The organism is Henriciella marina DSM 19595 (genome assembly GCF_000376805.1).
GTDB classification, from domain to species: domain Bacteria; phylum Pseudomonadota; class Alphaproteobacteria; order Caulobacterales; family Hyphomonadaceae; genus Henriciella; species Henriciella marina.
The window spans coordinates 1657658-2105715 of the sequence record NZ_AQXT01000002.1 but is presented as its reverse complement, the minus strand read 5'-3'; the positions used below and the strand labels follow the sequence as shown (position 1 = coordinate 2105715).

454 protein-coding genes, 4 tRNA genes, 2 other RNA genes and 2 pseudogenes (2 of these 462 running past the window's edge) are annotated in these 448058 nt (G+C 59.9%); 228 read left to right on the top strand and 234 right to left on the bottom strand.

Annotated features, from left to right (window positions below; all coding sequences use genetic code 11):
• Positions 1 to 236, top strand: the 3' end of a protein-coding gene (locus F550_RS0110330) for an antirestriction protein ArdA (RefSeq protein ID WP_018148480.1). Its footprint begins 292 nt before the window's first position; the window shows 236 of its 528 coding nt (coding positions 293-528); its start codon lies beyond the left edge, outside the window; its stop codon occupies positions 234 to 236.
• 104 nt (positions 237 to 340) lie between these two features.
• On the top strand, positions 341 to 2092 hold the full coding sequence (locus F550_RS17550; protein WP_083910964.1) for a type IV secretory system conjugative DNA transfer family protein: 1752 nt from the start codon (positions 341 to 343) through the stop codon (positions 2090 to 2092).
• An 18-nt stretch (positions 2093 to 2110) separates the two neighbouring features.
• Here F550_RS17550 and F550_RS0110320 read toward each other — a convergent pair whose 3' ends face one another.
• From F550_RS0110320 to F550_RS0110305, 4 genes are all read right to left on the bottom strand, one after another.
• Positions 2111 to 2614 carry a DNA N-6-adenine-methyltransferase gene (locus tag F550_RS0110320; protein ID WP_018148478.1) on the bottom strand — a complete coding sequence of 168 codons (504 nt, stop codon included), beginning with the start codon at positions 2612 to 2614 and terminating at the stop codon, positions 2111 to 2113.
• A 24-nt stretch (positions 2615 to 2638) separates the two neighbouring features.
• Entirely contained in the window at positions 2639 to 3049 is a 411-nt protein-coding gene (locus F550_RS19180; RefSeq protein WP_156807910.1) for a hypothetical protein, read from the bottom strand.
• A 65-nt stretch (positions 3050 to 3114) separates the two neighbouring features.
• A complete protein-coding gene (locus F550_RS0110310) occupies positions 3115 to 3882 on the bottom strand; it encodes an ATP synthase subunit B family protein (protein WP_018148476.1) in 768 nt (255 codons plus the stop codon).
• Between the two features lie 102 nt (positions 3883 to 3984).
• On the bottom strand, positions 3985 to 4908 hold the full coding sequence (locus tag F550_RS0110305) for a hypothetical protein (protein WP_156807909.1): 924 nt from the start codon (positions 4906 to 4908) through the stop codon (positions 3985 to 3987).
• A gap of 79 nt (positions 4909 to 4987) precedes the next feature.
• Between F550_RS0110305 and F550_RS19175 the strand changes: the two genes are divergently transcribed.
• The 5 genes from F550_RS19175 (at position 4988) to F550_RS0110275 (ending at position 9327) form a co-directional block, all read left to right on the top strand.
• Positions 4988 to 5131 (top strand): hypothetical protein, encoded by a 144-nt coding sequence (locus F550_RS19175; RefSeq protein WP_156807908.1) that lies wholly within the window; start codon positions 4988 to 4990, stop codon positions 5129 to 5131.
• A gap of 17 nt (positions 5132 to 5148) precedes the next feature.
• Positions 5149 to 5487 carry a hypothetical protein gene (locus F550_RS0110295; protein ID WP_018148473.1) on the top strand — a complete coding sequence of 113 codons (339 nt, stop codon included), beginning with the start codon at positions 5149 to 5151 and terminating at the stop codon, positions 5485 to 5487.
• 299 nt (positions 5488 to 5786) lie between these two features.
• Positions 5787 to 6008 carry a hypothetical protein gene (locus F550_RS0110290; RefSeq protein ID WP_018148472.1) on the top strand — a complete coding sequence of 74 codons (222 nt, stop codon included), beginning with the start codon at positions 5787 to 5789 and terminating at the stop codon, positions 6006 to 6008.
• Positions 6005 to 6199: a hypothetical protein gene (locus F550_RS0110285; RefSeq protein ID WP_018148471.1), complete on the top strand. Its 195-nt coding sequence runs from the start codon at positions 6005 to 6007 to the stop codon at positions 6197 to 6199. Before F550_RS0110290 ends, F550_RS0110285 begins: the two co-directional genes overlap by 4 nt.
• 977 nt (positions 6200 to 7176) lie before the next feature.
• On the top strand, positions 7177 to 9327 hold the full coding sequence (locus tag F550_RS0110275) for a helicase HerA domain-containing protein (protein WP_018148469.1): 2151 nt from the start codon (positions 7177 to 7179) through the stop codon (positions 9325 to 9327).
• Between the two features lie 21 nt (positions 9328 to 9348).
• Here the strand turns inward: F550_RS0110275 and F550_RS0110270 are convergent, their stop codons facing one another.
• Together F550_RS0110270 and F550_RS0110265 are read right to left on the bottom strand one after the other, a co-directional pair.
• On the bottom strand, positions 9349 to 10593 hold the full coding sequence (locus tag F550_RS0110270) for a relaxase/mobilization nuclease domain-containing protein (RefSeq protein WP_018148468.1): 1245 nt from the start codon (positions 10591 to 10593) through the stop codon (positions 9349 to 9351).
• On the bottom strand, positions 10590 to 11012 hold the full coding sequence (locus tag F550_RS0110265; RefSeq protein WP_018148467.1) for a plasmid mobilization protein: 423 nt from the start codon (positions 11010 to 11012) through the stop codon (positions 10590 to 10592). The genes F550_RS0110270 and F550_RS0110265 overlap by 4 nt, the downstream gene beginning before the upstream one ends.
• Before the next feature lie 185 nt (positions 11013 to 11197).
• Here F550_RS0110265 and F550_RS0110260 point away from each other — a divergent pair, with 185 nt between their 5' ends.
• On the top strand, positions 11198 to 12046 hold the full coding sequence (locus tag F550_RS0110260; RefSeq protein ID WP_018148466.1) for a CPBP family intramembrane glutamic endopeptidase: 849 nt from the start codon (positions 11198 to 11200) through the stop codon (positions 12044 to 12046).
• Positions 12047 to 12139: 93 nt separating this feature from the next.
• Here the strand turns inward: F550_RS0110260 and F550_RS0110255 are convergent.
• Together F550_RS0110255 and F550_RS0110250 are read right to left on the bottom strand one after the other, a co-directional pair.
• Positions 12140 to 12213, bottom strand: a tRNA-Gly gene (locus F550_RS0110255).
• A 260-nt stretch (positions 12214 to 12473) separates the two neighbouring features.
• A tRNA-Tyr gene (locus F550_RS0110250) sits at positions 12474 to 12558 on the bottom strand.
• A gap of 103 nt (positions 12559 to 12661) precedes the next feature.
• Here F550_RS0110250 and F550_RS0110245 point away from each other — a divergent pair.
• Both F550_RS0110245 and F550_RS0110240 read left to right on the top strand, forming a co-directional pair.
• Positions 12662 to 13429 (top strand): TrmH family RNA methyltransferase, encoded by a 768-nt coding sequence (locus tag F550_RS0110245; RefSeq protein ID WP_018148465.1) that lies wholly within the window; start codon positions 12662 to 12664, stop codon positions 13427 to 13429.
• A gap of 2 nt (positions 13430 to 13431) precedes the next feature.
• Complete coding sequence (locus F550_RS0110240) at positions 13432 to 14301, top strand: alpha/beta fold hydrolase (RefSeq protein WP_018148464.1); 870 nt, start codon at positions 13432 to 13434, stop codon at positions 14299 to 14301.
• On the opposite strand, the gene F550_RS0110235 is transcribed toward F550_RS0110240, so the two are convergent.
• Entirely contained in the window at positions 14298 to 15335 is a 1038-nt protein-coding gene (locus F550_RS0110235) for an alpha/beta hydrolase fold domain-containing protein (protein WP_018148463.1), read from the bottom strand. The two genes, F550_RS0110240 and F550_RS0110235, sit on opposite strands and share 4 nt — an antisense overlap.
• A gap of 72 nt (positions 15336 to 15407) precedes the next feature.
• Entirely contained in the window at positions 15408 to 16019 is a 612-nt protein-coding gene (locus tag F550_RS0110230) for a trimeric intracellular cation channel family protein (RefSeq protein ID WP_018148462.1), read from the bottom strand.
• A gap of 251 nt (positions 16020 to 16270) precedes the next feature.
• Between F550_RS0110230 and thpD the strand changes: the two genes are divergently transcribed.
• A complete protein-coding gene (gene thpD / locus F550_RS0110225) occupies positions 16271 to 17209 on the top strand; it encodes an ectoine hydroxylase (RefSeq protein WP_018148461.1) in 939 nt (312 codons plus the stop codon).
• Positions 17210 to 17233: 24 nt separating this feature from the next.
• Here thpD and F550_RS0110220 read toward each other — a convergent pair whose 3' ends face one another.
• Positions 17234 to 18310 carry a GNAT family N-acetyltransferase gene (locus tag F550_RS0110220; RefSeq protein WP_018148460.1) on the bottom strand — a complete coding sequence of 359 codons (1077 nt, stop codon included), beginning with the start codon at positions 18308 to 18310 and terminating at the stop codon, positions 17234 to 17236.
• A gap of 124 nt (positions 18311 to 18434) precedes the next feature.
• A tRNA-Gly gene (locus F550_RS0110215) sits at positions 18435 to 18508 on the bottom strand.
• A gap of 117 nt (positions 18509 to 18625) precedes the next feature.
• Here F550_RS0110215 and F550_RS0110210 point away from each other — a divergent pair.
• Both F550_RS0110210 and F550_RS0110205 read left to right on the top strand, forming a co-directional pair.
• Entirely contained in the window at positions 18626 to 19141 is a 516-nt protein-coding gene (locus F550_RS0110210) for a CBS domain-containing protein (RefSeq protein WP_018148459.1), read from the top strand.
• Between the two features lie 93 nt (positions 19142 to 19234).
• On the top strand, positions 19235 to 20182 hold the full coding sequence (locus tag F550_RS0110205) for a radical SAM protein (protein WP_018148458.1): 948 nt from the start codon (positions 19235 to 19237) through the stop codon (positions 20180 to 20182).
• Positions 20183 to 20327: 145 nt separating this feature from the next.
• Here F550_RS0110205 and F550_RS0110195 read toward each other — a convergent pair whose 3' ends face one another.
• From F550_RS0110195 to F550_RS17540, 5 genes are all read right to left on the bottom strand, one after another.
• Positions 20328 to 21455 (bottom strand): hypothetical protein, encoded by a 1128-nt coding sequence (locus F550_RS0110195; RefSeq protein WP_018148456.1) that lies wholly within the window; start codon positions 21453 to 21455, stop codon positions 20328 to 20330.
• Positions 21456 to 21463: 8 nt separating this feature from the next.
• Positions 21464 to 21769, bottom strand: coding sequence for a hypothetical protein (locus F550_RS18575; protein ID WP_018148455.1), 306 nt, complete (start codon positions 21767 to 21769; stop codon positions 21464 to 21466).
• 113 nt (positions 21770 to 21882) lie between these two features.
• Positions 21883 to 22923, bottom strand: a complete 1041-nt coding sequence (locus F550_RS17545) for an MBOAT family O-acyltransferase (protein WP_018148454.1) — start codon at positions 22921 to 22923, stop codon at positions 21883 to 21885.
• Between the two features lie 162 nt (positions 22924 to 23085).
• The gene (locus F550_RS0110185) at positions 23086 to 23304 is read right to left on the bottom strand and encodes a helix-turn-helix transcriptional regulator (protein WP_018148453.1); all 219 of its coding nucleotides are present in this window, start codon (positions 23302 to 23304) and stop codon (positions 23086 to 23088) included.
• A 12-nt stretch (positions 23305 to 23316) separates the two neighbouring features.
• The gene (locus F550_RS17540) at positions 23317 to 23727 is read right to left on the bottom strand and encodes a hypothetical protein (protein ID WP_018148452.1); all 411 of its coding nucleotides are present in this window, start codon (positions 23725 to 23727) and stop codon (positions 23317 to 23319) included.
• 123 nt (positions 23728 to 23850) lie between these two features.
• On the opposite strand from F550_RS17540, the gene F550_RS0110175 reads away from it, so the two are divergent.
• Complete coding sequence (locus tag F550_RS0110175) at positions 23851 to 25158, top strand: MFS transporter (protein WP_018148451.1); 1308 nt, start codon at positions 23851 to 23853, stop codon at positions 25156 to 25158.
• A gap of 3 nt (positions 25159 to 25161) precedes the next feature.
• Here F550_RS0110175 and F550_RS0110170 read toward each other — a convergent pair whose 3' ends face one another.
• The 3 genes from F550_RS0110170 to F550_RS0110160 all read right to left on the bottom strand — a co-directional run bounded on the left by F550_RS0110170 (position 25162) and on the right by F550_RS0110160 (position 28620).
• A complete protein-coding gene (locus F550_RS0110170) occupies positions 25162 to 26907 on the bottom strand; it encodes an N-acyl-D-amino-acid deacylase family protein (protein ID WP_018148450.1) in 1746 nt (581 codons plus the stop codon).
• Between the two features lie 95 nt (positions 26908 to 27002).
• Positions 27003 to 27527, bottom strand: coding sequence for a hypothetical protein (locus tag F550_RS17535; protein WP_018148449.1), 525 nt, complete (start codon positions 27525 to 27527; stop codon positions 27003 to 27005).
• Between the two features lie 76 nt (positions 27528 to 27603).
• Positions 27604 to 28620 carry a 2'-deoxycytidine 5'-triphosphate deaminase domain-containing protein gene (locus tag F550_RS0110160; protein ID WP_018148448.1) on the bottom strand — a complete coding sequence of 339 codons (1017 nt, stop codon included), beginning with the start codon at positions 28618 to 28620 and terminating at the stop codon, positions 27604 to 27606.
• Between the two features lie 63 nt (positions 28621 to 28683).
• On the opposite strand from F550_RS0110160, the gene metZ reads away from it, so the two are divergent.
• From metZ to F550_RS0110140, 4 genes are read left to right on the top strand one after another with little or no spacing between them, the layout of a single operon-like run.
• The gene (metZ, locus tag F550_RS0110155) at positions 28684 to 29880 is read left to right on the top strand and encodes an O-succinylhomoserine sulfhydrylase (protein ID WP_018148447.1); all 1197 of its coding nucleotides are present in this window, start codon (positions 28684 to 28686) and stop codon (positions 29878 to 29880) included.
• Positions 29881 to 29892: 12 nt separating this feature from the next.
• Entirely contained in the window at positions 29893 to 30309 is a 417-nt protein-coding gene (gene apaG, locus F550_RS0110150) for a Co2+/Mg2+ efflux protein ApaG (RefSeq protein WP_018148446.1), read from the top strand.
• Positions 30310 to 30366: 57 nt separating this feature from the next.
• Positions 30367 to 31266 (top strand): DMT family transporter, encoded by a 900-nt coding sequence (locus F550_RS0110145; RefSeq protein ID WP_018148445.1) that lies wholly within the window; start codon positions 30367 to 30369, stop codon positions 31264 to 31266.
• Positions 31263 to 31946, top strand: a complete 684-nt coding sequence (locus tag F550_RS0110140) for an N-acetylmuramoyl-L-alanine amidase (protein WP_018148444.1) — start codon at positions 31263 to 31265, stop codon at positions 31944 to 31946. The genes F550_RS0110145 and F550_RS0110140 overlap by 4 nt, the downstream gene beginning before the upstream one ends.
• Here the strand turns inward: F550_RS0110140 and F550_RS0110135 are convergent.
• Positions 31931 to 32872 carry a YhjD/YihY/BrkB family envelope integrity protein gene (locus F550_RS0110135; protein ID WP_018148443.1) on the bottom strand — a complete coding sequence of 314 codons (942 nt, stop codon included), beginning with the start codon at positions 32870 to 32872 and terminating at the stop codon, positions 31931 to 31933. The two genes, F550_RS0110140 and F550_RS0110135, sit on opposite strands and share 16 nt — an antisense overlap.
• 112 nt (positions 32873 to 32984) lie before the next feature.
• Positions 32985 to 33578, bottom strand: coding sequence for a hypothetical protein (locus F550_RS0110130; RefSeq protein WP_018148442.1), 594 nt, complete (start codon positions 33576 to 33578; stop codon positions 32985 to 32987).
• A 99-nt stretch (positions 33579 to 33677) separates the two neighbouring features.
• Between F550_RS0110130 and rnpB the strand changes: the two genes are divergently transcribed.
• Positions 33678 to 34051: RNase P RNA component class A (gene rnpB / locus F550_RS18785), an RNA gene on the top strand.
• Position 34052: 1 nt separating this feature from the next.
• Here the strand turns inward: rnpB and F550_RS17530 are convergent.
• From F550_RS17530 to F550_RS0110115, 3 genes are read right to left on the bottom strand one after another with little or no spacing between them, the layout of a single operon-like run.
• Positions 34053 to 34550: a DUF2721 domain-containing protein gene (locus F550_RS17530; RefSeq protein WP_018148441.1), complete on the bottom strand. Its 498-nt coding sequence runs from the start codon at positions 34548 to 34550 to the stop codon at positions 34053 to 34055.
• Positions 34551 to 34587: 37 nt separating this feature from the next.
• A complete protein-coding gene (locus F550_RS0110120; protein WP_018148440.1) occupies positions 34588 to 35556 on the bottom strand; it encodes a KpsF/GutQ family sugar-phosphate isomerase in 969 nt (322 codons plus the stop codon).
• A gap of 53 nt (positions 35557 to 35609) precedes the next feature.
• Entirely contained in the window at positions 35610 to 35954 is a 345-nt protein-coding gene (locus F550_RS0110115; RefSeq protein WP_018148439.1) for a hypothetical protein, read from the bottom strand.
• Positions 35955 to 36102: 148 nt separating this feature from the next.
• Between F550_RS0110115 and F550_RS0110110 the strand changes: the two genes are divergently transcribed.
• Positions 36103 to 37569 (top strand): phospholipase D-like domain-containing protein, encoded by a 1467-nt coding sequence (locus F550_RS0110110; RefSeq protein ID WP_018148438.1) that lies wholly within the window; start codon positions 36103 to 36105, stop codon positions 37567 to 37569.
• A gap of 1136 nt (positions 37570 to 38705) precedes the next feature.
• Here F550_RS0110110 and F550_RS0110105 read toward each other — a convergent pair.
• Together F550_RS0110105 and F550_RS17525 are read right to left on the bottom strand one after the other, a co-directional pair.
• Entirely contained in the window at positions 38706 to 40391 is a 1686-nt protein-coding gene (locus F550_RS0110105) for an acyl-CoA dehydrogenase family protein (protein ID WP_018148437.1), read from the bottom strand.
• A gap of 105 nt (positions 40392 to 40496) precedes the next feature.
• Complete coding sequence (locus tag F550_RS17525) at positions 40497 to 41930, bottom strand: protein adenylyltransferase SelO family protein (RefSeq protein WP_018148436.1); 1434 nt, start codon at positions 41928 to 41930, stop codon at positions 40497 to 40499.
• 261 nt (positions 41931 to 42191) lie between these two features.
• On the opposite strand from F550_RS17525, the gene F550_RS0110095 reads away from it, so the two are divergent.
• Both F550_RS0110095 and galE read left to right on the top strand, forming a co-directional pair.
• Complete coding sequence (locus F550_RS0110095) at positions 42192 to 45086, top strand: TonB-dependent receptor domain-containing protein (RefSeq protein ID WP_018148435.1); 2895 nt, start codon at positions 42192 to 42194, stop codon at positions 45084 to 45086.
• 144 nt (positions 45087 to 45230) lie between these two features.
• The gene (gene galE / locus F550_RS0110090) at positions 45231 to 46226 is read left to right on the top strand and encodes a UDP-glucose 4-epimerase GalE (protein ID WP_018148434.1); all 996 of its coding nucleotides are present in this window, start codon (positions 45231 to 45233) and stop codon (positions 46224 to 46226) included.
• 2 nt (positions 46227 to 46228) lie between these two features.
• On the opposite strand, the gene cysQ is transcribed toward galE, so the two are convergent.
• The 4 genes from cysQ to F550_RS0110070 form a co-directional block, all read right to left on the bottom strand.
• A complete protein-coding gene (cysQ, locus tag F550_RS0110085) occupies positions 46229 to 47026 on the bottom strand; it encodes a 3'(2'),5'-bisphosphate nucleotidase CysQ (RefSeq protein ID WP_018148433.1) in 798 nt (265 codons plus the stop codon).
• A gap of 39 nt (positions 47027 to 47065) precedes the next feature.
• A complete protein-coding gene (locus tag F550_RS0110080; protein WP_018148432.1) occupies positions 47066 to 48031 on the bottom strand; it encodes a Gfo/Idh/MocA family oxidoreductase in 966 nt (321 codons plus the stop codon).
• Between the two features lie 79 nt (positions 48032 to 48110).
• Positions 48111 to 48728 carry a histidine phosphatase family protein gene (locus F550_RS0110075; protein ID WP_018148431.1) on the bottom strand — a complete coding sequence of 206 codons (618 nt, stop codon included), beginning with the start codon at positions 48726 to 48728 and terminating at the stop codon, positions 48111 to 48113.
• The gene (locus tag F550_RS0110070) at positions 48728 to 49543 is read right to left on the bottom strand and encodes a 3-deoxy-manno-octulosonate cytidylyltransferase (protein ID WP_018148430.1); all 816 of its coding nucleotides are present in this window, start codon (positions 49541 to 49543) and stop codon (positions 48728 to 48730) included. Before F550_RS0110070 ends, F550_RS0110075 begins: the two co-directional genes overlap by 1 nt.
• Before the next feature lie 192 nt (positions 49544 to 49735).
• Between F550_RS0110070 and cysD the strand changes: the two genes are divergently transcribed.
• Both cysD and cysN read left to right on the top strand, forming a co-directional pair.
• Entirely contained in the window at positions 49736 to 50641 is a 906-nt protein-coding gene (gene cysD, locus F550_RS0110065; RefSeq protein ID WP_156808031.1) for a sulfate adenylyltransferase subunit CysD, read from the top strand.
• The gene (gene cysN, locus F550_RS0110060) at positions 50641 to 52545 is read left to right on the top strand and encodes a sulfate adenylyltransferase subunit CysN (RefSeq protein ID WP_018148428.1); all 1905 of its coding nucleotides are present in this window, start codon (positions 50641 to 50643) and stop codon (positions 52543 to 52545) included. The genes cysD and cysN overlap by 1 nt, the downstream gene beginning before the upstream one ends.
• A gap of 22 nt (positions 52546 to 52567) precedes the next feature.
• Here the strand turns inward: cysN and F550_RS17520 are convergent, their stop codons facing one another.
• From F550_RS17520 to F550_RS17515, 8 genes are all read right to left on the bottom strand, one after another.
• On the bottom strand, positions 52568 to 53617 hold the full coding sequence (locus F550_RS17520) for a glycosyltransferase family 2 protein (protein ID WP_083910962.1): 1050 nt from the start codon (positions 53615 to 53617) through the stop codon (positions 52568 to 52570).
• 101 nt (positions 53618 to 53718) lie between these two features.
• Positions 53719 to 55632: a transketolase C-terminal domain-containing protein gene (locus F550_RS0110050; protein ID WP_018148426.1), complete on the bottom strand. Its 1914-nt coding sequence runs from the start codon at positions 55630 to 55632 to the stop codon at positions 53719 to 53721.
• A gap of 25 nt (positions 55633 to 55657) precedes the next feature.
• Positions 55658 to 56425, bottom strand: a complete 768-nt coding sequence (locus tag F550_RS0110045; protein ID WP_018148425.1) for an acylneuraminate cytidylyltransferase family protein — start codon at positions 56423 to 56425, stop codon at positions 55658 to 55660.
• Between the two features lie 4 nt (positions 56426 to 56429).
• Positions 56430 to 57893, bottom strand: a complete 1464-nt coding sequence (locus F550_RS0110040) for an aldehyde dehydrogenase family protein (protein WP_018148424.1) — start codon at positions 57891 to 57893, stop codon at positions 56430 to 56432.
• Between the two features lie 97 nt (positions 57894 to 57990).
• Positions 57991 to 59523 (bottom strand): hypothetical protein, encoded by a 1533-nt coding sequence (locus F550_RS0110035; RefSeq protein ID WP_018148423.1) that lies wholly within the window; start codon positions 59521 to 59523, stop codon positions 57991 to 57993.
• 1 nt (position 59524) lies between these two features.
• Positions 59525 to 61222, bottom strand: coding sequence for a capsular polysaccharide export protein, LipB/KpsS family (locus F550_RS0110030; RefSeq protein WP_018148422.1), 1698 nt, complete (start codon positions 61220 to 61222; stop codon positions 59525 to 59527).
• A gap of 40 nt (positions 61223 to 61262) precedes the next feature.
• Entirely contained in the window at positions 61263 to 62102 is an 840-nt protein-coding gene (locus F550_RS0110025) for a class I SAM-dependent methyltransferase (protein ID WP_018148421.1), read from the bottom strand.
• A gap of 13 nt (positions 62103 to 62115) precedes the next feature.
• Entirely contained in the window at positions 62116 to 62829 is a 714-nt protein-coding gene (locus F550_RS17515) for an acyltransferase (protein ID WP_156807905.1), read from the bottom strand.
• Positions 62830 to 63006: 177 nt separating this feature from the next.
• On the opposite strand from F550_RS17515, the gene F550_RS0110015 reads away from it, so the two are divergent.
• The 13 genes from F550_RS0110015 (at position 63007) to F550_RS0109955 (ending at position 76917) form a co-directional block, all read left to right on the top strand.
• A complete protein-coding gene (locus tag F550_RS0110015; protein ID WP_018148419.1) occupies positions 63007 to 64518 on the top strand; it encodes a glycosyltransferase in 1512 nt (503 codons plus the stop codon).
• 10 nt (positions 64519 to 64528) lie between these two features.
• Positions 64529 to 65365: an ABC transporter permease gene (locus F550_RS0110010; RefSeq protein WP_018148418.1), complete on the top strand. Its 837-nt coding sequence runs from the start codon at positions 64529 to 64531 to the stop codon at positions 65363 to 65365.
• The gene (locus F550_RS17510; RefSeq protein ID WP_018148417.1) at positions 65365 to 66717 is read left to right on the top strand and encodes an ABC transporter ATP-binding protein; all 1353 of its coding nucleotides are present in this window, start codon (positions 65365 to 65367) and stop codon (positions 66715 to 66717) included. Before F550_RS0110010 ends, F550_RS17510 begins: the two co-directional genes overlap by 1 nt.
• Positions 66714 to 67430 carry a class I SAM-dependent methyltransferase gene (locus F550_RS0110000; RefSeq protein ID WP_018148416.1) on the top strand — a complete coding sequence of 239 codons (717 nt, stop codon included), beginning with the start codon at positions 66714 to 66716 and terminating at the stop codon, positions 67428 to 67430. The genes F550_RS17510 and F550_RS0110000 overlap by 4 nt, the downstream gene beginning before the upstream one ends.
• On the top strand, positions 67408 to 68373 hold the full coding sequence (locus F550_RS17505; protein WP_156807904.1) for an NAD-dependent epimerase/dehydratase family protein: 966 nt from the start codon (positions 67408 to 67410) through the stop codon (positions 68371 to 68373). Before F550_RS0110000 ends, F550_RS17505 begins: the two co-directional genes overlap by 23 nt.
• A gap of 19 nt (positions 68374 to 68392) precedes the next feature.
• Complete coding sequence (locus tag F550_RS0109990) at positions 68393 to 69343, top strand: glycosyltransferase family 2 protein (RefSeq protein WP_018148414.1); 951 nt, start codon at positions 68393 to 68395, stop codon at positions 69341 to 69343.
• Between the two features lie 221 nt (positions 69344 to 69564).
• Positions 69565 to 70188 (top strand): SGNH/GDSL hydrolase family protein, encoded by a 624-nt coding sequence (locus tag F550_RS0109985; RefSeq protein ID WP_156807903.1) that lies wholly within the window; start codon positions 69565 to 69567, stop codon positions 70186 to 70188.
• 61 nt (positions 70189 to 70249) lie between these two features.
• Positions 70250 to 71491, top strand: a complete 1242-nt coding sequence (locus F550_RS18570; RefSeq protein WP_018148412.1) for a DUF2793 domain-containing protein — start codon at positions 70250 to 70252, stop codon at positions 71489 to 71491.
• Between the two features lie 119 nt (positions 71492 to 71610).
• Entirely contained in the window at positions 71611 to 72714 is a 1104-nt protein-coding gene (locus tag F550_RS0109975; protein WP_018148411.1) for an N-acetylneuraminate synthase family protein, read from the top strand.
• A 13-nt stretch (positions 72715 to 72727) separates the two neighbouring features.
• Positions 72728 to 74449: a hypothetical protein gene (locus tag F550_RS0109970; protein WP_018148410.1), complete on the top strand. Its 1722-nt coding sequence runs from the start codon at positions 72728 to 72730 to the stop codon at positions 74447 to 74449.
• Complete coding sequence (locus F550_RS17495; protein ID WP_018148409.1) at positions 74446 to 74964, top strand: KdsC family phosphatase; 519 nt, start codon at positions 74446 to 74448, stop codon at positions 74962 to 74964. Before F550_RS0109970 ends, F550_RS17495 begins: the two co-directional genes overlap by 4 nt.
• A gap of 5 nt (positions 74965 to 74969) precedes the next feature.
• Entirely contained in the window at positions 74970 to 75815 is an 846-nt protein-coding gene (locus tag F550_RS0109960; RefSeq protein ID WP_018148408.1) for an SDR family oxidoreductase, read from the top strand.
• 10 nt (positions 75816 to 75825) lie between these two features.
• Positions 75826 to 76917: an acyltransferase family protein gene (locus tag F550_RS0109955; RefSeq protein WP_267878943.1), complete on the top strand. Its 1092-nt coding sequence runs from the start codon at positions 75826 to 75828 to the stop codon at positions 76915 to 76917.
• Here the strand turns inward: F550_RS0109955 and F550_RS18565 are convergent.
• The 5 genes from F550_RS18565 to F550_RS0109930 form a co-directional block, all read right to left on the bottom strand.
• Complete coding sequence (locus F550_RS18565; protein WP_018148406.1) at positions 76914 to 78815, bottom strand: FkbM family methyltransferase; 1902 nt, start codon at positions 78813 to 78815, stop codon at positions 76914 to 76916. The genes F550_RS0109955 and F550_RS18565 overlap by 4 nt on opposite strands.
• Positions 78816 to 78854: 39 nt before the next feature.
• Positions 78855 to 79052 (bottom strand): hypothetical protein, encoded by a 198-nt coding sequence (locus tag F550_RS0109945; RefSeq protein WP_018148405.1) that lies wholly within the window; start codon positions 79050 to 79052, stop codon positions 78855 to 78857.
• A 21-nt stretch (positions 79053 to 79073) separates the two neighbouring features.
• On the bottom strand, positions 79074 to 80189 hold the full coding sequence (locus tag F550_RS18560) for a glycosyltransferase family 2 protein (protein ID WP_018148404.1): 1116 nt from the start codon (positions 80187 to 80189) through the stop codon (positions 79074 to 79076).
• 155 nt (positions 80190 to 80344) lie between these two features.
• Positions 80345 to 81007: an FkbM family methyltransferase gene (locus F550_RS0109935; protein WP_018148403.1), complete on the bottom strand. Its 663-nt coding sequence runs from the start codon at positions 81005 to 81007 to the stop codon at positions 80345 to 80347.
• A 162-nt stretch (positions 81008 to 81169) separates the two neighbouring features.
• Positions 81170 to 81865, bottom strand: coding sequence for an FkbM family methyltransferase (locus tag F550_RS0109930; protein WP_018148402.1), 696 nt, complete (start codon positions 81863 to 81865; stop codon positions 81170 to 81172).
• Between the two features lie 139 nt (positions 81866 to 82004).
• Between F550_RS0109930 and F550_RS0109925 the strand changes: the two genes are divergently transcribed.
• Positions 82005 to 83009: a phytanoyl-CoA dioxygenase family protein gene (locus tag F550_RS0109925; protein ID WP_018148401.1), complete on the top strand. Its 1005-nt coding sequence runs from the start codon at positions 82005 to 82007 to the stop codon at positions 83007 to 83009.
• Positions 83010 to 83070: 61 nt separating this feature from the next.
• Here F550_RS0109925 and fcl read toward each other — a convergent pair whose 3' ends face one another.
• The 4 genes from fcl to rfbB form a co-directional block, all read right to left on the bottom strand.
• Positions 83071 to 84003: a GDP-L-fucose synthase gene (gene fcl / locus F550_RS0109920; RefSeq protein ID WP_018148400.1), complete on the bottom strand. Its 933-nt coding sequence runs from the start codon at positions 84001 to 84003 to the stop codon at positions 83071 to 83073.
• Between the two features lie 2 nt (positions 84004 to 84005).
• A complete protein-coding gene (gene gmd, locus F550_RS0109915; RefSeq protein ID WP_018148399.1) occupies positions 84006 to 85076 on the bottom strand; it encodes a GDP-mannose 4,6-dehydratase in 1071 nt (356 codons plus the stop codon).
• Positions 85077 to 85186: 110 nt separating this feature from the next.
• Positions 85187 to 86362: a sulfotransferase family 2 domain-containing protein gene (locus tag F550_RS0109910; RefSeq protein ID WP_018148398.1), complete on the bottom strand. Its 1176-nt coding sequence runs from the start codon at positions 86360 to 86362 to the stop codon at positions 85187 to 85189.
• A 47-nt stretch (positions 86363 to 86409) separates the two neighbouring features.
• Positions 86410 to 87426, bottom strand: a complete 1017-nt coding sequence (rfbB, locus tag F550_RS0109905; protein ID WP_018148397.1) for a dTDP-glucose 4,6-dehydratase — start codon at positions 87424 to 87426, stop codon at positions 86410 to 86412.
• Between the two features lie 149 nt (positions 87427 to 87575).
• Between rfbB and rfbA the strand changes: the two genes are divergently transcribed.
• Positions 87576 to 88448 (top strand): glucose-1-phosphate thymidylyltransferase RfbA, encoded by an 873-nt coding sequence (rfbA, locus tag F550_RS0109900; RefSeq protein ID WP_018148396.1) that lies wholly within the window; start codon positions 87576 to 87578, stop codon positions 88446 to 88448.
• Positions 88449 to 88463: 15 nt separating this feature from the next.
• Here rfbA and rfbD read toward each other — a convergent pair whose 3' ends face one another.
• Positions 88464 to 89336 carry a dTDP-4-dehydrorhamnose reductase gene (rfbD, locus tag F550_RS17480; protein WP_018148395.1) on the bottom strand — a complete coding sequence of 291 codons (873 nt, stop codon included), beginning with the start codon at positions 89334 to 89336 and terminating at the stop codon, positions 88464 to 88466.
• Complete coding sequence (gene rfbC / locus F550_RS0109890; protein ID WP_018148394.1) at positions 89333 to 89905, bottom strand: dTDP-4-dehydrorhamnose 3,5-epimerase; 573 nt, start codon at positions 89903 to 89905, stop codon at positions 89333 to 89335. Before rfbC ends, rfbD begins: the two co-directional genes overlap by 4 nt.
• Positions 89906 to 90006: 101 nt before the next feature.
• On the opposite strand from rfbC, the gene F550_RS17475 reads away from it, so the two are divergent.
• Positions 90007 to 91035, top strand: coding sequence for a mannose-1-phosphate guanylyltransferase (locus tag F550_RS17475; RefSeq protein ID WP_018148393.1), 1029 nt, complete (start codon positions 90007 to 90009; stop codon positions 91033 to 91035).
• A 72-nt stretch (positions 91036 to 91107) separates the two neighbouring features.
• Here F550_RS17475 and F550_RS18555 read toward each other — a convergent pair whose 3' ends face one another.
• The 3 genes from F550_RS18555 to F550_RS0109870 all read right to left on the bottom strand — a co-directional run bounded on the left by F550_RS18555 (position 91108) and on the right by F550_RS0109870 (position 94372).
• Positions 91108 to 92154 carry an FKBP-type peptidyl-prolyl cis-trans isomerase gene (locus F550_RS18555; RefSeq protein ID WP_018148392.1) on the bottom strand — a complete coding sequence of 349 codons (1047 nt, stop codon included), beginning with the start codon at positions 92152 to 92154 and terminating at the stop codon, positions 91108 to 91110.
• Positions 92155 to 92197: 43 nt separating this feature from the next.
• On the bottom strand, positions 92198 to 93061 hold the full coding sequence (locus F550_RS0109875; RefSeq protein ID WP_018148391.1) for an FKBP-type peptidyl-prolyl cis-trans isomerase: 864 nt from the start codon (positions 93059 to 93061) through the stop codon (positions 92198 to 92200).
• Between the two features lie 96 nt (positions 93062 to 93157).
• On the bottom strand, positions 93158 to 94372 hold the full coding sequence (locus F550_RS0109870; protein WP_018148390.1) for a threonine ammonia-lyase: 1215 nt from the start codon (positions 94370 to 94372) through the stop codon (positions 93158 to 93160).
• 138 nt (positions 94373 to 94510) lie between these two features.
• Here F550_RS0109870 and kdsA point away from each other — a divergent pair, with 138 nt between their 5' ends.
• Complete coding sequence (gene kdsA, locus F550_RS0109865; protein WP_018148389.1) at positions 94511 to 95368, top strand: 3-deoxy-8-phosphooctulonate synthase; 858 nt, start codon at positions 94511 to 94513, stop codon at positions 95366 to 95368.
• 120 nt (positions 95369 to 95488) lie between these two features.
• On the top strand, positions 95489 to 97858 hold the full coding sequence (locus F550_RS0109860; protein WP_018148388.1) for an EAL domain-containing protein: 2370 nt from the start codon (positions 95489 to 95491) through the stop codon (positions 97856 to 97858).
• Positions 97859 to 97884: 26 nt separating this feature from the next.
• Here F550_RS0109860 and F550_RS17465 read toward each other — a convergent pair whose 3' ends face one another.
• Positions 97885 to 99744, bottom strand: coding sequence for an ABC transporter ATP-binding protein (locus F550_RS17465; protein WP_018148387.1), 1860 nt, complete (start codon positions 99742 to 99744; stop codon positions 97885 to 97887).
• Between the two features lie 220 nt (positions 99745 to 99964).
• Between F550_RS17465 and F550_RS0109850 the strand changes: the two genes are divergently transcribed.
• Positions 99965 to 101098: an iron-containing alcohol dehydrogenase gene (locus F550_RS0109850; protein WP_026180702.1), complete on the top strand. Its 1134-nt coding sequence runs from the start codon at positions 99965 to 99967 to the stop codon at positions 101096 to 101098.
• Between the two features lie 55 nt (positions 101099 to 101153).
• Here the strand turns inward: F550_RS0109850 and F550_RS0109845 are convergent, their stop codons facing one another.
• On the bottom strand, positions 101154 to 101339 hold the full coding sequence (locus F550_RS0109845; protein ID WP_026180701.1) for a DUF3008 family protein: 186 nt from the start codon (positions 101337 to 101339) through the stop codon (positions 101154 to 101156).
• 97 nt (positions 101340 to 101436) lie between these two features.
• On the opposite strand from F550_RS0109845, the gene F550_RS17460 reads away from it, so the two are divergent.
• Complete coding sequence (locus F550_RS17460; RefSeq protein WP_051076829.1) at positions 101437 to 102054, top strand: phosphatase PAP2 family protein; 618 nt, start codon at positions 101437 to 101439, stop codon at positions 102052 to 102054.
• Between the two features lie 26 nt (positions 102055 to 102080).
• Here F550_RS17460 and mutM read toward each other — a convergent pair whose 3' ends face one another.
• Entirely contained in the window at positions 102081 to 102929 is an 849-nt protein-coding gene (mutM, locus tag F550_RS0109835) for a bifunctional DNA-formamidopyrimidine glycosylase/DNA-(apurinic or apyrimidinic site) lyase (RefSeq protein ID WP_026180700.1), read from the bottom strand.
• 49 nt (positions 102930 to 102978) lie between these two features.
• Here mutM and ubiE point away from each other — a divergent pair, with 49 nt between their 5' ends.
• Positions 102979 to 103767 carry a bifunctional demethylmenaquinone methyltransferase/2-methoxy-6-polyprenyl-1,4-benzoquinol methylase UbiE gene (gene ubiE / locus F550_RS0109830; RefSeq protein ID WP_026180699.1) on the top strand — a complete coding sequence of 263 codons (789 nt, stop codon included), beginning with the start codon at positions 102979 to 102981 and terminating at the stop codon, positions 103765 to 103767.
• Positions 103768 to 103772: 5 nt separating this feature from the next.
• On the opposite strand, the gene F550_RS0109825 is transcribed toward ubiE, so the two are convergent.
• Entirely contained in the window at positions 103773 to 103958 is a 186-nt protein-coding gene (locus F550_RS0109825) for a hypothetical protein (RefSeq protein ID WP_018148381.1), read from the bottom strand.
• 71 nt (positions 103959 to 104029) lie between these two features.
• On the opposite strand from F550_RS0109825, the gene ubiB reads away from it, so the two are divergent.
• The 6 genes from ubiB to F550_RS0109795 all read left to right on the top strand — a co-directional run bounded on the left by ubiB (position 104030) and on the right by F550_RS0109795 (position 109206).
• Entirely contained in the window at positions 104030 to 105562 is a 1533-nt protein-coding gene (ubiB, locus tag F550_RS0109820) for a 2-polyprenylphenol 6-hydroxylase (protein ID WP_018148380.1), read from the top strand.
• 92 nt (positions 105563 to 105654) lie between these two features.
• A complete protein-coding gene (locus F550_RS0109815) occupies positions 105655 to 106659 on the top strand; it encodes a UrcA family protein (RefSeq protein ID WP_018148379.1) in 1005 nt (334 codons plus the stop codon).
• A 97-nt stretch (positions 106660 to 106756) separates the two neighbouring features.
• Positions 106757 to 107989: a bifunctional phosphopantothenoylcysteine decarboxylase/phosphopantothenate--cysteine ligase CoaBC gene (gene coaBC, locus F550_RS0109810; RefSeq protein ID WP_018148378.1), complete on the top strand. Its 1233-nt coding sequence runs from the start codon at positions 106757 to 106759 to the stop codon at positions 107987 to 107989.
• 189 nt (positions 107990 to 108178) lie between these two features.
• Positions 108179 to 108370: a hypothetical protein gene (locus F550_RS0109805; protein ID WP_018148377.1), complete on the top strand. Its 192-nt coding sequence runs from the start codon at positions 108179 to 108181 to the stop codon at positions 108368 to 108370.
• Between the two features lie 47 nt (positions 108371 to 108417).
• Positions 108418 to 108873, top strand: a complete 456-nt coding sequence (gene dut, locus F550_RS0109800; RefSeq protein ID WP_018148376.1) for a dUTP diphosphatase — start codon at positions 108418 to 108420, stop codon at positions 108871 to 108873.
• Between the two features lie 93 nt (positions 108874 to 108966).
• A complete protein-coding gene (locus F550_RS0109795) occupies positions 108967 to 109206 on the top strand; it encodes a hypothetical protein (protein ID WP_156807898.1) in 240 nt (79 codons plus the stop codon).
• A gap of 9 nt (positions 109207 to 109215) precedes the next feature.
• Here F550_RS0109795 and F550_RS0109790 read toward each other — a convergent pair whose 3' ends face one another.
• Positions 109216 to 110565, bottom strand: a complete 1350-nt coding sequence (locus F550_RS0109790; RefSeq protein ID WP_018148374.1) for an ATP-dependent DNA helicase — start codon at positions 110563 to 110565, stop codon at positions 109216 to 109218.
• 41 nt (positions 110566 to 110606) lie between these two features.
• Between F550_RS0109790 and F550_RS0109785 the strand changes: the two genes are divergently transcribed.
• Positions 110607 to 111353: a HesA/MoeB/ThiF family protein gene (locus F550_RS0109785; RefSeq protein ID WP_018148373.1), complete on the top strand. Its 747-nt coding sequence runs from the start codon at positions 110607 to 110609 to the stop codon at positions 111351 to 111353.
• 21 nt (positions 111354 to 111374) lie between these two features.
• Here the strand turns inward: F550_RS0109785 and F550_RS0109780 are convergent, their stop codons facing one another.
• From F550_RS0109780 to F550_RS0109730, 11 genes are all read right to left on the bottom strand, one after another.
• Entirely contained in the window at positions 111375 to 112316 is a 942-nt protein-coding gene (locus F550_RS0109780) for an MBL fold metallo-hydrolase (RefSeq protein ID WP_018148372.1), read from the bottom strand.
• 85 nt (positions 112317 to 112401) lie between these two features.
• Entirely contained in the window at positions 112402 to 112875 is a 474-nt protein-coding gene (locus F550_RS0109775; protein WP_018148371.1) for a PTS sugar transporter subunit IIA, read from the bottom strand.
• A gap of 19 nt (positions 112876 to 112894) precedes the next feature.
• Positions 112895 to 113491 (bottom strand): ribosome hibernation-promoting factor, HPF/YfiA family, encoded by a 597-nt coding sequence (gene hpf, locus F550_RS0109770; RefSeq protein ID WP_026180697.1) that lies wholly within the window; start codon positions 113489 to 113491, stop codon positions 112895 to 112897.
• Between the two features lie 113 nt (positions 113492 to 113604).
• Positions 113605 to 115116 carry an RNA polymerase factor sigma-54 gene (rpoN, locus tag F550_RS0109765; protein WP_026180696.1) on the bottom strand — a complete coding sequence of 504 codons (1512 nt, stop codon included), beginning with the start codon at positions 115114 to 115116 and terminating at the stop codon, positions 113605 to 113607.
• 5 nt (positions 115117 to 115121) lie between these two features.
• Positions 115122 to 115856, bottom strand: a complete 735-nt coding sequence (gene lptB / locus F550_RS0109760) for an LPS export ABC transporter ATP-binding protein (protein ID WP_018148368.1) — start codon at positions 115854 to 115856, stop codon at positions 115122 to 115124.
• An 87-nt stretch (positions 115857 to 115943) separates the two neighbouring features.
• Positions 115944 to 116519 (bottom strand): LptA/OstA family protein, encoded by a 576-nt coding sequence (locus tag F550_RS0109755; RefSeq protein ID WP_018148367.1) that lies wholly within the window; start codon positions 116517 to 116519, stop codon positions 115944 to 115946.
• 7 nt (positions 116520 to 116526) lie between these two features.
• Complete coding sequence (lptC, locus tag F550_RS17455) at positions 116527 to 117165, bottom strand: LPS export ABC transporter periplasmic protein LptC (RefSeq protein ID WP_156807897.1); 639 nt, start codon at positions 117163 to 117165, stop codon at positions 116527 to 116529.
• A gap of 141 nt (positions 117166 to 117306) precedes the next feature.
• On the bottom strand, positions 117307 to 117921 hold the full coding sequence (locus F550_RS0109745) for a ribonuclease D (protein WP_018148365.1): 615 nt from the start codon (positions 117919 to 117921) through the stop codon (positions 117307 to 117309).
• 57 nt (positions 117922 to 117978) lie between these two features.
• Positions 117979 to 118644, bottom strand: coding sequence for a MotE family protein (locus tag F550_RS18550; protein WP_018148364.1), 666 nt, complete (start codon positions 118642 to 118644; stop codon positions 117979 to 117981).
• Positions 118645 to 118654: 10 nt separating this feature from the next.
• The gene (locus F550_RS0109735) at positions 118655 to 119125 is read right to left on the bottom strand and encodes a DUF6468 domain-containing protein (RefSeq protein WP_018148363.1); all 471 of its coding nucleotides are present in this window, start codon (positions 119123 to 119125) and stop codon (positions 118655 to 118657) included.
• Positions 119126 to 119129: 4 nt separating this feature from the next.
• The gene (locus tag F550_RS0109730; RefSeq protein ID WP_018148362.1) at positions 119130 to 119666 is read right to left on the bottom strand and encodes a flagellar basal body-associated FliL family protein; all 537 of its coding nucleotides are present in this window, start codon (positions 119664 to 119666) and stop codon (positions 119130 to 119132) included.
• Between the two features lie 112 nt (positions 119667 to 119778).
• On the opposite strand from F550_RS0109730, the gene fliF reads away from it, so the two are divergent.
• Genes fliF through F550_RS0109705 form a run of 5 tightly spaced genes read left to right on the top strand, consistent with a single transcriptional unit; the run spans position 119779 to position 124047 of the window.
• Positions 119779 to 121302, top strand: coding sequence for a flagellar basal-body MS-ring/collar protein FliF (gene fliF / locus F550_RS0109725; RefSeq protein WP_018148361.1), 1524 nt, complete (start codon positions 119779 to 119781; stop codon positions 121300 to 121302).
• Positions 121295 to 121864: a hypothetical protein gene (locus tag F550_RS0109720; protein WP_018148360.1), complete on the top strand. Its 570-nt coding sequence runs from the start codon at positions 121295 to 121297 to the stop codon at positions 121862 to 121864. Before fliF ends, F550_RS0109720 begins: the two co-directional genes overlap by 8 nt.
• Positions 121864 to 122187, top strand: a complete 324-nt coding sequence (locus F550_RS0109715; RefSeq protein ID WP_018148359.1) for a FliM/FliN family flagellar motor switch protein — start codon at positions 121864 to 121866, stop codon at positions 122185 to 122187. The genes F550_RS0109720 and F550_RS0109715 overlap by 1 nt, the downstream gene beginning before the upstream one ends.
• The gene (gene fliP / locus F550_RS0109710; RefSeq protein WP_018148358.1) at positions 122171 to 122953 is read left to right on the top strand and encodes a flagellar type III secretion system pore protein FliP; all 783 of its coding nucleotides are present in this window, start codon (positions 122171 to 122173) and stop codon (positions 122951 to 122953) included. The genes F550_RS0109715 and fliP overlap by 17 nt, the downstream gene beginning before the upstream one ends.
• On the top strand, positions 122950 to 124047 hold the full coding sequence (locus tag F550_RS0109705; protein WP_018148357.1) for a FliG C-terminal domain-containing protein: 1098 nt from the start codon (positions 122950 to 122952) through the stop codon (positions 124045 to 124047). Before fliP ends, F550_RS0109705 begins: the two co-directional genes overlap by 4 nt.
• Positions 124048 to 124105: 58 nt before the next feature.
• Here F550_RS0109705 and F550_RS0109700 read toward each other — a convergent pair whose 3' ends face one another.
• Genes F550_RS0109700 through F550_RS0109680 form a run of 5 tightly spaced genes read right to left on the bottom strand, consistent with a single transcriptional unit; the run spans position 124106 to position 129871 of the window.
• Positions 124106 to 125218 carry a flagellar basal body P-ring protein FlgI gene (locus F550_RS0109700; RefSeq protein WP_018148356.1) on the bottom strand — a complete coding sequence of 371 codons (1113 nt, stop codon included), beginning with the start codon at positions 125216 to 125218 and terminating at the stop codon, positions 124106 to 124108.
• A gap of 4 nt (positions 125219 to 125222) precedes the next feature.
• Positions 125223 to 126209: a flagellin gene (locus F550_RS0109695; RefSeq protein WP_018148355.1), complete on the bottom strand. Its 987-nt coding sequence runs from the start codon at positions 126207 to 126209 to the stop codon at positions 125223 to 125225.
• Between the two features lies 1 nt (position 126210).
• On the bottom strand, positions 126211 to 127653 hold the full coding sequence (gene flgK / locus F550_RS0109690) for a flagellar hook-associated protein FlgK (RefSeq protein ID WP_018148354.1): 1443 nt from the start codon (positions 127651 to 127653) through the stop codon (positions 126211 to 126213).
• Between the two features lie 28 nt (positions 127654 to 127681).
• Positions 127682 to 128986, bottom strand: a complete 1305-nt coding sequence (locus F550_RS0109685; protein ID WP_026180694.1) for a flagellar hook protein FlgE — start codon at positions 128984 to 128986, stop codon at positions 127682 to 127684.
• Positions 128987 to 129046: 60 nt separating this feature from the next.
• On the bottom strand, positions 129047 to 129871 hold the full coding sequence (locus F550_RS0109680) for a flagellar motor protein MotB (protein ID WP_018148352.1): 825 nt from the start codon (positions 129869 to 129871) through the stop codon (positions 129047 to 129049).
• Positions 129872 to 130166: 295 nt separating this feature from the next.
• Here F550_RS0109680 and F550_RS0109675 point away from each other — a divergent pair, with 295 nt between their 5' ends.
• Genes F550_RS0109675 through F550_RS0109640 form a run of 8 tightly spaced genes read left to right on the top strand, consistent with a single transcriptional unit; the run spans position 130167 to position 136800 of the window.
• Positions 130167 to 130943 (top strand): FliM/FliN family flagellar motor switch protein, encoded by a 777-nt coding sequence (locus tag F550_RS0109675; protein WP_018148351.1) that lies wholly within the window; start codon positions 130167 to 130169, stop codon positions 130941 to 130943.
• Positions 130944 to 130986: 43 nt separating this feature from the next.
• Positions 130987 to 131853: a flagellar motor stator protein MotA gene (motA, locus tag F550_RS0109670; protein ID WP_156807896.1), complete on the top strand. Its 867-nt coding sequence runs from the start codon at positions 130987 to 130989 to the stop codon at positions 131851 to 131853.
• On the top strand, positions 131850 to 133631 hold the full coding sequence (locus F550_RS0109665; RefSeq protein WP_156807895.1) for a hypothetical protein: 1782 nt from the start codon (positions 131850 to 131852) through the stop codon (positions 133629 to 133631). Before motA ends, F550_RS0109665 begins: the two co-directional genes overlap by 4 nt.
• A complete protein-coding gene (locus tag F550_RS0109660; protein WP_018148348.1) occupies positions 133631 to 134344 on the top strand; it encodes a flagellar hook-basal body complex protein in 714 nt (237 codons plus the stop codon). Before F550_RS0109665 ends, F550_RS0109660 begins: the two co-directional genes overlap by 1 nt.
• Before the next feature lie 29 nt (positions 134345 to 134373).
• Positions 134374 to 135159: a flagellar basal-body rod protein FlgG gene (gene flgG / locus F550_RS0109655; protein ID WP_026180691.1), complete on the top strand. Its 786-nt coding sequence runs from the start codon at positions 134374 to 134376 to the stop codon at positions 135157 to 135159.
• A 4-nt stretch (positions 135160 to 135163) separates the two neighbouring features.
• A complete protein-coding gene (gene flgA / locus F550_RS0109650) occupies positions 135164 to 135568 on the top strand; it encodes a flagellar basal body P-ring formation chaperone FlgA (protein ID WP_018148346.1) in 405 nt (134 codons plus the stop codon).
• On the top strand, positions 135565 to 136275 hold the full coding sequence (locus F550_RS0109645; protein WP_156807894.1) for a flagellar basal body L-ring protein FlgH: 711 nt from the start codon (positions 135565 to 135567) through the stop codon (positions 136273 to 136275). The genes flgA and F550_RS0109645 overlap by 4 nt, the downstream gene beginning before the upstream one ends.
• 12 nt (positions 136276 to 136287) lie before the next feature.
• On the top strand, positions 136288 to 136800 hold the full coding sequence (locus tag F550_RS0109640; protein ID WP_018148344.1) for a flagellar basal body-associated FliL family protein: 513 nt from the start codon (positions 136288 to 136290) through the stop codon (positions 136798 to 136800).
• Positions 136801 to 136871: 71 nt separating this feature from the next.
• Here the strand turns inward: F550_RS0109640 and F550_RS0109635 are convergent, their stop codons facing one another.
• Positions 136872 to 137567 carry a flagellar hook assembly protein FlgD gene (locus F550_RS0109635; protein WP_018148343.1) on the bottom strand — a complete coding sequence of 232 codons (696 nt, stop codon included), beginning with the start codon at positions 137565 to 137567 and terminating at the stop codon, positions 136872 to 136874.
• Between the two features lie 14 nt (positions 137568 to 137581).
• The gene (locus F550_RS0109630) at positions 137582 to 139180 is read right to left on the bottom strand and encodes a flagellar hook-length control protein FliK (RefSeq protein WP_018148342.1); all 1599 of its coding nucleotides are present in this window, start codon (positions 139178 to 139180) and stop codon (positions 137582 to 137584) included.
• Positions 139181 to 139311: 131 nt separating this feature from the next.
• Here F550_RS0109630 and F550_RS0109625 point away from each other — a divergent pair, with 131 nt between their 5' ends.
• The 6 genes from F550_RS0109625 to F550_RS0109600 all read left to right on the top strand — a co-directional run bounded on the left by F550_RS0109625 (position 139312) and on the right by F550_RS0109600 (position 143611).
• Entirely contained in the window at positions 139312 to 139755 is a 444-nt protein-coding gene (locus F550_RS0109625; protein ID WP_018148341.1) for a hypothetical protein, read from the top strand.
• Complete coding sequence (locus tag F550_RS0109620) at positions 139752 to 140135, top strand: hypothetical protein (protein ID WP_018148340.1); 384 nt, start codon at positions 139752 to 139754, stop codon at positions 140133 to 140135. The genes F550_RS0109625 and F550_RS0109620 overlap by 4 nt, the downstream gene beginning before the upstream one ends.
• Before the next feature lie 149 nt (positions 140136 to 140284).
• The gene (locus F550_RS0109615; RefSeq protein ID WP_018148339.1) at positions 140285 to 141874 is read left to right on the top strand and encodes a flagellin; all 1590 of its coding nucleotides are present in this window, start codon (positions 140285 to 140287) and stop codon (positions 141872 to 141874) included.
• Between the two features lie 69 nt (positions 141875 to 141943).
• Entirely contained in the window at positions 141944 to 142333 is a 390-nt protein-coding gene (gene flaF / locus F550_RS0109610) for a flagellar biosynthesis regulator FlaF (RefSeq protein WP_018148338.1), read from the top strand.
• On the top strand, positions 142334 to 142771 hold the full coding sequence (locus F550_RS0109605) for a flagellar biosynthesis repressor FlbT (RefSeq protein WP_018148337.1): 438 nt from the start codon (positions 142334 to 142336) through the stop codon (positions 142769 to 142771).
• Between the two features lie 27 nt (positions 142772 to 142798).
• Positions 142799 to 143611 carry a DUF1217 domain-containing protein gene (locus F550_RS0109600; RefSeq protein ID WP_233349018.1) on the top strand — a complete coding sequence of 271 codons (813 nt, stop codon included), beginning with the start codon at positions 142799 to 142801 and terminating at the stop codon, positions 143609 to 143611.
• Here the strand turns inward: F550_RS0109600 and F550_RS17445 are convergent.
• Positions 143608 to 144963: a FliI/YscN family ATPase gene (locus tag F550_RS17445; RefSeq protein WP_018148335.1), complete on the bottom strand. Its 1356-nt coding sequence runs from the start codon at positions 144961 to 144963 to the stop codon at positions 143608 to 143610. The two genes, F550_RS0109600 and F550_RS17445, sit on opposite strands and share 4 nt — an antisense overlap.
• 89 nt (positions 144964 to 145052) lie before the next feature.
• Between F550_RS17445 and F550_RS0109590 the strand changes: the two genes are divergently transcribed.
• The 9 genes from F550_RS0109590 (at position 145053) to F550_RS0109550 (ending at position 151769) form a co-directional block, all read left to right on the top strand.
• A complete protein-coding gene (locus F550_RS0109590; protein WP_233349017.1) occupies positions 145053 to 145400 on the top strand; it encodes a flagellar biosynthesis protein FlgB in 348 nt (115 codons plus the stop codon).
• Positions 145401 to 145412: 12 nt separating this feature from the next.
• The gene (locus tag F550_RS0109585) at positions 145413 to 145787 is read left to right on the top strand and encodes a flagellar basal body rod C-terminal domain-containing protein (RefSeq protein ID WP_018148333.1); all 375 of its coding nucleotides are present in this window, start codon (positions 145413 to 145415) and stop codon (positions 145785 to 145787) included.
• Between the two features lie 12 nt (positions 145788 to 145799).
• Positions 145800 to 146096, top strand: a complete 297-nt coding sequence (locus F550_RS0109580; RefSeq protein WP_018148332.1) for a flagellar hook-basal body complex protein FliE — start codon at positions 145800 to 145802, stop codon at positions 146094 to 146096.
• 13 nt (positions 146097 to 146109) lie between these two features.
• On the top strand, positions 146110 to 146373 hold the full coding sequence (locus F550_RS0109575; protein ID WP_018148331.1) for a flagellar biosynthetic protein FliQ: 264 nt from the start codon (positions 146110 to 146112) through the stop codon (positions 146371 to 146373).
• A 7-nt stretch (positions 146374 to 146380) separates the two neighbouring features.
• Positions 146381 to 148459: a flagellar biosynthesis protein FlhA gene (locus F550_RS0109570; RefSeq protein ID WP_026180689.1), complete on the top strand. Its 2079-nt coding sequence runs from the start codon at positions 146381 to 146383 to the stop codon at positions 148457 to 148459.
• The gene (locus F550_RS0109565; RefSeq protein ID WP_018148329.1) at positions 148459 to 149214 is read left to right on the top strand and encodes a flagellar biosynthetic protein FliR; all 756 of its coding nucleotides are present in this window, start codon (positions 148459 to 148461) and stop codon (positions 149212 to 149214) included. Before F550_RS0109570 ends, F550_RS0109565 begins: the two co-directional genes overlap by 1 nt.
• 9 nt (positions 149215 to 149223) lie before the next feature.
• Entirely contained in the window at positions 149224 to 150300 is a 1077-nt protein-coding gene (locus F550_RS0109560) for an EscU/YscU/HrcU family type III secretion system export apparatus switch protein (protein WP_018148328.1), read from the top strand.
• An 11-nt stretch (positions 150301 to 150311) separates the two neighbouring features.
• Positions 150312 to 150659: a hypothetical protein gene (locus F550_RS0109555; protein WP_156807893.1), complete on the top strand. Its 348-nt coding sequence runs from the start codon at positions 150312 to 150314 to the stop codon at positions 150657 to 150659.
• Positions 150660 to 150767: 108 nt separating this feature from the next.
• Positions 150768 to 151769 (top strand): complex I NDUFA9 subunit family protein, encoded by a 1002-nt coding sequence (locus F550_RS0109550; protein WP_018148326.1) that lies wholly within the window; start codon positions 150768 to 150770, stop codon positions 151767 to 151769.
• A 19-nt stretch (positions 151770 to 151788) separates the two neighbouring features.
• Here F550_RS0109550 and F550_RS0109545 read toward each other — a convergent pair whose 3' ends face one another.
• Both F550_RS0109545 and F550_RS0109535 read right to left on the bottom strand, forming a co-directional pair.
• Positions 151789 to 152052 carry an energy transducer TonB gene (locus tag F550_RS0109545; protein ID WP_018148325.1) on the bottom strand — a complete coding sequence of 88 codons (264 nt, stop codon included), beginning with the start codon at positions 152050 to 152052 and terminating at the stop codon, positions 151789 to 151791.
• Between the two features lie 479 nt (positions 152053 to 152531).
• Positions 152532 to 153371 (bottom strand): undecaprenyl-diphosphate phosphatase, encoded by an 840-nt coding sequence (locus F550_RS0109535; RefSeq protein WP_018148323.1) that lies wholly within the window; start codon positions 153369 to 153371, stop codon positions 152532 to 152534.
• Positions 153372 to 153617: 246 nt separating this feature from the next.
• Here F550_RS0109535 and F550_RS0109530 point away from each other — a divergent pair, with 246 nt between their 5' ends.
• The 4 genes from F550_RS0109530 to F550_RS17440 all read left to right on the top strand — a co-directional run bounded on the left by F550_RS0109530 (position 153618) and on the right by F550_RS17440 (position 162735).
• The gene (locus F550_RS0109530; protein ID WP_026180688.1) at positions 153618 to 155072 is read left to right on the top strand and encodes an NAD(P)-dependent oxidoreductase; all 1455 of its coding nucleotides are present in this window, start codon (positions 153618 to 153620) and stop codon (positions 155070 to 155072) included.
• Between the two features lie 49 nt (positions 155073 to 155121).
• On the top strand, positions 155122 to 159651 hold the full coding sequence (gltB, locus tag F550_RS0109525) for a glutamate synthase large subunit (protein WP_018148321.1): 4530 nt from the start codon (positions 155122 to 155124) through the stop codon (positions 159649 to 159651).
• Between the two features lie 105 nt (positions 159652 to 159756).
• A complete protein-coding gene (dnaJ, locus tag F550_RS0109520; RefSeq protein ID WP_018148320.1) occupies positions 159757 to 160920 on the top strand; it encodes a molecular chaperone DnaJ in 1164 nt (387 codons plus the stop codon).
• A gap of 150 nt (positions 160921 to 161070) precedes the next feature.
• On the top strand, positions 161071 to 162735 hold the full coding sequence (locus tag F550_RS17440; protein ID WP_083910957.1) for a DUF5818 domain-containing protein: 1665 nt from the start codon (positions 161071 to 161073) through the stop codon (positions 162733 to 162735).
• Here the strand turns inward: F550_RS17440 and F550_RS0109505 are convergent.
• Positions 162732 to 163490 carry an alpha/beta fold hydrolase gene (locus tag F550_RS0109505; RefSeq protein ID WP_040500503.1) on the bottom strand — a complete coding sequence of 253 codons (759 nt, stop codon included), beginning with the start codon at positions 163488 to 163490 and terminating at the stop codon, positions 162732 to 162734. The two genes, F550_RS17440 and F550_RS0109505, sit on opposite strands and share 4 nt — an antisense overlap.
• A 133-nt stretch (positions 163491 to 163623) precedes the next feature.
• Between F550_RS0109505 and F550_RS0109500 the strand changes: the two genes are divergently transcribed.
• The 10 genes and pseudogenes from F550_RS0109500 (at position 163624) to F550_RS0109455 (ending at position 173650) form a co-directional block, all read left to right on the top strand.
• Positions 163624 to 164811 (top strand): glycosyltransferase family 4 protein, encoded by a 1188-nt coding sequence (locus F550_RS0109500; RefSeq protein ID WP_018148317.1) that lies wholly within the window; start codon positions 163624 to 163626, stop codon positions 164809 to 164811.
• Positions 164808 to 165842, top strand: a complete 1035-nt coding sequence (locus F550_RS0109495; protein ID WP_018148316.1) for a glycosyltransferase family 9 protein — start codon at positions 164808 to 164810, stop codon at positions 165840 to 165842. The genes F550_RS0109500 and F550_RS0109495 overlap by 4 nt, the downstream gene beginning before the upstream one ends.
• Before the next feature lie 60 nt (positions 165843 to 165902).
• Positions 165903 to 166445, top strand: coding sequence for a translation initiation factor IF-3 (infC, locus tag F550_RS0109490; RefSeq protein ID WP_026180687.1), 543 nt, complete (start codon positions 165903 to 165905; stop codon positions 166443 to 166445).
• A gap of 219 nt (positions 166446 to 166664) precedes the next feature.
• Positions 166665 to 167755, top strand: a pseudogene (locus tag F550_RS19590) (AI-2E family transporter).
• Between the two features lie 157 nt (positions 167756 to 167912).
• Positions 167913 to 168113, top strand: coding sequence for a 50S ribosomal protein L35 (gene rpmI, locus F550_RS0109480; RefSeq protein ID WP_018148312.1), 201 nt, complete (start codon positions 167913 to 167915; stop codon positions 168111 to 168113).
• Positions 168114 to 168162: 49 nt separating this feature from the next.
• On the top strand, positions 168163 to 168528 hold the full coding sequence (gene rplT / locus F550_RS0109475) for a 50S ribosomal protein L20 (RefSeq protein WP_026180686.1): 366 nt from the start codon (positions 168163 to 168165) through the stop codon (positions 168526 to 168528).
• 90 nt (positions 168529 to 168618) lie between these two features.
• Entirely contained in the window at positions 168619 to 169692 is a 1074-nt protein-coding gene (gene pheS, locus F550_RS0109470) for a phenylalanine--tRNA ligase subunit alpha (protein WP_018148310.1), read from the top strand.
• Between the two features lie 16 nt (positions 169693 to 169708).
• Complete coding sequence (locus F550_RS0109465; RefSeq protein WP_018148309.1) at positions 169709 to 170329, top strand: hypothetical protein; 621 nt, start codon at positions 169709 to 169711, stop codon at positions 170327 to 170329.
• A 3-nt stretch (positions 170330 to 170332) separates the two neighbouring features.
• On the top strand, positions 170333 to 172729 hold the full coding sequence (gene pheT / locus F550_RS0109460) for a phenylalanine--tRNA ligase subunit beta (RefSeq protein ID WP_018148308.1): 2397 nt from the start codon (positions 170333 to 170335) through the stop codon (positions 172727 to 172729).
• 45 nt (positions 172730 to 172774) lie between these two features.
• A complete protein-coding gene (locus tag F550_RS0109455; protein WP_233349016.1) occupies positions 172775 to 173650 on the top strand; it encodes an ion transporter in 876 nt (291 codons plus the stop codon).
• A 72-nt stretch (positions 173651 to 173722) separates the two neighbouring features.
• On the opposite strand, the gene F550_RS0109450 is transcribed toward F550_RS0109455, so the two are convergent.
• Together F550_RS0109450 and ccrA are read right to left on the bottom strand one after the other, a co-directional pair.
• Positions 173723 to 175225, bottom strand: coding sequence for a M20 family peptidase (locus F550_RS0109450; RefSeq protein WP_018148306.1), 1503 nt, complete (start codon positions 175223 to 175225; stop codon positions 173723 to 173725).
• 158 nt (positions 175226 to 175383) lie between these two features.
• On the bottom strand, positions 175384 to 176655 hold the full coding sequence (gene ccrA / locus F550_RS0109445; protein WP_018148305.1) for a crotonyl-CoA carboxylase/reductase: 1272 nt from the start codon (positions 176653 to 176655) through the stop codon (positions 175384 to 175386).
• A 157-nt stretch (positions 176656 to 176812) separates the two neighbouring features.
• Between ccrA and F550_RS0109440 the strand changes: the two genes are divergently transcribed.
• Positions 176813 to 177700, top strand: coding sequence for an aminotransferase class IV (locus F550_RS0109440; protein ID WP_018148304.1), 888 nt, complete (start codon positions 176813 to 176815; stop codon positions 177698 to 177700).
• Here F550_RS0109440 and F550_RS17430 read toward each other — a convergent pair.
• Both F550_RS17430 and F550_RS0109430 read right to left on the bottom strand, forming a co-directional pair.
• Positions 177687 to 177968 carry a SemiSWEET transporter gene (locus F550_RS17430; protein ID WP_018148303.1) on the bottom strand — a complete coding sequence of 94 codons (282 nt, stop codon included), beginning with the start codon at positions 177966 to 177968 and terminating at the stop codon, positions 177687 to 177689. The two genes, F550_RS0109440 and F550_RS17430, sit on opposite strands and share 14 nt — an antisense overlap.
• A 64-nt stretch (positions 177969 to 178032) precedes the next feature.
• Positions 178033 to 178560 (bottom strand): hypothetical protein, encoded by a 528-nt coding sequence (locus F550_RS0109430; protein WP_018148302.1) that lies wholly within the window; start codon positions 178558 to 178560, stop codon positions 178033 to 178035.
• A 182-nt stretch (positions 178561 to 178742) separates the two neighbouring features.
• Between F550_RS0109430 and F550_RS0109425 the strand changes: the two genes are divergently transcribed.
• Positions 178743 to 180731: a protein meaA gene (locus F550_RS0109425; RefSeq protein WP_018148301.1), complete on the top strand. Its 1989-nt coding sequence runs from the start codon at positions 178743 to 178745 to the stop codon at positions 180729 to 180731.
• A gap of 98 nt (positions 180732 to 180829) precedes the next feature.
• Positions 180830 to 181903, top strand: coding sequence for a hemolysin family protein (locus F550_RS0109420; protein WP_018148300.1), 1074 nt, complete (start codon positions 180830 to 180832; stop codon positions 181901 to 181903).
• A gap of 32 nt (positions 181904 to 181935) precedes the next feature.
• On the opposite strand, the gene F550_RS0109415 is transcribed toward F550_RS0109420, so the two are convergent.
• The 6 genes from F550_RS0109415 to ubiG form a co-directional block, all read right to left on the bottom strand.
• The gene (locus F550_RS0109415; protein ID WP_156807892.1) at positions 181936 to 182259 is read right to left on the bottom strand and encodes an ArsR/SmtB family transcription factor; all 324 of its coding nucleotides are present in this window, start codon (positions 182257 to 182259) and stop codon (positions 181936 to 181938) included.
• Between the two features lies 1 nt (position 182260).
• Positions 182261 to 182704 (bottom strand): SRPBCC family protein, encoded by a 444-nt coding sequence (locus F550_RS0109410; RefSeq protein ID WP_018148298.1) that lies wholly within the window; start codon positions 182702 to 182704, stop codon positions 182261 to 182263.
• Positions 182705 to 182938: 234 nt separating this feature from the next.
• Positions 182939 to 184321: a membrane-bound lytic murein transglycosylase MltF gene (mltF, locus tag F550_RS0109405; protein WP_018148297.1), complete on the bottom strand. Its 1383-nt coding sequence runs from the start codon at positions 184319 to 184321 to the stop codon at positions 182939 to 182941.
• A 148-nt stretch (positions 184322 to 184469) separates the two neighbouring features.
• Positions 184470 to 185732 (bottom strand): multidrug effflux MFS transporter, encoded by a 1263-nt coding sequence (locus F550_RS0109400; protein WP_018148296.1) that lies wholly within the window; start codon positions 185730 to 185732, stop codon positions 184470 to 184472.
• A gap of 118 nt (positions 185733 to 185850) precedes the next feature.
• On the bottom strand, positions 185851 to 186453 hold the full coding sequence (locus F550_RS0109395) for a DUF924 family protein (RefSeq protein WP_018148295.1): 603 nt from the start codon (positions 186451 to 186453) through the stop codon (positions 185851 to 185853).
• Positions 186453 to 187241 (bottom strand): bifunctional 2-polyprenyl-6-hydroxyphenol methylase/3-demethylubiquinol 3-O-methyltransferase UbiG, encoded by a 789-nt coding sequence (gene ubiG / locus F550_RS0109390; RefSeq protein ID WP_018148294.1) that lies wholly within the window; start codon positions 187239 to 187241, stop codon positions 186453 to 186455. Before ubiG ends, F550_RS0109395 begins: the two co-directional genes overlap by 1 nt.
• Positions 187242 to 187371: 130 nt before the next feature.
• On the opposite strand from ubiG, the gene F550_RS0109385 reads away from it, so the two are divergent.
• The 3 genes from F550_RS0109385 (at position 187372) to F550_RS0109375 (ending at position 191985) form a co-directional block, all read left to right on the top strand.
• A complete protein-coding gene (locus tag F550_RS0109385; protein ID WP_026180684.1) occupies positions 187372 to 188619 on the top strand; it encodes an aspartate kinase in 1248 nt (415 codons plus the stop codon).
• Positions 188620 to 188645: 26 nt separating this feature from the next.
• Positions 188646 to 190925 (top strand): phosphoenolpyruvate--protein phosphotransferase, encoded by a 2280-nt coding sequence (ptsP, locus tag F550_RS0109380; protein WP_018148292.1) that lies wholly within the window; start codon positions 188646 to 188648, stop codon positions 190923 to 190925.
• An 85-nt stretch (positions 190926 to 191010) separates the two neighbouring features.
• Positions 191011 to 191985 (top strand): helix-turn-helix domain-containing protein, encoded by a 975-nt coding sequence (locus tag F550_RS0109375; RefSeq protein ID WP_018148291.1) that lies wholly within the window; start codon positions 191011 to 191013, stop codon positions 191983 to 191985.
• Between the two features lie 72 nt (positions 191986 to 192057).
• On the opposite strand, the gene F550_RS0109370 is transcribed toward F550_RS0109375, so the two are convergent.
• Complete coding sequence (locus F550_RS0109370; protein WP_018148290.1) at positions 192058 to 192498, bottom strand: pilus assembly protein N-terminal domain-containing protein; 441 nt, start codon at positions 192496 to 192498, stop codon at positions 192058 to 192060.
• A gap of 255 nt (positions 192499 to 192753) precedes the next feature.
• Here F550_RS0109370 and F550_RS0109365 point away from each other — a divergent pair, with 255 nt between their 5' ends.
• From F550_RS0109365 to F550_RS0109320, 9 genes are all read left to right on the top strand, one after another.
• Complete coding sequence (locus F550_RS0109365; protein ID WP_018148289.1) at positions 192754 to 192912, top strand: Flp family type IVb pilin; 159 nt, start codon at positions 192754 to 192756, stop codon at positions 192910 to 192912.
• A gap of 152 nt (positions 192913 to 193064) precedes the next feature.
• Complete coding sequence (locus F550_RS0109360) at positions 193065 to 193562, top strand: A24 family peptidase (protein ID WP_018148288.1); 498 nt, start codon at positions 193065 to 193067, stop codon at positions 193560 to 193562.
• Between the two features lie 109 nt (positions 193563 to 193671).
• Positions 193672 to 194496 (top strand): Flp pilus assembly protein CpaB, encoded by an 825-nt coding sequence (gene cpaB / locus F550_RS17425; protein ID WP_018148287.1) that lies wholly within the window; start codon positions 193672 to 193674, stop codon positions 194494 to 194496.
• A complete protein-coding gene (locus tag F550_RS0109350; protein WP_018148286.1) occupies positions 194496 to 195965 on the top strand; it encodes a type II and III secretion system protein family protein in 1470 nt (489 codons plus the stop codon). Before cpaB ends, F550_RS0109350 begins: the two co-directional genes overlap by 1 nt.
• Before the next feature lie 11 nt (positions 195966 to 195976).
• Positions 195977 to 196681 (top strand): CpaD family pilus assembly protein, encoded by a 705-nt coding sequence (locus F550_RS0109345; protein WP_018148285.1) that lies wholly within the window; start codon positions 195977 to 195979, stop codon positions 196679 to 196681.
• A 30-nt stretch (positions 196682 to 196711) separates the two neighbouring features.
• Positions 196712 to 198055: an AAA family ATPase gene (locus F550_RS0109340; RefSeq protein WP_018148284.1), complete on the top strand. Its 1344-nt coding sequence runs from the start codon at positions 196712 to 196714 to the stop codon at positions 198053 to 198055.
• Between the two features lie 19 nt (positions 198056 to 198074).
• Positions 198075 to 199568, top strand: coding sequence for a CpaF family protein (locus F550_RS0109330; protein WP_051076828.1), 1494 nt, complete (start codon positions 198075 to 198077; stop codon positions 199566 to 199568).
• Entirely contained in the window at positions 199568 to 200599 is a 1032-nt protein-coding gene (locus tag F550_RS0109325; RefSeq protein WP_018148281.1) for a type II secretion system F family protein, read from the top strand. Before F550_RS0109330 ends, F550_RS0109325 begins: the two co-directional genes overlap by 1 nt.
• Positions 200600 to 200608: 9 nt before the next feature.
• On the top strand, positions 200609 to 201604 hold the full coding sequence (locus F550_RS0109320; RefSeq protein ID WP_018148280.1) for a type II secretion system F family protein: 996 nt from the start codon (positions 200609 to 200611) through the stop codon (positions 201602 to 201604).
• Positions 201605 to 201672: 68 nt separating this feature from the next.
• Here the strand turns inward: F550_RS0109320 and F550_RS0109315 are convergent, their stop codons facing one another.
• A complete protein-coding gene (locus F550_RS0109315) occupies positions 201673 to 202581 on the bottom strand; it encodes a tetratricopeptide repeat protein (RefSeq protein WP_018148279.1) in 909 nt (302 codons plus the stop codon).
• A gap of 117 nt (positions 202582 to 202698) precedes the next feature.
• Here F550_RS0109315 and F550_RS0109310 point away from each other — a divergent pair, with 117 nt between their 5' ends.
• Together F550_RS0109310 and F550_RS0109305 are read left to right on the top strand one after the other, a co-directional pair.
• Complete coding sequence (locus F550_RS0109310; protein ID WP_018148278.1) at positions 202699 to 204060, top strand: leucyl aminopeptidase family protein; 1362 nt, start codon at positions 202699 to 202701, stop codon at positions 204058 to 204060.
• Positions 204061 to 204157: 97 nt separating this feature from the next.
• Complete coding sequence (locus F550_RS0109305; RefSeq protein WP_018148277.1) at positions 204158 to 206119, top strand: DUF885 domain-containing protein; 1962 nt, start codon at positions 204158 to 204160, stop codon at positions 206117 to 206119.
• Between the two features lie 107 nt (positions 206120 to 206226).
• On the opposite strand, the gene F550_RS0109300 is transcribed toward F550_RS0109305, so the two are convergent.
• Positions 206227 to 207141, bottom strand: a complete 915-nt coding sequence (locus tag F550_RS0109300) for a LysR family transcriptional regulator (RefSeq protein ID WP_018148276.1) — start codon at positions 207139 to 207141, stop codon at positions 206227 to 206229.
• Positions 207142 to 207350: 209 nt separating this feature from the next.
• Here F550_RS0109300 and F550_RS17420 point away from each other — a divergent pair, with 209 nt between their 5' ends.
• The gene (locus F550_RS17420) at positions 207351 to 207803 is read left to right on the top strand and encodes a YHS domain-containing (seleno)protein (protein WP_407637657.1); all 453 of its coding nucleotides are present in this window, start codon (positions 207351 to 207353) and stop codon (positions 207801 to 207803) included.
• Positions 207804 to 207982: 179 nt separating this feature from the next.
• On the opposite strand, the gene F550_RS18935 is transcribed toward F550_RS17420, so the two are convergent.
• Both F550_RS18935 and nudC read right to left on the bottom strand, forming a co-directional pair.
• The gene (locus F550_RS18935) at positions 207983 to 208141 is read right to left on the bottom strand and encodes a YqaE/Pmp3 family membrane protein (RefSeq protein WP_018148274.1); all 159 of its coding nucleotides are present in this window, start codon (positions 208139 to 208141) and stop codon (positions 207983 to 207985) included.
• A 168-nt stretch (positions 208142 to 208309) separates the two neighbouring features.
• On the bottom strand, positions 208310 to 209239 hold the full coding sequence (gene nudC, locus F550_RS0109285; RefSeq protein ID WP_018148273.1) for an NAD(+) diphosphatase: 930 nt from the start codon (positions 209237 to 209239) through the stop codon (positions 208310 to 208312).
• A gap of 64 nt (positions 209240 to 209303) precedes the next feature.
• On the opposite strand from nudC, the gene ffs reads away from it, so the two are divergent.
• An RNA gene (ffs, locus tag F550_RS18930) (signal recognition particle sRNA small type) lies at positions 209304 to 209400 on the top strand.
• A 33-nt stretch (positions 209401 to 209433) separates the two neighbouring features.
• Complete coding sequence (locus tag F550_RS0109280; RefSeq protein WP_018148272.1) at positions 209434 to 209862, top strand: hypothetical protein; 429 nt, start codon at positions 209434 to 209436, stop codon at positions 209860 to 209862.
• Positions 209863 to 209969: 107 nt separating this feature from the next.
• Here the strand turns inward: F550_RS0109280 and F550_RS0109275 are convergent, their stop codons facing one another.
• Complete coding sequence (locus tag F550_RS0109275; RefSeq protein ID WP_018148271.1) at positions 209970 to 211115, bottom strand: hypothetical protein; 1146 nt, start codon at positions 211113 to 211115, stop codon at positions 209970 to 209972.
• A 615-nt stretch (positions 211116 to 211730) separates the two neighbouring features.
• Here F550_RS0109275 and F550_RS0109270 point away from each other — a divergent pair.
• Positions 211731 to 212123, top strand: a complete 393-nt coding sequence (locus F550_RS0109270; protein WP_018148270.1) for a hypothetical protein — start codon at positions 211731 to 211733, stop codon at positions 212121 to 212123.
• A 186-nt stretch (positions 212124 to 212309) separates the two neighbouring features.
• On the opposite strand, the gene F550_RS0109265 is transcribed toward F550_RS0109270, so the two are convergent.
• Positions 212310 to 213803, bottom strand: coding sequence for a cryptochrome/photolyase family protein (locus F550_RS0109265; protein WP_018148269.1), 1494 nt, complete (start codon positions 213801 to 213803; stop codon positions 212310 to 212312).
• Between the two features lie 100 nt (positions 213804 to 213903).
• Between F550_RS0109265 and F550_RS0109260 the strand changes: the two genes are divergently transcribed.
• The 3 genes from F550_RS0109260 to recR are packed head-to-tail and all read left to right on the top strand — an operon-like array spanning position 213904 to position 216603.
• Positions 213904 to 215664 (top strand): DNA polymerase III subunit gamma/tau, encoded by a 1761-nt coding sequence (locus F550_RS0109260; RefSeq protein WP_018148268.1) that lies wholly within the window; start codon positions 213904 to 213906, stop codon positions 215662 to 215664.
• Positions 215665 to 215673: 9 nt separating this feature from the next.
• Positions 215674 to 215997 carry a YbaB/EbfC family nucleoid-associated protein gene (locus tag F550_RS0109255; RefSeq protein WP_018148267.1) on the top strand — a complete coding sequence of 108 codons (324 nt, stop codon included), beginning with the start codon at positions 215674 to 215676 and terminating at the stop codon, positions 215995 to 215997.
• Between the two features lie 6 nt (positions 215998 to 216003).
• Positions 216004 to 216603 (top strand): recombination mediator RecR, encoded by a 600-nt coding sequence (gene recR, locus F550_RS0109250; RefSeq protein ID WP_018148266.1) that lies wholly within the window; start codon positions 216004 to 216006, stop codon positions 216601 to 216603.
• 149 nt (positions 216604 to 216752) lie between these two features.
• Here recR and F550_RS0109245 read toward each other — a convergent pair whose 3' ends face one another.
• The 3 genes from F550_RS0109245 to F550_RS0109235 form a co-directional block, all read right to left on the bottom strand.
• Positions 216753 to 217373, bottom strand: a complete 621-nt coding sequence (locus F550_RS0109245; protein WP_018148265.1) for a glutathione S-transferase family protein — start codon at positions 217371 to 217373, stop codon at positions 216753 to 216755.
• Positions 217374 to 217390: 17 nt separating this feature from the next.
• On the bottom strand, positions 217391 to 218611 hold the full coding sequence (locus tag F550_RS0109240) for a PQQ-dependent sugar dehydrogenase (RefSeq protein WP_018148264.1): 1221 nt from the start codon (positions 218609 to 218611) through the stop codon (positions 217391 to 217393).
• Positions 218612 to 218740: 129 nt separating this feature from the next.
• Positions 218741 to 221647, bottom strand: a complete 2907-nt coding sequence (locus F550_RS0109235) for a TonB-dependent receptor (protein ID WP_026180680.1) — start codon at positions 221645 to 221647, stop codon at positions 218741 to 218743.
• 243 nt (positions 221648 to 221890) lie between these two features.
• Here F550_RS0109235 and queC point away from each other — a divergent pair, with 243 nt between their 5' ends.
• Genes queC through F550_RS0109220 form a run of 3 tightly spaced genes read left to right on the top strand, consistent with a single transcriptional unit; the run spans position 221891 to position 223628 of the window.
• Positions 221891 to 222598, top strand: a complete 708-nt coding sequence (queC, locus tag F550_RS0109230; protein WP_018148262.1) for a 7-cyano-7-deazaguanine synthase QueC — start codon at positions 221891 to 221893, stop codon at positions 222596 to 222598.
• Positions 222577 to 223248 carry a 7-carboxy-7-deazaguanine synthase gene (gene queE, locus F550_RS0109225; protein WP_040500500.1) on the top strand — a complete coding sequence of 224 codons (672 nt, stop codon included), beginning with the start codon at positions 222577 to 222579 and terminating at the stop codon, positions 223246 to 223248. Before queC ends, queE begins: the two co-directional genes overlap by 22 nt.
• Positions 223203 to 223628, top strand: coding sequence for a 6-carboxytetrahydropterin synthase (locus F550_RS0109220; RefSeq protein WP_051076827.1), 426 nt, complete (start codon positions 223203 to 223205; stop codon positions 223626 to 223628). Before queE ends, F550_RS0109220 begins: the two co-directional genes overlap by 46 nt.
• A 57-nt stretch (positions 223629 to 223685) precedes the next feature.
• On the opposite strand, the gene F550_RS0109215 is transcribed toward F550_RS0109220, so the two are convergent.
• The 5 genes from F550_RS0109215 to F550_RS0109195 form a co-directional block, all read right to left on the bottom strand.
• Complete coding sequence (locus F550_RS0109215; protein ID WP_018148259.1) at positions 223686 to 224159, bottom strand: hypothetical protein; 474 nt, start codon at positions 224157 to 224159, stop codon at positions 223686 to 223688.
• A gap of 113 nt (positions 224160 to 224272) precedes the next feature.
• The gene (locus F550_RS0109210) at positions 224273 to 224971 is read right to left on the bottom strand and encodes a pirin family protein (protein WP_018148258.1); all 699 of its coding nucleotides are present in this window, start codon (positions 224969 to 224971) and stop codon (positions 224273 to 224275) included.
• 129 nt (positions 224972 to 225100) lie between these two features.
• The gene (locus F550_RS0109205; protein ID WP_018148257.1) at positions 225101 to 226018 is read right to left on the bottom strand and encodes an SDR family NAD(P)-dependent oxidoreductase; all 918 of its coding nucleotides are present in this window, start codon (positions 226016 to 226018) and stop codon (positions 225101 to 225103) included.
• A 115-nt stretch (positions 226019 to 226133) separates the two neighbouring features.
• The gene (locus tag F550_RS0109200; RefSeq protein ID WP_018148256.1) at positions 226134 to 226334 is read right to left on the bottom strand and encodes a hypothetical protein; all 201 of its coding nucleotides are present in this window, start codon (positions 226332 to 226334) and stop codon (positions 226134 to 226136) included.
• 72 nt (positions 226335 to 226406) lie between these two features.
• Positions 226407 to 227390: an NAD(P)H-dependent flavin oxidoreductase gene (locus F550_RS0109195; RefSeq protein WP_018148255.1), complete on the bottom strand. Its 984-nt coding sequence runs from the start codon at positions 227388 to 227390 to the stop codon at positions 226407 to 226409.
• A gap of 178 nt (positions 227391 to 227568) precedes the next feature.
• Between F550_RS0109195 and F550_RS0109190 the strand changes: the two genes are divergently transcribed.
• A complete protein-coding gene (locus F550_RS0109190; RefSeq protein ID WP_018148254.1) occupies positions 227569 to 227910 on the top strand; it encodes a hypothetical protein in 342 nt (113 codons plus the stop codon).
• Positions 227911 to 227912: 2 nt separating this feature from the next.
• Here the strand turns inward: F550_RS0109190 and F550_RS0109185 are convergent, their stop codons facing one another.
• From F550_RS0109185 to F550_RS17410, 3 genes are all read right to left on the bottom strand, one after another.
• Positions 227913 to 228698, bottom strand: a complete 786-nt coding sequence (locus F550_RS0109185) for an SDR family NAD(P)-dependent oxidoreductase (protein ID WP_018148253.1) — start codon at positions 228696 to 228698, stop codon at positions 227913 to 227915.
• 96 nt (positions 228699 to 228794) lie between these two features.
• Entirely contained in the window at positions 228795 to 229724 is a 930-nt protein-coding gene (locus F550_RS0109180) for an aspartyl protease family protein (protein ID WP_156807890.1), read from the bottom strand.
• 58 nt (positions 229725 to 229782) lie between these two features.
• Positions 229783 to 230256 (bottom strand): NUDIX hydrolase, encoded by a 474-nt coding sequence (locus F550_RS17410; RefSeq protein WP_018148251.1) that lies wholly within the window; start codon positions 230254 to 230256, stop codon positions 229783 to 229785.
• Positions 230257 to 230303: 47 nt separating this feature from the next.
• On the opposite strand from F550_RS17410, the gene F550_RS0109170 reads away from it, so the two are divergent.
• Positions 230304 to 231350, top strand: coding sequence for a patatin-like phospholipase family protein (locus F550_RS0109170; protein ID WP_018148250.1), 1047 nt, complete (start codon positions 230304 to 230306; stop codon positions 231348 to 231350).
• On the opposite strand, the gene rsmD is transcribed toward F550_RS0109170, so the two are convergent.
• Positions 231347 to 231913: a 16S rRNA (guanine(966)-N(2))-methyltransferase RsmD gene (gene rsmD / locus F550_RS0109165; RefSeq protein WP_026180679.1), complete on the bottom strand. Its 567-nt coding sequence runs from the start codon at positions 231911 to 231913 to the stop codon at positions 231347 to 231349. The genes F550_RS0109170 and rsmD overlap by 4 nt on opposite strands.
• A gap of 62 nt (positions 231914 to 231975) precedes the next feature.
• Between rsmD and F550_RS0109160 the strand changes: the two genes are divergently transcribed.
• The 5 genes from F550_RS0109160 (at position 231976) to F550_RS0109140 (ending at position 234445) form a co-directional block, all read left to right on the top strand.
• Entirely contained in the window at positions 231976 to 232437 is a 462-nt protein-coding gene (locus F550_RS0109160) for a nucleoside deaminase (RefSeq protein WP_018148248.1), read from the top strand.
• A gap of 58 nt (positions 232438 to 232495) precedes the next feature.
• On the top strand, positions 232496 to 232816 hold the full coding sequence (locus F550_RS17405) for a hypothetical protein (RefSeq protein ID WP_018148247.1): 321 nt from the start codon (positions 232496 to 232498) through the stop codon (positions 232814 to 232816).
• Between the two features lie 75 nt (positions 232817 to 232891).
• Complete coding sequence (locus F550_RS0109150; RefSeq protein WP_018148246.1) at positions 232892 to 233410, top strand: DUF2975 domain-containing protein; 519 nt, start codon at positions 232892 to 232894, stop codon at positions 233408 to 233410.
• Entirely contained in the window at positions 233394 to 233651 is a 258-nt protein-coding gene (locus tag F550_RS0109145; RefSeq protein ID WP_018148245.1) for a helix-turn-helix domain-containing protein, read from the top strand. The genes F550_RS0109150 and F550_RS0109145 overlap by 17 nt, the downstream gene beginning before the upstream one ends.
• 161 nt (positions 233652 to 233812) lie before the next feature.
• On the top strand, positions 233813 to 234445 hold the full coding sequence (locus tag F550_RS0109140; protein ID WP_018148244.1) for a porin family protein: 633 nt from the start codon (positions 233813 to 233815) through the stop codon (positions 234443 to 234445).
• A gap of 67 nt (positions 234446 to 234512) precedes the next feature.
• On the opposite strand, the gene F550_RS0109135 is transcribed toward F550_RS0109140, so the two are convergent.
• A complete protein-coding gene (locus F550_RS0109135) occupies positions 234513 to 235259 on the bottom strand; it encodes a sulfite exporter TauE/SafE family protein (protein WP_018148243.1) in 747 nt (248 codons plus the stop codon).
• A gap of 96 nt (positions 235260 to 235355) precedes the next feature.
• Here F550_RS0109135 and F550_RS0109130 point away from each other — a divergent pair, with 96 nt between their 5' ends.
• The gene (locus F550_RS0109130; protein ID WP_018148242.1) at positions 235356 to 235958 is read left to right on the top strand and encodes an NUDIX domain-containing protein; all 603 of its coding nucleotides are present in this window, start codon (positions 235356 to 235358) and stop codon (positions 235956 to 235958) included.
• 73 nt (positions 235959 to 236031) lie between these two features.
• Here the strand turns inward: F550_RS0109130 and F550_RS0109125 are convergent, their stop codons facing one another.
• Together F550_RS0109125 and F550_RS0109120 are read right to left on the bottom strand one after the other, a co-directional pair.
• Positions 236032 to 238035, bottom strand: a complete 2004-nt coding sequence (locus F550_RS0109125; RefSeq protein ID WP_018148241.1) for a M56 family metallopeptidase — start codon at positions 238033 to 238035, stop codon at positions 236032 to 236034.
• Positions 238032 to 238394, bottom strand: a complete 363-nt coding sequence (locus F550_RS0109120; protein ID WP_018148240.1) for a BlaI/MecI/CopY family transcriptional regulator — start codon at positions 238392 to 238394, stop codon at positions 238032 to 238034. Before F550_RS0109120 ends, F550_RS0109125 begins: the two co-directional genes overlap by 4 nt.
• Before the next feature lie 232 nt (positions 238395 to 238626).
• Between F550_RS0109120 and F550_RS0109115 the strand changes: the two genes are divergently transcribed.
• From F550_RS0109115 to F550_RS0109095, 5 genes are all read left to right on the top strand, one after another.
• A complete protein-coding gene (locus F550_RS0109115) occupies positions 238627 to 240072 on the top strand; it encodes a hypothetical protein (RefSeq protein ID WP_018148239.1) in 1446 nt (481 codons plus the stop codon).
• Positions 240073 to 240154: 82 nt separating this feature from the next.
• Positions 240155 to 240850, top strand: coding sequence for a DUF2270 domain-containing protein (locus F550_RS0109110; RefSeq protein ID WP_018148238.1), 696 nt, complete (start codon positions 240155 to 240157; stop codon positions 240848 to 240850).
• Positions 240851 to 241117: 267 nt separating this feature from the next.
• Positions 241118 to 242410: a DEAD/DEAH box helicase gene (locus F550_RS17400; RefSeq protein WP_018148237.1), complete on the top strand. Its 1293-nt coding sequence runs from the start codon at positions 241118 to 241120 to the stop codon at positions 242408 to 242410.
• A 121-nt stretch (positions 242411 to 242531) separates the two neighbouring features.
• Entirely contained in the window at positions 242532 to 243149 is a 618-nt protein-coding gene (rpsD, locus tag F550_RS0109100) for a 30S ribosomal protein S4 (protein ID WP_018148236.1), read from the top strand.
• A gap of 89 nt (positions 243150 to 243238) precedes the next feature.
• Entirely contained in the window at positions 243239 to 244066 is an 828-nt protein-coding gene (locus F550_RS0109095; RefSeq protein WP_018148235.1) for a PPK2 family polyphosphate kinase, read from the top strand.
• A gap of 65 nt (positions 244067 to 244131) precedes the next feature.
• On the opposite strand, the gene F550_RS18535 is transcribed toward F550_RS0109095, so the two are convergent.
• Positions 244132 to 244827: a head GIN domain-containing protein gene (locus F550_RS18535; protein ID WP_018148234.1), complete on the bottom strand. Its 696-nt coding sequence runs from the start codon at positions 244825 to 244827 to the stop codon at positions 244132 to 244134.
• Positions 244828 to 244931: 104 nt separating this feature from the next.
• Here F550_RS18535 and F550_RS0109085 point away from each other — a divergent pair, with 104 nt between their 5' ends.
• The gene (locus F550_RS0109085; protein WP_018148233.1) at positions 244932 to 245315 is read left to right on the top strand and encodes a hypothetical protein; all 384 of its coding nucleotides are present in this window, start codon (positions 244932 to 244934) and stop codon (positions 245313 to 245315) included.
• 75 nt (positions 245316 to 245390) lie between these two features.
• Here the strand turns inward: F550_RS0109085 and rimO are convergent, their stop codons facing one another.
• The 5 genes from rimO to F550_RS0109060 all read right to left on the bottom strand — a co-directional run bounded on the left by rimO (position 245391) and on the right by F550_RS0109060 (position 249773).
• Positions 245391 to 246746 carry a 30S ribosomal protein S12 methylthiotransferase RimO gene (gene rimO / locus F550_RS0109080; protein ID WP_018148232.1) on the bottom strand — a complete coding sequence of 452 codons (1356 nt, stop codon included), beginning with the start codon at positions 246744 to 246746 and terminating at the stop codon, positions 245391 to 245393.
• 103 nt (positions 246747 to 246849) lie between these two features.
• Positions 246850 to 247935, bottom strand: coding sequence for an alpha/beta fold hydrolase (locus tag F550_RS0109075; RefSeq protein WP_233349015.1), 1086 nt, complete (start codon positions 247933 to 247935; stop codon positions 246850 to 246852).
• A 78-nt stretch (positions 247936 to 248013) separates the two neighbouring features.
• Positions 248014 to 248847, bottom strand: coding sequence for an SDR family NAD(P)-dependent oxidoreductase (locus F550_RS0109070; protein ID WP_026180675.1), 834 nt, complete (start codon positions 248845 to 248847; stop codon positions 248014 to 248016).
• Positions 248848 to 248975: 128 nt separating this feature from the next.
• Positions 248976 to 249311 carry a Grx4 family monothiol glutaredoxin gene (gene grxD, locus F550_RS0109065; RefSeq protein ID WP_018148229.1) on the bottom strand — a complete coding sequence of 112 codons (336 nt, stop codon included), beginning with the start codon at positions 249309 to 249311 and terminating at the stop codon, positions 248976 to 248978.
• A gap of 132 nt (positions 249312 to 249443) precedes the next feature.
• Positions 249444 to 249773: a DUF1476 domain-containing protein gene (locus F550_RS0109060; RefSeq protein ID WP_018148228.1), complete on the bottom strand. Its 330-nt coding sequence runs from the start codon at positions 249771 to 249773 to the stop codon at positions 249444 to 249446.
• Positions 249774 to 249995: 222 nt separating this feature from the next.
• Here F550_RS0109060 and purC point away from each other — a divergent pair, with 222 nt between their 5' ends.
• Genes purC through F550_RS0109035 form a run of 5 tightly spaced genes read left to right on the top strand, consistent with a single transcriptional unit; the run spans position 249996 to position 252620 of the window.
• On the top strand, positions 249996 to 250766 hold the full coding sequence (gene purC, locus F550_RS0109055; protein WP_018148227.1) for a phosphoribosylaminoimidazolesuccinocarboxamide synthase: 771 nt from the start codon (positions 249996 to 249998) through the stop codon (positions 250764 to 250766).
• 32 nt (positions 250767 to 250798) lie between these two features.
• Positions 250799 to 251509: a sulfotransferase family protein gene (locus F550_RS0109050; protein WP_018148226.1), complete on the top strand. Its 711-nt coding sequence runs from the start codon at positions 250799 to 250801 to the stop codon at positions 251507 to 251509.
• Between the two features lie 53 nt (positions 251510 to 251562).
• The gene (gene purS, locus F550_RS0109045) at positions 251563 to 251805 is read left to right on the top strand and encodes a phosphoribosylformylglycinamidine synthase subunit PurS (RefSeq protein ID WP_018148225.1); all 243 of its coding nucleotides are present in this window, start codon (positions 251563 to 251565) and stop codon (positions 251803 to 251805) included.
• Positions 251806 to 251848: 43 nt separating this feature from the next.
• Positions 251849 to 252217, top strand: coding sequence for an EthD domain-containing protein (locus F550_RS0109040; RefSeq protein ID WP_018148224.1), 369 nt, complete (start codon positions 251849 to 251851; stop codon positions 252215 to 252217).
• A 40-nt stretch (positions 252218 to 252257) separates the two neighbouring features.
• Positions 252258 to 252620, top strand: coding sequence for a hypothetical protein (locus tag F550_RS0109035; protein ID WP_018148223.1), 363 nt, complete (start codon positions 252258 to 252260; stop codon positions 252618 to 252620).
• 132 nt (positions 252621 to 252752) lie between these two features.
• Here F550_RS0109035 and F550_RS0109030 read toward each other — a convergent pair whose 3' ends face one another.
• Complete coding sequence (locus tag F550_RS0109030; RefSeq protein ID WP_018148222.1) at positions 252753 to 253967, bottom strand: NADP-dependent isocitrate dehydrogenase; 1215 nt, start codon at positions 253965 to 253967, stop codon at positions 252753 to 252755.
• Positions 253968 to 254074: 107 nt separating this feature from the next.
• Here F550_RS0109030 and F550_RS0109025 point away from each other — a divergent pair, with 107 nt between their 5' ends.
• Positions 254075 to 255514: a hypothetical protein gene (locus F550_RS0109025; RefSeq protein WP_018148221.1), complete on the top strand. Its 1440-nt coding sequence runs from the start codon at positions 254075 to 254077 to the stop codon at positions 255512 to 255514.
• Complete coding sequence (locus tag F550_RS0109020; protein ID WP_018148220.1) at positions 255511 to 256257, top strand: RNA methyltransferase; 747 nt, start codon at positions 255511 to 255513, stop codon at positions 256255 to 256257. The genes F550_RS0109025 and F550_RS0109020 overlap by 4 nt, the downstream gene beginning before the upstream one ends.
• Here F550_RS0109020 and F550_RS18530 read toward each other — a convergent pair.
• Positions 256254 to 256709 carry a TIGR02301 family protein gene (locus F550_RS18530; RefSeq protein ID WP_156807889.1) on the bottom strand — a complete coding sequence of 152 codons (456 nt, stop codon included), beginning with the start codon at positions 256707 to 256709 and terminating at the stop codon, positions 256254 to 256256. The genes F550_RS0109020 and F550_RS18530 overlap by 4 nt on opposite strands.
• Here F550_RS18530 and F550_RS17385 point away from each other — a divergent pair.
• Entirely contained in the window at positions 256689 to 257693 is a 1005-nt protein-coding gene (locus tag F550_RS17385) for a D-2-hydroxyacid dehydrogenase (RefSeq protein WP_018148218.1), read from the top strand. The two genes, F550_RS18530 and F550_RS17385, sit on opposite strands and share 21 nt — an antisense overlap.
• 19 nt (positions 257694 to 257712) lie before the next feature.
• Here F550_RS17385 and F550_RS0109005 read toward each other — a convergent pair whose 3' ends face one another.
• From F550_RS0109005 to F550_RS0108990, 4 genes are all read right to left on the bottom strand, one after another.
• Complete coding sequence (locus tag F550_RS0109005) at positions 257713 to 258021, bottom strand: hypothetical protein (protein ID WP_018148217.1); 309 nt, start codon at positions 258019 to 258021, stop codon at positions 257713 to 257715.
• A 69-nt stretch (positions 258022 to 258090) separates the two neighbouring features.
• Entirely contained in the window at positions 258091 to 258792 is a 702-nt protein-coding gene (locus tag F550_RS0109000; protein WP_026180674.1) for a molecular chaperone DjiA, read from the bottom strand.
• Positions 258793 to 258889: 97 nt separating this feature from the next.
• Positions 258890 to 259774 carry an ion transporter gene (locus F550_RS0108995; RefSeq protein WP_018148215.1) on the bottom strand — a complete coding sequence of 295 codons (885 nt, stop codon included), beginning with the start codon at positions 259772 to 259774 and terminating at the stop codon, positions 258890 to 258892.
• A 60-nt stretch (positions 259775 to 259834) separates the two neighbouring features.
• Positions 259835 to 260305, bottom strand: a complete 471-nt coding sequence (locus tag F550_RS0108990) for a YybH family protein (protein WP_018148214.1) — start codon at positions 260303 to 260305, stop codon at positions 259835 to 259837.
• 116 nt (positions 260306 to 260421) lie between these two features.
• Between F550_RS0108990 and F550_RS0108985 the strand changes: the two genes are divergently transcribed.
• Both F550_RS0108985 and queF read left to right on the top strand, forming a co-directional pair.
• Entirely contained in the window at positions 260422 to 261462 is a 1041-nt protein-coding gene (locus tag F550_RS0108985) for a calcium/sodium antiporter (RefSeq protein WP_018148213.1), read from the top strand.
• 3 nt (positions 261463 to 261465) lie between these two features.
• Entirely contained in the window at positions 261466 to 261930 is a 465-nt protein-coding gene (gene queF / locus F550_RS0108980) for a preQ(1) synthase (protein WP_018148212.1), read from the top strand.
• Here the strand turns inward: queF and F550_RS0108975 are convergent.
• On the bottom strand, positions 261927 to 263633 hold the full coding sequence (locus F550_RS0108975) for an alkaline phosphatase D family protein (RefSeq protein WP_018148211.1): 1707 nt from the start codon (positions 263631 to 263633) through the stop codon (positions 261927 to 261929). The genes queF and F550_RS0108975 overlap by 4 nt on opposite strands.
• Positions 263634 to 263715: 82 nt before the next feature.
• Between F550_RS0108975 and F550_RS17380 the strand changes: the two genes are divergently transcribed.
• On the top strand, positions 263716 to 264723 hold the full coding sequence (locus F550_RS17380; protein WP_018148210.1) for an RluA family pseudouridine synthase: 1008 nt from the start codon (positions 263716 to 263718) through the stop codon (positions 264721 to 264723).
• 4 nt (positions 264724 to 264727) lie between these two features.
• Here the strand turns inward: F550_RS17380 and ald are convergent, their stop codons facing one another.
• The 8 genes from ald to F550_RS17375 all read right to left on the bottom strand — a co-directional run bounded on the left by ald (position 264728) and on the right by F550_RS17375 (position 273346).
• Positions 264728 to 265849, bottom strand: a complete 1122-nt coding sequence (gene ald / locus F550_RS0108965; protein ID WP_018148209.1) for an alanine dehydrogenase — start codon at positions 265847 to 265849, stop codon at positions 264728 to 264730.
• Between the two features lie 127 nt (positions 265850 to 265976).
• Entirely contained in the window at positions 265977 to 266663 is a 687-nt protein-coding gene (gene phoB, locus F550_RS0108960; protein WP_018148208.1) for a phosphate regulon transcriptional regulator PhoB, read from the bottom strand.
• Positions 266660 to 267361: a phosphate signaling complex protein PhoU gene (gene phoU, locus F550_RS0108955; protein ID WP_018148207.1), complete on the bottom strand. Its 702-nt coding sequence runs from the start codon at positions 267359 to 267361 to the stop codon at positions 266660 to 266662. Before phoU ends, phoB begins: the two co-directional genes overlap by 4 nt.
• A 21-nt stretch (positions 267362 to 267382) precedes the next feature.
• Entirely contained in the window at positions 267383 to 268192 is an 810-nt protein-coding gene (gene pstB, locus F550_RS0108950) for a phosphate ABC transporter ATP-binding protein PstB (protein ID WP_051076864.1), read from the bottom strand.
• 14 nt (positions 268193 to 268206) lie between these two features.
• Positions 268207 to 269808, bottom strand: a complete 1602-nt coding sequence (pstA, locus tag F550_RS0108945; protein ID WP_018148205.1) for a phosphate ABC transporter permease PstA — start codon at positions 269806 to 269808, stop codon at positions 268207 to 268209.
• Entirely contained in the window at positions 269801 to 271207 is a 1407-nt protein-coding gene (pstC, locus tag F550_RS0108940; RefSeq protein ID WP_018148204.1) for a phosphate ABC transporter permease subunit PstC, read from the bottom strand. Before pstC ends, pstA begins: the two co-directional genes overlap by 8 nt.
• A 106-nt stretch (positions 271208 to 271313) precedes the next feature.
• Entirely contained in the window at positions 271314 to 271973 is a 660-nt protein-coding gene (locus F550_RS0108935; RefSeq protein WP_018148203.1) for an RluA family pseudouridine synthase, read from the bottom strand.
• Entirely contained in the window at positions 271973 to 273346 is a 1374-nt protein-coding gene (locus tag F550_RS17375) for a sensor histidine kinase (RefSeq protein ID WP_018148202.1), read from the bottom strand. The genes F550_RS0108935 and F550_RS17375 overlap by 1 nt, the downstream gene beginning before the upstream one ends.
• A 187-nt stretch (positions 273347 to 273533) precedes the next feature.
• Here F550_RS17375 and F550_RS0108925 point away from each other — a divergent pair, with 187 nt between their 5' ends.
• The 6 genes from F550_RS0108925 (at position 273534) to F550_RS0108900 (ending at position 282754) form a co-directional block, all read left to right on the top strand.
• Positions 273534 to 274958, top strand: a complete 1425-nt coding sequence (locus F550_RS0108925; protein WP_018148201.1) for an efflux transporter outer membrane subunit — start codon at positions 273534 to 273536, stop codon at positions 274956 to 274958.
• 22 nt (positions 274959 to 274980) lie between these two features.
• Positions 274981 to 276255 carry an efflux RND transporter periplasmic adaptor subunit gene (locus tag F550_RS0108920; RefSeq protein ID WP_018148200.1) on the top strand — a complete coding sequence of 425 codons (1275 nt, stop codon included), beginning with the start codon at positions 274981 to 274983 and terminating at the stop codon, positions 276253 to 276255.
• Positions 276252 to 279470 (top strand): efflux RND transporter permease subunit, encoded by a 3219-nt coding sequence (locus F550_RS0108915; protein ID WP_018148199.1) that lies wholly within the window; start codon positions 276252 to 276254, stop codon positions 279468 to 279470. Before F550_RS0108920 ends, F550_RS0108915 begins: the two co-directional genes overlap by 4 nt.
• An 83-nt stretch (positions 279471 to 279553) precedes the next feature.
• On the top strand, positions 279554 to 281752 hold the full coding sequence (locus F550_RS0108910; protein WP_040500498.1) for a M13 family metallopeptidase: 2199 nt from the start codon (positions 279554 to 279556) through the stop codon (positions 281750 to 281752).
• A 179-nt stretch (positions 281753 to 281931) separates the two neighbouring features.
• Entirely contained in the window at positions 281932 to 282300 is a 369-nt protein-coding gene (locus tag F550_RS0108905) for a DUF1801 domain-containing protein (protein ID WP_018148197.1), read from the top strand.
• A 70-nt stretch (positions 282301 to 282370) separates the two neighbouring features.
• Entirely contained in the window at positions 282371 to 282754 is a 384-nt protein-coding gene (locus tag F550_RS0108900) for a hypothetical protein (RefSeq protein ID WP_156807888.1), read from the top strand.
• Between the two features lie 5 nt (positions 282755 to 282759).
• Here F550_RS0108900 and F550_RS0108895 read toward each other — a convergent pair whose 3' ends face one another.
• Positions 282760 to 283896 carry a zinc-binding dehydrogenase gene (locus F550_RS0108895; RefSeq protein WP_018148195.1) on the bottom strand — a complete coding sequence of 379 codons (1137 nt, stop codon included), beginning with the start codon at positions 283894 to 283896 and terminating at the stop codon, positions 282760 to 282762.
• Positions 283897 to 284094: 198 nt separating this feature from the next.
• Between F550_RS0108895 and F550_RS0108885 the strand changes: the two genes are divergently transcribed.
• Together F550_RS0108885 and F550_RS0108880 are read left to right on the top strand one after the other, a co-directional pair.
• Positions 284095 to 285273, top strand: a complete 1179-nt coding sequence (locus F550_RS0108885) for a thiolase family protein (RefSeq protein WP_018148193.1) — start codon at positions 284095 to 284097, stop codon at positions 285271 to 285273.
• Positions 285257 to 286357, top strand: coding sequence for a DUF2332 domain-containing protein (locus F550_RS0108880; protein WP_233349012.1), 1101 nt, complete (start codon positions 285257 to 285259; stop codon positions 286355 to 286357). The genes F550_RS0108885 and F550_RS0108880 overlap by 17 nt, the downstream gene beginning before the upstream one ends.
• 4 nt (positions 286358 to 286361) lie before the next feature.
• On the opposite strand, the gene F550_RS17370 is transcribed toward F550_RS0108880, so the two are convergent.
• Positions 286362 to 287486 carry a serine hydrolase domain-containing protein gene (locus F550_RS17370; RefSeq protein WP_018148191.1) on the bottom strand — a complete coding sequence of 375 codons (1125 nt, stop codon included), beginning with the start codon at positions 287484 to 287486 and terminating at the stop codon, positions 286362 to 286364.
• A gap of 1 nt (position 287487) precedes the next feature.
• Positions 287488 to 287982, bottom strand: a complete 495-nt coding sequence (locus tag F550_RS0108870) for an Lrp/AsnC family transcriptional regulator (RefSeq protein ID WP_018148190.1) — start codon at positions 287980 to 287982, stop codon at positions 287488 to 287490.
• Between the two features lie 130 nt (positions 287983 to 288112).
• Here F550_RS0108870 and F550_RS0108865 point away from each other — a divergent pair, with 130 nt between their 5' ends.
• Positions 288113 to 291571, top strand: a complete 3459-nt coding sequence (locus F550_RS0108865; protein WP_018148189.1) for an indolepyruvate ferredoxin oxidoreductase family protein — start codon at positions 288113 to 288115, stop codon at positions 291569 to 291571.
• Between the two features lie 54 nt (positions 291572 to 291625).
• Here the strand turns inward: F550_RS0108865 and F550_RS0108860 are convergent, their stop codons facing one another.
• From F550_RS0108860 to F550_RS17365, 4 genes are all read right to left on the bottom strand, one after another.
• Positions 291626 to 292018: a hypothetical protein gene (locus F550_RS0108860; protein ID WP_018148188.1), complete on the bottom strand. Its 393-nt coding sequence runs from the start codon at positions 292016 to 292018 to the stop codon at positions 291626 to 291628.
• 97 nt (positions 292019 to 292115) lie between these two features.
• Positions 292116 to 292475 carry a hypothetical protein gene (locus tag F550_RS0108855; RefSeq protein WP_018148187.1) on the bottom strand — a complete coding sequence of 120 codons (360 nt, stop codon included), beginning with the start codon at positions 292473 to 292475 and terminating at the stop codon, positions 292116 to 292118.
• Between the two features lie 7 nt (positions 292476 to 292482).
• The gene (locus F550_RS0108850; RefSeq protein ID WP_018148186.1) at positions 292483 to 294087 is read right to left on the bottom strand and encodes a lysine--tRNA ligase; all 1605 of its coding nucleotides are present in this window, start codon (positions 294085 to 294087) and stop codon (positions 292483 to 292485) included.
• A gap of 89 nt (positions 294088 to 294176) precedes the next feature.
• The gene (locus tag F550_RS17365) at positions 294177 to 294956 is read right to left on the bottom strand and encodes a GGDEF domain-containing protein (RefSeq protein ID WP_018148185.1); all 780 of its coding nucleotides are present in this window, start codon (positions 294954 to 294956) and stop codon (positions 294177 to 294179) included.
• A 154-nt stretch (positions 294957 to 295110) separates the two neighbouring features.
• On the opposite strand from F550_RS17365, the gene F550_RS0108840 reads away from it, so the two are divergent.
• Together F550_RS0108840 and bfr are read left to right on the top strand one after the other, a co-directional pair.
• On the top strand, positions 295111 to 295311 hold the full coding sequence (locus F550_RS0108840; protein ID WP_018148184.1) for a (2Fe-2S)-binding protein: 201 nt from the start codon (positions 295111 to 295113) through the stop codon (positions 295309 to 295311).
• A 184-nt stretch (positions 295312 to 295495) separates the two neighbouring features.
• Positions 295496 to 295981, top strand: coding sequence for a bacterioferritin (gene bfr / locus F550_RS0108835; protein ID WP_018148183.1), 486 nt, complete (start codon positions 295496 to 295498; stop codon positions 295979 to 295981).
• 12 nt (positions 295982 to 295993) lie between these two features.
• Here the strand turns inward: bfr and F550_RS0108830 are convergent, their stop codons facing one another.
• From F550_RS0108830 to F550_RS0108815, 4 genes are all read right to left on the bottom strand, one after another.
• Positions 295994 to 296656 carry a glutathione S-transferase gene (locus F550_RS0108830; RefSeq protein ID WP_018148182.1) on the bottom strand — a complete coding sequence of 221 codons (663 nt, stop codon included), beginning with the start codon at positions 296654 to 296656 and terminating at the stop codon, positions 295994 to 295996.
• Positions 296657 to 296736: 80 nt separating this feature from the next.
• Positions 296737 to 297684, bottom strand: coding sequence for an alpha/beta fold hydrolase (locus F550_RS0108825; protein WP_018148181.1), 948 nt, complete (start codon positions 297682 to 297684; stop codon positions 296737 to 296739).
• A gap of 99 nt (positions 297685 to 297783) precedes the next feature.
• Entirely contained in the window at positions 297784 to 298086 is a 303-nt protein-coding gene (locus tag F550_RS0108820; protein WP_018148180.1) for an SCP2 sterol-binding domain-containing protein, read from the bottom strand.
• 174 nt (positions 298087 to 298260) lie between these two features.
• Positions 298261 to 299127, bottom strand: coding sequence for a hypothetical protein (locus tag F550_RS0108815; protein WP_018148179.1), 867 nt, complete (start codon positions 299125 to 299127; stop codon positions 298261 to 298263).
• Between the two features lie 92 nt (positions 299128 to 299219).
• On the opposite strand from F550_RS0108815, the gene F550_RS0108810 reads away from it, so the two are divergent.
• Entirely contained in the window at positions 299220 to 300767 is a 1548-nt protein-coding gene (locus tag F550_RS0108810; protein WP_026180671.1) for an acyl-CoA carboxylase subunit beta, read from the top strand.
• A pseudogene (locus tag F550_RS19395) lies at positions 300715 to 301650 on the top strand (DUF4349 domain-containing protein); the annotation flags it as partial. The gene F550_RS0108810 and the pseudogene F550_RS19395, both read left to right, overlap by 53 nt.
• Here the strand turns inward: F550_RS19395 and F550_RS0108800 are convergent.
• On the bottom strand, positions 301649 to 302521 hold the full coding sequence (locus tag F550_RS0108800) for a pseudouridine synthase (protein ID WP_018148176.1): 873 nt from the start codon (positions 302519 to 302521) through the stop codon (positions 301649 to 301651). The pseudogene F550_RS19395 and the gene F550_RS0108800 overlap by 2 nt on opposite strands.
• Positions 302522 to 302806: 285 nt before the next feature.
• On the opposite strand from F550_RS0108800, the gene F550_RS0108795 reads away from it, so the two are divergent.
• Both F550_RS0108795 and F550_RS0108790 read left to right on the top strand, forming a co-directional pair.
• A complete protein-coding gene (locus F550_RS0108795; RefSeq protein ID WP_156807886.1) occupies positions 302807 to 303430 on the top strand; it encodes a hypothetical protein in 624 nt (207 codons plus the stop codon).
• A 155-nt stretch (positions 303431 to 303585) separates the two neighbouring features.
• Positions 303586 to 304194 carry a GNAT family N-acetyltransferase gene (locus F550_RS0108790; protein ID WP_018148174.1) on the top strand — a complete coding sequence of 203 codons (609 nt, stop codon included), beginning with the start codon at positions 303586 to 303588 and terminating at the stop codon, positions 304192 to 304194.
• On the opposite strand, the gene F550_RS17360 is transcribed toward F550_RS0108790, so the two are convergent.
• The 5 genes from F550_RS17360 to F550_RS0108765 all read right to left on the bottom strand — a co-directional run bounded on the left by F550_RS17360 (position 304191) and on the right by F550_RS0108765 (position 308369).
• A complete protein-coding gene (locus tag F550_RS17360; protein WP_018148173.1) occupies positions 304191 to 304709 on the bottom strand; it encodes a GNAT family N-acetyltransferase in 519 nt (172 codons plus the stop codon). The two genes, F550_RS0108790 and F550_RS17360, sit on opposite strands and share 4 nt — an antisense overlap.
• A 196-nt stretch (positions 304710 to 304905) precedes the next feature.
• A complete protein-coding gene (locus F550_RS0108780) occupies positions 304906 to 305343 on the bottom strand; it encodes a DUF2147 domain-containing protein (protein ID WP_018148172.1) in 438 nt (145 codons plus the stop codon).
• Between the two features lie 873 nt (positions 305344 to 306216).
• The gene (locus tag F550_RS0108775) at positions 306217 to 306729 is read right to left on the bottom strand and encodes a hypothetical protein (RefSeq protein ID WP_156807884.1); all 513 of its coding nucleotides are present in this window, start codon (positions 306727 to 306729) and stop codon (positions 306217 to 306219) included.
• Positions 306730 to 306731: 2 nt separating this feature from the next.
• Positions 306732 to 307970 carry an argininosuccinate synthase gene (locus F550_RS0108770; RefSeq protein ID WP_018148170.1) on the bottom strand — a complete coding sequence of 413 codons (1239 nt, stop codon included), beginning with the start codon at positions 307968 to 307970 and terminating at the stop codon, positions 306732 to 306734.
• Positions 307971 to 308117: 147 nt separating this feature from the next.
• Complete coding sequence (locus F550_RS0108765) at positions 308118 to 308369, bottom strand: GlsB/YeaQ/YmgE family stress response membrane protein (protein ID WP_018148169.1); 252 nt, start codon at positions 308367 to 308369, stop codon at positions 308118 to 308120.
• Positions 308370 to 308575: 206 nt separating this feature from the next.
• Between F550_RS0108765 and F550_RS0108760 the strand changes: the two genes are divergently transcribed.
• Positions 308576 to 309340, top strand: coding sequence for a vWA domain-containing protein (locus F550_RS0108760; RefSeq protein WP_018148168.1), 765 nt, complete (start codon positions 308576 to 308578; stop codon positions 309338 to 309340).
• Between the two features lie 98 nt (positions 309341 to 309438).
• Here the strand turns inward: F550_RS0108760 and F550_RS0108755 are convergent, their stop codons facing one another.
• The 3 genes from F550_RS0108755 to F550_RS0108745 all read right to left on the bottom strand — a co-directional run bounded on the left by F550_RS0108755 (position 309439) and on the right by F550_RS0108745 (position 311245).
• Positions 309439 to 309972: a hypothetical protein gene (locus tag F550_RS0108755; protein WP_018148167.1), complete on the bottom strand. Its 534-nt coding sequence runs from the start codon at positions 309970 to 309972 to the stop codon at positions 309439 to 309441.
• 275 nt (positions 309973 to 310247) lie between these two features.
• The gene (locus F550_RS17355; protein WP_018148166.1) at positions 310248 to 310952 is read right to left on the bottom strand and encodes an SdpI family protein; all 705 of its coding nucleotides are present in this window, start codon (positions 310950 to 310952) and stop codon (positions 310248 to 310250) included.
• Complete coding sequence (locus F550_RS0108745) at positions 310949 to 311245, bottom strand: metalloregulator ArsR/SmtB family transcription factor (RefSeq protein ID WP_018148165.1); 297 nt, start codon at positions 311243 to 311245, stop codon at positions 310949 to 310951. Before F550_RS0108745 ends, F550_RS17355 begins: the two co-directional genes overlap by 4 nt.
• A 117-nt stretch (positions 311246 to 311362) precedes the next feature.
• On the opposite strand from F550_RS0108745, the gene F550_RS0108740 reads away from it, so the two are divergent.
• Entirely contained in the window at positions 311363 to 311806 is a 444-nt protein-coding gene (locus F550_RS0108740) for an ion channel (RefSeq protein WP_018148164.1), read from the top strand.
• 66 nt (positions 311807 to 311872) lie between these two features.
• On the opposite strand, the gene F550_RS0108735 is transcribed toward F550_RS0108740, so the two are convergent.
• Together F550_RS0108735 and F550_RS18525 are read right to left on the bottom strand one after the other, a co-directional pair.
• Positions 311873 to 312448, bottom strand: a complete 576-nt coding sequence (locus tag F550_RS0108735) for a type 1 glutamine amidotransferase domain-containing protein (protein ID WP_026180669.1) — start codon at positions 312446 to 312448, stop codon at positions 311873 to 311875.
• 114 nt (positions 312449 to 312562) lie between these two features.
• Positions 312563 to 313024: a PH domain-containing protein gene (locus tag F550_RS18525; protein ID WP_018148162.1), complete on the bottom strand. Its 462-nt coding sequence runs from the start codon at positions 313022 to 313024 to the stop codon at positions 312563 to 312565.
• A gap of 166 nt (positions 313025 to 313190) precedes the next feature.
• On the opposite strand from F550_RS18525, the gene typA reads away from it, so the two are divergent.
• From typA to F550_RS0108715, 3 genes are all read left to right on the top strand, one after another.
• Positions 313191 to 315023, top strand: a complete 1833-nt coding sequence (gene typA, locus F550_RS0108725) for a translational GTPase TypA (RefSeq protein WP_018148161.1) — start codon at positions 313191 to 313193, stop codon at positions 315021 to 315023.
• Between the two features lie 87 nt (positions 315024 to 315110).
• Positions 315111 to 315632: a methanogen output domain 1-containing protein gene (locus F550_RS0108720; protein ID WP_018148160.1), complete on the top strand. Its 522-nt coding sequence runs from the start codon at positions 315111 to 315113 to the stop codon at positions 315630 to 315632.
• Entirely contained in the window at positions 315622 to 316662 is a 1041-nt protein-coding gene (locus F550_RS0108715; RefSeq protein ID WP_018148159.1) for a histidine kinase dimerization/phosphoacceptor domain -containing protein, read from the top strand. Before F550_RS0108720 ends, F550_RS0108715 begins: the two co-directional genes overlap by 11 nt.
• A gap of 3 nt (positions 316663 to 316665) precedes the next feature.
• On the opposite strand, the gene F550_RS0108710 is transcribed toward F550_RS0108715, so the two are convergent.
• On the bottom strand, positions 316666 to 317184 hold the full coding sequence (locus F550_RS0108710) for an SRPBCC family protein (RefSeq protein ID WP_018148158.1): 519 nt from the start codon (positions 317182 to 317184) through the stop codon (positions 316666 to 316668).
• 160 nt (positions 317185 to 317344) lie between these two features.
• On the opposite strand from F550_RS0108710, the gene F550_RS0108705 reads away from it, so the two are divergent.
• Entirely contained in the window at positions 317345 to 317794 is a 450-nt protein-coding gene (locus tag F550_RS0108705; protein ID WP_018148157.1) for a GNAT family N-acetyltransferase, read from the top strand.
• A gap of 31 nt (positions 317795 to 317825) precedes the next feature.
• Here the strand turns inward: F550_RS0108705 and F550_RS0108700 are convergent, their stop codons facing one another.
• A complete protein-coding gene (locus F550_RS0108700; protein WP_018148156.1) occupies positions 317826 to 318653 on the bottom strand; it encodes a DUF2306 domain-containing protein in 828 nt (275 codons plus the stop codon).
• 127 nt (positions 318654 to 318780) lie between these two features.
• Between F550_RS0108700 and F550_RS0108695 the strand changes: the two genes are divergently transcribed.
• Entirely contained in the window at positions 318781 to 319818 is a 1038-nt protein-coding gene (locus F550_RS0108695; protein WP_018148155.1) for an AraC family transcriptional regulator, read from the top strand.
• On the opposite strand, the gene F550_RS17345 is transcribed toward F550_RS0108695, so the two are convergent.
• From F550_RS17345 to F550_RS0108680, 3 genes are read right to left on the bottom strand one after another with little or no spacing between them, the layout of a single operon-like run.
• Positions 319751 to 320155 (bottom strand): DUF1622 domain-containing protein, encoded by a 405-nt coding sequence (locus F550_RS17345; protein ID WP_018148154.1) that lies wholly within the window; start codon positions 320153 to 320155, stop codon positions 319751 to 319753. The genes F550_RS0108695 and F550_RS17345 overlap by 68 nt on opposite strands.
• Before the next feature lie 12 nt (positions 320156 to 320167).
• Positions 320168 to 321181, bottom strand: a complete 1014-nt coding sequence (locus tag F550_RS0108685; protein ID WP_018148153.1) for an adenosine deaminase — start codon at positions 321179 to 321181, stop codon at positions 320168 to 320170.
• A gap of 10 nt (positions 321182 to 321191) precedes the next feature.
• Positions 321192 to 323276: an alpha/beta hydrolase family protein gene (locus F550_RS0108680; RefSeq protein WP_018148152.1), complete on the bottom strand. Its 2085-nt coding sequence runs from the start codon at positions 323274 to 323276 to the stop codon at positions 321192 to 321194.
• 157 nt (positions 323277 to 323433) lie between these two features.
• Between F550_RS0108680 and F550_RS0108675 the strand changes: the two genes are divergently transcribed.
• From F550_RS0108675 to F550_RS0108660, 4 genes are all read left to right on the top strand, one after another.
• Positions 323434 to 324135, top strand: a complete 702-nt coding sequence (locus tag F550_RS0108675) for a hypothetical protein (protein ID WP_018148151.1) — start codon at positions 323434 to 323436, stop codon at positions 324133 to 324135.
• Between the two features lie 3 nt (positions 324136 to 324138).
• Positions 324139 to 324765, top strand: a complete 627-nt coding sequence (locus F550_RS0108670) for a class I SAM-dependent methyltransferase (protein WP_018148150.1) — start codon at positions 324139 to 324141, stop codon at positions 324763 to 324765.
• Positions 324755 to 325567: a heme-dependent oxidative N-demethylase subunit alpha family protein gene (locus tag F550_RS18520; protein ID WP_156807883.1), complete on the top strand. Its 813-nt coding sequence runs from the start codon at positions 324755 to 324757 to the stop codon at positions 325565 to 325567. The genes F550_RS0108670 and F550_RS18520 overlap by 11 nt, the downstream gene beginning before the upstream one ends.
• A gap of 67 nt (positions 325568 to 325634) precedes the next feature.
• Positions 325635 to 326072: an EVE domain-containing protein gene (locus tag F550_RS0108660; RefSeq protein ID WP_026180668.1), complete on the top strand. Its 438-nt coding sequence runs from the start codon at positions 325635 to 325637 to the stop codon at positions 326070 to 326072.
• Here F550_RS0108660 and F550_RS0108655 read toward each other — a convergent pair.
• The 5 genes from F550_RS0108655 to F550_RS0108635 form a co-directional block, all read right to left on the bottom strand.
• Entirely contained in the window at positions 326069 to 326761 is a 693-nt protein-coding gene (locus F550_RS0108655) for an aspartate/glutamate racemase family protein (RefSeq protein WP_018148147.1), read from the bottom strand. The two genes, F550_RS0108660 and F550_RS0108655, sit on opposite strands and share 4 nt — an antisense overlap.
• 2 nt (positions 326762 to 326763) lie before the next feature.
• Positions 326764 to 327294, bottom strand: a complete 531-nt coding sequence (locus tag F550_RS17335; protein ID WP_018148146.1) for a D-glycero-alpha-D-manno-heptose-1,7-bisphosphate 7-phosphatase — start codon at positions 327292 to 327294, stop codon at positions 326764 to 326766.
• A 64-nt stretch (positions 327295 to 327358) separates the two neighbouring features.
• The gene (locus F550_RS0108645; RefSeq protein WP_018148145.1) at positions 327359 to 328618 is read right to left on the bottom strand and encodes a TCR/Tet family MFS transporter; all 1260 of its coding nucleotides are present in this window, start codon (positions 328616 to 328618) and stop codon (positions 327359 to 327361) included.
• A gap of 41 nt (positions 328619 to 328659) precedes the next feature.
• Positions 328660 to 329517 (bottom strand): DMT family transporter, encoded by an 858-nt coding sequence (locus F550_RS0108640; protein WP_018148144.1) that lies wholly within the window; start codon positions 329515 to 329517, stop codon positions 328660 to 328662.
• A gap of 54 nt (positions 329518 to 329571) precedes the next feature.
• Entirely contained in the window at positions 329572 to 331581 is a 2010-nt protein-coding gene (locus F550_RS0108635; RefSeq protein ID WP_156807882.1) for a S9 family peptidase, read from the bottom strand.
• Between the two features lie 210 nt (positions 331582 to 331791).
• On the opposite strand from F550_RS0108635, the gene F550_RS0108630 reads away from it, so the two are divergent.
• Together F550_RS0108630 and F550_RS0108625 are read left to right on the top strand one after the other, a co-directional pair.
• The gene (locus F550_RS0108630; protein WP_018148142.1) at positions 331792 to 332358 is read left to right on the top strand and encodes a LemA family protein; all 567 of its coding nucleotides are present in this window, start codon (positions 331792 to 331794) and stop codon (positions 332356 to 332358) included.
• Positions 332358 to 334058, top strand: a complete 1701-nt coding sequence (locus tag F550_RS0108625; protein WP_083910948.1) for a DUF2207 domain-containing protein — start codon at positions 332358 to 332360, stop codon at positions 334056 to 334058. The genes F550_RS0108630 and F550_RS0108625 overlap by 1 nt, the downstream gene beginning before the upstream one ends.
• Before the next feature lie 10 nt (positions 334059 to 334068).
• On the opposite strand, the gene F550_RS0108620 is transcribed toward F550_RS0108625, so the two are convergent.
• The 5 genes from F550_RS0108620 to F550_RS19635 all read right to left on the bottom strand — a co-directional run bounded on the left by F550_RS0108620 (position 334069) and on the right by F550_RS19635 (position 339002).
• Complete coding sequence (locus F550_RS0108620) at positions 334069 to 334845, bottom strand: crotonase/enoyl-CoA hydratase family protein (RefSeq protein WP_018148140.1); 777 nt, start codon at positions 334843 to 334845, stop codon at positions 334069 to 334071.
• Positions 334846 to 334850: 5 nt separating this feature from the next.
• Entirely contained in the window at positions 334851 to 335753 is a 903-nt protein-coding gene (locus tag F550_RS0108615) for an alpha/beta fold hydrolase (protein ID WP_018148139.1), read from the bottom strand.
• A 191-nt stretch (positions 335754 to 335944) separates the two neighbouring features.
• Positions 335945 to 337126 (bottom strand): vWA domain-containing protein, encoded by a 1182-nt coding sequence (locus F550_RS0108610; RefSeq protein WP_018148138.1) that lies wholly within the window; start codon positions 337124 to 337126, stop codon positions 335945 to 335947.
• 96 nt (positions 337127 to 337222) lie between these two features.
• Positions 337223 to 338308 carry a hypothetical protein gene (locus F550_RS0108605; protein ID WP_018148137.1) on the bottom strand — a complete coding sequence of 362 codons (1086 nt, stop codon included), beginning with the start codon at positions 338306 to 338308 and terminating at the stop codon, positions 337223 to 337225.
• Positions 338309 to 338369: 61 nt separating this feature from the next.
• Positions 338370 to 339002, bottom strand: coding sequence for a hypothetical protein (locus F550_RS19635; protein ID WP_233349011.1), 633 nt, complete (start codon positions 339000 to 339002; stop codon positions 338370 to 338372).
• 174 nt (positions 339003 to 339176) lie between these two features.
• On the opposite strand from F550_RS19635, the gene F550_RS0108595 reads away from it, so the two are divergent.
• Complete coding sequence (locus F550_RS0108595) at positions 339177 to 339665, top strand: hypothetical protein (protein WP_018148135.1); 489 nt, start codon at positions 339177 to 339179, stop codon at positions 339663 to 339665.
• 75 nt (positions 339666 to 339740) lie between these two features.
• Here the strand turns inward: F550_RS0108595 and F550_RS0108590 are convergent.
• Positions 339741 to 339817: transfer RNA gene (locus F550_RS0108590), tRNA-Arg, on the bottom strand.
• Between the two features lie 50 nt (positions 339818 to 339867).
• The gene (locus F550_RS0108585) at positions 339868 to 340860 is read right to left on the bottom strand and encodes a P1 family peptidase (RefSeq protein WP_018148134.1); all 993 of its coding nucleotides are present in this window, start codon (positions 340858 to 340860) and stop codon (positions 339868 to 339870) included.
• 247 nt (positions 340861 to 341107) lie between these two features.
• On the opposite strand from F550_RS0108585, the gene F550_RS0108580 reads away from it, so the two are divergent.
• Positions 341108 to 341407, top strand: coding sequence for a hypothetical protein (locus F550_RS0108580; RefSeq protein ID WP_018148133.1), 300 nt, complete (start codon positions 341108 to 341110; stop codon positions 341405 to 341407).
• Positions 341407 to 343188, top strand: a complete 1782-nt coding sequence (locus F550_RS0108575) for a gamma-glutamyltransferase family protein (protein ID WP_018148132.1) — start codon at positions 341407 to 341409, stop codon at positions 343186 to 343188. Before F550_RS0108580 ends, F550_RS0108575 begins: the two co-directional genes overlap by 1 nt.
• Positions 343189 to 343193: 5 nt before the next feature.
• On the opposite strand, the gene F550_RS17330 is transcribed toward F550_RS0108575, so the two are convergent.
• From F550_RS17330 to F550_RS0108555, 4 genes are all read right to left on the bottom strand, one after another.
• Positions 343194 to 344543 (bottom strand): sensor histidine kinase, encoded by a 1350-nt coding sequence (locus F550_RS17330; protein ID WP_018148131.1) that lies wholly within the window; start codon positions 344541 to 344543, stop codon positions 343194 to 343196.
• 78 nt (positions 344544 to 344621) lie between these two features.
• On the bottom strand, positions 344622 to 346157 hold the full coding sequence (locus F550_RS0108565; RefSeq protein WP_018148130.1) for a dihydrolipoyl dehydrogenase family protein: 1536 nt from the start codon (positions 346155 to 346157) through the stop codon (positions 344622 to 344624).
• Positions 346154 to 346897 carry a TVP38/TMEM64 family protein gene (locus tag F550_RS0108560; RefSeq protein ID WP_018148129.1) on the bottom strand — a complete coding sequence of 248 codons (744 nt, stop codon included), beginning with the start codon at positions 346895 to 346897 and terminating at the stop codon, positions 346154 to 346156. Before F550_RS0108560 ends, F550_RS0108565 begins: the two co-directional genes overlap by 4 nt.
• 41 nt (positions 346898 to 346938) lie before the next feature.
• Positions 346939 to 347664, bottom strand: coding sequence for a DUF547 domain-containing protein (locus F550_RS0108555; protein ID WP_169332262.1), 726 nt, complete (start codon positions 347662 to 347664; stop codon positions 346939 to 346941).
• A gap of 283 nt (positions 347665 to 347947) precedes the next feature.
• On the opposite strand from F550_RS0108555, the gene rpmH reads away from it, so the two are divergent.
• The 4 genes from rpmH to yihA are packed head-to-tail and all read left to right on the top strand — an operon-like array spanning position 347948 to position 351034.
• Positions 347948 to 348082 carry a 50S ribosomal protein L34 gene (rpmH, locus tag F550_RS0108550; RefSeq protein WP_018148127.1) on the top strand — a complete coding sequence of 45 codons (135 nt, stop codon included), beginning with the start codon at positions 347948 to 347950 and terminating at the stop codon, positions 348080 to 348082.
• A gap of 36 nt (positions 348083 to 348118) precedes the next feature.
• Complete coding sequence (rnpA, locus tag F550_RS0108545) at positions 348119 to 348511, top strand: ribonuclease P protein component (RefSeq protein WP_018148126.1); 393 nt, start codon at positions 348119 to 348121, stop codon at positions 348509 to 348511.
• A gap of 40 nt (positions 348512 to 348551) precedes the next feature.
• Complete coding sequence (yidC, locus tag F550_RS0108540) at positions 348552 to 350390, top strand: membrane protein insertase YidC (protein WP_233349010.1); 1839 nt, start codon at positions 348552 to 348554, stop codon at positions 350388 to 350390.
• Entirely contained in the window at positions 350387 to 351034 is a 648-nt protein-coding gene (gene yihA, locus F550_RS0108535; protein WP_018148124.1) for a ribosome biogenesis GTP-binding protein YihA/YsxC, read from the top strand. Before yidC ends, yihA begins: the two co-directional genes overlap by 4 nt.
• On the opposite strand, the gene F550_RS0108530 is transcribed toward yihA, so the two are convergent.
• Together F550_RS0108530 and F550_RS0108525 are read right to left on the bottom strand one after the other, a co-directional pair.
• Positions 351024 to 351881, bottom strand: a complete 858-nt coding sequence (locus tag F550_RS0108530; RefSeq protein WP_026180663.1) for a hypothetical protein — start codon at positions 351879 to 351881, stop codon at positions 351024 to 351026. The genes yihA and F550_RS0108530 overlap by 11 nt on opposite strands.
• Before the next feature lie 110 nt (positions 351882 to 351991).
• The gene (locus tag F550_RS0108525; protein WP_018148123.1) at positions 351992 to 352240 is read right to left on the bottom strand and encodes a hypothetical protein; all 249 of its coding nucleotides are present in this window, start codon (positions 352238 to 352240) and stop codon (positions 351992 to 351994) included.
• A gap of 135 nt (positions 352241 to 352375) precedes the next feature.
• Between F550_RS0108525 and F550_RS0108515 the strand changes: the two genes are divergently transcribed.
• On the top strand, positions 352376 to 352843 hold the full coding sequence (locus F550_RS0108515) for a GNAT family N-acetyltransferase (protein WP_018148121.1): 468 nt from the start codon (positions 352376 to 352378) through the stop codon (positions 352841 to 352843).
• Positions 352844 to 352939: 96 nt separating this feature from the next.
• Here F550_RS0108515 and F550_RS0108510 read toward each other — a convergent pair whose 3' ends face one another.
• On the bottom strand, positions 352940 to 353392 hold the full coding sequence (locus tag F550_RS0108510; protein WP_018148120.1) for a hypothetical protein: 453 nt from the start codon (positions 353390 to 353392) through the stop codon (positions 352940 to 352942).
• 696 nt (positions 353393 to 354088) lie between these two features.
• Positions 354089 to 354640 (bottom strand): lipocalin family protein, encoded by a 552-nt coding sequence (locus F550_RS0108505; protein ID WP_018148119.1) that lies wholly within the window; start codon positions 354638 to 354640, stop codon positions 354089 to 354091.
• Positions 354641 to 354832: 192 nt separating this feature from the next.
• Between F550_RS0108505 and F550_RS19580 the strand changes: the two genes are divergently transcribed.
• Both F550_RS19580 and F550_RS0108500 read left to right on the top strand, forming a co-directional pair.
• Positions 354833 to 355435: an HNH endonuclease gene (locus F550_RS19580; protein ID WP_083910947.1), complete on the top strand. Its 603-nt coding sequence runs from the start codon at positions 354833 to 354835 to the stop codon at positions 355433 to 355435.
• Between the two features lie 100 nt (positions 355436 to 355535).
• A complete protein-coding gene (locus F550_RS0108500) occupies positions 355536 to 356558 on the top strand; it encodes a DUF4238 domain-containing protein (RefSeq protein WP_169332261.1) in 1023 nt (340 codons plus the stop codon).
• Positions 356559 to 356862: 304 nt separating this feature from the next.
• On the opposite strand, the gene F550_RS18515 is transcribed toward F550_RS0108500, so the two are convergent.
• Positions 356863 to 357603, bottom strand: a complete 741-nt coding sequence (locus F550_RS18515; protein ID WP_156807880.1) for a DUF6090 family protein — start codon at positions 357601 to 357603, stop codon at positions 356863 to 356865.
• Positions 357604 to 357708: 105 nt separating this feature from the next.
• Here F550_RS18515 and argB point away from each other — a divergent pair, with 105 nt between their 5' ends.
• From argB to F550_RS0108480, 3 genes are read left to right on the top strand one after another with little or no spacing between them, the layout of a single operon-like run.
• A complete protein-coding gene (gene argB / locus F550_RS0108490) occupies positions 357709 to 358608 on the top strand; it encodes an acetylglutamate kinase (RefSeq protein WP_018148116.1) in 900 nt (299 codons plus the stop codon).
• Positions 358598 to 359677: a DUF1036 domain-containing protein gene (locus F550_RS0108485; protein ID WP_018148115.1), complete on the top strand. Its 1080-nt coding sequence runs from the start codon at positions 358598 to 358600 to the stop codon at positions 359675 to 359677. The genes argB and F550_RS0108485 overlap by 11 nt, the downstream gene beginning before the upstream one ends.
• Positions 359677 to 360399, top strand: coding sequence for a pyrimidine 5'-nucleotidase (locus tag F550_RS0108480; protein ID WP_018148114.1), 723 nt, complete (start codon positions 359677 to 359679; stop codon positions 360397 to 360399). Before F550_RS0108485 ends, F550_RS0108480 begins: the two co-directional genes overlap by 1 nt.
• Here F550_RS0108480 and F550_RS18915 read toward each other — a convergent pair.
• A complete protein-coding gene (locus F550_RS18915) occupies positions 360396 to 360569 on the bottom strand; it encodes a DUF1328 domain-containing protein (RefSeq protein WP_018148113.1) in 174 nt (57 codons plus the stop codon). The two genes, F550_RS0108480 and F550_RS18915, sit on opposite strands and share 4 nt — an antisense overlap.
• Positions 360570 to 360871: 302 nt before the next feature.
• Here F550_RS18915 and F550_RS0108470 point away from each other — a divergent pair, with 302 nt between their 5' ends.
• From F550_RS0108470 to F550_RS18910, 3 genes are all read left to right on the top strand, one after another.
• A complete protein-coding gene (locus tag F550_RS0108470; protein ID WP_018148112.1) occupies positions 360872 to 362098 on the top strand; it encodes an ATP-grasp domain-containing protein in 1227 nt (408 codons plus the stop codon).
• Between the two features lie 76 nt (positions 362099 to 362174).
• Positions 362175 to 364160: a hypothetical protein gene (locus tag F550_RS0108465; RefSeq protein WP_018148111.1), complete on the top strand. Its 1986-nt coding sequence runs from the start codon at positions 362175 to 362177 to the stop codon at positions 364158 to 364160.
• 268 nt (positions 364161 to 364428) lie between these two features.
• Positions 364429 to 366984, top strand: a complete 2556-nt coding sequence (locus tag F550_RS18910) for an alpha/beta hydrolase fold domain-containing protein (protein WP_018148110.1) — start codon at positions 364429 to 364431, stop codon at positions 366982 to 366984.
• 33 nt (positions 366985 to 367017) lie between these two features.
• Here F550_RS18910 and F550_RS0108455 read toward each other — a convergent pair whose 3' ends face one another.
• On the bottom strand, positions 367018 to 367470 hold the full coding sequence (locus F550_RS0108455; RefSeq protein ID WP_018148109.1) for a globin: 453 nt from the start codon (positions 367468 to 367470) through the stop codon (positions 367018 to 367020).
• Between the two features lie 74 nt (positions 367471 to 367544).
• Between F550_RS0108455 and F550_RS0108450 the strand changes: the two genes are divergently transcribed.
• The gene (locus F550_RS0108450) at positions 367545 to 368318 is read left to right on the top strand and encodes an SDR family NAD(P)-dependent oxidoreductase (protein ID WP_018148108.1); all 774 of its coding nucleotides are present in this window, start codon (positions 367545 to 367547) and stop codon (positions 368316 to 368318) included.
• A 10-nt stretch (positions 368319 to 368328) separates the two neighbouring features.
• Here F550_RS0108450 and F550_RS0108445 read toward each other — a convergent pair whose 3' ends face one another.
• Entirely contained in the window at positions 368329 to 368961 is a 633-nt protein-coding gene (locus F550_RS0108445; protein ID WP_018148107.1) for a glutathione S-transferase family protein, read from the bottom strand.
• 124 nt (positions 368962 to 369085) lie between these two features.
• Here F550_RS0108445 and F550_RS0108440 point away from each other — a divergent pair, with 124 nt between their 5' ends.
• Entirely contained in the window at positions 369086 to 370168 is a 1083-nt protein-coding gene (locus F550_RS0108440) for an NADH:flavin oxidoreductase (protein ID WP_018148106.1), read from the top strand.
• Between the two features lie 98 nt (positions 370169 to 370266).
• Positions 370267 to 371097: a 2,3,4,5-tetrahydropyridine-2,6-dicarboxylate N-succinyltransferase gene (dapD, locus tag F550_RS0108435; RefSeq protein ID WP_018148105.1), complete on the top strand. Its 831-nt coding sequence runs from the start codon at positions 370267 to 370269 to the stop codon at positions 371095 to 371097.
• A 43-nt stretch (positions 371098 to 371140) separates the two neighbouring features.
• On the opposite strand, the gene F550_RS19170 is transcribed toward dapD, so the two are convergent.
• The 4 genes from F550_RS19170 to F550_RS17315 form a co-directional block, all read right to left on the bottom strand.
• The gene (locus tag F550_RS19170; RefSeq protein WP_018148104.1) at positions 371141 to 371284 is read right to left on the bottom strand and encodes a hypothetical protein; all 144 of its coding nucleotides are present in this window, start codon (positions 371282 to 371284) and stop codon (positions 371141 to 371143) included.
• Positions 371285 to 371331: 47 nt separating this feature from the next.
• On the bottom strand, positions 371332 to 372321 hold the full coding sequence (locus tag F550_RS0108425; protein ID WP_267878950.1) for a sodium:calcium antiporter: 990 nt from the start codon (positions 372319 to 372321) through the stop codon (positions 371332 to 371334).
• Positions 372322 to 372418: 97 nt separating this feature from the next.
• The gene (locus tag F550_RS0108420) at positions 372419 to 373261 is read right to left on the bottom strand and encodes a class I SAM-dependent methyltransferase (RefSeq protein WP_018148102.1); all 843 of its coding nucleotides are present in this window, start codon (positions 373259 to 373261) and stop codon (positions 372419 to 372421) included.
• Positions 373258 to 373755 (bottom strand): MaoC family dehydratase, encoded by a 498-nt coding sequence (locus tag F550_RS17315; protein ID WP_040500924.1) that lies wholly within the window; start codon positions 373753 to 373755, stop codon positions 373258 to 373260. Before F550_RS17315 ends, F550_RS0108420 begins: the two co-directional genes overlap by 4 nt.
• A gap of 109 nt (positions 373756 to 373864) precedes the next feature.
• Between F550_RS17315 and F550_RS0108410 the strand changes: the two genes are divergently transcribed.
• From F550_RS0108410 to F550_RS17305, 4 genes are read left to right on the top strand one after another with little or no spacing between them, the layout of a single operon-like run.
• Positions 373865 to 374347 carry a CinA family protein gene (locus F550_RS0108410; RefSeq protein WP_018148100.1) on the top strand — a complete coding sequence of 161 codons (483 nt, stop codon included), beginning with the start codon at positions 373865 to 373867 and terminating at the stop codon, positions 374345 to 374347.
• Between the two features lie 25 nt (positions 374348 to 374372).
• Entirely contained in the window at positions 374373 to 375200 is an 828-nt protein-coding gene (locus F550_RS17310) for an alpha/beta hydrolase (protein ID WP_018148099.1), read from the top strand.
• Complete coding sequence (locus tag F550_RS0108400) at positions 375197 to 375664, top strand: GNAT family N-acetyltransferase (protein ID WP_018148098.1); 468 nt, start codon at positions 375197 to 375199, stop codon at positions 375662 to 375664. The genes F550_RS17310 and F550_RS0108400 overlap by 4 nt, the downstream gene beginning before the upstream one ends.
• Positions 375661 to 376602: an NAD(P)-dependent oxidoreductase gene (locus F550_RS17305; protein WP_018148097.1), complete on the top strand. Its 942-nt coding sequence runs from the start codon at positions 375661 to 375663 to the stop codon at positions 376600 to 376602. Before F550_RS0108400 ends, F550_RS17305 begins: the two co-directional genes overlap by 4 nt.
• 130 nt (positions 376603 to 376732) lie before the next feature.
• Here the strand turns inward: F550_RS17305 and F550_RS0108390 are convergent, their stop codons facing one another.
• From F550_RS0108390 to rmuC, 6 genes are all read right to left on the bottom strand, one after another.
• A complete protein-coding gene (locus tag F550_RS0108390) occupies positions 376733 to 377305 on the bottom strand; it encodes an AAA family ATPase (RefSeq protein WP_018148096.1) in 573 nt (190 codons plus the stop codon).
• Positions 377289 to 378041, bottom strand: a complete 753-nt coding sequence (gene truA, locus F550_RS0108385) for a tRNA pseudouridine(38-40) synthase TruA (protein WP_018148095.1) — start codon at positions 378039 to 378041, stop codon at positions 377289 to 377291. Before truA ends, F550_RS0108390 begins: the two co-directional genes overlap by 17 nt.
• Positions 378038 to 378535 carry a GNAT family N-acetyltransferase gene (locus F550_RS0108380; RefSeq protein ID WP_018148094.1) on the bottom strand — a complete coding sequence of 166 codons (498 nt, stop codon included), beginning with the start codon at positions 378533 to 378535 and terminating at the stop codon, positions 378038 to 378040. The genes truA and F550_RS0108380 overlap by 4 nt, the downstream gene beginning before the upstream one ends.
• Positions 378532 to 379485 carry a methionyl-tRNA formyltransferase gene (gene fmt / locus F550_RS0108375; RefSeq protein WP_018148093.1) on the bottom strand — a complete coding sequence of 318 codons (954 nt, stop codon included), beginning with the start codon at positions 379483 to 379485 and terminating at the stop codon, positions 378532 to 378534. The genes F550_RS0108380 and fmt overlap by 4 nt, the downstream gene beginning before the upstream one ends.
• Positions 379486 to 379791: 306 nt before the next feature.
• The gene (def, locus tag F550_RS0108370) at positions 379792 to 380340 is read right to left on the bottom strand and encodes a peptide deformylase (protein ID WP_018148092.1); all 549 of its coding nucleotides are present in this window, start codon (positions 380338 to 380340) and stop codon (positions 379792 to 379794) included.
• A gap of 66 nt (positions 380341 to 380406) precedes the next feature.
• On the bottom strand, positions 380407 to 381756 hold the full coding sequence (gene rmuC, locus F550_RS0108365) for a DNA recombination protein RmuC (protein WP_018148091.1): 1350 nt from the start codon (positions 381754 to 381756) through the stop codon (positions 380407 to 380409).
• A gap of 118 nt (positions 381757 to 381874) precedes the next feature.
• Here rmuC and F550_RS0108360 point away from each other — a divergent pair, with 118 nt between their 5' ends.
• Together F550_RS0108360 and F550_RS0108355 are read left to right on the top strand one after the other, a co-directional pair.
• Positions 381875 to 382483: an RNA polymerase sigma factor gene (locus F550_RS0108360; protein WP_018148090.1), complete on the top strand. Its 609-nt coding sequence runs from the start codon at positions 381875 to 381877 to the stop codon at positions 382481 to 382483.
• Between the two features lie 11 nt (positions 382484 to 382494).
• Positions 382495 to 382887, top strand: a complete 393-nt coding sequence (locus F550_RS0108355; RefSeq protein WP_018148089.1) for a VOC family protein — start codon at positions 382495 to 382497, stop codon at positions 382885 to 382887.
• 106 nt (positions 382888 to 382993) lie between these two features.
• On the opposite strand, the gene F550_RS0108350 is transcribed toward F550_RS0108355, so the two are convergent.
• Positions 382994 to 383485: a flavodoxin family protein gene (locus F550_RS0108350; RefSeq protein ID WP_018148088.1), complete on the bottom strand. Its 492-nt coding sequence runs from the start codon at positions 383483 to 383485 to the stop codon at positions 382994 to 382996.
• 189 nt (positions 383486 to 383674) lie between these two features.
• Complete coding sequence (gene ychF, locus F550_RS0108345) at positions 383675 to 384772, bottom strand: redox-regulated ATPase YchF (protein WP_018148087.1); 1098 nt, start codon at positions 384770 to 384772, stop codon at positions 383675 to 383677.
• A gap of 164 nt (positions 384773 to 384936) precedes the next feature.
• Between ychF and F550_RS0108340 the strand changes: the two genes are divergently transcribed.
• Positions 384937 to 385884, top strand: coding sequence for a hypothetical protein (locus F550_RS0108340; protein WP_018148086.1), 948 nt, complete (start codon positions 384937 to 384939; stop codon positions 385882 to 385884).
• Here F550_RS0108340 and pth read toward each other — a convergent pair.
• The 8 genes from pth to F550_RS0108295 form a co-directional block, all read right to left on the bottom strand.
• Positions 385881 to 386489, bottom strand: a complete 609-nt coding sequence (pth, locus tag F550_RS0108335) for an aminoacyl-tRNA hydrolase (RefSeq protein WP_018148085.1) — start codon at positions 386487 to 386489, stop codon at positions 385881 to 385883. The genes F550_RS0108340 and pth overlap by 4 nt on opposite strands.
• A gap of 68 nt (positions 386490 to 386557) precedes the next feature.
• On the bottom strand, positions 386558 to 387250 hold the full coding sequence (locus F550_RS0108330) for a 50S ribosomal protein L25/general stress protein Ctc (protein WP_018148084.1): 693 nt from the start codon (positions 387248 to 387250) through the stop codon (positions 386558 to 386560).
• A 212-nt stretch (positions 387251 to 387462) separates the two neighbouring features.
• Complete coding sequence (locus F550_RS0108320; RefSeq protein ID WP_018148082.1) at positions 387463 to 388860, bottom strand: NAD-dependent succinate-semialdehyde dehydrogenase; 1398 nt, start codon at positions 388858 to 388860, stop codon at positions 387463 to 387465.
• Positions 388861 to 388954: 94 nt separating this feature from the next.
• Positions 388955 to 389887 (bottom strand): ribose-phosphate pyrophosphokinase, encoded by a 933-nt coding sequence (locus tag F550_RS0108315; RefSeq protein WP_018148081.1) that lies wholly within the window; start codon positions 389885 to 389887, stop codon positions 388955 to 388957.
• A gap of 199 nt (positions 389888 to 390086) precedes the next feature.
• Positions 390087 to 390869 carry a peptidoglycan editing factor PgeF gene (pgeF, locus tag F550_RS0108310; protein WP_233349008.1) on the bottom strand — a complete coding sequence of 261 codons (783 nt, stop codon included), beginning with the start codon at positions 390867 to 390869 and terminating at the stop codon, positions 390087 to 390089.
• A gap of 9 nt (positions 390870 to 390878) precedes the next feature.
• Positions 390879 to 391538, bottom strand: coding sequence for a hypothetical protein (locus tag F550_RS0108305; RefSeq protein WP_018148079.1), 660 nt, complete (start codon positions 391536 to 391538; stop codon positions 390879 to 390881).
• A gap of 3 nt (positions 391539 to 391541) precedes the next feature.
• The gene (gene proC, locus F550_RS0108300; protein WP_026180657.1) at positions 391542 to 392348 is read right to left on the bottom strand and encodes a pyrroline-5-carboxylate reductase; all 807 of its coding nucleotides are present in this window, start codon (positions 392346 to 392348) and stop codon (positions 391542 to 391544) included.
• A complete protein-coding gene (locus tag F550_RS0108295) occupies positions 392335 to 392838 on the bottom strand; it encodes a type III secretion system chaperone family protein (RefSeq protein ID WP_018148077.1) in 504 nt (167 codons plus the stop codon). The genes proC and F550_RS0108295 overlap by 14 nt, the downstream gene beginning before the upstream one ends.
• A 224-nt stretch (positions 392839 to 393062) precedes the next feature.
• Between F550_RS0108295 and modA the strand changes: the two genes are divergently transcribed.
• The 3 genes from modA to modC are packed head-to-tail and all read left to right on the top strand — an operon-like array spanning position 393063 to position 395610.
• Entirely contained in the window at positions 393063 to 393842 is a 780-nt protein-coding gene (modA, locus tag F550_RS17300) for a molybdate ABC transporter substrate-binding protein (RefSeq protein ID WP_051076825.1), read from the top strand.
• A gap of 6 nt (positions 393843 to 393848) precedes the next feature.
• Positions 393849 to 394520 (top strand): molybdate ABC transporter permease subunit, encoded by a 672-nt coding sequence (gene modB, locus F550_RS0108285; RefSeq protein WP_018148075.1) that lies wholly within the window; start codon positions 393849 to 393851, stop codon positions 394518 to 394520.
• Positions 394510 to 395610, top strand: a complete 1101-nt coding sequence (gene modC, locus F550_RS0108280; protein ID WP_018148074.1) for a molybdenum ABC transporter ATP-binding protein — start codon at positions 394510 to 394512, stop codon at positions 395608 to 395610. Before modB ends, modC begins: the two co-directional genes overlap by 11 nt.
• On the opposite strand, the gene F550_RS0108275 is transcribed toward modC, so the two are convergent.
• Entirely contained in the window at positions 395611 to 395856 is a 246-nt protein-coding gene (locus tag F550_RS0108275; protein ID WP_018148073.1) for an accessory factor UbiK family protein, read from the bottom strand. It abuts the gene before it with no gap.
• An 88-nt stretch (positions 395857 to 395944) separates the two neighbouring features.
• Here F550_RS0108275 and lgt point away from each other — a divergent pair, with 88 nt between their 5' ends.
• Positions 395945 to 396892 carry a prolipoprotein diacylglyceryl transferase gene (lgt, locus tag F550_RS0108270; RefSeq protein WP_018148072.1) on the top strand — a complete coding sequence of 316 codons (948 nt, stop codon included), beginning with the start codon at positions 395945 to 395947 and terminating at the stop codon, positions 396890 to 396892.
• Positions 396889 to 397938 (top strand): class I SAM-dependent methyltransferase, encoded by a 1050-nt coding sequence (locus tag F550_RS0108265; protein WP_018148071.1) that lies wholly within the window; start codon positions 396889 to 396891, stop codon positions 397936 to 397938. The genes lgt and F550_RS0108265 overlap by 4 nt, the downstream gene beginning before the upstream one ends.
• On the opposite strand, the gene F550_RS0108260 is transcribed toward F550_RS0108265, so the two are convergent.
• The 3 genes from F550_RS0108260 to F550_RS17295 all read right to left on the bottom strand — a co-directional run bounded on the left by F550_RS0108260 (position 397935) and on the right by F550_RS17295 (position 400461).
• Positions 397935 to 399248: a sensor histidine kinase gene (locus F550_RS0108260; protein WP_018148070.1), complete on the bottom strand. Its 1314-nt coding sequence runs from the start codon at positions 399246 to 399248 to the stop codon at positions 397935 to 397937. The two genes, F550_RS0108265 and F550_RS0108260, sit on opposite strands and share 4 nt — an antisense overlap.
• A gap of 62 nt (positions 399249 to 399310) precedes the next feature.
• Positions 399311 to 399988 (bottom strand): response regulator, encoded by a 678-nt coding sequence (locus F550_RS0108255; RefSeq protein WP_018148069.1) that lies wholly within the window; start codon positions 399986 to 399988, stop codon positions 399311 to 399313.
• Positions 399985 to 400461 (bottom strand): MarR family winged helix-turn-helix transcriptional regulator, encoded by a 477-nt coding sequence (locus tag F550_RS17295; protein WP_018148068.1) that lies wholly within the window; start codon positions 400459 to 400461, stop codon positions 399985 to 399987. The genes F550_RS0108255 and F550_RS17295 overlap by 4 nt, the downstream gene beginning before the upstream one ends.
• Positions 400462 to 400514: 53 nt before the next feature.
• On the opposite strand from F550_RS17295, the gene F550_RS0108245 reads away from it, so the two are divergent.
• Positions 400515 to 401405: a branched-chain amino acid aminotransferase gene (locus F550_RS0108245; RefSeq protein ID WP_018148067.1), complete on the top strand. Its 891-nt coding sequence runs from the start codon at positions 400515 to 400517 to the stop codon at positions 401403 to 401405.
• On the opposite strand, the gene F550_RS0108240 is transcribed toward F550_RS0108245, so the two are convergent.
• Positions 401402 to 402298: a protein phosphatase 2C domain-containing protein gene (locus F550_RS0108240; protein WP_018148066.1), complete on the bottom strand. Its 897-nt coding sequence runs from the start codon at positions 402296 to 402298 to the stop codon at positions 401402 to 401404. The genes F550_RS0108245 and F550_RS0108240 overlap by 4 nt on opposite strands.
• Before the next feature lie 131 nt (positions 402299 to 402429).
• Here F550_RS0108240 and F550_RS19165 point away from each other — a divergent pair, with 131 nt between their 5' ends.
• Positions 402430 to 402591 carry a hypothetical protein gene (locus F550_RS19165; protein WP_156807876.1) on the top strand — a complete coding sequence of 54 codons (162 nt, stop codon included), beginning with the start codon at positions 402430 to 402432 and terminating at the stop codon, positions 402589 to 402591.
• Between the two features lie 81 nt (positions 402592 to 402672).
• On the opposite strand, the gene F550_RS0108235 is transcribed toward F550_RS19165, so the two are convergent.
• A complete protein-coding gene (locus F550_RS0108235; RefSeq protein WP_018148065.1) occupies positions 402673 to 403308 on the bottom strand; it encodes a peroxiredoxin in 636 nt (211 codons plus the stop codon).
• Positions 403309 to 403431: 123 nt separating this feature from the next.
• Here F550_RS0108235 and F550_RS0108225 point away from each other — a divergent pair, with 123 nt between their 5' ends.
• Positions 403432 to 403956, top strand: coding sequence for a SixA phosphatase family protein (locus F550_RS0108225; RefSeq protein WP_018148063.1), 525 nt, complete (start codon positions 403432 to 403434; stop codon positions 403954 to 403956).
• 123 nt (positions 403957 to 404079) lie between these two features.
• On the opposite strand, the gene F550_RS0108220 is transcribed toward F550_RS0108225, so the two are convergent.
• On the bottom strand, positions 404080 to 404274 hold the full coding sequence (locus F550_RS0108220; RefSeq protein ID WP_018148062.1) for a hypothetical protein: 195 nt from the start codon (positions 404272 to 404274) through the stop codon (positions 404080 to 404082).
• A gap of 214 nt (positions 404275 to 404488) precedes the next feature.
• A complete protein-coding gene (locus F550_RS18905) occupies positions 404489 to 404656 on the bottom strand; it encodes a DUF2256 domain-containing protein (protein WP_083910945.1) in 168 nt (55 codons plus the stop codon).
• A gap of 110 nt (positions 404657 to 404766) precedes the next feature.
• On the opposite strand from F550_RS18905, the gene F550_RS0108215 reads away from it, so the two are divergent.
• The 7 genes from F550_RS0108215 (at position 404767) to F550_RS0108185 (ending at position 412561) form a co-directional block, all read left to right on the top strand.
• On the top strand, positions 404767 to 405762 hold the full coding sequence (locus tag F550_RS0108215) for an NAD(P)/FAD-dependent oxidoreductase (protein ID WP_018148061.1): 996 nt from the start codon (positions 404767 to 404769) through the stop codon (positions 405760 to 405762).
• 46 nt (positions 405763 to 405808) lie between these two features.
• A complete protein-coding gene (locus tag F550_RS17285) occupies positions 405809 to 407245 on the top strand; it encodes a glycosyltransferase family 2 protein (protein WP_018148060.1) in 1437 nt (478 codons plus the stop codon).
• Positions 407246 to 407259: 14 nt separating this feature from the next.
• Positions 407260 to 407487, top strand: a complete 228-nt coding sequence (locus tag F550_RS0108205; RefSeq protein WP_018148059.1) for a hypothetical protein — start codon at positions 407260 to 407262, stop codon at positions 407485 to 407487.
• 270 nt (positions 407488 to 407757) lie between these two features.
• Positions 407758 to 408129, top strand: a complete 372-nt coding sequence (locus F550_RS0108200; protein WP_018148058.1) for a nuclear transport factor 2 family protein — start codon at positions 407758 to 407760, stop codon at positions 408127 to 408129.
• Positions 408130 to 408250: 121 nt separating this feature from the next.
• Complete coding sequence (locus F550_RS0108195) at positions 408251 to 409465, top strand: acyl-CoA dehydrogenase family protein (protein ID WP_018148057.1); 1215 nt, start codon at positions 408251 to 408253, stop codon at positions 409463 to 409465.
• Positions 409466 to 409541: 76 nt separating this feature from the next.
• Complete coding sequence (locus F550_RS0108190; protein WP_018148056.1) at positions 409542 to 410678, top strand: acyl-CoA dehydrogenase family protein; 1137 nt, start codon at positions 409542 to 409544, stop codon at positions 410676 to 410678.
• Positions 410679 to 410965: 287 nt separating this feature from the next.
• A complete protein-coding gene (locus tag F550_RS0108185; protein ID WP_018148055.1) occupies positions 410966 to 412561 on the top strand; it encodes an FMN-binding glutamate synthase family protein in 1596 nt (531 codons plus the stop codon).
• On the opposite strand, the gene F550_RS0108180 is transcribed toward F550_RS0108185, so the two are convergent.
• Together F550_RS0108180 and F550_RS0108175 are read right to left on the bottom strand one after the other, a co-directional pair.
• Positions 412558 to 414540: a transglycosylase domain-containing protein gene (locus F550_RS0108180; protein ID WP_018148054.1), complete on the bottom strand. Its 1983-nt coding sequence runs from the start codon at positions 414538 to 414540 to the stop codon at positions 412558 to 412560. The genes F550_RS0108185 and F550_RS0108180 overlap by 4 nt on opposite strands.
• A gap of 117 nt (positions 414541 to 414657) precedes the next feature.
• On the bottom strand, positions 414658 to 415116 hold the full coding sequence (locus F550_RS0108175; RefSeq protein WP_018148053.1) for a thioredoxin domain-containing protein: 459 nt from the start codon (positions 415114 to 415116) through the stop codon (positions 414658 to 414660).
• A gap of 76 nt (positions 415117 to 415192) precedes the next feature.
• Here F550_RS0108175 and F550_RS0108170 point away from each other — a divergent pair, with 76 nt between their 5' ends.
• A complete protein-coding gene (locus tag F550_RS0108170; RefSeq protein ID WP_018148052.1) occupies positions 415193 to 416635 on the top strand; it encodes an alanine/glycine:cation symporter family protein in 1443 nt (480 codons plus the stop codon).
• Between the two features lie 89 nt (positions 416636 to 416724).
• Here the strand turns inward: F550_RS0108170 and purB are convergent, their stop codons facing one another.
• Positions 416725 to 418017 carry an adenylosuccinate lyase gene (gene purB / locus F550_RS0108165; protein ID WP_018148051.1) on the bottom strand — a complete coding sequence of 431 codons (1293 nt, stop codon included), beginning with the start codon at positions 418015 to 418017 and terminating at the stop codon, positions 416725 to 416727.
• 59 nt (positions 418018 to 418076) lie between these two features.
• Positions 418077 to 419027, bottom strand: a complete 951-nt coding sequence (ispH, locus tag F550_RS0108160) for a 4-hydroxy-3-methylbut-2-enyl diphosphate reductase (RefSeq protein WP_018148050.1) — start codon at positions 419025 to 419027, stop codon at positions 418077 to 418079.
• Positions 419028 to 419261: 234 nt separating this feature from the next.
• Between ispH and F550_RS17280 the strand changes: the two genes are divergently transcribed.
• The 5 genes from F550_RS17280 (at position 419262) to F550_RS0108135 (ending at position 423638) form a co-directional block, all read left to right on the top strand.
• Positions 419262 to 419702 (top strand): hypothetical protein, encoded by a 441-nt coding sequence (locus F550_RS17280; protein ID WP_018148049.1) that lies wholly within the window; start codon positions 419262 to 419264, stop codon positions 419700 to 419702.
• 24 nt (positions 419703 to 419726) lie between these two features.
• Positions 419727 to 421490 (top strand): arginine--tRNA ligase, encoded by a 1764-nt coding sequence (gene argS / locus F550_RS0108150; RefSeq protein WP_018148048.1) that lies wholly within the window; start codon positions 419727 to 419729, stop codon positions 421488 to 421490.
• A gap of 172 nt (positions 421491 to 421662) precedes the next feature.
• Positions 421663 to 422091, top strand: a complete 429-nt coding sequence (locus F550_RS17275; protein WP_018148047.1) for a hypothetical protein — start codon at positions 421663 to 421665, stop codon at positions 422089 to 422091.
• Between the two features lie 103 nt (positions 422092 to 422194).
• Positions 422195 to 422533: a hypothetical protein gene (locus F550_RS0108140; protein ID WP_018148046.1), complete on the top strand. Its 339-nt coding sequence runs from the start codon at positions 422195 to 422197 to the stop codon at positions 422531 to 422533.
• Positions 422534 to 422669: 136 nt separating this feature from the next.
• Positions 422670 to 423638 (top strand): alpha/beta fold hydrolase, encoded by a 969-nt coding sequence (locus tag F550_RS0108135; RefSeq protein ID WP_018148045.1) that lies wholly within the window; start codon positions 422670 to 422672, stop codon positions 423636 to 423638.
• On the opposite strand, the gene F550_RS0108130 is transcribed toward F550_RS0108135, so the two are convergent.
• The 4 genes from F550_RS0108130 to F550_RS0108115 all read right to left on the bottom strand — a co-directional run bounded on the left by F550_RS0108130 (position 423635) and on the right by F550_RS0108115 (position 427351).
• A complete protein-coding gene (locus F550_RS0108130; RefSeq protein ID WP_026180655.1) occupies positions 423635 to 424558 on the bottom strand; it encodes a thioesterase family protein in 924 nt (307 codons plus the stop codon). The two genes, F550_RS0108135 and F550_RS0108130, sit on opposite strands and share 4 nt — an antisense overlap.
• A gap of 74 nt (positions 424559 to 424632) precedes the next feature.
• Positions 424633 to 425118 carry a transcriptional repressor gene (locus F550_RS0108125; protein ID WP_018148043.1) on the bottom strand — a complete coding sequence of 162 codons (486 nt, stop codon included), beginning with the start codon at positions 425116 to 425118 and terminating at the stop codon, positions 424633 to 424635.
• Positions 425119 to 425434: 316 nt separating this feature from the next.
• Complete coding sequence (locus tag F550_RS0108120; protein ID WP_018148042.1) at positions 425435 to 425875, bottom strand: hypothetical protein; 441 nt, start codon at positions 425873 to 425875, stop codon at positions 425435 to 425437.
• 294 nt (positions 425876 to 426169) lie between these two features.
• Entirely contained in the window at positions 426170 to 427351 is a 1182-nt protein-coding gene (locus tag F550_RS0108115; protein WP_040500490.1) for an acyl-CoA dehydrogenase family protein, read from the bottom strand.
• A 128-nt stretch (positions 427352 to 427479) separates the two neighbouring features.
• Here F550_RS0108115 and F550_RS0108110 point away from each other — a divergent pair, with 128 nt between their 5' ends.
• A complete protein-coding gene (locus F550_RS0108110; protein WP_156807875.1) occupies positions 427480 to 428193 on the top strand; it encodes a rhomboid family intramembrane serine protease in 714 nt (237 codons plus the stop codon).
• On the opposite strand, the gene F550_RS0108105 is transcribed toward F550_RS0108110, so the two are convergent.
• Together F550_RS0108105 and F550_RS17270 are read right to left on the bottom strand one after the other, a co-directional pair.
• A complete protein-coding gene (locus F550_RS0108105; RefSeq protein ID WP_018148039.1) occupies positions 428190 to 429143 on the bottom strand; it encodes an NUDIX hydrolase in 954 nt (317 codons plus the stop codon). The two genes, F550_RS0108110 and F550_RS0108105, sit on opposite strands and share 4 nt — an antisense overlap.
• Entirely contained in the window at positions 429143 to 429769 is a 627-nt protein-coding gene (locus tag F550_RS17270) for an HD domain-containing protein (protein ID WP_156807874.1), read from the bottom strand. The genes F550_RS0108105 and F550_RS17270 overlap by 1 nt, the downstream gene beginning before the upstream one ends.
• Positions 429770 to 429923: 154 nt before the next feature.
• Here F550_RS17270 and F550_RS19160 point away from each other — a divergent pair, with 154 nt between their 5' ends.
• Complete coding sequence (locus F550_RS19160; RefSeq protein ID WP_018148037.1) at positions 429924 to 430067, top strand: hypothetical protein; 144 nt, start codon at positions 429924 to 429926, stop codon at positions 430065 to 430067.
• On the opposite strand, the gene F550_RS0108090 is transcribed toward F550_RS19160, so the two are convergent.
• The 6 genes from F550_RS0108090 to F550_RS0108065 all read right to left on the bottom strand — a co-directional run bounded on the left by F550_RS0108090 (position 430064) and on the right by F550_RS0108065 (position 434453).
• A complete protein-coding gene (locus tag F550_RS0108090; RefSeq protein ID WP_018148036.1) occupies positions 430064 to 430927 on the bottom strand; it encodes a pirin family protein in 864 nt (287 codons plus the stop codon). The two genes, F550_RS19160 and F550_RS0108090, sit on opposite strands and share 4 nt — an antisense overlap.
• An 18-nt stretch (positions 430928 to 430945) precedes the next feature.
• Complete coding sequence (locus tag F550_RS0108085) at positions 430946 to 432064, bottom strand: beta-ketoacyl-ACP synthase III (RefSeq protein ID WP_018148035.1); 1119 nt, start codon at positions 432062 to 432064, stop codon at positions 430946 to 430948.
• 86 nt (positions 432065 to 432150) lie between these two features.
• A complete protein-coding gene (locus F550_RS0108080) occupies positions 432151 to 432375 on the bottom strand; it encodes a hypothetical protein (RefSeq protein WP_018148034.1) in 225 nt (74 codons plus the stop codon).
• Positions 432372 to 432974 (bottom strand): DNA-3-methyladenine glycosylase I, encoded by a 603-nt coding sequence (locus F550_RS0108075; protein WP_018148033.1) that lies wholly within the window; start codon positions 432972 to 432974, stop codon positions 432372 to 432374. The genes F550_RS0108080 and F550_RS0108075 overlap by 4 nt, the downstream gene beginning before the upstream one ends.
• Positions 432975 to 432986: 12 nt before the next feature.
• Positions 432987 to 433796 carry a CAF17-like 4Fe-4S cluster assembly/insertion protein YgfZ gene (gene ygfZ / locus F550_RS0108070; RefSeq protein ID WP_018148032.1) on the bottom strand — a complete coding sequence of 270 codons (810 nt, stop codon included), beginning with the start codon at positions 433794 to 433796 and terminating at the stop codon, positions 432987 to 432989.
• A gap of 96 nt (positions 433797 to 433892) precedes the next feature.
• Complete coding sequence (locus F550_RS0108065) at positions 433893 to 434453, bottom strand: biotin transporter BioY (protein WP_026180651.1); 561 nt, start codon at positions 434451 to 434453, stop codon at positions 433893 to 433895.
• A 164-nt stretch (positions 434454 to 434617) separates the two neighbouring features.
• Between F550_RS0108065 and F550_RS0108060 the strand changes: the two genes are divergently transcribed.
• Entirely contained in the window at positions 434618 to 435064 is a 447-nt protein-coding gene (locus F550_RS0108060; protein WP_018148030.1) for a hypothetical protein, read from the top strand.
• A 279-nt stretch (positions 435065 to 435343) separates the two neighbouring features.
• Positions 435344 to 436507 (top strand): cupin domain-containing protein, encoded by a 1164-nt coding sequence (locus F550_RS19155; protein ID WP_156807873.1) that lies wholly within the window; start codon positions 435344 to 435346, stop codon positions 436505 to 436507.
• Positions 436508 to 436569: 62 nt separating this feature from the next.
• On the opposite strand, the gene lanKC is transcribed toward F550_RS19155, so the two are convergent.
• The 5 genes from lanKC to F550_RS19150 form a co-directional block, all read right to left on the bottom strand.
• Positions 436570 to 439131, bottom strand: coding sequence for a class III lanthionine synthetase LanKC (gene lanKC, locus F550_RS0108050; protein ID WP_083910944.1), 2562 nt, complete (start codon positions 439129 to 439131; stop codon positions 436570 to 436572).
• Positions 439132 to 439288: 157 nt separating this feature from the next.
• Positions 439289 to 439522 (bottom strand): hypothetical protein, encoded by a 234-nt coding sequence (locus tag F550_RS0108045; RefSeq protein WP_018148027.1) that lies wholly within the window; start codon positions 439520 to 439522, stop codon positions 439289 to 439291.
• Between the two features lie 215 nt (positions 439523 to 439737).
• On the bottom strand, positions 439738 to 442746 hold the full coding sequence (locus F550_RS0108040) for a hypothetical protein (protein WP_018148026.1): 3009 nt from the start codon (positions 442744 to 442746) through the stop codon (positions 439738 to 439740).
• Between the two features lie 3 nt (positions 442747 to 442749).
• Complete coding sequence (locus F550_RS0108035; protein ID WP_018148025.1) at positions 442750 to 443148, bottom strand: hypothetical protein; 399 nt, start codon at positions 443146 to 443148, stop codon at positions 442750 to 442752.
• Entirely contained in the window at positions 443148 to 443369 is a 222-nt protein-coding gene (locus tag F550_RS19150) for a hypothetical protein (protein WP_156807872.1), read from the bottom strand. Before F550_RS19150 ends, F550_RS0108035 begins: the two co-directional genes overlap by 1 nt.
• Positions 443370 to 443730: 361 nt before the next feature.
• Between F550_RS19150 and F550_RS0108025 the strand changes: the two genes are divergently transcribed.
• Genes F550_RS0108025 through F550_RS19575 form a run of 3 tightly spaced genes read left to right on the top strand, consistent with a single transcriptional unit; the run spans position 443731 to position 447241 of the window.
• Entirely contained in the window at positions 443731 to 444831 is a 1101-nt protein-coding gene (locus tag F550_RS0108025; protein WP_018148023.1) for a hypothetical protein, read from the top strand.
• Positions 444832 to 444863: 32 nt separating this feature from the next.
• Complete coding sequence (cas1, locus tag F550_RS0108020) at positions 444864 to 445973, top strand: CRISPR-associated endonuclease Cas1 (protein WP_156807871.1); 1110 nt, start codon at positions 444864 to 444866, stop codon at positions 445971 to 445973.
• A 38-nt stretch (positions 445974 to 446011) separates the two neighbouring features.
• On the top strand, positions 446012 to 447241 hold the full coding sequence (locus F550_RS19575) for a DNA cytosine methyltransferase (protein ID WP_083910943.1): 1230 nt from the start codon (positions 446012 to 446014) through the stop codon (positions 447239 to 447241).
• Here the strand turns inward: F550_RS19575 and F550_RS0108005 are convergent.
• On the bottom strand, positions 447219 to 448058 hold the final stretch of the coding sequence (locus tag F550_RS0108005; protein ID WP_018148019.1) for an AAA domain-containing protein. Its footprint extends 3219 nt past the window's final position; the window shows 840 of its 4059 coding nt (coding positions 3220-4059); its start codon lies beyond the right edge, outside the window — the gene reads right to left on this strand; the stop codon is at positions 447219 to 447221. The two genes, F550_RS19575 and F550_RS0108005, sit on opposite strands and share 23 nt — an antisense overlap.

Genomic DNA, 448058 nt, shown 5'->3' with positions numbered 1-448058 from the left:
TTGCCCACTTTGACAGCTTGGAAGACGCAGAGAAGGCAATGACCGAAGGTTATGCAGGGGCATATGAAAGCCTTGCCGATTTTGCGCGAAGCATCACCGAGGAAACAAGCGTATCAATTCCCGAAAACTTGTCTTTCTATATCGACTATCAGGCGATGGCGCGTGACATGGAAATCAGCGATGTTTTCACCATCCAAACCTCATTCGATGCAGTGCACGTTTTCTGGCAACACTAAGGCTTGGTGGCTAGCGCGTTGCATAGCTCTTGCGCGCGCTGGTCATAGCTCGCGCAAACGCAATTCGGCCAATTTTCCTTTCCCACAATCGGAAAGGAAAATTGATGTCTCAGAAATTTGGTCAGAGCCCATTCCCAAGGGGAACAGCCTCTGACGATAAATCCACTAAGCTCGCTACCGCTCGCTGGCATTTTGACCTCCCAAGCTTCGAACAAAGCATGATCTGGCTTGGTCGGAGGGAGAGCGGTGAGCCAGTCGGAGTTGCTGATGACCGCCATCTATTTACGACTGCCGCTAACCGCAGTGGCAAAGGGACAGGGCTTATCATTCCCAACCTTGCTCTTTGGTCGGGAAGTACAGTGGTGATTGACCCAAAGGGTGAGAATGCCGCGATAACCGCCCATCATCGCAATGCCATCGAAGGGCATGAGGTCATCGCGCTTGATCCCTTTGCTGAATCCGGTCTCGACCCAACCTTCTTCGGGACACTGAATCCCCTCGACATGATCGACATCGAAAGCGACGAGGCCATCGATATCGCTGGCCTGATTGCCGATGCAATCATGGTCAAAGCCAACGCCAAGGACATGCATTGGGACGAGTCAGGCCGCGATTATCTGACGGGCCTCATTTTGCATGTGTGCGACACTGAGGAAGGCGAAAGCCGCACCCTGGGCCGTGTGCGGCAACTTCTCATCAAAGGTGATCGTGACTTTGCCGCCGCGCTCGATGTCGTGGCGGATGATGAGGAAGAACCGCAACGATCGACGAATGGCTTCGATGGCCTTTGGGCGCACATGAAGGCGTCTGAGGCCACAAACGAATTTGTGCGCGACATGATAGTCGGTTCGGCAGAAACCATCACTGCAATGGGGCAGAATGAGCGCGGCAGTGTGCTCAGCACCGCACGCCGCAACATGCGATTTCTGGCGACACCAAAAATCGCTCATAATCTCTCGAAAACAAGCTTCGACATCGACCGCCTCAAGACGTCCAAGGGCGGGCAGACAATCTATCTCTGTTTGCCTGCGCGTATGTTTCCAACCCATGCGCGCTACTTGAGGCTAATCATCTCAATTCTGCTCTATCGTATGGAGGCTATCGGCCTAGAGAAGCCTGCCAGTGGCCATCCTGTGCTTTTCATCCTCGATGAGTTCGCATCACTCGGTCACATGGAGATGCTCGAAAAGGCGGCTGGCCTTATGGCAGGCTATGGCGTGAAGCTCTGGCCGATTGTCCAAGACCTCACACAGATCAAAAAGCACTATCGGGAGAGCTGGGAGACGTTCTTGGCGAACGCAGGCGCAGTAACGTTCTTCGCCAACAGCGATCTCAGCACGCTCGAATGGCTCTCAAAACGTATGGGCGAAACCGAGGTCATCCGTGAAAACAAAGGTAGTTCGACATCGGATACCAAAGGTACGAGCGAGACGAACGGTACAAGTCAACAGGAAGGTGAGAGCTGGACCGATAGCCAATCTCAGACCGAGTCTGATATGGCTCCGCTCAGTCAACTGGCGACCGTCCAGGGCGGGCAATCGATCTTCGATGTCTTCACACGGCGCTTCGAGAAATCGACTGCCGAGAGCCACCAGACTGGTCGAAGTGAAGGCGCATCAAGCCAGAAATCTGAATCTCATTCGTTTGCTGAAAGTGCCTCTACGACGAACGGCCGATCACGCTCAGAGCAGATCATCAAGACGAGCTTGATGACCGTTGATGAGATCGCTGCGCATTTTGCGCGTGAGACGGGACGTATGGTGGCCTTCGTCAGTGGCAAAGGCCCATACGCGGTCAATCGCACACCATACTTTGCCGACAAGGCGTTTAGAGCCTTGGAAAAAAGGGGAGAGTAAATCCATGCGGCCCTAGCATTACCGTGCTCTCCATAGTTTGCCTGGGAGGCCCGAAGAAGCCAGCGCTTCAGTGTTGAAGTCACCATAGGCTACGAAAATGCTGTCAGCGTTATTGCCTTTGACTGGCCTCCCAGTCACGGGATCGAGAAAGGCAATCCTGCCCTTGTGGAACAGGATGCTATCGAACGTGTCGAGAACCTGTTCGTGAAACCATTTTGCGCCGACACGCGGCGGAATTAGAGCGATCCCGTTGCCGTGTGCGGCCAGACGAGAAATCCAGTGTCGAGCTTCTGCACCGTAGGGCGGATTGAGCCATACACGGCCTTTCCACGGTTGCTGAAGGCCATCATCAGCCAATGTGAAGCCGCGAGCTGCGAGCCGTGTGGGCGACTGGCAATTTGCGCTAGGGTCTAGGTCGAATGCGCCTAGTGCTTGCACCAATGGCAAGGGCGTTTGCCAATCATCACGAGTGGCTTCGGTCCGTGTGATGAAACTTACGCGCTTAGATTCTTTTGAAGCCATTTCTGAAAATTCCCTAGAAGGCCGCTAGCGCGAAGCTGACTTGTCGAAGGAAGGCGAGGCGGCGCGGGTTTCGCGCGTCGCTCTTTTGGCTTTGTCGAGCAGTTGCGCTGGCGGCTTCTTCGCACCACGCTTCATTCCGTTCTCTTGCTCGCGAAGGGATTCGGCTCGCTTGATATGCGCTTGCCAATTGACTCCTAGCTCTCCCATGCCGCGCGGCTGTGGCGCGCGATCTGGTGACGGACCAAAGCTCTGACTGGCTCGCTTAGAGACTTTTTGCGCCTTAGCCTGAAGCTGTTGCGACTTGCTGTAATCAAACGCGGATTTCGACGAGGTTGGTGACGGAGCTTGGTTGGAATTGGCAGGTCGCTGACGTTCCGCCTGTTTTGAGGCAGTGCGGTCGAGCTGATGCGCGTAAGACGTGTTTCGACTGGACATATCGGATCACCCAAAGAAAAGCCGCTCTGCGCTGGAGCGCAAAGCGGCTGAGTATGAGATTACGCCTAGCGCTCTTGCGGCGCTGGCGGGGGAAGCATCAATTGCCCCTGCAATTGAGCAGGATCAGGCAGGCCTCGAAGGTAATCTTGGCTAAGACTTCCTGCGCCACGACGACCTGCATCGTTGAGTTGATCGGCCATATCAGTGCGAATGTTGTCACTGACCCCGCAGAATTCAGGCATGAACACGCAACCGATATCGGCTGCGTTGGCAAGGAAGCTATTTGCGCCTTGAGTGTCGCGAATGGCTTGCTGACGATAGTTCAGCATGACGCCTTCCATCTGGTAGACTGCTTGCTGGATCATGTTGGCCCGATCATAGAGCGACTTGTAGGCATCCATCCCGCTCTGAAGGTTGGCCTGGATCGTTTGAAGTTCTGCATTGTAGGCGAGCTCGATCTCTTTCAGGTCTTCCTGAAACCTGATTTCAGCAGCCCGTTCGCCTTCCGCTCTTGCTTGCGCGATCCGCTGCTCTGCCTCTTCACGAATGGCGAGCGTTTGCTCGGTCAGCTCGTTCTCGTAGTCTGACATTGCATTGGCAATGAGAACGCTAGGCTTCCATTCGTGAGGCGCAGTAAGTTCCGCAACGCCTATGCAGGCCACAATCACGAACCCTGGTGCGGTCAGTGACAGAAGCGTCCTGAGCAGACCTCGCGGCATGCTTGTCTTTGGGAGCGGTTGCGATTTTGAGGTGGGCTTTACGCCGCCCGTGTCGGCAGGTCGCCCTGCCGGAAAGGAGCGCGTTCTGCGCTCCTTCGTGTCGTTTGCTGTCATTTTCAGTCTCCTTATCCAAGGAGGCTGATCTCAGGTATGTTCGTGAATCGTCTTGTCGTTAGCCAGCCCGCAGGTATGAAACAGATACATTTTCGAGCGGCCCTACTGAATTTTGAAGTGGTTCTCGCGAATGAATTTGCCTTCTTTCTTGTCCAATCTGTCTTTGACATGCTCTGGCAGCATTTCGAATGGAACGGGGTTGGTTGGAAAGGTTCGCTCCTTCTTGACCCGCTCAAGGACGCAGACAAACGCATTGCCAGACGTATGATGGTTCATTCCAATCATCGAGAAGCCCGACATTATGTAGAGCTTCCGTAAGCCATTGCTGCTCTTTTCATCCGAAAAAGACAGGTCATCGAAAACCGCGAATTTTAGATTATTCACACGTTCAGCGTCCGTGTCGGGAGTTCGATAGATTGTGTAAACGTAGCTACCTTGAGGCAGCGCTACTCCATCCCACCTTTCTTCGGCTCCGTCGAATTCTGCACCCTTCAGGCGCATCTTCACTGTGTCAGTTGTGGTAATCACGTGATGGTTTGCGTCGAAGAAAAAGCTAACTGGCGATACGATATAGTCCGTCCGAGGCTCACCCCAGCGCCGATACATCATCCATGTTCCAGCCAAGGCGGGACCAATTTGAGCGATGCGCTTTGGTTGCCCGCCAAAAAATTTCAGCAAGTCGGAAATCCGCTGAAACTCTGTGATTGGTATCTTCGTGAAGTCGGCGTCAGCGTGTCGTAAGAAGGCATCAATTAGATGAGCATTGCGACGATTTATCGCTTTGGTCGTGCCATCAAGCCAGTTCTGGACCGTGCCGGGTGGCGGTGCCTTCGACTTCTCATCTGGAGGCCGATAATAGGTCTCGAAGAAATCTTCTATCTCAGCTGCGAGTTCTGGAAACTTCATTTCTGAACCAGGTTTATCCGCGAGCTCCTGCAAACGGGTCAGAAGGTCCCTTCGCAAATCTTCACTATCAAAATCAGAAATGGGCATAATTCCCCCAAATTTGCCCATCAGGGCGGGCATTGTCTGTGGGATAACTTCTACATCTTGCAAAACGCAAGTTCGCAGCAAAGGCGGCCTTTGCGATCTGAAGGAAGAGAAGATGTCCTATTACGACAAATCCAATCAGGAGAAGAAGTACCAAGGCTACTACGATCAAGGCGCAGAAGCGCGCGCTCGTGAGCAGAAAATGTTCGATTACTGGAACAGCGAGCTGTTCAAAATCGGCACCAAGCGAAAGCACTGACGAGAAAGGAGAGATAGATGACCACGCCTAGCCACGAACCGAGCCCGATTGTCGTCCGTGCCATGTACACACCCGCCGAACGCGCCCGTTTGAGAGATATTCTGTCCGAGCGCCGTATCGAGCTCGATATCGGAATGCCCCGCTTTCACTCTTACGTTACAAGGCTTGTCCATGCGAACCGCAAGCGCATTTGGAAAGAGACTGGCGAGGCGGGCATTTATGTCGATCAGCTATCGGTCAGAAACCTCTATCACTTCTTTGATGGACGTCGCACCGATGATGAACGTGTCGCCATCCTGGATGCCTATGCACAGCTAAGCGGACCCGCATCTGGGCCAATGATCACGCGACACTAGTTCAAACCCATCCAGCCTTCGGCCCCGCCACTCAGTGGTGGGGCCGTTCTGTTTGAGGACAGCCATTCCTCCAATCCTATCCGCTTTCCTGTCCGTCCGTCACTTCCGCCATTCGCTTCCAGGTCTCTAGCTGAGGACGCGTCGATTCCCTTTTCGGTTTGCAACAGGCTGCCCGCACCACTGACCGCATACGCGGTCACCGTGTGACCTGTTGGCAAATCAGACGCGGCCACAGGCTCGTCGACTTCTCATCGGCTGGAAGGTCCGGCCCGACAAAACGAAACTGAAGGAGACGACACATGTCCAACACAAACGAAACTACACAATCCACCAACCGTCCGAGCCACGTGGTCAAAACCAGACTGGGGTGGGGTGAGAATGCCCGCTTCATCAGGCTTGGAGTTGCCTATGACCGCCAAGATGGCAAAGGCCTCTACGTTCGCCTGACAGGCAAACAAGTCATCGAGAACGGGTTTTACCTTTTCCCGATCAAAGATGCGCAAGCTGGAGACGCTCGATGAGCGGCTCCACACCGCTGAGTCCGCAAGAGCGCGATCATGCGTTCAAGCGAGCAACATTAGGCTTTGCCAGACGCTACGCTGATGAGATTGCTGAGGGCATGACCGAGAAAGCCTTGGAAGCTGCTCTGCATGAGGCACTCGGCATCTTTGGTGGCACTTGCGGGCCAGGAGAGCTCAGCATTACCTTTTAAGGCTCTGGCCTCAAGATTTGGGCGAGCCGCGAAATCCATAATCACGTGACAAGCAAGCCTATGTGGCAAGGCCCATCGACAGTGAGAATGGCGCGGGAAGTCTATCAAATCCCCGATCCTACGAACGCACAGATGGCGCTCCTTTGAGCGCCATCTTCTGCACGAACCAAGTACGCTCAACCTTACTCCGGGGGTTGGTTTTCGCGCTGTCTTCATCACAGTGCCTGTATGGTTCAGCCTGCGAACTCGGAGAACAGTGAAGGCACGGATTGCCGACGTACCTGTTTGGCAGGCATGAGGCGGGCCTTGTCCTACAAAGGAAATTTCGTCCTACAGTCTTATCAAAAGAGAGAACGCAAGGTGTGCTTTGTATTACAAAGCCGACCTTGGCAAAGGAGACGCTAGGCGCTCTCCCGTTGCATCCCTCTCGCAGTTGGCGCGGAAAGTAGGCATCCTGAGGATCTGGCAAGAGGCCAGATGTCAGAGCCATATTCTGCACCAAAGACCGTATCGTCGGTCAATCACTCGCAAGGGAGACTTCGCTCTCCCTTTGCAAACCCATCGCTTCTTTCAGAAAGATCAAAGGGAGCGTTTCGCAGCTCCCTTGTGAAATCCCATCGACTAAGAGAGCCTTCGAGCTCCCCTAGACCCCATGACCGAAAGGGGCGTTGCGCAGCCCCTTTGGAAACCCTCGACAAAAGTTGTGCGGATTAGGTGAACTCCATCCTCGGCATTTTGCCACAATTTCGCTGGTTAAATGTGTATCCAATGGTTACACTCCGCATCATGAAAGATGTTGGGCTTCGGATTAGAATGCAAAGACATTTGCGGGACAATTTCCTGCAAATCTGCCATGCACAAGACAAGCCTGCCGCCCAAGTATTGCGCGAATTCATGCGAGAATACGTGAGGACGCACGGGCCAGCAAATGACAGGGCCAAACATCAAAAAGAAGCCGAGAACCGTGGGGCCCGCAAGTGAACGATAAAAAGGGACGCGCGGTTGCCACAATTCTATATTTGGCCATATTGGTTTTCATCCAGTGGTCGATCATAGGCCAAGGCTTTCCATTAAACGAAAAGCTACTTTGGTTCGCCAACGGCGTTGCAAGCCTAATTCTCGGTAGCCGACTTCTGAATCCTCACTTTGTTCCACCAGCGGACGTGGCGACCAATTCGTTCGTCGCAGGTGGAACGCTGATTGCGGCACTGGCCGCAAACCCCTCGCTGCCGAATGATCAACTGATTTTATTGATCGCCTTTGGAGCTTGTGCAGCCTGCTTCTTACTTTCGATGGCCGTTTTGCTTCTCAAGCGCACGCACGGGCTTGAAACCCGCCCCTGGGTGTTGAGCGTCGAGCGTAGTGTAAAGGGGTTTGGTGCTCCACGAACAATCTTCACTTTGGTTATCCTCGTGCTCGCTTGGGTCTTCCACCGATCTTCGACTGCTGAACTTTACACAATCCTCACTCTGTGGGCTTTGATAGTCGCTTTCGAACCCATCGAATCTGTGCTCCAGTTCCTTGGCTGGGTACGTGATAAGTTTGGTAAAGAAGAGTTGGCAGTGCTTGGTGTCGTTGCCGCCCATCAGGCTCCAGGGCTCGTACTGATCCGACAGGATGATGACGTGCGTCACAAGTCGGGTACCCTTATGGCAATTTCCGACGATCATGGTCCTACGACGCTAGGTGTCGCGCTAAACTATGTTGGTAGAGATGACGGGATTTTGCTGCGAGCTTTGAATCTGCCCGTGCCGCCAGCTCTGAAGAGCCACGCTCAGGAAGCGGCTGTTGGAAGTGGTGCGGCGACGCTTCTATCAGTTGGAGCAGAGGAAGCTCAGGCGGTTAGAGTACTGGAAAGGATCGGCTCGCTTTGCGGAATAGTGGACAGCGATTCCGACCTTGAGTTCATCGAAATAGAAGTCACCAATGACGACGAACTTTCCGAAGGGCGATTGGTTGATGTCAAAGTCCGTGGAGAGGACGTAATCTATCAAGTCATTGATGGTTTGACACGTGAAGAAGCCGTGCAACAGAAAAATAAGTATGGCTACGTCCGCGCCAAGGCTCGAAAGATTGGCAAGTGGGATACTGAGGGGAAGAAATTCAAGCCAACAGAATGGTTGCCGCGAATTAACGCCCCGGTATTCATGAAATCTACCGATGAGTTCACTCACAATGCAGAGGCGGTAGGTCATTTCCCCGGCACTGATTATCAGGTGTCAATCGATGTATCTGACGCAGTTACACACAATACCGCTATATTGGGCATTCTCGGCATCGGGAAAAGCTATCTTTCCATCGAGTTGGTTGAGCGCATGATTGCGCAAGGGATAAAGGTCATATGTCTAGATTTGACAGATCAGTATGCGACACTGCTCGAGGACTTCATCGACCAAGACTATCAAAACGCCGTCAACCAAGCATTATCCGACTCCGCGCAGGGACGGCCTGTTGCACAGGGTAAGGAGGAAGGTGGCTCTCTGCATACGTTTAATGCCGCAGTTATTGAGGCCGTATCTGCATTTCTTGCACCCGAAACTGAACAACGACTTCTAGTCTTCAATCCCGCTGGCTTCAGAGTTAGCAAACAGACGACTAATGCATATCAGAACCAAGCGGCATTTACTGACCTGACGCCTTGCGAAATTACAGCTATGTTCTCCAACGCTGCGCTAAAGGCCTGTCAGGAGCTTGGCATGGTCGATACTGCGCGGGCTTGTCTTGTATATGAAGAAGCTCATAGTTTGGTGCCTGAATGGAACTCTGTTGCAAGCGATGGCGACAAGAATGCCACTGCGGCAAGCGCACGAGCAATTCTACAAGGTCGTAAGTTCGGGCTAGGGTGCCTTCTCATTACTCAGAGAACTGCTAACGTCACAAAGACGATACTAAACCAGTGCAATTCAATTTTCGCGATGAGGACTTTCGATGATACCGGAAAGGACTTTCTGGGTAATTATATCGGTTCCGAGTACGCTCGAGTTTTACCAAGTTTAAAAGAACGCCATGCGGTATTTTTTGGTAAGGCATCCTCATGTGATGATCCAGTCCTGATACGTCTGAATGACAGAGATAAATTTTTGGAGGCATTCAGAACGGAAAATGCTCCAGAAGGCGGCGACGCATGAGGAATGATTTAGTCTAGGCTCTTATCGTTGTGGACCATCGCGCCCTGACCGATCACTCTCCCGCTTTTCGCGCAGGTTTTTCAGGTCACTCTTGAGATCGCGTCCGAGCTGTTGAGCCTTTTGCAGAATGTCTCGCTGGCGCTTCAGATGGTCACGCTTTTCTCCAAGCTGTCTGTAGACCAGCTTGTCGCGTTCGGTCTGATCGCGCCTAAGTGCGTCGTAGGCCTCAAGCTCATTCTGTCTCTTCGTCTTGCCGTAGGCTCCCGTGATCCTGTCAAAGAGGCCACGCAGGCCTTTGTTGAAGCGCTCTTGCCTGATCTCAAGTTCGGCTTGTGAGCGTTTGGCCTGGCGATCTGATAGCTGTCTGCGCTCTCCCTGATGCTTCTCAGTAAGTTGCCAAAGGAGCTTCTCCTGACGCTCTTTGATCTGACCTTCCTTGCGCGCAGCCCGTCTCTTGAGCTTCTCAACGGCAGGCAAAACAGCCTTCGCCAGGTTCTCCTTGGCCAATGCAACCGAAGGCAGATTGTCTGGTTTTCCAAGACGCGCTCTCACATCCTTGGTCTTGACGCCGCACCACCTCGCGATGGCGTAAATCTCGCCATTGAGATCGGTTGCGACAAAGCCGCGACGGTCGCCTTTTGCCAAGGCGAGACCGTGCTCTTGCAGCGCGTTGGCGAATGAGCGTTGGCTATCTGATCGCTTCCAGCATGACTGGAAAACCGCCTTCAGTTCCTTTGCATCTTGCCCAATACGTTTGGCCTGTTGCCACTCGGCCAACGTAAGGTTTTTAGGATCGCGAAGGGCAGGCTGGATAAATCCGTCTGGTATCTCCCAGCCATGTTCGAGATAAATCTCTTTCGAGAGCTCCATCAGTTTGCGTTTTGTGAAGGCTAGGGGAATGGCTTTCATCTCCTCGCTGTCGATGCGGCTCCAAACCACATGGCAATGGCGACGATCACCTTTCTCGTGAAAGACAATAGCGCGCGGCTGGCCTGAGAGGCTAAGTCGATTTTCGACTTCCGTGATGGTTTCCAGAAATGCCTCAGTTTCGACCCTCTCCGATGACGGTGGGTTGAGACTGAGGGAGAATAGATATTTCTTGCAGCGTGTACCTCGTGCTGTTGCTTCTGCCTCTTTGAATGCTGACGCTAGATCATCGCCAGAAAAGCCCGATATTTCTTGGACGGTCACATGCTCATTATCAGGACTCATCAAATGGCGAGCGAGATTCTGCCCGTTCGCACGTGAGTTCCCGACGAAGATCATGGCTGCGCGTCCCGTAGGCCAAGAGCCTGGATCAGTTCGTTGCGGATGAAAGCTATATCTTGAGCGGCATCTTCAATTGCCGCCTGAGTTTCATGCGACAGGCCGAGCGTTCCGCTATTGGCCGCCCTCGCAAGCTGGTTCAGATTGTTTGAAAGCTGCGAGCGACCAAGCGCGCCTAGGACGCGCCCTAATGCCTCAAAGTCTTTGATAGGCCGCTTGCCACGTGTGCGGTGAGGTTCAGCCTCATCCCCGATGCATCGTGAGCGAATATATGCGCTGAGAGTGAGATCACCCGCCAAGCGCTCAAGCTCTGCGCGTTCTTCTTCTGTGAAGCGAACTGAGACTGGCTTGCCGTAGTCAGGCGTATTTTGCGTGCCATCGGCAGCGCCGTTGAAGGGATCGCGTGACGACCCCTTCATGGCTTGGGCTCATCGTGTCCCTTCAGGTCAGAGGTCTTGAGATGGTCGTTCCACTCGGATAAAGTGTTGAAAAGCGCGTTCGAAGTTTCTCCTTCTAGGCGCGCCATCCCCCAGGCATTCGTGTCAAGAACCCGGCCATTTAGATGGCGCTGGACTATTTATCGAAATTCGATATGTGATTGCGGATGACCTATTCTTCGATTGATCGTCGCGACGCCTGGATAACGATTTCCATCTTCATGGGACTCCTGATCGTCCTGAGCGCGATTGCACATTTTGCGATCCTCGAACTCAATCCCACCAGCCTCTATGTGGGCGCATTGATGATCTGTCCGGCCATTGCCGCCCTCATCACGCTGAAGATCAGGGGCCGCCCGATCTCCAGTCTGCCTTGGGCATGGGGAGACTGGCGCAGCAATGTTCAGGCATACTTCATACCGGCGGGCTATGTCGCCTTGGCGTATTGTCTGATCTGGATGTTCGGTCTTGGTGCCCCGTTCAATCCCGAAACCATTTCCGAATGGTCGTCTGAGATCGGCTTTCCGTCGAACGTCCCTGTCGTGTCGACGATCGTGATGATCTGCCTTCTGGCCAGCGTGCAATTCATCAAATCCCTTGGATCGATTGCTGGGGAAGAGATCGGCTGGCGGGGCTTTCTGGTCTGGGAACTTCGCAAGGTCATGCCCTTTGGCGCGGTCTCCATTACGAGCGGCCTGATATGGGCAGCCTGGCACTTTCCGATCATCATCAGATATGGCGGCGGTGACCCCGTCTTTCAGGTCGCCTGCTTTACACTCATGATAACTAGCATCTCTGTGATCATGACGTATTTCACGTTCAAGACCGGCAGCTTCTGGCCTGCCATTATCTTTCACGCCGCCCACAATATTTTCATTCAGAAGATCTTTACGCCGCTCACCGTCGCGGGCGAGGGCACACAGATGTGGATCGACGAATACGGCCTCATGGTCCCGCTTGTCGTGACTTGTCTTGCGCTTTTCTACTGGCGGAAGGCGAAAGCCGAAGGCATGTAGAAGAGCTGGCGTTTGCCGCGTGGGCGGAAGTCGCGCACATCGTCTGCCACACTCTCAGATGCATCAGTTTCTTCGATTGAAGCGGGGGGCATCTGGAGCGGATAGCGGGAATCGAACCCGCATCCTCAGCTTGGAAGGCTGCTGCACTACCATTGTGCTATATCCGCGCGCCAGAGCGGCTGGAGATACTTCGCCAGCGCCCGCGATGCAAGGGAAGAGCCGGAGTTGTTGGCAGTGCGGCGAGCTAATGGGTAATTACTGGTGGGCTAATCGCTACCGTGGTCGCGGCGCGCAGCCTTGAGCGCGCTTCATGTGACGAGCGCAGCGAGGAGACGGAAGCAATTCAATAAAGCCCCTGCCGGGGCACTCATTTGGTAAAATCAGTCCACCGGACTGATTTTTGGCCTTTTAGGCCACCTGAAATGAGTGGTGGAGGGGACAGGATTCGAACCTGTGTACGCTATGCGGGCAGATTTACAGTCTGCTGCCTTTAACCACTCGGCCACCCCTCCAGGGACTGCCTTGCAGCGTGCGAGATTGACGCTGCCAGATCAGGACGCCAAAAGGCTGAAATAAAACAACCTCCGGCGCTCCGAAGCGCGCTTTATAGGGACGATGCCCATTCCACGCAACCATGAGAAACGGCGATTTGCAGCGCGGGCTGCACCCGACCCGACAGCGCCCCTCTGGCTGTGGGGCCAGCACGCCGTGGAAGCCGCAATTGCGAACAAGGACAGGGTCATCCTGCGCTGGGTTGCGACAGAGAATGCGGCCAAGCGCACAGGGCTTTCCGGTTTTGAAGTCCTCGACCAGAAAGCGCTGGCCAAGCTGCTTCCAGACAATGCCGTGCACCAGGGGATCGCGATCAAGGTCCAGCCGCTGGAGCCTGTCGTGCTTGAGGATGTGCTGGCACGCCCTGACGCGCCTGACCGCCTCTGCGTGCTCGACCAGATTTCCGATCCGCATAATCTTGGGGCGATCTTCCGCTCAGCGGCCGCGTTCGGCATTGGCGGACTGGTGCTGCAGACCCGGCATACACCGCCGCTGACAGGCGTTGTGGCCAAAGCGGCGGCAGGCGCGATTGAAGCGGTCGAAGAAATTCGTGTCGTGAACATCGCCCGCGCGCTGGATGCGCTCGGCGATGCTGGATACCATACGGTTGGCCTTGCAGGTGAAGGCACCGAAATGCTGGACGCCGCTGTTTCTGGCGCACCCAAGGTGGCATTTGTCATGGGCGCCGAAGGCTCAGGCCTGCGTCCCGCCGTGGCCAAGGCCTGCGCGACGCTGGCGCGCATCCCGATGGTGCCCGGCATGGAAAGCCTCAATGTTTCCAACGCCGCCGCGATTGCATTCTATGAAGCCATGCGTTCAGGAAAGGCCTGAAAATGACACTTCTCGGACCGACCTCTCACACTTATTTTTCCCAGCGCCTGAAGCTGCACTACGCAGACTGGGGCAATGAGGACGCGCCGCCGCTCCTTCTGGTGCACGGCGGGCGCGACCATTGCCGCAGCTGGGACTGGACGGCAGAGCTCCTGCGCAAGGACTGGCACGTCATTGCGCCGGATCTGCGCGGCCATGGCGACAGCGCCTGGTCGCCCGAAGGCAATTACAACATGCAGGCGTATATCTATGATCTGGCCCAGCTGATCCATCAGCTGAAGCTTGCGCCGGTGACCATCGTCTCGCACTCGCTGGGCGGGAATATCTGCCTGCGCTATACCGGCCTCTATCCGGAAAATGTCCGCAAGATCGTCGCGATTGAGGGGCTCGGTCCAAGCCCTAGCCGCCTCGCAGAACGCCGGAAAACGCCGTGGCAGGAGCATTTCCGCAAGATGATCGACGACAAGCGCGGCCTCGCCGGGCGCCAGCCCAAGCGCTATGACACGCTCGAACAGGCCTATGCGCGCATGAAGGATGAGAACAGCTTCCTGTCAGCGGAACAGGCGCGCCACCTCACGATCAATGGTATCGCCCGCAATGAGGACGGGACCTATTCCTGGAAGTTCGATAATTATCTGCGCGTCTGGGAATCGGTGGACATCACCCATGAACAGGTCGCCCAACTGTGGAAGTCGATCTCCTGCCCGACCCTTCTGCTCTATGGTGAGAAAAGCTGGGCCTCGAACCCGGCAGAAGATGGTCGGATCGAGCATTTCGAGCATGCTGAGGTGAAGATGTTCCCCGAAGCTGGCCACTGGCTGCACCATGACCGCTTCGAGCTTTTCATCGAGACGCTCCAGGACTTTCTCTAGGCTGAGACATCCCGCAGGAACTGCGCCAGACTGGCCGCGGTCTGGCGGCTGATATCGGGACAGAGATGAGTCGCGATTTCGAGGCCGTGGCTGGTGCCGATGACATTGCGGCACTGAGCAGGCTGGCCCGCTTTCAGCAGCAGGCGATAGAAGGCGATACCCTCATCGCGCAGCGGATCGCATTCATTCACGCTGATCATCACGGGCGGCAGGCCTTTTACATCCGCCTCGCTGGCAAAGAGGGGCCAGGCGAGCGGGTCCCTGGCTTCGAAGGCTTCGATGCCATAGGCAATGGCCCCGCCAAATTCGTGCAGGTCCAGAAGGATACCATTGTTCTCCGACGATGAAGGCAGGTCAGCGCGCGGCCAGCTGCCCGCGATATAGGGGCAGAGCGGATAGAGCCCGCGTACGAGGCCGATATCACCGTCCTGTTTCAGCTTCAGACCCGTGGCCAGCGTCAAATTCCCGCCGCCGCTTTCGCCTGCGATGATGATGGCATTCTTGTCGATGCCAAGCGTGCTCGCGTTTTCGGAGACCCATTTCACACCAGAGACGCAATCATTCAGGCCTGCGGGGAAAGGCGCAATTTCCGGTGCTGAAGAGGCGCGCAGCGCATTACGAAAGTCGACCATCGCCACCGCGACGCCCTGATGGGCGATCATCCGGCCCCACGCTTGGTACATCGGATCGAAGCAGGAAAACTCCAGCATCCCGCCGCCATGGATGTAGTAGATGCAGGGAAGGTCACCTGCGCCCTCCGGCTTGATCAGCTGCAGCTTGATCGTGTTGCCGTCCGGTGCGCTTTCAAATTCATGGGTCGAGATATCGATGCCCTTTGATGGCGCGATGCTTTCTGTATCGACTTGCGAGAGGAGCTGCTGGAGCAAGGCCGCGCGCTGATTGGCCTCTGCGGTATTCGCATTCGCGACCATCTCATCGCGTGTTTTTGCCGTTCGCGCCTGTGGCGGCGGCATCGTTGCCAGCATTGCGCGGATGCGCGGGTCGAGCCTTGGATCGTCAGCACCTTTGGCCATGTCTATTCCTCCCATTCTTGTTGGTTGGGAAGCTGTAGCACGGCGAGGAAAGCCCGCCACGATGGCGCAGGGTCAACCTTTTGCGCGCGGCAGTTTGATTCCGAATAGAATGCCACTGGCGCGAGAAATGAAGGCCGTCAGCATGCCTGCGACGAAGGCGACCTGCTCTGGTGCGCCGAGGGTGACCGCGCCAAAGTAAACCGCAGATCCTGCCAGTGCACAGGTCGCGTAAAGCTCGCCTTCTTTGAGAACCAGGGGCTCTTCATTGGCAATCACATCCCTCAGTAGGCCGCCTGCGCTGGCGGTTATGGCGCCCATGATGACCACGACCATAAAGCCGTGCCCGAGCGACATCGCCTTGGCGGCCCCTGTCACGGCAAACAGCGACATGCCAACTGCGTCCGGCCAGCGAAGCGCGCGGAACTGGCTGACAAAGCGGTAGAACAGAAAGGCCGTCAGGCCCCCTGCAATCGCCAGGACGAGGGTGAGGGTGTCTGACAGCCAGAAGACCGGCTGGTCCAGCAGCAGATCGCGCAGGGTGCCGCCGCCGATGGCGGGCAGGAAGGCCAGAACGACCACGCCGAGCAAATCCATTTCCTTGCGAACCGCAAGGACGCCGCCGGATATGGCAAAGACGAAAACACCGAACCGGTCGGCAAACGCTGCAAGAAGATCAGGGCTCATGGGCGGTCTTCTGAAGGAGAAACCGCGCGCGGTCTACCTCCAGTGAAGACCCGTAAAACGTGCACCCGGTTCGCCCGGTCTGCGGCCATATTCATAACCTCGGTTATAAATCAGGGGCAAATGAGCAAGTCATTTGCAACCTAATAGTGTGGGCGGGCGTAGGTGCGACCAGATGCGCGGCAATACCGCCATTCAGACGAACCGAAACGGCGAAGAAATCGCCGCAAACGAGAGGATCAGAACGATTAGCCATGCAACAGCTGCAAAAGGACAGATACACCACCCGGCTCAACAAAAAGCCTGAACAGATTGACCGCCGGGAAAGAGTCATTCACGCAAAAAGAGGATCGAGCCCGCCGATTAGCCCATCTCTGATACAAGATTTCGAGCGCGACGGCTTTGTCGTCCTCGAAGACGTCTTTTCACCAAAGGAAGTCGCCCGGATGCGGGGCACTGCGAATGAGATGCGCGACTATCCAGCCAGCCTGTCTGACGAGACAGTGATCTCAGAGCGGGACAGCGGCGCAGTGCGTTCGGTTTTCGCCATTCACCGCCAGACCAGTGACTTCGACGTGGTTGCGCGTGACCCCCGGCTCGCGGACGTTGCGCGCTACATCCTCGGTGATGAAGTCTACATTCACCAGTCGCGCCTCAACTATAAGCCAGCCTTCAAGGGCAAAGAGTTCTACTGGCATTCCGATTTCGAGACCTGGCACGCTGAAGACGGCATGCCGAACATGCGTGCGCTTTCCATGTCCGTCATGCTGACGGATAACCACCCGCAGGCTGGACCCGTCATGTTTGTGCCCGGCAGCCATGAGACCTTCATCTCCTGCGTGGGTGAGACGCCTGATGACAACTACAAGTCTTCGCTGAAACGTCAGGAGACCGGTATCCCCGATGCTGACTCCATCGCGCAGCTGGTAGATGAAGGCGGCATTGTTGCCCCGGCGCCAAAGGCAGGGTCAGTCGTGATTTTTGACTGCAACACGCTGCACGCCTCCAACGGCAACATTACCCCGTTCGAGCGGATGAATGCCTTCTTCGTGTTCAATGCGTGGTCCAACCGCCTTGAAAAGCCGTTCGCGGCCAAGTCTCCGCGGCCGGAGCATATTGCCCACCGCCGGGTTGAAAGCCCGCTTGCGCCGCTCTCCCGGGTTACTGGCAAGGTTGGCAGGAGCTCAAGCTAAATTCCGACCCCGCTGAGCGATGGTTTACGCCCGCAAGGTCCCGGCCAGCATGACCCGGTGATACTTGCGGGCGAACTTTGCTGGCACATCCAGAAAGCGGTGATTGCCCTCCAGTCTGGCCGAGAGCGCCGACGCAGACGTCGCAATTTTCTGAGGCGCACCGAGTGCCAGGGCACCGCCGCGAACCGGCATCATCCAGCTCGCCATCTGGCGCTTGTAGCGGGTATCGCCGAGCCCGAGATGAAGCTCGCCAAGGCCTTCACTTGCGGCCCATTCGGCCAGGCTGAACAGAAGGGCAAGTCCCGGTTTCTGCTTGGAAAATTTGTCCTCATAGGCCGGAAACCAGTAGTGCAGGACCGTCTCTGACCGCATGTTGAAAGCCATGGCCGCCAGCTCCCCATCAATGTGCAGCGTGGACATGACGCCGCGTGCGTCGGCGGCGTTCGCCTCCATCAGGCTTTCGAGCAACTGGCGGGGCCATTCCAGCGAAAACAGTTTGAAGTGACCGGATTGTTCATATGCCGTCTGCTTCAGCTCCAGAAGCCGCTCGAATGCGGCGATGTCGCGTACATCATGGCGGACCTCCGTCCCTGGCGCAGCCAGCAGCGCGTCGACCTTTCTGTATTCCCTACGGAAGTTGGACGAATCCGCCTGCCGGTCTTCAAGCCAGGCGTCATATCCGGCCGAGAGGTCCATGACCTGATTGCCGTCGCCCCTGAGCCCGCCAAGGCCATGGCGGTACTGGTTGGCGGGCGTGGCCTCAAAGGCGTATCCGCCAATGTGCCGGCTGACATCGCGCTGCCCAAGATCAAGGACGGTATCGGGCGCTGCAATGATGCCATGCAGGTCATCCATCGGTCCCCCAACAGGACGTGCCGTGCCAAACGGACCAGGCCGAAAGGGCCAGTAGGCGACAGGTCGAACGCCCTCGCGAAATCTCAGGACTTTAACGCCAGGCCGGGCCGCGTCGGCGGCGCTGGCGTAAGAGGGGGAGAAATAGGGGCTCGCCAGACAGGGATCAGCCGCCTGCAATGCCAGCCATGTGCGCCGATCATCATCGGTCAGCTCGGAGAAATTTAGATAGTCTGCTTTTGTCGGCATGCCGTGTGAGATCTGCCCTGGATCAGCTGAAGGTCGTTCGCATCCAGTGAGCATGGCAGATTGAGGTTAGGGCCGCGCCAAGCCGGTGTTTTCAATTTGCCGCATCATGACAAGGTGTTGGGATTGGAGCGGGTGAAGGGAATCGAACCCTCGTCTTAAGCTTGGGAAGCTTCTGCTCTACCATTGAGCTACACCCGCGCACCGTCACAAGTCCTATAAAGTATCCGAGCGCCACGACCGAATAAAGCGAATTTCTTGAAATGCGAGATGTTTGTCACAGCTTGGGTCAGGCGATGTAGACAGCAGGACAAGTCAATGAAAATCCGTGAACGTGTAGAATATGCAACCAAGCCCGATCCGCTGGTCTGCGGCCCTGATGAAACAGCACTGTCAGCCGTTCAGATGATGTCCGACCGCAATTATGGCGCGATCGTTGTGACCGATGCAGAGCACAATGTGCTGGGGCTCGTAACTGAGCGCGATGTTATGCGAAAGCTTGTCGCAGGCGGGAAAAACCCTGCCGAGACCAAGGTTTCGGAAATCATGACCACTGAAGTGCGCGTCGCCAAGGAAGACGATAATCTCATCGACTGGCTCCGCATCATGTCGAATGAGCGGTTCCGCCGCCTTCCGATTGTCGATGAGCAGGGCAAGCTGACCTCAATCATGACGCAGGGCGATTTCGTCTCATACACCTGGCCTGATTTGATGAGCCAAGCGGTTACGCTGACGAAATCGACTGTTGGCGGTGCCTATCAGATCTTCCTGATCCTCGGCGCCGTCTTGCTTTATACGCTGGTGGTCGCAGGTCTGTTCAGCGTGGTTATGTAAAGGTACCCGACCGCGCCGGTTCTTAATCACGATTGCGCGAGTGCATGAAGGCTGCCGCTTGTCATGCCTTACGGCAAGGCTAGACTTCCCCTCATGGCGCATACGACTTTGTTAGAACAGAAATTTCGCGATCCATTCGTGACAGCGAAGGGCGAAACCCGCGGGTCGGTGGACTGGCGGGGCTTGAAGACGCTCTGGCTGAACACCGGCACGCTCTGCAATATCGAATGCCGTAACTGCTATATCAAAAGCTCGCCGAAGAATGACGATCTCGTCTATCTGACGCTTGAGGATGTGACGCCCTTTCTCGATGAGATCGATGCGCTGGGTGAGGGCGCCAAGGAAATAGGGATTACGGGCGGTGAACCCTTTATGTGCCCTGATATCCTGAAAATCATGGAGGCTGTGCTGGCGCGCGGGCATTCGCTGCTGGTGCTGACCAATGCGATGCGCCCGATGATGCGGGCGCGCATTCGCGAAGGGCTGCTAGCCTTGAATGCGCAGTATGGTGACCGGATCGTGATGCGCGTCTCGATGGACCACCATTCCCGGCCCCTGCATGATGCCGAACGCGGGCAGGGAAGTTTCGACATCGCCTGCGAGGGAATGACCTGGCTCGCAGAGAGCGGGTTTTCGGCGGCCATTGCTGGACGCCAGGATCTTGCGGAAAGCGAAGCCGCAGCCCGGCACGGCTATGGAGAGCTCATCGCCCGGCTTGGCCTCAACATCGACCCGGCAGACCCCAAGACGCTGGTCCTCTTTCCTGAAATGCTCGAAGGCGACAGCCCACCTGAGATCACGACCGCTTGCTGGGGCATTCTGGACGTCGACCCGGCAGACATGATGTGCGCCAGCCAGCGTATGCTTGTGCGCCGCAAGGGTGCGGGCCGGGCCACAGTGACGGCGTGCACCTTGCTGGCCTATGCTCCCGAGTTTGAGCTGGGCGATACGCTGGCAGCAGCGACCGAAGACCCGGTTCAACTCAACCACCCCTGGTGCGCGACATTCTGCGTCTTAGGTGGGGCGAGCTGCTCGGCCTAGCGCTACTCCGCCGCCTTGATCTCCGGGGCGGCAGTATCGAGAAACGTGTCCTCGATCAATTTGCCCATCGCGTAGCTTTCCGCCTGATCCATAGCCGGATTCTGGTGAGCTCATAAATACGCGCCGTCATAGCAATGCGTTTGCCTTAGCGCGAGTAGGCATCCAACCGAAGGGTTGATCCGATCGTGTTCGGAACTGCTTCTTCCTTCAGGTCTTCGACATAGGCGAAAATCACTCGGTCGGCCGGGAACAGTATTTCGCGAACCTTTTCGGGCTGGGCCATGAACTCTCCCCAGTGAATGAAATAAATTTCTTCAAAATACGGGGCGAGTATATCGCGCGGAGCGTCCATGAAGGAATCGTGGAACACCATGGTTCGTCCGGTCACGAGGTGATCATCCGCGCCAGTGGTTGTGAACCGAAAACTGTTTCGTGTAGATTCTGGAGTGAGCTTGATCTCCTCATATCGTGTTGTCAGAGCGGGTCCGCGATCGACGTGGTATATGGTCCTGGTCTCCGGCAAATTAAGACCCATGAACCGGAGAGGCAGTTCGCTGCTCACTGTATGCTCGGCGACCGCCTGCAGTGCGTCGGGATCCCACTTTCCAGGCGCGATTTCGTTTAACAGTTCGCGGGCAAAGAAAACGCCGGCGAACGTCGTTGAGTGCCGGCCCAGCTTCGGGAACAGTCTCTCTCCCTCATCTTGGACATGCTGTTCCGTTGGCGTCCACAGATCGACAAATCTTGCCGGACTTTCTCGCATCGCCGCCCTCAGTTCTGCGCGGCGGCTTGCCGCACAAGCTTCCATCCCCGCAAGCGCCGAGGTCATTCGTTCGGGATAACTGAAAGCCTTGTTCGGCATGAACACGAAATAAAACGTCTGGTGGTTTCTCTCGGCCCGAGTCTGGAATTTTTCGACCATTTCAATGAGATCGGCCGGGAACACCGGGCGTGAACATGGGGATTTGATCTCGATATCCAGAAACAACTCGCCCCCCCGGCCCTGATAGACACGCGGGCTGACGCTGCCCGCCGAAGAATGCAGCAGCAACCAGTTGTGAAGGCGAACCGCTTCGATTCTGAGGGGAAGGTTATCCTTTAGGTAAGCGCCCGCTTCCAAGAAGTATTCCGCGTTCATAATTGAATGGACGGACGGGGCCGGGGGTTTTTCTAAATCCCTGTTCTCAATCGATTTCGGTTGAATTCCGAAAAAACCAGAAATCGTGGGGGCCAGCAAGAAGGCGAGAAAAATAATAACGAAAACTCGAGACATCGAAGTCCTCAGAACTGGAAGTAAAGGAACGGGCTATAGTTCTGTGCCGAGACGATCAGTCCAATAAAAAACAGGCCGATCACCATGTAGGCAAGCGCCCCTGACTTGAGGGCCATCTGCCGAATTCCCTGCGCATGCCAGATTTTTTCGTCCAGGAACTGCGCGAATGTGAATGACCGCGGCAGTGCAACCACGAGCAGGCCCAAAGCCAGGACGTAGCCAGCCTTGGTGCCGAAGAGTACTGCCACCTCCGGATCCATACCGAGCTGGGTCACATCAGTCATGGCAAGCGCGAAGCCGGCGGCCTGATCCATGTTCTCTGCCCGGAAGACGACCCACCCGACAACGATCAGGCCAAAAGTGACCAGACGCCTGACCGGAAAGAACCTGGCATCCTTGGCATTACGCAGACCGGTAATCCGCTCGATTACGAGAAGGGCCCCATGGTAGGTCCCCAGAAAAGGAACGTCCAGGCCGCACCATGCCAGATGCCAGTTATCAGGAACACGATGATCAGGTTTCGATAGGTGCTGAAAGTCGAGCCCCTTGATCCACCCAACGGAATGTAAAGATAATCCCGAAACCAGCTGGACAGCGAGATGTGCCACCTGCGCCAGAAATCCGTTACAGAGACCGCGGAATATGGGCGGAAGAAGTTTACGGGAAAGTGGAAGCCAAACATTCGGCCCAGACCAATCGCCATATCAGAATAACCCGAAAAATCGAAATAGATCTGTACTGTGTATGCCAGAATGCCGATCCATGCGGTCGGTAGGGTCAGGTCCTGTGGCGACATTGCAAATGTGGCATCCGCAAGCGGCGCGACACTGTCCGCAATGACGACTTTCTTGAACAGTCCATGTGAAAACAGCGCAGCGCCATAGCCGAAATCGTCGGCGGAAACCCGGCGGCTCCGGATTTCCTTTTCGACAGTTCGGGCACGCACAATCGGTCCGGCAATCAACTGCGGGAACATGGAGATATACAAGGCGACTTTTAGCGGGTCGCGAAAGACCCTCACCTCTCCGCGGTACAGGTCGATCAGGTAGCTTATGGCTTGAAAGATGTAGAACGATATGCCGATCGGAAGGATGACATTACTTTCAAAACTCGCCGGTACACCCATCCATCCAAGGATGGAGTTGAAGTTATCGACGGCAAAATTGAAGTACTTGAAGTATCCTAGTGCGGAAATATTTATGATTATGCCAATAGTTAATGGGAGTGCGCCTTTCTTTCCATTTTTCTGTATTTTATTTATAAGCAGCCCAATAATATAGTTTGCGCAGATTACGAACAGTAGAAGAAATACAAGTGATCCGCCGCCCCAAGTGTAGAAAACGAGGCTCGAAATCAGAAGGCTGATAGTGGAGAGCGGATGAAGCTTCTTGGAAAGCCGGAGTAAAAAATATGCAAGAAGCGAAATGGGTAGGAAGTAGAATAGGAATTCAATAGATGAAAAGACCAACCTGCTCCCCCATTCCCCTGGACCAGTGAGCAGTGTCGCGCTGCGTGGTACCCTTTGGCCTTTAGTTTGCCAGACGCTGGCTTAGATGGCTGCGGGATGCAAGCGCAGCGTTGCAACTCCCGGGATCATTGAAACGCTTTTGTGCTCTGTGCGGGAAGAGCGCTACTTCGCAACTTTCGAAGCCGGCGCGGCGGGGTCCTGAAAGACCTCCTCGATCGACCTGCCGAACAGGCGCGCGATCGCAAAGGCGAGCGGCAGGGACGGATCATATTTGCCGGTTTCGATCGCGTTTACCGACTGGCGGGAAACATCCAGATGCTCGGCAAGGGCGGCCTGACTCCATCCCTGCTCGACGCGTAGTGTGCGAATGATATTGTCCATGAAACGCCTCAGCTAAACAGTCTTGCCGAAGATCATCGGGACGCAGGTCGACAGGCCATAGGCCAGGAAAAACGCCGGCCCAAACCAGAAAACCTCGAAATTCCCGACCACTTCGAAAAGCTGCATGAAGCCGACGATGAAGATGCCGGACACGGTGATCGCCGCGGCGCGGGCGAAGGCCTTGAGGTGTTTGATGCGGGTATACTCGTCGGTCTCGCTCATCCAGCGCACGATGGCCCAGAGCGCGAGACAGACGGGCAGGGCGGTTGCAATCGCCACCAGACCCGCCAGCCATTGCGGCGTTGTCCCCTCATCGATCAGCCAGGCGCCGCCCAGCACGATCACGACATAGGCGAGCATCGCTGGCCAGAAGACCCGGTGATAACGTTTGCGGGCGGCGTTGAATCCCAATTGCTGAGCCATATTTATGTCCTCGAAGAGTTGTCGTGTTTCCTTGACACTATGACAAGGACACTTGTCAGTCAAGCGACCTTGACAAAAATTGCGCTTTCCCATCGCTGGCGCAGGGTTTAGGACAGCCCACCCATGGCGCTCGCACCCTCCCTCCAGGTCTTCCGGCACCGCGCATATCTGCATTTCTGGCTGATGCGCGTCTCCATCGCGGCTGCGCGCCAGATGGAAGCCATCACGATCGGCTATCAGGTCTATGACCTTGCCCGCAGACCTGTCGAGACAGGCGGTCTCGGCTGGAGCATAGAGAACTCGGCCTTCCTTCTCGGGCTGGTCGGTCTTGCCCAGTTTGTGCCCGTTCTGCTCCTGTCCCTCGTCGGCGGACAGGCGGCAGACCGACTCAACAGGAAGATGATCCTCATCGTATCAAACACGGTGCGGGTCCTTTTATCCTTCGGGCTGCTGGCCTCGGTCTTTCTGCCCGCGTCGAACGCGCTGCCGATCATCTTTGGCGTTGCGATGCTGCTTGGCTGTGTGAATGCCTTCACGCCTGCGGCGGCCAGCTCGCTCTTCCCGCGCCTGGTGCCGCGCAAGGAATTGCCAAACGCCATTGCGTGGAATTCGCTTGGCTTCCAGACCGCCGTCATCATCGGCCCGGCCATTGGCGGCCTCATCTATGGCTTCTTTGGTGCGGCTACCGTCTACACTGTGGCGATCGTTCTGGTGAGTTTTGCCATTCTCGCCATCGCGACGGCGAAGACGCCCCCGCATGAGAAGGTTCTCAATGTGCGTGGCTGGTCGATGGTGTTCGAAGGGCTTGGTTATATCAAGCGCAACAAGATCGTCCTGGGCGCGATCTCGCTTGACCTTGTTGTGGTCTTTTTCGGGGGAGCAAAGGCGCTCCTGCCTGTTTTCGCCCGCGATATCCTGCATGTCGGGCAGGAAGGCCTTGGCATCCTCGCAGCCTCCCCGGCCATCGGCGCAGCCACCGTGGCTTTCATCCTCGCCACACGCCCGCTGGCAAGGAATGTCGGCCCATGGATGATGTGGGCCGTCGGCATCTATGGCGCAGCGACACTGGTTTTTGGGCTCTCGCCCTTCTTTTTCCTGTCGATGGCAGCCCTGATCGTCACCGGCGCAGCTGATGAGATTTCGGTCTATGTGCGGGCCTCGCTAATACAGCTTGCGACGCCGGATGAGATGAAGGGCCGGGTCTCCTCGGTGTCCTTCATCTTCATCTCGGCCTCCAACGAACTTGGCGAATTTGAAAGTGGGGTCGCCGCCCGCCTGCTCGGGCCGGTCGGCGCTGTTGTCTTTGGCGGCGGCATGGCGATCGCCACAGCCCTTCTCTGGACACGGCTGTTCCCGGACCTCGCGCGCGCAGACCGTTTCGCGGGCATTGAAGAGCAAGCCGTCAAAGAGACCGCCGCCAGCAAAAGCTGAATGCTACTCGGCGGCGACCTTCGCCTGCGCCGGGACGCTTTGCGCGCCGCGCACGAGACGTCCAGGTTTCGCGCCCGTCGGGTCGCCGTCGCGGTAGATCGTCTGACCAGCAACGATGGTTGCGGTATAGCCGCTCGCCCTTTGCATCAGTCGGCGCCCGCCCGCTGGCAGGTCGCGCAGGATGACAGGCCGGTGCAGGGTCAGATTGTCATAATCGATGATGTTGAGGTCGGCGCGGTAACCCGGCGCGATCACGCCGCGATCGTGCAGGCCGATCCAGTGAGCCGTGTCAGCGGTCTGGCGTTTGACGATCCATTCCAGCGGAAATTTCGGGCCCCGCGAGCGGTCACGGGTCCAGTGGGTCAGCATGCTGGTCGGGAAGGAGCCGTCGCAGATCATGCCGACATGTGCCCCGCCATCGGAAAGACCCGGAATGGTCGCCGGGCTGCTCAGCATCTCATAGGACGGGTCGAGTGAGCCGTTCGCATAGTTGAGGAAGGGCAGATACAGCATGCCCCGGCCGTCATCCTCCAGCAGTGTATCGAGCGCGGCTTCTTCCGGTGTGACGCCGCGCGCTCTGGCGATGGCTTCAACGGTCCGGGTCGCGTCTGGCTCATAGTCTGGCACAGCGTCCAGCGTGAAGAGCTTGCCGAAATTGCGCAGCAGGCTTTTCACGAACGGGTTTCCCGTATCTGGTTTTGAGGCCAGAAGACGAGCCCGGAACTCAGGGTCGCGCAGGGCGGCGACCTTCTCATTCAGCGGCTTGTCCCTGATCTCCTGATAGACCGGATGGGCGATAAACGGGTTCATGGTGAGGTCGAGGCCGAGCAGGACGCCGACCGGACGCCCGCAGACCTGGGCCCGCATTGGCAGGCCATCTTCAGCCGCCTGTTCGATCGCCCCCAGCAGGACGCGCCAGCCATCGGGGGCTACATCGGACTGTGCCAGTGAAACTGACAGAGGCCGCCCGGTCGTCTCGACGATCCGGCGCAGCATGGCCGCTTCTTTCTTCGGGTCGTCAAAGTCAGACACGAATTGAAGGACGCCCTTGCCGACTTCTTTCAGCGCCATGCCGATGCCGGTCAGTTCTTCCTCGCTGGCGGTAAGCGTCGGGGTCGGCTGGCCGTCGGAGGTGCGATGGTTGAGCGTCCGGGAGGTGGAAAAGCCAAGAGCGCCTGCGCGCACGGCCTCACCGGCAAGGCGTGCCATTTCGGCGATCTCGGCCTTGCTTGCGTCTTCGCGGTTCGCCCCGCGCTCGCCCATGACGAACACCCGAAGCGCCGCATGCGGCAGCTGTGCGCCGAAATCGATGTCGAAGGATTTGCCGGAAAGGCTATCAAGATATTCCGGGAAGCTCTCCCAGTTCCAGGGAAGGCCCGTTGAAAGGACCGGAAAGGGAATATCCTCAACGCCTTCCATAAGCCGGATCAGACGGTCATGATCCTCATCGCGGCAGGGCGCAAACCCCACTCCGCAATTGCCCATGATGGCTGTTGTCACGCCGTGAATGGAGGAGGGCGTCAGGCTGTCGCCCCAGGTCACCTGGCCATCATAATGGGTGTGCACATCGACAAAGCCGGGCGTGACCACTTCGCCTTTTGCATCGATTTCTTCGCGGCCACGCGCGGAGACCTGCCCGACATGGCTGATATGACCGCCATCGATAGCGATATCGGCTTCACGGCCGGGCCCGCCGGTCCCGTCAACAACGAAACCATTTCGAATAACTAGATCATGGGTCATGAGCATTCCTCCGGTCGGCCTGTCTCGCCGACAGGTCTGTTCAACCGGACGAAAACGCCCCTGACGCCCGGGAAGTCAATCGCGCTGACGGGTGACTATGCCTAGCTGGCCGGGCAGCTGCCGCCATCTTCCATGGCATTCCCAATGTCGTCGATGATATCGCCGATCATCATCACGCCAGCTGTCGTCGCCTGGGCTGCTTCACTTTCCGAATTGATCATGGCATCGCTCATCAGACGGCTGACGGCTTCTTCAGCGCCTTCGCCCGTGGCCTGCATGTCGTCGGTCACTTCACCCAATGTCATCAGGATCTGCTCGCGCTCATCATCGGGCTTCGCTTCGACGAGCTGCACGAAGCAGGCGCAGAAACCTTCTCCATCGGTGCCCATTTCGGCGAAGTTTTCCTGCGCTTCCGGGTCGGTGGCGAGGATGCCACAGTCTTCCTGCAGATCCGCCGCGTCCATTGTCATTGCTTCTTCGGCGAGGGTCGTGTCGTCGCTTGAGTCTGCAGCTGCTTCTTCTGTAATTTCAGTGTCGGCTGCTGGTGTGTCGGTATCTGTATCTGCACCACCGCAGGCGGCGAGGGCGAGACTTGCGATTGCAACGCTGAATAACGTGTATTTCATGGCCGGGGCCCCCTGAGGTTCAAAGACACAGGAGAGTCAATCGGTCTGCGCGAACCTTGTCCAGCAATTTCGGCTATCAGGCGAAATGCTTCGAGAGTTTGAGCTTCTGGCCCTGATAATTACTCGACTTGCCGCCATAAACGGCCTGCGGGTCGGCCGCCATGTCCTCATAGACAAGCTTAGCCACGGGCTGGCCATGTTCGAGAATGAACGGGACATCGCGGGAGCGGACCTCGAGCACAGCGCGCGAGCCGCCTGCATTGGTGCCAAAACCGGGATCGAAGAAGCCGGCATAATGGGCGCGGAATTCACCGAGTTCCGGGGCGACAGGGGCCATCTCCGCCGCCTGTCCCGGCGCGACGCTGACGCTCTCACGCGAGGCGAGGATGTAGAAATCTTCCGGGTTGAGGACGAGCCTGCCCTTGTGCGGGAAGAGCGGTTCCCAGAAGTCGGCGACCTCATGACCGCCAATCGCGCGCAGATCAATCAGACCTGCATGGTGTTTTGCCCGCCAGCCGACCGGCTTGCCATCGCCGGCTTCCATGTCGATGGAGACGATGAGGTCACTGACATTCTGCGGCTTGCCGCGCCGGAGGCGTAGCTGGGCGAGACGGTCACCGGGCCGAGCAAGGATGGAATAGGTGCGCGGGCTGATCTCCAGCCAGAGCGGGCCCTCATATCCGGCTGATATGTCATCGAAAGCACTTGCGCGGTCTGTGACCAGCCGAGTGAAGACATCGATCCGCCCGGTTGAGCTTTTCGGGTTCGCCCGGCCCGATATCTCATCGGGCAGGCGCACTGACTCAAGTAGCGGAACAAGATAGACGCAGCCCGTTTCAAGCACCGCGCCCGCTTCTGTCAGCGGAATTTCGTGCAACGCCAGGCCGGGTTCTTCGAGAACGTCCGAGACCCGGCGGCGGTCGCCGGGCAGGAAGCTCGCCCGGATACGGTAGGCAACGGACCCTAGCCGGAGATCGAGGCTGGCGGGCTGGATCTGGTCGTCGTCCAGCGCCCGCTCGTAGGCAATTGCCCCTGCATCGAGCAGCGCTTTCAGATCACCATCGGGCAGGACGCCCTGTCTTGCCTGAACCATGCCTTGATCCCTTTCCGCCAAGAGGCTTAAGACGGACCGCTCAGGTTTGGAAGGATGAAGTCCATGGCGGCTGAAGATAGCAAGGACTGGAAGCCTGCGACGAAGCTCGTGCGCGGCGGGACGATGCGCTCTCAGTTCGGAGAGACATCAGAGGCGGTCTTTCTGACATCTGGCTATGCCTATGACAGCGCCGAACAGGCCGCGCGCCGCATGGCCGGTGAGGAAGAAGGCTATGTCTATTCCCGCTATGCCAACCCGACCGTGCGTATGCTCGAAAACAGGCTTGCCTTGCTGGAAGGTGCCGAGACCTGCCGCGTCACAGCGTCCGGCATGGCCGCCATCTCATCTGCGCTCATCGCGCCGGTGGGTCAGGGCGACCGTGTCGTTGCCGCCAGTGCGCTCTTCGGGTCCTGCCGGGTCATCTGCCAGACCATCCTGCCGCGTTACGGCGTCGAGACCGAATTCGTTCAGGGCTATGACCTGGATGCCTGGAAGGCTGCGCTCTCGCGCCCGGCGAACTATGTGCTGGTCGAGTCGCCGTCCAATCCGCTGCTTGAGGCCGTCGATATTGCAGCGGTCGCAGAGCTGGCTCACAAGGCGGGCGCCAAGCTCATCGTAGACAATGTGTTTGCCACACCCATCCTGCAACGCCCGCTGGAGCTTGGCGCAGACATTTCGGTCTATTCAGCGACCAAGCATATGGATGGGCAGGGCCGCGTGCTGGCTGGGGCGATCCTCGGGCGATCGGACTGGATGGAAGAGGTCATCGACCCGTGGCTGCGCCATACGGGCCCGGCCCCATCACCCTTCAATGCCTGGGTCGTGCTGAAAGGCCTTGAGACGCTGGACCTGCGGGTGCGCCAGGCGAGCCGCAATGCGGCCCGTCTTGCGGATGCGATCGCCGGGCATGAGAATGTCAAAGCGGTTCGCTATCCCGGCCGTAACGATCATCCGCATTACGACGTGCACGCAAAGCAGATGGATGAGGGCGGGACGCTGATCGCGTTTTCGGTGAAGGGCGCACGGCCCGAAGCCTTCCGTGTACTCAACGCTCTGAAGCTCGTCGATATCTCGAACAATCTTGGCGACACGAAAACGCTGGCCTGTCATCCGGCCTCGACGACACACCGGGCGCTCAATGAAGAAGAGCGCGCCTCTATGGGGCTCGACGAGAGCTGGATCCGGATTTCGGTCGGCATTGAAGATGTCAGCGATCTGGAGGCCGACATCCTGTCGGCGCTCTCGGCGATGGCCGGTTAGGGAGGGCAGGTCATGGCAGAAAGCAACAAGACCGGCCGGTACGAAGCCAATACAGACGGCATGATAATCGCCGTCACGCCTCAGTTTCTGGAAGACGAGTCTGCGCCGTCCAGAAGCCGGTTTGTCTGGGCCTATACGGTCGAGATGGAGAACGGGTCGGATACAACCTGGACGCTGACGCTTCGCCACTGGGACATCATTGACAGTCTCGGACGCCGCCAGACCGTGGATGGCGAGGGTGTCGTTGGCCAGACCCCGCGTCTGGAGCCGGGGGATACGTTTCGCTACTCGTCCGGCGCGCCGCTTTCTGCGCCGTCGGGCATGATGAGCGGCAGCTATACCTTCGTCTCCGATGCTGGAGAGGAGCTTAGCGCGCGGGTCCCCGCTTTCTCTCTCGACAGCCCCTATGACCGGGTGCGCCCAAGCTAGGCTTTCCGCGCCGAAAGGCGGTGACGGCGGCGACAAAACACTGCTACAGCCCGTCTCATGGGTTTCCGCGATTTCCTTCTTCTTTTCGGCGTCTGCTTTGTCTGGGGGCTGAACCTTGTGGTGACCCGCTGGGTCGTCGCCGATGCGGCCGTACCGCCCGTTTTCTTTGCTGCGGTCCGTTTTGCCGGGATCGCGCTGGTCCTTATTCCATTCCTGTTTCCCGCGCCAAAGCAGATGCTGACCCTGTTTGCGATCTCCATGTGTATGGGCGCGGTCCACTTTGCGCTTCTGTTCATTGGCCTCGCCAATGCCGACGCCAGCGCGGTGTCGGTTACTGGCCAGCTCGGCGTGCCATTCGCGACGCTGATGAGCATGGCCTTCCTTGGAGAGACCGTCGGCTGGCGGCGCGGCCTTGGCATCATGCTGGCCTTTGCAGGCGTGACGCTGATTGCGTTTGATCCCGAAAGCTTTTCGGTCAGCTTCGGCCTTATCTATGTGATCATCTCGGCCTTTGTCGGGGCGGCTGGCGGCATCCTGATGAAGAAGATGGCGCCGATCAGCGCGCTGCAGCTTCAAGCCTGGCTCGGCATGTTCAGCTTTACCCCATTGCTGGCCTTTTCCTTTCTGACCGAAAGCGGCCAGGTCGACGCCTTCGTCGGCGGTGGCTGGATGGTCTGGGCAGCGACGGCCTTCGCCGTTCTCGGCGTCAGCGTCTTTGGGCACGGGGCGTATTATACGCTGATCAAGAAGTACGATATTTCGCTTCTTTCGCCGCTCACCCTGATGACGCCGATCTGGGGTGTCGTGCTCGCCGTCAGCCTGCTTGGTGAGCCATTGACCCTCCGCCTCATCGTCGGCGCGGCGATCTCGCTGAGCGGCGTGTTCGTGATCGCTATCCGCCGCAACAAGTCACTGCCGGAGGCAGCTCTGCCGGAGAAGGCGCGCGTTGCAAGATGAAGATCGCTTTGCATCCCAGCCAGAACTTCAATGAGCGCAAGGGGCCGCTGGACATGCTGGTCCTGCATTATACCGGCATGGAAACCGGCGACGCTGCCATAGAGCGGCTCTGCGACCCGAAAGCTGGCGTGTCTGCGCATTATGTCGTTCGGGAAAATGGCGACATCCTGAAGCTCGTGGATGAGGACAAGCGGGCATGGCATGCGGGGGTCGGATCCTGGCAAGACGATGAGGACCTGAATTCGCGCTCTGTCGGCATCGAGATCGTCAATGGCGGTCATGACTGGCCTGCGCCCAGTGGCGGACTGCCAGCCTATCCAGACGCCCAGATCGAGGCGGTCACCGAATTGGCCCTTGGGATCATCGAACGCTGGTCTATCCCGCAGACGCGGGTGGTCGGCCATAGCGACATTGCCCCTGTCCGAAAGGCGGATCCGGGCGAGCATTTTCCCTGGCAGCGACTCGCCGCATCCGGCATCGGTCTCTGGCCGGATGAGGCGGGCGACGCGTCGCAGCTCCTCGCCACGTCACTGAAGACGATCGGTTACGACACCAGCGACCTGAAAGCCACGATCACAGCGTTTCAGCGCCGCTGGTTTCAGCACCGCATCGACGGACTGGATGATAGCGAGATACGGGCGCGCGCTTCAGCGGTCGCCAAGCTTTATTCGGCGGAGTGATCGGGCTCGGGCGCCGGACTGGTTTTGCGCACTTTGCCCTTTTCCCGATCCAGTTTCGCAAACCGGGCTGACCATTCGACGGTGAGCGCTGCCCCGAGCAGCAGGGAAGACACCGACACAAGCAGCCAGATGAAGCCAAGGATCACCGAAGCGAGGGCGCCGTAGAACGTGTCGAGAACCGAGACCTGCAGGTAGATATGATAGGCCCAGGTCGCGACACTCCAGCAAAGCGCCCCGGCTGCTGCTCCCATCGTCATGGACCGGCCCGAATTGATCCGGCCATATAGCGATAGCGAGATGATGAGGTAGAAGATGACAAAACAGGCAATGAATTTGCCGAGCCAGAGCTGGGAGGCGAGGTTGGAGATATCGCGCGCCAGTTCAAACGCGATGAAGCCTTGCCGTTCTGTCGCAAATGACATGAGAAGCTGAAGCGCCCCAAGTAGCCAGACAATCAGGATAAGCAGCGTCGTCATCAGTAACGACACACCCTGAAACCGGATGATGTTCGAGCGCCGTTCGCTTCCCGCCACCATGCGGATGCCTGTAATCGCTGCCTTCGCCCCTGAACTCGCCGTATAGAGAACGATGAGCACCGCCGCCACGGCGCGGATGGTAAGGCCTTGCGGGGTCGAATCCCTAATTGTCGTCAAATCGGCCTGCCTTAACGGCGCAACTGCGGAAGTCAGAACCTGGTCGACCGTATTTGAAAGCGATTGCGACAGATCATGCGGCAGCAGCGAGAAGAGCAGGGTCAGCGTCAGGTAGATCAGAGGAAAGATCGAGAAGAGGGCGTAGAAACTGATCCCGCCCGTGACGATGCGAACTTCTGGCTTCGAGAGCCGCACGATCGCCTTCCAGAAAGGCAGGACCATCCAGTTCAGGATAAAATCCGGAAGCGGCAATTTGGTAAGCCATGCTTGCATGCTGAGGCCTTCGCAGGAACTGCTCAGGCCTCAAGATGGTCGCGTTCCCCGATTTTGACCAGTCTTCGCCCCGCCGCGTCCCCTATGAGGAACACGCGGCAATCAGACTGGCCTAGGGGCCGCACACCCATTCACCATCAAATGTGCGTGTCGCGCCGTCAGCTCGGTTGACCGTCATCGTGGCAACCTGGCTGGACTGTCCGGTTTCAGATCCCCCGAGCGCCGCGTCGCCAAGCTCCACGACGATGACCATGCCTTCGCCCGCAAATGTGCCGCCATCTTCTTCAAGGCCGCTGAACCCGCCGAGCTGTTCGCCGTAAAGCTGCAGGGCAAAGCCATCACTATTGATCGCGGCCGTGGCGCGGCCATTCTCCGAGACGTCGGCGCGGGCAACGAGCAAGGTATTGTTTTCATCGGACGTCGCAAAGTTGCAGGCAAGGTCGCCTTCGAGCATGCTGACATCTTCTGCGCTGACCGGCTGCAGTGTCGATAGTCCTGCATCATCCCCAGTCACGCCCATATCCGTTTCGTCGGTATCGTCAGGCAACAAGGCGTCAGACTGTGTCTCAACAGCACTGTCCTGCGCATCGACAATCGGTGTCTCATTATCGGTGGAGGTGTCCATGGCGGGCTCGTCTGAGGGCGAGCAGGCTGCCATGAAGAGGCCAGAAGCGAGGGCGAGGGCGGTCATTGACGTTTTTATCATCTGGTTTCCAACGGATGCCTCTCTTGCTGGTTCCCTCTTGCGAGGTTTGTAAATCGGCACTGGCGAGGCCAGTTCATCTGGCCTATAGGGACGCCCTGACCAGACGGCCGGGCAGTCGCTGGTATGGCCGATAAGGCTGTGCTGGAGGAAAGTCCGGGCTCCATGGAAACAGGGCGGCGGATAACGTCCGCCCGGCGCAAGCCGAGGGAAAGTGCCACAGAGAGCAGACCGCTCCGGATTCGTCCGGAGTAAGGGTGAAAGGGTGGGGTAAGAGCCCACCGCGGGGGCGGTAACGTCCCTGGCATGGTAAACCCCGCCTGGAGCAAGACCGAATAGGGGGCGCATATGGGCCGTTTCCAGCCCGTGCCCCGGGTGTGTCGCGTGAGGGTCGGTGCGAGCCGGCTCCCAGAGGAATGACTGCACAGGCGCCGCAAGGCGCTGGACAGAACCCGGCTTACAGGCCGTCTGGTCAGCCTATTTCCAGCGTTTCCAGAAACGCACTTTCGGCCGGCCCACCGGCTGGGCGCGCTGCAAGACATCTGTGCGGACACGGATCATCGCGGCGGCGAGATGAATTTCCCAGAGAAAGCTGCCGGTAGCCGAGATCAGCGCGCCCATCGTCATGATGAAAAGCACCGAAACGAGAATACCGACGTCGAGCCTGAACAACTGGCCAGCAAAAAGCGTCACGATGACCAGACAGATGAGAAGCATGGCCGCTGTCGAGAGAACAATGGCGCGGTTGATCCATGAAATGCGACGGTCCAGCAGGATGATTTCGGACCGCCAGCGCGGATGGCTTTCCATGGCGCCTTCCACCATCAGCTCCTGCTCCAGCGCGCGCGACCGGTCCACGGTGCGGCCAAGCCGGTTGGTCAGAACTGTAAGGAGCGCGCCGATCCCCGCAATCAGGAAGACCGGCGCGACGGCCAGTTCGATACTGTGTACGATATCGACGTCGATGTTTTCCATGCGCGTATCTTGAGCTCAGCCCCCTCGGGGGTGGCTTCTAGATATAGCCTTCCTCTAGCAGGTCCTTGGTATGAATAATGCCGATCGGCTTGCTGTCTTCAAGGACAAAGCCGTTCGAGATTCTGAGTTTGGTCATCACATCGACAACCAGCGCGATGCGGTCCGGCGGAGTAAAGGTCTTGCCTCCGCGGGTCATCATTTCGCGCGCCGTGCCAGCCTCGCGGCCGTCCTGCATATAGCGGCGAAGGTCGCCGTCCGTGACGATACCGATATAGGCGCCGCCTGCATCGACAACCGCCACGCAGCCCTGACGGCCTTCGGCGATGGCCTGAATGACATCGCGAAGGCCAGCCGTTTCAGGCACAATTGGCGGGGTGGCATCTCGCGACATGAGATAGTCGGCCACCGTATGCAGCGCCTTGCCAAGCTTGCCGCCCGGATGACGCGCGCCGAAGTCTTCTCTGCTGAACCCCCGGCGGGCCATCAGCGCGACGGCCAGCGCATCACCCATGACGAGGGTCATGGTTGTGGACGAGGTGGGTGCGAGTCCGTTGGGGCAGGCTTCTTCATGGGCTGGAAGCGGCAGCAATACGTCGGCATTGCGGCCTAGCAGGCTGTCGGCCGAGCGCGTCATCGCGATCAGCTTGACGTCATGCGAGCGGCAATAACGCAGGAGATCGATCAGCTCGCGTGTTTCCCCTGAATAGGAGATGGCAAGCACGACGCTGTCTGGGCGCACCATGCCTAGGTCGCCATGGCTTGCCTCGGTCGGATGCAGGAAGAAAGCCGGCGTCCCCGTTGAAGCCATGGTGGCGGCGATCTTCTGGCCGACATGACCGGACTTGCCGACGCCCGCCACGATCAGATAGCCACCGCAGCCCGCAATCGCATCGACAGCCTGAGAGAAAGACGCGTCGAGACTTTGCGAAAGCGCGTCCAGCGCCTCGCGCTCGATGCGCACCACGCGGCGTGCAGTTTCAAGATCGGATTCTGGTCCAGATGACATCGACGGTCTCTTCACGCTTGCAAGGAATGGCGCCTGGGATGCGCCGACCTTGTCTATTCCGGTTCAGCAAAGCCCCAGCCATCCGGTTTGTAGCCGCGGGCCAGCGCCATCTTGGTCGTGCGTTCCTCATGCAGCCAGATGTCCTGCGGAGTAAAGGGGATCGGACCAATCGAGGCGGCAACCTCTGTCTCTTTTTCGGCCTCACCAAGCTGATAGCCAAACGTTTCCAGCGCTTTTTCGAATGCAGCGCGGCGAGCTTCCTCGCCTTCGATGGGGACGAAGAAGAGGTCGAGTATGATCTCGCTGTGCGGCTTCACGCCCTTGGAGTCGCGCAGCTGTTCGCATGTAAAGACGGTCTCGGCCTGTTGTTCTGTGAAGTTCCAGTCGGCTTCATCCATGGCGGTATACCCTTCAAAAATTTCTCGCGCCTTATGCCAGAAACGGGCCTGCGGGCGAAGCCGGGCAACCCAGCGGCTGCAGTTGCGTTGATCGACTGGAGAGGCGATACGCCATCATACTTCAAAGGGCAGATACGGGGCGGCGCAAATGGCTGTTGAGAATGTACTTGTGCCGGGAAAGACCTGTCAGCGTATAGAGACCGCAGACAAGCTTCGCATCATCCTGGAAGGGCGCGACTATTTCAGGGCCGTCAAAGAGGCGATGCTGAACGCCGAAAAGACGATCATGATGATCGGATGGGATTTCGACACGCGTATCGAATTTGAACCCGATGAGCAGACGCTGGACGGCCCGAACCAGCTTGGCGAATTCCTCTCCTGGCTCTCGACCGAACGCGAGCATCTGCAGCTCTACATGCTGAAATGGGACGTCGGGGCGATGCAGTCCATCATGCGCGGCATGGTGCCGATCGCGCTGCGCCCCATGCGGTTCAGTGACAATTTCCATTTCCATCTCGATTCGACGCACCCGGTTGGCGCGGCGCACCATTCCAAGATTATCGTCATCGACGACCAGATGGCTTTCTGCGGCGGCATCGACATGACGGCAGGGCGCTGGGACACGTGCGATCATCTCGACGATCAGCCCTGCCGCACGCTGCCCGGCGAGAGCGAGATGCCCAAGCCCTGGCACGATGCGACGGTGGCTGTGTCTGGCGACATTGCCTGCGCGCTTGGCGATATCGCGCGCGAGCGTTGGCTGCGTGCCACAAGTGAGAAGCTGTCGCCCCCGCAATGTGACAATGATCCAGTCTGGCCGGGCCTTGATCTGACCTGGAACAACGTGCCGGTGGGCGTCGCGCGGACTTTCCCCGGCTTTCAGGATTTTGATGAGGTTCGCGAGGTCGAGGCGCTGTATCTGAAAGCGATCGCGCGGGCCAGGGACACGCTCTACATCGAGAGCCAGTATCTCGCCTCCGCGACGCTGGTCCATGCAATGACCGAACGGTTGCAGGAAGAGGACGGCCCCGAAATCGTGCTGGTCCTGCCGCGCAATGCCGAAGGCTGGCTGCGACAGAAGGCGATGGACGGGGCTCGGGTGCGCATGCTGGAGCATCTCTGGGCGCATGATCGTTATCACCGGTTTGCCGCCTATTACCCCGTCACCGCCAGCGGGGAACCGATTTATGTGCATGCGAAGGTGCTGATCCTCGATGATGTGCTGGTCCGCGTCGGGTCCTCCAATCTCAACAATCGCTCATTGGGTTTCGACACCGAAACGGACCTCGCTGTCGAAGCGGCGCACTGCGATGACCCAGGGGCGATCCGTGAAAGTATCGGGGGTCTTCGCAATGGGCTCGTGAGCGAACATCTCGGTGTCAGTGAAGACGCGCTGAAACAGGCGATCTTTGCAACCGGCGGCTCGCTGATCGGGGCGATTACCGCGCTGAAAGGCGAGGGCCGGTCCCTGCGGCTCTTCGAACAGTCAGAGATCAACGGCGAAGCCAATATCCTCGCCGAGAATGAGTTCGCCGACCCCGAAGAGGTGGGCGGAGGCCTGGCAGAGCGTCTGGTGAACGGTGTCCGCGACCTTGTGGGCAATGTGGGGGATTAGGGGTTTTCCTTCGATCCCGCTCATCCCGCCCGCGTGGTTCGACTTCGCTCACCATGCGGGCTTTGAGAGGGCGGCAATTAAGGCCCGCATGGTGAGCGAAGTCGAACCACAGGGCCTTCCAGCAAACACAGATAGCGCCATGCGGGGCATCCCGCTGGCGGTACGCTTACAGTCTCGCCCTTGTGACAGGGCCGGGCGCGCCATGGATCGACGCTGATAGGTAATGCCAGCCTTTCGGCGTGGCTGTAGAGCGCCGGTCAGTGGCGCGCCCTGCGATTGCCCGCTCGTTTGACGCAGGCCGCCCAGAGGACTCAGAAAGGCGAGCCGTCGCCTGACTGGACAAGTGGATAGCGCGGACCGCCATTGGCAGGGCCGTTAGTCCCATACCGACAGCACTCGTCTCCTTCGCACTCCGCTCATGTGCCGCGATTGCCGCGCATGAGCCCTCCGCTTTGCTGAAAACCTGCCGGGGTCTTTCCGGCTGGCCTCAGCATCGCGAGAACCATCTCCACCCGGTCGGTCCGGACCGCCCTGTCTGGTGATGGGAGGCGTATAGTATGGCTCAAGGTTGGAGGGGTGGGGATGGATTGGTTTTGTCGCACAGATGACGCCTTTCGGCGTCATCCCGGTTTTCGCGAAGCGAAACACCGGGACCTAGTGAACCACGCGCAACGCCCGCAAGCTGGTTCCCGGATATTTGCTTTGCAAATTCCGGGATGACGCCACGCGGGTGGTGTGCGTGATCTAGGCGGGGTGGTGAGCGCTCCCTTCTCCCACCGGGAGAAGGGCCGGGGATGAGGGGGAGCAGCGTTCCGGCAAGCGCGGCATTTGCTGTGATGCTCCGCTCATCTCGTCACTACGGGTGTTCCGTAAGCAGCAAATGTTGCGCCCCCTCACCCCTGCCCCTCTCCCAAGGGAGAGGGGAAAGCGCTTCTTTCTAAATGATAAGGACACTGAAGCGCCCCGACGGGACAGATACCTGCGCAAAAAGGTATCCGTGGCGCGATGCTGGACACGAGCAAACCCATACAGCCGATCATTCCCGCAAAGGCGGGAATCTCGTGCAGCTAACTCCGAATACAAATTGAATTAGATCCCCACCTTCGCGGTGATGAGCGGTCGTCTTTGGTCAGGCGTTAATTCCCGCCTTCGACCAGCCGCCGTGCGATCACCATCGCCTGCACTTCGCCAGCGCCTTCGAAGATGTTGAGGATGCGGGCATCCTGCAGCACGCGGGACACCGGGTATTCCAGCGCGAAGCCGTTGCCGCCGTGGATCTGGACGGCGTTGTCGGCCGCCGCCCAGGCGACGCGGGCGCCGAGGAGTTTGGCCATGCCGGCTTCGAGATCGCATCGCTTGCCTGAGTCTTTCTGGCGGGCAGAATAATAAGTGAGCTGGCGCACGCCGATCAGTTCCGCGGCCATCATGACGAGCTTGTTGGCGACGCGTGGAAATTCAAAGATGGAGCGGCCGAACTGTTCGCGGTCGAGGGCGTATTTGAGGCCGAGCTCGAACGCGTTCTGGCCAACGCCGATGGCGCGGGCGGCGGTCTGGATACGGGCGCTTTCGAAGGTTGCCATCAGGTGGCGAAAGCCCATGCCTTCGGTTTCGCCCAGCAGGTTTGCCGCAGGGACTTCGAACTCATCGAAGCTGATCTCGTACTCTTTCATGCCGCGATAGCCGAGTACCTCGATCTCGCCGCCGGTCATGCCGTCGGCGGGGAAGGGGTTGGCGTCATCGCCGCGTGGCTTTTCAGCCAGGAACATGGAGAGGCCAGAGAAATTATTGGTCGCCGGGTCGGTGCGTGCGAGCACGGTCATCATGTCGGCGCGGACCGGGTGGGTGATCCAGGTCTTGTTGCCGGTGATGGTGTAGGTGTCGCCATCCTTGACGGCGCGGGTCTTCAGCGAGCCGAGGTCGGAGCCGGTGTTCGGTTCGGTGAAGACGGCTGTTGGCAGGATGTCGCCGGATGCGATGGACGGCAGGAATTTCTGTTTCTGCGCGTCGGTGCCGCCGATCAGGATCAGCTCTGCGGCGATCTCTGACCGGGTACCGAGCGAGCCAGTGCCGATATAGCCGCGGCTCAGCTCCTCGGAGACCACGCACATGGCTGTCTTGTCCATGCCAAGGCCGCCAAACTCTTCAGGGATGGTGAGACCGAAGACGCCGAGCTCTGCCATCTCTTCGACGACGGGCATCGGGATGTACTCATTCTTCAGATGCCATTCATGGGCATACGGCACGATCTTGTCGGTGGCGAACCGGCGGAACTGGTCGCGGACCATGTTGAGCGTTTCGTCGAGGCCGGTCTCTTCCACCGTGGCGCGCGACAGGGCGTCGGGCAGGTGTTTCGCGGCGGCGGCCATGACCTCGGTGGTCTTGCCTTCGGTGAGGAAGCGCTGGACGGCCGGCTCGAAGAGGCGCTGCATGCCCTCCTTGGAGACGCCAATGTCGGCTGGGCGAATGATCTCGCCCTGGTTCATCGGGATGCCGCCAATCAGCTGGGCGCAATATTCCGAGAAGAGGATCTGGGAGAGAAGCTGTTCGATCTCACCGAATTTGCCTTCGGCTTCCATACGGTCGGCCCAGTCGGCCGTCTCGCGCAGCGTTTCGACATAGGTAATGACCCAGGCAAGGCCGTGGGCCGAATGCTGGTGATGGTCGAGAAGTTTACGGTCGACCTTGCCTTCGGGGGCGAGCCGGTCCCGCATGGCAGCGGTTGCGTCCGCACCAAAGGCTTCGAGGCTGACCACCGCTTCCTTCATCGCAGGAAGCAGGCCGTCCATCACAGGTGAAATCTTTTCTGCGGCTGTACCGTCCATTTTCTATCCCTCCGGGCGTCTCTTGCGCCATGTATCTATCGCACCGGGGCGCATTTGACACAAATTTTGCTGCGGCGCAGCGACATTTATTGCCGCAGGGGCAGCTTATGCCTTTTGGGCGGAAGGTTCAAAAGTGATGTCGAGCGCCTCTCTTGCCGCGTCGATATCGGCAAGCGTCTGGTCGTAAAGGCTCCAGTCGTCAGCCTCTGCGATCGGTGCCCAGATCGCCTCGACCTCATCATAAAGAAGAGAAACCGGTTTCTGGCGCTGCCAATAGGGATGGGAGAGGCGAGACGGCCGCTCAGGCTCGCGGGCAAACAGCCCCTCGCGGACCGGGGCGAAGCTGTCGCCACCATACTGCGCTGCGATGGGGCTCGCCTTTGCGCGCGCTTCGCTTTCGCGCCCGCAGAACCAGTCGAAGAAGACCTGCGGCCACGGCACACGCGTTTCCGACATCCAGGTATAGAGCGCCTGCAGCCAGACGAGGTCATCATGCAGGTCGCCTGAGGACTGAAGCCCGAAGAGTTTGAGATTATGTTCGGCAAGCGCGGCCTGATAGGCAGGCTCATAAGCCTGAAGGGCCTCGCCCAGCGGGTCGGTGTCGCAGAGAGGCGATAGGGCGATTGCAAGCTGCTGCAAAGCCCAGAGGCCTTGCGTCGGCTGGCGCCCGAACCGGTAAAGACCCTGCTGGTCGAAATAGGCGGCAGTGAAGTTCGGGTCGGACTCCGGCAGGAAGCGCCAGGGGCCGTAATCGAAGCTCTCGCCGGTAATATTGAAATTGTCGGTGTTCATGACGCCGTGCACAAAACCGGTCGCCATCCATTGCGCCACCATGCGGGCGGTCTGCTCTGCGATGCGGTGAAGAAGCGCGGGCGCCATGATGGCAAGGTCCTCATCCAGCGCATCTGGATAATAGACCTCGCAGCAATGACGGATCAGCCGGGCAAGGTTCTCTGTCTCACCCAGCGAGGCAGCACGCTGGAACGTCCCGAAACGGATATGGCTGTGCGAGAGGCGGGTGAGGACGGCGCTGCGCGTCGGGGACGGCTCATCATTGCGCTGCAGGTCTTCACCGGTTTCGATCAGGCTGAAGGGCTTGGACGTCTTTACGCCATGCGCCTCAAGGTATTGGGCCGCCAGCACCTCGCGCACGCCGCCTTTGAGTGTGAGACGTCCATCACCGCGCCGCGACCAGCGGGTCTGGCCGGACCCCTTTGTGCCAAGATCCAGAACGCGTCCAAGATCGTCTTTTAGCTGCGCGAACAGAAAGCCCCGACCGTCGCCGAGTTCGGGGTTGTAAACGCCAAACTGGTGACCGTGATACCGCATGGCAAGCGGCGGCTCGATATTGTCCGGGAGCGGTCGAAATCTGGCGAAGTGATCTGCCCATGCTTCCGGCGTCAGCTGCCCTAATCCGACGCGCTGATCCCAGCGAGTGTTGCGAAATCGCAACACGGACATGCGAAAATGCGCGGGCTCTGCTGCGTCTGCGAAGGCGTCAGCCAGGGCGAGAAATGCGGGCGCGGCCTGATATTTCATGGTCGCCTGATGACAGTTTTTGTCGGGTGCAGCAAGCAGAAGAGGCAAAAATGACCCTACGGAAGGCCGAAGTGAGAAAGCCGATACCAGTCAGCCTTACCCATGGAGAGCTATCAGTTTTGATAGCTGTCGAAGTTGTCAGGTATTTATGCCGCACTGCAACACCGAATTGCGATTGAATTCGATTTCCAAATCAGCAGAGATCAATGGGAATCCGCCGTCAAAAGAGCGGATCGTCCAGTATTTGGGAGGAAACGACACATGAAAACTACGAACAAGTGGCTGCTCGCGACGTCGGTGTTTGCGCTTAGCGCAGCCGGCGCTGCGAACGCCCAGAATGATGACGGCGAAGAGCTTCGCCAGCAGACAGTGACGGTTACCGGGTCGGCAATTGCCGGCACGCCGGAAGACGCCGCGCTGCCGGTTGATGTGCTCTCCGCAGCTGACCTTCAGCTCGAAGGCAACCCGTCCATCACCGAACTGATCCGCAACCTCGGTGTGTCGACAGGTGTCGACGGCCAGACGAACCAGTTCTCATCGAACGGCCTTGAGGGCACGTCGAACATCAACCTGCGGGGCCTTGGCCCAGGCCGGACGCTCGTCCTGCTGAATGGAAAGCGCCAGACCTTTGCGCCATATGGCGTCGGTGAGCAGGCTCAGCTCTTCGTGGACACCAACGTTATCCCGTCGGCGGCCATCGGCCGTATCGAAGTGCTGAAGGATGGCGCTGCAGCCGTTTACGGGTCCGACGCAATTGCCGGCGTGGTGAACTTCATTACGCGCGATGATCTTGAGGGTTTCGAGATCTCGGCGCAGTACGAGACATTTGAAGGTTCTGACGGCGAGTATGATATATCTGCCGCTTACGGTCTTCAGGGCGACAACTGGAACTGGGTCACGTCTGCCGGTTATCAGTTCCGCAGCGAAACCGGCCTGATCGAAAAAGACTGGGCGATCCGCGACTATAACGTCAACCCTGTCGGCGGGTGGTCGTCGCTCTCCAATCCGGGCCGTTATGTTCCGTTGGGCATCGGGCCAAATGGCATCACCCCGCTGGCCGCCAACGTGAATGATACCGGTTGCGCCGCCGTCGGCGGCTTCCCGAACCCGAACGTTGCTGCCGTCAATCAGTGCTACTTCCAGTTCACCCAGTTCGATAACCTGGTGGAGGAAGAAGAGCGCTATCAGATCTTCTCCGAGTACAATCATACCTTCGGAAACGGCATCAATTTCCACCTGGAAGGCCTCTATGCCCACACGGACGTGCCTGAGTGGAAAACCTCACCGTCCTATCCACCACAGGAACTCGCAACACAGGTCGTTCCGGCCTCGAGCCCTGGTTTCCAGCGCTTCATGGCGGACAATCCCGGTGCATTCCCGCCTGGAACGGTTGCGGCCCTCTTCATCGGCCGGTCCTTCGGCTGGGGCGGCTTCCCATCGACAGGCGGCGCGCAGGAAGGTTTCCGGACCTATGACAGCTACCGCCTCGCGGGCAGCTTCGATGGTGAGTTCGATAATGGTGTAACCTGGAATGCAGGCCTCACCTTCCATGAAACCGAAGGCGAGCGGATCACGAATGACACGTACATCCGTGGCTTCAGTGCGGCCCTGAACGGCTTTGGTGTCTGTACGGATGCGGCAACCGGCGTCGATCCTGCCACCGGAACCACACCGTTCAGCAATCCGGGCTATGCGGGCGGTCTCGTTGCGGGCCAGGGGGATTGTCAGTACTACAACCCGTTCTCGAACGCGATTGCGTCGAATGCCATTACCGGAAATCCGAACCCGAACTATGTGCCTGGGCTCGAAAACTCTACAACGCTTGCCGATTGGCTGACCGATGGTGTCGGTACGGTCGTGACGTCAAACCTTCTCGTGTTTGATGCGGCCATGAGCGGTCAGAGCAATGTGGTTGCACAAGGCGGCCCGGTTAGCTGGGCTATCGGGGCGCAGGTCCGCCGCGAAGGTTTCGAGGTTGAGCCGAACCAGGTCACGGACCTTGCGGTCAGCCCTGGACCGGGCGGAACCGGACCCTTCTCGTTCCTTGCCGGTACGAACGCCTCCGATCGTGACCAGACGATCTATGCGCTCTTCGGCGAGCTTCAGATCCCGCTCTACGACAATCTGAACGTACAGGTCGCGACCCGCTACGAAGATTATGGCGGCGAAATTGGCTCGACGTTCGACCCCAAGGTTGCTCTGAAGTGGCAGGCGACTGAAAGCTTTGCTCTTCGCGGGTCTGCCCAGACTTCCTTCAAGGGCCCGACGCTGAACCAGGTGGATGGTCAGGTCACCACGCTGCAATTCGTGGCACCGGCATCGGCGTTCAAGGCGGTCGACCAGTTCGGCAACCCGCAGCTTAGCCCGGAATCGGCGTTCAGCTTTAACCTCGGCGCGCTGTTCGACAACAATAATGGCTTCACGGCTTCAGTCGATTACTACAACTTCGATTTTGAAGACCCAATCATTGTTGAAGACCAGTCTGCTATTGTCCCTGCAGCGCTCGCCGCGCTTGCCGCCGGCAATACAGACGCCGCCATCCTGTCGCGGATCACTTTTCAGGATCCCGCCAATCCGACAGGGGCAGGTATCGCGCGTATCCGCACGAATGTTGTCAATGGTCCGGATATCAAGACGTCGGGTATCGATTTCCGTGCTGAACAGGTCTGGGATACGGGTCGCGGCGAGTTCTCGCTCGGTGTCGATGCAACCTATATTCTCGAATATGACGTCGGTGACTTTGCCATTGAGGATGTGATTATCGCAGGTGGTGACCGTGTTGGTCAGTTCAACCGGTCCAACTTCTCGCGTTCCCTGCCACAGTGGAAAGCGAACGTCACAGCGAACTTTGCGTTCGGCAATCACAACCTGCGCGGCGTCATCCGTCACATAGATTCCTATGAAGACGAACGTGGTACGCCGAACCTGCAGGGCGCCTTTGTTGGCGGTCCGTCAGAGATCGACTCTATGACGACGCTGGACACCTTCTACACCTGGCGGTCTGACTATGAACTCGACCTTGGTCTGTCGGTTGTGAACGTGTTCGACGAGGATCCGCCGCTCGCCTACTTCGATGTGAGCTACGATCCTTACACGCACAATCCGTTCGGCCGGACCTTCAAGATCAGTGTTACGAAGCGTTTCGGCGGGAACTAGCCCCGGCAGACGCCAACGGCAGAAATTCGGGAAAGGCGGCGCTCCGGTGCCGCCTTTTTCTATAGGCCGCGAGGCATTCCAAAGTCTGGCGTTCTGGCCTAGGCGTGAACGCCACGGGTTTGATCGAGTGCGAGGCTGAGGCAAGTGACGAAAAAAGTGCTGGTGACAGGCGGAGCAGGCTATGTAGGCAGCCACAGCTGCAAGGCATTTGCCGAAGCCGGTTGGGAGGTCGTCGTCTACGATAATCTTTCCCGAGGCTGGAAGGATTTCGTAAAATGGGGCGAGCTGGTTGAAGGCGATCTGCATGACACCGCACATCTGACGAAAACGCTGCAAACCGTGCAGCCAGATGTTGTCGCTCACTTTGCGGCTTATGCCTATGTCGCTGAATCCATGCAGCAACCCGGCCTTTACTATCAGAATAATGTCGCTGGAACGCTGAGCCTGCTGGAGGCAATGCAGGCGGCTGATGTCAGACGTCTGGTCTTCTCATCGTCTTGTGCGACTTACGGCATTCATGCTGACCTGATCACCGAGGACACGCCTCAAAGGCCGATCAACCCATATGGCGCGTCCAAGATGATGGCGGAGCGGGTGATACAGGACTTTGGCATGGCCCACGGCCTGAAGTCGGTTATCCTGCGCTACTTCAATGCAGGCGGCGCCGATCCGAAAGGCATGACCGGAGAACGTCACGACCCTGAACCGCACGTAATCCCTCTGGCGATCATGGGCGCCATGGATGGCACCTTCACCTTCACGATCAATGGGACTGACTTTGATACCCGCGATGGCACGCCGGTGCGTGACTATGTGCATGTCAGCGATCTCGCAGATGCTCACTGGCGCGCGCTCGATTACCTGGCGGGCGGAGGCGACAGCGACATCTTCAATCTCGGGACCGGCAGGGGCGTTTCGGTGAGTGAACTGGCCGACGCGGTATCGCGGGTGGCTGGAAGGCCTGTGCCAAGACAGGCGGGTGCGCGTCGTCCGGGCGATCCGCCATCACTGGTCGCCTCAGCGGCCAAGGCTGAACGCGTGCTCGGCTGGCAGCCAATGCGTTCTGATATCGATACGATTCTCGAGACGGCTTGGGCCTGGCACCAGAAGGACGATCACAAATCCCGCCCTGACAATTAGGCTCAGATAGGCGCCACATCGCCATAGACGATGAAGTGCGGATTATCGTAGCCGCGCTCGCGTTTGCCATAGCGTAGCGGCGTGCCGTCTTCTGTGAGGACGACGGCGCCAGCCGCTTCGGCGACTGCCTGTCCGGCAGCTGTGTCCCATTCCATCGTGCGGCCCATGCGGGGATAGAGGTCGGCCTCTCCCGCACCCAGCAGGCAGAACTTCAGGGATGAGCCTGCCGAGATGATCTCGCCGACCTTGAATTTCTTCAGGAAGGCATCGGTTTCGGGGGACCGGTGGGACTTGGACGCAATGGCCGTGACGCCGACGTCCGGGCATTTGCGGATATGCAGTGGGCGGCGAACATCGCTTGCGGGCACAGGCTCGCCCGGCTTCACGTCAGCCTGCCAGGCCGTGTCCGGGCCTTCGGCGACAAATAGCCGGTTGAGGGCGGGCGCATAGACGACGCCCATCACAGGTTTGCCGTGTTCGATGATGCCGATATTGACCGTGAACTGGCCGTTGCGATTGACGAATTCGCGCGTGCCATCCAGCGGATCGACCAGGGCAAAGCGGTGGCCGTGCTCAGGGATGTGGCCGGCCGATGCCGACTCCTCGGCAACGACTTTGAGGTCTGGCTCAGCCGCTTTCAGTCCCGCCAGGATCAGGACTTCAGCCTTTGCGTCAGCTTCCGTGACAGGCGAGGCATCATCCTTTCGCTCGACGTCGAAGTCGGTCGAATAGACCTCCATCACCAGCTTGCCTGCATCGAGGGCAATACGCGCCAGCTGTTCGCCTGTGATCGTCGTCATGCCGTCTCCTGGTCTCATGGAAGGGTCAGTCCGGAGCGCTTATGCCCACGTTTCTGTGGCCGCGCAAATCCGCTGGGCGATATTCATCGCGTCGAATGCGTGGCGGCTGGTGCCATGGCGCAGCGGGGCCTTGCCCGTTACCGCATCGATGAATTCAGAGAGCTCCTGACTCGCAAAATCGACGCTGGCAAACTCGGTGACCGTTTCCTCCGGATTGGGCAGCGTCGCACCCGTCTCGTCATCCTGCACGAGCTGCGCGTGGATCAGCATTTCAGGGCCATAGTTTTCAAGGCCTGGAAGGTGACCATCGAGCCAGACATAGCCGCGCTCATATCCAAGCTCCAGCCGGAAGGTCTGGCGCCAAGAAGTGGCAGAGGTGTGCAGCTGCGCGATCGCGCCTGTCCCGGCTTTCAGAATGGCGAACAGATTGGCGCTCGCGTCGCGCCCCTCCGGGCACATGGCCTTCACGCTCTCGAACGGGCCGAAGAACACATGCAGCAGGTCCAGCATATGGATGCCATGGCCCAGCAGGACGCCATGTTCCTTGGCGTCCGGTCCGGGAAATCCGGCATGGCCGTATGTCGCGCGGGCTGTCAGCAGCTCCCCATAGGGTTGGGTGCGGACCAGATCCTCTGCCGCCCGCACGCTTTCATGATAGCGCAGGGAACATCCGAACTTGAGAATGGCGCGGCTTTTGGTTTCCGCTTCCCGCAGATTGATGATGTCTTCGACGGTCAGTCCGCCTGGCAGTTCGCTGAGAACGTGTATGCCTGCCAGAAGGGCGCGGCGGGCCGCATCTGCGGCAAGCTTTGCCGGAAGGGCGAGGACGATGGCGTCAACATGCCGGCGATTAAGGAGAGAGGTCCAGTCGGCTTTCGCAAAGCGGCTGACCTGCGCGGCCGAATAGCTGCGAACGATGCGGGTATTTTCATTATCTTCGATAGCCTGAAGCCGCTCCACAGCGAGACGGCTTTTTCCAAGAATTGCAAAACGCAACGCTTTCATCAGGGGCACTCTGGACCTTCGCAAACAAGCTCCCCCGCGTAACCAGTCTACGCAGGGGCGGCAACTCTCCGTCTGCGCCTTACGGCCTTACATTCCAGTCACGGAGGGTAAGCTCGGCATCGTCGGACAGCGTGAAGCGGCCATAGGCGCCGGTTTTCAGCTTCAGCGTGTCCTGCTGGCTGGCATCCGGCTTCAGGCCGCCAGCCGTCAGCGCGAAACGGGCGATGCCATTGCTGGTCACGATGAGGACCGGTCCGGGCGTACCGGACTTTACCAGTTTGGCGAACAGGCTCTGCCACTGGCCCTCGATGGCGACCGGGTCGAACCGCCAGCCGGGCGGCGGTGTGGCGCTCCGTTCCCAGGCGTCGAGCGCGTTCTGTCCGATACGGGCGATCACCGCGTCTTCTGGCTGGTTTTCATCCGGGCCATAGTCGATCTCCCGCAGGAAATTGCCAATCTCCAGCTCAGGGGGGCTCGCCTGCGCGGCGAGAATGGCATCAGCGGTCTGCCGGGTACGTTTCAGAGGGCCGGCAATGGCCTGCGTGAAAGCGATGTCCTTAAAGTGCTCGGCAAGCGCGCCTGCCTGAGCGGTGCCGGAAACCGACAGGGGCAAGTCAGTGCGCGCGCCGACGCGGGTGACGGTATCGCCCTTGTCGAATGTATTGCCGTGGCGAACAATATAGAGGTCGACAGCCATCAGCGCAGGGCCTCCATCGGGTCGCCCTCAGCGGCGATCAGCGTTTCGGCAAAGCGCGCATCCTCTGGCGTATCAATGCCCCACATCGCGTTTGCGCCGGGCTCCACCGCGACGGTCAGAATGCTCATCCCGTTTTCGAGGAAGCGCAGCTGCTCAAGGCCTTCAAGCGCTTCATAGTGGCCAACAGGCAGGCTGGCGAACCGGTCCAGCGCCGCCATCCGAAAGCCGTAAAGCCCGATATGGCGGAAGACCGGCGAAAGCGGGCCTTCCGCGCGCAGTTCCTCTTCCTTGCGGACGGCCGGGATGATCTGTTTGGAGAACCAGAGCGCCATGCCGTCGGTGCGGCGGATACAGCTTGTGCCGCTGAAAGGCTCGCGGATTTTCTGGTCACGTATCGTATCGAGCGCGGCCCAGTCGAGCTGCACGACCGGCGTGACGACATCTGCGTCCGTGGTAGATGCCGCTTCGATGAGCGCGTCCAGATAGGCGGGCGGCGTGAAGGGCGCGTCTCCCTGCAGGTTCAGAATGAAGTCTGGCGCTTCGCCTTGGGTGCGGGCGGCGGCAAGCGCGCGGTCGGTGCCCGATGCAAGGTCCGGGTCCGTCATCACGGCGGGCGCGCCGATCTCGTTTGCATGATCCATGATTGCCTGATCATCGGTAGCGATGACATAGCTCACATCGCTGCGCGCGGCGGCCACGCGGGCGGCGACGTCCGCGACCCGCGAGACGAGCGAATGTCCCGCAATCTTGTGAAGCGGCTTTGCCGGAAAGCGGGTCGACCCGATCCGGGCAGGGATGACGATGAGTGTTTTCATGGGCGGGCAAGCTAGCTGATGACGCCCAGCGGGTCTGCGCGCGGCAGCCGGTTTCGTCAAGCGGGGGCCATGGTCCAAACAGCACGCATATCGTGCAGGTTTAGCAAAACCCCGTGTCTGAGTTGACCGTCCCTACATTGTTGGCGCAAGTCCTGCTTGTTACCTAACCGACTGTTGCGCAATTCCGGATATATCATGACAGACCTGACCCATCTCGACCGGCTTGAGGCTGAGAGCGTCCATATCCTGCGGGAAGTGGCCGCCTCGATGCAGAACCCGGTGATGATGTATTCCATCGGCAAGGACAGTTCCGTCCTGCTGCACCTGGCGCGCAAGGCGTTTTATCCCGGGCCCATCCCGTTCCCGCTGCTGCATGTCGATACGACCTGGAAGTTCAAGGAAATGATCGCCTTTCGCGATGCGCTCAATGATGATCCGCAGACGGAGCTTCTGGTTCATATCAATCAGGAAGGCGTCGAGCAGGGCATCGGACCGTTCACGCATGGCTCTGCGGTCCATACCGATGTGATGAAGACGCAAGGCCTCAAACAGGCGCTCGACAAGTACAAGTTCGATGCGGCCATTGGCGGGGCGCGGCGCGACGAGGAAAAGTCGCGCGCCAAGGAGCGGATCTTCTCTTTCCGTTCGGCCCAGCACCGCTGGGACCCGAAGACCCAGCGCCCGGAGCTCTGGTCGCTCTACAATACCCGCATCAAGCCCGGCGAGAGCGTGCGGGTCTTCCCGATCTCGAACTGGACCGAGCTCGATATCTGGCAGTACATCTATCAGGAGAATATCGACCTGGTGCCGCTCTATTTTGCCGCCGAGCGTCCTGTCGTGGAGCGCGACGGCATTATGGTCATGGTCGATGATGACCGCCTGCCATTGGAGCCTGGCGAAACCCCGCAGATGAAGAAGGTGCGGTTCCGCACGCTTGGCTGCTATCCGCTGACCGGCGCTGTGGAATCCTCTGCCTCGACCGTCACCGAGATCATCGAGGAAATGCTGCGCACCACGACCTCGGAACGCGAAGGCCGCGCCATCGACAAGGATGCGCCCGCCTCCATGGAAATGAAGAAGCAGGAGGGGTATTTCTGATGCCTGCCTATGCTGCCCCGCAATTTGCCGATATCGAGACCTATCTCGACAGCCAGCTGAAGAAATCGCTCCTGCGCTTCATCACCTGCGGCTCTGTCGATGATGGTAAGTCCACGCTGATCGGCCGGCTGCTTTACGAGTCGAAGATGATCTTCGACGACCAGCTTGCCTCGCTGAAGAATGAATCGAAGAAGTTCGGGACGCAGGGCGAGGAGATCGACTTCGCGCTTCTGGTCGACGGGCTTGCCGCCGAGCGCGAGCAGGGCATCACCATCGATGTCGCCTATCGCTTCTTCTCGACCGACCGGCGCAAATTCATCGTCGCCGATACGCCCGGCCATGAACAGTATACCCGCAACATGGCGACCGGCGCCTCGACGGCCGACCTTGCCATTGTGATGATCGATGCGCGCAAGGGCGTGCTGACGCAGACGAGGCGTCACAGCTTCATCGTCTCGCTGCTGGGCATCCGCAATGTCGTGCTCTGCATCAACAAGATGGACCTTGTCGGTTATGACCGGGGCGTCTTCGACGAGATCGAGGCCGACTACCGCGAATTTGCCGCCGATTTCGGGTTCGAGACGATACAGGCCATCCCTGTCTCCGCTCTGGCTGGCGACAATGTCGTCGCGCCCAGCGCCAACACGCCCTGGTATGACGGCCCGCCGCTGATGGAATATCTCGACACGGTCGAGATCGCCTCGGACGTGCAGGACCAGCCCTTCCGCATGCCGGTCCAGTGGGTGAACCGGCCGAACCTCGATTTTCGCGGCTTTGCCGGGCAGATCCTTTCAGGGGCGCTCAGGCCCGGTGATGGCGTCCGCGCCCTGCCATCTGGCAAGTCCAGCAAGGTCGCCCGTATCGTCACCATGGGCGGTGATCTCGATGAAGCGGTCGAAGGCCAATCGGTCACGCTGACGCTGGAAGACGAAATCGACGTTTCGCGCGGCGATGTGCTCTGCGCTGACCAGGCACCTGCCGAAGTCTCAGACCAGTTCCAGGCGACGATGCTCTGGATGTCGGACGCCGCCATGCTGCCGGGGCGCTCCTACATCATGAAGATCGGCGCGCGTGAATGCCAGATGCAGGTCACCGAACAGCGCTACCGTGTGGATGTGAATACGCGCGCCCATGAGGCGGCCAAGACGCTGGATCTCAATGAGATCGGCATCGTCAATATCGCCCTCGACCGGGAGATTGCGTTCGATGCCTACAAGGACAATCGCCGCATGGGCGGGTTCATCGTCATCGACCGGATGACGAATGAGACGGTCGGCCTTGGCCTGATCAATTTCGCGCTGCGCCGCGCCTCCAACATCCATCGCCAGTCCATGGATGTCGGCAAGGAGCTGCGCGCCTCCATGAAAGGCCAGAAGCCGGTCATGCTGTGGTTCACGGGGCTGTCGGGCGCAGGCAAGTCGACCGTGGCAAACCTTGTCGAGAAGCGGCTCGCCGCGATGGGCAAGCACACTTATACCCTCGACGGCGACAATGTCCGCCACGGCCTCAACAATGATCTTGGCTTTACCGATGCCGACCGGGTGGAGAATATCCGCCGCGTCGGCGAGGTCGCCAAGCTCATGCTGGATGCCGGCCTCATCGTGCTCGTCTCGTTTATCTCGCCCTTCCGGGCCGAGCGGCGGATCGTGCGCCAGATGGTCGAGGATGGCGAGTTCTGGGAAGTCTTCGTCGATGTGCCGCTGGATGTTGCTGAAAGCCGCGATGTCAAAGGCCTCTACAAGAAGGCGCGCGCCGGCGAGATCAAGAACTTCACCGGCATCGACAGCCCCTATGAAGCGCCGCAGGATCCTGAAATCCATCTCGACAGCGACAGGCTGAGCCCTGAAGCGGCCGCCGATGTGGTCATTGCAAGGCTGGAGCAGGCAGGGCTGATCGGGAGTTAGAGGCGCGGCAGACGCGGCGGGTTCAGCTGTCGCGGGAGAGGCTGGTGCCGGGTGCCGGATAGCGCCGGGCGCGCCAGACATGCGGGCGCCTGCGGCTGAGCGTGATCGGGCTCCAGTGCATGGCGCGGGAGATCTGCCAGCTGGACAGTTTCTTCTCGCGCTGCACCTTGCGGCGGGCCTTCATCGTGCCGCCAAACCGTCCGAATGCTTCCGACAGGCCGCGCCTTATCGACTTTGCGCGCGGCTTTCCGAAAGCTGAGACATAGAGATACAGCGTCAGCAGAATATGCCCGGGCATGCTGGCGATCAGGAGCAGGAGCGGGGTGTTCTTCAGATAGGTGGTCAGCCGGTTGCGCGTGCCGAGCCGGACGGTGAAGTCGCTCTGTCGGCCGGTGATCGCGCTGCCATGATGGCCAACAATGGCGCCGGGCACGAATATGCAGCGCTCGCCCTGCAGGCGCAGGCGATAGCCAAGATCGACATCCTCGCAATAGCAGAAATAGCTCTCGTCAAAGCCGCCGGCAGCCTCGAATATGTCCTTTCGGATCATCGCCGTCGCGCCGCAGGGCGAAAAGCACTCGCCTTCTTCCGGCAGGTCGCTTGCCTTCGCGCCGAAGCCGCCCCGCCATGGAAAGCCGAAGACCGAGTAGCAGTCGCCTGTGCCGTCGAGCCGGTCAGGGTTTTCGGCGTCGAATTGCGCGCTGGCAAACTGTGTCACGTCCGGATAGCGGCGGGCCGCATCGGCGAGTTTTTCGATCCAGTCTGGCCGCGGCTCGGTGTCGGGATTGAGCAGGATGAGCCAGTCGCCGCGCGCCTCGCGCACGCCGGCATTATTGCCGCCTGCAAAGCCGAGATTGTCGTCCATGCGCATCAGGCGCGCGCCCTCGAGGCCCGAGAGATCCAGCCGGTCGGCAGACCCGTCCGTGGACGCATTGTCGACTATGAGGACTTCAACAGGCTTGAGGGTCTGTGTTTTCAGATGGTCGACCGCCGACTGGATATAGTCGCCGCCATTGTAATTCACGATGATGACGCTGGCGCGGAAGGGCGAGGCGGCAACCAATGTCTGCAACTCCGGTCAAGCAAGCCAGAACATGGTTTGCGAGGGCTGTCGGTGTCCAGGCCGGACCAGAGGAAGCCCCCTGATCCGGCCTGGATGCTCTGTATATGGACCTAGAGCGCGGCCTTCACAGCCATGGCAATGGTTTCCTCATCGAGGCCGACCGCCTTCAGCACCTGGTCATTGGTGCCGGATGGCGGGGTCAGGTCGAGGCCGAGGCGGATGAATTTCCGGTTCGACAGGGCGCCTGCTTCGGCAAGGGCGGACGCGACGGCGTCGCCCTGACCGTAGCGGCGATAGTGATTGTCGATGGTCGCGACCAGTTTTGCCTCGCCGATCGTCTTTGCGAGCCACGCGCCATCCACCATGTTGAGGAAGGGCAGGGAGATGACGGTCGCATCGACGCCATTGCCCGACAGAAGCTCTGCAGCTTTCAGCGCCTGCGCGGTGCCGACAAGGCCCGAGGCGATAAGAACGGCGCTGCCATCGCCCTTGCGCGCGACGCGGCCCTGTCCGGCTACAGGCGTCCAGCTGCCATCGGCGTCGTAAGCCGTCTCATAGGGAATCGAGACAAGGCGCAGGAAGGACGGGCCGTCATGGCTGTTGAGGCACCAGTCGAGAAGCGGCGCGACCTCGTCCGGATGGGCCGGCTCGACCATCGCCATTTTCGGAATGGAGCCGAGGGCCGAAATCTCGCGCACCGACTGGTGCGAGTGGCCCGGGCCGCCCGGCAGCGCACCCGACAGGCCGCCGACATAGACGATCTTCGTATGCTCTGTGGCGTTGTTGTAGATTTGCTCGTTCGGCCGGGTCGAGAGGAAGCAGGAGAAGGAATGCACGACCGGTAGCAGGCCTTTCAGCGCCATGCCGCCAGCCTGGCTGACCATGTCCATCTCTGCGATGCCGCACTCGATGAAGCGGTCCGGATGCGCATCGCGGAACGGCTCCAGCCCCATGTCGAGGACAAGGTCGGCGTCGAGCGCGACCAGCTTGTCATTGCGCTTTGCCTGATCGAGCAGGGCGGCCGTATAGGACGGGAAGAGCTTGACCGGGTTGCCGCCCTGCGGGGCCGCCGGGCGTTCGATGGTCTCGAATTCCGGCTCTGGCAGGCCAGCAGCCTTGTGGCCCTCGAGAATGCGGGAGATGAGCTCCTGCGCGCCGCGCGTATAGTCCTCGGCCTGCGGGGCGCCGGAATGGAACTGGAAGCGCTCGACATCGCTGTCGACGGAGACGCCTTCCATGAAGCTGACGCCCTTGCCCTTGACCGTGTTGGCGATGATCACGCTTGGGCGCTTCTCGTCCTCGCGGGCCGCATTGAGGGCGGTGCGCATCGCGTCGAGGTCATGGCCGTCAATGCTCTGCGTGTGCCAGCCGAAGGAATTGAACTTGGCTTCAAGGTCGCCAAGGCTGGACGTGCGCTCGACCGAATAGTCTGACTGGATCTTGTTGTGATCGACGATCACGGTGACTTCGGCGACGCCGTGATTGGCGGCTGAGATCAGAGATTCCCAGATCTGGCCTTCCTGCAGCTCGCCGTCGCCCGTCATCACATAGATGCGGGCCGGCTTGCCCAGCATGCGGTTGGCGAAGGCCATGCCCTTGGCCTTGGAGATGCCCATGCCAAGCGAGCCGGTATTGGTGACCATGCCAGCCACACCGACATCCGGGTGGCCTGGCAGGCCATCAATCTTGCGCAGCTTGTGGATCTTGTCGAAGGGCAGGACGTCGAGCGCGGTCAGCACGGCATAAAGGCCGGGCGCGTCATGGCCCTTGGAGGAGAAATAGAGGTCTTCGCCCTTCATCTCATTGAGATAGAGCCAGGCGACGACATCCATGCTGGAAAAGCTCGATCCGATATGGCCGGAGCCTGCATTGGCGATCATGTAGAGCGTGTTGAGACGCGCCATGTCGGCGAAGATGCTGGTGCGCTGCTCAGCCGAGGCGTTGCACGCCTGCACGCGGTCAAAGGCAGGCTTGTCGAGATAGTAGAGTGTGCCGGAGACGGCTTCGGTAATCAGGTCACCCATGGTGTCGTTTCCTCAAGTCTTCTGGTCAGGCGCCTTGCCAGGCGGATTGTTCGATTTTCGGCAGCTCGGCTTCGCCATCCTCGACCATCATTTCAAGCAGGCGCCAGTCGCGCGGCGAGTTGACGTCGAGACCTTCGGAGCCGCTCGTCAGGAAGGGGGTCAGCACTTCGCCAGCGATCGTGCCGGCTTCCAGGGCGACGCGCGACCAGGCGATTTCAAGGCTGGCATTCTGGGCATAGACGCGCGGCAGGCCGGGATACTGGGTCGAGTGATAGGGCGTGATCTCTTCAGGCTGCATCGGCATCAGCGGGTGCATCCGCTCACCGCGCACGACCCACATCTTGCCGGGGTGCTGCGCGCAAGGCTCGACCGCGCGCAGGCTGTCGACGCCGGTCTGGCGGGTGAACTGGTCCCAGGCGCGCTGGATCGTGGACGGCAGACGGCACGGGCTGGTCGGGCGCAGCAGGGCGAAGGCGTCATAGGCCTCGCCCTTGTCGGCAAACCAGCGCAGCGCATGCTGGATCCAGTCAATGTCCGGGGACTTGTCGCCTGAATATTCCGGCGGGCGCATGAAAGGCGTCTCGGCGCCATAATGGCGGGCGACCTTGGCATAGTCATGCGAGTCTGTTGAGACGATGACGCGCCCGAAAATACCGGACTGCTTGGCCGCCGCGATCGTATAGGCGATCAGCGGATGGCCCATGAGCGGCGCGATATTCTTGTGCGGCACGCGTTTGGAGCCCGAGCGGGCCGGGATGAGCGCGATACAGCTTGGGGAAGACGCCTCTGCCATGAGCCTAGAGCCGTCCCGGCTCGGTGATGAGGTAGATGTCTTTCAGCTCTGTATAGACGTCCAGCGCTTCAGTGCCGGGCTCACGCGTACCATTGCCCGAGGCGCGAAGGCCGCCGAACGGCATGTGCGGTTCTGAACCGAACGTACCCGCATTGACGACAGCGACGCCGGTGCTGAGTTCTTTGGTGAAGGTCCAGGCGCGGTCCCAGCTTGTCGTGTGGATCGTGCCGGTAAGGCCGTATGGGCTGTCATTGGCAAGCGCGACAGCCTCTTCGAAGCTGCTGACCTTGTAGATCGCGCCGACCGGGCCGAAGAGCTCTGTTGTCGAAAGGTGGGAGTCTGCCGGGGAGCCTTCGATCAGTGTGGCCTGCAGATAGAAGCCGCCCGCGAGGTCGCCGCCGATACGCTCGCCGCCGCAAAGCACCTTGGCGCCTTCGCTCTTGGCGCGCTCGATGGCGCTCAGCATGTTATTCAGCTGGCGCTCATTAATGACAGGGCCAAGCTCACAATCGTCGCCGACACCGGCCTTGAGGGAGTTTGCCTTGGCCACGAACGCGTCGACGAACTTGTCATAGACGGCGTCCATAACGATGAAGCGGCTGCCCGACGCGCAGCGCTGGCCCGCATTGGAGAAGGCAGAGAGAGAAGCCCAGTGAACAGCCTTTTCAATGTCGGCATCGTCGCAGACGATGAAGGCGTTCTTGCCGCCAAGCTCCAGCGAGACCTTTTTGAGGTCTGCGCCTGCCTTGCCAGCGATTTCTCGGCCGACACGGGTCGAGCCGGTGAATGAGATGACGTCGACATCCTTGTGAGCAGTCAGCGGCGGGCCGACTTCCTGGCCGAGACCCTGGACGACGTTCATCACGCCTGCAGGCACGCCTGCCTCAATCAGGGCGCGGGCCATCCAGTCAGCTGAAAGCGGGGTGTCTTCTGCAGGCTTTAGCACGACGGCATTGCCGCAGATAAGCGCCGGGAAAACTTTCCAGGCAAAGTTCGGGGCCGGCGTATTTGCGGCGGCGATCAGGGCCGCGACACCGCAAGGCTGGCGGACCGTCATGCAGGACTTGTTCGGCGCGCCGGACGGCATGGTGCGGCCGAAGAGGCGCTGGCCTTCACCGGCATAGAAGCGCCCACACATGACAGATCCGGTTGTCTCGCCCAAGGCGGCAGACAGCGGCTTACCGGCTTCTTCAGCGACGATCTTCGAAAGCTCTTCGGCGCGCGCTTCGATCAAATTGCAGGCGGCGTGCAGGATCTGTCCGCGCTGGACCGCAGGCGTATCGGCCCAGGCCTTCTGCGCGGCCTTTGCGGCGGCGATGGCCTTCTCGACCTCGTCTGCGCCGCCATGGTGCAGCTTGGCGATGGGCTGTCCGGTGTGGGGGCTGAGGATGTCAGACGTGGTCTGACTGGCAACGGCCTCTCCATTGATCAGGGATTTCACGTTCTGCGGATCGAATGAGTCCAGCAATGACAGCTCCTGTGATCGTCTTTATTTGCGCCGCGGCGGCGCGCGTCCCGGTGCTAGCCGATTAAAGCCAGCCCCGGCAAGGTCAATTGGTGGCTCCTCAGCCGTTGGCCGCTGCCGCGAGCTCGTCTTCCGTTTCCGCAGCAGGCTCTTTCATCACAATCGTCCCGGACACCGGCTTCAGCTTCACGCCGGGAAGGGGGACCGAGAATTGCCCCTCCATCAGCTCTGGCTTCAGCCTTACCGACCGCTTTGTATTGTTAAGAATGACGAAGGCGTTTTCGAACTCGCGGATATGGACATGTTTGGAATAGGGCACGCGCTTGGTCAGCGCTTCCCCCAGATCGGTCGCCCATATGTCAAAGTAAGGCTCGCTTGAGTAGATGTCGTAAGCTGCTGTCGGGTGCGTATGGTAGAGCGTGTCGTAGCGTCGGTCTGCATACAGAAGAAAGAAGCACGTCGCATACGCTGCGAGATGACGCTCTATACCGTAATTGGTTTTCTTGAAGCGCGTCGTCCAGCCTGGAATGACGTCTTCGGTGCCATGAAACCTATAGGTTCCGGACTTGATAATGTGCTGGCGCTTGAAGTTGTGTGAGTTCTCGAAAAACTGACCTAGTCGCTCGTAATAGTCGATCCCGTCTTTCTCATAGTTGCGCCATTCCCAGCGAAAAGGCTGCTCCCACATCATGCCATGGCAACTCTTTGTGAACTGGCGCACAAGCTGCGGCTCGGTCACAAGAATGCTGTCCAGCATGGTGCCGTTCAGGAACAGCATTTTATTGTTTTTCTCGAGCAGCTCGAAGAGCTCCATGAAGAGATTGATCTGGTGTTCCTGAAAGTTTGGAAACCAGTCTTCCGGCATGTCGTGCACCAGGTGCGGTGAGCCGAACGCATAGCGCCGCACAGCATAGTCAATGAGAACGGCGCCGACATCGTTCGTGATCATCATTTCCAGAACGCGCTCACAGAGTCTCGTGCGAACCTCGGGGCGGCGGATATCGAAAACATGTCCGTGGGCAATGAGACCCTGGCCATCGACAAAATTTAGTCGGTCCTTTGGATCCCGGCTGTCTTCCGGTTTATGAACGAAATATTCTTCGGGCAGACCGGACGTCTTGCCGAAGAGATTGTGGTCGTCATAGTTTAGAACCGCATAAGCGATGAATTTCTTCGTGAGGCCAATCGTACTGTAGAGCTCCCGCATTTTATGAAATTCGGGCATACTCATATTAAGTCGGCCAACATTTTCATCGTAATGAAAGCCGCTGGTCGAATAACCGGAATAGTGCGTATAGGCGCGAACCACTTCCTTTGTGCCCATCATGGGAACCGCAACGTCGCCGACCTGCTTCCTCATATAGCCAAGAAGCGAGCCGGTCATTGTCCGGATATACGGGTTGGGCGCCGTTCGGGTGATCCAGGGATCACCGAACGGGTTCAGCAACAGCTCCGTTTTGGACTTCTCACGGGGCCGATAGAATTTTCTCAGGCTACTGAACCGTCTGAGCTTCATATCCTTTGCGGAACATGACTCTTTTTCGACGCCATCCTTCGGTGGGAAATCACTGTCCGGATCTGGCGGTGGAAGTGGGGCCGGCGGTTTGAAGAAGTTCTTGATGTTGTCAAACATATCAGCGCTCCAGAGGGCTGCCTGTAGTCGGCGCGTGTTCCGCCTCGAAGACGAAGGGCACGCCTGTAAGGATTCCGTCAGTGATTGTGTCGAGACCTGGCCAGTTTCCCGGGGCGAGGTCATCAACGCTAGGTAGACCGATATCGAACATTGCGCCAGTGCCGTTGGGCTGCAGGAAAGGCAGCGGGATCATCCGGCGGAAGAAGAAATGGTAGGCATAGCGCAAGGCCCGCTCCCGGTCCGGGGCCCATTGGCCGGGCGCTGCCGGTAGCTGATCGAGCAGCTCGAAATAGTGCGGCTTGTCGCTGGCGTCCTGCGTCACGCCCTTGTTGCGGATCCAGGCTTCACCGGCCACGATCACCGGCTTGCCGAGCGGGGTCAGCTCGGTGCCCATCTTGGTGCCGTAGATAATGACCACATTGGACGCGTGGGCCAGCGCATAGGTGCTCGCATCCTCATCGGGTTCGATGATGTGGATATGGCGCGGCAGGTCCGGAAAGGCCTTCTTCACTTCGTCCACGACACGCTGGCGGGACGGGATGGCACCGCGCACTTCGGCAGGGTGGACGCGGATAACGACTTCAAGGTCAGGCCGGTCGATGAAGTAACGGATCGAATCGATGATCCAGTCCTTCATGCCGGGAAAGGCATTGGCCGGATAATGCAGCTGGGCGTCCCACATCACATTGGTCAGCATCGAGACGATCGGCTTTGAAAGGTCTATACCCTTCTTCTCGGCAAAGGATTTGAAGTCAGAGTCCGGCTCTTCGTGAAAGTAGATCCAGTCCTTGCCGCCGCTGGCCCGGCTTTCGAGATAGGCGCGGACTTCATCGCGCGCGCGTTCGGAAAGTTCCAGCTCCTGCCAGGTTTCGACAGGCTCACTCATCATCGTGTGATGATAGGTGTCGTCATGGCTGAAGATGAAGCAGTTCTTGCGGTAGGCCACGACCCAGGTCACGACGCGCACGCCCGCCTTGCGGCAGACGTCTGCGGCGATGCCCTGCGGGCTGTAAATGCCATGATGAAGCACGACGACATCGGGTTTCCACTCGGCAATGATCCGCTCATAGACCCGCTTGGTCAGGATCGCGCCTTCCAGATAGCGCCGCTGGACCTCGTCGGCCCGCGGCTGTCCTGCAAGGTCGCCTGTCGCATAATAGCGAAGCGCACCGGCCTGCGCATGTTCACCGACCGCGATGCCATCAAGGGTCCATTCAGAAAGCGAGGCAAGATCAACCGAAGCGGCAAGATTCTGTGCGTCGCGGAAGTCTTCCCTTTTCAGATAGTCGGAATAGCGAAACTCAGGCAGCCCCATCGGGCGATGGTTATTGGTGCCGCGATTGAAACAGGCCTTGCAGAGCCGGTTTACCAGACCAAACTCGGCGATCATGTCCGGCGGCATGGCTTCACTATAGGTCGCCATAAGGCAGGCAGGCATGGAGCCATCGCAGAAGACACGGCCCACCTGCGCACCGGCCTTTGTGAGGCCAGCGGCAAGGACGCCGTCCAGATTGGTGACCGCGCCGTGCATGCCGGTATTCGATCCGATCAGGACGCGCGGGCCGCTGGCTGATTTGACGTCAGCTTCCCAGCGGCCTTTCGAGGCCGCGATCAGGTCCGGCCATGACGGAAACCCTTTCTCAGGCCGAAAGGGTTTGGCCGCACCCGGAAAGCGCGGTGGTGGTTTCAGCTCGGCCATTACTTCCCCTCGGGTCGGGCTGGTGAATTTCGGTAGCTGACTAGAACTTGCGGATCGCAAAGCCCACGCCGTAGCCGACATCGGTATAGGTGTAGGCCGAGAAACGTGGATTCTCTTCAAGCATGCGGCGCCAGACAGCGCCGAGACCGGCGACGTTCGGGTTGCAGGTATCGTCGAACAGGACAGCCCCGCCGATCGAAAGGCGCGGCAGGACGTCTGCGATGTCTTCGGCCGCACCCATATTCGAGTGGTCGCCATCGACCGTGATGAGGTCGAAATACGTGTCCGGATTGTCAGCAAAATACTGCTTCAGGGTCTGGTGCGAGTTGCCGTTGACGAATTCGCGTTTGCCCTTGTGACCGATCTTGTCAAGCTCATTGTTCACATGGGTCTGGCCCGGATTGTCCATGCCGGCATAGTTCTCGACCCACATGTCAAACATGGCGACATGCGCATCAGGACGGACGCTGGCGAGCGCGCAGACGCTGCGGCCGCGGCGAACGCCGATTTCGAGGTAGCTCGATGGTTTCAGGTGCTCGGCAAGACCAAGGACGGCGGTGACGATGTCGACATAGCCCCAGTCGTCGCCATAGCGCTCCAGACCAAGCTTGTAGTAATCCTTGAGGAACAGGATGTACTCGTCAGGGTCGAGACGACCGAGAAGCGCGGTGGCCTGTTCGAGGTAGCGGCGGCAGTCGCGTTCGATGACATCACCGATAGAATTCGCGCCAACCATGACCGGCGGATACCATTCGGTCTTGCCTTCTGCGAGCGGCGGGGAACAGGCAAATTCCGAGCGCGGCACCTGGGTCGTGTAAACCGGTGTCGGCAGAACGGCCGTATCCGGCAGCGGGCCAAATCTTTCAGCCTTGGTACTCATGAGCCAATTCCTCTTAACTGCGGGCCGGGCTGGCCGCTTCAATCTCTTCAGGTCTGAGTTCGCGCACAACGCGTGCGGGATTTCCAGCTGCCAGTGTATTGGCTGGCAGGCTTGCTGTCACGACCGAGTTGGCCGCGACAATTGTGTTGTCGCCGATCGTCACGCCTTTCAGGACGAGACTATTGAGGCCAATCCAGCAGCGCTTTCCAATGCGCACAGGGGCCTTGCCGATTTCCAGTGGCACGAAAACGCGCTTGTCGCCAAGCATGCGCCGGAACTGGATTTCGCGCTGATAGGCATTGGTCGGGTGCGAATCATTGTCGAAAATCTGCACTCCGTGGGCCAGCAATGTGGCTTCGCCGACACTGATTTCCTCATGGGCAGATACAATTACGTGATCACCAATATAAACGAACTGACCGATTCGTATCTTGCCGCCGGTTTCGTTTCGCACGCAGCCGCGGATGGCTGACGGGCCCTCGATCACAACGTTTTCCGGCTTGTCGCCATTGATCAGCCGGGCACCCATGCCAAGCAGGACCCCCTCGCCGACGCGGGCGCCATCAGAAAAGCGCGACCAGATATCGAAGAGCTTCTGAGCGTAGTCCTTTGGAGTGTCGCCAGCGAAATTCGCCAGCGCCTGTTTCGCCGCGCGGAGAGAGCCGACCCTGCCGAAAACAGGCCCGTCGGCAAAAGCATGATCCTCGGGGTACAACGCGCCTCGCACCGGCAAAATACTCCATTAACTGACGGTTGCGCGCCTTCATAGAGACGGCGCTTCTGACGGGCAAGCGATTGAAGCTGCTAAATTCAAAGGCGTGTCGAAGTGCCGGGCTGGCTTTACGCGCCTCGCGACAGTCGATAAGTCCGCCTTTCCCGAAAGCTGAGCAAGGTGGGAACTGGCATGCGCATCGGGCTGCGTATCTTTTATAACCCGGCATGGATGGGCGGTGTGAACTATGTTCTCAACATCGCGCGCATGTTGAGGTCGCTGCCTGCCGCTGAGCAGCCGCAAATCGTCTTTCTGACAAGCGCGCCGCAAGCCGAGCAAATTGCCACCGAGCATAGCGCCCTCGCAGATGAAGTCGCGCCTTTCTCCAGGGCCAATGACCTGTCGCTCGATTTCGTCTATCCAGCGACGCAGCTGCCGGAGGCCCCGTTTGGCGCGCCATGGGCGGGCTGGATCCCCGACTGGCAGTGCCAGCATTATCCTGAGCTATTTCCAGCCGAAGAGCAGGCCCGCCGTTTCCTTCAGTATAGAGAGCTTGCGCGTGGCCCGGCTGCCTGCGTCTTTTCCAGCCGGCAGGCGATAGACGACACGGCGAAACTCTTTCCCGATTTCGAAAAGGATCACTGGAAGATATTTCACTTCCCGGCGGTCTTCGATGATGCATTCTGGCAGTCTGACGGGACGGACACAGAAGCCGTGCGCACGCGTTTCAGCGTGCCTGAAAACTATCTCATCGTCTGCAACCAGTTCTGGCGCCACAAGAACCACCTCCAGGTGGTCGAGGCCCTTGCCGCCAAACCAGGCCTTGATGTCCACGTCGTCATGACGGGCGCAATCGAGGACACGCGCTGGCCCGATTATGCCGCCAGCATCCGGGAATTGCTGGCCCGCGAGGATGTCGCCCGCCGCGTCACCATCACAGACCGGATCAGCCGCGATGAGCAGCTGGCTCTCCTGAAAGGTGCGCGCGGCTATGTTCAGCCGAGCCTCTTTGAAGGGTGGAGCACTTTTGTCGAAGAGTCTCGTGCTCTGGGCTTGCCGGGGCTCTTGTCGGACATTCCGGTTCACCGCGAACAGTCACCCGAAGGCTGCGTCTTCTTCGACCCAAATAGCGTCGCCTCGCTGGCGGCCGCGCTCGAGGCGTTCATTGCCGCGGGCCCTGACCGACCGACCCTCGCAGATGCTGCCAAGCGCCACGACGCCTATGTTGCTGACCGGGCCCGCACTTTCATGGAGATCGCGCAGTTCACGTCGAAGCGCTTTGATCCCGAGCAGCATGATGCCGCCGCGATTATCGCAAAGGCCGCGCCCCGAATATATGACGAGATCGGCAATCTGCCCCAGGTCACACAGGAGAGCTTCGAGCGCTGGCTCGGCAATACACGCCTCTCACTGCGAGAAAACCCGGAAGACCTTGCGCGGATCGCTGGACTGATCAGCGAACAAGACACGGCTTTTGCAAAAAAGAGCGAAAAGCTGCTGGTCCAGGCAACGCTCGCAAAATGTTCACCGGAGGTTCGCCAGCGTTTCATCGATTACGCCCCTGCCGGTAATGAGGGCACCCACAAGGAAGAGATCGCCCGCATGCAGTCGGCCATTGATTCCCCCCATGCGCGCGCGCAACTTGCGTCGCGAAACTTCTTGTTCCGGCTGAAGGACTTTGTCCGCCGGAAATTCCGGAGCTAGTCCGCACCACATGTCTACACAATCGACCCGTGAAGTGATCCATATCCGGCCAGAGCGCCCGGTGGGTATTCTCAGCCTTCCGGAGATCTGGAAGTTCCGGGTCCTGCTGGCCCAGATGATCAACCGGAATATCCGCTCGCGTATCCTGAACTCGCCGATCAGCATTGTCTGGGGCTTCATCCGCCCGGCGATCATGGCGGCGGCGCTTGTCTATATTCGCCATATGTCGTCGGCCAATCTCGGCGCGCAGATCCCGTATACGCTCTTCATCTTCAGTGGCCTATGTTTCTGGTTTCTGTGGGCCGAAATGGTGATCCAGTCGGCAAACTCGCTCAAGCTCGATTCCGGCATATCGAAGAAGGTCTACTTCCCGCTGATCCTCAGCCCGATTGCGGTTGTGGCGGCGCGCTGGGTTGATATCTTCATCATTTCCGGCGCGGTCATCGCCTTCCAGCTTTATCTTGGCGTGCCGATGTCGCTGGACCTGTTTGCCATGGTCCCGGTTATGTTCATCATGTTCCTGCTGGCCTTCGGGATCGGGGTGCTGTTTGCCGGGCTCCAGCTGATACACCAGGACAATTCGAAGTTCCTTGAAACCGCCGTCTATCTCGGCCTGTTTCTGTCGCCGGTCCTCTTTTCAAAAGAGATCCTGCCGGAAATCATCCAGACCTATTACAACCTCAATCCGATGGTTGGCGTCCTTACCGGTATCCGCGGCGCGCTCTTTGCACCAGAGAGTGTAGACTGGATTTCGCTGGGGGTTTCGGCGCTGATCGCGCTAGGCTTTACCACAATTGGCTTGTTGATCCTCGACCGGGTCGCAAAGAATTACGCTGAGCGAGTATAATGGCTGATACCTTGCCCCAATCTGCGCCGGAAGCGGTGACGGTGGAAAGCGACCGGGCGCTTGTGATGGATGTCCAGAACATCTCCAAGCGCTACCGGATGACGTCGCCCGTTTCGCGCACCGACAAGGACGGCAACACCTATAAGGATAACTATTTTCACGCGCTGAAGGATGTGAGCTTCAAGGTCTTCGCGGGCGACCGGCTCGGCGTCATGGGGCACAACGGCGCCGGCAAATCGACCCTGCTGAAGATCCTGTCGCGCGTCGTGAACCCAAGCGACGGAGAGGCCTTTATCCATGGTCGCGCGACGTCCCTGCTTGAAGTCGGTACCGGCTTCAATCCGAAGATGACGGGCAAGCAGAACATCTATCTCAATGCGGCGCTCCATGGCCTCAAGCGCAAGGAAATCGATCTCCGCATGGAGGAGATTATCGCTTTCTCGGAGCTTGGACGTTTCATCGATGAGCCGGTAGAAACCTATTCGACGGGCATGCGCGCGCGCCTTGGCTTTTCGGTGGCCGCCCATCTCGACCCTGACATCCTGATGCTGGACGAAGTTCTGTCTGTCGGTGACGCGGCCTTCCAGAAAAAATGCCTGGTGCGCATGGACGAAATTACCGGCCACGACCGCACGCTGCTCTTTGTCTCGCACTCAACCGGCGCGATCCGCCGCTTCTGCGATCGCTGCATCTGGCTCGATCATGGCGAGGTCATCATGGATGATGACGTCATGACCGTAACAGAGGCCTATGAAGCACAGATGATGAATGTCGCGGCGACCTATCAGGCGCCGCAGAAGGCCGAGAAGACCGAAGACAAGGCCGGTCATTCGAAGGCGGACAAGAAGAAGGTCCCAGCTGGCGTGCTTGCAGCAACAGATGACGATGACGGCCCTGGCGCCGAACTCGTCTCGGCAAAGGTGCTTGATGAGGTCGGGCAGGTGGCGCGATCGGTCAAGATCGACCATCCGAGCGCAATCGAGATCGTCTATGATGTGCTGAAACCCGATATGCGGATCGAACCTGCGCTACACGTCAAGAACGAGATCGGCGACCTCATGTTTGTTGTCGCCTTCACCGATGACGATTTTCCGGGCGCCATCAACACGCCTGGCCGCTATCGCAGTGTCGCCAAGATCCCGCCGAACCTTCTGAATGAAGGCCTGCATTATGTAACGGTCGTGATGGTGACAGCTGACCCTCTCACCCGTCATCAGTCAGTCGATAATGCCGTGTCCTTCTCGGTCTATGAAGCGCAGGGCGATGATCTGAAACGGGCGCGCGGCCGGTATTCGCGAAACTTCCCGGGCGGCCTGCGGCCGCGGATGGACTGGTCGACGGAGCGCGAATGATGGTAGGCGAAAGTACAACGGCGCTGTTCGACGCCGACAATTACATTGCCATTAACGAGGCCCGGTGGACGATTGCTGACCGGGCGCTGAAAGCGCTGCGCGCTTCGGGGATGACGCTTGAAACCGCGTATGATTTCGGCGCCGGTCCAGGCTGGTTCGCAAAACGCCTCAAGCAGTCGAACCTTGATGTCCTCGCGCTCGAAGGGCGGGAAGATGTGGCCGAGGCAGGCCGGCAACGTGCGCCGGGATGTGAGTTCGGCGTGCTGGATTTTGATAATTGCGCGACGAGCGAGGCGCTGCCGCCGCGCGATTTTTCTCTTTCTTTTGGCATTCTCTACCACTTGGAAAATCCCCTGCGCGCCCTTCGCATGATGGGCGCGATGACCGGTAAGGTGATGCTTCTGGAAACCATGGTCGTTCCAGACGCCGACTTTATCGCCCGGGTGGCGCGCGAAAATCCGAATGAGACCCAGGGCATTCAGCCGCTGGCCATGATCCTCAGCCGTGCAGCGCTGGCGCGCGGCATGTGGGCGGCCGGTTTCGGTCATGTCTATAGGTGTACGCTGCCGATCGATCATGACGATTTTCGCGACCTCGAGACCCGCCATCCGCGCCGGGGTCTCTGGCTGCTGAGCCGCGAAGCCGTCAGCATTGAAGGCTTCGCCCCCATCGAAATCGAGGAGCCGCGCCGTGCCGACTACTGGCGAAAATAGTGTCTCTCCCGGTCTTGTGATGATCGCGGGTGGTGGCGGGTTCCTTGGAACGGCCACCGCGCGGCTGATGGCGTCGCAAGGCTGGAAGGTGGTCACGCTGGGCCTCGGCGCGCCGCAGGGCGCTTTTGTGCGCGAAGGCCGCGTCCATCATGCCGAAGGCCTGATCCAGCGCCAGCTTTTCCATTCTGCGGTCGCCGAGCATGGCAAGCCCGATGTCATCATCCATGCGGCGGGCGGGGCCTCTGTTGGCCGGTCATGGGATGATCCGCGCGGTGACTTCAACCTGTCGGTCGGCAGCACGGTTGAGATCCTCGACTTCATTCGCGAGGAGGCTCCCAAGGCGCGGCTTGTGCTGGTCTCCTCGGCAGCGGTCTATGGCAATCAGGGCAAGGCGCGCCTCTCTGAAACCGACCCATGCGTGCCGATGTCGCCTTATGGCCTGCACAAACATGTCTGCGAGGAGCTGGTCACCGGCGAGGCGCGGATGAACGGCCTTGATGTGTCGATTGTGCGCCTCTTCTCGATCTATGGAGAGGGCCTGCGCAAGCAGATCCTCTGGGACATCATGCGCCGCATGACAGCCGACCCCGAGACCACGCTGGAGCTATGGGGCAGCGGCGAGGAGACGCGCGATTTTGTGCATGTCGATGACGCCGCCGCTATCCTGGCGACGCTGTCGGCAATGCGCGGAGACGGCAAGGTTCGCCTCTTCAATGGCGGGAGCGGAACCGCTATTCGTGTGCGCAATCTTGCCTCGATGCTTGTCAGCGCGGCCGGGTATGAGACCCCGCTCACCTTCAATGGCAAGGCGCGGTCGGGCGACCCGCAGCATCTCGTCGCCGACGCCGGGCATTTGCGGGATACGCTTGGCTTTTCGCCAAAGGTCAGCCTCGAGGCGGGATTGAAACGATACGCAGACTGGTACAAGACACAACAGTCCTGAAAACTATAGGAATAATCGAATGACGGATGCCGTCCTGTCCATCGTCGCCGGTACGTATAATCGCTGTGACCAGGTCCAGCGGCTGGTCGAATCTGTCCAGCGCGAAACCAAGGTGCCTTACATTCTGTACGTGACGGATGCGGGCTCGACCGATGGCACGATCGAGTACCTGAAATCGGTAGAGAGCGAGCGCGTGCGTCCAGTTTTCGTAGGCAAGCTGCTTGGTCAGGCGCGCGCCTATAATGACATCTTCATGAAGATCGACACGCCCTATGTCTGCTGGGTCAGCGACGACAATGAGATCGTTGATAATGGCTTGGACAAGGGGGTGCGCATTCTTGAGGCCAACAAGAAGATCGGCATGGTCGGCCTCAAGGTGAAGGACAAGGAAGGCCCGTTCGTAAAGGCGCCCTATATTGGCGGGGTCTCAGGTATCGGCATATTGAACGTCAATCAGGGCATGTTGCCGACAAAGGTAATGCGCGCCGTTGGCGGCTTTAGTGAAGAGTTTCGGGACTATGGTATCGACCCGGACCTCACTGCCAAGGTGCTCTTTCTTGGCTTCGATGTCGTCTATACGCGCGACGTTACTATTCACCACTATCGCAACTGGGCTGAAGACAAGGAAAGCGAAGACTACAAGAAGCTTCAGGCCAAGCATGAGCGTTTTCACGATCTCTACAAGAAGAACTACGCTCAATATGACGCGCCAAGCCGGACCTGGCGGGTGAAGAAACGGGCCTGGGAATGGGCGCGGACAAGGCTTTCCAAGCGGTTTGACCTGTCGATGAATTCATCGACGCCGATCTTCAGGAATATTCCCCGAGACTATTATAATACGATGATGGCCAAGCATATCGGCTTGCTTGATCCATTGCTGACGGTGGGCAAGGACTATCACCTTCGCCAGCGCTATCGGGGCCGCAAGCCGAGCATCCAGCTCATTGGCGAGCCTGGCAATAATAGTTGATGGCTAGCGACGCCGGCGACCAGCGGGCTGAATGGCTGGCAGCGGAAACGGCGGCGAAATCCAGTCGGAAACAATACTGGCGATCCGCGATTGCGGCCTGTGGAAACAAAACGCCTGTCCTCCTTTTTGGGGACAGCATTTTCTCCGGCGAAGTGGAATTTCGGCGGTGTCCCAGCGGTGTCCCAGCGGTGTTTCTGCCGGTTCTTTTTCCCGAACTGGGTTTGAACCGACTTTTCGAGACCTCCGGGAAGGGGCTTTTTGCGCTCCATGCCGGGTCAGCAGATGACGGCGATGCGGTCGATGCGCTTTTCGACCTGATCGGGGAGCGCGAGGATATCCGCTTCGCAATGCAGGATAGCGGGCCCCGGCCCTCCACTGCGAGGACACTTTCGGCCTTGGCCTCAGCCCGGCTCGACCGGCTTTCTGACCAGTCGGCAAGGGGGCTTGTTCTGACCTCGGCGACCTCCTCAGTGGTGGTGGAACGCTTCGACTGGTCAAGGCCGGTTCTGGACGAGGGGCGGAGCCCCAATGATGTTGTGAAGTCGGTCGCTCGCGAACGACGCGTTCCGTGTTTCGATTTTGCTCGCCTGATGCGCGAACTTGGCCTTGAGTTCGGCGAGGCGGCTCTCTTCCAGGTGGACGGGGTTCACCTGTCGCTAGCGGGGCGGTTGGTGCTGTTTGGGGCAGTTTTCAAGGGTCTGACGGGCGATATGCCGGCGCTTGAAAGCCTCGCGGCAGACCTTGCCGAAGGCTGGTCGCAGGCGGGGACGGACGAGGCGCTGTCCGCCAGTGACCTTCCCGGTTTTGCCAGGCGCGCCGCGCAGATGATCGGCGCCATGGACTGAAGCGTCCGACCGGATGCCCGTCGGGGCTAGGTTTGCGGTCTCAGTCATTCCGGAGCCATCCATGGACCAGACCCCGCGCATCGGCCTTTCCTATCTTGCTGCCAATCAGGCAATGAAACACGTCACCCTGAACGAAAGCCTGCGGCGGCTTGATGCGGTCGTGCAGCTCAGCGTGGTCAGCCAGACGATCGTCGCTGAGCCCGAAAGTCCGGCCCCCGCAACCTCCTATATCCTGCCGGACAGCAAGACCGGAACGCACTGGGCTGGATTTCAAACTGGCGCGGTCGCGAGCTTTCAGGATGGGGCCTGGTTCGAGATTGCGCCGCGTGAGGGCTGGCTCGCCTGGATAGAGGACGAGGCGTCTCTTTTCGTGCTGACAGAGAGCGGCTGGGAGGCCCTTCAGGAAGCGGGCGGCGGCCCATTCGAGACGCTGGGTATCAATAGCGCAGCCGACACGACGAACCGGCTGACCGTCTGCAGCGATGCCGAACTTCTGACCCATGATGACGTGACACCGGGAACCGGTGATGCCCGCAAGCTGATCAACCGGGCAAGCGCGACCAAGGTCGCATCGGTTGTCTTCCAGACGGGCTTTACAGGCGAGGCCGAGTTCGGACTGGTCGAGAATGGTGGGTTCGAACTTCGCACGAGCAGCGATGGTACCCTGTTCAGCACGGCGCTTTCTGTCGACACAGCCTCAACCAATGTCGGGGTGGGCGGTTCGCCAGCCGGACGGTTCTCTGTTTTGGACCAGAGCGTTGCCACCAATGAACAGCCGACCTTGAGCGTGACGCGTGACGGGTATTTCGCCACCGCCTATCTCGATACATATGCCGACGCGGCGACCTATTCGTCCTTCTCGATTCAGCGCCGGGCGCGCGGAAGTCTTGCCGCCCCGCTCGCGGTGGAAGAGGGCGACTGGTGCGGCGGGTTCTCTTTTCGCGGGCGATCTGCGGCGGGTGACTGGGCTCAGCGGGCGCTGGTCAACGCAATCGTCGATGGCCCTGTTGCGGCGGATGATGTTCCCATGGCGATGGGGTTCTGGACCGGGGCTGGCGGTCTCGCAGAGCGGATGCGGTTAACTTCATCAGGGCGTGTGGGTATAGGGACAACGACCCCGACCGCTGCCCTGGACGTTGCCGGCGCCGTGCGGGTTGGAGCCTTCGCGTTAACCGACATTCCAGCGGCGGCAGAGGCGGGGTCGGGGGCCATGATTTACGTTGCCGACGCACCGGCTGGCGCGACGCTAGCCTATAGTGATGGCAGCGTCTGGAGGGATGTCTCCACCCGATCTACAATCTGAGGTCAGAACTTGCTGTCTTATTCATGATTGGTCGATTGAAAACGCCCATGAAACGGGCTAGCCCTTCCCGCGAACTTAGCAGGCGGAGGCCATGAAGGCTTTCGGGAGAGAATGAGGGTATGGTCATGGCTAACCGTGAACTGGTCGTCGACGGAATTACTATTAATGATGACAGCGAGATGTATGTCATCGCCGAGATCGGTCAGAACCACGAAGGTGACGTCCAGAAGTGCAAGGACCTCTTCGACGCTGCAAAGGCGGCGGGTGCCCACTCGGTAAAGCTTCAGAAGCGTGACAATCGCTCGCTTTACACCAAGGCGTACTATGACGAGCCCTACAATTCCGAGAACGCTTACGCGGCCACCTATGGCGCACACCGCGAGATGCTGGAATTCAGCCGTGATGAGTGGGTTGAGCTTCGCGACCATGCCAAGAAAATCGGCATTACGCTGTTCTCGACCGCCTGGGACTATAAGAGCGCGGACTTCCTCGAAGACCTCGACATGCCAGCTTACAAGATTGCGTCTGGCGACCTGAAAACGCTGCCGCTGATCAAATATGTCGCCAAGTTCGGCAAGCCGATGTTCATCTCGACAGGCGGTGCGTCGCTCGAAGATGTCCAGCGCGTCTATGATGCGATCATGCCGATCAACCCGCAGATCTGTATCATGCAGTGCACATCGGGCTATCCGCCGACCTTCGAAGAGCTGAACATCCGCGTCATTGAAACATATCGCGAGAAATTCCCGAACATTCCAATCGGTTTCTCCAGCCATGACAGCGGCATCGCCATGGCCATGCTTGGCTATATGTGCGGCGCGCGTGCCCTGGAAAAGCACTTCACGTTGAACCGTGCCTGGAAAGGTACCGATCAGGCCTTCTCGCTGGAGCCAAACGGCCTTCGCCGCCTTGTTCGCGACCTTCAACGTGCCAAGACCGCCCTGGGCGACGGCGTGAAGCGGACCTATGCGTCCGAACACGCGCCGCTAATCAAGATGGGCAAGAAGCTTTGCGCGGCGAGCGACCTGCCAGCCGGTCACACGATCACAGAAGCCGACATCGCCCTGAAGTCGCCAGGCGACGGTATCGCGCCTTACTTCCAGGACGTGTTCATCGGCCAGACACTGACCAAAGCGGTTGCCGAAGACCAGGCCTTCACCTTCGAAGATGTTGGCCTCACGGAAGCCTCTGCGAACGAAGCCCTCGAAGCCCTCGAAGCCTGATTGGTGAGAGGGTGTGGGATCGCTGTTCAGCGACATACGCACGGCCGTAAGGCAATCTGAAGCTTATGCGCCGATCCGGCGCTGGCGACTGGAACGGCTGACGCGCCAGGCGGGAGTTTATCCCGACTGGCGCGAACTGCTTTCCGGGCACGAGGATGAGTGGGCGAAGGCGCGCGGCGACGCAAATGGGCCGCGGGTGGCCATCGTCACAAGCCTCGGCCTGCACTTTACTGCGAACACAGTCGATACGCTGATGGCCACCGCGCTGACCCTGCGCGGAGCACAGGCTGAGATCGTCTATTGCGATGGTCTGCCTGCCTGTCAGGTCATCGAGCATACGCTGGCGCCAAGCCTGCCGCGTATTGCCAAACGAGGGCCCAAGCCTGATTTCTGCGGCGCCTGCATCAAGGCGGCGCACCGCGTGAGTTCGCCGCTTGGTCTGCCGGTGCGGTATTATTCAGATGTCTTGAGCGATGACGACCGGGACGCCGCGCGCGCGTTTGGCGCCCGCTGGGAGCAGCATCGCAGCACAGAGCATGACGACCCGCGTATCATGCATGCCTATGCGGGGGCGCTGCGCTTCTTCGGCAAGGGCGATCTCGGCGGCTCAGAGCTGGAAACGCAGATTTTCAGTCGCTACATCGCGGCCGCCTGGCTGGCGGATGCGGCCGCGCGCCGGCTGATCGAGACACATGCCTATGACGTGATCCTCGCCCATCACGGCATCTACGTGCCGCAGGGCCAGTTCGCAGAAGCCGCGCGCGATACCGACACACGTCTTGTCACCTGGCACCCGGCTTACAGGCGCGGGCGGCTGATCTATCAGCATGGGGATACCTATCACCGCGCCATGATCGATGAGCCGGAAAGCGCCTGGAACCAGCGCCCGCTGACAAAGGCAGAGGACGCGGAGCTGGATGCCTATCTCGCCTCCCGGGAAACGGGCGCGCAGGACTGGATCACCTTCCAGCGGCGGGGACCTGAAAGCCTCCAGTCGACCTATGCGGCGCTCGATCTCGACCCGGGCAAGGACACGTATCTCCTGGCGGCCAATGTCGTCTGGGATGCACGGCTGAATTATGCCCAGTCGGCCTATGGCCACATGATCGAATGGGCGATCGATACCGTCTCCTGGTTTGCAGACCATCCTAACCGCCAGTTGGTCGTTCGCTGTCATCCGGGCGAGGTGATGAACAGCCCGCGCGCGTCCGACCGCCTGGACGATGCATTGCGAAAGGCGTTCCCTGAGATGCCTGCGAATGTGCGCCTTGTCTCACCGGAAAATGACATCAACACCTATTCGATTGCGCAGCTTTCCAAGGGCGCGCTGATCTTCAACACAAAGCTTGGCATGGAGCTAGCGGCGCGCGGCATGCCTGTGGTGGTGGCGGGGGACGCGTGGATCCGCGGCAAGGGGTTCGGGCGCGACGCGTATGACCGTGCGTCCTATTTCAGCCTTCTGGAAAGCCCTGGCACATTCGAGCCGCTGACCGCGACCGAGATCGAGAATGCCCGGCTGTATATCTACCACTTCTATTTCCGGCGCTGCGTCCCGCTGAAGGCGCTGGATGGAGAGGCGGGCTGGCCGCTGACGCAGCTGACCAAGGACGCCTTCGCGCTGTCTCGTCCGGGCGCCGACCCGAACATGGACGCGATTTGCGACGGCATCCTTGCGGGCGCGCCATTTGAGACGATACATGAGACTGCGCCGATGCGCGCCGGGGAGGGGTTATGATCAGGTCGCTGGACGATCCGGAATTTGCCGCGCGGGCGCGCGATGTTGAAATCCTCGGGATCGATTTTGATGGCGTGATGACGGACAACAAGGTCTATGTGTTCGAGGATGGGCGTGAAGCCGTCGTCTGCTCGCGCCTTGAAGGATATGGCCTGCGGGCAGCCGCAGCGACGGGCGTTTATTGCTTTATCATGTCGACCGAAGAAAACCCGGTCGTCACGGCGCGCGCAAAGAAACTCAAGATCGACTGCCAGCAGAATATTCCAGACAAGGTGGCCGCGTTCACCAAAGTGCTGGAAGAGCGCGGCCTCAGCTTTGCGCAGGCGGCTTTCATCGGCAATGACACCAATGATCGCGGCGTGCTTGAGCGGGTGAGGCTGCCGATATCGGTGAGCGATTCCCATCCCGTGCTGGACGCAATCGAGACATTCAGGACAAACCGCCTTGGCGGCGATGGCGCGGTGCGGGAAGCCTGCGATGCGATTGCCGAGGCACGATCAGGTAACAAGGAATAGACGAGATGCTGGACAGACTTTTCGGACTTGATGGGCGCGTGATCGTGGTCACCGGCGGCTATGGCCAGATCGGCCGGGCGATGACCAGCGGGCTTGTCGGCTGCGGCGCGAAGGTTGCCATTGTGGAGCCGCATGCAAGCGAAGAGGGCACGGCGAAGGCGTTTCCGGACGGGCCGGGCGAAGACACGATCAAGGCGTTCAAGGCCGACGTGACGGACCGGTCTTCACTGGAGGCAGCGCTGGCTGGAATTGAAAGCCATTTCGGCACGCCGTCGGGCCTCGTCAATAATGCCGCGCTGGACAGCCCGCCAAACTCGACAGCAGCAGAGAATGGCCCTTTCGAAGACTATCCTGCCGCCTCATGGGAGCGGATCATGGACGTCAACGTGAAGGGCGTTTTCCAGTGCTGCCAGGTGTTCGGCAAGGCCATGGCCGATGCGGGCAAGGGCTCTATCGCCAACGTCGCCTCCATCTATGGGACGGTGTCGCCTGACCAGTCGCTCTACCAGTACCGCCGCGACCGGGGCGAGACCTTCTACAAGCCCGTGGCCTATAGCGCGTCGAAGTCAGCGCTTTACAACCTCACACGTTATCTGGCGGTCTATTGGGGGCCGAAAGGCGTGCGCACGAATACGCTGACATTTGCCGGCGTGTTCAACAATCAGGACGCTGAATTCCTCGACAATTACGAGAAGAAAGTGCCGCTGCGCCGGGGCGGGGACTATGACCGGCTGCGCGGTATGGCGCTGGCTGAGGACTATGTCGGCCCAACGGCTTTCCTGATGTCAGACGCCTCGACCTACGCCAATGGCGCCGACTTCCGTATCGATGGTGGTTTTTTAGCGATGTAGGGGCAACTGGGTGGGGCTAATCAGATTTCTACTGGCGATGACGGTCGTAGTTGACCACTATGGCGGTGTGCTTGGCTACCGGATGGGCTCAGGCTCCGCGGCGGTCGAGGCCTTCTTCATCATATCCGGCTTCTATATGGCGCTCGTCCTGCAGGACCGGTATGCCGGGCGCCTCAAGCTGTTCTATACCAACAGGTACCTGCGGCTATTCCCGACCTACTTCTGTATTCTGGTCCTTACATTGATCGTGGGCCTCGCCACCGGCGCGCATAGCCGCTTTACGCTGCCCATGGATGAGCTTGGCGCGGTGTTCATGGCCGGCGATTTCTGGACCAAGGCGTACATGATCGTGTCCAATCTCGGTATTGTGCTGCTGGATGCGGCACTTTTTCTGTCTTTTGACGGGGAAACCCTGAGCCTGACGACGAATTTTCTGGAGTCCGCGGTGCCGGTCTATCAGCTCCTTCTGGTCCCGCAGGGCTGGTCGCTGGGGCTTGAAATATATTTCTACGCGCTGGCGCCTTTCCTGCTCGTTCGAGGCTGGCGTACAGCGGCGGCATTTGCAGCATCGTTTGGCGTGTTCCTCGCGCTGTCCATGACGGCCTTGCCCGCTGATCCCTGGACGCACCGCTTCTTTCCCTCGATCCTGTTCATGTTTCTGGCAGGGTCTCTTTCCTGGAAACTGCTACGCCACAGGCTCGATGCGCCCTGGATGAAGAAGCTTGGACTAGGCTTGCTGGTCCTCACGGTGGTGGTGATCGTCGCTCTGGATGCCAGCCCATTCGGAAGGGAAGTCACGCGCTTCTTGCTGCTGGGACTGGTGACGGTGAGTGTGGGGCCGGTCTTTGCACTGGTGAAGGACAATCGCTTCGACCGGGCACTGGGAGACATTTCCTATCCGATCTATGTCGCCCACCTCTTGGCGTTCGTGATCGCAGGCGAGCTCTTTGCTGAAGGACAGGCGCTGCTCGGGACGGGTCTTACCATCCTGATCAGTCTTGCGCTTGTCTACGCGATCGAGCGCCCGCTGGACCGTTTCAGGCATTCGCGTCTTCGCCGCCGGACTGAGACGAAGTCAGCGCATAGGGCGCGCGCAGACTAGGCACCGCGCCTGCGCGGTAAATGCTTGCCAAGCCCAAGCGCGTGAAGCGAATCCAGCTGTTGCAGTGCGCGGATCATGCTGCGCTGCTCATCAATCTCCGCGCTCATTGCGTTGCGGTCACTGCGAAGCATCTCGATTTCCGCCTGCAGTGCGGCTTTCTCAACGGCTGATGTTTCGAGCTCCTGGCGTAGCTCAGCGCGAAGCTGTCGGCTTGTTTCGAGGTGGGCCTTAGCTTCCGCGTGGGCTGCAAGCTCCGATTTGAGCGAGGCAACCGTTTTGACCCAGGCGTCGGTACGCACATCCAGTTTTTCCTGAAGGGAACTGGCATGGTCGCGGAAAGCTTTCAGGCGCTCTTCAAGAACGGCCGCATTGGCTTTCAGGCTCTCGCGGTCGGCTTCCACCGCTTCCAAGGCATGCTTGGCGTGTTCCGTACGCAGTTGCTGTTTCTCCAGCTCGGCCTGGAACGCCTCTACCTTGGAGTTGAGGGCTTCGGTCCGCTCCTTCAGGGTATTCCCAAGCTCAGCTATCTTGGCTTGGAATGCCTCGGTCTTGGCATCGAATGCCGCGGTACGTTCGTCGAGCTTCTTCTGGACGGATTTGGCATGGTCGCGGTGGGCCGCAATCCTTTCTTCGGCAGCAACGGCTTGGTGGCTCAAACGGTCCCGGGCGGTTTCGGCGCGCTCAAGGTCCGTGCGCATTCTGGCGAAAGTGCGGGATATTCTTTTGGGCAGGGGTGTGCCCATCTCATCGACGGGGAAGTCGACATTGAGCACTTCAATCGCTGCCAGCTGGGAGCGGACCTTTGAAAATTCGGAGAGAATGAGCAGGGCGGAGCGGTCGGCCTCCGACGGGATAGACGCCTTTATCTCGCTGCGCAGGGCCTCGAAAAACCGCTCAGACCAGCGACATTTCGGACCGGTCAGAAAGATGGTTCCGGCAGTATCTTCTGAGATGTCCTCTGCCCTCGAAAGGGGTTTGACCTTGCGGTCATCATCGTAAGCGACGGCCGAAAACCCGGCGTCCATGAGGCTGTTGAGTTCGCCAAGCAAATCGACCCGAGACGCGTCCGTCAGGTTTTTGTGACTGTATTCAAGCATCACAAAGGCTTCCGGTGATCGGCCCAGTGTGTCCTTTGCGCCTGCGAGCACGCCTGCTTCATGACCTTCAGTATCAATTTTCAGGAAATCGATCCGGTCGAGCGCCTGAACAGGCGCGCATTTATCGAGCGCGATCTTGGAGACATTTACCGTATCGAGAAGAGGCGAGCGGCCCGTGTCGCGAAGCCCGCTAAAGGCGCCGTCAGTTGCCACGAAAAATTTCGCCTTGCCACCGCGGTTTGAGACGGCGGCATTGATAGCCTCTACGCGGGCAGAGAGTCCGTTCTGATCGATATTTTTCTCAAGGAGATCAAAGGCGGAGGGCAGAGGCTCGAGCGCGACCACCTTGCCTTCGGGGGCAACATGAGCGGCATGGACGCCGAAGAGGCCGAAATTCGCGCCAACATCAACAGTGCGTGCATCGGCGGGCAGGGTTGCCGTCAGCGCGTTCAACACGTCGGTCTCATTCATGTTCCCGACAAAGAACTCAGCGCCGAACAAATCACCAAGATCGACATCGAAATGCAGGTCGTTCTGAAGATGTGCCGTGCCTAACTTTCCAGAGCCTGCGGGGTAAATGTCACGAAGCCGCGTTCGAATGAGCTGGCTGAGCTCAATGCGCGACTCCCGTTCGTCTATTGAGGACAGAACGTCGAACAGGGCGCTCAGATTCGGTTCGGGCGGTGGTCCGGCCAAAGCATAACCGGCACGCGGGTCTGAAGCGGATCTGACAGCGGCTTGGCCGACGGTCGTTTTGCTGTTTGTGCGCTTGGGCTTTTTGGCCTGATTGGTTTGCGACATTTCGTTTTTCTACTTTAGCAATGATATCTGGCGCCAGTATTACTTAGGCAAAATTGAGCGGTCGCGCACGGCCTGGCTGAGGTTTGCCGCGACGTTTTTGCTGGCGGCATACGGAATAAGAAACTTCAGCGGAGTCTTGCTGGCGGTCGAGTTAACTTTCGCCATTTTGTTATTCCCCCGTTGCCCCAGCTCTTTCCAGCCGGATGCCGAAGCACGGTCATAGCTGGTGAAGACCATGTTGCCAGCTTTATCTCGTCTCTAATCGGTCGACGACTTCTGTATGCTACCCGTTCCCGACATGGTCTTCTGCTTCTTGGGGGCGGATTTTCTCGAAGATTTCAGGGTGCGCTCTTCCTGTCGGTAGAGGCGACCCCACGCCTTGTCGGCTTCGGAACCGGGGGCCTGGTCAAGGTAGACTTTGCCCATTTTTGCGACAGCTTCCCGTTTCACGAGTTCGGGCCAGAACTGCCGCATCTGAGCGCGATCGTATTCCATGAGAGCGGTATTCCCGGCCCGCAATTCTTCCTCGATCCCGACATAGTGCTCACATATGGATTCAGGTGAGTCTATTATTGAAAATCCCGCTCTCCATATCTTCAGCGACAGGTCGGTGTCCGATTTGTAAAACACATAGTCGTCTTCATTCGCGAAGTTTACGGCCTCCAGCGCCTCACGCGTATAGATGCCGTGATTGAGCATCAGATTGCCGCCTATTGTGCGCTGAACGTAGTAGCGATCTTCCTTCGGCCAGTCCCGGAAATAGAATGCGCATGCACCGACTGGTACGCCGGCCGCTTTCGCCGCTTCGATCCGTCGAATGCCATTGCTGATCGCGCCAGGCATGAGCAAGCAATCATCCGAGATCATCAGGATGTAATCGGCCGATGCCGCGCGGAAGCCCATATTCATGAAGCCGCCCCAGCTGCGCCGGCGCATGGAGGTCCGGCCCTTTTTGTACCGATTATGCTGAAGAATGGTGATGAGGTCTTTTTGCTTTACCAGCCATTCGGAGGTGCGGTCTTCGGAGCCGCCATCAATAACGATAATTTCACCTTGGATGCCTTCAAGTTCCTCGCGGACGGAGGCAATGCATTTTTCAAGCAATTTGCGGCGATTTAACGTGCCGAGGACGACGCTGACTTCGGGGCGCGTATCGAGACACTTATTGCGCTCGAGAGGCGATCCCTGGAGCTGCTTGCCTGGGCGGACCGGATTTTTGGGTAGATCGGGGAGAAATGCCTGTGCTTCAGGACTGAGCGTCGGCGCTGCCAGCTCGTCCGGGCACGCTGGCCCCTCATCTGGCGCTTCACCCGTCGCCAGCGCGGGGGTCAGCCAGTCGCGGGCCTTGTCGATAAGTTTGCTGACCAGTCCCATTTCGGGCCTCCCGGCGTGCTTGGAAGCATTCCACATATCTTCTTGGACGTACAAACGGAACCGTTCGTGCTGCCAAACAACACTGATTCCTATCCAGAATAGATCTGGTTATTCTGCGGCTAACTGAGACCCAGTCCGGCGGGACAGCCTTATGTTCACGCGTAACTATTCTTCTGGAAAACCGGATGATCGTCGCGAATGAAGACCAGATGGATTTGCCAGAGTGTCAGGTCGCCGGGCCGGTAAAGCGGTTCGCAAAAGTCCACGCACCTGAATCCATGTTCGCGCATGTAGAGACACATCTCATCAAAGGTCAGATTATTGCGGTCCACAAACTCCAGTTTGAAATTGTATGCCTCGATGATGATGAGCTGCGTGTCTTGCAGCGTTTCGTGGGCACCCTTGAAGATGTCCAGTTCGACGCCGTGAGTGTCGAACTTCATGAAATATGGCCCGGGAAGATTGAAGTGATCGACGAGGGTATCGACCTTGCGCAAAGGCGTGGAATGGGAGTTCTCAGCGTGCGGGGATCTGGAGATGGCCCCTCCGACATCGTTCGACTTGCTGAAATGCCCTTCTCCATTTTCTGCGGCTGCTCCAGCGACAATATACTTGGTGCCGGGATACTGTCTGGCCAGGTCTTTCCAGCCCTCGACAAATCGAGGATCCATATCGATCAGCAAGGTCTGCATCTGGGGCCATAGGCGGCGGAAGAACTCAAGGTCGTCGCCTCGTCCGGAGCCGATATTGATGAACGAGCCAATTTCGAGATTACGCTCTCTCAGTCGGGCGAGTGCATCCGTAATGCGCTCCGACACGGGTGGCGGAGGTCTGGTTGGTGTTTGATCAGGCTGGCTAGTCAGCCGCCGGTATAGCGCCTTGACGGGGCGGAGCCTTTTTCGAAGTCTGGCAATCGCTTTGCTCATTATCGACATATCGGGTCCTGGCCGCCCTCTAGTTCTGTCCACATTCCTGAATGTTCAGATCTTCTTCTTGGTATCCCAAAGGTAGGAGTTGCTGAGGAAGGCTCTGTGGTCATCGCGAATGAAGATCAGATGAACCTGCCACAGGGCAAGATCGCCCGGCCTGTAGAGCGGCTCGCAAAGGTCGACACATCTAAAACCAAGTGTCCGCATATGCTGGCACATCTCGTCGAAGGTGAGGTTCTTGCCGTCAACGAAATCGAGCTTGAAATTATAGGCCTCTGTCATGATGAGACTGGTTTGCGCCAGGGTTTCCTTTGCGCCTTCGAGAATTTCAAGTTCAACGCCATGGGTGTCGAATTTAAGGAAATAGGGGGGCGGAAGGGCAAACTCCTTAACCAGGGAGTCGACACTTCGCAGTTGAACCGTATGAGCGTCAGCGCCTTTCGGCGCCTTTGAAATTGCGCCGCCGACATCATTCGACTTCTCGAACTGGCCTTCCCCATCTTCGGCCGCGGCACCGCAGACGATGTGCTCCGTCCCCGGAAACTCTTTTGCCAAGCGTTTCCAGCCGTCGACAAAACGTGGGTCCATGTCGATGAGGAGGGTGCGCATCTTCGGCCAGAAGTTCTTGAAAAAATTGAGATCATCCCCGCGCCCGGACCCGATATTAATGAAGCTTCCCGCGGGAATGTTTTTGTGGGCGATCCGGGTGAACGCATCTGTGATGCGCGCTGAATTTTCAAGCGACATGGGGGGCCTTTGGAGAAACACGAGTGCGGGTCGTCTAGCCGCAAATATCGTAACAGAGCAACCTATAGCTACTGTTACGTAGTTGACATGTTTATTGCGAGAGGCATTTTTAGGCAAAATTGAGGCAGGGACTTTAATCATGTTGGACGTGAAACCGGAAGTGAATGTCGACAAGCTCCTGGGGGAGCGCGATTTCTGGCGTAAGAAAGCCGAGCAGTTCATGGCTGTCTCGCGCTCTGCTGCAATGTTCGAGCGGTCTTTCGTTATCACGCAAGGCAGCATGAAGCAGCGCAAGCAGTATCAGGAGCTCGCGAGCTATCTGAAGGCAGACGACATCGCGCGGCGCCGGATGCTTGGGCGGCGCTATCTGGAAGAAAAAGAGCTGGCGCCCGAAACGCGCGATTTCGACGTTCCAAAGGATGTCGCCAACATCTCGATCAATCTCAGCGAACATCCGCTGGTTCAGGAAGTGATTGCCGAGGCGATGGGCAAGTACAATGAGGTGATCGCCTCAGGCAAAGAGCTTCCATCCAAGGATAGCCTTCAATATGTGGGCTCTGCAGGAAAGCCGTTCGGGGCCGACAGTTCGCTCTTCAAGCTCGCAACCAGCCCGCTTCTCCTGGCACCTGTCATTCGGTACTTCGGCATGCTGCCAATCATGACCGGGTTCGGCGTGACGCTGGCCCAGAACAAGGAGTTTCATCGCAAGTCCTCTCAGCGGCTTCATTTCGACCCTGAGGATCGCTCGCAGCTGAAGATTTTCCTTTACCTGACCGATGTCGATGAGACATCGGGTCCGTTCATGGCGGCGCCAGCCAAGGAATGCGAATTCCTTTTCGAGCGGCCGGACTTCATTCTGGACCGTCAGGACGATGCCGTTCTCGATGAGGGGCTGATCAACGAGTATCATGGGCCAGCCGGAACAGCTGTTTTTGCCGATACATGTCGCTGCCTGCATGGCGGTGGCCGGCCGGGCGAAAGAAAGCGTCTGTTGCTCTGCATGGAATACAACATGCCCACGCATCTCGGCTCGAAGCTCTGGCCGGGCGACCATGAGCCAGAACGCTGCCGGACCGAGAACATCAAGATCGAGAACCCGGATGAGTTCATGGACGCACTGCTCGCGCACCCAAAGTCTGGATAAGCCGTCTGGCGACGTTATTTGCAGGAATTGAATAGAAAAACGGCGCCGGAGGCGCCGTTTTTTATGCGACGTTGTCGAGATACCATTGATAGGTCGACGCAATCCCGTCGCGGAGGCTGATGGACGGCTCCCAGCCCATATCGCGCAGGCGTGCCGCAGACATCAGCTTGCGGGGTGTCCCGTCAGGCTTGCTTTCGTCCCGCACGATCTCGCCTTTGAAACCGACCACATCGGCCACCATTTCCATAAGCTCAAGGATGGTCACATCGGTGCCAGAGCCGACATTGACGTGCTCATAGCCGGAATAGTTTTTCAGCAGGAAGACGAGCGCGTCGGCGCAGTCATCGCAATGCAGGAATTCGCGCCGCGGCGTGCCTGTGCCCCAGATCTCGATCTGGCTTGCGCCGTCCTTCTTGGCCTCATGCGCCTTGCGGATGAGGGCTGGCAGGACGTGGCTGGATTTGAGGTCAAAATTGTCGCCGGGGCCGTAGAGATTGGTCGGCATGGCCGAGATATAGTCGCGCTCATACTGCCTGCGATAGGCCTGGGCGAGCTTGATGCCGGCAATCTTGGCAATTGCATACCACTCATTCGTCGGCTCGAGCGGACCGGTCAGCAGGCTCTCCTCGACGATCGGCTGGTCGGCGAACTTCGGGTAGATGCAACTGGAGCCAAGAAACAGGATGCGGTTCACATCCTGTTTGTGGGCCGCATTGATGATGTTCGCCTCGATCATGAGGTTGTCGTAGAGAAAATCTGCCGGATAGGTGTCATTGGCGAGAATGCCGCCGACCTTGGCGGCTGCCACGACAATGGCGTCCGGCTTCATCTCGGCCAGCAGCTTTTCGGTCTCCTCCTGACGGATGAAATTTGCCTTGTCGCGGCCAGCGATGATGACCTCGCAATTTTCCTGCTCCAGACGGCGCACGGTTGCCGAGCCCACCATCCCGCGATGGCCGGCAACCCAGACCCGCTTTCCAGAGAGGTCAAACATGCTCAGGCGCCCTTCCAGATGGGGTCTTTCTGCATCACTTGGAGATCCGACTGGACCATCTCGCGGGCAAGGTCGCGCGGCGAGGTTTCATGGCTCCAGCCGAGTACCTTCTTCGCCTTGGCCGGATCGCCGAGCAGGAGCTCGACCTCGGTCGGTCGGAAATAGCGCGGGTCCACCTCGATGAGGCATTTGCCGGTTTCGGCGCAATAGCCCTTTTCGTCGACGCCCTTGCCCTTCCATTCGAGCTTGATGCCGACATCTTCGAAGGCCCACTCGACGAACTGGCGGACATGGGTCGTCTCACCGGTGGCGAGCACGTAATCGTCGGCCTCGTCCTGCTGCATCATCAGCCACATGCCGCGGACATATTCACGCGCATGGCCCCAGTCACGCTGGGCGTCGAGATTGCCGAGGAAGAGTTTTTCCTGGCGGCCAAGCTTGATGGCGGCCGCGGCGCGCGTGATCTTGCGGGTCACGAAGGTTTCGCCGCGCAGGGGGCTCTCATGGTTGAAGAGGATGCCGTTGGAGGCGTGCATGCCATAGGCCTCGCGGTAGTTCACGACGATCCAGTAAGCGTAGAGCTTTGCGGCGGCATACGGGCTGCGCGGATAGAAAGGCGTGGTCTCGCTCTGCGGCACTTCCTGAACGAGGCCGTAAAGCTCTGACGTAGACGCTTGATAGAAACGGGTCTTTTTCTCGAGGCCAAGAATGCGGATCGCTTCGAGCAGGCGAAGCGCGCCAACGGCGTCGGCATTCGCGGTGTATTCCGGGGTCTCGAAAGACACCTGAACGTGGCTTTGGGCGGCGAGGTTATAGATCTCGTCAGGCTGGGATTCCTGCACGATCCGGATGAGGTTCGTGGAATCGGTCATGTCGCCATAGTGCAGGATCAGGCGCGGGTCATCGACATGCGGGTCCTGGTAAAGGTGCTCGATCCGGCCCGTATTGAACGAAGACGACCGACGCTTCACGCCATGAACAGTGTAACCCTTCTCAAGCAGAAGCTCGACGAGGTAGGCGCCGTCCTGTCCGGTCACGCCGGTTACCAGCGCCGTTTTATTCTTCGATGTCATGAATCAGTCCCGTGAATTACTCTTTTTGGGTCCAAGATCGTCCCCTTGGCTAAACTTCCATTAGCGAAGGGCTAAGGGACGCTCAACAGCTTCGCCCACAAAGTCCGCTTTTATTCCGGGTTTGTGTGCTTTTTCCAGGTCAGTAGAGGGCGCACAGGGCCCGGAAAAGGCGATTGCCAGTCGCCGGCGGCGGTCGCCCTGGCGTCAGCAGGCGCGGCGACCTCCACAGATACAAGCTCTGAGGTCAAATCCCAGCGCTGGACCGGATAGGGATCATTCAGCGATGCTTCGAATTCATACCGACCCAGATTGAGAAGATTCGGCGGGATCGTTGCCGATACCAGATGCGTGCCCCTGGCGAACCCAAGGTCGCGTTCATCGTGCGTATAGGCGACCGTGAATGCTGTCTGCTTGTTCCAGAAAACCTTGAAAGCGGGCTGCACGCGTTTCGTTTCATCATGAACAGTGAATTTCAATTCGAGTGTGAGCGCCGTGTCGCAGTCGACCGGCGCTTCAACCCGCCGACCGGCTGCACAAATTTCAAATGTTTCGATCTTGGCCGTACGATCGCCGTCAGCGCCCGCTAACTTCGTGTCTCCAGTGGCAGACCGTGTGTCCACCAGATCGGCGAATTGACGTTCGCCGTTCCAGATGAGCGGCTTTTCGCCTCGCATGGCGTCCTGAACACGCTGGTAAATATGGCGGTCGAGCTCAAACATTTCCTCGATGGCTGCCAGATCGTGCGGTGCCAGCGTTTGGACTTGCCCGTCTCGTTTGCCGACCCGGCTGCGCGGGACATCAATACGCGGCTTGGCTAGTTTGTCGGCGAGGACGTCCATTGAGCCTTGAAGGTCATCGGACAATCCGACGAAGAAGAAACTCGAGAGCCTTGGCTCTATATCGGCGATACTGGAGATTTGGAGAGCTTCTGAAAGACGAAACTCAAATGGTCGTTTTGCAAACTCGATGAGCGATGCAGATGTCTTCCCGTCCGCGCGCTGATGATAATAGTAAGAGATGAGCTGCTCTACGGGATCGCGCACAAAAGTGATGACCTTCGCAGCCGGATTTTTGGGAACGGCCGGGTGCCGCACGATCAGCGAGACATTATTGGCGACAAGCTTGCCGCCGAAATGTCCGGTTATGCAGAGATCATCGGGCGCGACATCTGCTGGTAACTTGCCAGCCTCAAGGGATGCGTCTGTCGCCAGGGTGAACCATTGCTCGAGCACGCGTTTCGCGCTGGTGCCTGCGGTTTTCGGGATGTGGTAGAAAAAGTAGGCCAAGCGCGCGCAACCCAATCTGAGAAAAAGGTTAGAGGTGAAGCAATATACTACCGGCTGAGTAGCGGTTTCCACCACCATTCATTGTCGATGTACCAGTCTATTGTCTGGGCGAGCCCTTCCTCGAATGAGACGGAGGGGGTCCAGGCGAGCTCTTCCCGGATCTTTGTGGCATCGATTGCATAGCGAAGATCATGGCCTGGCCGGTCGGTAACGAACTCGATGAGGTCACGCCGGGATTTATTGTGAGGCCTTCGTTCGTCCAGCAGGTCGCAGATCGCTTCGACGACGCCTAGATTGGTGCGTTCGGAGTTGCTGCCGATATTGTAGGTTTCGCCGGGCGTGCCGCGCATCGCAGCCGTTGCCAGCGCGCGTGCATGATCTTCCACATAGAGCCAGTCACGCACATTCTCGCCCTTTCCGTAGACGGGCAGCGGCTTCATCGCGAGCGCATTAAGGATAACGAGCGGGATCAGCTTTTCCGGGAAGTGATAGGGGCCGAAATTATTCGAGCAGTTGGTAACGATGACCGGCAATCCATAAGTGCGCCCCCAGGCGCGGGCCAGATGGTCTGAAGACGCTTTCGACGCGGCATAGGGGGAACTGGGCTCGTAACGCGAGCTCTCAGTGAAGATGCCTTCGTCGAGCGGAAGGTCGCCATACACCTCATCGGTCGAGACGTGCAGGAACCGGAAGTCTTCTGACTGGCCGAGATCGTTTTCCCAATAACGCCGGCTGGCCTGAAGCATGGCGCAGGTGCCAACGATATTGGTCTGGATGAATGTGTCCGGACCGGTGATCGAGCGGTCGACATGGCTCTCAGCGGCCAAGTGAATGACGGCGTCGATCTCATGGTCCTTCAGGAGGCTGTAGACGAGCTCTTCATCGCAGATATCGCCTTTGACAAAGGTGTAGGTTTCGGCGCTGTCGATCGGCTTCAGCGATCCGAGGTTGGCTGCATAGGTGAGCTTGTCCAAGTTGACGACGTGATGGCCAAGGTCGCCGACCAGATGCCTGCAAACCGCCGATCCAATAAAGCCCGCGCCGCCTGTGACCAGAAATTTCATACTACGCCTGTCATAATGAGGTGATCGCCTGATACCCAAATGGCACCGCTGACGCCAGCTTGACGATGAATTAAGCCCGCTGTCATAGACTGATGAAAGCGTTGAGGGCCATAGAGGCCGGAATCCAGAAGAGTTTCAGGGAGCCCCGAATGAAAGGCATAGTCCTCGCCGGCGGTACCGGGTCCCGGCTTTATCCGATGACAATGGCCGCGTCGAAACAGCTATTGCCTGTTTTCGACAAGCCGATGATTTTCTACCCGATCAGCGTGCTGATGCTGGCGGGTATCCGCGACATCGTCATCATTACCACGCCGCATGACCGCGAGATCTTCGAGCGGCTGCTAGGCGATGGAAGCCGGTTCGGCGTGTCTTTTACCTATCTGGTCCAGCAGGAACCAGAAGGCATCGCGCAAGCGTTCGTGATTGCCGAGGAGGTCATCGGCTCTGACCCGTGCGCCCTCATACTTGGGGACAACATTTTTTACGGCGGCGGGCTTGGGCGTATCCTTCTGGATGCGGCAACACTCACGGACGGCGCATTGGTCTATTCCTATCCGGTCAGCGACCCAGAGCGCTATGGCGTTGTGGAGTTTGGCAGTGATGGACGGGCCGTTTCGATCGAAGAGAAGCCGCAGAAGCCGCGATCCAATCATGCTGTGACCGGGCTCTACTTTTATGATGGGACCGCGTGCGAGCGCGCCAGATCCCTGACCCCATCGCCGCGCGGCGAGCTGGAAATCACGGATCTCAACAGAACCTATATGGATGAAGGCAAGCTATCGGTGCAGCCGCTTGGGCGCGGTTTTGCCTGGCTCGACACCGGCACGCCAGACAGCCTGCTTGAGGCCAGCCAGTATGTCGCCGCCATCGAGAAGCGCCAGGGCATGAAGATCTGCTGTCCCGAAGAGATTGCGCTGCGGCGCGGCTTCATAACGCCGGACCAGCTGGAGCAGAATGTCGGTCATTACGGAAAGTCCGAGTACGGGGCTTATCTGCGCAGGCTTTTGACCCAGACCCAATAGGTTGGGCCTCGGCGTCTACCCTCGTTCCAGCAGCTTATGGACAACAGTCTCGCTGAAGGGGTGCCACGCGGGCATTGGGCCGAGCAAAGCGTCCGCCTGATTCACATCGAGAATGACACCGCGCGCTCGGGCGGCTGGCGTTGGAAAATGACTGCCGGGCACGGGCTTTAGCTCTGGCGACGGTCCGCCTGCTTTCTCCGCTACCGAGAAGATTTCCTTTGCCCACCCATACCGGCTCACAGGGTCTGCCGGGCCAAGATGGAGCAGGCCAGGAACGGCCGTGCCGTCTGCAAGCATCTGCGCGAGCTGAACGAGATGGGCCGCGAGCGGGTCGACATGGGTTGGCCGGCCATATTCGTCATCGACCAGATCCAGCTGGCCCCGCTTTGCGCCCACCGCGAGAATTTTCGAGATAAAACTCTCGCCCTCATCGGAAAAGAGCCAGCTGACGCGGGTAATGCAATGGCGACCGCCTGCAGCGCGGACCTGCATTTCGCCTTCCAGTTTGCTCTCGCCGTAAACCGAATTTGGTGCTGGACGTGCTGTCTCCGAGATCGGCAGTTCGGGGTCGCCTTCACTGAACACCATGTCGGTGGAGACGTGGAGGAGCGGAATGCCCGCAACGGCGCAGAGTCTCGCCAGCGTGCCCGCGCCATAGGCGTTTATCCGGTTGGCAAGATCGGATTCGGTCTCGGCGCCGTCTACATTCGTGTAGGCAGCCGCGTTGATGACAGCGGATGGCGCGGATTGCTCGATTGCGGCGGTGATTTTTGATGCATCCGTGATGTCCAGCTGGTCGCGGCCCGGCGCATTGCCGCCAAGTCTGGCGAGTGCGCTACCGAGGCGGCCTGCGCCGCCCGCAACGAGGATGCGGCCCGCCTCGATCATGATGCGTATGAAAACGGGGACTGAAGCGAAGCGATGTCCGGCCAGACCGAATCACGCCCGGTCATGACCACATCCTCAGAGCTTGGCCAATTGATGGAGAGCGCCGGGTCACTCCAGAGAAGGCCGCCTTCGGCCTCGGGCGCGTAATGGTCGGTCACCTTGTACATCACCAACGTATCGGCCGCGAGCGTCTGGTAGCCATGCGCGAAGCCTGCCGGGACATAGAGGAGCTGGGGGTGATCCGCGCCTAGTTTGACGCTGACGCTTTTGCCGTAAGTGGGCGATCCGTTCCGGATGTCGACCATGGCGTCAAAGATCCTGCCCCTCAGCACCTGTATCAGCTTTGCCTGCGCGCGCGGCGGCGCCTGAAAGTGCAGGCCGCGCGTTGTGCCGGGCGCGGCAGAGAAGGCGTGATTGTCCTGCACCCACCGTTCTTCTGGCAGTCCGGCATCAGCCCAGTCGCGCGCATTCCATGTCTCGCAGAACCAGCCGCGTTCGTCGCCCGAGCGCTTAAGCGTCAGGAGGGCTGGACCGGGAATTGCAAAGGTTTCAACAGACTCGATTGGCATGGCGCTTGATTGCCTTAGCCGTGTGATAGGTCAATGGCTGGTTGCAATCTTCCCGCCGGGGATTCTAAAGGCAGTCAGAGTTTTTTGCGGGGAAGCGTTTCATGGCCACATCAATCAAGCCGGTTGTCCTTTGTGGAGGCAGCGGCACGCGCCTCTGGCCGCTGTCGACGCCGTCCCATCCAAAGCAGTTTCTGAACCTGCTCGGCGACGCGACCATGCTTGAGGTGACGCTGGGCCGCGTGCTCAAGAGCCCGTTCAGCAATCTCACATTCGGCCGTCCGATGGTGATCGGGTCCGAGCGCCATGGCGAGCTGATTACTGGCCTCGCCGGGAAGGCCGATATCCTGCTTGAGCCGACGGGAAAGAATTCTGCCGCGCCGGTGGCTGCGGCGGCGCTCGCTGCCGAGGCTGATGAGCTAGTCCTTATCCTGCCAGCAGATCACGATATTGCCGACGTCGATGCCTTCCACAAGGCGATCGCAGCCGGGGCAGAGGCTGCCGCCGACGGATCGGTCGTGACATTCGGCATCATCGCCGCCTCGCCGGCCACCGGATATGGCTATATCGAAGCGTCCGATAAGTCCGGCCACGTCATTGATGTCGTCCGCTTTGTCGAGAAGCCTGACCTGGAGACAGCGAAGTCCTATGTCGCGTCCGGCAACTTCTTCTGGAATGCAGGCATCTTCCTGTTCCGCGCAGGCGATATGCTGGAAGCGTTCCGGGCGCATGCGCCGGACATTCTTGAAGCGGTCAGCGCGGCGATGCCGTCTGGCGAAAACGGCGCTGCGCCGACCTTTGACGCGGCCGCCTTCGATGCGTGCCGTTCTGAATCCATCGACTATGCCATTATCGAGCACCACAACGCGCTGAAAGTTGTGCCGGTTGATATGGGGTGGAGCGACATCGGCGATTTCCTTGCCCTCTGGGAGCGTTCGCCCAAGGATGAGAATGGCAACGTCCTGATCGGCGACGTCAGGGCCATTGATTGCCGCAACTGCTATATCCGCGCCTCCGACACATCGATTTCGGTCGCTGGCCGCGTGGGCACCGTCATTGTGGCGGCTGGCGGGGAGACGCTGGTCTGCGATATGGAAACGGTGCAGTCGGTGAAGGCGCTGGCCAGGAAATAAGCCTCACCGCCCGATCCGAAAAAGGCCGTCCGTCAGAGACCGCCTTTTCTTGTTTCGTGCCGTCTTTGTGGCCTATTCGTCAGGGTCCGAGATTTCTGGATTGATGGCAATCAGATTGACCACATAGACAAGGTCTGACCCGGGCGCGACGACATCGTCGAGACCGGCGTCGCCATAGGCGAGCGGCGGGGGCAGGTGTCCTATGAAGACATCGCCCTGTTCCATCAGGCTGAGCAGTTGGGCAAATCCTGGAATGAGGTCGCCCGCGCGAACGACGAGCGGTGTCTGGCGACCCCAGGTCGAGGCGACCAGAGCGCCCGTGTCCGCGATGCGGGCTTCGTAGTCGATGGCGACGAGGTCATCGGCACGCGGATTGACGTTCGTGTCGCCGCCATCCTCAATCTCGAAATAGGTGAGGCCTGATATTTCGCGCTGAATGCCTTCGCGGTTGCGGTCCCAGGGCAGGAAATCATTCCAGAGGGCTGGCGAGACACCGGCTGGCGGCGGCAGGCCTGCAACTTCTTCCGCGTTGAGGAAACCATCGAGACGGATCTTGAAGACAAGGTCCGAGTTTGCCGGGATGGCCGCGCTTGGCGAGGCCCCGCCATAGGCGAGCCCAGCTGGGATATAGACCAGCCATTCGTCGCCCGGCGTCATTTCTTTGAGGATTTCGGTCCAGCCAGCGATGACCTGGTCGATCACAAAGACGGCCGCTTCGCCTCGATCATAAGAACTGTCGAACTTGGCGCCGGTTGATTCCAGATAGCCCTCATAGGCAACGATGACCGTCGCGCCATCAAGCGGAGACTCGCGGTCTTCCGGGCCGGCTGCGATCTCTATCCAGCGAAGGCCGCTTTCTGAAGTCTGAAGACTTGCGCAGCTGGTGGGGAAAGGCGGTTCGAAAGACCCCGACCCACGCCCATATTCAGGACATGGCGCGTTTGCCTTTGCCTGACGTTTGGCATCAAGGTCGGCAGGTGATCTGGCCATCTGCTCCAGACCTGTGTCGTTCTGGGACGCAGGCGCTGGCGTCTGGCAGGCCGACAAAAAGACGGCAGATGCTGCCAATCCAGCTAGAAACTTGCCGAGCTGCCCGTGCTCGCGTTTCGGATGAGCCATCGCGACCCCCTCAAAGACTTTTACACGATGTGCCAAGCAAGAATTATTCCGTTGGCAGAACGTCTATCAACTCCACCTCGAAATTGAGGTCTGCATTTGGCGGGATGGCCCCAGGGTATCCACGCTCTCCATAACCAATATCCGAGGGAACATGGATTAGCCAGCGGTCGCCCGGTTTCATGAGCGAAAGAGCTTCCTGCCAGCCGGGAATGACCCCGTTCGCCTGGAACATGACCGGCTCCCCGCGCTGATAGGCGCTGTCGAAAACCTCGCCGTCTTCGGCAAAGCGGCCTTCATAGAGCACGACCACCGTATCATCCGGATTTGGGCTGATCCCGTTTTCGGCGCCGCTTTCCAGAACCACGTATTGAAGCCCGGACTCGGTCGACTGGACCTCGGGATTGGACCCATCCCATGGAGTATAGGTGTTCCACGCCTCATCATCGGCAGGCTTGGGGGTGAAAACCCGTTCCAGCAGAACGCGGAAGATGAGATCATCGCCTGGCTTGATGATGCCGCCCGGGCGGGGTGTCTGGCCATAGGCGAGCTCTGAGGGGATGTAGAAAACGTATTCATCGCCTTCCGACATGAGCTGCAGGCCTTGCGTCCAGCCAGGTATGACCTGTCCGACACCGAAAATTGCCGGGCGGCCTTCGTCGAAATTGCCATCGAACGTTGTACCGTCCGTCAGCCGGCCTTCATAGAAAACCTGCACGGTGGAATCGATTTTGGGCGAGGCGCCGTCTTCGGGACCTTCGTTGACGACGACATATTGAAGCCCGCTCTCTGTCTCCTGGACGTTCTCCGCCTCTGGGTTCCAGGGGAAGAACTCGTCGAAGCTCTGGTCCTGCGCGTTGCAGGCCGTCAGGGCGACGGCGCAAAGGAGGCCGGAGAGATGTTTCAGCATAGTGTCGATCTCCGTGACGGGGTGTTTATCCGTTTGGTCAGAGGAGCTTAAGGCAAGCCTGGTCTGTCTGTCACCTGCGCCTTTGCGCGCGGCGCGTCAATTCTGACGCGGCGGATATCCGGCGCGGTCCAGCGCATCGATGATGTCCTGGGTGTGCTGGGCGTCGCGTGTTTCCATCAGGATATCGAATTCGGCGCCCTTGGCAGGCACATCGAGCGCGATCCTGTTATGCGCGACTTCCATGATATTGGCGCCATTGTCGCCAATGATCTTGGACACCAGCGCCAGCAGGCCGGGACGGTCATCACCGATGATCCGGATCCGAGCGAGGCGTTTCTCGCGCACGAGCGCCCGCGTCAGGACGGATGCCAGAAGCCGCGTATCGATGTTGCCGCCGCAGAGGATCAGCCCGACCTTGCGGCCAGCGAACTTTTCGGGGTGAGCCAGAAGCGCGGCGAGACCGGCAGCGCCCGCGCCCTCCGCAATCGTCTTTTCCACGTCTGCAAAGAGGGTGATCGCCCGCTCGATATGGGCTTCCTCAACCAGCAGGATTTCATCGACGAGGGCTTTTACAACCTGCCGGGTCAGATTTCCCGGCACTTTTACTGAGATGCCCTCTGCGATCGAGGCGCCGCCTGTCTTGGCTTCGCGCCCTTCCATGATGGCGTGCATGCTGGGATACATCGCGGCCTGAACGCCAATGATCTTGATGCCAGGTTTCAGCGCCTTGGCGACAGTTGCCATGCCAGAGATGAGGCCGCCGCCGCCGATCGGGACGACGAGAACGTCGAAGTCTGGACCGTCTTCCAGCATTTCGAGCGCTGCGGTGCCCTGTCCGGCCATGATGAGCGGATCATCAAATGGGTGTATCCAGGTCAGGCCCTCGCGCTGGCGTACCGTTTCGGCATAGGCTTTCGCTTCATCGAAAGTCTGGCCTTCGAGGAGGACGCGGGCCCCGAAGTCGCGCGTGTGCTGGACCTTGTTGAAGGGTGTCGTGATCGGCATCGTGATCGTGACGGGAATGCCAAGGCGGCGGCCATGATAGGCAACGCCCTGCGCATGATTGCCAGCCGACGCTGCGATGACGCCGGCCTGTTTTTCGGCGTCGCTGAGGCGCACCAGCTTGTTGAGCGCGCCGCGCTCCTTGAAGGAGGCGGTAAACTGCTGGTTCTCGAACTTCACCCAGATCTCGGCGCCCGTGATGGCGCTCAGGGTTTTCGACAGGCGCATAGGTGTGCGCTCGATCTGTCCTTCGAGCACGCGTGCGGCGTCTCTGACATCTTCAAGGCTGATCGGCAGTTTATCGCTCATGGCTTTTTGTCCGGTATCAAACGCGGCGAACCTATGGGCGGGACTGTGGCAGGGCAAGCGGGCAAAGCGGCTGTGTTTACTTGCCTGCAAATTCCCCTTTGTTTAAGCGCGACCTCAGCGAGAGCGAGGAGCGCCGCCATGAAAAATCTTACCCTGACCGGCCACGACATCACGATCGGCACTGGCCATCCGCTAGTCGTTATGGCGGGCATGAACGTTCTGGAGGACCGCGACCTTGCCATGCGCATCTGCGAGCGCCTCAAGTCGGTGTGTGAGAGTCTGGCACTTCCCTATGTCTTCAAGGCAAGTTTCGACAAGGCAAACCGGTCCTCGATCAACTCCTATCGCGGCCCTGGCCTCGACGAGGGCCTGCGCATCCTGTCTGACGTAAAGGCCGCCTTCGATGCGCCTGTTATCACCGACTATCATACGCCTGAACAGGCCGCGCCTGTGGCCGAGATTGCCGAGATCATTCAGGTGCCGGCCTTTCTCTGCCGCCAGACCGACCTTGTTGTTGCCGGCGCCGAAGCCGTGCTTGCGCGCGGTGGATGGCTGCATGTGAAGAAAGCGCAATTCCTCGCGCCGTGGGACTGCCGGAACATCGTCTCAAAAGTTGGCGAGGTGACCGGCGACAAGCGCAATCCGACGATCCTCTGTGAGCGGGGGGCGAGCTTTGGTTACAACAACCTTGTCGTCGACATGCTGGGCATCCCGACGATGAAGGCGCTCAATGTGCCGGTGACGATAGACGCGACCCATGCGGTCCAGCTGCCGGGCGCTGATCCGCGCACCTCTGGCGGGTCGACGGGTGGACGGCGCGAGGGCGTGTCGATCATCGCCCAGTCGGCCGTTGCGGCGGGTGCTGACGGGGTGTTCCTCGAGTTTCATGAAGAGCCCGACAAGGCGCTTTGCGATGGGCCAAGCTGCCTGGAGCTCGACGCTGCGGAGCCACTTCTGGCGAGACTTAAATCGATCCATGAGATCGTGGCGGGCTGATAGCCGCCGCAGAGCTGAGACACTGTCTTTATAGGGTATTTTGAATAGTCTATGGAACATGCACGGTAAGTTAGGACTCTTCAATTAGCCCAACCGGCAGCGTAAGTGTTGGGTGACTAAATGTACCGTGTTCTTTCCTGTCTCCAGGACGCCCACGCGCTTCTCTATGTTGCGATAGCGGTTTTCGTTTGCACGCTCGGCTCTGTCTGCGCGCTGATCGTCTTTCATCGCGGGATGGAAAGTGAGAGCGAGACAACCCGGCGCCTTTGGGCTTGCGCCTCTGGTGTGGTAGCCGGACTTGGTGTCTGGGGCACGCATTTTGTCGCCATGCTTGGCTATCAGCCTGGCTTCGAGATTGCCTTTGACGGGCTTGTAACCGTGGTTTCTGCGGGCATCGCAGTCACCGGCTTTGTGGCAACATCGCAGATATTGATCAGTGGATTTGGCCCGTTGCGCCGTGGACTATGCGCCATCATGGCGACCAGTACGCTGGCGATCATGCACTTTTATGGCCAGAGTTCGCTCAAGGCGTCGGCGTTAATGGAATATGATCCATCGTACGTCGCGGCTGCGGTTCTGGTCAGTGCGGCATTCTTTGTGCTCACATATACACTTGGTCTCAGCACAAAGAAGAAATGGCGCAACATTCTCGGTGTCGTGTTCACCCTGCTTGCGGTCGCGTCCGTCCACTTTGTCGGTATGACAGCGATGACAGTATATCCGCTGCGCGGACTTGAGGACGTCTCATGGGTTCTGACGACTGGCGATGTGGCGAAAAGCATCGTCGGCGGTGTTGTCCTGATCCTGTCTGCGGCTTTGCTTGCCGCTGGCTTCGACAAGAAAATTTATAGTCTGCGCGCCCGGGAGAACCGGCGGATTTCGATGCTGGCAGATTCAGCCTCTGAGGGCATTATCATCGCGAACGCGAAGGGCGAGGTTGTCGAGGTCAACCAGGCAGCAGAAAAACTGCTTGGTGCAGAGCGAAGAGTCCTGTTGGGACAGACCGCGCTGCCGCTTATCGGCCTGTCAAGCCAGCCTGCGGAAGGGGCGAGCTTTCTGGGGTCGACGATTACAAATTCCGATGGTGTCTCAATCCCGATTGAGGTCCGTATGAGCCACCTCACAGCGGAAGACGAAGGCGCCATTATCTTCGCCGTCAAGGATTTGAGGGAGCGCATACGCCGGGAAGCTGAAATTCGTACACTGGCCTTCAATGATCAGCTGAGCGGTCTCGCAAACCGTGAAGCCTTCCAGCGGAAGCTGGCTGCCAGCTTTGCGAAGAATGCCGGTGAGCACACGGCCGTAATCCTTTTCGACCTCGATGAGTTCAAGGATGTAAACGATCAGTTTGGCCACGACGCTGGTGATAGCGTTATCGTCGAGACAGCTCGCCGACTGGTAGCGCTTACGCCGGAGGGCGGCATGGCTGCGCGCCTTGGCGGTGATGAGTTCGCTTTGCTGACCGGTCCCAACGTGCCCGTCGACAGGGTGTCGGAATTTGCAGCCGAGTGTGTACGTGCGCTCGGATTGCCAGTGCAGCTTGGCGAGATTGCAATCCGTTGCGGTGCCAGCGCCGGCGCTTTTTTGATCGAGAAGGACGCCACGGACATCAGTGAGTTGATGAAAGCTGCTGACCGCGCGCTTTATGCGGCAAAGTCGGATGGGCGTGGCAATGCCCGCCTTTACGACAAGGAGCTTCACGAGCGCTACGAAGCGCGCCGCGACGTTGAAGTCGCACTTTCACGCGCGGTAGAGAACGAAGAGTTTGTGCTTCACTACCAGCCGAAGGTCTGCGCCATGACGCGCAAGGTGCTGTCCTATGAAGCGCTGATCCGCTGGGAGCGGCCGGGCCATGGGCTTGTCATGCCCAATGACTTTATCGACATCGCAGAACAGAGCATGGTGGTGAACGATATCGGCCGCTGGTGCATCCGTGAAGCCTGCCAGGAGGCTGCGCGCTGGGAAGACCATCTGAGCGTTTCCGTCAACCTGTCGGCTCGCCAGTTCCTCGATCCCAAACTTTACGGAGACGTGCGCGAAGCGCTGCGCCAGTCTGGGCTTGCACCGAACCGGCTTGAGCTCGAGATCACCGAGACAGCTATCATTCACAATGTGCAGGTCGCGGCAAACCTGCTGGAGAAGTTCAAGAAGCTCGGCGTCCAGATTGCGCTCGATGATTTCGGCACGGGCTACTCGTCGATGCGTTTTGTCCAGCAGCTGCCTTTCGACAGGATCAAGATAGACAAGTCATTCGTGCTGGCCATGGAAGACGATGCCAAGTCGTTCGCCATTGTCGACGCGATCCTGCGCCTTGGGCATAGCCTGTCGATCCCGGTTGTCGCTGAAGGTGTCGAGACAGAAGCTCAGGCGCTTCGCTTGCTGGAAGCGAAATGTCACGAGTTTCAGGGCTTCCTGTTCAGCCGGCCTCTTCCGATGCCCGCACCTCTGCCGATCTTGCCGATCAAGGACAAGGAGCGTGGCGCCGCCTGACCACGTCACTCAGGCGACGTCGGCCATCAAGCCGCGGCTGTCTTCTTCGCGTAGAGACCTTCGACGCTTTCGAAGGGATCATGCTCTGCCACGAGATGGCCGGGGGCGACCTCGATCAGCTTTGGGTCATACTGCTCGGCATCGGAATTATCGATCAACACCGACTTCATGAAGCGCAGCGGCGCGCGGCTATCGAGCGGTGAGGGCAGGTCGCCGCGCAGCTTGATGCGTTCCTTGCCGCGCTCGAACTCCGGGTCCGGGGTCGGCACGGCCGAGATCAGCGCTTTTGTGTATGGGTGGCGGGCGTCTTCGTAAATGGCGGTGCGGCCCGCGACTTCGACCACCTTGCCAAGATAGAGCACCATGACGCGGTGACTGATCTCGCGCACGACGGAGAGGTCATGGCTAATGAAGATCATGGCGAGGCCGAACTCCTTCTGGAGATCGATGAGCAGGTCGACGACCTGCGCCTGTACCGACACGTCGAGCGCGGAGACCGCTTCGTCGCAGATGAGGAGCTTGGGCCGCAGGATCATGGCGCGGGCAATGCCGACGCGCTGGTTCTGACCGCCTGAAAGTTCATGCGGGTATCGGTTGATGAGGTGGGGGTCGAGATCGACGCGCGGCAGGAACTCCCGAACCATCTTTTCGCGCTCTGCCTTCGACATATGCGGCTTGTGGACGGTCAGCGGCTCGGCGATGGACTGGCCGATTGTCATGCGCGGGTCGAGCGAGGCGAGCGGGTCCTGGAAGACGATCTGGAGGTCTTCGCGCAGGGCATTCATCTCCTTGCGGCCAGCCTGAGTGATGTCGCGGCCCATCCAGGCGACAGTGCCGGCAGATTGCGGCACCAGTTTCAGGACGGCGCGGGCGAGGGTAGACTTGCCGCAGCCGGACTCGCCAACAACGCCAAGCGTCTCACCGGCGCGGAGGTCGAACGAGACCCCGTCGACGGCTTTCAGCATCTTTGTGCGTCCGAAGAGCCCCCCATCGACATTGACGGGAAACTGGACCTTCAGATCGCGCGCTTTCACGATCGGCTCTGAGGCTGCCTCGGCTGGAGGTGCGCCAAGCTGTGGGCGGCCTTCGCGGTTTGGCTGGTCGATGCGCGGCACGGCGTTGAGCAGCATCTTGGTGTAGTCGTGCTGCGGGCGATAGAAGATGTCGTCGCTGGTGCCACTCTCGACGATCTCGCCGTGGCGCATGACGATGACACGGTCACACATGCGGGCGACGACGCCCATATCGTGGGTGATCAGAACAATGCCCGTGCCGGTGTCCTTCTTGAGGTCGTACATCAGGTCCAGAACCTGTGCCTGCACGGTCACGTCCAGCGCGGTGGTCGGCTCATCGGCCAGTAGAAGCTTCGGATTGCAGAGCATGGCAATGGCGACCATGACGCGCTGGCGCATGCCGCCGGACAGCTCATGAGGGAATTGGTCGAGCCGGCGGCGGGCTTCGGGGATGCGCACCTGTTCCAGCCAGTCGACGCAGCGCTTGGTGGCTTCGGCGCCCTTCATATTCTTGTGCAGCGCCAGCACTTCGCGCATCTGCGCCCCTACGGTGAGGTGAGGCGTCAGGGAGGTCAGCGGGTCCTGGAAGATCATGGACATCTGCGCGCCGCGTATCTTGCGCAGCGTGCTTGTTTTCGCACCGACGAGTTCCGTGCCCTGAAAACGGATCGAGCCCGAGACCATGCCATTCTCCGCGATGAGCCCCATCGCGGCGAGGGCAGACTGGCTCTTGCCAGATCCGGACTCGCCGACAATTCCAAGACATTCGCCAGCCGCGACATCGAACGTCGTGCCTTTCACGGCATGGACGGTGCCGTCCGGCGTATCGAAATCGATCTTGAGGTCTCGGACGGAAAGAATGGGGTCGGTCACGCTTGGCTCATATCCCTTGTCGCGGCTGCAAGGCCTTTGCGATTAACGGGCCCGACAGGCCGGTCCAAGTCAACAGGCTGCACCAGTTCTGCCCCCGATCGGCGGCGCCCGGTACGCCTCATGGTCAGTTTGACGCGAGACTTGAGCTTGCGCCAGGCCGCCTCTCCGTCCTACGAGTTGCCGGGAATTGTTCACAAAAAAGCCTCCGGGAGAGACCGCCATGCCAGTAATGACATTCCTCAACACCTGTATTTTCGATCATGGTGCGATCCAGAAACTCGCGGGCGTCCTGAAGAGTAATGGCGTCGCCAAGCCGTTCATTATTACTGATCCGGGCATCAAGGCGGCGGGCCTGCTCGACACGGTGCTTGGCGCGCTGGGCGGCGAGCCGGGCGGCATCTTCGCTGATACGGTTGCCAACCCGACCGAGAACCAGGCCATCGACGTCACCGAGCTTTACAAGGCTGCAGGCGCCGATGGCATCATCGCGCTTGGTGGCGGCTCTTCCATGGACCTCTCGAAAGCTGTGGGTCTGCTCGCCTCGCATGGCGGCCCCCTTGAGAAATACGCGGCCATGATCGGTGGCTCAAAACATATCGGCAAGCTGCCACCGCTGATCGCCATTCCGACGACGGCAGGCACCGGCTCTGAAGTGTCGGTGGGCATGATCACGACGCTGAACAATGGCCGGAAAGAGACGTTCGCGTCGCCGAACCTCATTCCGCCTGTCGCGATCTGCGACCCTGACCTCACGCTTGGCCTGCCCAAGATGATGACGGCGGCGACCGGCATGGATGCCGTCACCCATTGCATCGAGGCGATCCTCGTCCCGTCCTCCAACCCTCCGGCAGAAGGCATCGGCTATGATGGCCTGACCCGCGCGGTCGGTGATGGATGGCTGCGCCGCGCCGTTGAGGACGGGTCCGACAAGGAAGCGCGCTGGCATATGATGATGGCGTCCTATGAAGGCGCGCTGGCCTTTGTGAAGGGCCTCGGTTCTGTCCACGCGCTTAGCCATGCGGCGGGCCGCCTGCATGACAAGAAGCTCCATCACGGCACGCTGAACGCGATCTTCCTGCCGCACCTTCTGCGTTTCAATATCGGCTCAGCCGACGCGAAATATGAGCGTCTGCGTTTCGCCATGGGCCTGAAGCCCGGCGCCGACCTTGGCGAAGCCATCGAAAAGCTGAACGAGGATATCGGCATTCCGACGACGCTGAAGGAAATCGGTCTCGACGCGTCTGACGGTCCGGGCGTGGTCGAATTTGCCCTGGCCGACCTTGCCCACCGCGGCAATGCCAAGCCAGCGACGCAGGCCGATTACGAGAAGATCTACGAAGCCGCCCTTGGTTGAGTGCGGAGCCGACGCGCGCCACAAGCCTTAGCGGGTGCCGTAGGCACGCGGCAGATCAGCCGTTTTTCTCGTCCGGCAGATTCTTGCGTCTGGTCTCGGCGAAATCCTCAAGTTCCGCTTCGGACATGGATTCTTCCATTTCCTTCGACGCCCCCTTGAGTTTTGACTTCGGCATATCGCCGCGCTTGGCTGCCAAGGCGGCTCCCGCGGCTTTCTGCTGGGCTTTCGATTTGGCTGGCATTGTGACCATCCCTTCTGAAAGTCCGGGTGAAACGAGCCGGCGGGCCGGCCGTTCCCATCGCCGGGGCCGAACTCAATCTTTGTCTGCGCGTTCATGCATGATGGCAGATGGACACAGAAGGTCGCGGCGAACGGCGCGCCGCCGGGCGCAGACAATCAGCCGGCACGGGCCGCTGCACCGGGCGGACCTGAAGCTCTCTCTTGCAATTGGGGCGCTGCGCCGCAACCGGACAGCGCGCCGTCTGGCAGAGGCCGGTGAGCTGGCCGATCAGCCGCCGATGATTGCTGGCTGCCTGTCCGTGATCGCGGCAGGGATGCTTAGCCGTGAGCGCAGGCTCCACCAAACGGGCTGGCGTATGCTGGCCGCCTTTTCAGGGGCCACAGCGGTCAAGACGATCGGGAAGAAATCGATCGCCCGCACACGGCCCTGGAAGCTCGACGAGACGGGATACTATCAGATGCGATCAGGCGGGCCTTCCGGCAAGGACTGGGAGAGCTTCCCTTCCGGTCATACGGCTGCCTCGGTCGCCGTGGCGCGCGCGGTCGGCCGGGACTATCCAGCCCTGGAGGCGCCGGGCCTCGTTGCCGGGGTGTCTGCCGGCATGCTGAAAGTGGTGAAAGGTGATCATTATATCGGCGATGTCGTGGCTGGCTTTCTTCTCGGCCTGGGCGTTGAGGCCTTAACGCACAGGGCCACGCGCCATTGGCTCAAGTAGGCATGACTGTCCCGACGAGGCGGGGATCAACGCTGGCAGCTGCCACAATAAAAGCTTGAGCGCCCCGACTGGACGATACGTCTGATCGGGGCGCTGCAGGTTTTGCAGGGCTCCCCCTCGCGGTCGTAAACGGCGAATGTGTGCTGGAAATAGCCAAGCTCTCCGCTGGCTGCCTTGAAGTCGGAGATGGATGAGCCGCCCGCGGCGATGGCTTCGCGGATGACGTCATTGATCGCCACGGCGAGGCGTCCCGCCCGAACGCCCGCTACGGTTGAGGCCCGGCGCCTTGGGCTGATCCCGGCACGGTAGAGCGCCTCGCACACATAGATGTTGCCGAGCCCTGCGATAACGCGCTGGTCAAGCAGGACAGATTTGATCGGTCCGGACTTGTTCGCCAGCACTTCATTGAGCCAGGCATGGGAGAACCCATTGGACAGCGGCTCCGGGCCGAACCCCGCAAGGCGGGGATAAACGTCGAGCTGGGAGAGCGGCCAGAGCTCCATGAAGCCGAAGCGGCGCGGGTCATTATACGTGACGGTCTCGCCGCCCTCCATCTGGAAGACGACGTGATCGTGCTTGGCGTCGGGCGCGACTTCATGATGGAATTTGCCGGGCCGGTCTCCGCCCGTAATCGTGAAGCGGCCCGACATGCCAAGGTGCATGATGAGTGCATCCCCGGTGTTCAGCTCAGCCACCAGGTATTTCGCCCGTCGGCCCAGCCGCTCGATCCGTTTGCCTACGGTGCGGGCGAGGAAATCGCTCGGGAATGGAAAGCGAAGGTCTGGCCGGCGCAGCTCAGCCGTCAGGATGCGCTTGCCATCCATAACAGGGGCAAGGCCGCGGCGAACTGTCTCGACTTCGGGCAATTCAGGCATGGAAAGGCGATATAGCGTTTCGGGGATGCTGCCACTATGGTCGCCGCGCATGACAGATGAATTGAAGACAGACGAAACGGTCAGCTTTGGCTTCGAAGAGGTCTCACCCGAGGAGAAAGTCTCCCGCGTGAGGGGCGTCTTCGCGTCGGTTGCGAGCCGCTACGACGTGATGAACGACCTCATGTCGGCGGGCGTCCACCGGCTCTGGAAGCATGACACAATCGCCAAACTGAACCCGCAGGCAGGCGAGCGACTGCTGGATGTCGCAGGCGGCACAGGCGACCTGGCCAAGGCCTTTGTAGATAGGGCTGACAAGGCAGGCCGCCGCCGCGCCCGCAATTCAGAGGCAAGCGCCATTGTCTGCGATATCAACGAAGCCATGCTCAATGCCGGGCGTGCGCGCCGCGATATGGCCGCCTATCAGAACCGGCTGGACTGGGTCTGCGGCGACGCGCAGGCGCTTCCCTTCGAAGACCGCAGTTTCGATGCGCTTTCCATCGCTTTCGGTATCCGTAACGTCGCAGACAGGGTCGCTGCGCTGTCAGAGTTCCGGCGCGTCCTGAAGCCGGGCGGCCGTCTGGCTGTGCTGGAGTTCAGCCATATGACGGCGCCGGCGCTTCAGAAGATGTATGACGCTTATAGTTTCAGCGTCATTCCAAAGCTTGGTGAGATCGTCGCCTCTGACAGGGAGTCCTATCAGTATCTGGTAGAATCGATCCGGCGCTTTCCGAAACAGGAAGAGTTCAGAAAAGAATTGGACACAGCCGGTTTCTCGGCTGTGTCCGTTACGAATTTCTCAGGTGGGATTGCTGCCCTTCATTTTGGATGGGCAGCTTGAGACGTCTAGTTGTCGGGCGTGTTCATCGACATGCCGTCCTCGTCGACGGAGATCGATATATCGGCCTCATCGCCTGCGCCGCTGCTTGGCTGGCCGGCGAAATACCAGACGCCGAAGCCGATGACGGCGACGAGAAGTGCACCGACGAGAAAATAGAGGGCTCCGTTACCCGATTGAGTATTGTCAGCCATATGTCATCTCCTTGTTGTGGCGATCAAAACGCCGCTGCAGGGAAGCGGTTCCCCAATCGTGGAGACTTTGATTGCTGAGAGCGCTTGCTGATTATGGGCGGCTGATGCGGGCAGGCACGGCGCTTGTCCGTCATGACGTCATCCTGCCCGGTGAATACCAGACACGGCTGCCGCTGCCCGCGAGGCTCGCGGGGCGCGTGTTCCGCGTGTTCGGTGGACGTGCAACCGGGCGCCCGGGGGAGCGACTTGCGAGCGCGCTCGAAAAGCTCGGCCCGGCCTATATCAAGCTTGGGCAGTTCCTTGCGACCCGGCCCGATGTGTTTGGCGCCGATGTCGCCCAGGACCTGTCGCGCCTGAAAGACAAGCTCGACCCTTTCAGCATGGACGAGGCCCGCCAAATTCTGGCAGAAGAGTTTGGCCGCGAGGAAGCTGAAAGCCTGTTTGCTGGCCTCGGAGAGCCGGTCGCCGCCGCCTCGCTGGCGCAGGTTCACAGGCTGGAAACGTCCGATGGGCCACGCGCCGTCAAGATCCTCCGGCCGGGCGTTGAAGTCCTGATCTACCGCGAACTGAGGGCGATCCGCCGCGCCGCGCGCACAGTTGAGCGGGCTTCAGTGGAGAGCCGCCGTCTTGAGCCGGTGGCCTTCACTGAAACGGTCGCAAGCTCCATGGAGAAGGAGCTCGACTTTCGCCTTGAGGCAGGCGGGGCCGACCAGATGCGCGCGATCTCGCAGGATGATGACTGGTTCCGCGTGCCGGCGATCGACTGGGACAGGACAGCCCAGCGCGTGCTGACGATGGACTGGGTCGAGGGCATCCCCCTGACCCGGCCGGAGGCGCTGGACCAGAAGGGCCTGGAGCGTGTGGCCCTTGCCAACAAGATCACGCGCGGTTTCCTCTCCCATGCAATCGGTCACGGCGTCTTCCATGCCGACATGCATGAGGGCAATATTCTCATCCTGCCGGACAATGAGGTCGGACTGGTGGATTTTGGCCTCATCGGCCGCATTGGCCTCAATGAACGCCGTTTCCTGGCAGAAATCCTGTGGGGGTTCATCCGGCGCGACTATCAACGGGTCGCCGAAGTGCATTTCGAGGCAGGCTATGTGCCGCCAAATCAGTCGGTTGGCGAATTTGCGCAGGCCCTCCGATCCATCGGGGAGCCGATCCACGGCAAGCCGGCCGAGGATGTCTATATGGGACGCATCCTGCTTCAGCTGATGGACTATACGCGGACTTTCGGCATGCGCCTTAGACCAGAGCTGGTCCTCTTGCAGAAGACGATGGTGCAAGTCGAAGGCGTCGCCCGCTCCATCGATCCCAAACACGATATCTGGAAAGCCGCGGAGCCGATCGTGAAGGGCTGGATTACCCAGAATTTCGGCCCGGCACGGGCCGCGAAACTTGCTGCAGGCCAAGTGCGTGAAGTGACCGACCGATTGAAGCGCCTGCCACATGTCATGGACGCCTTTGAGACTTTTCTGGAGCGTGACCGCGCTGCCGAACTCGAGGCAGCGAGACGATCCGGCCCACCCTGGTGGGCGTGGTTCGGGCTGACAATCAGCCTTGCGGCCATTGCGGGACTAACGATTACGCAATTCGCGTAGAACGAGAATTGGCTGTGCGGGCACTGCTTTCGTGATAGGTTAACGACTGATTAACCAACACATCCTGATCGCAAGTTCCGGAGAGCCGACCCATGAAATATCTCGCTGCTTTTGCTGCCATCCTGTTCCTGCCAGCCATTCCAGCAGCCTCGGCCCAGTCCTACGGATGTTCTGAGCTAAGCGGTGGTTCATACGCTGAGATCTGTGGGTCGTCAGGGTCTGCGATGAAGATCATCCGGGTCGAACGACAGGCGCGTGGGCATCCGGTCTCAACCGGCCATCACGCCTCGAGCGCCTATGTGGACACCCATACAAGCTCTCAAGTGAACCGGCATCCGGGCGCGTACGCGCATGAGGCGAACCGGTATCATGGCTATCCGGTACGCCATGCCGACCGGGCAGCGACAAGCTATGGCTTTGAGTGGTGGGCCTCCGACAGATATTATGGCCGCCAGCACTATCCAGTGTCGGCCTACCGCACGCACCAGCCGGTGCGCCATGGACATAATGTCAGCGTCTATCATGGCCAGGCAGCCACGCCGTGCAGCTACCACGCAGCGCGCCCGGCCGTGACGCGGACGTATACGGGCTGTCCATCGGCGGGTTACCAGACCAGCCAGCGGGTCACGACATATTCCGCGCCTGTGACGCATTCTTCGAGGGCAGGCTATGCGTCGACAACTTACGCGTCCTCGCACCCTTCGCATGAGTATGAGTATGAATATGACTACGCGTACGAAGATGACTATGCGCCGGTCGTTGCGCGCAGTTCCGGGTATTGCGCGCAGGACATCACCAGGTTGAGAGACGACCGCGATGGCCGCGAGCGCTACGAGGTCTGCTACCGCGATCTGTCGCCCGTTGTCGATCAGGACCGGGTCGAGATCCTGTATTCGCGCATCGCGCAAGCCGCAGACCAGGCGTGCGACGTTAATCGCGGCTCGCGGCTCTACAACCGCGCCGCGCGGCGCTGTGAAGACGACGCCGTCGAGCGCGCCGTTTACGACACCGGTCTGGAGGCGCTGCAACGCTATCACCTGATCCGCACAGGTCAGGGCACGCCGCGCGTGACGGTCGGCCCGCTGCGCCGATACTGATCGGTACACCGGGTCCGCGCGTGAATTCCTCGCAGGCGCCGTCGATTTGTAAACCAAATCCGTGTTAGGGAGAGACCGGATAACCGGACACCCTTTCATGAGCAGCAATCGCATTCTTCTCATCATCGGCGGCGGCATTGCGGCCTACAAGTCGCTGGAGCTGATCCGCGCGCTCGCAAAGCGCGGCGTCGCCACACGCTGTATCCTGACCAATGGCGGATCGCATTTTGTGACGCCTTTGTCTGTCTCCGCGCTCTCTGGCGACAAATGCTACGGCGATCTCTTCAGCCTCGATGACGAGGCAGAAATGGGCCATATCGAGCTCTCGCGGTCTGCTGACCTCGTTGTTGTCTGTCCGGCGACCGCTGACCTCCTCGCCAAGGCGGCGGGCGGTCACGCGAATGATCTTGCGTCCACCACGCTGATGGCGACCGACAAGCCGGTTCTCATGGTCCCTGCCATGAATGTGCGGATGTGGGAGCATGCAGCGACGCAGCGCAATGTTGCGACGCTTCGCGGCGACGGAGTCGATGTGATGGAGCCGGATACAGGCACGATGGCCTGCGGCGAGTTTGGCCCGGGCCGTCTGCCTGAGGTCGATGTGATTGCAGACCGTATCGAGGCGAGCCTTGAACGCCTGACAGGCCCAAAGCCACTGAAAGGCCGGCATGCCCTTTTGACGGCCGGTCCGACGCGTGAGCCGCTGGACCCGGTGCGCTACCTCTCTAATCATTCTTCCGGCAAACAGGGCTATGCGATTGCGCGTGCCTTGGCCGATCTCGGCGCACGTGTGACGCTGGTCTCTGGTCCGGTGGCGCTTCCTGCGCCGCGCGGGGTGGATGTCGTTCAGGTCGAAACCGGCCGTCAGATGCTGGCGGCGTGCGAAGCGGCACTTCCAGCTGATGTCTTCATCTCAGTCGCTGCGGTGGCTGACTGGCGCCCGTCGAGCCCGGCCGACCGAAAGCTCAAGCTGAAAGACGAAGGCAAAGGGCCGCCAGCGCTTTCGCTGACGGAAAATCCCGACATCTTGCTGACGATTTCGGGCATGGCAGAGAGCCGCCCGGAGCTGGTTATCGGGTTTGCGGCTGAAACCGACATGGTCGAGGAAAATGCCCAGCGTAAACGAGCCCGGAAGGGCTGCGACTGGATTGTCGCCAATGATGTGTCCGGCGATGTGATGGGCGGGTCCGAAAACGAAATCGCGCTCGTGACCGAAGCAGGGGTGGAGAATTGGCCACGCATGGGCAAGGACGCCGTTGCGCGTCAGCTGGCAGAGCGGATCGCCAGGAAATTTTCGGGCCCTGGCAAACAGAAAATCGCTGCGGAATAATTTTGCAGACGTAGCAACATAGCTGGCCTCTACCTCACGGTGAGCCGAAAAACACCACAAAATCAAAACACATCCCCACTGCACACGTGAGGAACGAAAAGCGTTGACACCAGTTTGATAAACCGCGTGATAAGAAATTATTCGTCATTCTCAATCTAGACTCGAACTTGCGGAAATCTGGACGAACCTATGAAGCTCATTATTGGCTATTTCGCTCTGATCGTTGTCCTTCTGGCGAGCCTCTCGGTGTTTGCAAACGCCCAGGCGTCTGCCAGGGCTGAGGCTGACGAAGCGATCACGGATCCGGCGCTGCAACAGGCGCCTACGGAGGCCGACGCGCAACGTCTGCCGGATAATGATGTGATTGCCTACACCATCTAAACTGTTTCGAGTTGACAGCCGGTTGCGACTCCGGCGCTTTGCGTTTCATGCAAGAGATCAAAGTCGCCGTCAGAACGCTGCCCCATTTCGAGGGCCTCCCTTTTCCGAGATATGAAACCGAAGGCGCCGCCGGCATGGATGTCCGCGCGGCCTATGCGGAGGGCGACGGTTTTGAGCTGAAGCCCGGTGAGCGGACCATGGTGCCGACAGGTCTTTCTGTGGCTATCCCTGAAGGCTTCGAAATCCAGATGCGGCCACGGTCGGGCCTTGCCGCCAAACACGGCCTTACCTGTCTCAATAGCCCTGGTACGATCGACAGCGACTATCGCGGTGAACTCAAAGTCATTCTGATCAATCACGGCAGCGAGACCTTTCACATCGCGCGGGGGGAGCGGATCGGTCAGATGGTTCTGGCACCGGTCACGCGGCTTGCCTGGGAAGAAGTTGCAGACCTGCCGGAAACCATGCGCGGCGAAGGTGGCTTCGGGTCCACGGGACGTTGACGCACAGGAATGGTGAGGTCGTTTTTTCCTTGAATAAGTGAAGCCCACGTCTTATTATCGAATTACGATAAATAGTCTAGAAGGGTCGGACTTATGGAAATCAATAGCCCATTCACAATGGTCGTCATCATCGTGCTCGTTTGCGTCGGTGCTGGCGTGATCAACAATTATCTCAAGGTGAAGTCTGACCGCGAAGATGGCGCAACCAACCAGGCCGATCTCGACAAGATGCGTATGGAAGTCGAGCGGCTGAAAGATCGCGTGCGCGTTCTCGAAACTATTGCGACGGACAAGGACCAGCGCCTCAGCGAGGAAATCCGCAAGCTCGCCTAATCCGGCCGGTCAGATCAGCACGCTGTCATCCTTGGCGAATTTTGCCAGCAGATAGGCGTCCGTTTCCTCGATCGCTTCGAGCTTGCCAAAGGCAAAAGCATTGCGATCGATCACCATATCGCGCGGGCGCAGCGGCCGGGAAATCTCCAGACCCTCAAGACTGCGCGCCCGCGAAAAGGCAACATAGGCTTGGCCGTGGGCGAACATGCCCCGATCAAAGTCGATGAACACCCTGTCCAGCGTCAGCCCCTGCGCCTTGTGGATTGTCACCGCATAGGCAAGCCGCAGCGGGACCTGTTTAAAGGTGCCGACCACCTCGCGTGAGACTTTCTTGGTCTCCGGGTCGAGGGAGTATTTGTATTTTTCCCAGGCAGCTGGCTCGATTTCATGGATATGGCCATCCAGCTCGACCCAGACATTGTCTCCCTTGAAGCCCTCCACCGTGGCGAGCGATCCGTTCACCCAGCGCCCTTCAGGGTCATTTTTGATGAGCATGACCCGCGCCCCCTTTTTGAGCTCGAGATCAGCCTCTGTCGGGAAGGATTTCTCATCGAACTGACCCTGCACATTGGCTTCAAACTCATGCGACTTGCCGGGCAGGTCAGCCAGGCGTGCCTGGTTGATGCGGAAGGCATTGGCATTGTTCGGTGTCAGCACGACATGGGTTTCGCTCGCCTGCACGGCGGTGCGCCCTGAGACGGCATCCTGAAGCAGGCGTTCATCTGTCGGAGCAAGCCTGCCCTGACGCATCGCGCCAAGCAGCGCCAGAAAGCGCGGGTCTTCCTGGCGGAACACGTGCTTCAGCGCGAGCAGCGCGAACTCGGCCTGCTTGAACCCTGGCGCATTGAAGAAATAATGCCCGCCATAACGCTCATTCAGGATTTCCGCTTCCTCACCGCGCGCGACGGGCGGCAGCTGGTGGAGGTCGCCCGACAGGATCATTCGCACGCCGCCAAAGGGACGCTTGTTTCCGCGGTTGAGCTGCAGGCTCTTGTCGATCGCATCCAGCATGTCGGCGCGGACCATCGAAATCTCATCGATGATCATCGTCTCGATGGCCTTGATGAGGCGCGCGCCCCGGACCCGCTTGATATCGCTCTCCTCGATCAGGCGCGGCGGAAACTTGAAGAAGGAGTGGATCGTCTGGCCGCCTGCATTCATGGCGGCGACGCCGGTCGGGGCAAGAACGACGGTGTTCTCGCCAGATTCCATAAGGAAGCGCCGCAACATGGTCGTCTTGCCGGTGCCGGCCCGGCCCGTGAGGAACAGATTACCCTGCGCGCCTGCGCCTTTCGCGACCCATTCGGCGGGCGCGGCATAGACAGTATCGGGCAGGTTCTGGGTGTCTGAAATTTGCATTTCACGTAGCCTTAAACGCATCCGGCCTGCTAAGCGAGGGGATGGCTCTCACTCCAGAACAGCTTGACCGGCACAAGCGTCATATCCTGCTGAAAGAAATTGGCGGACCGGGCGTGCAGAAGCTGCTCGCCGCCAAAGTGTCGATCATTGGTGCAGGCGCGCTTGGCGGGCCGTGCGCCATGTATCTATCAGCCGCCGGGGTTGGTGAGATCGAGCTTTGGGACGGTGACACGGTCGAGCGGTCAAACCTGCAGCGCCAGATCCAGTTCACGGAAGCGGATCTCGATAAGTCCAAGGTCGATGTATTGGCTTCAAGGCTGAAGGCGGGGGCGCCTGATAACAGCGTCCGCACCCAGAAGCGCAGATGGGGTGTCGCCCATGCGCTCTCTGGCGAGATCATCATCGATGCGACTGACAATTACGAGACGCGGTTCGAGCTCAATCAGGTGGCCCATGCCAGTGGCCGTGTCCTCGTGTCGGGCGCGGCCACCCGCTGGTCGGGGCAGGTATCTGTCTTTGCATCCGGCGTGGTGGCCGGTGCGCCCTGCTATCAATGTTTCGTGCCGCAGCCACCGCCTGACGCAGAAGCCTGCGAGGATGTCGGCGTGGTGGGCCCGGTGACGGGGATCGTCGGCTCAAACATGGCGCTGGAGGCCATGAAGATCATAACCGGTGCAGGCAAGCCAATGATCGGGAAGATCGGTCTGATCGATGGCTTGGGCGGGATGACGCGCCAGATAGGTCTGCCGCGTGACCCCGCCTGTCCGGTCTGCGGTGAGGCGCCCTGAAGAGGCGCCTCACAACTTTTGCTAGCTGGAGAGGTCGGCATAGATGAGCGCGGTAAACCGCTCAGCGTCGATGAAGGCCCAGCCCCAGTCGTCAGACCATGGCGCAAGTGGGTCGGTGGCCTGCACATCTACCAGCGACTTTCCGCCCTCCATGGCCTCATCCACCGCAACCACCGCAGCGACCATCATATCGCGCAGCGCCTTGATGTCGGCGCGCGTCGCTTCGGGACCATGGCCCGGAATGATGCGCGTCTCATCATCGGCAAGGTCATGAAGCTTCGAGAGTGCCTTGATGTAGCCTGCGAAGGTGCCACCGCTCCAGACGTCGACGAACGGGAACCGGCCGTTGAACATGACGTCGCCGGTATGGAGGATATTGGCTTCCTCGAAATAGACCGCTGAGTCGCCGTCGGTGTGCGCATCCGGCAGGTGGAGGATGTGGATCGTCTGTCCGTTAAGATAGACGCGCATCTCCTCGGAATAGGAGACGACCGGCCAGGCGGCCTCATCGGCTGGCGGGATGATTTGTGTCTCACCGCCCATTGCGCGTGTATTCTCACTGGTCAGTCGGGTGCGAACCTCATCATGGGCAAGGATCGTGGCACCGGTTTCGGCCATCGGGACGTTCCCACCTGTATGGTCGCCGTGCCAGTGCGTGTTCAGGAGAAAGCGGATGTCGGTCTCGCCTGCAACCTCTTCGATGGCCGAGAGAAGACCAGGCGCCATGTCGGCATACTGGCTGTCGACAACCAAGGTGCCTTCACCGCCTGAGAGGACGCCGACATTCCCGCCGCGGCCTGTCAGCATGTAGATGCCGCTGCCAAGGTCGGTCGTTTCGACCGGCGTCGGGCCAGCCGTCTGTGCCGTCTGGCCCTGCGGACCGTGCGCCATTGCTGGGGCCGCGCCAGCAAGTCCGAGCGCGATAAGGCCGAGCCCGCGCAGTCCAGATGTTCTGATTTTCATGATTATACGTCTCCCACGATCTTTACAGGAGACTAGTTGCGTCGCGGCGCGGCCGCGTCAATGCCAGGGTCGGCCGATAAATGGACTAGGCGGCCGATGCTTTCGCAGCTTCCGGGCAGAGTATCTTGGCGATCTCGGTCTTGGTCGCCGCCTGGCGAAGGGCATCGCGGAGATTTGGCTGGCGGAGGGTCCGGCTCACCTGAGCCAGGGCGCGCAGATGGTCGGCGCCAGAGCCAACAGGTGCGATCAGCATGAAGATGAGGTCGCAGGGGCGTTCATCGACAGCATCGAAATCGACGCCGGTTTCCAGGCGCACAAAGCCACCGATCGGGCGGCTGAGCCTTTCGATACGGGCATGCGGAATGGCAACGCCTTCGCCAACACCAGTCGAGCCAAGACGCTCGCGTTCTAGCACCGCGTCAAAAATGTCTCGCTGCTCAAGCTTGGTCTTTGCCGCCAAGGCCTGGCTAAGCAGGGTCAATGCCTGTTTTCGGCTGTCGGCTGAGGCAGGATCAAGAATGACCCCTTCATCGAGAAGGCTTGTAAGATCAGTCGCCATAACGCGTCCGGATGTTCTGTCAGGATTTACTGTCGGTGGCCGGGTCGACCCAGCCGATATTACCATCTGCACGCCTGTAAACCATGTTTAGACCAGAGTGTTTTGCATTCCGGAACATGACTGCTGGGGCATCGGCAAGTTCAAGCTGAAGGACAGCCGCCGAGACTGTCATCGTGCGAATTTGTGCAGCAGCTTCTGCCACAATTACGGGCGCGTCGCCGTCTTCGCCGGTTTCAGCCGGGTCTTCGTCTTCACCTTCGGGCGAGCCCTTGAGGACGAAGCTGGAAGCAGGTTCGCTTGGGAACGGGGTCTGCCCGTTCTTGTGATGATCCTTGAGGCGGCGCTTGTATCGGCGCACGCGTTTCTCGATCTTGTTCAGCGCTTCATCGAGCGCAACGTAAGGATCGACCGCTTTGCCCGTTGATTGGAGGATGATTCCAGACGGCAAATGAATATTGCAATCGATTTCTGTTTCGTGGCCATTCGGGCTGACGGTGACGTGACCGTCAAATTCCCGGTCGAAATATTTAGTGACGGCTGCTTCAAGACCCGTTTCGATCCGCGCCTTGAGCGCTTCACCGAGGTCCATCTTCCGTCCTGCTATTTTTATCTGCACGGAACTCTCCGATAATGAGGTTCTAGTATAACGCCTCAGACAGGGATTGCGAGGCGTCGGCTCCTAAAATTGGGGAAAGCGTGAGTCAATGACCCGGGCACAGGGCTGAAGTATCAGGCGGTGGCCCGAAGCTGCCGGCGGCGTTGGACACTGGAAGGTATGTGCAGGCTCTCGCGGTATTTCGCGACCGTGCGCCGGGCGATCTCAATCCCAAATTCGGTAAGTATTTCAACGATCTTGTCGTCTGAAAGGACGTTCGCGCCCTCATCGTCGATCAGTTGCTTGATACGGTAGCGGACAGCCTCGGCAGAGTGGGCATCGCCGCCAGCGGTCCCCGGGATTGAGGCAGAGAAGAAATATTTGAGCTCAAACAGGCCCCGCGGTGTCCCCATGTATTTGTTGGAGGTCACGCGGCTGACTGTGGACTCGTGCATCTCGATGGCGTCTGCGACCTGCTTGAGGTTAAGCGGCCTCAGATGGGCAACGCCGTGCGCGAAGAAGGCGTCTTGCTGGCGCACGATTTCGCTGGAGACCTTGAGAATTGTCCGGGCCCGTTGGTCCAGAGACTTGATGAGCCAGGAGGCGTTTTGCGCGCATTCGGAAATGAACTCTTTTTCCGTATCGCGCATCGGCAAGGCGCTCACTTCGGCATAATAGGCCTTGTCCATCAGAACGCGTGGCAACGTCTCCGAATTGAGTTCGACAGCGAACATGCCGTTCGGCATCTCGCGAACGAAGACATCAGGGGCGACGGCAATTGTCGTGCCGCTGGCGAAGGCTGACCCAGGGCGCGGGGTGAGCGCGCGCAGCTCTGCGATCATGTCGAGGACATCATCCTTGTCGACGCCGCAGATGTCGCAAAGCGCCTTGATGTCATGCTTGGCGACTAGATCGAGGTTCTCGACAAGGGTCTGCATTGCAGGATCGAGGCGGTTGCGATCACGAAGCTGTAGCGCCAGGCATTCGCTGATGCTGCGGGCCATGACGCCGACAGGCTCGAAGCCCTGACAGACCAAGAGGACCGCTTCGACATTTGCCGTATCGGCGCCCAGCGCGGCGGCAACCTCATCGAGGTCTGTGGTACAATAGCCAGCTTCGTCGGTCTCATCGACTAGACGGGCAGCGATCAACTGGTCTGCCTGCGAGAGGCCTGACATGGAAATCTGTTTGTGGAGATGCTCATGCAGGGTCGCCTCAGAGCTCAGCGAGCCTTCGAAGTCATAGTCATCGCCAGAAAAGCTGCCACCTGCGCCGGCTTGGGACCAGTCGGTGCGGGCTGACGGGCCTGACATCTCATTGGCTGTTGTTGCGCTGTCGGATGTAGTGCCGCCATCGTAGAGGTCTTCCTTGGGCGCATCCATCGCTTCGCGCGCTTCGTGCATGCCCGAATTATCGTCGAGGTTCAGCTCATCGCGCTTGGTCGTGCGCTCGACCTTGTCGCGGTCGCTTTCATCCCGGTCGCTAGTCTCGCCATGCTCCAGCAGGGGATTGCGCTCGATCTCGGCCTCAACGAACTCCGAGAGTTCGATGTTCGACAGCTGCAAAAGCTTGATCGCTTGCTGCAATTGCGGGGTCATCACCAGGGACTGGCCCTGGCGCATGTCGAGACGTTGTGAAATAGCCATTGGCGTTACGCAGCAAAACGCTCGCCGAGATAGACCCTGCGCACATCCTCGTTGGACAGAACATCCTGTGGTGTGCCTTCGAACAGCACGCCACCATCATAGATGATAGATGCCCGGTCCACGATCTGAAGCGTCTCTCGCACCTGGTGGTCAGTAATCAGAACGCCTAGTCCGCGTTGCTTGAGATAACCAACCAGATCGGAAATATCCGACACGGCGAGGGGGTCGATACCGGTAAACGGTTCGTCCAGAAGCATGAAACTGGGTCTGGATGCGAGTGCCCTGGCAATTTCGACACGCCGACGTTCACCCCCGGAAAGGGATGTAGCCGGCTGGTCCCGAAGATGTCCAATGTGCAGCTCGTCCAGCAGGGCTTCGACTTCCTGTTTGCGGGCGACCTTGTCCTTTTCCACGAGTTCGACAACGGAGAGAATATTTTCCTCAACGCTCATCCCGCGAAAAATGGAGGCCTCCTGCGGCAGGTAACCGACGCCCAGGCGTGCGCGCTGATACATGGGGAGGCTTGTTACATCCGCCCCGTCGATCTCGATCGTACCGGCATCAGCGCCGATAAGACCCATGATCATGTAGAAACACGTGGTTTTGCCCGCACCGTTCGGTCCGAGCAGACCCACAATCTCTCCACGCTGCAGCGAGAGGGAAACGTCTTTGACGACCGTGCGCTTGCCAAAAGACTTGGCAAGTCCATGCGCTACGAGTCCTGTAGCTGCTGTGGTCATAAAACTATTCCCTTGCTTGGCGCGATAGATTGCCGCCCGAATAAACCCTTAGGCCAACAGGCTTAATATCGGTTTAGACGGTCCCGCTCAATTTGATGCTTCTGTCTCTTCCTCGCTTGTTGCCTCTTCGGCGGCAGGCGCGGTTTCAGCTGTTGCGGCGGCAGTGTTCTCGCGTGGCGTGATATTGAACTGCACCTGTCCGTCGCCGCCATCAAGGGTCGTGCGGCCTTCTTCCAGGCGCATGACAAGGCGGCGTCCGGTCGCGACATCCTCGCCGCGGACAAGAACAACATCGCCGGTCAGTGTAATCGTATCGGCCTCGGCGTCATAGGTGCCGACATCGCCGGTCGCTTTCAGATCTGGCGTGACGTAGAAAACCTCGCCCTCTGCGACCATGGACTGGATATCGCCAAAACCGCCCATGCCGGTGGACTGTTCGCCCTGGCCCGGACCATAATTAAGGGTCACGCGGTCGGCGCGCAGCCGGGCTGTGCCCTGCATGATATCGACATTGTCGATCAGCACGACCTGACGCTGGCGCTCCATGACCTCGCTGGTGTCCGCATTGACGCGGATCGGGCCGCCCTCTCCAGAAATCTGGGCAGCTGCCATCGGCGCTGCAAGGATCGCGACGGCCATGAACATGGTCAGACGTCTTGTCATTCGGTTTCTACTCCTCATCGCCAGCTGGCGTATCTGTACGCTGGGCCGGCAGGTTTTCTGGTGCGTCGCGCCCACCCGGGAAGATCGTCATGTTGACGTTCCCGCGGCAGCGCAGATTATCGCCGTCATCCACAATCTCATACGTGTCGCAGGTCACATCGCCAAGGGGGCCGGTTCCGACGAGCGGATCAATTCCATCGACCCGGCCTTCTTCAATGAACATCTTGGCAGCTGTGGACCGAAAATCGTAGCCCTTGGCATCTGTCAGGCGCACATCCTCAAACAGGGCGAGGGTCTGCTCGGTCTGATCAAAAAGCCCTGAAGGCGCATTGATTTCCGTGCCGTTCTCGGTGACGAGCCGAGGGTTGAGCAGGTCGATTTTTTCGGGGTCGCCGCGCTGACGCTGGGCCGTATCGGCTGTGATCTCCACCGTGCGCCCGGCGCTGTCGCGCCCGGTGAAGCGGGCATTTACCATGGTCACGACTTCGTCGGCGGTCAGCTGCTCGATTTGCCCGGGGCCGCGCGCGACAGCGTTTGCGGCAAGATGGCCGACCATGATGCCTGCAGCGATGGCGGCGCCCGCTGTAAATCCGAGACGCAGCATTCCGACCAGCGACGAGCGCCGCCGCGCCTGTGCCAGGGTCATCTGGCGGCGCGGCTCCCAGAGACTGAGGGCGCTATGCGAGTCTATAGCCAAGTAATTCGCTGTCCTGTTTTCATTCCTGTCCCCCCGGCAGGTTCCTTCGCGTCATTCTATGCCGAAGAAATACGGCGATAGTCTGTCGTCTCAGCTATGAGCAAAGATGTCGGAGTCGCCCCAGCCTTCAAGGTCTAGTTGTGCCCGCACCGGCAGAAAGTCGAAACAGGCCTGTGCAAGGTCCAGTCGGTTCTCACGTTTGAGCATATCTTCAAGGCCCGACTTGATGGCATGCAGGTGCAGAACGTCGCTCGCACAATATTGCAGCTGCGCATCTGTGAGTTTTGCCGCGCCCCAGTCCGATGACTGCTGGGCTTTCGACATATCCACGCCAGCGATCTCGCGTGCGACGTCTTTCAGTCCGTGCCTGTCGGTATAGGTCCGGCAGAGTTTCGAGGCGATCTTGGTGCACCAGATTGGTGTGCAGTCGATGCCCAGCCAGTGCTTCATCATCGCGACGTCGAAACGGGCAAAGTGGAAGAGCTTGAGCTTCGACGTGTCGGCCATCATCGCTTTGAGGTTCGGGCAATCAAAGCTGCGGTCGAGCTGGACAACGTGTGCTGTGCCATCGCCGCTGGAGAGCTGGACCACGCAGAGCGCGTCGCGGAAAGGGTTGAGGCCCATCGCTTCGGTATCGACGGCGATTTCCCGGCCAAGATCAAGATCGCCGGGCAGGTCGCCTTGGTGCAAGGTGATGTTGTTCATGTGACCACGCCTTAGCCATTCTGGCACAAGACGCAAACCGTTAAGTGAAGTGGCATCTCATGGTTGGCGCGAGGCAGACCGGATATCCCGGTTGCGGTTGGCCATCTGGACGCTCACGACATAGGCCTTGTCCGACTGCATGCCCGCGAGGATCAGGCCTGCCTGATCGCTGTTCATGAGGCGAAGGAAGCCGGCGGCGAAGCCAGGATCCATCTGGTTGAAAATGAGCGCGGCCTGATCGGGCTTCATCGCGCTGTACATGTCGGTCAGATGCTCAAGATCGGCTTCTGCATTGACCGTCATCTTGTCCCAGCGTTCTTCCACAGCGGCCTGAAGTGCTGAAAGTTCATCAGCCTGGCGGCGAAGGTCGGCCTCGCGGGCCCGAAGGTCGATTTCGCGCTGCTGAAGGTCGGCACTGCGGGCCTGTAGTGCGCTCTGATCACTGGCGAGCGCTGCGGCCGCTTCGCCCGTGAGGCAGAATTCTGACGGGAGCGCTTTCAGCTGCTCTGTCGAGACGGCTGGTTGCAGGCTCGCCTGTTGCTGTGGGGCGTCTTCGGTTGAGGGGCTCAAAGCGGCTGGCACTGCCGCCTCCTCCGCCTGGTTCGTTTCCGGCGTGGTATTCTCTGCAGAGGCGAGCATGTCCGGCATGATACGCGTGATGCCGCCCACGGTGAAGAGGACGCCAAGCGTAATCAGGACATGCGTGCGTGCTTTTCCAGCCATCTTTCAGGTCCTAATTTGTGTTGCGTGTAACCCAGGCATCGTCGTCCTCGAAGAGGAAATCGCCGGACCGCGCGGCATTGCGCAGCCTGTCCTGGCGTGCGCGCATCTCTTCGATCAGCTGCTCCAGGCTGCCATCGGCAGTCGCTTCGGAGTGAACAAGTTCAGGCGCGGAGGGTGACCGGCTATCCATGCGTGCGCCCGCCTCAAGGCGCTGGATAAGATCTTCAAGGCGCTCGCAGGTCGCGTCGGCTTCCTTCATCAGCTTGCTGAGCCGGCTTGCCAGTTCGCCAGCCTGATTGCGGGTTTCCTGCGTTGCGGATGAGACGGCTGAGACCGATTTCGTCATCGCCATGATCGTCGCGCCAAGCCCGTCGCGGGTGTCCTGCAGAGACTTGAGGCGCCGCGAGAGCTGTACGCAATAGATGCAGGCCGCCAGTGAGACGAGGAAGAGCGCGATATCGATGGGCTGGATGTCTGGCATTGCGCTACCTCAACATGAATTCGGTAATCAGGACGCCGCGCGCACGGTCAGCCCCAAGCACAAGCTCAGCGCGGCGTGACAGCTGTTCCTTGAGATCTGGATAAAACGCTTCGGCCTCGAAGTCGGAAACATCGATTGCGCGCAGATAAGTGAGAAACGCGTCTGTCAGCATCGGCGCTGCGGTCTCGACGGCTCCGATCTCAGTCGCTGGGGTCATCACGACGGCGCGAAGTTTGACATAACGGCTGTCGGCACCGTTTCCGACCGTGATCAGCATGTCTTCAAGTTCGACATATCCGGTATCGCCGCTCGCCAGCGGTTGAGGGCCATGCGCGGTCTGGTCAGTGCCCGTGCAGACCGCTGATTCGGCAGCCTCCGATGGCGCCAGGAAATAAACCATCGCAAAGGATGCGGCCCCGCAAACGACGGCAAGAATTGCTGAACTAACAAGGAGGTTGCTGCCTTTCTGGGGCGCGCCCGTCTTGTCGGTATCTGTGTTGTCAGCGTGATCTGCGGCCATCAGCCCCTCGTGGTCATGCATCTGTCTACGCCGCTGCTTTAGTAAATTCCCGGTAAAGGAAGCGTTAATGATTTCGCCCGAAATATTAATCATTCCAGTTGGAGTAAAATTCAGAGTCGGGGCTGATATCCGCATGAAGTTTCTTGAGACATTGAAGTCCCTGCCACCGAGCCGCCAGCTCGCGCTTGCTGCTGCGACGCTCGGCGTGATCCTGGCAATGGTCTTTCTTGTGCAGGGCGTCATGAGTGAGCCGAAATCGCTGCTCTACTCAAAGCTCGAGCCTGCGACCGCAGGCGAGATAATCGAGGAGCTGGACCAGCGGGGCGTCGAATACGAGCTGCGCGGCGATTCAATTTTCATTGCCCAGAGCAAGCGCGACCAGGTCCGTTTTGCGCTCGCGCGCCAGGGACTGCCGCAGCAGTCGGTACAGGGTTATGAGCTGCTGGACGATGTGAACGGCTTTTCTGTCACATCTGAAATGTACAATGCCGCCTACTGGCGCGCCAAGGAAGGTGAGCTGACCCGGACGATCCTCGCCATAGACGGGGTCTCCTCGGCCCGCGTGCACATTGGCGCCAATCTTGGCTCCGGATTTACCCGTTCGCAATCGCCGCAGACGGCCTCGGTCACGCTCAGCACGACGCATGATCTCTCGCCCAGTCAGGCAGAAGCCATCCAGTATATGGTGGCGCTCGCCGTTGCAGGTCTCGCACCAGAAGATGTCGCGGTCATCGACCCCGTTAAGGGCCTGATTGCGGGCCCCAATGTCAGCAAGGCGTCGCAGCCATCCATGGCCGCAGCTAGTCAGGCCACCGTTATCGAAGACAAGATCATGCGCCTTATCGAAGCGCGGGTCGGCGCCGGCAATGCCCGGGTTTCGGTGAATGTCGATGTCACCCGCCAGCGCCAGACGATCTCTGAGCGCACCGTCGACCCTGACTCCCGCATTGTCCGCAGCCGCACCACCAATGACACTAGCGAGTCCAGTGCAGGCGGCAGCGGCGCGCTCAGCGCGGCCAGCAATCTGCCGCAGGGCACCGCGGGCGGCGGGGGCAACTCCAACACAATGCGCAACTCGACCGAGAGCATCAATTACGAGTTCAATGAGCGGCGCACCGAGACAGAGCTTCTGCCCGGTGAGATCGAGCGCGTCTCTGTCGCTGTCCTCCTGAATGAGGAGGCGCTTGCGCTGGAGGGCGAGGGCCCCGAAGCCATCGCCGCCGCTGAGCAGATCGTTGCTGATTTCGAACAGCTGATCCTCTCTGGCGCAGGTCTCAATTCAGAGCGCGGTGACACGCTGACCGTCGAACTCATGCCGTTCCAGCAGGCGGCGGTGCCCGAAATGGCGACGGCGCCAAGCATGGTCGAGACGCTTGTGCAGAACTATTTCTGGTCAGGCTTGCAGGCCCTGCTGCTCGGTCTCGTGGTGATCGTGCTGGCGCTTGGTGTGGTGCGCCCGCTCCTGTCGCAGAAGAAAGACGAGCGCCCGGCGCTGGAGGGAGGCGCTTCAGGGGCAAAGACTGGCGATCTCCTTGCTGACGAGTCGCCCGATCCGTTTGCTTTCCTTTCCGATTATACGCGTGAACGGCCCGACGAGACCGTCGCCCTCTTACAGTCCTGGCTGAATGAAGACCGGAAGGCCGCCGTAAATGAGTGAGGCTGTCTTTTCCCGATTTCCGAGCTTCGATACCGTCGGCAGACCGCACAGCCACACCTCCCGACTGGAGGAGCTGGAAGAAGCCCATACGCGTGAGATGGAGCGCAAGCGGCGCGAGCAGGATACACACTTCAATCGCCAGATGGGCGAAGTTGAAGCCATACTGGGTTCCCTTGCCGACAAGGTGGAGAAGGTCGAAGCGGATGCGCGCCGCCAGACCGCTGCGTCGGTCGCAGCAATTGCCGAGCGTCTTTTTCCGAAACTGGCGCGGCGTTTCCTGGCCGAAGAGATCTCGCTTCATCTGGAAAAGATGATCCCACCCGGTGAGGTCTGCATTGACATAAAGGCCGAACCACATCTGGCTGAGCAGCTGTATGAAGCGATCCAGCGCTCCGAGAGTTTGGCGGAGATCTGCAATGTGGTGCCACAGGAGACCTCCAGTGGAAGCCGCGTCGATGTCTCCTGGAAGAGCGGTGGTCTCGACTTCGATTTTGATGGTCTGCTGGAAGCCTGCATTGGGCATCTACGCAGCCAGAGGCCTAGTGAAGGGGAGATAGGGTGATGGCGAATCCAGAAGTCCAGCCGTCCAAGCCCGATGCGGGAGAGCGCCGCGACGACTCGCCGGTTAATCAGTTCCGCCGGGCAATCTATGGTGTGCCGGTCACGCTGACGGTCTCGATCGGACAGCGCCGCCTTAGCGTGCAGGAAGTTCTCGATCTGACGCCAGACTCGGTAATTGCCCTCGATTCGCGCATCGAAGATCCGGTCAGCCTGATGGTCGACGACAAGCTGATCGCGCGCGGTGAGCTGGTCGAGACCGATGATGGCGGCATCGCCGTGAAGATCACGGAAATTGCGGAGGAGGCTGATGCTGCTGAGGGCTAGGGAGGGAGCGCTAGTCCTGCGCTTCGCCAGCCTTCTCGCATTTGCCCTTTTCATCACCTTTGCGGCCAATGCGCAGGATGCCGGCGATGCTGGTGCAGGCGCGATTGATGCTTTGCTTGGCGGCGACGGCGAAGGCGGGCTGAGCGGCACCGTCGTCATTCTTTTCCTTGTGGTGACGGTCCTCAGCCTTGTGCCGGGCCTCGCCATGATGGTGACGTGCCTGCCATTCCTCATCATCGTCTTTTCCTTTATCCGGCAGGCGCTCGGCATTCAGCAGGCGCCGCCGAACATGATGCTGATGGCGCTCGCCATCTTCCTGACCTTCTTCATCATGGAGCCGACCTTCAGCGAGGCCTGGGCCAATGGCGTCTTGCCATATATTGACGGGGCCATTGACGAGACCAGCGCCTGGCAGCAGGCGACCGACCCGTTCCGGACTTTCATGACGGCAAGGGTTGAGCCGGGCACGGTTTCCATCCTCGGCGATGCCCTGCAGCGGCCCGTCGTCGAGGGCGCGGAGCCGGCTTTCCCGCTGCTCGCGACCGCGTTCATGTTGTCTGAGATCAAGCATGCATTTCAGATCGGCTTTGTTATCTTTCTTCCATTTCTTGTTATTGATCTCGTCGTAGCCTCAGTGCTGATGGCTGTCGGCATGATGATGGTTCCGCCCACTGTTGTGTCCCTGCCATTCAAGATCGGGTTCTTCGTGCTGGCCGATGGCTGGCTGAAGATCACCGAAGCGCTTGTCAGAGGGTATGCCGGATGAAAGACGCCGTGAAAAAGCCAGCCTCCAACGTGACGCCCTTGCGGCCGCGCGGTCAGGGCAACGGCAAGCTGCAGGGGGTTCCTCCGGCGCGGCGTGCGGCTGTCGTAATCGCCATGTTGGGCGAACAGGCTGCAAGGCCGATTGTCGAAAAACTGGATGATGACGCATTGGCGCAGGTCGCCGCCGAGCTTGAAGCGGTCTCCTATCTGGGCCGTGAAGAGCTGACGGACATCGTCATGGATTTCCTGCAGGCACTGCGACAGACCAATGGCTCGTTCCGGGGCGGCAAGGCGCGCGCCAAGGAAATCGTTTCAGGGTTTCTCGATGAAAGCCGTATCGATCACGTCTTCGGCAATGGCGGCATCGCCAAGCCAAAGCCTATGTCTCAGTCGAGCGATGTCTGGACACGTCTGGAAGAAAAGAAACCTTCCATCGTGGCAGACTATCTCTCAGGACTGACTGCGAACATCAGCGCGATTATCCTTCGTAAGCTCGATGTCTCCTTCGCCTCGGAAGTCGTCGGCCATCTTCAGGAGCCGATGCTGGATAGCACGATCGGCTATCTTGTAAGCGGCGAGCAGGTCGATGCAGAGATCGAGGCAGTGGTTGCCCAGATGGTCGAGATCGAATTTCTCAATCAGGTTCAGGAAGTCCAGCCGGATGAGAGCGCGAACGCGGAATCTGTCGGCGAACTCCTCAGCCTGCTGCCAAACCATCAACGCGCCCGGATCATGTCTTTCATCCGCACGGAATATGAAGACAAATTCGAGAGCATCGAGAAAGTGATGTTCACGATTGAGGGCCTGCCAGAAATCCTGCCGCGCCAGTCTGTGCCAGTGGTCTTCCGGGAACTGGGCGAAGAGACACTTGTGCCGGTGCTTTCAACGCTGACCGGGTCTGCGCAGCGGGTCCAGGACTACCTGCTCGAGAACATCTCCTCGCGCCTCGCCATTCAGTACCGCGATGGGCTGGATGATCCGAACCGCAAGCCGGTCGAAGATGCAGAGGCAACGCAGCGCTCTTTCCTGACAACGCTCATGTCAATGAAGCGCCAGGGCCTGATCGTCATGGAAAAGAGCAAGACCCCGTCCTGATTGCTCAGAACCGGGGTCAACCCGCCCGAAGACCTTCCACACCCTTGCTGATGATCTCCTAGCGGACGATCAGATCGGCGTGCAGCGCGCCAGCCGCCTTCATTGTGCGGATGATATCGCCCATTTCCTGCGGTGAGACGCCGAGTGCATTGAGGCCCGAGATCAGCTGCGACAGGGTAACATTGGCATCGAGGGTTGCGATATTGCGCGTGCCCGTCTGCCCGATTTCGATCTGGGAGCGCGGCAGGACGATGGATTCGCCGTCCGCAAAGGGGTTCGGCTGCGACACCACCGGGCTTTCGGTGACCTTGATAGAGATATCGCCTTGCGCAATGGCCACCCGGGAGATGGTGACATCCTTGCCAAGGACGATTGTGCCGGACTGTTCGTCGATGACGATCCGGGCCGGAATGGCAACCTCGATCGGCAGGTTCTCGATGCTCGCAAGGACGCGCGAGGGAGAGCCCTGCAGGCTGCGAAGATCGATGTCGACGGTACCGGGGTCGCGCATATAGGCGACGGGGGAGCCAACCGCAGCGTTGATCGTGTCTTCGATGCGGGCTGCTGTGGTGAAGTCAGGGTCGCGCAGCGCCAGGACAAGCGAGTTGCGGTCATTGAACTGGTAAGGGATCTCGCGCTCGACACGCGCACCGCTCGGGATGGCGCCCTGAGTGGGCGTGCCGCGGCGTGCACGCGCGCCATCAGCTTTCACATCGATGCCGGAGACAATGATGCTGCCTTGGGCAACAGCATAGACTTCATTGTCGGCGCCTTTCATCGGGGTGAGCACCAGCGTGCCGCCCTCCAGGCTTTCCGCGTCGCCGATGGAGGATACCGACACATCAACGCTAGAGCCGTTGCGCGCGAAGGAGGGCAGGGTAGCTGTCACCAGAACGGCGGCAACATTATCAGGCTTGATGTCCTCACCCTGCACATTCACGCCGAGGCGTTCGAGCATATAGGTGAGCGAGTCTTCGGTGAATGGCGAGTTGCGAACCGAGTCGCCGGTTCCGTTCAGGCCAACCACGATGCCATAGCCGATCAGATCGTTCTGGCGCACCCCTTCGACGTCCACCACATCGCGAATGCGCGTCTGGGCGTCTGCTGCCGGCAAGAGCTGACCGGGAAGCAGGAGGGTTGCGAGTGCGAGAAGAACGAGGATCGGCTTCATCAGATCACCTTAGGAAGTTCATGAGGCTGAGCTGCGACAGTCGCGCCGTCAGCATGTAGGAGGCTTCAAGGCTGGCCTCGAGCGATTTCAGTTCAGAGGCGGCTTCATACTGGTCGCGCGCGGTCATGCCTTCCAGAAGGCCGGAGAGGACCAGCTTCTCCTTGGCCAGACCATCCATGCCGTCACTGACGCGCTGCTGAAGGATGCCCGTCGCTGCCCGCAATTGGGTCAGGTCGGCATCGGCCTGGATAAGCTTGTTCGCGGACCCGGCAATGATGTCGAGCGCTTCGGTATTTGAGAAATTGCTCAGACTGTCGTTGGACGCGGCCATCGACAGAACAGCCAGATTGCGAATCGTGTCGCGGATCGCCGGATTGAGACCTGTGACCGCATCGGCGTCAGAGGATGTCTTGGAGCCGCGATAGAATGTGTTGGCGAAATCGCCAGTATCATCATCGAAGAAAGCGTCGAGCCTTGCTTCGAAGTCTGCCTTGTCGGTCGAGGCGTCCGCAATGGCGCGAATGTCCGTCATCAAAGCGTCGCTGGTGCCGAAGGGGACCTTGTCGGTCGCATCGCCAGAAAAGAGAAAGCGTTCACCGTGGCGTGCATTCAGCGCCAGCATCGTAGCATCGAGCTGTGCGCGCGCATCCGCGCCGAGCGCATCGCGTTCCACCGGTGAGCCCGCACTGAGAGCGTCCAGCGCCCGAACCGAGATCGATGCAAGGTTCTGCTGCATCCGGTCAAGGCTCTGCTGGGTCAGGTCGAGGCGCGCTTCACGCAGTTGAAGCAGTCCATTATCGCGCTCGATTGCATCAATGGCCTTCTGCGTCAGCATGGCCTTGCCAATCTGGCCCGACAGATGCTTGGTCGCATCCGCGACCTTGCCGGTGACAGCTTCGCTGGACGTCCTGTCCAGACGCGAGCGGATATCCTGGATGTCCCGGCTGAGCTGGGTGGTTATCGAATTTGTGAGATAGGAATTATTGATCATCCTAGAGCTCCATCAGTTTGAGAAGCATCTGGTTGGCCACTTCGATGACCCGGGCATTTGCTGCATAGGCCTGCTCGATCTCAAGAAGCTGCTGCATCTGCTGGTCGACATCGACGCCTGTTTGCTCGCGTTCGGCTTCGACCATGATCGAATGCTGGGCGGACGTGGACGCCTGAACCGCTTCGCTTGAAACCCGCATCTGGCCGGTGCGTGAAGCGAACCCGGCAACAAGATTTGAGGCTGAATAGCTGCCTTCAAAGCCGCCAGCGGTGAGCGTGCGGTTAGTGTTCATGGCGTCGAGCATGGCATTGAACAGTCTGCCATTGCCCGCATCGCCCGTCGTGGTCGCATCAAGGCCATCGCGCAGGCGCGACAGCTGTCCGCCTTGCAGCGGGTCAATAAGGGGGTTGATGGCAAGACGCCCGGCAATGCCTGCGGTAGAGCCGGGGTTGGTATCGATGAGGAGGCTGGTATTGGCCCCGGCGCCGCCTGCATCTGCGCTGTCGAGCCGCGCCAGAAGATCACTCGCGACCGTGTCGAGCTGGTCGTTGAATGCCGGAAGATCAGTATCGCGCAATGTGAAGAGCGCACCGAACAGCCCGCTGGAAATCGCGCCATAAGACGGCTGGCCGGGTGTAATATCGAGACCGCCAACACTGAGCCCTGACAGCGCAGTGCTCGCAATGCTGTCGGCTGGCCCGACCGTGGAAGCCGGTGAAAACTCGATCTCGCGCGCACTGCCCGCGAGCAGGAAGACGCCTTCCTTGGTGACGATATCGATGGAGCCGCCCTGGCGGTCTATCGTTTCGATCGGCAGGAATTCGGAGATTGTGTCGACATAGCGCTGGCGCTCATCCATGAGTGCAGCCGCGCGCGCAGAGGTCCGGTCGGTGGCCCCAAGCTTGGTATTGAGGGCTTGTATCTGTTTGAGCGCATCGTTGACAGTATTGACGCTGCTCGCGATTTCCTGGTCGGCATCGGTGCGTTCTGCGGAAACAAATTGCGACAGGCTGCGGAACTCGGAGGCGAGCGCCTTCGCGGCATCCACAACCCCGTTCAGATTAGCCTGTGATTCCGGCGTGGCCGCCGCCGTTGCGAGAGCGGACTCAAAGTCTGACACCATGGCAAAGAGACCGCTGCCATCTACTGTGTCGCCGAGCCTTGCGGACAGGGAGGCCCAGCTTGAGGCGATGACACTTGCCTGCGCCACATCACTGCCGGACGCCATACGCTGAGCCGTAAGAGCATCATTGCCTGACCGCGCCACGCCATCCACCCGTACGCCGGCCGGATTGTTCGCCGTGATCATCTCGCTGACAACGACCGAACGCCGGACATAGCCCGGCGTCGTCGCGTTGGAGACGTTGGTTGCAACCATGTCCGCGCGCAAGCCGGTGACTTGTAGACCGGTGCGCGCGGCGTTGATGGCGTTGGAGAGACTCAAGGTTCAGGCTCCGCGTTCAGCGTTTCGCCTAACGCTTCAGGTTGGTGGTTTCCTGAAGCATCTCATCGACGGTCTGGACGATCTTCGCGTTGGACGAATAGGCCCGCTGCGTTTCAATGAGATCGGTCAGTTCTGCGGCGATGTCGGTCGTCGACTCCATCAGGGAGTAGCCGGCCACGTCCCCGACAGGGCCTGTGCCTGCATCCCAGAGATAAAGGTTGCCGCTTTCAGCGGACACCGAGAATGCCTGACCGTCACGGGCGCGAAGACCGTTCATGTTGGGTACGTCACCGACAGGGATCTGGTAAAGCGCGCGGCGATAACCAGAGTTATAGACCGCCTGAAGGAAGCCCTTTTCGTCGATCTCAACCGACTGGAGGTCACCGATAGGGGCGCCGTCCTTGGTCACATTGGTTGGCGAGAAGGGTGCTGAAAGTTGCGTGACGCCCGCCGTGCCGCCGGGCATGCCGACTAAGACTTCAACATCGCCATGTGGCAGCGAGAGCGTCATGATGCCGGTAGTTTCGTCGTATACAGTGCCCGTCGCTGGCTGCACGTCGTCTAAGCGACCGCCTTCATCGACTGCATCTGTAAAGTCGAGCTGAAGCTCTGCAATTGGGTCGGTTCCGGTGCTGGCGCTATCGTAGACTTCAACCTTCCACTGGTTGCTGGCTGCGGTGCCCGGAACATTCGGAGTGAAAGACAGCGACAGGGTCTGCGCGCGGCCGATATTGTCGAAATATTCGATTGGCAGGTCATAGGCCTGGCCCGATGCCCCGGCGAGCGTCGCATCAGCTGGAAGGTTGATGCCAAGATCAACCCGCGAGGTGGGCGAAGCCACGTATTGCGAGGCGGAGATATTGACCGGTTCGAGGTTCGCACCGCTGTTGCGGCTAACTGTCCCGATGGCGCCGTCACTGTCGACAGGCCAGCCAAGCAGGAACATGCCACTCTGGGTGCGAAGGTTGCCGGATTCGTCGGCATAGAACGAGCCGGTCGGGAGGAGTTTGAGTTCCCGTTCGGAGGCGAGCGCATTGACGCCGCCGCCATCAGTCACAGGAAGAAGGCCCCGGCCGCCCACCGCGATGTCGGTGGAGTTACCCGTATTGATGAGCGATCCGGTCTGCGAGATATCCTTGAAGGTGTTCACGGTCACACCGCCCGCCGCATAGGCTGCAGCCTGCTTGTTGATGACCATGCTCGAGAAATCCGCAACGCTGCGTTTGTAGCCGTAGGTTGAAGAGTTCGCGATGTTGTCGGAAATCGTGGACAGACGGCTGGCGTTCGAATTCAGCCCCATTACTCCTGCATTCAGGGACGAAGAGATACTCATTGACAACTCCTTTGTCAGATTTCCCCTGAAATTGGAGCTGAATGTTTAATAACCGGATAACTAGGTTTCTGCGGTCTCTGCGGTGTCGGTCATGATGGTGATCGAGATGCGGCGATTGCGAGCTGCCGAAGGCTCGCCAGGGACCAGTGGATCAGTATCGGCCCGGCCCGAAACTTCACGTACGCGGCCGCTCGGCAGGCCATTCGAAATGAGCAACTGGCGAGCAGTGTTCGCCCTGTCTGAAGAGAGGCTCCAATTGTCATAGCCGCCAGCCCCGCGGAATGGCCGGTCATCAGTATGGCCAACGATCTTCACATCATTCTCGAACTTGTTAAGCGAGCCTGAAACCGCAGCGAGAAGGTTTTTCATCAGCGACGTCGGCTCGCTGCGGCCCAATTCGAACAATGGATTGCTTTCGGAATCGACTATTTCCAGCACGATGCCCTCAGGCGTCATCTTCACCAGAAGGTGCTCTGACAGGCTCTCGGTCTCGTCACCAAGCTCATTGCGCATTTCCTCAAGGTCGCGCGCGATGTCGGTATGGCGGGACTGTTCCTTGGATTGACCATCGCCAACCCCCGTGGCGCCTGTGCCCATCTTGGCGGCAGTATCCTCTGCGACAAGCGAGCTGCCATTGAGGCCGTCAGCGCCGCCGCCTGAAACTCTGCTGACCGGAATGGAGGGGTTAAAATAGTCGGCGATCCCCTTGCGCTGGTCCTCGGTCGTCGCGTTGAGGAGCCACATAAGAAGGAAGAACGCCATCATGGCGGTCACGAAGTCGGCATAGGCGACTTTCCAGGCACCGCCATGGTGCCCGTCAGCCTTGATGACCTTCTTGCGTTTGATAATCGTGACGTGTGTCGCGTCTGATGGCGTTTGTGCCATGGCCTGGTCCCGCTTTCTGCAGTTTCAGGATCTTTCCTAGCAGAGAGAGTCTGACGCATCGTCTAGGCAGGCTGGCCGATTGGCGCGGCTTCTCTAACGAAACGTTTACCAAATGTCTCCACACCCCGAACTGGAGAAGGGGCCGTCTGGCCGAGGGGTGAACGTGTCTGAAACAATGCTCAAAATGATGAGGTCTGCCGGGGGATTATCCCCGTCACTCCTGCATTGTGAGCCTCTCTGGGCGGCATTGACGAACGCATGTGAAACCTGGTGCGAGGAGACGCTTGGCTTCGAAATGAGGGCCCAGATCGGGGCCCGTGCGCAGGTAACCAATAGTGAGGTCGAAACGCGTATTCGTGAAAAATTCGGCTACTTTTGTTTACCAGCAGGGACCGGCGGTCTTCACGCGATCTCGATTGCGCCCGTGCTGGCAGAGCGTTTTGTCGCCCGGCGGCTGAAGGAAGACCTTTCACATGTCGAGATCGCCCCGCCGCTCTTCCTCCGCCTGATGTGCGACAAGCCTGTCCGCCGGCTGATGGAAGACCTGGCACGCGCTATCCCCGCGGGCCTGCCTTTGCCCGAAGACTTCATGGTCGCAGATCCGGCGGGGCTGGCTGATGGCATATCTGAAGGCGTAAAGCTGATCACCATCACTGTGAACTTCATGTCCAGAGGCGCGGTTGAGCCAACCGGCCACCTTCATCTCTACTATGATGTCGAGGCGCTGACCGCCCACGCTGAGCGGATCGAAATTGCCAGGACGCAGAGCGCCAAGCCGCGGCCCGCCATCAACAAGACCCGGCTTATCAAGTCCATTCGCAGGTCCAACATCAGCCTCGATGCCGTGCTCGCCAGATTGCCGATTAGCGTCGCTGATTGTTCGCGCTTCGAAGTGGGGCAGCTCGTTCCGCTGACGGATGCTGAAAACGGCAAGCTCACTCTGTGTGCCGAGACGATGACGGGAAGTGTCGAAATCGCCGAGGCTGAATTAGGCAACTGGAAAGGCAGGCGCGCCATAAAGCTGACGTCGCCCCTGCTTGAGAGCTTTGTTCAGGAGCTTACGGGCGCCTGAACACGAGGAATACTTGCACCCAATCGGTGCAATGGAGGACGAGTTGAACGCAATACTTGGCATTTTGTTTACCGTAGGCATGGTGTTCGGCGGCTATATACTTGCCGGCGGACACATGGAAATCATCACCCATGCGCTTCCATTCGAAGGCATGATGATTGGCGGCGCGGCCATTGGCGCACTTCTGGCAGCAAATGATTTCGGCACGATCAAACAGACCGGTGCTGACGTTGTCGCCGCCTTTACCGGGTCGAAGTGGAAGAAATCTGACTATCAGGACCTGCTCTGCCTCATGTCAGAGCTTCTTCACGTTCTTCGCAACAACCCCGTGGACATTGAGCAGCATATCGAGGACCCGCAACAGTCTTCGATCTTCCAGCGCTATCCACGCATTCTGAAGGACGAGGACGCGATCGACATGATCTGCGACACAGTCCGTTCCATGCTAATGAACTTCGACAATGTCCATCAGGTCGAGGAGCTTCTGGAAAAGCATCTTGAAAGCCTGCTCGAAGACAAGCTTGCCGGGGCCCATGCGCTCTCCAACATGGCGGACGCCCTTCCAGCGCTTGGCATCGTCGCGGCCGTGCTCGGCGTCATCAAGACAATGGCGTCCATCGACAAACCCCCGGAAGTTCTGGGCGGCATGATCGGCGGCGCGCTGGTCGGTACTTTTCTCGGCGTCTTCCTGGCCTATGGGCTGGTCGGGCCTTTTGCGTCACGCATCAAAGGTCTTCGGACCGAAGAGCACTTCTTTTACTCGATGATCGGCGAAGTTCTGGTTTCGAACCTTCACAAGAACCCGGTGAATATCTGTGTCGAGGTGGCAAGACGCCATGCCCCGGCCCGGGTGAGACCGTCCTTCAATGAAATCGAACAGGCATTGAGGGGGCTGAAGCAAGCAGCTTGAGGCACAAACTCGCCATACTCATTGGCGCGGCAATGTTCGCGCAGGCGGCTTCTGCACAGGAGCCGTCGCAGCCGTTTGAGAGCTCAAATGATCTTCAGCGGCTGCCGGGTGAGCTCGACAGTTTTGTACAGGAAGCGATCAGCGAAGGCCTGCTGCGCCCGGCGCGCCCGCACACAGATGATGGCGTGGACTCAGCTGACGAAGCGCCCGTGGAGAACCAGCCGGCTGGTGATGTCCAGCCTGCGGCAGACACGCCAATAGCGGCCCCTGCGCCGGAAACGATCCGCGAAGTCGCCAACGTCGATTATCTTTGCCCCGAAACATCACCTTACGACTTCGAAGAATTCATCGATTTTACCACTTATCAGGACCTTTCAGGTTGGCGCGGCGTGCTGGAAACCGAGGAGCAAACGACCGCTCTCGGGCGTCTCATGGCGCGGGCTTATCTGTCTCTTGGGCTCCTGACCGAAGCGCGTGCAGAGCTGGCCGGCGACCATGGCCAAGGCGGCGTGGCCCTTCGCCACCTGGTTGATTTGCTCGACCGCGATGGCCAGCCAAACCAGGCTTTCCTGAGCGCTGTTGCAGCATGCGATGTCGACGATGGACTATGGCTTGGGATTGCAAAGCTGAAAGCCAATGATGCGGCTGGCGCAGACCTTCTTGCTGAACACTTTACGGCCTTCCGCGGTCTGCCGCTTCGTCTGCGCGCCAATGCGGCGCTCATTATCATTCCTGCGCTCGACCGGCTTGACCGTCCGATCCTTTCCGAACGGCTGATGACCAGCTTTACCGCAGACGAGATCGCAACAAGCCATGAGCTACAGTTCGTAAAAGCCATGCAGCGCCTCTCGATGGGCGCGGCGAGTGCTGCCCATGATCTGCGCAATTATCTGAGACGCGCCCAGTATCGCACAGAAGCTGCTGCCGCGCTTCGCCGTCATGGCCAGGCCATATCGAGTGACGTGGAGCGCGATATCGTCGAGCACTATATTCATGAGTTCGGCAATCTGTCGCCGCAAGCGTCGGTTTCCGAAAACCTCGGCATTATCTTGCAGGACCTCAACAGCGCCGTCGGCTATGACATGACGCTTCGACTGGCGGCTTTGCCGGCCGCGAGTGATCCGGATGCGAAAGAACGTCTCGCCTCGCATTTTGAGGGCATGATCGATGCCGATCTCGAAAGCGGAGCGTTTCTGGTAAATCTCAAGGCCATGGACGCCCTGCTCAAAGCGGGCGCCCTGCTGGAAGACCGCGAGGGCACCGATGGCCGCTATGCCCGCGCGTCTGCCATGGCGGCCAATTTCGGCCTGCCTTCCATGTCCGAGAAACTTTCGGCGCGGTTGGGTAATGATGCCGCGCTCTCGCTAGCGCAGGCCGAACTGGCCTTTCAGCTGGAAGACCATGAAGGTCTTCGTCGCCTCACTGAGGCGCATCCAGACAATGTTGCGATCCGCAAGGTTGCCTTGATCGATGCCATTCGCAGCGGCGATGCCGACGCCTTCGCGCGCCTCTCCCGCGGTATTCCGGGGGACGTGGATACCGCTCTCATGCTGATTGAGGCTGATGCGGCGGCGGGCCACTGGATTGTCCCGCAACGCTTCTATTCACTGGCCGCGCAAAGCGGCGACGAAGCCGTTCAGGTCCGCGCCTTGCGCATTGCTGAGACCCGGCCTGCGCCAGCGTCCACCACGGATGGCGAAATCGCCCTCTCCGATGTTTCCTCCCGGCTCGAACGGCTTCGTCAGTCGCTCGGGTCCGAACCGACGGAGGTTCGCTGATGTCGAACGCCATTTACGCAGCCCTTGCCCGCCAGAGCGGCCTTATGACCGAGATGCAGGTGGTCGCGAACAATCTCGCAAACTCCAGCACCACCGGGTACAAGTCTGACCGCGCGATCTTTGCCGAGTTCGTAGCGGGCACAAGCAACAATCTCTCTGACCTTTCGATGGGCACGCTATCGGGTCATTCCTATGACCTTGAGCAGGGCGGTCTTCGTTTCACCGGCGGCTCGTTTGACCTTGCCGTACAGGGCGAGGGCTATTTCCTGATTGAAACCCCGCAGGGCCAACGCCTGACACGCGCCGGCCACTTCCAGCTGAATGCGCAAGCTGAGCTTATCGATGCAGCCGGCAACCGCGTGCTGAACGCGGGCGGCGGGCCGATCCAGATCCCGGAAGAAGCGACCAATGTCAGCATTGCTGGCGATGGAACGATCTCTTTTGAAGGGGTCATCATCGACCAGGTCGGCGTCGTGGCGCCTGAAGGTCAGATGATGCGCGCAGGCAATGCGATGTTCACTGCCGATGACGGCTTTCAGCAGGTTGAGGAGCCGAAAGTCGTCCAGGGCGCGCTTGAACAGTCGAACGTTTCACCCGTGCTCGAAATCGCGCGGATGATCGAAGTACAGCGTGCCTATGAGGCCGGCCAGGCGATGATCGAACGAGAGGACGACCGGATCGCCAAATTTATCAGTACCTTACGACAGCTTTAACCACAGGACGTGGATCGAGGGAGGACCCTATGAAATCACTGCAAATCGCGGCCACGGGTATGGCGGCACAACAATTACGTGTCGACGTCATCTCGAACAACATCGCAAACATGAGCACGGCCGCCTATCGGCCGCGCACGGCGGAGTTTTCCGACCTCATGTATCAGCAATACCTCACGCCGGGCACGATCTCCTCGCAAGTTGGCACCGTTGTGCCGGCGGGGGTACAGCTCGGCACGGGGGTAAAACCGTCATCAGTCTCCATGGAGATCACGCAAGGCTCCCTGCGCCAGACCGGCTCAGAGCTCGATCTCGCCATCGACGGCACCGGTTTCCTTGAGGTCCAGCTGCCGTCCGGCGAGTCCGCCTATACACGGGACGGCAAGTTGAACCGCAGCGCCGAAGGCCAGATCGTCACCAAGGATGGCTTCGAACTCGCAGACGGGATCACCATCCCGGAAGATGCGCGCCGCATTTCCATCAGTACCGACGGTGAGGTTGTCGCCTATTTCGCGTCTGAAGCTCAAGGCCAGCCTATCGGCACTATCTCGCTGGTCCGTTTCGTCAACGAAAAGGGCCTTGAGGCGATGGGGGACAATATGTTCCGCGAGACCGAAGCATCTGGCTCGCCAAACAGGCTGGTCCCGGCGACCGAAGGGGTTGGCATCCTCCGCCAGGGCTATCTTGAAGACTCAGGTGTCGATGTCGTGCAGGAAATCTCCGAGCTGATCGAAGCCCAGCGCGGCTACGAGCTCAATTCAAAAGTGATCACGGCAGCCGATGAAATGCTCGCCGCGACCACGAGAGTGAGGTAGCCCGATGAGCATTCTCTCAACGCTCGCAGGCGGTCTCTTCCTCGCCATGGCCAATTCGGGTTCGGTCGTCGCCAACGACGTTATCCGTTCCGGCAGTGCCATCACCCCCGCCATGATCGCCACTGAAGACGGCGCGCCTGTCTATGACAGCCCCCTGATCGGCCGTGAGGTTCGCCGCACGGTCTATGCAGGCAAGGAAGTGACGATGGACAATACCCAGTCGCCGCGCCTTGTGAGCCGCAACCAGGTGGTAACGGTCAAATTCATCCAGGGCGGCCTGGAAATCTCGACCACGGCCCGCGCCATGGAAGAGGGCGGGCTGAATGACACCGTTTCCGTACTCAACATCAATTCCCGCAAGATGGTGACCGGCGTGGTCCAGTCGGGTGGATGGGTGTTGGCGCAATGAGAACAGCACTTTTCCTCCTTGCCGCAGGCCTGGCCTGCACCGCCTGCGCGTCATCACCCAAGCAGGACATCATGATGAGCGCCGCGCCGGCGCCGCCACCTCCGGTCCAGTCCTTAACCGAATTCCCGCAGGCACCGCTCAGCAACGACACCAATTCGTTGTGGACGACATCTGCAAACTCGCTCCTCAGCATGCGGCGCGCCAAATCCGTTGGAGATCTACTGACTGTCGTCGTCGAAATGGACGATCAGGCCAGCATGCAGAACTCGCTTCAGAGCACGCGCGGCACTAATGAAGACTTCAACCTCGATGCCCTTTTCGGTCTGCCGCAATGGGCGAACGGCGTTCTGCCGGGCGGGGCGAGCCTCTCACCGGGCGTCGACTATGACCGCAACTCTTCGCTCAATGGCAGCGGCGCCATCAACCGTGCCGAACAGGTTACCTTCCGGCTTGCCGCACGGGTCGTCGGTCTCGAACCAAACGGCAATCTCGTCATCCAGGGCTATCAGCGCACCCGTGTCAGCAACGAGGTTCGCGTCCTGACGGTGAGTGGTGTGATCCGTTCGCAGGACATCACCCGCATGAACACTGTGACCTATGAAAAGATCGCCGACGCGCAGCTCTCCTATGTCAGTTCCGGTCAGGCGACCGAACCCGTCAGGGATCGGCTGGTGCCGAAACTTCTTGATACAATCGTACCTTTCTAAAGGCTTGTCCGAATGAAACAGATCCTTCCCGCTATCATTGCTGTCTTGTTCGTCGTCCTCGGCGCGGGCGGCGGCCTCTTCATGAAAGGCGCTTTCTCCGGCGGTGAAGCCTCGGCCAGCAGCAGCCATGAAGAAAGCGCCGAAGCGTCGCCTGGCAAAGGCGGTCATGGGGGCAGCGATAGCGATGGGTCTCTGTCCGGCACCGTGACCTACTACAAGTTCAACCGGGAATTCATCGTGCCAGTGACCCGCGGGGAACGGGTGGAAAGCCTCGTCATCATCAGTCTCAATCTCGAGATCGATGAAGCCGTGTCAGACCGGCTCTACGGCATGGAGCCTAAATTGCGCGACAACATCATGAGTACCCTCATCCGGCTGTCGAATGACGGTGTCGCGCTCGGCGATCTGACCAAGCCCGAAAACTATGAAACGATCCGCTCTATGACGCTCGCCAATCTGCGTGAGATCATCCCGACCGGCCTCGAAAATGTTCTCATCCTCGATATGGCCAAACAGCATATCTGACGAAGGAAAAGACGCGCGCTCGGTTAGCCGAAGCGCGCGTCCACCAAATCCCTAAATCAAGTAGCCCGCGATTACTCGTCGATGCGGCGTACCTGTCCGAGCTCTGCGGTCAGGCGTGATGACGTCCCGATCCGCATCGCCCCATTCTCCGAGCCAACGTCGGTCACCTTTGTCACCACTTGCGGGGCAACGGTGCCAAGGAAGTTGTCGCCAGCAAAAAGATCGATCCCGAACTCGAAGATATCGCCGGATGCGGCTGCACCGCCCTTCTCAAAGCGGCCATCCCAGCTCTGGCGGGCTTCAGAGAGTTTGATCTCATCGCTCCAGACGGTCTCTCCTTGAGAATTGGCGACATTAAGAACGCCGCGCGTGGCTTCCTCAGGCACATCAAGTGAATACTCGATGTCATTGCCTGAATAGGGGACCCAGGACGACTCGACCGTTACCGTCTGGCCGAGCCATTCACTGGCATACATGGAATGCAGATCGCCAATCATGCTGGCCATGCTCTGCAGGCTCTGGTTCGACTGGACCTGCTGTTCCAGCGTCGAGAAGGACGCCAGCTGCTCGACGAACTGTGTCGAATCGAGCGGAGACATCGGGTCCTGGTGGCGAAGCTGCGCGGTCAGCAGTTTGAGAAAGTCGTTGAACTCCTCGCCGACGAATTGCGGCGTTGCGCTTGTTGTCGTGCTTTGCGCTCCCGCTGCCGAACCGGTTTGCGCACTCTGGACGATCTGCGTCGCCTGCGCTGCATTGATAACGCTCATCTGAAAACTCCTTCCTAGAGTTTGATATTGAGACCGCTTGCGCCGATCGTAATCGGTTGGCGCATCTGCGGCATGGCCGTCGCCGCCAATGTCTGGACGCCGTAATCGTCAGAGGCTGCGGTATAATCCATGAATTTGTGTGGCTGTTGATCCGAGCCGTTCGAGAAGCCTTCGCTGAAGGTCATATTGCCTGAGGGCAGGCCATGTTGTTCAAGCGATTGGACGAGATCGAAATGAAGCAGCCTTAGCTGGCGCATCGCTTCGGCTGTTTCCGCCCGCACGGCGACCTGCTGGAGTCCCTGCGCATCAAATTTGAATTCGATGGAAACCCGGCCAAGCTCTGGCGGGTCCAGCTGCACCATGATCCGGTCTGGTTTCTCGCCGCTCGAAAGCCGGTCATTGAAAACATTGACGATTTCTTGCGGAGCGGCGACCACGGTCGCCTGGGCCTGCGCCATCATGGCGCCAATGCCGGGCGCCGAGATCGCCATTGCGGCGCTCTGAGGGGCTGAGGCCGCCGGACCTGCGCCTGCAGCAATCGATGTGGCGGCCTGCGTCGCTGTATCGGCGGCGGACGCTTGAATCATGGTCGCACCTCCCTCGCCGCTGACTGTGGTAAAGCCGCTGGCCGGGGCGGCGTCTGTATCGGCGAGATCGGCCATGGAAACCGTCTCGACCGTCTGCGCACCGCGATGGCGCTGATCGTCTGTCCCGGCCTGTTGCTCGCCGGTATTGCTCGCCGTCTGCACGAGATCCGGGGCGACAGTGGCGGCACGGAGTGGCCCGTCATCAGTTTGCTTTGCCTCATTGCTCGCCTTGTCGCCAGCCAGACCCAGATCGGGTCGCGATGCCATATCGGTCATTTCAGCTGCGCTCGAAGCTGTGGTGGGCGCCTCTGCTGCAGCCGATTGTGATGCATCGACTTTCTGCTCTGGAGCGGCCTGGACTTTGGTTGCGGCCTCTATTTTGTCGCCAGAGTCTGCCGTTTCAGTTGGACGCGCGGTCAGATCGCTGGCTTCCGCGTCGGGCAGAGCGGTATCATTCGCTGCGGCCTGGACCGCCTGTTTGGACATGTCCGTCGGTTCCGGCGTGTCGGCCCCCGCGGCGGGCGCTTCGGCCTGCGCAAGCTCGCTCTGCTGCGCGGTGGCCTCACGGGCAGCTTTATCGCCAGCTTTTATCTCTTCTGCACTGTTAGCCAGTTTGATTTCTGCTGTATCGACAAGGGCAGTCTCCGCCGCGACGTCTGCAGGTATAGGATCGCCTGCAGGTATAGGATCGCCGGTCTGCTTATCGCTTATCTCGGCCGCCGGATTGGGCACCGGAACGACAGCCTGGGGTAGGGCAGCCGTCTCGCCGTCGGCACCTGCCCCGCGCTCGGGGCTCGTCTCGGTCTCAACGGCTTGCGCCTCGGGAGCTGGTTGACCCGCTATGGCGGTGTTGGCGCCTGCATCGCCTGATTGTCCATGATCGTCTTCGGGCTTTTTACGGCCGCTCTGACTGCTCGCTTCCATGCTGCGGGCAAATTCGACCCCGCGCCCGGTGTTCTGCGCGTCAGTCCGTCTGCCGCCGTTTTCCGGCATCAGGGGGGCGATAAGTCCAATGGTTGCGGGCATTCAGTGTCCCCGGTTAAGCCCCGATTAGGGCTCTCTTAACCAAACCTGCCTCACCACTGGTAAAAGCGGGTTTAACGCGCGGCGGGAAATCGACCGGTCTGTCGACAGGAAAGCGAAAGGAAAGCCGAAAAATGATTCCTCTCAATCTTCTGACGCCGAATGCAGATCAGCAGGCTCCTGTTCGTCGCAGACCAACTGCGCCGCTGCCACAATTGCCATCGGCCCGGCCTGCAGAACCTCAGCAGGCGCCTGAGCCTCGCGGCCAATCCTATGCAGAACCGCTGCGCCCTTTACGCGCGCCCCCGCCGCAGGTCTCGCGCGCGGCCGCGACTGAAGATGTCGCAGGCGATACCAATAAGCGTTTCGAACAGATGCTCTGGGCTGAGATGCTTCGCCACACGGGTATAGAAGAAGCCTTCACGAGCGCAGGTGGTCAGGCCGCTGCGGCCTTCACACAGTTTGCCGTTGAAGCCATTGCCCGCGATCTCGCAGAAAAACATCCGCTCGGTTTCAACGCTGTGGACCGGGCCGACGAGGCATATGAATCAAGCAGGACCCTCGGGGAAAGCGCATGAACAATAATGCAGAAGCCGACACTGTCCTGACCGGTCTGCTCGATATCCTCGAAACAGAGCACGAGGCACTGAAAGCCGGGGCGGCAGGAAAAGCCAGCGGGCTTCTCCAGCCCAAGATGGAGGCGATGAATGCCTTCGATGAGTTGATGGCAGACCCCGCCCAGCTTCGCGGCGTCCCTGATGTAAAGTCCCGCATGGAGCGCATTGTCAGGCTGGCGACTGAAAACGCCGAGCTCTTCTCTGCTGTTCGCAATGGCGTCGGCCAGGCCGTCTCAAGGATCGGTGGCGCAACGTCCAACGCCTATGTCGGTGCTTATACATCGGCAGGCGGAAAGACAGCGTTTTCCAAGGCTGCTGGCGGGTACGCAAAGAAAGCCTGATCCAGTTAACCGATTATCCATTTGTGCCGGATAGAACAGGCTCATAACCAAGAGTGGTTCAGGACAAAAAGCCTGCTGTCAGGAAGACATGAGTTGGAACTTCGAGGTCGGGTCACCGGCTCGATCTGGAACTTAAAAGGGGATAACTGATGTCCAGTATTCTTACGAACAATAGCTCGATGGTTGCGCTTGAAACCCTGCGCAACATCAACCGCAATCTCGAATCCGTCCAGAATGAAATCTCGACGGGCAAAAAGGTTGCATCCGCAAAAGACAACGCTTCGATCTGGGCGATCTCGACGGTCATGTCGACTGACGTCTCCAGCTTCGAACAGATCTCGTCTTCGCTGAACAAGGGTTCTGCAACTGTAGGTGTCGCACGCGCCTCCTCAGAGCAGATCACCAGTCTCCTTCAGGATATGAAAAACCTGATCGTTGACGCCCAGCAGGACCTCAACGATAGCGACCGCGCGACGATCCAGAAAGACGTTGCCGCTATCCGCTCGACGATCACGAATATCGTGAACGGCGCCCAGATGAACGGCCAGAACCTTCTCAAGGGTACCGACGACATGAAAGTGCTGGCATCGCTCGACCGCGGCAGTACTGGCGATGTCGCTCCGGCCTTCATCAACGTGTCCCGCGTTGACCTGACCACCACCGCTGCAGTTGATGCGGCTGCCAAGGCGACCACGGATGCCGGTTACGTGTCCACAGCAGACACGATCACAGCGACCGACGTCGCCAAGGCTTCGACCGAAGGTGGTTACCTCTCGACCACCGCCTCAGGCACCATCCCGACCAGCGGCTCTATCACGGTCGATATCAAGGGCGGCGAGATCGCAGCCGGCGACAAGTTCACGCTCAGCGTTGGCGGTTCGGATGTCACTGTTACGGCGACATCTGGTCAGACGATCAATGATATCGCAGCGGCCTTCAAGACGGCCATTGATGCCGAGAGCATCACTGACCTGACGGTCTCGGTTACAGATGCGACGGACGCGAGCGATGGCTCCGACAAGGCTGTTCTGACACTGGCCAACGGCAATGCCAGCTCCACGATCACGTTCGACGAGTCCAAACTGGAAGCCACCAATTCGGTTTCCCAGCTTGCTGACACCGAAGACGCCGATGTGACCATCAAGGGCGGTACGCTCTCGGCCGGTGACACGTTCACAGTGAATGTCGACAACACCGACTACACCTATACGGCTGTCGACGGTGATACAGTCAACGACGTTGCTGCAGGGCTCAAGGGCCTGCTGGATGACGCCTCGATCACCAATCTTGCGGTTACGGTGACGGATGCAACCGATCCGGCTACGGACGATGCGACACTCACCATTGCGGCCGATGGCGGCACAGTTGATGTCAATCTCGGCGGCCTAGCCTCCCAGAATGCGGCAACCGCAGCCGGTGGCCTTGGCGCACTGAGCAGCCTCAGCGTCGCAACCTCGACCGACGCGACTGCGGCCCTGACCTCGATCGAGAGCCTTCTCGACAAGGCGATCACGGCAGCGACCACGTTCGGTTCGGCCCAGAAGCAGATCGAAGGCCAGACAGAGTTCGTCCAGAACCTGGTCGACTCGATGAAGTCAGGTATCGGCTCCATGGTCGATGCAGATATCGAAGCAGCGTCCGCAAAACTGCAGGCCCTGCAGGTCCAGCAACAGCTTGGTGTCCAGGCCCTGTCCATCGCGAACAGCGCGCCGCAGACCCTGCTGTCCCTGTTCCGGTAAGTTAAATGAACTGAGGCCGGGCGCCTTCACGGGCGCCCGGTTTCACTTAGTAATCACGAGTGAGGGTACATGCATAATTTGGCGCACAAGGCATATAGCAACGTCACGAGCCGTACGGCATCTGACAAGCAGATTGAGTATGCCCTGTTCAGCGAAGTTACGAATGCTCTCAAGGATGTGGCGGCGCAGGATGTGCCGCTTCCTGCCGTTTGGGCAGACGCGATTGATCGCAATCTCCAGCTTTGGCTTCTTCTTTCCGTCGATCTTCTCAGCCCCGAGAACGGGCTTGATGAAAGCCTGCGCACCAACCTTCTGACGCTCGCCGAAATGGTCCGGCGCGTCAGCTATTCAGTGCTCTCAGGCGATACCGACATCTCCGACCTCGTCGAGATAAACGAAACGATCATGAAAGGGCTGTCCGGTGAAGTCAGCCCAAGCCAGATGGAGATAAGTGCTTAAATGTCCGGATTGATATTGAAGCTCGCAGCAGGCGAGAAAGTCGTGATCAATGGCGCGCTGCTCGAGAATGGAGACAAGCCGTCCAGCCTCAGGATCGCTGATGCGAATGCACGCGTCCTGCGCTGCCGCGACGCGCTGAAGCCTGACGAAGTCAATACACCCGTCAAGCAGGTCTACTATGCCATCCAGCTGCTTATTACGGGCGATCTGGAAGAAGACCGCGTCCTGCCGGCTCTTTTCCGTGAGATCGACCGCCTGGAAGACGTCTTCCGCGCAATCGACCCGCAGGCCATCCCGCAACTGCGTGAGATGCTGCGCCGCGCCAATCATTATTCCGCGCTCTGTCATATGCGCAATCTCGTCGAACTTGAAACCGAACTGTTCCGTCATGCGCGTCTCAAGAATGCGTATCCGGAAGAACAGGCACAGGTGGCCTGACGCGCCATGGTGCAGCCAGCGATCCCAATGTCGGGCCTTGCAGGCTGGTCTTTCCTCCAGTCGACATATGGTCGTCAGCTGGAGACATTTTCCGATAGCGCCAGCGTCAAGAACGACCGCGCCTATATGAGCGAGAAGCTCTCCAAGCCGATCTCTCTCGACGACTTCATGTCCGACCGCCGGTTGCTTCGCGTCACGATGACAGCGTTCGACCTCGGCGGGGAGGAATGGAAGGGCGGATTTATCCGCAAAGCCCTCGAAGAGGCACCTGATCCTGAAAGCAGCTTCCTCACCCGGCTGAACAATCCGGCCTATACCAAATTCGCAGAGACCTTCGCCTTCAAGGATGAAACCCTGTCGCTCAGCGCCGACAAGATCGAGCAGCTTGGCGACAATTTCGAAAGCGCAGCGTTCAGGCTGGCGGTTGGCGATGTCGATGAGAACATGCGCCTCGGCCTGAATTACCAGCAGCAGATTATCGATATCGCAGGCACAGGGTCGTCGAACGATGCCATTGCCTACCGCATCCTCGGTAATGTACCGGTCAAGACGGTGCTGGAAAAGGCGCTCAATCTGCCATCCGACCTCAGCAAGCAGCCGATCGAGAAACAGGCAGAGATCCTTCGCGACAAGCTGAGCTCCGCCTTTGGCATTTCTGATCTTTCCGACCTTGTCTCGCCCGACAATATCGATGCGGTTATCCGCCGGTTTCACGTCATGGAAACGATTAATAACGGCCCATCCGCGCTGACCCCTGGCTACACCGCCCTGACACTGCTTGGCGGCGGTCAGGGCTTCGGCTCAATCGCCAGCCAGAACCTCTTTCTAAGCTTGCTCTAGGCGGTCTTTCGCGCGCGCTCAGCTGGCGCCTCTGCTGCGTCCAATCCTGCACTCAGAATATCTGCCAGCCGGACATAGGCCGCTTGGCTATCGCCATCATGGCGTTCCGACACAAAGCCATCCAGCGCCCCGAACAGATCAATCGCCCGGTCACCGGCCGCATCCTTGCCGCGCTCATAGAGATTGGCGCGAACCATGGGTGCAAGCTCTTCATAAAGCGCGAGGTTTCGTCGGTATTCGCTGAGCAGCATGTTCTCTTCACCTGAGGCGGCCCGTGGCAGGGCGCGTGAGACGCTTTTCAGGACATCGATCGCCGGATAACGTCCGCGTTCGGCTATTTCTCGCGAAAGCACGATATGCCCGTCAAGGATCCCGCGGATCATGTCTGCCACCGGCTCTTCCATGTCCGAGCCTGCAACCAGCACAGAGAAGATCGCCGTGATATCGCCTTTTCGTTCGGGGCCGGGGCCGGCGCGTTCGGCAAGCTCGGCAATTGTGCGCACGGTTGATGGCGGGAAAGCATGCAGGGCAGGGGCTTCGCCGCCAACTAGCGCCACCTCCCTGTGAGCTTCGGCGAACCGGGTAATGGAATCGAAAAGGAGCAGCGTGTGATGGCCCTGATCGCGGAAGTGTTCTGCTGCGGCCATCGCGCAATAGGCTGCGCGTTTCTTTGCACCGGGTGGTTCACTGGCGGTTGCCGTCACAATGACGGATCGGGCCCGCGCTTCTGCTGGCAGGGTGACCTTGGCGAACTCATTGAGCTCGCGGGAGCGTTCACCGATCAGGGCAATCACGATCCTGTCGGCCTTGACGCCATTTGCCAGTGCGCCGAGCAGGGTCGACTTGCCGACGCCGGAGCCAGCGAAGAGGCCAAGCCGCTGACCCTGGCAAATCGGTATCGCGGTGTCGGTAATCATCAGGCCGGTATCGAGACGCGGCCCAAGGCTCTTTCGCACATGGCTTGGTGGGGCCTTTGAAATCAGTTTGCGCCGCATCAGCGTGCTTGGCAGGTTTTCCGGCGCGCCATTCTCAGTGTCGACGATCTCGCCGCGATAATTGACGATGCGGCCAATCCAGTGATCGCCAGGAGAGACAGAGGCTTCACGGTCGATATAGGCCCGGTCGCCGATCCGGACCTCATCGGACTCGTCGAACAGGAGCGCGGTCACACGGTCGGCCGTAATGTTCAGGATCTCGCCGCGGACAGTGCCATTCTGCGTCTGGATCTCGATCTCATTGCCAAGACCGGCGTGCGCGCTGACGCCCGTTATGCCGACATTGCCGGGGCTGACATCGCTGACGCGGCCCCAGATGCGGCAAAGCTCAGTCGTCTGTGATCGGGCGTGCTGCATAACGTAAACAGAATCTCGCTTTTCATTAACCTTTTATTCAACGTAACCGGGCATCTTTTCCAAAGAGTTAACCAAGTTGGGGCGGTCCAGTGTTCTCTAATATGGATGTCTTGAAGGTCTACAGTGCCATGGCGCGTCATGCGGCAGAGGCTCAAACGCATGCGTCGAAGAATATCGCGCACGCCGATGATCCCGGTTACCGCGCGACGAGTATTGAGTCGTTCGAGGATTATCTCAATCGCACCGCACTCAGTTCTTCGCAGGCGGCAGGTTTCCGGATCCAGGACACCGGCACACCGACCTCGCCAAACGGCAATTCGGTCAGCATTGAGCACGAACTTTACAAATCGGCCGAAGCAATGGACCAGCATCAGATGGCACTCTCGGTTTACACCAAGTCTCTCGACCTTCTCAGAGCGGCACTTGGCAGGCGATAGGGGGCAGGTTGAATGAATCCGATCAAGGCAACAATGATGCAGGCGATGCAGGGCATGCGTGTCCAGTCTGAACGCATCGACCTCACCTCGCAGAACATCTCGAATGCCGACACGCCGGGCTATCAGCGCAAGATGCTGGTTGTCGACCAGAACGGCGACGCCTTCCGCAGGCTGCGCATCGAACTCGATGGCACAGAGGGCGAGCGCAGCTATGAGCCAGCCCACCCGATGGCAGACGATGAGGGCTATGTCATGCTCTCCAACGTGCAGGTCGTGACCGAGATGGCCGACATGCGCGAGGCCAACCGGTCATACGAAGCCAATCTCAATTCCTTTCAGCAGGCACGGACAATGTATCAGTCCCTGCTCGATATTCTCAAACGATAGGGGGTCTGAACGATGTCAGGTGTGAACTTCGCGGCCTATGCGGCCCTCAACACGGTAAAGCCGACCGACGCAGCCGGTGGCGCAGCCAAAACACAGGCGGGTGCCAATCCGGTTTCTGAGGGCTTTTCGAGCTTCAAGCAGACAATGGATGCAGCAGAGCAGACGGCGATGAATACTGCCGTTTCTGGCGCTGACCCTCACGCCATGGTCGAGGCGCTCGCCAATGCTGAGCTGGCGCTCGATGCGGCCGTCACCATTCGTGACAAGGTGGTCGAGGCGTATCAGGAACTCCTGCGGATGCCGGTCTAGGCGGCCATTATTCATGACCGAACTGGCGATCTTCGAAATCCTGCGCGGCGCCTTCTGGACCGCAACCCTTATGGCAATGCCGATCCTCGCGATCACGCTGATCCTCGGCTTTGCGATCGGGCTTCTGCAGGCGCTGACTTCCATTCAGGAAATGACGCTGACCTTCGTGCCAAAGATCATGGCCGTGGTCGTCGTCTTCTTTCTGACGCTTGGCTACATGACCCAGCTCTGCCTCGATTTCTTCAACAATTCCGTCCTGCCCATGATCTCGGGCTAGATCGTCCATGCCAGCGTCGAGCCTTCTCAGTCTAGCGAGACCAACGACGCTCCTTGCGATCGGGCTCATGCTGATCATCCTGGTGATGGTCCTGCCGGTGCCGGCATGGGTCATGGACATCGGGCTGACCCTGTCCTTCGCCTTTGCGATCCTGATCTTCACAACATCGATCTTCATCGAAAAGCCGCTGGATTTCTCATCTTTTCCAAGCGTACTTCTGGCGTCGCTCGTCCTGCGGCTGGCGCTCAATGTCTCCTCCACCAAGCTGATTATCAGTGAGGGGCACACAGGCACAGGCGCTGCTGGCAATGTGATCGAAGGCTTCGCCATGTTCATCATGGGCGGAAACCTGTTCGTCGGCCTCGTTGTCTTTGGCGTACTGATCATCGTGAACTTCATGGTGATCACCAAGGGCGCTGGCCGTATGGCAGAGGTTGGCGCCCGGTTCGCTCTCGATGCGATGCCCGGCAAGCAGCTCGCCATCGATAGTGACCTCGCGGTCGGCGCTATCAGCCATGAAGAAGCCAAGAAACGCCGCCAGATGGAGCAGGAAGAAGCTTCCTTCCTCGGTTCGCTCGACGGTGTCTCGAAATTCGTGAAGGGCGACGCTGTCGCGGGCCTTCTCATTACGGCGCTCAACCTGATTGCGGGTATCGGCTTCGGCATCGCTGTGCACGGGCTCAGCGTCACAGAAGCGCTGAGCAATTATTCCATCCTGACGGTTGGCGACGGTCTCGTCTCGCAGATCCCGGCCGTGATCATTTCAGTGTCTGCCGCGCTGCTCCTGTCCAAGGGCAAGGATGAAGGCGCGATCGATGTCGCCCTTCTCGCGCAGCTTGGTGCAAACGCGTCCGTCCTCTTCATTGTGTCAGGCCTGCTCGGCGTCTTCGCGCTCATGCCGGGCCTGCCATTCCTGCCATTCATCGTCGCGTCAGGCCTCTTCGGGACGGCGGCCTATTTCATCCGCGAACATGAAAAGCGCGCAGCGGAGCTCGAAGAGCAACAGAACAATTTCGAGGCGCCGGAGCCTGCCAGCATCGGCGACTCTATCCACTCTGATGAGATCCACCTCGAAGTCGCCCCCGATCTCGTCGCGCTCGTCCTTCAGGGCAGCGACGGATTTGAGAGCCGGGTCGACAAGATTCGCCGCTATATCGCCGAGGAGTATGGCTTCGTCCTGCCATCCATCCGCATGACGGATAACCCCACCCTGGCGAAGAATTCCTACCGCGTCCGCATACAGGGCGTGAAGGTCGATGGCGGCACGCTGCGGCCCGGCAATGTGCTCGCCCTTATGGAAGACAAGCAGCTGCCGCATCTGCAGGGCGAGCGCGTCAAGGAGCCGGTCTATCAGGCATCTGCCCGCTGGCTCCCATCCGGCAAGGGCGCTGAGCTTGCCGCGGCTGGCGTCCCGGCCATCGAGGCAACCGAAGTGCTGGCGACTCATATGCTGGAAATCATCCAGTCCAACTTCTCGCTCATCTTCACCCGTCTTGTGATGATGGACACGCTGGACGCGTTGACCCGGCTCAGCGATGCCGAGCGCGCCGCGGCCAATAAGCGCTTCCTCGATGAGTATATCCCCGGCAAGGTCACGCCAGAACAGCTGCTCAACGTCCTGCGCCTCCTGCTGGAAGAGCGCGTGTCGATCCGCAACCTCTTCCTGATTATCGAGACTGTCGGCGAGGCGAAGGGGCGCACCACCAACCCGTCGCAACTTGCAGAGCTGGTACGTCAGCGCCTCGGCTTCCAGATCGTAGACAGACTTCAGGACGGCGATGGCCGCCTCCCGCTACTGCAGCTTGGGCCAAACTGGGAAGAGCAGTTCTCCGCCCATGAGGTCACAAAGGAAGACGGTGCCTCGGATATCGCGCTGCCACCGGACATTTTCGGCGACCTTACGACCTCGATCCAGAAGAAGCTCAATGAATACGCCCAGAAGGGCGTCACGCCGTCTATTGCGACGACATCACGCCGTCGCCGCTTTCTGCACACAGTGCTCTCCAGCAAGGGCATCCGCAATTCCGTCCTCGCCTATGAAGAGATCGGCTCGAGGAGCAAGCCCTATATCGTCGGCGTTGTCTAATGCCGGACTCGCTGCTCGCATCTGGACAGGCGGTCTACTGGATCGGCGCTGTCCTTCTGATCATAGCGCGTGTGGGCTTCATTATCTATTTCATGCCCGGCATTGGCGAGCAGGCCGTGCCGATGCGCGTGCGCGCCATGATCATCCTCATCTTCGCAACCTCGCTGGCGGTCACCGGCGTGGTCGAGCTTCCGGTCCTATCGGGGCTCGGCGAGTTCTTCCACTATCTGGCGCTGGAAGCGACGATCGGGCTTTTCTTCGGCCTGCTGCTTCGGCTGGCCGTCTGGATGCTGGCCATTACCGGTACCATCATCGCGCAAGTGATCGGCCTCTCGCAAATGCTGGGCATCGCGCTGGAAACCGAGGCCCAGACGATTACTGCGAACATGATGTCGATGGCCGGCGCCGCGCTGCTGCTCAGCATGGACTACCATCTCAGCGTCTTCGTCCGCGTGGTATCGCTTTATGTCGATATACCGGCCGGCGAGATTGGCCTGATCGACCCGATGTTCCTTGTAATGAACGGCTTCCAGGCCTTCTCGCTCGCGATCATGCTGGCCTGGCCATTCGTCGCCGTAAACCTCCTCTACAACATCTGCCTTGGCTTCATAAACAAGGCGCTTCCATCTCTGATGGTGGCCTTTGTCGGTGCGCCTTTTATGATCGGCGCAGGCATCATGCTGCTGGCCTTTTCAATCATGACGATGCTGGTGGTCTGGGGCGACCGGGTGCCATCCATCATCGGCTGGCTCTAGGGGGACGCGGTGGCTGAGGACCAGAACAGCGGTGGCGGTGAGAAGGAATTCGAGGCCACAGAGCAGAAGAAACGCCAGGCCCGCAAGGAAGGCAATGTCGCCCAGTCAAAGGAGGCGACGACCTTCTCTCTGATGGTCGGCATGGCCATCGCGGCGGCCCTGTTCGGTTCGGTGCTCGCTGGCGGCATCTTCAATGAATTCCAGGCGATGTTCTATCACGCTGACAGCTATGCCCATGACATCTTCTATGGCAGCGGCTCGGAGTCGAGGCGTTGGATCACCAGCGTGCTGATGCAGTGCCTGCCTCTATTCCTGATCCTTGTCGTGCTCGTGCTTGCCACTTTGCTGGTCCAGGGGTCGGTCGCGTTCTCGTTCAAGTCGATCAAGCCGGACATGAAGAAGCTGAACCCGGCGGAGAACCTGAAAAAGAAGTACGGGCCGAAGGGCCTCATCGACTTTGGCAAGGACACCGCGAAGATGCTGTTCGCCGGCTTCCTCGCCTCCATGTTTCTCTATTATTTCGTCGACAATTATTATGCGAGCAGCGCGGTCCAGCTCTCGCAATTCTTCCGCTTTACGTTCGCGCAGGTCACCGGGGTCATCATCCTGTTCGCCGTCTTCCAGTTCGCGCTCGGCGGCGTCGACTTCTTCATCCAGCGCCAGCTCCACGCCAACAAGCTGAAGATGACCCGGCAGGAAGTTAAGGATGAGATGAAACGGTCAGAAGGCGACCCGCACTTAAAGCAGCAACGCCGCGAAAAAGGTCAGAAGATCGCCAGGGGCCAGATGCTGCAGGATGTGAAGGGGGCGACCGTCGTCATGGTCAACCCGGAACACTATGCTGTCGCCCTCAAATGGGAGCCGGACAGCGACCGCGCCCCGGTGGTCGTTGCCAAGGGGGTCGACCATATGGCCGCGCGCATCCGGGAAGTCGCCATTGCGCATGATGTCCCGATCTACAGCGACCCACCCGCCACGCGCTCGATCTACGGGCTGGTTGAGATCGACGAGGAAATTCGCGGTGAACACTTCGCCGCCGTGGCCGCAGCGATCAGCTTCGTCGATCGCCTGCGCGAGCATCTCTAGGAGCAGCCACCATGAAACAGATGGAGAAGAAGACGGCAAACTCCCTTCGCAAGCTCGTCAGCCTCAAGCGCCAGCGGGCAGAACAGGCCATGGCAGAGGCGCAGGCCGCGCTTGATCGGGCGAGGGCAGACCTCATCGCGATGCGGGAGGCTCTTCAGGCACCGGCACAGCCGCTCGACTTCGCCGCTGTCAGCATGGCAGAGCGCAACGGGCATTCATCGCAGCTTATTGGCAAGGTCCGCGCGCAGGAGCGCCTCGTCGCGGAGCGTCAGGCAGAGCTTGCCACGGCCACCGAAATCCTCCGCCAGGCCTTCGGTTCACAGCAGCTTCTCGACAGCACACTGCGCGAAGCAGGTTAAAGGCGTCGCACATGGCTTGCTTTTCGCCGCATGGACAATCAACTCGTGGCATGTTGAAAGGCGCGGACTACGAAATGGCGAAGGCTGCGGAATAGAGGTCCAGCGATCATGTCGACAGGTCTTGTTACTCTCTTTGGTGGATCAGGCTTTATCGGCCGGTATGCGGCGCGTACCCTGGTCGAAGCGGGATACCGCGTACGCATCGCCGTGCGCCGTCCGCACCTGGCTGGCGATGTCCGCCTCGCAGGCCCTCCGGGCTGGATCGACATTGCCCAGGCAAATGTTCGCAACCGCGTCTCGGTCGAGCGCGCCATAGAGGGCGCAGACGCTGTCGTGAACCTCGTCGGCATCCTCTACGAGAAGGGCAAGCAGAGCTTTGAAGCTGCCCAGCTTGGCGGTGCGCAGACGGTGGCCGAGTGCGCAGCCGCCGCTGGCATCAAGCGCTTCGTCCAGATCTCCGCGATCGGCGCGAATGAGGACTCTGAGTCCGATTATGCCCGCACCAAGGCGCTGGCCGAAAAGGCTGTGCGCGATGCCATTCCGGAGGCGGTCATCCTGCGCCCGTCCATCGTGTTCGGGCCGGAAGACGACTTTTTCAACAAATTTGCAGGCATGGCCGCGCACCCCATCTCCAATGTCGCGCCCTTCCTGCCGGCCATTGGCGGCGGAAAGACAAAGCTGCAGCCGGTATATGCAGGAGATGTCGCCGAAGCGATCGCCGCCGCGGTCAGCCGCGATGACGTGCTCGGCAAGACATTCGAGCTCGGCGGGCCCCGCACCTACACCTTCCGCGAAATCTACGAGTACATTGCCAAAACGGTTGACCGGAAGCGTTATCCGCTGACCCTGCCTTACTTCGTGGCAAAGCCGATGGGCCTGACTTTTGGGGCGATCTGGAAACTTCCGGTCATTTCCACTGGCATCTTCGGCCCGCCGCCTATCACGGGCGATCAGGTCGAGATGCTGAAGACCGACAATACGGTCGCAGAGGGTGCGCTGACGCTGAAAGACCTTGGCGTCGACGATGTCGAGAGCATCGAGGCCATCGTGCCGACCTATCTCTGGCGGTATCGCGCCTATGGTGAGTTTCACCAGAAGGGCGAGGCGTAGGTCCTTCAGGGCCTGGCGGCTACTCGGGCTTTTCTATTCCAAGTGCTGAAAGATCCACGTCGCCTGATATGGCGGCGTAATAGAGCGCATAGCTGACATTCGTCATCCGGACAGGCTTGCCGTCCACGATCTTCGGTTCGTAGCGAAGCGTCTCGATTGCCCTGCGCGTTGTTTCGATAAATGGCGGGTGCGTGCAGTCGATCTCGATCCCCGTTTCGACGAAGCCTTCTTTCGAGACGTTGAAAGTCGCCTCACACGTGGCGCCAATAAGCTGCTCGGCCATCCAACCGGATATTCAGGTATGGGCGGCCTGATAGGCTGAACATTGGTGTCAGCGACGCTCGGCAGAGCAAGGCTTAAAAAGGCGCCGATAGCGGTTGCACCTGCGGCGAGGCCGCCTGTGGTCTTCAATGGATTGCGGATGAGGGTCATGGAGATATCCTTTGCGATACGCTTGGCTTTCATGTGCCGCGAACGCCGCAGATAGGCATCGATGAAGGTGCGCACCGCATGGCTTGCGGTAATGCCTTCCTCTTCGCAGGCCGCCTTGAAGGCTTCCTTCTTGGAGTGGGGCAGCCGGACTTCGAGCGTCTCGGATTTCTTTTCGCGGTGCTGTTTCATTGAACTCGGCCTGATTGCGCCTCGCAGCCACTCCATGGTTCAAGGCTATCGTCGCGATTGAAACCGCAAAGACGTCCCGGCACCAGAATTTTCATGTCCGGACACGCGGTTAGCTGTCTCGAAGCCTCATATTTTCGCGGCTCAGCCCGCAGCCATCATCGGGATAAGCGCAATGATCGCGATCCCCAGAAGGACGCGGTAGATCACGAAGGGCAGGAAGCTCATCCGGTTGAGCAGCGCCATCAATGCCCAGATCGACGCAAACGCCGTGAAGAAGCTGAGGCCTGCAACGATAAGGCCGTCTGAGAACGGTACGGTCACTTCGCCGCTATCTGCGGTTGCAAGCTTGAGGCACGCATAGGTCCCGGCGATGAGCAGGACCGGCGCGCCGCACAGCATGCCGAAGCGGGCTGCCTCTGTCCGCGACAGGCCGAGCGCACGCGCAGCCGTCATGGTCACGCCTGACCGGCTGACGCCTGGAATGAAGGCGAGCGCCTGCGCCAGGCCGATCAGGATACCGTCGCGAAGCGTCATGTCAGCTTCCGTGCGATCACGGGCGCCTTTCACATCGGCCCACCAGAGCAACAGGCCGAACACCACGGTGGCCCCGGCGATCACATAGGCGTTGCGAAGAAAGTCGAGACCGGGAACGAGCTCATAGGCAAGTCCGGCCACAAGGGCAGGCGGCGTCGCAACGAGGATCAGGAGCGCCAGCTTGCCGCCATCGCTGAGCCTGCCATTCTCGCGTCCGATGCCAACCAGTTCGAAGCTGCCTTTCACAACGCGGCCGGCGTCGCGCCAGAAATAGGCAAAGAGCGCAAATAGCGTTCCCAGATGCGCCATGGCGTTGACCATCAGCTCATCTTCACCGGAAATGCCGAACAGGTTGGCGGTCAGCAGGACGTGCGCCGAAGAAGAAATCGGCAGCCACTCAGAAATGCCCTGGACGATTGAAATGATGACAAGCTGAAGAAGCGACATAGGTCTATTCCGGACACAGGCTGATAAGGCCCGGCGTTTCTGTCATGGTTCGCGACAAAACGCACCCGCCTCTATTGTGTATCAACTTGATATGCACAAAATTTGCCAACTTTGAATTTTGACGCTATATAGAGAGCTGAAGCAGATAGTGCGTATCATAATAATATGTACTGGCTGAATTTGCCTTGCAAAGCCGCTTTCCAGCGCCGATAGGGCACAAACTTGCATGAGAGAAGGATGGGCGCCATGGCGAGCCGTATGCTGAAATTCACTGAGATCGACCGGACCATGCCGGAAAAACGTGCAGCCGAAACCCGCCGCAGCGATTTCCAGGAAATCTATGGTGACTATGCCCGCGAGGTCGCTGAAGATCAGGCCGCGCGCTGTTCGCAGTGTGGCGTGCCGTTCTGCCAGCAGGGCTGCCCCCTCGCCAATAACATCCCTGACTGGCTGAAACTCGCGGCAGAAGACCGGATGGAAGAAGCCTATCAGGTGTCGCAGGCAACCAATAACATGCCGGAAATCTGCGGGCGGATTTGCCCCCAGGATCGTCTCTGCGAAGGCATCTGCACGGTCGAACAGTCCGGCCACGGCACGGTCACGATCGGCGCCATGGAGCGCTATATTACAGACAATGCCTGGGAGCAGGGCTGGGTCACCCCGATCAAGCCGCCGCGCGAGCGCGAACAGTCGGCAGGCATCATCGGCGCTGGCCCCGGAGGCCTTGCGGCAGCCGAGCAGCTCCGCCGCAAGGGCTATCAGGTCACCGTCTATGATCGTTACGATCGGGGCGGCGGCCTTCTGATGTACGGAATTCCGGGCTTCAAGCTTGAGAAGGATATCGTCGGACGTCGCATCAAGCGCCTCGAAGACAGCGGGATTACGTTCAAATTCAATGCTGGCATCGGTGAAACGCATAGCCTCGCCGACCTCCGCGATGAGCATGACACGCTCCTGATCGCGACAGGCGTCTACAAGGCGCGCGATCTCATGGTGCCGGGCGCAGGTTGCGAGGGTGTCCATAAAGCCCTCGATTTCCTGACCACGTCGAACCGCAAGGGCCTCGGCGATGACGTGCCAGAGTTTGAGAACGGCACGCTCGACGCAAAGGGCCGCAAGGTCGTCGTCGTCGGCGGCGGCGACACAGCCATGGACTGCGTGCGCACGGCCATACGTCAGGGGGCAACCTCGGTCTCCTGTCTCTATCGCCGCGACCGCGCGAATATGCCGGGCTCGCAGCGCGAAGTGACAAACGCAGAAGAAGAGGGCGTCGTCTTCGAATGGCTCGCCTCTCCCGAAGCGCTTGTTGATGACGAGGCGGGCAAGCTGAAGGCCGTCCGCGCATCGCGCATGAAGCTTGGTGCGCCTGACCCGTCTGGCCGCCAGTCGCCGGAAAAAACCGGCGAGAGCTTCGAAATCGAGGCCGACATGGTCATCAAGGCGCTTGGCTTTGATCCGGAAGACCTGCCTCAGCTCTTTAATGAGCCGGCCCTTACCGTGAACCGCTGGGGTGCGATCAAGGTCGATTTCGCCACGCTCGAAACCAGCCTGCCGGGCGTCTATGCGGCTGGCGATATCGTCCGCGGCGCCTCGCTCGTCGTCTGGGCGATCAAGGATGGCCGCGACGCTGCCGAGAGCATGCACAAGCGTATGAAACAGATGGCCTCCACTCGTTCCGCCGCCCCCGTCGCCGCTGAGTAAGCCGACGGGCCGCGCAGCCAGGATTATCCCTCAAGGGAAGTTTGAAGACATGACCGACACAATCGCCAAATACCTCGTTGAACGCCAGAAACTGATTGAGGCTCACGCCTATGATCCCGAGCATGAGAAAGATGCCTGCGGCGTCGGTCTTGTTGCGTCGCTTGATGGCAAGCCAAAGCGCGAAATCGTCGAAATGGGTATCAAGGCCCTCAAGAATGTCTGGCACCGCGGCGCTGTCGACGCTGACGGCAAGACAGGTGACGGCGCAGGTATCCGCATCGAGGTCCCGCAGGACTTTTTCCGCGAGCAGGCAGAGCGCACCGGTCACAACCCGACCGAGGACCCGATCTGCGTCGGCCAGATTTTCCTGCCGCGCACCGATCTCGGAAATCAGGAAGCGGCCCGCGCCATTGTCGAGACCGAAATCCTGCATTTCGGCTTCTACATTTATGGCTGGCGCCAGCCCCCGGTCGACATCTCTGTCATCGGTCAGAAAGCTGCCGATACGCGCCCCGAAATCGAGCAGGTCATGTTCCGCGACAGCCGTGGTCGCTCCTCAGATGAGCTTGAGCGCGCGCTTTACCTTTGCCGCCGCCGGATTGAGCGCAAGGCGCGCGAAGCTGGCATCCCGAGCTTCTATATCTGTTCGCTGAGCCACAAGTCGCTGATCTACAAGGGCATGTTCCTTGCCCAGGACATCGACAATTTCTTCCTCGACCTGAAGGATGAGCGCTTCGTTTCGCCGATCGCCATCTATCACCAGCGCTATTCGACAAATACCTTTCCGCGCTGGGAGCTGGCACAGCCCTTCCGGATGCTCGCCCATAATGGCGAAATCAACACGCTGCGCGGCAACCTCAACTGGATGAAGAGCCATGAGATCAAGATGGTCTCGGGCGCATTCGGCGATGATGTCGAGGACGTAAAGCCTGTCGTGCCCAAGGGCCTGTCGGATTCCGGCGCGCTAGATGCCGTTTTCGAAATTCTCTGCAAAGCGGGCCGTACCGCGCCTATGACGAAGGCGCTCTTGATTCCCGAAGCCTGGTCCAAGCGCGCCTCGATCATCCCTGATGACCACGCCGCCCTTTATGCCTATTGCAACTCCGTCATGGAGCCATGGGACGGCCCCGCAGCCGTTTGTGCCTATGATGGACGCTGGGCTGTGGCAGGCCTCGACCGTAATGGCCTTCGACCGCTCCGCTATGCACTGACCTCAGATGGTATTCTGGCCGTTGGCTCGGAGACGGGCATGTGCCCGCTGTCCGGCCACGACGTCGTTCGCCGCGGCCATGTGCGTGCTGGCGGCATGATTGCGGCAAACCTCGAAGAGGGGCGCTTCTATGAGCATGATGAGATCATCGACAAGCTCGCCGCCGAGCATCCCTATTCGGACTGGCTGAAGAACGTCAAAGAGCTGGAAAGCGACATCATCAAAGGCGATGAGCCGCGTCTGTATGACAAGGAAACGCTTCTTAGGCGCCAGATGGTGGCTGGCTTTACGCTCGAAAGCTCCGAACTGATCCTCGCGCCTATGGCAGAAGACGGAAAGGAAGCGATCGGGTCCATGGGCGACGATACGCCTGTCGCCGTCCTCTCGCAGGAATGCCGCCCGCTCTCGCACTTCTTCCGTCAGAGCTTCAGCCAGGTGACGAACCCGCCGGTCGACCCGCTACGCGAAGACCGGGTGATGTCGCTGAAAACGCGCTTCAAGAACCTCGGTAACATCCTGACGACGGATGAGACCCAGCAGAACGTATTCGTGCTGGAAAGCCCTGTGCTTTCGACGGGCATGTATCACCGGCTGATGGAGATCCTTGGCGAAGGCGTCGAGCATATCGACTGCACCTTCCCGGTAGAGGGGGCCCGCCGCGATGGACGGTCCCTGAAGGAAGCGCTCGCCCGCATCCAGACCGAGGCTGAAGAAGCCGTCCGCGCAGGCCGCGAACACATCGTGCTCAGCGATGAAAACCAGGATCCGGATAATGTCGCGATCCCGATGATCCTCGCCACCGGCGCGGTGCACAGCCATCTCGTTTCGCAGGGGCTTCGGACGTTCTGCTCGCTGACTGTGCGCTCTGCCGAGTGTCTCGACACACATTACTATGCCGTTCTGGTCGGCGTCGGCGCGACCTGCGTCAACGCCTATCTCGCGCAGGAAGCCATTGCAGACCGCCATGAGCGCGGACTTCTGGGTGACGGGTCGCTCAATACCTACGTCCAGAATTACAAGAAGGCGATCGAGGCAGGGCTTCTCAAGATCATGTCCAAGATGGGCATTTCGGTTATCTCCTCCTATCGCGGCGGCTATAATTTCGAAGCGCTTGGCCTCTCGCGGGCACTGGTTGCGGATTATTTCCCGGGCATGACCAGCCGGATTTCCGGCATCGGTCTTGCTGGCCTGGAGGACAATGCTGTCGAGCGCCATGAACTGGCCTTTGACGAAGACGTCATCTCGCTGCCGGTCGGCGGTTTCTACCGCCTGCGCGCCTCCGGTGAACCACATGCCCTTGATGGCAATCTCATCCACATGCTGCAGGCAGCCTGCGACCGCGGAGAATATGCGCTCTATGAGCGCTATGTCGACGCGCTGAGCGGCCGCCCGCCCATCCAGCTGCGCGACCTCATCGACTTCAAGACGCGCGCGCAGACCTCGATCCCGCTGGAACAGGTCCAGTCGGTCAATGAAATCCGCAAGCGGTTCGTCACGCCCGGCATGTCGCTCGGCGCGCTATCGCCAGAGGCGCATGGTACGCTGAACGTCGCGATGAACCGGATCGGGGCGAAGTCTGTCTCGGGCGAGGGCGGCGAAATTCGCGAACGCTACCGCCCGCTTCCGAACGGCGACAATATGAACTCAGCCGTCAAGCAGGTGGCGTCAGGCCGCTTTGGCGTGACGGCGGAATACCTCAATGAGTGCCGCGAAGTAGAGATCAAGATCGCCCAGGGTGCCAAGCCCGGCGAGGGCGGTCAGCTGCCCGGCTTCAAGGTCACCGAACTGATCGCGAAAAACCGCCATGCGACGCCAGGCGTGACACTGATCTCGCCGCCGCCGCACCACGACATCTATTCAATCGAAGACCTCGCCCAGCTCATCTATGACCTGAAGCAGATCAATCCCGATTGCCGTGTCTGCGTGAAGCTGGTCGCCCAGTCGGGTGTTGGCACGGTGGCTGCTGGTGTTGCCAAGGCGAAGGCCGACGTCATTCTGATCGCCGGCGGTGTCGGCGGGACGGGCGCGAGCCCGCAGACCTCTATCAAATATGCAGGCCTTCCATGGGAAATGGGGCTTGCCGAAGCTCATCAGGTTCTGTCGCTCAACAATCTTCGCGACAAGGTCACCCTGCGCACTGATGGCGGCCTCAGAACCGGCCGCGACATCGTCATCGCCGCGATGCTGGGCGCCGAAGAATACGGCATCGGCACGGCGTCTCTGGTGGCGATGGGCTGTATCATGGTGCGCCAGTGCCATTCGAACACCTGCCCGGTCGGCGTCTGCGTACAGGATGAGGCGCTTCGCAAGAAGTTCACAGGCACGGCCGAGAAAGTCGTGAACCTCATGTCCTTCCTGGCTGAAGATGTCCGCCATATCCTGGCTAGCCTCGGCCTTTCCTCGCTCGATGAAGCGGTCGGCCGTACCGACCTCCTCGCGCAGGTCAGCCGCGGTGCCTCCCATCTCGATGACCTCGACCTCAACCCGCTTCTCGTGCGCGTTGAGACCGCCAAGCCAGTTGTATACCGGCCCACCCACCGGACCGAAGTGGTCGACACGCTCGACGCGCAGATCCTGCGCGATGGCGAGCCCTTCTTTGCCCGCGGTGAGAAGATGCAGCTGGAATACGACGTTCAGAACGTCCAGCGCTCCATTGGGGCGCGCAGTTCGTCTGCGATCGTCCGAAAGTTCGGGGAGCGCGCGCTGCCAGAAGGCCGCCTGCGTATCCGCCTGACGGGCAGCGCTGGCCAGTCGCTCGGCGCGTTCTCGGTGCAGGGCCTTCTGCTCGACGTCTATGGCGATGCCAATGACTATGTCGGCAAGGGGCTTTCCGGCGCCACGATCCAGCTTCGTCCACGCCGTGATGCCCAGCTTGTCGCCTCCGAGAATACCATCATTGGCAATACCTGCCTCTATGGTGCGACCAATGGCCGGCTCTTTGCGGCAGGTCAGGCCGGCGTGCGCTTCGCGGTGCGTAACTCAGGCGCTGAAGCGGTCGTCGAAGGCTGCGGCGCCAACGGTTGCGAGTACATGACCGGCGGGCGTGTCGCGATCCTCGGCGCGGTTGGCGATAATTTCGGGGCAGGGATGACCGGCGGCATGGCCTGGGTCTGGGATCCGAAGGCCATTTTCAGCCACGTTGCAAACCCCGATTCCATCGACTGGTATCCGCTGGCGGATATGGCCGAAGAACATGTCGAGCGCTATCGCACGCTTCTGGAAATGCACGCAGAGCGCACAGGCTCAAAGCGGGCAAAAGACCTTCTGGAGGACTGGGGCACAACGCTGGACCAGACGCATTTTATCGTTCCCAAAGAGGTCGCCAGCCGCATCCTCGGCAGCAAGCTGCCAGAGCAGCAGGCCGTCTAGGACATTGAATCAGACGTGCACGCAGGCCAGCACTTGCGCTGCGTGCACGCTGCGCCCAACTGTCATCGCAACGTCTGACACCTACTAGCCAACAGATCGCCTGACATGAGCAAACAGGACTATTACGAAGTATTGGGCGTCTCAAAAGACGCCGACGCCAAGACGCTAAAGAGCGCCTATCGCAAGCTCGCGCTGAAATTCCATCCTGACCAGAACCCCGGCGATGAAGCCGCGGAGGCAAAGTTCAAGGAAGTCGGCGAAGCCTATGCAATCCTTTCCGACCCGGAAAAGCGGGCCGCCTATGATCGTTTCGGCCATGCGGCCTTTGAAGGCGGCGGCGCTGGCCCCGGCGGCGGCAATCCGTTCGGCCAGGGTGATCCCGGCGATATCTTTGAGAATATCTTCAGCCAGGTCTTCGGCGGCGGGTTTGGCGGTGCGCGTCGGCGCAATGGCCCGGCACGCGGCAATGATCTTCGCTATGATCTCGAAATCTCGCTCGAAGATGCCTTTACCGGCAAGGACACCGAAATCACGCTGCCAACGGCTGTCGAGTGCGGCAAATGTGATGGCAGCGGCGCTGAACCGGGCACCAGCCCGGAAACCTGCCCGACCTGTCAGGGCGCAGGCCGTGTGCGCGCCCAGCAGGGCTTCTTCACCATGGAGCGCACCTGCGCGCGTTGTGCGGGCCGCGGCAAGGTCATCTCTGACCCTTGCAAGACATGCGGCGGGGCCGGTCAGGTCCGCGAAGACCGCACCCTTCAGGTCAAGATCCCGGCAGGCGTCGAGAGCGGCATGCGAATCCGGCTGTCCGGTGAAGGCGAGCCGGGGCTCAATGGTGGGCCGAAAGGCGACCTCTATATTTTCATCGATGTGTCCGAACACGACATTTTCGAGCGTGACGGACCGAACCTCTATTGCCCGGCACCCGTGCCGATGGTGACGGCAGCCCTTGGCGGCGAGATCGAAATCCCGACAATCGATGGGGGCCGCGCCAAGGTTACCGTGCCTGAGGGCGCGCAGACCGGGCGCAAGCTACGCCTGCGCGGCAAGGGCATGCCATCGCTGCGTGGCTCCGGTCATGGCGGCGACCTCTTCGTCGAGATGATGGTGGAAACCCCGCGCAATCTTACAAGCCGCCAGAAAGAGCTGCTCCGCGAGTTCTGCGAATGCTCCGAAGCTGGGTGCAACCCGGAAAGCGAAGGCTTTCTCGGCCGCGTCAAGAAATTCTGGGACGGCATGACCGGCGAAGACCAGCAACGCCCGAACTAGGCGCTCAAGGCACCTCTTGAGCTGAACTTTTCAGCGAACCAGTGGAACGCGATGGCGGCGACATTCGCTCATTGTCAAAGACTGGGCCCGTCCTTTCCGCACGGTTTACCATGGAAACAGCCGGGCCCTGCATGACAAGGGAGCCCGCTGATGACTAGAACCCATCCAATCTTTACACGCACCATCTCTCTCGCAGCACTTGCCGCCTGCGGGGCCGCCATAACTGCCATGGCGCAGGACTCGCCATGCGGGGAGACATACCGTGTTGAGTTCGGCGACACGATGAACCGCATTGCGCAAAGCTGCCGCGTATCACTGGATGCGCTTCTGGCGGCTAATCCGGACGTTGATCCAAGGGATCTGGACGTCTCTGCCCGCTTGCAGATTCCGGGGCAGGGTGTCTCGCAGGATCGCCCCGATTACCAAAGTGAATCCGACGAATATCAGCTCATTGCGCAAGGCATTGGCGCGATCATTGAGAGTGCGTTCGGTGAGGAGTTGCCGAGTGCAGGGCAGGATGTGTCGGCAAGCGTCGTCCCGCGCAGCGGGGCACCGGGGGAATGGGTGCAGGTCGCAGCGGATGGCTTCTCATCCAATACACGCGTCGCCATCGGGGCCGGACGGGCCGAAAGCGAGTACCAGACGCTGGACTATATCCGCGCCAGCAACAATGGGAGCGTCGAAGCCGACGTCCGTGTACCGGACTGGGCAGATCCGGGGGATGATCTGATTTTCGTCGTTGCTGATGGAAACCTGAAAGCGCGGTCGGCGCGGTTCGATGTGACCCGCCAGGACGAGGCGCGCGAGGGACGACGGATTACGGCTGAGGGGCGGATCGTTGAAGGCGTCGAGTGCCCGGTCCTGTCATCGCGCGACGGGCGCACTTTCAGCCTGACCGGCAACAGTATCGACTTCACGCCTGGCGAGACAGTGCGCGTGACGGGCTATGCGCAGGGCGCTTCGATCTGTCAGCAAGGGCTTACGCTGGACGTAACCGATCTCACCGAAATCCCGGGCGGTGACGATAATGACGGTGCTATCACGGTGCGCGGGGAGGTTCAGCGCGGTGTAGAATGCAAGATCCTGCGCACGGATGATGGAGATGTCTACAGTCTCACCGGTGAGCCGGAAGCCGTGGATGTCGGCGAGCGTGCAGAAGTTACCGGCGAGACCGGCGGCATGTCCTTCTGTATGCAGGGCACCCCGCTTGATGTGTCCTCCGCCCGGAAGATAGGCGGGGGCGGTACAGCCCCCGAAAGTCCCGGTCAGCGGGCCATTACCGGCAAGCTGATCGACGCTTATCGCGGCTGCATGACACTTCGGACCGATGACAATGACATCTGGAAGCTTGCCGACTTTTCGTCTGACCGCCTGGCAGGGCAGCGCGTTACCTTGGAGGGCAAGACACCGCGCGGGGCGCCCTGCGGTGATGGGCCGACGCTGATCGTGGAGAATGTGGACGTCGCGGGAACTGGAGAGGGTAATCGCGGCCCCGTCATTGCCAAGGCCGATATCGAAGGTGTTTGGGCCCGGCGCGGCGATAGCTGCGCGCGGCCCGATCTCGACGTCACAGGCAATGCGGCGGGCGGACTGGTCGTCGAAACCTCACTGAATCGCGATCCGCGCACCGGCTATGTCCGCTTGGGTGATGAGCCAGCTTTCGTGTTCGATCAGCCATCCAGGGTTTTTGACCTGAAGCTCATCGCAGATGACCGGCTGGTTGTGTATGCGCCCTCTTCTGCTTTGAACCAGCAGGTTGGCGGCCATGATATCTCGCGCAGCGGGACGGCGTTTGACCGGTGTCGCCGGCGCTAGTCCTCATCAACGGCTGAGGCGATCTCCGCGCAGATCGCCTTCAGCCGCGCAATATCCTGCTGGCGTGACAGCCGGTGATCGCCGTCCTTGATGAGGTGGAAGACAAGGTCGTCGCTCGTCATGGCGCTCACCAATCGTTCGGCGTGTTTCCACGGCACATCCGGATCCTGCATGCCCTGAAGGATGCGCACCGGTCCCTTGAACTCGATAGGCGCGTCGAGGATCGACCAGGTTTTCCCGTCTTCGATCAATGCGCGCGTGATGGCGTAAGGCTCGCCATAGTCAGACGGGCGCAGGTATTGGCCGCGCTCCATGATGTCGGACTTTGCTGCCTCTGAAAACTCAGGCCACATCAGTTTCTCGGTAAAATCAGGCGCAGGCGCGATCAATACCATGCCCTTCACCCGTTCAGGCAGCGCCAACATGGAAAGAAGCGCCATCCAGCCGCCCATGCTTGAGCCGACCAGTATGAGATCGCCCTCCGTCAGCGACGTGATGGCCGCGATCGAGTCTTCGCGCCACGCGCTGATCGTGCCGTCTTCGAAAGCGCCGCTTGACTGGCCATGCCCTGAATAGTCGAACGCCAGAAAGCCATGTCCGGCATCCTTGGCCCACGCTTCGAGCTCTGTGACCTTGCCGCCCATCATGTCGGACTTGAAGCCGGACAACCAGACGAAGGTCAGCCCTGAAGCCCCCTCGCTGTGGCGGTAGGCGATGCGGCGGTTCTGTTCTGTGTCGAGAAAGCGTGTCGTCATGTTGGCCACGCCTTGCGCGGGCTGCAATTATTGTCAAGCAAATGGCTTGGCGCGCCGGTCCGGAACGCGCTAGAGCGAGCTTATCGGTGTGGCAGCCATTGCAAGACAGCCCCCGGAAAGAGAGACTGCGCGCATGACAGTAACCGCGCTGCCCGATCTGAGCGGCAGGACCATTCTGCAGGTAATCCCCGAGCTCTCGGCAGGAGGCGCGGAACGCACAACGCTGGAAGTCGCAGAAGCCATCATTGAAGCTGGCGGCCGGGCCATCGTGGCAAGCGAAGGCGGACGGCTTGTGAGCGCGCTGGAAGCCGCTGGCGGTGAGCATGTCGACCTCGGCCTCAGCACCAAAAACCCCGTCGCCGTGATCTCGAATGCGGGTAAACTCGCCAGCCTGATTGAAGATCAGGGCATTGACCTCGTCCACGCGCGTTCACGTGCCCCCGCCTGGAGCGCGCTCTGGGCCGCGCGGCGGACGGGCACGGCTTTTGTAACGACGTATCACGGCGCCTATTCAGGTCGCTCGGCGCTCAAGAAGGTCTACAACTCTGTCATGGCGCGCGGCGATGTCGTGATCGCCAACTCCGAATGGACCGCAGATCATGTGCAGACCGTCCACGGCGTTCAGGGTGCCCGGCTTGTCACCATTCCACGCGGTGTCGATTTCGACGTCTTCGACGCGGGGCTGGTAACATCAGAGCGCGTCGATGCGATCCGGCAGGCCTGGCAGCTGGAAGCAGCAAACCCAACCCTTCTTCTCCTGCCCGGCCGCCTGACGAGCTGGAAAGGCCAGCTTGTTGCCATCAACGCGTTCAGCAAGCTCGATGAGAGCTTGCGCGCCGGCGCGATCTTGATTCTCGCAGGCGATGCGCAGGGCAGGGACAAATACCGAGAAGAGCTGGAAAAAGCGATTGCGGCTCTCGGCCTTGAGCACGCGGTGCGGATTGTCGGACATACCGAAGATATGGCTGCGGCCTATGCCGCGAGTGATATCGTGCTTGCGCCTTCCATCCGGCCAGAGGCCTTCGGGCGTGTCGCCGCTGAGGCGTCGGCCATGGGCAAGCCGGTAATTGCGGCGGACCATGGCGGTCAGCGGGAGATCATTGTCGACCGCAAAACCGGACTTAGGGTTGAGCCCGGCAACCCCTCGTCGCTGGCGACCGCGATCGGCGCGCTCCTTGCATTGGAAGCGCCGGAAAGACAGGCGCTCGGAGAAGCCGGGCGTCTCTATGTGAAAGACCGGTTTTCCAAGCGCGGCCTGCAGGCCGCCACCTTATCCGTTTACGAACGCGTGTTCGACGCACGCGAGGAGCCTCTGAGTTGAGCAAAAGCGTCAATCCTGGAGAGAAAGCCAGGCGCGTCCTCGTTATCAAGCTGAGTGCGCTCGGCGATTTCGTGCTGGCGCTTGGCGCCATGCGCGCTATCCGCGCGGCGCACCCGAAGGCGCAGCTGACGCTGCTGACGACACCGCCCTATGAGCAGCTCGCCAAGGCCACAGGCTTTTTCCAGAAGATCGAGACCGATGGCCGCCCAGCCAGCATGAAGGCGACGCGAGACCTTCTCAAGCGCATCCGCGCGCAGAAATACGATATTGTCTATGACCTTCAGACGTCGGGGCGGACAGCCAATTATTTCAAGGCGCTGAACATGCCGATGCGCAACCCGCCGCTCTGGTCGGGCCATGCCAGCGGCGCTGCGTTCGAGCACAAGGACGCCGCTCGCGGCGATATGCACAGCATCGACCGGCTGGGCGACCAGCTGAAGGTTGCAGGTCTCGGGCCCCAGCATGTTGATGGCACATGGCCGCCCATGCCTGACATGTCGTTCGTTCGCCGCTCGCTCGGGGATACGCCATCGCTGTTGCCTGAATACTTTTCTATCTATGGCCCTTACGCGCTGATCATTCCCGGCGCCTCCAGCCACCGCGCCGCCAAGCGCTGGTCGCCGGACCGGTTTGCCGGTCTCGCTTCCCGCATCGCTGAGGCAGGCGTGACGCCCGTCCTGATCGGCAGCAAGGCAGAGTCCGATATTGCCCAGACGATCAAGCAGGCTGAGCCGCGCACAAAGAACCTCGTGACCCGCACCAGCCTCTTCCAGATTGTGACACTTGCCGAAAAGGCGCTTTTCGCCGTTGGAAACGACACCGGTCCAATGCATATGGCGGCGCTTTCCGGTTGTCCCGGCGTTGCGCTTTTCGCAACAAGCGAAAGCGATCCGGACAAGGCGTCGCCGCGTGGCGCGGCCATGATTATCTGCGAAGCGCCAACGCTCGACGAGCTCAGCGTGCGCGATGTCTGGCAGGCCGTTCAGATGCTTGGTGTCATTCCTGGACGTGAGACGGTCGTTCAATCTTGAAAAGCCTCGCCGTTAGAGGCATATTACGGCACTGTTTTAACTGCTCAAAGGAGAAGAGCCATAGCACGTAGACCGCATGCGGCGCCGCCATCGAAAAGAGATAAAGGTCCGCGCACCAATAGGGACATCAAGGCAGAGAAAGTTCTGCTCATCGACGCTGAAGGCGAAAAGCAGGGTGTGATGCCGCTGATGGCCGCGCTCGATGCCGCCGCCGAAGCTGGCCTCGACCTTGTCGAAGTGTCGCCTAATCAGGAAGTTCCGGTCTGCAAGATCATCGACTATGGCAAGCTTCGTTATGAAGAGCAGAAGAAGAAAGCTGCTGCCAAGAAGAAGCAGAAGTCGGCCGAGCTTAAAGAAATAAAGATGCGTCCGAACATCGATGTTCACGACTATGAGGTGAAAACCCGGTCGATGACGCGCTTCTTTGAGGAAGGCGACAAGGTAAAAGTCACCCTGCGCTTCCGTGGCCGCGAAATGGCCCACCAGTATCTCGGCATGGAGCTTCTTCAGAAGGTCAAGGAAGAGTTCGACGAGATCGCCAAGGTCGAGCTCGAGCCCAAGCTTGAAGGCCGCCAGATGACCATGGTGATGGCACCGCGTTAATGGCGCGCGCATGAAGCTCGAGGGTCTCGTAGCTTCATACGTTCTCCGAAGACGGCCGGCTGGTCAATCGACCTGCTAGTCGCCAGCGCGGAACATTTCCCTGTCAGGAACGTCATGTTGAGAACGCTAGGCCTTCTGCCTGGCGTTCGTCATGGCCTATGGTTGGTATGTCCAAGGCGTAATGGCTTAGGGACACGACGCTGGGCGAAACGGACCTGAATGAGTGACACACCATCTGCCGATCGCCGCGCGCTAGATCGCGTCTTTATCACGCGCACGCTCTTCGTTCTGGCGACGATCATGCTCGCCATGATCATTGCCGAACTGGCGAGCGTGCTGGTCCAGGTCTTTGGCGCTGTGATCGTCGCCGTTCTGCTGCGTGCGATCATGGATCCGCTCCGCAAACATACACCCATGCCGGCACCGCTCTGCCTTGCTGTGTCGGTTGTTATGGTTGCTGGCTCTCTGATCGGCGTGGGTGTGTTTTTCGGCTTCAAATTCACCAGCCAGGCCGAGGAACTTCTCACCATTCTGCCTGAACGGATCGATGCCCTCCAGAGCAGCCTTCAGGCCTCGGAGCTTGGCCGCATGACGGCTGACATGTTTCCGGCCGGGTCGCAGGCGCTGGATATTGCCAGCGGCACGCCCGCCTTCCTGGCGAGCGCCTTTGGCGGCACGGTCAGTCTGATTGTGGTGCTGGCGGGCGGGCTCTATCTGGCGGCCCATCCGGCCCGGTACCGCGACGGTCTGGTGATCCTCGTTCCGGCAGACCAGCAGCCGCGCTTTCGTCATGCTCTGAATGCAAGCGGGCGGGCGCTCAATGGCTGGCTGATAAGCTGGTTTCCATGACTGTTGTTGGCCTGCTGACATGGCTCGGCCTAACATTGATCGGTGTTCCAGCGGCGACCGCGCTCGGAATCTTCGCTTTTGTCGCCCAGTTCGTACCAATCGTCGGTCCGATTATCGCAGCCGTTCCCGGTATCTTGGCAGCCTCTTCCGTCAGCCCTGAAACAGCGCTCTGGGCCGCCGGGGTTTACCTCCTTGTCCAGCAGCTGGAGTCGAACGTCATCACCCCCTACGTACAGCAGCGCGTGGTCTCACTGCCCATGGTGCTTACCATGTTCTCGGTTGTGACCTTCAGTGCGCTTCTGGGCTTTGTCGGAATGCTGTTTGCCACGCCGCTGGCGGTGGTCGTCTTCGTGATGGTGAAGATGCTCTATGTGGAGGACATGCTGGGCCACGACATCCATGTCGATGTCGAGCACGAGACCGATGGCAAGGTTGGCTCAAAGCAGGACGCCGAAAGCTGACCTGATTGATCACAGCGTCAGGCGCGCTGATGGCTTGATTCCGCCGTACCTTTCCGTCATAAGCCCCCTCTTTCGAGTACTGCGGGCTAAAACGGCATGCCTGCAGGCTCTGAACGACCAGACAGAGGGTCCTTTGAGGCCCCTACAGGAGATCGAAATGCCGAAGATGAAGACCAAGAAGGCCGCTGCGAAGCGGTTCAAGTTCACGGCTACAGGCAAGCTCAAGCACGGCGTCGCGGGTAAGCGTCACCGTCTGATGAGCCACAACGCAAAGTACATCCGCCAGAACCGCGGCACCAAGCCGGTGTCCAAGGCTGACGAGTACCGCGTCAAGAAGTACCTGCCATACGGCCTCTAGGCCGGGCACGAACCGAACTCGAACCGAATTGAACTAGCAGGAGGCCAAGATGCCCCGTTCACGTAATAAAGTGCCGGCTCACGCCCGCCACAAGAAGATCACGAAGGCCGCCAAAGGTTACTATGGCCGCCGCAAGAATACCTTCCGCACCGCGCATGCCGCCGTGTGGAAAGCTGGCCAGTATGCCTATATCGGCCGCAAGCAGAAGAAACGCACCTTCCGTTCGCTCTGGATCCAGCGCATCAATGCGGCTGTCCGTATCCACGACGAAGAGCTCACCTATTCGCGCTTCATCGACGGCCTGACCAAGGCGGGCATCGAGGTTGACCGCAAGGTTATGGCCGATCTCGCCGTGCACGAACCAGACGCGTTTGGCGCCCTGGTGGAGAAAGCCAAGGGCGCGCTCGCAGCTTAAGCGTTCCGCTTCTTGCATTTCTCCGCTATTTCCGACCGCCAAGGCGGGGCGGAAAAGCCCCGTATGGCCTAAACCCAACGGGGCTTTTTCATGTCCGACACCGAAACGATCGAAAAAGAAGCGCTCGGCGCGATTGAGGCAGCAAGTGATCTTGCTGCCCTCGACGCCGTTCGTGTGGCCGAACTTGGCAAGAAGGGCCGGATTTCAGGCCTGATGAAGACGCTTGGCGGGATGAGCCCTGAAGAGCGTCAGGAGATGGGCCCGAAGCTCAATGGGCTCCGTAACCGCGTCGCCGACGCCGTCGAGGCGCGCAAGGCAACACTTGAAGAAGCCGAGCTGGAGAAGAAACTTCAGACAGAGCGCATCGACATGACCCTGCCGCCGCTGGCCGCGCCAGAAGGCAAGCTGCACCCCGTCATGCAGGTCTTTGAAGAGATCGCAGCCATCTTCGGCGATATGGGCTTCACCGTCGCTGAAGGGCCCGACATCGAAGATGACTGGCACAATTTCACCGCGCTGAACTTCCCCGAAGGCCATCCGGCGCGCGAGACCCACGACACTTTCTTCTTCGACCCGCAGGAAGGCGCCGCGCCTAAAGTGCTGCGCACGCATACCAGCCCCGTGCAGGTGCGCGTGATGGAAAGCACCAAGCCGCCGATCCGCATTCTCGTGCCCGGCCGTGTCTACCGCAATGACTGGGACGCGACCCATACGCCGATGTTCCATCAGGTCGAAGGGCTCGTGATCGAGAAGAACATCCATATGGGCCACCTCAAGGGCTGCCTCATCGATTTCGTGCGCGACTTCTTCGAGGTCGACAATGTCGAGGCGCGTTTCCGCCCGCACTTCTTCCCGTTCACCGAGCCATCTGCAGAGATGGACGTGAAATATACCAAGGTCGGCGACTCGATCGAGATCGGCGAGGGCGACAGCTGGATGGAGATCCTCGGCTCCGGCATGGTGCATCCGAACGTGCTGCGCAATTGCGGCATCGATCCGGACGAGTATCAGGGCTTCGCCTTCGGCATGGGCGTCGACAGGCTCGCCATGCTGAAATACGGCATGCCGGACCTTCGTCCCTATTTCGAAGCCGACGCAGGCTGGAGCCGTCATTATGGCTTCCGGCCATGGCTATCGCCCAGCGTCTCTGGCGGACTGAGCTAGAAGGCGGGCACCGGCTATGGGAAACGGCAACAAGGCAGAAATGCTGATCGCAGTCTGCGCGGTTCTGACCAGCGCAATCGCGGTCTTCATTGCCTGGGACCAGGGCCGCGTCATGCGCGCCCAGCAGCATGGGGCGGTGTATCCCGTCGTGCAGCTCGAGGGTTTCGTCTCGTCGAGTGCCGAGACGACATCCATGGGGCTTCGTCTCTCCAATAGCGGCGTTGGCCCGGCCTTGATTGAGCGGGTCGATATGCTGAAGGAAGGCGAGGCGATCGACAGTCTTGGCCCCTATGTCGCGCAATTCCCGCCCGGTTATGAACAGTCATGGTCCAGCCTGATCGGCCGCGCCATTGCGCCTGGCGACGAAGTCATTCCGCTCCGCGTCGACTGGCCCCGTGATATGGTCTCGGCGGACGAGCGCAACGCAGCCGCGGCTGCCTGGAGCGAGCTCGACGTTGAGATCTGCTATTGCTCGGTCTTCAACCGCTGCTGGACCACGCAAGGTCTCGGCATGGGCGTCAGCATGACGCGCGCCGAGCGCGCCGACAGCTGCGAGCGCAGTGAAACAGACATTTTTGAAGCCGTCGCCAATCAGGCGCGCGCCCCTCGAACCGAACCGACCCCGGAAGTGGAATAGACGATGAAGTTCACACTCTCATGGCTGCAGGACTATCTCGCCACCAAGGCGCCGATGGACGACATTCTGGCAAAGATGCTTCAGGCAGGGCTTGAGGTCGAGCATGTCGAAGACCCGGCTGAGAAGCTCGCCGACTTCACGGTCGCGCACGTCACAGCAGCGGAGCCGCACCCTGACGCCGACCGCCTGCGCATCTGCACAGTCGAGACGAAGGATGGCACCAGGCAGATCGTCTGCGGCGCCCCGAATGCGCGCGCCGGGATGACGGCGATCTACGCCCCGCTTGGCACCTATATTCCGGGTCTCGATTTCGCCCTCGACAAGAAACCGCGCAAGATCCGCGGGATCGAGAGCCACGGCATGCTCTGCTCCACCAAGGAGATTGAAGCCGGCGAGGACCATGACGGTATCGCAGACCTCAAAGGCGACTGGAAGGTCGGCACCCCCGCCGCCGAGGCGCTCGGTCTCACCGACAAGGTCATAGACTTCGAAGTCACCCCGAACCGGCCAGACTGGCTCGGCGTACAGGGCATCGCCCGAGACCTCGCCGCCGCTGGTGCAGGCCGGTTCATCGAAAACCCGATCAAAAAGGTCGAGGGCAGCTTTGATTGCCCTGTCGACATCCAGCTCGAGGCGCCTGATGTCTGCCCGATTTTTGCTGGCGCGCTGGTGCGCGGTGTAAAGAACGGCCCGTCACCAGAGTGGATGCAGCTGCGCCTGAAGGCGCTCGGCATCACGCCGCGGTCGCTGCTCGTCGATATCACCAATTACATCTCATTCGACCGCGCGCGTCCGCTTCACGCCTATGACGCCGCCAAGCTGACGGGCGCTGTCACGGCACGCCTCGGCAAGTCTGGCGAGAAACTCGACGCCATTGATGGCAAGACCTATGAGATCGGCACCGAGATGTGCGTTATCGCTGATGAGAGCGGTCCGATCGGGCTTGGCGGCGTGATGGGCGGTCAGTCCACCGCCGTCAGCGCAGACACAACCGACGTCTTCATCGAAAGCGCATGGTTCGACCCGCTTCGTACCGCGCGCACTGGCCGGGATACCGGCATCATCTCGGATGCGCGCTACCGGTTTGAGCGCGGCGTCGACCCGCAGAGTTGCGTCGATGGCCTGAATTTCGCGCTCATGCTCATCAAGGAGTATGGTGGCGGTGAGGTCTCATCCACAAAGATCGCCGGCCAGCCCCCCGCGCCCCAGCCGAAAGTGCTTTTCGACCGGCGCGATGTCGCGCGTCTGACAGGTCTTGAGATCAAGCAGGCAGACCTCAAGAAGATGATGAAGGATCTGGGCTTCGGTCTCGAGGATACCGGGGAGGCCTGGTATCTCACTGTGCCGAGCTGGCGGTTCGATATCGAACAGTCCGCCGACATCGTCGAAGAGGTCGCGCGGCTTACCGGCTATGACAAGCTGCCGACCCAGTCGCTGCCCATGCTGGACGGCGGCCGCAAGGCTGTTGTGACACCGACGCAGGCGCGCATCCGCTCTGCCCGCCGCGTCATGGCCTCTCGCGGTTTCCTTGAGACGGTAACCTGGTCCTTCATGCCGAAGGCACAGGCAAAGCTCTTCGGCGGTGGCAGCGATGCGCTGACGCTTTCCAATCCGGTCGCCAGCGAGCTCAACCAGATGCGGCCGAGCATTCTTGCCAACCTCGCCGTCGCTGCCCAGCGCGGAGCTGACCGGGGTGAGCGGGAAATGCGCCTATTCGAGGCGGGCCCTGTCTATGTCGGCGATGGCCCAAAGGACCAGCGCAATGTCGTTGCTGCACTGGTACGCCCGGTCGCCGCACGTCACTGGAGCGGTACGCTCGCACAGTATGACGCGATTGCCGCCAAGGCCGATCTTTTCGCTCTGCTGGCAGAGCTCGACCAGCCGCCAGAGCGGTTCCAGATCGAAGCGCCGCGCCAGACACACTGGCATCCGGGCCAGGCAGCCTGCCTGAAGCTTGGGCCGAAAGTGACGATTGCCCATTTCGGTGCGCTTCATCCGCGCGTTCTGAAAGAACTCGATGTCGATGGACCGGTCTATGGCTTTGAGCTCAATCTCAACGCTCTGCCCATGATGAAGTCGAAGGCAACAAAGACGCGGCCCGTTCTGAAACGCGCTGGGCTGACGCCAGTACGCCGCGACTTTGCGTTCGTGGTGGATGAGGATGTGCCGGCCGCGGAAATCGTCCGGCAGGCCCGCGCAGGCGACAAGAAGCTTATCTCGGCGGTCGATGTGTTCGATGTCTATCAGGGCAAGGGCGTCGATGAGGGCAAGAAGTCCGTCGCAATCGAGGTCACCATTCAGCCGGACCAGGAGACGCTGAAGGACAAGGAGATCGACAAGATCGCCGAAGCCATCGTCGCAAGCGTCAACAAGGCCACCGGCGGCGTATTGCGGGGATAGGCCTGCCACGCTTAAGCTCGCCTTCTCAACGGGGGGCGAGCGGCGATGGCGATGCAACACATCATGACGCAGATTGGTCTGCGCAAGCGTCTCTACGTCCAGCTGGAGCCGGACGCACGCGACAAGCTCGGGCTCTCACCGTTCAACCTCTTCATCGTCATTCTGGTGCTTATGAGTTTCCTCGCGCTTGCGCTGGAGACAGAGCCGACAATGAGCGATGGCTGGATGCGCGTAATCGGCGCCTTCAACATCGCCATCGTCATCATCTTTACGCTGGAATACCTTTTGCGGCTGTGGGCCGCAGGCGAAAATCCGCGCTACCGGGGTGTCCGTGGCAGGATCAGATATGTTTTTTCCTGGTATGCGCTCGCCGACCTGGTCGCCTTCCTGCCAGAGCTGCTCTGGCTTCTCTTCGCACCCGATGATGCCAGCGCACAAATCGTCATGGTGCTGCGCGTGCTGCGGCTTGCAAGGCTTGCCAAGATAGCGCGATTCATCCCTGCCTTTGACGTACTCGGCGCAACGCTGAGGCGTGCGGGCCAGCAGCTTTTCACAACGCTCGCCATGGCCATGGCGCTCGTCTACGTCTCTGCCGTGCTGCTCTATTTCGTCGAAGGCGTTGGTGGTGAGCAGCAGGAGAGCTTTGCCTCTATCCCGCGCGCCATCTGGTGGGCCATCGCAACGCTGACCACAGTCGGCTATGGCGATGTCTATCCAATCACGCCGCTTGGGCGTTTCTTCGCCTCCGTGATCGCGATCGCCGGCATCGGCATGGTTGCGCTTCCGGCCGGGGTGTTCGCCAGCGCATTCTCAGATGAGCTAAGGGACCGCCAGGCCGCAAAGCTCGAACGCCGCGAAAAAGCGCTCGAAGCGCGCGTGGACCGAATTGAATCCGAGCAGAATGAGCCCGGAGAAAGCTAGCGCCAGAATTCGCCCGACCCGCTGCCCATCCTGAGCGAAGTCGAAGGACGAGCGGCGGGAAACAGCGTTCGGTTACTCAGCCGGTTCAGGCTCATCCATCGCCAGAATGATCTGCGCATAGCCGCGAGAAAGATTGCCCATATTCTCTACGCTCAGCCGCTCATTCGTGCCGTGGAAACCGGCAAGATCAGCCGGCCCGACGATGCTTGGCGCAAACCGGTAGACATCCTCGGTAATGGCGCTGGCATAGCGCGCATCGGTGGCGCCAATGACGAGGGCAGGGGCCACAGGCGCGCCGTCCCCTGTCGCGCGGGCGACCGCATTGAGGACACCATAAGCCCGGTTGTCCGTCGCACTTACCGGAGAGGCTTCGGACCCGATGCCACCATCGACCGGCGCGTATTCCAGCCCTTCAATGTCGGATGTGACATTGCCGATATGGGCCAGCACATCCTCGATCGTATTGTTTGGGTGGACCCGGAAATTGACGATCGCCGTCGCGCGCTGGGCAAGGACGTTTTCCTTGGCAGAACCAGACAGCATGGTTGGCGCCGTGGTCGTGCGCACCATCGCATTGCCTTGCGGAGAGCCAGAGAATTGCCCTTCGACCATGCCGCCGAACAGCCACTGATTGGCCATCGCCATGCGCGGCACAAAGCCGAGGTCGGTGGAGATGACTGCCATCATGTCCGATGTTGGCGCTTTCGCGAGGTCGGCTGGCATCTGGTTCTCGTCCAGCGCGATCAGCGCCCTTGAGAGCCGTACCGTTGCACTATCCTTTGGCGGTGCGGACGAATGTCCGCCGGCCGCCGTGACCGTAAGCTGCACGGTGAGGTAACCCTTCTCGGCGACACCGATCAGGCCCAGCGTGCCACCGGTGATCGGATTGTCCTCGATCACCATGAAGCCTTCATCGAGCGCCATCACTGGCGTCACACCGCGTGATTTCAACAGCGCGATCCCGGCTTCTGCGCCAGAGCCAGAGACTTCCTCGTCATGGCCAAGCTGAACCAGGATCGTGCGCTGCGGCTGGAAACCGTCTTCGGCCAGCGCATTTAGCGCTTCCATCAGCGCGACCAGAGAGCCCTTGTCGTCCATCGCGCCGCGGCCATAAATGTAGCCATCGACAATCTCGCCAGCGAAAGGCGCGCCGGTCCAGTCGCCCTCGGTGCCGATATTCACGGGCACCACATCCTGGTGCGCCATCAAGAGCAGCGGATCGAGTGAGGTGTCGCTGCCTTCCCACGTATACAGCACGGTATAGCCACCCGGCACGGTTTCCTTCGGTGCGGCCGCATGGAAGGCCGGGTAGGTATCTTCCAGCCAGGCCTGCAGCTCCAGCCACGGGCCTTCCTGGCCTTCGCGCGGGTCGCCAGAGCGTAGCGTAATTGTCCGAAATTGGATCGCGCGGGAGAGGTTCTGCGCCGCGGCTTCAGCCGAAATGGAGGGGGGCTCAGGAAGCTGGACCTGCTGAACGCCATCGGGCGTGCCGCCATAGCTCATGGTCCGGACAATCAGAACAGCGACCAGCAACACAATTGCGGCGCTCACTCCAATGAGGATTTTCTTGATCATTCTGGCCCTCCCTCAAGCGGTATGTTTGGCGACACTGTGGGCCGGTCGCCGCCTGCGGGCAAGAGGTGACGCCAGCGTCAGCTTTATAAGATGCAAAGAAAACCCCCGGCGTCGTAAAACGCCGGGGGTGGAACTTCAGATGTGAGGGGGTGGCCTGCTTAGCTCTGCCCGCTGACCGCCAGCACGTCTTCAACCGTGCGAAGGCCCGGCTTTGGTGAGGTGACCAGCACCGCCATGTTGCCTGGCAGGTGCTTGTTATCGAGCATCTTCTCATGTGCCGCCGGTATGTCTGCCCATGGGAAAACCTCCGACATGCAGGGGTCGATGCGCCGGTCGATGACCAGCTGGTTGGCCGCCGAGGCCTGCGCGAGGTTGGCAAAGTGCGACCCCTGCACCCGCTTCTGGCGCATCCAGAGGAAGCGCGCATCCATGGTCAGGTTAAAGCCTGTCGTGCCAGCACAGATAACGACCATGCCGCCGCGCTTCACAACGAAAACCGAGACCGGGAAGGTGCTTTCGCCAGGGTGTTCGAAGACGATATCGACATCTTTCTTGCCGGTGACTTCCCAGATGGCTTTCCCGAACTTGCGGCTCTCACGCATATAGTCAGAGAAATCAGGCCCGTTCACGGTGGGCAACTGGCCCCAGCAATTGAAGTCCTTGCGGTTCAGGACACCCTTGGCGCCCATCGAATAGACAAAGTCGAACTTGTCGGGATCGGACACGACGCCAATGGCGTGCGCGCCAGTCACAGCGCAAAGCTGCACCCCGAACGAGCCAAGTCCGCCGGAAGCGCCCCAGACGAGCACATTATTGCCCGGCTTGACGATATGTGGACGGTGGCCGAACAGCATCCGGTAAGCGGTTGCGAGCGTCAGCGTATAGCAGGCGCTTTCTTCCCAGGTGAGGTGCTTCGGACGCGGCATGCACTGGCGGGCCTGCACGCGGCAGAACTGCGCGAATGAGCCGTCTGGCGTCTCATAGCCCCAGATACGCTGGCTTGGCGAGTTCATCGGGTCGCCGCCATTGCATTCTTCGTCGTCGCCATCATCCTGATTGCAGTGAATGACCACTTCGTCGCCCGGCTTCACGCGGGTCACTTTGCGGCCAACCGCCCAGACGACGCCCGCAGCGTCAGAGCCTGCAATGTGGAAATCAGCCTTGTGAATATCGAAAGGCGAGACGGGCTCGCCGAGACCGGCCCAGATACCGTTATAATTGACCCCTGCGGCCATGACGAGCACGAGCACTTCGTCCGAATCAATCTCCGGGACGGGCACCTGCTCCAGCTGCATGGCGGTTGCCGGGCGCCCGTGGCGCTCACGGCGAATGGCCCAGGCATGCATGAGTTTCGGTACATGGAACTCCGGCGGAATCTCGCCAAGTTCGTAAATATCTTTCTTCTCACGCGCGATTGTCGCAACACTCATTCTACAAATCCTCCGATTTTCCTCATGCGAGCAATTTTTTTGTCTTGCTTCACAAACGTCCTCGATGGCGGGACACTGACCAAATCATTGACGCCAAGGCAAGGAAAATTTTGCTGCAGCGCAACATCATACAATCAGGAACAGGGCACGGAAGTTCATGCAGCCAGCCGAAATCGTCTATCTGAACGGAGACTTCGTCAAAAAGGGTGAGGCGTGTCTGTCGCCCTTCGATCGCGGCTTTCTTTTTGCGCAGGCTGCCTATGAGGTGACGGCCGTCTTCGGCGGCGAGCTGATCGATTTTAAGGCCCATCTCGCCCGCCTCGTCAGGACGCTCGATGGCATCGAGATACCGTCAGCGGAGGTCTGCAAAAGCCTCCATGACCTGCATCTTGATCTTCTTGCCCGCAATCAGGTCAGTGAGGGCTTCGTCTATCTGCAGATCACAGGCGGCGCCTATGGCAAGCGCGACTTTGCCGGGCCTGAAACTCTCCTCCCGGGCCTCTTCATGTTCTGCGAGGCGCGCAATCTCATCGGGGAGCGCGCCCGCGACGGCGTTGCGTCCATCACTATCGAAGACCAGCGCTGGAAGCGGCGCGACTACAAGACCACCCAGCTTCTCTCGCAGGCCCTCGCCTATCGCGAGGCTGAACGGGCAGGGGCCTTCGGCGCGATCATGCAGGAGGACGGCTTTGTCACCGAAGCTGCCTCAGCCAATTTATGGGTGGTCCTGGATAAAGGTCGGCTGGTCACCCGTAATCTCGGCCGCGAGATCCTGCCCGGTATCACCCGCCAGTCTGTCCTCGCCCACCTTAAGCGCGAAGGTATGCAGGTCGAGGAACGGGCCATCACGATTGACGAGCTCGGCGCTGCCAATGAGATCTTCACCACGTCGGCTACCGGCCTCGTCCTGCCTGTCGTGGAGCTGGATCATAAGCCTGTCGGGTCCGGCAAGCCCGGCCCCGTTACCCGCCGCGTCCAGGAAGTCTACTATCGCGGCATCGGCGCAGATATCGCGGCGCGCGCGCCCTGGCTCACCGGGACCTGATCGCGGCGCGCCGTGCCGACAGGGTGTTCATCAGCTTCACGGTCAGGATCATCGAGGCGAGCACCACGGTGATGATGTTCGCAATGATGATGGGCAAGCTTCCGATCAGGACGCCGTAGACCAGCCAGAAGCTGACGCCCGTGGTAAACAGGATATACATATAGAGCGACAGGCCATCGGTATTGCGCGTGCGCAGGACCAGGATCGCCTGCGGCACAAAGGATGCAGTCGTCAGGAACGCTGCAACAAGTCCCAGAAGTTCCGCCATGCTCGCCCCCGGCTGCCCCGAATGGCGGCCGCTTTACCATGGCCGCACCTACGTGTCTGCGAGATTATCTGCGCGTGTCGCCCGGCTTGTCCTTGTAGATCACTTCGCCCTCGATGATCTCGCCGCCGCCATCTGCAGGGTCAGACCCGTCAGGCGTAATCCCGAAGGGGCCAAGCCGCATGGAATGGCTCGATGTATCGATCACCCCGTCGAGCAGCTTTACCGGTATCGCAAGGCAGATCGCCGCGAACGCGGCCCAGAACCCGATGATGGCCGCGTCAGTCGAGCCGAGCCGGCTCTCTAGGTCGATCTCGGTAAAGAGGGCGCCAATCCCGGCAAACGCGACGAAGAGAACACCGCCAAGCATGGTGAACCCCAGAAACTTGACCGACAGCTTCTGGAAACTCGGCCAGGCTGGCGGCTTGGATTTCACGGCGCGCAGCACCACTGGGCGCACAGCCGTCATCGCCGCCGCGATCAGGATGACCATGGTCGGACTGCGCTCCAGAATCACGGCTGTCAGAATGGCGAGCGGCAGGGCGAAAATCGCCGCCAGCCGCAGGATCAGGCTCAGTCTGATAAGGCCTGTCATTCGATAACTCCTTGCGCGGCCGCCGCTGGCCGCCATCCTGATTGGCGCAGAACATGCTCGCGCAGCACCACCTTGACGCAAGATTGTTTTGCCCGTGCGCGCATGCAATCCCCCAACTGGTAGAACTTGCCCTGACGCTACGTTCGGTACATGTTGCGGCGCAATAATGGAGGAGCGTACAAATGAGCAGTGGCGATTACCAGCATGATGCCGATCGGCCGTGGATTTTCCGCACCTATGCCGGTCATTCGACCGCAGCCAAGTCCAACGCGCTCTATCGCTCCAATCTCGCGCGCGGCCAGACGGGCCTGTCGATCGCCTTCGATCTGCCCACGCAAACCGCCTATGATGGCGACCATATCCTGTCCCGGGGCGAGGTCGGCAAGGTCGGCGTGCCGGTCGCCCATCTCGGTGACATGCGCACGCTTTTCGAGGGCTTGCCTCTGGAGGAAATGAACACCTCCATGACGATCAACGCGCCGGCCGCCTGGCTGCTCGCGCTCTATGTGGCGCTTGCCGACGAGCGCGGCGACGACCGGGCGAAACTGCGCGGCACTGTCCAGAACGACATCATCAAGGAATACCTCTCTCGCGGCACCTATGTGTTCCCGCCAGAGCCATCGATGCGGCTCATCTCGGACATGGTCGCCTGGTGCTATACCGAAGTGCCCAAATGGAATCCGATGAATGTCTGCTCCTACCATCTGCAGGAGGCAGGCGCGACGCCAGAGCAGGAGCTTGCCTACGCACTCGCAACCGCCTGCGCCGTGCTCGATGCGGTCAAGACAGGCGGCCAGGTGCCGGAGGATGATTTCTCCATGGTCTTTGGCCGCATTTCCTTCTTTGTGAATGCAGGCGTGCGGTTCGTGACAGAGCTCTGCAAGATGCGCGCATTTACCGACCTCTGGGAAGAAATTGGCCGCGAGCGCTATGGCGTCACCGAGGAGAAGGCGCTGCGCTTTCGCTATGGCGTGCAGGTCAATTCGCTTGGCCTTACCGAGCAGCAGCCTGAGAACAATGTCTACCGTATCCTGATCGAGGCGCTGGCCGTCACGCTCTCCAAGCGCGCCCGTTGCCGCGCACTCCAGCTTCCGGCCTGGAACGAAGCCATGGGCCTGCCGCGCGAATGGGACCAGCAATGGTCGCTCCGCCTCCAGCAGATCCTCGCCTACGAAACCGACCTCCTCGAATTCGAGGACCTGTTCGATGGCAGCCATGTCGTCGATGCCAAGACCGAAGAGCTGAAAGACGGCGCGCGCGCAGAGCTTGCCCGCCTCGATGAGATGGGCGGCGCGGTCGACGCGGTCGCCTATATGAAAGGCGAGCTGGTCGGCGCGCATGTGGAACGCATTCTCGCCATCGAAAGCGGCGCCCAGACAGTTGTCGGCGTCAATCGTTATCAGGAAACCGCCGACAGCCCGCTTAGCGCTGGCGAGAAGATGATCGAAACGGTCGACCCGATGGTTGAGGCGGGGCAGGTGAAAGCGCTGCAAAACTGGCGGAAGTCTCGCGATCAAGACGCGGCAAAGGCCGCGCTTGCCGCGCTCCAGGATGCCGCCCGTTCTGGTGAGAACATCATGGAGCCGTCGATCGCCGCCGCCAAAGCTGGCGTCACGACAGGCGAATGGGGCACCGCCCTTCGTGAGGTTTTCGGCGAGTATCGCGGTCCGACCGGCGTTGCGCTCACCGTCGAAACGCGCGGCGATGAAGATATCGAAAAGACCCGCGCCCGCGTCGAGAAAGTCTCCGAGCAGCTTGGCCGGAAACTGACCTATGTGCTCGGCAAGCCGGGCCTCGATGGTCATTCCAATGGCGCCGAACAGATTGCCAGCCGGGCGCGCGCCTGCGGCATGGAAGTCGTCTATGAAGGCATTCGCTTCACGCCTGCCGACATCGCGGCGCAGGCCAAGGAAGCGGACGCCCATGTGGTCGGCCTCTCAATTCTCTCTGGCAGCCACCTTGATCTTGTGCGCGACACCATCGCCGAGATGCGCAAGGCCGGTCTGGAGAATGTGCCGCTGGTCGTCGGCGGTATCATCCCGCCAGAAGATGCCCGCGCGCTGACACAGATGGGCGTTCGCCGCGTCTACACACCGAAAGACTTCATGATCACGGAAATCATGGATGACGTCGTCGACACTGTCGAAGGCGCCTGGCTTGAAAAGGTTTAGGTGCAACACCCCAGGCACATTGTGCGTTACGCGCAGACCTATTTTGCAACCCAGTCTTCCAGAGGAGACCTTACGGGCTTTCACCGCCTGACAGCACCATGACCCTCCTTCTTGTTTATCTCGCAATTGCGATCGGCGTCTCATTTTTCTGTTCTGTCGCCGAGGCCGTGCTCCTCTCAGTCAGGCCCTCCTTCATCGCGACGCTCGAGCAGCAGAAGAAGCCGGGAGCCAAGGTGCTTGCCAAGCTGCGTGACCGGATCGACCGGCCGCTGGCGGCCATCCTCACCGCCAACACGATTGCGCATACGGTCGGTGCCGCGGGCGTCGGGGCACAGTCCGCTGTCGTGTTTGGCAATGCCTATCTCGGTGTGACGTCCGGTGTGCTCACCCTGCTCATACTGGTGTTTTCAGAGATCATTCCGAAATCGATCGGCGCTGCCTACTGGCAGAAGCTGGCACCATTCATGGGCACGCTCATCTGGTGGCTCACCATCATCCTCACGCCATTCGTGATCATCTTCGAACAGCTGACCCGTCTTGTGTCGGCCGGTGCACACGGAGAACCGACGTTCAGCCGCGACGAATTGCAGGCCATGGCCAGCATCGGCGCGGAAGAGGGCGCCATCAATGCGCGCGAGCATCGCATCCTCAACAATGTGATGAAGCTAAACCGCCTGTCGGTGAAAGATATCATGACGCCGCGCCCTGTAATTTTTTCCGTGCCCGCCACGATGACCGTCGATGAGTTCTTCCAGAAACACTCTGAGAAGCCATTCTCGCGTATCCTCGTATCGGCTGGCGATAGCGACGACATGACAGGCTACGTTCTCAAAAACGACCTTCTCGTGGCGCAGGCCCGCGATGATTTCGCGGCGACGCTTGGCTCCTTCAAGCGCAATATCCTCACCATCTCTGACAGCAAGACAGCGTCAGCCACCTTCAGCCTTCTGATGGAGGACAAAAGCCACATCGCCGTGGTTGTGGATGAGTTCGGGACCGTCCTCGGCCTCGTGACGCTTGAAGACATCGTCGAAACCCTGCTTGGTCTCGAAATCATCGATGAACAGGATGTCGTTGAAGATATGCAGAAGCTTGCCCGCCAACGCTGGAAAGAGCGCATGGGCTCCATGGGTATCAACGCTGACCTGCTCGACGACACATCCAGGAATTAGCCCTTTACTGGGGCTTCGGGCCGCCTCAATGGCTAGTCCTCGCCCAGAAATGCTTTCAGCCGACTGATCGCCTCGTCCCAGTGGCGTGACACAGACTGAAGATAGCTCGCCAGGTCGTCGAGCTTGCGTGGATCGAGTGTGTAGCGGCTTTCGCGTCCGATACGGTCATTGGCAACAAGGCCAGCCGTTTCCAGTGCTCTCAAATGCTTGGTCACGGCTTGTCGGCTCATTCCGGCACCCAGCGCCAGCTCTGATATTGACCGGCTTTGGCCATCACTAAGTCTTTCGACAATAGCGAGCCGGGTTGGGTCGCCGAGGGCGCTGAATACGTCAGACCGGCCGGTCCCTATAGACATTTCACCCATCGACAAATTTGCGGATATTGCTGATCTGCTCTTCCCAGCCCCCGGTGTTGCTTTCGAGCGCGACCTTTCCGACTTCGGGGGGGAAATCGTCGAAACCGGATTCGATGATTGTCAGTTGCGTGCCATTTCCGTCCGGCCTCAGCTTGAACTCTACGAGCGTTTCCAGCCGCGGCGTGTCTGGGCCTGTTTCTAGATTGTCGTGGTACCAGACAAAGGAAAAATAGGATTTCGGCACGATGGCAATCGTCCGGCTTTCCCATTTGAAATGCTCATAGCCTGGATAGGTCATCTGGCCGTGGGATGTTTGCCCTTCGACGAAGGGCTGATGCAGGTCCACCCTGAACCATTCCCCAAACTTTCGATGATCGGTGATCGCGTCCCAGACCTGCTCGATGGACGACTTCAAGGACACGGATTTCTCAATGCGGTCGGCCATAAGCAACTCCTTGGTTGCTTATCTTGTAACCGCATCTTTAGAAAGCGCAACCAATAAGTTGCGCATTTCACCTGACGAAAGATGTCCGGATTACGCAAATCATGGACGACGTCACCGGTGCCGCCGAAGGCGCCTGGCTGGAAAAGATCTGGCCCATAAAAATGCCCGTCCCGCCTAACAGGCGAGACGGGCCCCTCATACCCCGCCTTTCGGAAGATCGGTGCGGGCGGCAATTCAGACCGGGACGTTTGCCCGGAGCATATTGTAATAGTCGCGGATGCGTTCGACATAACGGACCGGCTCATAGCCGCGTGCATAGCCGTGTTTCACCGAACCGTAGTATTTTGGCCGCGTCAGCAGTGGCAGCATACGCTCCATCGTTTCCCAGTTGTTGGGATCAAGGCCTTGCCTGCGGGCAAGCGTTCGGGCGTCGTAAACGTGACCCATACCCACATTGTAAGCGGCAAGCGCAAACCAGAGCCTGTCAGATCCATCAATGGCCTCTGGCAGGCGGTTATAAAGCCGCTGCAGATAGCGGGCACCGCCATCAACGCTTTGAGCCGGGTCCAGCCTGTCTTCAATGCCAACCTCGCGGGCCGTTGGCCGCGTCAGCATCATCAGTCCCCGAACGCCAGTCGGGCTGACGGCATTCTCATCCCAGTGAGACTCCTGATAGGCTTGGGCGGCAAGCAGGATCCAGTCGAAAGGCTTCTCTTCCGCCGCAGCCTCAAAATAGGTCCTGTAGCGCGGCAGGCGTTCTTCGATCCGCTCAACAAAGCGCAGAACCTCGACATAGTCGAACTCATCGAGGTGGCCGAACCAGTGCTCGTCCAGCTCTTCAAGGTAGCCGCTTGCGTGAGCTTCCATGAACCAGCCGGCAAGTGCCTGATCCATTCCGGAAATGTTGGAATTATAGACCCAGCCCATCGGACGGGTTTCTGTCAGGCTCATTGGAATGATGAGGTCAGGATAGAGGCGGCGCGCATATTCTGCGAGGTGAGAGTCGGCGACCGTACAGTCGAGCCGTTGCTCGGCAACATCGCGCAACATCGGCAGGGCAGACCCTGCGGTCTCCGTCTCCCATGTCAGCTCGGGATGATTGGTGGCGGCATCTTCCAGGGTTTCGACATAGGAAGAGCCTGCCAGGACTTCGAGGTTCACACCCGTCAGCTGGTCCAGCGTTTTTGGGGCCGGGCCGCCCTGGTGGCAGACGACGCTTTCGGCGACATTCCGGTAGGCGGGACCGAAAGCAAGGTCATCTTGCCTGGTCTCGGTCATGGTCAGATTGGCGGCGGCGAGATGCGCGCGGCCTTCATCCATGGCGTCCAGCATCTCATCGATACTGTCCATTTGGATAAACCTCGGCGTCACGCCAAGGTCATCTGCGAATTTCTGGACCAGGTCGGCTTCATACCCGATGGCCCCCTCCCGCGTTGCACTGAACGTGGTCGGACCTTCAAGCGTTAAAACGATCAAATCTCCATCCTGCTGGATGGTTTCGACGGACCCGTTTTGAACAACGTTGTTCGTCTCTGGCGCAGAATTGCATCTGGTTGTGCTCAGCCCTGCGAGGATCGTCGCGCCAGCTAGGAAGCTAATGCGAACTTTATCATGCATACGACAACAATAGACTACTGAGGCAGGAGTTCAAATTTATCTCAGAATTCCCGCATGACGTCGCCAAACCGCAACCTCTGCGTGTGTCACAGACTCTGGCGGGACGAGAATCCCGAATGCCGTCCCGCTACTGCAGGGCTCGCCAAATTCAGGCCTCGTACTCCGGATCGTCCCGGCTGCCGAAGAGGCGCCCCTTTTCGGTCACAAGAACGATGGCGAGACAGCCGAGGCCAAGGCCGACATAACCCTCGAGGATCGGCACGACCGATCCGTCGAAACGGCTTGCCACCATCCAGCCAAAGAAGCTCGCCACAGTCGTCGTCATGAAGCCATAGGCAGCGCTGCCCGTGCCGGCGATCTTGCCCAGCGGTTCCATGGCGAGGGCCGAGAAGTTCGCCCCTATGAGCCCGAAACAGGCAAAGGTCAGCGCAAAGAGCGGATAGAAGATGACGAGATGCTCGCCGAACTGGATCATGGCGATCGTATTGACCCCGGCCAGCACGATGAAGCCCAGCAGCACTGTGTGGCTGACCCGGCGCATGCCAATCCGCTCGACGATCCGCGAGTTCATGAAGTTCGCGACCGATAGCGCGCCTGCAATCCCCGCGAACCACAGGACGAAGGTGTCCGCCTTGTCAAAAACATCGCGGAACACCTGCTCTGATGAGGCGACATAGGAAAAGAGCGCCCCGAAGATGACGCCGCTCGCGCACATATACCCGAACGTCACGCGGGTCGTCAGCACCTGCTTGTAAGCCCTGAACGATCCGCCAAGGTTCAGCGGTGGCCGGTCTTCGGCTGGCAGCGTTTCGGGCAGGCGCAGCGTAATCCACACCATCATGAGGATGCCGGCAATGCCGAGCACACCGAACGTCCATTGCCATGGCGCAAACAGCATTATGCCCTGGCCAAGCGACGGGGCGAGAATGGGCACCACCATGAAAACGGTCATGACCAGGGACATGAGCCGGGCCATGGCGCGCCCACCCATCAGGTCGCGCACGACCGATACGGCGATCACCCGGATCCCGGAGGCGGCGATGCCCTGCAGGAAGCGGATGATGAGCAGCATCGAAAAGCTCGTCGCCGCCATGCAGGCAAAGCCGGTGATGGTGTAAAAGGCGATACAGCCCAGCACGATCTTCTTGCGCCCGACACTGTCGGAAATCGGCCCGAAGACCAGCTGCGGCGCGCCGAACCCCAGCACATAGGCAAAGATGACAAGCTGCTGATCATTGGCTGCCTCAAGCGTATAGGACTGCGCAATGTCGTGCAGCGCTGGCAGCATCGTATCGATGGCCAGTGCATTCAGCGCCATCATCGCGGCGATCATGCCGACGAACTCCCAGAGCGGCATCGGCAGCTCAGGGCGGATCGCAGGCTTCAGTGTCTGGCCTGTATCGGCTTGCATTACGGGGTCTCGTTTATGGTCCAGCACGGCTAGTTGGCGCACTACGTTGCGATTGCAACCACCGCTATTGCATAGCTGCAAGCGCTGACCGAGGGGGAGGCGGAAATTTAGTCTCCGCTCAGAAGCCTGCGCCCGGCTGGGAAAGATACTCTTCCTCGGCAGGGGTCGAGGTGCGTTGCAGGACCTCGTTGCGATGCGGGAACCGGCCAAAGCGCTGAATGACCTCGCGGTGCTTGTGCGCATAATCCAGCGTTGCCTCGCAAAAGTCCCGGTAGCCTTCACGGGCCTCTGCCGCCAGGTTTTTGAAAAGCTTCAACGACAGGTCCTGATCCGCCATCGTCTCTGCGTGCTCGGCGGGCAGGTAGAAGAACACCCGCTCGGGTTCGCTCAATTCCTTGTCTTCGCCGCGCGAAAGACCGCTCTGCATCAGATAGTGGCTGAGCGGGTCATGCATGAAGCTGTAGCGGTGGCCGCGAAAGATGTTCCGGCTGAACTGGTCCAGCACGATGATCGCCGCCAGCCGGCCACGCGGGCCCTGATCTGCCCAGTCGGCCGCAAGCCCGGCCGCCAGGGCGCCGATCACCGGCAGGAACCGGTCGGCGATCTCCTGATCGGTGTCGAAACTCTTGGTGAACCAGAGCTTGTTTTTCTCTTTCAGGCTTTCTGGAGAGGTCGGCGAATCGCCCAGCCAGTAATCTAGAACCTCTTCTGGTGTGACCATCAACCACCTCCTGGCGACGCTGGGCGCCGCGCCACAAGCATGTAATTGACCTGCGTGTCGCCAGACAGGCGCCAGCTATCGGCGATCGGATTATACGAGACGCCTTGCGGCCGCTCTGTCTCCAGCCCCGCCACCTGTAGCGGCGCTGCGATTTCGGCCGGCGTCAGGAATTTTGCAAACTCATGCGTGCCGCGCGGCAGCCAGCGCAGCACATATTCTGCGCCGACGATTGCCAGCGCAAACGCCTTCGGGGTCCGGTTCAGCGTCGCAGCGATCATCAGCCCGCCTGGCCGCAGCAGGGCCGCGGTGTCCTTCATGAACTGCGCAGGGTCTGCGACATGCTCAACCACTTCCAGGTTCAGTACGATATCGAATGGCTCGACGCCCGCCTCAAGCAGGCCCTCGGCTGTTCCGGCGCGGAAGTCGATTTCGACCCCGCCCTCGCGCGCATGTGTGAGCGCGGTCTTTATGTTGGCTTCGCTGGCATCCACGCCGGTCACACTTGCGCCGAGCCTCGCCATGGGTTCGCTCACCAGTCCGCCGCCGCAGCCGATATCAAGCACGCGCAGCCCGGTCAGCGGCTTTCGGTCGCTGTCATCCAGGTCGAAATGGCTGACGGCTGTGTCGCGGATAAAGCTGAGCCGGACCGGGTTGAACTTGTGCAGTGGGCGGAACTTTCCCTTCGGGTCCCACCATTCAGCGGCCATGGCAGAGAACTTTTCGACCTCGTCTGCATCAATGCTCGGGCGGCGCGGCTGGTCTGTCTGGCTTTCTGCGAATTCATCCATCTCTTTAGCAATCCTGTTTGCGCTTACACCCTGACACGACTACAGAGGCGCCCGGGGCATCCTTGATGTCCTTACGACCCGAACTCTTAATTAGCCTGCTCACTAGATGGTAAGGCTTGGCGGCGAGGCAATGCAGCGCACAGTTCTGAAATTTGGCGGCACTTCGGTTGGCGATCTGGACCGGATCGCGCACGTGGCTGATCTTGTATCCTGGCGGGCCAGCCAGGGCGAGAAACTTGCCGTTATTGTATCGGCCATGGCCGGCGAAACCAACAAACTTGTCAGCTTTGCGCGCGGCGCAGCTGGTGACGGTCTCAGTGGCACCTCCTTTGACGATGAATATGATGTAGTCGTCTCATCCGGCGAGCAGGTGACCAGCGGGCTTCTTGCCCTTGCCCTCCGCAAGCGCGGTCTGAAGGCGCGCAGCTGGCTTGGCTGGCAGCTTGCCATGAAAACCAGTTCCGCCCACGGCAAGGCCCGCATTATGGGCTTTGAGAACTCGGGGCTCACCGATGCGGTCGATAGCGGTGAAATCGCCGTGATCGCTGGCTTCCAGGGCGTCACCGATGAGGGCCGTGTTTCGACACTTGGACGCGGCGGCTCCGACACCAGCGCGGTCGCTGTCGCTGCGGCGCTCGGTGCCGATTGCTGCGATATCTATACAGATGTCGACGGGGTCTACACGACCGATCCGCGGATCGTTCCGCAGGCCCGCCGGCTCGACAAGATTTCCTATGAAGAAATGCTCGAAATGGCCTCGCTCGGTGCCAAGGTCCTTCAGACCCGTTCCGTCGAGCTTGCCATGAACCATCATGTCCGTGTGCGCGTTCTTTCAAGCTTCGCGGCACCCGGAGAAGACAATCCAGGCACCTATGTCTGCAGTGAGGATGAAATCGTGGAAAAACAGGTCGTCAATGGCGTGACGTATTCACGCGACGAAGCCAAGATCACGCTCTACGGCGTTGAAGACAAGCCGGGTGTGTCGGCGCGCCTCTTCTCGATGCTGGCCGAGGCGGGCGTCAATGTCGACATGATCGTCCAGGCCAATGCGCGCGGACCGGAACGTGCCAACATGGTCTTCACCTGCACCAGCGCGGATAGCGAGAAAGCTGAAAAGCTGCTGCTCGACAATAAAGACGAGATTGGCTTCGAAAGCCTTTCGGTCGCCCGCGACGTGGCGAAAGTGTCGGTCATCGGCGTCGGCATGAAGAGCCATACGGGCGTTGCCGGCATCATGTTTGACGCGCTTTACAGGAAAGGCATCAATATCGACGTCATCTCGACGTCAGAGATCAAGATCTCTGTCCTGATCAATGCCGCCTACACCGAACTTGCCGTTCGTGCCCTGCACACGGCATTCGGGCTTGACGCTACGTAGCCCGGCGCGCCAATTGCGCCTCAGCCATGCCCCAGAGTTTCTCGGTCCCTCGTCTTCTTATCAATCGCCTCCGCAATGTCATGGCGGGCGACATGGAAGCGGATACGAGGCTGCAAAAGGTCGTGACGCTTGTCGCTGGTACAATGGTTGCCGACGTCTGTTCGATCTACAAGCGAACTGATTCTGACGAACTTGAACTGGTCGCGACCGAAGGTCTGTCGGTTAGCGCCGTGCACCAGACCCGTCTGGCCTTCAACGAAGGCCTCGTTGGCCAGATCGCGCTCTCGGGGGAGCCGCTATCTATACAGGATGCCCCGCGCCACCGGGCCTTCTCCTATCGCCCTGAAACCGGAGAGGATCCTTATCATGCCTTTCTCGGTGTGCCGATCCTGCGCGGCGGTCGTGTCATTGGTGTCCTGACCGTCCAGAACCGGACCGAACGGCTCTATGAGGAAGACGAGGTCGACAGCCTCCAGACCATCGCGATGGTGCTGGCCGAGGTCGTTGCCGCCGATGCGCAAACCCAGCCAAGCGCCAGTGATCAACGCGAAAGCCGCTCTGTCACCCTGCGCGGACGTGTTCTGGGTGAGGGGCTCGGCCTTGGCACCGCAAGGCTGCATGATCCTGTCGTCTCGCCCGCCCGCTATTTCACCGAAGACCCGGACGCCGAAGCGGTCCGTCTACGCGTCGCCCTTCGCAAACTGCAGACCTCCATAGATCGCATGCTGACCAGCGATGTCAGCGCGATCTTCGGCGAGCCGCGCGAAGTGCTGGAAGCCTTCAAGATGCTGGCTGGGGACCCGATGTGGGCGGCAAGGCTTGAAGAGGCCGTCCGCTCCGGCCTCTCGGCCGAGGCGGCCGTCGACCGCTCCCGGCGCGAACACCGCAACAAGCTCGAAAACGCGCCCGACCCTTATCTTCGCGAGCGCCTCAATGACCTTGAAGACCTAGACAATCGCCTGCTGCGTATCCTTGCCGGTGACGATGGCCCTGGATCCGCCGCCAGCGCCAATGGGACGGAAAATGGCGGAGAAGTCCTGATTGCACGCCGGCTTGGGCCCGCAGAGCTCCTTGAGTATCGCGGCTCCGGGCTTGCGGCGATCATCCTTGAGGAAGTCGCTCCATCCAGCCACGCCGCAATCGTTGCGCGGGCCCTTGGGATTCCGACGCTAGGCGGTGTGTCTGGCCTTACCGATGCCATCTCGCCCGGTGATCAGGTCATTGTGGATGCAGAAGAAGGCACGCTGCACATCCGGCCCGACCAGGACCTTCTCAATGCCTACGAGTCGCGCCGCGTCATGCGCACGGAGCGCCAGGCGGCCTTCACCGCTCTTCGCGATCAGCCCTCCCGTACCCGCGATGGCGTCGAAATCCGACTGCTCCTCAATGCCGGCCTCGCGCTGGACCTTGAGACAATGGACAAGACGGGCGCCGAGGGTATCGGTCTTTTCCGGACAGAGTTTCAGTTTCTCGTCTCGGACACCTTGCCGAAGATGGAGTCCCAGATCGGCCTCTATCGCCAGGTGCTGGATATCGCAGGCAACCGCCCGGTCCATTTCCGCACGCTCGACCTTGGCGGCGACAAGATGCTGCCCAACGCCAATCGGGGCGAAGAGGAAAATCCCGCCCTCGGCTGGCGCTCGATCCGCTTCGCGCTAGACCGTCCGGGTCTCTTCCGGCGACAATTGCGGGCGCTTGTGCGCGCGGCAGATGGCGGCCCGCTCAGCGTCATGTTCCCGATGGTGACGAAGCCTGAAGAGTTCTTCGAGGCCAAGGCGCTTTTGATGGACGAGATCGACTGGAGCGTAAATCGCGGCTTTGCCGCCCCATGCGAGCTCCACACCGGCGCCATGCTGGAAGCCCCGGCGCTTGCCTTTGCGCTGCAGGAAATCGCAGCAGAAGTCGACTTCATCTCGGTTGGCACGAATGACCTGATGCAGTTCTTTCACGCCGCCGACCGGATGGTTCCGTCCGTGTCGGAAAGGTACGATTTTGTCAGCCGTCCGGCGCTGCGTTTTCTCGATATGATCCGCGAGCAGTGCGATTTGCACGACCTGCCAGTATCCGTATGCGGAGAAATCGCCTCCCACCCGCTTGAGGCACTCTGCCTCCTCGGGCTTGGCTATCGGTCGCTTTCCATGCCGGCGGCGGGCATCGGGCCGGTCAAGCGCATGTTGCGGTCGCTCGACCTCTCCACCTTCGTGCCGGAATTCCGTGCGGCGCTGTTTAGCTCAAATGCAGACTTGCGTAACGAAGTATTATCTATTGCGGGCATACAAAAAATTGCCTTGAAAGATAGTCGATAGGCAACGTATACCTCAATATGCTGCGTGGCATGGGGTATGCAGTTCCCACAATTAATCTGCCGGTCATCGATTGGATAATCGCGTCATGAACGACGACGAGCGTAAAGCCGAAAATAGTTTTTCCGAAAATGATACATTTTCCGGACAATCCGGCGAGGCGCAGCAATCGCGAGACGAAAACGGGACAGATGCCGTAAGCGCTGCCGAGACCCATATCACGATCTCTGATGAGAGCGTTGCGGGTGCGGCCAGCGATAGTCTGATCGATAATTTTACCGGCGGCGGCATTCTGCGCGCAGCCCGTGAGCGTCAGGAACTCAGCATTGAGGCTGTGTCCAACGCGCTCCTTCTGAACCACCGCGTCATCGAATGCCTTGAGCGCACGACCCAGCCGCCAGGCTATGACATGGGCCGCACGCGCATCGCCGCGAAAAGCTATGCCAAATATCTCGGCATCCCGCCCGATGCGGTTCTTGCCGATTTCCCAACCGACGAGCAGCCCCGGTTTGCGACAGCTGTGCCGCGCTCATCCGTATCCGACACAGCGCCCAGCCCCGGCCGGCGTTATGCCATCCCAGCCGCCGTCATGGCGTGCGTCGTTGTGCTTGGCGGGGCGATTGCCTTCATGATCCAGCCCGGCGAATACGCATCCGGCCGGTCCGCGCCGTCAGTGGCAGAACGCGTCGTCGCGGTGAATACCGCGCAGGAAAGCCTTTTTGCCCGCTCGCCCCTGGAAACGTCGCAATCGGACGATCTTGACCTGTCGATCATCGCGACCCGCCCTGAATGGATCGAAGTGCGCGGTCCTGACGGCACGATCTTCCGCAGCCGGACAATGGCGCGCGGCGAGATCTATTATCCTCGCGTCGGAGCTGACTGGACCATCACCGTGCGCGATGGAACGGCGTTTGAGTGGCGCATCGATGGCCGGTCCGTCGGCAGTCTGTCTGAAACGCCTGCGCCGATCTATTCGGCCAGTATCGATGAAGCCGCAGCCCTTGCCGCCGAACAAAACGAGCCGACGCTGGCAGCGACTTCCAATAGCCGCCCAAGCCGCTAGGGCTTTTTCATCAGAGACGAGAAAAGCCAGCCCGAAAAGGCTGGCTTTTGCTATTCTGCCAGGCTGGCGGCCTTAGTTGTCGGTGAGGCGCTGAAGCTGCTCGGCCTGATCCAGCGAGCGGCCAAAATGGTCGGCATTGTCGCCAAGCACCGGCGCATCGCGGCATTCACCCACGCAGTCATAGGTATAGGAACTGCCACCGCGATTAATCGTAACGAGGTTGGCTGCGTTCGTGGTCACCACGACATCGGTCGACAGGATTATATTATTGTTGGCGTCGAGCACGATGAGATTGGTCGTGCCGAAGCTCTTGCCTGTCAGGAAGATCATGTGCGGGTCGGCGACGGCCACATCGGCGATGTTCTGGTTGCCGATGACGACATTCGCGGCGGCCCGTGACAGGCGCACCGGCTCTGTTGTCCCGGTCTCCACAGTCATCTGCTGCGCCGCGGCGGTGAGGGTTACCGTGCTGGCGGCCAGCGCTGCGGCCAGTGTCTTTGGAAAGAGTTTCATTGCGCGCGATCCTCGTGCAGCCTGCAATCATTACGCAATACTTACAGGCTAGAAGGTTTCGCGAAGCCTAACGCCCATGCACCGGCTGGTTGCGCGGTCACCACAGGGATTTGGTTAATCCAATCGCGCAAACTGTTCAGAAATTTGATGGACCGATTTACGCGATATTTATTTGCAACGTGTAGAGCTAACCGTGTTCCGGCAAAAACAAATGCAATTCGGAACGTCATAAACGCATGATGATGGAGTTTCCAAATGCAAAAGCTTGTACGTTTTTTCAAGAATGAGTCGGGTGCCACTGCTATCGAGTATGGTCTCATTGCTGCCCTGATCGCCGTTGCGATCATCAGCGCTGTTTCCGCGCTTGGTTCCAGCACCTCCGATACCTTCAACACTGTTGCGAACGCCCTGTAAGGCACGCCGGTAGTTAGGGGACAGGCCAGCCTCACTGGCCGATTGATCAAGAGCCGTCGGGGCCTCCCGGCGGCTCTTTTCATTAGAGTGATGTCAAGTTTTATGACCTACGCTCTTGCCAGTCCGATGTCCTGCAAGTGGAGCCGACGCCGATGATCCCGGCTATTTTTGCCAGCGTGTTTCTAGTCCTCTGCGTCTATGCGGCGGTGCGCGACATTGAGACCCTGACGATTTCCAATGGCCTCAACGCCATTATCGCCTTTCTCTTCATTCCTGCGGTGATCATCACCGCCCCGGGCTGGGATGTTGCAGGCGCACATCTGCTCGCAGGCATTGCCGCTTTCGCCGTGTCGATCCTGCTGTTCGGCTTTGGCGTATTCGGCGGCGGGGACGCAAAGATGATCCCCGGCGTCATGTTGTGGCTTGGCCCGTCCGCCACCATGCCCTTCCTCACAGCGATGGCCGTCATTGGCGGTGCGCTGGCACTAACCGTGATCCTGGCGCGCAGGCTGGTCCCGGCGGACGCCGCCCCAGGCTTTGCCAGAGAGACCATGCAAGCGGGGAATGGCGTGCCCTATGGCGTCGCAATCGCAGGCGGCGCGGTCTATGCGATCCCGTTCTCGCCACTGTTGTCATCACTGAATATCTAGCTGAATCCAGCGGGTTAACTATGCCTTAGTCTGTGGGTGCAAAATTGCAGGCTGAGGGCTTCCGATTTCGCGAAGCCGATTCGAGCCGGAGGGGTGTACGATGTCTCCCATGCGTCTGATCATACTGCTTGTCGCTGCGATGGCGGCGATCGGGGCTGCATTCCTTGTGCGCGGCATGTCGAATGAGCCCACCCAGCAGGTCCAGCTGGAGCCGCAGGTGATTGAGCGCGAGGTTGAGGTCTCCTCGACAAAAGTTCTCGTCGCCCGCGATGCCATGCGCACCGGCACGCTGCTGACCCCGGATGATTTCGAATGGTCCGACTGGCCCGAGCGCGCGCTCAACAACGCATACTTTACGCAGGAGACGTCGCCCGACGCGGTCGAGGAGCTTTCCGGCAGTGTCGTGAAGACCCCGCTCCTGCAAGGTGAACCGATCGTCGCGCAGAAAATCGTCCTGAAAGGCGAGACCGGCTTCATGGCAGCGCTCCTTGCCCCGGGCATGCGGGCCATTTCCGTCGAGATTTCACCTGAATCGGCCTCGGCCGGCTTCATCCTGCCCGATGATCGCGTCGACGTAATCCTGACCTATGATGTCGAAGTCATGAGCGAGCGCGGCATGAGTGACACCATGCTGACCCGGACCGTGATCAAGAATGCCCGCGTCCTCGCCATCGACCAGATGTTCGGTGAGACGGACGGCGTGCCGGCCCTGACAGGCTCCACGGCCACGCTTGAACTTGAGCCGCGTCAGGCAGAGCTTCTGGCTCATGCGAGCCGGCTTGGCTCCATCGCGCTCTCTCTGCGCAGCGTTGCTGACACCGATGATAATGACGGCCAGCCAACGGCCAATACCAGCATTCTGGACGGCAATGGCGCCGAAGGGGGCAGCGGCGTGCGCGTCTTCAAGAATGGCAGCCTGAGCGGGGGTAGCTGATGAGCGCAATCTGGCGCACACTGGGGGCTGCCTGTGCAGCCGGACTGATGTCCGCGCCGGTTCCGGCCGGCGCACAGGGCATGTCTGGCGTGTCCATCATGGAGCCCGGCGAGACCAACGTCTCCCAGACAATCAGGCTCGGCCTGAATAAATCGACCGTCATCGAGCTTGATCGGCCGGTCGCCGATGTCGTCATCACAAATCCGTCAATCGCCGATGCTGTCGTCCAGACCGCACAACGCCTGATCTTTCGCGGCATTGAGGTCGGCGAGACAAACGCCTTCCTGTTCGACCGCAATGGCCGGCCGATCCTCAATCTGGAGATCGTGGTCAACGCCGACACTGCCGCGCTTGAACGCCTCGTCGAACGCTACGTGCCAGGTGTGCGCGTCGGTATCGAAAGCATTGGCGGCAACATGGTCGTCAGCGGCAATGTCGACAACATTCTCCAGTCCGACCAGATCATGCGCCTCATCCGCGCCTATTCCGGCGATGAAGAACTTGAACCGGTCAACATGCTGAGCGTCGCCGCCAAGGACCAGGTCATGCTGGAAGTGCGCATCGTCGAGATGCAGCGCTCAGTCGTCAAACAGCTCGGTATCGACATTGCGGGCCGTTCGATCGGTAGCCTTGAAGACGTCGTGAATTTCGACCTCGCATCTACCACGGGCCTGGCCGTTCAGGGGGCTTCGCTCGGCGGTCTGAGCTTCAATCCAAATTACACGACAACCGATGCAAACGGCCGTCAGACCACAATTGGCGCAGGCATTGATGCGCTCGAGCGGATTGGCATCGTACGCACGCTGGCAGAGCCGAACATCTCGGCCATTTCCGGCGAGAGCGCGAAATTCCTCGCAGGTGGTGAGTTCCCGGTCCCCGTCGGACAGGATGACAATGGCCGCGTCACAATAGAATTCAAACCTTATGGTGTCGGCCTCGCCTTCACCCCGATCGTTCTGTCTGAAGGCCGTATCTCCCTGAAAGTCTCGACCGAAGTGTCCGAGCTCACCAATCAGGGCGCTTTCCAGGGCCAGTCGGTTGCAGGCGTCGATGGCGACGGCAATGTCGTGACGACCGAAGCGCTAACCATTCCAGCCCTGACGGTTCGCCGCGCCGAAAGCACCGTTGAGCTGCCAAGCGGCGGGTCGATGATGCTTGCGGGTCTCATACAAAGCCGCTCGCGCCAGTCGCTTGACCAGCTTCCAGGCCTCAAGCGCCTGCCTGTTCTGGGCGCGCTATTCCAGTCGCGCGACTTCCTCAATGAGGAAACAGAGCTGGTCGTGATCATCACGCCCTATCTCGTCGATCCGGCCAATCCGAACCAGCTTCGCACGCCCGCAGACGGCTATGTCAACGCATCGGACGCGCAGTCGGTCTTCTTCGGCGCCCTGAACTCGGTCTATGGCCGCGACGGACAGGGGCTCAGCCGCGAAAACTATAACGCCCCCGTTGGCTTCATCGAGGAATAGGAGACAAAAGGATGCGTCATCTGAAAACACCGCTTTGTGTCCTCGCCCTTGCTGCGTCCGGCCTGATAGCCGGATGTGCGTCCGGTCCGCCCGGCCATGTCCCCGCGGAATATCTGACAGGCACGACGCTTGACCGGAACGCGATCGGTGTCGGCGAGGTCAGCCAGTCTCTCGAGCTTGCCATAGATACGCGCACCGCCTGGCTGCGCGACGGTCAGGAGAACCGCGTGCGGGCCTTCGTGGCAGACTATCGTCGGCGTGGCCACGGTCTTCTCATCGTCTCTGTCCCGTCAAAATACGGCGCAGACCCCTATGCGGTGGCCGCCGTATCGGAAGCGCGCGACATCGCCTGGGCCGAAGGGGTCGCCTATGACGACGTTCGGGCCCGCGCCTACAACGCCGAAGGGTTGCGCGATGCGCCGCTGCTCATGTCCTACACCGCCTACACGGCTATCGCGCCCTATTGTCCGCAGAAGTCGCAGGTCAGCTTCTCAGACATCACCAGCAATAATGACATGACGACGCTTGGCTGTTCCGTCCGTGTCAATCAGGCCGCGATGATTGCCGACCCTGCAGACATCCTCGGCAATCGTCCGCTGGATCCAGGTGACGTAAGCCGCCGCCAGACACAGCTCGAGCTTTATCGCGAAGGCCAGCCAACCGGGGCTGAACGAGGCGAGAATGAAACAGGCGCCGTTTCCACTGCCGTGAACTGAATTTGATAGAAGGTCGAAGGCCTGACGAAAATGAGCAACGAAAACGCACTTTTCGAAGAAGAATTTGATCTTGGAGATGATAGCTTCGGATCCGACGATCTCGTGGGCCAGCTCACTGGCGCGCGCGACGAGGACGACGCCGTTTCGCGGGTCGAGCTTCCGCCAATGGAAGCCTATGAAGGCGGGGACCGGGCAATCCCGGCCATCTCGGTTCTGGCGTTCTGCGAAACAAAGCGCGTCTCCTCGATCATTGACCGGGTTCAGATGGACAGGCGCATGGCTAATGCGACGGTCAGCATCATTCCCGGCGGCATTCCGGCAGCGATTGAGCATCTTGCAGAGCATCCAACCCCGAACCTGCTGATCGTCGAATCCTCTGCGCCCTCCAGTGAAATGATCGGCCAGATCGATGAACTCGCCGGCCTCTGTGAAGAAGGCGTCGAGGTTATGGTGGTCGGCGCGACCAATGACATCGCGCTCTATCGCCAGCTCGTTGCGCGCGGCGTCAGCGAGTATCTCGTGCCACCGATTGAGCCGGTTCAGATGGTCCGCTCCATCGCCAATATCTTCAACGACCCGGACGCGCCTTTTGTTGGCAAGTCGATCTCGGTGGTCGGCGCAAAGGGTGGGGTAGGGGCCTCGACCATTGCCCACAATCTGGCCTGGTCGCTCGCAGAGAATGCGCGCGTCAGCACCTCGCTTGTCGATCTCGACCTCTCATTCGGGACCACATCGCTCGACTTCAATCATGAGACCTCGCAGACGGTTGCCGATGCGCTGCTTGCGCCAGACCGCGCCGATGACGCTGTCATCTCGAGGCTTCTTGCCAAGGCAACCGACCGGCTTTCGCTCTTTACCGCGCCCGCCAGTGTCAACCAGATCATGGACATTGATCCGAAAGCCTATTCGACGGTCATCGAAGGCGTGCGCCGGCTCATGCCGTACGTGGTGCTCGACCTGCCACATGGCTGGTCGCAGTGGATTTATTCCACGCTGATGACCTCCGATGAGGTAATCCTCGTCTGCCAGCCGGATCTCGCCTCGCTTCGCAATGGCAAGAACATGCTGGACCAGCTGAAATCCCAGCGCCCGAATGACCGTCCGCCGCGTCTGGTTATCAATATGATGGGCGTTCCCAAACGCCCTGAAATTCCGATCAAGGACTTCGCCGCCGCCATTGAGGCAGAGCCGGAAATCGTCCTGCCATTCGACCCGCATCTTTTCGGGACCGCATCCAATAAAGGCCAGATGATCTCGGAAGCCGACCCTCAATCAAAGTCCGCTGTCGCGATCGACCAGCTCGCCACCATGCTGTCTGGCCGCGAAACCGTTCAGCCAGAGAAGTCCCTGCTCAAGAAACTCCTCGGAAAGTAATCGGGGCTAGAAAGAGGCCATGTCCTTCGGCAAACGTTCAGCAAATGCACTAAAGCCGCCGCCGCAATCCCCGCAGTCGGCAAAGCCCGCTGCGCGTCCGGCGCAGCAACCTGCTGCGCCCAAGGCCGCGTCCGGTCCACCGCCTTTGCCAGGCGCTTCGAAATCCGCACAGAAGCCTGTCGCGCTGAAGCCGCCGCCAGACATGGAGAAAGAGCGCGTCCACAAGGTCGATACGCGCTCTGAAGAATATTACGCCACCAAGACGACCATCTTCAACGCCCTGATCGACACGATCGACCTCGGCCAGCTCGCCCAGCTCGATGCTGAAAGCGCGCGCGAGGAAATCCGCGACATCGTCGTGGAAATCATCAGTATCAAGAATGTCGTCATGTCGATCTCGGAGCAGGAACACCTGCTCGATGATATCTGTAACGATGTGCTGGGCTATGGTCCGCTGGAGCCGCTGCTGGCGCGCGACGACATCGCCGACATCATGGTGAACGGCGCCGACACCACGTATATCGAAGTGAACGGCAAGATCGAGCGGACCAATATCCGCTTTCGTGACAATGCCCAGCTGATGAACATCTGTCAGCGGATCGTGTCGCAGGTCGGCCGCCGCGTCGATGAAAGCTCTCCGATCTGTGACGCGCGTCTGCTTGACGGGTCTCGTGTGAACGTTATCGCGCCGCCGCTCGCGATCGATGGCCCGACGCTCACCATTCGTAAGTTCAAGAAGGATAAGCTGCGGCTCAAGGACCTCGTGAATTTCGGGTCCATCTCGGAGCCCGGCGCGGAAATCCTCCGCATCATCGGCCATTCGCGCTGCAACGTCCTGATCTCTGGCGGTACCGGTTCGGGCAAGACGACGCTGCTCAATTGTCTCACCGGCTTCATCGACCCGACAGAGCGCGTCATCACCTGCGAAGACTCTGCTGAACTCCAGCTCCAGCAGCCACACGTTGTCCGCCTCGAAACACGCCCGCCAAACATTGAAGGCTCAGGCGAGGTTTCGATGCGTGACCTTGTGAAGAACTGTCTGCGTATGCGCCCTGAACGCATTATTGTCGGCGAGGTTCGTGGCCCCGAAGCGTTTGACCTTCTTCAGGCCATGAACACCGGTCACGACGGCTCGATGGGCACGCTGCACGCCAACTCCCCGCGCGAAGCCCTCAGCCGTGTGGAATCCATGATCACGATGGGCGGCTTCTCGCTTCCTGCCCGTACGATCCGCGAAATGATCGTCGGCTCTATCGATGTGGTGGTCCAGGCCTCCCGTCTTCGCGACGGCTCGCGCCGGATCATGCAGATCACCGAAGTCATGGGTCTCGAAGGCGACACGATCATTCTTCAGGATGTGCTGAAGTACGAGGTCGAGGGCGAAGATGAAGACGGCCGGGTCAAGGGCCGTCACCGCGGCACCGGCATCGGCCGGCCACGTTTCTGGGAGCGCGCGTCCTACTACAATATGGAGCGCGACCTCGCCAAGGCGATCGATGCGCTGGACACCTGATGCTCGGCGGTGACCTCCTCATCTATCTCGTCGCAGGGCTCGCCTTTGTTGCGCTGGCGGGCCTCGGCTTCGTGCTCACAGGTGATGGCGGTGATAGCGCGGTCAAACGGGCAAAACAGATCCAGGAAGGCCGCAATGGCGGCAAGGCCAACCAGAAACAGGACGCGACCTCCCAGCGTCGCCGCCAGACCCAGCAGATGCTCGACAAGCTGCGTGAGCAGGATGAAGCGCGGCGCAAATCTCTCGTCCCGCAGGATGTTCGCGGCAAGCTTCTTCAGGCCGGTCTCGACATTAAACCGGAAGTGTTCTGGGCGGTCTCCGCCGGTCTCGCCGTCGCCTTTGCCCTGCTCGCCTTCATCTCCGGCGCCGAAGGTCCTCCGCCAATCGCCGGCATCGAAATCAAGTCGCGGCCTGCCATGATTATTGTGGCCTCGATCGTCGGCTTCCTTGGCGTGCCGCGCTGGGTCCTCGACATGATGACCAAGCGCCGTTACAAGAAGATGACCGCCCAGTTCGCCGACGCCATCGATATCATCGTGCGCGGTGTGAAGTCCGGCCTGCCGCTGACCGAATGTCTGCGCATCATTGCCCGCGAAAGCCCTTCTCCGCTGGGCAATGAGTTCAAGACCCTGACAGATAACATCCAGATGGGCACCACGGTGGAACGCGCCCTCCAGCAATTCTACAAGCGCGTGCCCCTGCCAGAGGTGAACTTTTTCGTCATCGTGTTGACCATTCAGGCCAAGTCCGGCGGCAACCTCTCCGAAGCGCTCGGCAACCTCTCCAAGGTGATCCGCGAACGCAAGATGATGCGCGAAAAGGTCAAAGCCATGTCGTCGGAAGCCAAGGCGTCTGCCGGCATCATCGCGTCGCTGCCCTTTGCGGTCGGCACAATGGTTTTCATGACCACTCCCAGCTACATGATGGAGCTTTTCGTAAAGCCGACAGGCCACATGATACTCTTCATGGGCGCAGGCCTCATGTTCACCGGCATCACGGTCATGCGCCGCATGATCAGCTTCGATATCTAGGGGAGAGACATGACCGGCTTCATCACCTCTCTCTCTGATCCGGCAATGCTGGCCTCGGTTCTCGCCGCGCTCGCCATGTTCGCCACCATTCTGTCGTTGACCATGCCCCTCCTGAAAGGGGACCGGCTTGAGACACGCCTGAAACAGGTCACCACCCAGCGCGAACGTCTGCGCCGTGCCAACCGCGACGCGCTGGAAAAGCGCGGTCTCAAGAAAGACAATTCCGGCCGCATCAGCGAGATTACCGGCAAGCTGAACCTCCAGAAGATGCTCGAAGACCCGAACGTCGAGCGCAAGCTGATTCAGGCCGGCATGCGCGGGCCACGCCCGCTCGCCATCTTCTATTTCTGCCGGTTCGTCCTGCCCATGGCGATGGCGCTTGTCTCCTTTCTCTACATCTTCTTCGTCAACGATCTGGGGCTCAATCCCCAGATGAAGATCGGTGGCGTGGTGTTCGGGGCCGCCTTTGGCTTCTACGCGCCGAACCTCTACGTCTCGAACAAGGCCCAGAAGCGCCAGCACTCCATCATGCGCGCTTTCCCGGACGCGCTCGACATGCTTCTGATCTGCGTTGAATCCGGCATGTCCATCGAGCTCGCCTTCGCCAAGGTCGGCGCGGAGATCGGCGCGGTTTCAGTAGAGCTCGCCGAGGAGTTCCAGCTCACCACGGCAGAGCTTGCCTATCTCCAGGAACGCCGCACCGCTTACGAAAACCTCGCCATGCGGACCGGTCATGAAGGCGTGAAGTCTGTCTGTATGGCGCTGATGCAAGCTGAGCGCTACGGGACACCGCTCGGCGATGCCCTGCGCGTCATGGCCAAGGAAAACCGCGACATGCGCATGTCAGAGGCCGAGAAAAAGGCTGCCGCACTCCCGGCGAAGCTCACCGTGCCGATGATCCTCTTTTTCCTGCCGGTCCTGTTCCTGGTCGTGCTCGGTCCAGCCTATATCAAGTATCAGGAAATGCAGGCTAAGAACTACGCCACCACCGAAGTGGGCGACTAGAGCTCGCATCCCGCCGAAGCGGACCTGAGTCTGGCTTTAACTGAAACTAGGTCGCGTGCGCGCCAGCCTTACCCGCTAAGCGAGCCACGCAATTGCGGCAGCGTGCGTTGCGCCGGTTCGGCGCGTTCCGGCACTTGCTGGACCTGCGGGGCCGGCGTCGCCGCTTCATCGCGCTTCAGCGCGTCATAGCTGCGCGCCGGGCTCAGCATATCGCGGATCGTCGATAGATTGGCCTCGACCGTGCGGGCAGGGGCGTGCGGGTCGACCGCGCGCATCTCATCGAACTCGCCCTGAAGACCAAGGATCAGTGCCAGGTTCTGGCGCACGCGAGCATCAGCGTCTGGCAGATTGTGCGCGGCACGAAGGCGCGCTTCGGCACCGGCAAGATCACCCGTCAGTGCCAGCGACAGCCCGTAATTGGCCAGCGTCGAGGCCCGGGTCGGCTCAAGCTCCAGTGCGCGGGCATAGGCGTTTTGGGCGTCGCGGTGACGCTCCAGCCTGTCCAGCGCGACGCCAAGCGCGGCATGCGCTGTGGCTTCTTGCGGCGCGATGACCGTCGCCTTGTAAAAGGCCTCGGCCGCTTCACCGGCCCGGTTTTCGGTCAGGAGTGCGCGGCCCATGATAAGCTGCAACTCATGCGAGGCCGGATGCGCCGGAATGGTTCGCGACAAAACATCGATGGCGCGTTCATGGCTGCCAATCTCGCGCAGGACGCTCGCAAATCTGATCGTGGTGTCGAGACGGCTCGGGTCCTTGCGGAACTCGGCGGCCCAGAAATTTGCCCGCGTCAGCGCATCTGCGCGCTCGATCTCGGCGATCTCTTCAGGGGTCGCAGGCGCCAGTTCCTCGGCATAGGCGGCTTCCAGCGTTGTTTCCGCCTCTGCCGTGCTCCGCGCCGCCTCGCTTGAGGCGCAGGCCGTTGTTAGCGCCAGCGCCATAAGGGAAACTGGATAAAGAGCTGCGCGTTTGGAAAACATCGGGCACCCTCTGCCGAACTGATTCATGGCGCGACCTTGCACGGCCAAGCCTCAAGGATCAGTTAACTGAGGTGACCATTGCCTTAACCTGTTAGACCTTCGAAGAGTTGATCCCCTATGCACAAAGCGTTCACCGCCAGCGCCGACAGCCCCGCAAAACTGCACTTCTTCCGCGCAAGCCAATGGAGCGATGGATCTGGCGACCTCTCTGACGGCCTGAAGGCCCAGGCAAGCGCGCAGGGGTTCAAGGCTGGCACCGGCGACATGGTCATCCTGGCTGACGCCAAGGGCGGGATCGCGGACGTGCTTTTCGGACTTGGCGACACCAGCGACGCGCTGGCTGTTGCAGCCCTGTCTGCAAAACTTCCTGAAGGCGACTATCAGGTCTCCCGCGATGGCGGCATGCCGATGGCGAACATCGCGGCAGGCTGGGCTGATGGCGCGTACCGCTTCGACCGATACCTGAAAGACAAGGCCACGCCGCCGCGTCTCGTGGTTGGCGATGGCGGCGATGCCGAAGCGCTGGATCGCGAAGCTGACGCGATTGCGCTCCTTCGGGACCTCATCAACACGCCGGCGCAGGATATGGGCCCGGCCGGCATCGAAGCTGCGATCCGCGTGCTGGCCGAACAATACAGCGCCGAACTCTCGGTCATCACGGGCGACGATCTCCTGAAAGAAAACTACCCCATGGTGCATGCCGTGGGCCGCGCCGCGCCTGAAGCCCCGCGCTTCATGGAGCTTTCCTGGGGCAATCCGGACCACCCGGAACTTGCGCTCGTCGGCAAGGGCGTCGCCTTCGACACGGGTGGGCTGAACCTGAAACCAGGCGCTGGCATGAAGCTGATGAAAAAGGATATGGGCGGCTCGGCTCATGTCATCGCGCTTGCCAAGCTGGTAATGAGCTCGAACCTGCCGGTCCGGCTGAAACTCTACGTTCCGGCCGTCGAAAATGCGATCGGCCGCGATGCCTTCCGCCCAAGCGACATCCTGCAGACCCGCAAGGGGCTCACGGTCGAGATTGACAACACCGACGCAGAAGGCCGTCTCATTCTTGGTGATGCGCTGACCCGCGCCTGCGAAAGTGACCCGGACCTCCTCGTTGATTTCGCCACGCTCACTGGCGCGGCACGCGTCGCCCTCGGCCCGGACCTTGCGCCCTTCTATACAGATGACGGCGATCTGGCCGACGCGATCACTGCAGCTGGCGCCGTCGCTGGCGATCCAGTCTGGCGCATGCCGCTCTGGGACCCCTACAAATCCATGCTGAAAAGCTCGGTTGCCGACATTCAGAACTCAGGCGGGCGCTTTGCCGGCTCTATTACCGCAGCAATTTTCCTCAAACAGTTCGTTGAGGCGCGCCGCTGGGTGCATCTCGATGTCTGGGGTTGGCGCCAGTCAAAATTTGGCCGCCCCGAAGGCGCCGCCGCCTGTGGCCTTCGCGCGATCTGGGCAATGCTGCGCACACGTTATGCCTGAAATGGCAGGGCGGGAGGGTGAACGCGCCCTCCTGCCTTGCATAAGAACAAAATTCCTGCTTCATAGCGAAATTCGATAATATCAGGAGTTTTTCTTCATGCGCGTCAAGCTGTCAGCGACTGCCACCGCCCTAGCCCTCATCCTTGCTGCCTGTGGTGAGACTTCAGCGCCTCAACAGGGCAACAACCCGGAGGCGGGCGCCGAGACGACAGAAACGGCCGCCGCGACCGATGCAGAGATTGAGGCAGAAACTGCCCGCCTGAATGCATGGTTCGACGAAAAGTACGAAGAACAGGTCATGATGAGCCCGATCCGGCTCACCTTCCTTGGCCGCAAGGAACGCAATGACGAGATTGACGACATGTCCTATGAAGCCGCGCAGGAACAGCTGCAGTGGCGCCTCGACACCGTCGCCGAGATGGAAGCCAACTTCGATTATGCGAAGCTGACACCAGAAGCGAAGAATTCCTGGGACATCTGGAAATACCAGGCAGAGCAGGCCGAAGAAGGCATGGAGTACTTCTATAACGGCTTCACCTTCGACCAGATGAACGGCGCGCAGAGCTTCCTGCCAACCGTTCTCATCCAGTTTCACCGTGTCGAAAATGAAGCCGACATGGAAGCCTACATCTCGCGGATCAGCGAAGGCGCCCGTGCAGGCGACCAGCTTGTCGCCATCGCGAAGGAAAGCGCCAGCCGCGGCGTCGAAACCCCTGATTTCGCGCTCGAAGGCGTGATCGAACAGGCCCGCAACGTCATCACCGGCGCCCCTTTCACTGACGGTGAGCCTTCTGACCTCTGGGCCGACGTACAGATGGAAATCTCCAATCTTCAGGAAGCCGGCGAGATCGACGAAGCACGCGCTGAAGAGTTGAGAGCGGCGGCAGAAACTGCCCTCGTTGAGGAATTCCAGCCAGCTTATGAGCGTCTGATCGAATGGGCCGAGGCAGAGCTCGAGGACGCCCCGGAAAACCCGACCGGCCTCACCTCACAGCCAGGCGGCGCGGAGTATTACGATTACCGCCTCAAAGTCTCGACCACGACAGACCTGACCGCTGACGAAATCCACCAGATCGGCCTCGACGAGGTCGAGCGCCTGCAGGGCGAGATGGAAGCGGTCAAGGAAGAGTTCGGTTTCGATGGCACGCTGCAGGAATTCTTCGTCTATCTGCGAGAAAACACGGATGACCGTGAGCTCTATTACGAGAACAATGACGAAGGGGCCGACCAGTACATCGCTGATGCAACCGCCGCCATCGACAATATCGAAGGCCAGCTGCCAGACTATTTCGGCATCCTTCCGCAAGCCGACCTCATCGTGAAGCGTGTCGAGTCCTTCCGCGAGCAGGACGGCGCCGCCCAGCATTACTACCCGGGCACACCGGATGGCTCGCGTCCGGGCACCTATTACGCCCACCTCTCCGACATGAGCGCCATGCCGAAGCGTGAGCTTGAAGTGATCGCCTATCATGAGGGCCTTCCGGGCCACCACATGCAGATTTCCATCGCGCAGGAGCTGCAGGACATTCCGCAATTCCGTACCCAGGCGGGCTTCACCGCCTATTCCGAAGGCTGGGGCCTCTATTCAGAACGTCTCGCCAGCGAAATGCCGGGCACGTTTGAAACCCCGCAATCGGAATTTGGCCGCCTCGGCTCTGAAATCTGGCGTGCCATCCGTCTCGTCGTGGATACAGGCCTTCACTCCAAGGGCTGGACCGAGCAGGAAGCGTTCGAATACTTCACCGAAAACGCTGCCGTCACCGACGCGCAGGCCCGCTCTGAAATCCAGCGTTACATCGTGATGCCGGGCCAGGCGACGGCCTACAAGATCGGCATGATCAAGATCCTCGAACTGCGCGAACACGCCCGCGAGGAACTTGGCGATGATTTCGACATCAAGGGCTTCCACGACACCATCCTCGGCGGCGGCGCCCTCCCGCTCGAAATCCTCGAACGCCGCGTCAACACCTGGATCGAAGACGTGAAGGCCGGCGAAGCCGATACGGCCGCCACGACCGAGGTCGAGACTGAAACTGAAACGATGGAACTGGAAGAGTAGGCTTTCCGCCTATTTCCGCACGCCCGCTCCCTCATCCTGAGCGACGTCGAAGGACGAGGGCGCAGGACACGAAACAGAAGCCCCGCAGCTGGCGCTGTGGGGCTTTTTTACGCCGCCGCCGGCTCCTGCAACTCTTTTGCCTTCATCGCCTCGCCGATATGATCGGCCAGGAGCCGCGCCTTGCCTTTCAGCTTGCCGCCGGACCAGACGACATGAAGCGGCAGTTCGGCCGCCTCCCACTCCGGCAAGAGCCGCGCCAGCTGGCCATCGCGGACTTTCTCGCAGACCAGCCAGTCCGGCGCCAGGATATAGCCGAGCGCGTCCTGCGCGCCCTGTATCAGCACGTCGCCTGACGAGGCCCTGAACCGGCCTGCCGCGCGCAGCGTCTCGACCTCGCCGCTTTCCTTATGGGTCATCTCCCAGACAGCCGCGCCGGTTTGCTGGCGAAGGTGCAGCGCGTCTTCGGGGGAGAGCTCCCCTGGCCGCGACACGTCTTTCTGCTGGGCGATATAGATGGGCGAGGCCCAGAGCTTTCGCGGGCTGAGCGCGATCCGCTTTGCCATCAGGCTGGAATCGGCAAGCTCGCCCAGCCGGAAGGCCAGATCGACGCCCTCCTGCACGATATCGGTATAGGAATCGTCCGACATCACATCGAGCGAGAGGTCGGGATAGCGCCGCATGAAACTCGCCAGCGCCGGGGCGATCACCACGCGCGACAGCGAATGCGGCACGCTGATGCGCAGCTGGCCGACGGCATCATTGTCCAGCCCGCGCACCTCTGCCTCTGCCGCCTCGAAGGCTTCGAGGATGGACCGCGCGCGATCATAGAATTTCGCACCAGACTCCGTCAGGCTGAGCGCCCGCGTCGTGCGCAGGAAAAGCTCCGCGCCAAGCTGCGCCTCAAGGTCCTGTATGCGGCGCGACACGGTGGGCTGGCCGATCTCGAGGTCGGCTGCCGCTTTCGAGAAACTCCCCGTATCCGCCACCCTGATGAAGAGCCGCATTGCATCCAGCCGGTCCATCGCCGCTCGCCTCCATATCGCCTCGCGCCCCTCCATATAGACACGCGCGCCGCGGACCGCGAGGGGGCAGGCCGCTAACGCGCCTCATCACGGCATCTCTCACCCATTCGTGAGCCCTCGTCACGCACGCGTCATTCGCGCATCTCCCGAAGAAGCGCTACTTCAAGCCCAAGCCAGAACACCACGGGGACACGCCACAGATGAACCGGATCAGACACGCAGTAGCTGCCGCCGCCATCGCCCTCACAGGCCTCGCCTTCGCGGCCCCGGCCCATGCCGACAAGGCGCCCGTCTATACCGGCACCTTCTCCAACACCGCCGTCCAGGGCCACGACCCGGTCGCCTATTTCACAGAGGGTCGCCCCGTCAAAGGCAGCCGCGATTTTACCACCGAATATGAGGGCGCTGAGTTCCGCTTCGCCAGTCAGGAAAACCTCGAGACGTTCCTCCTCGACCCGGAAAAATATGCCCCACAATTCGGGGGTTACTGCGCCTGGGCCATCTCGGAAGGCTACACCGCAAAAGGCGACGCAGACCACTGGGCCATCGTCGATGACAGGCTCTATCTCAACTACAACAAAAATATTCAGACCCGCTGGGAACAAGACCGCGCCGAGCACATTGATAAAGCGAATACGAACTGGCCGGAGGTTCTGAAGTAACAAGGCAAATCCCTCCTCCCCTCACCTCGCCTTGCCACTTCCGGCTCGAAGACCCTGCACTCCCCCCTCAGTGCAGGGTCTTCCTCGTTTCAGGCCCCAGTAAATTCGCAACGCACAGAGAAACGGCCAGGCCCTGATGAGGCCTGGCCGCTCGCCAGTCTGCAATGTCTGCTGCATGCCTATTTGCGCAGGATGATCCAGATCGCGTGGATGAGGCCCGGCACATAGCCAAGCAGCGTCAGCACGATATTCAGCCAGAAGTGAAGGCCAATCCCGACCTGCAGGAACACACCCAGCGGCGGGATAAGGATAGAAAGAAGAATGCGGATAAGATCCATGAAGTTGTCTCTCGTTTAAAGAGACACAAACGCCAGCTCAAGCGTCTCGTTCCGCTGCATATCTCCACGCCGCTCACCCCCGCGCAGGCGGGGGTCTCAGCCAGTCAGGGCGCAACGACCGCTTCACGAGATCCCCGCCTGCGCGGGGATGAGCGGTCTAAGAAAGACCTAATCCTCCCGCTCGGCCCATTCCTTCATGATGTGGTGCGCCACGGCAAAGGGCGGCGGCGCGAACACCTCCTTGTGCTCGCCTGCAAACACGGCCCGCATCTCCTCGCGGGTGAACCAGCGCGCGGTCTCCAGCTCATTCTTGTCGACGGCGATCTCGTCGGTCTCAGCCGGCAGGATCAGCCCGATCATCAGCGAGGACGGGAACGGCCAAGGCTGGCAGAACAGGTATTCGGTCTTGGCCGGGTCACAGTGGATGCCCGCTTCCTCATGCACCTCGCGCGCGGCCCCCTGTTCCAGCGTCTCGCCCGGCTCGATAAAGCCGGCAAGGCAGCTCCACATCCCCTTCGGCCACATCTTCTGGCGGCCCAGCAGGCACTTGTCGCCGCGCGTCGCCAGCATGATGGCGACCGGGTCCGTCCTCGGGAAATGCTCGGCAAAACACTCAGTGCAGGCCCGCTTCCAGCCCGCTTCCACCCGCCCACTCTCAGCGCCGCAGCGCGAACAGAACCGGTGCGAGCGGTGCCACTCGAAGAGCGACCGCGCGGTGGACGCCAGATTGGCCTCCATCTCACTCATCAGGCCCATCGCCATGCGGAAATCGGTGAACTCGCCCGTGCCCGCAATCAGCGAGGCTTCGACATCGAAATCCCTCGGCATCTCCACGGCAAAGATAGGCGTCTTGTTCTTGTCGAGGCCAAGAAAGAGCGGCTCACTGTCCGGCGCGAGCTTTGCCGCTTCCGGCCCCAGCCAGACAAGCCCGCCATCCCGGGCCAGCAGGGGCAGCCCCCCTTGCATCAGCAGGACAAGCACATCGTCGCGGGCATAGGCGGCGGCCAGCCAGTCAGCATCGGTGCGGTGATGGCCCGCCCGGTCAATCGGGCGCGCGCCCAGCGATATGAATTCGGAATTGGTGGTTGTTGCAGTCATGCACACAGACCTATCAGCAATCGCCCCCTTGTCACCCCGCTTTCAAAACGCGATATGGGCATCAGGAGGCTGGCGGTGGACGAAGTCCTCGCCAACCGGGTCAGGTCGGGAACGAAGCAGCCCTAACGAGTTTCGCTTCGGGTCACTGTCCAGTCTCCGCTTTCAATTCCTGAATTCCGATCTAGTCTGCGCGGATGATTGCAAAATCGTTTGCGCTCACCGCGGCCTTTGCCAGCCTGTCAGTCGCCGCTGAAGCCTGCTCTTGTTTGCCGCCGAAAACTGTTAGCGAGAAGGTGGGCGGTGCCGATCATGTTTTCGTCGGCGTGGCTGAAGAGACCCTCCGTATCGCGACAGAAGGTGATGAACGAGGCTCATCCGGGTATGTAACCTCTTTCAAAATCACGCAGGCCTACAAGGGCGCATCCGGAGCGCGCATTTATGTGCGTCACCCTTCGGAATTTTCGTCTTGCAAGGTCAGCTTTGAACCGGGTGAAGAGCGATTAGTATTCGCGAGCGACGGCACAGATTATTTTCCTGCGACGAACGCCTGCGCCTTACACGGCTACACACGATACGGACAAAATGTGCGCACCGCGCTGGAAGCCACGCAATCGCCCGAATAACTAGCTCTCGCTAACCGGGTCAGGTCGGGAACGAAGCGGCCCTAACGACTTTCGTTTCGAGTTGCGGTTCAGTCTCCGCTTCGGTTTGTTTTGACTTCACTAGATACCTATTCCTTCTGAGTGCAGTTCACTGCAGAGCTCTGCTGGCTGTCTACAAGTGTTTCGAAAATATCAGCTAATGAGATTGGCGATGTCCACGATTCGGCATGCACGACAGTCTGTGCCGTCTGCTCATTCAATGAGGGGCTTATTTTTAGCACTGCTCGAGAAGCCACGCCTATCGCCACTATTATCAGTCCGATTGTTACAAACTGCGCAATTGGTCTAAGGCTTCTGCCGGAGGCAAAGAAAAGAGTTACAAAACATAGTATTATAAGAAGCAAATCTATGTAATCGCCATTTAGAATGCTCATCACATATTCAGCTGGATTAAATTTAGAATGATCAATACTTTTAGTAAAATATTGTTTTATTCTTTCATGTCCAAAAATTTGATACACTTTAACAACAATTATGATCAATCCCATATTTACTAAATACAATATAAATATAGATCTAAATCTGTGGGAAAAAATATTTTTCCATCCACCTCTACGTATATATTTCCAAGTTTTTTTGAATAGTTCTTGGATATAGATTACTTTTGCCCTTATTGCCTTCGCGCTTATTGTATCTATCTTTCTCCAAATAAGTATAGATATCGCTATCAATAATATTGAAACAATTATAGTATAAAAAACTATTGCCGCAAACAATAAGAATTTAAATTCGTGCGTGAACTCAAAAGTATCTAAGAATGGAAGTATCAACAAAAAATATAGTATGGATCCGGCGGCAATAATATGCACAGAGAGCAATGCTCGGTGTGTAACTCTGAGAAGAGAGTGGTAAAAGCTTGCTCTTTTGTATTTTTCCTCTGCTTCTTTCCTTATGCGAAGAAGATTTTTCTTAAAAAGTGTGGGTGGTGGTTTCTTAAAAAATGCACGGGTAACCGCAGATCCTAGCAAAACGGCTATGATGCTTAGAATGTCTTTTTGATAGCCTCGGAGGTCGAATGGTAAATGCAGCAGAGAAAAAAATTCGGACCATAATGCCCTTATGAAATCTCGCCATAACACAAGAAACTCATCGTAAAACTGAGCCATCTGCAGCCAGTTTTGATTGGCTGCCCAAATTAGGGCGCCGCCTACGAAGAAGAGCGACTTTAACGATATAAAGGCTTCGTTCTCGCTTCCAGAGTCCCGCTTCTGCATTTATAAGGCCCCACGTTTACCCCGAAATGGATAGAACATTAGATCATTCAAGCATTGATGTTTCTTCCAGGCTAGCCAACTGTCACCCGACAAACTTTACTATAGTTACACATCTGACGTCAGCTTATCGTCGACGAAACGGCTAGGACGATGCCGACGCGCTGGCCGCGACGGAGATTCAGACATAGGCTTTAGGCGTCGCAAGTTAGCGAGGTTCCTCTGCTTATTCAGCCACGCGCAAGCTCTATCTGCTAAATTCACAGACTTTTGATGGGCCCCCTTATCTCTTAACTGAAATCCGTCCACTCAACTGATTCTCGGGTGTTACGAACTAATGCCAGCCTTCGCACGAATGAGCGCATCCACGGTCAGGTGTGCTCTTCCCGCTTTTCGTCATCCCGGACGCCGCAGGCGATCCGGGACCCAGCCGCTTAAAAACGCGCTCGGTCCCGGATATGTGCTGGCGCAAATTCCGGGATGACGACCTCCAGCTTCCCTCATCCCGCAGAACCCCCACCCCAAAACACCGCCCAGACACCGCCGGTACACCGTGCAACCACCCCGAGCGCACCAAAAACATCCGCCCCCCGGCGCGCCCGTCTAGGCTCCGCCTCCATGATCGACCGCGACTTCATCCTCGACACGCTTGCCGCCCTCGAAATATGGGTCTGGCCCATTTTCCTGGTCGAGGTTTACCGGCTCGACCGGTACCTCAAGGCGGAGCGCGCCAAGGGCGGGTCCGGTCTGGTGGGCTATAGCGTGCTGAAGACCGGCCGCATCATTATCACGCTGGACGTGCGCGGGGACCGAAAACCTGCCAATGACTGGACTGTCTTTGCCGCGCGCACCCCTTGGGAAAAGCTCGACCCCGAGGCGCGCGCAAGCGCCCTGATGGCGCGGGCTGGCGAGGGGATTGGCATCATCATTGCGGCGACGGGGCTGGGCGCCGTGCTGGCCGGGCAGGGCGGTCTGCTCACCGGCCTGCCGCATGTGCTGGTGCCGCCTTAGGGCCTGCGGGAAAAATCCAGGGTTTTCCAGCCGCACCCGCGATGGGTCTGCGGCCGCTGGTGCTGGCCCCACCACGACCCTCCCCAGAGGGGAGGGGGCGCAAACCCCGAAAAGTAAGGCGCTTTCCTGAAAACCCTATGCGACGCCATCCCCCTCCCGCTGGGGAGGGTCGGGGTGGGGAAGCAGCTACCCCAATCCCCGCAAAAAGTTCGCCGCCACATCCAGATGCTTCTGACGTTTCTCCCCGTCCATCTTCTCGGCCATCGAGACCATCATCGCCCAACGCGGATTGCCCGCCAGTGCCTCGCGATTACGCCAGATCCAGCGCCAGTAAAGGCCATCCCAGATGTCGCACCACTCGCCTGTCTCATGGTTGCCCATCTTGCGGATATAGGCTGAGCCGGAGAAGTAAGGCTTCGTCGTGATGCGCCCGCCATCGGCGTTCTGGCTCATCGCATAGGCGTTCGGCACCATGACCCAGTCATAGCTGTCGGCGAACATCTCCATGAACCATCTGTAGATATCGTCCGGGTCGATCTCGCAGATGAACATGAACCCGCCGAGCACCATCAGCCGCTCGATATGGTGGCAGTAGCCGGTCTTGAGGATGCGCTTGATGACATCATCAATGGGGCCGATCCCCGTCTCACCGGTCCAGAAGCTTTCCGGCAAACTGCGCGTATGGCCCCAATGGTTCGTGGTGCGCATCGGGACGCCGATATCCTCATAAGTCGCGCGCATGAACTCGCGCCAGCCAATGACCTGCCGGAGGAAGCCTTCGGCCGAATTCATCGGGATGTCTTTGGTCACGATGAAGGCTTTCGCCGCATCCAGCACCAGCTGCGGCGTCAGAAGTCCGATATTCAGCATCGGCGTGATCGCCGAATGCCAGAGGAGGGTCTCGCCCTCCAGAATGGCGTCCTCATAGGGGCCGAACAGCTCGAAGCGCTCATTCAGGAATTGCCCAAGCCAGCTCTCGGCATCCTCATGGCTGGTCGGCCAGTAGAGGGTGTCGAGCGAGCCGTAATTGTCCGGGAAGTCCTTTTCGACCGACCGCCGCGCCTCTTCCTCGATCTCGTCAGGCTCTTTGGCGGGCAGCTGGGGAACGCTCTCTCTGAGCTTCTTCGGCACCTTCTTGCGGTTCTCATCGTCAAAGCTCCACTGGTCGCCCTTGGGCTTGTCGCCGTTCATGAGGACATCGAACTGGCGGCGCTGGCGTTTGTAGAACTCCGCCTGGAACCACGACTTGTGATCTTCCCGCCACGCCCGGTTCTCGCCCGGCGTGTTCAGGAAAAGCGGGGTGTTGATCAGCGTCAGCTCTAGGCCTTCAGCGTCGCAATAGGATTTGAGCCGTTTTTCCAGAATGAAATCAGATGGGTCGCAGGTCATCACCTCATCGAAACCGGCCCTGGCGAGGCGCGCGATTGTTGGCTTGAGAAGCGGCTTGCCGGCGTCATAGCGAATATACTCAAAGTCCGGTTTCAGTCCTTCGAGCCGCTTGGCATAGCGCGACATCGAGGCCCGGTGCAGCCAGAGTTTCTGCTTGTGAAAGCGCATGGGATATTGCCGGTCGCCAAAGAGCAGCGTGTCCTCGACAAGGCAGATCCGGTCCGGGCGCTTGTCGAGCCCCGGATGGTTGTTGAAAAGCTGGTGCGGGAAGATCAGGAGTGCCTTGGTCATCGCTTGCTGGAGCTAGGGCGATCGGTTCGCAGGCAAAGGCTGCAAAACCGCCCGCATGCCATTGCCGAGACCCCCGAGTCCCTGCCATTAGTAAACGGGCATGAGCGATGAGACAGACCTTCCCGGCGCCGAAGAGCGCGACGACGCTACCTTCTCCATGTTCGCGGAGGAGGAAGCGGCCCCCGCAAAGGCTGGCGCGTCCTATCAGGTGCTGGCGCGCAAATACCGACCGAAGCTTTTCTCTGACCTGATCGGCCAGGAAGCGATGGTTCGCACGATGCGCAATGCGTTCGAGCTGAACCGCATCGCCCACGCCTTCATGCTGACCGGCGTTCGCGGCGTCGGCAAGACAACGACAGCGAGGTTGCTCGCGCGTGCTTTCAACTATGACGGTCCCGATCATGCGGGGCCTAGCCTCAAGCTCGACCCGCCGGGGGAGCACTGCAAGGCCATCATGGAGAGCCGCCACCCTGACGTGCTTGAGCTCGATGCAGCCTCCAGAACCGGTGTCGCCGATATGCGCGACCTGCTGGACGGCGTGCGCTACTCGCCCCAGTCGGCGCGCTACAAGGTCTACATCATCGACGAAGTTCACATGCTGTCGACGGCGTCCTTCAATGCGCTCCTGAAGACCCTCGAAGAGCCGCCGCCACATGTGAAGTTCATCTTCGCGACGACCGAAATTCGCAAAGTGCCCGTCACGGTTCTCTCGCGCTGTCAGCGGTTTGACCTGAAACGGCTCGATACCGGCGAACTGGCCGCGCACCTTGGTAAGATTGCTGGCCGCGAAGGCGCAAAGATTTCCGAAGAGGGCATCACACTGATCGCCCGCGCTGCAGAAGGCTCCGTCCGTGACGGGCTTTCCATCCTCGACCAGGCCATCGTGCAGGGTCTCGATGGCGGCGAAATTACCGGCGCAGCCGTTCGCGACATGCTCGGCCTTGGCGACCGGCTGCGTCTGCTAGATGCCTTTGAATACGCTGTCACTGGCAAGGCGAGTGAGGCGGTCAGCGAGATTACCGATCAGATCCAGATCGGCGCAGATCCGCTGATCCTGATGAAGGATCTGCTTGAGATCGCCGCAGACGTCGCCACGGTTCAGGCGATGGGCGATAATTATGTCCTGCCCGGCCCGTCCGACTGGACCACCCGCACCCGGCAGATCGCTGACAGTGTGACCCCGGCGCAGGCCCAGCGCAACTGGCAGATCCTGCTGTCGGGCTATCGCGACACCCAGAGCGCGCCGGAGGCAGATGTGGCGCTTCGCATGGTTATCCTGCGGCTTGTGACAGCTGCCAGCCTGCCATCGCCCGAGGATGCCGCAAGGCTGATCGCCCAGGGCGGCGGGGGCAGCAATAACGGATCAAGCGGCCGGGGCCGGGGCGGCAAGGAAGACCCGAACGTGGTGCCGGTTGGCGGCGAGCCGGGCGCGAAGCTTTCCAAGTTCGACGATGTCCTCGACTTGCTGGAGAAAGAACGTGAACCCGTCCTATGGGGCGAGGCGAAGGCCTATATCCGGCCATCGGTCTTTGCCGACGGGACGATAAGCTGCGACCTGAAAGACGGCGCGCCGGTGGACCTGCTTCGACGCCTCACAGATTTTCTTGAAATCTCGACCGGGCATGAGTGGGATGTGCGCAAATCGCGGCCCGACGCGCCCGGCGAAACCGTCAGTGAGCGCGAGGACCGGCTGAAGCAGGAGCGGATCGAAGCCGTTCGGGCCGATACCGACGTTGCGGCGGCGATCGAAGCTATTCCGGGGCTTCAGATTCTGGATGTTCGCGGCAGTGACAGCCTTGAACAGCCGCCCGTGGAGGACAATGTCGTCCCCTTGCGCGTCGCCAACCAAAGGAAAGGGTAGGTCGTGGGAATGAAAGACCTCTCGAAGATCATGCAGCAGGCCCAGGAAATGCAGGCCAAGATGCAGGAAGCCCAGCAAAAGGTCGAACAGATCGAAGCTGAAGGTGTTGCCGGAGCCGGACTGGTGAAGGTTCGCCTGAAGGGCAAGGGCGAGATGATTGGCCTCAGCATCGATCCGTCCCTCCTCAAAGATGAAGCCGAAATCATCGAAGACCTTGTGAAGGCCGCCCATGGCGATGCCCGCAAGCGTCTGGACGAGGAAATGGAAAAGGCGATGAAGGAAGCCACATCCGGCTTCGGCGGTTTGATGCCTGGCTTCAAGATGCCTTTCTAGCCTTCAATGAGCCAGAAGAGCGCCGGACCTGAAATACTGAAAATGATTGAGCTGATCGGGAGGCTTCCCGGTCTGGGGCCGCGTTCGGCCCGCCGCGCTGCGCTGCACCTGTTAAAGCGCAAGGACCAGCTCCTCATGCCGCTAGCCGATGCGCTGGCGGACGCCGGTAACCGGATTGAGCAGTGCAGGACGTGCGGGAATTACGACACGCTGCAGCCCTGCGCCGTCTGTCAGAATACGGGCCGGGACGACAGCGTCATCTGCGTGGTCGAGGATGTGCCGGACCTCTGGGCACTTGAACGCGCGAGCGCCTTTCGTGGGCGCTATCACGTGCTCGGCGGTGTGCTGTCGCCGCTCGATGGCGTGGAGCCAGAAGACCTTACCATTGGCATGCTTGTCGACCGGGTGAAGGGCGGCGAGGTTCGCGAAGTGATCTTTGCGCTCAGCGCCACGCTCGATGGCCAGATCACGGTCGATTATGTCCGCGACCGGCTCGAGGGGTTGGATGTCACGACCACGCGGCTCGCCCAGGGCGTGCCGCATGGCGGTGAGCTTGATCATCTCGATGAAGGCACGCTGGCCGCTGCGATGCGGTCCCGGCGGTAGTAAGGCCCCACCCCGACCCTCCCCGCAAGCGGGGAGGGGGCGATGCTCACACTGGTAAGCGTAAGCTCTAAGCGCTGCGAACCGGCATCCCCTCCCCGCTTGCGGGGAGGGTTAGGGTGGGGTTTTCAGGGAATAAAATGCAGGTTCGACTATTCGACAGCGCGTTCCTTGGCCCGTTTCCAGGCAGGGCGGTTCAGATTGCGGTCGTAATAGGCCTTGAGGTTCTTGTAGGGCGCGAGTTCCCCGAGGCGTTCGGCCATGTTGGCGATATAGGTCACGCCGATATCAGGGGCCTGGAACTTGTCGCCAAGGATGAACTCGCGGTCGGCAAGGTGCTTGTCCAGAAGGCCGAGGTGAAGCGGCACCTCGCCATCAGCAAACGCCTTGTGAACCGGAGAAGGATTATCGCCTTCGCGGGCCTGCAACATGCGCATGAAGAGCGGCAGGAAGGCCGAGCCTTCGGGGTAATGCAGCCAGCGCTGGTATTCGGCCCAGGCTTTCTTGTCAGACCGCGGCGGCGCGAGTCTGCCGTCCGGGTCATAATGGTCGACCAGATAGGCCGCGATCGCGCCGGACTCGGTCAGCATGACACCGTCGACTTCGAGCGTTGGTGATTTGCCGAGCGGCGTGGCGTTCTTCAGATCTTCCTGTGAACGGAAGGTCTCCGGATGGCGGTGATAGACCTCCAGTTCATAATCGAGGCCAAGCTCTTCCAGCAGCCAGACCGTGAAGATCGAGCGCCCGATGCGCAGGTGATGGAGTTTGATCATTCGAGTGGCTCCCTGGCCTATTCGTTACGGTCGATGCGGTAGACGACGCCGTCCATATTGGCGGTCGCTGCATAGAGGTTGCCGTCCGGACCGATGGCGACATCGCGGAACGGGATTTCGAGATCGGCCATGAGGTCGGCCTGGCCGGTGACATTGCCGTCCTCATCCAGCATCACATGAACGAGTTTTCGGCCCCGCGGACCATTCATGGCCCCGATGATGAGATCGCCCTGCCACTCAGACCAGACATCACCGGTCACCAGAGCCATGCCTGATGGCGCGATGGAGGGGACCCACTTTACGACAGGCTGTTCCATGCCAGGCGCTTCGGTTTCTTCGGTGAGAATGGTGCCGTCATAGTTCACACCATAGGTGATCGCTGGCCACCCATAATTATTACCGGCCTCGAGGCGGTTAAGCTCATCGCCGCCCTTCGGCCCATGTTCGTGTGCCCAGAGGATCTCGCGGGCATCGTCCCAGACAAGGCCCTGCACATTGCGGTTCCCATAGGTCCAGACGCCTGGCGCGCCCTCACTGCCATCGGCGAATGGATTGTCTTCAGGAAAGGACCCGTCCGCGTTTATGCGCACGGTCGTGCCGTGGTAGTTCATCGGGTTCTGGGCTTCATCCATATAGCGGAAGCCTTCACCGAGGGTGAGAATGAGCGTTCCATCGGGAAGGAAAGCGAGCCGTCCCCCGAAATGGTGGGAAGTTTCGCGCGGGGTGGACGAGAAGATTTCCTGAACCTCGGTCAGCTCGCTTGCATCTTCGGAAAGGGTGCCAGACACGACGGCCGTCGAATTTTCGGCCTCCGTGCCCTTGGCATAGGCGAGGTAGAGTTTCCGGTTGGACGCAAAATCCGGGTCGAGCGCCATGGCGAAATAGCCGCCCTGTGCGTTGACCAGGGGCTCTGGTGCGCCGGCCACCGGTGTTTCGACAAGCTCACCATCCCGCAGGATGCGAATGTTTCCATCCCGCTCTGTGATCAGCATCGTGCCGTCTGGCAGGAACAGCATGTCCCATGGAAAGCCGAGGCCTTCTGCGACCGGGGTCAGGCGAAACCCGTCTTCGCTGACCAGCGCCGCGCTTGCGGTCGTCTCGCCTGTCTCCGCTCCGGTCGTGTTATCGGAAGCGTCCGTAATTGCACTGTCGCCGCCTGATGCCGGCGCCTCATCTGAAGATGGCGAGCAGGCGGTCGCCAGGAGCAGGGCGCTCGCGGTCACTAGCAGGGTTTTCATGGCATTTTCCTCAAGACTGTCGCGCTCAATCTAGGTGCTCGGCGGGGTAACGCAAACAGGCGGGACAAAAGAAAAGGGGCGGCCCTTGTCCAGGACCGCCCCTCATTCAGTCAGATGTTACGTCAGGCTCTACCAGCTCTTGCGGACCCGCACACCGTAGAGGCGTGGTTCGGTCAGGAAGATGTTGGAGAACAGACCCGAGGAGTCATCGGTCAGGTAACGGCCGGTGACAACTTCCTCATCGGTGACGTTCTTGCCGAAGATTTCAAACTCGAGACCGTTCTCGTCATTGTAGAACTGGAGAGCGAGGTTGAGGTTGTTCCAGCTGTCGAGCTCGTCGCTTCCGGTGTTCCAGACGCGGCTGAAGCTGTCACCCTGATAGTAGTAGTCGCCCCGGATACGGGCGGCCCATGCACCGTTGAAGAGACCTTCGAAGGTGTATTCTGCACCGAAGCTGAAGGTCGTCTCAGGCGCGCCCGGGATGGCGTTGCCCTCCAGATCCTTCGCTTCGCCGTCGAACGGGGTCAGGCCGCCAATGGTCCGGGTCTGGCCATTGGAGTCGGTGTAGGAAACTGTGGGCACCCCGAAGGCTGCTTCCTGTCCGGCAAAGGCCCCGACGCAGAGGCCCGCAGTGGAACCAGGTGCGAGGATGCCGCCCTGGATTGCACCGAGAACCGTGGCGTAGCCCTGAGCCGACACAACACAGTTCGAATAGCTCGACGCATTCTTCAGTGTCACGAGGTCAGCCCGGCTATTGGTACGATCAAGCACATCAATGGCAAATGTGTCTTTAATCTCGGTATCGAGGAGGCCGAGATTGGCGTTGATCACGAAGGTGGAAGCCGGGTTCCAGACTGTCTCAAGCTCGAAGCCCTTGATCTGGGCATCGATGTTGAAGTTAGCCGAAGACCGGTTCACGATTTGCGTGATCTGGTAGCCTTCATAGTCATAGTAGAAGCCAGTTGCGTTGAGCTGAAGTGCTCCCCCAGCCAGCGTGTTCTTCGTGCCGAGTTCGTAGGAGTTGATGAACTCCGGATCGAAGGTCTGCGGGAAGTTGTTGGCCCCTGCCGGTTGTGGCGGGTTGATGCCGCCGCCTTTGTAGCCTCGTGAGTAGAAGGCGTAGAGCAGCGTATCCTCGGTGAAGTCCAGGGCTGGCTGCCAGTCGAGACCGATCCGTCCCGTGGTTTCCTCGAAGGCGACATTGTAGGTGCCATCGCCAGCATCATCAGGCGCGTTGCCCGGGATTGGCTGCGGCGACAGATCTGCCTGCGCGGCTGGGTTTGGCACGAAGAGAGCGGTCGGAATATTTGCCTGCTCCTTCTTGTCATCAGTGTAGCGCAGGCCGACGGTCAGCTGGAGGTCCTGGGTGATGTCGAAATAGCCCTCGCCGAAGATGGCGAAGGATTCGAGAGTGTAAGGCGACAGCGAGCGGAAATAGTTGCCGCCGAACCCGCCGAAATTGCTAACCGGTCCCACCGATGGGCCAGCCGTGTCGATCGGAACAGGCCCGCCGAAGACGCCGCCGCCAGTTGCATTGTTGAACTGGGTGAGGGCTGTCAGCGTGTTGGACAGAACGACATAGCCAGCCGTCGGGTCAGCAGGGTCGATGGCTTCGAAATCGACGGAGATGGCGCCGAGATTGAAGTTGAACCGGCCATCGTAATCCGACTGGAGACGAAGTTCGTGTGTCGTCTGTTCGCTACCGCCGCCCGAAATATCGAACGTTCTGAAGATGTTCGATGCGCCGAGCTGAGGATCGCTCACGACGCCGCCAGGGAAGAGGGCGTTGTAGAGGTCAGCGGCCGGGCTGATGCCAGGAGGCACAGCTGAGAGATCGTTGAACGCTACGTTCGGCGCGATCTTGTTATAGTCCTCAACGGACACGGCCGAGGTTTCATTATAGCTACCGAGATAGGTCAGCAGCAGCGAGTCAGTGAGGTCGAACTCAGCTTTCCAGGTAAAGAGTTCCTGGTCCGCTTTATAGGCTGGATCGAAGGCCGACTCGATCGTGCGCAGATCCTGGATGAGCGGCGTGGTGAACGCGTCGCCATTCAGAAGGCCGGCAGCGATACCCAGGCCGCCGCCAAGCGTACCGGCAGAGTTCACACGATCCGTCGACTGGCTGAGCGGGGCTTCCTGACAGCCAAGGCTGGTATAGATCTGATCGGCGCCGCCGATCGGGACGCCCCCGAAGCTCGTCATGAATGGATCCTTGTCGCAGAGCTGTTTGCCCGAGCGCAGACGCGAATCGTCTTCTTCGAAATAGTCGTACGAGATCCAGCCGCGAAGCCGGTCTGTCGGCTCAACCGCCAGCGTCGCGCGGATGCCATAGAGGTCCCGGTCGTCAATGTCGTTGCCGGTAACAATATTGTCCACATAGCCGTCACGCTGAAGCAGCGAGCCGGCAACGCGAAGGGCGGCGCGATCACCCAGTGGCACGTTCAGCATGCCTTTGGCCTTGAACGTATTGTAGTTGCCATAGGTCAGGTTGAGGTCGGCCTGGAATTCCTCAAACACTGGCTTGGCAGTAATCACGTTGATCACGCCGCCAGTGGCGTTCCGGCCGTACAGCGTGCCTTGCGGGCCGCGCAGCGTTTCAACGCGTTCCACGTCAAAGAATTCCGCTTCGAACAGGCGGTTCGCGGTCAGCGGTACATCGTTCTGGTGGACACCGACGCCGGCGTCACCGGACTGGGCCACAAGGTCGACACCGATGCCGCGGATCTTGAAGTTATAGGAGCCGCCGAAATTGCCCTTGGTGAAGGACACGTTCGGAATGGAGCGGACGAGGTCAGGACCACCTGTCAGCTGGAGCTTTTCCAGCGCTTCTTCATCGAAGGCCGACACAGCGATCGGAACGTCCTGAATGGATTCCTCGGTCTTCTGCGTCGTCACGAGAACGGTACCAAGCGTCCGGCGGACTTCTACATCGCCGCCGCCATCATCCTGCGCGGTCGCGACCGGCGCAAAAAGGCTCAAAGCGATCGCCGAAGCGCCCGCAAGCATTAGATATTTTTCGGGTGTTTTCTTAGTCATCTCAGCTCCTCCCAGGAGGGCAGCTCTTTTTTATGAGCCGTCCCAATTGTTGCGTTTCCTCATGGGCCAGCCTTTTTCTGGCTGTGCCCCGGCAATCAGTTGATCGGCAGATGTGACAAATTGTCAACCACATACTCGGCTTGCGGGAACTTGCCTATTTGCCGTGTTTTTTCGGTAACTAAGAGCTGACGCTAAGGAAGGATTAGCTTGGAGCCGCCCCGTGGCTCTGCTATTGCGCGGGCTATGACGCGACCCACCTCTGCGCTTGTCCTATTCTCCGGTGGACAGGACTCCACAACTTGCCTGGCCTCTGCGCTGAAGAGCTATCGCCATGTCGAAACGATCGGTTTCGACTATGGCCAGCGACACAGGGTGGAACTGGACGCGCGCGAGCATGTGCTGAGCGCGATCCGCCAGGACTTTCCGCAATGGGCTGAGCGTCTGGCCGACGACCATCTCATCGATCTTGGCGTGCTCGGACAGATCAGTGAAACGTCGCTGACGCGCGAGACCGAGATTACAGAGGATGAGGCGGGCCTGCCGTCGACCTTCGTGCCGGGGCGCAATCTCGTCTTCCTGACGCTGGCCGCGGCTCTGGCCTGGCGGCGCGACATCGACGTCATCATCGGCGGCATGTGTGAGACGGACTATTCGGGATATCCCGACTGCCGCCGCGATACGATCGACGCGCAGCAGAAGGCCCTGTCGCTGGGTATGGATCGCCAGTTCACCCTGAAGACGCCGCTGATGTGGCTCGACAAGGCAGAGACCTGGCAGCTCGCCTGGGACATTGGCGGCAAGGCACTGACCGATCTCATCATCGAGAAGACCCATAGCTGCTATATCGGCGACAATCGCACCCGGCATGAGTGGGGCTATGGCTGCGGCAAGTGTCCCGCCTGCACGCTGCGGGCGAACGGCTATCGAAAATGGCAGGAGCGCCAGGGGTGAAAACCTATTCGGTGAAAGAAGCCTATGTGACCTTGCAGGGCGAGGGCGCGCAGACCGGCCGTGCGGCTGTGTTCCTGCGCTTTGCCGGCTGCAATCTCTGGAGCGGTCTTGAACGCGACCGCGCCAAGGCCGTCTGCCAGTTCTGCGACACCGATTTCGTTGGAACTGACGGCGAGAATGGCGGCAAGTTTCGCGGCGCGGAGGCGCTCGCCGACCACATCGAGGCGGTCTGGCGCGAGAAGACCGGTGATAGCGGGCCGAAAGGTTATGTCGTCTGTACGGGCGGCGAACCGCTTCTGCAGCTGGACGCCCCTGCGATCGACGCGCTGCACGCGCGCGGATTTGAGGTCGGTGTGGAGACCAACGGGACGCTGGCGGCGCCAGACGGTCTCGACTGGATCTGCGTCTCGCCCAAAGCGAATGCAGCGATTGTCCAGACGCGCGGAAATGAACTCAAACTCGTATATCCGCAGATCGAGCCGGAAGCCCAGCCGGAGCGTTTTGCTGCGCTGCAGTTCGAGCACTTCTTCCTTCAGCCCAAAGATGATAACAGGCAGGCCGATAATATTGCCGCTGCGGCGGCCTACTGCATGAAGCATCCGGAATGGCGACTGAGCTTACAAACCCACAAACTGATCGGGCTGCCCTGAGCCCGTCAGGCGAAGTGTTCGAGATCTCAAAGGCGGTAACCTTTGAGGCTGCGCATTTCATGGGCGGTAAGCCCGAAGGCCACCCTTACCGCAATCTGCATGGTCATTCCTTCAGGCTGGAAGCAGCCGTGCGTGGCAAGGTGAAGCCGGGCGAGGAATGGGTCGAGGATTTCAGCAAGCTGACCGAGGCTCTCAAAGCGACCGCCGAAAAGCTCGATCATTCGCTGCTGAACGAGATCGACGGGCTGTCCGTGCCGACGCTGGAGCGCATCTGCCTCTGGGCCGCGCGCGAGATGAAGGTGCAGCTGCCGGGGCTCAGCCGGATCACGCTGTCGCGTCCGAGCCTCAATGAGAGCTGCACGCTGGAAATCACCCAATAAAAAAGCGGCCGGGAGATCTTCCCAGCCGCTTTTCATAATTGGATTTCGTTGAGCGCTCTAGTCTGTCAGCTCTTCAGCAAAACGCTGGGCGAACCGGCGCGATGCCCGGTTTGCATCACTCCAGACGCCTGCTGCGACGACCTGCGTGATATCACTTTCGAACCATTCGTATTCGACCTCTGCGATAGCGGTGCCGGAGGCGTCATAGGCAACGCCGCTCAGCTCCATACCGCCGATGGATCTTGACCGCAGCATGTCGAGGCCGGGTTGCTGGCTGAGCTGCTCCATGGTTGGGCGATTTGGCTTGGCATCGATGATCGTGACACTGACGCGGGCAGGGTCCACATTGGCTTTGCCAAGCTCGCGCTCAAGGTCGCTGCGAATGTCGCTTTGCAGCTTGTCGCCTTCCTTGACGCCGTAATCGTCTTCCAGCTTTTCCTGAAAGTCCGGGGAGTAGTCGATGACGATTTCGGCCGCCGCTGCGACAGGTGCGAGGGTGAGCGCGGCAAGAGCAATAAGGGCGGTTTTCATGAACTGACCTCCTTTAAAGGCAGATGCGAATATAACATAGAAACGTTAGTTGCGCAGAGCTGGTTGCGAACGACGCTGTCTGTCGAGGCCACCAGACAGCGTCGTTCGTCACGTCAGATCGTATCAACGAGGACAATTTCAGCGTTCGCCACACCTTTGATCGTCAGCTTTTCAGGGCCTGTTATCGCGACCCCGTCACGGGCATTCAGGGTTTCGCCGTCATTGAGACGAACCGACCCATCGGCGAGGACGAGATACGCATGGCGGCCCGCGCTTACGCAGTATTCGAGTGTTTCGCCGTCTTTCACGGTTGCGCCCAGAACCTTGGCGTCCTGACGGATCGGCAGGGCCTTGTCGCTCGCGTCGCCGCTGGCGAGCGTCGCCCAGCTTCCCGAGCGGTCCGCCTTGGGAAACTTCTGCGCCCCCCAGCCTGGGGCACCGCCGGCTTCTGCAGGTTCGATCCAGATCTGGAAGAGGGTGGTTTCCTCATCTTCGGCATTCCATTCCGAATGCTGGACGCCGCGGCCGGCGCTCATCACCTGGACGTCGCCTGCTTCGGTGCGGCCTTTATTACCCATGGAGTCCTGGTGGGTGATCGCGCCAGAGCGGACATAGGTGATGATTTCCATGTCCCGGTGGCCGTGTGGCGGAAAGCCGGTCTGTGGCCTGACCTTGTCGTCATTCCAGACGCGCAGCTTGCCATGCCCCATGCGGGACGGGTCGTAATACTGAGAGAATGAGAAATGATAATGGGCGTCGAGCCACTCATTTCTGAATGTGCCGAGCCCGTCGAAACGTCTGATATCAATCATGGGTCTGTCTCCGGGGTTTTTCGTGTTCCGGAAACAGAAATGGCGCGGCGTGGCCGCCGCGCCAATGGGATGTCTTGCAGATGACTTATGCGAGGCGCGTATCAATGACCGCGCCTCGCATAGTGTCTTTTAGATAGGCTCATAAGGGAAGACGGTGGTCGTCGCGCCGAGATCCATGAAGCTGCCCTTCATCGATGGCAGGCCCTGGTCGAGCAGCGTTTCCGGCGTCCAGCCTTCAAGGCGGGCGACGGATTTTACCGGACGAGGCTGGTCGAACAGGACGACCTCATTGCCGCGGACCGAGAAGATCTGGCCGGAGACGTCCTTGGACTTGTCGGCGCAGAGCGCGACGGCGAGCTGGGCGACCTGATCGGCGCGCATGCCGTTCTTCATCCGCTCGACACGTTCCTTACCAGCCTCATCCTTGACCGGGATAGAGGCGATCATGCGCGTCCAGGCGAAGGGCGCGATGACGTTGGAGCGGACATTCTTGCGCTCGCCTTCCATGGCGATGATGCGCGAGAGGCTGGCGATACCAAGCTTGGCGGCGCCATAGTTGGCCTGACCGATATTGCCGATAAGGCCCGTGGTCGAGGTGAAGAGGACGTAGGAGCCTTCTTCCTGATCGCGGAAATGATTGACCGACGCACGGGTCACGTTGAACGAGCCATTGAGATGGACGTCGATGACGGCTTTCCAGTCTTCTTCCGACATCTTGTGGAACATGCCGTCGCGCAGGATGCCGGCCGGGTTCATGATGCCGTGCAGGCCGCCAAACTCATCCTTGGCCTGCTCGATCATGCCTTCGACGGCTTTGTAGTCGGTGACGCTGTCGGAGTTCGAGACCGCTTCGCCGCCCGCTGCGCGGATTTCCTGCGCCACTTTCTCTGCCGGGCCTGCGTCGCCCGAATCGTCGCCTGACAGCGTGCCGCCGAGATCGTTGACCACGATCTTTGCGCCTTCTCTTGCGGCCAGCAGCGCGCATTCCTTGCCGATGCCATTGCCACCGCCAGTGACAAGAATCACTTTTCCGTCGAGAACGCCCATCAATTCCTCCTAAGGTCGCTTTGTCTAAAGGTTTGACTGCGTTCCAACACCTTCAGGCAAAGCTTGGCAAGTCGCTTCGGCGCGGGCGTATTGCCGCTATCGTCCGGTCGGCTGCTTATTCAGCAACGACGCTCGCGGTGCGGCGCGCGGCAAGCAGGCGGGCTTTTCGAGCCTCGCTCTTCCAGGCGAAATTCCATGGCAGGCCGAGGCGGACGGCGGCGTCGGCGGGCGGGCTCGCTTTTATCGGCGTGTGGTCGGCGAGACGCCCCATCGTCCTGATCGCCATCGCCGCCAGATAGGATGTCAGTTTCTGCACGGGGTCAGACCCTCCGGCGATCGGTACGATCAAATTTATAACATGTACCAATAATCGCCGGAGAGATCTGACTCAAGCTGTCACTTCTGACCGGTAGCCTGCGATCCGGGAGATGCTTTTATCTGCTTCCTTGATGATGCTCTCGACAATGTCCTTGACGGGGCGAACGTCTTTTACCCCGCCTGCCGACTGGCCCATCGCAAAGCAGGACGTGTCTGCGTCGAGCTTGGCCTCATCAGTGATGCCGCCAATGCCGCCAATGACGCCGGTCTGGTGCGAGTGGATCGCCTGCTGCGGGAAGGGCTGGATGTCTTCGGGGCGGCTTTCCCAGTCATTGATATACTCATTGGTGCGGCAACGCATGGGTTTGCCGGAATAGCAGCGGGTGCGGGTGGTGTCGGTATCACCCGCGCTGACGATGGTCTGCTTGTAGAGATTGGCCGCGTGGGCTTCTTCAGACGCGATGAAGCGCGTGCCCATCCACACACCGACCGCGCCAAGGGCAAGCGAAGCGGCAAGCCCGCGCCCATCATAGATGCCGCCTGCGGCGATGACGGGGATGTTCACGGCCTCAACCGCCTGCGCCACCAGCGGCATGGTGCCGACAAGGCCGGTATGCCCGCCGCCTTCGCCGCCCTGCAGGATGACGGCGTCGCAGCCAGCCTGTTCAGCCTTGATGGCGTGTTTCACCGCGCCGCCGACCACCATGACCTTTACGCCGGCCTTTTTCAGCCGCTCCATGATCGGCATGGGCACGCCAAGTCCGGCAACGAAGCTGTCGGCGCCATTATTGATGATGACATCGACGGACTGTTCGAGACTTTCAGGGGACGCGGCGAGCAGATCTACGCCGAACGGCTTGTCGGTCAGCTCGCGCACGCGCTTCATCTGGCTCTCGATGAAATCGGGCGTGGTGCCGGCCATGCCAAGCACGCCATACCCGCCCGCATTCGACATCGCGGCCGCAAGCTCAGCGTAGGAAACCCCGCCCATGCCTGCCAGCATGATCGGATATTTCACGCCCAGAAAATCGCAAAGCGGTGTGTGCAAGCTCATAATGTCTCTCCCTGACTGTATGGGGTCATGGAAGGCGATCTTGCGCTGATTGTGAAGCCGTCCCGCAACGGCAGGACTGAGGTGTTAACGTCTTGGTTCGGAACCTCTGGCCGGTTCACCGATTATTCACACAGATTAACACGAACAGTGCCCGGCCCTATGGCCAAAGGAGTTTAGAATGAACTTCAAGATCATACTTCTCGCAGCATCCGCGCTCCTGATGGGCGCGTGTGGTGGCAACGATCAGGACGTCGCACAGGAAGTCGGTGAAGAGGTTGAGACGCCTGACTATGTCTATGGCGAGCAGACCGATGATACCGAAGCGCCTGACCTGATCGAGGGCGATGGCTCGGAACGTCCAAATGACAATGCGATTGTCGATACCCGGCAGGATACTGGTCCGGCCAATCTTGAGACAGAAGGCGGCATTCCAACACCGGAAGACGATCTTGATACCGGTTCTACGATGCCGATGCAGGATGGTTCGCCCGAAACCACGGACGAGACCACCCCGCAATAGGCCTAGAAGATCGAATACCCGCCATCGATGACGAACGTCCCGCCAGAATGGTAGGAAGATGCGTCGGAGGCGAGATAGACAGCCACACCCCCAAAATCCTTCGGCTCGCCCCAGCGGCGGGCCGGAACGCGCGAGATGACCTTGGTATGGAATACCTCGGTGTCCTGCGCGCTTTGCGTCATGTCGGTCGCGATCCAGCCTGGCAGGATGGCGTTGGCGCGAATGCCATAACGGGCCGTTTCGACCGCGATGGCTTTCAGCATGGAAATCAGCCCGCCCTTGGTGGCGGCGTAGGCCTGATTGCGGGCCGCGCCTTCAATGGCGGCGAGCGACGCCACACCAACAAGTGAGCCGCCCGGATCGCCTGCCTTGGCGCGTTCAGTGATGTGCTTGGTTGCTTCGCGCAGGGTCCAGAACGCGCCGTCCAGATTGACGGCCATGTTCTTGTTCCAGGTTTCGGTGTCCATCTCAGCAAAGCTTGAGGCCCCGAAGCCGACGCCCGCATTGGCGATACACGTGTCCACACGGCCGAGCCCCTCAACGGTGGCTTTCATGGCGTCGACGACAGCGGCTTCGTCGGCCACGTCGACGCTCCAGGCTTTCACATTGCCGGTCCCGAGCTTCGACAAGGCCTCGACTGCTTCCTTGTTGGCCGCATCCTTGCGCCCCCAGATGGCGACATGGGCGTTCGAGGCAGCCAGCGCTTCGGCCATGCCATAGCCAATCCCGCGATTGCCGCCGGTAACGAGCGCGACTTTCCCTGTGAGGTCAAAAGGTGCGTAAGCCATGCAGATAATCTCCCTGAGTGTTTGGGCGCATAAAGATGGATGCCCTTCTCGATTTCAATGATGACGAAGGGGAAAGCGAGGCGCCCCGGCGCTGGATCAGCGTGTGCGGAGCGACATGCCTGCGCCGCGCCCGAGGCTATTGCCTGGCATGGACAGGCGCAGCTGCTCCGATTGCCTGTCGATCTGCATCCTGAAGCTTTTCAGGACGTCGAGCCCGAGCACCATGACGGGTGTGTCGCCGAGCCCAAGCATCTGAAGGAATTCGGGATCGGACACGACGACATTGAACCTGTCCACCGTGTAGTCGCTTATCTGGAAGCGTCGGCTGTAAAGGATTTTCACTGGCGTGACATTTCCCGTTGCGCCGATGAGCTCGACTGTCCGCACGGCGCGGGCCGACGATGCGGCCCCCTGAGCAAAGGCTGAGTTGACGAAGGTGATGCTCGCGCCGGTATCAATCAGCGCCAGACCATCGACGCCGTTCACCCTGACCTCGATGAAGGGCAGGCCGCCGTACCGGATGATCTTCAGTCGACCGGTATGCGCGCCGCGAACCGTTCTGGGAGGGGCGTCGTACAAGCGCAGACGCGTGTTTCGGAAGTCGAAGTCGAGCGTCCTATAGGGCAGGCTGTTTGCCGGAATGACGTTGCCTGTCGATGGAAACCGTATCTTCGCATTATAGGCGGCAGGGACGTTCTGTATTTCCAGTGCGCCAAGCGTCAGCTGGCCGACCTGCACGACCGGAAAGGTGCGCACTTCGCCAAGACCGACAATGTCGATCATGGCAGGGCTGACCGGCAGCTCGATCTTCGCCAAGTCGGCGGTTTTCCGGTCGATGATCGGAAAGGTCGCGGCTGTGTCGACTATGGCGAGGGCGTCGGTGTCGCGATTGATCGCGATATCCACGACCATGTGGCCGGTCTCGGTGATATCAAAACGTAGCTGGTCGCTTTGCGTCGCAAACGCAGGCGGTCCGGCAGCAAAAACAAGTGCCGCCAAAACCGATATGAGAGAGGCGCGTCTCACCTCTTTTATCTCCCTTCATGCGTTCTCTTTTCCGGAACGCTAAAGAGGCACCATGCCATCAATGGCCTCTTTCAGGAAGGGCACCGACGAGCCGGGCGCCGGTTTCTATGATCCGCACGGTCTCTTCCCACAACTCTAGGCTGGCAATGTCAGCCAATGGGAACCAGCGCGCATCTGCCGCGTCATCGCCAGCAATGGGCTCTCCGTCTGTCCAGATGGCGGCATAGTCGCAAAGTACATAGTGGCGGGTAATCAGCGTCTTTTCCCGGTTGGTGATGATGGCATCGACGACGTCGATGAGGCCAGTGATCTCTGCCTCTATGCCGGTTTCTTCCATCAGCTCTCGGAGCGCGGCAGCGCGTGCGGTTTCGCCGGGTTCGATACGACCACCTGGTAGAGACCACTCGCCTGTCATTGGCGGGGTTCCGCGCCTGATGAGAAGGACGTGGTCAGACTTGATGCAGACCACGCCGGCGGCTGGCTGCGGCTTCAGTCCGTCGACCGGTCTGGGCGTTTGCGCGTCTCTATTCATTGTGCTCCTGCCCCGTTCCATCTAGCGAAGCCTCTATAGGAGCTTCTATGGCGCGATCCCCAGCGAAAGCAAAACCTGTCAGCCTGGCCCTTCAGGGCGGAGGTGCGCATGGGGCATTTACATGGGGCGTGCTGGAGCGGCTCAGCGAATGCGAGACGCTGGATATCCAGGCGATCACGGCGACGTCGGCCGGGGCGATGAATGCGGTGGCCTATCTTTCCGGTTTGAAGCATGGCGGCAAGGCGGGCGCCCGGGCGGCTCTGGAGACCTTCTGGAAGTCGATGGCTAACAAGGGCAGGGTGTTCAATGCGATGCCGGCCTCCTCGCTAGGTTCGGAGATGATGGCGGCCAACCCGTTCACCGCATGGACGCCGCACAGCTTCGCGGCTGCCATGTCTGCCGTTCTGAGCCCGTATGACCTCAATGTTTTCGATGTGAATCCGCTAAAGGACGCAGTTGCCGAAACGGTGGATTTCGAGGCTGTCCGCACCTCCGGCGTGCAGCTGTTCATCGCGGCGACCAATGTTGAAACCGGCCGCGTGCGCATATTCAAGGAAGATGAGATCACGATTGACGCGGTGCTCGCCTCGGCCTGCCTGCCGCAGACATTCAAGGCGGTGGAAATCGGTGGAACGCCCTATTGGGATGGCGGCTATCTCGGTAATCCCTCCCTCTTTCCGCTTTTCTATACGAATGCGCCAAACGATATTGTCCTCGTCACGCTAAATCCGATCAAACGGGATGGCACGCCGCGCACGGCAGGCGAGATCCAGGACCGGCTGAACGAGATCACGTTCAATGCATCGCTTATGGGGGAGCTGCGCTCCATTGCCTTTGTCCAGAAGCTTTTGAATGAGAGCCTGCTCAACAAGGCAGTGCGTAGCCAGTACCGCAATCTCAATATTCACGCGATCCGGGGCGGAGAGGTGCTATGCGACCTTCGTCTGGAGACGAAATATGACACAAGCTGGCGTTTCCTGACCGAGCTGCGCGAGAAAGGCCGCGAGCATGCGCAGACCTGGCTGGACACGTGTCAGGACAGTGTCGGCCGGTCATCCAGCATCGATATTCACGAGACGTTTCTGGACAGCTAGGCCAGGTCCAGCTGGAGCATGCTGAGTTTTGCCTTGCCCGCCTCCCGCATATCGATCAGGCGGAAGCCCTCATGCGCGAAGTCTTCCCTGGAATCGGTCTCAACGACGATTGTGGCACCGGGCGCGAGCCATTGGCCTGTCAGAAGTGTATTCAGGCAGGGTTCGACGAGGCCTTTATTATATGGTGGATCCATGAAGGCCAGCGTGAAAGGGGCGCCGACGCCTGACGGTTTCGGACCAAGGTCGGTCGCGCTGCGGCGATGAATGCGGGTGTTTCCAAAAAGCTGGAAGTGTTCGACATTGTTGCGGATTGTGCCGCGTGCCGCGCTATCTGTTTCGACGAACAGGCAGAAACTTGCCCCGCGCGATATGGCCTCAAAGCCGAGCGCGCCCGAGCCAGCGAAGAGATCTATGACCCGCGCGCCTTCAAGGTCTGGCGCCCAGGAGGCGTGGGCGAGGACATTGAACAGACTCTCACGGGCACGGTCGGAGGTTGGCCGCGTATCGCGTCCGGCCGGCGCGTCGATCGGTTGACCTTTGAATTTTCCAGATATGATCCGCATGGCCAAGGCGCTTAGCATCACGCGGGGGTGGCGAAAAGCGCGCGCACCTGTATGAGCAAAATATGAATACAGCCACCGATCATATGACGCGGGCCCTGGAACTTGCCCGGCAAGCGGCGGCGGCGGGGGAGGTGCCTGTCGGCGCTGTGATCGTGGATCCGCGCACCGATGAAGTGGTCGCCGAAGGTCGCAATGGCCCCATCGGTATTCACGACCCGACTGCGCATGCGGAAATCGTCGCGATCCGCCAGGCCGGTATGAACAGGCGAAACTACCGGCTGACGGGACTTTCGCTGTACGTCACACTGGAACCTTGCGCTATGTGCGCAGGCGCGATCTCCTTTGCACGGCTGGGACGGCTGATCTTTGCGGCAGAGGATCCCAAGGGCGGCGGGGTGGTTCACGGACCGCGCTTCTTTGAGCAGCCGACATGTCACTGGCGCCCTGAAATCATGCAGGATCAGGGGCGTGTAGAAGAGGCGGCGCAGCTGCTGCGAGACTTTTTCCGGTCCCGCCGGGCATAAAATGGCCTTCTTGTCATACGACTGCTGTCGAAGGTGATCTGAAAAAGGGGACGATCAGATGAAATCCGCAACGCTTCTCTCAATGCTGGTCGGCTTCCCTCTGCTGGCGAGCGCGGCCCTGCCACCGCACTTTCAGCGCCAGCGCGAACTGGTGAGCATCATCGAGAGCGGCGATGTTGCCGACGCGCTCAAGGGCCGCCCGATCGATGCGATCGAGGCGGATGGCACCGATTCCTATGTGGTCCGGGGCGGCGATTGCCGGGTGAGCGTTCAGATAATTTCGCCGGGCGAGCGCATGCTGAATGGCTGGGCCGGCCCGCGCCCTTACGAGCTTGACGTCGGCGAAGCTGACTGCCTGGCAGAAGGCACCCGAAACTAGATTGGCAGAAATAAATTATTGCCAAACAATAATTATTAGATATATTGCCCCAAGTTGAATTGATGGGGGTAAGCCATGGTGAATGAAAGCAAGACAGAGGCGTCCGGGAAGTCTGGCTCTTATGAGACCTTGTCCATTTTTGCCTGGATTGCGGTTGCGACGCTGTTCTTAAACGTCTCGTTCGTCGTTGGCGGGGAAGTCGGCGGTGAGTTTTATCGCAGCGGCGCTGACCTGGGAGCTATCCTCAGAAGCTTCTCGATAGGCATGCTGAAAGCGGGCCCGACAATCTTCATCGCGCTGGCCCTGATCGACTTTGCATTCTTCTTCAGCCGCTGCGGCAAGGGCGATATCTTCACCCGAAAGAATTTGAAGACGTTGCGGGACGGGGCTGACAGCCTGATCTGGGCCGCGGTCACAAGCGCAATCGTCATTCCCACCGTACTGGGCTTTGCGGGGATTGAAGACGGCTATCGCATTCTTCGTTTCACCGATCTGGCGCTTGGTGTCGGGCTTATGGGAATTGCGCTGCATGGCCTTTCAAGTGTGTTCAGCGATGCAGTCGCCTTGAAGGACGACAATGACCAGTTCGTCTGAGGCAGATGAGCTGCCTGGCGAAATCATTGTGCGGCTGGACGTCATGCTCGCGCTTCGCAAGCGTAAGGCGAAAGACGTCGCTGCTGAGATCGGGATGACAGAAGCCAACCTCTCGCTGTTGAAATCAGGCAAGGTCAAAGGTGTCAGGTTCGACACGATGATCCGCCTTTGCCACGCGCTGGACTGCACGCCAGGAGAGCTGCTGGAGTACGTTCCGGCTGACGCGGGCGAGCGTCGTTAACCTTCTGGAATTGTTAAATTAAATTACAGAAAGTGATGCACGTTTGCCACACGTGCGTTTGGGTGTCTGCAACGCAGGAACGAGGTTTCTTTGGCACCGTTTCATCCTCAGTTCCGGTCATGAGAACCGGAGCGTAGAGTAAATGAACAAGGAAACCTCCCATGTTGAAGACCATGCTTATCGGCGCCACTGCAGCAGGTGCCATGATCGCCGCCGCTGGTACGGCCAATGCTCAATCCTATTCCGAGGACCAGGGCTTCTACCTGCAAGGCGGCTACAGCTATCTCGACATTCAGCCGGATGGCGCAGATAGCGGCGTCGACACGAATGCGATCACCGCGCGTGCCGGTTATCAGTTCAATGACTGGTTCAGCCTCGAATCCGACATTACCACGGGTATCGATGACGGCGAATTCGACTACAATGTCGACGAAGACGACTTCGATCTCGATGACAATAATGATGGTGACTTCAATGACCTGATTGCCGGGTCAGGTGACATCGGCCTCAACTATCTGGTTGGCGTCTACGGCAAGGCTGAAGTCCCAGTGACCGAGCGTCTCGATGCCTTCGGCCGCGCGGGCTATGCCTTCATTGATCTGGACGCAAACATCCAGACACCTGGCGGCACGACGCTCACCACCATCGAAGACTCTGAAGACGGCGCAGCGCTGGGCGGCGGTCTCGACTATGCGCTGACCGAAGACTGGAATCTGCGCGGTGAGTACACCTGGTATGGGTTCGGCAATACCGACACCCATGCTGCTATGGTTTCAGCGGGCTACAAGTTCTAGTCTTTTGAGACTCTGAACGAGGAGAAACGCCGGTACCTGCGGGTGCCGGCGTTTTTTTGTAAGTCGATCAGAGAAGGCCTGCTGCTCGGGCGAGATAGACAAGGCCGATCACGGTCACGAGCCAGCGCATCCAGCGTTTGAAATTGACGTCGCTCATCCGGTCCAGAACCAGGCCGCCCAGCCATGTCCCCGTCATCGAGAGGGGAATGGCGAGCGCGAAAAGCCAGAGCGGCGGGATATGGACACTGCCCGCAGCGGCGAGGATCGGCAGGCTCCAGAAAGCGATCTTGACGAGGTGTGCCAGGACCTGCGTCGCGGATTTCGTTGCCACGATCGCCTGACGGGTCATGTCGGTGCGCACGAAAAAAAGGTCGAGCAGCGGGCCCGCAACACCTGCCAGCGTGTTGAGGGCCTGAACGATGAAGCCTGCTGCCTCGGCCTGTCCGCGCTTCTGGATGTCGAGATCGAAGACCTTGCGCGGGATCCAGACCATGAGCGGCGTCAGGCCCAGCAGGAGATAGACGATGGTCTTGTCAGGTCGCCAGGCAAGCAGGACTAGAAGAATGACGGCGCCAGCAGACCCCGCCGCATAGCGCATGAAGATGCCCCATTTTATGTGCCGCCGTAAGAGAAAAGCGCGCCATCCGTTTGAGACCATCTGGATGGCGCCGTGGACAATCATCGCGCTGGCGACAGGCAGGAGCGCGGTCAGCACGCCCATCAGAATGAGCCCGCCCGCCATGCCGAAAATGCCGGAGATGAACGCTGTCAGAAGCGTTGCAAGAAGAATGATGACGGCGCTCACCCAGCTCATGCGGTTGGCGATACGCCGATTGTGAGATGAGCGCCAGTTGGGCGGGGGCCTTTGAAGCCTCTTTCCCTTCAGAGCCTCGCGGCCTAATGCGGAAAGATGTCCAAAGACAAAGAGCGCCCCACCCGCAATGGCCCCTGGACCGTCCATTCCACTGAGCTTTCCTATGAGAACCCCTGGATCCGCGTCGAGACCAGCAAGGTTGCGCATCCCGATGGCAGCCCTGGCATCTATGGCGTCGTGCGATATGCGAACCTTGCGATCGGCGTCCTGCCGATAGATGCGACCGGCCAGACCTGGATCGTTGGCCAGCACAGATTTCCCTTCGACGCATATAGCTGGGAGCTGCCGGAGGGTGGCGGGCCGAAGGGCGAGGACCCGTTGGCGGCTGCCGGCAGGGAACTGGCAGAGGAGACCGGATTAGCCGCCGCACACTGGCAGGAAATCGGGCGCTGGGACCTTTCCAATTCCGTCAGCGATGAGAAGGCGGTTGGCTATCTCGCCTGGGGGCTGACAGAAGGCGAGGCAAAGCCGGAGCCATCAGAGGACCTTCAGATAAGGCGACTACCATTTGCCGATCTGCGTGACCTTTGCCTGTCGGGTGAGATTACGGACGCCTTCACCCATCTTATGGTTTTTGCGTCGATTGCGCGGGCGAAGCGCGGAGAGTTGCCCGGCGCGGTTTCAAGATATCTGATATAGCGAAGGCCCTTGCCGGGTCGGGACAAGGGCCTTCTTCCTGCCGAAAACGTCTCGCTGTGTGTGAGAAGAAAGATCAGTTCTCGGACGAGGAATAGGAATAGCTATAGGTGCGGGTCTCGCCGAAACGGCCACGTTCCTCATCGCTTAGTTCGGGCGTGGTCTGGACGAAGCTGATGACATCCTCATCGGCAAGCCGGTCGGGGGCGCCGGTCACGCAAAGGGCGCGATAGGTCTCTCCGTCTTCGGCGGTATAGCTTATGATGGTCGGGGCGTTCAGAGAAAGCTCACGATCTTCGCATTGCTCGGCCATTTCTTCGACGACTTCGCCGGCTGATTTCAGGTCATCCTCGAGACCGTCTTCAAAGGCGCGCTCAATGCGAAGTTCCATTTTCTCGCCGAGCTCTTCCATCCTTTGGGCGCGGCTTTCCATACGTTCAGCCAGCCTGACGGAGATGATTTCGGCGCGTTCTTCATGACGCTCGGCATACGCTTCGATTTTTTCGGCATGTGCCTCGATCATCTCTTCCATCTCGTCGGGGTCGATGCTGATCGTTTCTGCACCGGGACGGGCGAGCATGATCCTGACGCCATCTTCTGTTTCGACGCTCTTGATGTTGAGCTCACCGATTTCGGACAATGAAATGTCGAGGTTGACGTCGCCGAGGCTTCCAAGGGCCCCCAATCCGGCGAGCATACCAAGCTCCCCTAATTCACCCAGTGCTTCCAGCTCGGCGAGACTTTGAAGCTCGGTCAGCTCGCTGAGGTCTCCCATTTCGAGGGACAGCACTTCCATTTCCGATTCGAGGTCGGAGAGGTCCAGTGCCTCAAGCTTCTTGAGGCGAGGTTCCAGTTTCTGGAATGGATCGCTTAACAGGACAAACTGCCGGTCTTCATCACCGCCGGTCGAGCCGAAGCGATAAACCCTGGTGTGACGTTCGATTTTTTCCTCACCCCCTGCGAGTTCATTGTCGCCAGCCTGCATCGGCGCGGCAGAGGCGGCGCAGGAGGCGGTCGCAACGATGGCGGCGGAGCCGAGCGTCAGCGCGAGAGTGGAACCGAGAAGGCGGCGGCGGAGCGTTGGGGCGGCATTCTGCATCAGGATAAGTCTTTCTTTTATGGGATGCGTCAGGGTCAGATTGGCGCCCCGGAAGGCACCATCGGCCGGTCCTGCAAGGCGCGCCGCCTTGATAAGGGTCTGGCCATAGGAGAACGCCGACGATGTTCCCGCCCGAAGCACATCGGCGTCACAAGCTGCCTCCTGATCCACGCGGAAAGCCCGCATGGCGAGGTGAGCAAGTGGGTTGAACCACTGCAGCGCCAGTACGAGCTGGGCGGCCTGCAGGGCAAGGAGGTCATTGCGCTTCACGTGCATCAGCTCGTGGGTCAGCGCATCGCGTTGTTCGCGTGGTGAATAGTCTTCTTCGATCCAGGCCGGCAGCAGGATGACGGGCCGGATGAGACCGGTCACCAGCGGGCTGCCATTAAGCAGGCTGGTGCGGACGTCGAAGCCGCGCTTGACGCCTAGCTCGCCAGCGATCTCATTCGTCATTGCAGCGATGCGCTCGGATGCCTCATCGGAATCGTCGCGGATGAGCTGATGGAAAACCGCCTGCCTGCGCCAGGCGACGCCCAGCATCATCACGACACCCGCAATCCAGACAGGCAGGATCAGCTGCGGGGCGACCTGAACGAAGGCGTCCAATAGCCCGGGCTCGGAAAGCTCAACCGGCGGGGGAACGGGAACTGCCGGAAGCGATGGCAGATCAGCAAGGTGAGGCTGGCCCGAATGGGCCTCTGTGATCGCGAGCGCGTGCGTGCGTTCCTGTACGGTTGTGACTGTCGTTGAAGAGACAGCTTCGGTCGGGCCAAGCAGACCAAAAATCGAGAAGTTCGCTGGAATAGGCGGCATGGCGAGGCGCGCCAGTGGCACCAGCCAGAGCGCATATGCGGCCTTCGCGCCGAACTGGCGGGCAAATGGGCGGCGGGCCAGGAGGACGAGCGCGAAGAGCACGCCAACTGCGAGGCTCGTCTGTAGGCTGTTCAGCAACAGCGGGTGCAGATCGGTCAGGACGGTCATTTCTTCAGTTTCCCCAAAAGCGCTTCAAGTTCGGCAATGTCCTGGTCGCTGAGGCCCTTGCCATCAGCCAGATGAGCAACAAGCGGCGCCGCACGTCCCCCAAACATCCGGTCGACGAACTGGCGGGCTTCCTTGCGGCGATAGTCGCCGGGCTTGACCAGCGGCCGGTAGAGATAGCGACGCCCCTCAGCTTCGGTCGTCAGCGCGCCTTTTTCGACCAGCCGGCCAAGCATCGTCTTGATGGTGCGGATGTTCCAGCTCTTGTCGGACGCCAGCGCATCGGCGATCTCGCTCGCGCCGAGGCCAGGCTGATCCCAGAGGACATTCATGATTTCGAGTTCGGCGGGTGCAATCTGCATCGGTCACTCTCTTGATTACGCCTGTAGTCGATACAATCGATTACATCTGTGGTCAATAGCCGGGCGGGCAGAAAGTCAGTTGAGGCCTGAGCGATGTGCCTAATGAAGTGTTAACCATCTTGATCAGGCTGCTATCACTCTGAAAGTTAATGAGATGTCGAAAGGGGGGCGTTTGAGACGAGGTTGGAAAACTGCGCTTGCCGGCCTTTTGTCGGCAGCGTGTGCGTCTTTCATGTCGGCTGCTGCGGACTGGTCGGGGCCATCTGAGGGCTATGCGGCACGGGCAGACGCGTGCCGCCTGGCGCCCGAACATGCCTGCGTCCTCGCACTCCTATGGGAAAATGAACCGCGGATCGAAAAGAGCGATATGGCGAGTTTCCGAGCCGCCTTTATGCGCACCGCAATCCTGACGCGGGACGAAGAGCTGATTGAGCGCTGGAAAGAGATCACAGGCCTGAATTCAGAATTTGCGATCAATGCGTTCCGGGTGAGGACGGCCGCACGTTGGGAAGATCGCAGGGCCCTTCTGGATTACCGCGACCGGATCGAACGCGGATATGATCCTGGCATGTTCGACCGTGAGGCGCTCGCCTCGGGTCTGGCGGCTGTCGGCGCGATCGAGTTTGCGCGAGATATGGCTGCGACGATCCCGAATGATGAAGGGACGCCGGAAACCGTCCGGCGGCTGCATGAGCAGGCCATGGAGAACATCGCCCTCAATAGTCGCGAGCTCATATCGCCGCGTGACTGGGCTCTGGCCGAAAGCGGGAAGGATAGCTGGCCGACGGACGCGTTCCGGCAGATCAGGCAAAGCGAAATCGAACTGCGCGCTTCTCTGCGATCCAGTATCTACAGCGAGCGGTTGCGCAGCAGGGCTCTGGAGCGGCTGGAGAAAGAATTTGGCGCAGATGGAACCCAGTATCTCCGCGCAGTCATCTATCTCGCGCCGACGCTCGCACAAATGGATGACCGCTTTTTCGAGAGGCTGATGGAAGTGCGGGTAGACCCAGAGGATGACGAGGTCGCGCGATATCTGTTGATGGTCGGGGCTAACCTGCGCGGACGCGAGCAGAAGGCATTTCTCAAAGCGTTCGACAAGGCGCGAGAGGAGCTGCCGCCAGGCCTCTCTCAGATCCGTGGGCGCATCCATATGCCCAGGGAGCCTGTCCCGGCGATTGAGCGGGTGCTTTTTGGCTATTCAGCTGGAAGCGATGCCGCATCAGAAGCTCAACTGGCGCTTGCCACCCTGGATGAAGAGGCGTTGCTGGCGAAAATACGCGCGCCGGACACTGATTTCAGTGAGGACTGGAGTGACGTTGTCGCCGCGCTTTTGCGGACCGAGAAGTCGTCTCCTCTCGCGCAGAAGATCGCAGAAGCAGCTATGGAGGGGGCCCGCATATCCGGCACGGGCTCTGCGGCCTATGCCGTTGCTGAAACGGTGGCGCGCTGGGCAGTCGATCATTGCCAGCGTGATGTTTTCGATCAGGCCGCAAACCTCAGTTTCAGCCGGGACACATCTGCTTATGAAATGTGGAACGCCCGCTTTACCGGTGACCCGGCAAGCGTCGCCCTGAAAATTGCGGAGAACCCGGACGCGCGCCGTTCGAGCGTGGAACGCGCGCTCATCGCGTACGAGGTCATCGTCCTGCGTGGGTATTGCAAGGCTACGGAGAGCTGAGCCCTGCCGGGACGAGAGATATCGCGCCAAAACCTGATCGCTGCCTGATGACCGCAGGCGCGAAGCACCCTATGGTCCGGCCATGTCCGACGAAGCCTCCCTGCAGCCAGACCACCCGAATGCCGGGTCCAAGGAAATCGGTGCCCTCGCCCATCTTTACCGGGCAGAGGTCTATCGATCGACGATCTGGCGCCAGCGTCTCGATATGACGACCAACTGGGCTGTCGTGTCCACGGGCATTGCCCTTTCTGTCAGTTTCGCGACCGCGACCGCGTCTCCGCTGCCGATCGTTCTGGTTGGCATGCTGTCAGTCATGTTCCTTTTTCTCGAGGCGCGCCGCTACCGGTACTTCATGGTGTGGAAGTTTCGCGCGCGCCTGCTTGAGCTCGCGGTCATGGTGCCGATCCTGCGGGGGCAGGGCGCGTCGATCCCGCAGGACAGGGGCACGGCGCTGTCCGACGATTATGTGCGCCCCCGGCACCGAATCTCGTCTTTCCGGGCGCTCGGCCAGCGACTGCGTCGCAATTATCTCTGGATTTTTGCAATCCAGTACGCCGCCTACCTGGCGAAGATATGGATCCATCCGATCGAAGCAGCCTCCATCGGTCAGGCGCTTGAGCGGGCCCATATTGGCGCCATCCCGGGCTGGCTGGCCATCATTCTCGGCACGTGCCTGCTCGTCGCCTTCATTACGCTGACCGTGTGGGCATGGGCCGCAGAGCGCGCCGACAAGACGAAGATGGCAGATTATCTCGATACCGAAGGACCAGGCATCTAGGCGCCTGTTCGCCGGTGCAGCAATAATAAGTTGCGCTGCGGTTCAAAACCCTTATGTCGATGCCCAGACGCCTCAGGCATCGATCATGTGATCCGAGAGCCAGTTAGCCCGGGTCGAGCGACTTTCCTTTACCGATCGTTGCCCTGACGAACCCAAGCCCTGATCAGCGCAAATCATCGAACGCGGCAGGCTGGTCTGCTGCGCCCGTCCATTGGCGCCTTTCGTCGGCATTCGTCCGCGATCAGGCAGATACTGAAAGATATTCGTTTGACACAGTTCAAAGACCTCGGCCTCGCCGAGCCACTTCTTCGTGCCCTTGCTGCCGAAGGTTATACCGATCCAACCCCAATTCAGTCGCAGGTCATTCCAGCGATGATGGAAGGCCATGATGTCCTGGGCACGGCCCAGACGGGCACAGGCAAGACGGCCGCCTTCGTGCTGCCGATCCTTCACCGCCTTTCAGGCCTCGGCACCCGTCCCGGCCCAAAAACCTGTCGTGCGCTGATCCTTGCGCCGACACGTGAGCTTGCCGCGCAGATCGCAGACAGCGTTCGTGTCTATGGCAAGCACTCACACCTCTCGGCGGCGGTTGTCGTTGGGGGCCTGAAGATCAACAAGCAGATCCGTGCGCTTGAGCGCGGCGTCGACATTCTGGTGGCAACACCGGGCCGGCTGCTGGATCTGAAGTCGCAGAACGCCGTGCGCTTCGACGACGTCCAGACGGTCGTGCTGGATGAAGCCGACCACATGATGGATATGGGCTTCCTGCCGCAGATCAAGAAAGTGCTTCAGCAGTTGCCGAAACAGCGCCAGACCGCGCTTCTATCTGCAACGATGCCAAAAGACATTCGCGCGCTTGCCGACCAGTTCCTGAAAGACCCGGTCAATGTTGCGGTGTCGCAGGAGTCCAAACCTGTCGACCGGATCGACCAGACGGTCCGTTTCGTGCCGCATACGCAGAAGCGCGATATCCTGACCGAGATCCTTCGCGGCGACAAAGTCGAAAGCGCGATCGTTTTCACGCGCACAAAACGCGGCGCAGACCGTGTGACCAAGCATCTGGAACAGGCTGGCCTGGCAGCTGCTGCCATTCACGGCAACAAGAGCCAGAACCAGCGCACCAAGGCGCTTGATGCCTTCAAGAGCCGCAAGCTTCTGGTGCTGGTCGCAACGGACATCGCGGCCCGCGGGATCGACATCGATCAGGTCAGCCATGTTGTGAACTTCGAGCTGCCAAACGTACCGGAATCCTATGTGCACCGAATTGGCCGGACCGCACGTGCTGGCGAGAGCGGCATCGCGATCACGCTCTGTGATGGCGAAGAGCGCAAACTGCTGCGCGACATCGAAAAACTCATCGGCGCACGTATTCCGACCGAAGGTCATGTGCCTGATGCGCCATCCGGCGGTGGCGGGCAAAGCAATCGCTCTTTTGATCCAACCAATAGAGCCTCCGGCAAGCCCAAGTCACGCTCGCGCAACCCCAATGGGAGCCGGGGCCGCAATCAGGGTCAAAGAGGTGGTCAGAACCGGCAGCAGCAAAGCAGCTCGTCCACTTGACCTGACAGGGCTTTTCGCATTTAACCCCCCGCTTCAGGACGGGATGGTGTGGCGCCGCCGTTGAGATCGTGAAGCTCGCAAGGGACGCTTCACCGGCCCACGTCTTAAAAGGAAGACACATATGTCACGTCGTCACTCGACGAAGTACAAGATCGACCGCCGCGTCGGTGAAAATATCTGGGGCCGCCCCAAATCGCCAGTCAACAAGCGTCCGACCAAGCCAGGCCAGCATGGCCAGGGCCGCCGTCAGAAGACGTCTGACTATGGTCTTCAGCTTATGGCCAAGCAGAAGCTGAAGTTCCATTATGGCGACATCACCGAGAAGCAGTTCCGCCGCACCTATGACGAAGCAAACCGTCAAAAGGGCAACACGGCAGAGAATCTGATCGGCCTGCTCGAGACACGTCTCGACGCGTTTGTCTATCGTTCGAAGTTCGTGCCGACAGTCTTTGCTGCCCGTCAGTTCGTCAATCACGGCCACGTGAAAGTGAACGGGGTAAAGACCAATATCGGCTCTTTCCGCCTGAAAGTCGGCGACGTCGTGGAAATCCGCGAGAAGTCCCGCAACATCGCGCTCGTCCTGGAAGCCCTCGGTTCGCCTGAGCGGGATATCCCGGACTATATCGATGTTGATCCAAAAGCGATGACGGCAACGCTGGTTCGCGTGCCTGAACTCCATGACGTGCCTTATGCCGTCAAGATGGAGCCATCGCAGGTGGTCGAGTTCTACTCGTCCTAAGCCGTTTCAGGCACTTGAAGTTCTGATCAAGCCGCGCTCCTCTGGGCGCGGCTTTTTCTTTTGGCCGGTTCCACTGAAAGGATATCTTCATGGCGAAACCCGAAATCGACGAGGTGGGTCAGCGTTTCCTGGCGGTGCCCGGCCAGCCATTCGACCTTGCCGCGCGTGACAGTGGCGACCGGGTGCTCTTTCCCGACAAGAAGCATGCGCGCAAGTCGCTTCAGAGCGACGCGGCCGCGATCGATGAGCTGCAGGATCTTCTCTACGCGACGCAGGAGCGTGCGCTTCTGATCGTGCTGCAGGGCATGGATACGTCAGGAAAGAGCGGCGTCATCCGCAATGTTTTCGCGCAGACCTCCCCGCTCGGCATGCAGGTGAAAGCCTTCAAGGCACCCAGCAAGGAGGAGCTGGCGCACGACTATCTCTGGCGTGTGCATAAAGCGGTGCCGCCCAAGGGCATTATCGGCATCTTTGACCGGTCTCACTATGAGGACGTGCTGGTCGTGAAGGTTCGCGAGTTTGCGCCCGCCGATCAGATCGAGCAGCGCTATGAGCAGATCAACCAGTTCGAAAAACACCTCTCCGAAAACGGGGTCACGATCCTGAAATTCATGCTGCATGTCGGTCATGAGGAGCAGGGAGAGAGACTGAAAGAGCGGATTACCGAGCCGCACAAGCGCTGGAAGTTCAATCCGGGTGACCTTGAGGACCGCAAGCTCTGGCCGGAGTTCATGGCGGCTTATGAGACGATGGTGGAGCGCTGCTCCACGCCGTGGGCCCCCTGGCATGTCATCCCGGCCGACAGCCGCACACGACGGAACGCGGCCATCGCGCGGATTGTACGCGGCGCGCTTGAGGACATGGATCTGGCGTTTCCAGACCCGGGTCTTCGGCTTGAAGACTATGATTTCAGCTGAGCCGTAGGTAAAAAGGGCCCGCATGCGGTGCAGGCCCTTTTCAATTCGTCGATGTGATACGTCGTCTAGCTTGAAACGCGGATCGAGCCGCCGCTGGACTTGTCCATGGTGACATTCGTTGCGCCGCCTTTTACGCGCACGCTGCCGCCGCTTGAGGCCTCGGCATTTACGCGGTCCGACGCGTGGGCCCGGATCGAGGCACCAGATGAGACTTCGGCGTCCAGGGCGTCACAGACGAGGTCGCTGGCGGAAATCGTCGAGCCGGACGATGCCTCAGCCGAAATCGTGTCACAGGTGCCGTCAAGCTCCATGCTCGCTCCCGAAGAAGAATCTGCGCTGACTTCGCAGGCGACAATGCCGCCAACAGTGATGCTTGCGCCAGAAGAGACATCAAGCATCAATTCGTCTGCGCTGACGCCATTACCGGTCAGGCTTGAGCCGGACGAGGCCTCGAGGGAGGAGAGGGCGTCTGTGCCAACCATTACCGAATAGGACGGGCGTCTTTTCCCCCAGCTGAGGCGGCGAGGGCGCTTCAGCGTCAGCGTGCCGTCCTTGGAGCTGACGACGATATCGTCAAAGTCGCCGTCTTCATTCTCGACGATGACTGATGTGGACGTTCCGGTTTCGAACGTCACTTCAATGCCGGCCGAGACATCAATCGCGTCGAAGCCGGCGACATCATAGATACGGGTTTCGGCAAGAGCGGGGAGTGCCAGCGCGGTGCTAAGGGATAGCGCGGCAAGGGTGAGGCGAGGGGACATGGCAAGTTCCTTATCTTGTTGCGGTCTCTGTCAAGATTTTGCTTGACTTCGATTTATCGAAAATCAATACGATTGATTATCGTAAGTCAATAAGGAAATATCCAATGGGTCAAAAATATCTGAAAGCCACCATGGTGGCTGGCCTCGTCGGGGCGTTCGCGCTGAGCGGCTGCGTGATCGTCGATGCAGACGAACATGTCCGTGCAGACTGGAGCGGAGAGCGCGATTATGGAGAGCTGATGGGCGCCGATGTCAGCGCAGACGCTATCACCATACGCGTGACATCAAATGGCTGCACGACGAAGGATTTCATCGGCGCAAACGTCAAGAAATCTGGCGATGACCGGTTCTCGGTTGGCTTCTATCGGGAGCGTCAGGACTATTGCGAAGCGTATCTGCCTGACGGCGTCTCGCTGAGCTGGACGTTTGAAGAGCTTGGCATTCCGGACGGCGCTGTAGTGCGCATTCGCAACGATGTGAGCAACTAGGCGAGGCGGCTATCAGGCGGCCCTACGTCCTCGTCCTTCGACTTCGCTCAGGATGAGGACGTTGGTGGCGCCTGATCAGGCAGGCTCGCCGTAGAGGTCATACTCGTCGGCGTCCGTGATGCGGGCGCTGACGATGTCGCCTGGCTGAAGATGGCTGGCCTTGTCGAGATAGACGATGCCGTCGACTTCCGGTGCATCGGCCTTGCTGCGCCCAAGCATCTCGCCATCAGCCTCGCCGGGCCCGTCAATGATAACATCCTGCACGGTGCCGATCTGCGCTTCGGCGCGCTCGGCCGAGACCGCCGCCTGGACCGCCATGAAGCGATGCCAGCGTTCGTCTTTGACCTCTTCCGGCAGGTGGCCCGGGAGGTCGCGGCTTTCTGCGTGCTGGACGTTTTCGTATTTGAAGCAGCCAGCCCGGTCGATCTTCGCCTCGCGGATGAAGTCGAGCAGGATTTCGAAGTCTTCCTCGGTTTCCCCCGGAAAGCCGACAATGAAGGTCGAGCGGATGGTCATGCCCGGAACATCGCGGCGCCATTGCTGGATACGCTCCAGGACGCGGTCCTGCTTGGCAGGGCGTTTCATCGCTTTCAGCACATTGGCAGACGCATGCTGAAACGGGATGTCGAGATAGGGAAGGATCGTCCCGTCGGCCATCAGCGGGATGACCTTGTCGACATGTGGATAGGGGTAAACATAGTGCATGCGCACCCAGGCCCCGAGGGAGCCGAGCCCGCGCGCCAGGTCGAGGAAGCGGGTCTCATACTCTTCGCCCTTCCACATTTGCGGGGCGTACTTCACGTCGAGGCCATAGGCAGACGTGTCCTGGCTGATCACCAGAAGCTCATTCACACCGGCCCGGACGAGCTGTTCGGCCTCTGTGAGGACATGATGGATCGGCCGGGAGACAAGGTCGCCGCGCAGCTTCGGAATGATGCAGAAGCTGCAGCGATTATTACAGCCCTCTGAAATCTTCAGATACGAATAATGACGCGGGGTGAGCTTCAGCCCCGTTTCCGGCACAAGGTCGGTGAACGCATCAGGCGGCGGCGTGAGGTGGGTATGAACCGCCTCCATCACCTGCTCATATTGATGCGGGCCCGTGACGGCGAGAACCTTGGGATGCGCCTTCTGGATGACGTCCGGTTCTGCACCAAGGCAGCCCGTGACGATCACCTTGCCATTTGCCTCGATCGCCTCGCCGATAGCTTCGAGGCTCTCATCGCGCGCGCTGTCGAGGAAGCCGCACGTATTGACGAGAACAAGGTCTGCCCCCGCATAGTCCGGTGAGATCGCATAGCCTTCGGCGCGCAGCCGCGTGATGATGCGCTCAGAATCGACCAGCGCCTTCGGGCAGCCAAGCGAGACTATGCCCACTTTCGGCTGGGTCTTCACAGGCGCGATCGGCGGATTTTCCACAAGTGTGCTCATGGGGCGCGCGTTTAACAGCGGCGGGCCCCAATGGAAAGCGTGATAGCGTAGTAGAACAGTCTTCTCACGCAGCACGTCGACGCGCGTGAATGGCTATTCGCCGCTATTCCGGGTGCGCCTCCAGAAATGCGATCAGCTCATCTTTCCAGATGGCCGCTGCCGTATGTGTGCCGTGTCCGCGGGTTTCTTCGCTGGCGGGGATGAGGACGAAGCGGGCTTTCGGCATCTGCGCGGCGAGCGCTTCGGGATCGCCGAGGCCCGGCGGGTTGATGAAGTCGTCGGTTGAATTGATCCAGAGCACGGGCACCTCAATTTCAGAGAGACGCGGCGCAGGGTTGTATGTCCGCGACGCATCGAACTGGTAGATCGTGTCGTTTGGATCGACAGCGCGGGCCTTCAGGGCTTCCTGAGATGCATGCAGCGCTTCAATCGAGGCGTCACGCGTCGGTGCTTCAGCCTGGAGGCGATACGGATTTCCGCCGGCCAGAATCAGCGTGTTCGCATAGACAAGCTGGCCCGTTTCCAGATCCGCTGCGTCCTCATAGTTGCCCCTGTCATAGTCAGGGTCGTCCTCGAAGCCGTCGATTATCATCTGGCGGAACATGCGGTTGCGGCCCGCGATCTCTATCGCGTTGCAGGCGAGCGGGACGAAACGTTCAACGAAGTCCGGATACTCTGGTCCCCAGACGAAGCTGTGCATGCAGCCCATGGAGGTGCCGATAATCATGTCGAGACTTTCGACATCTGCGTGTTCGGTGAGCATACGGTACTGGGCGCGCACCATATCGTCATAGTCATAGCGTGGGAAATCGAGCCGCATGCCGTCGCTCGGCTTGGAGCTGTCACCATGACCGAGATTGTCGGGCGAGATGATGTAGGTATCTGCGAGGTCCAGTGGCTGGCCGGGCCCGAACAGTTCATCACCGAATAGTGGGCGCAGCAGGGATGTGCCGCTGCCGCCGGTGCCGTGGAGAAGCATCACCGCATTGGTGATCTTGCCATCAGCATCTCTCTCCGGTGTGCCGAGCGTGTAATAACTCATGGTGACTGGCATGATTTCGCCCGTGCCAAACTCAAAGTTTTCGAGTTGGACGGTGTGCGGTTCGGCCTGCGCGGCCCAGTTTTCGGCGGTCGCGGTGGTCGAAACGGCGAGCGCTCCGAGCGCGAACAGAACGGCTTTGATCATCATGGCAGGCCCTTTTTCTGAGGTCATGGTCTGAATGGCGTGGCGATCCGCAGGAGACGGTAGTTGCACAGACGCTTGCGACTAGTCCTGCACGAATTTTTTGTAGGCTGCCTCGAAGTCTGGATGCCAACGCGAAAGAGCGGGACGGTTCTTGATGATGTCGTCGGCCGTCCACTGGATGCGTTTTTCATCCAGGTTGCGCGGTGTCTCATTGTCCGGGCAGATAATGTAGAAGTCGCCGCTATCGAGACGATCCATCATGAAATCAACTGTTTCCTCGGCTGTGGTGGCGAAAGGGGGTTTTTGCGGGATGAAGCGGCTGATCATCGGCGTATAAACAAAGCCGGGCACGAGCAAATGGGCGGCCAACTGGCAGTCTTCTTCAGCGCGAAGCGCGTGCGCGACGCTTTCGGTGTAGGCCAGCACCCCCGCCTTGGAGAGGTTGTAGGCATAGTTACCAGGAGGGCGGGTAATGCCCTGTTTGGACGCGGTGTTGATGATGGCGCCGGGCTCTCCGTGCGCGAGCATTGATGGAATGAAGGCGTGACAGCCATGCACGACGCCCATGAGATTGATATCCAGCATGCTTTTGAACGCATCGATATCCTCCCAGGGTTTGGTGCCCATTCGCGCAATACCCGCATTGTTCATCAGGCAGTGGACCGGTCCGAATTCCGCTGAAGCAGTTTCGGACAGCGCAGAGACCGCCGCAGGGTTTGACACATCGCAGACTCTCGTCAGAACGCCGCCTGAATTTGGGAAGGAAGTCTTTGCTGCCTCGAGAGCCTCTGCATTCACGTCGGCCAGGACAACGTTCATGCCGGCCGCCGAGAAACGCCGCGCCGCCTCAAGTCCGATACCCCCCGCCGCGCCCGTTATGACCGCTGTGTTTCCACGTTTTAGCCAAGCCGTCATGTTTGTTCCCAGCATCGTTGACAGGGCAGGCTAGCAGGTTTGGACGAAGTGGCCATGACGAACGATTAGAAAAAAAACGCCGCAGTCCGGAGGCTGCGGCGTGTGGATGTCATACTGAAAGGAAAGCCTCAGGCCGCTTCCATCTCGATGCCTTTTTCGGCCATGAACTCTTTGAGTTCACCGCTTTCGAACATTTCCTTGATGATGTCGCAGCCGCCGACGAATTCGCCTTTGACGTAGAGCTGCGGGATCGTTGGCCAGTCGGAATAGACCTTGATACCTTCGCGGATGGTCTGATCTTCCAGGACATTGGTCGCGGCATAATCAACGCCGAGAAAGTCGAGCACCTGCACAACGACGGAGGAGAAACCGCACTGCGGGAAGGTTGGCGTGCCTTTCATGAAGACCACAACGTCATTGCTCTTCACGGCCTTGTCGATGGCTTGCTGGACGTCGTCGCTCATTCTGGTCTCCAATCGGATCATGCGGTGTAGAGGTCAAATGTGTGGCGAGGGGCGCCGCGCTTCAAGGGGCAGGGCTCGGGCCCGCCGCAGTGATCGCTGGCCTTGCCGCCCCGCCTTGTCGACCGGCCTCGCCTAGTCCTTCGTTTCTTTCATGATCTGCTCGCGGGCGATGGCGAGGAGTTCGGCCATGTGCTCACGGATGCGTGCGTCGGAGCGGTCAACGCCCTTGGCATCGAAATCACCGCGGACCTTGCGGAAGACATCTTCGTCGCCTGGCTCTTCAAGATCGGCCATGACAACCGTTTTTGCGTACGCGTCGGCTTCGGACCCGGAAAGGTTCATGAGATCGGCTGCCCAGAGTCCGAGCAGCTTGTTGCGGCGGTTCATAACTTTGAAATTGAGGGCGGAGTCGTGGGCGTATTTTGCTTCCTCGGCGCGCTCGCGATCGTCGAATGTGCTCATGGTAAGCCCTCCTCTTGATTGGGCATGAATGGCTCTGGCCGGGGTATAGATTGCCGAGGCCTGCCTGCGCAAGCCGATAGAGCCGTCGCGGCAGGTTACGGGCCCTATCGGGCCTGCTGAATCATTATTTGTTTCACCCGGATACTCGCGTTATCAATCCGCCTTGTTCAGGGGGCGTCCGCAGGCAAGCCGCGCGTCTGCCCCCGTTGCGGAGGACCGGCCATGTCGCGCAGACGCATGATATATGAGGGCAAGGCGAAGATCCTTTACGAAGGACCAGAGCCTGGAACCCTGATCCAGTACTTCAAGGATGACGCGACCGCGTTCAACGCGGAAAAGCGCGCCGTGCTGGATGGCAAGGGTGTCCTCAATAACCGCATCAGCGAATTCCTGATGACGCGGCTGGCTTCGGTCGGCATCCCCAATCACTTCATCAAGCGCCTCAACATGCGCGAACAGCTGATCAAGAAGGTGGAGATCATTCCGCTGGAAGTGATCGTTCGCAATGTGGCCGCTGGCACCATGTCGAAACGCCTCGGTATCCCGGAAGGCGAGACACTGCCGCGGGCAATCGTCGAGTTCTGCTACAAGAAGGATGAACTGGGCGATCCGCTGGTTTCAGAGGAGCATATCGCCGCCTTTGGCTGGGCCAGCCAGCAGGAGATGGACGACATCATCTCTCTTGCCCTGCGCATAAACGACTTCATGTCGGGTCTCTTCTCCGCCGTCGGCATCCGGCTCATCGACTTCAAGCTGGAGTTTGGCCGCCATTTCGAGGGCGACCTTGTGCGCACGATCCTGGCTGACGAGATCAGCCCCGATAGCTGCCGTCTCTGGGACTATGAGACCAATGAGAAGCTCGACAAGGACCGGTTCCGCCGTGACCTTGGCGGGGTGACCGAGGCCTACGCCGAAGTTGCGCGCCGTCTTGGTATCATCAAGGAAAGCGCCCAGGGCGGGGATGTCATCGACTTCAACAATGGTGTGAAGTAGCCTGACGCCTTCCTGACTGGGGGGACAAGGTCATGGCACTCAAGATCATCGGCGCGGGGTTTGGCCGTACCGGCACGCTTTCCATGAAAGCCGCGCTCGAAAAACTCGGCTACGCCAAATGCCATCACATGATGGAAGTCTTTCCGAGCGATTTTCAGCTCGATAGCTGGCACGCCATCGGCAAAGGCGAAACGCCCGACTGGGATGCGGTGTTTTACGGCTTTCAGGCCAGCGTGGATTTTCCCTCTTCGGCCTACTGGCGTGAGCTTTCTCAGCACTATCCGGATGCGAAAGTCATACTGACGACGCGCAGTTTCGATAGCTGGTATGAAAGCGTGCGCGAAACGATCTATCCCGTTTCGGCGGGCATTCCCCGCTGGATGACGCTCATTCCCAAGGTCCGCAAGATCAAGGAAATGACCCGCAATGCGATCTGGGAACGCGTCTTCGACGGCCGTTTCGAGGACAAGGAACACGCCAGAAAAGTCTTCGAGCAGCATGAAGCCGATGTGAAGGCGACGATCCCGGCTGACCGGTTGCTGGTCTTCCATCCAAAAGAGGGGTGGGAACCGCTCTGCACGTTTCTCGGAGAGCCGGTGCCAGACAAGCCCTTCCCGAATGTGAATGACCGGGCCGATTTCAGAAAGCGGGTGGCTGCCTTCACCTGGCTGAACCGCGCGCCGTGGATTCTCGGCGCGCTTGTCGCTGCAGGGGTGATTGCCGCAGCGCTCGCGTTTCAATAGGAAACGAAATCAGCTAGACGGAACGCGTCAGTTTTGAGCGGAGACCTTTGCCCATGAAAGCCATTGTCCATGTCGGCCTGAAACCCGGCGTTCTCGATCCGCAGGGCAAGGCGGTTGCTGATACGCTTGGCCGTATGGGCTATGATGAAGTGCAGGGCGCGCGTATCGGCAAAGTGATCGAGCTGGACCTCGACGGCGTTGAAGCCGGCAAGGCCGATGCCCGCGTCAAGGAAATGTGCGAGAAGCTGCTCGCCAATACGGTCATCGAATCCTATCGATACGAACTGGTCGAATAGGCGTTGCCTCGCTAGTCTTCCCGAAAACCAGGGAGGACCAGACATGATCAAGCTCACATTCTGTCTGCACAGACTGCCGCATCTGTCGCGAGACGAGTTCCAGACATACTGGCGCGAGAACCATGCGCCGCTGGTTGCAAAGCACGCAAAGACGCTTGGTATTGCGCGCTATGTCCAGACGCACGCGCTGACGCATGATTTCAATGGGGTGATGCGTGGCAGCCGGGACGCACCGGACATGTATGATGGCATCGCCGAAATCTTCTTCGAGAGTTGGGAGGCTCTGTTCGCGGCGGGCGAGAACGAAGGAAACGCAGAAGCTGGCGCGGCCCTGCTTGAGGATGAGCGCAAGTTTATCGACTTGCCGCGCTCACCTCTGTGGTTCAATGAAGAGCATGTGATCGTTGGCTAGGGGACTTCGGCATGGCCCGGTTCATGCTTTGGATTTCAGTATGAAACACCATTTTCTCGTCATTGCCGCCCTTGCCATTGTCCTGCCTGCGACGGGTGAGGAAATCTGTCGCTCCATCTCGACAAGCTGGGACACCGCCAGCGGTCAGAGCTTCAACACGCGGATGTGGACCAAAGCTGACGAGGCTGGCTGCAAGATCATCGAGCACACTGTCGATGGCGAAAGGGTCGATGGCGTCGATTGCAATTGTGATCTGATCGCCGATGGCGAAGAGGCCCGTATTCCAGAACCCGTCTCTGAGCGCCAGCGCGGACGGCTGACCGAGATATGTCTCGGCCCGATCGCGCAAGAGCCAGAAGCGCCAGTGTCCAAGCCCGGTGACCCGATCATTATCGACGGCTAGGCCAGGTCAGGCTTGCACTGATCTACAGTCGTCATGACGATTAGAGTTAAAAAAAGCCCCGGCAGCGCAAAGGCGGCCGGGGCTCCTAATTGTTGATGACGTCGCCGCCATCATTAGCAAACGCGCGAAGCGTTACGCCATTTTCTTTTCGAGGTTCTCGGCGACGGCTTCGAGGAAGCCTTCGGTCGTCAGCCAGTCCTGATCCGGGCCGATGAGAAGCGCGAGGTCCTTGGTCATCTTGCCGCTTTCGACCGTTTCGATGACGACCTGCTCGAGGTCTTCGGCGAACTTGGTCACTTCCGGCGTGTTATCGAGACGGCCACGGTGCGCGAGGCCACGTGTCCAGGCATAGATCGACGCGATCGAGTTGGTCGAGGTCGCTTCGCCCTTCTGGTGGTTGCGGTAGTGACGGGTCACGGTGCCGTGGGCAGCCTCTGCTTCAACCGTCTTGCCGTCTGGCGACATGAGGACCGAGGTCATCAGGCCGAGCGAACCGAAGCCTTGGGCAACCGTGTCCGACTGGACGTCGCCATCATAGTTTTTACAGGCCCAGACATAGCCGCCGGACCATTTCATGGCCGCTGCGACCATGTCATCGATCAGGCGGTGCTCATAGGTGCCGCCGAATTCCTTGAAGGCGTCAGCAAATTCAGCGTCGAACACTTCCTGGAACAGGTCCTTGAAGCGGCCGTCATAGGCTTTCAGGATCGTGTTCTTGGTCGAGAGGTAGACCGGCCATTTGCGGGTCAGACCGAAATTGAACGAGGCTCGGGCAAAGTCACGGATGGAATCATCGAAATTGTACATGCCCATCGCGATGCCGGCTTCCGGGAAGTCCATGACTTCGTATTCCTTGGAGTCGGACCCGTCCGACGCTTCCCATTTCATGGTCAGCTTGCCGGCGCCCGGAACGAGGAAGTCGGTGGCGCGGTACTGGTCGCCGAATGCGTGACGACCGATGACGATAGGCTGGGTCCAGCCCGGCACCAGACGCGGCACGTTCGAGATCACGATCGGCTCACGGAAGACAACCCCGCCGAGGATGTTACGGATTGTGCCGTTCGGGCTACGCCACATTTTCTTGAGGCCAAATTCCTCAACGCGCGCTTCGTCTGGCGTGATCGTCGCACATTTGACGCCGACGCCGTATTTCTTGATCGCTTCTGCAGAATCGATGGTGATCTGGTCATCGGTTGCATCACGGCTCTCAATACCGAGATCATAGTATTTCAGGTCGATATCGAGGTAGGGGTGAATGAGGCGGTCCTTGATCATCTGCCAGATGATGCGGGTCATCTCATCGCCATCGAGCTCGACGACCGGATTTTTGACCTTGATCTTTGCCATCGCGGGGAAGTCCTTTCAGTTGCACTGTATTGTGGGCGGCTATAGCAGAAGGGTTGCAATGGTCAAAAGCGGTATTCGCGCCTGCAACACATGATTGAGGCAGACCCATGAAACTCATCTCTCTTTGCGTCGCTGCCACGCTGTCTGCGAGCGTTCTTGCGGCGCCTGCAGCGGCCCAGGAAGCAGAAGCCGTTCAGCCTGCTGCGCAAGCCAAAGTCGAGGTCGGCCCGCGGGACGACGGCAACTGGTTCGTTCGATACACTTTTGATGCGCCCCAGCCGGTTTACGCCTTTGCTCATTCGACCACGGGCTACCGGCCCGCGACGTGGGCCGTCGAGACAGAGGGTGTGCGCTTCGGGCGACTGGACGGCCTTGATGTCATCACTGGCGATGGACCGTTGGGCGAGGTCGAGTTCAGCATAATCCCTCTTACCGGACAGCTGCCGGATGACCCAACGCCATTCGTGACTTTCACGGGCGGCGGTATTGCTGTCCACGATGCGCAGTTCGAGCTGGTCGGGTTCAGCGATGTCGGGGCCGTCGAGGCGCTTGAAGGAAATATCGACGCCGCCGCCTCTTCTGGGCTGATCACTGATATCACGGTGATCGCCGATGGTCCGGTGATGAATAGCCAGCAGGCAGCCGAAGACAGTCTGACCGCAAGGGTGCGCGATCAATACCTCTATATCGGCGATGGTGAATTCGAGGCCTATGAAGGCTTCAGTATGCTGGCCGATCCCTATCTGCCGGACTGGATCGAATCGAACCTGCCAGACGCCTTTGAGGGTTTCCTGAAATTGCTCGAAGCGAACTGGGGCAGCGATCTCAACGACGATATCTCTCTGATTATTGCCTATAAGGGCGGAGAGGCGCAGGGGCTCTCGCTGCATGGAAGCGTGCTCGACAGCCAGATCATGCTCGAACTTGGCGGTCAGGGCTTTGCTTCGCCGAACAGTGACGCGCTCGCCTATCTGCACTGGTACACGATCCGCGAACTGGTCGGTCTGTTCCAGACCCGGGATGGTATCGTTTTTGGTGGGCCTGAGGCCTCATGGATCCAGAGCGGGTTTGCCAATTCGATCGCTTATCAATTGATCGCATCGCAGATGCAGTCACCGGAGGCTTTCCTGTCGTCTGTCTATGAAGGGGCATTTGAAGATTGCGTGACGACGCTGGAGGGCGGGCCTCTTGAAACCGCGATTGAACGCGGCGCGGTGTCAGGCACCTATGCCTGCGGCGATTTTATAGCGCTGGCGACGGATGGTTACCTCGCCCAGCGAAACCTGTTCGGGTTCTGGGATGCGCTCAGCGACTGGGCGTCCCGCACACCGGACAAGACCGTGGACAGCCAGGTCTATTTCACAACGCTTCAATTGCTGGGGGCGGCGCCTGCCCAGCGTGAGCGGGTGCGTGCCCTCGTTGAAGACGACCTCGACAAGCCGCGCGCGGCCTTGCGGGCGCTGCTGGAAGATGCCGGGCTCAAACCGCAGTTTACCGCCAACGGACGCTTGAGCCGGCTCGACTGGCCAGACTATTCAGAGGAATGACGAAGGACCCTGTTATCATTCTGGCTGAGCCGCAGCTCGGAGAGAATATCGGCGCGACGGCGCGTGCCATGCTGAATTTCGGCCTGACCGAACTGCGCATTGCCGCGCCGCGAGATGGCTGGCCCAATCCGGCGGCAGAGCCTCTGTCGGCGGGCGCGTTTGAGGCGGGGGTTTCTGTCACCACTTATGACAGCGTGGAAGCCGCCTGCGCCGACCTGGGCTATCTGGTTGCCGCGACGGCCCGCCCGCGCGGCATGGAAAAACCGGTCACCAACGCAAGCGGCGCGGTGGATCTTATCGCGCAGCAGGCCTCTTCGGTTGGTGTAATGTTCGGCAATGAGGCCCAGGGCCTGTCCAATGATCATGTGGCGCTTTGCGATGCGATCATGACCTATCCGGTCAACAAGGCGTTCGCCTCCCTCAACCTCTCACAGGCCGTCATCGTTTTTGCGCATGCCTGGGGCGAAGCAGCCGGGCAAGAGGGACGGTTCGAGGGCGCACAGGCTGGCGTGAGCGACGTGGCGAGCAGAGAAGCCCTCTTCGGCATGTTTGAGCATTTCGAGTACGAATTAGAGCGCGCTGGCTATTTCCATCCGCCAGACAAGACCCCGCTCATGACGCGGAATTTGCGGAACGCATTCATCAGAGGGCAGTGGACCACCCAGGAGGTCCGCACCTTTCGCGGCGCGGTAAAGGCGCTGGCAATTGGCCGCGGCAAGGCGCGCATCAAGCGGGACGACTAGTCGTCATCGCCCTGATCACTCTCTCGCACCCCTTCAGGCAGGTTTGCCTGCACCAGTGCATTGGCAAGGCGCTCACCGGTCGATGCATAGACTTTTTCCGCCGAAATAGCGCCCTGATCGCAGGAATTTCGACGCGCCGCTTCGACCGAGTAGGCGGAGTTGAACGCGTCAACCATCGAGGATCTCAGCCGCCCCTGATAGGGGGCCTCCAGGCCGAGCAGTTCTTGCATATAGCTGCGCCAGTACTGGTCATTGCGGCCATTGCAGAGCACCCGTAACGCATGGGCAGAGCCAAGCGTCGATGCGAGCGCCACGACATCGCGAAGATAGTCCTGGCTGCGCACATCGGCGTATTCCCCTTCGGGCTGATACTGGCCATGGGCGCTCTGGAGTGGCAGTAAGGCAAACCCAAACAAGGCCGGGAGCAGGACGTGTACGATCTTCTGATTCATGAAAAGACATTCTCCCGGCTGGAGGAGCGTCTCAAGCCGCTGGCTGAACAAATAGCACCTCACGCACTCAGTGATAGCTCTGAATTCGGGCGGCCTTGGGGCAAGGAAGGCAGCCAGGGTGTCATTGCCTATGGCAACACGGATTCGTTTTTCAGTCCTGCGGTCCGCGAGTTTGCAAAGGCGGTCTATTCAGCCGCGCCGCTCTCATGGTTTCAGTCCAATGCCGCCGGCCTCGATAATGAGTTCCTGCAGAAGGTGGGCGAGAAGGCCGAGATCTACACTGTGAGCCATGTGCAGGCGCACGCGATTGCTGAATGGGTGCTCTGGGCGGCTTTCGACTATTTTGGCGCCGGTGCCGCCCGGCGCCAGAAGCAGGCCGACCGGGACTGGAAAAAGATACCGTTCAGGGAAGTCGGTGAGACGAGATGGCTAATCTATGGATTTGGCCATATCGGGGAAAATGTCGGACGGCGGCTGAAAGGCCTTGGGGCGCATGTGACAGGGGTGCGCCGGTCGAGCGCTGTCTCACCTTTTGCCGATCACATGATCCACCCTGACCACCTGTCGCCCGAAGACGTCGGGGCGGCCGATGCGGTGCTGCTCTGCTGTCCGCTGACATCTGAAACCGAAGATATGGCCAATGAGGCGTTCTTTGCCGCGATGTCGCCCGGCAGCCTTTTCCTCAATGTCGGACGCGGCCCACTGGTCGACGAGACAGCCCTGCTGGCGGCGCTCGACAAGGGCAGACCCGGACACGCTTCTCTGGACGTGACGCGTCAGGAGCCATTGCCAGAAGAGAGTGCGCTGTGGAGCCATCCTGGCGTGACGGTGACGCCGCACACAGCCTCGACAACCGAGGGCACGGAACGGCGCAATGACGAACAGTTCCTCGAGAACCTGTCCAGCTTTCTGAGGGGGGAGAGCTTGCGCAATGTCGTGGACGCCGGCGCGTTCAAGGCGCAGGCAAGTGTTTTCGGAAGCTGAAGTTCCGGCCGGCTAAACGCTAGCGCGGTTCTACGGTCCAACCGCGTGCGGTACGGTGGGCTTCCAGCGTGATTCCGCTCTCGTTTGTTTCACCACCTGCATATTGCGGACGGCGCGGCGCGGACTTGCCTGTGGTCAGTTTGAGCAGAACGGCAACAGCGGCAATGAACAGACCGGCCGCTGCGGTAATAACGGCGATAACGCCGGCCATGAAAACAATCGCGATGGCGAGCAGACCCTTGAGCATCCAGCGTGCGGCCTGGCGCAGGGTGTAAACGATGCGACCCAATACAAGATCGGCCGAAATAGGGGTGCGGGCTGCTGTCATGTGCGTGTCTCCTGCACTCGAATGTGAAGCCAGTACGCTTCAGAATCAATCTCTGAGCGGTGGAAAGCTCTAATTTGCCGCAATCAGACCCCGTTCTGCACGGATGCGTGCATAGGCGCCGGTGATCGCGGCAGCCTTGTCATGGGCGGCAAGTTCAAACTCGCGCGGCGCCCCATTGCCGACAAGCCGATCCGGATGATTGTCCGCCATGAGGCGGCGATAGGCGCGCTTTATATCGTCAAACGCAGCGTCATGGGAGACGCCAAGAATATGATAGGGGTCGTGGCGATCGGGCCCGAGATGGCTTGCCCGGATGCGCCGGAAGGTGCTCTCGTCAAAACCAAAACTGTCGGCAACGGTGCGCAGATATTGCAGCTCATCGTCTGTCACGACGCCGTCAGCGCCTGCGATCATGAAGAGCCCGTCCAGGACACCTTCAAGCAGGCAGGGCCTGGCGCTGTACTTTCGGCCGATCTTGCGGGCATAGGCTTCGTAGCCGCGGACGGTCTGCTTGGCGATGCTGAAGACGCGGCGGACCTGGGCGGCATCTTCGGGCGCTGCCCGGAAGATGCGCGAAAACATCATGACTTCCGCGTCGCTGACCCGGCCATCGGCTGCCGCCATCTTTGCGCTGAGACCGATGACAGCGGCTGTGAAGCCCACATCGTTCGGATCAGGCGCGCAGCCCTGCTCAGCCCCGGACGGCTCTTCGGTCGAGTCGGGGTCAAAGAGGCGCTTTCCGCCATCGATGAGCATCTGCCAAAGGCTCATGAAGGTGTCAGTATAATCCGATCAGGGGCTGTAAACAGTGACCTATACTCATAATTGCCAACAATAAACATTACGCCTTTGTGAGAATTTCCCTCTATTACGTGGAGTCTTCCGGCCTGTCCTGCTGGGTGAGGGCTGCCCGCAGCTCCGCCATTTCAGTCCTGATCGAGGAGAGAAGTTTCAGCATCTCGTCGCGGTCCTCGCCGGCATGTTCAACATCCTCCTCAATGTCTTCCAGCAGCTCTTCGGTGGCCGCCTTCTGCTCGGCCGCAAGTGCCTCGACCACAAGAGCAATGAAGAGGTTGAGCACGGCAAAGCTCGCGATGAAGATGAAGGTCATGAAGAAAAGCCACGCCCAGGGGTGGCCGTCATCGATCACTTTTTGAACGACTTCGAAGCGCCAACCATCCATCGTCATCACCTGAAACAGCGAGAAGGCAGAGCTTGGCAGGTCTCCGAAGAGCTGCAGCACTTCTTCATTGTCGGTATCGCCGTACAGGTCCGTCGCCATGACGGCGTAGACATAGGTCAGCAGCGCGAGCACCGCGACGATAGCGCCCATCCCAGGCAGCGCCTTCAAAAGCGCTTCGGTGATGCGCTTCATCATGGGCACGACATGTAAGAGGCGCAGCACCCGCAGGACGCGCAGCGCCCGAAGCACAGAGAACGCCTCGCTTCCCGGCAGGATGGAAATGCCGACCACGATGAAATCGAACCAGTTCCAGCCCGACCTGAAGAACTGGAACCTGTAGACGGTGAGTTTCAGAAGAATCTCGACAGCGAATATGTAAGTAATCGCCCGGTCGGCGGCGTTGAGAGCTGTTACGAGTGTACCCGGCAGTCTGTTCTGATAGGTCAGAATGCCGAGAATGATCGCGTTCACAATGATCAGCGCGGTGACCAGATTGCGAAACCAGATGCTCTCGATTGCCGCTTCGAGCTGGGATGCATGTGTTTCCAGATCCAGCGTCGCGCGCGCCATGTCCCCTCCACGTCTTTAGACCACTGCTCTTCCTATGTCGGAGCAAGCGATGATGCGCAATCAGTCAGCCGAGGTCGTGGTGTCACTGATGATCTGCCACTCGCCATCCATTTTTCGGAATACGAGCGTGAGAAGGCCACTCGGCGCGTCCGATGTGCGCTGCAACTGCCAGCGCCCGTGCAATACTGCGGCATCTTCCGAAAGCTGCACGGTTTCAAGCTCGGAGAATGAGAGCTTTCCCATCGCTTCGCGAGACGCATAGCGGGTCTCGTAGCGATCAAGCGTCTGCTCGAACCCGCGCGTTACTGTGCCGCCTGACGCAAAGCGAAGCTCTGGTGACGGCCAGTAGCCCTGCATGAAGTTTTCTATATCGCCGCGGTTCCAAGCCTCCGCCTGTGCGCGGACCACAGCTTCGATACTCGTCGATGCCGACTCCATCGGACTGGCTGGTGAGCCTGCATTGGGCGATCCGGCACATCCGGCTGCAAACAGGATGACAGCGAGGAGCGGGGCGGGCCGTGCAAGACTCATTGATTTTCCTTTTCATTCAAGCGACCAGTGTAGCGGTTTCATCCCGTAAGGGAATTGCGCGCGAAATAGGTTCGCCGCGCAATGGAAAATGCCGGTTGGCTGGGAATTGAGCGCTTATGACGATCATGGTCCTACTGATTATTGGTGGGCTGGTCCTCCTCTTCGCGGGCGGGGAGTTTCTCGTGCGCGGATCGGTCGGCGTTGCGCGCAGGCTCGGCATGTCAGAGCTTCTGATCGGCCTCACACTTGTCGGGTTCGGCACCTCAATGCCGGAGCTCGTGACCAGCCTTCAGGCCCTCTCCGACGGGTCGGTGGGTATCTCCATCGGTAATGTCATCGGCTCCAACATTGCCAATGTGCTGCTTGTCATCGGCGCAGCCTGTCTGATTTCACCGATTGTCACAGATCCGAGAGCGCTGGCCCGTGATGGACTTTTCATGGTTGCTGTCACAGCGCTTTTCGCTGCCGTGATCTGGATTGACGGGTTCACGCGCCTCACGGGCCTGGTTTTTCTTGGTGTGCTGGCGGTGTACCTGGTGGTGTCCGTGGTGCTCGATCGGCGACGTAACTCTGCGGCGGGCGCTCTTCATTCTAGCGAAGCCGAAGTGGTCGAGACGACCGAGCCTTTCTGGCTTTCGATCCTGTTTGCGCTTGGCGGCATTGCAGGCGTCATTCTCGGCGCGCGTTTTCTTGTGTCTGGCGGTTCAGACCTCGCCCGGGTTTTCGGCATTTCGGAGACGGTCATCGGGCTCTCCATCGTCGCCATCGGAACCAGTCTGCCGGAACTGGTTACCTCCGTCGTATCCGCGCTCAAAGGCAAGGCAGATGTCGCTCTCGGCAATGTCATTGGCTCGAACATCTTCAATATCCTTGGCATCATGGGCGTTTCAGCAGCCGTTTTCCCGTTCAGCCTCATCACGTCCAGGGAGCCTGCTGCCGATGCCCCGGTCGATGTCAGTGCAATGGAGTATGGCGAGATGACCAGTCTCGTAACGGCGCAGGACATGGGCGCGCTGGCGCTTTCCGTGTTCCTGCTGGTGCTGTTTGCCTATACCGGGCGCAAGCTGGCGCGCTGGGAAGGGGCAGTTTTGCTTCTGTCCTATGCGACCTATATGGCGCTCAGCTTTGGCCTGTTGCCACGCTTTGGAGGGTTCTGATCGATGGGCGAAAACATCTATAGCGGACTTGATCAACTCGGCGGACAGAGCACCATTCCGGCGTCTCCAGAAGAGGCTGAACTGGAGCGGGTCCAAAATCCGCACGCGGGCACGGTTTACCTCGCCCGTTTCACGGTGCCGGAATTCACCTCGCTCTGCCCGGTCACAGGCCAACCTGACTTTGCGCATATCGTCATCGATTATGCCCCGGGTGAGTGGCTGGTCGAGAGCAAGAGCTTGAAGCTCTATATGACGTCATTCCGCAATCACGGCGCCTTCCATGAGGACTGCACCGTGGCCATTGGCAAGCGCTTGCAGGACCTGCTGGCGCCGACCTGGATGCGTATCTGCGGCTACTGGTACCCGCGTGGGGGCATTCCTATCGATGTCTTCTGGCAGACCGGGCGTCCGCCAGAAGACCTCTATGTGCCGGATACCGGTGTTCCGACCTATCGGGGACGCGGTTAAGCGCGTTCGAGTGGCGTCACGCCGCTGTCGGTCCGCTGGGCGCGGAAGCTCGCAATGGACTGCGTCGTGTACGACGTGTCCAGAATGTCTGAGACTTCAACGAATTCGGACGTGACTTCGTCGCCTGTCAGGGTGACCAGCGTGTAGCCGTGGCCATCGGTCTTGTGCCAGGCGATGTCGTCATTGGCTTCGGTGAACTGATCGCCAAGGTCGGGCACATCCTTCACATAAGTGCCAAGACCTGGCGAGGTGACAGACGTACAGCCGAACTCGACCCCGCGAAGATCACCTGACGCGTCATGGAGCGTGTTTGCCCACGAGGTGTGCGTATCGCCAGTGAGCGTGATGAGCCGTGCCCCGGAGGCGGCAACCGAGCTGTAGAGGCGTTCACGTGCGGCTGGAAACCCGTCCCAGGCATCGAGGTTGAAGGGCAGGCCCATCTGGCTGAACGGGATCATCTGCGCGACATAGCCGCTCTGGGCCGCCCTTTGCTCGGCGCTCAGCGTTTCCATCATGTTCGGTGCGCGCACCTTGGCCATGATCACCTGGTTGGCGAGGACCTGCCACGCCTTGCCCCCGCGCACCGAAGACTGGAGTTCGTCGGTCAGCCAGCTTTCCTGCACGCGTCCCAGCATGGTGCGATTTTCGTCGTTGACGCGGCCCATGACCTCCTCGGCCTTGGCCGGGACAGCTTCTGGCGCGACGCCCGCCAGTTCTGCGCCCCATGATATTTCGTCGGAGCGGCCGGTGAGGCGGGATTCCAGGCAAAAAATCGTTGCCGTGTCGCCGAATGAGAATTGGCGGTAGATGCCGCCAAGGGCGCGTCCGGCTTCTGGATCGCGCACCGGCATCCATTCCAGATAGGCCTGAACGGCAGCCTGCTTGCGGTCGCTCCAATTGCCTTCTGTCTCGGCTTGATGGTTTTCAGCGCCGGTCCGGTATGAGTTGTTCGTGCTCTCATGGTCGTCCCAGGTGCAGAGCCATGGCGCAACGGCGTGTGCGGCCTGGAGCATCGGATCGTTTTTGTACTGGGCGTGACGCATGCGGTAGTCGCCAAGCGTCACGATTTCCATTTGCGGTTCATGATTGCGGCCGATCTGCTGGCCGATCTGACCGCCATATCCATCTACGCCATACTCGTAGATGTAGTCACCAAGGTGAATGACGGCGTCGAGGTCCGCGCGCTTGGAGATGGCGTCATAGACATTGAAATAGCCGAACGGAAAATTCGAACAGGAGACGACGGCGAACTTTAGTGGCGGCTTGCCGGAGGCTGCTGCCGTTTTCGTGCGCCCAACAGGCGATGTGATCGTGCCGTCACGCGTCTGCGCCGTGAACTGGTAATAGTAGACTGAGTCAGGCTCTAGGCCGTCGGTATCGATTTTTACCGTGAAGTCGCGGCCCGGGGCGGCTTCGGTCAAGGCCTGGCTGACGATGGCGGTCATGTCTGCATCGCGCGCCACCAGAAGGTTCACAGGGATCGGTGCGGTGTTTTCTTCATTGGCTGGCGTCACACGCGTCCAGAGGATAACGCGGTCGCTCATCGGATCACCTGACGCGACCCCATGCTCGAAGGTCGCCGACCCGGCATAAGCGGGTCGCGTATCGGCCAGAGGGTTGTCTCCGCCTTCCGTTGCGCAGGCCGCCAGGCCGGCGGCGCCAGCGCTGAAGCTCAGAAAATGACGTCTTGAAATCTTACTCACGAAACACTCCTCCCGAATCTCTTTTTCCTCATTACCGCGCGATCATGACGACTCCACGAAACAAGGTCTATAAGCTGAGCCGATGAGCACATTGACCGCGACACCAAGCCCGGAAGACCAGGGCACACGCCTCGACCGTTTCCTTTCAGAAGCCTTGCCGGAGCTATCGCGCTCACGGGCGAAAACGCTGATCAAGGAGGGCGCCGTCAGCGTGAACGGCCGTCTCGCAGACGATCCGAAAGCCGGCGTTATACCGGGAGAGACCTATACGTTGGATATGCCGGCGCCTGTGCCCGCCACGCCAGAGCCCGAAAATATCCCGCTGGATATCCTGTTTGAGGATGAGCACCTGTTGCTGGTGAACAAGCCTTCCGGCATGGCCGTTCATCCGGCTCCGGGCAGCTGGCAAGGGACGCTGGTCAATGCGCTGCTTTACCATTGTGCAGGTCAGCTGCCGGGTATCGGCGGGGTCGAACGCCCCGGCATCGTTCACCGCATCGACAAGGGCACGACGGGGGTTCTGGCCGTCGCAAAAACGGAAAGCGCCCATGCTGGCCTCTCAAATCTTTTCAAGGACCACGATATTGATCGAACCTATCTTGCCGTAACGCGCGGCGCACCGCGCCCGCTCGTCGGGACTGTTGATACCCGGATCGGTCGGTCAACGGCGGATCGCAAGAAAATGGCTGTCATCCGCGATGAAGACAGCGAAGAGGGCCGCCATGCCGTTACCCACTACAAGGCGAAAGAAAGGTTTGGTGAGCTGGACAAAGGCGCAGGCCTGCCGGCCGCTGCGCTGATCGAATGCAGGCTTGAGACAGGCCGCACGCATCAGATCCGTGTCCACCTCGCGCATATCGGCGCGCCGTTGATCGGCGATCCGACCTATGGACGCAATCGGGGCATCAAGGCCTATGGGTCTGGCGATGCTTTCTTGAAAGCGACGACGCTGGCGCGCAGTTTCAACCGACAGGCGCTTCACGCCGCAAGTCTCGGATTTTTGCACCCCGTCACAGGTGAAGACGTGTTCGCCGAAGCGCCGCTGCCGCCCGATCTCAATGAGCTGCTAACGGCGCTTCGCGCGATGTAGGCGTTTAGCCTTGCGGCTTGAACCAGTCTGGCAGCTTGTAGGTCATGCCGAGATCTGCTGCGACAGGCTCATGCGTAATGTGGCCTTCAGCGACGGTGAGACCGTTTGCCAGATGCGGGTTTGAGTTCAGCGCCGCGTGCGTGCCCTTGTTGGCAATCTGCAGGACGAAAGGCAAGGTGGCGTTATTCAGCGCATAGGTCGATGTGCGCGGAACTGCGCCCGGCATGTTCGCCACGCAGTAATGCAGGATGCCGTCGACGTCATAGATCGGGTCTTCATGCGTGGTTGGCTTTGATGTCTCGAAACAACCGCCCTGATCGATGGCAATATCGACGAGCACAGCGCCCGGCTTCATCGTCTTCAACTGTTCGCGGGAAATGAGCTTTGGGGCTGATGCGCCCGGTATCAGGACGGCGCCGATGACGAGGTCAGCTTCCTTCACGGCCGCATCCAGCGCCGCCTTGGTGGAGAACATCGTCTTCACAAGGCCATTGAACTGGGCGTCCAGTTCGGCGAGGCGGTTATTGTTGCGGTCGAACACCGTCACATCCGCGCGCATGCCGACTGCAATCTCTGCGGCGTTCGTGCCGGAAACACCGCCACCCACGATGATGACCTTGGCAGGCTGTGTGCCCGGTACACCGCCGAGCAGCAGGCCGCGGCCGCGCTTGGTCCGCATCAGGGCCCAGGCGGCCACCTGCATCGACATACGCCCGGCAACCTGGCTCATCGGGCGCAGTAGTGGCAGGCCGCCTGCTGGCTCGGTCACGGTTTCATAGGCAATCGCCGTACACCCGGACTCGATCAGACCCTTGGCCTGAACAGGATCGGGGGCGAGGTGCAGATAGGTGAAGAGCGTATGTTCTGGCGTAAGGCGCGCGGTTTCTTTCGGCTGGGGTTCCTTCACCTTCACGATCAGTTCGGCAGACTTGAACACAGCGTCCGCGTCAGCAACGATTTTCGCCCCAACATCGGTATAGTCGCTATCGGCGAACCCCGAGCCGAGGCCTGCGCCTTGCTGAACAAAGACCTCATGGCCAGAGTTGACCAGATCGCCGACGCTTTCTGGCGTCAGACCGACCCGCGATTCCTGCTTCTTGATTTCAGTCGGCACACCAATGCGCATGGGTTAGTCTCCCGGATTGAGTTTGTCGCACATTAGTCCTCGGCCAGCGGCATATCTTGCCAATTCGCATTGGCCCCGGAACCGGTGACGACAATATTTTTCCCGGCCTGGCCGCTCAGACAGAAGCCTAGTTCGAGCGGAGCGAATAACCAGCAGCGCGAACGGTGCGAATTGGGTCGTCTCCGCCATTGCTCATCAGGGCCTTGCGAAGCCGACCGACATGCACATCGACCGTGCGAACCTCGACATAGACGTCAGAGCCCCAGACCCCGTCCAGCAGCTGCTCACGTGAGAAGACGCGGCCTGGATGCTGGACAAAATAGTCGAGCAGGCGAAATTCGGTCGGGCCGAGATGAATTTCCTCGCCATTGCGGCTGACCGTGTGGGTCGTCCGGTCGATGGCGATGTCACCAACTGTCACCTTGTCGTCGACAAGAGCCGGACGGATACGCCTCAGGACAGCGCGGACACGGGCCATCAGCTCGGTCGTGGAGAACGGCTTGGTGACATAATCATCGGCGCCCGTGTCGAGCCCGCGAATTCGGTCGGTTTCCTCTGACCTGGCCGTCAGCATGATAACCGGGAGGTTGGCCGTTTCCGATTTCGAGCGGATGCGGCGACAGACTTCGATGCCGGGCACTTTTGGCAGCATCCAGTCCAGAAGCACCAGATCTGGCAGGCGCTCTTCCAGCAATAGCATCGCTTCGTCGCCATCGGGCGCAACGGCGGTGTCGTATCCTTCGCGTTCCAGATTGTAGCGGAGCAGTTCAGCGACTGCTTTCTCATCTTCAGCAATCAGGACGAAAGGCTTCAACGCTGGTCTCCATCTTCTGCCAGCCGGGATTCAAGCTTGGCCCCGGTCGTCGCTTCACCGGTCACCATATAATAGACAGCCTTGGCGATATTGGTGGCGTGATCTCCGATACGTTCAAGGTTCTTCGCCATGAAAATGAGGTGCGTGTTGGACCCGATCTGGCGTGGGTCTTCCATCATATAGGTCAGCGTTTCGCGGAAGAGCGAGGTGTAATGGTCGTCGATATCGTCATCCATATCGAGCACCATCTTCGCGGCTTCGATGTCCTGACGCAGATAGCAGTCGAGCGCCATCTGAAGCTGATGTGAGACGGCACGCGACATGCGTTCGATGCCCTTCACGGCAGCGCGGTTTTCGTCGCCGGTCAGCTCAAGACAGCGTTTCGCGATATTCTTGCAAAGATCGCCGATCCGTTCGATGTCGCCGGCAAGCTTCATGGCACCCAGAACGGCGCGAAGGTCGGTCGCCATCGGATGGCGAAGGGCGATGATCCGGATGATGGCCTTCTCGGCTTCGACCTCAAGCTCATCGATTGAGCGGTCGCGCTTGATGACGTCGCGGGCAAGTTCAAGATCGAACGTTGCGACGGCGCGGCTCGCATCCATGATCATGCTCTCTGCCAGCCCGCCCATTCGAAGGAGGTTGGCGGAGAGGTGCTCTAGTTCATCTGTGAAGGCTGTAACAATATGGTCGGGCATCTGCTTCTATCTCTTTGCCGCTTAACCGATGCGGCCAGTGATGTAGTCTTGGGTGCGGCCGTGCTCGGGATTGGTAAATATTCTCTCGGTGTCACCATACTCTATCAGCTTGCCGAGGTGAAAGAACGCCGTCTTCTGTGAAACGCGGGCGGCCTGTTGCATCGAGTGCGTCACGATCACGATACAATAGCGTTCACGAAGCTCGTCGATAAGCTCTTCGATCTTGGCCGTTGCGATCGGATCGAGCGCAGAGCATGGCTCGTCCATAAGGATGACTTCCGGGTTCACCGCAATGGCGCGTGCAATACAGAGGCGTTGCTGCTGGCCGCCGGAGAGACCTGTGCCAGGCGCCGGAAGCCGGTCTTTGACTTCTTCCCAGAGGCCGGCCTTGCGCAGTGACTTCTCGACGATCTCATCAAGCTCAGCCTTGCCGGAGGCGAGGCCGTGAATGCGAGGGCCATAGGCGATATTGTCATAGATCGACTTCGGGAACGGGTTCGGCTTCTGGAACACCATGCCGACGCGTGACCGCAGCAGGACCGGGTCGATCGAAGGATCGTTGATATTGGCCCCGTCCATGTAGATCTTGCCGGTCACCTTGGCCGTCTCGATCGTGTCATTCATCCGGTTGATACAGCGCAGGAATGTGGACTTGCCACAGCCTGACGGGCCGATGAATGAGGTAACCGACCGGTCCTCGATTTCCAGCGAGATGTCCTCGATGGCCTGTTTGTCGCCGTAATAAACGTCGATATTCTGGCAATCGACCTTGATCGGGTGGGCAGCGCCTTTTTCGGCGGCGGACGATCTGGTCTGGGTGAAGTGTTCCATATTTCCGTCCATTTCTACCATCTCCTCTCAAAGCGGCGTCGCAAGATGATTGCGAACAGGTTCATGAGAACCAGGAAGACGAGCAGCACGATAATAGCGGCTGCCGTCTGTGGCTCCCATGCGCGTTCGGCGCCTGTCGACCACTTGTAAATCAGAACGGGCAGGACCGTCGACTCATCCATTGGCCCATCAGGTACTTCTGCAACGAAGGCCACCATGCCAATCAGCAGAAGCGGTGCTGTCTCACCAAGCGCGCGGGCCATACCGATGATGGCGCCGGTCAGGATACCAGGCGCGGCCAGTGGCAGAACATGGTGGAAGACCGACTGTGTCTTTGATGCGCCGACGCCCAGTGCAGCGGTCCTGATCGATGGCGGCACGGCTGTCAGCGCGGCGCGCGACGCGATAATAACGGTGGGCAGCACAAGCAGGCCAAGCACGAGGCCCCCGACCAGGGGCACGGATCGGGGCAGGCCCAGAAAATTGATGAAAACCGCCGCGCCAAGCAGGCCGAAGACGATCGAGGGCACCGCAGCAAGATTATTGATGTTCACTTCAATAAGGGCGGTAAGGCGGTTCTTCGGCGCAAACTCTTCCAGATAGACAGCCGCGAATATGCCAACTGGAATGGAGAGCATGGCGGTGACAGCCATCGTCAGAAGCGAGCCGAAAATGGCAGCCGCTGTGCCTGCGAGTTCCGGGTAGGTACTGTCGGAATTGGTGAAGAGCGACGTGTTCAGGACCGACTTGATCCGGCCTTGGTCTTTCAGGATCATGGTCCAGGCGATCTGCCGGTCGGTGACGGTACGGTTTTCCTGACTCTGCGCGAGGACAAGCGCGTCGATATCCGCGCCAGACGCGGGCAGGGTCTGCGAACCGGCAAGATAGGTCAGCGAGACTGTCTCGCCATTGGCGCTTTCCATCCGGTACCAGGTTTCGCCGACCTTGATGAGGGCGTCAGCTGTCGCCTCATCGACATCCTCCCGGCTGAGCTCACGCATCGTTGAGCGGAGCTTTTCGGCCGCAGCCGCTGAGCCGAGTGTGAGGGTCACGCCGGACCCGGCCGCGCCTGACAGACTATCTGCTTCGCCGAGGTCCACTGATTTGCGCGCGCTGACGCCGCCCTTCAGAAAAAGATCGATATCATCGGCGAGCGCGACATTGAAAACCTGCTCGGTGCCGATCGTTTCCAGGGCCTCGGACGTTTGCTGCGCGATCGGCAGGACGGCGAGCCTGGTAAAGAGTCCATAGAGCTCGCGCTGGATGGTGCGGCCTGGATTGTCCGACAGGAACTCATCAGACAGCTGATCCTGCAGCATCAGGTTGAAGCCGCTGACATTGCGTTCGATCAATTGGGGATCGCGCGCGCCCTCTGGGTCGATATAGCTGGCTTTAATATTGAGATCATAGGTCAGGACGTAACGGGAAAAGGCGGTGCTTGCCTGTCCAAAGATCGAGACAAGCAGGGCGATCAGCGCAACGATGGCCGTCCCGATCGCGAGCTGACCATACAGCTTGAACCGCGTCTCGGCCGCGTGGCGCTTTTTCAGCCGCTTGAGTGCCTCTTCGGTGACAAAGGTGCCCGTGACTGGCGTATCTGAAGTCGGGCTACTCATACTTTTCCCTGTACTTCTGGACCACGCGAAGCGCGATGAGGTTAAAGATCAGCGTGACGATGAAGAGAACGAAACCGAGGGCGAAGGCTGAAAGCGTCTTGGCACTGTCAAACTCTGTGTCACCGGTCAGCAGGGCCACGATCTGAACCGTGATGGTCGTGAGGTCAGCTGTCGGGTCGCCCGTGATCTGTGCGCGCTGACCGGCCGCCATGACAACGATCATGGTCTCGCCAATGGCGCGGGAAACAGCCAGAAGGAGCGCGGCGATCACACCGGGCAGGGCTGCCGGCATCACCACCTGCTTGACCGTTTCGGACTTTGTCGCCCCCATCGCATACGCCCCATCGCGCAGCGTCTGCGGAACAGAATTGATGACATCATCTGACAATGAGGAAACGAACGGGATGATCATGATGCCCATGACGAGACCTGCGGCGAGCGCGCTTGTCGGCTGCGCGGCAAGCAAGCCATCCGGGACAAAGGGGAGCCCGTTGATCCAGGTTGCGCCGCTCCGAACGAGCGGCGCGACAAATTGCAGGGCGAAGAAGCCATAGACGACTGTCGGAATACCGGCGAGCAATTCCAGGATTGGCTTGACCACGCCGCGGACACGCGGGCTTGCATATTCAGAGAGATAGATCGCCGAATAAAGCCCGATCGGGGCCGCCACCAGCATGGCGAGGAAGGCGATAAGGAACGTGCCAAAAAAGAGAGGTATCGCGCCGAAATCAGCGCCCGTCTGGGCGTTCCACTCGGTCCCGAACAGGAAGCTGAAGACGCTGACGCGCGAAAAGAAACGCAGCGCTTCGAACAGCAGGCTGGCGACGATGCCGACCGTTGTCAGGATCGCGATCGCCGCACAGAGGAACAGCATAAACTTGATGCCATCCTCGACCCGGGCCCGCGCGCGGAACTCTGTTCCGAGCCGGCTGCGCGCGAAGAAGAACCCTCCGGCAGCGGCGGCAAGGGCCAGCAGGATGGCGAATATCCGCGAGAGGCCGACAAGGTCGGTGAAGCGCTTCGAAGCGGCGTCAAACAGCGCGTTTCCCGTGGCGGCGGCGTCGATGCGCCTGGCGTGCTCGGAGATGCGGTCAATATACTGGCCAAGCTCAAGCTCACCGAGTGAGCGGATGCGCTCTGGCAGTTCACTTGCCAGTTGAGCCCGCACCAGCGATTCGCCGAACAGGACATAGAGAATCAGGATGATAGCCGCAGGCGCAATCGTAGCCATGGCAACGAAATAGCCGTGATAATTTGGCTGCGAATTCAGCTGTACGGTCCGCCCATTGGCGAGCGCGACCGCCTGGGTCCGACCAACAAAAAACGCCATGAAGCCGGCCGCGGCGAGAACTGCAAAAAGCAGCCAAGCCACCGGCAGATGTCCGAAGGTCTCCAGCATTCCGCCACGCACCCATAACAAGCTTTATGCGCCTCTTAGCGCGGCTGGTTGACACATATGTGACACATACTGATCACAAGACGGTAACCCGCAGATTCAGCTGCAGTCAGAAGCCTGCCGGGGCGTCGAAATGAAGGCGCGCGCCCGTTGATGGGTGGGTCAATTCCAGCCAGCTGGCGTGAAGGCATAGCCGGGCTGCACGCGTGGTGTCGCCATAAAGCCTGTCGCCCAGGACGGGGTGACCGATGGCAGAGAGGTGAAGGCGCAGCTGATGCGTGCGCCCTGTCACCGGGCGCAGTTCTAGTCGCGTGAAGGTCTCGTATGTTTCGAGGATCTGCCATCTGGTAAGAGCTGGCTTGCCGCCCAGTCTGTCGATGCAGCGCTTTGGCCGATCGTCCCAGCGCCGACCGATTGGAAGCTCGATTTCGCCGGCCTGGCCGGAAGGGCGACCGTCCACCAACGCATGATACACCTTGGTCACTGACCGGTCTTCAAACTGTCGTGAGAGATGGCTCTGCGCGGCCGGGGTTCGAGCGAAGACGATAAGGCCGGACGTGTCCATGTCGAGCCGGTGAACATCAAGGACAGGCCCGAACATTTGTCGCAGATGGGAAAGGGCGCAGATCTGCCGCGCAGCGCCGCGTCCCGGGACCGACAAGAGCCCGGACGGCTTGTCCGCCACGACAACGTCATCGTCCTGATGAATGATCCGCAGGGCGCTACGCGGCGGCGGCCTATAATCTGGCTCCTCCGGCGGGCGCATCATCAGCTGCGCGCAGGTGCAGCCACCCCAGCCTCATGGCGCGGCAGCCAGACGCCAAAGCTCGCACCTTCTTTTTCCTTGCTTGCAACTGCAAGCCCGCCGCGATGGCGCGCCATGATATGTTTGACGATTGCAAGGCCAAGGCCTGTGCCCTCAATGTCTCCGCCGCGGCTCTCATCGACGCGGTAAAAACGCTCGCCGAGACGGGAAAGATGCTGGCGCGCAATGCCCGGCCCTGAATCGCTGACACTGATCCAGGCGGCCGCGGCTTCTGCGGACGCGCGCGGTTGCAGCAAGACCGAGCGAACGGCCTCACGGTTCTGGCTGGTCGCAAGTATCGCCGCATCCGTCATGCTGGGAGATGTCCCCATGGTGACCGTAACGCGCCCGCCCTTCGGCGAGTATTTGAGCGCGTTGCCGACAAGATTTTGCACCACTTGCGCAATCTCGTCCCACTTTGCGGTGACGGAGACATCTGTGCTGAGGCCGCTGACGGAAAGCTGGATGGACTTTTCCGCCGCCAGGGGCTGCAGGGCAATCACGGTCTGGCTCAGCACATCGCCGAGGGCGATGACTGTGTCGGGCGCGCGATGTTCGCTGAACTCGATGCGCGAAAGAGAAAGGAGGTCTGATACCAGGTGACGCATCCGATCGGTCTGTTTGTGCATGATCTCCAGGAAGCCGTCCCAGGACTCCCGATCGTCGCGCGCTGGCCCTCGCATGGTCTCGATAAAACCGGCAAGCGCTGTCAGGGGCGTGCGCAACTCATGGCTGGCATTGGCGAGAAAGTCAGCGCGCGCGCGCTCTGCGCGGTGAACGGCGGTCCGGTCCTCGAAGACGATAAACACGCTTTCCGGCTCCGGGCCTGCCGTCAGGTGGGCGAGCCATAGCTCGTCTCCGTCCACGGCCATGAACTCCACCCGTTCGCTTGCGCCCGTCCGGGCGACGCGATCGGTCGCGGCGAGGACATCGGGCTGCCGGATGATAACCGACTTCAGGGCGCCTTCGGTCTGCTTGATCCGGAACAGCTCGGTAATGCGCTGATTGGCCGAATCGATACGTCCTTCATCGGAGATATAACAGGCTGGAAAGGGGAGGGCATGAATGAGCGAGCGGACCGAGGACTTCAACGTGTCCTCGCCATTGCTCTCAAGCGCAAGCGGGCTATCCCTCATGTCTGGCGGCGCGGATCCGACAAAATAGGCAAGCGCCCCAAGGCATAGAACGATCACGGCCGTCAGGCCTTCGAAAAAGCCAAGCGCACCGCTGAGGACCAGCAAGCCAAGAAGGGTGCTCGCCGATACGACAAGCACAAGAAAGTCGCGTGCGCGTTCGGTGCGACGGTAGGCCTTCTGTTTTGTGTGTGCAGTCTGCATTGCCATAGATTTCCAAGAACAAGAAAAGCGCCGTGCGGCAAGTGTCGAACCTGTCTTGCGTCAGCATTCAGGACTAGGAAGCTGCTTGTCACCGACATACTGCAGATAGATATTGAAAATCGATAATTGTTTGTTGACAGTCAACTAGTCGCTGCTAAGTGCTGCGATCGAACGGAATGAGGATCGGATGAAGTTCCAAGGCACACTTCTTGCCCTGTTTTTGGCGACAGGATGCAGCAGTCTCCCGACGATGACGGAGCTGGCCGGCGAGCCGGTCGCAGTGTTCCCGGCTGCGCCCGATGCGCCAAAAGTCTGGGCGAAGTCAGGCGTTTCCGGGCAGTTGCCAGCAGGCAACTGGATCGCCCAGTTCGGCGACCCCGTCATGGAGGCTCTGGTCGCTGAAGCGCTTCAGGCCAATCCTGATCTTCGGGCCCAGTACTTCATTGTCGAAGCTGCACGTGCCCAGTCGCGTTCGGTCTACGGTCGCTCGCTGCCCAACGTTTCGGTGGGCGGCTCTGTTGGCGCAACCTCGACCTATAGCGAAGTGCTGGATGAGCGGTTCACCGATCCGTCATATGGCCTGCGCGCGGATGCGAGCTGGACAGCCGACTTCTGGGGCCGGATTCAGGCATCTATAGATGCAGCTGAAGCTGACCTTGCTGCCAGCGAAGCTGACCTTGCATCTGTGCGCCTCTCCCTTGCTGCGCAAACCGCTATTGCCTGGACTGATCTGAATGAGGCGCTTGCCCAGGAGCGGGTGGCTGTCGCGACCTATGAGGCACGCGACCGTGTCGTTACGTTGACAGAACGCAGATTTGCGCGCGGCCTTGCGAACGCGCTGGATGTCCGCACTGCCCGCAGTGCCCGCGCCACCGCCGAAGCGGCGATTGCGGCTCGCAGGCAGGCGCTCGGCAACGCGTCCCGGCGACTGGAGATTCTACTCGGCCGGTACCCTGCTGATGAGATCGAAGCCCCGGCTGTTTTTCCGGATCTGGCCCCGATAGAGACGGCCGGTACGCCAATTATGCTGCTGTCGCGCCGGCCTGACATCGCCGCTTCTGAGGCACGGCTGGTCGCTACCGGGCTTCGTGCTGAACAAGCGCGCCTCGCGCTTCTGCCGACCCTTAGCGTGAGCGGGACGCTGAGCACGAGCGATACAAATCTGGCGGATGTATTCGACCCGGTTCGTATCGCGGCAAACGCGATTGCCAGCCTGTCGCAACCTGTCTTCAATGGCGGCGCGCTTCGGGCTGACCGGGACGCTGCAATTGCACGGGCCAAAAGTGCGCTGGCGACCTATGCTGGCGATGTCCTGGTCGCGTGGCGCGAAGTTGAGGATGCGCTCGCCGCCGACGACTTCCTTGCAACTCAGGTTGATGCACAGCGCCGCGCCCTTGAAGAAGCGAATGAAGCTGAAGCGCTCGCGACCCGCCAGTACACCAACGGCCTGGTGTCGATTTTCAATCTGATCGATGCCCAGACACGTAGACTGAATGCCGAAAGTAATCTGATTGCGGCACGGTCAGCACGCGTTTCAAATCGCATCGCATTCCATCTTGCCATTGGCGGTGCGGTTACAGAGGGGCCTGAAGCCTCCGAACCTGATATATAAGAGTCGAAAACAGAGACCTCCCATGAAGCGTATCATTGCCATTGTGTTGCCAGTCCTCGTTCTCGTTGTCCTTGTCGGCGGCGGGTTTGTCCTGACAAGTATTTTCAAGCCGCCAGTAGAGCGGGCAGACGAGCAGCCTCGTGGCCTGTCGGTTTTTGCGGAAGCGGCGGAGCGGACTGCGCTTGATCTGAAGGTGAACGTTCAGGGTGAAGTGCGCCCCAAGCGCCAGATCGTCGTTGCCCCGCAGATTTCAGGTCGAGTCTCCTATGTTTCGCCGGACTTTGTTGACGGTGGCTTCATTCGCCAGGGGCAGGTCCTGGTTCGCCTTGAGGCCGCAGACTATGAGCTTGGCGTGACCCGCGCGCGCTCTGGTGTTGCCTCAGCTGAACAGGCGCTGGCCCGTGAGCGCGCCGAGGCTGAGCTTGCACAACAGGACATTGAAGATCTCGGTATTGAAGATGCCAGCCCGCTCGCCCGCCGCGAACCTCAGCTGGCTGAAGCCGAGGCCAACCTCAATTCGGCCAAGGCGCAACTGGCCGACGTCCAGCTTGCGCTGAACCGGACCGCGATTACCGCGCCTTTCTCGGGCCGCGTGCGGGAGCGCAGCGCCGACCTTGGCCAGTTCGTTAGCCCGGGTCAGGCGCTCGGCACCATATTCGCCACAGACGTTGTGGAAGTGTCCCTTCCGCTTTCCGATGAAGAGCTTGGCCGGACAGGCCTGCCGCTCGCCTTTGCTGAAACCGAAGAACAGCCAGGCCCGCAGGTCGTCTTTTCGACCAATGTTGCCGGTGAGCGCCGTGAGTGGATAGGCCGCGTGAAGCGGACATCTGCTGCGCTTAACCCGCAAACCCGCCTCATCAACGTCATCGCAGAGCTGGAAGACCCATACGGCGCCGGCGCAGATGATGGCGTCCCGATGGCGCCTGGTCTTTTCGTGGATGCGCAAATCGATGGCCGCCGGATCGAGGACGTCGTCCGTATCCCGCGCTCGGCCCTTCGCGGTGTTGACCGTGTCTTCATCGGCGACGGGCCGAATGGGAAGCTGGAAATCCGCACTGTCGACGTCATCTACAGCACCGATGAAGGCGCCTATGTCTCAAGTGGCGTCGAAGACGGCGAATACGCGATCGTGTCACCGATCCAGGCCGCATTTGACGGGATGAGCATTCAGGTCGTCGAGCGCATGCCGGATGGCTCGCTGGAGCCGCGGACCCCGCGGAAGACGGCGACGGACGAAGAAACCGAAGATGAGAACGCCGCACAAGTCGCCGGTGAAACCGAGGGGGCCTCGCAATGAATGGAATAGTCGCCTGGTGGGCCAGGAACGGCATTGCCGCGAACCTTCTTATGGTCATTGCTTTTGTCGGCGGTATTTTCGGGTTTCTCAGCCTGGAGAAGGAAGCGTTCCCGGCTGGCGACTGGAATGGTGCCAGTGTCTCGATCGCGTGGCCCGGCGCCTCGCCGCAGGATGTCGAAGACCAGATCGTTGTCCGGCTTGAAGAAGTTGTCGCCGACATTGATGGTCTCAAGCGGCTGACAGGAGTGGCGCGCGAAGGCGTTGGTTACATCAATCTCGAAACAGAGCTCGATACCGATGTCGATGAGTTCGTCGACGAGGTGAAGCGCCGCGTCGATACGATCTCCAACCTGCCGCAATCGGCGTTCCCGGCTCAGGTGAGCCGCTGGAGTGCCAATAATCAGTTCATGGGCCTTGCTCTTCACGGCGATGTCGATCCGGGCACATTGAAGTTTTACACCGAAGAGATGCGCGATAAAATTGCGCTTCTTGAAGGTGGTGAGCTTGCTCAGGTGCAGGGCACGCTCGGCGAAGAAGTTTCGATTGAGGTCTCCGAGGCAGCGCTTCGTCGCTACAACATGACTTTCACCGAAGTTGCCGCTGCTGTCCGCAGCTCTTCGATAAACTCATCCGGCGGCACGGTCCGCACCGAAACGGGGACCGTCGCTATCCAGGCGCGCCAGCTCGCCGATACGCGAGAGGATTTCGAGAACATCGTCATTCGCCAGAGCGCAGAATTTGGCACGATCCGCATCCGCGACGTCGCCAACGTCGTTGACGGCTTCGTCGATGGCGATCTCGATGCGACCTATAATGGAGAGCCGACGGCCTTCATCATGGTCAACCAGCCCGAGAGAATGGATATCGTTCTCTACTCCGACAACATCCATGACTTCGTCGAGCGGGCCAATAGCGGCCGCGGGCCGGATGCGCTGCCGGAAGGCCTGCGCATGGACGTGCTGTTCGACATGTCTGAAATCTACAAGGGCCGGATGGACACGATCAGCTCGGCAGCCTTTCAGGGCATGTTCCTGGTCATGATCATTCTGATCCTGTTCCTGCGTCCGGTCGTGGCGCTGTGGGTCACGGTCGGCATCGGCACGGCATTCGCTGGCGGCATCATGCTCCTGCCGCTGTTTGGTGTTTCTCTGAACTTCCTGTCGTTATTTGCGGTTCTGCTCGTGATCGGTGTGGTCGTCGATGACGCCATCGTCGTGGGTGAGAATATTCACAAGGAAGTCGAAAGCGGCCGGCAGCAGGGGCTGGGCGCATCCACGATCGGCACGCAGCTCGTTCTGAAGCCCGTTGTGTTTGGCGTCCTGACCACAATGATCATGTTTGCGCCGTGGGCCTTCATTCCAGGCCCGGAGCGCCAGTTCACCGCCCAGATTACCTATGTGGTCGTCGCAGCGCTGGCCTTCTCCCTCATCGAGTCGATGTTCATCCTGCCGTCGCACCTCTCGCACATGAAGCCGCAAAAGTTCGACGGCCCTGCCGGCAAGCTGATGCTTGTTCAGCAGCGTATCGCCGACAGCCTCGTCACCTTTGCGAATCGGGTCTACCGGCCGCTTCTCGAATACGCAGTCAAGTATCGCTATGTGACGCTGTCTTTCTTCACGTCCCTATTCGTGATCGCCGTCCTTCTGGTCCAGCAGAACATCGTCCCTTTCCGTTTCATGCCGCAGATCGAGGATGACCTGGTCCAGGTTCGTGTCGACTTGCCGGACGGGTCGCCGCAATCGCGTTCACTACAGGTGCGTGACCAGCTTCGCCTGGCCGTTGAGCAGTCGCGCGAGACGTTCGATGAGCGGTATCCAGAGCTCGGTGACCGCCACATGATCAGCGACATCTCAATCGTCGCAAGCGAAGGCAACGTCCAGTCATGGATTGGCCTGCTTCCGCCGCAGGAACGCCCGGACGGCGTCTCCACAAAAGAGATCGCTGACGAAATCCGCGCGAATTTTGGTGAGGTGCCTGACGCCGAAGAAGTGAATTTCCAGTTCACCATCAACAACGCCAACAACTCGATCCGCTATGCCATCAACAATGACGATCTCGATCTTCTTCGGCGGGCCGCAGAAGATGTGAAAATCCAGTTGGCGACATATGAGCAAGCCTTCGACATCAGTGATAATCTGTCCTCGGCGGCGCAGGAGATCCGGATTGACCTCAAGCCCGGTGCGACTTCGCTCGGCGTGACCCTTGGCGACGTGACCTCACAGGTGCGTGCTGCCTATTATGGCATCGAGGCCCAGCGTCTGCCCCGCGATGGCGACGATGTGCGCGTCATGGTGCGATATCCAAAGGAAACCCGCGAATCCATCGACAGCCTGAGCGATCTCAGAATCCGGACAGGCGATGGACGTGAAATCCCGCTTGAGCAGGTCGCGGAAATCTCCTTTGCACCGGGGATTGATCGCATCCTCCGCCGTGAACGGATGAGGTCGGTGACCGTCTTTGCCGACCTTGTTGGCGATGGCACGCGCGCAACAATCAATGCCGATATGGAGCAGAATTTCTGGCCGGACTTTGCCAAAAAGTACCCAACGGTTACCCGCGGCGCGGTTGGTGATATCGAAAGCGAGCAGGAATTCTTCAGCGATATCATCTCGCTATACATCATCGCTTTCGTGTCGATGTATATTCTGCTGGCCATCGCCTTCCAGTCCTATTCGCAACCGCTCTTGCTTATGATTGCCATCCCGTTCGGATATGCGGGGGCCGTCTTTGGGCATCTTGGGTTTGGTGTGCCAATGGCGCTGTTCTCGATGTTCGGGATCGGGGCTGCGGCCGGCGTCGTGATCAATGATAACCTTGTGCTTGTCGATTATATCAACCGTCGACGCGCAGAAGGGGCAGGGGCACTTCAGGCCATCGTGGACGCCGGCGTTTCGCGCTTCCGGCCTATTCTGCTGACATCTGTGACGACCTTTGTCGGGATCCTGCCCATGATCGCCCAGAAGTCGGTGCAGGCACAGTTCCTCAAGCCGATGGTCGTCTCCCTCGGATCAGCCGTCGCATTCGCGCTCTTTGTATCTCTGTTGCTGGTGCCGGCGCTCTATGCGATTGGCTGCGAAGTTGGACGTATCTTCCGCTGGACCTGGGGTGGTCGGCCCTATCGCCAGATCGGCGAGAGCTATGATGGCGAAGCCAATATCGATGAGGAAGAACTCATCGGCACAAGCCGGGGCCACCGGCCGCAGCCGGCAGAATAAAATTGCCTTGGTGTGCGCCTGATGCGGCTGGATTATCCCCTGCAGCGTGCAATACTGGAATGAAGCATTACGGAGAACGATATATGAGATTGCTTTTATCGAGCGTGGCAGCGGCCGCACTTCTTGGTGGCTGCGCGGCGCAGGAAGCCGAAGGCGCGCCTGCATCGGGAGACACGTCTGCTGAGGTTTCAGCTGAAGGTGCCGAGACGTCTCAGCGCGTGGTCGAGACGACTTCACCAGACTTCTGGGGCAGCTGGGGCATCGATGCCAGCTCGATGGACAAGGACGTTGCGCCAGGCGACAACTTCTTCATGTATGTAAGCGGGGACTGGTTCGATAAATTCGAACTGCCTGCCGACAAGACCCGCTACGGCGCTTTCGACCTGCTGCGCGAAAAGTCCGAGCAGCAAACCCGCTTCATCATCGAAGACCTCGCCGCGGAAGAGCCACCGATTGATACGCCTGAAGGTAAGGTCGCGGCCTTCTACAACGCCTTTATGAACACCGACGCCATTGAGGCTGCAGGTCTCGCCCCGGCGCAGCCTTATCTCGACCGGATCGCCGCAATCGAAGATCGCGAGACGCTGGCAGACGTCTTCATGTCGCCGGGCTTTTCGTCGCCGATCAATGGCTTTGTCTGGGTCGATGACAAGAACCCTGACGACTATATTTTCCAGATGTCGATGGGCGGTCTCGGCCTGCCTGATCGCGAATATTATCTGAAAGACGATGAGAAGTCGGTTGAGATCCGCACGAAGTATGAAGAGCTCCTGACCTTCCTTCTCGACCAGGCTGGCTATGACGATGCTGAACAGAAAGCCGCAGATGTTCTGGCACTCGAAACAGAGCTTGCCGCAGCCGATTGGGACCGGGCCGTCAGCCGGAACCCTGAAGTCACCTACAACAAGCTGACCCGCGATGAGCTTCTCGCTCTCGCAGGCGACTTCCCGCTTGCCGCAGCGCTGGAGAAGCTTGGCGTGAGCGACGAAGAGGAGTTTCTGGTCACCGAAGTTCCGCCGACGGCAGAGGAAATTGCGTCCGCAGGTCTGACGCAGGAAGATGCCAACAAGCTTGGTGCCGGTATCCCGGCGGCTTTTGAACTCGCAAACACCGCAGACCTCGACACGTGGAAAGCCTATCTCGCCGCCCACCTGATCTCGAACTATGCCTCAGTGCTGCCGTCCGAAATCGATGATGCGAACTTCGCCTTTTACGGCACGACGCTCAGCGGCCAGCCTGAACAGCGTCCGCGCTGGAAACGGGCTGTCTCCGCCGTTGGGGGGACGCTGGGCGAGGCTATCGGTCAGGTCTATGTCGACCGTCACTTCCCGGCAGAGAACAAGGAGCGCATGGACGAGCTGGTCGCCAACCTTCGCGCTGCAATGCACGCCAATCTCGAAGACCTCGAATGGATGGGCGCGGAAACGCGTGAACAGGCGCGCGAAAAGCTCGACAAGTTCAATCCGAAGATCGGCTATCCAGACAAGTTCGAGACCTATGACGGTCTAGAGATGACGGACAATGCGTTTGAGAACGCCGTCAATGCCGCACGCTGGTCACTTCAGGACAATCTCGACCGTCTGAATGAAGAGCCCGATCGCAATGAGTGGTTCATGACCCCTCAGACCGTGAACGCCTATTACAATCCAGGCTATAACGAGATCGTCTTCCCGGCCGCCATCCTGCAGCCACCATTCTTCAATGTCGACGCTGACCCGGCGGTCAATTACGGCGCCATTGGCGGCGTCATCGGCCACGAAATGGGCCATGGCTTTGACGATCAGGGCTCCAAGTATAATGGCGACGGCGTCCTCGCGAACTGGTGGACCGAGAGCGACCGCACATCATTCGATGAGCTCACCTCGGCGCTCGTCGAACAGTACAACCAGTACTGCCCGCTGGCAGAAGGCGAACCATGCGTAAATGGCCGCCTGACCCTTGGTGAGAACATTGGCGACCTTGGCGGTCTGTCGCTTGCCTATCGGGCTTACCAGATCAGCCTGGATGCGAACGGCGATGGGACTGTCAGCGATGATGAGCAGGCACCTGTGATCGATGGCTATACCGGCGACCAGCGCTTCTTCATGGCCTGGGGACAGGTCTGGCGCGCGAAGTATCGTGACGAAGCAAAGCGCAACCAGCTTCTGACCGATCCGCATTCGCCGCCGGAGTATCGCGTCAACGGCATCGTCCGCAATTTCGATGAGTGGTATGACGCCTTCGACGTGGCAGAGACCGACGTGCTTTACCTGCCCCCGGAACAGCGGATCCGCATCTGGTAAATCGCAACAAGCGATCCGGAATGAAATGAGAAGAGGGCGGGCCATAATGGTCCGCCCTTTTTACTTTTGACTGCAACAAAATCTGCGGGTCTTGTGCCAAATTACTTTTCTTCTTCGCCTACTTCTGTTTTTCATGGCGCGCCTCACACACAAGGAGGTGGGCCAGAAGGAAGACCGACATGCCGTTGCCCCAGGCAGTTCAATCCTATTTTGACCGGCTCTCCGGTCCGATGAAGGAGATTGTCGAAGAACTCGCGCGGATCGTTCCGTCCAGAGGGCCGGGTCTGATTGCGACAGTGGCGTGGGGCGCGCCCTGCTGGTCTGGTAATGAGCGCGTAATTTCGGTCATCGCCCATGCCCATCATTGCAACCTGCAGCTATGGTCAGGCGCCCGGCTTGCTGCGGACTTCTGCGGGCGTATCGAAGGCAGCGGAAAGGCGCTCCGCCATGTGAAGGTGCGAGACCTTTCGGAGATAGATGACGAACTGATCGACATCATTGATTGCGCCATTGCCCTGGATCAGTCATCACCCCAGCGCGTTCGCTAGCTTACCTGGCTTGGAAAAGCCTGCCGTCATGATAGCCTTTACCCGCTCAACCGTCAGGAACCGTTTCCCCGTGCTTCGATTGCTATGCATCTCCTTCACGACCGCGATTCTGGCGGTCGGCGTTTCGGCGCAATCGCCATCAATCGATACGCTCTATTTCGTTATGCGGGACGGCGTTGTCATGACCACGCAGGGCCACGTCATCCAGATCGACTATAATGAGGATGGCAGCTTCTCGGGCGAGGCTGCGGGAACGAAATTTGAAGGCACCTACCGGTTAGATGGGGCGCGCCTCTGCAGCACATCCAGCCTGGCCACATCCGAGACGTGTACAGCCTACCCTGAGGGCATGAAATCTGGCGATGAGTTTGAAGTTGTCAGCCCCGCCCTCGGCAGTGTGCGAATACGCATCCGCACACCGGAAGAGAACAGGGCTGCAGCAAGGACGGAATAACTTCGCTAGAGCGTCGGGTTGATCAGGAATTTCTCGCCGGTCTTCTTGGCGTCATAGCGTTTCAGCGTTTCCGGATCGAGCGCGTCTGCAAGCGAAATTTCATCGGTATAGTGGCTGGCAAACGTGGTCTTCAGCTCATCCATCACCCGCTTGCGCAGTTTCTCGCGGCCTTCAGAGCCGATTTTCTGCAGGAAGTAGGTCAGGAGATAGCCGCCAGCGCTCCAGGCCATGCCGACACCCGGCGGGATCATGGTCGGGCTGAGGTCCAGGCGTCCATAGATATAGACATGCTTGGGATCGGCTGAGCCATAGCGGCTATATTCGGCGCCCATATTCGCGGCCGCTTCCATCGCCGTCAGCAACTGGCCAGCCAGCGGTCCACCGCCAACAGCATCGAAGGCAAGCGTCGCTTTTGTCTCCGCGATCGCTGCGATCAGATCTTCCATAAAGGTGTCACTGGAGGAGTTGACGATGTGTTTGGCGCCGATGTCGCGCAGGATTTTCTCCTGCTCGGGCTTACGCACGATGTTCACCAGATCAACGCCGTCGGCGATGCAGATCTTGTTGAGCATCTGGCCGAGGTTCGAGGCAGCTGCGGTATGGATCAGCGCTTTGTGGCCTTCCATCCGCATCGTTTCGGGAAACGACAGCGCGGTCAGCGGATTGACGAAGCAGGACGCCCCATCGCGGGCCGATGCGTCTTCCGGCAGTTCCATGACCTGGGCCACGTTGAGCATCCGGTATTCGCCGTAAAACTCACCGCCGAGACCGGTTACCTTCTTGCCCATAAGAGCTTGCGCGGCATCGGACGATCCTGCTGCCACAACAGTGCCGGCGCCTTCATTGCCTACGCCGAGCGACTGGCCGACACGGGCCTGCATGGCCCGCATGCCAGCGCCGGAGATATTTGCGACGAGCTTCGGGTCGTCCTTGCTGCCCTCATTCTTGAGTGTCGAAAGATCGGCAGCCCCGACAAGAAGACCAAGGTCGGACGGGTTGATCGGCGTTGCTTCGACGCGGATCACGATGTCGCCTTCGCCCGGTGTCGGCATCGCAACCTTGTCGAGAGAGAGCTTCAGCTTGCCGTCTTCTGTAACAAGCGTGCGCAGCTGGCGGAATGCGTCTGGAAGTGTGTCGGCCATGATAATATCCTCCCGGGAATTGTTTCTATGCTCGCCCACAACATGTGGGCGCGGTCTTATTCGGGCAAGGTGTTCGGATACAAGTTTCTTGGCGGCATTGACCTCATGGCCTGGGGGTATTTGGGCTTGACGCTGCGTCGGCTGGGGCGCATTTCTTCGCACACGCAAAAGACGACAGAAATGAGCCCGGAGGAATAGATGGCTGATGATCCCGTAGTAATCGTAGGTATGTCCCGCACGCCCATGGGTGGCCTGCTCGGTGACCTTGCCGGCATGTCCGCGAACGAGCTTGGCGCGATCGCCGTCAAAGCCGCCTCGAACGAGGCCAAGCTCTCTGAGACCGACGTCAATGAAATCATCATGGGCAACTGCCTGCCGGCCGGTCAGGGTCAGGCCCCGGCCCGTCAGGCTGCGATCAAGGCAGGTCTCGACAAAGGCACCGAAGCGACCACGATCAACAAGATGTGCGGCTCCGGCCTTCAGGCTGCGGTCATGGGCGCCAATGCGATTGCGGCTGGAAATGCAAACATCATCGTGGCCGGCGGCATGGAGTCGATGACCAATGCGCCGCACCTCGTCGATCTTCGCAAGGGCCACAAATACGGCGCGGCCGGCATGAAGGACCACATGGCGACCGACGGTCTGGAAGACGCCTATGCAGGCGGGCCGATGGGTAATTTCGCTGACATGATCGCGCGCGAGTACCAGTTCACCCGTGAGCAGCAGGATGCCTATGCGCTCGAAACGCTCGATCGTGCCAAGAAGGCGACCGAAGGCGGCAAGTTCAAGCGCGAGATCGCCCCTGTCACGATGAAAACCCGCAAGGGCGACGTCACGGTCGACACCGATGAGCTTCCACGCACGGCACGCCCGGACAAGATCCCAACCCTGAAGCCTGCCTTCAACAAGGACGGCACGGTCACCGCGGCAAACGCATCGGCCATCTCTGACGGCGCCGCTGCGCTCGTCCTGATGCGCCAGTCCGAGGCTGAAAAACGCGGCCTCAAGCCAATCGCGAAGATCGTCTCGTCTTCCAGCCACGCGCATGAGCCGGAATATTTCACCACGGCCCCCGTGCCAGCAATGAAGAAGGCGCTCGAGAAAGCCGGCTGGACCAAGGATGATGTCGACCTGTGGGAGATCAATGAAGCCTTTGCCGTCGTCCCGATGATCGCGATGAAGGAAATGGGCATCAGCCACGACATCGTGAACGTGCATGGCGGCGCCTGCGCGATGGGGCACCCGATCGGGGCGTCCGGGGCGCGTATTCTCGTGACGCTTCTGGCGGCGATGGAAGACCGCGACGTCAAGAAGGGCGTTGCCTCGCTCTGCATCGGCGGGGGTGAAGGCATCGCCATGTGTGTCGAGCGCACCTAGGCCCGCATTGCTCGGCGAAACCATTATCCCGGACCATTTCCGCGAGCAGGCGGACTGGTGCCGGGCTCTGGGCTCGCCCTTTACGGCAGACCTTTGTCTTGCCTTTGCTGAAGATTTCGAGGCTGGCGGCATTGTCGCCAGCCTTGTTTCTGACTGGCCGACAAATCCGCGCAAGGACGCACTTGCGCTGCGGCTGGCCGGCTGCCTCCATCATGCGACGCTGATCGGCCGCGCGCCGAAGCTTGCGGCTGAGTACCCCGCGCAAAACCCCGGCTGGTCGATGAAGACAGTCTGGCCGGTTGCGCGTGATTGGCTCGCCGGGAACGGGGACTGGGTCACACGCTTTCTGGAAAGCCCGCCCCAGACGAACGAAACCCGCCGCTGCATCGCGCTCCTGCCGGGCTTTCTGGAGCTTGCGCACCGCTTTGATATGCCGATGCACCTTCTGGAGCTGGGTGCGAGCGCCGGTCTCAACCAGAACTGGGACCGCTACTCCTACTCGACGTCTACCTGGCAACGACTGACCCGTGAAACGAGCGGCGTGACCGTCAGCACTGACTGGCAGATGGACCCGCCGCAGCATCTATCGGCGCAGCCGCGTGTCGAAAGCCGGGCCGCGTGCGACCTGTCACCGTTCGATCTGAGCGATCCCGACCAGATCACGCGGCTTAAATGTTATACGTGGCCAGATCAGAAAGAGCGTCTGTCGCGCCTCGATGCGGCCGTGCGTCTTGCGCAGAAGACCGGCATCCGCGTTGAAAAGGCAGATGCGGCGGACTGGATCGCGCGCAAGCTAAGCGCCCGTCCGAAGAACAGCCTTACCGTCGTCTTCCACTCGGTTTTCCTGATCTATCCGCCGCGCGATGTGATCGGCCAGATCATGAGCACGATCGCCGCACATGGCGAAAAAGCCACTGCCGACGCGCCGCTCGCCTGGCTATCCTATGAGTCAGAAGCGCTCTTTGGCGGCAATACGGACACGCCGATGATGGAAACCCGTCTTCAGGTCTGGCCGGGCGGCGAAGCAAGGACGCTCAACCGCTCCGACGGTCATGTGACCCGAGTGATCGCGCCTGCAATCTGACGCCTCAATCGCTTTCTTCAGCCAGACGGGTCTCGATCCTGCCGACGAGTTCGCCGACGGCTTTTCTGGACGCATCCGAAAACTCATTGGCGTTGACGACAAAGACGGCGTCCTTGGAAGGGACCAGCTCTGCATGCGAGAGCCACATAGTGTTTGAGCCTTGATGGGCAAATATCCTGCCAAGGCTGTCTCGCTCCCCGACCCCCCATCCCAATGCATAATCGGCCGTCTCGTCCGGCCACGGCGAAAGCAATGTCTGGCGCGTCGCATCTGTCATCAGTTCGCCGTCTTCATAAAGAAATTGCTGCAGCAGGAGGACGTGGCTCGCCAGTGGTGCATGAGCGGTTCCGGCAGGACCAAGCGCCCCGGGATTATCCGCGCTCGCGCCCCGCCCCGCCGGCGTTTTCATGCCCAAGAGGTTCCGCTTATGTCCGACCGGTCCGGTCTGCGGCGGACCAAAGCCCCAGCCATCGGCTAAGTTCGCGTCACCATCCACCAGAAGAATTTCGCGAAAGGCGTCCTCCCAGCTCATCCCCGTGATGATCTCGATGGCGGCGCCGGCGATGATGTAATTGAGATTGCTGTACTCAAACGCGCCGGGCTTGGCGCGCGGTGGCTCGGCCAGCCGTGATCTGGCGGTCTCGAACCGCTGTTCGGGCAGGGCGGCGTCGTCATTGTGGCGCGCCAGAAGCCACATCGGCCCAATCTGACCGACGCCAGAGCGATGGGCGAACAGGTCTCTCACTGTGATCGAGGTCCAGGCCGGGTCGATATCGCCTAGGTCTGGGCCGAACAGATCGACGAGGCCGGCGTCCCATGAGGCGCGTTCGTCTTCGACCAGCCTGGCATAAAGCAGCGCGGTCAGAGCTTTCGTGTTCGATCCGATATGCCAGGCGTCGTCCTCTGCAACCAGAGTGTCCTCGCTTTTTGAGACGGTCCCTGAAACAGCGACGATGGGCGCGCCATCGCTCACCGCTATGCCTGCCCCGAGAGCGACGACGTCATGTGCTGCACGCACCTCATCGACTTGCGTCTGAAGCCAGTGTTCGGTGATGGGGCTGGCATGCGCGCCGGTCACGGCAAGGGGCATCAGCACGAATAGAACAAGCAGGCGGGCCGCGCCTGCCATTCTAGCTGGCCGGGACGTAATCGCTGACAAGGCCAAGCGGCAGGGCGGTCGTGCGTTTTGCGATGTTGATCACGATGCGCGACTGCACATCGGAAACGAGGCCAGAGCCGAGCAGTTTCTCGCGCAGGAACGTGTCATAGGCATGCATGTCGGTTGTCGTGATCCGGATCACATAGTCGACCGCACCCGTCACCGTCATGCATTCGAGGACCTCGCTCCATTTCTGGACAAGCTGCTCGAATTTTGCGAGGTTTTCCTTGCTCGGAAGCGCGAGTTTCACACTTGCCACGACCTCGAAGCCGAGGCCGAGCGCGTCGCGGTCTAGCAGGGTGACCCGGCCCTGAATGATGCCCGCCTCTTCCATCCGCTTGATGCGGCGCCAGCAGGGTGAGGAAGACAACCCGACACGGTCCGCGATTTCTGCGACTGACAGGGCAGCGTCCTTCTGAATCAGGTCCAGAATTTTGGCGTCGATGGCATCAAGTGACTGGGGCAATTTTTCTCCCTGTTCATACAGTATTCTGGAACAACTTGCCTGTTCTTACGCTATATACGGCAATAAGGGCAAGCATTTTCGACAAAAAATGCAAATAATATGGCTTAACGATTTTTATGGGAGGCGTTCCTTGGAACACCGCGAAGTCACGCTGAACGATAAATACGATCTTGTCGAGGGCCATGCCTATATGACCGGCATTCAGGCGCTCGTTCGCCTGCCGCTTGATCAGAGGCGCCTGGACCTTGCAGCAGGCCATAATACGGGCGGTTTTATCTCTGGTTATCGCGGCTCGCCGCTTGGCGGATATGACCAGCAATTGCGCGCCGCCGGCAAGTGGCTGGATAAGTATGACATCGAGTTTTGGGAAGGCCTCAATGAAGATCTCGGCGCGACCGCTGTCTGGGGCTCTCAGCAGCTGGGTCTCTTCCCGGGCGCCAAACGCGATGGTCTGTTTGGCATCTGGTACGGCAAGGCGCCGGGCGTAGACCGCTCAGGCGACGCATTCAAGCATGCCAATGCCGCAGGCAGCTCCCGCCTCGGCGGTGTCCTCGCCATCTGCGGCGACGACCACACCTGTAAATCCTCAACGCTTCCGTCCCAATCCGAATATGCGATGCGCGACGCTGAGATCCCTGTTCTCAACCCCGCCTCCATTCAGGACGTCCTCGACTACGGTATCCATGGCTGGGCGATGAGCCGCTTTTCCGGCGCCTGGTCTTCGCTGATCGCGTTGGCCGACACGATGGATTCCGGCGCTGTCGTCGACGTCACGCTGAACCGTCTCAAACTGATCACGCCTGAATTCGAGTTTCCCGAAGCCGGCGTCCATATGCGCCGCGGCGACAATCCGATCGAAAAGGAGCGCCGCCTGCGCGAGGTGAAGCTTCCGGCTGCTCAGGCCTGGGTCCGCGCGAACCACTTGGATCACGTGCTGATCCCGTCGCCGCGCCCCCGCGTCGGCATTATCACGACCGGCCAGGCCGCCCGCGATATCTTTGAAGCGCTGGCCGCGATTGGTCTGACGCCAGAAGAGGCGGGCCGTCTTGGTATCAGCGTCTTCAAGGTCGCCATGCCATGGCCGCTGGAGCCAACGCGTATCCGTGAGTTCTGCAAAGGCCTCGAACGCGTTCTGGTCATCGAGCACAAGCGCCCGCTGATCGAAGAACAGCTTCGCTCGGTTCTCTACAGCCTGCCGGATAATGAGCGCCCATATATTGAGGGCAAGAAGGACCGGTTCGGCAAACAGCTCTTGAGCCAGGTCTCGTCCATTCCCGTGCCTGAAATGGCGCAGGCCCTTATGGGCGCCGTGCCGGGCGACTGGGACCGCGCGCCAGCCGAGCGCTATTTCGAACGCGTTGGGGCGGCCGGTCAGGCGGCAATATCGAACGCATCGCCAACCGTGCGCTCGCCGCATTATTGCTCGGGCTGCCCGCACAATACCTCAACCACGGTGCCAGAAGGCTCGCGCGCGCTTGCGGGTATTGGTTGCCACTATATGGCGAACTTCATGCCGGACCGCAAAACCGACATGACCAGCCAGATGGGCGGCGAAGGCGTTGCCTGGATCGGCCAGTATTTTGCCACTGAAGAAGACCATATGTTCGTCAATCTTGGCGACGGCACCTATTCGCACTCTGGCTCGCTTGCCATCCGTGCCGCTGTCACCTCTGGCGCGAACATGACCTACAAGATCCTCTACAATGATGCGGTCGCCATGACGGGCGGCCAGACCGTCGAGTCTGGTCAGACGCCGGTCGATATCGCCCAGCAGGTTGAGGCCGAAGGCGTCAAGACCATCGTCGTCGTCACTGAAGACCCCACCCGCTATGCAGGGGTCAAAGGCTTGCCGCGCTCTGTCAAAATCTATGACCGCGAAGAGCTTGATGACGTGCAGAAAATGCTGCGCGATACCAAAGGCGTTTCGGTCATGATCTATGATCAGGTCTGCGCCACCGAAAAGCGCCGCCGCTCCAAGCGCGGCCTGCGTGAGCCGGACCGCGTCCGCGTGATGATCAATCAGGAAGTCTGCGAAGGCTGCGGTGACTGTTCGATCAAATCGAACTGCCTGTCGGTTGAGCCCGTCGAGACCGAGCTTGGCCGCAAGCGCCGCATCAACCAGTCGACCTGCAACACCGACCTCTCATGCCTGCGCGGCTTCTGCCCAAGCTTCGTGACCATCACGGACGCGCATTTTGCGGCCGAGGATGCACCTGTTCTTGAGGTGGACGCGTCAGACCTGCCGCTTCCAGACCTGCCACCCGTGGCCCAGCCGTGGAACGTCCTGTTCACCGGCGTTGGTGGAACGGGTGTGACAACCGTCGCGTCTGTTCTTGCCATGGCCGCGCATGTGGATGGCAATGCTGCCTCGTCGCTGGACATGACCGGCCTCGCCCAGAAAGGCGGGCCCGTGCTCTCGCACCTGCGCTTTGCCAAAGAGCCAGACATGATCTCGACCGGCCGGGTGCCACCTGCCTCCTGCGACGCCATCATCGGCTGCGACCTCGTCGTGGCAGCTGGCGGCGACGCCATCTCGCTCATGGATGTCGGCCGCACGCACGTCACCGCGAATGCGGATGTCACACCGACCAGCGAGTTCATTCGTGACCGGTCAAAGACATTCGAGAGCCAGCTTCTCGCGGCTCGGGTGAAACGGCAGGCTAAGGAGTTCGGCTCGATCGATGCAGAATCCCTTGCGCTCGGTTATCTGAATGATGCGATCTACACCAATATGGTCATGATCGGCTTTGCCTGGCAGAAGGGTTATATCCCCGTCTCGCTTCGGGGCCTTTACCGCGCAATCAAGCTGAACGGCGTGAAGATCGAAGAGAACATGAAGGCGTTCGACGTCGGCCGGATCGCCGCTGTTGACCCTGACCGTCTCGAAACGACCTCAGACCCGCGCGGCGACGTGAAACCGATGACGCTCGATGAGCTGATCGAGAACCGCGCCGACCGCCTGACCGCTTACCAGAACGGTGCCTATGCGCAGAAGTACCGCGACCTCGTCGCAAAAGTCCGCAGGGATGAAGAAGCCGCAGGTCTGGGCGAGGGCTTCACCACGGCTGTGGCGAAGTTCGCGTTCAAGCTGATGGCCTACAAGGATGAGTATGAGGTCGCGCGCCTCCACACAGATGGCACGTTCGAGAAGAAGCTTCGCGAAACCTTCCATGGTGGCAAGATCAAATATCTGATGGCACCGCCGCTCATCGCGAAGAAGGACTCCAACGGCCACCTGAAGAAAAAGCCCTTCGGCCCGTGGATGAAGACCGTCTTCAAGATTATGCGCCGGTTCAAAAGCCTTCGTGGAACAGCCTTCGATCCGTTTGGCTATACCGAAGAGCGCAAAATGGAGCGCGGCCTGCGCGATACCTATCTGGAGCGCGTCGCCTCGATGTCAGGCAAGCTGACCAGGAAGAACCATGAGCTTGCCGTCGCCATTGCATCTATCCCGGACGAAATCCGTGGCTATGGCCACGTCAAGGAAGCGTCCGTCGAAGCGGCGAAGGGTCATGAGGAAGAGCTCATGAAGAACTGGCCGGAAGGCGGCATGCCGAAACAGAAACAGACGCTGATTGCCGCCGAATAGGCGCGCTACCAGCTCAACACAACAAAGGCCGCTCCCGTAATGGGGCGGCCTTTTTTATGAGCTCGCAAGTTCGACGATGACTTCAACAACGCCCGCGCTGCGCTCAATGGCGGCGAGCTCTGTATAGAGGGAAGCAGCAGCGATATCCTTGCTGATGGCGCTCATCTGACCAGCGGCATTCAGCGTCATGATGGTGAGTGTGAGGACGCGGCCGGTCGTGTCCAGAACACCGTCGGCAACCTGCACAGGCACCTTGCCGACACGGTAAGCCCCTTTGCCGACGGCATAGGCGCCGCGTCCTGTATAGTAGAGGCCAGTGCCCGCCGCCCGCGTGCCATGATAGGCCCCCTTGAAGGGCAGGGCGGCTGCCTGGCCCGTCACCTTGGCGACCGTACATCCAGATGTCATTGACGCGCCCGCAAGCGCAGCGGCGATCAGTATTCGCATGACCTGCCCCCCATCTTTTGCCCGCGTCAGATGTGCGGACAAAAGTTTAAGGCTGGCCTCGAAAAAAGCCGGGAATTATTGGTTAACCGGTGAGGGTCTAGGGGCGGTCAATAAACACATCGACGACATCGTCGCGCTCGGACAGGGCATCCAGCTCATCTTCAAGCCTGCGCGCCGGGATGACCCGGTCGCTTGCATACATTTCACCCCGGTCGCGAAACCGTACGGTCAGCTTGAGGCGGCCGCGCTCGATATCGCCAATGTCCTCGGCAACCGTGATGGGGACGCTATCGCCACCAGACACGAGGCCGACGGCGCCTTTGCCGGTATAGTAGACCGTCTTTCCAGCCAGTTCGACGCCGCTGCCAATGACGCCAACGGTCGCGCCAGCGACGCTGGCAGCAAGGCAGCCGGTAAGAGCAAAGAGCGAGACGGTCGGCAGGATGAGCGCTTTCATGCGCGCATCACTTGATCGATTCCGTATCCCGCGCCAGTGCATCCTCAATGAGCTTGGCCGTTTCCTGAACGCCGTAGAGGGCAGCAAAACCGCCAAAGCGCGGGCCCTGGCTCTGGCCAAGCAGCACTTCGTACAGGGCCTTGAACCAGTCGCGCAGATTCTCGAAATCGTGCATCTTTCCGATCTCGAAGGTGAGATTCTGCAAGGCCTCGCCATCTGCAGGTCCGTCCCAGCCGCGAAGCCGCTCTGCGAAATCCTGCATGGCCGCGCGTTCTTTCTCGTCTGGTCCCCGATAGGTTTTGGTCGGCTTCACGAAGTCCGCATAATAGCGGATCGCATAGCCAGCGAGCTGGTCGAGCAGAGGATGGCTCTCGGCGCTTGCCTCTGGCGCATAGCGCGAAATGAAATCCCAGAGCTGATCCTTCGTTTCCGTATTCGCCGCGCTGACGAGGTTCAGCAGAAGCGCAAACGACACCGGCGTGTCGCCCGCCGGCGGATTGCCGGAATGGATATGCCAGACAGGGTTCTCGACCTGGCGGGCCGGCTCCTCGTCTGGGTACTTTGACAGGAAAGTCAGATACTCATCGACCGCCTTCGGGATCACGTCGAAATACAGCTTCTTGGCCGCGCGCGGCTTCTGGAACTGGAACAGCGACAGGCTTTCCTGAGGCGCATAGGCCAGCCAGTCCTCGACCGAGATGCCGTTGCCCTTGGTCTTGGAAATCTTCTCGCCATTCTCGTCGAGAAACAGCTCATAGACATATTGCTGCGGCGGGCGGCTGCCGAGGATCTGGCAGATCTTGGAATAGATCGGCGCATTGTCCTGGTGGTCCTTGCCGAACATTTCGAAATCGACGCCGAGCGCGGCCCAGCGCATGCCGAAATCGGGCTTCCATTGCAGCTTGGTGTTGCCGCCGGTCACCGGGATGGTCACGTCGCTGCCGTCTTCGTCTTCGAACGTGATCGTGCCGGCTTTCGCGTCCGTTGCCTTCATCGGCACATAAAGGACGCGGCCCGTTGAGGGTGAGATGGGCAGGAAGGGCGAATACGTGGCCTGGCGTTCGGCACCGAGCGTGGGCAGCATCACCGCCATGATCTCGTCGAACTTTTCCAGCGCACGCAAAAGGGCCGCATCGAACGCGCCAGACTTGTAGAGCTCGGTCGCCGACTTGAACTCATAGTCGAAGCCAAAACTGTCTAGGAAGGCGCAGAGCCGCGCCCCCATATGCGCGCCATAGCTGTCATGTGTGCCGAACGGGTCCGGGACGCTGGTCAGCGGTAGCTGCATATAGGGCTCAAGCGCGGCCGGGTTGGGCACTGTCGGCGGCACCTTGCGCATACCGTCCATATCATCGGAGACGCAGATCATCCGCGTCTCATACTTGCCATCCGTCAGGGTCTCGAACGCGGTGCGGACCATCGTCGTGCGCACGACCTCGCCGAATGTCCCGATATGCGGAAGGCCTGACGGACCATAGCCTGTCTCGAACGTGACGGGGCCTTCCTTAGGCGTTCCGGCACGCTCCATGTTCTCGAGCCGTTTCAGCAGCGCGCGGGCCTGTTCAAAGGGCCAAGCCTTGGCTGAATCTGCAAGCTCTGGCAGCGTGCTCATGACGTCTCCACTCGTTAGGGGGCTTAGCTGGCGGAGGTAGAAGCGCAGCGCCGCGCGGTCAAGCAGACGTAGCTGGCCGCGCCTGAAGGTCAGGCAGCCTCGTAGACTTTGACCTGATTGCGTCCAGAGTTCTTGGCCTCGTAGAGGCTACGGTCCGCATAGCCCATCATCTGGTCGGTGTCGCGCGCGAGATTGCTCGTGGCGAGACCGACGCTGGCGGTGATCCGGCGCGCAATGCCGCTGCGCGGGAAGAACTTGATACCGGAGATGCTGAGACAGACACGCTCGGCGATGTCGCGTCCTGTAACGGGATTATCATCGTTAACGAAAACGCCGAACTCTTCCCCGCCAAGTCGTCCCACAACGTCCTGTTTGCGCACGGCACTTCGAATGGCTTCTGAAACCAGCTTCAGCGCTTCGTCACCAGCGGCATGACCCCAGGTGTCGTTTATGGTCTTGAAGTGATCGACATCGATCATGAGCATTGAGCCGCGTACGCCCTTCTCCTTCAGCTGCTCGACGTCAGACAGAAAGGCTTCGCGGTTAAGGAGTAATGTCAGCGCATCAGTTCTGGCTGAACGAGCTAGCTCTGCGTGCACGTCCTCCAGCTGCATAAGTGCGTGAGCAAGTTTCAGCCGTTCACGCTGAAGGATCACGGCGACTGGAAAGGATACGAAGGTCGGCACCAGCGTCGCAATCACCCATGTGGCGACCAGAATTTCTTCCGCCACCGCTGGGGGAACAGGATCAATCCAGAAGGCGAGCCCCGTCATAATCCAGGTAAGGACCACGGATATGAGCGTGATAATGGCTGACCGCAGGTAATTTACCCGGACGGGTGCCTTTTTCGAGAAGTTGTGAACTGACATGGTTCGTCATCTTACGATGAAACCGTGGAGGTGTGGAAAAGCAAGAAGGGTGAATTTCACGCAAATTGCCGCCAATTTCGGCGCAAGAATCTCCGTGCACCGGCGCGGGCTTCACGTGATTGACAATCATTCTCAACGTTGCTAGTTGAGAATCATGATCATTTGCATTTGCAGACGCATTAATGATGCCGGTGTCCGCGAAGCCGTCGATTCCGGTGCGCGCAGCCCTGAAGCGGTGCAGGCCCATCATGGCTGTGCCTTCAATTGTGGCAAATGCCGCACGGCGATTGGCGAGATGATTTCAGAGCGTGTCGATCTCAGCGCGCCAGAGCCGTTGCCAATGGCCGCCGAATAGGCCCGTCGTCACCGGGCCTGCCAATCAATAAAGCCAAATGAAATCAGGCGCTTTCGCGCAGGCACGGGTGCAATTGCTTCTCACTATCATAAGCATCTGATTTTATACGGTTTTTTTCCTTGAATAACTAATCTGCGGTGATACTCCCAAGCTTAACCACATCAATCGAACTCAGGAGTGCACCATGAAGGGCGACCCGAAAGTTATCGAATTCCTGAACGCTGCGCTCAAGAATGAGCTGACGGCGATCAATCAGTACTTCCTCCATTCACGCATGCTGAATGACTGGGGCGTCACCAAACTTGGCCATTTCGAGTACAAGGAATCCATTGAGGAGATGGAACATGCCGACTGGCTGATCGAGCGCGTGCTTTTTCTTGGCGGCATGCCGAACCTGCAGGATCTCGGCAAGCTGATGATCGGCGAGACCGTCGAGGAAATGCTGCAGTCCGACCTGAACATGGAAATCGAGGCCGTGGATCTGCTGCGCGACGCGGTCGAATACGCTGAAAGCGTGCGCGACTATGGCAGCCGCGATCTCTTCGCGAAAATCCTCCACAGCGAGGAAGAGCATGTCGATTTCCTGGAAACCCAGTTCGACCTCATCGAACGGATCGGCATCCAGAACTACATCCAGCTCCAGTCGAGGTCCGTCGAAGACAGCGAATAGGGCCGTGCGGCCTCAGGCATAGGCATAGGGTCCGCCACGCTCCAGCGCGCGCTTATAGGCGGGCCGCTCATGAATGCGGGTCAGGAAGCCAGAGATGTTGGCGTACTGGCCGGCAATGCTCCGGTTGGCCGCCGCTTCCAGTGGAAAGCTCATGATGATGTCGGCGGCGGTGAACTCGCTACCCGCGAACCAGCCCGTGGGCGCAAGCGAGCTATCCCAGAACTCGATATGCTCTTTGACGCGCGGATCGATAAAGCTGCTCTGCGCGCGCGACGTGACCGCTTTAACCAGGGGCCGCATCAGCCCATTGACGTTCTGCGGCAGCATCTGGAAGACGAGCTTCATCAGCAGTGGTGGCATCGCCGATCCTTCTGCATAGTGCATCCAGTAGGTCCACGCCCGCTGTTCGGGTGTGCCGGCCGCCGGTTTCAGCTGCCCTGTACCATGCGTGTCGATGACGTATTCGATGATCGCGCCCGTCTCGGCAACGATGACTTCGCCATCCTCCAGAATGGGCGACTTTCCAAGCGGATGGATCGCCCGGAGCGCATCTGGCGCAAGCCGCGTTTCGGGGTCACGCTCATAGCGAATGACCTCATAGTCGAGGCCGAGTTCTTCCAGCAGCCACAATATACGTTGAGAGCGGCTGTCTTCGAGATGGTGGATCTTGATCATTCAGGCGGTCCTTTGCCGGGTCCCGGCGCGCGTGCCCTGCACGTCTCCGTTGTCGATGATGTGGGCCAAACCCGACTTAGTTAAAGACCTGACCTTACGAGCAGGGCGTCGAAACCCTCCCAGAACTGATCCCTGTAGACATCTTGCTCCATCAGGATTTCGTGCCGCGCGCCCTCAATGGTAATGAGTGTGCAGTCGGGCAGGTGGCGCGCCACGCGGCCATGTGCCTCGTTATCGACGAGCTGTTCATCGCCCGCGCTTGCCACGAAGACCGGACAGTCGATGCTGCGCAGAAGCGCTGGTTTGCGGGTCTCACTGAGAATGTCGAGCGACGCGCCAAGCCAGCCCCACGTCATCGCGCCGACCTCAAGTTCGGGTGCGGCAGCAATCAGGTCGCGTTGAAGCTGCCAGCGTTCGCGGTCATGCGTGACGATATTGTTCTCAAACGTTTCAGGTGGGCCGGGCTTTCGCGCATAGTCGCCATCGCGCCCGACGGCCCGCATCGCCCAGATGATATAGCGAACCGCCAGATTTACTGGCAGCCCCCACATCGGCGCGGAGAATGCGGCCGCATCAACCCGCACCAGTTTGCGGGCCATTGCCCCCAATGCGATGGCGCCGCCCATGGAGTGGGCGACGCAGGCATAAGGACGGGGCAGGTCGCCCGGCATGGCGTCGAGACCATTGCGCAGGGCGCTCATAAAGGTCTCGAACCGGTCGATATGGCCCTTCTTGGGATCATCAAGCAACCGGTCCGAGAGACCCTGTCCAGGCCAGTCAAGGATCACGATAGCAAAGCCGCGGGCCTGCAGATCGCGCGCGGTCTCAAAATATTTCTCGATAAACTCGGTCCGGCCCGGGCAGATAATGGCGGTCCCGCGCGGTGTCGCCCTGGTCGATGGCGCAAAACAGGCCCGCAGGCTTCTGCCAGCCATGCCCTCGAACCAGACGAGCTCAGCGCCGTCAGGCGGGGGATTTGTGTCGGCGAGGACAAAGGTCGCGCGCCTGTCTGTCTGTGCTTTGCCCATGAACCTTTCTACCAATTAAAAAAAGGCGCTGGCAGCCTTGAGCCGCACAGCGCCTTTCAAAATTCAGGTCAGGGCCGAAAAACCCTGAGCTGGCGAAGTCTAGTTGAACTTCTTCATCAGGCCCTGAAGCTGCATGGCAACGGACATGTCGCCGAGCACTTTAAGCTTGCCCTGCATGAAGGCCATTGTCGGGTCGAGCTGGCCAGCGACCAGTTTCTGGAAATCATCCCAGTCGACCTTCACGGTGGCGTCGGCCTCGGAATCAGAATTGTCCGCCTTGCCGTTGGCGCCGTCGATAAACAGCTTGCCATCATCACCAAAGTCGAACTTCACTTTTTTGGTGAAGTCGCCGCCGGCAGATACCGCCTCATTGGCTTTTGCAGTAAGAGTTGCGAGATCCATGAAAGTCTCCTCAGATTGGTCCCGCCGCGATAAAGCAGGCTGGCCCCATAGAAGGCAAGACCTAAGCACAAGAGAATGACGCGTCTGTCAGGTTTTTTGTTGCCGACAGGCCGCGATCAGGACGCCATCTTTTAAGGAATCCGGCTGGGTTCTTGGAGTCCGGGGCCCGGGAGGCTAGTAACGCGTGCCGATTGGCGGCGAGGCTGTTACCGGCCCGATATTCCACGACCCATCATATCGCGAATCCCGGTCGCTCAGCCAGAGCCCGGTATTCTTCGGGTCGGCCCTGCCGTCCACCTCGTGCGGCCCACACCCATTGGAGGCACATTTATGGGTCTGACCGCCGCTATGGGCGATGTTGAAGGTCAGGACCTCCCCCTCAGGCAGGTGCATGGCCATGGGCTCGAACCCCGGTCGGTCACCGAGCGCTGGATAGGTTTCCTTGCGCGCATGCAGATTGCCAACAAGGACCAGCACGCGAGCGTCAGGGTGGGCGGCGCTGGCGCGGCGCAGCTCGGTTGCAAGACTTTTCTCATAAGGCGTCTGGCTGCCGCCCCCCACCACTTGGGAGGTCTTGAAACCGGCCATGCGGATGTCAGCGCCCTGTTCGCGCAGGGTCTGCAGTCGCAGAAAGAGATCAAGAAAGGCCTGACTGGAAAGACCCCAGTCGGTGCCATCGAAAAAGCCCCTGATGAGCTCGAAGCGGGCATCATCATTGCCATCGCTGTCGATGAAGGATTGCATGACGGGTGACAGCGCGGCGGGTCGTTCGATGCCGACAATGACGGGGCCGCGCCGGGCGGCCTCGCAGACCATCTCGCCAAAGGCTTTAGGCGCTTCGCGCGTGCCGTGAATTTCGCCGAAGATCAGGAATGTTTCATCACGCGCATCCAGAAGCGTGGATGTTCCTTCGAGCGAGCTGCAATCGAAGTCTGCGTGCGGTCCTGCAGCGTCGGCTTCATCCGCCACCGCGATGAGGGCGCCGAGCGACAGAACGGCAAGGCTGAGAAGAGAAAATCGGAAAAAATGTTTCGTCATCATGGCGATTATACCTGCAAATTCCGCGCCAGTCTTTGGTGAGATTCCGGATCAGGTCTTGACCTGACGCGCGGCCACATCGTCTAGCTGTATCCATGTCTTGGGAAAAATCGATAGAAGAGCTTCGTCGGCGTGAGCGCATGGCGGAAAAGATGGGCGGCGAAGAGCCGGTTTCACGCCAGCGCGGGCGTGGCAAGCTCACCGTTCGCGAACGCGTGTCCTTCATGGTCGACCCTGGCAGCTTCCACGAGATCGGGAAGATTGCCGGCGTTGCGACCTATGATGAGGATGAGAAGCTCGACAGTTTCATGGCCTCGAACTCGGTTGTTGGTCGGGCCACGCTGGACGGTCGTCCCGCCATGGTGCTGGGCGACGATTTCACCGTCCGCGGCGGGGCCGCTGATGCTTCGATACGGGGTAAGACGGTGATCGCGCTGAAACAGGCGGTCGAGTACCGTATGCCGCTGGTCCAGCTCATCGATGGCACGGGCGGCGGCGGCTCCATCAAGATGTTCCTGAAGGATCCGCGCACCTATATTCCCGAAACCCCAAGCTGGGAGCTTATCGTCGATGGCATGGGCGAAATCCCGATGGTCTCGCTCGCGCTCGGGCCTTGTGCAGGGCTTGGGGCAGGGCGCGTCGGCGCGAGCCATTATTCAGTGATGGTAAAAGAGCTCTCACAGGTGTTCGTGGCCGGCCCGCCGGTGGCGATCGCGATTGGCGAGGATGTCTCGAAAGAGGAGCTGGGCGGCTGGGAGATTCAGGCCAAAAACGGCACGGTCGATGACGTCGTCGATACCGAAGCTGATGCCTTCAAGGCGGCCAAACGCTTCCTCTCCTACCTGCCATCTTCAGTCCATGAATTGCCGCCGGTGAGTGAGCCGACTGATGATCCGGACCGCCGCGAAGAAAGCCTGATCTCTATCGTGCCGGAGGATGGCAAGACCCCCTACAAGCCGCAGAAGATCATCGAAGCCACTGTCGACAAGGGCAGCTTCTTCGAGATCGGCAGCCAGTGGGGCAGGGGCATCGTCACAGGCCTTGCGCGCATTGACGGTCATCCGGTCGGCATCATGGCTGGCAACCCGTTCTTCCTGGACGGGGCGTGGACCGCGGATGTCTGTGAGAAAGTCATCCGCCACATGGACCTCTGCTCGACCTTTCATCTGCCGGTTGTGCATTTCGTTGATTGCGCTGGCTTTGCCGTGGGTGTGCGCCACGAGACCGCAGGCGTCACGCGCAAGGGCGTGCGCGCCATGGCGGCGGTCTATCAGGCGACAGTGCCGGTCTGCGCCGTGGTGATCCGCAAGGCGTATGGGCTTGCAGGCTCGGCCATGATGAATCCGACCAAGGCCAAGTGGCGCTATTGCTGGCCGTCTGGAAACTGGGGCTCGCTGCCCATGGCGGGCGGCATCGAGGCAGCCTTCAGGAAAGAGCTGTCAGAGACCGACGACAAACCGGCGCTGCTGGCGGAGCTCTACAAGAAATTCGAGGCGATGGAGGACCCGTTCCGCACCGCTGAGGCCTTCTTCGCCGAAGAGATTATCGACCCGCGCGAGACCCGGCCGCTTCTGGTCGATTTCGTTCACCATGCGCGCCGCCGCCAGGAGCCAGGCAAGACCACGTTCGGACCAAGGCCCTGATCCCGCCTTAATTTTGCCGATCGCGGACGCTCACACTGTCCCTTCATTCAGTGGAGGGATGCAAATGTTCAGGAAAATCAGCCCCGCGCTCGTCGCGATGGCCCTTGTCGCCGGTTGCGGCGGCTCGGGTGAAAGCAGTCGCAGTGAATATGACCGGCCCCAGGCCGCGCCGATGATGGAAGAGTCAGCCAGTGACTATGCCGTTGCTGGCAAAGGCGCTGGGGACGCGGCCTATTCAGAGCCCGCGCCAACGCCTGACCCGCCAGAGGTCGAACCCGGCGCGCAGCAATATATCGCCTATAGCCATTCGCTCGGCCTGCGCCTGCCCAAAGGCGCTGTCGAGCCGATGCTGCAAGGCCATGTCGAAGCCTGCCAGTCCGCCGGCACCAACACCTGCATCGTGGTCAATTCGAACACCTACAATTCGAATGAAGACTATGTCTCTGGCAACGTCTCGATACGGGCAACGCCGGACTGGATTGACGGGTTTCTGGGCAATATCGAAGACCAGACAGAGGCTGCCGACGGCGAGATTACCTCGCGCTCGACGAGGGCCGAAGACCTCACCCGCTCGATCATCGACACAGGTAGCCGCCTTGATGCCCAGCGCACGCTGAGAACGCGGCTGGAAGGCCTGCTGGAGCGGCGTGATGGCTCACTGGGTGACCTGCTTCAGATCGAGCGTGAGCTGGCGCGGGTGATCGGTGAGATCGAGTCGACCGAAGCCCAGCTTCGCGCGCTGCGCCTGCGGGTCTCAATGTCCTCGCTGGACGTTGGATATGAGACAAAGGTCCCGGCCTTCTCAGGCTCACAATCGAACCCGCTTGGCGAAGCCATCAACGACTTTTTCTATAATTTCTCCAAGGCCATAGCCGCCGTTATCACCGCTTTCGCGATTGGCCTGCCCTGGCTGGTCCTGATCGGGATTTTCCTCTGGATCTGGTTGAAGCTTTTCTGGCCGTCGATCCGCCGGAAGCGTCCGGCAAAAACGCCGAAGCCTTGATCAATGCGGCGCGCTCTTCACTCGTAAGGGCGCGCCACTTGCCTTCTGGCAAGGAAGCAAGCTCAAGCGGCCCGATCCGAACGCGGAAAAGATCAACAACAACAAGGCCAACCAGTTCGCACATGCGCCGGATCTGACGGTTGCGGCCCTCGCGCAACACAAAGCGCAAGCGGCCCGGAGAGACCTGCTCCACCTTGGCGGCTTTCAGCCTTCTGCCATCGAGCGAAAGGCCGTGCCGCAGCTTGTTGATGACGGGCTCGGTGACCTGGCCCTGAACGGTGACGAGATATTCTTTCTCAAGCGCTGATGAAGGACCGATCACGGCCTTGGCCAGGACGCCATCTTCAGAGAGTAGCAAGAGCCCGCGCGAGTCCATATCGAGCCGGCCGAGCGGGGCAAAGTTCGGATTACGGCCCGGTATCTTTGGCGCTTTTCCGATGAGATTATCCTGCGTCGCCAGCCGGATGGCGGGGATCTGCTCGCCTTCTGGCTGGGCTGAGACATGGCCAACAGGCTTGTGCAGGACGACGGTGAGCTGGTCATCCAGCGCCTTGGTGGCCTTGCCAGCCAGCGTCATGGTCTGGCCGGGCTCTATCTTATGGCCCGGCTCAGTGACTTTCTGTCCTTCGACCGAGATAGACCCTTGAGAAATCAGGCTTTCGGCCTCACGCCGTGAGCAGATGCCAAGGCTCGCCATCCATTTGTTGAGCCGGATCGGCGCATCGCCTTCGAAGGTGAAATCACTGGACATGGTGGGGCCTTCCTAACAGACCGACCGGGCTCTGGCGATGTGGGAAAGGGGCTGAATTTCCATGAAATGCGCGGTGTCTGGGCGGTGTCTGGGTGGTGTCTGGGCGGTGTCGGGGCGGTGCTTGTGAAATTATCCACAGGAAAGAAAGTTTCCGGCCGGACGCTCATCGCACACCCTATGGCAGCGAAGCCACACTTGAGCGGGACTGTCGCCGCCCCCCGGATCAAATTCCGGGGGTAGGCGTTAGCCGCCTGAATGACCGGTCCAGAACAGGGATACGCCGATATGAAAAGAACTCTGCCAAAAGCCGGCGTTTTCTCACGCCTCGTCATTGCGGCCTGCCTGTCGCTGATGGCGGCCTGCAGCCCGGAACGCGCCGAACCTGAACCGCCACTTGAGACCGATGATACACCAGGCGCCGAGACGACGGACGCGCCCTCTGACGAGCTGGCGGGCGATAGCGCCGCTGCCGCCGATGAGGTAGATGAGACCACGCCCACCCCGCCCGCCGCTATGGGCCTGGACCGGCCGCTGGAAGAGCTGACGCTGACTGAAGGGCAATGGTTCATGAAAGAAGGCGAGGCCCTTTTCGGCCCGCCTGAATCCGAAGCGACGTTTACAATCGGCTGCGACAGGGGTTCCGGTGAGTTTATCATGACCCGCTCATTCGACATTGGTGCGCGCGATGAGGTCCAGCTTGGCCTCCATGCGGGCGGCGCCAGTGCCATCGATACCTGGCGCGATGCAGGTGATGTCATGCCGATCGGCATGGCCCGGATGGATGCGGGCAACGACATCTTTGCAGACATGGAAGTATCTGACCGGTTCGCCGTGGCCGCTGAAGGTGAGCGCCTCCTGGTGCTTCCCGTGACCGATGGCGTGCGCGGTTTGATCGCGAGCTGCCGCTAGGGTTTCAGCGGGTCCTGTCTCGGATGGAGGCGATGTGCGTTGCAATCAGGCAACGGCGCTGCGGAAAGCCAGCACGGCGCGTCATCAAAGGCTTGGAAAGCAAGTCGAGCGCACCTATTTCGCAGGTGCAGCATAAAACTGAGCAGGTGCAGCAAATGACCAGAGATATCCTTATCAAGACCGTAGACGGCGCCCCCGTACGCCTGCGCCCGATGCGGCCGGATGACGAAGACGCGCTGCGCCACGCGATCAGCCAGCTCTCGAACCGCTCCCGCTATCTGCGGTTCTTCAACGGCGCGGCGACGCTGCCCGACTATGTTGTGCACCGCCTGTCCAATGTCGACGGCGTGGAGCATGTTGCGTGGGTCGCCATCGACGAGACGCAGGCCGACAAGCCGATCATCGGGGCGGTTCACGCCCAGCGTGGCAGCGAAGAGGAGCTGCGCGGCGACTTCTCAATCGGCCTTCTGGATGCCTGGCACAGCAAGGGCATTGCTCGCGTGCTGATCGCGCTGCTTGCCGCAGATGCACGCAAGGCCGGATTTGAAGAGCTGATCGCCGACGTTCTCTGGGAGAACAAGAAAGGCCGCGCCCTGATGGGGGCGATCGGGGCCAGAAGTTCTGGCTCGGACGGCACAACGATCCAGTTCCGTATGGTGCTCGAAGAGGTTCTGGCCAAGCTCGGCGAGAAGCATGTGAGCCCGTCCATGGACAAGGTGCTGGCCGCGATCGAGGGCTCGGATTTTTTTGAAACGGCCGCTTAAGGGCGGCCGGCCTCGGCATCTTCCAGAGGGCGCGCATAGAAGCGGACGGCATAGTCGGTCCGGTAGCGGTGTTCGCCAATTTCCGTGAAGCCAAGCCGCTGGTGAAACCGGTGAGAGCCCGGATTATCGGGGTCTGTGTTCACCTCGCAAGTGAGATAGCCGCGCCCTGAAGCGGCGTCGAAGGCAGCATTGTAAAGCGCCTCGCCAAGCCGGGCGCCGCGAGCCTCCGGTGCAATCGCGATGCGGTCCACATAGTGCGCGGTAACGCCCTCGCGGGCCATCCAGTCTTCGATCCAGCGCAGATTGTCGCTCGGATAGGCCATCGTCCCTGGCGTGATGAGATTGATGAAGCCCTGGGGCGCATCTTTGCCGTCCGCCGCGACGAGGCAGGTGCCCATGTCGATTAGCTTGCCGAGGCCTTCTGCGCGGTCCTCATGGCCAACGCCGGGCGTCGAGGCCTGATTGATAGCGAAAAGGGCGGAGAGGTCTGACGGTCTGTAGGGGCGGATGGGCATTGGCGCTTGGTGCGGTGGAAAGCGGGCCGCGTCAATGCGGCAGGCAGGGCGCACAGGGCCCCACCCCGACCCTCCCCGCAAGCGGGGAGGGGGCGACATCCGCAAATGTTGACAATTGTTTAGGCGAGACGGCTTCCCCCTCCCCTATGGGGAGGGTCGGGGTGGGGCCTGCAACGCCGCAGGAGGGTTTGGGGCCTCACTCCCCGGCATACGCCTCCCAGACCTGCGTCTGGCAGATCGGGCCGACGCAGCCTTTCAGCTCCAGGTCGCCGTCGCCAAGGCGTTTGAGGCGTGCGGCATAGGTCTTGTCATTTTCCGGGTCATAGATGGTGCCGCCGCGCCAGTCGCTGCGCTTCTGCTCGAAGCCTTCCAGCATCAAGAGGCCGAGCACCGGGTCGCCCGTCTTGGTGCGCGCCTCTTCTGGCGTCACGCCGGGCGCCATCGCGTCCGGGTCGATCCAGCTGACGCGGCCGCACGGGCTGCCATCGCCGCAATCTTCTATGGTCACGCGCGAGGTGCCCGCTTCGGTATAGTAGGTGCCAAAGACATTGTGGCTGGACGCCTGCGCAAGCGCGGGGAGGGCACTGGCAGCAAGCGCGAAGGCGGCGAGGGTGGTGGATTTCGACAAGGTCATGGCGGATGGCTCCTGCGCGTGGGGACGGGCCGCATAATCTTACGGGTCGCCGGATTTGTCGATTGACGTTTTGGTGAGGGGGCTGGGGCGTTCACGGGGGTGACGGCTCATCCTGAGCGTAGTCGAAGGATGAAGCCGCTCAGAGCTGACGTGCCCGAAGCCCGCCTCGTCCTTCGACCCCGGCTTTCGCCGGGGCGGGCCAAGCTCAGGATGAGGCTCATGAGCAATTGTGACGCTCTTCGTGCCTCCTGACCGAAGATACCTGCGTGGTTCGACAAGCTCACCATGAGGGCAGGTATCCATGGTACGCGCTCCCAGCTCACGGAAAGGATGACCCGTCTTCATTCGAAGCTTGCTGGAGGGTGGAGCGTTTCAGCCGCTCCGTGTCGTCATTACCCGCCACCTCAGAAGATGGACCCTCAGATGGCTCTGCCATCGAGGGTGACGCCAGTCTGGGAGGTCGGCGCCCATATCCGTTGTCCGCTCATCCCCGCGAAAGCGGGGATCTCATGCATCAGGCGCGGCGCTCCAACTGGCTGAGACCCCGGCCTCTCGCCGGGGTGATCGGATTGTGGGGAGGTGTTAGACGCCGCGGGGGTCGACTTCGCTCACCATGGGGCATACCGCATCGCTGGAAAAAAGCCCGCATGGTGAGCGAAGTCGAACCATCGGGCGTTGTGCGGTGTCCGATCTTCTTTTCCCAGTCAAGGGCGCTTCGCGTCCGGAGGATTACACCCTTGACTGGAAAAAGAAGATCGAAACAGGCTGGCTATGGCCAAATGGCAAAATTTGCCATTCGGCTCAGAAGATATCGGTGCAGGACCGAAACTATGGATTGTTAGACAGTACGCAGAGGCAGCATCCTCGCCATCGCTAAAATTCAAGTTCAAAGCGTTCGCTAATATCTCGCGCAAAGTGCATGAATTCTTGGCAGAATAGACTCATCTTCGAAGTTTCTGGAATGGTCGCAGCAGCTGGAATATCTAGTGCCACTTCATTCCATGGGTCTTCTTTCGTCGGCAAGATACGGCGGACAGTAAAAACCTCCGTTGCGACATCGTATCTCGCAATTCCATGCGCCAGATAGTTTCGCAGATCATAGGTCTGCCGTAATCGCTCACATATCTTCTCGCACTGATCCGAATATTCTGAGAGTTCCGAGCGTGACTTAAACAGGACCTCAAAGGCCTCAACTCGACTTTCGAATCGAAACTTCACATCGTCGACGCATCCAACAAATGGAGGGGTCTGGTTAAATCGCGAAAGCATTCTTCCTACTGTGAATTCGATTTGAGCAAAGCTCGCTAAAAAGCCACCTCTGAACAGATTGAAGATATTCACCTGTTCCTGAACTTCGGAAGAAGGTGGCTTCGAAACCCAAGGCAAAACTAATTCTTCCCAGCCTTCCGGTCCCGCCCGGCGATCAACCTCAAGCGCAGCGCGTTCAGTTTGATGAAGCCTTCGGCGTCTTTCTGGTCGTAGGCGCCATGGTCATCTTCGAAGGTGACGATCTTTTCGGAATAGAGCGAGTAGGGCGATGAGCGGCCGACGAGGATGACATTGCCCTTGTAGAGCTTGAGGCGAACCTCGCCTTCGACATAGCGCTGGGAATGGTCGATGGCGGCCTGCAGCATTTCGCGCTCCGGGCTCCACCAGAAGCCATTATAGATGAGCTCTGCATATTTCGGCATCAGCTCATCCTTGAGGTGAGCCGAGCCCTTGTCGAGGCAGGCCTGTTCGATGCCGCGATGGGCGGTCAGCAGGATGGTGCCGCCAGGGGTTTCGTACATGCCGCGCGACTTCATGCCGACAAAGCGGTTCTCCAGAAGGTCGAGCCGGCCAATGCCGTGCTTGCGGCCATATTCATTGAGGGCGGTCAGGATCGTCGCCGGGCTCATCGCGTCGCCATTGATGGCGACGGGGTCGCCCTTCTCGAACTGGACGGTGATGTATTCTGGCTGGTCTGGTGCGTCTTCCGGGCTGACCGTGCGCTGATAGACGAAATCCGGGGTCTCGACGGCCGGGTCTTCCAGCGCCTTGCCCTCCGATGAGGTGTGCAGGAGGTTTGCGTCGACCGAGAAAGGCGCCTCGCCGCGCTTGTCGGTGGCGATCGGGATATCGTGCTCTTCGGCAAATTTGATCAGGTCGCTGCGGGACTTGAAGTCCCAGTCGCGCCACGGGGCGATCACCTTGATGTCGGGGTTGAGGCCGTAATAGCCAAGCTCGAAGCGGACCTGGTCATTGCCCTTGCCGGTCGCGCCATGACAGACGGCGTCGGCGCCGGTGAGGTCTGCGATCTCGATCTGGCGCTTGGCGATGAGCGGCCGGGCAATGGACGTGCCGAGCAGGTAGACGCCTTCATAGACGGCATTGGCGCGGAACATCGGGAAGACATAGTCGCGCACGAAATCCTCGCGCAGGTCTTCGATGAAAATGTTTTCCGGCTTGATGCCCATTTTGAGGGCCTTCTCGCGGGCCGGCTCGAGCTCTTCGCCCTGGCCAAGGTCTGCGGTGAAGGTCACGACCTCTGCGCCGAACTCTGTCTGCAGCCATTTCAGGATGATCGAGGTGTCGAGGCCGCCGGAATAGGCAAGGACGACTTTCTTCGGTGCGTGTTTGGTGGCCATGGCAGAGGGACTCCATCGGGGCAGGGGGCGTGTTGGCGCGCACCATATTCATGTGCAGGCGCGGGGCAAGTGGGATTGGATGCCCAAAGAAAAAGCCCCGGCGCTGGGCCAGGGCTTTGTCGTCTTGGGTTTTGCAGTCCTGCCGGATCAGGCGCGTTTTACGAGGCTGATCAGGAAGAGCAGGATACACGCACCGAGGAAGGCGCCGAGAATGCTGCCGAGAATGCCACCAAAGGTGATGCCGAGCGCGCCGAAGATGACGCCGCCAAGAACCGCGCCGATGATGCCGACAATGATGTTGCCGACGAGACCAAAGCCTGCGCCGCGCATGACCTGTCCGGCGAGCCAACCTGCGACTGCACCGATAATGAGCCAGATAATAATGCCTACGGGATCCATTTTGCGTATCCTTCCTTGCTGAATCTTCATGAACAACACGGTGAAGGGGGCACCGGTTCCGGATTTTCCGATGGCGGTTCGAAGACGGCGTGCCCGAAGATCACCTCCCGATGACCGCGAAACGGCCCAGCCGTGGCCGCATTTGCAGGCGAGCTTCATCATCACCGGGCTCCGGGTGGGGTCCAGGACACTGGAGGAGATCAGACATGTTCAGGAAGACCCTGTTGAGCGCGGCCCTTATCGCCGGTTTTGCATTCAGCGCCTGCGCGGCGAGACCTGCGCCCGCGCCGGACGCCGACCCGGAGCCCTTCGAGGCCAAAGCCATCCATTCCTACATTCTGCTGGACCGGACAGGCTCCATGTCGAACCTCTGGGATGAGGCACTGACATCGGTGAACACCTATGCCGCCGCCGTAGGGGAGGCTGATGAAGACGAGACCGCGCCGCTCGAAACCTCAGTGACGCTGGCAGTGTTCGATGCCCAGGACGGGCTTCAGTATGACGTGTTGCGCAATAGCGTGACGCCCGGAAAGTGGAAGGCCGTGACCTCCGATGAGGTCGCTCCGCGCGGAATGACGCCGCTCTATGACGCGATTGGCCGGATCATCTCGACCGCCGAAAGCGACAATCCGGAAAAGGCCGTCATCGTCATCATGACTGACGGGCTCGAAAACTCCTCGCGTGAGATCACTCATGAAGGCGCGCGCGCCGCGCTTGACCGGGTCGAGGCGAAGGGCTGGGAAGTGATCTTCCTCGGCGCTGATTTCGGCAAGTTCGATGACGCCGAAGCGGTTGGCGTTTCAGCCTCGCAGACCATGGCGGTCGGCAAGGGCCAGATGCAGGAATCGATGAGCCGTCTGGCGCGCAAGTCCCGCTCATATGGTAGCGGCGCGGCCCCCAGCGTCGAGTTCGATGCAGAAGACCGGGCGATCGCCAATGAAGCCGAAGTGAAAGACCGCGACGGCAACTGAGGTCGCTCTTTATCTCACATACGATAAATCGCTTCGCCCCCGTTTGCTTTCCAGTGAGCGGGGGCGTTTCGTTTTGGGGGGGGCCTTATCGGCAGGCTTCAGCTTGCGATGATGCAGGCGACCTCTGGATCCGCCGCATCGCTCTTGCCTTTCGCCTTCAGCATGAACCGTTTCGGGGTTTTCGAGACCGTATCGTCGACGATGTCGAAGGTGAGGTGCAGGTTGTCGGCGCTGGTCCACGCGGCGCCGTCTGGCAAGGTGTCTTCTTTGATGACGCTGATGCCCTCCATGTCGAGGAAGGCGGCGCCCTGAAAGCCGGTATAGCCGGTCACGCTGAGGGAAACGTTCTGCGAATACGCGGTGCCATCTATCGTGCGAGACGTGGTGAGCCGCGCGACCGAGCGATAGCCGTCATAAGGCATCATGGTGATGGTAAACCCGCTGTCCGCCGCGGGCAGGTCGCCAACCTCGCACATCCAGTGGAGCGGGGCGGTGACGCGCGTGACGTAGTCGAGCTTGTCGGACGACTGCGCGACATCGATCAGGCTGCCCTGACCTGCCGCGCCAAATGATGAAACGGCCGAAGCGGCCAGCAAAAAGATGGCCGACAGCCGGTATATTCCTGAAATCATGTTTGTACGTCCCCACGCCACACGTCCTTGCTAGGCGGTGTTCAAGGCGCCGCCAAGCGATGTTTTCAAAACCCTAGCGGACCTTCAGTCCTGCCCGGATACAGGCGCGGCGGATGGGGCGGGAAACATATTCCGGGCACGACGCGCTGCGGCTGGGCCGATGGCCAGCAGGATGAGCGGCACGAGGATCGCCGTCAGGATCAGCGTCTGGATTGCCCGAAGAAAGCCAGCTTTGTCATGCCGTGCGGACGGATGGAGAGGTGGCCCGGACCCTCTTACACCACATAGTCTGCGCCCTCATTGCGGTCTTCGGCTTTGCGCCAGACCCACCAGGAGTAGGCGACGCCGAACAGGCTGACGCTCATGACGCTGGAGACGAAGGCGACGACCAGCCAGATGCCGCTCAGTGTGAAGGCAAAGACGATGCCCAGTATGCCGGCAATTATGTAGAGCGGGCCGACAAGGCGGTGGGTCTTTTCCCAGGTATAGTCGCTGGTCAGCGTCCAGGGGGTGCGGATGCCAAGGAAGAAGGATTTGCGTGTCTTGGGCAGGTAATTGCCGATGATCACGAAGAGCACGCCGCAGGCTGCCATGATGAAGCGGACAAACTCATTGGAATCGGTCGCACCATTGGCGCCGCGGATCATCATCACGGCGATACCTGCGGTGAGCGCGGCCAGCAGCACCATGGTGCCTGCCCAGATCGCGGTATAGGCCTGACGGCTTCGGCGCAAATTCTCCTTGAATGGGTCGAGATAGGGCGCGGCGGCCAGCGCGATGGATGTGAAAATTGCGCTCACGGGCAGAATGGCGAGGATCAGCAGGGCCTTGCCGCGTGTCGCAAAGCCGTCTGCCTCACCGCTCGGGCCCCAATGAACGGGAATGTCGACGCCCGCGGGCAGGGCGCTCCAGGCCCAGGCAAGGGTTCCAAGCATGGCGGCGATCGCCGCTCCCGACCATATCAAACCTGTCCTGATCATTCTGCTGCCTCCTTCAAATCGTCGTCGCCCGTGTCCCTGCCGATCATCGCCAGAAGTGCGGCAGCGGCATCCTCGATCACGCTGGTATTGGCGCGGTAGATGATGCTGGTGCCCTGGCGTTCTGCGGTGATGAGATCGGCGTCTTTCAGCACGGCGAGATGGCGGCTGACCGTTGGCCAGCTGGCCTCGAACGCCTCGGCAAGCTCACCGGACGTGCGCGGGCCCTTGCGCAGAAGGTCCATCACCTGCCGGCGGAGCGGGTGCCCCAGCGCGCTGAAGACGTTATTTGTCATAAGTGCTAATTAACACAAATGCTAATTAGCGGTCAAGCTAATATGGGTGGGCCTGTTGATTGTACGCGGTGCCCTTCGCACGTGCGGGGCAAGTTACTGACTGGAAAGGAGGCGAACATGGCGCTTCTTACGGGCTTCCTGCTGGCGGCTACCCTCGGCGTTTTTCATCACTTCGCCATTCTCTTTATTCGGCTTTTCACACCGCATCTGGGCGAACAGAAGCATCGCGGCATCCTGACCGCGTTTCTCGGGCTTCTGCTCGTGCACACGATTGAGATCATCGCCTATGCTGCAGCTTACAAGATAATGATCGACGCTGCGTGGTGGGGCTCTTTGACCGGCGACTTCGACGGCAGTTTCTATGACCTGATCTATTTTTCCGGGATCAATTTCGCGACGCTTGGCTATGCGCAGGTTTCTACGGACGGGGCGATCCGCATGGTGGCCATGATGCAGGCGCTTGGCGGCTTCATGGTAATTACGTGGTCGGCAACTTTCATCTACACGATCTGGCAGGATGTGATGGACCATCACTGGCGCCTGACCCAGGAGGACGAGTAGCGCCCATAAAAAAGCGCCCCCCGCGAGGGAGGCGCTTCTGTCGGGTCGAGATAGCGAGGGGAAGCGTTATGCTGCGACCGACTTCTTCTGGGCTTCGTGCTTACCTTCGCAGAGCTCTTCGACGATCTTGTCGTTGAAGGCTGGAAGGTCGTCGGGGTTGCGCGACGTGACGAGACCCTTGTCGACGACGACTTCTTCGTCGCTCACGATGGCGCCAGCATTCTTGAGGTCCTGCTGGATGGCGGCAAAGCCAGTCATCTTGCGACCATTGACGAGGTTCGCCGAGATGAGGACCTGCGGGCCGTGGCAGATCGAGAAGACCGGTTTGGCCTGCGCAAAGAATTGCGATGTGAAGTCCAGCACCTTGTCGCTCTGACGAAGGGTATCTGGATTGAACAGACCGCCCGGGATGAGAATGGCGTCGAAATCGTCTGCCTTCACTTCATCCAGCGTCTTGTCGACCTTCACCTTGATGCCATGCTCGCGGTGCTGGTTGGCCTGGATTTCACCATGTTCCAGCGACACGATGACAGTCTTGGCACCTGCGTTTTCCAGTGCTTCTTTCGGGGACGTCAGCTCTACTTCCTCAAAGCCATCAGCGGCGAGGATAGCGACGGTTTTACCTTCAGCTCTCTTGGACATATATGTGTCTCCTGAAAATTTCTGTTTCTGGGACAGCCGTTCTGGCTGCATGCGTAAACAACGGCGATGCGGGGCCGGTCGTTCCAGCGGCGTTGCTGTTTTAATGTCGCAGGGTCAGGACGTTTTCTGGTGATCTTCCAGATCTTCGGCGAGCCGGTCGATGGAGGCACGTTCTGCGCGCCCCCGGGCGTTGTTCACTGCTTTGAGAAAATCTGCGGGCGCCGCCATGGTCGGAAAGTCCACCTCGCCCTCGCCCCGGCCTTCTATATCCAGATTGCCGAAGCCGAAGATGCGGCCGAGGACGCCCTGTTTCATGCTGGCGCCTTCAATGGCCTCCAGCGACATCTGATCGACATTGGTTGCGATAAAGCCGGTCTTCTTGACGAGACGCCGGTCAGTGACCGCGAACTCGGTCGTGGCGAGGCGGATCATTTCATAGATGAAGTAGATGAGGCCGACGATCAGCCAGCCGAACAGGATGAGCGCCGCCCAGGCGCGCGCATACCAGAGCCAGTGAAACCGCCCGTTCAGCAGGATCTCTTCGCCATCATTCAGATGTTTCTCGATATATGACATGTCAGCTGTTCCCCGGGGCGATGGCCCTTGAAGCTAACGGGCCGGGGCCCTCTGCGTTCCGCCGCGCTGGTCTGGCCCCGCCACTCCTCTGTCGCCTGCCTCTCGCTTTTGTGCGCCAAGCCGTGTAAAGCCCCGCCCATACAAGCCCTGAAAGCCTTTTCCTCCCATGACCGAGCCTACTTCGCTTCGCAATATTGCGATCATCGCACACGTCGACCATGGCAAGACGACCCTCGTCGATTGCCTCCTCAAACAGTCCGGCACCTTCCGTGAGAACGAGGAGACCGCTGACCGTATGATGGACTCCAACGATCTGGAGCGTGAGCGCGGCATCACCATTCTCGCCAAGACGACCTCGGTCGTCTGGGGCGATACGCGGGTGAACATCGTCGACACGCCAGGCCACGCCGACTTCGGCGGTGAGGTTGAGCGTATCCTGCAGATGGTCGATGGCGCAATCGTTCTGGTCGATGCGGCCGAAGGCCCGATGCCGCAGACCAAGTTCGTGGTCTCCAAGGCGCTGAAGGTCGGTCTTCGCCCGATCGTTTGTGTCAACAAGATCGACAAGTCCGACAGCCGTCCTGACTATGTCATCAATGAAGTCTTCGACCTCTTCGCTGACCTTGGCGCCGATGACGACCAGCTCGACTTCCCGATCCTTTATGGGTCGGCCAAGAATGGCTGGATGTCGACGGACCCTGAAAATGTCACCGACAGCATGGATGCGCTGTTCGACATGGTCGTCAAACACGTGCCTCAGCCGACCGTCGAAGAGGGCGCGTTCCGGATGCTGGCGACGACGATCTCTGCAGACAACTTCCTTGGGCGCATCCTGACGGGCCGGATTTCCGCCGGCACGGTCAAACCGAACCAGACCGTCAAAGTGCTCGCACGCGATGGTTCGCTGGTCGAGCAGGGCCGTGTTTCCAAGGTGCTGGCCTTCCGCGGCCTGTCGCGCGAGCCAATCGATGAAGGCGTTGCGGGGGACATTGTTTCCCTGTCCGGCCTGACCAAGGCGAACGTCGCTGACACATTCGTCGATCCATCGATTTCCGAGCCGATCGAAGCCCAGCCAATCGATCCGCCAACCCTGTCCATGACCTTCCGCGTCAATGACAGCCCGCTGGCAGGCACCGAAGGCAAGAAGGTCACGTCACGCCTGATCTGGGACCGTCTCCTGAAAGAGGCCGAAGGCAATGTCGCGCTCAAGGTCGAGCGCTCGACCGAAGCCGAAGCCTTTACCGTTTCCGGCCGGGGCGAGCTTCAGCTTGCCGTGCTCATCGAGACCATGCGCCGCGAAGGCTTCGAGCTTGGCGTGATGCGGCCAAAGGTCGTGATGAAGGAAGATGAGACGACGGGTGAGAAGCTCGAGCCCATCGAGGAAGTCGTCATCGACGTCGATGATGAGCATACCGGCATCATCGTCCAGAAGATGAATGAGCGCAAAGCCGACATGACGGAAATGAAGCCGTCTGGTGCAGGCCGCACGCGCATGGTCTTCCATGCGCCAACGCGCGGCCTGATCGGTTATCAGGGCGAGCTCCTGTCCGATACGCGCGGCACGGCAATCATGAACCGGGTCTTTCTGGAATACGCGCCTTACAAGGGCGCGATCAAGGGCCGTCACACCGGCGTTCTCATTTCGATGGAGCAGGGCGAGGCCGTGGCTTTCGCGCTGTGGAACCTGGAAGACCGTGGCCCGATGATGATCCACCCTGGCGACAAGGTCTATCAGGGCATGATCATCGGCGAGCACAACCGCGACAATGACCTCGAAGTGAACGTCATGAAGGGCAAGAAGCTCACCAATGTCCGGGCCTCTGGCACGGACGAAGCTGTGCGCCTCACGCCGCCCCTGCAGATGACGCTGGAACGTTCGCTGGCCTATATCGCTGACGACGAACTGGTTGAAGTGACGCCGCAATCGATCCGTCTGCGCAAGATCCATCTCGATCCGAATGTGCGCAAACGGGCCGCGAAATCATCCTCGAACGCCTAATCGAATTTGACGACTGCAAATTTCCCTCTCTACAGGGATCGAAATGACCGTTCGTAACTTATGTTATGGAGTAGAGAGGGAATTTTCATGGCTGCTACCGAGGGCCCGCTTACGCAGGCGGACGTTCCACTGAATCGCGACACCTTCCTGCGATCCCTCCTGCGAGAGCTTGCAGGGACGCTGGAAGACGTGGTGGGGCTGCAAGATGCGTCCGGCTATATTTCTGTCGTCGGCGCCTCGATCGGACGGCAGATTGACAGTGCCTACAAGTCCGAGATCAATGTCGACAAACTGTCTCGCGACGATGTCGCCGACGTGCTGGTTGATCTCAAGCGCAGGATCGAGGGTGATTTCTATATCATCGAGGCCGATGATACGAAGATCGTGCTCGGCAATAATGCCTGCCCTTTCGGCGAATATGTGGAGGGGCGCCCGTCTCTCTGCATGATGACGTCGAACGTGTTCGGGACGATCGCGGCCAATAATCTTGGCTATGCAAACGTCGTTATCGAAAAAGCCATTGCGCGCGGCGATACTGGTTGCAAGGTCGTTGTAAACCTGGTCCAGCCGGACGAGGCGCCTGAGGGGCGTGAATATTTTGGCGACTGACCCATCGGCGTTCTCAGACTGGGCAGACGCATTCGACATTGTTCCGGATGCGGTGCTCCTGATCGATGATAGAGGGAATGTTCTGGCGTTGAACCCGGCGGCCAAAAAGGTCTTTGACGGCTGCAGGACGGGCGACAATCTGGGGGCCTTTGTCGCGGGCGGCGAGGCTGGCATCGAGACCATCGTGTCACGGCTGCGCGGCGGGTCGCAGGCGATGCCCTTCACATTGTCAGTCCGGCACGGCGACGATCCGCCTTACACGCTGAAAGCTGTCGGCAAACGCCTTCGCAAATCGGCAAGGGGCGTGCATTTTACCCTTCGCATTCCCTCGTCCGACAACAATACGTTCGCCGCGCTCAGCCTCCAGATTGCAGAGCTCGACAGTGAAGTCCGCGCCCGCCGGATCGCGCAGAAGGCCGCCGAGGATTCGCTCGAGATCAACCGGCTGCTCACGCGCGAGCTTCATCACCGTGTGAACAATAATCTTCAGCTCCAGATTTCGCTGTTGCGCCGCTCGGCCCGTATCACCGATAATCAGGGCGTGCGCGATTTCATCGAGCATGCGATCGGCAGGCTTCGGGCGATGTCGGCGGGGCTCGACCTCACCTATCGGAGCGGTGAGGCCGGGGTCGAGATTTCAGACCTTGTCGAAAAGGTCGCCGCGCAGATCTCCGAAACCCTCCCCGTGGAACGGCGCATTTCGCTCCGGCTTGATGGCCGCTTCACCGTTTCTGTGCCGCAGGTGACCCCGCTGGCGCTGATTATTTATGAAACGCTGACGCGTATCTTCGTTACAGGTCCGGCTGGGGGGGCCGAGGCAGTGATTACGCTTTTGACCCGCTCGGACGATGACCAGCCCTGTCTCGATGTTGTCGATGACGGCCAGTGGCAGGATGTGCCGGCCACCGGCGATCCGCTGCACGCCAGCAAGCTGATCGATACGCTCGCCCGGCAGGCGGGCGTCGAGGTTCTGAAAACTGACGATGGCGGGCGCAGATTACGGCTCTGTTTTGTGACGTCGAGTGACTGAGGTCTAATTTGTCAGGGCCGGATCAGCGAGGCGCATGATCGCCTGTTGTTTGACCCGGTCCACAGCTGCCGCGATCTGGTCAAGACCGCTCTCACTGGATCCGTTCGCAACCTCTTCGAATACTATGCGCGTGCCGCCGGTTTCTGCGTCTGGCGCAAGCGTGATGGTCCAGACGACGTTTACGCCCATGCCCTGTAGAGGCCCAAAGGGCGCGTCGAGGCGCAGCATTTCGTTCTCCAGAACTGCCAGTACGGTGCCATGCGCGACGGAGTTCACATGCCAGTTTTCCATCCAGATGCCGCCTGCCGCCAGATCCAGAGTCAGATGGTCGGCATTGCCTGAATAGGTATGGTCCGGATGCCACCACGCGCACGGCTGAACGAGCCGCTGCCAGAGAAGCTTCGGCTCAAGCTCGGACATGGCCTCATGGCGCAAGGAATAATGATCTGACTTTGCCGAGACAATGTCGGCAGAGGCAGGCAGCCCGGCGAGGCAAGCTGCGATCAGGCAAAGAGGCTTCACGTTTTCATCCCCCGGTTTCCATCGCAGACTATTCCGCGAGAGATTGCCGTTTGCAAGCTGTGGCGCGTTTGCACCGCGCGGGCGTGAAACGACAGTGCAATGTCATCCAAGCGTCATATCCCTCTTCCGAAAATCTCGTGTGAAAGCTAGGCTCATTCCCATGGCGCTCATGATCCATCCTGCTGCTGGCTGGAAGATCCGCTCTTACAGGCGGGACGATGATGTTGATCTTGAGACGCTATTTCTCGACTGCCTTGATGCCTTCCCCTGGCGCGGCGGGCCTGCGGAAGAGCTTATCCGGCTCCGGCAGGCCATCAGGACAACGCGCTGCATCGTTGCGGAAGAACCGAATGCCGGTGTCGTGGGGTTCCTGACGCTGGAGCGCGAAAAGGCCTATGTGCCGCATCTCTTCGTGGCGCTGGACTGGCGGTTCTGCGGAATTGGCGCTGGCCTGCTTGATGTTGCGCGTGACCTTGCCCGCGCGCCGCTCTCGCTGGACGTCGATACGCAGAATGAAAGCGCGATGAAGGCCTATATGGCGATGGGCTGGACCGAAAAAGTCGATGCGCCGGGAGGGCGGCCCGGACAAGTCAGGCTGAACGGGCCCTAGAGCGTCTGCGTGTTGATACCTATTCGCCGGTCTAGTGTAAGGCCGGTAGCCAGAAGATCTGCGCGGCCATGAAGATGCCGAGTGCTGTCGCCGCGCTGGCCGCAACCATTCCACCTGCCATGGCGTAGCGCGCCGTGGATGAGCCTCTGTCGCGGGCGAGGAGGTAAAGTTCCAGGACAAGCAAGGGAATGATGGCGTGTCCGATGCCGAGGAACCGGTCGAACGGCCCGGTCAGGCCCATGGCGCTACCGGGCATTGTGCCCCCCGTGATACCGGCCCAGAAGCCGAAGCCGAGCCGGAAGAACCAGACACCGCTCGCCGCAATGAAAAGCCGCATCGCCCAGCGATGGTGATCTGCGAACCGACGCTTGAGCGCAAATCTCAGCGTCATGACAGCAAATACGAGAATGCAGACCGCATTGATCGTGTTGCCGGTCGCGACGAAGGCGCCGCCGATAACGCCGCGATGATAGACGAGGATAAGGGCGCCGGTGCTGATCACCACGGCCACGATGAGGAACAGGCGGCCATTCCAACGGTGGAAGGTACGGAAGCGGTTCCGGATTTGCGGGATGAGCTGGAACGGAGCGCCGAACGTGATGATGAAGGCCAGCAGTACATGGCTCAGGAACAGACTATTGCCCAGCAGGTCTCCGTCGATGAAGCCGTGAAAGACGCGGCCATCCATACGCTCGAAATCACCTTGGGCGGTCGAGACGCCGTAAAAGCCGAGGATATAGGCCGCAAAGGCTGCCTGCCCGATCACGGCGATGACGAACCAGAGCGCGCCTGATAGTTTCAGGACGCGCAACGCATCGAGCTGCGGGAGGATTGCGGGGCGGGAGGTGAGCGTTGTCATGTTTTTTGTCTTCTTATTGATATTTTGCCGAAGATTATCGGGACGGCGCGGCTTACCCCATGACAGCGGGTTCCAATTTCATGACCTGTGGTAACAATAGGACGGGGCGCAACGCTCGAGAGGGGGGATGATGGCGGGAGCCACGGTATCAGCTGGTTATACGAAAGCTCTGCTTGACCTTGCCGTCAGCCGCGGCGCTGACCGCGCTCAATTGCTGTCTGCGGCCGGGCTAAATGCCAGCGATCTCAAACAGAGTGAGGCGCGTGTTCCGTTCGAGCGGTTCAAGCGCCTGATGCGCGAAGGCAAGCGGCTTTCCGGAGACCCTGCACTCGCGCTGCACTTTGGCACCGATATCAGGTTCAACGTGTTGTCCATCGTGGGCCTGATCTGTTTCGCGGCGCCGACCATGGACGAGGCCTTCCGGCAGATGAACCGGTATGGTCGGCTGGTGATCGAGGTAGAGGGCGTGGGGCGCGAGGACCGCTTTGTCGTCGAAGAACAAGGCGGGCGCACTTACATCGTCGACAAGCGGGCCAATCCCAACAGTTTCCCGGAACTGACGGAATCGACGCTTGGCCGGTTCATCTGCGGGTTTAGCCGGATCTTTCCGACAGTGCCGCTCTATTTGTCTGCCGAGGTCACGCACGCACGGCCCGACTATGGCGACCTGTATGAGGAACATCTGGGTGTGCCGGTCCAGTTTGGCCGGGAACGGAACACGATGGAGATCGACCCGGCCTATTTCACGATGACGATATCGAACTCGCCCGGCTATGTTTTCGGCATACTGAGCGAGCAGGCCGAGGCCCTCCTGAAGAGGCTTGAAGCGTCCGATACGGTCGCCTCCGAGGTGGAGCGACGCATGATGGCGGATCTGCATACGGGCAAAATCAGCATGAAGACGATGGCCTCGCAGATGGGCGTGAGCCGCCAGACGCTGTACCGGCAGCTAAAGCAGGAAGGCACGAGTTTTGACGAGCTGCTTGACCAGTTGCGCCATCGCCTGGCGATTGATTATCTCGAAGGCGAAAAAGTCTCGGTCAATGAGACCGCCTATCTGGTCGGTTTTTCCGATCCAAGCGCCTTCTCGCGCGCCTTCAAGAGATGGACGGGCCAGCGTCCGAGCGCCGGCGCAGGCCGAGCGCCTCGCTTTCTTCCTGACTGAGCGCTTCGATCTCCTTTCCCAGGAAATAGCTGACCACGGTGCGTACGCCCGCCACGATGGCAAGCACGATGACATCATCCAGTGTCCGATGAACGATGGTAAAAAGGATATCGGCGACGATCAGGAATTCGAGCGCGGCAAGAATATAGGTGCCCAGCTTCAACCGCCCGCGCTGCAGGGCGGTTGTCACACTGACAGATGGGGTGAGAAGGCCGCTGCCAAGTGTCCAGAGAAATACCAGCGAACCGGCCACAAGGATCAGCGCGGAAACAAGCTCGATCCCGAAGGACAGCGTTTCCAGAATGTATTCCAGCTGCGCACCTGCACCGGTTCCCATCCATTCCTCCCGTCAGTGCGCCGCCGCTATGCGATCAATCGCTTCCAGGTGCGGTGCCTGTTCTTCGGCAGACAGAAATGACCCGGTGAAGCTGTTCTTCGCGAGCGTGATGATGTCATCGTGTGTCAGGCCGACGGCTTCAGCCGTTTCGCGGTAGTTCTGGTTCACATAACCGCCGAAATAGGCCGGGTCGTCCGAATTGACGGTGGCTTTCAGGCCAAGCGCCAGCATCTTTTTCAATGGATGGTCTTTGAGGTCATCGACCACACAGAGCGAAAGGTTCGACAGCGGGCACACTGTCAGCGTGATGCCAGCATCGCGAATGCGCGCGATGAGGGCGTCATCCTCCAGCGAGCGATTACCATGGTCGATGCGGTCAATTTTCAGCTCATCCAGCGCTTCGTAGACATAGGCGGGCGGGCCTTCCTCGCCGGCATGGGCGACGAGTTTGAGGCCAGCCTCGCGCGCCGCTTCATAGATCCGCGTGAATTTCGACGGCGGGTGGCCATTCTCTGAACTGTCGAGGCCGATGCCATGAATGCGGGCCAGCCAGGGCTTTGCCTCTTCCCATGTCTTGAAGGCATCTTCTTCTGAAAGATGGCGCAGGAAGCACATGATGAGCCGGTAGCTGATGCCATAGCGCTCCTGCGCCGCGTCCAGCGCCTTCAGGATGCCGGTGATCGGCACGTCGAAGGGAATGCCGCGCTCTGTATGGCCCTGCGGGTCGAAGAATATCTCGACATGGCGGACATTATCCGCCGCCACGCGCTTCAGATAGGCGTCGGTCAGATCGTGGAAATCATCCTCGGTCTGGAGCACGGACATGCCCTGATAATAGATATCCAGAAAGTCCTGCAGGTTGGAGAACTCATAGGCCGCGCGAACCTCCTCCAGCGTCTTGAAGGGCAGGTCGACCTTGTTGCGGTCAGCAAATTCGAGGAGCTGTTCAGGCTCAAGGCTGCCTTCGATATGAAGGTGAAGCTCTGCCTTGGGCAGGGCCTCGATCAGGGCGTTGATGTTCGACATTGTCGGTTCTCTAGTCCTCGCTCTCTTCGGCGTCGTCCTGCTTGGCAGGATCGTATTTCGCGAACCAGCCCATGATATTGTCCGTCTTGGCGATCAGCCGGCTGGGGCGTGACGCGATATAGTGCGGTGAGCCCGGAACGCGGATGAGGGCGGTATCGACGCCGCGGAATTTAAGCGCGGTGTAGAACTGCTCAGCTTCCCAGGCAGGCGTCCGCCAGTCTTCCTCGCCGACCATGACGAGGGTTGGCGTCGTGACGTTTCCAACCAGCGAAATCGGCGAGCGCTCGAAATAGGCTTGCGGATTTTCCCACGGGTCCTCGCGAATCCAGTGGCGCCAGACGAAGGATGCGATATCGGCCGACAGCGCCATGCTGAACCAGTTGATCACGGGTTTGATCGTGGCCGCGGCTGCAAACCGGTCGGTCTTGCCGACGGCCCATGCGGTCAGCACGCCGCCGCCGGAGCCACCGGTAATGAAAAGCCGCTCCGGGTCGACATAGTCGCGGGCGACCAGTTCATCGACGACGCTCATCAGGTCGTCATGATCATTGCCGGGATAGGCCTGGTCGATCAGCTGGGCGAATTCCTCGCCGTATCCGGTCGAGCCGCGCGGATTGGCCCAGACCGTGACATAGCCTTCAGCGGCATAGCGCTGGATCTCGCTGGCGAAGAATGGCCCGTACATGGAGAACGGTCCGCCATGGATTTCCAGGATCATCGGATAACTGCCATCGGCCTCAAAGCCATGCGGCAGGGCGACCCAGGCCTCGATCTCGCGGCCATCGGCGCTGGAGGAGACCTTGATCTCCTCGACGCTTGCCATGTCGAGATAGGGAAGGACGTCGTCATTAAGCGCCGTCAGAACGCGGTCATTCACTGACGGCCCGGAGACGGCCACGTCTGCCGGCTTGTCGGGAGAGCCAGCCGTGTAGGCAATGACCGGGCGCGAGGTTCTGGAGACAGAGAAGTCTGCGCCCGCATAAGGCCGGCCGATGGACGTGCCGCCGAGGCCGGAGACCGCAACGGAGGTCTGGCCCCCTGTGGTGACCTCATAAAGGTCGATCTCGCCGGCATTTTCGATCAGCGCGTAGAGGCTGTCGCCATCCGCCGCCCAGACAATCTGTCCGAACGACTTGTCGAAATCGGCGGCAATCTCGCGGACGTTCGAGCCATCGGCATTCATCAGGTAGAGATTATCCTGCTCATAGGCGAGGACGTTGTCATCATGGCCCCTGAAGGCAATCATACGGCCATTCGGTGAGACAACCGGGCCGTAGTCAGGCCCGTCGCGGCTGGTCAGCGCGCGCATCGACTTGTCAGAAAGATCAATGGCATAGATCTCGCTCTCGATCGGGTCGAGGTCGCGGTCCTCGGCAGTATTGCCGCTAACCAGAAGCGTATCATTGCCCAGCCAGACCGGGCTCGTAAGGTCTGCTTCGCCATCGGTGATCTGGCGCGGGGAGCCGCCGCTGGCAGAAAGAACGAACGTCTGGGTGGAGCCTTCCTTCAGATAGCCCTGACCATCGAAACGGAAGGTCAGATCGTCGATGACGCGGACAGGCTCGTTCCACTCTGCGCCCTCGCGCTTTTCCGGGGCGCTCGCAAAGCTCGCCGCCTCACCGTCGACAAACATCGAGAAAGCGATCATCGAGCCGTCGGGCGACCATTTCGGGCCGGACGCGCCGTATTGCAGCTGGGCAAGGGAGAAGCTCTGGCCGCTGTCGAGATAAAGCAGCCGCAGCTCAGGTTTACCGTCATCAGACGCGGTGGAGTAGAGAAGTTTCGTGCCATCAGGCGACCAGACAGGGCTGCTGGCTGAGGCCCCGCCGGTCACAAGCGGGCGCTGCTCGCCTGACGCGACATCGATGATCCAGAGGTCGCCGCGGTCCTGATCCTTGAGGCGGTCCATCGAGTGCCGGACATAGACAATCTTCGACCCATCCGGCGAGATCTGCGGCGAGGTCGCATATTCGATATCGAAGACACGGTCTGCGGTGAAGCTGCGGGAGGTGTCCTCCTCGCCTGTATCCTGGGCGAGCGCGGAACCCGTACCAAGGCCGAGCAGGCATAGGCCCGCCAGAAGTATTCTCATCATCACAAATCATCTCCACGCTGCATCAAGATGCAATCGGTGTAACATGTCCTGCCGCGAATATGACAGGGTGAACGGGCCGTTTATTGTGGTGACAGGCTGTAATGTTACGCTAGGGTCCGGAAGGGACGCGGCGCGTATCTGCGCAAGAGAGGACAAGATGGGACTGCTCTGGTGGATTTTACCGGCTCTTGCTGGCCTCGTCGGGCTCATGCTGACATTTGCGGGTCTTGGGCGCCTCTTCAAGTTGCGCGTGGTCGCAGGCGGCCTCCGGTTCCTGTTCGGTATTGGTTTTCTCGGCATGGCGGGGATCGGCACCTTCTTCGGCCTGAACCTGCAGACCTATGAGCGCCTGACCTATGAACGCCCGGTCGCGCGGATCAGCTTTGATGCGGTCGCAGATGAAGAGAATGCCTTCCGCGTCGATGTCGACCTTGCTGGCGGCGAGACAATCACCTGTTTCGACCCGGGCGACGAAGGCGAGCCCTGTATCCTCAGTGGCGACGAGTTTTCCCTCGGCGCACGTGTCATCACCTTTGAACCAATGGCGAACATGCTTGGCTATGACAGTGTCTACCGCCTTGAATACATCGAAGGGCGCATGAACCGTCGTTATAACACCTCCAGCGTTTCCGAAGCGACCAGCAATGGCCTGGCCCTGTCCGACAATCCGGGTCTTGATGTCTTCGCTCTGGCGCGTGAGCAGGGCAACCGGGTTGGCGTCAAAGGCAACCAGTTCGGATCTGCTGTCTATGCACCGATGGAGGATGGCCTGGCCTACGATATCATCATCACCCAGCAAGCGCTGACGGTGGAACCAGCGAATGCCGCCACGCGCATGCGGCTCAACGCGGAGCAATAGGATATGGGTCTCTGGGATAAATTCGTCGTTCCGCCGCTTATCTCCTGTGCGTGCGCAACCAAGCCGATCATGAAGCAGCGCGAAAAAGTGGTGCCGCTGGCCACAGGCCGGGTGCTTGAGCTTGGCTGCGGATCGGGCACGAATTTCCAGTTCTACGACGCCTCGAAGATTGAGCGGCTCTATGCGCTTGAGCCGTCGCCGGAAATGATGAAGCGGGCCAAAAGCGAAGCCAGCGAGCTTGGCTGGTCGGAACGGATCGAGTTTCTTGAAACCGGCGCAGAAAACGTGCCGCTTGAAGACGCCACGATCGACACGGTCATCATCACCTTCGTGCTCTGCACCATCCCCGACTGGGCGGGCGCGCTTTCAGAAGTCCGCCGCGTGCTGAAGCCAGGCGGCAAGGTTCTGTTCTCCGAACACGGTCTGTCGCCTGATCAGGGTGTCGCCCAGTGGCAGCGCCGCGTGGAGCGTATCTGGAAGCCGCTGGCGGGGGGCTGTCATCTGACGCGCGACGCGACGGCGATGCTTCGTGATAGCGGCTTCGTCCTGGAAGACGTGCATACGATGTATCTTCCAAGCACACCAAAAATCGCAGGCTTCGTCAGCTGGGGTCAGGCGCGTGCCGCCTAGAACGCCGCCCTACCTTCCTTTCCTTCACGGCCCGCCGCGGGTCACCCCCGCCCTGAAGCCCATCCCTGAACGCCGCTGGCTCATACCGGACACGGAGATGGATGCCTGCGAACTTGAGCGTCTCATGCTGCTGGAGGAACAGAGCGATGAGACCCTGCTGGGCGAGATCGATTCAGCGCCTGCCCGCGAGCTGCTGGCGATGATCGGCGAGGCGGTGAACGTCTCCTCACAGAGCCCCGCCGACAGTGCGCTCGGCCGCGCCGCGACGCTGGTTTCAGATGATCTCTGCCTGCTGGAGCGCGATGAGTGTGGCGACTGGCGCCTCATCGCAGGGGCAGTCACTGCGCCGACTTACTGGTCGCTGGAAGAGATGGTCGGCGGCACGCTCGATGAGTTGCATTCGCCCGTGCCGGGCGGAAGTTCTGAGCTTGCCACCCGCATAAACCGCGTCTTCAACGGCCTTGTGCCCGGCCGCGTGCTGGAGCGCTTCAACTGGACGGTCCAGCCGGGTGGCGCGCGCTATACGCCGGAACGTCCAGTCGCGCTCGGCGCCGAACCAGAAGACCTGTTCCTGCGGGTAGAGCGCCAGACCATCCGCAAGCTGCCTGAAACAGGTGTTATCTGCTTCACCATTCGGATCTGTCTCGATCCACTCCTGCCTATCCTCGTGGATGATGACCTGCGCGAAAGCTTTGAAGATGCCTGGATCGGCGCAGACCGCGCCCTGCGGGCCTATAAGGGCTGGGACGAGATGGAAATGCTTGTGCGCGAAGCGTGCCTCCAGTCTGCCGCGACCGGCTGACTGCTCCTCTCGATTTCAGGCGAATCCGTTCTATGTCTGCGCGGTGGCTGAACTGAAGGAGTTTTCGATGGCATACTGGCTGTTCAAATCAGAGCCGTTCAAATGGGGCTGGGACGACCAGAAGGAGGCCGGGGAAAATGGCACTCAGTGGACCGGCATCCGCAACTATCAGGCGCGCAACTTCATGCGCGACATGAAAGTGGGCGATAAAGGCTTCTTCTACCACTCCAATAAGGGCCTTGAGGTCGTTGGGATCGTCGAGGTGTCTGCCGAGAGCGCACAGGATCAGACGACCGATGATGAGCGCTGGGACTGCGTTGACCTGAAGGCCATCTGCGACATGCCAAAGCCGGTGACGCTTAAAGCCGTCAAGGCAAATGAAAAGCTGGAAGACATGGCGCTGGTCACCTCCTTCCGCCTGTCCGTGCAGCCAGTTAAGGCAGATGAATGGATGGAAGTCTGCCGAATGGGCGGTCTGAACGGAAAGACGCTGAAGTCACTCTAGGTGAGGGCCATTTCCAGCGCGACCTCACAGTGGATAAGCGCTGTATCGTAGACCGGCAGCGGCGAATTGGTGTCGTTGAGCAGCATGCCGATTTCCGTGCAGCCAAGGATGACGCTGTCTGCCCCGGCGGCGGCGTGCCGGGTGACGATATCGAGATAGGCCGCGCGGCTATCGTCCTTGATGATGCCGTTCACGAGTTCATCAAAGATGATCCTGTGAATTCGCGCGCGGTCGTCTTCATCTGGAATGACGACCTCCAGCCCGTGCGTCTGTTTCAGCCGGCCTTTGTAGAAATCCTGTTCCATTGTGTAGGCCGTGCCAAGCAACAACGGGCGGGTGCGCCCGTCTGATCTAAGCTTCATGCCGGTGGCGTCAGCAATATGCAGGTAGGGCACACGGATCGCGGCTTCGATGGCGTCTGCGCATTTGTGCATCGTGTTTGTCGCCAGGAGAACAAAATCCGCACCGGCATCCTGCAGGCCCTTTGCCGCCCGGCTGAGCAGGGCGCCAGCGCCCTCCCAGTCGCCCGCTTTCTGCATCCTCTGTATGTCACCGAAATTCATCGACGCGATGAGGCAGTCCGCGCTCTCAAGCGGGCCGAGCGCCGCGCGGGCGCCAGCATTGAGCTCACGATAATAGATGATGGTGCTTTCCGGGCTCATCCCGCCAAGAATACCGATCTTCTTCATTATTATCCGCGGACCCCGTCCTCAAAGCTGGCCAGTGCCCATTCGGCGAAAGTTGCAATGTTGCCGCCCCTGAACAGGAATGCCCCGACGCCCGCGGCGCGCGCCGCGTCCATATCGGTTTCCTTGTCGCCGATCAGGAAGCTCTGTTCCCGGTTGACGTTGAAATCGGCCATGGCCTGCAGCAACATTCCCGGGCCTGGCTTGCGGTCGATGCTGGCTTTCCGATAGCGCGCAACCTCGCCTTCCTCATGCCAGGGGGCGTGATAGAAGCGGTCAATCTTTGCCCCAGCGGCTTCAAGCTCGGTTTCCATATGCGCGTGCAGGGCCAGCATGTCGGCTTCGGTATAGAGGCCGCGAGCGATGCCGGACTGGTTCGTCACGACGAAGACATACCAGCCGCGGCGGTTGAAAGTCGCCACGCACTCTCTGGCGCCGTCGACCCACTCGAAGTCCTCGATACGGCTGACATAACCGCGATCGACATTGAGGACGCCGTCACGGTCCAGAAAGAGGGCAGGGCGTCGTTCGGACATGGGCTTGTTTCTAGGCGAAGGGGCGTGGCGGGACCAGATGCAAGGTGCGCACGCCTTCCTTGCGTCACTCGGCGGCCGCGAGCGTCGCGACCGCCTCGCGATTGGCACGCACACCCATCATGAAGGGGATGAAGACCAGGGCGGTCAGAACGGAGGCCAGAAGGAAGGCCGCACCCGGGAAATAGACCGGCGCATCATCGGAGGAGAAAGCATGAAGCGTCTGCGTCATCAGGAGCGGCGCGAAGATGATCGAGAAGGCATTGAGGCTGGCCGTGGCGCCTTGCAATTCGCCCTGCGCGTTGCGCGGGGTGAGGCCCGACATGATCTGGTTGATGGATGGGCCGAAAACCCCGCCAAGCGCGCTGAGTGGTATGATCGCGTAGACCATCCAGCCCTGGAATGCCCCGGCAAAAAGGCCAAGCGCAACCACCATGATACCGATGCCGCCGAGCGCGGTGCGGACCGGGCCGAACCGGCTGATCGAGGGGCCAATGAGCAGCACCTGCGTCAGCGCAGAGCCAAGCCCGACCGCCGCAAGCGACAGGCCGATCTGCGTCTCCGACCAGTCATAGCGAATGTCGGAATAGAAATTCCAGGTCGACGGGAAGACGCTGTGGGCAAACTGGAAAATGCCGAAAGCGACGATAAACCAGCCAACCTTGGGGATCTTTGAGAAGTGTTTGACCGCGCCGAACGGATTGGCGCGTTTGGCGTCGAAGGCCCGCCTGTCTTCCTTTGCCAGCGATTCCGGCAGAACGAAGAAGCCATAGAGAAAGTTCAGGATCGAAAGCGCCGCTGCCCCGAAAAAGGGCAGGCGCGTATCGATGGAGCCGAGCAGGCCGCCAATGGCCGGGCCCAGAATGAAGCCGATGCCAAAGGCCGCGCCGATCATGCCGAAGGCCTTGCCGCGTTCTCCGGGGTCCGTGACATCGGCGATATAGGCGTTCGCGGTAGAGAATGTCGCCGAGGAAATGCCGGTAAGGGCGCGGCCGACAAAGAGCAGCCAGACCGAGTCTGCCAGCCCCATGATGATGAAGTCCATGCCGAGTGTCGCGATTGAGACCAGAAGGACGGGCCGCCTGCCGAACCGGTCGGACAGGCTGCCAATGGTCGGCATGGCGACGAAGTTGAGGATGCCATAGGTTGCCATCAGATAGCCGCCGATGACGATCGTCTCAGACGCTGGATTGCCCGTTAGCTCCTCAAGCAGCGACGGTAGGACGGGAATGATGATGCCAAACCCCATCATATCTATCGCCACGCAGACGATGACGAACAGGAAAGCATTCTTCCCGTGTTTTCGGATGGCAGGGGCCTCGGTCATGGCGCAAGGCAATGACCGGGAAACCAGGCGGCGTCAATCGCTTACGATGTCGCCCGTCGCCGGGCCAAACTGGCAAGCGCGACGCCGCTAAGGATAAGCGCGGTGGCAATCAGGAAGCGTACGGTCAGTGGTTCATCGAGGAAGATCATGCCGCCGAACGCGGCGATGGCCGGGACAGTAAGCTGGGCGATGGCGGCAAGGCTGGCGCTCAAGTGCCGCAGGGCCGCATACCAGATGGCATAGCCGAGCGCCGAAGTGATCGCCCCTGACGCCAGCGCATAGGCTGTCCCTTCGAGCGATGGGGCTGCTTCGCCAGAGAGAAAGAGCGCCGGAAAAGCAACCAGAAGAGCCAGGAAGCTTGCCCGCGCAAAGTTGCCAGCGGTCAGCAGGGTTGGCTGGCTGGCGCCGCGCCCGCGCAGCGAATAGATGCCCCAGCCGACGCCTGCCGCCGACATGAGAAGCGCGCCAGCCAGAGGCGGCGCTTCGATGCCGGGCAGGAGCAGCCAGACGAGGCCAAGAAGTGCCAGTATCAGCCCGCCCCATCGCGGCGCACTGAGGCGCTCTCCTTGGGCGAGCCCCCAGCCGATCATCGTAATCTGCACGAGCGCAAAGAGGATCAGCGCGCCGGTGCCCGTCGCCAGCGTCAGATAAGCGAGCGAGAAGGCGGCGGCATAAAGAAGAAGCGCGCCGCCGGAGGCCCAGCTGCCTGCTTTCATCGCGCGGCCAGGCGACACGATCAGCGCCAGAACAAGCGCACCCGAAAGGATACGGATGAGGGTAAAGGTCCACGCCCCTGCCTCGCCTGTCGCCATGGCAAGCCGCGCCAGAACCGAATTGGCGGCAAAGGCCGTCATGGCGAGCGCGGTGATCAGGAAAAGGCGAAGGACGGAAGGCATCATGCGCCCCGATGCCTGAAACCGGGGCGTATGGCCAGAGTATCTGGTTCGCAGGCCTTATTCGTCGGTGTCTGCCAGCTGCTCTTCAAGGAACTCGGCCTGACGGCGGAAATAGTAGAGCTGGTTCTTCAGCTTGCGCCAGCCATGGCCCTCGTCCGGAATGCGGACATAAGGCGCTTCGATGCCGTTCTCGCGCAGCGTCTTCACCATGATCTCGGTCTCGTAGATGTCGATCCGCGGGTCCATGACGCCGTGGGAGTAGAGCACCGGCACCTCGATATTGTCGGCCAGCGAGACCGGCGAGTTTTCAGTGTAGTAGTCCACCCATTCCTGCTCACGGATGTCGCCATATTCGATCCGGTCAGACGCCTTGAGGCCCGGCGAGGCGATCTGGAGCGCCGTTACCCAGTTGCCGACACCGAAGAGCGACGCGCCTGCATCGAAGGCCTCCGGATAAAGCGCCAGAACGGCGTTCACCATATAGCCGCCATAGGAGCCGCCGACGACGGCCGCGCGGCTGGTGTCGACGCGGCCGTCTTGTTCCAGCGCCGCCAGCATGTCGATCAGGTCACGCACACTGTCGCGGCGCTTCTTCTGGTCATCGAGCGTGACATAGGTCCGCCCGAACCCGGTGGAGCCGCGCACGTTTGGCTCGAAGACGGCAAGACCGCGATCGAGATGGTATTGCACCACCGCGTCAAAGCTTGCGACGGACTGGCCTGTTGGTCCGCCATGAACGAAGAAAATGACAGGCGGGGCGCTGTCGCTCTGGCGTGAGCTGTCGTCCGGCAGGTAGAGGAGCCCCTGGAGCTCAACCCCGTCGCGCGCCATCATGCGGACGCTTTCGGGCCGGATGAGACGGTCAGGATCGAGCCCTGCATAGTTGGAGGCAAAGACCTGCGTATGCGCGCCGCTCTCAAGGTCGACAACATAGACATCGCCGGGCGTACGCCAGCCGCCAGCGCGGATCGCGACCTTTGAGGTCTCCATCGAGCAGCTTGTTGCGTACTGGCCTTCCGGCAGGAAGCTGAGGTCGAGACCGGCGGCCTCGCCGTCCTTGTCGATATGAAGCGTCTCGAAACCATCGACATTCTCGGTAGAGACCATGAACTGACCGCCCTCACCGCAGAGGTCGATCCCGCCAAGGTCATAGTCGGCTTCCTTGACGGTCGTCATCTCGCCGCTCTCGACGTCATAACGGGTGATGGCGGAAAACTCGCGGCCCTCATTGGTCGAGAAATAGAAGCCCGAGGAGTCCGGCAGCCAGGCAAAACCGCCGCCCGTATGATTGGCGCGCGGGTCGGGCCTGGCGAGCGTCGTCATCTCGCGGCTTTCAATGTCCAGGAGGTAGAGATTGTCGGAATCCTCACCGACAGTCTCCGTCACGATGAGCTTGCCTCCATCGGGTGACATATCGTGCGCGAAGAAACCGAAGGTCCCTTCATAGAGGCGTGTCGTCTCTCCACTGGAAAGGTCGGCCGTGTAGATATCAAAATCCTCGCCATTGCGCTCTGTCGACGCAAAAGCGATCGTCTTGCCGTCTGCCCCAAAGTCACCGAATGCACGAAAGCCACCATCGACCGCTGGCAGCACCAGCGCTTCCGACAGGCCGTCCGCGCTGATACGATAATAGGATTCCTGCTCATTGCCGTCATTATCGGCGCCATAGATCAGCGTCTCGCTGTCAGGGGCCCAGGAGAAAAAAGTGATGCCATTGCCAAAGGTCAGCTGCTGGGGCTGGCCGCCGCTGGCCGGAAACGTCCAGAGCTGCGGCTCGCCGGTGATGTCCCAGCTCATGGCGAGGGTCTCACCATCTGGCGAAAGAGAGGTGCCGCCCGCGCCGCTCGCCAGAAGGTAGCGCGCAATATTGGACGGATCCTGGCCTGCAAGGCCGACATTCACCACTTCATCTTCCGGCGTCATCGCTTCGAGCGACATGTCCGGGCCTTTTTCACCGCCATGTGAAGCTTCGTGAGAGGCCGTTTCGGTTGCTGGTTCGGCGTCCTGCGCAAGCGCGGGCAGCGCCAGCAGGGAGGAGCCAAGGGCGGCGAGAAGCGCTATTTTCATATCCATTCCTCTGATTGATTGCGCTTTGGGTGCGCCCACGGACCAGATGCTGTCAACTCAAAGCGGGCCGCCTAAAAGGGAGAGGCGGCGGGTGCCCATTGATGAGGCGGTGGCAGGCCGCCTATTCCCGTTTTGCCCTTAACAGACCGGCCGGTTTGGCAGATAGTCGCCGGACCGGTCGCCAGATCAGTCTCAAGGGAGGACGCCTGCATGACGGTTCTGTTCATCGTGATTGGCGTGCTCGCCGCAGCGCTCGTTCTGACAATCGTGCTCTACAACAGGCTCGTCGCAAAACGGCAAATGGTGAACAATGGCTGGGCAGATATCGATGTTCAGCTGAAGCGGCGCGCCGACCTTATCCCGGCGCTGGTCGCGACGGTCAAAGGCTATGCCAGCCATGAGCGTCAGCTGTTCGAAGACGTGGTGGAAAAGCGCAATCAGGCGAACGCGGCAGGTGATGATGCCGTGGCCCGGGGCGCTGCCGAAAGCGAACTCTCTCGTCCCCTGGGCCGCCTGATCGCGGTCGGTGAGGACTATCCCGAACTCAAAGCCAGTGCGAACTTCAAGGGTCTGCAGGATGACCTCGCCGACACCGAGAACAAGATCGAGATGGCGCGGCGCTTCTATAATGGCGCTGTGCGCGAACTGAACACGGCCGTCGAGACCTTCCCGTCCAGTATGATCGCGGGCCCTTTCGGCTTTCACAAGGCGGCTTATTTCGAGATCCAGACCGCCGACCGAGCGCTGCCGGAGGTCAACTTCGGGGGGCAGGGCTGATGAGAAATCTTCTGACATGCCTCTGCATGGCAATTCTGGCCGTGCTGCCTGCTAAGGCAGAAGAAGTCATCAACCGGTTCGCCGTCGATGTTGATGTCCAGCAAAGCGGCGATATTCTGGTCGCTGAGACGATCGAGATCGTCGCCGAGCATGATCAGATCAATCGCGGCATCTTCCGGACGCTGCCACGCTATTACCTGCTCGACGGAGAGCGGCTGCGCTTTGATTATGACATTGTCTCTGTCCGCCGGGATGGCGCGCGCGAAAAGTATGAAACCGATGCCGATGGCAATGGCTATACGGTGCGGATCGGCGACCCGGATGTACGCATCGAGCGCGGCGAGCATGTCTATGAGATCACCTATCGGGTAAAGAACCAGATCCGCTACCAGGAGGGCGCCGATGAGCTCTACTGGAATGTGACCGGTACTGGGTGGACGTTCCCCATCGGTGAAGCCACCGCCCGCATCATCTTTCCGGACGGGGCGGGCATCCTGCGGCAAAGCGCCTATACAGGCCCACAAGGCGCGACAGCGAGCGACTACACCTATCGCCGCGAGGGCGACGCCCATGTATTTGAGACGACCACCTCGCTCGGCCCGTATGAGGGGCTGACTGTCGCGCTGGCGGTGGAGAAAGGCGTGATCGACCCGCCCTCGGCGGGCGACAAGCGGGCACTCTGGTGGCAGCGCCATGGATCGCTTGCTGTGCTGCTGGCCTCACTCATCGGTGTTTTCGTCTTTCTCTATCGTTCATGGAACAGGGTCGGCCGTGACCCGGCACGCGGGCCTGTCTTCCCGCTCTATGAACCGCCTGCCGGTTTCTCGCCTGCCGCCGTCCATCACATCTATCATCGCGGGTTCAATGATCATGACGCGCTGATTTCCACCCTGGTCAATCTCGGCATCAAGGGGCGGCTCGATATCGACGCGGCCGACAAGAAGGAAACCGTGCTGACGCCCAAGCGTGAAATGGGAAGTGGGCGATTGCCGTCCGAGGAATGGACCCTGCAGCGCAAGCTCTTCCCGGACACAAATGCCGTGACGCTCGGCAAGAGCTACAACAAGGACTTCACTGCCGCCTATCAGGCCTTTCGCAAGAAGGTGTCAGAGAAGTTCGGGTCTGACTATTTCCGCTGGAATCTCGGCTATACGTTCGCCGCGATTGCGCTCTCTGGCATCGCCATCATCTTCGCCATCATCCATGCCACGAACTGGAATAACTGGCTGACCGGGCTCGTTATCGCAATTGCGCTGGTGAACGGGCTTTTCATGTATCTGATGCCGGCGGCCACCCAGAAGGGTGAGGATGTCCGCACAAAGATCAAGGGCTTCAGGCTTTATCTCGAGACGGCTGAAAAGCTCCAGCTCAACGCCGCCAAGGTCGACGGCAGTCAGCCCCCGCCCATGACCAGGGACCGGTACGAAACCTTCCTTCCCTATGCCATCGCGCTCGGCGTCGAGAAGCCGTGGACCGAGCATTTCGAAACCGTGCTGCCGCAGGAAGCGGCCGCTTACAATCCGGGCTGGTATGCCGGACATATGTCCGGGCATTCACTCTCCGGGATGAACCGCGCCATCACAACGAATGTTGCCGCAGCCGTGGCTGCCTCCATGCCGCAAAGCTCCTCATCCTCAGGTTCTGGCGGCGGCGGTTTTTCTGGCGGCGGCGGCGGTGGCGGCGGTGGGGGCGGCTGGTAGGCCGAGAGGTTCAGAACTTGCCGTGGCGCCCCGTGCCGGACTTGAAGCGCGTGGCACCGGCCTGCGTTTCACCCGAGCTGATCACATCCATCCCGCCGCTGATTTCCGCGCGGAGGGCTTCGGCTTCAGAGAGGCTCCACTGGGCCAGCGTGGACGCGCGGTCGGCACGCATACAGGCCTGCGGAAAGGCGGCGATCTCTCGTGCCAGAACCTTTGCCGCCTCAAGCGCGTCACCGGCCGCCGCGTGGCGATTGGCGAGACCGATATCCAGCGCCTCGCCGACGCCAACTTCGCGCCCGGTCAGCACCATATCCATGGCGCGGGACTGACCGATGAGACGCGGCAGGCGGACTGTCCCGCCATCGATCAAGGGGACGCCAAAGCGCCTGCAGAAGACACCAAAGCGAGCGGTCTCGCTCGCGACGCGCAGATCACACCAGAGCGCAAGCTCCAGCCCGCCCGCCACGGCGTAGCCTTCAACTGCAGCGATGACGGGTTTGGTGAGGCTTAGCCGCGTCGGCCCCATCGGGCCAAGGTCGCCGTCTACCTTCGTTACATTGCCGCGCCCTTCGGACACCGCTTTCAGGTCCGCGCCCGCGCAGAAATTATGTTCTGCGCCGGTCAGGATGGCGACCGATAGCGCCTCATCGGCATCGAACGCCTTGAAGGCCTCATAAAGCGCCTGCGCCGTGTCTCGGTCGACCGCATTGCGGGCGCCGGGCCGGTTGATGGTAACGGTAAGAATATCGCCGTCATGGGCGGTCAGGACGGTTGGGGTCACGCTCATCGACTTCAGTCCGGGTCGTTGGCTTTCAGGAAGGGCACAATCTTCTCCAGCAGCGGCTGGACCATCGCTTTCGGCATGTCATGGCCCCATTTGTCGATCAGCTCGAGCTTCGCGCCGGGCACGCGTTTGGCGATATCCTCGCCGCAGGCTGGCTGGATCAGCGGGTCGATGGCGCCGTGCAGGACAAGCGTTGGCACGCTGATGCTGGAGAGCCGATCATGCCAGCGCGGCTGTGCCAGGATGGCGGCATATTGCCGGGCAACACCCATCGGCCGGTCTGAGCGGTTGAAGCTGTCGCGGGCGCTCTGCGCGGTCTCTTCATCACTATTGCGAACACCGTCAGCCGAGCCGATGACGCGGCGCGATTGCATGGAAATCTCGGCTACGGCATCGGCGGTGCGCATCTCCGGCTGCGCGGTGAGGGCCTGTTGGGCTTCCGGTGTGGCGCGAGGCAGGCTCGGCTCGCCCGACGTCGTCATGACGGGGATCAACGTGCGGACTTTTTCGGGATGATTGAGCGCAATCAGCTGCACGATCATGCCGCCCATGGAATTGCCCATGACGTCGGCCTTGTCGGCCCCAAGCGCGGTGATCAGCGCGGCCGCATCGGCGGCCATGTCGTTGAGGATGTACGGCACCTCCTTCGACATGTCCTTGCCCTCTGAAAGGCCCTTGATGATGTCGCCCGGGGCAGGGGGGATTTCATTGGTAAACTCCGTCGACAGGCCAATATCGCGATTGTCGAAAATGACGACGCGGCGCCCGGCGGCGGCCAGCCCTTCAAGATAACTCTCAGGCCAGGAGATCATCTGGGTCGAGAAACCCGACACCAGAAGCAGCATCGGGTCGTCCGGATTGCCGATTTCGCGATACTCGATCTCGATGCCGTTGGCCTTGATACGTGGCATGGGCGCGTCTCCTCACTCTGGTTTGTTTTATGAGATTTAGAAGGGTTGCCGCGAGGGCTGTAAAGGCGCTGCGAGCGCCAATGGTTCGACTTCGCTCACCAAGCAGAATGTCGAAAGGATACAAAAAAGCCCGCATGGTGAGCGCAGTCGAACCATGCGGGCGCTTTTGTTCTACGCCAGCGAATAGAAAGCTATCGGCTAAGCTCTTTCATCGCGTCTTCGAGGCCCTGAAGGGTCAGCTCGAACATGCGGCCGGGGCCGATCAGTTCGTTGATGAGCTTGATGGAGCCTGTGTACTCCCATGCCCCAGCCTTGACTGGGTTTAGCCAGACGAAATTCGGAAACTGGTCTACAAAGCGCTGGATCCAGAGGCCGCCGGCCTCCTCGTTCCAGTGCTCGACAGAGCCGCCCGCATAGGTGATCTCATACGGGCTCATCGTCGCGTCGCCGACCACGATAACCTTGTACTCGGACGGATACTTGTGGAGCACGTCCCACGTCGGGATGCGCTCATTCATGCGGCGACGATTGTCCTTCCAGAGGCCCTCATAGGGGCAGTTGTGGAAGTAGAAGTATTCAAGATTCTTGATCTCGGAGCGGGCCGCCGAGAACAGCTCCTCCATGACGCGCACATGCGGGTCCATCGACCCGCCAACGTCCATCAGCAACAGAACAGAGACCGTGTTGCGCTTTTCAGGCCGCATCTCGATGTCGAGATAGCCCTGTTTGGCTGTCTTGCGGATGGTATTGTCGAGGTCGAGTTCTTCGTCGGCGCCGCTGCGGGCCCATTTGCGCAGCCGCTTCATCGCGACCTTGATGTTGCGCGTGCCGATCTCGACGCTGTCATCGTAATTCTTGAAGTCGCGCTTGTCCCAGACCTTTACGGCCCGGCGGTGGCGAGACTTTTCCTGACCGATGCGGACGCCTTCGGGGTTGTAGCCATCAGCGCCAAACGGCGAGGTGCCGCCTGTGCCGATCCACTTATTGCCGCCTTCATGGCGCTTCTTCTGCTCTTCGAGCCGCTGTTTCAGCGTCTCCATGAGCTTTTCAAAGCCGCCCAGCGCCTCGATCTCGTCCATTTCCTCCTTGGTGAGGAATTTTTCCGACATCTTGCGCAGCCATTCTTCAGGCAGGTCCTGAACATTGACGGCGTCTTCCATTGTGTCCAGGCCCTTGAAGACATGGCTGAACACGCGGTCGAACTTGTCGAGGTTCCGTTCATCCTTCACAAGCGCGGCGCGCGAAAGATAATAGAAGTCCAGGACCTCCATATCGATCACGTCCTTGTCCATCGCTTCCAGCAGAAGAAGATATTCCTTCAGCGTGACAGGCACCTTGGCTGAACGCAGCTCATTGAAGAAGTTGAGGAACATGGGCGCTTATCTCTCCAGTCTCGTTGAGAAGACAGTAGCGCGCGTCAGCCCGCTCTCCAAGGGCTGACGCGGCGCAATTGCGCGAGAGACGGTATGTTACCAGCGCAAATCAGCGCGAATTTCGGCAACGGCGCCATGCGCATGGGCCTCATACCAGTTGATGTCGGCGCCATTTGCGAGCGCCAGCACGGTCGTGCGGTTTTGTTCGGCTTCATCGCTGTCATGGGCAAATTCCCGGAACTTCACATGCTCGTCCGCCTGGTCGTGCATCTCTTCCAGAAGCGCGCATTCGATCGGCAGGTAAAGCGTACCAAGCTGGCCAGCCTTCGCCGCATCCTTGAGGTCTGGCAGACTCTTGCCTTCCGGCAGCTGTCCGTCGCCGACAGGCTCGTTGCTGAAGGCTTCCTTGATGTGGGCCTCAACCTCGTTCACGCCGCCGGCATGGTGCTGCACCACATCAAAGCGGCCTTTTTCCATCACTTTGGCAAAATGGCCGACCGTGCTTTCCTCGCCAATCACATGCAACGTCCTGGTCTGCGGTGGCAGGGCATCATCTGCGGCGTTCGCGACGTCTTCATAAAAGGCGAGATCCGTCTTGTCGCGTTCTTCGTCCTGGCCGCTGCCAAGCGCGTGGTGGACCGAACGGCCATCGGAATCTCTGGCCGAGCCGCGTGAGCCCGCATGGAAGAACACATCGTCCTGAACGTGGCGGCGGGCCTCGACAGAGCGATATTTCGGCGCATCCAGACGGTCGGTCATGTCTTTGACATTGCCGCCCTGATGGAGAAACAGCTTCGGCTCATCGCGTGCAACGAAGAGAACCCAATGGGTCTCGCGGCTCTGGAAATCAGCCAGTAGCGGCAGGATGAAAGGCGGCTCGCCCGTTGTGATCGACGCGACAGGACGCGAGTTCAGGTGCGCCATCCGCTGATTGTCCTTGTCCTCGAAAAGGGCAATGCCATTGGCGCGGAAATCGGCGAGCTCAAAATTCTCGAGCCGGTCCAGAATGAACTTTGCATCCGGGGAATGCTTTCCAACGGCATCCACGACATTCTTGCGCAGGATGCGCCATTTCTCGCCGCCGATCTCGATGGCGGGGCGGGGCACATAGACGCTGGTCGTCTTTTCGGAAAAGTTGGCGAATGCCTGACGGAACGTGTCGAGCGATGTCTGGTCTGACATGGTCGTCTCCTTGGATGTATCTGATTGTAAAACCAACGGATCGGAGAGGGCCGCGTTCCAGCTACCCGTCGGTATTTGATGATTGCGGCACGTTGCGAGGCACATCGCTCTCAGAGCTCGCCGAATGGGAGGTGCCACCCCGGATAAGAAAGCGCGGGACCTGGGGCCCGCCCATCAGCTCATCATAGAGCAGATTGCCTGCGCCGAGATTGAACCCGCCGCCCGGCAGGTCAACAAAGCCGGTGTCTGCAGCGTCCGCCAGGGTCGCGACGACGGAGTTCGAGTTCTGGAACAGGAAATTATAGTTGAGGCGGGCTTCGTCGATCGCGCGCGCCAGAACGGTGATGCGACGCCACTTGTCAGCGCCAAAGCCGGTCGCGATCATGCCGACCCGCTGGGCGCCCCGCGGCCTGCGCAATGGCGAATGCACGCTTTCTTTCCAGTGGACCGGGCCAAGAACGCGAAGCTCGCCATCTTCAGGATAAGCGGTGATGATCTGCGGCGGGCGGCCGAGTTCGGGGACATGAACAAGATGCGAGTGCTCGCCGAAGCGGGCCACATCGAACTCGATCTTTACAAGCGTGTTTTCGCCAAAGACAAGCTGGAATGCGGGCGGTCCGCGATCAACAAGGATGCGGAAATCTTCACCGCATATGCCTCTCGAAAATACTCGTGTGCGAAGCTGCCGGATCACAGCATCGCTCTCTGGCAATCCATCAGGCCAGATATCATCGGGGGTTAAGAGGCATTCGGTCACGCCAGATGAAACGCGTCACAGCGGGCGCGGTTTCTTTTGGTCACCTGGCTGGCGGAACGTACGATGTGGCTTTGCATTACGTTTTCGTAGGGAGGCGAGGTAGACCCCATCATGAAGCATATTGCTGTGATCCTGACCACCGGGCTGGTCATCCTGATCGGTATTGGCGCCCGCTTTGCCATTGGCAATGTCTATAGCGAGGCCGAAGCCACAAACCTCATTCAGGCCCTGACGCAGACCGGGCTCTATCTCGGCTCTGCAATCGCGGGCGCGTCCGCCACAACGCTTGCCCTGATGTTGACCCTTCTCGGCCTTACCAATCAGACAAAGACCGATTTCGACATCGATGTCTACAAGGGCATTTCTCAGGTGGCATGGCTCTCCACGGTCAGCCTCGTCAGTGCGGTCATCCTCCTCCTGATGCTTGTCCTGCCCGTGGGCGAGTTCGATAAGATGCCCGACGGCTGGTACATGATCATGTATGAGGTGATTTTTGGCCTGACGGTCTTTGTGTGCGCGCTGCTGACGGCGACCGTGGTGCGGCTTTTCATGACGATCCGGCACGTCATCAGCCAGGTAACCCCCGGCGACGACATCTAGGTTTCGTTAAAAGTGAGAATTGGTCAGTCGCCTCGGCGGCAAATTCCGCGTCGCGTCCTGATTGTTCTGGAAAAATGGCACACCCGAGAGGATTCGAACCTCTGACCCCCAGATTCGTAGTCTGGTGCTCTATCCAGCTGAGCTACGGGTGCTCCGTTGAGAGGGCGGACACATAACTGCGTGCCGTCCCCGATGCAAGCGCTTATGCTGCACCTTTCTGATCGGCCTCATATACCCCGCGGGCAATGGCCCGGGCAAGGGTCGATGCGGCAAGTTCTCCCAGCCGTGTCAGTGAAATTGGCGCAGGATCTTCCAGCGGCAGGCGGCCCGTAGAGAGTACAAAGAGCGCGTCTCCATCGAACGGCGCGAAGACGGGCCGGATCGCGCGGGCGAAGCCTGACAGGGCCATTTGCGCCACCCGCTGGGCCTGCGCCGGGGTCAGCGCCGCATCTGTCGCGATACAGGCGATGGTGGTGTTCTGGCCGGGCTGGGGGTTCATTTTCGCGTCGCCCCACTCTTCGGGGTCGCGGTTGTAATTATCGTCCGGTCGATGATGGCCGAACTCACCCTCAAGCTCATAGGGCCATGCCCAGAAACAGGTGGTGCCTGGCATGAAGACCGATCCGAAACAGTTGACGCCCGCCAGCGCGCCGATCGTGATGCCGTCGCTTGTGCGCAATGAGGCAGAGCCGAGCCCGCCTGCATGCGCGCCTGCGTTTGCACCAAGCCCGCAACCCACATTGCCGAGCGGGAATGACTTTGCGCGGTTTTCGAACGCTTCCTCTCCAAGCTCGCGATAGGGCGGTGTCTCGCCCCAGTTCTTGTCGCCGCCATTGGCGAGATCATAGAGGATCGCCGACGGTACGATCGGGGTCTTCGGCACACCGGGCAGGTCCTTGAGGCCATAGCCTCGGCCCATCGCGCCAAGCTTTGCCGTTACACCGTCAGCCGCGCCAAGTCCGTAGGCACTGCCGCCAGACAGGACGATCGCATCGACCTGCTCGACCATTGTGTCGGCGCGCAAGAGATCGGTCTCACGGGTGCCCGGGCCGCCGCCAGCAACCGCGCAGGCGGCTGTCGCAGGCTCATCCGCGACGATCACTGTCGTGCCGGTCAGGACGGTTCTGTTTTCAGAATTGCCGACCTCGATGCCGGGAACATCGGTGATGAGATTTTTCGGACCGGGTCGGGACATATGAACTCTAACTCTGATGGCGTGCTATTTTCCGGGGGGGTGGCGGAGTTGCCGCGTCCGGTCTGGGTGTCATTCCTACATGTCGCTGTGGCCGGGTACAATATCGGCGGCTCGGACAGGATTTTTCGCGGAAGGCGGCAGCGCGCGGTCGGCATGGAATATGCTTGCATAGCGCTTAGCCGGCCGATTCATTCATTGCGCCGGCAGCCCCAAGGGGTAAGGATCAGATTTGTCAGGGGACCAGAACATGAAATTCAAATTTGCAATCGTAACCGCCGCTATCTCGGCCGCCGCCTTCACAGCCGCTGCGCAGGAAGCCGAAACCTATTCAACCGAGGTCCCGAACCTCAGCCATTGCATTGAGCGTGCGGGCGCAGACGGTGAGGCCACGCAGGCCGAGCTTGATGCCTGTATCAGTACCAATCTGGGCGAAGTCCGCGCCGCAATGCCGGACGTGCCTATGGATGCGGGCGGCGAAACGTCCTATCCGGCAGGGAACGACACGACCGGTGCGACCGCCGAAGGAGACACCGAAAAGGAGTCCTGATGAATTCTGCCACCTTGTTTATTCCAGCAGCCAGCCTGTTCATTCTGGCAGGTTGTCAGCCGCAGACCGAGACCACGGTTCCAGACCGTCCGACACTGGAAGAGACCGAGCAGGCCCCGCCGCTCCGCGTGTGGGAAAAGGGCGCAATGGTTGCGGCTGCCGATCCACGCGCGGTCGATGCCGGGGTCAAAATTCTGCGCCAGGGTGGCACAGCGATAGATGCGGCAATTGCCGTTCATGCCGTTCTGGGACTGGTTGAGCCGCAAAGCTCTGGCCTCGGGGGCGGCGCTTTCATGGTCTATTACGACTATGAAGATGATGCACTCACGGTTTTTGACGGACGGGAAACTGCCCCGATGGCGGCGGATGAAAACCTCTTTGTCGTTGATGGCGAGGTTCTCGACTATGTTCCGGCCTGGCAATCTGGACGCTCGGCAGGCGTGCCGGGCATGATTGCGCTTTACAAGGAAGCACATGAGGCAGAGGGCGAAGCCGACTGGGCCTCGCTCTTCCAGCCTGCGATCGAACTCGCGCGTGATGGCTTTAAAGTGTCGCCGCGCCTCGCGGGTCTTCTCGCCAATGAGGGGCTGCGCGGGTCAATGCGCCTTGATGAGGATGAGGCCGCTTCTGCCTATTTCTTTCCGGAAGGCGCGCCGCTTACTGCTGGCACACTTCGGGCAAATCCCGACTATGCCGTGCTCCTGGACGCCGTCGCAACTGAAGGGCCATCGGCCTTTTATGCGGGTGAGAATGCGCAGGCGATCGTTGACGCGCTGGCGCAGGAACCCCTTCCAGGTGCGATGACCCTGGAAGATATTGCGTCTTACAGCGTGAAGGTGCGCCCTGCCGTTTGCGGTGAGCATGATACCGTGCGGATCTGTTCGGCGCCCCCGCCAAGCTCGGGCGCTGTCACGCAGAACATGATTTATGGTCTTTATGAGCGGATGATCGGCGACGCTGTTGAGACTGGCTACAGCGATCAGAAGCTTGCAATTTGGGTCGACGCCCAGCGTCTCGCTTATGCCGACCGCGACCATTATGTCGCCGATGTCGACTATGTTCAGGTGCCGACAGCTGACCTCATCGATCCACGATATCTCGATGCACGGGCAGGCGATGCCTCTGCACCGGATGCGGGTCCCCCGCCGGGTGATCCGGGCGAAGTTCTCGGCCGCGGCTCGATGATCGGCATGTGGGGCAGGGACCTTACCGAGGAAACGCCCGGCACCACCCACATTTCCATCATCGACCGCTATGGCAACGCCGTGTCCATGACCGCAACGGTCGAGTCGGCCTTTGGCAATTCGCGCATGGTGAACGGGTATCTTCTCAACAATGAGCTGACCGATTTCTCGCGCCAGCCGAGGATCAACAATTTGCCGGTGGCAAATGCCCCCGCGGGCGGCAAGCGTCCGCGCTCGTCCATGTCGCCCACAATGGTGTTCGACAAGGATGGCGGCCTCTTCATGGTAACAGGGTCACCGGGCGGCAATTCAATCGTCGCCTATGTCTCGAAGACGATCCTCGGCGTGCTCAACTGGGATATGACCGCGCAGGAAGCGATCAACCTGCCCAATGTCATCGCACGCGGCCCGTCTGTCGGCGTCGAAGTGGACGTTGAACGGGGCCAGGCCTGGGCGGATGCGCTGTCTGAAGCCGGATATAGTGTTGAGGAACGCACCGGGGAAAATTCAGGCCTGCATGTCATCGTGGTGCGTGAAGACGGCCTCGAAGGCGGCGCCGACCCGCGCCGCGAAGGCGTCGCGATCGCGCTCGACTAGGCGGGTTATTTGGATGTGGCGGCAGAGGGCAGCGTCAGTCTGAAGACGGTGCCACCTTCGCCTGTCTCGACCAGCACCAGATCGCCGCCCATCGCCCTTGCCAGATCGCGCGAAAGCGAAAGGCCAAGCCCCGTCCCGTCCTGACGTGAGGATGCGGCAAACGGCTTGAACAGATTGTCCTGTGCCCGCTTCGGCAGGCCGGGTCCTGTGTCCGAAAAGTGGATCTCCGACGGCCCGCCGGACACGCTGATCGTCCCGCCATCTTCCCCCATCGCCTCTGCCGCATTCCGGATGAGGTTGGCCGCAATCCGGTAGAGGTGGTCAGGGTCACAAAAGCCCGTCTGGCCCGGTACGAGCTCGTTCGCGACTGTGACTGGCGCCGTGTCGCCAACCGCCTCCAGCGCGGCCTCTGCGATGGTCTCAGAGAGGTTCACAGGCTGCAGCCGCGCGACAGGCGTCGATGAGCGGCCATATTTCAGCGTATCGGTCGCAAGGCCAATGGCCCGCTCCAGCGCCCGCTCCAGCCGCGGCACGGCCCGCTGGACACGCGGGTCATCGGAGGTCGAGAGCGCATCGGACGCAAGCTGCGCGGTTGCCAGCGTGTTGCGCAGATCATGATTGATCTTGGCCACCGCTTCGCCAAGCTGGGCGAGGCGTTCGCGCTGGCGGAAACTGTCAGACACCGCCTCTTCCATGTCGGCCAGCGCATTTTGCGCGCGCCCGATTTCATCGCGGCGGCTGGTTGAGCCGATCTTGCGGGTCCAGCTGCCCGGATCCTGTCTGAACTGGATCACCGCTTGCGTGACCCGCTGCATCGGGCGGACAACCAGCAGGATCAGCAGAAGATAGATCAGCATCGCCGCGCTGAACGACACAATAAGCGAAATCACAAGAATGCGGCCAGCATAGGCCCTCAGCCCATGTTTAAGCGGCGCTTCTGGCAGGATAACTTCCAGCACACGGCCTTCGCCGGACCCCATGGCGCGGATCACCAGCATCCGCCCGTCCGGTGCGCCAAGTGTTTCCAGCGTCTGAGCGATGGAGCCGAGATAGGTCTCGTCCATCATGTCGATTTCTTTCATCGAGCCTTCCAGGGGCATGGCAGGCGGCAGGATCTGCTCACGCATGTCGGCGCTCAGCTCTGCGACGGCCAGCACTTCGGCGCGCATGAGGAGATCGTTTGAAAGCTCTTCCGACACCATCCGGCTGGGGGCGGCCTCCAGCGACAGCGCCGCGATACGCGCCGCCTGCACCCGCTCATTGAGCCAGCTTTCGCGGTAGTTCGCCGCGCTCGGCAGAAAGACGATAAACTCGACCATCAGGATCACCCCGATGGTTACGAGAAAAAGCCGCACGCTCAGGCTGTCAAACAGCCCGCTTCTGGTCTTGTTAAAAGGAGTCGTCTCACTCACCGGCACCCGGCGGGGAATAGGCTAGAGAATGCGCTGAAGCAAGCCGACCAGCGTGCGCGCAGGCTTGCCGAAGACGGCATCCTGGAAATGCGCGCTGGCGGCGCGTTTCACCACTTCGGTCCGCGTTGGATAGGGCGAGATGAAATTGGTCAGCGATGTGAGCTTCATCCCGTTCGACATGGCATAGCCTGCAAGCTGTATTATGTCGCCCGCGCCTTCGCCCACAATCGACGCGCCGACGAGCTTGCCCTTGTGAATGATGAGCTTGCATTCGCCCTTCGTTTTGCCTTCCGCGATGGCGCGATCATTCTCATCGAACGCGAAGGAAGACGTTTCAATCTTGTCGCCATATTCCTCGCGCGCGGCAGCTTCCGTCATGCCGACCTGCGCCACTTCTGGCACCGTATAGGTCACCGCAGGCAGGGGCAGCGAGTTCGACTTCGAGCCCTGTTTGAAGAAAGCCCGGCGCACCAGCACCGACGCCTGCCAGCCCGCAAGGTGCGTGAACTGGCCGAAGCCCGCCACATCACCCAGTGCCCAGACATGCTTGTTGGAGACAGAGCGCAGCGTCTGGCTGACCTGGATGCCCGTCTTGTCATAGGCAACATTGCCGGCCTCCAGGTCGAGCCCATCGAGAACTGGCTGGCGGCCTGCCGCGACCAGGATATGGCTGCCGCGGACGATCTTCTTGCCGTCATCGCCTTCGGCTTCCAGCACGACCGTGCCGTCATCCTGGCTCACGCTTGCAGCCTTGTAGCCTTCGAGGATCTCCACGCCTTCTGAGCGCAGCGTGTCTGCGGCGACCGCAGCGTGGTCTTCGTCGGAGGCGGACAGCACGCGGCTCATCTCGATGACGGTGACCTCAGAGCCGAGCCGCCGGAAAGCCTGCGCCATCTCCATACCGATCGGCCCGCCGCCAAGGATGATGAGATGGGTCGGCAGCGTCTCGATGTCGAAAATCGTCTCATTGGTGAGGTATTCAGCAACCGAGAGGCCCGGCACCGGCGGAATAGCGGGGCGAGAGCCTGTGGCGATCACCACGCGGCGGGCTTTCACCGTGGCGCTGGGAGAATTGATTATATTCTGGTCGGAGAATTTGGCATGCTCGCGGATGACGGTGACGCCGAGGCCTTCGAACCGCTCCTGGCTGTCGACGGGTGCGATCGTATCTATGGCCTTGCGAATATGGGCCTTCACCTTCTGCCAGTCAGTCACCGGCGTTCCGGTCGTGATGCCGTAATCTATGCCTTCGCGGGCGGCAGCGGCGTACTTCGCCGCAGAGATCAGCGCTTTTGACGGCACGCAGCCGGAATTGAGGCAGTCGCCGCCCATCTCCCCTTTTTCGAAAAGGACAACTTTGAGCCCCAGCATTGCTGCGCCGGCAGCCGCCGAGAGGCCGCCAGATCCTGCGCCAATAATAACAAGGTCTGCCTTCAGCTTGCGATGGGGTGCCGCGCCAACCGAATGGGGTGCGGGCTCCTTGTTCACGTTCTCGGGATCCTGCTTGCCCGGAATAGGCGCACGGGCGTTTTGTTTGGCGCGAGCGTCATCATTCATTGGGCAGCTTCCTCAATCTGGGCCGCCTTGCGGCGGAAAATCTTCTTGTATGCGACCGGCAGCAGGGCAACGACAGCCAGCGCCAGGAATGCCGGCGCGAAATTGGCAACCGCGTCGAGAAGTGAATTCGTCTCGCCCTGGTCAAATGTCGCCCCAAGGCTTGCACCTATCCACGTATAGGCGACGACGCCGGGGACAATGCCGAGCGCTGTGGTCAGCACATAGTCACGAAATTTCGCCCCCAGGAGGGCAGGCGCGATGTTGGCGACGGGAAAGGGAACGAGCGGCAGAAGGCGCAGCGCAAACATGTAGGAAATGGCATCTTCCTGAAAGCCTTTCTCCATCCTTTTGACGAAGCCGCCTGTGCGCGCTTGAAGCGTCTTGCCGAGTGAGGTTTTCGCCGCAAGGAAAAGCATGCTGGCACCGAGCGTCGCGCCGATGACGGTCGCAGCGCTGCCACCAAAGAGACCGAAGAGCAGCCCGCCCGCAATCGTGATCCACAAGGCGCCCGGCAGCATGAAGCAGGTCGCGAGCGCGTAGATCGCAATATAGGCGACCACTGCAAGGATGAGGTTCTCTTCGACAAAGGCCTGCAGCGTCGCGTTCTGGCGCTGCAGCGTTTCGATCGAGAGATAGTCGAACAGGCCGAACGCCCAGGCGGCGATCAATCCAGCCACGATGACATAGACCGGCCACAGGCGGATCCAGATCGATTTGCCAGGCTTGGTGTCTTCAGACATAGGCGTCAGGCTTTCGGTGAAGATAAAAAGGGCGCGGCGCTCTAGTCTGCCGTGTCGTTGAGTGACCAGTCATACTCATAGTCATCGATCTTGCGGCGGTCGCGAATCTTGCTCGCCAGATCTTCGTCTGCATAGCGAAGAAGATGATCGATCACGGCCGCTTCCGTGCCACCGAAATCCTCGCGAAACCATTTATAGATCGATGAGACATCAATCTCGTCATCATCAATGCGGACACCGCGCGGATGGTTCACATAGGCGCGAGCGGCATCATCAAGGTCTGCGTCCAGTGTCGCGGCCAGCCACGGCGTGCGGCGAAGGTCGGGGCAACTATAGGACGCGCAGTTGATCGCATAATGCAGACGCGGATCATCGCTCCACTGTTTGCGTAGAATGTCGTGCTCAATGGCGTCCAGCGAAACCATGTTGCCGCCCGCCTCGACCTTGATGCTTTTCCAGGGGCCGGTGGAGTACCAGGGCTTGATCGTGTCGGTAGGATATTTCTCGATAATATAGCGGACAGTCACGGCATTATAGAGGTTGGACCAGGCGGCGAAGGCCTCCTCGCGGCTCAGTGCATCGAAATCGAGACCGGCATACCTGCCAATATAAGTGTCGAGCTTTTCCCGGTCGCTGCTGCTGGTTTTCAGGGCGCCATAGTCGACGCGGTTCACACCGTCAGGGCCTTCGGAGACATATGTGTCCAGTAGTTCTCCCCACGTGTCGTGAGAGAAGCTTGATTGTGCCAGGGCGGGGCTCAGGCTCATGGTGAAACCCATCATGAAAAGGGCGGCCAGCCGCCGGATAAAACGCGTATGTCTAAGTCTCATGGCCGGGATATAGGCCGGTATTTGCTGACTTACACATCACACCGCGCTCGCGCAGGATCACACTCCCGTGACCTTTCGCTACGACAGCTGATAGGGTAGGGTGTCTTCTCGCGGCCTGCCCGGTCTTCTGACTGGCCTCACGGCCTTGACCTCGGCTGGAGCAACCTGTAACAGCCGCGTTTTCCGAATTCGGTCAACACTTGATTGAGGCTCGACGCCCATGAAACGTACATTCCAGCCTTCACGTCTGAAGCGCGCCCGCCGTCACGGTTTCCGGTCACGCATGGCCACCAAGAACGGCCGCAAGGTGCTGGCACGTCGCCGCGCCAAGGGCCGCAAGCGTCTGTCGGCCTAAAGGCCGCCGGGCCGCTCCGTCGATTGGAGCGCTGCCATGACGACAGTTGAAGAAACATATGCTGAGGTCGAGCGGCTTACCGTTCGGCCTCAGTTTCTTTTTGTGCGCGGCGGTATCAGCGAGCGCCGCAAGAGCCTTGTGATACAGGCGCGCGAACGCAAAGGCGAACGCGCGGCCTCGCCGACCGTCGGCAAAGGCTTCACTGCAACCAAGAAGATTGGCAACGCCGTGGTGCGCAACCGCGCGCGCCGGCGCCTCAAGGCGGCCGCTCAGGACCTTCTGCCGCGGTTGGGGGTCACGGGCACCGATTATGTGTTCATTGCACGCATGGACACCGCTGAGATTGGCTGGCAGCGTTTGCTTGACGATATGGAAAGCGCGCTGATAAGCCTCCGCGCAGCCTTGAATGGGGGGTCGGGCCCGGCCTGATCCCTTTTGTTTATCTCGGAAAACCGGCGGACTTGAGTACATGAACAACGGGATGGACCCGCAGGACCAGCGCAATTTCATCATCGCCATGGTGCTGATGATTGCTTTCGTATTTGGCTATCAGACCTTCGTGGTCCAGCCACAGCAGGAAGCGCGCAACGAAGCGCAACAGCAGGCGGAAGCCGAGCAGGAAGCTACCGTACCGCAGGCGGGTGACACCGGCGAGCAGAACATCTCGGCGGCAGAGTCCGTTGACGAAGCGCTGAGCTCCAATTCGCGGATTACACTGGACGCGGACCGCGTCGATGGCTCTGTGCGCCTGCGAGGTGCGATCCTCGACGATCTTCAGCTCAAGGATCACTTTACCACCGTTGAAAAGATCAATGAGCTGCGTCTTCTTCGCCCTACCAATTTTGATTATGGCTATTTCGCCAGCTGGTACTGGTTTGACGGAAATCAGCCGGTCGCAGGCCCATCGGCCGACTGGCAGGTCAGCGGCAATCCGACCCTCTCGACCGGCAATCCGGTCACGCTCACCTATGAGGGCAATGGCGTTTCCATCGAGCGTACGATCAGCGTCGATGACAATTATATGTTCACCTATACCGACGCGGTTACGAACACCGGGTCTGAGCAGCGCACGCTCGCGCCCCTCGGCTCGATCCGGCGGCAAGGCGACTGGAAGGATTTCCTCGACGCGACCGATCCTGGCTCATCCAAGACCACCGGTATGGCGCATATGGGTCTGATCGGTGTCTTCGATGACAACCTGACCTGGCGCAATTACAAGAATATGGATCAGGGCAAGGGCCTCAAGGACTCCGATGACATCGGCGTTCGCCGCGGGTCCGAGGGTGGCTGGCTTGGCTTTACCGACAAGTACTGGATGACCTCGCTCATCCCTGAGCAGCAATATGAATTTGCCGGCCGCTATCAGCGCCTTTCGCGCGAGACGGGCCCCGTCATGCAGCTCACCGTAGCAAGCGCCGGGCGCGTAATCGAACCCGGCGAAACGATCACCTCGGAAAACCGCATCTTCTCCGGCGCCAAGGAGCTCGCTGTTCTTGATAACTATCAGGAAGCTGGCGTGCCGCGCTTTGAGGATGCGATCGACTGGGGCAATATCCTCTATTACATCACCAAGCCGCTCTTCTCGCTGCTGCGCTGGCTCGAAGGCATGGTTGGTACGTTCGGCCTCGCCATTCTGGCACTGACGGTTCTTGTCCGCCTGCCACTCGTGCCGCTGTATAACCAGTCCTACAAGTCGATGGCGAAGATGAAGAATCTCGCCGAGCCGATGAAAGAGATCCAGGAGCGCTTCAAGGAAGACCCGCAGCGCCGCCAGCAGGAAGTGATGAAGCTCTACCAGCGCGAAAAGGCGAACCCGATCGCAGGCTGTATTCCGATCCTCCTGACGATCCCGGTCTTCTTCGCGCTCTACAAGGTGCTCTACGTCACCATCGAAATGCGCCATGCGCCTTTCCTCTACATCCGCGACCTTTCGGCGCCGGATCCAACCGCGATCGGCAATCTGTTCGGTCTCCTGCCATGGGCCGCGGCTGACGTGAAAGCCGTCCCGATTATCGGCATCGTTATCGGCATCGGTATACTGCCGATCCTCTATGGTGTGACCATGTCCGGCATTCAGGCCCTGTCGCCGCCGCCGACCGATCCGACGCAGAAGATGATCATGCGCTTCCTGCCGCTCATCTTCATGTTCGTCTTTGGCGGCTTTGCCGCTGGCCTTGTGCTCTACTGGGTATGGTCGAACGTGCTGTCGCTGGTTCAGCAGTACTTCATCATGCGCCGCAATGGCGTGGAAACAGAGCTCGACAAGCTGATTGGCCGTCTGCTCGGCCACAAGAAGGAAGATGCGTGAGCGACGAGGCGCCCGAATTCGACGAAGAGACGATTGAAGCTGGGCGCGTGCTTTGCTCAGGCCCGTGCACATTCCTGCTTGGCGCGGCCTCTCTGACGCAGCTGCCCGAAGCGGACCGGCCTGAGATCGCGTTCGCTGGTCGCTCGAATGTCGGCAAGTCGAGCCTCATCAACGGTCTGCTCTGGCGCAAGAACCTCGCCCGGGCCTCGTCTGAGCCCGGCCGCACGCGGGAGCTGAACTATTTCGATCTCGGTGAAGGCCGTCTCTGGCTCGTCGACCTTCCGGGCTTTGGCTACGCAAAAGTTTCGCGGACACAGGCGCAGGAATGGCAGCGCCTGACCCTTCGTTACCTTCGTGGCCGCGTGAATCTTCGCCGGGTTTTCCTGCTGATCGATTCTCGCCGCGGCCTGATGGATACCGATCATGAGGTGATGGACATGCTGGATTCAGCGGCTGTCACCTATCAGCTGGTCCTTACCAAGACTGACAAGATCAAGCGCACTGAGGCCGATGCTGTCAGCGCAAAGGTCGCTGAAGCCGTCAAGAAGCGCCCGGCGGTCCACCCCATGATCCGCCAGACGTCGGCGGAAAAGGGATGGGGTCTTCCAGAGCTACGCGCCGAGATTTACCAGCTTACGGAATAACGACGCCGCGTTCACGGTCGCGCCGCTCAATGGCGCGGCGACCACGTCCGCCCCGAAGCTCTTCATTGGCCTGATTATTCGTATTTGGGGTGCGCTCTGCGCGATCGCGGGTCTGTAGGGCTTCGCGTCGCGAGACACGACGTTCCTGGCGGGCTTGCTGCGCGGCAGCGGCGCGGTTGCGCTGCTGGGCTGCGGCGTCGTTGCGCGGTCCACGGTTTCCGCGTCCCCGCTCGCCCCGATCGCGGTTGCCCTGAACGCGGTTATCCTGCCCGGCATTCATGCGGCCACGCTGATCCCGGTTGCCCTGGTTGCGATAGCCATTATGCGAGCCGCGCTGCAGCGCTGCGCCGGTTCGCTGATCGCGGGTAACATTGCCACGATCTCCCCGCCGACCCCGATCGCCATCACGTCCGTCGCGGCGCTGATCGCGGTTGGAGTGCTGGCCGCGGTCGCGTCTCTGGTCGCGCGCGTCGTCAGGGCGCTGGTCGCGGTAGCGCTGAGGTACGCCGCGCCGGCCATCATTGCCGCGATAGCCGCGTTGATAGGGCCGGGCATCGCGGTGGCGATAGTTGCGGTTATGCCGGTTCTGCCAGCCGGCACGCGTCGGATAATAGACGTTCTGCGAATAGACGATCGAGCTGCCCGAATAATAATAGCCATCGCCGTAATAGCCGCTGCCATAATAACCGTCGGAGACGTAGCCGGGGCCATAACTGTCATAGTTGCCACCGTCGTAATAGCCGTCATCATAATAGCCATAGCTGTCATAGGTGGTGCAGGCGGTCGCCAGAAGGCCGGCGGTCAGAAGGCCGAGAAACAGGCCGGCGCGGCGGAATGAGCGGGACATGGCGTCTCCAATACGGGTCATCTTCAATCAGTTAAGCAAAGCCTAACAGGCTCTGGCTGACTGCAGGATGAATGGGTATTCAGACCGGAAGGTTCCCCCCCAATGCCGCGTCAGGAGGGCGAGGGCTCTTCTCCAGAGGGGTCCGGTTCAGCCGGAATCTCCGCCGCCGGCACCGAAGCCGGTTTCACCCGCGGTGTCCCGTTGGCTGAGGCGGAGCCATTATAGCCCGCCGTATAGGCCGCATTCGCGACGTTCTCGCTGGACATGTAGGGCACCGCTTCCTGGCTCGCGCAGGCGGTAAGGGATGCAGCCGTCAGAAGACAGACAAGCGAGGTGCGAAGGCGGGGTCTGGATGACATGGAAAAGAGCCTCACCGTTTTTGAGGACGAATTCAAGACGCCGCCCGCAGGCCGGTTTCGGGCACCAGAGCACCGCCTCCGTCTCAATTTTTTGACTTGCCAGTCTGCGCCGCGCGGGCCATTCAATAGGCCGACATGACGGTATCCATCGCGCCTGCCGACCTCAATGCAGAGGATTTCAGGGGCCTGATCGGCGCCCATAAATCCCTCATGCTCGAAACCTCCCCGCCCGAAAGCTCCCATGCGCTGAAGATCGAGGCGATGAAAGCCCCCGAGCTCACCGTCTGGGAGATGCGCGACGGCGACAAGCTGGTTGGCTGCGGCGCGCTGAAACGCCTGAAGGATGGGCGCTCCGGAGAGATCAAGGCGATGCACACGGTCGCCCAGTTCAGGGGCGGCGGGCTTGGCAAGTCGATGCTGCGCCACATCATGTCCACCGCAGAAGAGCGATATTATTCAAGGGTCTACCTCGAAACCGGCAGCCAGCCCGCCTTCCAGCCGGCGCGCGCCCTCTATGAAAGCCACGGCTTTGTCGCCTGCGGGCCGTTCGGTGATTACAAGGACGATCCCAATTCGGTGTTCATGGTGAAAGTGCTGGATTAGGCAGCACGTGCGGCCGCGCTGCTGGCGGGCAGGGCGGTGTTTTGGTCTGGTTTGTTTATTCCGCTCACCCCCGCGCAGGCGGGGGTCTCATCCAATTTAGCTCAGAACTTGCTGCACCAGATCCCCGCCTGCGCGGGGATGATCGGTTCTAATTATAGGCGGCGCGCGCGCTTCGGTTGCGGGGCGGTGTACCGGCAGTGCACCGGCGGTGTCGCCATGGTGCTTGGGCGGTGTTTCGGCGAGGCGGCGTGTTCCGCTCGTCTCAAAGACCTGCCAGACCGGACGCAAATCCGGATCAAGCCGTGCCCAGGGCGTGCGGTCGAAGTCCGCCGGCAGGGCACATCGTGCACGCCGTTCGGCCTCGCTGTCGCCCATGATGGAAATCCAGATCACGCCATTGCGCTCCAGATGCCAGCCAAACCCGGTGCGGCCTTCCTCGCGGCACATCTGCGCCGTGGCCTCCAGTCTGGCGAGGTAATGCCAGAGCACCGGCCAGTACCAGACAGGCACATGGGCATGGCATTTCAGAAGGGTGGGCCAGTCGAGCATCGGCGCTGAGGATAGGGCGAGGTGCGGGGGATGGGGATGGAATTGGGGTTTCCTCGGGGTTTCAGTGCGCTCAATGAGCGTCACTCTCGACCGCGCAGCGGTCTGAGAGTCCAGCTTCTGACCTTGAAATCTGCATCTGGTGGTGAGGGCAGGAGATGGACCCCCAGACGGACCTTGTCCGTCGGGGGTGACGCGTGGCGGGAGATGGCGCGCCCCCTTCTCCCGGATTCGGGAGAAGGGCCGGGGATGAGGGCTCTGAGGGTCGTGCGTGATGCAACATTAGATCAGGCCTGAAACGTTGAAGCCCTCACCCCTGGCCCCTCTCCCACCGGGAGAGGGGGACGCGTTGTTGGTAGGTGGCGCGTAACTTCTGAGACGGCGTCATCCCGGAATGTGCGCCAGCGCAGGTCCGGGACCCAGCGCTTCGAATGTCTGGGTCCCGGATAGCCCTGCGGGCTTCCGGGATGACGAAGACTGGAAGGGTGATGCTGACCTGCTCCCTTCTCCCGGATGCGGGAGAAGGGTCGGGGATGAGGGCTGCAACGCTTAAGGTCGCCTCAGGCGGTGCATCAGCCACAAGCGTCAGAGCCCTCACCCCTAGCCCCTCTCCCGCAATCGGGAGAGGGAAGGCGTGCCTTTAGGTCGGAGTTTGTCTCACGAGATCCCGGATCAAGTCCGGGATGAGCGGACGTATGCTTATTGCCGCCAGACCAGGGGCTCTGTCGCAAAGCCCTTTTCGCGGGCGGCGTTCAGCATGCGGTCGATGACGGCCTGGTCTGGTTCTTCCTCGCGGGCGAGGATCCAGAGGTATTTGCCATCGGGAGAGCCGACGAGGGCGGCGGAATAGTCGGCCTCCAGCGCGAGGATCCAGTAGTCGCCCCAGGCGAACGGCACCCAGTCGGGGGCGAACTTGACCTCGAGTTTGGAATTGTTCGAGCCGTCGACGATGCGGGCCGTGCCCTCGGCGCGCTTTGTCTCTCCGGTTTCGCTGTTGGTGCACTCATTCACGACGCTGACCGTGCCGTCATCATTCAGGTCATAGGTCGCGGTGGTGTTGATGCAGTTCTTCTCGAACCTGTTGGGATAGCGGGCGATCTCATACCAGGTGCCAGCATAGCGGGTGAGGTCTACCTCATCGACGGTGGCGGGCTCTCCGCTGGCTTCGCGGTAATCCGGCTGGTTGAGCGCGCAGGCCGCCGCCAGCGGGATCAGGGCGAGAAGGGGAAGGGCGAAATAGAGTTTGCGCATCGGGGCTCTCGAGACTTGTGGATTGGGTGTCGAGAGCGGGTAACGCGTGAGGGTGGGATTAGTGGCGCGTCAGATTGTATAAGCTGCATCAGACCGGGTTTGTGGCTTGATCGCGCAGTAAGCTGTAGAGCATCTCTTAAGGTTGAGCTTTAATGAGATGCCAGATGGATATGTCGGCATGTATTTGGAGGAATGCTGGTGAGTTCGGAAGAAAGCAAAATAATAAAAGCCTTTCGGCGCTACCGGAACGGAGAAAGGGCCGGCAATAATAAAGCGCGAACGTGGATGGTGCAGGATCCGGAAACGGATGAATGGGTAGGGGCCAAGCAGATTTGGGGCCTCTACCGAAACCAGAAGTGCGGGGAGTTTAATACCAGTGATGCTATCAGCGGACTTCGGGATTTCAACGTCGCCCCTGTGGGACCGCACGGTAGTTATCTAAATAGCTATTTCGAAGATGCGGCCGCGGGCCGTGTCAATCCTCCCTGCGGTAATGAGAAACCAAAGAAAAGATCCCGCACAGTGTCGGTTACGGACCGCGACCCTTTTGTCGCTTCATATGCCCGGGCGAGGGCTAAGGGCAGATGTGAGGCTTGTCATCTGCCCGCACCATTTTCCGATAATCATGGAAGCCCGTTTTTGGAGGTCCACCACGTAGTGCATCTGCGAGCAGGAGGAGCCGATACACCGGCGAATACAGTAGCACTTTGCCCGAATTGTCACCGGCGTGCGCATTACTCTTCAGATGCGATTTCTTTTACTAAAGAGCTCAAACTCATTCGGAGCGGCGCTTAGCGGTGCAAGCGAAGCAACGCGAGAAGGGGAAGGGCGGGATTGTTGGCAATGAGGCAGAGCACTTTAAAAAAGGATGTGCCCCCGCCGCGAAGGTGGCTCCATGACTAAGAGATCGCGAATTCATCACTATGTTCCGCAACATTTAATTTCCAACTTTAGCGGAAACGATAAGGGGCAAGTTTGCGTTTTTGACAAACACGAAGACCGAAAATTCTGGACAAACCCTAAGAATATTTGTGCCGAGAATGGGTTCAACGAATTCGCGATGGAACAATGGGTTGTCTCATTCGAAGATGCGGTGACCCATCTTGAGAACCTTTATCATCCTGTGATCCAAGAAATCATACGTAAGGAAAGTTTAGCGGACTTATCTATCGAAGATGACGCCAAAATTAGAATGTTTTTGGCTCTACAATTTCTGCGCACAAAGTTTCTTAGAAACCAATTCGATCACATTGGCGAACTGCTCAAGGATGAATTTGCTAAGCATGGAGTAGATATAGCTGACGTCGAAGGTTTCGATGACCCTTCCGAAGATGAAGTGAAGGCTAACTATCTAACGGGATTGTTCGAAAGGGTGAGAGATTTTGGCGCGATGCTTTCTGATCGCGATCTAGTGCTCATGCGAGCGTCAGACGAAGCCAAATTTTGGTTGGGAGATCATCCGGTTGTTCTTCATAACAATCTAGACCACGGGCCCTATGGTAATATCGGATGGGCAATCCAAGGGATCCAAATTTACGTCCCGATTTCTCCAGAGCTCATGTTGGGATGCTTCTGTCCATCAATCGGACGAGAACAGGTACAGCAAGCGCGCGCACTTAAAATGGCTGTGCTGCAACACACGGCTGCAGGAGTTTCGCTACCCGATGCCCTCAAGATAGTCGATATGAGCGCCGAACGATATCGCGAGATTATCGCCGGATCCGAAGATATAATCAGAGCAGCTAAGGGTGAATTGGTTATCGCCCTAAATTCAGAGAATGTTGAGCACGTGAATGCATTGCAGGTCCGCTATTCTTGTAGGTATCTGATCTCAGCAAGCGAAGACTTTGAGTTGGTCGAGCGTATGATTGCGGACAACGAAGAATACAGAACTGAGGCGAGGCCGAAGGTCAGATAACCCCCAAGCCGTGCTTTGAGTAGAACTGCTCGACAGCCCACTTTCCACCGCCCCAAACACCCGCAAAATGCGGCGTCAGGAGCGGTGCCCCACAGTTCCACCGCGCAATTTACCGCTGAAACCCTGCCTGAGGCGCTGCCCTGTATCCAGAGCTAAGCCGTGGTCGATCTAGTCTCTAACCGGACGCCTATTCATCCAGCCGGTATGAGAATTGCCGTTCGACCGTTGGCGGCGCGGTCTCTTCGGCGTGGTCGTCAGGCCGGTGCAGGCGCGCTGGCTAGATGGGACGTCGGCCGGTGCGATTTCAACGGTCCTTCAATTCCGCCTCCACGGCCGCGAGTAATTCCTCGGCTTCGGCTTCTATGCCGGCAAGGCTGTCATACTGCCAGTTTGCGAGAAAGCCCGCCATCTTTACGAAGCCGAGGAATTCGTCGTCGGTCAGCGCGCGGCTCACAGTCTCTTCCAGCGTTGCGCGATCGCCCATGCCGACGCCGTTCTCGCGCGCCCAGTCGAGCATGCCTTCGGCCTGGGTCAGGATAAGGTCATCGTCGCCGCGCTGGCGGTCGAGGCGGTGGTAATAATCGGTCAGTTCCATCACCAGATCCCGGTTCGACAGAACGCCGATATTGCCCGTCTGGATCAACTCCTCGAACGTGCTGCTCGAAATGATCATGAAGTAATAGGAGGTGAGGTGGGCGTAGGGGTAATCGGCGACGATACCCAGCGGCGGCAAGTCTTCCCCGATCGCGGCGAAGAAGGGCAGCCTGTCATAGCCGGGCGCGGCCTCTTCAAGGATGGCTTCAGCGGCAGACAGGCGTTGTAGCGACACCTGCTGTCCAGCGCGGGCCTGGGTGAGGTCGGCCTTGAGATTGGTGGCAAGCTCGGCGAGATAGCGCTGCTCCTCGCGGCGATCCTGGCGGGCCTCGCTCCAGCTGGTGATCTGGAACGCGATCAGAATGCCAGCGACGACAATCGCAAAGTCGAGGACGACGGCGGCCCAGTTCTGGTCTTTCACGTGTTTTGAAACGCGCCGAAGCCGCATCATGTCCCCCTTCCAGCGCAGTACCCGGATGGGAGCCTGCGACAGGGCGCGCAGTGAGGCAAGCGCGAAACCTTCCCCCTCCGCCCAAAACCCGCTAAACGCGGCGCCATGAGCGATACCCCCCATACCCCCGCGCAATTTACCGCTGAAACGCTGTCTGAGGCGCTGCCTTATATTCAGCGCTATGACCGCCAGACCGTGGTCATCAAATATGGCGGGCATGCCATGGTGGATGAGGCGCTGTCTGAAGCGTTTGCGCGCGATGTCGTGCTGCTGAAGCATCTCGGCGTGAACCCGGTCATCGTGCATGGCGGGGGGCCGCAGATTGCGAGCCTTCTGGACCGGCTTTCCATCAAGTCGGAGTTTCGCGACGGCCTGCGGGTCACCGATGATGCGACGATGGAAGTGGTCGAGATGGTCCTGTCGGGGCCGATCAACAAATCCATCGTGCGGGCGATCAACAAGGCGGGCGGCAAGGCGGTGGGCCTCTCTGGTTCTGACGCTGACATGATGCGGGTGCGCCGGGCAACGCGGACGACGCGCGATCCTGACAGCCATGTCGAGCAGGTGATCGATCTTGGCTATGTCGGTGAGCCTGAGGCGGTCGATGTGGCGGTGCTGAAGCTGCTGACCAATTATGATCATGACTTCATCCCGGTGATCGCGCCTGTCGGCGTCGATGCCGATGGCAAGCGCTATAATGTGAACGCCGATACGGCGGCGGGGGCGATTGCGAGCGCGCTGGGGGCGATGCGTCTCTTGCTGCTGACCGATGTGGCCGGCGTGCTGGACGGCAAGAAGGAGCTCATCCGGGAGCTTCAGGCCGATGATGTGCCGGCGCTGGTGCGCGATGGGGTCGCGTCTGGCGGTATGATCCCGAAGCTTGAAACGGCGGCCGCCGCCGTCAAGAATGGCGTTGGCGGGGCGGTCATTCTGGATGGACGTGCGAAACATGCGCTTCTCATGGAGCTATTCACCGAACACGGGGCCGGGACGATTGTCCTTTAGGCGGTTTGTTCGCGCGCTTTGCGGGGGCGCGGCGGCGCGTTTCGCGGCGGCGGTGTTTGCGCTGGCGGCACTCGCGGCCCCATTGGGGGCAGGGGCGCAGCGGCCTGCCCCAGAGCTGCCGGATAGCCCTGGCGGCTGGCAGCTCTGTAATCTCACAAGCTATGTGATCGAGGCGGCGGCCGGCCATTATGAAGGCCAGGGCGTGACGGTCGAGGGGTGGACGCGGCTGCGGCCGGGCGCCTGCGAGGTTGCGCTGCCCGCGCCGCTGGAGCCGGGGGTGCATTACCTGTTTGCGCGGTCCTCATCGGCCCATCGCGGCGGGCGCAAGGTGTGGGGCGGGGACACGTCCTATTGCGTCGACACGACGGGGAGCTTTTCGGTCGAGAGCCCGGCGGACTGTTCGTCCATGGGGCTGGCGGCGCGCCGGTTCCGGCCTGTTCTGGTCGAGGATGCGGCCGCCTGGACGACGACGTTTACGGAGCTTGAAGACTATGACCTCGGCACGGCGGCGGCAGCTGGGGTTCAGCGTCTGCTGAATGAGGCGAATGTCTATGAGGGCAATATTGACGGGTTTATCGGGCGCCGGACGCGCGCGGCGATCCGGCAGTTCCTGTCCGAGAATGACCTCGATCGTGCGACGAGCGATGCCGAGCTGGTCGATGTGCTGGAGCAGATCGCGCGGGAAAAGGGCCGCGAGGTGGGGCTGACCCTGTGTAACCGCACGCATGAGCGGATCTGGGCAGCGATTGCGCGGCGCAAGGGCGAGGGCTGGGAGAGCCGCGGCTGGTGGCAGCTGGAGTCTGGCGGCTGTGCGCGCGCCGTCGATGAGGCGCTGCTGGCGACGCCGCATTTCGTCTTTGCGGAGATGGAGGATGAGGGTAACGCGCGGGAGCTGAAAGGGGCGAGCGATCTCTTCTGTGTGTCGCGTGGTCGGTTTGCGATTGCCGGACGTAGTGAGTGTGAGGCGTCGGCCTATCGCACCGTGTCCTTCAAGGCGACGAAGCCTGCCGAAGACGGGCGGTTGACCTATGAATTCTTTGAACGCGACTTTGAGGAGGCCGGTGGTTGATGGCGCATGATGGCGGACTGGCGGCGCTCAGTGGGCGCGACATCTGGGTCTTCGACCTCGACAATACGCTCTACCCGGCCGAGTGCGATCTCTTCGCGCAGATCGATGTGCGGATGACGGAATTTGTGGCGGGCTACCTCTCCATGGAGCGAGAGGAGGCGCGGCGGCTGCAGAAGGCGTACTATGCAGAGCATGGCACGACATTGAAGGGCCTGATGGCGATGCATGGCATGGCACCGGATGAGTTCCTCGATCATGTGCACGATATCGACCTCTCGCCGATCCCGTCCATGCCGGAGCTTTGCGCGGCGGTGGCGGCCTTGCCGGGGCGCAAGCTGGTCTACACCAATGGCTCGCGGGAGCATGCGCGGCGGGTGACCGATTACATGAAGCTCGGCGGCAGTTTCGACGGATTGTTCGGGATCGAGGACAGCGACTTCGTGCCGAAACCGACGCAGGCGGCCTATGACGCGTTCTGCCGTCATCATGGTGTCGACCCGGCGCGCGCAGTCTTCTTTGAGGACATGGCGCGTAACCTCAAACCCGCGCATGCGATGGGGTTTGCGACGGTGCTGGTCCACTCAGCCAAGGACTGGAGCCATGAGCCGGATGGGGCGCGTCCAGCTGGTCCGGATGACGCAGACGCGGCTCATATCGACTATGTCACCGGCAACCTGACCGGCTTTCTCGAAGGTGTGATCGAGACGCTCTCGCCTCGCTAGGTCACCTTCTTGAAGACGGTGAGGCCGAGGATGAGCAGCACTGCAAAGATCACCAGCGCGGCGATAAAGAGGAACATGGCGATGTCGACGGCGACGCCGGCAATGCCGGTGAGGCCAAGCAGGCCTGCGATCAGCGCGATGATGAGAAAGACGAAGGCGAGTTTGATCATGGTCAGGGGTCCACTGTCTGTGATTGCTGAAGGGTAAGCGGCAGGGCGGGCCAATGGTTCCGAAAAGTCCCCCTTACGAGCCGGTTTCAGCGCGGGCTGGCGATTGACTTGGTGCCTTGCCCGCCTAGCTCGAAGTCTACATGCATTTGAAGAATTCAGAACTGCCCGGCCGCGAGACACGTGCCGGACCGGTTTGCCTGTATCTGGCTGCGCCAAAGCGCGCCGGACCGGAACAAGCAGCCTGACCCTGAGTTCAGTTTCAAGTTAACCGTTCAATGCCGACACGACCCCATGGAGGTCCAATGACTGATTATAATCCCGACAAAGGCTATATTGCGCTCCTCGGCTGGAGCCTCAACGCGATCGACGCGATGGAGAAGTTTGATCGCCGCTACATCGTGGTGGCCCCAAGCTGGGCGAGAGACTATGCCGAGAAGAACGATATTCCCTTCATGTCGTGGAATTTCGAGCGGTTGAACGAGAACTCCTTCGAGATCGCGCAGATGCTCAAGGATGAGGGCGTCGATGTCGCCGTCCCGCTTTATGAGGAGACGGTTGAATGGGCAGGCGCTGTCAACGCTGTCCTGCTCGACAATCCGCGGCTGCTTGGCCAGTCCATGCTGTTTCGCGACAAGTCGCTGATGAAGCGCCGGGCCCAGCTTGGCGGTATCCGCGTCGGGATTTTCGAAGAGGCTCATGACCGCGGTGATGTCGAGCGCTTCCTCAAACGTGTGAACCAGACCCTGCTGAAGCAGGAAGGCGATGCCAACGACCCGATCCACATCAAGGCGTTCGACCTCGCTGGCTGTATGGGCCACCGGGTTGTCAGGAATGTCGAGGATGTCGATCTTATCCCCGACACCGATTTTCCTGTGCTTATGGAAAGCCATCTTGATGGCTGGGAATATGCGGCCGAGGCCTGGATCCATGACGGCAAGATCCGCTTCCTGAACATTTCTGAATATGTCCGGCTTGGCTACTCGGTCTTCGTGCCAGCGAGCCCCGAGCTCGAAGCCATGCGCGACAAGGTGACGGCCGAGATCGAGAAGCTGATCAAGACGTTCGACATCAAGTTCGGCTTTATCCACCCGGAATACTTTATCGGGCCGGATGATGTCATGTACTTTGGCGAGGTCGCGTATCGTCCGCCGGGCTTCAAGGTTTTCGAGCTGCTTGAGCGGGTCTATGGCTTCAATGCCTATCAGGGCATGGTCATGATGTTCGATCCGAAGACCACCGAGGAAGAGATCGAGGCGTTCTTCCCGACTCCGGTCGAGGATGCCGATGGCTATGCTGGCTGTTTCGGCGTCTATCCGCGCAACCAGGTCGTCTCACGGCTCGAAATCCCGAAAGAGACAGAAGATCACCCCTATTTCGACTGGCATGAGCTCAGCGAACCGATGGAAACCAAGGTCGCCAAACGCTCTGCCTTCGGCAATCATTGGGGCCTTGTCTACTTCCACGGCGAGGATGGCGAAACGATGCGTGACCTTCTAGCCGCGCAGGAAGACGTCGACTTCTACGTCTAGGCGTTCGCGCCGGTAGTCATGCAATTCAGTCTTTACTAGGCTCGCCTTGCAAACAGGCGAATCAAAGGGGTGCGCCGTGAACGGAGCCGATCCGAACAAGTCAGATGGTGGCGTCGATGCTGCACATCTCAAGCGGCTGGATGCTGCCATCACCAGGCTTGCCAAGATGAGCGCGAAGATGAAGCTGCGCCAGCAAAGCCCGGCCATTGAGCAATGCGTGAAAGTCCTGAAGCAGCCGGGCGGGATCGATGCGTGTTTCGAGCGTATCGAGGCGCTCGACGACGCTGGCATTTTTACCGGAACCGACTGGGATAATCCGGCGCAGCTAAAGCCCGTTCTGGTGCGTCATACGCTGGAATCCGGTCACCCGACCTCGCTGGTTCTGGAGACGCTGAGCGAGCTTCGCTTTCTCGCTATCGCCAGTGGCCGGATGGTGCACCCGGCCGTGTCCGCAGACGAAGCCAAAAACTTTCTTGCGCGGGTGCTCGGCCTCAATCTGGACCGTCTTTTTGGCGCGGGGACTGAAGCCGCACGCATGGCCGACCCTGCCTGGACAGCGGCCTTGCAAAGCCTCTTCAAGCAGATTGCCGAGACCATTGGATATGGACAGGTCTTCGATTCGGTCATCGCTGAAATCTGGCGCATCCTGGCGCAGCGCCCGATCGAGACCGGGCGCATCCGGTCCATGATCCTGCAGCTGTCGCTCTGGATGAAAGAGGGCGGCGGCGAACAGGCGCAATCGGGCTGGGGCGCAGACAGGCTGATCAGTTCGCTGTTCGCACCAACAAATGAAACCCGCGAAGACCCCGGCCTCGAGACCTATGCGAGCAGGCTTTCGATGCTCGATGACCAGTCGCTTGGACATGAAGCAGCCGGTATGGCGCGGGCAATGCACGATACGGGGCTTGTTTCGGCCTATCATGCGGTCCTGCTGCGCCATATCTGGCAAAACCGCCCCGATCTGATCCCGGATGTGCTTGGCCTGACGGCCGCAGGCCGTCTCGGTTACCGGATGTATGCCGACCTGACGCATGCACTGATCGAAAAGGCGATCTGCCCCGGAACGGCGCAGGCGATCTATGGCCTTTCCCTTTTGCTCGAGCGGGGCATCCTGCACCTGCCGCCTACGGTGCCGGCGCTTTGGCGCCAGATCGGTCTTGAGCTCGCGCCGGCTGTCAGCCAGCGCCTTGTTGCGACCTATGGCGGGGATGTTCCGGCTGAGACGCGCCTTCTGGCAGGCGTGATCAGCGTGCTTGGCCAACCGCTTGGCGTCGGGCAGGGCAATAATCCGACCTGCCAGGCCGCGCGCGCCATTGCGATGTGGTCCTATACCGATCCGGATTATCTGTTGCAGCTGGTGACCTGGGCAGCGCGCGACAATGAAGTGCGCATGCCGTTTGAAGGCAAGTCGATCTCGTCTGGAGGCCTCGCTGCCGGTCTTGCGCAGGGCGAGCTTCTGGATGTCGACCCGGTTTCGGCGATCCTCGCGCCGCATCTGGATCGCATCTATATCGAAATGGGCCGGATGTGCGCCAAGCGCGCAGGCGACCCGCATGAGTGGATCAATCCGGAGATGCATGGCTGGTGGGTCGCGCGCACCTTCAACATCATTGTGGATGTGCCGACCGGAAAACTGACCGATGCGAACGGGTTCATTCGCCGGTTTTATGCCGCCTTCCATCCCGACCATAATGGCAACCAGCCCGTGATCCATCCAAGCCCGGCCGGCATTGCGGTGACCGACAGCGCCGCGCGATTTGTCGGCTGGCATGCCATTGCGATTATCCGGGTGGCGCGTGACCCGTCCGGTGTCGTTCGCGTCTATTTCTTCAATCCGAACAATGACAGCGGACAGGACTGGGGCAACGGCATTCTGGTCTCGACGACGGGCAATGGCGAGTTTTATGGGGAGTCGTCTGTCCCGATCGGTGATTTTGCCTCGCGCCTCTATATTTTCCACACAGACGCCGATCAGCAGCTGGAAAAAGCGCCGGTCAGCCAGGTTGAAATAGAAGCGGTCCGCCAGAAGATCGTGGAAAGCTGGGGCCGCGACCGGGTCTAGGTCCTGTACTCATAAATTTTGCCGCGGCGGGCGGGACGCCTCAACCGGCTGAGCGGCGCCCCGCCGTGTCAAGCCGCTTGAACGGGCCTCGGCCCGCCCTGCGCGGCTTTCCTTGCATGTCTTGCTCATCCGATTGCCTCCGCAACAAAATTTATGAGTACAGGACCTGGACGCTGAACTCTCCTTGCCGGTTTCCCTTGCGTTCGCGATTGCCATAGCGCGTTCCAAGAGCGAGCATGGCCGCAAAAGACCAAGGGAGAAACAGGCCATGAAACTGGATATCGCGACCACCGCTCTTCTCGCGCAGCTGGCGTCTGCCGAAGGCCCGCCAATGTATGAGATGAGCCCGCAGGATGCGCGTCTTATCGGCGAGGGCATGGCGAGCGCCTATCCTGACGGGCCAGAGATGGCCGAGACCCGCGACATCCAGATCCCCGCCAGCGACGGCGCGAAGATCCGCGCGCGCATCCATCGCCCGGTCGACAAGCCGAAGGGCGTGATGGTCTTCTATCATGGCGGCGGCTGGGTCCTGTCGAATATCGACCAGTATGACTGTGTCGGTCGCCAGCTGGCCGAGCGCACGGCGTGCACCGTGCTGCTGGTCGACTATCGCAAGGCGCCGGAGCATCGCTATCCCACGGCCGCGAATGATGCCTGGGATGCGCTGAACTGGACGGTGGCAAACCTGAAGACGCTGGGAGGCGCTGACCTGCCAATCATGGTGGGCGGCGACAGTGCGGGCGGCAATCTGGCCGCGATCGTCTGCCAGAAAGCCAAGGCCGCTGGCGCGCCGAAGATTGCGCTGCAGATGCTGGTCTATCCGGTGACCGATTGCGACATGACGCGGCCGTCTTACGCGAACATGGACAACCAGCTGCTGCTCAATACGCCGATGATGAAGTGGTTCTGGGACCATTACGCTCCGAACGAGGCCGACCGGAAGAACGTCGACGCCTCGCCGCTGCACGCAGATGACCTCTCCGGCCTGCCGCCAGCTGTCGTGGTGACGGCCGAGTACGACATCCTGCGCGAGGAGAGCGAGGCCTATGCCGATGCCCTGCGCAAGGCGGGCGTGCCTGTCACCTTCAAACAGTTCGACCGGCAGATGCACAATTTCTTCGCCATGCCGGGGCTCCTTCCTGCGCAGGCAAAGGCCATCGACTATGTCGGCGACCAGATCGACCAGCATCTGGGCCGCTATTCGCAGGCAGACGTGGTTGTCGTTGGCGCTGGCTTTGCCGGCATGTACCAGCTCAAGCGCCTGCGCGAGATGGGCCTCAAGACACGTGTCATCGAGGCGGGCGATGGAGTCGGCGGGACCTGGTACTGGAACCGCTATCCGGGCGCGCGCTGCGACATTGAGAGCCTAGGATATTCCTATGGCTTCGACCCTGAACTTGAGCAGGACTGGAGCTGGAGCGAGCGCTATGCGACGCAGCCGGAAATCCTGTCCTATGCCGAGCATGTCGCCAAACGCTATGACCTTCGCAAGGACATCACTTTCGAGACGCGCGTGACGCGCGCCGTCTATGACGAGGATACATCGCGCTGGACGATCTATACCGATACGGGCGAGGCGATTTCAGCGACCTATTTCATCATGGCGACGGGCTGTCTTTCAGTGCCGAAGGAGCCCGATATCGAGGGCGCCGAAAGCTTTGAGGGCCCGACCTATATCACCGGGCGCTGGCCGCATGAGGGTGTCGACTTTACCGGCAAGAGAGTTGCCGTCATCGGCACGGGCTCTTCAGCCATTCAGGCCATTCCGCACATTGCAGAACAGGCCAGCCAGCTGACCGTCTATCAACGCACGCCGGCCTATTCGCTCCCGGCGGGCAACCGGCCACTGACAAACTCGGAAGTGTCCGAGATGAAAGAGCGTTACCGCGACTTCCGCGAGGAGCAGAAGTATAATTTCGCAGGGATCCCCAAGCCGGAACGGGAGCTGGAGCCGGCGGCCATGGTGCCGGCTGAAGAGCGCCAGCGGCGTCTCGAAGAAGGCTGGACGCAAGGCCTGACGGGCCTGACGACCAAGTTTGCCGACGCTCTGGCGGACGAGGAGTCCAATGCGATCATCTCCGACTTCATCCGCGAACGTATCAAGGCGCGGGTGAAGGACGCTGAACTGGCTGAAACGCTGACGCCGTATTCCTATCCATTCGGCACGAAGCGGCCCTGTCTCGACACCAATTTTTATGAGACGTTCAACCGCGATAATGTGACCCTTGTGGACCTTCGCAAGACGCCGATGGAGAAGGTCACGCCGAAAGGCATCAAGACCAGTGCAGGCGAGGAAGACTTCGATGTGATCGTCTTTGCGACCGGTTTCGATGCGATGACCGGCGCGTTGCTCAAGGTAGATATTCGCGGCAAGGGTGGCGCAGCCCTCAGAGATAAGTGGGCGAACGGGCCGCATACCTATCTTGGCATCGCGATTGCCGGTTTCCCGAACCTCTTCACCATTACCGGGCCGTCCAGCCCGTCAGTCCTTTCCAATATGATGGTCTCCATCGAGCAGCATGTGGACTGGGTGAGCGACTGTATCGGCTGGATGCGTGAGCGCGGTCTGGAGACGATCGAGCCGACGGAGGCCGCCGAAGAAGAGTGGGCCGAGCACAATGAGGCGATGGCCAACCAGACGCTCTTCCCGCAGGCAAACAGCTGGTACATTGGCGCAAATGTGCCGGGCAAGCCGCGCACCTTCATGGCGTATGTGGCAGGCGTCGATGTCTATCGCATCATCTGCGACCAGGTCGCCGCGAGCGGCTATTCCGGCTTTGAAACAGCGAAGGCGAAACAGCGGCTGGAAGCCGTGTCTGCTTAGGGCGGCGCAGGCTGCTCCAAGGCGTTGCCAGCCTCAACTGTCGGCCGTCTCGCGGGTGAGCCTCGCGAGTTCATCGAGAAGGGACGTCCATGCGGCGTCCCTTTTTTCGGTCCAGTCATCGCCCAGCGTATCGCGGCAGACATCGCGTATTACCGAGAATATCAGGTCGAGATCTTCGGCGGTGAGGCCATAGCCGTCATGCTGTAGGCGAGCGGCTTCGAGGTGGAAGCGGGGTGACGGGCTTCCTGCGGCCTGTCCGAGGATGCAGTCGAAACAGGTTTCGAGCATGGCGGCGCGCACACCGCCGTCGCTGTCCAGATCGAACATGGCTTCGAAAGCAGGGCGCAGCGCGAAAAGTCGCGCATAGATCAGCGGCTGCGGGTCACCGACTGTATCTGCGAGGCGCTGGAGCGTGTCTTCGATGAGGGCGGCTCTCTCTTCCATCTGGCGATGATAGTAAGGGCAGTCGGCGCTGGCGAGCCTCATCACGGGCGCGTGCGATGATGACGCGGACCACCGGCGTGCCTATGCTGCACGTAGGATACGGAGGAGGCGTTTAGATGGCAGAGCGTAAACCGGTGGTGCTGGTTCTTGGGGCGGGGGCTTGGATCGGCGGACATGTCGCCCAGCGTTTTGCGGCGGGCGGGTATCATGCCGTGCTCTGCCGGCGTTCTGACGAGGCGGGACTGGACCGGCTGGTTTCTGGTATTCGGGAGACCGGCGGAGAGGCGACCGGCATGCTGCTCAATGCGGTCGAAGAGGGCGCGATTGAGGATCTTGTCTTTCGGGTCGAGCGCGACATCGGGCCGATTGAGCTCGCGCTGTTCAATCTGGGGGCTCAGATCGGCAACCGGGCGCTCGGCGATACGCCGCTCAGGACGTTTGAGCTTGGCTGGCGGATGGCGACGTTCGGTCTATTCAGGCTGGCGCAGACGTTGCTGCCGCAGATGGAGGCGCGCGGGTCAGGCACGCTGCTGGTGACGTCTGCGACGGCGGCGGTACGCGGAAATGCTGGCCAGCATTCACACGCGGCGGCGATGGGCGGCCGGCGCATGCTGTGTCAGACGCTGAACGCCGAGTTCGCGCCGAAGGGCATTCATGTCGCGCACATCCTGATCGATGGACCGGTGGAGGCTCCCGATACGCTGGGCAGGTTGCTCGGGCCGGAGCGATTTGCTGAGCTCAAAGCCGCCAAGAGCGAGGGCAAGGATGAACTGATCCTGCCGGGCGAGCTGGCAGAGACCTATTGGCATATTGCGCACCAGCATCGCTCTGCCTGGAGCCATGAGATCGATATCAGGCCATTCAAGGACAAGCCCTGGTGGAACAGTTAGGCAGCCGCCTTCAGCATTGCAGGATGGCTTTCGCGGCCGGGCGGGCGCGGTAGCGCGTGTCCCAGGCGCGAAGGCGCGGGCGCTCGCCGAGGATATCAACGCCGATAAAGCGGACAAATTGCAGGTGTGAGGCGAGGGTCAGGTCTGCGGTCGAGACGCTGTCGCCTGCAATAAGCTCACGCCCATCGCCGAGTGTCTCTTCAACAAAGTCGAGTGGCGCCTGAATCTGCGCTTCAATGGCGGCGGCCTGTTGAGGGTCGGGCGGCAGGCCAAGCGGCGACTTCTTGTAGTGAACATAGATCGCGAGCGGATTGGCGATCTTGAGTTCAATGATGCGTTCGAGGTCGCGGGCCCTGGCGCGCGCTTCGGCGTCTGATATCGCGAGCGCGCCATCTGGATATTTGCTCTCCAGATAATCGATGATGGCGAGCGACTCGCGAAGATATGAGCCGTCATCGAGCTCGAGGACGGGGAGTGTGCCGAACGGGTTGCGGGCGAGGTGTTCAGGCTCACGCTGGCGGCCCTTCAGCGTGTTGACGATCTTCTGTTCGACGGGGAGGGCAGTGCCTGCCTCCGCGCGCTCTGCCAGATAGAGCATGACCTTGGTGGGATTGGGCGCGACGGGGACGGTGTAGAGTTTCATGCGCTGAGCATTCGCCTGAAGTCGCTGTTTTGGCAAGCTGACGCGAAGTTAGTGCTGGACGTGAAGGGGGCTTGCAGGGTGTATGTCCGGCAAGAAAAGGAGGCCTGATTTGGCTGTAGAAGACATGTTCGCGCCGCTGACGTTTACCCGTGGACCCGCCTGGAAGAACCGGCTGACGCTGGCGCCGCTGACCAATCAGCAGAGCCATGCCGATGGTGTTCTGTCCGACGAAGAGTTTCACTGGCTGACCATGCGGGCCGATGGCGGCTTTGCCATGGTGATGACGGCGGCCGCGCACGTTCAGGCCGCTGGGCAGGGCTTTCCGGGGCAGCTTGGCTGCTGGGATGACAAGCATATTGAGGGGCTGACGCGGCTCGCCGATGCCATCCGCGCGAAGGGGGCTGTGTCCTCGCTGCAGCTTCACCATGCCGGTATCCGCGCAGACAAGACGGCGGTGGCAGAGCCGGTCGGCCCGTCAGATCATGCCGAAACGGGGTCGCGGGCCCTTTCGCGCGAAGAGGTCGACCAGGTGCGCGATGACTTTATTGCGGCGGCAAAGCGTGCAGAAACGGCCGGCTTTGACGGTGTCGAGATCCATGGCGCGCATGGCTATATCCTTGCGCAATTCATGTCAGTCGACACCAATCAGCGTACGGATGATCATGGTGGCAGCGTCGAAAACCGCACGCGCCTGACGCGAGAGATCGTCGACGGCATCAGGGCGGCCTGTGGAGACAATTTCCAGGTGGGTATTCGCCTGTCGCCTGAGCGGTTCGGCCTTAGCCTGCCGGAGAATGTCGACTTCGTCCGTGACCTGATGGCGGGCGGAAAGCTGGATTATGTCGACATCTCCTTCTGGGACTACAAGAAGCTGCCCGATGATGAGACGCTGCGCGGCAAGAGCCTGCTCGAGCATTTCGTGGACCTGCCGCGTCATGGCACGCGGCTTGGCGGCGCGGGCAAGATCCGCGATGGGGCGGACATACGCGACGTGCTTGAGGCTGGCCTCGACTATGCGATGATCGGGCGGGCTGCGATCCTGCATCATGACCTGCCAAAGCGCGTGAAAGCCGATGCGGATTACAAGTCACCACAGACGCCTGTGTCCGTTGCCCATATGGAAGCAGAAGGCATCAGCCCGATTTTCGTGTCCTATCTGCGCGACACCTTCCGCATGGTGGAGCCGCTGGAGTCTGCGGAGAGCTAGAAGCCTGATCGTACTGACAGCGCGACACTGGAAGGTCTTGCCCATCCGGCTCAATCGCGCTTGAAGACGCGGGCTATAAGAACAGGACGGAGACCGCCATGACTGCAGCCCTCGAAACCGCGATTGAACAGGCCTGGGAAGACCGCGCCAGTGTCTCGACAGACACGAAAGGCGAGGTCCGCGATGCTGTCGAAGAGGCGCTTGCCATGCTCGACAGCGGCAAGGCGCGCGTTGCCGAGAAGGGCGCACGTGGCGACTGGATCGTGCATCAATGGCTGAAGAAGGCCGTGCTCCTGTCATTCCGCCTCAATGCCAACGGCCCGATCAAGGGCGGGCCTGATGGCTCGACCTGGTGGGACAAGGTGCCGAGCAAGTTCGACGGCTGGACGAGCGATGATTTTGCGTCCTCGGGCCTGCGCGCCGTACCGAACGCTGTGGCGCGGCGTGGCTCTTATATTGCGTCGGGCGTCGTGCTGATGCCGTCTTTCGTGAACATCGGCGCGTACGTTGATGAAGGCACGATGGTCGACACCTGGGCGACGGTCGGCTCGTGTGCGCAGATTGGCAAGAATGTGCACCTGTCCGGCGGCGCTGGTATTGGCGGCGTGCTTGAGCCGCTGCAGGCGAACCCGACCATTATCGAGGACAATTGCTTCATTGGCGCGCGCGCTGAAGTTGCCGAAGGCGTGATCGTGCGCGAAGGCTCGGTTCTCGCGATGGGCACGTTCCTTAGCCAGTCGACCAAGATCGTGCACCGCACGACCGGCGAAGTCGTCATGGGCGAAGTGCCACCTTATTCGGTGATCGTGCCTGGCAGCATGCCTGCTGCCGATGGCAAGGGTCCGGGCCTCTACTGCGCGGTCATCATCAAGACGGTCGACGAGCGCACGCGCAGCAAGGTCGGCATCAACGAACTGTTGCGGCCGTAGGGCCGGGCGGGCGATCTTTTCAGCCTCATATAGCCCGGCCAGGCTATTTCGCCTGAGGGCCGCGGTGGCGGTATTCTTCCATCAGCAGGAGCGCCGGGGCGTAGGCCGGGTCGGCCATCAGTGCGGCTTTGGATCGGTAGAGACATTCCGGACGGCTTTTCGCGATATCGCAGGGGTCGCGCCCCATGGTTATCGCAAGCGCTTCAATACGGGGCGCGCACCCGAGCTGTCACCTTAGCCGATCGAGACCTGTATCGCGATGAGGCCGATATAGGCGGCGAGGATGCCGAGACCTTCAAAACCGATACCGCGGCGTTCGCGCAGGATAAGCCCCATGAGGAGGATCGTCGTGATGACGCTTGCGCCGACCAGCATCAACGCATCGGCTTGCGTCATCGCATGATAGATGGACCCGTCGCGGTAAGCGATGTCCGATAGCGACAGGAAGAGCACGTCGAACGTATTGCCGCCAATGATGCCGCCAACGGCAAGCTGGAGCGCACCGCGCCGGACGGCCGCCAGCGTCGTGACAAGCTCTGGCAGGGAGGTGGCGACGGCCGTCAGAAGCCCGCCGACGACGGTCTGCGAAATACCGAGATTGTTTGAGATGACCGCGCCGGATTCGGCGATAGCATAGCCGCAGGCAGCAAGCACCAGGCTGAGGCCGACAAAGATGGCGATCATCACTGGCAGGCTGTGGATCTGGGCCTCTTCCTCGTCGGGGTCGTCCTCACGCGTATCGTCTGTCTGGCGGGGGTTCCACATGGGCCGGTCGCGCAGCTGGATCGCGGCGCGCGTCCCAAAGAAATAGACCGCAAAGAGCAATACAGAGACAGGGTGGACGCCGAAGATCGCGATCTCGGGCGCAAAATTCGCGGCGAGCGGCAGCATCATCAGGAGGACCAGCATCGCCGCCATCAGCATATTGTTGGCGTCGGCGGCGGCGTGTTCGAGATTGACGCGCTTGTAGATGAGGTCGGCGAAAACAAGAAAGGCTGTCTGCGCCGCGATGCCGCCAACGGCGTTCGAAACGGCAAGGGAGGCCATTCCTGCAGAGGCGGCCGTCAGCGATGTGACAATACCCGAGAGTGAGGTGCTGGCGCCGAGAAGTACGCCGCCAAAGACAGCTTCGCCAAGGCCTGTGCGGTCAGCGAGCCTGTCTGCGGTGGAGATGATGCGGATGCCTGCGAGCGCGATGACGAAGGTCGCCGTCAGGAAGACGATAATGGCAATCTGTGTAGAGATATGTGTGCCCCTTCAGCCCAAGCGGGTTACCCGTCCTGAATGCGCTCGGGACTTCAGTGTTCCGGTGGGGATCAGATCAGCTGCGATGCGCGCGGATCGACCAGCAGCCTGCGGTGTAGCGGACCTCATCGCCGACGATATAGGCCTGGTAGGCCTCGCGCACCGCAGAGCGGACAGCCTCCTCATCGGCATCGGGGTTCATCTCGAGCAGTCTTGGTAGCGGCCCGAGCCTGGTGAGGAAGAGATCCAGATCGCGGGCCGGGAAACTGCATGGCACGTCTTCTGCGGTGATCTCTATGTCGGTCCAGCCTGACCTTTCGAGGATGGAGCGGACATAGGCCTCATCTTCAAACCCGAACTGGCCGGGCGCGTTTTGCTCGCGTTTGGGCATCTCGTTCAGTAAGGGGGCGGCAGCGCGTGTGCCCGTCGTCATGAAGGCGTTGTCGGCAGGACGGCGCCAGGCATAGACATGCAAAACGCCGCTGGGTGCGCAGGCGGATTTCAGGTTTGTGAAAGCGCGTACCGGATCGGCGAAGAACATGACGCCGAAGCGCGAGATCATGCAGCCGAACCGGCCGGGTTCGAACGCGTGGGATTCTGCGTCGGCCTTGATGAAGTCGGCCTTGATGTCTGCGTCGGCCGCACGGGTCCTGGCTAGCGCGAGCATGGGGCCGGAAATGTCGATACCGGTCAGATGAGCCGACGGCGCAGCCTTTGCCGCAGCAAGAGAGACCGCGCCCGTGCCACAGCCAATGTCGAGTATATTATTGGCGCGGCTTTCTCGTGCGGTCTCGGCGAGGCGGTCCTCGATGTTTGAGAACATCGCATCCATGATGGCCTGCGCCTCGACCCAGCCTTCTCCGCCAGCGCCGTCCCAGTGGGCCTGTTGCTGGGCGCGGATGTCCTCGGGCTTGCTCATGAGGCTGGCTCTTCTTCTATCGGCGCGTCTTCTATCGGAGCTTCGGGGTCGCGCACCTGAATGAGGCCGTTGCCGATGAAGCGCATCACCAACTCGTCATTCTGGTTGTAGACGCGGTTTTCAGAGCGGCTGAGGCCCATTTCAGGGCGGCTCTTCATGCGGCGCTTGGAGATAAGCTCCATCTCGATGCGGATTTCATCGCCCGGATAGACCGGCTTGATCCATTTCAACTCATCGATGCCGGGAGAGCCGAGGCCGGCCTGGGGTTCGCCGTCCTGCATCGTCTCGACCATCAGGCGCATCGTCATGGCAGCAGTGTGCCAGCCAGAGGCCGAGAGGCGGCCAAAGAAAGTCTGCTTGGCGGCTTCGTCGTCGAGGTGGAACGGCTGAGGATCGTATTTCGAGGCAAAGTCGATCACCTCCTCGCGCGTCACCTGATAGCTGCGCGGTGAGTGGGTGATTGTTCCGGGTTCAAGATCTTCGAAATAGCGCATCGCCTGGCCCTTATCTGTTTGCCGCAGATAGATGGTTGAAGCTGCGGCGCGGTGCAAGCTCGCGCGGGGGAAGCTTGCAATGCACATCGGGAAGCGGCTTGATGGGCAAATGAATGATTTGCTCCCCCTTGCCGAAGAGATCGGCACTATCCTGAAAGCGCGCCGTCAGACCATCGGCGTTTCTGAGTCTTCCAGCGGCGGCCTTGTCTCTGCGGCCTTGCTCGCACAGTCCGGGGCCTCGGCCTATTATCGCGGCGGCGGGGTTATCTATGCGCCAGCCGCGTTTCGCGGATTGCTGGGGCTATCGAAGGACGACCTTGGCGACATGCGCTCATCGAGTGAGCCCTATGCGCGCTTTCTGGCGGGCACGATACGCGAGAAATTGCGGGCCGATTGGGGACTTTGTGAGACAGGCGCAGCGGGGCCGTCCGGCAATGGCTATGGCGACGCTGCGGGACATACCTGCGTGGCGCTGGTCGGCGAGGGCATCGAGATTTCCCGCACGCTCGAAACCGGGCTCAGCGACCGGGTGACAAATATGGAGCTCTTTGCGCGCGAGGCGCTGGAGCTGCTGCTGGAAAACATTCGCTAGGCGGACGAGCAAAAGGACAGGGCTGATGGCGGTGGATGCAGAGGTCTGGCGGTTCGGGGCGCGGGTGGCGGGCTATGCGTGGCGGGTCGAGGGCGCGCGTGCGAACCTTCTGCTGATGCACGGCTATGGCGAGTATGCGACGCGCTATGTGGCCCAGTACAACCAGCTGATCCCGGCGCTGAATGCCGCCGGTGTCAGTGTCTTCGCCTTCGATGCGCAGGGGCATGGCGCCTCGCCCGGCCCGCGCGGGGCAACCGATATGAAGCAGGCTGTGCACCACCACCAGATGGCGCGTGAGGCATTATCGCTGGAGAGCCTGCCCATCGTGCTGTTCGGTCATTCGCTCGGCGGGTTGATCACGGCTGCGAGCGTTGCCGAAGATGGCAAGGGTGTTGCTGGCGTTGTGCTGAGCGCGCCCGCTTTGAAGATCGAGCTGAGCCCTTTCCTGAAGGCGATTGCGGGCTTCATTGCGATGATCGCGCCGACCGCGCGCCTCACCCCGCCGCTGGAGGCTGATGCGATCTCTCGTGATGCGGCGGTGGTCGATGCTTACAGGAATAATCCCGATGTCATCACCAAGCCGCCAGCTGCGCGTCTTGGCGCAACCGCGGTGAAAGTGCTGGAGCGGGCGTGGCCGAAATTCGAAAACTGGCAGGTGCCGGTGCTGCTGGTGCATGGCGATGCGGACCAGCTGACGCCGATTGAAGGCTCTCAGAAATTCTTCGAGACGGTGCCGGTCGCGGACAAGACGCTGGATGTGTTCGAGGGCGGTTATCATGAGCTGCTCAATGATACCGAGCGCGACAGGGCGCTTGCAGTCATTCTGAGCTGGATTGAGCGGCACCTTCCGTGAAACTCCGTACTTACCGGGCGTGCGATGCCGCGCGTCTGGAAGAGATATTCCGCGCCGCAATCCTTCAGCTGGGAAGCCGGGACTATACAGCTGAACAGGTGGCAGTCTGGTCCGGGACACGCGTCACCGCTGCTCGCCTGCACGAGAAGTATAGCGATGGGCGGGCGACATTCATCGCGGTAGACGAAACGGACACTGCTATCGCATTCAGCGATCTGGAAGCCGATGGCCATGTCGACATGCTCTATTGCCATCCGGGTCATGCGGGCCGCGGCGTCGCCAGCGCGTTGCTCGCCGCGATCGAGACCGAGGCGCGCAAGGCGGGCATGGCGCGCCTTCACACTGAAGCCAGCGAAACGGCCCGGCCGGTTTTTGCGCGGGCGGGCTATGCCACAGTGTTGCGCCGACCGCTCGAAATTGATGGGGTGGCGCTCCATAACTGGAAGATGGAGAAGCTGCTTTGAGCACGCCTGTGGCCGAGACTGACATCGCTGTGCGCATTCATTCTAGCCAGGGCGACGGGCTGGAGCAGGCCGTGCGCGAGGCGTTTCCCAGCGTCGAAGTGTTTCGCGGGCCCATGGAGAGCGATCGGCCCCAGAAGGTGCTCGTAACCTTCTATCCGCCTGAGGATGAGGACCTTTCCAAATATGGCTGGGTGCATTGTGTCGGGGCGGGCGTGGACGCGATCTGTAAGGCGTTTGCGGGCATTGAACCTGCCCCGCTTGTCACCCGCACGACCGGCCGGATGGGCCAACAGATTGGCGAGTATTGCGCCGCATATGCGCTATCCTGGCTGCAGAAGATGGCGCTACGCCGGACGCTGGAAGAGGCGCGCGATTGGGACCGGGAGCGCGCGGCCCCTGCCTATCTGTTCGAGACGCAGGTCGCGGTGATCGGCACTGGATCCATTGGGCAGGGCGTTGCGGGGGCTTTCAAGGGGCTGCAGGCGCCAGTGCTGGGCCTGTCACGGACTGGCAGGCCTGCGAAAGGCTTCGATAAAGTGATGCGTCTGGCGGATTTGTCGGCTGGCGCCGCGGCGAAGATCGTTGTCGGGGCGCTGCCCTTCACGCCGCACACTGATAGCGCCATTGGCGCGGATGTTTTCGACAAGCTGGACGGTGCGCTCTTCATCAATGTCGGGCGCGGAGCGACGCTGGATGAAGAGGCGCTGAAGGCAGCGCTTGATAGCGGCAGGGTGGATCATGCCGTGCTGGACGTTTTCCGCGATGAGCCGCTGGACCCCGGGCACTGGTTCTGGAGCGATAACCGGGTCACTGTGACGCCGCACGTGTCCGGGCTGACGCTGCCTGGAGACGGGCAGGCACGCCTTCTCGAACTGCTGGAGAGGCGGCTCGCGGGTGTGACGGTTGAGGCGGATGTAGACGTCGCGCGCGGTTATTGAAGCCCGCGCTCGCCCGCTAAATTTTCGTCATCCCGGCCGACCGCAGGGAGAGCCGGGCCCCATCTATCCGAAGCGTTCTGGGTCCCGGTGTTTGGCTGCGCCAAAACCGGGATGACGACTTCCTGACATGTCACCGATTTATGTGCGGTAGCCCCAGAGACCTCAAAACAAACTCTGCACGGGCCTCAACGCTCGTTTGCGGCAGGTCGAGAAGGCGATACCCGCGCGCTGGATAGGCGATGCGTAGCCAGTCGTACTCGCGCACCGCTTCCTCGAAAGGTAGCGGGCGTTCCTCATCCTGAACATAGAGCTCAGCCCAGGGCGGTGCGAAGAAAACGGTACGGTCATAGAGACACGCCTCGCCAAGCGATTTGAGGTCAGCTGGTGTGTCGATGGACAGCCGTTCGAAATGGGCGAGTGCATCGACGGCCGAGCGGTCGAAAAAGACGGGGCCGCTTCTGTCCTGTACGGCGCGCAGGCTTTCGGCGGCGATCTCGATCGCCCGGCGCACGAAGGCCTCCGGATTGACCCAGGGCAAGGCATCCGAACCGGTCTCCAGTGCTTCACGGACGATCTGGCGGCCGGGTTCTTCGACCGTCATAAAGCCGCGCGCGCCAAGCTCTTTCAGCAGTGTGGACTTGCCGCCCGATGAGCAGCCGGAAATCACGATCCGGCGCCGGTCCATGTCAGCCGTCCCCATCATACATGACGCGTTCCAGGTATAGCCCGTCGGCGGGGGCAACCGGACCGCACGTGGTGCGGTCGCGGGCTTCCAGTATCTCTTTCATCCAGCCGGGCTTCTGCATGCCGCGGCCAACCTCAAGCAGGCTGCCGGTGATGGAGCGGACCTGCCTGTGCAGATAGCTGCGTGCGGTTGTGGTGATCTCGATCCGGTCGGCGAGGCGGAAAACCTCCAGCGTGTCGAGCGTCTTTACAGGGCTTTTTGCCTGGCAGGCCGTATCACGGAAGGTGGTGAAATCATGCTGGCCGAGAAGGTGGTTTGCCGCCTCCTGCATGGCGGCGACGTCGAGCTTGAAGGGCGTGCGCCAGATGAGGCCACGATCAAAAGTAAGGTGCGCGCGGCGTGTCTGGATGATGTAGCGATAGGCGCGGCCGGTTGCGCTGAAGCGGGCGTGGAAGCTCTCATCGACCTCCTCGACTTTCAACACGGCGACCGGATCGGGTCGAAGGTGATGGTTGAGGGCGTCGGCCAGTTTGCGGACAGGGCGCGGTGTCTGAAGTTCGAGATGCGCGACCTGTCCGGTGGCGTGAACGCCTGTATCCGTGCGCCCGGCGCCCTGGACCACGACAGGCTGCCCGTCGAGAGCTTCGGCGGCGCGTTCCAGCGCGGCCTGAACGGTGGGCTGCCCATCCTGGCGCTGCCAGCCATTATAGGGGCGGCCATCATATTCGATGAGGAGGCGGAGACGCTGGCTCATACCGTTTCCATGAAGGCGCGCGGATAGGTGAGGGTGCCAGAACGCGGCGCGGTTTCGAAAAGCTCAATCGCCATGAACGCCTCGCCGGACCAGGGGGCTTTATAGCGGGCGGCGACGGCTGGATGAAAGCCGAAGCGCGGATAATAGTCTGGATGGCCAAGCACGAAGACGATCTGGCGGCCGAGCTGCTCGACGCGTGGCATGCCCGCCTTGATGAGGGCGTAACCGACGCCTTTTCTCTGGTGGCCGGGTGCCGCGCACATCAGGCCGAGGCCGGCGGCGACATCCTTGCCATTCACCAGGATGCGGAAGAATTCGATATGGCCGATCAGTCGGCCGTCTTCATCCTCAGCGACAAGTGAGACGAGGCTGTCGTCATCGTGGGCAAGCTGGCGGGTGATGACGCCCTCATCCGGCGTGCCGAAGGCGGCGTCATTGAGAGCAGAAATGGCGTCCATGTCGGCTGGCGCGGCGTCGCGGATCTTCAGGCTCATTCGAAGGATGCCCCCGCCTTGATGGCGTTGCCGCGCAGGAAGTCCTCTGCGTCCATCGCGCGGGAGCCGGGCTTTTGCAGGCGTTTGAGGCGCACAGCCTTGCCGCCGCCGCAAGCCGCCAGCAATTCGTCATCGAGCAGCGTGCCGGGTGGCTCATCATGGGCGTGTTCGACATATTCGCTCATCAGCGCCTTGATGCGAAGCGGTTTACTGGCGTCTTCGGGGGTCCAGTGAAACCAGGCGCCGGGAAAGGGCGAGAGGCCGCGGATCTGCTGGTCAATCTCTGGCGCGTTGTGGGACCAGTCGATGCGCTGGTCAGCGGCGGTGAGCTTTGCAGCATAGGTGACGCCGTCTTCGCTTTGCGGCTCTGGCGTCAGCATCCCCCCGGCGAGGCCTTCAAGCGCGCGGGGCGCAAGCTGTGCACCAAGTGCCGATAGCCTGTCATGGAGAGAGCCTGCGGTCTCATCCAGCGCGATTTCCGTTGTTTCGGTGGCGAGGACCGGGCCGGTGTCCAGACCAGCTTCCATCATCATCGCCTGAACGCCGGTTATCTTGTCGCCTGCCATGATCGCCCGCTGGATCGGGGCCGCCCCACGCCAGCGCGGCAGGAGCGAGGCGTGAAGGTTCATGCAGCCGAGGCGCGGTGCATCGAGGATCGCCTGCGGCAGGATGAGGCCATAGGCAACGACGACCGCTGCATCGAGATCCAGTGCAGCGAATGCGGCCTTCTCGTCCTCGCTTTTGAGGGATTTTGGCGTGCGGACCTCAATGCCGTTCTCCTCGGCATAGCGGTGGACGGGTGTGGGTGTCAGCTTCTTGCCGCGTCCAGCCGGGCGGGGCGGTTGGGAATAGACGCAGACGATGTCATGGCCCGCCTCGATCAGGGCGGCGAGCACGGGCACGGAGAAATCTGGGCTTCCCATGAAGGCGAGGCGCAAGGGTTTCGTCATGCTGCGGGGTCTATCGCGAGGCTCTGAAAGTGCAAGATGTTTGGCCGTGGCGCCGCAGATACCTGCGCAGGCAGTTATCGATAGAGCGTGCTTTCAGCGGGCTCGCGGCAGTTTAGATGTCGCTTCATGGACCCCTGCCTTCGCAGGGGTCTGCGGTTTGGAAGTAGCTTCAGGTCTGAGCCTAGCGCATCGCGCCTGCCATCCCATTCCCGGAAAGCCCATTGCCTGCGCAGATAATGACGATCAACGCTGCCAGTATCAGCACGATAGTCCAGCGGACCCAGGCTTTGGCAAACAGGTGGCCGATCAGGCCGCGCTTTTCGATTTGGATTTCGAAATCTTATCAGAGAGACGCTTGGCCTTTTTCACCTTGTCGACAGCGCGCTGACGCTTGAGGCGCGATAGGTGATCAATGAAGAGCGTGCCTTCAAGGTGGTCCATCTCGTGCTGGATGCAGACGGCGAACATGCCTTCTGCGATCTCGTCGACTTCCTTGCCGTTGTAGTCGAGATATCTGACCCGGCACTGGGTCGGGCGTTCGACCTCGTCGAAGACGTCCGGAACAGAGAGACAGCCCTCTTCATAGGGGGCAAGATCTTCGGTCAGCGGCAGGATTTCGGGGTTCACGAAATAGCGCGGCTGGGGCTCTTCATCCGGGCTTGCAAGATCCATCACGATGACGCGCTTGGGCACGCCGATCTGGATCGCCGCAAGGCCGATACCGGGGGCGTCGTACATCGTCTCCAGCATGTCATCCATGAGCGCGCGGAGCTCATCGGTCACGCCGCCTTCGACGGGCTTTGAGACTTCCTTCAGACGCGGGTCCGGGACGGTGAGAATTTCGCGAATAGCCATACGCCGGAAAATAGGAGGAGGGCGGCGGAAAATCAACGCCCACGGCACGGCTTGGGCTGCTGCGCTCTAGTCCTCGCTGCTATCGAACTCGAGCTCGCCTGTCCGGTCCGGCAGGGTGGCGCGTTTTTCGATGCTCTCTATTTCGGGCACGGACTTTTCCGGCGGGGCGATTTGCAGATCCTCGAACTTGCGGGCGGCAGGCAGCACGCGGGAGGTCAGGCTGGAGCCCATCTTGTTATAGGCGTCGACCGCGGAATTGAGCGATTTCCCCATCTTCTCGACATGGCCGCCAAGCGTGGTGAGGCGGGAATAAAGCTCTCTGCCAAGTTCTGCAGCCATCTTGGCGTTCTCGGTTGCCTGTTCCTGGCGCCAGCCATAGGCAACAGCCTTGGCAAGGGCGAGCAGGGTGGATGGCGTCACGACGATCACCTGACGGGCGGCGGCAAAGTCGAAAAGGTCCGGCTCAAACTCAAGCGCGGCGACATAAAAACTCTCGCCCGGAATGAAGAGGGCGACAAAATCGACGCGCTGGGAAAAGGCGCTCTGATAGTCCTTTGATCCGAGCGTCTTGATATGGTCGCGCACCTTGCGGCCATGGGCGCGCATATAGGCTTCGCGGCGGGCCGGATCGGTCTCGTCGATGGCTTTGAGATAGTCTTCGAGCGTGACCTTGGAATCGACGACGATTTCGCGTCCGCCGGGCAGCTTGATGATGACGTCCGGGCGCTGCCGTCCGGTTTCGGTCTCGCCGTGCACCTGTTCGGAAAAGTCGCAATGGGCCGAGAGACCGGCATGCTCCATCACGTTTCGAAGCGTGGTCTCGCCCCAGCGACCGCCGCCGCGCGGGGCTGACAGCGCGCTGACCAGCTTGTTGGTCTCGCTGGTGTGGACCTTCAGGCTCTCCCCGATCGCCTTGACCTGTTCCTGCAGGACCGACTTGTCGTCGGCGCGCACTTTCTCAAGCTCTGTGACCTTCTTGGCGAAGTCCTCGAGGTTCTTGTTGATCGGCGTCATCAGCTCTTTGAGATTGGTCTGCGCGCCTTCCTTGTGGCGTTTGAAATGCTCATCGGCCTGGGTCAGGAAGCGCTTGCTCGACTGGTCGAGGACGCGCTGGGCAAGGTCTGCAAACTTCTTCTCGTCTTCCTCGCTGCGCGCTTCGGCCTTGGCGAGGTCGATCCGGGCTTGCTCAGCCACCGCATCCTTTGTCTTCACCTGCTGGCGCAGCTCTTCGCGCTCTGCCTTCAGGGCAGCGACGCTGTCTTCGGCGTATTCAAGGCCCCGCCGTGCATTGGCTGCGCTTGTGCTGAGCTGGCCGCGAATGACGAACAGGGCAACGGCGAAGGCTATGGCCGCAAGCAGCAGGACAAGGTGAATGAGATCGAGGCCGATAGAGCCAATATTGACGAGCGCTTCCATGGAGCCTGCCTAATCCGATTCGGGGCTTGACCTTTTCAAGCTCGCAGCTGAACATACGGGGAACAAATGGGCGCGTCCAGAGCGCAGAGAGGCTTCGGGCGCACCGGAGGCAGTCAGAATGAGCGAGCACTGGGTACGAAAGCTTGGCGCGATTGCGCGCCGGCATGCCGGGCGGCCTGACGAGGCAGAGGACCTTGTTCAGCTGGCTTGTCTTGCGGCGGTCGAGGTGGGCCGAACCGATATTGAGTCTGAAGCGACGCAGAAATGGCTGCGCGGCGTCATCCGTAATCAGGCTCGGCAGGTAGCTCGCACGGCTGTGCGCCGGCGTGAGAGAGAGACGGGCTGGCAGCAGGTTTTTGACGTGCCCGTAGGTGTGGCTGACAAGACTGCCGTCAGCCTCGCCGGTCTCAGCCCGTCTTTGCGCGTGACCGCGCTGCTGGCGCTGAACGGGGCGACGCGTGCTGAGATCGGATGGCTGCTCGGCCTGTCGGATACGGCGTTGCGCCAGCGTATCTCCCAGCTCAAGCGCTCGATTGAGACCTCGCCGGACGTGGATCTGACGCTGGATGAGGTGCTGCCTTATGGCGCCATGCGTCAGATGATGAGAGCGCGGCTCGCCCGGCGCGGCGGGTTTCTGGCAAGCCATGACCCTGACGGTCATTTTTTTGTGCTGACGACCTCACAGATCGCCAATCGGCGGCAACAAGGATGTGAGCGAACCAGCTAGAGGAGGTCTTCATGCTCACGAAAACAGGAATTGGTGCCATCGTCTTCTATGTGGCCGATATTGACCGCACAGGGGTATTCTATCGCGACAGTCTCGGACTCGACCTGACGCGCATGCCTGGCGAAGAGGGCGAGGCAGGCGGGGCTGACTGGCTGATGGCGGAGGCCGCGAATGGTGTGTCGCTGATCTTCTTCCAGCAGGACGGCAAGCGCGGCGACAGCCCTGTCGTAGTGTTCAATCTGGAGGAAGGCGGCATCGACGGTGTCGTGGAGGGGCTTGCCTCAAAGGGGGTGACAATCGTGACGCCGGTCTCCCACGCCCCGGATGGCGGGCTGACGGCTGATTTTGCGGACCCCGATGGGCACACGCTTTCGCTTTATCAGGAGGCAGGTGCGCCGCGCTGAGCATAGAAAGCCCTCATTCTGAGCGAAATCGAAGGACGAGGCGATACACGCGACATTGCCGCCTCGTGGTTCGACTTCGTTCACCATGAGGCTGTGTTGGGTTTAGTCAGAACACGCCCATCGCCAGACCGGCGGCCATGGCTTCTCCGAGCTCACGGCATTTGCGCAGGTCGTCTTCGCGGATCGTCTTGTCGGCGAGGATGTCTTCTCTGGTCTGGGCGTGGGTGCAGATGATGAACGGCTCCTGCGCGATTTTCAGGCGCCAGCCTTTTGCGATGCGGGCGGTCTGTTTCATCGCGTTCTCGCCGTCTGAGCCAGCGCAGACCATCTGGGCGTAAGGGCGGCCCTCGATCTTGCCGAGCACGGGGTAATAAGAGCGGTCGAAGAATTCCTTCATGCCGCCGGCGATGGCGGCGAGGTTTTCCGGGGCGCAGAAGATGTAGCCGTCCGCAGCGAGGAGATCGTCTGGCCCAGCGTCTTCAGCGCGCTTCAGGATGGTTTCACAGCCCTCTTCGGTCGTTGCGGCTTCGTGAGCGGCTTTCGCCATCTGCGCGGCGCCGCCAGTGCGGGAGAAGTAGACGATGAGGAGTTTGGGCATGTGAGGGATGGTAGTGGGTCGTTGATGAACGCCAAACGTTTTCCGTCTGGCGTCACTCTCGTTGAACCGACAGGTTCATCTGAGAGTCCAGCTCCTGCCATCACCGGAGCCTGGATCGTTCAAGCTCAGAAGATGGACCCTCAGACCGCCTGTGGGCGGTCGAGGGTGACGCAAGCTGTGGAGTTCAGTCTACACGTTGAACCGGAAGTGCAGGACGTCGCCTTCCTTGACGAGGTATTCCTTGCCTTCCTGGCGCATCTTGCCGGCTTCCTTGGCGGCCGTTTCGCCGCCTGCCGCGATGAAGTCATCATAGGCGATGGTCTCGGCGCGGATGAAGCCTTTTTCGAAGTCACCATGTATGACGCCTGCGGCCTGCGGTGCGGTCCAGCCTTTGCGGATGGTCCACGCGCGGGCCTCCTTGGGGCCGACGGTGAAATAGGTCTGCAAACCAAGAAGCTGATAGCCAGAATGGATGAGACGGTTGAGGCCGGGTTCTTCGAGGCCCTGCATTTCCAGGAATTCGGCGCGCTCATCGGGGGCGAGGACGGCCATCTCGGCTTCGATCTGGGCGGAGATGACGACAGCTTCGGCGCCTTCTTGCTCAGCGCGCGCCATCACCAGTTCGGAATACCTGTTGCCTGTCGCCGCGCTGTCTTCATCGACATTGGCCACGAGAAGAACCGGCTTTGCTGTCAGGAGCTGCAGCATGCGCCAGGCTTTCATATCCTCTTTCGGGATATCGGCCATGCGGGCAGGGCGCCCTTCATTGAGTTCGGCGAGGGCAAGGTCGAGCAGGACGAGCGTTTCCTTGGCGTCTTTCTCGCCGGACTTGGCTTTCTTCTCGACGCCCGCGCGGCGCTTTTCGAGGCTTTCCATGTCGGCGATCATCAGCTCTGTCTCGACGATATCGAGGTCGGCGATCGGGTCGACGCGGCCGGCGACATGGGTGATGTCATCATCCTCAAAGCAGCGAAGGACGTAGAGGATCGCATCGGTCTCGCGGATGTTCGCGAGGAACTGGTTGCCGAGGCCTTCGCCCTTGGAGGCGCCTTCGACGAGGCCTGCAATATCGACGAAATTCATCCGGGCGGGGATGATCTCTTTCGAGCCGGCGATTTCTGCCAGTTTGTTAAGGCGCGGCTCTGGCACGGCGACCTCGCCGACATTCGGCTCAATCGTGCAGAACGGATAGTTCGCCGCCTGCGCAGCTGCGGTCTGGGTGAGCGCATTGAAGAGGGTGGATTTGCCAACGTTTGGCAGGCCTACAATCCCGCATTTGAAACCCATGTGCGCACTCCTTCTTCCGGTTTGGTAACGCCGGTCTGGTCTGGCGCGCGGCATAGCGCATTTTTGCCGTCAGAACAGGGGGCAATGTCTGGAATGGCTGGTATTCGGTTGCTTCGGGCGTAGGTAATTGCGTACACAAAGGCCCGGCTTCGGAGAGGTATTCCATGGCGTTCGACGTGCTGCTGGTCTCGGCAATGGGCGACAGCGACAAGGCGACGATACTCGCGAGAAAGCTCCGCGCGCTGAAATTCCGCGTGCGATATGATGCCAAACGCGAACACACGACGCCAAGCTCACGCGATCTCAGCGATTGCAACAAGGCCGCTAGCGTCCTGGTGCTCTGGTCGGCAGGGGCCTGCGACACAAGCAAGCCTGACGCCGACTGGGTGCATGCCATGGCGCATCTGGCGCGGTCGCGGCCTGACGCTCTGGTTCAGGCAAACCTTGATGAGACCGTGCCGGACGACCCGTTCGACAAGGACAAGCGGTTCGACCTGACGGGCCTCACATCGCGAAAGACGCCGGACGCGTTCGGCGCGCTTTGCGAGACGCTGGGGCAAAAGGATGGACGCGAGGGGCTGGCCGACTGGTTGGCGCTCGCCTCATCCGACGAGGCTGGCAAGCTTGCCTGGAAAGAGGCGCATCCGACAGATCCGCTGGCCCAGAAGGGCGCTCGGAAGGCTGCCACGCCGGAGAAACCCAAGAGCGAGGCTCCCAGCGAAGACAACAAACCGCGCGTGACGTCAGCGGCGGCAGCGAGCGCGGCCGCAACCGCGCAGATCGCCGATGCCTCGCATGGCCACCGTCTGGAGCTTAAACCGCCGAACCCGGCTGTCGACTTTGCAGACAATCGCCCAGGAGGTGGGGCCCGCGGTCTTTTGATCCTCGTGCCGACCGGCCTTGTTCTCGTTGGTATGCTGGTGCTGGCTTTCGTCTATCGCAATCCGGTCACGCAGCTAGCCGGACCCGGCGCATCGGGCGGTATCGTCAATGTGATGGAGACCTGCCCGGCAGGGCAGGTGCCGCGCTCGCTGGTTCACAGTTCGCTGTTGCCGTCTGAGCACGATGAGGCTGCCGGTGAAATAGAGGCGGACCCAGTCGAGATCGACTAGCTGGTCTGTTTTGGGTCGCGCTTTGGCGCGGGAGCAAGGCGCATCACTTCGCTCTGGAAGCGCTCTTCATTGTCTTCGAAGAGAAGCGGCAGGGCGCGCGAACACGCATCCATCAGCCCTTCAACCCAGTCCTTGTCAGCTTTCGCAAAGTCGGAGAGGACGTAGGGCATCACCAATGACTTGTCGCCGGGGTGGCCAACGCCAAGGCGTACGCGCCGGACCTCTGGCGAGAGATGCGCGAGCATGGAGCGCACGCCATTATTGCCTGAATGCCCGCCGCCGCGTTTGAGGCGCACACGGCCGGGGGCAAGATCGATCTCGTCATGAAAGACGGTGACGTCTTCAGGCGAAAGCTTGTAGAAGCGCGCAGCCTCGCCTGCAGCGCGGCCGCTTTCATTATAGAATGTCTGGGGTTTCAGGAGCAGCAGCTTGACCGGCCCATTGGCCGTCTTGACCGTGCCTTCGGAGGTTTCGCTCTGGAACCGCGACTTCCATGGGCCGAATCCATGGTCGCTTGCGATCCTGTCGAGCACCATGAAGCCGAAGTTGTGACGGTTGCCTGCATATTTGGCGCCCGGATTTCCCTGTCCGGCGAGAATATGCATGACAGGCTCCGTTACGCGGTCGTCCGCAGGGTCGGGCTGGCCTTTCAGCCAGCCCGTAATCCGGTGGACTATTCCTTGGATTCGTCGTCGCCTTCTGCGGCGTCGTCACCTTCGCCTTCACCATCCTCATCGGACTGGTTGATGGCTTCGACTTCATCTGCGTCTGTCTCTTCCTCGACGTCTTCGACGATTTCAGCCATTTTGCCGACGATGGTCGCGATGGTGAAGTCGCGGTCGGTGATGGCAGGCTCTGCGCCTTCCGGCAGCTTGATGTCGGAAATCTTGACATTGTCACCGATCTGAAGACCGGCGAGGTCTGCGTCCAGGAAGTCAGGAATGCTGTCTGCGCGCACGTTCAGCTCAACGGCGAAGCGAACGATGTTCAGCGAGCCGCCTTGATTGAGGCCTGGCGCTTCGTCTTCGTTGCGGAAGTGAACGGGCACTTCGACCGCGATGATCTGGCTGGCGTTCACGCGGTAAAGGTCAACGTGGACGGGCATGTCGGTGACAGGGTGCAGCTGGATCGCCTGCGGGATCACAAGCTGCTTGTTGCCGTCGTGGACAAGATTGGCTGTGGAGGTCAGGAAGTGGCCGGAATTAATGCCCTTGATGACTTCGTTGAGCTTGAGGCTGACCGCAACCGGGTCTTCGCCGCCGCCATAAATCACGCCGGGAACCATGCCATTGCGACGGGCTTCGCGGGCGCCGCCCTTGCCGGTCCGCTCACGCATCACGACGTTGTAATTAAGTTTCTGAGACATTGAATTTTCCTTTCGCCCTGAAGTCCGCCGCCTGGTGTGTCATTGAGGGCGGTGACAGCCTGACAGGAACGGCCTCGCGCCGCCCTTTCTGAAGCTGGGGGCATTACACCAAGGCTAACAGACGCGCAACCGCGCAACTGAAAGCGCCGCTGACCCATAAAGGACCAGCGGCGCCGTCGTCAGTTGTCAGTCGGCATTTGAGGGGCCGAAGACTAGCCCATGACGTTGATCGCCTTGGCGTTGACAAATTCCTTCATGCCGAACCCGCCATGCTCGCGGCCATAGCCGGAGTTTTTCACGCCGCCGAACGGCATGTTGGGCTGGGCAAGACCGAAGCCATTGATGAACACCATGCCGGTATCGAAATACTTCTCGGCGAGCTCGATGGCGCGGTCCCTGTTCTCGGAAAAGATGCCGCCGCCGAGGCCGAACCGGCTATCATTGGCGATCCGCATCGCATCGTCTGCATCCTTGGCGCGAATGAGCGCTGCGACAGGGCCGAAGAGTTCATCGTCATAGGCCGGCTGGCCTGGTTTGACGTCTTCGAGCACAGTGGCCGGATACCACCAGCCCCTCTGTGTTGGCTTCTCACCACCGCAAGCGATTTGGGCACCGTTCTCGACACTCTTCCTGACCTGATCGTGCAGATCGTCGCGAAGGTCCTCGCGGGCCATCGGGCCGAGGTCGCTTTCATTCTTCATCGGGTCGCCAAGCTTGATGTCTTTCATCGCCTTGACGAAGGCATCACGGAACTGGTCGTAAATAGCATCGACGACGATAAAGCGCTTTGCTGCGACGCAGGTCTCACCATTGTTGAAGATCCGGCCGGTGACGCACTGCTTGACCGCATTTTCGAGATCAGCGTCTTCCAGAACGATATAGGCATCGTTCGAGCCAAGCTCGAGCACCGTTTTCTTCAGCTGTTCGCCTGCCTTCTTGGCAATGATTTCGCCAGCTGACGGGCTGCCTGTCAGGGTGACACCGCGGACAAGCTTGTGCGCGATGACCTTGTCGGACTGATCATGCGTGATGCGCAGGACCGAGAAGAGGTTTTCTGGAAGGCCCGCATCGCGGAAGATTTCTTCCAGCATCAGGCCTGAACCGGTGACAGACTCAGCGTGCTTCAGCAGGACGCCATTGCCGGCCATCAGATTGGCGATTGCATAGCGCACGACCTGATAGGCCGGGAAATTCCATGGCTGAATGCCGTAGATCACACCGATTGGCGAATAGGTGATGATGCCGCGTCCGCCATTGGGGATCTCGCGCTCTTCATTGTTGAGCTCTTTCGGGCCGTTTTGCGCGGTCCAGTCGCAAATGCCGATGCAGAGATCGAGTTCTGCCTCGCCCTGATTGACGAGCTTGCCCATCTCCTTGGTCATCAGCTGGGCGAGCTCGGTCTTCCTGGCTTTCAGCCCTTCGCCGATTTTCTTGATGATTTCGGCGCGTTCTTTCGGCGCCTCATGGCGCCAGTTGAGGAAGGCCTCGTGGCACTTCTGGATCGTGGTGTCGAACTCGCTATCGCTCATATAGGGATAACGGTCGATCTCTTCGCCATTTGTGGGGTTTACGGTGACGAGCATGTCGCTCAGTCTCTGACTGTCAGCCATTTACTGGCCCTTTCTTCTTGCTTGATGTGCTGTTTAACCAACACGAAGAAGGGACCGGACGTTCCAGAAGGATGGTCCATACCTGCATTGCAGGTCAGTCAAAGAGTTTAGAGACACTCTCATTGTTTGCGATACGGCGGATCGCCTCGCCCAGCAGCGGCGCGACCGAAAGGACGCGCAGGCTGTCAGACTGGAAGTCTTCTTCTGTCGGCCGGATCGTGTCGCAGATGACGATCTCGTCCATCACCGAGGCCTCGATGCGCTTGACGGCATTGTTAGACAGGACGCCGTGCGTGACATAGGCGCTGACGCCGACGGCGCCCTGATCTTTCAGCGCCTTGGCAGCGTTCACAAGCGTGCCACCGGAGTCGCAGATATCATCGACCAGGATGCAGCGGCGTCCACTGACATCGCCAATGATGTTCATGACTTCCGACTGGCCAGCAACCGGGCGGCGCTTGTCGACGATGGCAAGGTCGCAGCCGAGCCGGTTGGCAAGGTTGCGGGCCCGGACCACGCCGCCGACGTCTGGCGAGACAACCATAAGGTCGGCGCCATTATGGGTCATGCGGATGTCTTTTTCGATCACAGGCATGGCGACGAGATTGTCTGTCGGCACATCGAAGAAGCCCTGGATCTGGCCGGCGTGGAGATCCATCGTCAGCACGCGGTCGGCGCCTGCGGTCGAGATGAGGTTTGCCACCAGCTTGGCGGAGATGGGCGTGCGGCCATCGGTTTTTCGGTCCTGACGGGCATAGCCGAAATAGGGGATGACCGCCGTGATGCGTTCTGCCGAGGCGCGGGTCAGCGCGTCGATGGCGATCAGCAGCTCCATCAGATTGTCGTTTGCAGGCTTTGAGGTCGACTGGATCAGGAAAACATCCTCACCGCGGACGTTCTCATTGATGCGGACGAAAATCTCGTCATCGGCGAAATTCTTGATCTCGGCCTTGGAGAGCGGGCAGTCGAGATGGTCGGCAATGGCTTCGGCGAGCGGGCGGTTCGCGTTGCAGGTAATAAGTTTCATCGCGGGGTCGGCCTTCCCTGGAGATCAGTTTCGGTGCTTTTGGCGCACGGGGATGAGAGTCGCAAGAAAAAGGGTGCAGGTGACCCGAACGTTCACACATTTCATCCTTCGACAGGCTCAGGATGAGGATGCGCTTATTTCTCGGCGGTTGATGACGGCTAACCCTTAGCCTGTCGAAGAGCGAGGCCGCTCAGAAGACCTAGTCTTCCAGCATGATGACCGAGGCCTGGCGGCCATAGTCTGGTTGATTGAAATGATTGCGGCGGCGGTTGGAGAAATACACGCCTTCCAGCTCGCACGTGTCGTGTCCGATGACGTCGACAAAGGCGAGGCCAGCCTTGACCAGCCGGTTCTTCACGAAGGTCTCGATGTTGAAGTGGAAGCGGTCGCCTTCGCCTGCGTGGAAGAGGTTTGCGCTCCAGGGCGCCTTTTCCATGAAGATGTCGCGAAATTCGGGGCCGACCTCATAGCTTTTCTGACCAATGCAGGGCCCGACGGCGGCGTAGATATTCTTTCGGGTGGCGCCGGACTCTTCCATCTTGGCGATGGTGGCCTCGCAGATGCCGTCCAGTGCCCCTTTCCAGCCGGCATGGCAGGCACCGATAACGTTCGCCTTGCGGTCAGCGAGAAGAACCGGCACGCAATCGGCCGTCAGGATGCAGAGCGCGATGCCCGGCACGTTGCAGACCATGCCGTCCGCCATTGGCCGGTTCTGTTCGTCCCAGGGCATGGTGGCGAGGATGGCGGTGTCGGAATGGTGCTGATGGCAGGAGAGCAGCGTCTGCGGGCCAATCGCGCCAATGGTTTCGGCGACAATGGCACGGTTGCGCATGATTGACTTTGGCTTGTCATCGGACCCGGTCCCGACATTCAGACTGTCGTAGATTCCGCCTGAGACCCCGCCGCGGCGGCCAAAAAAACCGTGGCGAATGCCATTCATGCTGGCAAGGTGCGGGGCGAAGACGTGAGGGACTGTATCCAATTTTCGGGCCTAGCTCGGCTGATGTTCTGTGGTGGGTTCATCGGCGGCCGAGGTCTGTATGTCGGCGCCGCTGTCGCTGTCCGGTTTGCGCTTGCCGAAGCGCCCTTTGATCCAGCCGGCCCGCTCTTCCATCTTGCGCAGCTCGCCGTCAAGCTTTGCCATGGTGCGCGACATGTCTGCGCTGTCTTCCTTGCGCCACGCGATCTCGGCCTGAGCGACAGCCCAGGCGACGGCGGTCGTGCGGAGAGGTGTTGGCAGGTCGCCTGCGCCATCGAGGCCCGAACAGGCAAGCGCCCAGCTGGCGGTGGCCTGGCGGGCAGACAGCAGGTTTAGCAGGCGCGCCGGTTGTGTCTGGCGCCATTCCTGAAGCGAGACGAGCGCATTGCGGTGCTCTTCCATCCTGTCGAAGCGCATCATGATGACATCGAAGAGGCGGGTGCGCGGGGTTTCGTCGTCGCTGGTCGAGCCTTCGCTCATGGCCTCGTCGAGCCAGGCTTCAACGGCATCGGAAATCTTCGCCTTGTCGGCGACGCCGTGGAAATCCTTCAGCGACAGGCCGGCGCGCTCTGCAATGGCGCTTAGCGTTATGTCGCGCCAGTCGATTGTCTTGCCAAGATCGAGCGCGGCCTCAACGCCCTGGTTGAGTAGGTCCTTGCGCGCATCGTTCATGTGTCAGTCTCCTGAAAGTTCGCGGTCGCGCTTGATCGCAGCATCGACCGCCTCCTTCATGAGAGATGGCATCGCGCCCTCGCGCATCAAGACGTCCAGCGCTGCCTTGGTGACACCGCCGGGCGAGGTGACGTTCTCGCGAAGGGTCGACGGCGGGTCCTCGCTCTCCATCATCAACGCGCCTGCGCCTTGCACGGTTTTCTGCGCAAGACGAAGGGCGAGATCACGGGGGAGACCCCTGGCCTCGCCTGCCGCCGCCATGACTTCAGCAAGAAGGAAAGCGTAGGCCGGGCCGCAGCCGGAAATGGCTGTGGCGGCAGAAAGCTGGTTCTCGCCGAGCGGGCCTTCGACGGCGCCAAGCGGGGTGAGTAGCTCGCGCAGATAGGCTGCGTCGTCGTCTTCAGCGTCCTCCGGCAGGCAGAGCAGCGTCATGCCTTCGCCAACAAGACCGGGCGTGTTCGGCATGGCGCGGGCCACCCGCTTCGTGCCGAGCTTGTCGGCGAGTGATGACAAGGTGATGCCAGCCATAACCGACAGGACAAGCGTGTTCGGCCCGACCAGGGTGCGAAGTTCATCGAGAATTTTCGGAAAAATTTGCGGTTTCACCGCGATGACAAGTGTGCTGGCCGTAGCTGAATCAGGATTAAGGCGGATCTTGCCGTCATTTTCCCAAGACCTGACCAGATCGGATGGCCTTGGCGCAAAAACGGCAATCGGGCCTTCATAGCCGGACTTGATCCAGCCGCCAGCCAGGGCAGAGCCCATACGGCCACCGCCAACTAGCGTCAGTCCGGGCTCAGGCCTCGCCATCGGTTTCGAACATCGCCGCGTCGATGGCTTCTTCAGGCGTTTTTCCGGCCCAGATCACGAAATTGAAGGCGGGCACGAACATGTTGATCGCATCGGTCGCCGCTGCGATCACCGCGCGGATTTCGCCTTCTTCAGGTTCGATCCGGTCGAGCATTGGCAGGGTGTGACGGAATAGGAGGAGGTTGTCCTCAAACCAGTAGTCGAAGTGGCCAAGCCAGAGGCGCTCATTCGCCATCAGGACCAGCTTCGCAATAGCGTTTGTCCGGGCGGCGGTCGGTTTGAGATCAAGCGTCACGGTAAAGTGGAGGGCTGGAGGTTCGCGGCGCGACGCGATCAGTGCGCCCATTTCGCCCCAGCGGGTCTGTGCAATGCACTGGACCGCTGCATCGTCGTCGCGCTGGTGTTCCCAGCCCGCATGTTCGAGGCAAGCTTCGACCATGTCGAGCGGGTCGCCGCCAAGGTCGTGAGATTGTTCGAGATTGAGGCTCATCGGCGATTTCCTCCGAATCAGCGTGGCAAGCCGCCACTGGCCGGGACGGTAACATGGGGGCAGACCCCTGCAACCTGAACTCCCTTTTCACTTGTGGAAGCCTGACCGCATTCCCTCGCACGCCTATGTGCGGGTTTCAAACGCTCAGCACAGCTGTATCAGCAGCGCCCAGGCCGATCGCACCAAGCGTTGCTGGACCTCGGGCTGGGTGCTAGACCATTGAAATGTCAAGATTGCGCTGGATCAGATGTGCCGGGGTCGCCCTCACCCTGTCGCTTGCACTGGTCGCAGCCTGCAGCCAGCCGCATCGCGGCGATGTGATGGTCGCTGTGGCGACAAATTTTCTTGAAACGGCAAAAGCACTAGAGGCTGAGTTCGAGGCAGAAACCGGGTACGATGTCTCGATTTCGTCAGGATCGACCGGCCAGCTTTACTCGCAGATCGAAAATGGCGCGCCTTTCGATGTTTTCCTTGCCGCTGATCGTGACCGGCCAAGGCGGCTTGTCGAGACCGGGCGCGGCATGGCTGGAACTCAGTTTACCTTTGCGACCGGGCGGCTGGTCCTTTGGATGCCGGATGCAGACACCGGCGAGTTGGATGGCGAGGCTGTCCTGCGCGCAGGCGACTTCCGCGCGCTCGCCATGGCGAACCCCGATCTTGCGCCTTATGGCGCAGCGGCCAGTCAAACGGTTGAGGCGCTTGGCCTGAGCGAAGCGCTATCCGAAAGGAAAGTGTTTGGACAGAATGTGGGACAGGCGCTGGCGCTGGTTGCCAGCGGCAATGCGGAGCTCGGCTTTGTGGCTGCCTCTCAAGCGTCATCGGAGGCGATGGCCGGAAAGGGCGGTGTATGGACCGTGCCGGACAAGCTCCACGATCCGATCCGGCAGGACCTCGTGCTGATGCGCCACGCAGCTGGCAATGACGCCGCGCTGGATTTCATTACCTTTCTTCGCGGGGAAAAAGCCCGCGCCATCATGCGTGAGCATGGCTATGGCGACGGCTGAGACGTGATGCCTGATCTCGGGCCGGTCCTCCTCAGCCTGCAACTGGCAGCGGTCACGACGGTGATCCTGCTTCTTGCAGGTGTGCCGCTTGCCTACTGGCTGGCGTCCACCCGTTCGCGCGTGAAGCCTGTCGTCGAGGCGGTGACAGCCTTGCCGCTGGTCCTGCCGCCGACGGTGATTGGTTTCTATCTTCTTTTGCTGATGAACCCGTCCGCGCCGCTTGGCGGGGCCTGGGTCAGCCTGACGGGCGGCACGCTCAGCTTTTCCTTTGCAGGGCTGGTCATTGGCTCGGTCATCTATTCGCTGCCCTTCATGGTGCAGCCGCTGCAGTCGGCCTTCGAAGCGGTCGGGCGCGGACCACTGGAAGCTGCGGCGACGCTCCGCGCCTCAAAACTGGATGCGATCTGGACGGTGCTGCTGCCGCAATCGGCGCGGGGCATCCTGACGGCCTGCGTCCTGACCTTTGCACATACAATCGGGGAGTTTGGCGTGGTGCTGATGGTTGGCGGCAACATTCCAGAGCGCACGCGGGTCATCTCCATCGCGATCTATGAACATGTCGAGTCGATTGAATATGCCGAGGCGCATATCCTCTCGGCCGGGCTTCTGGTGTTCTCCTTTGTCGTGCTGGTCGGGGTTTACACCCTCAACAGGAGCTACCGTCTCCGTGTCAGTTGATCAGCTTCATCTTGATGTCGCGGTGACGCGCCAGGGGTTCAGCCTGAAGGTTGATGAAACGCTGATGCTGGAGGGCGTGACGGCGGTTTTCGGGCCGAGCGGCAGCGGCAAGACGACGTTGCTGCGCACGATTGCAGGGCTGGAGCCGTCTGCGAGCGGGGTCATTTGGTTTGGCGATACGGTGTGGCAGGATGCGGCAACGAAGACCTTTGTCCCGGTCCATCGGCGCGGCGCTGCCTATGTCTTTCAGGATGCGCGGCTCTTTAGCCATCTCGATGTGCGGGGCAACCTCGATTTCGCCGCCTGCCGTGCCTCGAAGGCTGGTCTCTCGCCTGATTTCGAGGGTGTGGTCGATGCGTTTGGCGTGCGTCCGTTGCTGGATCGGGGCGCTGGCTCACTTTCCGGCGGTGAAAGCCGGCGGGTCGCGCTGGCGCGTGCGGTATTGTCTTGCCCGGATGTGTTGTTGCTGGATGAGCCACTGACGGGGCTGGACCGGGCGGCGCGCCGGGCGATCCTGCCATTTCTGAGGGACCTGCCGCAGCGCTCAAACTGCCCGGTTCTCTATGTCAGCCATGATCTGGAAGAGGTCGCTGCGCTGGCCTCACAGATCGTCGTGATGGAGGGGGGGCGCGTGATGGCGCGCGGGCCGGTTGCCGAGATTGGACGGGAGCTTGATCTTGGCCCGCTCTCGGAAGGGGCAGGGCCCGCCTCCCTGGTCGATGCGCGCATTGCCCGCCTGGATGCGGGCGGCGGGCTCATGCAGCTTGAGGCAGGCGGTGCGGCGGTGTTCTTGCCGGCGAGCGAAACCGCGCGCGAAGGCGACAGGGTGCGCCTCTTCATAGACGCGCGCGACGTTGCGATTGCGGTTGATCGCCCGGGGCGGATGTCGATCCGCAATGTCCTGCCAGCAGAGGTGGCGCGGATCGTGTCGCGGGATGATAGCGCAGATGCGCTGGTCGATCTGGCGATCGGGGGCGAAATCATTCGCGCACAAATCACGCGGGCGGCCCTCGTGGAGCTGGGTCTTCAGCCGGGGCAGAGCGTCCATGCACTCATGAAGAGCGTCCGGCTGGCAGGCGACTTTCGCTGATCAGCCGGATTTCTTTTCAAGCGCCTCGACACGGCTTTCCAGCGCTTCGACCTTTTCGAGCGCGCTGATGGCGATGGCCCGAAGCGCTTCAACCTCGTCGCGTTCGACGAGGTCCATGTCGGCGATGAACTCGCGAACCCGCGACTGCATGGCGGTGCGGGCCTCTTCGCTGGCCGAGCGCGCCGCGCCCATGGCGCCGGTCATCAGGCCTGCGAGGTCATCGAACAGTGGATTTGTATTGGCCATGCGGTTACTCCTTGCCGCGACTAAGGGGAGAGACTAGCCGGTGTCCGTCTACAGATAGGCTACGGCGAGCCCAGGGAAAAGACAGGCGATGCACGCACTCTATACAGCAGCCCTCAGCTTTCCGGAGTTTAACCCGGCGCTTGTGGAGATTGGCAGCTTTCCGATCCGCTGGTACGCGCTCGCCTATATTGCCGGGCTGATCATTGGATGGCGCTATGCTGTCATGCTGGTGAAGCGTGAGCGGCTATGGGGCGGGCAGAGCCCTGCGACCCCAGACGATATCGATGACATCCTGTTCTATGTGACGCTGGGCGTGATCCTCGGCGGGCGGATCGGATATATCCTTTTCTACCAGCTGCCCTTCCAGTTTGAGACCGTTCAGCGCGACCCGCTCGGCCTGCTGCGCATCTGGGAAGGCGGCATGTCCTTTCATGGCGGGCTTCTTGGCGTTGCCATCGCCATTGTGATTGCCGCGAGGATGCGGGGGGTGAAGCTGTTGCCGCTGGCCGATATTGCAGGCGTCGTCGCCCCGATCGGCATATTCTTTGGCCGCTGCGCCAATTTCATCAATGCTGAGCTTTATGGCCGCCATACGGACGGCCCGTTCGGCATGGTGTTTCCGGAAGCCTATACGGGTGGCACACCGTCTGCCTATGACTGGCAGGCGAATGAGTGGGTGTATTGCCGCGACCAGAATCCGGCCTATCGCCTTTGCGAACCGGAGATGCCGCGCCATCCAAGCCAGCTCTACGAGGCGTTTCTGGAAGGCCTTCTGCCGCTCATCGTCATCTCGATCCTTGTCTGGAAGTTCGGCCTGCTGAAGCGCCGCGGCCTTTCGGCTGGCATGTTCCTGCTTTTCTATGCAGCCGGGCGGACCATCTCCGAGCAGTTCCGGGAGCCGGACAGTTTCACAATTGGCGTGCTGCCTGACTGGCTGACCATGGGCCAGCTCCTGTCGCTCCCGATGTGGATCGGCGGCGCGTTTCTCGTCTGGCATGGCCTTAGCAAACCGCCGGCCGGCCCCGCGAGGGCATGACAAATCTGAAGGCCAAGCTGACGGCCCTCATCGAGGCGGGCGGGCCGCTGCCTGTGACCGCCTATATGAATACGTGCCTGCATGATCCGGAGTTTGGCTATTACGCCACCCGGCCCGGTATTGGCCGCGACTTCATCACCGCCCCGGAGATCAGCCAGGTTTTCGGCGAATTGCTGGGCCTCTGGAGCCTGCATGAGTGGCAGGCCATGGGCGCGCCGCAGCCGGTTGACCTGATAGAAATTGGTGCGGGCCGCGGCACGATGATGGACGACATGATGCGCGCCATCGGTCAGGCGGGCGGCGGAGACCGGTTCGCCCTGTCGATCAGCGAAGCCAGCCCCGTCTATGCCGCCGCGCAGAAGACAAGGCTGTCGCCATTTCATCCAGACTTTCTTGGCGCATTTGAAACGCTTGGGGACCGGCCGTTCCTGCTGCTCGCAAATGAGTGGTTGGACTGCCTGCCAGCGCGCCAGTTTGCGCGTGGCAAGGATGGCTGGCTGGAGCGTGTCGTTGGCCTTTCTGACGCGGGGGAGCTGACCTTTGGGCTGGCGACAGACCAGATCGGCGCGCTTTCGGCAGAGGCTGGCGACGACCAGGCCAGCGTCGAGGTCCAGCCAGCGCTCGATACGCTTTGCGAGACGCTAGAGGCGGCCTTTGCAAAAGCGCCGGGCCGCGCGTTGTTCGTCGATTACGGACCTGCAGACCATGCGCCGGGCGACACATTGCGGGGGTTCAAAGACGGTCAGCAGGTCGGGCCGCTGGAGATGCCGGGCGAAAGCGACCTCACCGTCGATGTTGATTTTTCGCGTCTGGCGCGTCTTGCGCAAAAGCGCGGGCTGGACGTTGCTGGCCCGGTGGAGCAGGGGCCGTTCCTGCTGGCGCTTGGCGCCGAAGCGCGGATGCAGGCACTGATCAAGGCCAATCCGGGCCGCGCTGAAGATATCTATGAGGGTGTCCGGCGGCTGGTCGATCCAGCTGAGCTCGGCAGCCGGTTCAAAGTGATCTGCCTTAGCTCACCCGGATTGCCGCGGCCTGCGGGATTCTAGGCAGGCAGCCTGAACCGCACGCGCAGACCGCCGAGCGGGCTGTCTTCCAGCCGGATGTCACCGCCATGCTGGCGGGCCGTGTCGCGCGCGATCGAGAGGCCGAGGCCCGTGCCGGGGACGTTCTGATTTCGGGAGGCGTCGAGCCGGTGAAACGGTTTGAAGGCTTCGTCGCGCTGTTCTTCGGGGATGCCCGGGCCGTTATCATCGACCACGAGTTCGACAAGGTGCGGGCCCTTGATGACCTCGATCTCCACTTTGGTGGCAAAGCCTTGCGCGTTTGATATCAGGTTGGAGAGCGCGCGCCGGATTAGGCCCGGCCTGCCGATGATGCTGATTGGCGTGGTGGCACGGATTGTGGCCGTGCCGCCGAGCGCGGCCACAAGGTCTTCGACCAGTTCATCAAAGCGAAACTCGGCGGGCTGTTCGCCTTCCTTGCCGCTGGCGAAGGCAAGATACTCATCCAGCATGACCGACATTTCTTTCAGGTCTTGCCGGGCGTCTTCGATTTCCGGTGAGTTCTCCATCATGGCGAGCTGAAGCTTCAGCCGTGTGAGAGGCGTTCGAAGATCGTGGCTGATCCCGGCCAGCATGGTCGTGCGTTCTTCCGCAAAGGCTGTCAGCCGCGTCCGCATGTCCATCACGGCGCGTGCGGCGTCGCGGACTTCGGTGGCGCCTGAGGGGCGGTAATTGCCAGCGTCGCGGCCGCGTCCATACGCCTTTGCCGCCTCTGAAAGCTTGAGGATGGACTTCACCTGATTGCGCAGGAAGCCGAGCGCGAGCGCGATCAAGATGCCGCTCGCCCCGATGACCCAGACGATAAATATATGGCCTGTCGTCGAGAAAGTGCGGTCCCGCTCTGCGAGGAAGCGGAGCACGTCGGGGCCGTCCTGGACGCGGATTTCAACCGTCTCGCTATAGCCGGAAATGTCGAACCAGAAGGGTTGATCCAGCGACACGTCGAGTTCTCGGGAAAGGATTTCATCGAGGGCGGTGAAAAAGAGATCCTTCTGCTCGGTCGGAAGGACTGCGTCTGGCAGGACCGTCACATCGAGCTGCATCGCTTCGCGGGCGTCGCGGCGCAACATATCGAACTGATCGGGGTAGCGGGCGCGCAGGCCCACCATGAACTCGATCTCGCTCGCCATGGTCTGGCTGAGCTTGCGCGAAGTATGACGCCAGTGACTGTCATAGAAAATATAGGTCACGGCCGAGAGGAGCAGCACCACAGGCAGGATGACCATGAGCACAGAGCGCGGATAGAGCCCGCGCGGCGTGATGTCCCGAAGGCGAATATGAAAACGGCGTGCCATGCGTGTTCAGCCTTAGCGGCGAGGAGGCGTTTGGCAAAGCGGCAGATGCCAGGGGCGATGACCTAGTCGGGCATCAAACGATAGCCGATGCCGCGTACCGTCTGGATATGGACGGGCTGTCTTGGATCCGGCTCGATCTTGCGGCGAAGGCGGGTGACCTGAACGTCGATGGAGCGTTCCGTGCTGTTGGGGGATTTCGAGGCAAGCTCTTCGCGGCTCACCGGCTCACCGGCTTTCGAAGCCAGCATGGAGAGAAGCTGCAATTCTGCTTCTGTCAGGCGGACCCGGCGCGCGCCTGAGGTGAGTTCGCCGCGCTTTGCGTTGAAGACCAGGCCCGACATTTCAACCTCTTCGGGCGGCGGTTCGACATGCGTGCGGCGGAGGATCGCTTCGAGGCGCAGGAGAAGCTCTTCGGGTTCGAACGGCTTGGCGAGATAGTCGTCCGCGCCGCGTTTCAGCCCTTCGATCCGGTCGCTGGTCTCGCCTCTGGCGGTGAGCAGGAGGATAGGCACTCGCTTGCCTGCCTGTCGAAGACTGGAGAGGAAATCGAGACCCGACTCACCTGGCATCATGATGTCGAGCACGGCCAGATCGAAATCGAAGGTCGTCATCAGCTTGCGCGCGCCGCCAGCGCTGGCCGAGGCGGTCACCCTGTAGCCGCTACGGGTGAGGTATTTCTTGAGCAACGTACGTATGCGGTCATCATCATCGACGACAAGGATATGCTGGGCGTCGCTCATTTGGTCAGGGCCTCCAGCACGGCGCGGGTGCCCGCAACAGCGGTCGCGCCGGCATCGCGGTAAGCCTCACGGAGTGCCGTGCGCAGCTGCTCAACGAGGGGGCGCATCAATAGCTCGCCTTCAGGCGACAGGGTAAGGCGCCTGCGCCGGGCATCGCGCCCGCCCTGTGTCTTCACGACGAGGTTCTGCTTGTCGAGCTCTCCGAGCAAACGGGCGATCGTTGGCGTCGTCGCGCCGGTCAGGTTGCGAAGTTCACTGACGGTGAGGCCAGGTTCGAAGCGGATCGTCATGAGAAGGCGCATGCTGGAGGCGTTGAGGCCCGTCTGGCGTTTCGCCTTGCGTGTGATCTCCCCGATAATGCGCTCACTGGCCAGTAATAGCGCAATACCATTGTCCAGCTCTTCCTCCCTGAGAAAAAGCCGCGGATCGACACGAGCGGTTTCGCCTGTCTTCTGGTTGACTTCAGATGCCACAATCTGAGAATGGAGCGTCTTTCCGGTAAGAGTTCAAGCAAGGACGAGAAATAATGGCCGACGCATCCACACCGTATCATGATCGCGATGGATACATCTGGATGGATGGCGAGTTCGTCCCATGGCGTGAAACGAAGATTCACGTCCTGACACATGGTCTGCATTACGCCTCGTCTGTCTTCGAAGGTGAGCGCGCCTATGGCGGTCATATCTTCGAATCACGTCGCCACACAGAGCGCCTTCATCGGTCGGCGAACATTCTCGGCTTCGAGCTGCCCTATACGGTCGACGAGATCGAAAAGGCGAAGAAGGAAACGCTGGCAAAATCCGGCCTTGAGAACGCCTATGTCCGGGCTTTTGCCTGGCGCGGCTCGGAAATGATGGGCGTATCGGCGCAGAGCAACAGGATCCATGTCGCGATCGCTGTCTGGCACTGGGGCGATTATTTCGCTGACAAGATGAAGGGCATTGCGATGACGCACGCCCAGTGGCGCCGCCCCGACCCGGCCACCGCCCCGTGCGAGGCAAAAGCTGCCGGTCTCTACATGATCTGTACCCTTTCCAAGCATGCCGCCGAGCAGAACGGCTTTGCCGATGCGCTGATGCTGGACTGGCGCGGCCATGTGGCCGAGGCGACTGGCGCCAACATCTTCTTCCTTCAGGACGGCGCGCTGCACACGCCGACGCCTGACTGTTTCCTGAACGGCATTACGCGCCAGACGGCCATCAAGCTGGCCAGGTCACGCCAGGTGGAGATCATTGAACGCACAATCATGCCGGAAGAGCTGCCCGATTTCTCCGAATGCTTCATTACGGGCACGGCAGCAGAGATTACGCCTGTCCGCCAGATCGGTGAGGTCAACTACAAGCCGGGTGAAGTCACCGAGGCCCTGGTGGGAGATTACTCCGACCTTGTGCACGGCAAGATCAAGATGCCGACCTAGGCTGCGTCAGCGCCTTTGCCTGTTGCTTCCAGCCTGACAAGCACCGCGCTCGCATCGTCCTCTGACTTGACGCGCGGAGCAGTCTCGCAGTCGGGATCGGCAGCTTCAAGCGCGCGCAACTCTTCATAGAGCGGCTCAAGCCCGCGCGTGAGAGCGGCATCGATCAGTGTTTCGGGTGTATAAGCCTGAAAATGGTCGATGAGACGGGCAAAGCCGTCCGTCATCATCATCATATCGGCCGGACTGCGCAGACAAAGCGCGCACTCGCTGAGGTGGCTTGCGGCCTCTGGCGCGATGGAGAAGACCCAGTAGCCATCAGGCTTGTTCATCCGTTCGCGGCGGGCCCTGAGAAAGTCGCGCAGTTCTGCCTCGGCTGTCGGGCTGCGGTCGCCATGGAAAGCGCCGAACCTGTCGAGCATGTCTGCGTCCGATCCGCCGTTTGAGAGATCGCCGACAATATGAAGCAGGCCGCTGGCTTCGCGGACGATCGCGCTGCAATCGCCAAGGCTGGAGAACCTGACATGGACGCGGTGTCCGCTCTGCTCCCAGCCGCAATAGAGCGCCGCGGCCGACGGGATCGCATAGTCCGGCACTGAAGAGAGCGATGTTTCGATGAGGTAGTCATCGCGTACGCGCCCGATGATCCGCCGCATGGCGACACGCAGGGGTTCTGAGGTCTGAGGCAGGTCTGCGAAAAGCTGATCGAGGCGCGCGGCGAGCCAGGCTGCATCGCTGTCGCTTGAGGAAATATAGCTGCGGTCGGCAACGCCGGTGGCCCCGTCAACGACCCATGCATGTCCGCTGGCCGTGCCGGCCTTGCCGTTTGCACGGTCATCATTGGGCGATTGGCCGCCTGGGCGGGAGAGAGACTGGACAAGAGCGAGCGCCGACATGATTCGCCTATGGCGCGATTTCCAGACATTTTTACGTCTGTCGCGTGAAAGTTTTCTGTCACTTTCGGGCCGGGGTCTTCGGTCCTTTGGCGGTTTGTGCTAAAGCAGGGTCAGCGAAAAGGAGGTTTGCGATGGCGAAAAAGTCCATTTCACCCCGCTCGGCAGATGCTCTCAAGCGGCTGAAACGATTGCGCTCGGTCTATGACACTCCGCAAAGCCTGCGCCGACGTCTGGGCCTTAAACGCCGCACGCTGAGCCCCAGTCAGAAACTTTTCCGATTGCTGACCCGCTAGGGCCCGCCCTGTCACCACAATATAAAAAAGCCGCACCAGATATCTGGCGCGGCTTTGTTCTGATGTTGGGCAGTCAGCCGCCTATTTATTCGGCTGCGGCGTCGTGCGCAGATAGGGCTTGATGGTCTTGTAGCCCTTCGGAAACATCTTGTCGGCGTCTTCATTCGAAACGCTCGGCACGATGATCACATCCTCGCCGTCCTGCCAGTTCGCTGGTGTGGCGACCTTGTAGCCATCGGTAAGCTGCAGCGAATCGATGAGACGAAGGATCTCGTCAAAATTCCGCCCTGCGCTCGGTGGATAGATGATCGAGGCGCGGATTTTCTTTTTAGGGTCGATCACATAGACCGCGCGTACCGTGACCTTCGCATCCGCATTCGGATGGATCATGTTGTAGAGCGTCGCAATTTTCTTGTCCGGGTCGGCGATCAGCGGGAAGTCAACCTTGGTGCCTTGCGTTTCCTCGACATCCTTGACCCATTCCTTGTGGTCTTCGAGGCTGTCTGCGGAAATCACGATCGCCTTGGCGCCGCGTGCCGCCAGCTTGTCTTTCAGCTTCGCGGTATAGCCGATCTCCGTCGTGCAGACCGGGGTAAAGTCTGCCGGATGCGAGAAGAACATGACCCAGTCATCACCAATCCAGTCATGGAAATTGATTTTGCCTTTGGTCGTTTCGGCCTCGAAATCGGGTGCTGTATCACCTAGTAGAAGGCTCATGGCTTTCTCCGTTGATTGCTATATCTTGACCAGACAAATTGGCTTCGGCGCGCAAGAGGACAAGTTGAGGGTGCTGATTTCGGTCTTTAATTTTACTAAGGCCATCGAGGCCAGCGAGCGCGTATGAAACGTCTGATCCTGCTCAGGCACGCCAAGACTGAGGTGTGGAATGAAGGCGTGTCGGACCGCGACCGCAAGCTTCTGCCCCGTGGTCACAAGGATGCAGTGGCTGTTTCAGCCGAATTGTCGAAGTTAGGCTGGAAACCCGACGTCGCGCTTGTTTCGACGGCGCGGCGTACACGGGAAACCTGGCGCCACCTCCATGAGACTTTTCCTGCCTGCCAGGTGAGGCTGCTGGACGAACTTTATCTTGCAAGTGTGCCGACCATTCAGGATGCCATCACGCAAGCCGCCGAGGACGCCTCAACGCTTATGCTGATCGGTCACAATCCGGGTATGCATGAGACGGCGCTATCCATCATGCAGCAGTCAGGCAGTGTGGATGCGGGCGCTGCGCGTAAGCTGGAAGAGAAGCTGCCCACCGGAACGGCAGTGCTGTTTGAGTCCGATGAGGATGAAGCGTTCGTTCCAGTGCATTTCCGCATGGCTGGCTGGATACGGCCCAAACTTTTCCGCTCTCCAATATAACACCGCCCTTGTCGGCCAAATATAAAACCGCCCTGCCGGGCGGGGCAGGGCGGTTTGTTCAGGGGCTCGGTCGGGAGGGCGCGATGAGAGTGAGAGTCTCCCGGCCCGGACCACCTGACTTCGCTAGACGCGACCGGCTCGCCTGTTGAGGCGGCGGCGGCGCTGGACCAGGAGGGTGGGTCTCCAATTGCCAGCATTGTCGTTGGCCGCCTTTCCGGACACGGGTCCGGCGGGGCGCGCGATGGCTGGCATTGCGCCGGCTTTCATCGCGGTCTGTTCCAGACGGGGTTCGGTGGTCTGGGAGGCGAGCGGTTGCATCTGATAGTACTCCTTGGTTGCAAGATCCCGGCTTTATTGCCGGTTGTTTGGTTCTTGCCGGGGCTGGTTTGTCTCTGTGCCGCCGACGAGATTGATCTAGCAATGAAATTATTGTTTTTCAATATGTGATTAGCGAAAAACAATAAGGAATTTTCAGAAATTACAATGAATCAAGGTCTTGGGATTCATTGCTTTTCGATAATTATCGCAGCACTCAGTTACGGCGACCGTCCTGGCGGCATCGTTTCGAGCAATAGACCACCTCGTCCCAGACCGATTCCCACTTCTTGCGCCAGGTGAAGGGGCGCTGGCAGGTCGGGCAGGTCTTCTGGGGAAGGTCGCGTTTGGCGACCGTTCTGTTAGAAGTGCGTTTCCTTGCCATGACCCAGATCTTTCCCGCCCCGTGCGCTGAACAGTTTACAAATCAGGACACGTGCCGTCTTGCCATCCTGTCAGGCAAGCTAGGTCTATGGCGGGAGAGGAGAAGTCACGATGAAAATAGCAATCATTGGGGCCGGGGTCGCGGGGCTTGGCGCCGCTGCGGACCTTAAGGGCAAGGGCCACGATGTCCGGCTGTTCGACAAAGGCAGGGGCGCTGGCGGACGGCTTTCAACACGCCGGGCCAGTTCACCGGTAGGTGAGCTGCGGTTCGACCATGGTGCGCAATTCTTTACCGCACGCGACGAGGGCTTCCGAAGGCTTATCGAACGCCTCGAAACAGGGGGCCACGTTGCCAGATGGTCGCCGCGCGGCGCTGAAATCGCGCCGGGGCCGGATGGCTGGACGACGACGATGACGACTCCAGAGGCAGCCGATGTCTGGTATGTTGGCGCGCCTTCCATGAATTCCATCGTGAAGGCCATGGCGTCCGGGTTCGATATCAGCTGGGGTGAACGCGCCGTTGAGATCGAGCGCCGTGCCGATGGCAGCCATGTCCGGTTCGACAATGCAGGCCGGCAGGGGCCGTTCGACGCCGTCATTCTCGCCATTCCGGCAGAACAGGCAGGTGAGCTACTTGAGGACATCAGTCCGGCCCTCGCCGACGAGGCAAAAGCTGCCACGACCGCGCCATGCTGGGCGGTCATGCTGGCCTTTGCCGCGCCGCTGGAAACGGGCTGGGAGGCAGCCAGGATCAACAAGGCGCCTCTCTCCTGGGCGGCCTGTAACGCGTCAAAGCCCGGTCGGTCCGGCGCGCAGACCTGGGTCCTGCACGCCTCACCAGAATGGACGCGCGAGCATGTCGACATGGACAAGGAGGATGTCGCTGCTGCGCTGACCGATGTATTCTGCGAGATGACCGGCGCGCCTCGCCCGGTCTATTTGGCGGCGCATCGCTGGCTCTATGCAAAGACGGATGTATCGGCCGGTAGCCCATTTGGCTGGGACGACACCCGGAAGATTGGCGTTATCGGCGACTGGCGGATCGCGCCGCGTGTCGAGGCAGCGTGGCAAAGCGGACACGCGCTCGCCACCTTTCTAGCCGATTGAGTTGAAACAACCTTGAATTAACTCAAGAAACCGCTTCTATCGAGGAATGCATGCGGGGGCATCTCAAGACAATGTCGTCTGGCTGGAGGCGCCGGACACCGGAACGGGCGCACCGCACCTTCTGGAGGCGCTCTCGCAGTCGCGGGCCCTGCCGCCCGATTTAAGTGCACGTGAACGGCTGACACGATGGCAATGGGAAGCCTTTGGCGGTCTCATCGTTGCGTTGGTCGTTGCAGCATTGCTAGTGCCGGTGTGGCTTGGCGTCGCGGCGAAGGTCGTATTCTGGCTTCTTTTTTCTCTCACAGTCGTCTGGCGTCTCGCCCTGACGATCATCGGCGTTTTGGAAAATCTGACCGCGAGGCCAAAGCAGGCCAGCAATCAGAATAGCGACGAAGACCTTCCGATATATTCCATCGTGATTGCGCTTCGCCATGAGCAGAACATGATGGAGCAACTTGCGACGAGCCTTCGCGCGATCGACTGGCCCGAAGGCAAGCTGGATATCATGTTACTGATCGAGGCTGACGACCCCGGCACGCTTGATGCGGCGCTGGCGGCAGGCTTTCCGGCAGGCACAGACTGTCTCGTGGTGCCGCCAGCAGAGCCCATGACCAAGCCGCGCGCGCTCAATTACGGCCTGGCCGCTGCATTGGGCGAATACATCACTGTCCTCGACGCGGAAGACCGGCCGCATCCCGCGCAATTGCGTGATGCCTATGATCTTTTTCGCCGAGAGGGTGAGACGCTGAAATGCGTGCAGGCCCCGCTGGTCGCGAGCAATGGTGTCGATGGCTGGTTGCCCGCCCAATGGTCGCTTGAATATGCGGTCCAGTTCGGCCTGCACGTTCCGGCGCTGGCAAGTCTCAGCCTGCCGGTCATGCTGGGCGGGACGAGTAATCATTTTCGCCGCGCCGACCTGATCGCCTTTGGCGGCTGGGATGCGTGGAATGTCACTGAAGACGCCGACCTCGGTTTGCGGATCGCGCGTCTCGGCGGTCGCACGATGATGATAGGATCAGAGACGGTGGAAACCGCACCGGAGAACATGAGCATCTGGCTCAATCAGCGCAGCCGATGGATCAAGGGGTTCGTGCAGACCTGGCTGGTCTGCATGCGTACGCCGGTCAGCCTGTTTCTAGAGCTTGGGCCTCTGCGATGGCTCAGCCTGCAGCTCACCCTGGGCGGCGCGATTGTCAGCGCCTTTCTTTATGGCCCGATGGTCCTGATGATCCTGCTCGGCACGCTTTTCCCGCAGATCTTCGACTATACGCCGGTCGATCTTGGCCTGTTCGTCGCCGGCTGTACCGGTTGCCTGGTGGCCGACATCCTTGCGCCTGGAAAATGGTCACTGTCGCGCGCAATTGCGATTGTGACGCGGCCTCTCTACTGGCCGCTCCTGACGGCAGCTGCGATCAAGGCCGTCATCGGTCTTGTGCTGCGGCCTTCCTACTGGGCCAAGACGCCCCATATGCCTTCGGCGTAACACGACAGGTCTCTATGCCAGAGTGGATTATCCCGGCCGGGTTCATCGCCCTTTTCGTCGCGATCATGGCCTATGCCAATCTGCGGATGGGCAAGCCGCGCAAGGATGGCCGGCCGAACCAGTTGAACTGGGGGCTGATCATGGTCTTCTGCGTCCTCGGCATCTTCCTGATGGTCGTCCATCTCCTTAACATTGCCGGGCTGGAGACCGGGCCGGAGCATAGCGTGCTCGGCCGGTTCTGATTCCCACGTTCAAGGGAGCAGCCTGGCGGACGGCGCATTGGCGATAGCAGGACCCTGTATCGAGGTGGAGACTGTGATCATGAAAAGCCGGGGCGCAGATCATTTCATTCCCGGACCTTGGCCATTGCCCCCATGTCGTAGCGCCTGAAGCTTCCATGCCAAGACTGGTAAAGGCTTTGAGTACCTTCCCCACTGATTAGACAATTTCGTTTTCTGCTTGCGCTGAGATCGTTTCGGATCTAGAACAAAAACAGAACAATGGAGGTGGGAATGAACCGGGACGCATTGAAATCAGTCGGCGAGACTGTGGTCGCCGCAAATAATGATGGCAGCTACAAGTCGCTGATCGACAGTCTGTATGACGAAGCGTGTGTCTCGGTCGAATCGGCGCCTCCGCCGGGGGGAAGCGCCGAAGCCAACGGCCTCGATGCGATCCGTGGGAAGTGGGCGTGGTGGGAGGACAATCACACCGTGCATGAGACCACGGCGACAGGTCCCTATCTGCACGGTACCGACCGTTTCAGCGTCATCTTCGGAATGGATGTCACTGACAAATCTTCCGGCGAGCGTGTGCAGATGCAGGAGGTTGCGATCTATACCGTCAAGGACGGCAAGATCATTCGCGAAGAATTCTTCTACTAGACGCGGCGCTGGAAAACTGCGGCATTGAGGCCTTGTCGTAGCGTTGGGTCGTGACGGGGCGCTCTCAAGCGGCTAATGTCCCTCTTATAATCAACAGGACCGCTTGAGGGAGCCGTAACCCATGCCATTTGACGCGCCATCCGATCCAGACGCCTTCCGCGAAGAAGTCCGCGCCTGGCTGGAAAAAAACTGCCCGGACTCCATGCGCACACCGATGCCTGAAGACGAAGTCGTCTGGGGCGGTCGCCGCGAGAAGTTCAAGAACCCGGACTCCAAAGTCTGGCTTGAACGGATGGCAGAGCAGGGCTGGACCGCTCCAACCTGGCCCAAGGCTTATGGCGGCGGCGGTCTCACCCGTGAGCAGGCCAAGATCCTCGAGCAGGAAATGGCCCGCATCCACGCGCGCACACCGCTTTTCTCCTTCGGCCTCTGGATGTTCGGTCCGGCGCTTATCGAGTTTGGCAATGAAGAGCAGAAAAAGCGCTTCCTGCCAGATATCGTCCACGGCAAGACCCGCTGGTGCCAGGGCTATTCCGAGCCGGGCGCTGGCTCTGACCTCGCCGGTCTTCAGACCAAGTGCGAGGACAAGGGCGACCACTATCTGATCAATGGCCAGAAGGTCTGGACATCCTACGCCAATGAGGCGGACTGGATTTTCTGTCTCGTTCGCACCGACAATACGGTGAAGCATGAAGGCATCAGCTTCATCCTGTTCGATATGGAAAGCGATGGCGTCGAGACCCGCCCGATCAAGCTGATTTCCGGCTCGTCACCGTTCTGCGAAACTTTCTTCTCGGACGTCAAAGTGCCGAAGGACCAGCTCGTTGGCGAGGTGAATGGCGGCTGGAAAATCGCCAAACGTCTGCTCCAGTTCGAACGCTCGTCCATTTCCGCCAGCGGCTTTGGCTCGGCGCGCGGCACGGGCATTCTCGAGCTTGATGAATACGCCAAGATGCATGTCGGCACCGATGGTGACGGCAAACTGCTCGACGGCGACCTTCGCGGCCGTATCGCTGACCACCAGATGTATGCAAAAGCCTTCAGTCTGACGGTTCAGCGCAGCCAGGAACAGGCAAAAGCCGGCCAGGAAGTCGGTCACACGGCGTCGATCATCAAATATGCCGCCGCCAAGATGAACCAGGACAAGTTCGAGCTGATGGTCGAAGCACTCGGCACAGAGGCGCTTGGCTGGGAAGGCGAAGGCTTTGACAAGGGCGCGAAGATGACGACCCGCGGCTGGCTGCGCTCGAAGGGCAACTCGATCGAGGGTGGCACCAGCGAGATCAATCTCAACGTGGTGTCCAAGCGCGTGCTTGGCCTGCGCGACCACCAGTAGGCGCCGAGACGCCAATCTAGACATTCGGGCGCCGGCCTTACAAAGCCGCTGCGCGCCCTTTCGGGAGGAATTTGAAATGACGTTTATCCTGTCTGAAGACCAGGAAATGCTGCGCGATACCGCCGTGAGTTTCACGCGTGACGAACTGCCGGTGAAGCACCTGCGGGAGCTGCGTGATGCGGGCAAGAACGGGGTGGACCCGGAAGCGCGCCAGAAGCTGGCAGAGCTTGGCTTTTTCGGGGTGCTTATCCCTGAAGAATATGACGGCGTTGAAATGAGCATGGTCGCGTTCGGCCAGGTCATGGAGGCTCAGGGCCGGACCCTCGCCTCGACCCCGCTGCTCCAGACAGCCTGCATCGGCGCATCAGCCATCCTGCTGGGCGGCACCGAGGCGCAGAAGAAGGAATGGCTGCCGAAGATCGCGGCTGGCGAGGTCACGACTGCGCTGGCGCTCGACGAGACCAGCCACCACAATCCGGCAGGCGTTGCCACCGAGGCTGAACGCGACGGGCAGGGCTATACGCTAAACGGCGCAAAGAAATACGTGCAGGACGGCCACCACGCCGATGTCTTCATCGTCGTCGCGCGCACGTTCGGTGAGGCTGGCGACACGCACGGGCTGACGCTTTTCCTGGTACCGCGCGATGCAAAAGGCCTGACGGTCCAGTCGCTTAATACGGTCGATAGCCATGGTGCAGCCCATCTGACGCTGGACGGCGTTCATGTTGATGACAGTCATGTCCTCGGCGCGGCCGACAAGGGCATGGACGTGCTAGAGCCTGTGCTCGACCGCGGCCGGATCGCGCTGGCAGCTGAAATGCTGGGCTCATCGCTCGCCGCCTTCGAGATGACGCATGAATACATGCAGACCCGCAAACAGTTCGGCCAGCTCATTGGCTCATTCCAGGCGCTTCAGCACCGGGCCGCGCGCATGTTCACCGATCTTGAGCTGACGACGTCGTGCATTGCAGCCGCACTTGCGGCGGTCGATTCGCAGCGCAACGATCTAGCTGAACTCGCCAGCCTCGCCAAGGCGCGTGCCAGCGAGACAGTGCATCTTGTGTCGAATGAAACGGTGCAGCTGCATGGCGGTATCGGCATGACCGATGACCATGATTCAGGCTTCTACATGAAGCGCGCCCGCGTCCAGGAAGCGATGCTCGGATCGGCCAGCTTTCACCGCGACCGCTATGCACGGCTAAACGGCTACTAGGCCTGTTTCCTGAGGCTGCGGACTTAGGACGCCTCGCCTGAAAACGGAATGGACCGGAGCCATAAGGCCCCGGCCCATCATCCATGCACAGGTGAATGGTCCGGATACGCGTGCATGGAATTTCGAATTCAGTGGATCGTCCAGAATAAACAGGCCGGGCGCGGCGAGGTTCCGTTACAAACTTCACGCATGCAACGATCGCAGCTTCGAAGCGCTGGCGGAGCGATTGAAGTCGCCTCGGCGTAAGCTAGCTTCTGCTCAGCCGAACCGACCGGAGCTTCAACTGAATGTATCGTTTTCTTCCTCTTTTCGCCTCGCTTTCGATGCTGGCGCTTTTCAGCGCATGCCTGATGGTGAGTTCGTTTTTCTGGGTCGGCGTCATCGTCATGGCGGCGCTGTCGGGTATCGGCCTCTATGACCTCCTCCAGACCCGCCACACGCTCTGGCGTAACTTCCCGATTGCCGCCCGCATCCGCTGGGCCGCAGAGGAGCTTCGCCCGTTCTTCAGGGCCTATATCGTCGAGAGCGATACAGAAGGGCGCCCCTTCAACCATGAAGAGCGCACCATGGTGTATCGGCGGGCCAAGAATGTGTCTTCGGTCGAGCCGTTCGGCAGCCAGCTTGATATTGAACGGCCGCCCTATGAATGGCTGTCGCATTCCATCGCTGCGCGTCATCCGACGTCCACCGACCCGCGCGTGAAGGTTGGCGCGCCCGGCACCGCAAAACCCTATTCGGCGAGCGTGCTGAACATATCGGCGATGAGTTTCGGCTCATTGGGGTCTCACGCGATCGAGGCCCTTAACCGCGGCGCGGCAAAGGGCGGCTTCTATCATGATACGGGCGAGGGCGGCGTCTCGAAACACCACCGCGCCGGTGGCGGCGATCTGGTCTGGGAGCTTGGCTCTGGCTATTTCGGATGCCGCGCAAAGGATGGCAGCTTCGATCCCGCCAGGTTCGCAGATGTCGCCGCCAGCGATCAGATCAAGATGATCGAGATCAAGCTCAGCCAGGGGGCCAAACCCGGTCATGGCGGCGTGCTGCCGGGTAACAAGGTCACCGCAGAAATCGCCGAGGCACGCGGCATACCGGTCGGCGAAACCTGCTACTCGCCGGCCGCACACACGGCGTTTTCAACGCCCAAGGGCCTGATGGATTTTATCGCCCAGTTGCGCGAACTCTCAGGCGGCAAGCCGGTCGGTATCAAGCTTTGCGTCGGCAATCGCTGGGAAGTGCTGGCGCTCTGCAAAGCAATGCTGGAGACGCGTATCATGCCCGATTTTATCGTGGTGGACGGCGCTGAAGGTGGGACGGGCGCCGCGCCAGCCGAATTCATGGATCATATCGGTGCGCCGCTCCGGCAGGGGCTGGTTCTGGTACGCAATGCGCTTGTCGGGTGCGATCTGAAGCAGCACATCCGTATCGCTGCCAGCGGTAAGCAGATTTCCGCCTTTTCGATGGCCGCCTCGATGGCGCTTGGAGCCGACTGGATCAATACGGCGCGCGGCTTCATGTTCTCGCTTGGCTGTATCCAGTCGCTCAACTGCCACAATAATACCTGTCCAACCGGGATCGCGACGACCGATGGAGGCCGCCAGCGGGGGCTCGTCATTCCGGACAAGGCGGAGCGGGTCTACAATTTCCACCGTAATACGATCCGCGCCCTGATGGAGGTTATCGGGGCTGCCGGGGTGGAGCATCCAGGCGAGCTGACACCTCGCCACATCATGCACCGGGTGACCGAGGATATCGCCAAGCCCGGTCACCGGGCCTATAAACTGCTCGAGCCAAACGCGCTGATTTCCGGCGCGAAGGACACGCATCTGGCGCGCGAATGGGCCATGGCCCAGTCTGGCAGCTTCGCGCCGCTGCGCATCGACTAGTTGTTTCGCGTACCCGCGAACGCGTTGCCGACATCGCGGTAGAAGGAAATCCGTCTGCGCGTCTGCGGAGACAGGGTCACGAGCGATCCGGCGCCCGCGAGCGCTTCTGGTTCAAGGTCTTCGTGCGCAATCGCCATCATGTCGTGCCAGAGTGACGCCGGCAGGCCGCCGCCGGTGACGCGCGCCATCGGCGTGTCGTCGTCATTGCCAACCCAGACCCCGCCAACGCGAACGGCCGAGAAGCCGACAAACCAGGCGTCCCGCGATTCTTGGCTGGTCCCGGTCTTGCCGGCAACCTGCCAGCCATCGAGCCGCGCTCGCTTACCGGTGCCGTCCGTTATAACGCGCTCGAGCATGGCCACCATGGTTTCAGCGTCGCGGCGGGGATAGACCTGCGAGGCATCATAGGACGGGCGCTCATAGAGAATGTCGCCGCGTGAGTTGGAAATCCGCTCAACGATATAAGGGTCGATGCGCTTTCCGCCGGTCATGAAGACGCCGTAAGCGCGCGTCATGTCGCGCAGGCTGATCCCCTGACTGCCAAGCGCGATCGAGGGGAAGGGCTGAAACTCACCGCTTATGCCGAAGGATTTGATAAGCGAGATGATGTTTTCCTCACCGACATCCTGGCCGAGCTGGGCGGCGATCGTGTTGATCGAATCCTGCAGCGCTTCAGCCAGCGTCATCGGGCCGGAATAGACGCGAGAATAGTTCTGCGGTGACCAGCCATCAATCGTGACGGGTTGATCGCGGCGCACATCATAGGGCGTCAGCCCCTGACGGATGGCTGTGGCATAGACGAATGGCTTGAAGGCAGAGCCCGGTTGGCGGCGGGCCTGCGTCGCGCGGTTGAACTGGTTTTCAGTGTAATCGACACCGCCATACATGGCGAGGATACGGCCCTCGGTATCCATCAGGATACCGGCAGCTTGAGCAGCATCCTGGGCCGCGCCTTCTTCGGCCATCCGGCGCGAAAAAACCTCATCGATACGCGCCTGCATGTCCGCATCAATGGTGAGGGTCACGACCAGATCGCCCGGCAGGCTGGGCAGGATTTCATTGACGCGCTCTGTCGCCGCATCGAGCGCATAGCCAAATTGCGGATCGCGCGCAGGCGGTTCTTCCAGATCGACTTCCTCGGCAGCGGCAGCGCTCGCCTGGCGTTCAGAGAGAAAGCCGGCATTGACCATCTCGCGCAGCACATAGGCCTGGCGCTGTTTGGCGTCGCTGAGATTATTGGTGAGGGCGAGACGCGAGGGCGCCTGCGGCAGGGTCGCCAGAAGCGAGGCCTCGCTCACGGTAAGCTCTTCGGGCGCCTTGCCGAAATAGAACCGCGAGGCCGCGCCGAGGCCATAAAAGCCTGCGCCGAAATAGATGCGATTGAGATAGAGCTCGAGGATCTCATCCTTGGAGAGGCGTTCTTCAAGCTGACGGGCGAGACGGACCTCCTGCGCCTTGCGGCGGAGGGTCTGCTCTGGCGTCAGCACAAGGTTCTTGATCAGCTGCTGGGTAATCGTGGAAGCGCCGGACACGGTTTTGCCCGAGGTGAAATTCGCCCAGGCGGCGCGGATGATGGCCTGCGTATCGGCGCCATTATGCTCGTAGAAGCGTTTGTCCTCGGCGGCGATAAACGCTTGCGCCACGTGCGGCGGCAGTTCCTCGACGCGCACGGCCCGGCCATAGCGCGGCCCGCGGATCGCGATTGTTTCGCCCTCCATGTCGACAAACTCGATGGCCTGCTCGCGCCCCTTGGCCCAGAGCTGTTCATTCGTCGGGAGGCCCGGCATGCCGCGATAGAGGGTCTGGACGTAGAGCCAGCCTGCCAGAAGAGCGATCAGCATGAGCCCTGCAATGGCCGCGAGGCCCCATGTCAGGATTGGACGTGCCGCCAACAGCCCCTTGCCACGGCTTTTGCGGTCCGAACCGTCATAGGTTGGCGGGCGGTCATTGGGCGATCCGAAGTTCGACTTGCCGGCCAATTCAGTCCTTCCTTCATGGGCGCAGGGCGGGAATGCCAGCGCATCATGCGTCTAATTGCGGCAGGGTGAAGGCTCTATGAATGGCTTGCCTGCGCACGGGGGCGCAGCGTTGCAAAATCAGCGCAGGGGCGGGGGGCAATCGGCGCCATCGGGCCGTCTGCTGCCAGGCGCAGCCCGCCGCGCGAGGACATCAGCCAGCTGAAGCCGATTCTCGATCATTTCGATGGAATGGCGCTTGTCGACACAGCTGATGGGTTCGCCGGTATCGGACGCAATCATCACCGCCATGCCGGTATAGCCGCCATACCAGTCCCAGAGATATTCAGCCTTGTGAAAGCGCAAGAGCGCCTCTGACGCATCGATGGTCGCTTGCCGGCTGTCGCTGCCGGAACGAAGGTGGGTGAGGTCAATGGTAACGAGCTCGACATCGGCATTGGTCACACTTTCGAGGGCGCGCGAGAGTTTTGGCTCCAGCACCCGGCAGGAGGTGCACCAGTCCGCCGTGAAATTGACCAGTTTGACCGGGGCCTCGGCACTCGCTGAGCAGACCGGCACCATAATCAGGAGGGCGATCATACGCGCTGGTCTGGCAGTTTGTAACCGGCGGCGCAGCTGTCTATGACGAGACTGTAATAACGGGAACAGGGTTCGCATGCTGGATTTTCTGAACGACCTCATCAACGGCAAGATTCTCATCGCCGTTCTCATTCCGCTGGGTCTCATTTTCACCATCTGGTCCAGAGGGGTACAGTTCAGGCTGTTCGGGTCCATGTTTTCCGTCCTTGGACAAGGCTTCCAGCACGAAACGGACCAACCGTCATCCTTTCAGGCATTGGCACTGTCCGTCGCCGGACGGGTTGGCGGCGGCAATATCGCCGGTGTCGCAGCGGCGTTAGCGCTGGGCGGGCCGGGCGCGATCTTCTGGATGTGGATTGTTGGCCTTGTCGGCATGGCGACCAGCTATTTCGAATGTACGCTCGCGCAGGTCTACAAACAGAAAGAGCCGAATGGCGATTTCCGGGGCGGGCCGGCCTATTACATCAAGCATGGTCTCGGTAAAAAGCTTGGCAAGGCGGGACCCGTTCTCGGCTTTGTCTATTCCCTGCTGCTGCTTGTCACCTTCGGTTTCGCCTTCATCTGCTTCCAGAGCTTTGCGACCACCAGCTCGATCGATTCGGCCTTTGGCGCGCCGCGCCTCTGGTCGGGGATCGGCCTCGGCGTCGTGGTCAGCATTGTGATCTTCGGCGGCGTCCGCCGGATCGCAAGCGTCGCTGAGATCATCGTGCCGGTGATGGCGGTCTTCTATGCGCTGCTCGGCCTCTATGTGCTGCTCACCCATATTCCGCAGATCCCGGGCGCACTGTCGACCATCGTGATGAGCGCGTTCGGCTTCAATGAAGCGGTCGCCGGGGGCATCGGCGGGGCGATCATGATGGGCGTCAATCGCGGACTTTTCTCGAACGAAGCCGGCCTCGGCTCTGCGCCAAATGTGGCGGCAGCTGCCTATGTCGAGCACCCGGCCCAGCAGGGCATGGTGCAGTCTCTGTCTGTGTTCATCGATACGATCATCATGTGCACGGTGACGGCGCTGATCATCATTCTGTCCACCCAGTCCTATATCGGCGTCGATGATGACGTCCAAGGCGTGCTGACCCAACTCGCATTGGCTGATCATGTCGGCGGTTGGGCGGAATATTTCATCGCTTTTGCGCTCTTCCTCTTCGCCTTCTCCTCGATCATGTACTCCTACTATCTCGGTGAGAACGCAGTGGACTATTACATCCCGGACAACATGGTCGCGGTCTATGTCTACCGTTTCATGGTGATCGGTTTTGTCTTGCTTGGTTCGACGATCCAGCTTGGCGACGTGCTGAGTTTCAGCGATGTGACCATGGGACTTCTCGCGATGGTGAACCTGTTCGCGGTTGCCCTCCTTTTCCCGATTGGTCTGCGCATCATGAACGATTTCGATGCACAGCGGAAAGCGGGCGTGAAAATCCCGGTCTTCGACCCGGACAAGTTCGCCGATCTCGATATCGACAGGTCGGCGTGGCAGCTGACCGAACGTCCGGGCGGGCCTGCAGAAACTCAATAGGGCGCAGCGGTCCTATTCAGCTTCTTCAAGAGAAAAGCCCTCATCGTGCGATGAGGGCTTTTTGTCTGGTGCGCATCTGAAGCGGAGGCCTAGTCGAAGACACGACTGAAGATCACGTCGACGCGTTTAAAATGGTAATCAAGATCAAACAGGGCCTCTAGCTCTTCATCGGTGAGCTTTGCTGTCACTTCGGGGTCAGCCTTGAGGTGATCGAGGAAGGCTCCTTCGCCGGCCCAGGTCTTCATCGCATTGCGCTGGACGAGGCTGTAGGATCCCTCACGGCTGACACCGGCCTCAACGAGGGCCAGCAGGACGCGCTGTGAGTTATGCAGGCCGCCGAGACGCATCATGTTTGACATCATACGGTCTGGATAGATCAGCAGATTTTCGACGACGCCAGCAAGCCGGTGAAGCGCAAAGTCCAGGTGGATGGTCGCGTCCGGTCCGATGCCGCGCTCAACCGATGAGTGCGAGATGTCGCGTTCATGCCAGAGGGCAACATTTTCCATCGCCGGATAGACCGCCGAGCGGATAAGCCGGGCAAGGCCAGTCAGGTTTTCGGTCAGCACCGGATTGCGCTTGTGCGGCATGGCGCTTGAGCCCTTCTGGCCCTTGGAGAAAAACTCCTCGGCCTCAAGCACTTCGGTGCGCTGAAGGTGGCGGATTTCCGTTGCAAGGCGCTCTACCGAAGACGCGATGACGCCCAGGGTCGCAAAGAACATGGCGTGGCGGTCACGCGGGATGACCTGCGTCGAGACGGGCTCTGCGGCGAGACCAAGTTTCTCGGCGACATGTTCCTCAACGCGCGGATCGATATTGGCGAACGTGCCGACAGCGCCGGAAATGGCGCAGGTCGCGACTTCCTTGCGGGCGGCGACGAGGCGCTCACGGCCACGTGCGAACTCCGCATAGAAGGTGGCGAGCGTGACGCCGAACGTTGTCGGCTCCGCGTGGATGCCGTGGCTACGGCCGATCTTTGGCGTGTACTTGTGCTCTTCGGCGCGCTTTTTAAGGGCGGCAAGAACGCGGTCCATGCCTTTCAGAAGAAGATCGGAGGCCCGTACCAGCTGCACATTCAGGCAGGTGTCGAGCACATCCGATGATGTCATGCCCTTGTGAAGGAAGCGCGCAGGCTCGCCCACATGTTCGGCCACATTGGTCAGGAAGGCGATGACGTCGTGCTTTACCTCGGCTTCGATCTCATCGATGCGGGCGACTTCGAAGCTTGCCTTTTCGCGAACCGTCGCGGAGGTCCCCTCAGGGATCTGGCCCAGCTCTTCCATGGCTTCGGCAGCGAGCGTCTCGATCCCCAGCCAGATGCCGTACTTGCTTTCAGGCGACCAGATCGCGGTCATCTCAGGGCGGGAATAACGTTCAATCATGTCGGGCCTCTTCGCGCTTCTGGCGCGGGTTCTACGCGCGCGAGCGAGAGTCGCAAGCCCTAGACTTCGGCAGTGAGCACGCGCGGCAGTTTGAAGGTCACTGTCTCTTTCGCTGTCGTGACGTGCTCGACCTCGATGTCGAAGCGGGCGCGGCAGGCGGCTATGAGGCCCTGGACGAGGTCTTCAGGGGCAGACGCACCAGCGGTCAGCCCGAGCGTTCCGACGCCGTCGAACCAGTCCCAGTCCACATCCGCGGCGCTGGCAACCAGCCGGGAATCTGTCGCGCCGGCCCGGAGGGCAACCTCGACGAGGCGTTTGGAGTTGGAGGATGTTTCTGCGCCGATGACGAGGAAGAGGTCACAGCCCGTCGCCATCGCCTTCACCGCTTCCTGGCGGTTGGTCGTTGCGTAGCAGATGTCTTCCTTGTGCGGGGTCGCGATGCCGGGAAAGCGGTCCTGCAGAATGGCGACAATGCTGGCCGTGTCATCGACCGACAGGGTCGTCTGGGTAACGAACGCGGTGTTGGCAGAGTCTTTGGGCTCAAAGGCCTGGGCGTCTTCTTCTGTCTCGATCAGGCTGATCGCGCCATCGGGAAGCTGGCCCATCGTGCCGATGACTTCCGGGTGACCGGCATGGCCGATCAGGACGATTTCCTTGCCCGCCTTATGGTGGCGCTCGGCTTCGACGTGGACCTTTGAGACAAGCGGGCACGTCGCGTCGACATAAACGAGGTTGCGGCGTTCGGCTTCGGCGGGCACCGCCTTTGGTACGCCATGCGCTGAAAAGACGACCGGCCGGTCCGGCGGGCAGTCATCGAGCTCTTCGACGAAGACAGCGCCGAGCGATTCCAGCCGCGAGACGACGTGTTGGTTGTGCACGATTTCATGGCGCACATAGACAGGCGCGCCCCACTTGCCGAGGGCTTCCTCGACGATCTGGATGGCGCGGTCGACACCGGCACAGAAGCCACGCGGGGCGGCGAGCCTGATCTGCAGTTTTTGGCGGTCCATAATAATCCTCCTGCACACGACGCAGATGGGGCGTTGCGCCATTTGCTGGTGCCCGGTAACACTGCACCCCTTACATGGACAGCCTCGCCGTCGAGGCCAAGACCACAAGGCATGAATATGCGCGTTATAGCTGTACTTGCTGCCGGAATGTTGCTCGCGGCTTGCGGAAGCAACCCTCTCTCGCGGGCGCTCGATTCGCGCCAGAATGCCGGGCCATGCCCACCAGCAGCGGCCTTGTACGACGCTTCTCGCATCGTCGAGACGACAGGCGAAAGCCAAGTCTACAGCAATATTGCCTATACCGGTGAGATCACTGGCGTGAATCTGATCTGCCGCTATGTCGATGACCAGCCGCTTCGCGCCGAGCTTGAAGTGGACTTCGCCTTCGGTAAGGGCCCGCAGGCGACATCCAATTCGCACCAGTACCGTTACTGGGTGGCAGTAACACGGCGCAGCGCAAAAGTGCTTGCGAAACAGTATTTTACCGTCGACGCCAATTTCTCTGGTGGGCCGCTCGATGGCCGCCAGGAAGTCATCCAGGACATTATCGTGCCACGCGCAGATGACACGATTTCGGGCTCCAACTTTGAGATTGTCGTTGGCTTCGACCTCACAGACGAGCAGCTCGCCTTCAATCGTGAAGGCCGCCGGTATCGTCTCGACGCCGGTAGCTGACACGCCAATTTTCCGGAAACGGTCATGATGGATATGATTACCCATTTGTCGAAGGTCTTCGCGGAGGCCTTCGAAGCCGAGGGCTTTGAGAGCCGCTGGGGCGCTGTGCGCCGCTCCGACCGGCCGGAACTTGCCGACTTTCAGTGCAATGGCTGCATGGGCGCGGCGAAATCAAACGGCCTTGTGCCGCGTGACCTTGCCGCCAAGATCGTCGCAAGGGTCGAGGGCGACAGCGCGATTGAGCGTGTCGATGTGGCCGGCCCCGGTTTCCTCAATATTCGCGTGACGTCAGAGGCCCTGTCGCAGCAGGCAGAGGGCGTGCGCGCCGACGACAAGGCGGGCGGCGGCATCGTCGCCAAGCCGGAAAAGGTCATTTTCGACTTCGGCGGCCCGAACGTCGCAAAGCCGATGCATGTGGGCCACCTTCGCTCTGCGGTCATCGGCGACACACTCTGCCGTCTTTTCCGCTTCCTTGGCGACGATGTGACAGGTGATGCGCACCTTGGCGACTGGGGTCTCCAGATGGGCCACCTCATTACAGAGCTTCTCGCCGAACAGCCCGATCTCATCTATTTCCGCCCAGACTTTTCCGGACCTTATCCTGAAGAGCCGCCGGTCACGATCGAGGATCTTGGCCGCCTCTATCCACAGGCATCTGCCAAGGCGAAGGCTGACCCTGTCCGCAATGAAGCGAGCCAGCTCGCCGTGGCAGAGATGCAGGCAGGACACCCCGGCTACCGCGCGCTGCTGCGCCACTTCATCAATGTTTCGGTCGAAGCGCTGAAGATCGATTACGCATTCCTGGGGGTCGAGTTCGATCTCTGGAAAGGCGAAAGCGATGTCGACCAGCTGATCCCGGGTATGGTTGAGGACCTGAAGGAAAAGGGCCTCGCCAAGATGGATGATGGGGCATGGATCATCGATGTCGCACGCGAGAGCGACAAGAAAGAGATGCCGCCTTTCATGGTCATCAATTCGCGCGGCGGGACCGGCTATCACGCGACCGACCTCGCGACCGTTGTTGACCGGGTTGAGACCCTGCATCCGGACCGGATGCTCTATGTCGTCGACCAGCGTCAGGCGCTGCACTTCGAACAGGTCTTCCGCGCCGCCGACATGGCAGGCCTCATGGCTGAGGACCGCATGGAGCATATCGGCTTCGGCACAGTGAACGGCACGGACGGCAAGCCATTCAAGACGCGCGAGGGCGGCATCCTTCGCCTGGCGGATCTCAACCGCATGGCCCTTGAAGAGGCTGAAAAGCGGATTGGCGAAGCGGGTCTATCCGGCGATATCGGAGAAGAAGAACGCGCAAGGATCGCCGCACTTGTCGCGCGCGCGGCCTTGCGTTTCGCCGACCTCATGAACGTCCGCACGACCAATTACGTCTTCGATCTTGAGCGGTTTACCAGCTTTGAGGGCAAGACCGGCCCTTATCTTCTCTATGCGGCTGTGCGGATGAAGTCGCTGCTGCGCCGGGCCAGAGAGGCCGGGAATGCGCCGGGTGACATTCGTATCGAGGGCGAGACAGAGCGCGCGCTTGTCCTGGCGCTGGACGGGTTTGCAAATGCGCTGGAGCAGTCCCACGCCAAGCGCCAGCCACACATCCTGTGTGAGCATGTCTATTCGCTCGCCCAGGCATTCAGCGCGCTTTACGCCGCTCATCCGATTGCTAATGAAGACGATGCAGCCCTTCGCGCCTCGCGCCTTGGTCTCTGCGAGGCTGTGCTCAAGCAGCTGGAAGCCGGACTCTCCATCCTCGGTATTGAAGCGCCGGAACGGATGTAGGCTCAGGCATCCCGCGCAGCTGGTTAACAGATCGCCCCGGTTTCTTAACGCACTGGTCGCCCATGTCAGGCTGAAACCTGCCTTTCTGGAGACCCCGACCGCCTTGCGGTAACCTTCGCGCAATGGCTGTTTCCTACAGTCGGCTCAACCGAGCGGCCGAAAGGAAACACCCATGCTGAACGCCCTGATCGATGAGACGGCCAAGCGTGCCGACATAGATGAGGCCACGGCGCGCCGCGCCATTGGCATCGTGCTCAATGCCGCAGAGCGTCAGGGCAGCGAAATGATCGAAACGGTTTTTGCTGAATTTCCGGAAATGCGCCGCTTGTCTGTCATCACGGCTCGTGAGGAAAAAACGCCAACCGGCTCAATTGCGCGTCTCATCGAGCAAACGCCGGGCGGGCGCCGCCATGTGGCTCTGGATATGGTTTCCCGCCTTCACAAGCTTGGGCTTGGCCACAAGGCCGTCGCCGAAATCATGGCCGCCACCGGGGCAAGCTTCGGGTCGCACTTTTCCAGAAGCGAATCAGCGCTGCTGGCAGACCTCTTTGAAAATACCGAAAGTGTACCGGAAACCGGCCGCGATAGCGCTGTTGCCTGATCTGGCCTTTCCCTGCGCCAATTAAGGCGCACGGCCAGCCCCCACACATGATCGCGTTGCGACAGGTCTTTTCATCGCCGCGCGCTCAGCTTAGCACGGGGCCATGACACTCAGTGAACACACAAACGCGCTGCCGGAGCTTTCGATCGAGACGCTCGGCCATGCGCGATTTTTAGCCGGCAAGCTGGATGCCGCGGCGCTTGCCGCCCTGTCCATTCGCGCGCTGGAACAGCACGCAGCGGCGCAAAGTGGGACTGCAGATGCCCGACTGGTCTCTGTCAGCAATGATGTGACCGGAACGGTTTTCAGTGACGGCGAGGGCGAAATCAAAAGCCATATCGACCGCCAGACACGCACGCTCCTATTCATGGGGGCGGAGCTTTCCTCGGCCGCGGGCCTTCATCTCAGATCGACCGCGATCTTCCGCCTCGACGCTGGCTAAAAGGCGAGAACGCAACAGATTGGCAACACGCCCGCACTCGTGAGCAGTCGCCGCAAGCGGTTTAACTTTACAAGGCTTCGGGGCTGGGTTCAGACTCGCCTTTGCTGATTGGGAAAAGGGGCACTCGTCCGTCCAGATGATGATGCATCGCCGTAAAACAGAAGTGTCCGACGGGACGCATGCGTCCGTTCATTTCGGAGACGCCTCGAAAGACATGTCGGCCCTCTGGCTGCATGCGACCGGCTTCAATGCGATGACATACAAGGCGTTGCTCGCCCCGCTGGGGGAGCGCCACCGCGTTGCGGCGCTGGATATGCGCGGCCACGGACGAACGGATCTGCCGTCGGACCCGAAAACCCTGAAGTCCTGGCATGTGTACCGCGATGATGTGATCGAGTTCCTTGAAAAGGAAGCGAAGGGCCCTGTCGTCCTCGGCGGGCATTCCATGGGCGGCTGCGTGTCGCTTCTGGTGGCGGGCAAACGGCCAGACCTTGTTGCTGGCCTTGTCCTTGTTGATCCGGTCATCCTCAACCCGCGCTTTTATTTCTGGCTCCATGTCCTGCCATTCGTTCGTCAGTCGAACCAGATGTCGCGGCAGGCAAAGCGGCGCCGTCCCGAGTTTGCGAGCCGCGAAGCCGCCTATGAGGCCTATCATGGCAAGGGCGCCTTCAAGGGCTGGCGTGAGCCTTTCCTGACCGACTATCTCGTCGACGGCTTTCAGGAGGCGACCTCCAAGGATGGCAAACCTGTTGTTCGTCTGAGCTGTGATCCTGCCTGGGAGTCGGCGACATTTTCATCGCAGCGCAATCAGCCCTGGGGCGCGCTGAAGAAAATCCAGAAAGCGCAGACCCCGATCGTCGTCATCCGGCCGAACATCAAGCCGGTCATGACGAACAAGGTCACCAATCTGATGATGGCGCACTATCGCGAACTGGTCCTGCGCGAACGCCCGGGCGCCAGCCACTTCCACCCCATGGAAGTGCCTTATGAAGTGCGCGATGAGCTTGCCCGCCAGATCGCCTATCTGATCGACGGGTATTCACCTACCGACGATGGCCTGCTGCGGCGCACCCTGCATGGCAGCCAGTGGGATGATTACGATTAGATAGAGAGGTCGCCCGGCGCGATCTCTGCCAGTTCTTCCATCAGCGCTGGCGGTGTGGCGATGGTTTTGCGCGTTTCCTGATCGAAGGTCACGGCCACCGCTTCGCTGGTCATCCAGGGCTTGCCGGTGACCGGGTCCAGCATCCAGTGAACAAGCGAATGGATTTTCTCTTCGGCCCTGGCGAGGGAGGTACGGACCTGAAAGAGGTCGCCCGCCTTTGGCCAGCTGCGAAAGATGATCCGGTTCTCGAGGACCGCTGCGCCCATACGGCTGCCCTCAATCGCACCGGCAACTTTCTGGCGCCAGTCATAGAGCAGGTTCGGCACGGAATCTGACACGCGCCCGATGAACCAGGCGGGTTTCATCCGGCCAAACACGTCGCAATGCTGCGGCGACACCATGCCCTGGCCGATCATCTGGACGCCCTGGGCGTCAGCATGGGAGAGCGTGACCGCCTCGTCGGGCAGGGGATTTACGGAAAAGTCGATGCCGCGCGGCGCGGTTGAGGCGGGCGGCTCACCGATCAGCTCGGTCAGCGCCTTTTTCGTCCGGTCACTCCATGGAAAAGGTTTGAGCGCATCGGACGAGGCGTGCACGAGTTTTGTCCGAAAGGCGGCTGCCGGTGTGCCGTCGCCGTGGATCAATTCCTGATAGACCGTGACCTGCGTTTCATCCACGTCGAGGACGCAGCCGCGCATGTGAAGCGGACGGCCGGGATGAACCTCGCGCATGAAACGGATATGCTGTTCGAGCGGGATGAGCGTCGACGGCGAGCCTGCCTGGTAGACATGGCTCATATGGCAGTGAGCGGCGAGTGTGCCGAGCCCTTCGAACGCCTTTTCCAGATAGATGCGGACATTCATATGTCCCATCTCATCACAGTCCCAGGTGTTCGCACTGCCCTTCCAAAGATCGATCAAGCTGGCGTCCTCCCGGCGACTATCGCGTCAATGGCAGAGACGTATCCGCGCTCGCTCCGGCGCGCAACCGGGCTTCAGGCTGCGCAGGTCCGGCAGGTGCCGCGTGCTTCGATAACGGCCTGTCGCACCGTGAAACCGGCCGCAGCGGTTTCAGCCCGCAGCGCCTCATTGGTCGCCACGGCATGAAGCTCTTCAGCCGCGCCGCACGTCTCGCATATGAGGAAGACCGCCGAATGCTTGTGGCTGGTATGGCCGCAGGCGACATAGGCGTTGAGGCTCTCGATCTTGTGGGCGAGGCCCTGTTCCTGAAGGAAGTCCAGCGCGCGGTAGACAGTCGGCGGCTTTGCTGCGCCCTCACCATCAAGATTGGCGAGAAGGTCGTAGGCCTTTGACGGCTCATCGCTTTCCAGAAGAAGCCGCAGAACCTTGCGCCGGATCCTGGTCATACGCTGGCCGCGCTCAGCCGCGAGCGCCTCTGCCTCAGCGAGGAATGCATCTACATCCTGCGGGCTGCAGGGTGTGTTGGCGTGAGCATGAGTATGTGTGTCGGCATGGGCCATGGCAGTAATGTCGGATGTTTCGGGCGTAATTTCCAGTCAGAAACACTGCACCGGGCCGCGTCATGCGTAGTCGCGCGCTCATGACGCGCGGTATGGAGGTGCGCGGCGGCACGGCCAATATCCTCTTTTTAGGCAGATGCTTAGCTCGCCGGCCAGCCGGGCGGATGGGCCTTCAACGCCGATGCCGATGTCGAGATCAACCCTGTCATCGTCGGGCTGGGTTTTGGCTATCGGTTCTAGATGATGGCCCGTTCGCTCGACAGAAAAGGCCCTCCGCAAATACGGGGGGCCTCTTCCCATCTCTTACACCCGCAGCCTAGATGGCCGGGCAGGCGCCATTATTCTCTTTTGTCTCTTTCAGCATCGTGTTCACGACCCTGTTGAAGGCGGAGAGATTGTCCGCGAAGGTCTCGCCGTCGTCGGAGTCGGCATCGTCTGGCAGGAGGATGCCGGAGACCAGCGCATCGGTCGCCTCCTTGGCGTTCTCGTCGGCAGAAGCCATGCGGGTAGATATTCTTTCGAAGAAGGTCGAGATCTTCTCGCGGTCATCGCCGCCATCATCGAGCGTGGCTTCAAGGCAGGTACAGGCCGCGTCCGGCGTGGTGTCGGCTTCGCGAATGTTGGTGCTCAGCGTCCGGTCCCCCAGCACCATCCGGCACTGATTGAACATCTCGCTTTTTTCACTGTCGCTTGTCCCGCAGGCGGGTAGCATGATGGCTGCGCCAATAAGGCATGAGGCGAGGATGGTCTTTTTCATTCTTTACTCCTGATTGCCCAGCGCGGGCCAGATAGAGGCGCGCCAGTTCAGAAGCTTAACGAAAGTACAGAAAGCGCGGTTCCCTTAATCCTTCTTAGCCAAGCGATGAGAGGCTATAGGCAAGGACGAAACCAAAGGAATCTCTCAACGCGTTTGGGAAGCGGGCCAAATAACCCCCACGCAGCGCCGGCCAGTAGCGCCGATGTCACCACGATCACGACGATGGCCATTGTCATCGAAAGCGCCTCCTGTCTGGTCTAGTCGGACAGGAGGGAGTTCAGTTCCGCAGGGGCCTCAGAGACCGAGCTGGCGCGAGGCAAGGTCGCGCATGATCTCTTCCGAGCCGCCACCAATCGCCATCACGCGCACTTCGCGGTAGATGCGCTCTACCCGGTGGCCTCGGATAAAGCCTGCCCCGCCAAGGATCTGCATCGCTTCGCGGGCACAGAACTCCATCGTCTCGGTGGCCTGCACTTTCAGCATGGCAAGCTCCGCAATCGGCTGCTCGCCGTTCTGCACCCGCCACGTCAACTGATCCAGCATGGCGGTCGTTGCCCAGACGCGCTGGCACATGGCGGCAATCTTGTGGCGAATGACCTGATGGTCAGCGAGGCGCTTGCCGAACGTCTCCCGCTGCTGCGCCCAGGCTGCGGCTTCCTCGATGCAGACGCGGGCACATGCGGCGGCCTGCGCGGCCATGCCGAGGCGTTCGCCATTGAAGTTCGCCATGATGCTGACAAAGCCGCGATCGACCTCACCGATCAGGTTCTCAGGCGGCACGAACACATCATCGAAATGGATCGTCGCGGTGTCAGATGCCCACCAGCCCATCTTGGGCAGTTTGGTGCGTGACACGCCTTCCGCCTCAAGGTCGATCAGCATCAGCGAGATACCGCCCATGCCGGGCCCGCCCGTGCGCACCGCGCAGGTCAGCCATTTCGATGTCATGCCGCCGGTGATGTAGGTCTTTGAGCCGTTGACCAGCCAGCCATTGCCGGACTTCTTGGCATTGGTCTTCAGCTGCGCGACATCCGACCCGCCGCCAGGTTCGGTAATGCCAAGGCTGATCTGCTTCTTGCCTGAGAGGACCTGCGGCGCGATTTCGCGTTTCATGTCCTCGCTGCCGCCAACCATGATGGGCGGCAGGCCGATGCCGTGGATCATCAGCGCCGAAGACACCCCGCCAGCCCCCATGCGGGCAAGCTCTTCAGAGGTCACCGTTCCGTGGAAGCGGTCAAAATCGGTGCCCGCGCCGCCATATTCTTCGGGATAGCCCATGCCGATAAGGCCGGCTTCTGCCGCTTTGGGATAGATGTCGCGCGGGATTTCCCCTGCTTCCTCCCATGCCTCGATATTGGGAACCAGTTCCTTGTCGATGAAGCCGCGAACGGACTTGCGCCAGATCGAATGGGTCTCGTCCATCCAGATTGCGGGCGGACGGAGGCTGTCGAAAGTGATCTCTTGTGTTTTTGCCATGAAGCGGATCGTGGCCAAGTGGCAGGCGAAATCAATTCGTGACGCCGGGGCAGGTTTTGGCAGAAAGTGAAGACACTGTAACCCGCCCCAGCCTTTACCATGCGCGTGCGTGTGGCTTAGATGTCACTGTGAGATATCAACCTTCCCCAGAAATGCTGAGCGGGCGCCGTGAGCCGCTTTTCAACACGTTGCCGCCGATCGTCGTCGTCCTGACCGGCGTGATCATCGCAGCGACGTCCGTGCAGCTGCTTTCACAGTGGGAATTTATCCTCGACCCCTGGATTGCGAACTGGATGTTCGATGCGGGCGCAATTGCGGGCGGGCCGGAATTTGCCGGTGTTTACAGGCCCTTGGGGCATTTTGCGCCGCTGGTCCTGCACGTCTTTCTGCATGGCGGCATCTTCCATCTGGTGATGAACATGATGGCGCTGGTCGCCTTCGGCCCACCCGTGGCGATCGCGCTTGGCATTGGCCGCAAGGGGGCGTTTGCCTTCCTGCTCTTTTTTGCAGGATGCGCTATCGCTGGCGCGCTTTTCCAGATTGGCTGGAGCGAGTTTACCGGCCAGTCAGAACTCGCCATCGGCGCATCTTCGGCGCTATCGGGCTTTATTCCGGCCGTTGGCTGGCTGCGCGGCGGGCTGAAGGGCGCGGTGCGCATCTCCGTCCCGTGGGTCGTGATCAACCTCGTCATTGCGGTGGTCGGGGAGTTTATGGCTTCGATCATCGGGATCAGGCTGGCCTGGGCCGCGCATATTGGCGGGGTTGCCGGCGGTATCGTGCTCTTCCCGCTCTTGCTGGCGGTGTTCAATACGCGCCTGTGGCGGCTGGTAAAGCGGCTTTAGTCCCGGCCTTCGCGCCGCAGGGCTGGCGTGGTGATGCCAATCGCAGCGCTCTTCCTGACCCGTTCGCGCATGAAGCGGTAAAGCTCTGCCGGGCGCCCGCCTGTGCCTGCCTTCATCTCACCTGTTCCACAGACGAGCCCCGTCCGGTCCAGGGCGCGGCGGAAATTCTGCTTGTGCAGGGGCAGGCCTAAAATGCCTTCGCAGGCAGTCTGCAGATCAGACAGCGTAAAGCGCTCGGGCATCAATTCGAAGACAACAGGCCGATATCGGATCTTGCCCCGCAGGCGTTCCATCGCGGTTGCCAGGATCCGTCTGTGGTCAGACGCCATTGGCTCTCCCAGCCTGATGTCGGGCAAGGGCAGATCGGCGTCGCGCGCGCACTCGATAACAAGGCCGGCTTCATAGAGGAGTTCATAGCGTTCCAGCACACGGTCCTCGCTCCAGTCCCGGCCGTTAAGGCCAAAGGCGAGATCGATGCGTGTGCGCCGCGAGTCCGAGCCAGCCGCCCAGGTCGCAAGCCGGGGGACGATTTCACTGTCGATCAGGGCAGGGCGACCGGCGCGATGATCTTCCCATGGGAAATGGCTGTACCAGCCGCGCCAGCGCGCTTCGAGCCGGTCGGGCAGGCGCTGCTGGTCGGCCGTCAAGGCGAGGTAGCCGACGGAGACGACGCGGGCGTCTGCCGGCGCATCGGCCAGCGTCGCTTCGGGTGTTTCGCGGTCACGGTCGCCGAATGTGTAGAGCTGCTCGACATAGCCAAGGTCGAAGCCTGTCTGCTCACGTACCCAGCCGCGCAGGGCAAGCTCGAACGTGCGATGGCCCTCTGGGTCGAACGTGCCGAAAGGCAGGCCGCCAAGCCCGCCATCGCGGCGATTGACCAGGACGCGCGGGGTTTCCCCATCGCTGGCGACGATGACGACCGATAGCCCGATGATCAGCGGGATCGCCATCAGGTCGCCCGCTCCATTTCATGCAGCAGGGTTTCGTGGCGGGTGATGAAAATCGCCTGCGCCTTGGTCGGGGCACATGGCGCCAGGGTAAGGGTTATCCCTTCTGGCGGCGTGCCGAACAGACGGTTTGCCTCATCCGTAGAGAATCCAGCAAGCTGCGTCGCCTCGAACCAGGCGCAGATATGGTCGGCGCGCTTGATCAGTTTTTTCAACTTTGCGGGCAGGCGGGCTGGCAGGCCAAAGCGGACATGGATCGCCTCTGTCAGCCGATTTTCGATATCCTTGTAACCATCGCCGAGTACCGTCTTGAAGGGCGAGATCATGTCGCCGATGACGTATTCGGCGGCGTCGTGGTGGAGCGCCATCAGCCGGTCAGCGGCTGGCAGGGCCGGCTCCAGCTCACCGCATATGCTCTCGACGATGACGCTGTGTTCGGCCACCGAAAAGGCGTGGTCGCCAAGGGTCTGGCCATTCCAGCGCGCAACTCTCGCAAGGCCATGCGCAATGTCGTCGACCTCGATATCGACAGGTGACGGGTCAAGCAGGTCCAGCCGGCGGCCTGAAAGCATGCGCTGCCAGACCCGGTCGGGGGCTTTTCGTGATCTCGGCGATGGGCGGGCACTCATGGGGCTTATGTATACATCTGCCGGACAGGGTAAAGAAAACGCCGCATTTCGCTTACGAACTGCCTCCTAATTGCCTTCAATTGGTGAGACCTCGTTAAGGCATCTCCGCGATAAATGTCCTCAATGACAACGGCAAAGCCGAGGCGGAGTGATTATGGTGGATATGGTGATGCATGCGGCGGAGAACGCGTCCGCACCCTGGTGGGTCCTCGCCGGGGCGGCCCTGATCATAACGGTCGAGGCCGCCCGCAGCTGCAAATCCATCCTTTGGAGTGACCTCGGCGACGACGAGGACTAGGTATTGACCGGCTCGCGGTTGAACTTGCCTGCCTGATAATCCGCGATCGCGTCCCGAATTTCAGCTTCCGTATTCATGACAAATGGCCCGCGGGCCACGACAGGCGCGCCGATCGGCTCTGCGTGACCATAGAGAAGGTAAGCCCCGTTTGGTGCGCTGACCTCAATGTGCTCGCCATCATCTTTGAACTCGACGAGCTCGAACTTGTTTGCGGGATCTCCGCCAATATCGGCCCCGCCTCTCACCACATAGAAGAACACGTTACGGCCCTTCGGGGCGGGCAGGGAAACCGCCCCGCCAGCCGGGATATCCACGGTCGACATCATGACGCCTGTCAGCGAGTCGACGGGGCCACTTTTTCCAGCGAACTGACCTGCAACAAGGTTAACTGTTGCGCCGCCATCTGTAGCAATGGCGGGTATACCAGCTGCCTGCAGACCGGTATAGCGCGGCGTCGTCATCTTCAGCTCTGGCGGCAGGTTCACCCAGAGCTGCAGGATTTCCATATCTCCGCCATCACGCTTGAATTCCGGCGGCGACAGCTCTGCGTGGATGAGGCCAGAGCCTGCGGTCATCCACTGCACCCCGCCAGCATGGATCACGCTTTCATGCCCACCCGTATCCATATGGGCGAGGCTGCCTGCGAGGATGAAGGTCACCGTTTCAAAGCCGCGATGCGGGTGCGGGCCGAACGGCAGGCCGTCATTGCCAGGCTGATAGACCTGTGGGCCATGATGGTTGAGAAACAGGAAGGGGTCGACCTGCTCCAGCCCCCGGTTTGGCACCGGTCGGCGCGTAATCAGGTCGGAAATATCGTCTCTATAGGCGGTGTGTTTCGCCTTGATGGTGCGTGCTGTCATACCTGCCACATAGGGTGGTCAGGCGGCCTTTTCCACAAAGACTGTCCCTGCTGAATAGCCAGCGCCGAAAGAGCAGATCAGGCCCTTTTCCCCCGACTTGAAATCGCCCGAATGCTTGTGAAAGGCGATGATCGAGCCGGCCGAGGATGTGTTTGCATACTCGTCGAGGACGGTCGGGCTTTCATCCTCACTGGCCTCATGTCCGAGTACCTTGGTCGAGATGAGCCTGTTCATGTTCGCATTGGCCTGGTGCAGCCAGAGCCGCTTCAACTCGTCCGATTTGAGGTCGAGACGCGTGAGTTCTGACAGGATCATTTCAGAAACCATCGGCACCACTTCCTTGAAGACCTTGCGGCCTTCCTGGATGAAAAGCTTGTCTGCCTGGCCTTCGCCAGACGGGTCCGCGCGGTTCAGGAAGCCGAAATTGTTGCGGATATTACTGGAGAATTTGGTCTTCAGCTGGGTGCCGAGGATTTTCCAGTGCTGCTGCGGGGCGATATCTTCTGCCTCGACCAGAACAGCTGTTGCGACATCGCCAAAGATGAAGTGGCTGTCGCGGTCGGTCCAGTTGAGGTGCCCGGAGGTGATCTCCGGATTGACCATGAGAACTGATTTCGCATTGCCAGCGCGGACAAAGTCAGCCGCGGTCTGGATGCCGAAGGTCGCCGATGAGCAGGCCACATTCATGTCGAAGGAGAAGCCCTCGATACCCAGCGCTTCCTGCACTTCGATGGCCATGGCCGGATAGGCGCGCTGCATGTTGGAGGCGGCGCAGATCACGGCGTCCACGTCCTTCGGGTCACGGCCTGCCGTTTCGAGTGCCTGCCTGGCGGCTTTCACGGCGATCTCGGCGAGTATCGAGATCTCTTCGTTCGGGCGTTCCGGAATGATGGGGCGCATGACAGCCGGGTCCACAACGCCTGACTTGTCGACCACATAGCGCGACTTGATGCCGGACGCTTTCTCGATGAACTCGACATTCGAATGGGTCTTGGCTTCCAGCGTGCCCGCTTCGATCTCGGCCTTGTTTGCCTCATTCCATCGGTCGGCCCAGGCATTGAAGCTCTCGACCAGCTCGGCATTGGTAACAGTGTGCGGCGGCGTCCAGAGACCGGTCGCGGAGATAACAGGTGTCATAGAAAAGCCCTCCTTGCGCACGCCCCTCGGTGCGTCAGACTTCGGTTGCAAATGAAATTAGACAGGCTTGAAGGCTGCGTCGACCTTTAAGGTGCGCTGGCGTCTTCGCGGTCCTTGTCATCGCGCTCTCGGCGGCGCTCCTCTCGCCACTCATCTTCCGCCCGTTCAGCGCGGTCGAGACAGTCCAGACGCTCACGCGCATCGACGATTTCATCACAGGCGCCGCTATTGTCGAGGTACGGGCCGTTGAAGCTTTCGCAGCCAGTCAGCAACAACAGACCTACGAAGGCCGCGCCAATCTTCATTTTCATGAGTGAAGCTCCTGTATCTCGCCATGACGCGGGCAGCGCGTCTCATGATCATTGACCATACCAACAGCCTGCATGAAGGCATAGACGATAACAGGCCCGCAGAACTTGAAGCCGCGCGCCTTCAGCGCCTTGGCGAGCTCTTCCGATAGCGGGGTCTTGGCCGGGACTTCAGAGACATCGCGAAGCTGGTGCACGATGGGCGCGCCGCCTGTAAAGCTCCAGAGCCAATCGGAAAAGTCCTCGCCCTTCTCCTGCATGGCGAGGAAGGCGCGGGCATTGCCGATGGTCGCCTTGATCTTGGTCGGGCTGCGGATAATGCCCGGGTTTTGTAGCGCTTTTTCGATCCGCTCCTGATCCCACATGGCGATTTGTTCTGGAATGAAGCTGTCGAATTCTTCGCGGATAGCATCGCGTTTTCGAAGGATGGTGACCCAGGAGAGCCCGGCCTGCATGCCATCAAGCTGCAGCTTTTCCCAGAGCGCGCGCGGGTCGTATTCGGGCACGCCCCATTCATGATCATGATAGGCGCGGTAGAGCGCGTCTTCGGCTGGGGCCCAGCGGCAGGGCAGGGTCTCGTCGGGAGAGAGGTTCATGCCCATGATGCGCGGCCTCTATTCGCTTTCATTGTCGGTAAGGACCGCGGCGAGCTCTTCCTTGAGCCAGTCCGGACCGAGGATTTTTGCGGGTTTTCCATCGATAGTCAGCGCGTCACCTGCCTTTGCGAGCCGGTCGACGCGGACAATGGCGAGCGCCATGTTACCTGCGGTGCTGGTGATCTCACCGACAGGTGTCTCTCCCTCAAGGCTTTGACTTTTCTGGAGATTTTGACCCTCAACGATGATGGTCCGCTTGCGCAGCTTGCCGCGCCTGTGCATGCGAGAGACGACTTCCTGCCCAACAAAGCAGCCCTTTTTGAGGTCGACGCCGCCCTGGCGGTCCATGTTGATTTCCCATGGAAAGACTTCGGCGCCCTGAAAATCGCGGCCCCATTCGGCGACGCCTGTGGGAATGCGGACGGCGTCCCAGTCTTCGTCGCTGATTGTTGGCGCTGAGCCGTCTTCGACAAAGGAACGTTTCGGAAGCTCTGGCGCGCGCGGGTCGGCCGCGCCCTCATCGCCAATGGCGACGGCTTGTTTGCCGTCGACACCAATCTCGACCTTCGCGCGAAGGCGAAACATCTGCAGGCGTTTGGAGAGGTCGCCGACAGCGTGTGTGGCGACGTCCAGAAGCGCGCCGCCCTCAGTGCGGTGAGCGATGAAATCGGCGATAACCTTGCCCTGCGGCGTCAGAAGGGCGCCGTAGCGAGCCTCGCCGATCGGCCAGTCATGCGTATTGTTCGTGACCAGCCGTTCGAGCAAGGCGATCGTGTCGGGACCGTCCAGAACGAGCACGGATCTGTCGGAAAGAATCTTTGTATCCATGCGGCCTGATTTAGGGTTTCCCACCGCATACGCCAGCCCTTTCCCCGCATTTGGACGGTGCAGGGACGGTGTCCTGATGGTGTCTGGGCGGTGTTTCTAGCCGGCTTGGCGGTATTTACCCGGAATGGCGGCCAGAATGGCCGCGCCGAGCGCCGACTTGATCAGCGCGCCGACAAGAAACGGAGCGACGCCAGCGACAAAGGCTGTCTCTGCACCAACCAGTGTGGAGAGCCATGCCCAGCCCGCCAGCAGGATGAGACCATGCAGGCCGAGAAAGCTCGCGAACCGGCTGAGATGCCCGCGCGCAAAGGTCTGCACCGCGAGACCGGCAAGAAAGGCGGTGACCGGAAAGGCAAGCAGGAAGCCCGCGGTTGGCCCGGTAAACGCCAGAAGCCCTGCCTTGCCACCTGCCAGAACGGGCAGGCCAAAGGCGGCAAGCGCCAGCCAGGAAACGACCATGGCGAGCCCCATGCGCGGGCCTGCGACAGCGCCGACCAGAAGCACTGCCAGCGTCTGCATCGTGACCGGCACCGGCACCATGGGCACGGCAACATATGAGGAAGCCGTCAGCACGCCGATGCCAGCAAGCAGGAAGGCAACCTGGCGGGCACGTGGGTGGGATTGGGCGGCACGTTCAGTCATCGATGTGGTCTGCATTTGGGAGGCTCACTTTTTCGTCTTTGTTGTTGCCCGCGGGTGTGCGCCGGTCCGCTGGCGGGGTCAAGCCGGGCGGCGGGACTTGCATGCGGGGGCAGGGCGGCAAAGGATGGGGGGACATACGCGCTGGCGATTCGCTGGCGCGATGAGCAAGGAGCCTGCATTTGAAGCCTGCGATCGCCCTTCTGCCGCTGGCACTGCTCATCTTCTGCGGCAGCTGCGAGACCTACAAGTCGCGCGGGGCTTGCGATGATGATGTCGACCGGCTGCAGGGCGCGATCCGCGAGACAACGACCTATCTCGATGCGCTGCGCCCCGAGCTTCGCGCTGGATTTCGCGAGCTTCAGGCCTGCGACCGGATCAGCGAAACCTGCGATGCAGAGACGTGGGTCCTGCGCGGCCGCGCCATGCAGCTCGCGCATCAGGATGTCCGCGCCCGGTTCGCCCGCGCGGTCGAGCTCTGGTCGCCCGATGCCTGCGTCCCGCACCTGCAGAACTACACCCTAAGCCCGCCAGACCCGGCCACCTGGCGGGGCTATTTCTTCACGCTCGACGAGACAGCCTCGCAGATCGACGAGCTGGTCGACCGGTTCGAGCGGCGGGTGGGGTAGGGTGTCTGCGCTCGCGTGAGGCGCCCCCCCTTCTTCCGGATGCGGGAGAAGGGCCGGGGATGAGGGCTGAAAGCTCAGTGGCAGTTTAGACACTAGTAAAATCTCCAGCGTTGCTGCCCTCACCCCTGACCCCTCTCCCGCATCCGGGAGGGGATAAGGGAAAGCATGCGCTCAACGACAGTTGATACAGTTATGTAGGGGCATATTCTCTTTGGTAGGCTAGAGTTTCGCGCTCGGACGGTATTTTGATTCACGCTATCGTTTTTGGACATCGAAATCATGCTGCTCAATTCACTGGTATCTTTAGGGCAGGAATTCGACGGTCTATGGAAGTCGGTTTCAAGAGACACAATATTTTCCAACGCTGCGCACGCCTTTTTGTCCAATGCCAGAATTCCAAAATTCAGGTGGGACGAAATAGAACGCCTCTCAATCCGGAATGGAAATTATTCGCACTTCGGTGATCTTAACTTCAATGTCTTTCAGACAGACGATTTCAGACTCGAAGTTCTTGTATGGGGCTCAAGTTCTCCTGACATACATAGCCATGGGTTCTCTGGAGCATTCCGCGTTCTAACTGGTGGGAGTGTTCATGCCGTTTATGAAGTGGAGAATGAGCGCCAAGCATGGTCGAATCTCGCCGTCGGAAAAATACGGTTAAGCGATCTATCGATTCTTGAGCCCGGTGACACCCATCAAATTGTTCCAGGTTTAGATTTCGTTCACGGCCTTTATCATTGGGGATTTCCGTCAGTAACAATCGTCCTAAGAACTATAATGGATTCTGACCTCAACCATCAGTTTGTCTGTCCGGACCCAAGTGCAGACAGGGCGGTGTTCTTCTCTGGCCGTGGCTTTACAAACGACGGTCAACTTCGAGCCTTTCGCAGCCTTGTTGCCCTCCGTCCCTGGGCTGAAATTGAACGCGTATTTACTGAAGCGCTAGAAGATCTGGAGGTGTGGCAGGTCTGGTCCATATACTCCGAGTTTAGTGAAAAATTTGGCGAGAGAGCATCTAAAGCTATTCGATCAGCTTTGCCGTATCCGCTGAGTAATTTGAGTCCCCCCCAAAGTAGGCGTTCACTTCTGCGTACGGCGCGAGCTCTCCTCAATACGGATCGAGCACGTATTGCCGCTGGCCTCCTGATGTTTGCTCCATCCCTTTCGCGCATCATTGAAGTAGTGAAAAGTACAATTCCGACCGAATGCCCAAGCACTTGGTTCGAAAATGCGGCAATTGAGGCATTTCAATCCATTCTTGCGGATATCGATCAAGATGGGTTGGCGAGTTGGATCGTGCCGGACGTACTAAATCAGCGAGATGTTCACCATACCGTTGCGACACTGGCACGTAGTTTTGGTCGTGAATGGGATGCAAGCAGAGAACATACCGCAAAGGCTATTTACAACATTGTGGCAAATGAAGTCGGCTACCTTAGATGACGCACAAGACTGTCTTGTTAGCACGAAACTGAGGTGTTCTGCGTAGCTCGCGAGATTTCTGTTCAATCGAATTCGAACAATCGTCTCTGAGCTTTGCGGTTTTGAAGCCTGTGAAAAAAATAGGCAATACCAGCTGAACCAGTTCCATAGTCAAAACTCATCCTTGTTAGCGACTCGGATGGCGCACACAATCCAAACTCAGATTCAAATAGGAACATGTCGATTCCTTTTGCTATGTCCTTCAATTGAGACTGATAATCGTCGTCTGGAAATGTCTTTTGCATATCGAGGAAGAACTCGCCGATGCCAGTTAGCCCCGTAAGTAGGCCAGAGCCCGCTGCGTATTTTATACTGCAGCCCAGAGCAATGCTCTTGCAGGCATCTCGGTAGAATTTTGAATCAGTAGTTTCGAATAGGCGGCAGGCCACCGCTCCTACACCAGCACCCCCAATTCGAAAGTAAGGCATTCCGCGCTTGTCGTGGTCTCCAGCAAGCCAACATAAAGCGCCTTCTGGGGTGATATACCCTCTCATAACTTCCGTTCGAAAGGATGCCTCAGCGAATTCTAAATACGAGTAGTCGCCAGTCGATTTGTACAAAGCCAAAAAAAAGTATGCTATGCCTGCATGACCATGACCGAAGCCATTATTCTCTAGCTTCCAAGAACAATATTTTGTGCCTAGATTTCCAATACGCAGCTGCAGCATTTGATCTGCAATGTCGATTGCCTGCTCTAGGTATTTCTCACACTTTAACACATGAAATAGACGGAGAGCGGTCACGCCGATGCCCGCCGCTCCGAAAAAAATATCGAGCTTCTCAAATTTAAGTTTGCTTTCGATTGCTCGATCAAACCACAGCTCTGCTTCTTCAGTTCGGCCCAGCTCAGCTAATCCCCAAGATATGCCAGCGCTGCCAACCCACAGCCCGGGAGCATAATCGCGGTCCACTTGCAGCGCCTCGGTTATCCAGTCCTGAACAACGCTTGGAACCTCCCCCTCAACAAGACGAAGTAGCGGAGCAACTCCTAGCGCACCAAAAGCAATCGAAAGAGGATTCGTTTTCACTCCTCTGTAGTCGCAAGCCCAAAGGTGGCCAGAAGCCGCAAATCCTACGCTTTCTTTCAAACCCCGGACTAGTTCCTTCAAAATAGAACGCCGAGATTGCAGGTCGCACACACTTTCTGAAAACTCAAATCCAGGTTCTAATTCACTGCCGAGATCGCAAAAAGCAGGATAATCGCTCGTAAGTCTTCGTATGAAATTCGAGGTTATGTATGGATTTAGTTCTGAGCCGGTTTGAACTGGGAGCAGCGTCGAGGCTGCGACTTTTCTGACGGCAGTCTGATCCTCTGCGAATGACTTGGACGTATTTGAGCTCCGAAACCCAATAGTGTTAATTCGAAGGTCGAGTTCTTCTTCGACATGAGCTGCGGCTTCAAAATCCAATATTTTCACGCTCAATGATTCTGGCGTGATCATCACATTTTGCGGCGCGATATCTCCTACGACTATACCTTTTTGGTGGATTAAGCGCACCGCGTTCGACAAATTGTTATAGATTTTACGTACTGTCTCTTCCGCGTCGCGAATTTCTGCTTCGGACGGAGAGATTTTATGTAGAGCAGTAATAACGGGCGACGTTCTAAATTTTGACAGCGGAACGCCGTTGATATGCTGCATAGCAATGAAATAGCTATCGTGTACCTTGAAGAAATCGATGGGCAGCGGCGTGACACCAGTGTGTCGCAATAGCTCAAGAACCGAGTACTCTCTCGCGAGAAGATATGTCGCATCGAAACCTGAAGCAATAATTCCGCGACGTGCTTCCTTCAGAACTACCACTTCGCCCGTCACGTTATCGCGCGCAAGCAGAACCGCCCCTGAATTCGATCGGTGCAATGTACCCGTAACAGCGAATCTGTCACGCAGGATCAACTCTTCATTGGATTTACCGGTGTCGCCCGTGTTGCTGTGACTTCCGCGCACCGGATCGATAATGTTTGGCGGCAGATAGAAAACCGGCATCGTCTGATCCGCCATTTGCTGTTCGCCAATGGATACTAACCTCTCGTACTCGCCGAATACGTTGACACGTGAGTGAGGAGAAAATGCTCCAAAACGGTAGAACACAGCCGATGATCCAGGGGCGTGCTTATCGGAGAAAATGTATGGCCCCCCTGCGTCTCTTAAGGCAGTCCTTAACCAGTCGATCAGAACTGAGAATTCACGGGTGCTGGCAGGGTATATGGTGATGAATTTCCCGCAACTCCAAGAGCTATAATTTTTAGAGTTCGAGAATTCATGGAGTTTTTGGTCCACAATAAACTTGAATGGCACCCCGCAACTAAATGCCATTCTAGATACTTGGGTGAGTACATCCGGCGCAGATTCTAGGTTTGAGGACACATGAATTTTGAATCCCGAATCAGGGAGGTTGTTATTGAGCGGCGCGAAGTTCCACCAAGCGCCACTTCTTCTGCACAGCCAATCCGAAGGTATTTGATCGATTAGCGTAGCAAAGTAATCGTTTTTAGGATTGTAATCGCCAAACGTAGCGTAATAGCGCGGACTCGCGAACAAGAATGGAATTGGGATCAAACCATTCTTTCGCTCTATATTCATAAGGCTTTTATTGCCCCACTATAGGGTGCTAAGTCGGCACTTTATCGGGTAGAGAATTTTGAAAAAAATTCACATCTTCCGTGATTGATCGTCTTTCAAATCCCAATCAGAGTTCGGAGCTGTCGTCGCCCCAAAGCTAATTTATACTTATTAAGTTCTAGCAGCTGCAACTGGAGCTAGAAGGTTCGATATAGTCTAGTTGGGCAGTGAGGTCTTTCGCCTCCGATACTTTCTTATGAAGCTTGAGTATTAGATCCTGTTCCAAATCAGTTGAATTTAGATCAATCGTTTTGCCAGCTTCAATCAGCTTTCTGGCTGCTTGAACTATCGTTTGCGATGCTGCTTCTACATCAGCTGCTGCCTTGGTGATATCAGAACTATTGTTTGCCATCAGTTGCGCCCTCCACCATGAGTTGGTTTGGATACGATGCGAACTACCACGATATCTGTCAAGTGCAGGCTAACGAATCAGCCGAATGAGTTGCTGCGCCTAAAAACTTGGCAGCCGTTGAAGAGAGACGTGTAGCAATGGGAAGTCCTTGCGTTTGGACAGTTCGCTGCTCTTTCAGAGACATCTCCATAGTCGATTATTAGAACTCTGTTTTTTTAAATACGGGACACCGCTGGGTCTCCCAAAACGTATACGGCACGAACTAGCCTGCGCAAGACGTCAGGTTCGACAGAATTTCTGTAGCGCAAAATCGATCTTATCTTGGCGTCGCCGACGCCCGCCGCATATCTGAGATTTCGAACTCCATGGAGCTCTTGGGCACGGGCGATCAAGGCGCGGCATTTATCCCAATTAAGCACTTCAGCGACCTGTCTTGACGGCTGATTTGTCTCGCCCAGACTGATGATTTCTTCCCAATCATGCGCTTCCTTCCCGACTTGCTGGATTGCAAACGCATCAATATGACGGCGCTTCAGCGCCCCGCGCTGGGTCTTCACGCCTCCCAGGAACTTCGCTTCGTCGCGCAAATGATAGCCCGCTAAGGTGCTCTCGTACGTGCGTAGCCATTCATGCCGCACGGATTGTCCCGTCGTTCGATCGAATGCGCGCGTTGCCGCTCGAACAACATCTGTCTCATACGGCGAGGCAGGTCTTGGATCGCTTGCGAAAGCCAACGCTTCGGCATCCCCTGCATTGCGAGCTTTGATGAACTCCATCTCATCCAGCTGAAACGACAGCATGAACGTGAATGGTCGTATCTGATCCGGATAATCGCGCGCCTGATTATAGTCTGCGAACCACTCTAGCAGGTTCGGCTTTGTTGCCGCGTATCGGCTAGCTGCAGGCTTATTGAAACCTTCAATGCCAACGAAGTTCAGCTTGTCATCTTCGCCATTGAGCGCGGCAAGGCAGATGCGCTCCCAAACTTGTTCGTGCCAAAACTCTGATTTCGAGTTTTTCTTCCAGCCGCTTTCAGGCGGCGCTTCGTATGGCAGCACGTACAATCCAAGTCCATGAGCGGATGTCTTTCGAAGATCGATCGACCCGTCCGCATTCTTGTTGAATAAAGCATAGCGTTTCGCGGACACAGCGTAGGCGAAGAGAGGTAGGCGCTGTTTGTTTCCCGCAGCATCTTTCTCGCGACTGAAGTTCTCATCTTCCGCCTGGAGGATTGAACCTTCAAAGGCATATGGGTTAAGCGGTTCGAACCAGCCGCGAACGGCATCGATCCGGTCTTGAAAGGTTTTGCTCGACATCTCATCAGGCTTTGCGAACGCGATGCCGTCCGTGTCGCAGAATATCCAATCCAAGCCCTGATCTGCGGCCGCTCTTTCCGAAAGCGCGAGCATCAATCTGGCCGCGCCCGTAATTAGAGTTGCGAGCAGAGGATGAAAAAACTCTCCAGGCGTTTCTTCGACCTTTGAGATAATCTCTTGGCGTGTCCCGTCATAGCCGTAGCGGGCGAGCTTCGCCTTTGGTGTGTTGCGCTTTCCCTCTTCGGTTTCGGTATAAGCATCGTGAACGTTCAACTCGACGAAGATGCCGTAGCTTGTCGCATTGGCGAGAATTTTGAGAGCAAGCTGCAACCCATCGAAGTGCTCACGATCACGTTCGGATTTAGCTGCTTTCTTCAAACCAGCAATCTTCTTCCGGCGCGTGATGACCTCGCGAAAGAAATCATCCTTAGCCGGATCAATCCGCGTCTCAGGATCGCCTGCAAGATTGATCACTCTGAGCCCTGATTGCTGAGCCATTGGCGTGAAGTTGTATGCCTTCACCACTTTTGGCGGCTTGCCATTCAAGAGCTTGGAGGCGAGACAATCCGCCAGCGTGAACCAAAGCGGCGCTTCACACGTCAGCCGATTTAGGCCGATGTTCGCGACTTTATTCTTCTCGTGTCGCGGGGCGGCGTCGCCATAGATCGCCCGGATTGGAAAGATATCGTCATCCGGCATGACCTGGACGATGGCTGTCAGCTTTGGCCAGTTCTCGGGCTTTTGAAGGTCTCCGAGCGTCCAGGTTTCCAGAATGTCTCGGACACTCTCAGTCGCATCTTGGTAGTTGATGCCCTCAGCCGTTGCGAACTGCCACAGCCCCATCACCGTGTTGACGGTTGGGTACATGGAGAGGAAGTCGCAATAGAAGGCTTCGCAAACCTCGCGGCGAATATGCACTTCGGAACGACCGCCGTAGTAGGTGCTTAGAATGATCCCGATCATTTCCGGTGGAAAATCTGGCTGCGATACCATCCAGGGCTTCAAACCCATTGCTCTTAGATAGGATTTTCCAAGAGAAGCTTCGCTTGTCAGCGAATAGGCTGGGGCGTTTGGAAGCCCGTGCTCGCTTAGACGGCCGATCAGTTCGCGGTAGCACTTCCAGGTCACGCGCACATCTTGCACTGTGTAATCGAGAAATTCTGTTGTCAGCGGCGCTTCAAAGTCCTCGACCTCGCCTTTTTCAATGTCGAGACCGAGTGCCTTTGCGAGACTGCGCAGGGAGTGATTAGCGGCGAGCAGAACGCCGGCGAGCGTTTTGACATCAACAAAGAACCCTTTGTGATGCTCGACCTTCCGTCCGCGCTTTTTGTCAGACCGCCGGTTTGGGTCGCTGACCATCGCGAATTCCATGAAGGCCGATCGACTTGACAGGTGCTTCACCTTCAATCTTGGTCGCTTTTCATTCTCACTGAGCTGAAGCGAAAAGGCTTTCTGAAAAAGTTCATTACGCTTGCCTCCTTTGGCGGTGCCATGCGCCAACGCCAACCGAGACAAATCGAACGGAAGATTGAAGCCCACGCAGGTGCCGTGAAGTTCATGGCACTCTTCGAAGAACACCTCTTCAACAAAGTCGCGATCAGTTCGAAGGACTAGCCCCCGGTCTCTCGCATAGCTCTGCAGAAGCTCAGTTTCAGAAGCGAAAAGCGCGGCTGGATCATAGAACAGCCCCTCTTCGAACAGCTCATTATCATCGCGGAGTTGATAGCTTCCAATGCGGAGGCGCTGAGAGACACCGATCGTTTCAGTATCGAAGATCAGCGTTCGAGCGGAAGGCTGCTTCTTTACCGAGTCGCGGGCTTTAGGTGCCTTATGGGGTTCGCGCCTGGTGTAAGCGCGCAACTGAATTTCCCTTGGCTCGAATGGAGCGTCTTCGCCTTCGTTCTGCACGCCTTAGTCCGCATCATCTTCCATATCCGGCATTACTAGCTGAGGGTGCATTTCAGCCAGCTTAAAAACTAGGTCGCCCAATTCCCGGTCTTGGACTGCGAACAGTTCCCGCATATCCGCTACGCCGTGCAAGCGTCTGGCAATTGCAACTAGCGGATGGCGAGGGTCACCCTCTATTGCAGCCTGCAGGAGTTCGACCCGTCGAAAATAATCGTGGCACGTAACACAAATCGGTATGGTTTCATCGTTTGAGGCCGCGCGCCCGAAATGATGCCACTCTTCTCGCGGATACCAGCGCCCGCAAAATCTGCACGCGCGATCATCGGGATGACGACGCGCAAGCTCCCTTTGCTCAAGCTGCGCGAAGTAGCGCCACCTCTTGTTCTGCTTCTCCCAAAACATCAGACCACATCCTTGTAGAGTGGAATGACGTCGAGATCGTTCGCAGCCGAAATTTCATAGAGACGATTCGGGCTAGTTTCGAGCGGGTGCCGCTTGCCTGAAACATCGGTTACGGACTTTCCTTGAAAGCCTTTCAGCTGGAGCGGATCATTCGTGTTTAGAAAGCGTCCAACCGCGCTCATGAATTTCATCGCGCGGCTCAGTTCTTCGGGATAGAGCATGACAGTCCGCATTCGCCCTTTACTGAAGATGCGCGCTTCCTTCACGAGCCTGTTGCTCGTGATGACAAGCTTGGTCCCAGGCTTCCAATCGACTTCGGCATGGTCTCGAATGAAGGCGCTTAGTCTTTCGCGACCTACATGATGTTCCTTTGCCGCCTGCCGGATTGATGCGCCTTGTTCGACAGCCTGGAATGCTGCGCGAGCCCGTTCTGTCGCTTGCCGTTGAAGTTCGGCCCGTGTGGTGCGGGGCTTGCTTAGTTGTTGGTTCATTTTGGCTTCCTCGTTTTGGAGGAGGCCCAAAAATCAAAGTCGGATTCTGCTAAATCGCCTGTTTCCGGCGCATCAGGTAGTCGAATAGCCCATGACCGTTACAGGAACAGAGTTCATTTCCGGCGAGCAGTTGATCGCTGAACTCCGCGCCTCAGGCGTCGAAGTACCCCCTTCGACGCTGCGCAGTTGGCGAGAGAAAAACTTGCTGCCATCCGCAGAGCGCGGTGGTTCTGCTCGACATCCGGCGTCCAGCATTGACCAGGCTAAGACTGCGTACGCATTGTCTCTGAGGAAGAAACGCGCCGACTTTATCGGCTGGCATCTTTGGCTGCAGGGCTTCGATGTTGGCGAACAGTACTGGAAGCCGGTCCTGGAGAGCGTCGGTAGAGAGACATTCAAGGCACTCCGCCGCATTGCGCGCTTGCTTAGGTCTGATGACGAAGAAATACTTGATAGGTTCGATCAGCGCGTGATTGAGCGCGCTTCGAATAACAAATTCCCAAAGCTCGTATCCGCTAACACCCAAAGAATGAACGATGCGGACAAAGCAGCCGTAATTGTGATGCTCGCGCAAGCGGTTTCAGGAACATTGGAGTGCGCGGACGAAGAAGCGGACGAGCGCAAACGCCTGAAGGACTTTCAAACAGCGATTGGTGCCGCAAGCGCGCGTTCGGATAAAGTCACGGGGCAAAGCCTAGAATTCGGTCCGGTGCTGGATCAGCTCATTCGCAGTCTGGCGATCGCACCAGAGATCAAAATCGATACATCTCTATTTGTGGGCAATCGCATTCGCTTGCTGGAGGAAGCCAAGCGGGATTTTGTCTTCGGCCTCGAAGTGGCGACTGAACTTCATGACGCTTTCGAGTGGATATTTGGAAGAAACGCTTTCGGGCTCAAAGCTGCTAATTGGTTTCGCTGGAAAGCGTCGATTGAGATGCAAGCTTCGGTGTTGTTGCTTTGGCTAGCTCTGAAAGAAAGTGATAAGATCGACACTTTGGACGGAGTTGAGCTGTCAGAAATTCATGATGAAGCTCGGCGTGTAAACCTTCTTAGCCAAGAGCTGCAACAAGTCGTGCGATCGACTCCAAACCTGGAAAAACTGATCACAAGAAAGGCTCTGAAAACGGCTCTCAAAGACGACAATAAATTTCTAAAATTTCTAAAAAGAATCAGGAATGAAGCCTGCATGTGAGTTATATTGTTAGCTCAAATGAGAGGGTGAAATTGGCTTTTGATTCAAAGCAGGACAACAACGTTGCTGAAACTGACGAGTGGGCTATCCGAGCGGAATACTGGGCGTCTAAATCCCGCGCGGCTGAGCCGAAAAGACTGAAGCGATCGAGGCGCGCAAACCCGCTCATTCTTAGCGGGCACAACATCTCGCTTCGCATCGAAAACGGCACTTTGGTCATGCGCGGCGGCAAATCCAGACTGCCTCGAAAGAAGCGTGACGAGTATCGCTTCTTTCGAGGCAGTCTGGATTTGCCGCCGCGCATTATTCTAATTGATGGCTCAGGCAGCCTGTCGCTTGCCGTTCTGGATTGGCTTCGAGAGCAGAAGCTCCCGCTAATTCGCGTGAGATGGGATGGAAAATCGGCGTCCACATTCGCTGACAACGGGATGCCAACCGATCCGCTCAAGGTGAAATGGCAAATAGAGCAAGCGAATGATGAACGGGCACGGGTAAAGTTCTCAGTGAACCTCATTCGAAAGAAGCTGATCGCGTCCAGGCAGACCCTTCGAAAGCTCTTGAAGGAGCAAAGGGCATTTGAGAAAGCCGATCAGGTTTTGAGTGAGAACATCCAACTCCTGAAATCCAATCCGCCAACATCGATCGACAAGCTCTACGCAGTCGAAGGACCATGCGCTTATTTCTATTTCCGGGCCTGGGAAGGTCTCAGCCTGAAATGGAAGGGGCTAGATCGGCACCCTTTGCCGCCGACTTGGGAGAGGTTCGAACAGCGTTCATCAGTTTTGACGGGTAAGAAGCCAAAGAACTGGAGGGCTACGCATCCGATCAACGCAATGCTGAATTATGCCTATGCTGTGTTGGAAGCCGATGTCCGATTGAAGATTCTAGCGGAGGGGTACGACCCGCGCTTTGGCATCATGCACCGTGTCTATAAGGATGCTTCCGACGCGTACGTGTTCGATCTGATGGAGCCGCTTAGACCGAAAGTAGACGCCGCTGTTTTGGAGTTTGCGCTTGGAGACACGTTTTCGCCAAAGGATTTCGTGTTGAGGAATGACGGGGTTTGTCGCCTTTCACCCACCGTCACAAAGCGGTTGGTCCAGCAACTGAATGTATCAAAATATTGCTTTGCCCGTCCTTGACACTTTAGCGCGAACAAGGTGAGCTCCGCCAAACTACGGTGGAGGGTTGTCCTATCAGAGCGTTGTCACTCTTTACAGGTGCCGGGGGGTTGGACATTGGTTTAGAATTCGCCGGTTTTGATACCATCGGCGCCGTCGAAGCTGATCCACAGGCACGCCAGACTCTGCAGCTGAACAAGCCAAATTGGGTGCTGAGTCAAACGCCGCAGCTCCGAGAAGATAACTTCGAACGAGTACTTGGTGAGATACCAGGAGCACAAAATTGTGAGGCGTTGATAGGTGGGCCGCCTTGCCAACCGTTCTCAAAGGCCGCGCAATGGTCAACTGGAAAATGGAAAGGTCGGTCCGACGAACGGTTTTCGAGTGTGGTCGCCATGCTGGAAATTGCAAAGGCAATTAAGCCGCAAGTAATCATGATTGAGAATGTACCTGGATTTGCTTCCTTGAAGAGCGGAGCCATCCGATCGATCAGAGCGAAGCTTGGCCATATAAACAGGACGGAAGGAACCAATTACCGACTAAATGTTTGGGAACTAAATGCGCTTAACTATGGCGTCCCGCAAATTCGAAATCGAATAATCTGCGTCGCGTTTCGCGACGGATTGTTACTCGCGCCCCCAATACATACGCACTCCGCGCAGCCAGATACATGCACTTACCCTGTACTAAATTGCTGGGATGCAATTGGGGATTTGGACAACGGCACAGAAGCGGAAGAGGTCTCCCAATCGGCTAAGTGGCTCGATTTGCTGCCCTCGATACCAGAGGGAAGCAATTATCTATTTCACACGAGTCGAGGCGACGGCGAGCCAATATTTGGATGGCGGACTCGATATTGGTCCTTTTTGCTAAAGTTAGCGAAAGCACTTCCATCATGGACGCTTTCCGCGAGCCCAGGGCCTACTACAGGACCATTCCATTGGTCTAACCGTCGGCTTTCGATTCGCGAGCAGGCAAGATTGCAAACATTTCCGGACAATTGGCGGTTTGCCGGAAATTATCGCGTGGCAACCTCACAAATCGGAAACGCAGTGCCTTGCGCCTTAGCGTCTGCCGTTGGTGCTCATATTTTGGAAAGTTTGCAAATTTCGCCAAAAGAGGATTGGCAACGCAGTTTAATACCATCGAAGCGGGTCTGCCCCGAACCGCATCCGACAGAACCCGCGCCAATGAAATACCGTGGTTGTTCAATTCCCGCTGATCACCCTGGGCCAGGTAAAGGACCAGGGGCTAAGAACAGAGTTCTCAATTCAACTGAGGTTTCGTGAGAATCCGGGCGACGGCACCGTCGATTTCAATTTCTCGAACGCAACTTGAGCATGCCGTGCGAAGCGTTTTCCACAATAACGAATGCTCATAAACATCAATGTTCGCCGAAATGTGATCGAGCAACGTCTCAGACGCAATCACGATTAATCGATCTTCGTTGCGTGAAAAAGCAACATTCGCCCGGTGTACGTCCATCAGGAATTGTTCCGCTGAGGCTATCGCATCTGGATCGCTTGCGGTTGCGGAAACGATGATAGTTGCCGCTTCGCCGCCTTGAAGACGCTCGACTGTGTCCACGATCGCCACTTCTGGGCGATCTTGTAGCGCCTGCTGCAACAACGCGCGCTGTGCCCTGTGCGGTGTGAGAACCACGATGCTATTCTCGCCGCATCCTTCGGACGCGTCAATTACAGCCGAAACAATGGCTCGTTCGATGGCGTTCTCCTTGCGTGATCGTCTCTCGGAGTGACTAACCAGCACTAAGCCAAATGGGTCGGTCCATACGGGTGCGAACTCCGCGTCAGCGACAGCACCCATGGGCCCCGGGTGCTCAGTGCGTCCTGATAATGCGAAATTGTCGTCTCTAAGGTATAAAACACCTACGACCTCTCGTGTAGCGGGAGGCAGTCTGAAAGTGTGTCGTAGACGAGACACAGATATTCGGGATGGATGGGCTTGATTGTAAGTCTCATCTATTCGCGCAACGACCTCATACGCACTCAAGAAAGGTTGATACCGAACCGTTGGAGGGCGATCTTCGGTGTCCCACGGATGCGACAAAATCGGAGCCAATTGACGATTATCCCCAGCCACCAA

Excerpts from the sequence above, each read along its gene's own strand:
- F550_RS19160 (WP_018148037.1), top strand. The coding sequence starts at position 429,924 with ATGGTGGATATGGTGATGCATGCGGCGGAGAACGCGTCCGCACCCTGG.
- F550_RS0108295 (WP_018148077.1), bottom strand. The coding sequence starts at position 392,838 with ATGAGCCTCAATCTCGAACAATCTCACGACCTTGGCGGCGACCCGCTC.
- F550_RS0108090 (WP_018148036.1), bottom strand. The coding sequence starts at position 430,927 with ATGACAGCACGCACCATCAAGGCGAAACACACCGCCTATAGAGACGAT.
- F550_RS0109160 (WP_018148248.1), top strand. The coding sequence starts at position 231,976 with ATGAATACAGCCACCGATCATATGACGCGGGCCCTGGAACTTGCCCGG.
- F550_RS0108480 (WP_018148114.1), top strand. The coding sequence starts at position 359,677 with ATGGCGCATGATGGCGGACTGGCGGCGCTCAGTGGGCGCGACATCTGG.
- F550_RS0109070 (WP_026180675.1), bottom strand. The coding sequence starts at position 248,847 with ATGACGGCTTGGCTAAAACGTGGAAACACAGCGGTCATAACGGGCGCG.
- F550_RS0109465 (WP_018148309.1), top strand. The coding sequence starts at position 169,709 with ATGGGAAACGGCAACAAGGCAGAAATGCTGATCGCAGTCTGCGCGGTT.
- F550_RS0108320 (WP_018148082.1), bottom strand. The coding sequence starts at position 388,860 with ATGGCTGACAGTCAGAGACTGAGCGACATGCTCGTCACCGTAAACCCC.
- F550_RS0109675 (WP_018148351.1), top strand. The coding sequence starts at position 130,167 with ATGAGGGCCCAGATCGGGGCCCGTGCGCAGGTAACCAATAGTGAGGTC.
- dapD (WP_018148105.1), top strand. The coding sequence starts at position 370,267 with ATGACTGCAGCCCTCGAAACCGCGATTGAACAGGCCTGGGAAGACCGC.
- F550_RS17370 (WP_018148191.1), bottom strand. The coding sequence starts at position 287,486 with ATGGCAGGCGCGGCCCGCCTGCTTGTTCTATTCGTGCTGATGCCCCTT.
- pstA (WP_018148205.1), bottom strand. The coding sequence starts at position 269,808 with ATGAGTAGCCCGACTTCAGATACGCCAGTCACGGGCACCTTTGTCACC.
- F550_RS0108610 (WP_018148138.1), bottom strand. The coding sequence starts at position 337,126 with ATGTTCCTCAACTTCTTCAATGAGCTGCGTTCAGCCAAGGTGCCTGTC.
- F550_RS0109575 (WP_018148331.1), top strand. The coding sequence starts at position 146,110 with ATGACCGAACTGGCGATCTTCGAAATCCTGCGCGGCGCCTTCTGGACC.
- F550_RS0109140 (WP_018148244.1), top strand. The coding sequence starts at position 233,813 with ATGTTGAAGACCATGCTTATCGGCGCCACTGCAGCAGGTGCCATGATC.
- modB (WP_018148075.1), top strand. The coding sequence starts at position 393,849 with ATGCCTGATCTCGGGCCGGTCCTCCTCAGCCTGCAACTGGCAGCGGTC.
- F550_RS0109945 (WP_018148405.1), bottom strand. The coding sequence starts at position 79,052 with ATGGTCTTCACCAGCTATGACCGTGCTTCGGCATCCGGCTGGAAAGAG.
- F550_RS0109330 (WP_051076828.1), top strand. The coding sequence starts at position 198,075 with ATGTCCTTCGGCAAACGTTCAGCAAATGCACTAAAGCCGCCGCCGCAA.
- F550_RS0108755 (WP_018148167.1), bottom strand. The coding sequence starts at position 309,972 with ATGATTTCAGGAATATACCGGCTGTCGGCCATCTTTTTGCTGGCCGCT.
- F550_RS0108630 (WP_018148142.1), top strand. The coding sequence starts at position 331,792 with ATGACGGTTCTGTTCATCGTGATTGGCGTGCTCGCCGCAGCGCTCGTT.
- F550_RS0108355 (WP_018148089.1), top strand. The coding sequence starts at position 382,495 with ATGCTCACGAAAACAGGAATTGGTGCCATCGTCTTCTATGTGGCCGAT.
- F550_RS0110285 (WP_018148471.1), top strand. The coding sequence starts at position 6,005 with ATGAGCGGCTCCACACCGCTGAGTCCGCAAGAGCGCGATCATGCGTTC.
- F550_RS0109395 (WP_018148295.1), bottom strand. The coding sequence starts at position 186,453 with ATGGTCACACCAGAAGAGGTTCTAGATTACTGGCTGGGCGATTCGCCG.
- F550_RS0109975 (WP_018148411.1), top strand. The coding sequence starts at position 71,611 with ATGGTCATGGCTAACCGTGAACTGGTCGTCGACGGAATTACTATTAAT.
- F550_RS0108670 (WP_018148150.1), top strand. The coding sequence starts at position 324,139 with ATGGGTCTCTGGGATAAATTCGTCGTTCCGCCGCTTATCTCCTGTGCG.
- F550_RS18935 (WP_018148274.1), bottom strand. The coding sequence starts at position 208,141 with ATGGATCTTATCCGCATTCTTCTTTCTATCCTTATCCCGCCGCTGGGT.
- F550_RS17365 (WP_018148185.1), bottom strand. The coding sequence starts at position 294,956 with ATGTCAGTTCACAACTTCTCGAAAAAGGCACCCGTCCGGGTAAATTAC.
- F550_RS17495 (WP_018148409.1), top strand. The coding sequence starts at position 74,446 with ATGATCAGGTCGCTGGACGATCCGGAATTTGCCGCGCGGGCGCGCGAT.
- F550_RS0108105 (WP_018148039.1), bottom strand. The coding sequence starts at position 429,143 with ATGGCGATCCCGCTGATCATCGGGCTATCGGTCGTCATCGTCGCCAGC.
- F550_RS0109805 (WP_018148377.1), top strand. The coding sequence starts at position 108,179 with ATGAAGCTCATTATTGGCTATTTCGCTCTGATCGTTGTCCTTCTGGCG.
- F550_RS0109705 (WP_018148357.1), top strand. The coding sequence starts at position 122,950 with ATGAAAGACGCCGTGAAAAAGCCAGCCTCCAACGTGACGCCCTTGCGG.
- F550_RS0108625 (WP_083910948.1), top strand. The coding sequence starts at position 332,358 with ATGAGAAATCTTCTGACATGCCTCTGCATGGCAATTCTGGCCGTGCTG.
- F550_RS0109005 (WP_018148217.1), bottom strand. The coding sequence starts at position 258,021 with ATGACAGCAGCCCGCACCCCTATTTCGGCCGATCTTGTATTGGGTCGC.
- F550_RS18530 (WP_156807889.1), bottom strand. The coding sequence starts at position 256,709 with ATGAATCAGAAGATCGTACACGTCCTGCTCCCGGCCTTGTTTGGGTTT.
- F550_RS0109735 (WP_018148363.1), bottom strand. The coding sequence starts at position 119,125 with ATGCCAGACATCCAGCCCATCGATATCGCGCTCTTCCTCGTCTCACTG.
- F550_RS0109215 (WP_018148259.1), bottom strand. The coding sequence starts at position 224,159 with ATGAAAACCGCCCTTATTGCTCTTGCCGCGCTCACCCTCGCACCTGTC.
- F550_RS0110035 (WP_018148423.1), bottom strand. The coding sequence starts at position 59,523 with ATGTTTGACAACATCAAGAACTTCTTCAAACCGCCGGCCCCACTTCCA.
- F550_RS0108450 (WP_018148108.1), top strand. The coding sequence starts at position 367,545 with ATGGCAGAGCGTAAACCGGTGGTGCTGGTTCTTGGGGCGGGGGCTTGG.
- rfbC (WP_018148394.1), bottom strand. The coding sequence starts at position 89,905 with ATGCCAATCGAGTCTGTTGAAACCTTTGCAATTCCCGGTCCAGCCCTC.
- F550_RS18560 (WP_018148404.1), bottom strand. The coding sequence starts at position 80,189 with ATGGGACTGGTCAGCAAACTTATCGACAAGGCCCGCGACTGGCTGACC.
- F550_RS18570 (WP_018148412.1), top strand. The coding sequence starts at position 70,250 with ATGGACCAGACCCCGCGCATCGGCCTTTCCTATCTTGCTGCCAATCAG.
- rpoN (WP_026180696.1), bottom strand. The coding sequence starts at position 115,116 with ATGGCTATTTCACAACGTCTCGACATGCGCCAGGGCCAGTCCCTGGTG.
- F550_RS0108645 (WP_018148145.1), bottom strand. The coding sequence starts at position 328,618 with ATGACCGAGGCCCCTGCCATCCGAAAACACGGGAAGAATGCTTTCCTG.
- F550_RS0108735 (WP_026180669.1), bottom strand. The coding sequence starts at position 312,448 with ATGTCCAAGAGAGCTGAAGGTAAAACCGTCGCTATCCTCGCCGCTGAT.
- thpD (WP_018148461.1), top strand. The coding sequence starts at position 16,271 with ATGCAACAGCTGCAAAAGGACAGATACACCACCCGGCTCAACAAAAAG.
- F550_RS0109370 (WP_018148290.1), bottom strand. The coding sequence starts at position 192,498 with ATGAAACTCTTTCCAAAGACACTGGCCGCAGCGCTGGCCGCCAGCACG.
- F550_RS0108510 (WP_018148120.1), bottom strand. The coding sequence starts at position 353,392 with ATGCTCGACTGGCCCACCCTTCTGAAATGCCATGCCCATGTGCCTGTC.
- F550_RS0109115 (WP_018148239.1), top strand. The coding sequence starts at position 238,627 with ATGTCGGCTGCTGCGGACTGGTCGGGGCCATCTGAGGGCTATGCGGCA.
- F550_RS0110270 (WP_018148468.1), bottom strand. The coding sequence starts at position 10,593 with ATGATCTTCGTCGGGAACTCACGTGCGAACGGGCAGAATCTCGCTCGC.
- F550_RS0109645 (WP_156807894.1), top strand. The coding sequence starts at position 135,565 with ATGAGAACAGCACTTTTCCTCCTTGCCGCAGGCCTGGCCTGCACCGCC.
- F550_RS0108575 (WP_018148132.1), top strand. The coding sequence starts at position 341,407 with ATGAATTCTGCCACCTTGTTTATTCCAGCAGCCAGCCTGTTCATTCTG.
- F550_RS0109415 (WP_156807892.1), bottom strand. The coding sequence starts at position 182,259 with ATGTCTATAGGGACCGGCCGGTCTGACGTATTCAGCGCCCTCGGCGAC.
- F550_RS0108240 (WP_018148066.1), bottom strand. The coding sequence starts at position 402,298 with ATGTCGGCGCTCGCTCTTGTCCAGTCTCTCTCCCGCCCAGGCGGCCAA.
- F550_RS0109025 (WP_018148221.1), top strand. The coding sequence starts at position 254,075 with ATGAAACTCATCTCTCTTTGCGTCGCTGCCACGCTGTCTGCGAGCGTT.
- F550_RS0109410 (WP_018148298.1), bottom strand. The coding sequence starts at position 182,704 with ATGGCCGACCGCATTGAGAAATCCGTGTCCTTGAAGTCGTCCATCGAG.
- F550_RS0110175 (WP_018148451.1), top strand. The coding sequence starts at position 23,851 with ATGGCGCTCGCACCCTCCCTCCAGGTCTTCCGGCACCGCGCATATCTG.
- F550_RS0109170 (WP_018148250.1), top strand. The coding sequence starts at position 230,304 with ATGGCGCGATCCCCAGCGAAAGCAAAACCTGTCAGCCTGGCCCTTCAG.
- F550_RS0108255 (WP_018148069.1), bottom strand. The coding sequence starts at position 399,988 with ATGAGCGACGCCCAGCATATCCTTGTCGTCGATGATGATGACCGCATA.
- F550_RS17315 (WP_040500924.1), bottom strand. The coding sequence starts at position 373,755 with ATGCGCTATTTCGAAGATCTTGAACCCGGAACAATCACCCACTCACCG.
- F550_RS0108605 (WP_018148137.1), bottom strand. The coding sequence starts at position 338,308 with ATGTCAGACCAGACATCGCTCGACACGTTCCGTCAGGCATTCGCCAAC.
- F550_RS0109530 (WP_026180688.1), top strand. The coding sequence starts at position 153,618 with ATGGCGAGCCGTATGCTGAAATTCACTGAGATCGACCGGACCATGCCG.
- ychF (WP_018148087.1), bottom strand. The coding sequence starts at position 384,772 with ATGGGTTTCAAATGCGGGATTGTAGGCCTGCCAAACGTTGGCAAATCC.
- F550_RS0108115 (WP_040500490.1), bottom strand. The coding sequence starts at position 427,351 with ATGGCAAAAACACAAGAGATCACTTTCGACAGCCTCCGTCCGCCCGCA.
- F550_RS0109125 (WP_018148241.1), bottom strand. The coding sequence starts at position 238,035 with ATGACCGTCCTGACCGATCTGCACCCGCTGTTGCTGAACAGCCTACAG.
- F550_RS17530 (WP_018148441.1), bottom strand. The coding sequence starts at position 34,550 with ATGGAAAACATCGACGTCGATATCGTACACAGTATCGAACTGGCCGTC.
- F550_RS0108205 (WP_018148059.1), top strand. The coding sequence starts at position 407,260 with ATGCCAGAGTGGATTATCCCGGCCGGGTTCATCGCCCTTTTCGTCGCG.
- F550_RS0108525 (WP_018148123.1), bottom strand. The coding sequence starts at position 352,240 with ATGTCATCCAGACCCCGCCTTCGCACCTCGCTTGTCTGTCTTCTGACG.
- gmd (WP_018148399.1), bottom strand. The coding sequence starts at position 85,076 with ATGACATCGAAGAATAAAACGGCGCTGGTAACCGGCGTGACCGGACAG.
- F550_RS0108800 (WP_018148176.1), bottom strand. The coding sequence starts at position 302,521 with ATGTCCAGTGATTTCACCTTCGAAGGCGATGCGCCGATCCGGCTCAAC.
- nudC (WP_018148273.1), bottom strand. The coding sequence starts at position 209,239 with ATGACTGCAACAACCACCAATTCCGAATTCATATCGCTGGGCGCGCGC.
- coaBC (WP_018148378.1), top strand. The coding sequence starts at position 106,757 with ATGAGCAGCAATCGCATTCTTCTCATCATCGGCGGCGGCATTGCGGCC.
- F550_RS0109430 (WP_018148302.1), bottom strand. The coding sequence starts at position 178,560 with ATGACAGGCCTTATCAGACTGAGCCTGATCCTGCGGCTGGCGGCGATT.
- F550_RS0109095 (WP_018148235.1), top strand. The coding sequence starts at position 243,239 with ATGGCGAAACCCGAAATCGACGAGGTGGGTCAGCGTTTCCTGGCGGTG.
- F550_RS19150 (WP_156807872.1), bottom strand. The coding sequence starts at position 443,369 with ATGCTCTATCCCGAAGAACTGAGCCGCGCGATGAAATTCATGAGCGCG.
- F550_RS0108085 (WP_018148035.1), bottom strand. The coding sequence starts at position 432,064 with ATGACACCTGTTATCTCCGCGACCGGTCTCTGGACGCCGCCGCACACT.
- F550_RS0109640 (WP_018148344.1), top strand. The coding sequence starts at position 136,288 with ATGAAACAGATCCTTCCCGCTATCATTGCTGTCTTGTTCGTCGTCCTC.
- F550_RS0109220 (WP_051076827.1), top strand. The coding sequence starts at position 223,203 with ATGGCGACTGAGCTTACAAACCCACAAACTGATCGGGCTGCCCTGAGC.
- rimO (WP_018148232.1), bottom strand. The coding sequence starts at position 246,746 with ATGAGCACACTTGTGGAAAATCCGCCGATCGCGCCTGTGAAGACCCAG.
- F550_RS0110170 (WP_018148450.1), bottom strand. The coding sequence starts at position 26,907 with ATGCTCATGACCCATGATCTAGTTATTCGAAATGGTTTCGTTGTTGAC.
- F550_RS0110025 (WP_018148421.1), bottom strand. The coding sequence starts at position 62,102 with ATGAGTACCAAGGCTGAAAGATTTGGCCCGCTGCCGGATACGGCCGTT.
- F550_RS0108515 (WP_018148121.1), top strand. The coding sequence starts at position 352,376 with ATGACGGTATCCATCGCGCCTGCCGACCTCAATGCAGAGGATTTCAGG.
- ptsP (WP_018148292.1), top strand. The coding sequence starts at position 188,646 with ATGCCCCAGAGTTTCTCGGTCCCTCGTCTTCTTATCAATCGCCTCCGC.
- F550_RS0109275 (WP_018148271.1), bottom strand. The coding sequence starts at position 211,115 with ATGCAGAAGCGGGACTCTGGAAGCGAGAACGAAGCCTTTATATCGTTA.
- F550_RS17275 (WP_018148047.1), top strand. The coding sequence starts at position 421,663 with ATGCTGAACGCCCTGATCGATGAGACGGCCAAGCGTGCCGACATAGAT.
- F550_RS0109305 (WP_018148277.1), top strand. The coding sequence starts at position 204,158 with ATGCGCGTCAAGCTGTCAGCGACTGCCACCGCCCTAGCCCTCATCCTT.
- recR (WP_018148266.1), top strand. The coding sequence starts at position 216,004 with ATGAGCCAGAAGAGCGCCGGACCTGAAATACTGAAAATGATTGAGCTG.
- F550_RS0109040 (WP_018148224.1), top strand. The coding sequence starts at position 251,849 with ATGATCAAGCTCACATTCTGTCTGCACAGACTGCCGCATCTGTCGCGA.
- F550_RS0109785 (WP_018148373.1), top strand. The coding sequence starts at position 110,607 with ATGGCTCTCACTCCAGAACAGCTTGACCGGCACAAGCGTCATATCCTG.
- F550_RS0108595 (WP_018148135.1), top strand. The coding sequence starts at position 339,177 with ATGAAGCATATTGCTGTGATCCTGACCACCGGGCTGGTCATCCTGATC.
- cysN (WP_018148428.1), top strand. The coding sequence starts at position 50,641 with ATGCCTGCCTATGCTGCCCCGCAATTTGCCGATATCGAGACCTATCTC.
- F550_RS0108045 (WP_018148027.1), bottom strand. The coding sequence starts at position 439,522 with ATGGCAAACAATAGTTCTGATATCACCAAGGCAGCAGCTGATGTAGAA.
- F550_RS0108245 (WP_018148067.1), top strand. The coding sequence starts at position 400,515 with ATGGCCGACGCATCCACACCGTATCATGATCGCGATGGATACATCTGG.
- F550_RS17430 (WP_018148303.1), bottom strand. The coding sequence starts at position 177,968 with ATGGCGGAACTTCTGGGACTTGTTGCAGCGTTCCTGACGACTGCATCC.
- flgG (WP_026180691.1), top strand. The coding sequence starts at position 134,374 with ATGAAATCACTGCAAATCGCGGCCACGGGTATGGCGGCACAACAATTA.
- F550_RS0109660 (WP_018148348.1), top strand. The coding sequence starts at position 133,631 with ATGTCGAACGCCATTTACGCAGCCCTTGCCCGCCAGAGCGGCCTTATG.
- yidC (WP_233349010.1), top strand. The coding sequence starts at position 348,552 with ATGAACAACGGGATGGACCCGCAGGACCAGCGCAATTTCATCATCGCC.
- F550_RS17525 (WP_018148436.1), bottom strand. The coding sequence starts at position 41,930 with ATGAAATATCAGGCCGCGCCCGCATTTCTCGCCCTGGCTGACGCCTTC.
- F550_RS0108220 (WP_018148062.1), bottom strand. The coding sequence starts at position 404,274 with ATGCAACCGCTCGCCTCCCAGACCACCGAACCCCGTCTGGAACAGACC.
- F550_RS0110000 (WP_018148416.1), top strand. The coding sequence starts at position 66,714 with ATGATGGTAGGCGAAAGTACAACGGCGCTGTTCGACGCCGACAATTAC.
- F550_RS0108895 (WP_018148195.1), bottom strand. The coding sequence starts at position 283,896 with ATGGCCGACACACTTCCAGACGCATTCCGCCAGCTGCGCACGCTTGTT.
- F550_RS0109120 (WP_018148240.1), bottom strand. The coding sequence starts at position 238,394 with ATGCAGATTGCACCCGCCGAACTCGAAATCATGAATGTCCTCTGGGAT.
- F550_RS0109585 (WP_018148333.1), top strand. The coding sequence starts at position 145,413 with ATGAATCCGATCAAGGCAACAATGATGCAGGCGATGCAGGGCATGCGT.
- cpaB (WP_018148287.1), top strand. The coding sequence starts at position 193,672 with ATGCGTCTGATCATACTGCTTGTCGCTGCGATGGCGGCGATCGGGGCT.
- F550_RS0109505 (WP_040500503.1), bottom strand. The coding sequence starts at position 163,490 with ATGACGACACGCTTTCTCGACACAGAACAGAACCGCCGCATCGCCTAC.
- F550_RS0110080 (WP_018148432.1), bottom strand. The coding sequence starts at position 48,031 with ATGAAAGCGTTGCGTTTTGCAATTCTTGGAAAAAGCCGTCTCGCTGTG.
- F550_RS0109075 (WP_233349015.1), bottom strand. The coding sequence starts at position 247,935 with ATGATGATCAAAGCCGTTCTGTTCGCGCTCGGAGCGCTCGCCGTTTCG.
- truA (WP_018148095.1), bottom strand. The coding sequence starts at position 378,041 with ATGAGCCAGCGTCTCCGCCTCCTCATCGAATATGATGGCCGCCCCTAT.
- F550_RS0109455 (WP_233349016.1), top strand. The coding sequence starts at position 172,775 with ATGGCGATGCAACACATCATGACGCAGATTGGTCTGCGCAAGCGTCTC.
- F550_RS0109605 (WP_018148337.1), top strand. The coding sequence starts at position 142,334 with ATGTCCGGATTGATATTGAAGCTCGCAGCAGGCGAGAAAGTCGTGATC.
- F550_RS0108680 (WP_018148152.1), bottom strand. The coding sequence starts at position 323,276 with ATGATGAGAATACTTCTGGCGGGCCTATGCCTGCTCGGCCTTGGTACG.
- F550_RS0108700 (WP_018148156.1), bottom strand. The coding sequence starts at position 318,653 with ATGACAACGCTCACCTCCCGCCCCGCAATCCTCCCGCAGCTCGATGCG.
- F550_RS0108760 (WP_018148168.1), top strand. The coding sequence starts at position 308,576 with ATGTTCAGGAAGACCCTGTTGAGCGCGGCCCTTATCGCCGGTTTTGCA.
- F550_RS0109135 (WP_018148243.1), bottom strand. The coding sequence starts at position 235,259 with ATGAGCTGGGTGAGCGCCGTCATCATTCTTCTTGCAACGCTTCTGACA.
- pstB (WP_051076864.1), bottom strand. The coding sequence starts at position 268,192 with ATGGAACACTTCACCCAGACCAGATCGTCCGCCGCCGAAAAAGGCGCT.
- F550_RS19165 (WP_156807876.1), top strand. The coding sequence starts at position 402,430 with ATGGCGAAAAAGTCCATTTCACCCCGCTCGGCAGATGCTCTCAAGCGG.
- F550_RS0108855 (WP_018148187.1), bottom strand. The coding sequence starts at position 292,475 with ATGAAAGCGCTCATCCTGCCGACCGTCTCGCTCTTTGCTCTTACCGGC.
- dut (WP_018148376.1), top strand. The coding sequence starts at position 108,418 with ATGCAAGAGATCAAAGTCGCCGTCAGAACGCTGCCCCATTTCGAGGGC.
- F550_RS0110305 (WP_156807909.1), bottom strand. The coding sequence starts at position 4,908 with ATGCCCGCCCTGATGGGCAAATTTGGGGGAATTATGCCCATTTCTGAT.
- lptB (WP_018148368.1), bottom strand. The coding sequence starts at position 115,856 with ATGACCACAGCAGCTACAGGACTCGTAGCGCATGGACTTGCCAAGTCT.
- F550_RS0110075 (WP_018148431.1), bottom strand. The coding sequence starts at position 48,728 with ATGGCTGTCGACCTCTATATTGTTCGCCACGGCAATACATTCGACAAG.
- F550_RS0108470 (WP_018148112.1), top strand. The coding sequence starts at position 360,872 with ATGACTGATTATAATCCCGACAAAGGCTATATTGCGCTCCTCGGCTGG.
- F550_RS0109875 (WP_018148391.1), bottom strand. The coding sequence starts at position 93,061 with ATGCTGAAACATCTCTCCGGCCTCCTTTGCGCCGTCGCCCTGACGGCC.
- F550_RS0108445 (WP_018148107.1), bottom strand. The coding sequence starts at position 368,961 with ATGAAACTCTACACCGTCCCCGTCGCGCCCAATCCCACCAAGGTCATG.
- F550_RS0109535 (WP_018148323.1), bottom strand. The coding sequence starts at position 153,371 with ATGTCGCTTCTTCAGCTTGTCATCATTTCAATCGTCCAGGGCATTTCT.
- grxD (WP_018148229.1), bottom strand. The coding sequence starts at position 249,311 with ATGAGCGACGACGTCCAGCAAGCCATCGACAAGGCCGTGAAGAGCAAT.
- F550_RS0110210 (WP_018148459.1), top strand. The coding sequence starts at position 18,626 with ATGAAAATCCGTGAACGTGTAGAATATGCAACCAAGCCCGATCCGCTG.
- F550_RS0108225 (WP_018148063.1), top strand. The coding sequence starts at position 403,432 with ATGAAACGTCTGATCCTGCTCAGGCACGCCAAGACTGAGGTGTGGAAT.
- F550_RS18575 (WP_018148455.1), bottom strand. The coding sequence starts at position 21,769 with ATGGATCAGGCCGCCGGCTTCGCGCTTGCCATGACTGATGTGACCCAG.
- F550_RS0109745 (WP_018148365.1), bottom strand. The coding sequence starts at position 117,921 with ATGAACAACATCACCTTGCACCAAGGCGACCTGCCCGGCGATCTTGAT.
- F550_RS0110195 (WP_018148456.1), bottom strand. The coding sequence starts at position 21,455 with ATGTCTCGAGTTTTCGTTATTATTTTTCTCGCCTTCTTGCTGGCCCCC.
- F550_RS0108620 (WP_018148140.1), bottom strand. The coding sequence starts at position 334,845 with ATGAGCGTGACCCCAACCGTCCTGACCGCCCATGACGGCGATATTCTT.
- F550_RS0108235 (WP_018148065.1), bottom strand. The coding sequence starts at position 403,308 with ATGAGCCTTCTACTAGGTGATACAGCACCCGATTTCGAGGCCGAAACG.
- F550_RS19170 (WP_018148104.1), bottom strand. The coding sequence starts at position 371,284 with ATGGGGCGCGACCCCTGCGATATCGCGAAAAGCCGTCCGGAATGTCTC.
- F550_RS0109195 (WP_018148255.1), bottom strand. The coding sequence starts at position 227,390 with ATGAGCTTGCACACACCGCTTTGCGATTTTCTGGGCGTGAAATATCCG.
- F550_RS0108565 (WP_018148130.1), bottom strand. The coding sequence starts at position 346,157 with ATGAATGATGACGCTCGCGCCAAACAAAACGCCCGTGCGCCTATTCCG.
- F550_RS0110015 (WP_018148419.1), top strand. The coding sequence starts at position 63,007 with ATGCGCATCGGGCTGCGTATCTTTTATAACCCGGCATGGATGGGCGGT.
- rpmH (WP_018148127.1), top strand. The coding sequence starts at position 347,948 with ATGAAACGTACATTCCAGCCTTCACGTCTGAAGCGCGCCCGCCGTCAC.
- pstC (WP_018148204.1), bottom strand. The coding sequence starts at position 271,207 with ATGCTGGAGACCTTCGGACATCTGCCGGTGGCTTGGCTGCTTTTTGCA.
- F550_RS0110290 (WP_018148472.1), top strand. The coding sequence starts at position 5,787 with ATGTCCAACACAAACGAAACTACACAATCCACCAACCGTCCGAGCCAC.
- F550_RS0110240 (WP_018148464.1), top strand. The coding sequence starts at position 13,432 with ATGACACTTCTCGGACCGACCTCTCACACTTATTTTTCCCAGCGCCTG.
- queE (WP_040500500.1), top strand. The coding sequence starts at position 222,577 with ATGGCAGGAGCGCCAGGGGTGAAAACCTATTCGGTGAAAGAAGCCTAT.
- F550_RS0110050 (WP_018148426.1), bottom strand. The coding sequence starts at position 55,632 with ATGGGTGACCTGATTACCGAAGCCGTCTCCGGCACACTCTACTATCTC.
- F550_RS0108685 (WP_018148153.1), bottom strand. The coding sequence starts at position 321,181 with ATGTCGAACATCAACGCCCTGATCGAGGCCCTGCCCAAGGCAGAGCTT.
- F550_RS0108770 (WP_018148170.1), bottom strand. The coding sequence starts at position 307,970 with ATGGCCACCAAACACGCACCGAAGAAAGTCGTCCTTGCCTATTCCGGC.
- F550_RS0108560 (WP_018148129.1), bottom strand. The coding sequence starts at position 346,897 with ATGTCTGAAGACACCAAGCCTGGCAAATCGATCTGGATCCGCCTGTGG.
- F550_RS0109635 (WP_018148343.1), bottom strand. The coding sequence starts at position 137,567 with ATGAGCGTTATCAATGCAGCGCAGGCGACGCAGATCGTCCAGAGTGCG.
- F550_RS0108585 (WP_018148134.1), bottom strand. The coding sequence starts at position 340,860 with ATGTCCCGACCCGGTCCGAAAAATCTCATCACCGATGTTCCCGGCATC.
- F550_RS0109375 (WP_018148291.1), top strand. The coding sequence starts at position 191,011 with ATGAACGACGACGAGCGTAAAGCCGAAAATAGTTTTTCCGAAAATGAT.
- rpsD (WP_018148236.1), top strand. The coding sequence starts at position 242,532 with ATGTCACGTCGTCACTCGACGAAGTACAAGATCGACCGCCGCGTCGGT.
- F550_RS0109700 (WP_018148356.1), bottom strand. The coding sequence starts at position 125,218 with ATGAAGCCGATCCTCGTTCTTCTCGCACTCGCAACCCTCCTGCTTCCC.
- F550_RS0109755 (WP_018148367.1), bottom strand. The coding sequence starts at position 116,519 with ATGACAAGACGTCTGACCATGTTCATGGCCGTCGCGATCCTTGCAGCG.
- F550_RS0109685 (WP_026180694.1), bottom strand. The coding sequence starts at position 128,986 with ATGAGTATCTCTTCGTCCCTGAATGCAGGAGTAATGGGGCTGAATTCG.
- F550_RS0109365 (WP_018148289.1), top strand. The coding sequence starts at position 192,754 with ATGCAAAAGCTTGTACGTTTTTTCAAGAATGAGTCGGGTGCCACTGCT.
- F550_RS0110115 (WP_018148439.1), bottom strand. The coding sequence starts at position 35,954 with ATGGATGAAGCCGACTGGAACTTCACAGAACAACAGGCCGAGACCGTC.
- F550_RS0108780 (WP_018148172.1), bottom strand. The coding sequence starts at position 305,343 with ATGACCTTGTCGAAATCCACCACCCTCGCCGCCTTCGCGCTTGCTGCC.
- F550_RS0110295 (WP_018148473.1), top strand. The coding sequence starts at position 5,149 with ATGACCACGCCTAGCCACGAACCGAGCCCGATTGTCGTCCGTGCCATG.
- ubiG (WP_018148294.1), bottom strand. The coding sequence starts at position 187,241 with ATGGATGAATTCGCAGAAAGCCAGACAGACCAGCCGCGCCGCCCGAGC.
- F550_RS0109340 (WP_018148284.1), top strand. The coding sequence starts at position 196,712 with ATGAGCAACGAAAACGCACTTTTCGAAGAAGAATTTGATCTTGGAGAT.
- F550_RS0108825 (WP_018148181.1), bottom strand. The coding sequence starts at position 297,684 with ATGGGCAAAGCACAGACAGACAGGCGCGCGACCTTTGTCCTCGCCGAC.
- F550_RS0108790 (WP_018148174.1), top strand. The coding sequence starts at position 303,586 with ATGACCAGAGATATCCTTATCAAGACCGTAGACGGCGCCCCCGTACGC.
- F550_RS0108655 (WP_018148147.1), bottom strand. The coding sequence starts at position 326,761 with ATGAAGAAGATCGGTATTCTTGGCGGGATGAGCCCGGAAAGCACCATC.
- rfbB (WP_018148397.1), bottom strand. The coding sequence starts at position 87,426 with ATGAAATTTCTGGTCACAGGCGGCGCGGGCTTTATTGGATCGGCGGTT.
- F550_RS18565 (WP_018148406.1), bottom strand. The coding sequence starts at position 78,815 with ATGTCGCAAACCAATCAGGCCAAAAAGCCCAAGCGCACAAACAGCAAA.
- F550_RS0108190 (WP_018148056.1), top strand. The coding sequence starts at position 409,542 with ATGACGTTTATCCTGTCTGAAGACCAGGAAATGCTGCGCGATACCGCC.
- lanKC (WP_083910944.1), bottom strand. The coding sequence starts at position 439,131 with ATGAATATAGAGCGAAAGAATGGTTTGATCCCAATTCCATTCTTGTTC.
- F550_RS0109990 (WP_018148414.1), top strand. The coding sequence starts at position 68,393 with ATGACGGATGCCGTCCTGTCCATCGTCGCCGGTACGTATAATCGCTGT.
- F550_RS0108615 (WP_018148139.1), bottom strand. The coding sequence starts at position 335,753 with ATGCCACGTATCAAGGCCAACGGCATCGAGATCGAGTATCGCGAAATC.
- queC (WP_018148262.1), top strand. The coding sequence starts at position 221,891 with ATGACGCGACCCACCTCTGCGCTTGTCCTATTCTCCGGTGGACAGGAC.
- F550_RS0109795 (WP_156807898.1), top strand. The coding sequence starts at position 108,967 with ATGGAAATCAATAGCCCATTCACAATGGTCGTCATCATCGTGCTCGTT.
- F550_RS0109085 (WP_018148233.1), top strand. The coding sequence starts at position 244,932 with ATGGGTCAAAAATATCTGAAAGCCACCATGGTGGCTGGCCTCGTCGGG.
- F550_RS0108505 (WP_018148119.1), bottom strand. The coding sequence starts at position 354,640 with ATGCGCAAACTCTATTTCGCCCTTCCCCTTCTCGCCCTGATCCCGCTG.
- F550_RS0110010 (WP_018148418.1), top strand. The coding sequence starts at position 64,529 with ATGTCTACACAATCGACCCGTGAAGTGATCCATATCCGGCCAGAGCGC.
- F550_RS0108080 (WP_018148034.1), bottom strand. The coding sequence starts at position 432,375 with ATGAAAATGAAGATTGGCGCGGCCTTCGTAGGTCTGTTGTTGCTGACT.
- F550_RS0108075 (WP_018148033.1), bottom strand. The coding sequence starts at position 432,974 with ATGGGCATGAACCTCTCTCCCGACGAGACCCTGCCCTGCCGCTGGGCC.
- F550_RS0108905 (WP_018148197.1), top strand. The coding sequence starts at position 281,932 with ATGCCGTTGCCCCAGGCAGTTCAATCCTATTTTGACCGGCTCTCCGGT.
- F550_RS0108910 (WP_040500498.1), top strand. The coding sequence starts at position 279,554 with ATGAGATTGCTTTTATCGAGCGTGGCAGCGGCCGCACTTCTTGGTGGC.
- F550_RS0108925 (WP_018148201.1), top strand. The coding sequence starts at position 273,534 with ATGAAGTTCCAAGGCACACTTCTTGCCCTGTTTTTGGCGACAGGATGC.
- metZ (WP_018148447.1), top strand. The coding sequence starts at position 28,684 with ATGGCGGCTGAAGATAGCAAGGACTGGAAGCCTGCGACGAAGCTCGTG.
- F550_RS0108740 (WP_018148164.1), top strand. The coding sequence starts at position 311,363 with ATGGCGCTTCTTACGGGCTTCCTGCTGGCGGCTACCCTCGGCGTTTTT.
- F550_RS0108420 (WP_018148102.1), bottom strand. The coding sequence starts at position 373,261 with ATGAGCAAGCCCGAGGACATCCGCGCCCAGCAACAGGCCCACTGGGAC.
- F550_RS0109050 (WP_018148226.1), top strand. The coding sequence starts at position 250,799 with ATGGCACTCAAGATCATCGGCGCGGGGTTTGGCCGTACCGGCACGCTT.
- F550_RS0110245 (WP_018148465.1), top strand. The coding sequence starts at position 12,662 with ATGCCCATTCCACGCAACCATGAGAAACGGCGATTTGCAGCGCGGGCT.
- F550_RS17345 (WP_018148154.1), bottom strand. The coding sequence starts at position 320,155 with ATGGGAACCGGTGCAGGTGCGCAGCTGGAATACATTCTGGAAACGCTG.
- rsmD (WP_026180679.1), bottom strand. The coding sequence starts at position 231,913 with ATGCGGATCATATCTGGAAAATTCAAAGGTCAACCGATCGACGCGCCG.
- F550_RS0108350 (WP_018148088.1), bottom strand. The coding sequence starts at position 383,485 with ATGCCCAAACTCCTCATCGTCTACTTCTCCCGCACTGGCGGCGCCGCG.
- rmuC (WP_018148091.1), bottom strand. The coding sequence starts at position 381,756 with ATGGAAGCGCTCGTCAATATTGGCTCTATCGGCCTCGATCTCATTCAC.
- F550_RS0108705 (WP_018148157.1), top strand. The coding sequence starts at position 317,345 with ATGGCGCTCATGATCCATCCTGCTGCTGGCTGGAAGATCCGCTCTTAC.
- F550_RS0108185 (WP_018148055.1), top strand. The coding sequence starts at position 410,966 with ATGTATCGTTTTCTTCCTCTTTTCGCCTCGCTTTCGATGCTGGCGCTT.
- F550_RS0109790 (WP_018148374.1), bottom strand. The coding sequence starts at position 110,565 with ATGCAAATTTCAGACACCCAGAACCTGCCCGATACTGTCTATGCCGCG.
- F550_RS0108820 (WP_018148180.1), bottom strand. The coding sequence starts at position 298,086 with ATGGATCTCGCAACTCTTACTGCAAAAGCCAATGAGGCGGTATCTGCC.
- F550_RS0110265 (WP_018148467.1), bottom strand. The coding sequence starts at position 11,012 with ATGAAGGGGTCGTCACGCGATCCCTTCAACGGCGCTGCCGATGGCACG.
- F550_RS0108440 (WP_018148106.1), top strand. The coding sequence starts at position 369,086 with ATGTTCGCGCCGCTGACGTTTACCCGTGGACCCGCCTGGAAGAACCGG.
- F550_RS0109000 (WP_026180674.1), bottom strand. The coding sequence starts at position 258,792 with ATGAGCCTTTGGCAGATGCTCATCGATGGCGGAAAGCGCCTCTTTGAC.
- F550_RS0109720 (WP_018148360.1), top strand. The coding sequence starts at position 121,295 with ATGAGTGAGGCTGTCTTTTCCCGATTTCCGAGCTTCGATACCGTCGGC.
- F550_RS0109580 (WP_018148332.1), top strand. The coding sequence starts at position 145,800 with ATGTCAGGTGTGAACTTCGCGGCCTATGCGGCCCTCAACACGGTAAAG.
- F550_RS0109960 (WP_018148408.1), top strand. The coding sequence starts at position 74,970 with ATGCTGGACAGACTTTTCGGACTTGATGGGCGCGTGATCGTGGTCACC.
- F550_RS18915 (WP_018148113.1), bottom strand. The coding sequence starts at position 360,569 with ATGATCAAACTCGCCTTCGTCTTTCTCATCATCGCGCTGATCGCAGGC.
- F550_RS0109350 (WP_018148286.1), top strand. The coding sequence starts at position 194,496 with ATGAGCGCAATCTGGCGCACACTGGGGGCTGCCTGTGCAGCCGGACTG.
- F550_RS18525 (WP_018148162.1), bottom strand. The coding sequence starts at position 313,024 with ATGTCATATATCGAGAAACATCTGAATGATGGCGAAGAGATCCTGCTG.
- F550_RS0108140 (WP_018148046.1), top strand. The coding sequence starts at position 422,195 with ATGACACTCAGTGAACACACAAACGCGCTGCCGGAGCTTTCGATCGAG.
- F550_RS0108135 (WP_018148045.1), top strand. The coding sequence starts at position 422,670 with ATGATGATGCATCGCCGTAAAACAGAAGTGTCCGACGGGACGCATGCG.
- F550_RS0108200 (WP_018148058.1), top strand. The coding sequence starts at position 407,758 with ATGAACCGGGACGCATTGAAATCAGTCGGCGAGACTGTGGTCGCCGCA.
- F550_RS0109565 (WP_018148329.1), top strand. The coding sequence starts at position 148,459 with ATGCCGGACTCGCTGCTCGCATCTGGACAGGCGGTCTACTGGATCGGC.
- F550_RS0109620 (WP_018148340.1), top strand. The coding sequence starts at position 139,752 with ATGAACAATAATGCAGAAGCCGACACTGTCCTGACCGGTCTGCTCGAT.
- F550_RS0108380 (WP_018148094.1), bottom strand. The coding sequence starts at position 378,535 with ATGAGCCTGAAGATCCGCGACGCCGCGCCAGCCGACATGGACGCCATT.
- F550_RS0108275 (WP_018148073.1), bottom strand. The coding sequence starts at position 395,856 with ATGGCCAATACAAATCCACTGTTCGATGACCTCGCAGGCCTGATGACC.
- F550_RS0108640 (WP_018148144.1), bottom strand. The coding sequence starts at position 329,517 with ATGATGCCTTCCGTCCTTCGCCTTTTCCTGATCACCGCGCTCGCCATG.
- F550_RS17535 (WP_018148449.1), bottom strand. The coding sequence starts at position 27,527 with ATGAAATACACGTTATTCAGCGTTGCAATCGCAAGTCTCGCCCTCGCC.
- F550_RS0108175 (WP_018148053.1), bottom strand. The coding sequence starts at position 415,116 with ATGATCGCCCTCCTGATTATGGTGCCGGTCTGCTCAGCGAGTGCCGAG.
- F550_RS0109035 (WP_018148223.1), top strand. The coding sequence starts at position 252,258 with ATGAAACACCATTTTCTCGTCATTGCCGCCCTTGCCATTGTCCTGCCT.
- F550_RS0108390 (WP_018148096.1), bottom strand. The coding sequence starts at position 377,305 with ATGATGGGGACGGCTGACATGGACCGGCGCCGGATCGTGATTTCCGGC.
- F550_RS0108995 (WP_018148215.1), bottom strand. The coding sequence starts at position 259,774 with ATGGCGCGCGCGACGCTGGATCTGGAAACACATGCATCCCAGCTCGAA.
- F550_RS19580 (WP_083910947.1), top strand. The coding sequence starts at position 354,833 with ATGCTGGTGAGTTCGGAAGAAAGCAAAATAATAAAAGCCTTTCGGCGC.
- ispH (WP_018148050.1), bottom strand. The coding sequence starts at position 419,027 with ATGGACCGCCAAAAACTGCAGATCAGGCTCGCCGCCCCGCGTGGCTTC.
- F550_RS0109825 (WP_018148381.1), bottom strand. The coding sequence starts at position 103,958 with ATGGCTGACAATACTCAATCGGGTAACGGAGCCCTCTATTTTCTCGTC.
- fliF (WP_018148361.1), top strand. The coding sequence starts at position 119,779 with ATGAAGTTTCTTGAGACATTGAAGTCCCTGCCACCGAGCCGCCAGCTC.
- mutM (WP_026180700.1), bottom strand. The coding sequence starts at position 102,929 with ATGCCTGAATTGCCCGAAGTCGAGACAGTTCGCCGCGGCCTTGCCCCT.
- F550_RS0109110 (WP_018148238.1), top strand. The coding sequence starts at position 240,155 with ATGTCCGACGAAGCCTCCCTGCAGCCAGACCACCCGAATGCCGGGTCC.
- flgA (WP_018148346.1), top strand. The coding sequence starts at position 135,164 with ATGAGCATTCTCTCAACGCTCGCAGGCGGTCTCTTCCTCGCCATGGCC.
- F550_RS17270 (WP_156807874.1), bottom strand. The coding sequence starts at position 429,769 with ATGAGTGCCCGCCCATCGCCGAGATCACGAAAAGCCCCCGACCGGGTC.
- fcl (WP_018148400.1), bottom strand. The coding sequence starts at position 84,003 with ATGTTTGACCTCTCTGGAAAGCGGGTCTGGGTTGCCGGCCATCGCGGG.
- F550_RS0108125 (WP_018148043.1), bottom strand. The coding sequence starts at position 425,118 with ATGGCCCATGCCGACACACATACTCATGCTCACGCCAACACACCCTGC.
- F550_RS0109190 (WP_018148254.1), top strand. The coding sequence starts at position 227,569 with ATGAACTTCAAGATCATACTTCTCGCAGCATCCGCGCTCCTGATGGGC.
- F550_RS0108530 (WP_026180663.1), bottom strand. The coding sequence starts at position 351,881 with ATGTCCCGCTCATTCCGCCGCGCCGGCCTGTTTCTCGGCCTTCTGACC.
- F550_RS17445 (WP_018148335.1), bottom strand. The coding sequence starts at position 144,963 with ATGCAGCACGCCCGATCACAGACGACTGAGCTTTGCCGCATCTGGGGC.
- F550_RS17550 (WP_083910964.1), top strand. The coding sequence starts at position 341 with ATGTCTCAGAAATTTGGTCAGAGCCCATTCCCAAGGGGAACAGCCTCT.
- F550_RS0108765 (WP_018148169.1), bottom strand. The coding sequence starts at position 308,369 with ATGGATCCCGTAGGCATTATTATCTGGCTCATTATCGGTGCAGTCGCA.
- F550_RS0109320 (WP_018148280.1), top strand. The coding sequence starts at position 200,609 with ATGACCGGCTTCATCACCTCTCTCTCTGATCCGGCAATGCTGGCCTCG.
- F550_RS0109185 (WP_018148253.1), bottom strand. The coding sequence starts at position 228,698 with ATGGCTTACGCACCTTTTGACCTCACAGGGAAAGTCGCGCTCGTTACC.
- F550_RS0110030 (WP_018148422.1), bottom strand. The coding sequence starts at position 61,222 with ATGGCCGAGCTGAAACCACCACCGCGCTTTCCGGGTGCGGCCAAACCC.
- F550_RS0109130 (WP_018148242.1), top strand. The coding sequence starts at position 235,356 with ATGTCCAAAGACAAAGAGCGCCCCACCCGCAATGGCCCCTGGACCGTC.
- F550_RS0109030 (WP_018148222.1), bottom strand. The coding sequence starts at position 253,967 with ATGGCAAAGATCAAGGTCAAAAATCCGGTCGTCGAGCTCGATGGCGAT.
- F550_RS0110260 (WP_018148466.1), top strand. The coding sequence starts at position 11,198 with ATGACCTATTCTTCGATTGATCGTCGCGACGCCTGGATAACGATTTCC.
- F550_RS0108555 (WP_169332262.1), bottom strand. The coding sequence starts at position 347,664 with ATGAGCCTGAGCCCCGCCCTGGCACAATCAAGCTTCTCTCACGACACG.
- F550_RS0109245 (WP_018148265.1), bottom strand. The coding sequence starts at position 217,373 with ATGATCAAACTCCATCACCTGCGCATCGGGCGCTCGATCTTCACGGTC.
- dnaJ (WP_018148320.1), top strand. The coding sequence starts at position 159,757 with ATGAGCAAACAGGACTATTACGAAGTATTGGGCGTCTCAAAAGACGCC.
- F550_RS0109500 (WP_018148317.1), top strand. The coding sequence starts at position 163,624 with ATGACAGTAACCGCGCTGCCCGATCTGAGCGGCAGGACCATTCTGCAG.
- ald (WP_018148209.1), bottom strand. The coding sequence starts at position 265,849 with ATGCGCATTGGTGTGCCGACTGAAATCAAGAAGCAGGAATCGCGGGTC.
- F550_RS18910 (WP_018148110.1), top strand. The coding sequence starts at position 364,429 with ATGAAACTGGATATCGCGACCACCGCTCTTCTCGCGCAGCTGGCGTCT.
- queF (WP_018148212.1), top strand. The coding sequence starts at position 261,466 with ATGGGCGAAAACATCTATAGCGGACTTGATCAACTCGGCGGACAGAGC.
- F550_RS19175 (WP_156807908.1), top strand. The coding sequence starts at position 4,988 with ATGTCCTATTACGACAAATCCAATCAGGAGAAGAAGTACCAAGGCTAC.
- F550_RS17360 (WP_018148173.1), bottom strand. The coding sequence starts at position 304,709 with ATGCCCATCCGCCCCTACAGACCGTCAGACCTCTCCGCCCTTTTCGCT.
- F550_RS0109680 (WP_018148352.1), bottom strand. The coding sequence starts at position 129,871 with ATGGCACAAACGCCATCAGACGCGACACACGTCACGATTATCAAACGC.
- F550_RS0108065 (WP_026180651.1), bottom strand. The coding sequence starts at position 434,453 with ATGCAGACCACATCGATGACTGAACGTGCCGCCCAATCCCACCCACGT.
- F550_RS0110205 (WP_018148458.1), top strand. The coding sequence starts at position 19,235 with ATGGCGCATACGACTTTGTTAGAACAGAAATTTCGCGATCCATTCGTG.
- F550_RS0108260 (WP_018148070.1), bottom strand. The coding sequence starts at position 399,248 with ATGGCACGCCGTTTTCATATTCGCCTTCGGGACATCACGCCGCGCGGG.
- F550_RS19180 (WP_156807910.1), bottom strand. The coding sequence starts at position 3,049 with ATGTCCAGTCGAAACACGTCTTACGCGCATCAGCTCGACCGCACTGCC.
- F550_RS0108850 (WP_018148186.1), bottom strand. The coding sequence starts at position 294,087 with ATGAGCACGCTGCCAGAGCTTGCAGATTCAGCCAAGGCTTGGCCCTTT.
- F550_RS17285 (WP_018148060.1), top strand. The coding sequence starts at position 405,809 with ATGCATGCGGGGGCATCTCAAGACAATGTCGTCTGGCTGGAGGCGCCG.
- F550_RS0109925 (WP_018148401.1), top strand. The coding sequence starts at position 82,005 with ATGTTGGACGTGAAACCGGAAGTGAATGTCGACAAGCTCCTGGGGGAG.
- F550_RS17355 (WP_018148166.1), bottom strand. The coding sequence starts at position 310,952 with ATGATCAGGACAGGTTTGATATGGTCGGGAGCGGCGATCGCCGCCATG.
- mltF (WP_018148297.1), bottom strand. The coding sequence starts at position 184,321 with ATGCATGATAAAGTTCGCATTAGCTTCCTAGCTGGCGCGACGATCCTC.
- F550_RS0108915 (WP_018148199.1), top strand. The coding sequence starts at position 276,252 with ATGAATGGAATAGTCGCCTGGTGGGCCAGGAACGGCATTGCCGCGAAC.
- F550_RS0110310 (WP_018148476.1), bottom strand. The coding sequence starts at position 3,882 with ATGACAGCAAACGACACGAAGGAGCGCAGAACGCGCTCCTTTCCGGCA.
- F550_RS0110140 (WP_018148444.1), top strand. The coding sequence starts at position 31,263 with ATGAAGATCGCTTTGCATCCCAGCCAGAACTTCAATGAGCGCAAGGGG.
- F550_RS0110230 (WP_018148462.1), bottom strand. The coding sequence starts at position 16,019 with ATGAGCCCTGATCTTCTTGCAGCGTTTGCCGACCGGTTCGGTGTTTTC.
- F550_RS0108830 (WP_018148182.1), bottom strand. The coding sequence starts at position 296,656 with ATGATCAAGATCCACCATCTCGAAGACAGCCGCTCTCAACGTATATTG.
- F550_RS0109150 (WP_018148246.1), top strand. The coding sequence starts at position 232,892 with ATGGTGAATGAAAGCAAGACAGAGGCGTCCGGGAAGTCTGGCTCTTAT.
- F550_RS17540 (WP_018148452.1), bottom strand. The coding sequence starts at position 23,727 with ATGGCTCAGCAATTGGGATTCAACGCCGCCCGCAAACGTTATCACCGG.
- F550_RS0108675 (WP_018148151.1), top strand. The coding sequence starts at position 323,434 with ATGGGACTGCTCTGGTGGATTTTACCGGCTCTTGCTGGCCTCGTCGGG.
- F550_RS18550 (WP_018148364.1), bottom strand. The coding sequence starts at position 118,644 with ATGGCTGGAAAAGCACGCACGCATGTCCTGATTACGCTTGGCGTCCTC.
- F550_RS0108635 (WP_156807882.1), bottom strand. The coding sequence starts at position 331,581 with ATGAAAATAGCGCTTCTCGCCGCCCTTGGCTCCTCCCTGCTGGCGCTG.
- F550_RS0109815 (WP_018148379.1), top strand. The coding sequence starts at position 105,655 with ATGAAATATCTCGCTGCTTTTGCTGCCATCCTGTTCCTGCCAGCCATT.
- F550_RS0108035 (WP_018148025.1), bottom strand. The coding sequence starts at position 443,148 with ATGTTTTGGGAGAAGCAGAACAAGAGGTGGCGCTACTTCGCGCAGCTT.
- F550_RS0110045 (WP_018148425.1), bottom strand. The coding sequence starts at position 56,425 with ATGGCAGAGGCGTCTTCCCCAAGCTGTATCGCGCTCATCCCGGCCCGC.
- F550_RS0109570 (WP_026180689.1), top strand. The coding sequence starts at position 146,381 with ATGCCAGCGTCGAGCCTTCTCAGTCTAGCGAGACCAACGACGCTCCTT.
- F550_RS0109310 (WP_018148278.1), top strand. The coding sequence starts at position 202,699 with ATGCACAAAGCGTTCACCGCCAGCGCCGACAGCCCCGCAAAACTGCAC.
- F550_RS0109860 (WP_018148388.1), top strand. The coding sequence starts at position 95,489 with ATGTACCGTGTTCTTTCCTGTCTCCAGGACGCCCACGCGCTTCTCTAT.
- F550_RS0109255 (WP_018148267.1), top strand. The coding sequence starts at position 215,674 with ATGAAAGACCTCTCGAAGATCATGCAGCAGGCCCAGGAAATGCAGGCC.
- F550_RS0109360 (WP_018148288.1), top strand. The coding sequence starts at position 193,065 with ATGATCCCGGCTATTTTTGCCAGCGTGTTTCTAGTCCTCTGCGTCTAT.
- fliP (WP_018148358.1), top strand. The coding sequence starts at position 122,171 with ATGCTGCTGAGGGCTAGGGAGGGAGCGCTAGTCCTGCGCTTCGCCAGC.
- F550_RS0108935 (WP_018148203.1), bottom strand. The coding sequence starts at position 271,973 with ATGATGCGCCCGCCGGAGGAGCCAGATTATAGGCCGCCGCCGCGTAGC.
- F550_RS0109385 (WP_026180684.1), top strand. The coding sequence starts at position 187,372 with ATGCAGCGCACAGTTCTGAAATTTGGCGGCACTTCGGTTGGCGATCTG.
- F550_RS0109555 (WP_156807893.1), top strand. The coding sequence starts at position 150,312 with ATGAAACAGATGGAGAAGAAGACGGCAAACTCCCTTCGCAAGCTCGTC.
- F550_RS0109600 (WP_233349018.1), top strand. The coding sequence starts at position 142,799 with ATGTCGGGCCTTGCAGGCTGGTCTTTCCTCCAGTCGACATATGGTCGT.
- bfr (WP_018148183.1), top strand. The coding sequence starts at position 295,496 with ATGAAGGGCGACCCGAAAGTTATCGAATTCCTGAACGCTGCGCTCAAG.
- gltB (WP_018148321.1), top strand. The coding sequence starts at position 155,122 with ATGACCGACACAATCGCCAAATACCTCGTTGAACGCCAGAAACTGATT.
- F550_RS17335 (WP_018148146.1), bottom strand. The coding sequence starts at position 327,294 with ATGTCCGAACGACGCCCTGCCCTCTTTCTGGACCGTGACGGCGTCCTC.
- F550_RS0110185 (WP_018148453.1), bottom strand. The coding sequence starts at position 23,304 with ATGGACAATATCATTCGCACACTACGCGTCGAGCAGGGATGGAGTCAG.
- F550_RS0108920 (WP_018148200.1), top strand. The coding sequence starts at position 274,981 with ATGAAGCGTATCATTGCCATTGTGTTGCCAGTCCTCGTTCTCGTTGTC.
- argS (WP_018148048.1), top strand. The coding sequence starts at position 419,727 with ATGATGGATATGATTACCCATTTGTCGAAGGTCTTCGCGGAGGCCTTC.
- F550_RS17310 (WP_018148099.1), top strand. The coding sequence starts at position 374,373 with ATGGCGGTGGATGCAGAGGTCTGGCGGTTCGGGGCGCGGGTGGCGGGC.
- modA (WP_051076825.1), top strand. The coding sequence starts at position 393,063 with ATGTCAAGATTGCGCTGGATCAGATGTGCCGGGGTCGCCCTCACCCTG.
- F550_RS0109345 (WP_018148285.1), top strand. The coding sequence starts at position 195,977 with ATGCGTCATCTGAAAACACCGCTTTGTGTCCTCGCCCTTGCTGCGTCC.
- F550_RS0109775 (WP_018148371.1), bottom strand. The coding sequence starts at position 112,875 with ATGGCGACTGATCTTACAAGCCTTCTCGATGAAGGGGTCATTCTTGAT.
- argB (WP_018148116.1), top strand. The coding sequence starts at position 357,709 with ATGAGCGATACCCCCCATACCCCCGCGCAATTTACCGCTGAAACGCTG.
- F550_RS0108990 (WP_018148214.1), bottom strand. The coding sequence starts at position 260,305 with ATGAGTCTTGCACGGCCCGCCCCGCTCCTCGCTGTCATCCTGTTTGCA.
- apaG (WP_018148446.1), top strand. The coding sequence starts at position 29,893 with ATGGCAGAAAGCAACAAGACCGGCCGGTACGAAGCCAATACAGACGGC.
- F550_RS0109205 (WP_018148257.1), bottom strand. The coding sequence starts at position 226,018 with ATGGGCGTTCTCGACGGAAAAGTGATTCTTGTCACTGGCGGTGGCAAT.
- F550_RS0109780 (WP_018148372.1), bottom strand. The coding sequence starts at position 112,316 with ATGAAAATCAGAACATCTGGACTGCGCGGGCTCGGCCTTATCGCGCTC.
- F550_RS0109260 (WP_018148268.1), top strand. The coding sequence starts at position 213,904 with ATGAGCGATGAGACAGACCTTCCCGGCGCCGAAGAGCGCGACGACGCT.
- F550_RS0108410 (WP_018148100.1), top strand. The coding sequence starts at position 373,865 with ATGAATGATTTGCTCCCCCTTGCCGAAGAGATCGGCACTATCCTGAAA.
- F550_RS0108330 (WP_018148084.1), bottom strand. The coding sequence starts at position 387,250 with ATGTCTCAGAAACTTAATTACAACGTCGTGATGCGTGAGCGGACCGGC.
- F550_RS0110145 (WP_018148445.1), top strand. The coding sequence starts at position 30,367 with ATGGGTTTCCGCGATTTCCTTCTTCTTTTCGGCGTCTGCTTTGTCTGG.
- F550_RS0109265 (WP_018148269.1), bottom strand. The coding sequence starts at position 213,803 with ATGACCAAGGCACTCCTGATCTTCCCGCACCAGCTTTTCAACAACCAT.
- F550_RS17410 (WP_018148251.1), bottom strand. The coding sequence starts at position 230,256 with ATGAATAGAGACGCGCAAACGCCCAGACCGGTCGACGGACTGAAGCCG.
- F550_RS0109060 (WP_018148228.1), bottom strand. The coding sequence starts at position 249,773 with ATGAGCACATTCGACGATCGCGAGCGCGCCGAGGAAGCAAAATACGCC.
- rfbA (WP_018148396.1), top strand. The coding sequence starts at position 87,576 with ATGAAAGGCATAGTCCTCGCCGGCGGTACCGGGTCCCGGCTTTATCCG.
- F550_RS0108840 (WP_018148184.1), top strand. The coding sequence starts at position 295,111 with ATGATCATTTGCATTTGCAGACGCATTAATGATGCCGGTGTCCGCGAA.
- F550_RS0109300 (WP_018148276.1), bottom strand. The coding sequence starts at position 207,141 with ATGGACCGGCTGGATGCAATGCGGCTCTTCATCAGGGTGGCGGATACG.
- F550_RS0109240 (WP_018148264.1), bottom strand. The coding sequence starts at position 218,611 with ATGAAAACCCTGCTAGTGACCGCGAGCGCCCTGCTCCTGGCGACCGCC.
- F550_RS0108305 (WP_018148079.1), bottom strand. The coding sequence starts at position 391,538 with ATGAACGATGCGCGCAAGGACCTACTCAACCAGGGCGTTGAGGCCGCG.
- lptC (WP_156807897.1), bottom strand. The coding sequence starts at position 117,165 with ATGACCCTGGCACAGGCGCGGCGGCGCTCGTCGCTGGTCGGAATGCTG.
- ubiE (WP_026180699.1), top strand. The coding sequence starts at position 102,979 with ATGACAGATGAATTGAAGACAGACGAAACGGTCAGCTTTGGCTTCGAA.
- F550_RS0108810 (WP_026180671.1), top strand. The coding sequence starts at position 299,220 with ATGTCTTGGGAAAAATCGATAGAAGAGCTTCGTCGGCGTGAGCGCATG.
- rfbD (WP_018148395.1), bottom strand. The coding sequence starts at position 89,336 with ATGATCGAGGCGGGCCGCATCCTCGTTGCGGGCGGCGCAGGCCGCCTC.
- F550_RS17440 (WP_083910957.1), top strand. The coding sequence starts at position 161,071 with ATGACTAGAACCCATCCAATCTTTACACGCACCATCTCTCTCGCAGCA.
- F550_RS0109425 (WP_018148301.1), top strand. The coding sequence starts at position 178,743 with ATGAGCAGTGGCGATTACCAGCATGATGCCGATCGGCCGTGGATTTTC.
- F550_RS18555 (WP_018148392.1), bottom strand. The coding sequence starts at position 92,154 with ATGGCTCATCCGAAACGCGAGCACGGGCAGCTCGGCAAGTTTCTAGCT.
- F550_RS0110130 (WP_018148442.1), bottom strand. The coding sequence starts at position 33,578 with ATGATAAAAACGTCAATGACCGCCCTCGCCCTCGCTTCTGGCCTCTTC.
- F550_RS0109325 (WP_018148281.1), top strand. The coding sequence starts at position 199,568 with ATGCTCGGCGGTGACCTCCTCATCTATCTCGTCGCAGGGCTCGCCTTT.
- F550_RS0109930 (WP_018148402.1), bottom strand. The coding sequence starts at position 81,865 with ATGTCGCTTGAAAATTCAGCGCGCATCACAGATGCGTTCACCCGGATC.
- F550_RS0110120 (WP_018148440.1), bottom strand. The coding sequence starts at position 35,556 with ATGTCATCTGGACCAGAATCCGATCTTGAAACTGCACGCCGCGTGGTG.
- F550_RS0110095 (WP_018148435.1), top strand. The coding sequence starts at position 42,192 with ATGAAAACTACGAACAAGTGGCTGCTCGCGACGTCGGTGTTTGCGCTT.
- F550_RS0108660 (WP_026180668.1), top strand. The coding sequence starts at position 325,635 with ATGGCATACTGGCTGTTCAAATCAGAGCCGTTCAAATGGGGCTGGGAC.
- F550_RS0110070 (WP_018148430.1), bottom strand. The coding sequence starts at position 49,543 with ATGAAAACACTCATCGTCATCCCTGCCCGGATCGGGTCGACCCGCTTT.
- F550_RS0109695 (WP_018148355.1), bottom strand. The coding sequence starts at position 126,209 with ATGATCAATAATTCCTATCTCACAAATTCGATAACCACCCAGCTCAGC.
- F550_RS19155 (WP_156807873.1), top strand. The coding sequence starts at position 435,344 with ATGCTGCTCAATTCACTGGTATCTTTAGGGCAGGAATTCGACGGTCTA.
- fmt (WP_018148093.1), bottom strand. The coding sequence starts at position 379,485 with ATGACGAAACCCTTGCGCCTCGCCTTCATGGGAAGCCCAGATTTCTCC.
- F550_RS0108500 (WP_169332261.1), top strand. The coding sequence starts at position 355,536 with ATGACTAAGAGATCGCGAATTCATCACTATGTTCCGCAACATTTAATT.
- ccrA (WP_018148305.1), bottom strand. The coding sequence starts at position 176,655 with ATGAGTGTTGCGACAATCGCGCGTGAGAAGAAAGATATTTACGAACTT.
- F550_RS0109550 (WP_018148326.1), top strand. The coding sequence starts at position 150,768 with ATGTCGACAGGTCTTGTTACTCTCTTTGGTGGATCAGGCTTTATCGGC.
- F550_RS0109315 (WP_018148279.1), bottom strand. The coding sequence starts at position 202,581 with ATGTTTTCCAAACGCGCAGCTCTTTATCCAGTTTCCCTTATGGCGCTG.
- lgt (WP_018148072.1), top strand. The coding sequence starts at position 395,945 with ATGCACGCACTCTATACAGCAGCCCTCAGCTTTCCGGAGTTTAACCCG.
- F550_RS0108795 (WP_156807886.1), top strand. The coding sequence starts at position 302,807 with ATGAAAAGAACTCTGCCAAAAGCCGGCGTTTTCTCACGCCTCGTCATT.
- F550_RS0109440 (WP_018148304.1), top strand. The coding sequence starts at position 176,813 with ATGCAGCCAGCCGAAATCGTCTATCTGAACGGAGACTTCGTCAAAAAG.
- F550_RS0110320 (WP_018148478.1), bottom strand. The coding sequence starts at position 2,614 with ATGGCTTCAAAAGAATCTAAGCGCGTAAGTTTCATCACACGGACCGAA.
- F550_RS0108985 (WP_018148213.1), top strand. The coding sequence starts at position 260,422 with ATGACGATCATGGTCCTACTGATTATTGGTGGGCTGGTCCTCCTCTTC.
- phoU (WP_018148207.1), bottom strand. The coding sequence starts at position 267,361 with ATGCCCGACCATATTGTTACAGCCTTCACAGATGAACTAGAGCACCTC.
- F550_RS0108195 (WP_018148057.1), top strand. The coding sequence starts at position 408,251 with ATGCCATTTGACGCGCCATCCGATCCAGACGCCTTCCGCGAAGAAGTC.
- F550_RS0109615 (WP_018148339.1), top strand. The coding sequence starts at position 140,285 with ATGTCCAGTATTCTTACGAACAATAGCTCGATGGTTGCGCTTGAAACC.
- F550_RS0108025 (WP_018148023.1), top strand. The coding sequence starts at position 443,731 with ATGACCGTTACAGGAACAGAGTTCATTTCCGGCGAGCAGTTGATCGCT.
- F550_RS0109145 (WP_018148245.1), top strand. The coding sequence starts at position 233,394 with ATGACCAGTTCGTCTGAGGCAGATGAGCTGCCTGGCGAAATCATTGTG.
- F550_RS0108265 (WP_018148071.1), top strand. The coding sequence starts at position 396,889 with ATGACAAATCTGAAGGCCAAGCTGACGGCCCTCATCGAGGCGGGCGGG.
- ygfZ (WP_018148032.1), bottom strand. The coding sequence starts at position 433,796 with ATGGATACAAAGATTCTTTCCGACAGATCCGTGCTCGTTCTGGACGGT.
- flaF (WP_018148338.1), top strand. The coding sequence starts at position 141,944 with ATGCATAATTTGGCGCACAAGGCATATAGCAACGTCACGAGCCGTACG.
- F550_RS18515 (WP_156807880.1), bottom strand. The coding sequence starts at position 357,603 with ATGATGCGGCTTCGGCGCGTTTCAAAACACGTGAAAGACCAGAACTGG.
- F550_RS0109625 (WP_018148341.1), top strand. The coding sequence starts at position 139,312 with ATGATTCCTCTCAATCTTCTGACGCCGAATGCAGATCAGCAGGCTCCT.
- F550_RS0108170 (WP_018148052.1), top strand. The coding sequence starts at position 415,193 with ATGCTGGATTTTCTGAACGACCTCATCAACGGCAAGATTCTCATCGCC.
- F550_RS0108580 (WP_018148133.1), top strand. The coding sequence starts at position 341,108 with ATGAAATTCAAATTTGCAATCGTAACCGCCGCTATCTCGGCCGCCGCC.
- F550_RS17405 (WP_018148247.1), top strand. The coding sequence starts at position 232,496 with ATGAAATCCGCAACGCTTCTCTCAATGCTGGTCGGCTTCCCTCTGCTG.
- F550_RS0109400 (WP_018148296.1), bottom strand. The coding sequence starts at position 185,732 with ATGCAAGCCGATACAGGCCAGACACTGAAGCCTGCGATCCGCCCTGAG.
- F550_RS0108815 (WP_018148179.1), bottom strand. The coding sequence starts at position 299,127 with ATGATGACGAAACATTTTTTCCGATTTTCTCTTCTCAGCCTTGCCGTT.
- F550_RS0108315 (WP_018148081.1), bottom strand. The coding sequence starts at position 389,887 with ATGAAACTTATTACCTGCAACGCGAACCGCCCGCTCGCCGAAGCCATT.
- purC (WP_018148227.1), top strand. The coding sequence starts at position 249,996 with ATGTCGCGCAGACGCATGATATATGAGGGCAAGGCGAAGATCCTTTAC.
- F550_RS17510 (WP_018148417.1), top strand. The coding sequence starts at position 65,365 with ATGGCTGATACCTTGCCCCAATCTGCGCCGGAAGCGGTGACGGTGGAA.
- typA (WP_018148161.1), top strand. The coding sequence starts at position 313,191 with ATGACCGAGCCTACTTCGCTTCGCAATATTGCGATCATCGCACACGTC.
- F550_RS17460 (WP_051076829.1), top strand. The coding sequence starts at position 101,437 with ATGATGGCAGATGGACACAGAAGGTCGCGGCGAACGGCGCGCCGCCGG.
- F550_RS0110135 (WP_018148443.1), bottom strand. The coding sequence starts at position 32,872 with ATGCAAGCATGGCTTACCAAATTGCCGCTTCCGGATTTTATCCTGAAC.
- pheS (WP_018148310.1), top strand. The coding sequence starts at position 168,619 with ATGTCCGACACCGAAACGATCGAAAAAGAAGCGCTCGGCGCGATTGAG.
- F550_RS0110110 (WP_018148438.1), top strand. The coding sequence starts at position 36,103 with ATGGCTGTTGAGAATGTACTTGTGCCGGGAAAGACCTGTCAGCGTATA.
- F550_RS0109845 (WP_026180701.1), bottom strand. The coding sequence starts at position 101,339 with ATGCCAGCCAAATCGAAAGCCCAGCAGAAAGCCGCGGGAGCCGCCTTG.
- F550_RS0110220 (WP_018148460.1), bottom strand. The coding sequence starts at position 18,310 with ATGCCGACAAAAGCAGACTATCTAAATTTCTCCGAGCTGACCGATGAT.
- rplT (WP_026180686.1), top strand. The coding sequence starts at position 168,163 with ATGCCCCGTTCACGTAATAAAGTGCCGGCTCACGCCCGCCACAAGAAG.
- rnpA (WP_018148126.1), top strand. The coding sequence starts at position 348,119 with ATGACGACAGTTGAAGAAACATATGCTGAGGTCGAGCGGCTTACCGTT.
- F550_RS0108745 (WP_018148165.1), bottom strand. The coding sequence starts at position 311,245 with ATGACAAATAACGTCTTCAGCGCGCTGGGGCACCCGCTCCGCCGGCAG.
- F550_RS0109270 (WP_018148270.1), top strand. The coding sequence starts at position 211,731 with ATGATCGACCGCGACTTCATCCTCGACACGCTTGCCGCCCTCGAAATA.
- F550_RS18905 (WP_083910945.1), bottom strand. The coding sequence starts at position 404,656 with ATGGCAAGGAAACGCACTTCTAACAGAACGGTCGCCAAACGCGACCTT.
- F550_RS0108360 (WP_018148090.1), top strand. The coding sequence starts at position 381,875 with ATGAGCGAGCACTGGGTACGAAAGCTTGGCGCGATTGCGCGCCGGCAT.
- F550_RS0108455 (WP_018148109.1), bottom strand. The coding sequence starts at position 367,470 with ATGAGGCTCGCCAGCGCCGACTGCCCTTACTATCATCGCCAGATGGAA.
- F550_RS0108215 (WP_018148061.1), top strand. The coding sequence starts at position 404,767 with ATGAAAATAGCAATCATTGGGGCCGGGGTCGCGGGGCTTGGCGCCGCT.
- F550_RS18535 (WP_018148234.1), bottom strand. The coding sequence starts at position 244,827 with ATGTCCCCTCGCCTCACCCTTGCCGCGCTATCCCTTAGCACCGCGCTG.
- F550_RS0110105 (WP_018148437.1), bottom strand. The coding sequence starts at position 40,391 with ATGGACGGTACAGCCGCAGAAAAGATTTCACCTGTGATGGACGGCCTG.
- F550_RS0109235 (WP_026180680.1), bottom strand. The coding sequence starts at position 221,647 with ATGACTAAGAAAACACCCGAAAAATATCTAATGCTTGCGGGCGCTTCG.
- pth (WP_018148085.1), bottom strand. The coding sequence starts at position 386,489 with ATGCATATTCTCGCCGGACAGGGAAATCCGGGCGCCAAATATGCAGGC.
- cysQ (WP_018148433.1), bottom strand. The coding sequence starts at position 47,026 with ATGACGACGATCACAGGCGAACAGCTGGCGCGTATTGCCCTCGATGCA.
- F550_RS0109870 (WP_018148390.1), bottom strand. The coding sequence starts at position 94,372 with ATGAGCGATAAACTGCCGATCAGCCTTGAAGATGTCAGAGACGCCGCA.
- purB (WP_018148051.1), bottom strand. The coding sequence starts at position 418,017 with ATGATTGAACGTTATTCCCGCCCTGAGATGACCGCGATCTGGTCGCCT.
- kdsA (WP_018148389.1), top strand. The coding sequence starts at position 94,511 with ATGAAAAATCTTACCCTGACCGGCCACGACATCACGATCGGCACTGGC.
- def (WP_018148092.1), bottom strand. The coding sequence starts at position 380,340 with ATGGCTATTCGCGAAATTCTCACCGTCCCGGACCCGCGTCTGAAGGAA.
- pheT (WP_018148308.1), top strand. The coding sequence starts at position 170,333 with ATGAAGTTCACACTCTCATGGCTGCAGGACTATCTCGCCACCAAGGCG.
- F550_RS0108885 (WP_018148193.1), top strand. The coding sequence starts at position 284,095 with ATGGCTGATGATCCCGTAGTAATCGTAGGTATGTCCCGCACGCCCATG.
- F550_RS0110160 (WP_018148448.1), bottom strand. The coding sequence starts at position 28,620 with ATGGTTCAGGCAAGACAGGGCGTCCTGCCCGATGGTGATCTGAAAGCG.
- F550_RS0108120 (WP_018148042.1), bottom strand. The coding sequence starts at position 425,875 with ATGAAAAAGACCATCCTCGCCTCATGCCTTATTGGCGCAGCCATCATG.
- F550_RS0109715 (WP_018148359.1), top strand. The coding sequence starts at position 121,864 with ATGGCGAATCCAGAAGTCCAGCCGTCCAAGCCCGATGCGGGAGAGCGC.
- F550_RS0108860 (WP_018148188.1), bottom strand. The coding sequence starts at position 292,018 with ATGCGAATACTGATCGCCGCTGCGCTTGCGGGCGCGTCAATGACATCT.
- F550_RS0108695 (WP_018148155.1), top strand. The coding sequence starts at position 318,781 with ATGATGGCGGGAGCCACGGTATCAGCTGGTTATACGAAAGCTCTGCTT.
- F550_RS0109730 (WP_018148362.1), bottom strand. The coding sequence starts at position 119,666 with ATGCATGACCACGAGGGGCTGATGGCCGCAGATCACGCTGACAACACA.
- rpmI (WP_018148312.1), top strand. The coding sequence starts at position 167,913 with ATGCCGAAGATGAAGACCAAGAAGGCCGCTGCGAAGCGGTTCAAGTTC.
- F550_RS0109020 (WP_018148220.1), top strand. The coding sequence starts at position 255,511 with ATGACGAAGGACCCTGTTATCATTCTGGCTGAGCCGCAGCTCGGAGAG.
- F550_RS0109545 (WP_018148325.1), bottom strand. The coding sequence starts at position 152,052 with ATGGCCGAGCAGCTTATTGGCGCCACGTGTGAGGCGACTTTCAACGTC.
- F550_RS17375 (WP_018148202.1), bottom strand. The coding sequence starts at position 273,346 with ATGCAGACTGCACACACAAAACAGAAGGCCTACCGTCGCACCGAACGC.
- F550_RS0110235 (WP_018148463.1), bottom strand. The coding sequence starts at position 15,335 with ATGGCCAAAGGTGCTGACGATCCAAGGCTCGACCCGCGCATCCGCGCA.
- purS (WP_018148225.1), top strand. The coding sequence starts at position 251,563 with ATGAAAGCCATTGTCCATGTCGGCCTGAAACCCGGCGTTCTCGATCCG.
- F550_RS0109450 (WP_018148306.1), bottom strand. The coding sequence starts at position 175,225 with ATGATCAAGAAAATCCTCATTGGAGTGAGCGCCGCAATTGTGTTGCTG.
- F550_RS0108340 (WP_018148086.1), top strand. The coding sequence starts at position 384,937 with ATGGCGTTCGACGTGCTGCTGGTCTCGGCAATGGGCGACAGCGACAAG.
- F550_RS0109850 (WP_026180702.1), top strand. The coding sequence starts at position 99,965 with ATGCCAGTAATGACATTCCTCAACACCTGTATTTTCGATCATGGTGCG.
- F550_RS0109280 (WP_018148272.1), top strand. The coding sequence starts at position 209,434 with ATGATTGCAAAATCGTTTGCGCTCACCGCGGCCTTTGCCAGCCTGTCA.
- F550_RS0108720 (WP_018148160.1), top strand. The coding sequence starts at position 315,111 with ATGGCTGCTACCGAGGGCCCGCTTACGCAGGCGGACGTTCCACTGAAT.
- F550_RS0109420 (WP_018148300.1), top strand. The coding sequence starts at position 180,830 with ATGACCCTCCTTCTTGTTTATCTCGCAATTGCGATCGGCGTCTCATTT.
- F550_RS0109210 (WP_018148258.1), bottom strand. The coding sequence starts at position 224,971 with ATGATTGATATCAGACGTTTCGACGGGCTCGGCACATTCAGAAATGAG.
- F550_RS0109630 (WP_018148342.1), bottom strand. The coding sequence starts at position 139,180 with ATGCCCGCAACCATTGGACTTATCGCCCCCCTGATGCCGGAAAACGGC.
- F550_RS17475 (WP_018148393.1), top strand. The coding sequence starts at position 90,007 with ATGGCCACATCAATCAAGCCGGTTGTCCTTTGTGGAGGCAGCGGCACG.
- proC (WP_026180657.1), bottom strand. The coding sequence starts at position 392,348 with ATGGCGAGGCCTGAGCCCGGACTGACGCTAGTTGGCGGTGGCCGTATG.
- F550_RS17380 (WP_018148210.1), top strand. The coding sequence starts at position 263,716 with ATGAGCACATTGACCGCGACACCAAGCCCGGAAGACCAGGGCACACGC.